At 64.2% G+C, this 455,170-nt stretch carries 413 protein-coding genes, 1 tRNA gene, 2 other RNA genes, 6 pseudogenes and 1 riboswitch (2 of these 423 running past the window's edge); of the genes and pseudogenes, 188 read left to right on the top strand and 234 right to left on the bottom strand.

The window, feature by feature from the left end; all coding sequences use genetic code 11:
- Positions 1-146, top strand: the 3' end of a protein-coding gene (locus AB7290_RS10980) for a hypothetical protein (RefSeq protein ID WP_028154089.1). It extends 280 nt beyond the left edge of the window; the window shows 146 of its 426 coding nt (coding positions 281-426); its start codon lies beyond the left edge, outside the window; its stop codon occupies positions 144-146.
- A gap of 1,051 nt (positions 147-1,197) precedes the next feature.
- Here the strand turns inward: AB7290_RS10980 and AB7290_RS10975 are convergent.
- The 5 genes and pseudogenes from AB7290_RS10975 to AB7290_RS10955 form a co-directional block, all read right to left on the bottom strand.
- Positions 1,198-1,530: pseudogene (locus tag AB7290_RS10975) on the bottom strand (DUF4142 domain-containing protein); the annotation flags it as partial.
- Positions 1,531-1,542: 12 nt separating this feature from the next.
- A complete protein-coding gene (locus tag AB7290_RS10970; RefSeq protein ID WP_441253408.1) occupies positions 1,543-1,692 on the bottom strand; it encodes a hypothetical protein in 150 nt (49 codons plus the stop codon).
- A 767-nt stretch (positions 1,693-2,459) separates the two neighbouring features.
- Positions 2,460-2,972 (bottom strand): hypothetical protein, encoded by a 513-nt coding sequence (locus tag AB7290_RS10965; RefSeq protein WP_354112636.1) that lies wholly within the window; start codon positions 2,970-2,972, stop codon positions 2,460-2,462.
- Between the two features lie 257 nt (positions 2,973-3,229).
- Positions 3,230-3,412: a hypothetical protein gene (locus AB7290_RS10960; protein ID WP_354112635.1), complete on the bottom strand. Its 183-nt coding sequence runs from the start codon at positions 3,410-3,412 to the stop codon at positions 3,230-3,232.
- Positions 3,409-4,398, bottom strand: a complete 990-nt coding sequence (locus tag AB7290_RS10955; protein ID WP_441253407.1) for a carbohydrate porin — start codon at positions 4,396-4,398, stop codon at positions 3,409-3,411. The genes AB7290_RS10960 and AB7290_RS10955 overlap by 4 nt, the downstream gene beginning before the upstream one ends.
- Before the next feature lie 567 nt (positions 4,399-4,965).
- Between AB7290_RS10955 and AB7290_RS10950 the strand changes: the two genes are divergently transcribed.
- A complete protein-coding gene (locus AB7290_RS10950) occupies positions 4,966-5,259 on the top strand; it encodes a DUF2934 domain-containing protein (protein WP_441253406.1) in 294 nt (97 codons plus the stop codon).
- A 75-nt stretch (positions 5,260-5,334) separates the two neighbouring features.
- A complete protein-coding gene (locus AB7290_RS10945; protein ID WP_259258560.1) occupies positions 5,335-5,559 on the top strand; it encodes a hypothetical protein in 225 nt (74 codons plus the stop codon).
- A 907-nt stretch (positions 5,560-6,466) separates the two neighbouring features.
- Here the strand turns inward: AB7290_RS10945 and AB7290_RS10940 are convergent.
- Positions 6,467-6,997, bottom strand: a complete 531-nt coding sequence (locus tag AB7290_RS10940) for a DUF1003 domain-containing protein (RefSeq protein WP_354112630.1) — start codon at positions 6,995-6,997, stop codon at positions 6,467-6,469.
- Positions 6,994-7,476 (bottom strand): low affinity iron permease family protein, encoded by a 483-nt coding sequence (locus AB7290_RS10935; protein ID WP_085971541.1) that lies wholly within the window; start codon positions 7,474-7,476, stop codon positions 6,994-6,996. The genes AB7290_RS10940 and AB7290_RS10935 overlap by 4 nt, the downstream gene beginning before the upstream one ends.
- A gap of 204 nt (positions 7,477-7,680) precedes the next feature.
- Here AB7290_RS10935 and AB7290_RS10930 point away from each other — a divergent pair, with 204 nt between their 5' ends.
- The gene (locus AB7290_RS10930) at positions 7,681-8,019 is read left to right on the top strand and encodes a hypothetical protein (protein ID WP_441253405.1); all 339 of its coding nucleotides are present in this window, start codon (positions 7,681-7,683) and stop codon (positions 8,017-8,019) included.
- A gap of 738 nt (positions 8,020-8,757) precedes the next feature.
- Here AB7290_RS10930 and AB7290_RS10925 read toward each other — a convergent pair.
- Positions 8,758-8,880, bottom strand: coding sequence for a hypothetical protein (locus AB7290_RS10925; protein ID WP_441253404.1), 123 nt, complete (start codon positions 8,878-8,880; stop codon positions 8,758-8,760).
- A 202-nt stretch (positions 8,881-9,082) separates the two neighbouring features.
- Positions 9,083-9,843, bottom strand: a pseudogene (locus tag AB7290_RS10920) (SDR family NAD(P)-dependent oxidoreductase).
- Between the two features lie 125 nt (positions 9,844-9,968).
- Here AB7290_RS10920 and AB7290_RS10915 point away from each other — a divergent pair.
- The 3 genes from AB7290_RS10915 (at position 9,969) to AB7290_RS10905 (ending at position 12,721) form a co-directional block, all read left to right on the top strand.
- On the top strand, positions 9,969-11,147 hold the full coding sequence (locus tag AB7290_RS10915; protein ID WP_441253403.1) for a zinc-dependent alcohol dehydrogenase: 1,179 nt from the start codon (positions 9,969-9,971) through the stop codon (positions 11,145-11,147).
- 29 nt (positions 11,148-11,176) lie between these two features.
- On the top strand, positions 11,177-12,448 hold the full coding sequence (locus AB7290_RS10910; RefSeq protein WP_354112621.1) for a hypothetical protein: 1,272 nt from the start codon (positions 11,177-11,179) through the stop codon (positions 12,446-12,448).
- Between the two features lie 117 nt (positions 12,449-12,565).
- Complete coding sequence (locus AB7290_RS10905) at positions 12,566-12,721, top strand: hypothetical protein (RefSeq protein WP_439034296.1); 156 nt, start codon at positions 12,566-12,568, stop codon at positions 12,719-12,721.
- A gap of 2 nt (positions 12,722-12,723) precedes the next feature.
- Here the strand turns inward: AB7290_RS10905 and AB7290_RS10900 are convergent, their stop codons facing one another.
- Entirely contained in the window at positions 12,724-13,026 is a 303-nt protein-coding gene (locus AB7290_RS10900; protein WP_439037165.1) for a DUF2252 family protein, read from the bottom strand.
- Between the two features lie 208 nt (positions 13,027-13,234).
- Between AB7290_RS10900 and AB7290_RS10895 the strand changes: the two genes are divergently transcribed.
- The 3 genes from AB7290_RS10895 (at position 13,235) to AB7290_RS10885 (ending at position 15,097) form a co-directional block, all read left to right on the top strand.
- The gene (locus tag AB7290_RS10895) at positions 13,235-13,723 is read left to right on the top strand and encodes a YciE/YciF ferroxidase family protein (RefSeq protein ID WP_071915852.1); all 489 of its coding nucleotides are present in this window, start codon (positions 13,235-13,237) and stop codon (positions 13,721-13,723) included.
- A 92-nt stretch (positions 13,724-13,815) separates the two neighbouring features.
- On the top strand, positions 13,816-13,998 hold the full coding sequence (locus AB7290_RS10890; protein ID WP_439037679.1) for a hypothetical protein: 183 nt from the start codon (positions 13,816-13,818) through the stop codon (positions 13,996-13,998).
- Between the two features lie 235 nt (positions 13,999-14,233).
- Entirely contained in the window at positions 14,234-15,097 is an 864-nt protein-coding gene (locus AB7290_RS10885) for a transglutaminase family protein (RefSeq protein ID WP_439035448.1), read from the top strand.
- 774 nt (positions 15,098-15,871) lie between these two features.
- On the opposite strand, the gene AB7290_RS10880 is transcribed toward AB7290_RS10885, so the two are convergent.
- Positions 15,872-16,456: a phosphatase PAP2 family protein gene (locus AB7290_RS10880; protein WP_041959903.1), complete on the bottom strand. Its 585-nt coding sequence runs from the start codon at positions 16,454-16,456 to the stop codon at positions 15,872-15,874.
- 758 nt (positions 16,457-17,214) lie between these two features.
- Complete coding sequence (locus tag AB7290_RS10875) at positions 17,215-17,376, bottom strand: DUF2934 domain-containing protein (RefSeq protein WP_354112617.1); 162 nt, start codon at positions 17,374-17,376, stop codon at positions 17,215-17,217.
- Positions 17,377-17,820: 444 nt separating this feature from the next.
- Here AB7290_RS10875 and AB7290_RS10870 point away from each other — a divergent pair, with 444 nt between their 5' ends.
- The 3 genes from AB7290_RS10870 to AB7290_RS10860 all read left to right on the top strand — a co-directional run bounded on the left by AB7290_RS10870 (position 17,821) and on the right by AB7290_RS10860 (position 20,330).
- Positions 17,821-18,048: a hypothetical protein gene (locus AB7290_RS10870; protein ID WP_041959901.1), complete on the top strand. Its 228-nt coding sequence runs from the start codon at positions 17,821-17,823 to the stop codon at positions 18,046-18,048.
- A gap of 369 nt (positions 18,049-18,417) precedes the next feature.
- Positions 18,418-19,209 (top strand): alpha/beta fold hydrolase, encoded by a 792-nt coding sequence (locus AB7290_RS10865; protein ID WP_354112616.1) that lies wholly within the window; start codon positions 18,418-18,420, stop codon positions 19,207-19,209.
- A 29-nt stretch (positions 19,210-19,238) separates the two neighbouring features.
- Positions 19,239-20,330: a sensor histidine kinase gene (locus tag AB7290_RS10860; RefSeq protein WP_441254525.1), complete on the top strand. Its 1,092-nt coding sequence runs from the start codon at positions 19,239-19,241 to the stop codon at positions 20,328-20,330.
- A gap of 14 nt (positions 20,331-20,344) precedes the next feature.
- Here AB7290_RS10860 and AB7290_RS10855 read toward each other — a convergent pair whose 3' ends face one another.
- Together AB7290_RS10855 and AB7290_RS10850 are read right to left on the bottom strand one after the other, a co-directional pair.
- Positions 20,345-21,520, bottom strand: a complete 1,176-nt coding sequence (locus AB7290_RS10855; RefSeq protein ID WP_354112615.1) for an extracellular catalytic domain type 1 short-chain-length polyhydroxyalkanoate depolymerase — start codon at positions 21,518-21,520, stop codon at positions 20,345-20,347.
- Positions 21,521-21,525: 5 nt separating this feature from the next.
- Positions 21,526-21,945, bottom strand: coding sequence for a CopG family transcriptional regulator (locus AB7290_RS10850; protein WP_135217238.1), 420 nt, complete (start codon positions 21,943-21,945; stop codon positions 21,526-21,528).
- Between the two features lie 290 nt (positions 21,946-22,235).
- Between AB7290_RS10850 and AB7290_RS10845 the strand changes: the two genes are divergently transcribed.
- The 7 genes and pseudogenes from AB7290_RS10845 to istB all read left to right on the top strand — a co-directional run bounded on the left by AB7290_RS10845 (position 22,236) and on the right by istB (position 28,085).
- Complete coding sequence (locus tag AB7290_RS10845; RefSeq protein ID WP_354112614.1) at positions 22,236-22,496, top strand: hypothetical protein; 261 nt, start codon at positions 22,236-22,238, stop codon at positions 22,494-22,496.
- Positions 22,497-22,907: 411 nt separating this feature from the next.
- Positions 22,908-23,081, top strand: a pseudogene (locus AB7290_RS10840) (HEAT repeat domain-containing protein); the annotation flags it as partial.
- Positions 23,082-23,141: 60 nt separating this feature from the next.
- A complete protein-coding gene (locus tag AB7290_RS10835; protein WP_354112656.1) occupies positions 23,142-23,423 on the top strand; it encodes a hypothetical protein in 282 nt (93 codons plus the stop codon).
- A 118-nt stretch (positions 23,424-23,541) separates the two neighbouring features.
- Positions 23,542-23,865, top strand: coding sequence for a hypothetical protein (locus AB7290_RS10830; protein WP_354112613.1), 324 nt, complete (start codon positions 23,542-23,544; stop codon positions 23,863-23,865).
- An 822-nt stretch (positions 23,866-24,687) separates the two neighbouring features.
- Positions 24,688-25,665 (top strand): adenylate/guanylate cyclase domain-containing protein, encoded by a 978-nt coding sequence (locus tag AB7290_RS10825; RefSeq protein WP_441253402.1) that lies wholly within the window; start codon positions 24,688-24,690, stop codon positions 25,663-25,665.
- A gap of 57 nt (positions 25,666-25,722) precedes the next feature.
- Positions 25,723-27,213: pseudogene (gene istA, locus AB7290_RS10820) on the top strand (IS21 family transposase); the annotation flags it as partial.
- 8 nt (positions 27,214-27,221) lie between these two features.
- On the top strand, positions 27,222-28,085 hold the full coding sequence (gene istB / locus AB7290_RS10815) for an IS21-like element helper ATPase IstB (protein ID WP_039183785.1): 864 nt from the start codon (positions 27,222-27,224) through the stop codon (positions 28,083-28,085).
- Between the two features lie 640 nt (positions 28,086-28,725).
- Here the strand turns inward: istB and AB7290_RS10810 are convergent.
- Both AB7290_RS10810 and AB7290_RS10805 read right to left on the bottom strand, forming a co-directional pair.
- Positions 28,726-29,049, bottom strand: coding sequence for a DUF736 domain-containing protein (locus AB7290_RS10810; RefSeq protein WP_439035456.1), 324 nt, complete (start codon positions 29,047-29,049; stop codon positions 28,726-28,728).
- Positions 29,050-29,715: 666 nt separating this feature from the next.
- Positions 29,716-30,027, bottom strand: coding sequence for a DUF736 domain-containing protein (locus AB7290_RS10805; protein ID WP_439035774.1), 312 nt, complete (start codon positions 30,025-30,027; stop codon positions 29,716-29,718).
- Positions 30,028-30,292: 265 nt separating this feature from the next.
- On the opposite strand from AB7290_RS10805, the gene AB7290_RS10800 reads away from it, so the two are divergent.
- The gene (locus AB7290_RS10800; protein ID WP_439035457.1) at positions 30,293-30,490 is read left to right on the top strand and encodes a hypothetical protein; all 198 of its coding nucleotides are present in this window, start codon (positions 30,293-30,295) and stop codon (positions 30,488-30,490) included.
- Between the two features lie 245 nt (positions 30,491-30,735).
- Here the strand turns inward: AB7290_RS10800 and AB7290_RS10795 are convergent, their stop codons facing one another.
- Complete coding sequence (locus AB7290_RS10795; protein WP_439035458.1) at positions 30,736-32,748, bottom strand: ParB/RepB/Spo0J family partition protein; 2,013 nt, start codon at positions 32,746-32,748, stop codon at positions 30,736-30,738.
- Positions 32,749-33,866: 1,118 nt separating this feature from the next.
- Here AB7290_RS10795 and AB7290_RS10790 point away from each other — a divergent pair.
- Entirely contained in the window at positions 33,867-34,889 is a 1,023-nt protein-coding gene (locus tag AB7290_RS10790; protein WP_441253401.1) for a tyrosine-type recombinase/integrase, read from the top strand.
- A gap of 61 nt (positions 34,890-34,950) precedes the next feature.
- Here the strand turns inward: AB7290_RS10790 and AB7290_RS10785 are convergent.
- From AB7290_RS10785 to AB7290_RS10755, 7 genes are all read right to left on the bottom strand, one after another.
- Positions 34,951-35,026 (bottom strand) — tRNA-Lys (locus tag AB7290_RS10785).
- Between the two features lie 180 nt (positions 35,027-35,206).
- A complete protein-coding gene (locus tag AB7290_RS10780) occupies positions 35,207-35,815 on the bottom strand; it encodes a Spy/CpxP family protein refolding chaperone (protein WP_441253400.1) in 609 nt (202 codons plus the stop codon).
- Between the two features lie 199 nt (positions 35,816-36,014).
- The gene (locus AB7290_RS10775) at positions 36,015-37,028 is read right to left on the bottom strand and encodes a TRAP transporter substrate-binding protein (protein ID WP_354077009.1); all 1,014 of its coding nucleotides are present in this window, start codon (positions 37,026-37,028) and stop codon (positions 36,015-36,017) included.
- 222 nt (positions 37,029-37,250) lie between these two features.
- On the bottom strand, positions 37,251-40,853 hold the full coding sequence (locus AB7290_RS10770) for a beta strand repeat-containing protein (RefSeq protein ID WP_354115125.1): 3,603 nt from the start codon (positions 40,851-40,853) through the stop codon (positions 37,251-37,253).
- 173 nt (positions 40,854-41,026) lie between these two features.
- Entirely contained in the window at positions 41,027-42,589 is a 1,563-nt protein-coding gene (locus AB7290_RS10765) for a 2-isopropylmalate synthase (RefSeq protein WP_063981681.1), read from the bottom strand.
- Between the two features lie 768 nt (positions 42,590-43,357).
- Complete coding sequence (locus tag AB7290_RS10760; RefSeq protein WP_441253399.1) at positions 43,358-48,661, bottom strand: beta strand repeat-containing protein; 5,304 nt, start codon at positions 48,659-48,661, stop codon at positions 43,358-43,360.
- 477 nt (positions 48,662-49,138) lie between these two features.
- Complete coding sequence (locus AB7290_RS10755; protein WP_028152088.1) at positions 49,139-49,384, bottom strand: hypothetical protein; 246 nt, start codon at positions 49,382-49,384, stop codon at positions 49,139-49,141.
- A gap of 305 nt (positions 49,385-49,689) precedes the next feature.
- On the opposite strand from AB7290_RS10755, the gene AB7290_RS10750 reads away from it, so the two are divergent.
- Positions 49,690-50,907 carry an SMP-30/gluconolactonase/LRE family protein gene (locus tag AB7290_RS10750; protein ID WP_441253398.1) on the top strand — a complete coding sequence of 406 codons (1,218 nt, stop codon included), beginning with the start codon at positions 49,690-49,692 and terminating at the stop codon, positions 50,905-50,907.
- An 87-nt stretch (positions 50,908-50,994) separates the two neighbouring features.
- Here AB7290_RS10750 and AB7290_RS10745 read toward each other — a convergent pair whose 3' ends face one another.
- Positions 50,995-52,884, bottom strand: a complete 1,890-nt coding sequence (locus AB7290_RS10745; protein ID WP_441253397.1) for a peroxidase family protein — start codon at positions 52,882-52,884, stop codon at positions 50,995-50,997.
- A gap of 225 nt (positions 52,885-53,109) precedes the next feature.
- Here AB7290_RS10745 and AB7290_RS10740 point away from each other — a divergent pair, with 225 nt between their 5' ends.
- From AB7290_RS10740 to AB7290_RS10705, 8 genes are all read left to right on the top strand, one after another.
- Positions 53,110-54,210 (top strand): NAD(P)/FAD-dependent oxidoreductase, encoded by a 1,101-nt coding sequence (locus tag AB7290_RS10740; RefSeq protein ID WP_441253396.1) that lies wholly within the window; start codon positions 53,110-53,112, stop codon positions 54,208-54,210.
- A gap of 299 nt (positions 54,211-54,509) precedes the next feature.
- Positions 54,510-55,724, top strand: coding sequence for an ABC transporter substrate-binding protein (locus AB7290_RS10735; RefSeq protein WP_354077042.1), 1,215 nt, complete (start codon positions 54,510-54,512; stop codon positions 55,722-55,724).
- Between the two features lie 102 nt (positions 55,725-55,826).
- Positions 55,827-56,702 carry a branched-chain amino acid ABC transporter permease gene (locus tag AB7290_RS10730; RefSeq protein WP_028156504.1) on the top strand — a complete coding sequence of 292 codons (876 nt, stop codon included), beginning with the start codon at positions 55,827-55,829 and terminating at the stop codon, positions 56,700-56,702.
- A 1-nt stretch (position 56,703) separates the two neighbouring features.
- Complete coding sequence (locus AB7290_RS10725) at positions 56,704-57,630, top strand: branched-chain amino acid ABC transporter permease (RefSeq protein WP_014493139.1); 927 nt, start codon at positions 56,704-56,706, stop codon at positions 57,628-57,630.
- Entirely contained in the window at positions 57,630-59,108 is a 1,479-nt protein-coding gene (locus tag AB7290_RS10720; protein ID WP_441253395.1) for an ATP-binding cassette domain-containing protein, read from the top strand. Before AB7290_RS10725 ends, AB7290_RS10720 begins: the two co-directional genes overlap by 1 nt.
- A gap of 41 nt (positions 59,109-59,149) precedes the next feature.
- A complete protein-coding gene (locus tag AB7290_RS10715) occupies positions 59,150-60,391 on the top strand; it encodes an ABC transporter substrate-binding protein (RefSeq protein ID WP_441253394.1) in 1,242 nt (413 codons plus the stop codon).
- 169 nt (positions 60,392-60,560) lie between these two features.
- On the top strand, positions 60,561-61,610 hold the full coding sequence (locus tag AB7290_RS10710; RefSeq protein ID WP_441253393.1) for a methyltransferase: 1,050 nt from the start codon (positions 60,561-60,563) through the stop codon (positions 61,608-61,610).
- Between the two features lie 161 nt (positions 61,611-61,771).
- On the top strand, positions 61,772-63,082 hold the full coding sequence (locus AB7290_RS10705) for an ABC transporter substrate-binding protein (protein ID WP_208088083.1): 1,311 nt from the start codon (positions 61,772-61,774) through the stop codon (positions 63,080-63,082).
- Between the two features lie 204 nt (positions 63,083-63,286).
- On the opposite strand, the gene AB7290_RS10700 is transcribed toward AB7290_RS10705, so the two are convergent.
- The 9 genes from AB7290_RS10700 to AB7290_RS10660 all read right to left on the bottom strand — a co-directional run bounded on the left by AB7290_RS10700 (position 63,287) and on the right by AB7290_RS10660 (position 72,225).
- Positions 63,287-64,456, bottom strand: coding sequence for a Gfo/Idh/MocA family protein (locus AB7290_RS10700; RefSeq protein ID WP_028154373.1), 1,170 nt, complete (start codon positions 64,454-64,456; stop codon positions 63,287-63,289).
- 50 nt (positions 64,457-64,506) lie between these two features.
- A complete protein-coding gene (locus AB7290_RS10695; RefSeq protein ID WP_071910599.1) occupies positions 64,507-64,821 on the bottom strand; it encodes a septal ring lytic transglycosylase RlpA family protein in 315 nt (104 codons plus the stop codon).
- A 102-nt stretch (positions 64,822-64,923) separates the two neighbouring features.
- Entirely contained in the window at positions 64,924-65,769 is an 846-nt protein-coding gene (locus AB7290_RS10690; protein ID WP_441253392.1) for a CmcJ/NvfI family oxidoreductase, read from the bottom strand.
- Positions 65,770-66,096: 327 nt separating this feature from the next.
- Positions 66,097-67,035: an ABC transporter substrate-binding protein gene (locus tag AB7290_RS10685; protein WP_441253391.1), complete on the bottom strand. Its 939-nt coding sequence runs from the start codon at positions 67,033-67,035 to the stop codon at positions 66,097-66,099.
- A complete protein-coding gene (locus tag AB7290_RS10680) occupies positions 67,032-68,132 on the bottom strand; it encodes an LLM class flavin-dependent oxidoreductase (protein WP_441253390.1) in 1,101 nt (366 codons plus the stop codon). The genes AB7290_RS10685 and AB7290_RS10680 overlap by 4 nt, the downstream gene beginning before the upstream one ends.
- 29 nt (positions 68,133-68,161) lie before the next feature.
- A complete protein-coding gene (locus AB7290_RS10675; RefSeq protein WP_441253389.1) occupies positions 68,162-69,334 on the bottom strand; it encodes an acyl-CoA dehydrogenase family protein in 1,173 nt (390 codons plus the stop codon).
- Positions 69,328-70,128, bottom strand: coding sequence for an ABC transporter ATP-binding protein (locus AB7290_RS10670; RefSeq protein WP_441253388.1), 801 nt, complete (start codon positions 70,126-70,128; stop codon positions 69,328-69,330). Before AB7290_RS10670 ends, AB7290_RS10675 begins: the two co-directional genes overlap by 7 nt.
- Positions 70,122-71,144 carry an ABC transporter permease gene (locus tag AB7290_RS10665; protein WP_441253387.1) on the bottom strand — a complete coding sequence of 341 codons (1,023 nt, stop codon included), beginning with the start codon at positions 71,142-71,144 and terminating at the stop codon, positions 70,122-70,124. Before AB7290_RS10665 ends, AB7290_RS10670 begins: the two co-directional genes overlap by 7 nt.
- A complete protein-coding gene (locus AB7290_RS10660) occupies positions 71,122-72,225 on the bottom strand; it encodes an ABC transporter substrate-binding protein (protein ID WP_354102706.1) in 1,104 nt (367 codons plus the stop codon). The genes AB7290_RS10665 and AB7290_RS10660 overlap by 23 nt, the downstream gene beginning before the upstream one ends.
- A gap of 475 nt (positions 72,226-72,700) precedes the next feature.
- Here AB7290_RS10660 and AB7290_RS10655 point away from each other — a divergent pair, with 475 nt between their 5' ends.
- Positions 72,701-73,681: an ABC transporter substrate-binding protein gene (locus AB7290_RS10655; protein ID WP_441253386.1), complete on the top strand. Its 981-nt coding sequence runs from the start codon at positions 72,701-72,703 to the stop codon at positions 73,679-73,681.
- Positions 73,682-73,809: 128 nt separating this feature from the next.
- Here the strand turns inward: AB7290_RS10655 and AB7290_RS10650 are convergent, their stop codons facing one another.
- Entirely contained in the window at positions 73,810-74,277 is a 468-nt protein-coding gene (locus tag AB7290_RS10650; protein WP_441253385.1) for a hypothetical protein, read from the bottom strand.
- 337 nt (positions 74,278-74,614) lie between these two features.
- On the opposite strand from AB7290_RS10650, the gene glgC reads away from it, so the two are divergent.
- The 4 genes from glgC to AB7290_RS10630 all read left to right on the top strand — a co-directional run bounded on the left by glgC (position 74,615) and on the right by AB7290_RS10630 (position 78,562).
- Positions 74,615-75,877 (top strand): glucose-1-phosphate adenylyltransferase, encoded by a 1,263-nt coding sequence (glgC, locus tag AB7290_RS10645; RefSeq protein ID WP_085401567.1) that lies wholly within the window; start codon positions 74,615-74,617, stop codon positions 75,875-75,877.
- Positions 75,874-77,334: a glycogen synthase GlgA gene (gene glgA / locus AB7290_RS10640; RefSeq protein ID WP_441253384.1), complete on the top strand. Its 1,461-nt coding sequence runs from the start codon at positions 75,874-75,876 to the stop codon at positions 77,332-77,334. Before glgC ends, glgA begins: the two co-directional genes overlap by 4 nt.
- Positions 77,335-77,364: 30 nt before the next feature.
- Entirely contained in the window at positions 77,365-77,625 is a 261-nt protein-coding gene (locus tag AB7290_RS10635; protein WP_028150382.1) for a SemiSWEET transporter, read from the top strand.
- Between the two features lie 253 nt (positions 77,626-77,878).
- Positions 77,879-78,562: a nucleoside deaminase gene (locus AB7290_RS10630; protein ID WP_441253383.1), complete on the top strand. Its 684-nt coding sequence runs from the start codon at positions 77,879-77,881 to the stop codon at positions 78,560-78,562.
- A 24-nt stretch (positions 78,563-78,586) separates the two neighbouring features.
- On the opposite strand, the gene AB7290_RS10625 is transcribed toward AB7290_RS10630, so the two are convergent.
- Positions 78,587-79,357, bottom strand: coding sequence for a phosphorylase family protein (locus AB7290_RS10625; protein WP_441253382.1), 771 nt, complete (start codon positions 79,355-79,357; stop codon positions 78,587-78,589).
- A 515-nt stretch (positions 79,358-79,872) separates the two neighbouring features.
- Positions 79,873-80,667, bottom strand: coding sequence for a DODA-type extradiol aromatic ring-opening family dioxygenase (locus AB7290_RS10620; RefSeq protein ID WP_441253381.1), 795 nt, complete (start codon positions 80,665-80,667; stop codon positions 79,873-79,875).
- A 160-nt stretch (positions 80,668-80,827) separates the two neighbouring features.
- Between AB7290_RS10620 and AB7290_RS10615 the strand changes: the two genes are divergently transcribed.
- Positions 80,828-81,007, top strand: coding sequence for a hypothetical protein (locus tag AB7290_RS10615; RefSeq protein WP_014493109.1), 180 nt, complete (start codon positions 80,828-80,830; stop codon positions 81,005-81,007).
- A gap of 7 nt (positions 81,008-81,014) precedes the next feature.
- Here the strand turns inward: AB7290_RS10615 and AB7290_RS10610 are convergent, their stop codons facing one another.
- Entirely contained in the window at positions 81,015-82,487 is a 1,473-nt protein-coding gene (locus tag AB7290_RS10610; protein ID WP_441253380.1) for a carboxylesterase/lipase family protein, read from the bottom strand.
- Positions 82,488-82,569: 82 nt separating this feature from the next.
- On the bottom strand, positions 82,570-82,746 hold the full coding sequence (locus AB7290_RS10605) for a hypothetical protein (protein ID WP_231143017.1): 177 nt from the start codon (positions 82,744-82,746) through the stop codon (positions 82,570-82,572).
- 262 nt (positions 82,747-83,008) lie between these two features.
- Between AB7290_RS10605 and AB7290_RS10600 the strand changes: the two genes are divergently transcribed.
- The 3 genes from AB7290_RS10600 (at position 83,009) to AB7290_RS10590 (ending at position 86,519) form a co-directional block, all read left to right on the top strand.
- Positions 83,009-85,699, top strand: coding sequence for a flavin-containing monooxygenase (locus tag AB7290_RS10600; protein ID WP_441253379.1), 2,691 nt, complete (start codon positions 83,009-83,011; stop codon positions 85,697-85,699).
- A 130-nt stretch (positions 85,700-85,829) separates the two neighbouring features.
- Positions 85,830-86,102: a hypothetical protein gene (locus AB7290_RS10595; RefSeq protein WP_063979744.1), complete on the top strand. Its 273-nt coding sequence runs from the start codon at positions 85,830-85,832 to the stop codon at positions 86,100-86,102.
- 111 nt (positions 86,103-86,213) lie between these two features.
- Positions 86,214-86,519: a hypothetical protein gene (locus AB7290_RS10590; protein WP_014493104.1), complete on the top strand. Its 306-nt coding sequence runs from the start codon at positions 86,214-86,216 to the stop codon at positions 86,517-86,519.
- A gap of 139 nt (positions 86,520-86,658) precedes the next feature.
- Here the strand turns inward: AB7290_RS10590 and AB7290_RS10585 are convergent, their stop codons facing one another.
- The 12 genes and pseudogenes from AB7290_RS10585 to AB7290_RS10530 all read right to left on the bottom strand — a co-directional run bounded on the left by AB7290_RS10585 (position 86,659) and on the right by AB7290_RS10530 (position 101,325).
- Positions 86,659-86,835: a hypothetical protein gene (locus AB7290_RS10585; protein ID WP_167767957.1), complete on the bottom strand. Its 177-nt coding sequence runs from the start codon at positions 86,833-86,835 to the stop codon at positions 86,659-86,661.
- A gap of 6 nt (positions 86,836-86,841) precedes the next feature.
- The gene (locus AB7290_RS10580) at positions 86,842-86,997 is read right to left on the bottom strand and encodes a hypothetical protein (RefSeq protein ID WP_014493103.1); all 156 of its coding nucleotides are present in this window, start codon (positions 86,995-86,997) and stop codon (positions 86,842-86,844) included.
- A gap of 111 nt (positions 86,998-87,108) precedes the next feature.
- Entirely contained in the window at positions 87,109-87,624 is a 516-nt protein-coding gene (locus AB7290_RS10575; protein ID WP_085401556.1) for a septal ring lytic transglycosylase RlpA family protein, read from the bottom strand.
- Positions 87,625-87,776: 152 nt separating this feature from the next.
- The gene (locus AB7290_RS10570; protein WP_166101541.1) at positions 87,777-87,944 is read right to left on the bottom strand and encodes a hypothetical protein; all 168 of its coding nucleotides are present in this window, start codon (positions 87,942-87,944) and stop codon (positions 87,777-87,779) included.
- A gap of 30 nt (positions 87,945-87,974) precedes the next feature.
- A pseudogene (locus tag AB7290_RS10565) lies at positions 87,975-89,224 on the bottom strand (DUF1501 domain-containing protein).
- A gap of 2 nt (positions 89,225-89,226) precedes the next feature.
- Positions 89,227-90,708 carry a DUF1800 domain-containing protein gene (locus AB7290_RS10560; RefSeq protein WP_071910568.1) on the bottom strand — a complete coding sequence of 494 codons (1,482 nt, stop codon included), beginning with the start codon at positions 90,706-90,708 and terminating at the stop codon, positions 89,227-89,229.
- A gap of 185 nt (positions 90,709-90,893) precedes the next feature.
- Positions 90,894-92,906, bottom strand: coding sequence for a serine hydrolase (locus tag AB7290_RS10555; RefSeq protein WP_244623081.1), 2,013 nt, complete (start codon positions 92,904-92,906; stop codon positions 90,894-90,896).
- Positions 92,907-92,968: 62 nt separating this feature from the next.
- On the bottom strand, positions 92,969-95,488 hold the full coding sequence (locus tag AB7290_RS10550; protein WP_135214133.1) for a M56 family metallopeptidase: 2,520 nt from the start codon (positions 95,486-95,488) through the stop codon (positions 92,969-92,971).
- Positions 95,485-95,877, bottom strand: coding sequence for a BlaI/MecI/CopY family transcriptional regulator (locus AB7290_RS10545; RefSeq protein WP_014493096.1), 393 nt, complete (start codon positions 95,875-95,877; stop codon positions 95,485-95,487). The genes AB7290_RS10550 and AB7290_RS10545 overlap by 4 nt, the downstream gene beginning before the upstream one ends.
- A 201-nt stretch (positions 95,878-96,078) precedes the next feature.
- Positions 96,079-97,674 (bottom strand): NAD-dependent malic enzyme, encoded by a 1,596-nt coding sequence (locus tag AB7290_RS10540; RefSeq protein WP_244623101.1) that lies wholly within the window; start codon positions 97,672-97,674, stop codon positions 96,079-96,081.
- Positions 97,675-97,893: 219 nt separating this feature from the next.
- On the bottom strand, positions 97,894-98,892 hold the full coding sequence (locus AB7290_RS10535; RefSeq protein WP_135214131.1) for a tripartite tricarboxylate transporter substrate-binding protein: 999 nt from the start codon (positions 98,890-98,892) through the stop codon (positions 97,894-97,896).
- A 99-nt stretch (positions 98,893-98,991) separates the two neighbouring features.
- The gene (locus AB7290_RS10530) at positions 98,992-101,325 is read right to left on the bottom strand and encodes a mechanosensitive ion channel domain-containing protein (RefSeq protein WP_441253378.1); all 2,334 of its coding nucleotides are present in this window, start codon (positions 101,323-101,325) and stop codon (positions 98,992-98,994) included.
- A gap of 723 nt (positions 101,326-102,048) precedes the next feature.
- On the opposite strand from AB7290_RS10530, the gene AB7290_RS10525 reads away from it, so the two are divergent.
- The gene (locus AB7290_RS10525) at positions 102,049-102,933 is read left to right on the top strand and encodes an MBL fold metallo-hydrolase (protein WP_167767963.1); all 885 of its coding nucleotides are present in this window, start codon (positions 102,049-102,051) and stop codon (positions 102,931-102,933) included.
- Positions 102,934-103,075: 142 nt separating this feature from the next.
- On the opposite strand, the gene AB7290_RS10520 is transcribed toward AB7290_RS10525, so the two are convergent.
- The 10 genes from AB7290_RS10520 to AB7290_RS10475 form a co-directional block, all read right to left on the bottom strand.
- Complete coding sequence (locus AB7290_RS10520; RefSeq protein WP_071910559.1) at positions 103,076-103,330, bottom strand: DUF3551 domain-containing protein; 255 nt, start codon at positions 103,328-103,330, stop codon at positions 103,076-103,078.
- A 13-nt stretch (positions 103,331-103,343) separates the two neighbouring features.
- Complete coding sequence (locus AB7290_RS10515) at positions 103,344-104,381, bottom strand: patatin-like phospholipase family protein (RefSeq protein WP_071910557.1); 1,038 nt, start codon at positions 104,379-104,381, stop codon at positions 103,344-103,346.
- Entirely contained in the window at positions 104,378-105,307 is a 930-nt protein-coding gene (locus AB7290_RS10510) for a polyphosphate kinase 2 family protein (protein WP_135214127.1), read from the bottom strand. Before AB7290_RS10510 ends, AB7290_RS10515 begins: the two co-directional genes overlap by 4 nt.
- Positions 105,267-106,286, bottom strand: a complete 1,020-nt coding sequence (locus AB7290_RS10505; RefSeq protein WP_135214126.1) for a branched-chain amino acid ABC transporter permease — start codon at positions 106,284-106,286, stop codon at positions 105,267-105,269. The genes AB7290_RS10510 and AB7290_RS10505 overlap by 41 nt, the downstream gene beginning before the upstream one ends.
- Positions 106,283-107,164 (bottom strand): branched-chain amino acid ABC transporter permease, encoded by an 882-nt coding sequence (locus AB7290_RS10500; RefSeq protein WP_063981643.1) that lies wholly within the window; start codon positions 107,162-107,164, stop codon positions 106,283-106,285. The genes AB7290_RS10505 and AB7290_RS10500 overlap by 4 nt, the downstream gene beginning before the upstream one ends.
- A 13-nt stretch (positions 107,165-107,177) precedes the next feature.
- Positions 107,178-107,882 (bottom strand): ABC transporter ATP-binding protein, encoded by a 705-nt coding sequence (locus AB7290_RS10495; protein ID WP_028150400.1) that lies wholly within the window; start codon positions 107,880-107,882, stop codon positions 107,178-107,180.
- 3 nt (positions 107,883-107,885) lie between these two features.
- Entirely contained in the window at positions 107,886-108,653 is a 768-nt protein-coding gene (locus AB7290_RS10490) for an ABC transporter ATP-binding protein (RefSeq protein ID WP_028150401.1), read from the bottom strand.
- 15 nt (positions 108,654-108,668) lie between these two features.
- A complete protein-coding gene (locus tag AB7290_RS10485) occupies positions 108,669-109,979 on the bottom strand; it encodes an ABC transporter substrate-binding protein (RefSeq protein ID WP_135214125.1) in 1,311 nt (436 codons plus the stop codon).
- Positions 109,980-110,074: 95 nt separating this feature from the next.
- Positions 110,075-110,779, bottom strand: coding sequence for an NUDIX hydrolase (locus AB7290_RS10480; protein ID WP_135214124.1), 705 nt, complete (start codon positions 110,777-110,779; stop codon positions 110,075-110,077).
- 29 nt (positions 110,780-110,808) lie between these two features.
- Positions 110,809-111,834, bottom strand: coding sequence for an ABC transporter substrate-binding protein (locus AB7290_RS10475; protein WP_167767962.1), 1,026 nt, complete (start codon positions 111,832-111,834; stop codon positions 110,809-110,811).
- 139 nt (positions 111,835-111,973) lie between these two features.
- Here AB7290_RS10475 and AB7290_RS10470 point away from each other — a divergent pair, with 139 nt between their 5' ends.
- A complete protein-coding gene (locus tag AB7290_RS10470; RefSeq protein ID WP_015684397.1) occupies positions 111,974-112,423 on the top strand; it encodes a cupin domain-containing protein in 450 nt (149 codons plus the stop codon).
- A gap of 73 nt (positions 112,424-112,496) precedes the next feature.
- On the opposite strand, the gene AB7290_RS10465 is transcribed toward AB7290_RS10470, so the two are convergent.
- The 6 genes from AB7290_RS10465 to AB7290_RS10440 all read right to left on the bottom strand — a co-directional run bounded on the left by AB7290_RS10465 (position 112,497) and on the right by AB7290_RS10440 (position 117,547).
- On the bottom strand, positions 112,497-113,270 hold the full coding sequence (locus tag AB7290_RS10465) for an anti-sigma factor family protein (protein ID WP_085401541.1): 774 nt from the start codon (positions 113,268-113,270) through the stop codon (positions 112,497-112,499).
- A complete protein-coding gene (locus AB7290_RS10460; protein ID WP_038942280.1) occupies positions 113,267-113,776 on the bottom strand; it encodes a sigma-70 family RNA polymerase sigma factor in 510 nt (169 codons plus the stop codon). The genes AB7290_RS10465 and AB7290_RS10460 overlap by 4 nt, the downstream gene beginning before the upstream one ends.
- A 49-nt stretch (positions 113,777-113,825) precedes the next feature.
- Positions 113,826-115,295 (bottom strand): YncE family protein, encoded by a 1,470-nt coding sequence (locus AB7290_RS10455; RefSeq protein WP_085401540.1) that lies wholly within the window; start codon positions 115,293-115,295, stop codon positions 113,826-113,828.
- Between the two features lie 9 nt (positions 115,296-115,304).
- Positions 115,305-115,841 carry a DUF305 domain-containing protein gene (locus AB7290_RS10450; RefSeq protein ID WP_167767961.1) on the bottom strand — a complete coding sequence of 179 codons (537 nt, stop codon included), beginning with the start codon at positions 115,839-115,841 and terminating at the stop codon, positions 115,305-115,307.
- A gap of 102 nt (positions 115,842-115,943) precedes the next feature.
- Entirely contained in the window at positions 115,944-116,729 is a 786-nt protein-coding gene (locus AB7290_RS10445) for an ABC transporter permease (RefSeq protein ID WP_063981635.1), read from the bottom strand.
- Entirely contained in the window at positions 116,729-117,547 is an 819-nt protein-coding gene (locus AB7290_RS10440; protein WP_014493075.1) for an ABC transporter ATP-binding protein, read from the bottom strand. Before AB7290_RS10440 ends, AB7290_RS10445 begins: the two co-directional genes overlap by 1 nt.
- A gap of 287 nt (positions 117,548-117,834) precedes the next feature.
- Here AB7290_RS10440 and AB7290_RS10435 point away from each other — a divergent pair, with 287 nt between their 5' ends.
- Positions 117,835-118,617, top strand: coding sequence for an ATP-binding cassette domain-containing protein (locus AB7290_RS10435; RefSeq protein WP_085399718.1), 783 nt, complete (start codon positions 117,835-117,837; stop codon positions 118,615-118,617).
- Positions 118,614-120,173, top strand: coding sequence for a glycine betaine ABC transporter substrate-binding protein (locus tag AB7290_RS10430; protein ID WP_085399719.1), 1,560 nt, complete (start codon positions 118,614-118,616; stop codon positions 120,171-120,173). Before AB7290_RS10435 ends, AB7290_RS10430 begins: the two co-directional genes overlap by 4 nt.
- 128 nt (positions 120,174-120,301) lie before the next feature.
- Here AB7290_RS10430 and AB7290_RS10425 read toward each other — a convergent pair whose 3' ends face one another.
- The gene (locus AB7290_RS10425; protein ID WP_071910536.1) at positions 120,302-122,017 is read right to left on the bottom strand and encodes a sulfatase-like hydrolase/transferase; all 1,716 of its coding nucleotides are present in this window, start codon (positions 122,015-122,017) and stop codon (positions 120,302-120,304) included.
- Between the two features lie 303 nt (positions 122,018-122,320).
- The gene (locus tag AB7290_RS10420) at positions 122,321-122,986 is read right to left on the bottom strand and encodes a TetR/AcrR family transcriptional regulator (RefSeq protein ID WP_085399720.1); all 666 of its coding nucleotides are present in this window, start codon (positions 122,984-122,986) and stop codon (positions 122,321-122,323) included.
- A 106-nt stretch (positions 122,987-123,092) separates the two neighbouring features.
- Here AB7290_RS10420 and AB7290_RS10415 point away from each other — a divergent pair, with 106 nt between their 5' ends.
- Positions 123,093-123,713: a hypothetical protein gene (locus tag AB7290_RS10415; RefSeq protein ID WP_135214121.1), complete on the top strand. Its 621-nt coding sequence runs from the start codon at positions 123,093-123,095 to the stop codon at positions 123,711-123,713.
- Between the two features lie 7 nt (positions 123,714-123,720).
- Here the strand turns inward: AB7290_RS10415 and AB7290_RS10410 are convergent, their stop codons facing one another.
- The 9 genes from AB7290_RS10410 to miaA form a co-directional block, all read right to left on the bottom strand.
- A complete protein-coding gene (locus tag AB7290_RS10410) occupies positions 123,721-124,572 on the bottom strand; it encodes an SDR family oxidoreductase (RefSeq protein ID WP_085399722.1) in 852 nt (283 codons plus the stop codon).
- 472 nt (positions 124,573-125,044) lie between these two features.
- On the bottom strand, positions 125,045-126,064 hold the full coding sequence (ilvC, locus tag AB7290_RS10405; protein ID WP_071910530.1) for a ketol-acid reductoisomerase: 1,020 nt from the start codon (positions 126,062-126,064) through the stop codon (positions 125,045-125,047).
- Between the two features lie 132 nt (positions 126,065-126,196).
- A complete protein-coding gene (locus AB7290_RS10400; protein ID WP_085399752.1) occupies positions 126,197-126,799 on the bottom strand; it encodes a LysE family translocator in 603 nt (200 codons plus the stop codon).
- Between the two features lie 7 nt (positions 126,800-126,806).
- Complete coding sequence (locus tag AB7290_RS10395; RefSeq protein ID WP_085399723.1) at positions 126,807-127,682, bottom strand: EamA family transporter; 876 nt, start codon at positions 127,680-127,682, stop codon at positions 126,807-126,809.
- 49 nt (positions 127,683-127,731) lie between these two features.
- Positions 127,732-128,427 carry a class I SAM-dependent methyltransferase gene (locus tag AB7290_RS10390; RefSeq protein ID WP_135214120.1) on the bottom strand — a complete coding sequence of 232 codons (696 nt, stop codon included), beginning with the start codon at positions 128,425-128,427 and terminating at the stop codon, positions 127,732-127,734.
- Between the two features lie 3 nt (positions 128,428-128,430).
- The gene (gene ilvN / locus AB7290_RS10385; RefSeq protein ID WP_014493064.1) at positions 128,431-128,973 is read right to left on the bottom strand and encodes an acetolactate synthase small subunit; all 543 of its coding nucleotides are present in this window, start codon (positions 128,971-128,973) and stop codon (positions 128,431-128,433) included.
- Between the two features lie 23 nt (positions 128,974-128,996).
- Positions 128,997-129,968, bottom strand: a complete 972-nt coding sequence (locus AB7290_RS10380; protein WP_085399725.1) for a threonine dehydratase — start codon at positions 129,966-129,968, stop codon at positions 128,997-128,999.
- A gap of 4 nt (positions 129,969-129,972) precedes the next feature.
- Positions 129,973-131,748 (bottom strand): acetolactate synthase 3 large subunit, encoded by a 1,776-nt coding sequence (locus tag AB7290_RS10375; protein ID WP_063981624.1) that lies wholly within the window; start codon positions 131,746-131,748, stop codon positions 129,973-129,975.
- 329 nt (positions 131,749-132,077) lie between these two features.
- Positions 132,078-133,034, bottom strand: a complete 957-nt coding sequence (gene miaA, locus AB7290_RS10370; RefSeq protein ID WP_085399726.1) for a tRNA (adenosine(37)-N6)-dimethylallyltransferase MiaA — start codon at positions 133,032-133,034, stop codon at positions 132,078-132,080.
- Between the two features lie 11 nt (positions 133,035-133,045).
- On the opposite strand from miaA, the gene serB reads away from it, so the two are divergent.
- The gene (gene serB, locus AB7290_RS10365; RefSeq protein ID WP_085399727.1) at positions 133,046-133,951 is read left to right on the top strand and encodes a phosphoserine phosphatase SerB; all 906 of its coding nucleotides are present in this window, start codon (positions 133,046-133,048) and stop codon (positions 133,949-133,951) included.
- Positions 133,952-134,095: 144 nt separating this feature from the next.
- Here the strand turns inward: serB and AB7290_RS10360 are convergent, their stop codons facing one another.
- From AB7290_RS10360 to AB7290_RS10305, 12 genes are all read right to left on the bottom strand, one after another.
- Positions 134,096-135,601 (bottom strand): Do family serine endopeptidase, encoded by a 1,506-nt coding sequence (locus AB7290_RS10360; RefSeq protein WP_071910517.1) that lies wholly within the window; start codon positions 135,599-135,601, stop codon positions 134,096-134,098.
- A 157-nt stretch (positions 135,602-135,758) separates the two neighbouring features.
- Positions 135,759-135,965 carry a DUF2065 domain-containing protein gene (locus tag AB7290_RS10355; RefSeq protein WP_025038031.1) on the bottom strand — a complete coding sequence of 69 codons (207 nt, stop codon included), beginning with the start codon at positions 135,963-135,965 and terminating at the stop codon, positions 135,759-135,761.
- A 71-nt stretch (positions 135,966-136,036) separates the two neighbouring features.
- A complete protein-coding gene (gene hflC, locus AB7290_RS10350) occupies positions 136,037-136,933 on the bottom strand; it encodes a protease modulator HflC (RefSeq protein ID WP_063981620.1) in 897 nt (298 codons plus the stop codon).
- Positions 136,930-138,066: an FtsH protease activity modulator HflK gene (gene hflK, locus AB7290_RS10345; protein WP_063981619.1), complete on the bottom strand. Its 1,137-nt coding sequence runs from the start codon at positions 138,064-138,066 to the stop codon at positions 136,930-136,932. Before hflK ends, hflC begins: the two co-directional genes overlap by 4 nt.
- 154 nt (positions 138,067-138,220) lie before the next feature.
- The gene (locus tag AB7290_RS10340; protein WP_085399728.1) at positions 138,221-138,730 is read right to left on the bottom strand and encodes a dihydrofolate reductase; all 510 of its coding nucleotides are present in this window, start codon (positions 138,728-138,730) and stop codon (positions 138,221-138,223) included.
- A complete protein-coding gene (locus tag AB7290_RS10335) occupies positions 138,730-139,215 on the bottom strand; it encodes a GNAT family N-acetyltransferase (RefSeq protein ID WP_085399729.1) in 486 nt (161 codons plus the stop codon). The genes AB7290_RS10340 and AB7290_RS10335 overlap by 1 nt, the downstream gene beginning before the upstream one ends.
- Before the next feature lie 5 nt (positions 139,216-139,220).
- On the bottom strand, positions 139,221-140,015 hold the full coding sequence (locus AB7290_RS10330; RefSeq protein ID WP_085399730.1) for a thymidylate synthase: 795 nt from the start codon (positions 140,013-140,015) through the stop codon (positions 139,221-139,223).
- 170 nt (positions 140,016-140,185) lie between these two features.
- Positions 140,186-141,166 carry a tripartite tricarboxylate transporter substrate binding protein BugD gene (locus AB7290_RS10325; protein WP_071910509.1) on the bottom strand — a complete coding sequence of 327 codons (981 nt, stop codon included), beginning with the start codon at positions 141,164-141,166 and terminating at the stop codon, positions 140,186-140,188.
- A 135-nt stretch (positions 141,167-141,301) separates the two neighbouring features.
- The gene (locus AB7290_RS10320; protein ID WP_085399731.1) at positions 141,302-142,816 is read right to left on the bottom strand and encodes a tripartite tricarboxylate transporter permease; all 1,515 of its coding nucleotides are present in this window, start codon (positions 142,814-142,816) and stop codon (positions 141,302-141,304) included.
- 7 nt (positions 142,817-142,823) lie between these two features.
- Positions 142,824-143,585 (bottom strand): tripartite tricarboxylate transporter TctB family protein, encoded by a 762-nt coding sequence (locus AB7290_RS10315; protein ID WP_063981615.1) that lies wholly within the window; start codon positions 143,583-143,585, stop codon positions 142,824-142,826.
- A gap of 94 nt (positions 143,586-143,679) precedes the next feature.
- Complete coding sequence (locus AB7290_RS10310) at positions 143,680-144,210, bottom strand: chromate transporter (RefSeq protein ID WP_063981614.1); 531 nt, start codon at positions 144,208-144,210, stop codon at positions 143,680-143,682.
- The gene (locus AB7290_RS10305) at positions 144,207-144,836 is read right to left on the bottom strand and encodes a chromate transporter (protein ID WP_085399732.1); all 630 of its coding nucleotides are present in this window, start codon (positions 144,834-144,836) and stop codon (positions 144,207-144,209) included. The genes AB7290_RS10310 and AB7290_RS10305 overlap by 4 nt, the downstream gene beginning before the upstream one ends.
- Positions 144,837-144,932: 96 nt before the next feature.
- Here AB7290_RS10305 and ssrA point away from each other — a divergent pair.
- From ssrA to feoB, 7 genes are all read left to right on the top strand, one after another.
- Positions 144,933-145,297, top strand: a transfer-messenger RNA (tmRNA) gene (gene ssrA / locus AB7290_RS10300).
- Positions 145,298-145,411: 114 nt separating this feature from the next.
- Entirely contained in the window at positions 145,412-145,930 is a 519-nt protein-coding gene (locus AB7290_RS10295) for an SspB family protein (RefSeq protein ID WP_085399733.1), read from the top strand.
- 89 nt (positions 145,931-146,019) lie between these two features.
- Complete coding sequence (fumC, locus tag AB7290_RS10290; RefSeq protein ID WP_028156440.1) at positions 146,020-147,468, top strand: class II fumarate hydratase; 1,449 nt, start codon at positions 146,020-146,022, stop codon at positions 147,466-147,468.
- Positions 147,469-147,746: 278 nt separating this feature from the next.
- The gene (locus AB7290_RS10285) at positions 147,747-147,935 is read left to right on the top strand and encodes a DUF4169 family protein (RefSeq protein WP_063981611.1); all 189 of its coding nucleotides are present in this window, start codon (positions 147,747-147,749) and stop codon (positions 147,933-147,935) included.
- A complete protein-coding gene (locus tag AB7290_RS10280; RefSeq protein WP_014493044.1) occupies positions 147,932-148,186 on the top strand; it encodes a ribbon-helix-helix domain-containing protein in 255 nt (84 codons plus the stop codon). Before AB7290_RS10285 ends, AB7290_RS10280 begins: the two co-directional genes overlap by 4 nt.
- 115 nt (positions 148,187-148,301) lie before the next feature.
- A complete protein-coding gene (locus AB7290_RS10275; protein ID WP_014493043.1) occupies positions 148,302-148,577 on the top strand; it encodes a FeoA family protein in 276 nt (91 codons plus the stop codon).
- A 23-nt stretch (positions 148,578-148,600) separates the two neighbouring features.
- Positions 148,601-150,472: a ferrous iron transporter B gene (feoB, locus tag AB7290_RS10270; protein WP_085399734.1), complete on the top strand. Its 1,872-nt coding sequence runs from the start codon at positions 148,601-148,603 to the stop codon at positions 150,470-150,472.
- A 197-nt stretch (positions 150,473-150,669) separates the two neighbouring features.
- On the opposite strand, the gene AB7290_RS10265 is transcribed toward feoB, so the two are convergent.
- A complete protein-coding gene (locus AB7290_RS10265; protein WP_080586562.1) occupies positions 150,670-150,957 on the bottom strand; it encodes a DUF3551 domain-containing protein in 288 nt (95 codons plus the stop codon).
- A gap of 505 nt (positions 150,958-151,462) precedes the next feature.
- On the opposite strand from AB7290_RS10265, the gene AB7290_RS10260 reads away from it, so the two are divergent.
- Positions 151,463-152,086 carry a helix-turn-helix domain-containing protein gene (locus tag AB7290_RS10260; protein ID WP_244623079.1) on the top strand — a complete coding sequence of 208 codons (624 nt, stop codon included), beginning with the start codon at positions 151,463-151,465 and terminating at the stop codon, positions 152,084-152,086.
- Positions 152,087-152,180: 94 nt separating this feature from the next.
- Here the strand turns inward: AB7290_RS10260 and AB7290_RS10255 are convergent, their stop codons facing one another.
- Positions 152,181-152,936: an outer membrane protein gene (locus AB7290_RS10255; RefSeq protein ID WP_085399736.1), complete on the bottom strand. Its 756-nt coding sequence runs from the start codon at positions 152,934-152,936 to the stop codon at positions 152,181-152,183.
- 162 nt (positions 152,937-153,098) lie between these two features.
- Entirely contained in the window at positions 153,099-153,365 is a 267-nt protein-coding gene (locus AB7290_RS10250) for a hypothetical protein (RefSeq protein ID WP_063981607.1), read from the bottom strand.
- Positions 153,366-153,762: 397 nt separating this feature from the next.
- Between AB7290_RS10250 and AB7290_RS10245 the strand changes: the two genes are divergently transcribed.
- The 3 genes from AB7290_RS10245 to AB7290_RS10235 all read left to right on the top strand — a co-directional run bounded on the left by AB7290_RS10245 (position 153,763) and on the right by AB7290_RS10235 (position 157,541).
- Positions 153,763-155,277 carry an ATPase domain-containing protein gene (locus AB7290_RS10245; RefSeq protein WP_063981606.1) on the top strand — a complete coding sequence of 505 codons (1,515 nt, stop codon included), beginning with the start codon at positions 153,763-153,765 and terminating at the stop codon, positions 155,275-155,277.
- Entirely contained in the window at positions 155,274-156,980 is a 1,707-nt protein-coding gene (locus AB7290_RS10240; protein WP_085399737.1) for a response regulator, read from the top strand. Before AB7290_RS10245 ends, AB7290_RS10240 begins: the two co-directional genes overlap by 4 nt.
- A 63-nt stretch (positions 156,981-157,043) precedes the next feature.
- Positions 157,044-157,541: a GNAT family N-acetyltransferase gene (locus AB7290_RS10235; RefSeq protein ID WP_085399738.1), complete on the top strand. Its 498-nt coding sequence runs from the start codon at positions 157,044-157,046 to the stop codon at positions 157,539-157,541.
- Between the two features lie 122 nt (positions 157,542-157,663).
- On the opposite strand, the gene AB7290_RS10230 is transcribed toward AB7290_RS10235, so the two are convergent.
- The 3 genes from AB7290_RS10230 to AB7290_RS10220 all read right to left on the bottom strand — a co-directional run bounded on the left by AB7290_RS10230 (position 157,664) and on the right by AB7290_RS10220 (position 159,713).
- On the bottom strand, positions 157,664-158,149 hold the full coding sequence (locus AB7290_RS10230) for a YkgB family protein (RefSeq protein ID WP_085399739.1): 486 nt from the start codon (positions 158,147-158,149) through the stop codon (positions 157,664-157,666).
- A gap of 399 nt (positions 158,150-158,548) precedes the next feature.
- Positions 158,549-158,977 carry a universal stress protein gene (locus AB7290_RS10225; protein ID WP_063981602.1) on the bottom strand — a complete coding sequence of 143 codons (429 nt, stop codon included), beginning with the start codon at positions 158,975-158,977 and terminating at the stop codon, positions 158,549-158,551.
- Positions 158,978-159,170: 193 nt separating this feature from the next.
- Positions 159,171-159,713 carry a TetR/AcrR family transcriptional regulator gene (locus tag AB7290_RS10220; RefSeq protein ID WP_244623078.1) on the bottom strand — a complete coding sequence of 181 codons (543 nt, stop codon included), beginning with the start codon at positions 159,711-159,713 and terminating at the stop codon, positions 159,171-159,173.
- A gap of 150 nt (positions 159,714-159,863) precedes the next feature.
- On the opposite strand from AB7290_RS10220, the gene AB7290_RS10215 reads away from it, so the two are divergent.
- On the top strand, positions 159,864-160,601 hold the full coding sequence (locus AB7290_RS10215) for a 3-oxoacyl-ACP reductase family protein (protein WP_085399741.1): 738 nt from the start codon (positions 159,864-159,866) through the stop codon (positions 160,599-160,601).
- A 301-nt stretch (positions 160,602-160,902) separates the two neighbouring features.
- A complete protein-coding gene (locus AB7290_RS10210; protein ID WP_085399742.1) occupies positions 160,903-162,228 on the top strand; it encodes an MFS transporter in 1,326 nt (441 codons plus the stop codon).
- Between the two features lie 16 nt (positions 162,229-162,244).
- Here AB7290_RS10210 and AB7290_RS10205 read toward each other — a convergent pair whose 3' ends face one another.
- The 4 genes from AB7290_RS10205 to AB7290_RS10190 all read right to left on the bottom strand — a co-directional run bounded on the left by AB7290_RS10205 (position 162,245) and on the right by AB7290_RS10190 (position 168,823).
- The gene (locus tag AB7290_RS10205; RefSeq protein WP_063981598.1) at positions 162,245-162,478 is read right to left on the bottom strand and encodes a hypothetical protein; all 234 of its coding nucleotides are present in this window, start codon (positions 162,476-162,478) and stop codon (positions 162,245-162,247) included.
- 20 nt (positions 162,479-162,498) lie between these two features.
- Positions 162,499-163,617, bottom strand: coding sequence for a DUF2336 domain-containing protein (locus tag AB7290_RS10200; protein WP_085399743.1), 1,119 nt, complete (start codon positions 163,615-163,617; stop codon positions 162,499-162,501).
- Between the two features lie 199 nt (positions 163,618-163,816).
- A complete protein-coding gene (locus AB7290_RS10195; RefSeq protein ID WP_135214119.1) occupies positions 163,817-167,461 on the bottom strand; it encodes an AsmA family protein in 3,645 nt (1,214 codons plus the stop codon).
- A gap of 132 nt (positions 167,462-167,593) precedes the next feature.
- Complete coding sequence (locus tag AB7290_RS10190) at positions 167,594-168,823, bottom strand: cytochrome P450 (RefSeq protein WP_085399745.1); 1,230 nt, start codon at positions 168,821-168,823, stop codon at positions 167,594-167,596.
- 130 nt (positions 168,824-168,953) lie between these two features.
- On the opposite strand from AB7290_RS10190, the gene AB7290_RS10185 reads away from it, so the two are divergent.
- The 4 genes from AB7290_RS10185 (at position 168,954) to AB7290_RS10170 (ending at position 172,512) form a co-directional block, all read left to right on the top strand.
- Entirely contained in the window at positions 168,954-169,565 is a 612-nt protein-coding gene (locus AB7290_RS10185; RefSeq protein WP_085399746.1) for a TetR/AcrR family transcriptional regulator, read from the top strand.
- A gap of 311 nt (positions 169,566-169,876) precedes the next feature.
- On the top strand, positions 169,877-170,167 hold the full coding sequence (locus AB7290_RS10180; protein ID WP_071910478.1) for a hypothetical protein: 291 nt from the start codon (positions 169,877-169,879) through the stop codon (positions 170,165-170,167).
- Between the two features lie 129 nt (positions 170,168-170,296).
- Positions 170,297-171,502, top strand: coding sequence for an NAD(P)/FAD-dependent oxidoreductase (locus tag AB7290_RS10175; protein WP_135214118.1), 1,206 nt, complete (start codon positions 170,297-170,299; stop codon positions 171,500-171,502).
- 92 nt (positions 171,503-171,594) lie between these two features.
- Positions 171,595-172,512, top strand: a complete 918-nt coding sequence (locus AB7290_RS10170) for an MBL fold metallo-hydrolase (protein ID WP_041953298.1) — start codon at positions 171,595-171,597, stop codon at positions 172,510-172,512.
- 93 nt (positions 172,513-172,605) lie between these two features.
- Here AB7290_RS10170 and AB7290_RS10165 read toward each other — a convergent pair whose 3' ends face one another.
- The 4 genes from AB7290_RS10165 to AB7290_RS10150 form a co-directional block, all read right to left on the bottom strand.
- Positions 172,606-173,163, bottom strand: a complete 558-nt coding sequence (locus tag AB7290_RS10165; RefSeq protein WP_085399748.1) for a hypothetical protein — start codon at positions 173,161-173,163, stop codon at positions 172,606-172,608.
- 286 nt (positions 173,164-173,449) lie between these two features.
- Positions 173,450-176,035 carry an EAL domain-containing protein gene (locus tag AB7290_RS10160; protein ID WP_085399753.1) on the bottom strand — a complete coding sequence of 862 codons (2,586 nt, stop codon included), beginning with the start codon at positions 176,033-176,035 and terminating at the stop codon, positions 173,450-173,452.
- 155 nt (positions 176,036-176,190) lie between these two features.
- Entirely contained in the window at positions 176,191-177,492 is a 1,302-nt protein-coding gene (locus tag AB7290_RS10155) for an MFS transporter (RefSeq protein ID WP_085399749.1), read from the bottom strand.
- A 93-nt stretch (positions 177,493-177,585) separates the two neighbouring features.
- Positions 177,586-179,976 carry a bifunctional diguanylate cyclase/phosphodiesterase gene (locus tag AB7290_RS10150; protein ID WP_085399750.1) on the bottom strand — a complete coding sequence of 797 codons (2,391 nt, stop codon included), beginning with the start codon at positions 179,974-179,976 and terminating at the stop codon, positions 177,586-177,588.
- A 324-nt stretch (positions 179,977-180,300) separates the two neighbouring features.
- Here AB7290_RS10150 and AB7290_RS10145 point away from each other — a divergent pair, with 324 nt between their 5' ends.
- On the top strand, positions 180,301-181,467 hold the full coding sequence (locus tag AB7290_RS10145) for an ABC transporter substrate-binding protein (RefSeq protein WP_085399751.1): 1,167 nt from the start codon (positions 180,301-180,303) through the stop codon (positions 181,465-181,467).
- Positions 181,468-181,681: 214 nt separating this feature from the next.
- On the opposite strand, the gene AB7290_RS10140 is transcribed toward AB7290_RS10145, so the two are convergent.
- From AB7290_RS10140 to AB7290_RS10130, 3 genes are read right to left on the bottom strand one after another with little or no spacing between them, the layout of a single operon-like run.
- Positions 181,682-182,659, bottom strand: a complete 978-nt coding sequence (locus tag AB7290_RS10140) for a hydroxyacid dehydrogenase (protein ID WP_085399490.1) — start codon at positions 182,657-182,659, stop codon at positions 181,682-181,684.
- Between the two features lie 12 nt (positions 182,660-182,671).
- The gene (locus AB7290_RS10135; protein ID WP_224517443.1) at positions 182,672-184,546 is read right to left on the bottom strand and encodes a TRAP transporter large permease; all 1,875 of its coding nucleotides are present in this window, start codon (positions 184,544-184,546) and stop codon (positions 182,672-182,674) included.
- A 1-nt stretch (position 184,547) separates the two neighbouring features.
- Positions 184,548-185,579, bottom strand: a complete 1,032-nt coding sequence (locus AB7290_RS10130; protein WP_028147675.1) for a TRAP transporter substrate-binding protein — start codon at positions 185,577-185,579, stop codon at positions 184,548-184,550.
- 427 nt (positions 185,580-186,006) lie between these two features.
- Between AB7290_RS10130 and AB7290_RS10125 the strand changes: the two genes are divergently transcribed.
- The gene (locus tag AB7290_RS10125) at positions 186,007-187,497 is read left to right on the top strand and encodes a caspase family protein (protein ID WP_085399491.1); all 1,491 of its coding nucleotides are present in this window, start codon (positions 186,007-186,009) and stop codon (positions 187,495-187,497) included.
- A 323-nt stretch (positions 187,498-187,820) separates the two neighbouring features.
- Positions 187,821-189,488, top strand: coding sequence for a SulP family inorganic anion transporter (locus AB7290_RS10120; RefSeq protein WP_085399492.1), 1,668 nt, complete (start codon positions 187,821-187,823; stop codon positions 189,486-189,488).
- Positions 189,489-189,722: 234 nt separating this feature from the next.
- Here the strand turns inward: AB7290_RS10120 and AB7290_RS10115 are convergent, their stop codons facing one another.
- Entirely contained in the window at positions 189,723-189,896 is a 174-nt protein-coding gene (locus AB7290_RS10115) for a hypothetical protein (RefSeq protein ID WP_161495774.1), read from the bottom strand.
- 120 nt (positions 189,897-190,016) lie between these two features.
- On the opposite strand from AB7290_RS10115, the gene AB7290_RS10110 reads away from it, so the two are divergent.
- The 4 genes from AB7290_RS10110 (at position 190,017) to AB7290_RS10095 (ending at position 194,407) form a co-directional block, all read left to right on the top strand.
- Entirely contained in the window at positions 190,017-191,330 is a 1,314-nt protein-coding gene (locus AB7290_RS10110) for an ABC transporter substrate-binding protein (RefSeq protein WP_063981582.1), read from the top strand.
- Positions 191,331-191,506: 176 nt separating this feature from the next.
- Positions 191,507-192,409 carry a carbohydrate ABC transporter permease gene (locus AB7290_RS10105; protein ID WP_441254523.1) on the top strand — a complete coding sequence of 301 codons (903 nt, stop codon included), beginning with the start codon at positions 191,507-191,509 and terminating at the stop codon, positions 192,407-192,409.
- A 3-nt stretch (positions 192,410-192,412) separates the two neighbouring features.
- A complete protein-coding gene (locus tag AB7290_RS10100) occupies positions 192,413-193,264 on the top strand; it encodes a carbohydrate ABC transporter permease (protein WP_085399493.1) in 852 nt (283 codons plus the stop codon).
- 51 nt (positions 193,265-193,315) lie between these two features.
- On the top strand, positions 193,316-194,407 hold the full coding sequence (locus tag AB7290_RS10095) for an ABC transporter ATP-binding protein (protein ID WP_063981580.1): 1,092 nt from the start codon (positions 193,316-193,318) through the stop codon (positions 194,405-194,407).
- A gap of 128 nt (positions 194,408-194,535) precedes the next feature.
- Here AB7290_RS10095 and AB7290_RS10090 read toward each other — a convergent pair whose 3' ends face one another.
- From AB7290_RS10090 to AB7290_RS10080, 3 genes are all read right to left on the bottom strand, one after another.
- Positions 194,536-194,895 carry a hypothetical protein gene (locus AB7290_RS10090; protein ID WP_085399523.1) on the bottom strand — a complete coding sequence of 120 codons (360 nt, stop codon included), beginning with the start codon at positions 194,893-194,895 and terminating at the stop codon, positions 194,536-194,538.
- A gap of 118 nt (positions 194,896-195,013) precedes the next feature.
- On the bottom strand, positions 195,014-196,345 hold the full coding sequence (locus AB7290_RS10085) for a Spy/CpxP family protein refolding chaperone (protein WP_085399494.1): 1,332 nt from the start codon (positions 196,343-196,345) through the stop codon (positions 195,014-195,016).
- 104 nt (positions 196,346-196,449) lie between these two features.
- Positions 196,450-197,874: an FAD-binding oxidoreductase gene (locus tag AB7290_RS10080; protein ID WP_085399524.1), complete on the bottom strand. Its 1,425-nt coding sequence runs from the start codon at positions 197,872-197,874 to the stop codon at positions 196,450-196,452.
- 84 nt (positions 197,875-197,958) lie between these two features.
- Between AB7290_RS10080 and AB7290_RS10075 the strand changes: the two genes are divergently transcribed.
- Entirely contained in the window at positions 197,959-198,453 is a 495-nt protein-coding gene (locus AB7290_RS10075) for a thioesterase family protein (RefSeq protein WP_028147665.1), read from the top strand.
- Between the two features lie 61 nt (positions 198,454-198,514).
- On the opposite strand, the gene AB7290_RS10070 is transcribed toward AB7290_RS10075, so the two are convergent.
- Positions 198,515-198,688 carry a DUF1328 domain-containing protein gene (locus tag AB7290_RS10070; RefSeq protein ID WP_008556598.1) on the bottom strand — a complete coding sequence of 58 codons (174 nt, stop codon included), beginning with the start codon at positions 198,686-198,688 and terminating at the stop codon, positions 198,515-198,517.
- 237 nt (positions 198,689-198,925) lie between these two features.
- Between AB7290_RS10070 and AB7290_RS10065 the strand changes: the two genes are divergently transcribed.
- The 8 genes from AB7290_RS10065 to AB7290_RS10030 all read left to right on the top strand — a co-directional run bounded on the left by AB7290_RS10065 (position 198,926) and on the right by AB7290_RS10030 (position 206,023).
- The gene (locus AB7290_RS10065) at positions 198,926-201,538 is read left to right on the top strand and encodes an ATP-dependent helicase (protein WP_085399495.1); all 2,613 of its coding nucleotides are present in this window, start codon (positions 198,926-198,928) and stop codon (positions 201,536-201,538) included.
- A gap of 8 nt (positions 201,539-201,546) precedes the next feature.
- Entirely contained in the window at positions 201,547-201,834 is a 288-nt protein-coding gene (locus AB7290_RS10060; protein ID WP_085399496.1) for a type II toxin-antitoxin system HicB family antitoxin, read from the top strand.
- A gap of 88 nt (positions 201,835-201,922) precedes the next feature.
- The gene (locus tag AB7290_RS10055) at positions 201,923-202,339 is read left to right on the top strand and encodes a hypothetical protein (RefSeq protein WP_085399497.1); all 417 of its coding nucleotides are present in this window, start codon (positions 201,923-201,925) and stop codon (positions 202,337-202,339) included.
- Positions 202,339-203,007, top strand: coding sequence for an OmpA family protein (locus AB7290_RS10050; protein WP_085399498.1), 669 nt, complete (start codon positions 202,339-202,341; stop codon positions 203,005-203,007). The genes AB7290_RS10055 and AB7290_RS10050 overlap by 1 nt, the downstream gene beginning before the upstream one ends.
- Positions 203,008-203,158: 151 nt before the next feature.
- Positions 203,159-203,695, top strand: a complete 537-nt coding sequence (locus AB7290_RS10045; RefSeq protein WP_441253377.1) for an Mpo1 family 2-hydroxy fatty acid dioxygenase — start codon at positions 203,159-203,161, stop codon at positions 203,693-203,695.
- 29 nt (positions 203,696-203,724) lie between these two features.
- Complete coding sequence (locus tag AB7290_RS10040) at positions 203,725-204,756, top strand: NAD-dependent epimerase/dehydratase family protein (RefSeq protein ID WP_085399500.1); 1,032 nt, start codon at positions 203,725-203,727, stop codon at positions 204,754-204,756.
- A gap of 28 nt (positions 204,757-204,784) precedes the next feature.
- On the top strand, positions 204,785-205,411 hold the full coding sequence (locus AB7290_RS10035; RefSeq protein ID WP_063981571.1) for a methyltransferase family protein: 627 nt from the start codon (positions 204,785-204,787) through the stop codon (positions 205,409-205,411).
- 234 nt (positions 205,412-205,645) lie between these two features.
- Positions 205,646-206,023: a hypothetical protein gene (locus AB7290_RS10030; protein WP_085399501.1), complete on the top strand. Its 378-nt coding sequence runs from the start codon at positions 205,646-205,648 to the stop codon at positions 206,021-206,023.
- A gap of 524 nt (positions 206,024-206,547) precedes the next feature.
- Here AB7290_RS10030 and AB7290_RS10025 read toward each other — a convergent pair.
- The 3 genes from AB7290_RS10025 to AB7290_RS10015 all read right to left on the bottom strand — a co-directional run bounded on the left by AB7290_RS10025 (position 206,548) and on the right by AB7290_RS10015 (position 208,012).
- Positions 206,548-206,754 (bottom strand): DUF2934 domain-containing protein, encoded by a 207-nt coding sequence (locus tag AB7290_RS10025; RefSeq protein ID WP_135214115.1) that lies wholly within the window; start codon positions 206,752-206,754, stop codon positions 206,548-206,550.
- 293 nt (positions 206,755-207,047) lie between these two features.
- On the bottom strand, positions 207,048-207,254 hold the full coding sequence (locus AB7290_RS10020; protein ID WP_028147657.1) for a hypothetical protein: 207 nt from the start codon (positions 207,252-207,254) through the stop codon (positions 207,048-207,050).
- A gap of 323 nt (positions 207,255-207,577) precedes the next feature.
- Positions 207,578-208,012 (bottom strand): hypothetical protein, encoded by a 435-nt coding sequence (locus AB7290_RS10015; RefSeq protein ID WP_244623074.1) that lies wholly within the window; start codon positions 208,010-208,012, stop codon positions 207,578-207,580.
- 478 nt (positions 208,013-208,490) lie between these two features.
- On the opposite strand from AB7290_RS10015, the gene AB7290_RS10010 reads away from it, so the two are divergent.
- Positions 208,491-209,795 (top strand): PQQ-dependent sugar dehydrogenase, encoded by a 1,305-nt coding sequence (locus AB7290_RS10010; protein ID WP_085399503.1) that lies wholly within the window; start codon positions 208,491-208,493, stop codon positions 209,793-209,795.
- A gap of 3 nt (positions 209,796-209,798) precedes the next feature.
- Here AB7290_RS10010 and AB7290_RS10005 read toward each other — a convergent pair whose 3' ends face one another.
- Both AB7290_RS10005 and AB7290_RS10000 read right to left on the bottom strand, forming a co-directional pair.
- Positions 209,799-210,623, bottom strand: a complete 825-nt coding sequence (locus AB7290_RS10005; protein ID WP_085399504.1) for an aspartate dehydrogenase — start codon at positions 210,621-210,623, stop codon at positions 209,799-209,801.
- Positions 210,624-210,661: 38 nt separating this feature from the next.
- Positions 210,662-211,579: a LysR family transcriptional regulator gene (locus AB7290_RS10000; RefSeq protein WP_085399505.1), complete on the bottom strand. Its 918-nt coding sequence runs from the start codon at positions 211,577-211,579 to the stop codon at positions 210,662-210,664.
- A gap of 156 nt (positions 211,580-211,735) precedes the next feature.
- Here AB7290_RS10000 and AB7290_RS09995 point away from each other — a divergent pair, with 156 nt between their 5' ends.
- Both AB7290_RS09995 and AB7290_RS09990 read left to right on the top strand, forming a co-directional pair.
- Positions 211,736-213,034 carry an MFS transporter gene (locus tag AB7290_RS09995; protein WP_085399526.1) on the top strand — a complete coding sequence of 433 codons (1,299 nt, stop codon included), beginning with the start codon at positions 211,736-211,738 and terminating at the stop codon, positions 213,032-213,034.
- Positions 213,035-213,055: 21 nt separating this feature from the next.
- Positions 213,056-214,129: a tartrate dehydrogenase gene (locus AB7290_RS09990; RefSeq protein ID WP_085399506.1), complete on the top strand. Its 1,074-nt coding sequence runs from the start codon at positions 213,056-213,058 to the stop codon at positions 214,127-214,129.
- A gap of 55 nt (positions 214,130-214,184) precedes the next feature.
- On the opposite strand, the gene AB7290_RS09985 is transcribed toward AB7290_RS09990, so the two are convergent.
- From AB7290_RS09985 to AB7290_RS09975, 3 genes are all read right to left on the bottom strand, one after another.
- Positions 214,185-215,132: a LysM peptidoglycan-binding domain-containing protein gene (locus AB7290_RS09985; protein WP_085399507.1), complete on the bottom strand. Its 948-nt coding sequence runs from the start codon at positions 215,130-215,132 to the stop codon at positions 214,185-214,187.
- A 585-nt stretch (positions 215,133-215,717) separates the two neighbouring features.
- Complete coding sequence (locus AB7290_RS09980; protein ID WP_085399508.1) at positions 215,718-215,972, bottom strand: hypothetical protein; 255 nt, start codon at positions 215,970-215,972, stop codon at positions 215,718-215,720.
- A gap of 62 nt (positions 215,973-216,034) precedes the next feature.
- Positions 216,035-216,898 (bottom strand): DUF3313 domain-containing protein, encoded by an 864-nt coding sequence (locus AB7290_RS09975; RefSeq protein ID WP_085399509.1) that lies wholly within the window; start codon positions 216,896-216,898, stop codon positions 216,035-216,037.
- A 178-nt stretch (positions 216,899-217,076) separates the two neighbouring features.
- Between AB7290_RS09975 and AB7290_RS09970 the strand changes: the two genes are divergently transcribed.
- Positions 217,077-217,748, top strand: a complete 672-nt coding sequence (locus tag AB7290_RS09970; RefSeq protein ID WP_085399510.1) for a TetR/AcrR family transcriptional regulator — start codon at positions 217,077-217,079, stop codon at positions 217,746-217,748.
- Positions 217,749-217,757: 9 nt separating this feature from the next.
- On the opposite strand, the gene AB7290_RS09965 is transcribed toward AB7290_RS09970, so the two are convergent.
- Positions 217,758-218,237 (bottom strand): MarR family winged helix-turn-helix transcriptional regulator, encoded by a 480-nt coding sequence (locus AB7290_RS09965; RefSeq protein WP_085399511.1) that lies wholly within the window; start codon positions 218,235-218,237, stop codon positions 217,758-217,760.
- A gap of 104 nt (positions 218,238-218,341) precedes the next feature.
- On the opposite strand from AB7290_RS09965, the gene AB7290_RS09960 reads away from it, so the two are divergent.
- Positions 218,342-219,550, top strand: coding sequence for an ABC transporter substrate-binding protein (locus AB7290_RS09960; RefSeq protein ID WP_085399512.1), 1,209 nt, complete (start codon positions 218,342-218,344; stop codon positions 219,548-219,550).
- A gap of 16 nt (positions 219,551-219,566) precedes the next feature.
- A complete protein-coding gene (locus AB7290_RS09955; protein WP_085399513.1) occupies positions 219,567-220,745 on the top strand; it encodes a cytochrome P450 in 1,179 nt (392 codons plus the stop codon).
- A 35-nt stretch (positions 220,746-220,780) separates the two neighbouring features.
- Here the strand turns inward: AB7290_RS09955 and AB7290_RS09950 are convergent, their stop codons facing one another.
- Positions 220,781-221,509: a hypothetical protein gene (locus AB7290_RS09950; protein WP_085399514.1), complete on the bottom strand. Its 729-nt coding sequence runs from the start codon at positions 221,507-221,509 to the stop codon at positions 220,781-220,783.
- A 288-nt stretch (positions 221,510-221,797) separates the two neighbouring features.
- On the opposite strand from AB7290_RS09950, the gene AB7290_RS09945 reads away from it, so the two are divergent.
- Together AB7290_RS09945 and AB7290_RS09940 are read left to right on the top strand one after the other, a co-directional pair.
- The gene (locus tag AB7290_RS09945) at positions 221,798-222,721 is read left to right on the top strand and encodes an ABC transporter ATP-binding protein (protein ID WP_028147643.1); all 924 of its coding nucleotides are present in this window, start codon (positions 221,798-221,800) and stop codon (positions 222,719-222,721) included.
- Positions 222,718-223,479 carry an ABC transporter permease gene (locus AB7290_RS09940; RefSeq protein ID WP_028147642.1) on the top strand — a complete coding sequence of 254 codons (762 nt, stop codon included), beginning with the start codon at positions 222,718-222,720 and terminating at the stop codon, positions 223,477-223,479. The genes AB7290_RS09945 and AB7290_RS09940 overlap by 4 nt, the downstream gene beginning before the upstream one ends.
- Before the next feature lie 108 nt (positions 223,480-223,587).
- Here AB7290_RS09940 and AB7290_RS09935 read toward each other — a convergent pair whose 3' ends face one another.
- Positions 223,588-223,911 (bottom strand): hypothetical protein, encoded by a 324-nt coding sequence (locus AB7290_RS09935; protein ID WP_085399515.1) that lies wholly within the window; start codon positions 223,909-223,911, stop codon positions 223,588-223,590.
- A 327-nt stretch (positions 223,912-224,238) separates the two neighbouring features.
- Here AB7290_RS09935 and AB7290_RS09930 point away from each other — a divergent pair, with 327 nt between their 5' ends.
- Positions 224,239-225,018, top strand: coding sequence for a L,D-transpeptidase (locus AB7290_RS09930; protein ID WP_085399528.1), 780 nt, complete (start codon positions 224,239-224,241; stop codon positions 225,016-225,018).
- Positions 225,019-225,020: 2 nt separating this feature from the next.
- On the opposite strand, the gene AB7290_RS09925 is transcribed toward AB7290_RS09930, so the two are convergent.
- Positions 225,021-226,283 carry a hypothetical protein gene (locus tag AB7290_RS09925; RefSeq protein ID WP_085399516.1) on the bottom strand — a complete coding sequence of 421 codons (1,263 nt, stop codon included), beginning with the start codon at positions 226,281-226,283 and terminating at the stop codon, positions 225,021-225,023.
- 132 nt (positions 226,284-226,415) lie between these two features.
- Here AB7290_RS09925 and AB7290_RS09920 point away from each other — a divergent pair, with 132 nt between their 5' ends.
- A complete protein-coding gene (locus tag AB7290_RS09920; protein ID WP_085399529.1) occupies positions 226,416-227,399 on the top strand; it encodes a glycerophosphodiester phosphodiesterase in 984 nt (327 codons plus the stop codon).
- A 134-nt stretch (positions 227,400-227,533) separates the two neighbouring features.
- Here AB7290_RS09920 and AB7290_RS09915 read toward each other — a convergent pair whose 3' ends face one another.
- Positions 227,534-229,813, bottom strand: a complete 2,280-nt coding sequence (locus AB7290_RS09915) for a spermidine synthase (protein ID WP_085399517.1) — start codon at positions 229,811-229,813, stop codon at positions 227,534-227,536.
- 178 nt (positions 229,814-229,991) lie between these two features.
- Here AB7290_RS09915 and AB7290_RS09910 point away from each other — a divergent pair, with 178 nt between their 5' ends.
- Complete coding sequence (locus AB7290_RS09910) at positions 229,992-231,602, top strand: phytoene desaturase family protein (protein ID WP_085399518.1); 1,611 nt, start codon at positions 229,992-229,994, stop codon at positions 231,600-231,602.
- A gap of 288 nt (positions 231,603-231,890) precedes the next feature.
- Here the strand turns inward: AB7290_RS09910 and AB7290_RS09905 are convergent, their stop codons facing one another.
- On the bottom strand, positions 231,891-232,046 hold the full coding sequence (locus AB7290_RS09905; RefSeq protein ID WP_094183922.1) for a Flp family type IVb pilin: 156 nt from the start codon (positions 232,044-232,046) through the stop codon (positions 231,891-231,893).
- A gap of 163 nt (positions 232,047-232,209) precedes the next feature.
- Here AB7290_RS09905 and AB7290_RS09900 point away from each other — a divergent pair, with 163 nt between their 5' ends.
- Positions 232,210-233,097, top strand: a complete 888-nt coding sequence (locus AB7290_RS09900; RefSeq protein ID WP_085399519.1) for a 50S ribosomal protein L11 methyltransferase — start codon at positions 232,210-232,212, stop codon at positions 233,095-233,097.
- A gap of 73 nt (positions 233,098-233,170) precedes the next feature.
- On the opposite strand, the gene AB7290_RS09895 is transcribed toward AB7290_RS09900, so the two are convergent.
- Positions 233,171-233,350, bottom strand: a complete 180-nt coding sequence (locus tag AB7290_RS09895; RefSeq protein ID WP_028147633.1) for a hypothetical protein — start codon at positions 233,348-233,350, stop codon at positions 233,171-233,173.
- 185 nt (positions 233,351-233,535) lie between these two features.
- On the opposite strand from AB7290_RS09895, the gene AB7290_RS09890 reads away from it, so the two are divergent.
- Positions 233,536-235,362, top strand: a complete 1,827-nt coding sequence (locus tag AB7290_RS09890) for an aminopeptidase P family protein (protein WP_085399520.1) — start codon at positions 233,536-233,538, stop codon at positions 235,360-235,362.
- A gap of 321 nt (positions 235,363-235,683) precedes the next feature.
- A complete protein-coding gene (locus tag AB7290_RS09885; protein ID WP_085399521.1) occupies positions 235,684-236,964 on the top strand; it encodes a multidrug effflux MFS transporter in 1,281 nt (426 codons plus the stop codon).
- A gap of 227 nt (positions 236,965-237,191) precedes the next feature.
- On the opposite strand, the gene ligA is transcribed toward AB7290_RS09885, so the two are convergent.
- From ligA to rsmH, 20 genes are all read right to left on the bottom strand, one after another.
- The gene (gene ligA / locus AB7290_RS09880; protein WP_085399285.1) at positions 237,192-239,345 is read right to left on the bottom strand and encodes an NAD-dependent DNA ligase LigA; all 2,154 of its coding nucleotides are present in this window, start codon (positions 239,343-239,345) and stop codon (positions 237,192-237,194) included.
- Between the two features lie 154 nt (positions 239,346-239,499).
- Positions 239,500-241,170, bottom strand: coding sequence for a DNA repair protein RecN (recN, locus tag AB7290_RS09875; RefSeq protein ID WP_085399284.1), 1,671 nt, complete (start codon positions 241,168-241,170; stop codon positions 239,500-239,502).
- A gap of 23 nt (positions 241,171-241,193) precedes the next feature.
- Positions 241,194-242,081, bottom strand: a complete 888-nt coding sequence (locus tag AB7290_RS09870; protein WP_085399283.1) for an outer membrane protein assembly factor BamD — start codon at positions 242,079-242,081, stop codon at positions 241,194-241,196.
- A gap of 259 nt (positions 242,082-242,340) precedes the next feature.
- Complete coding sequence (gene lpxC, locus AB7290_RS09865) at positions 242,341-243,303, bottom strand: UDP-3-O-acyl-N-acetylglucosamine deacetylase (protein ID WP_085399282.1); 963 nt, start codon at positions 243,301-243,303, stop codon at positions 242,341-242,343.
- Between the two features lie 364 nt (positions 243,304-243,667).
- Positions 243,668-245,461: a cell division protein FtsZ gene (gene ftsZ, locus AB7290_RS09860; RefSeq protein WP_085399281.1), complete on the bottom strand. Its 1,794-nt coding sequence runs from the start codon at positions 245,459-245,461 to the stop codon at positions 243,668-243,670.
- Positions 245,462-245,548: 87 nt separating this feature from the next.
- Positions 245,549-246,871, bottom strand: a complete 1,323-nt coding sequence (gene ftsA / locus AB7290_RS09855; RefSeq protein ID WP_071910400.1) for a cell division protein FtsA — start codon at positions 246,869-246,871, stop codon at positions 245,549-245,551.
- Positions 246,868-247,896, bottom strand: coding sequence for a cell division protein FtsQ/DivIB (locus AB7290_RS09850; RefSeq protein ID WP_085399280.1), 1,029 nt, complete (start codon positions 247,894-247,896; stop codon positions 246,868-246,870). The genes ftsA and AB7290_RS09850 overlap by 4 nt, the downstream gene beginning before the upstream one ends.
- A gap of 350 nt (positions 247,897-248,246) precedes the next feature.
- Positions 248,247-249,233, bottom strand: coding sequence for a D-alanine--D-alanine ligase family protein (locus tag AB7290_RS09845; protein ID WP_085399279.1), 987 nt, complete (start codon positions 249,231-249,233; stop codon positions 248,247-248,249).
- Positions 249,234-249,255: 22 nt separating this feature from the next.
- On the bottom strand, positions 249,256-250,176 hold the full coding sequence (gene murB, locus AB7290_RS09840) for a UDP-N-acetylmuramate dehydrogenase (protein WP_085399278.1): 921 nt from the start codon (positions 250,174-250,176) through the stop codon (positions 249,256-249,258).
- Positions 250,173-250,427 carry a hypothetical protein gene (locus AB7290_RS09835; protein WP_135214113.1) on the bottom strand — a complete coding sequence of 85 codons (255 nt, stop codon included), beginning with the start codon at positions 250,425-250,427 and terminating at the stop codon, positions 250,173-250,175. Before AB7290_RS09835 ends, murB begins: the two co-directional genes overlap by 4 nt.
- Positions 250,424-251,827 carry a UDP-N-acetylmuramate--L-alanine ligase gene (murC, locus tag AB7290_RS09830; protein ID WP_085399289.1) on the bottom strand — a complete coding sequence of 468 codons (1,404 nt, stop codon included), beginning with the start codon at positions 251,825-251,827 and terminating at the stop codon, positions 250,424-250,426. The genes AB7290_RS09835 and murC overlap by 4 nt, the downstream gene beginning before the upstream one ends.
- A gap of 120 nt (positions 251,828-251,947) precedes the next feature.
- A complete protein-coding gene (gene murG / locus AB7290_RS09825; protein ID WP_085399277.1) occupies positions 251,948-253,048 on the bottom strand; it encodes an undecaprenyldiphospho-muramoylpentapeptide beta-N-acetylglucosaminyltransferase in 1,101 nt (366 codons plus the stop codon).
- A gap of 177 nt (positions 253,049-253,225) precedes the next feature.
- On the bottom strand, positions 253,226-254,377 hold the full coding sequence (gene ftsW / locus AB7290_RS09820) for a putative lipid II flippase FtsW (protein ID WP_063981538.1): 1,152 nt from the start codon (positions 254,375-254,377) through the stop codon (positions 253,226-253,228).
- A 236-nt stretch (positions 254,378-254,613) separates the two neighbouring features.
- Positions 254,614-256,014, bottom strand: coding sequence for a UDP-N-acetylmuramoyl-L-alanine--D-glutamate ligase (gene murD, locus AB7290_RS09815; RefSeq protein ID WP_085399275.1), 1,401 nt, complete (start codon positions 256,012-256,014; stop codon positions 254,614-254,616).
- A gap of 7 nt (positions 256,015-256,021) precedes the next feature.
- A complete protein-coding gene (gene mraY, locus AB7290_RS09810; protein WP_014492955.1) occupies positions 256,022-257,125 on the bottom strand; it encodes a phospho-N-acetylmuramoyl-pentapeptide-transferase in 1,104 nt (367 codons plus the stop codon).
- A gap of 160 nt (positions 257,126-257,285) precedes the next feature.
- A complete protein-coding gene (locus AB7290_RS09805; RefSeq protein ID WP_085399274.1) occupies positions 257,286-258,665 on the bottom strand; it encodes a UDP-N-acetylmuramoyl-tripeptide--D-alanyl-D-alanine ligase in 1,380 nt (459 codons plus the stop codon).
- Positions 258,662-260,134 carry a UDP-N-acetylmuramoyl-L-alanyl-D-glutamate--2,6-diaminopimelate ligase gene (locus AB7290_RS09800; RefSeq protein ID WP_085399273.1) on the bottom strand — a complete coding sequence of 491 codons (1,473 nt, stop codon included), beginning with the start codon at positions 260,132-260,134 and terminating at the stop codon, positions 258,662-258,664. The genes AB7290_RS09805 and AB7290_RS09800 overlap by 4 nt, the downstream gene beginning before the upstream one ends.
- A gap of 84 nt (positions 260,135-260,218) precedes the next feature.
- A complete protein-coding gene (locus AB7290_RS09795) occupies positions 260,219-261,973 on the bottom strand; it encodes a peptidoglycan D,D-transpeptidase FtsI family protein (protein ID WP_071910386.1) in 1,755 nt (584 codons plus the stop codon).
- Positions 261,970-262,362, bottom strand: coding sequence for a cell division protein FtsL (gene ftsL / locus AB7290_RS09790; RefSeq protein WP_014492951.1), 393 nt, complete (start codon positions 262,360-262,362; stop codon positions 261,970-261,972). The genes AB7290_RS09795 and ftsL overlap by 4 nt, the downstream gene beginning before the upstream one ends.
- A gap of 3 nt (positions 262,363-262,365) precedes the next feature.
- Entirely contained in the window at positions 262,366-263,355 is a 990-nt protein-coding gene (gene rsmH, locus AB7290_RS09785) for a 16S rRNA (cytosine(1402)-N(4))-methyltransferase RsmH (protein ID WP_085399272.1), read from the bottom strand.
- Between the two features lie 430 nt (positions 263,356-263,785).
- On the opposite strand from rsmH, the gene AB7290_RS09780 reads away from it, so the two are divergent.
- Positions 263,786-264,649: an N-acetylmuramoyl-L-alanine amidase gene (locus AB7290_RS09780; protein WP_193560871.1), complete on the top strand. Its 864-nt coding sequence runs from the start codon at positions 263,786-263,788 to the stop codon at positions 264,647-264,649.
- 119 nt (positions 264,650-264,768) lie between these two features.
- On the opposite strand, the gene AB7290_RS09775 is transcribed toward AB7290_RS09780, so the two are convergent.
- The 3 genes from AB7290_RS09775 to AB7290_RS09765 all read right to left on the bottom strand — a co-directional run bounded on the left by AB7290_RS09775 (position 264,769) and on the right by AB7290_RS09765 (position 266,802).
- On the bottom strand, positions 264,769-266,004 hold the full coding sequence (locus AB7290_RS09775; protein ID WP_135214110.1) for an RNA polymerase sigma factor: 1,236 nt from the start codon (positions 266,002-266,004) through the stop codon (positions 264,769-264,771).
- A complete protein-coding gene (locus AB7290_RS09770; protein ID WP_063981533.1) occupies positions 266,001-266,351 on the bottom strand; it encodes a YciI family protein in 351 nt (116 codons plus the stop codon). Before AB7290_RS09770 ends, AB7290_RS09775 begins: the two co-directional genes overlap by 4 nt.
- Positions 266,352-266,451: 100 nt before the next feature.
- On the bottom strand, positions 266,452-266,802 hold the full coding sequence (locus AB7290_RS09765; RefSeq protein ID WP_063981532.1) for a YciI family protein: 351 nt from the start codon (positions 266,800-266,802) through the stop codon (positions 266,452-266,454).
- 149 nt (positions 266,803-266,951) lie between these two features.
- Here AB7290_RS09765 and rnpB point away from each other — a divergent pair.
- An RNA gene (rnpB, locus tag AB7290_RS09760) (RNase P RNA component class A) lies at positions 266,952-267,431 on the top strand.
- Positions 267,432-267,598: 167 nt separating this feature from the next.
- On the opposite strand, the gene AB7290_RS09755 is transcribed toward rnpB, so the two are convergent.
- Positions 267,599-268,312 carry an alpha/beta fold hydrolase gene (locus AB7290_RS09755; protein ID WP_085399286.1) on the bottom strand — a complete coding sequence of 238 codons (714 nt, stop codon included), beginning with the start codon at positions 268,310-268,312 and terminating at the stop codon, positions 267,599-267,601.
- A 72-nt stretch (positions 268,313-268,384) separates the two neighbouring features.
- Entirely contained in the window at positions 268,385-268,843 is a 459-nt protein-coding gene (locus tag AB7290_RS09750; RefSeq protein WP_071910384.1) for a DUF983 domain-containing protein, read from the bottom strand.
- Between the two features lie 49 nt (positions 268,844-268,892).
- Between AB7290_RS09750 and AB7290_RS09745 the strand changes: the two genes are divergently transcribed.
- Positions 268,893-270,263: an aminotransferase-like domain-containing protein gene (locus AB7290_RS09745; RefSeq protein WP_167767958.1), complete on the top strand. Its 1,371-nt coding sequence runs from the start codon at positions 268,893-268,895 to the stop codon at positions 270,261-270,263.
- A gap of 7 nt (positions 270,264-270,270) precedes the next feature.
- Here the strand turns inward: AB7290_RS09745 and AB7290_RS09740 are convergent, their stop codons facing one another.
- On the bottom strand, positions 270,271-270,531 hold the full coding sequence (locus AB7290_RS09740; protein WP_085399270.1) for a hypothetical protein: 261 nt from the start codon (positions 270,529-270,531) through the stop codon (positions 270,271-270,273).
- Between the two features lie 231 nt (positions 270,532-270,762).
- Between AB7290_RS09740 and AB7290_RS09735 the strand changes: the two genes are divergently transcribed.
- Entirely contained in the window at positions 270,763-271,506 is a 744-nt protein-coding gene (locus AB7290_RS09735) for a sulfite exporter TauE/SafE family protein (RefSeq protein ID WP_071910378.1), read from the top strand.
- Here the strand turns inward: AB7290_RS09735 and AB7290_RS09730 are convergent.
- The 5 genes from AB7290_RS09730 to AB7290_RS09710 form a co-directional block, all read right to left on the bottom strand.
- Positions 271,503-272,783 carry an O-antigen ligase family protein gene (locus tag AB7290_RS09730; RefSeq protein ID WP_085399269.1) on the bottom strand — a complete coding sequence of 427 codons (1,281 nt, stop codon included), beginning with the start codon at positions 272,781-272,783 and terminating at the stop codon, positions 271,503-271,505. The genes AB7290_RS09735 and AB7290_RS09730 overlap by 4 nt on opposite strands.
- A 90-nt stretch (positions 272,784-272,873) precedes the next feature.
- Positions 272,874-274,280, bottom strand: coding sequence for an MATE family efflux transporter (locus AB7290_RS09725; RefSeq protein ID WP_085399268.1), 1,407 nt, complete (start codon positions 274,278-274,280; stop codon positions 272,874-272,876).
- 57 nt (positions 274,281-274,337) lie between these two features.
- A complete protein-coding gene (locus AB7290_RS09720) occupies positions 274,338-276,137 on the bottom strand; it encodes an ABC transporter ATP-binding protein (RefSeq protein WP_085399267.1) in 1,800 nt (599 codons plus the stop codon).
- Positions 276,138-276,633: 496 nt separating this feature from the next.
- Entirely contained in the window at positions 276,634-278,217 is a 1,584-nt protein-coding gene (locus tag AB7290_RS09715) for a DHA2 family efflux MFS transporter permease subunit (protein ID WP_085399266.1), read from the bottom strand.
- A 29-nt stretch (positions 278,218-278,246) separates the two neighbouring features.
- Positions 278,247-279,557: an HlyD family efflux transporter periplasmic adaptor subunit gene (locus AB7290_RS09710; protein WP_441253376.1), complete on the bottom strand. Its 1,311-nt coding sequence runs from the start codon at positions 279,555-279,557 to the stop codon at positions 278,247-278,249.
- 200 nt (positions 279,558-279,757) lie between these two features.
- On the opposite strand from AB7290_RS09710, the gene AB7290_RS09705 reads away from it, so the two are divergent.
- Positions 279,758-280,393, top strand: coding sequence for a TetR/AcrR family transcriptional regulator (locus AB7290_RS09705; RefSeq protein ID WP_085399264.1), 636 nt, complete (start codon positions 279,758-279,760; stop codon positions 280,391-280,393).
- Positions 280,394-280,447: 54 nt separating this feature from the next.
- Entirely contained in the window at positions 280,448-280,789 is a 342-nt protein-coding gene (locus AB7290_RS09700; RefSeq protein WP_085399263.1) for a DUF6665 family protein, read from the top strand.
- An 18-nt stretch (positions 280,790-280,807) separates the two neighbouring features.
- Here AB7290_RS09700 and AB7290_RS09695 read toward each other — a convergent pair whose 3' ends face one another.
- From AB7290_RS09695 to AB7290_RS09680, 4 genes are all read right to left on the bottom strand, one after another.
- The gene (locus AB7290_RS09695; protein ID WP_085399262.1) at positions 280,808-281,395 is read right to left on the bottom strand and encodes a histidine phosphatase family protein; all 588 of its coding nucleotides are present in this window, start codon (positions 281,393-281,395) and stop codon (positions 280,808-280,810) included.
- 1 nt (position 281,396) lies between these two features.
- Entirely contained in the window at positions 281,397-282,602 is a 1,206-nt protein-coding gene (locus tag AB7290_RS09690) for an extensin-like domain-containing protein (RefSeq protein WP_135214108.1), read from the bottom strand.
- Between the two features lie 341 nt (positions 282,603-282,943).
- On the bottom strand, positions 282,944-283,276 hold the full coding sequence (locus AB7290_RS09685; protein ID WP_085399260.1) for a hypothetical protein: 333 nt from the start codon (positions 283,274-283,276) through the stop codon (positions 282,944-282,946).
- A 149-nt stretch (positions 283,277-283,425) separates the two neighbouring features.
- Entirely contained in the window at positions 283,426-284,286 is an 861-nt protein-coding gene (locus AB7290_RS09680; RefSeq protein ID WP_085399259.1) for a DUF2147 domain-containing protein, read from the bottom strand.
- 190 nt (positions 284,287-284,476) lie between these two features.
- Between AB7290_RS09680 and AB7290_RS09675 the strand changes: the two genes are divergently transcribed.
- Positions 284,477-285,253: a DUF2147 domain-containing protein gene (locus AB7290_RS09675; protein WP_085399258.1), complete on the top strand. Its 777-nt coding sequence runs from the start codon at positions 284,477-284,479 to the stop codon at positions 285,251-285,253.
- 314 nt (positions 285,254-285,567) lie between these two features.
- A complete protein-coding gene (locus tag AB7290_RS09670; protein ID WP_167767975.1) occupies positions 285,568-287,031 on the top strand; it encodes a FecR domain-containing protein in 1,464 nt (487 codons plus the stop codon).
- A gap of 301 nt (positions 287,032-287,332) precedes the next feature.
- Here AB7290_RS09670 and AB7290_RS09665 read toward each other — a convergent pair whose 3' ends face one another.
- Both AB7290_RS09665 and asd read right to left on the bottom strand, forming a co-directional pair.
- Positions 287,333-287,896, bottom strand: a complete 564-nt coding sequence (locus AB7290_RS09665) for an NUDIX hydrolase (RefSeq protein WP_085405121.1) — start codon at positions 287,894-287,896, stop codon at positions 287,333-287,335.
- Between the two features lie 67 nt (positions 287,897-287,963).
- Entirely contained in the window at positions 287,964-288,827 is an 864-nt protein-coding gene (gene asd, locus AB7290_RS09660) for an archaetidylserine decarboxylase (RefSeq protein ID WP_028153179.1), read from the bottom strand.
- Positions 288,828-288,862: 35 nt separating this feature from the next.
- Here asd and AB7290_RS09655 point away from each other — a divergent pair, with 35 nt between their 5' ends.
- Entirely contained in the window at positions 288,863-290,527 is a 1,665-nt protein-coding gene (locus AB7290_RS09655) for an aminotransferase class III-fold pyridoxal phosphate-dependent enzyme (protein ID WP_085405122.1), read from the top strand.
- 376 nt (positions 290,528-290,903) lie between these two features.
- Here AB7290_RS09655 and AB7290_RS09650 read toward each other — a convergent pair whose 3' ends face one another.
- The 3 genes from AB7290_RS09650 to AB7290_RS09640 form a co-directional block, all read right to left on the bottom strand.
- Complete coding sequence (locus AB7290_RS09650) at positions 290,904-291,563, bottom strand: hypothetical protein (RefSeq protein WP_085405123.1); 660 nt, start codon at positions 291,561-291,563, stop codon at positions 290,904-290,906.
- Positions 291,564-291,716: 153 nt separating this feature from the next.
- The gene (locus AB7290_RS09645; protein WP_063981512.1) at positions 291,717-292,406 is read right to left on the bottom strand and encodes a class I SAM-dependent methyltransferase; all 690 of its coding nucleotides are present in this window, start codon (positions 292,404-292,406) and stop codon (positions 291,717-291,719) included.
- Between the two features lie 35 nt (positions 292,407-292,441).
- Positions 292,442-293,494, bottom strand: a complete 1,053-nt coding sequence (locus AB7290_RS09640; protein WP_085405124.1) for a glycosyltransferase family 4 protein — start codon at positions 293,492-293,494, stop codon at positions 292,442-292,444.
- A gap of 275 nt (positions 293,495-293,769) precedes the next feature.
- Here AB7290_RS09640 and AB7290_RS09635 point away from each other — a divergent pair, with 275 nt between their 5' ends.
- On the top strand, positions 293,770-294,477 hold the full coding sequence (locus tag AB7290_RS09635) for a L,D-transpeptidase (RefSeq protein WP_085405125.1): 708 nt from the start codon (positions 293,770-293,772) through the stop codon (positions 294,475-294,477).
- Positions 294,478-294,587: 110 nt separating this feature from the next.
- A complete protein-coding gene (locus tag AB7290_RS09630; protein ID WP_085405126.1) occupies positions 294,588-295,007 on the top strand; it encodes a c-type cytochrome in 420 nt (139 codons plus the stop codon).
- A 13-nt stretch (positions 295,008-295,020) separates the two neighbouring features.
- Here the strand turns inward: AB7290_RS09630 and AB7290_RS09625 are convergent.
- Positions 295,021-295,416, bottom strand: a pseudogene (locus tag AB7290_RS09625) (nuclear transport factor 2 family protein).
- A gap of 132 nt (positions 295,417-295,548) precedes the next feature.
- Between AB7290_RS09625 and AB7290_RS09620 the strand changes: the two are divergent.
- Both AB7290_RS09620 and AB7290_RS09615 read left to right on the top strand, forming a co-directional pair.
- The gene (locus AB7290_RS09620; RefSeq protein ID WP_085405314.1) at positions 295,549-296,028 is read left to right on the top strand and encodes an Lrp/AsnC family transcriptional regulator; all 480 of its coding nucleotides are present in this window, start codon (positions 295,549-295,551) and stop codon (positions 296,026-296,028) included.
- Positions 296,029-296,030: 2 nt separating this feature from the next.
- Positions 296,031-296,528, top strand: a complete 498-nt coding sequence (locus AB7290_RS09615; protein WP_085405127.1) for a GNAT family N-acetyltransferase — start codon at positions 296,031-296,033, stop codon at positions 296,526-296,528.
- Here AB7290_RS09615 and AB7290_RS09610 read toward each other — a convergent pair.
- Positions 296,522-296,818: a hypothetical protein gene (locus AB7290_RS09610; RefSeq protein WP_085405128.1), complete on the bottom strand. Its 297-nt coding sequence runs from the start codon at positions 296,816-296,818 to the stop codon at positions 296,522-296,524. The two genes, AB7290_RS09615 and AB7290_RS09610, sit on opposite strands and share 7 nt — an antisense overlap.
- Entirely contained in the window at positions 296,811-297,605 is a 795-nt protein-coding gene (locus tag AB7290_RS09605; RefSeq protein ID WP_085405129.1) for a DUF899 domain-containing protein, read from the bottom strand. The genes AB7290_RS09610 and AB7290_RS09605 overlap by 8 nt, the downstream gene beginning before the upstream one ends.
- A gap of 150 nt (positions 297,606-297,755) precedes the next feature.
- Here AB7290_RS09605 and AB7290_RS09600 point away from each other — a divergent pair, with 150 nt between their 5' ends.
- The 7 genes from AB7290_RS09600 to AB7290_RS09570 all read left to right on the top strand — a co-directional run bounded on the left by AB7290_RS09600 (position 297,756) and on the right by AB7290_RS09570 (position 305,854).
- The gene (locus AB7290_RS09600; protein ID WP_085405130.1) at positions 297,756-298,976 is read left to right on the top strand and encodes a helix-turn-helix domain-containing protein; all 1,221 of its coding nucleotides are present in this window, start codon (positions 297,756-297,758) and stop codon (positions 298,974-298,976) included.
- Positions 298,977-299,004: 28 nt separating this feature from the next.
- Positions 299,005-299,643, top strand: coding sequence for a Vgb family protein (locus tag AB7290_RS09595; protein WP_085405315.1), 639 nt, complete (start codon positions 299,005-299,007; stop codon positions 299,641-299,643).
- A gap of 137 nt (positions 299,644-299,780) precedes the next feature.
- Positions 299,781-301,349, top strand: coding sequence for a DUF4403 family protein (locus AB7290_RS09590; RefSeq protein WP_085405131.1), 1,569 nt, complete (start codon positions 299,781-299,783; stop codon positions 301,347-301,349).
- Positions 301,350-301,478: 129 nt separating this feature from the next.
- Positions 301,479-302,603, top strand: a complete 1,125-nt coding sequence (locus AB7290_RS09585; protein WP_085405132.1) for an ABC transporter ATP-binding protein — start codon at positions 301,479-301,481, stop codon at positions 302,601-302,603.
- A gap of 56 nt (positions 302,604-302,659) precedes the next feature.
- Positions 302,660-303,718, top strand: a complete 1,059-nt coding sequence (locus AB7290_RS09580) for an ABC transporter substrate-binding protein (protein ID WP_071910318.1) — start codon at positions 302,660-302,662, stop codon at positions 303,716-303,718.
- A 46-nt stretch (positions 303,719-303,764) separates the two neighbouring features.
- Positions 303,765-305,027, top strand: coding sequence for an ABC transporter permease (locus AB7290_RS09575; RefSeq protein WP_085405133.1), 1,263 nt, complete (start codon positions 303,765-303,767; stop codon positions 305,025-305,027).
- On the top strand, positions 305,024-305,854 hold the full coding sequence (locus tag AB7290_RS09570; RefSeq protein ID WP_085405134.1) for an ABC transporter permease: 831 nt from the start codon (positions 305,024-305,026) through the stop codon (positions 305,852-305,854). Before AB7290_RS09575 ends, AB7290_RS09570 begins: the two co-directional genes overlap by 4 nt.
- Positions 305,855-306,135: 281 nt before the next feature.
- On the opposite strand, the gene AB7290_RS09565 is transcribed toward AB7290_RS09570, so the two are convergent.
- Positions 306,136-307,278, bottom strand: coding sequence for a hypothetical protein (locus AB7290_RS09565; protein ID WP_085405135.1), 1,143 nt, complete (start codon positions 307,276-307,278; stop codon positions 306,136-306,138).
- A 505-nt stretch (positions 307,279-307,783) separates the two neighbouring features.
- On the opposite strand from AB7290_RS09565, the gene AB7290_RS09560 reads away from it, so the two are divergent.
- Positions 307,784-308,995 (top strand): ABC transporter substrate-binding protein, encoded by a 1,212-nt coding sequence (locus tag AB7290_RS09560; RefSeq protein WP_085405136.1) that lies wholly within the window; start codon positions 307,784-307,786, stop codon positions 308,993-308,995.
- 108 nt (positions 308,996-309,103) lie between these two features.
- On the opposite strand, the gene AB7290_RS09555 is transcribed toward AB7290_RS09560, so the two are convergent.
- Positions 309,104-309,637: a PRC-barrel domain-containing protein gene (locus tag AB7290_RS09555; RefSeq protein ID WP_085405137.1), complete on the bottom strand. Its 534-nt coding sequence runs from the start codon at positions 309,635-309,637 to the stop codon at positions 309,104-309,106.
- A 237-nt stretch (positions 309,638-309,874) separates the two neighbouring features.
- Positions 309,875-310,453, bottom strand: coding sequence for a hypothetical protein (locus tag AB7290_RS09550; protein WP_085405138.1), 579 nt, complete (start codon positions 310,451-310,453; stop codon positions 309,875-309,877).
- Positions 310,454-310,633: 180 nt separating this feature from the next.
- Between AB7290_RS09550 and AB7290_RS09545 the strand changes: the two genes are divergently transcribed.
- Positions 310,634-311,398: a response regulator gene (locus AB7290_RS09545; protein ID WP_085405139.1), complete on the top strand. Its 765-nt coding sequence runs from the start codon at positions 310,634-310,636 to the stop codon at positions 311,396-311,398.
- A 13-nt stretch (positions 311,399-311,411) separates the two neighbouring features.
- Positions 311,412-312,740: an ATP-binding protein gene (locus tag AB7290_RS09540; protein WP_085405140.1), complete on the top strand. Its 1,329-nt coding sequence runs from the start codon at positions 311,412-311,414 to the stop codon at positions 312,738-312,740.
- Between the two features lie 8 nt (positions 312,741-312,748).
- Here the strand turns inward: AB7290_RS09540 and AB7290_RS09535 are convergent, their stop codons facing one another.
- Positions 312,749-312,949, bottom strand: coding sequence for a hypothetical protein (locus AB7290_RS09535; protein WP_028153771.1), 201 nt, complete (start codon positions 312,947-312,949; stop codon positions 312,749-312,751).
- A 224-nt stretch (positions 312,950-313,173) separates the two neighbouring features.
- Between AB7290_RS09535 and AB7290_RS09530 the strand changes: the two genes are divergently transcribed.
- From AB7290_RS09530 to thiC, 6 genes are all read left to right on the top strand, one after another.
- A complete protein-coding gene (locus tag AB7290_RS09530) occupies positions 313,174-313,710 on the top strand; it encodes a lytic transglycosylase domain-containing protein (protein WP_085405141.1) in 537 nt (178 codons plus the stop codon).
- Positions 313,711-313,866: 156 nt separating this feature from the next.
- Positions 313,867-313,995, top strand: a riboswitch (TPP riboswitch).
- A complete protein-coding gene (locus AB7290_RS09525; RefSeq protein WP_085405142.1) occupies positions 313,983-314,993 on the top strand; it encodes an FAD-dependent oxidoreductase in 1,011 nt (336 codons plus the stop codon). (Overlaps the previous riboswitch by 13 nt.)
- Positions 314,984-315,181: a sulfur carrier protein ThiS gene (gene thiS, locus AB7290_RS09520; RefSeq protein WP_028153774.1), complete on the top strand. Its 198-nt coding sequence runs from the start codon at positions 314,984-314,986 to the stop codon at positions 315,179-315,181. Before AB7290_RS09525 ends, thiS begins: the two co-directional genes overlap by 10 nt.
- A 172-nt stretch (positions 315,182-315,353) precedes the next feature.
- A complete protein-coding gene (locus AB7290_RS09515; RefSeq protein ID WP_085405143.1) occupies positions 315,354-316,136 on the top strand; it encodes a thiazole synthase in 783 nt (260 codons plus the stop codon).
- Positions 316,123-316,731 (top strand): thiamine phosphate synthase, encoded by a 609-nt coding sequence (locus AB7290_RS09510; RefSeq protein WP_085405144.1) that lies wholly within the window; start codon positions 316,123-316,125, stop codon positions 316,729-316,731. Before AB7290_RS09515 ends, AB7290_RS09510 begins: the two co-directional genes overlap by 14 nt.
- Positions 316,732-316,755: 24 nt before the next feature.
- Positions 316,756-318,654: a phosphomethylpyrimidine synthase ThiC gene (gene thiC / locus AB7290_RS09505; RefSeq protein ID WP_085405145.1), complete on the top strand. Its 1,899-nt coding sequence runs from the start codon at positions 316,756-316,758 to the stop codon at positions 318,652-318,654.
- A gap of 138 nt (positions 318,655-318,792) precedes the next feature.
- On the opposite strand, the gene AB7290_RS09500 is transcribed toward thiC, so the two are convergent.
- On the bottom strand, positions 318,793-319,284 hold the full coding sequence (locus tag AB7290_RS09500) for a hypothetical protein (RefSeq protein WP_135214818.1): 492 nt from the start codon (positions 319,282-319,284) through the stop codon (positions 318,793-318,795).
- A 132-nt stretch (positions 319,285-319,416) separates the two neighbouring features.
- A complete protein-coding gene (locus AB7290_RS09495; RefSeq protein WP_085405147.1) occupies positions 319,417-319,635 on the bottom strand; it encodes an HTH-like domain-containing protein in 219 nt (72 codons plus the stop codon).
- 82 nt (positions 319,636-319,717) lie between these two features.
- On the opposite strand from AB7290_RS09495, the gene AB7290_RS09490 reads away from it, so the two are divergent.
- Entirely contained in the window at positions 319,718-320,287 is a 570-nt protein-coding gene (locus tag AB7290_RS09490; protein WP_094184514.1) for a mismatch-specific DNA-glycosylase, read from the top strand.
- Between the two features lie 116 nt (positions 320,288-320,403).
- On the opposite strand, the gene AB7290_RS09485 is transcribed toward AB7290_RS09490, so the two are convergent.
- On the bottom strand, positions 320,404-321,132 hold the full coding sequence (locus AB7290_RS09485; protein ID WP_085405317.1) for an SDR family oxidoreductase: 729 nt from the start codon (positions 321,130-321,132) through the stop codon (positions 320,404-320,406).
- Positions 321,133-321,314: 182 nt separating this feature from the next.
- Positions 321,315-321,752, bottom strand: coding sequence for a VOC family protein (locus AB7290_RS09480; RefSeq protein WP_085405148.1), 438 nt, complete (start codon positions 321,750-321,752; stop codon positions 321,315-321,317).
- Between the two features lie 166 nt (positions 321,753-321,918).
- Between AB7290_RS09480 and AB7290_RS09475 the strand changes: the two genes are divergently transcribed.
- The 3 genes from AB7290_RS09475 to AB7290_RS09465 all read left to right on the top strand — a co-directional run bounded on the left by AB7290_RS09475 (position 321,919) and on the right by AB7290_RS09465 (position 323,851).
- On the top strand, positions 321,919-322,569 hold the full coding sequence (locus AB7290_RS09475) for a glutathione S-transferase family protein (RefSeq protein WP_085405149.1): 651 nt from the start codon (positions 321,919-321,921) through the stop codon (positions 322,567-322,569).
- Between the two features lie 185 nt (positions 322,570-322,754).
- On the top strand, positions 322,755-323,147 hold the full coding sequence (locus AB7290_RS09470; RefSeq protein WP_085405150.1) for a hypothetical protein: 393 nt from the start codon (positions 322,755-322,757) through the stop codon (positions 323,145-323,147).
- Between the two features lie 11 nt (positions 323,148-323,158).
- On the top strand, positions 323,159-323,851 hold the full coding sequence (locus AB7290_RS09465) for a glutathione S-transferase family protein (protein WP_085405151.1): 693 nt from the start codon (positions 323,159-323,161) through the stop codon (positions 323,849-323,851).
- Positions 323,852-323,961: 110 nt separating this feature from the next.
- Here the strand turns inward: AB7290_RS09465 and AB7290_RS09460 are convergent, their stop codons facing one another.
- Positions 323,962-324,396, bottom strand: a complete 435-nt coding sequence (locus tag AB7290_RS09460; protein WP_085405152.1) for a hypothetical protein — start codon at positions 324,394-324,396, stop codon at positions 323,962-323,964.
- Positions 324,397-324,925: 529 nt separating this feature from the next.
- Here AB7290_RS09460 and AB7290_RS09455 point away from each other — a divergent pair.
- From AB7290_RS09455 to AB7290_RS09445, 3 genes are all read left to right on the top strand, one after another.
- Entirely contained in the window at positions 324,926-325,309 is a 384-nt protein-coding gene (locus tag AB7290_RS09455) for a RidA family protein (RefSeq protein WP_085405153.1), read from the top strand.
- Positions 325,310-325,506: 197 nt separating this feature from the next.
- A complete protein-coding gene (locus AB7290_RS09450; protein ID WP_085405154.1) occupies positions 325,507-325,767 on the top strand; it encodes a hypothetical protein in 261 nt (86 codons plus the stop codon).
- 239 nt (positions 325,768-326,006) lie between these two features.
- Positions 326,007-326,258 carry a hypothetical protein gene (locus tag AB7290_RS09445; RefSeq protein WP_085405155.1) on the top strand — a complete coding sequence of 84 codons (252 nt, stop codon included), beginning with the start codon at positions 326,007-326,009 and terminating at the stop codon, positions 326,256-326,258.
- Between the two features lie 106 nt (positions 326,259-326,364).
- On the opposite strand, the gene AB7290_RS09440 is transcribed toward AB7290_RS09445, so the two are convergent.
- Positions 326,365-326,850, bottom strand: a complete 486-nt coding sequence (locus AB7290_RS09440) for a molecular chaperone DnaJ (protein ID WP_085405156.1) — start codon at positions 326,848-326,850, stop codon at positions 326,365-326,367.
- 111 nt (positions 326,851-326,961) lie between these two features.
- On the opposite strand from AB7290_RS09440, the gene AB7290_RS09435 reads away from it, so the two are divergent.
- The 3 genes from AB7290_RS09435 to AB7290_RS09425 all read left to right on the top strand — a co-directional run bounded on the left by AB7290_RS09435 (position 326,962) and on the right by AB7290_RS09425 (position 328,794).
- Positions 326,962-327,729 carry an SDR family NAD(P)-dependent oxidoreductase gene (locus AB7290_RS09435; RefSeq protein ID WP_085405157.1) on the top strand — a complete coding sequence of 256 codons (768 nt, stop codon included), beginning with the start codon at positions 326,962-326,964 and terminating at the stop codon, positions 327,727-327,729.
- A 204-nt stretch (positions 327,730-327,933) separates the two neighbouring features.
- Positions 327,934-328,182, top strand: a complete 249-nt coding sequence (locus AB7290_RS09430) for a helix-turn-helix domain-containing protein (RefSeq protein WP_071910270.1) — start codon at positions 327,934-327,936, stop codon at positions 328,180-328,182.
- Positions 328,183-328,290: 108 nt separating this feature from the next.
- Complete coding sequence (locus tag AB7290_RS09425) at positions 328,291-328,794, top strand: collagen-like triple helix repeat-containing protein (RefSeq protein WP_085405158.1); 504 nt, start codon at positions 328,291-328,293, stop codon at positions 328,792-328,794.
- Here the strand turns inward: AB7290_RS09425 and AB7290_RS09420 are convergent.
- Positions 328,791-329,030, bottom strand: a complete 240-nt coding sequence (locus AB7290_RS09420) for a hypothetical protein (RefSeq protein WP_028152311.1) — start codon at positions 329,028-329,030, stop codon at positions 328,791-328,793. The two genes, AB7290_RS09425 and AB7290_RS09420, sit on opposite strands and share 4 nt — an antisense overlap.
- A 95-nt stretch (positions 329,031-329,125) precedes the next feature.
- A complete protein-coding gene (locus AB7290_RS09415; protein WP_085405159.1) occupies positions 329,126-329,392 on the bottom strand; it encodes a DUF2277 domain-containing protein in 267 nt (88 codons plus the stop codon).
- A gap of 242 nt (positions 329,393-329,634) precedes the next feature.
- On the opposite strand from AB7290_RS09415, the gene AB7290_RS09410 reads away from it, so the two are divergent.
- From AB7290_RS09410 to AB7290_RS09400, 3 genes are all read left to right on the top strand, one after another.
- Positions 329,635-330,696, top strand: a complete 1,062-nt coding sequence (locus AB7290_RS09410) for an alpha/beta fold hydrolase (protein WP_085405160.1) — start codon at positions 329,635-329,637, stop codon at positions 330,694-330,696.
- Between the two features lie 18 nt (positions 330,697-330,714).
- Positions 330,715-331,056 carry an MmcQ/YjbR family DNA-binding protein gene (locus tag AB7290_RS09405; protein ID WP_085405161.1) on the top strand — a complete coding sequence of 114 codons (342 nt, stop codon included), beginning with the start codon at positions 330,715-330,717 and terminating at the stop codon, positions 331,054-331,056.
- Between the two features lie 197 nt (positions 331,057-331,253).
- Positions 331,254-331,607, top strand: coding sequence for a hypothetical protein (locus tag AB7290_RS09400; RefSeq protein ID WP_028152315.1), 354 nt, complete (start codon positions 331,254-331,256; stop codon positions 331,605-331,607).
- Positions 331,608-331,612: 5 nt separating this feature from the next.
- On the opposite strand, the gene AB7290_RS09395 is transcribed toward AB7290_RS09400, so the two are convergent.
- Positions 331,613-331,855 (bottom strand): hypothetical protein, encoded by a 243-nt coding sequence (locus tag AB7290_RS09395; protein WP_085405162.1) that lies wholly within the window; start codon positions 331,853-331,855, stop codon positions 331,613-331,615.
- 45 nt (positions 331,856-331,900) lie between these two features.
- Positions 331,901-333,325: a S8 family peptidase gene (locus AB7290_RS09390; RefSeq protein WP_085405163.1), complete on the bottom strand. Its 1,425-nt coding sequence runs from the start codon at positions 333,323-333,325 to the stop codon at positions 331,901-331,903.
- Positions 333,326-333,495: 170 nt separating this feature from the next.
- Here AB7290_RS09390 and AB7290_RS09385 point away from each other — a divergent pair, with 170 nt between their 5' ends.
- Positions 333,496-334,098 (top strand): pyridoxamine 5'-phosphate oxidase family protein, encoded by a 603-nt coding sequence (locus AB7290_RS09385; RefSeq protein ID WP_028156299.1) that lies wholly within the window; start codon positions 333,496-333,498, stop codon positions 334,096-334,098.
- Between the two features lie 172 nt (positions 334,099-334,270).
- Here AB7290_RS09385 and bfr read toward each other — a convergent pair whose 3' ends face one another.
- The 3 genes from bfr to AB7290_RS09370 all read right to left on the bottom strand — a co-directional run bounded on the left by bfr (position 334,271) and on the right by AB7290_RS09370 (position 335,621).
- The gene (gene bfr, locus AB7290_RS09380; RefSeq protein ID WP_014492874.1) at positions 334,271-334,759 is read right to left on the bottom strand and encodes a bacterioferritin; all 489 of its coding nucleotides are present in this window, start codon (positions 334,757-334,759) and stop codon (positions 334,271-334,273) included.
- A 131-nt stretch (positions 334,760-334,890) separates the two neighbouring features.
- Positions 334,891-335,163 (bottom strand): (2Fe-2S)-binding protein, encoded by a 273-nt coding sequence (locus tag AB7290_RS09375; RefSeq protein WP_063981474.1) that lies wholly within the window; start codon positions 335,161-335,163, stop codon positions 334,891-334,893.
- A 161-nt stretch (positions 335,164-335,324) separates the two neighbouring features.
- Positions 335,325-335,621: a hypothetical protein gene (locus AB7290_RS09370; protein ID WP_085405318.1), complete on the bottom strand. Its 297-nt coding sequence runs from the start codon at positions 335,619-335,621 to the stop codon at positions 335,325-335,327.
- 134 nt (positions 335,622-335,755) lie between these two features.
- On the opposite strand from AB7290_RS09370, the gene AB7290_RS09365 reads away from it, so the two are divergent.
- Complete coding sequence (locus AB7290_RS09365; protein ID WP_063981473.1) at positions 335,756-336,082, top strand: hypothetical protein; 327 nt, start codon at positions 335,756-335,758, stop codon at positions 336,080-336,082.
- Between the two features lie 211 nt (positions 336,083-336,293).
- Positions 336,294-336,575, top strand: a complete 282-nt coding sequence (locus tag AB7290_RS09360) for a hypothetical protein (RefSeq protein WP_071910256.1) — start codon at positions 336,294-336,296, stop codon at positions 336,573-336,575.
- Between the two features lie 99 nt (positions 336,576-336,674).
- Here the strand turns inward: AB7290_RS09360 and AB7290_RS09355 are convergent, their stop codons facing one another.
- Together AB7290_RS09355 and ettA are read right to left on the bottom strand one after the other, a co-directional pair.
- Positions 336,675-337,901: a lytic murein transglycosylase gene (locus AB7290_RS09355; protein ID WP_085405164.1), complete on the bottom strand. Its 1,227-nt coding sequence runs from the start codon at positions 337,899-337,901 to the stop codon at positions 336,675-336,677.
- Between the two features lie 7 nt (positions 337,902-337,908).
- Positions 337,909-339,558, bottom strand: a complete 1,650-nt coding sequence (gene ettA, locus AB7290_RS09350) for an energy-dependent translational throttle protein EttA (RefSeq protein WP_085405165.1) — start codon at positions 339,556-339,558, stop codon at positions 337,909-337,911.
- 236 nt (positions 339,559-339,794) lie between these two features.
- Between ettA and AB7290_RS09345 the strand changes: the two genes are divergently transcribed.
- The gene (locus AB7290_RS09345; RefSeq protein WP_085405166.1) at positions 339,795-340,010 is read left to right on the top strand and encodes a hypothetical protein; all 216 of its coding nucleotides are present in this window, start codon (positions 339,795-339,797) and stop codon (positions 340,008-340,010) included.
- A 145-nt stretch (positions 340,011-340,155) separates the two neighbouring features.
- Positions 340,156-341,118: a D-2-hydroxyacid dehydrogenase family protein gene (locus AB7290_RS09340; protein WP_085405167.1), complete on the top strand. Its 963-nt coding sequence runs from the start codon at positions 340,156-340,158 to the stop codon at positions 341,116-341,118.
- Positions 341,119-341,175: 57 nt separating this feature from the next.
- Here AB7290_RS09340 and AB7290_RS09335 read toward each other — a convergent pair whose 3' ends face one another.
- Positions 341,176-342,372 carry a L,D-transpeptidase family protein gene (locus tag AB7290_RS09335; protein WP_071917197.1) on the bottom strand — a complete coding sequence of 399 codons (1,197 nt, stop codon included), beginning with the start codon at positions 342,370-342,372 and terminating at the stop codon, positions 341,176-341,178.
- 362 nt (positions 342,373-342,734) lie between these two features.
- Between AB7290_RS09335 and AB7290_RS09330 the strand changes: the two genes are divergently transcribed.
- On the top strand, positions 342,735-343,505 hold the full coding sequence (locus AB7290_RS09330; protein WP_085405168.1) for a hypothetical protein: 771 nt from the start codon (positions 342,735-342,737) through the stop codon (positions 343,503-343,505).
- A 2-nt stretch (positions 343,506-343,507) separates the two neighbouring features.
- Here AB7290_RS09330 and sseA read toward each other — a convergent pair whose 3' ends face one another.
- The 3 genes from sseA to AB7290_RS09315 all read right to left on the bottom strand — a co-directional run bounded on the left by sseA (position 343,508) and on the right by AB7290_RS09315 (position 346,194).
- Complete coding sequence (gene sseA / locus AB7290_RS09325; protein WP_085405169.1) at positions 343,508-344,362, bottom strand: 3-mercaptopyruvate sulfurtransferase; 855 nt, start codon at positions 344,360-344,362, stop codon at positions 343,508-343,510.
- 186 nt (positions 344,363-344,548) lie between these two features.
- Entirely contained in the window at positions 344,549-344,962 is a 414-nt protein-coding gene (locus AB7290_RS09320) for a rhodanese-like domain-containing protein (RefSeq protein WP_085405170.1), read from the bottom strand.
- 56 nt (positions 344,963-345,018) lie between these two features.
- The gene (locus AB7290_RS09315) at positions 345,019-346,194 is read right to left on the bottom strand and encodes a vWA domain-containing protein (protein ID WP_028156289.1); all 1,176 of its coding nucleotides are present in this window, start codon (positions 346,192-346,194) and stop codon (positions 345,019-345,021) included.
- Between the two features lie 123 nt (positions 346,195-346,317).
- Between AB7290_RS09315 and AB7290_RS09310 the strand changes: the two genes are divergently transcribed.
- On the top strand, positions 346,318-346,563 hold the full coding sequence (locus AB7290_RS09310; protein ID WP_028152331.1) for a GlsB/YeaQ/YmgE family stress response membrane protein: 246 nt from the start codon (positions 346,318-346,320) through the stop codon (positions 346,561-346,563).
- Between the two features lie 92 nt (positions 346,564-346,655).
- Positions 346,656-347,498 carry an AAA family ATPase gene (locus tag AB7290_RS09305; protein ID WP_085405171.1) on the top strand — a complete coding sequence of 281 codons (843 nt, stop codon included), beginning with the start codon at positions 346,656-346,658 and terminating at the stop codon, positions 347,496-347,498.
- A gap of 66 nt (positions 347,499-347,564) precedes the next feature.
- Here the strand turns inward: AB7290_RS09305 and AB7290_RS09300 are convergent, their stop codons facing one another.
- The 6 genes from AB7290_RS09300 to AB7290_RS09275 all read right to left on the bottom strand — a co-directional run bounded on the left by AB7290_RS09300 (position 347,565) and on the right by AB7290_RS09275 (position 355,073).
- Positions 347,565-348,593, bottom strand: coding sequence for a hypothetical protein (locus AB7290_RS09300; protein WP_441253375.1), 1,029 nt, complete (start codon positions 348,591-348,593; stop codon positions 347,565-347,567).
- A gap of 51 nt (positions 348,594-348,644) precedes the next feature.
- Positions 348,645-349,655 carry a hypothetical protein gene (locus AB7290_RS09295; protein ID WP_085405173.1) on the bottom strand — a complete coding sequence of 337 codons (1,011 nt, stop codon included), beginning with the start codon at positions 349,653-349,655 and terminating at the stop codon, positions 348,645-348,647.
- Between the two features lie 993 nt (positions 349,656-350,648).
- Positions 350,649-352,295 carry a GMC family oxidoreductase gene (locus AB7290_RS09290; RefSeq protein ID WP_085405174.1) on the bottom strand — a complete coding sequence of 549 codons (1,647 nt, stop codon included), beginning with the start codon at positions 352,293-352,295 and terminating at the stop codon, positions 350,649-350,651.
- Positions 352,296-352,309: 14 nt separating this feature from the next.
- Complete coding sequence (locus tag AB7290_RS09285) at positions 352,310-352,903, bottom strand: GNAT family N-acetyltransferase (protein WP_028147003.1); 594 nt, start codon at positions 352,901-352,903, stop codon at positions 352,310-352,312.
- A gap of 157 nt (positions 352,904-353,060) precedes the next feature.
- Positions 353,061-353,987 carry an SMP-30/gluconolactonase/LRE family protein gene (locus AB7290_RS09280; protein WP_085405175.1) on the bottom strand — a complete coding sequence of 309 codons (927 nt, stop codon included), beginning with the start codon at positions 353,985-353,987 and terminating at the stop codon, positions 353,061-353,063.
- A 240-nt stretch (positions 353,988-354,227) separates the two neighbouring features.
- Complete coding sequence (locus AB7290_RS09275; RefSeq protein WP_085405176.1) at positions 354,228-355,073, bottom strand: AraC family transcriptional regulator; 846 nt, start codon at positions 355,071-355,073, stop codon at positions 354,228-354,230.
- A gap of 170 nt (positions 355,074-355,243) precedes the next feature.
- On the opposite strand from AB7290_RS09275, the gene AB7290_RS09270 reads away from it, so the two are divergent.
- The gene (locus tag AB7290_RS09270) at positions 355,244-356,347 is read left to right on the top strand and encodes a mandelate racemase/muconate lactonizing enzyme family protein (RefSeq protein ID WP_085405177.1); all 1,104 of its coding nucleotides are present in this window, start codon (positions 355,244-355,246) and stop codon (positions 356,345-356,347) included.
- A 9-nt stretch (positions 356,348-356,356) separates the two neighbouring features.
- On the opposite strand, the gene AB7290_RS09265 is transcribed toward AB7290_RS09270, so the two are convergent.
- On the bottom strand, positions 356,357-356,713 hold the full coding sequence (locus AB7290_RS09265) for a hypothetical protein (protein ID WP_085405178.1): 357 nt from the start codon (positions 356,711-356,713) through the stop codon (positions 356,357-356,359).
- A 185-nt stretch (positions 356,714-356,898) separates the two neighbouring features.
- On the opposite strand from AB7290_RS09265, the gene AB7290_RS09260 reads away from it, so the two are divergent.
- The gene (locus AB7290_RS09260) at positions 356,899-357,123 is read left to right on the top strand and encodes a hypothetical protein (RefSeq protein WP_041953164.1); all 225 of its coding nucleotides are present in this window, start codon (positions 356,899-356,901) and stop codon (positions 357,121-357,123) included.
- A gap of 280 nt (positions 357,124-357,403) precedes the next feature.
- Here AB7290_RS09260 and AB7290_RS09255 read toward each other — a convergent pair whose 3' ends face one another.
- Positions 357,404-358,060: a glutathione S-transferase family protein gene (locus AB7290_RS09255; protein ID WP_085405179.1), complete on the bottom strand. Its 657-nt coding sequence runs from the start codon at positions 358,058-358,060 to the stop codon at positions 357,404-357,406.
- A gap of 169 nt (positions 358,061-358,229) precedes the next feature.
- Here AB7290_RS09255 and AB7290_RS09250 point away from each other — a divergent pair, with 169 nt between their 5' ends.
- A complete protein-coding gene (locus tag AB7290_RS09250) occupies positions 358,230-359,453 on the top strand; it encodes a polyhydroxyalkanoate depolymerase (RefSeq protein ID WP_094184518.1) in 1,224 nt (407 codons plus the stop codon).
- Between the two features lie 42 nt (positions 359,454-359,495).
- Here the strand turns inward: AB7290_RS09250 and AB7290_RS09245 are convergent, their stop codons facing one another.
- The 10 genes from AB7290_RS09245 to AB7290_RS09200 form a co-directional block, all read right to left on the bottom strand.
- On the bottom strand, positions 359,496-362,825 hold the full coding sequence (locus AB7290_RS09245; RefSeq protein WP_085405180.1) for an adenylate/guanylate cyclase domain-containing protein: 3,330 nt from the start codon (positions 362,823-362,825) through the stop codon (positions 359,496-359,498).
- 314 nt (positions 362,826-363,139) lie between these two features.
- Positions 363,140-363,655, bottom strand: a complete 516-nt coding sequence (locus tag AB7290_RS09240; protein WP_063981455.1) for a hypothetical protein — start codon at positions 363,653-363,655, stop codon at positions 363,140-363,142.
- 197 nt (positions 363,656-363,852) lie between these two features.
- The gene (locus tag AB7290_RS09235; RefSeq protein ID WP_244623163.1) at positions 363,853-364,290 is read right to left on the bottom strand and encodes a hypothetical protein; all 438 of its coding nucleotides are present in this window, start codon (positions 364,288-364,290) and stop codon (positions 363,853-363,855) included.
- Positions 364,291-364,450: 160 nt separating this feature from the next.
- On the bottom strand, positions 364,451-365,374 hold the full coding sequence (locus AB7290_RS09230; protein ID WP_085405181.1) for a helix-turn-helix domain-containing protein: 924 nt from the start codon (positions 365,372-365,374) through the stop codon (positions 364,451-364,453).
- Between the two features lie 272 nt (positions 365,375-365,646).
- The gene (locus AB7290_RS09225) at positions 365,647-367,515 is read right to left on the bottom strand and encodes an ABC transporter ATP-binding protein (RefSeq protein WP_094184520.1); all 1,869 of its coding nucleotides are present in this window, start codon (positions 367,513-367,515) and stop codon (positions 365,647-365,649) included.
- A 9-nt stretch (positions 367,516-367,524) separates the two neighbouring features.
- A complete protein-coding gene (locus AB7290_RS09220; protein ID WP_085405182.1) occupies positions 367,525-368,451 on the bottom strand; it encodes a 2-hydroxyacid dehydrogenase in 927 nt (308 codons plus the stop codon).
- A gap of 13 nt (positions 368,452-368,464) precedes the next feature.
- Positions 368,465-369,793 carry an NAD(P)/FAD-dependent oxidoreductase gene (locus AB7290_RS09215; protein ID WP_441253374.1) on the bottom strand — a complete coding sequence of 443 codons (1,329 nt, stop codon included), beginning with the start codon at positions 369,791-369,793 and terminating at the stop codon, positions 368,465-368,467.
- A gap of 43 nt (positions 369,794-369,836) precedes the next feature.
- Positions 369,837-370,712 (bottom strand): ABC transporter permease, encoded by an 876-nt coding sequence (locus AB7290_RS09210; RefSeq protein ID WP_085405184.1) that lies wholly within the window; start codon positions 370,710-370,712, stop codon positions 369,837-369,839.
- Positions 370,713-370,714: 2 nt separating this feature from the next.
- A complete protein-coding gene (locus tag AB7290_RS09205) occupies positions 370,715-371,665 on the bottom strand; it encodes an ABC transporter permease (protein ID WP_028147015.1) in 951 nt (316 codons plus the stop codon).
- A 27-nt stretch (positions 371,666-371,692) separates the two neighbouring features.
- Positions 371,693-373,384, bottom strand: coding sequence for a peptide ABC transporter substrate-binding protein (locus AB7290_RS09200; protein WP_085405185.1), 1,692 nt, complete (start codon positions 373,382-373,384; stop codon positions 371,693-371,695).
- A 203-nt stretch (positions 373,385-373,587) separates the two neighbouring features.
- On the opposite strand from AB7290_RS09200, the gene AB7290_RS09195 reads away from it, so the two are divergent.
- Both AB7290_RS09195 and AB7290_RS09190 read left to right on the top strand, forming a co-directional pair.
- Positions 373,588-374,220 (top strand): cupin domain-containing protein, encoded by a 633-nt coding sequence (locus AB7290_RS09195; protein ID WP_085405186.1) that lies wholly within the window; start codon positions 373,588-373,590, stop codon positions 374,218-374,220.
- A 134-nt stretch (positions 374,221-374,354) separates the two neighbouring features.
- Positions 374,355-376,211, top strand: a complete 1,857-nt coding sequence (locus AB7290_RS09190; protein ID WP_135214824.1) for an ATP-binding protein — start codon at positions 374,355-374,357, stop codon at positions 376,209-376,211.
- 11 nt (positions 376,212-376,222) lie between these two features.
- Here the strand turns inward: AB7290_RS09190 and AB7290_RS09185 are convergent, their stop codons facing one another.
- Positions 376,223-377,248 (bottom strand): AraC family transcriptional regulator, encoded by a 1,026-nt coding sequence (locus AB7290_RS09185; protein ID WP_085405319.1) that lies wholly within the window; start codon positions 377,246-377,248, stop codon positions 376,223-376,225.
- A gap of 186 nt (positions 377,249-377,434) precedes the next feature.
- Here AB7290_RS09185 and AB7290_RS09180 point away from each other — a divergent pair, with 186 nt between their 5' ends.
- The 4 genes from AB7290_RS09180 (at position 377,435) to AB7290_RS09165 (ending at position 381,763) form a co-directional block, all read left to right on the top strand.
- Complete coding sequence (locus tag AB7290_RS09180; RefSeq protein WP_085405188.1) at positions 377,435-377,884, top strand: cupin domain-containing protein; 450 nt, start codon at positions 377,435-377,437, stop codon at positions 377,882-377,884.
- Positions 377,885-377,973: 89 nt separating this feature from the next.
- Positions 377,974-379,485, top strand: a complete 1,512-nt coding sequence (locus AB7290_RS09175) for a flavin-containing monooxygenase (RefSeq protein ID WP_434057413.1) — start codon at positions 377,974-377,976, stop codon at positions 379,483-379,485.
- Between the two features lie 102 nt (positions 379,486-379,587).
- A complete protein-coding gene (locus tag AB7290_RS09170) occupies positions 379,588-380,661 on the top strand; it encodes a hypothetical protein (protein ID WP_085405190.1) in 1,074 nt (357 codons plus the stop codon).
- Positions 380,662-380,980: 319 nt separating this feature from the next.
- A complete protein-coding gene (locus AB7290_RS09165; protein ID WP_085405191.1) occupies positions 380,981-381,763 on the top strand; it encodes a hypothetical protein in 783 nt (260 codons plus the stop codon).
- Positions 381,764-381,879: 116 nt separating this feature from the next.
- Here AB7290_RS09165 and AB7290_RS09160 read toward each other — a convergent pair whose 3' ends face one another.
- Together AB7290_RS09160 and AB7290_RS09155 are read right to left on the bottom strand one after the other, a co-directional pair.
- Positions 381,880-383,223 (bottom strand): cytochrome-c peroxidase, encoded by a 1,344-nt coding sequence (locus tag AB7290_RS09160; protein ID WP_085405192.1) that lies wholly within the window; start codon positions 383,221-383,223, stop codon positions 381,880-381,882.
- Between the two features lie 16 nt (positions 383,224-383,239).
- Positions 383,240-384,979: a phospholipase C gene (locus AB7290_RS09155; protein ID WP_085405193.1), complete on the bottom strand. Its 1,740-nt coding sequence runs from the start codon at positions 384,977-384,979 to the stop codon at positions 383,240-383,242.
- A gap of 268 nt (positions 384,980-385,247) precedes the next feature.
- Between AB7290_RS09155 and AB7290_RS09150 the strand changes: the two genes are divergently transcribed.
- Positions 385,248-386,423 carry a mandelate racemase gene (locus AB7290_RS09150; RefSeq protein WP_085405194.1) on the top strand — a complete coding sequence of 392 codons (1,176 nt, stop codon included), beginning with the start codon at positions 385,248-385,250 and terminating at the stop codon, positions 386,421-386,423.
- A 38-nt stretch (positions 386,424-386,461) separates the two neighbouring features.
- Here AB7290_RS09150 and AB7290_RS09145 read toward each other — a convergent pair whose 3' ends face one another.
- Together AB7290_RS09145 and AB7290_RS09140 are read right to left on the bottom strand one after the other, a co-directional pair.
- Positions 386,462-386,980, bottom strand: a complete 519-nt coding sequence (locus tag AB7290_RS09145; RefSeq protein WP_085405195.1) for a GNAT family N-acetyltransferase — start codon at positions 386,978-386,980, stop codon at positions 386,462-386,464.
- A 13-nt stretch (positions 386,981-386,993) separates the two neighbouring features.
- The gene (locus AB7290_RS09140) at positions 386,994-387,785 is read right to left on the bottom strand and encodes an ABC transporter substrate-binding protein (protein WP_085405196.1); all 792 of its coding nucleotides are present in this window, start codon (positions 387,783-387,785) and stop codon (positions 386,994-386,996) included.
- A 238-nt stretch (positions 387,786-388,023) separates the two neighbouring features.
- Between AB7290_RS09140 and AB7290_RS09135 the strand changes: the two genes are divergently transcribed.
- On the top strand, positions 388,024-389,217 hold the full coding sequence (locus tag AB7290_RS09135; protein WP_085405197.1) for an efflux RND transporter periplasmic adaptor subunit: 1,194 nt from the start codon (positions 388,024-388,026) through the stop codon (positions 389,215-389,217).
- Positions 389,218-389,230: 13 nt separating this feature from the next.
- On the top strand, positions 389,231-392,389 hold the full coding sequence (locus AB7290_RS09130) for an efflux RND transporter permease subunit (protein ID WP_085405198.1): 3,159 nt from the start codon (positions 389,231-389,233) through the stop codon (positions 392,387-392,389).
- A 280-nt stretch (positions 392,390-392,669) separates the two neighbouring features.
- On the opposite strand, the gene AB7290_RS09125 is transcribed toward AB7290_RS09130, so the two are convergent.
- On the bottom strand, positions 392,670-393,842 hold the full coding sequence (locus tag AB7290_RS09125) for an MFS transporter (RefSeq protein WP_085405199.1): 1,173 nt from the start codon (positions 393,840-393,842) through the stop codon (positions 392,670-392,672).
- Between the two features lie 60 nt (positions 393,843-393,902).
- On the opposite strand from AB7290_RS09125, the gene AB7290_RS09120 reads away from it, so the two are divergent.
- The 4 genes from AB7290_RS09120 to AB7290_RS09105 all read left to right on the top strand — a co-directional run bounded on the left by AB7290_RS09120 (position 393,903) and on the right by AB7290_RS09105 (position 399,323).
- On the top strand, positions 393,903-394,700 hold the full coding sequence (locus tag AB7290_RS09120; protein ID WP_167768049.1) for an AraC family transcriptional regulator: 798 nt from the start codon (positions 393,903-393,905) through the stop codon (positions 394,698-394,700).
- A gap of 266 nt (positions 394,701-394,966) precedes the next feature.
- Complete coding sequence (locus AB7290_RS09115; RefSeq protein WP_085405200.1) at positions 394,967-396,319, top strand: malonyl-CoA decarboxylase; 1,353 nt, start codon at positions 394,967-394,969, stop codon at positions 396,317-396,319.
- A 220-nt stretch (positions 396,320-396,539) separates the two neighbouring features.
- On the top strand, positions 396,540-397,988 hold the full coding sequence (locus AB7290_RS09110; protein WP_135214825.1) for an MmgE/PrpD family protein: 1,449 nt from the start codon (positions 396,540-396,542) through the stop codon (positions 397,986-397,988).
- A 189-nt stretch (positions 397,989-398,177) separates the two neighbouring features.
- Positions 398,178-399,323, top strand: a complete 1,146-nt coding sequence (locus AB7290_RS09105) for a DUF418 domain-containing protein (RefSeq protein ID WP_085405202.1) — start codon at positions 398,178-398,180, stop codon at positions 399,321-399,323.
- 147 nt (positions 399,324-399,470) lie between these two features.
- Here AB7290_RS09105 and AB7290_RS09100 read toward each other — a convergent pair whose 3' ends face one another.
- The 6 genes from AB7290_RS09100 to AB7290_RS09075 all read right to left on the bottom strand — a co-directional run bounded on the left by AB7290_RS09100 (position 399,471) and on the right by AB7290_RS09075 (position 403,885).
- Positions 399,471-399,758 carry a GIY-YIG nuclease family protein gene (locus AB7290_RS09100; protein WP_085405204.1) on the bottom strand — a complete coding sequence of 96 codons (288 nt, stop codon included), beginning with the start codon at positions 399,756-399,758 and terminating at the stop codon, positions 399,471-399,473.
- Between the two features lie 215 nt (positions 399,759-399,973).
- Positions 399,974-401,143, bottom strand: coding sequence for a D(-)-tartrate dehydratase (gene tarD, locus AB7290_RS09095; RefSeq protein ID WP_071910182.1), 1,170 nt, complete (start codon positions 401,141-401,143; stop codon positions 399,974-399,976).
- 138 nt (positions 401,144-401,281) lie between these two features.
- Positions 401,282-401,539: a DUF3297 family protein gene (locus AB7290_RS09090; RefSeq protein ID WP_015684132.1), complete on the bottom strand. Its 258-nt coding sequence runs from the start codon at positions 401,537-401,539 to the stop codon at positions 401,282-401,284.
- Entirely contained in the window at positions 401,536-402,012 is a 477-nt protein-coding gene (locus AB7290_RS09085) for a glutathione peroxidase (RefSeq protein WP_085405205.1), read from the bottom strand. The genes AB7290_RS09090 and AB7290_RS09085 overlap by 4 nt, the downstream gene beginning before the upstream one ends.
- Positions 402,013-402,014: 2 nt before the next feature.
- Positions 402,015-403,415 (bottom strand): amidase family protein, encoded by a 1,401-nt coding sequence (locus tag AB7290_RS09080; RefSeq protein ID WP_085405206.1) that lies wholly within the window; start codon positions 403,413-403,415, stop codon positions 402,015-402,017.
- A 212-nt stretch (positions 403,416-403,627) separates the two neighbouring features.
- Positions 403,628-403,885 (bottom strand): DUF6894 family protein, encoded by a 258-nt coding sequence (locus AB7290_RS09075; RefSeq protein ID WP_063981427.1) that lies wholly within the window; start codon positions 403,883-403,885, stop codon positions 403,628-403,630.
- A 248-nt stretch (positions 403,886-404,133) separates the two neighbouring features.
- Between AB7290_RS09075 and pqqA the strand changes: the two genes are divergently transcribed.
- From pqqA to AB7290_RS09025, 10 genes are all read left to right on the top strand, one after another.
- A complete protein-coding gene (gene pqqA / locus AB7290_RS09070) occupies positions 404,134-404,214 on the top strand; it encodes a pyrroloquinoline quinone precursor peptide PqqA (RefSeq protein ID WP_007595659.1) in 81 nt (26 codons plus the stop codon).
- 124 nt (positions 404,215-404,338) lie between these two features.
- The gene (gene pqqB, locus AB7290_RS09065; RefSeq protein WP_085405207.1) at positions 404,339-405,268 is read left to right on the top strand and encodes a pyrroloquinoline quinone biosynthesis protein PqqB; all 930 of its coding nucleotides are present in this window, start codon (positions 404,339-404,341) and stop codon (positions 405,266-405,268) included.
- Positions 405,269-405,288: 20 nt separating this feature from the next.
- Entirely contained in the window at positions 405,289-406,044 is a 756-nt protein-coding gene (gene pqqC, locus AB7290_RS09060) for a pyrroloquinoline-quinone synthase PqqC (protein ID WP_175618535.1), read from the top strand.
- Between the two features lie 12 nt (positions 406,045-406,056).
- The gene (pqqD, locus tag AB7290_RS09055) at positions 406,057-406,368 is read left to right on the top strand and encodes a pyrroloquinoline quinone biosynthesis peptide chaperone PqqD (protein ID WP_085405208.1); all 312 of its coding nucleotides are present in this window, start codon (positions 406,057-406,059) and stop codon (positions 406,366-406,368) included.
- Entirely contained in the window at positions 406,365-407,558 is a 1,194-nt protein-coding gene (gene pqqE, locus AB7290_RS09050) for a pyrroloquinoline quinone biosynthesis protein PqqE (RefSeq protein WP_085405209.1), read from the top strand. Before pqqD ends, pqqE begins: the two co-directional genes overlap by 4 nt.
- A complete protein-coding gene (gene pip / locus AB7290_RS09045) occupies positions 407,548-408,534 on the top strand; it encodes a prolyl aminopeptidase (RefSeq protein WP_085405210.1) in 987 nt (328 codons plus the stop codon). Before pqqE ends, pip begins: the two co-directional genes overlap by 11 nt.
- Before the next feature lie 143 nt (positions 408,535-408,677).
- On the top strand, positions 408,678-409,355 hold the full coding sequence (locus tag AB7290_RS09040) for a DUF4286 family protein (protein ID WP_135214843.1): 678 nt from the start codon (positions 408,678-408,680) through the stop codon (positions 409,353-409,355).
- A gap of 235 nt (positions 409,356-409,590) precedes the next feature.
- Positions 409,591-411,390, top strand: coding sequence for an FAD-dependent oxidoreductase (locus tag AB7290_RS09035; RefSeq protein WP_085405212.1), 1,800 nt, complete (start codon positions 409,591-409,593; stop codon positions 411,388-411,390).
- The gene (locus AB7290_RS09030; RefSeq protein ID WP_085405213.1) at positions 411,360-413,207 is read left to right on the top strand and encodes a 2-oxoacid:acceptor oxidoreductase subunit alpha; all 1,848 of its coding nucleotides are present in this window, start codon (positions 411,360-411,362) and stop codon (positions 413,205-413,207) included. Before AB7290_RS09035 ends, AB7290_RS09030 begins: the two co-directional genes overlap by 31 nt.
- Before the next feature lie 130 nt (positions 413,208-413,337).
- Entirely contained in the window at positions 413,338-414,393 is a 1,056-nt protein-coding gene (locus AB7290_RS09025; protein WP_063981419.1) for a 2-oxoacid:ferredoxin oxidoreductase subunit beta, read from the top strand.
- On the opposite strand, the gene AB7290_RS09020 is transcribed toward AB7290_RS09025, so the two are convergent.
- The 3 genes from AB7290_RS09020 to AB7290_RS09010 form a co-directional block, all read right to left on the bottom strand.
- On the bottom strand, positions 414,394-414,840 hold the full coding sequence (locus tag AB7290_RS09020) for a DUF4399 domain-containing protein (protein WP_063981418.1): 447 nt from the start codon (positions 414,838-414,840) through the stop codon (positions 414,394-414,396). It lies immediately after the preceding gene.
- A 17-nt stretch (positions 414,841-414,857) separates the two neighbouring features.
- Positions 414,858-416,474: an SUMF1/EgtB/PvdO family nonheme iron enzyme gene (locus tag AB7290_RS09015; RefSeq protein WP_085405214.1), complete on the bottom strand. Its 1,617-nt coding sequence runs from the start codon at positions 416,472-416,474 to the stop codon at positions 414,858-414,860.
- A 262-nt stretch (positions 416,475-416,736) separates the two neighbouring features.
- The gene (locus AB7290_RS09010; protein ID WP_085405216.1) at positions 416,737-417,321 is read right to left on the bottom strand and encodes an STM3941 family protein; all 585 of its coding nucleotides are present in this window, start codon (positions 417,319-417,321) and stop codon (positions 416,737-416,739) included.
- A gap of 226 nt (positions 417,322-417,547) precedes the next feature.
- Between AB7290_RS09010 and AB7290_RS09005 the strand changes: the two genes are divergently transcribed.
- The 5 genes from AB7290_RS09005 (at position 417,548) to AB7290_RS08985 (ending at position 419,695) form a co-directional block, all read left to right on the top strand.
- Positions 417,548-417,982 carry a DsrE family protein gene (locus AB7290_RS09005; protein ID WP_085405320.1) on the top strand — a complete coding sequence of 145 codons (435 nt, stop codon included), beginning with the start codon at positions 417,548-417,550 and terminating at the stop codon, positions 417,980-417,982.
- A gap of 255 nt (positions 417,983-418,237) precedes the next feature.
- Positions 418,238-418,561, top strand: coding sequence for an ArsR/SmtB family transcription factor (locus AB7290_RS09000; protein ID WP_028147048.1), 324 nt, complete (start codon positions 418,238-418,240; stop codon positions 418,559-418,561).
- Positions 418,558-418,989: an SRPBCC family protein gene (locus tag AB7290_RS08995; protein ID WP_085405217.1), complete on the top strand. Its 432-nt coding sequence runs from the start codon at positions 418,558-418,560 to the stop codon at positions 418,987-418,989. The genes AB7290_RS09000 and AB7290_RS08995 overlap by 4 nt, the downstream gene beginning before the upstream one ends.
- Positions 418,990-419,033: 44 nt before the next feature.
- Positions 419,034-419,252, top strand: a complete 219-nt coding sequence (locus tag AB7290_RS08990) for a hypothetical protein (RefSeq protein ID WP_085405218.1) — start codon at positions 419,034-419,036, stop codon at positions 419,250-419,252.
- A 2-nt stretch (positions 419,253-419,254) separates the two neighbouring features.
- Positions 419,255-419,695, top strand: coding sequence for a DUF1801 domain-containing protein (locus AB7290_RS08985; protein ID WP_085405219.1), 441 nt, complete (start codon positions 419,255-419,257; stop codon positions 419,693-419,695).
- Positions 419,696-419,925: 230 nt separating this feature from the next.
- On the opposite strand, the gene AB7290_RS08980 is transcribed toward AB7290_RS08985, so the two are convergent.
- The 4 genes from AB7290_RS08980 to AB7290_RS08965 all read right to left on the bottom strand — a co-directional run bounded on the left by AB7290_RS08980 (position 419,926) and on the right by AB7290_RS08965 (position 425,669).
- A complete protein-coding gene (locus AB7290_RS08980; RefSeq protein ID WP_028147051.1) occupies positions 419,926-421,461 on the bottom strand; it encodes a SpoVR family protein in 1,536 nt (511 codons plus the stop codon).
- On the bottom strand, positions 421,458-422,735 hold the full coding sequence (locus tag AB7290_RS08975; RefSeq protein WP_193560884.1) for a YeaH/YhbH family protein: 1,278 nt from the start codon (positions 422,733-422,735) through the stop codon (positions 421,458-421,460). Before AB7290_RS08975 ends, AB7290_RS08980 begins: the two co-directional genes overlap by 4 nt.
- Before the next feature lie 28 nt (positions 422,736-422,763).
- A complete protein-coding gene (locus AB7290_RS08970; protein ID WP_063981411.1) occupies positions 422,764-424,707 on the bottom strand; it encodes a PrkA family serine protein kinase in 1,944 nt (647 codons plus the stop codon).
- Positions 424,708-425,006: 299 nt separating this feature from the next.
- Positions 425,007-425,669, bottom strand: a complete 663-nt coding sequence (locus AB7290_RS08965; protein WP_085405221.1) for an STM3941 family protein — start codon at positions 425,667-425,669, stop codon at positions 425,007-425,009.
- Positions 425,670-425,972: 303 nt separating this feature from the next.
- Here AB7290_RS08965 and AB7290_RS08960 point away from each other — a divergent pair, with 303 nt between their 5' ends.
- From AB7290_RS08960 to AB7290_RS08935, 6 genes are read left to right on the top strand one after another with little or no spacing between them, the layout of a single operon-like run.
- Positions 425,973-428,822 (top strand): bifunctional transaldolase/phosoglucose isomerase, encoded by a 2,850-nt coding sequence (locus tag AB7290_RS08960; protein WP_085405222.1) that lies wholly within the window; start codon positions 425,973-425,975, stop codon positions 428,820-428,822.
- A gap of 12 nt (positions 428,823-428,834) precedes the next feature.
- Entirely contained in the window at positions 428,835-429,833 is a 999-nt protein-coding gene (gnd, locus tag AB7290_RS08955; RefSeq protein WP_085405223.1) for a phosphogluconate dehydrogenase (NAD(+)-dependent, decarboxylating), read from the top strand.
- Between the two features lie 40 nt (positions 429,834-429,873).
- Positions 429,874-431,385, top strand: coding sequence for a glucose-6-phosphate dehydrogenase (zwf, locus tag AB7290_RS08950; protein WP_441253373.1), 1,512 nt, complete (start codon positions 429,874-429,876; stop codon positions 431,383-431,385).
- Positions 431,385-432,134 carry a 6-phosphogluconolactonase gene (gene pgl, locus AB7290_RS08945; protein WP_085405225.1) on the top strand — a complete coding sequence of 250 codons (750 nt, stop codon included), beginning with the start codon at positions 431,385-431,387 and terminating at the stop codon, positions 432,132-432,134. The genes zwf and pgl overlap by 1 nt, the downstream gene beginning before the upstream one ends.
- Positions 432,121-432,651, top strand: a complete 531-nt coding sequence (locus tag AB7290_RS08940; protein ID WP_014492792.1) for a gluconokinase — start codon at positions 432,121-432,123, stop codon at positions 432,649-432,651. Before pgl ends, AB7290_RS08940 begins: the two co-directional genes overlap by 14 nt.
- Before the next feature lie 25 nt (positions 432,652-432,676).
- Complete coding sequence (locus AB7290_RS08935) at positions 432,677-433,489, top strand: Cof-type HAD-IIB family hydrolase (RefSeq protein ID WP_085405226.1); 813 nt, start codon at positions 432,677-432,679, stop codon at positions 433,487-433,489.
- Between the two features lie 56 nt (positions 433,490-433,545).
- Here the strand turns inward: AB7290_RS08935 and AB7290_RS08930 are convergent, their stop codons facing one another.
- Positions 433,546-435,348, bottom strand: coding sequence for a glycoside hydrolase family 15 protein (locus AB7290_RS08930; RefSeq protein ID WP_135214831.1), 1,803 nt, complete (start codon positions 435,346-435,348; stop codon positions 433,546-433,548).
- A 30-nt stretch (positions 435,349-435,378) separates the two neighbouring features.
- Positions 435,379-437,340 carry a 4-alpha-glucanotransferase gene (gene malQ / locus AB7290_RS08925; RefSeq protein ID WP_135214832.1) on the bottom strand — a complete coding sequence of 654 codons (1,962 nt, stop codon included), beginning with the start codon at positions 437,338-437,340 and terminating at the stop codon, positions 435,379-435,381.
- Positions 437,341-437,544: 204 nt separating this feature from the next.
- On the opposite strand from malQ, the gene AB7290_RS08920 reads away from it, so the two are divergent.
- The 6 genes from AB7290_RS08920 to treY are packed head-to-tail and all read left to right on the top strand — an operon-like array spanning position 437,545 to position 451,553.
- Positions 437,545-439,491, top strand: coding sequence for a maltotransferase domain-containing protein (locus tag AB7290_RS08920; RefSeq protein ID WP_085405229.1), 1,947 nt, complete (start codon positions 437,545-437,547; stop codon positions 439,489-439,491).
- A 10-nt stretch (positions 439,492-439,501) separates the two neighbouring features.
- The gene (treS, locus tag AB7290_RS08915; protein WP_085405230.1) at positions 439,502-442,792 is read left to right on the top strand and encodes a maltose alpha-D-glucosyltransferase; all 3,291 of its coding nucleotides are present in this window, start codon (positions 439,502-439,504) and stop codon (positions 442,790-442,792) included.
- Positions 442,785-444,932 carry a 1,4-alpha-glucan branching protein GlgB gene (glgB, locus tag AB7290_RS08910; protein ID WP_085405231.1) on the top strand — a complete coding sequence of 716 codons (2,148 nt, stop codon included), beginning with the start codon at positions 442,785-442,787 and terminating at the stop codon, positions 444,930-444,932. Before treS ends, glgB begins: the two co-directional genes overlap by 8 nt.
- 3 nt (positions 444,933-444,935) lie before the next feature.
- The gene (glgX, locus tag AB7290_RS08905; protein WP_085405232.1) at positions 444,936-447,014 is read left to right on the top strand and encodes a glycogen debranching protein GlgX; all 2,079 of its coding nucleotides are present in this window, start codon (positions 444,936-444,938) and stop codon (positions 447,012-447,014) included.
- Positions 447,011-448,765 (top strand): malto-oligosyltrehalose trehalohydrolase, encoded by a 1,755-nt coding sequence (gene treZ, locus AB7290_RS08900; RefSeq protein ID WP_085405233.1) that lies wholly within the window; start codon positions 447,011-447,013, stop codon positions 448,763-448,765. The genes glgX and treZ overlap by 4 nt, the downstream gene beginning before the upstream one ends.
- Before the next feature lies 1 nt (position 448,766).
- A complete protein-coding gene (gene treY, locus AB7290_RS08895; RefSeq protein ID WP_085405234.1) occupies positions 448,767-451,553 on the top strand; it encodes a malto-oligosyltrehalose synthase in 2,787 nt (928 codons plus the stop codon).
- A 3-nt stretch (positions 451,554-451,556) separates the two neighbouring features.
- Here treY and AB7290_RS08890 read toward each other — a convergent pair whose 3' ends face one another.
- On the bottom strand, positions 451,557-451,874 hold the full coding sequence (locus AB7290_RS08890) for a polyhydroxyalkanoic acid system family protein (RefSeq protein WP_085405235.1): 318 nt from the start codon (positions 451,872-451,874) through the stop codon (positions 451,557-451,559).
- 182 nt (positions 451,875-452,056) lie between these two features.
- Between AB7290_RS08890 and AB7290_RS08885 the strand changes: the two genes are divergently transcribed.
- Positions 452,057-452,221 carry a DUF3309 family protein gene (locus tag AB7290_RS08885; RefSeq protein ID WP_007595743.1) on the top strand — a complete coding sequence of 55 codons (165 nt, stop codon included), beginning with the start codon at positions 452,057-452,059 and terminating at the stop codon, positions 452,219-452,221.
- 106 nt (positions 452,222-452,327) lie between these two features.
- Here AB7290_RS08885 and ligD read toward each other — a convergent pair whose 3' ends face one another.
- Positions 452,328-454,994 (bottom strand): DNA ligase D, encoded by a 2,667-nt coding sequence (ligD, locus tag AB7290_RS08880; protein ID WP_354078001.1) that lies wholly within the window; start codon positions 454,992-454,994, stop codon positions 452,328-452,330.
- Between the two features lie 117 nt (positions 454,995-455,111).
- Here ligD and ku point away from each other — a divergent pair, with 117 nt between their 5' ends.
- Positions 455,112-455,170, top strand: the beginning of a protein-coding gene (gene ku, locus AB7290_RS08875; RefSeq protein WP_085405237.1) for a non-homologous end joining protein Ku. Its footprint extends 826 nt past the window's final position; 59 of the gene's 885 nt are visible here — the first part of the coding sequence; it begins with the start codon at positions 455,112-455,114; its stop codon lies beyond the right edge, outside the window.

Genomic DNA, 455,170 nt, shown 5'->3' with positions numbered 1-455,170 from the left:
ATGCGTTGTCGGGCGCGGCGTTTAATAAGAGCGGAAGCGTCTTTTTTAATTTCGAGATACCAAACCCGAGCTCCATGACCTTTACGATCAAGGGCCAGTGGATGGTAAAGATGGTCCTCAATCTTGGCACGACGTTTGTAATTTAGTCCGATCCTCGCGTCTTGACATGAAAGTTAGTCGAACAGGTCATCGGCTTCTTCCTCTGGCACACGCCTTCGCTTGTCGGGCAGTTCCTCCCTCATTTACCCTACCGCTCAAGCTTAATTTCAGCCTTCGATTGCGCTCGTCGGTTGCCCGATTACGCTGTCGTCACCGGACGAGTTGCCCTGTCCGGATTCAGCATGGCGACGCCGGCGTGCCATCATACTCGGCGCGCCGGCTTCGTTCTTTCCAACGGAGACCTAAGTGTGGCCCTACGGAATCGCGGCGCTGTGCGTCGTGCTCTTGATCGTCGGAGCGGTCGCCCTCACTTTTCTCAGCTTCGATTTTCCGGACGAGCCTAAGGCCTAAGTTTAGCAATGAGGCCGCCTACGACCCGTGTCGCAAAGGCTATAAAGCTGTTCCGCCTTGACCCCCAAACCGCCGCTCGACTCGCTGATGCTCTTGATGCTTCCTGCTCGGTCGCCGTTGCGAGCTGACGCTTAAGCTTGATTGAGCTGACCGATTTTGTCTGCTGAAATCCTCTTTGGTCAATTTGTCTCCAAACGATCGTCTAACGTAATTCCGTCGCGCAACACTACGTGCGTTGACGATTTGATGATCTCGTGAAGTAACGGATCATCGTGAACGCAGCGGCGGGTCCCAGAAATGGCCGGCCGACATGGCGTTGTTCGCGGATCTAGCGGAACGCGCCACCTCGTTCGCGTTTTGCTTGCCGGGTCTCAGAATGAAATGACTTTACACTCCCGTTTTCTCGATGTGGAGAACGAGCCAGGTCGTGACCCCTGAGAGTCACTGATCTTGCGACGAGCCGGGGTTAGAGATTTTCTGATGAGTTTGTTGATTATCGCGGCATACGGAATTTGCCTGCTCGCACGAACCGCTGACTGAATTGATAAACGTGAGCCCGCCCCGTCCTTGACGACAAGAAGGGTCTGCGTGCTTCGAATTATGACCTGCTGGTCCTGCCCGAAATTGCGGCGTTCTGGCAAATTATTTGTCTTGCCGCTCCCACGTCGACGCAATTCCGGCGTCCGATTAATTACCGGCTTTCAACGATTTTGCGGTGCCCAGGTGCTTTTGCAACGTATCTATCTGGCCGGAAGCATATTCTCCAGAAGCATCCTTACTTTTTGATGCCTTCTTGTACTCGGCGATATCCTTCTGGTGGTCTGCGACCATGTGGGTAGCGAACATCTTATCGAAACCTGCGCCGGTCATTTTTGACATCTTGTCATGGTCAGCTTTTTGCTTCGCATTCGGTCCGCCTGGTGAGTTCATTCCCAGTGCTTGGGCAGCATTTAATGCCTTCTGATTGGCGGCAGCGTGGTCTGTAGAGAGCATTCTGCCAAACGATTTGACGGCGTCGCTTTGACCGTTCTGCTACGCCAGCTCTCCCATGCGCACTTCAGCGAAATTGCCCTCGATTGCCTTCTTAAGAAACGTTTCGCTTTGCTTATCTTTCGCAGATGCGCTGCCAATTGAGATTGCCATCAAGGTTGCTGTCCCGAGTGACATAAGCATTCTGTTCATCGGCAACTCCTGTGGGTTGTCTGTCGATGAACACGCCTGAAGCCCGGGAGGCTCCAATTAGGCGCACGGGGCGACATTGGAAGTTTCGCATCGCAATATTCAAACGTCCGCAGAGCACCTGACTAGTGGCCTTTCGGACCACTTACATGACCGTAGATGGCAAGGCGCGCATCGAGTGGGAAGCTCGAGCGCAGTGGAAGGAGAAGCCGTTGGAGGGCGCTGTGGATAAAGGCCACTCAGTGGGCGGCCTCATGAGAACGCCTCTATTTCGGTGTCCCGGTCTGGCTACCCGAACCGGTGGTCTGCTCCCTTCCCGGTTGGCCGGGAGAATGCGCAGAAGCGCCCGGCTTCTCTTGATCGCCACGTAACCGGACGCTCCGGAGTTGCGGGTCTTGATCCCTTTGTCCGCATCGCGCTGCATCTGCTCGTTGGGCTCGCTAGCCTTGAGCCCTCTCCTCCTTGGTTTGCACACTGGGCGCGAGAAGACATGCAATCCGCTATAGCGCCGTCCGAGCGCCGCGACAGCGCGGGAAATGTGGCGCGGATTGATGCTCGCGCTCGCCGTGGGAACAATAGGCAACGTTTCGATTTGAACTCTCACAACACAGGGAGACAACGCCATGAACGGTATTATCTACTTGGTCGGACTTGTCGTCGTAATTGGCATCATTCTGTCATTCTTCGGCTTGCGTTGAGCACAACCGTCCACCGACGACGCCGTACCGCTGGGCGTAGTGGGCGCAATGGGCACGGTTACATCAGTCTCGTCACTTCCCCGGCTTTGAAGGGATCTGCGACAATACTTCTGCGACCTCGGGACGGTTAAGGAAATCGTTGTCCTTAGGAAACAGTGCCTTCCACGACGCCACCAGCGTGCGAAGATCAATATCTTTCTCGATCATAGTTTTGAGAAAATATCTCTTGTCGTCCCCTTCGGAGTCACCGATCCCCAGCTTCTTGGCATCGACATCGGTCGCCAAGAAATTCGCGGGAAGCCGTCCGGGAAAAATCGCAGCAAAGAATTTTGCCCGGTTAGTTGCCTCTTCAGGACCGGGCGCCTGCATAATTGACTTAGCGACCTCAAGCTGAAAACTGGCTTTATTTGTTTGGTAGTTCGTATAAACCCCCACTCCAACTGTAACAATCGCGCTGAGTAGCGGCACGATAACTGATAGACCTGTCCATCTAGCCTTCGTCTGTTCGACCTTGAGCTTTGCGAGCTCAATATCGCCAGCGGTTACTGGAGCGGTCTGCTGAGTAGAGGAATTCGGCCCTGCCATCACCATTCCCCATTCGGTAGAGCCGTCTATATAGCACTACGAGTGACCTTGCACTCCAGTTCAGTTGCACATTGACAAACGTTCGTTGGTTCACTGGTTCACCTATAGGGATATGACTGAACCGAACCAGACGATGATGGGCATAAATGCCCCCCATCGTATCGTCCGTGGTTCACGGAGTGGTTCAGGTGAACCAGCTTGATATCTAAGGGGTTTTAGCCTCTGTTGGTTCGGTTTTGGTTCCCCCCTTGGTTCGCTCAATTTGCACCTGGAAATCGCGCTGGCGGCAGCGGTGGTTGGTTCACCCCTGAACCACGCGAATCCATGGCGTTAAGCTCCCGCTCGCCGGCACCGGTCAATGTCCAGCCATTACGCTCCGCGCGGATCAGCTTTTGCTGCTCCAGCTTCCGCGCGATCCGGTACACGCGGCTGTCGCTCATTCCGAGCAGCTTCGCCACGTCGCGGCGGCTTTTGCGGGGTGCTGATCGATAGCGCGCAGCAACGTGTCCTCGTCACGCTCGTTCGCCCGCTCACGCTCCACAATGCCGAAATCCGAGACCGGCCGCGCAACGACGGTCGGGATGGCGCGCCCCTTGGTGTCCCTGAGCTTAGGGTGCTGCACGGTCACTAATTCGAAATGGACCGGCTCGAACGACGGGCCGCGGAACTTGCCGAGGGCTTCGAAGGCGATCACTTGGCCGTTCCGACGCAAGGCAACGTTGCCGTCAACCTCATTTAGAAACGCCCCGCCGCCCTTTGGGATCAGGTCGTCATCGGCCGCGCGCTTTGTCGGATGCGCCAGGGCGAGCACGCACGGCCCGCCAGGCAGGTTCGTCATGGACCGCAGCAATCGCGCATAGTTGCCCATTTGGACGTTGTCGTTGTCGTCGTCGCCCTCGAAATACGCGGCGACCGTGTCGACGATGACCAGGGTGGGTTGCAGTTTCTTCGTTGCCACCTCGGCTTCGATGTTCGCGACGTTCTCCGAAATCTTCACCACACCGTTGATGAAATGCACGTCCATGGTATCCGGGTCGATTCCCATCTCTTGAGTCACGCCGAGCCACCGCGCCTGAACGTCGGTCGGGTTTTCGCCGGCCGCGTGAATCACGGTCCCTTTCTCGACTTCAATGCTTCCGAACGGCTGGGACATGCACCGTCGAAGATTCCGCCAAGCACGGAAAGCTGGTGACGTGATGGCCGGCCAGCCCATCGAGGCGTTGGTGAGCACATCCGTGTACTTGGTGTTGAAGAATTCGCTGTCGGCGGCGAACTGACCCAATTTGAGCGAGACCTTCTTCGCGCCCCACTGCTTCTCGAAATAGGCTTCGTACAGCCGCGTCGATGGCAGAGCCTCAATTCCGCTGACGACGAACAAATTTTGCAGATTACTGCGCGACAGCCCGTCGCCATGGATTTGGAACATGTTGGCATGAAAGGTGAGCTTGTGATCCCGACAAGCTTCTGCAGATCGACATCGACGGCAAGGTTCAGGCGGCCTTCGTAGATCGTGCCTTGCTTTAATCCTCCGGAAGCGTTGCCGAGTACCTCGCCGATGTAGGTCGCCGCGAATTTCACGCCGTACCTCTGCAGCGGATTGGGTAGAAGACCGAGCGTTTTCTCCTCCACCGTGCTCTCGCCCGTGTCGGGATCGGCGGGCTTGTCGTCGTCGGTCTTCTTGTCCTCCTGCGCCATGGCGTTGGCTGCAAGGAGCAAAGCGACCGACATTGAAAGCGCCGCTTGCCGGTATGCCCTCCTTGGCCGCGACACGGGAACTCCTAATGCTGGAAGTGCTTTAGGACTTGCCTGATCTTCCGACGCAAGTCCAGGACGAGGTCTTCAGCGGCTTGCCAGGCATGTTGTGTGCAGAAGTGAACGCACGATATCACGCGGGATCGGCAGCCCTCGCAATTTAGGCCCGGGGCGATTGCGTTCGAAACCATTGCGCGGCCCCGGAGTCGTCTCCCTCGAGAGGAGGAAGGAGGCGGCGACCATGGACGACCGGAAAAAACTGGAGCACCAGATCGCACTGGCTACCCGCGTAGCGGCCTGCACCGCTGACGAGAGCACCGCGAGCAGGCTTAGACGTTTCGCAGATCAGCTGAGGCAGAAGCTATTCCCATCTTCCCAGCGGCGCCAGATCACGGCGCGCGCCTATGAGCTGTGGGAGCAGGCTGGGCGCCCCGCTGGGAAGGACTTTGATTTTGGCTTGAGGCGGAAAGGGAAATCAGCGCGCGGGGCGAGTAGACCGAGCGTTGAGTGGTGTGACAGGCGACGATCGATCTGAGTTGCACTGGCGTCCATTCTGGGCGCTGCGCTTTCGCCATCAATGACCGCGGTCTTCGCATCCTCTTGGAGGAACATGCTCAGGTTCTCAAAAACACTCGCCCTGTTGCAGGCGCGCGGTGGAAACCGACTAGGCACCGGCATGATGAAGGAAATCGAGAGCACCCGCATTAATCCAGGTGAACGCAAGCAGTCACCCACAACCCATTCCGGAACGTTCAACGGTGCCGGTGATTGGGAAGCCATGACCAGGTCCATCATTCTCATTCCCAGCATGCTCAAGCCGCTACGGCAGGTCTAATGGTCTGGCTGATCCTTACGCTCTAAGCTGTGGTCATAAGTACGCAGTTTCAGAATGCTTATTGTCCTAAGGGGAGCCTTTACCCAACTCGCGCCGAGGACGATACATGCGAGGCGAGCAGAGGAGGGCGCTCTGAGCAGGCTAGTGGGGCGGCCGGGTCAGGCCCGCGCCAGCTGAAGTCCGGTCTAACCTGGGCGCCCCTATTCGACTCCCGGCTCGTGCTGTTGGGCCTCCATGACGACAGCCAACAGCCCGAGCACGCCAACTGCGATCAGCACCGCGACAGAAACCCGCTGGGAGCTTTGCCCATGCGTTCAAACACCCCCACCCCGCGGTCAGACGACCTCCCTGGCGAAATAAGGCGTCGGCGGCCGGTTTCTGGCGATCTGTCGGGCAAGCTCACAGAGACGTCTAGCGAGATCCGCAAGTTTCGCATCAAGGAGCTGCGCGCGGCCGCTGATCGGCTTGTTCGCCGTGCGGAGGCGCTCCGGGTGGAGGCAAAGCGATTACTCAAAATAGCCCGGCGCGAGGAAGCGAAGTTCGCGCGCGCCCCCCGGAGAAATCCCCGGAGCGCGGCGGCGCGCCGGCCTAAGGCTTTGCTGACTAGCGGATAATTTGTCCGCGCCCCGATTGTTTCAATAAAACATCCCGTACCGAAATGGAATTCCGTAAAATGCCGGCTCAGCAAAGCTCGAGATTGCAGTTAGAGGGCGAACGTGGCACGGCTCGCTTTCCAGCCCCCAATGCTCCCGGCTGCCGATCCAATTGCGGATTAGAGCGCCTGGAGTGCCCCTGATTGGCAGATCCCCCAGTGCCTAGATTTCCTTGCTGCTTTTTTGGCTGCGCGGAGGTGGCATCACGTTCAGCTTTCTAGCTCCAGAGAGCTGACTTTCACCTCACCCAAAGGTTAGAAGGACGTCTTGTCGTTCTTGGAGCGTATATCGCGCGCAATGCTTTCCACCTGGGTATCCTTCGCAAGCTCTGTGGCCTCGAGATCCTGTGGTAATTCCACGCCGAACTTCGTAGCGATGGCATCCAACTTATGGAGAATGCTGGTCGCCTCTTTCTCCGCCAGGAGGTTGATCTGAAGATCGAGGTGATTACGCTGCTCGGAGCGTTGATCCATGGCGTTCTGGCGGATCAGAACGAAGGACGTCAAAAGCACGGCTTCGAGCGCGAGGACCGCCGACAGGAAATTGAACGGGTAAGGATCGAAGCGAGCGGACCCGTAGGTATTCCAAACGACCCATGCGACGACGAGAAGGAGTTGAAGCAACACGAAATGAATGGTCCCGACGAACCATCCGACCATGTGAGAAGCCCTGTGAAACCTCGATAGTTTTCGTTCCTCTTCCTTTTCCAGCTCGGCAACGCAGTCAATATTCCTCGAAACCGCGCTGTGTCGGATACCGCGGTCATGATCGGCTTCACCGTTCATTCGGTGACGAGGTCTGCGGCGCGACGCGCCTTCTTCCTGGCACTCTCCACCGTCTGCTCTCCGGCTTTTTCGGCCTTGGCCCGGACCTCGCATTTCGAGCGTATTTCGTCGAGCTCATCGTCGGTCAGGTGCTCGATCCCGACGAACGAATTGTGCACGGCACTCACCCTGACGAGCTCGTCCAGCTTCACCTGGATTGCCGCGCTATCGCGGTTCTGGGAATTCTGGATCAGGAAGACCATCAGGAACGTCACGATCGTAGTGCCGGTATTGATCACCAATTGCCACGTGTCGGAGTAATGGAAGATCGGGCCAGTGATCGCCCAAATGATCACAACGGCGGCGGCAATCATGAAGGTCAGTGCGCGGCCGGCGGCCTGGGATGTGCGGTTGGCGATGTCGCCAAAGAGCTTTCCGGCGCGCTCGCGCGCCGAACCGCTGGAGCCTTTGTCACTGCGTTTTTCGGTCGCCGCCGACATCATCAATCCCATCTGATCTTCCGAAAACCTGCGCGAGATAACGGGAGCGGAACTCGAAGGTTCCACTTACGAAACGAGCATCTGAGAAAGGGTGGTTGCGGGCTGTGTACACTTTGTAACTCACGAGGATGGTCGGCGGTGCCGAAAGGATTTGTGGCGGCCCGCCGAACACTGCAACATGCGGGCCGAGGGGTAGGTCGAACGATGCGCGCTTCGCTGCTGGCACTGACGCTCGTTGCGCGCCTTGTAGAGAGCGCCTTCGCGCAGGAAGACAAGAAGACCGACGATCTGAAGCTATCCGATCCCGATACCGGCGAGAGCACGGTGCAGGAATCGACCCTCGGCCTTCTGCCAAATCCCCTCGACAAGAACGGCATCAAGTTTGCCGTCACCTATATTGGCGAGGTGCTCGGCAATCCTTCGGGCGGTGCAAAGCAGAGTCCGAATCGAGCAGCTTTAGTCATACTGCTGTCGCTCTCGCCATCGCCATTGGATCGGCAATCACGTCAGAGCGCCTCGGCCTCCCGAAGGACGACCTGTTGAGATTCCACAGCTAGGCCACACCCGCCGCTGGATCGTGCGGCAGGTGAACCAATACAAGCGGTAGGCGGATCGCCTAGAGCGAGTGTTCGGCAGCGTCCCTGACCGAACACTCTCCACCCACCAAACTAGTGTACGGCCTGGCCAGTGCGTCCTCGGCCTTCGGAACATCCTCAGGCAGTGGCAGCGGCGCCGCGGTTGCTTCCACGGTGGAATGCGAGGCGTAATGGTGCAGCAAAGCAGTTCACGACCTTTACTATACCGACTACTCCGGGCGCTTTAGTAATGAACAAGGGCCGCTGCTCAGAGACAGCGGCCCTTCGGATTTCAACCAGCAATGTCCGTCATCACCATTTTTGGACGGCGATTGCCGCCAATCTGAGGCCCGATTAACTATAGCTGATAGTCGGTCGACATCCTAAGTACTGCGCCGCACGGCGTGCTCGCTGTACCTTTGGCAACTAGCTCTTGAGCTGAACCAGCGAGCACCGCGAACGCGCACGTAGTCGTGCGCCGGTCGGCCCACGACTGGTTGTTCCGTCCGTTTCACCGCTTCATCCATCAATGAACTCCTCGCCCTCCACGCCGAGGAAAGACAACCGCTGTGTAACCCTACGATCCTATGCGCCGATACGGCGACGGCAGAATATATGGATCCCCTGGCTTTCCTCTACTAGACGTCGAGCACGAGAAAGCAGGGCCACCACCAACCTCTCGCGCTCGGCCTGGGAGTTTTTCCGCCTAGCAATCGTTGTCGCGGGCGCCGGTGGTCGTCTCCGACTGTTCAGCTGCCGTCGGCTGGCTTTGCATCTGGCGCTGGGCGTCCTGCGACGAGGTTGCGGTGTTCTCGCTCGACTTGTTCATGGCAGAAGTTGGCGGATGCTCCTTGGCGCTTGGCGAGGGGGTGCCCGTGCTCGTACTCGCTTGGCCCGTCGTGACGGGTCCAGAGCCGGCATCGCGGTTAGCTGTATTGCAAGGGCCGCCGAAAGCGATAGTTGAGCTGACAGCCAAGACGGCGCCAACCAGCATTGATTTCGTAAGCATGACATTTCCTCCTGTTTGCCGGCTAATGCTTGGCGGAGCCGGGTTCCGCCATTTTACGATGCTGTTTTGCGAGCATCTCCGCGGGCGTCACATTTGCCACTGCAGACTGGACAACATCGCCCTCGCCTTTCACCATGGCGACGAAGCCCTGGCGCGCGACCATGGCAGGATCGTCTTTGTCCTCTGAGCCCACCTTGGTGTCGAGCATGTCGGCGCGCTTGAAAAACTCGGTCTCGGTCGCGCCCTGCATGAGGCAGGTCACGCTGATTTCGGAATCGCGAAGCTCCTTGCGAAGCGCAAACGACAGTGAATTCAGATAGGCCTTCGACGCGTTGTACACCGCCTGAAAGCTGCCGGGCGTAAAGCCGGCAATCGAGCCCGCGATCAAAATGCGCCCCTGATTGCGCCTGCGCATGTCGTTTCCGAGCTGATGCAGCAGACAAGTCGTCCCAGTTACATTCGTGTCGATGACATCACGAATGCGGGCGAGGCCCTGATCGAGAAACGGATGCCCAAGTCCGCGCCCGGCGCCGTGAGCACGTCGATCGGACGGCCCCTGATGGCCGCGTGGAGCTTGTCGATGTCTTCCTGCTTGGCGAGGTCGAGGTGGCGCGCCTCGACGACCTCCGCGCCAGGCTCACGTCGCAGGTCGGCGGCCGCCTTTTCGATCTCCACTTCGTCTGCGGCAACTAGAAGGTCAAACCCTTCGCGCGCGCATATGCGCGCAAACTCGTAACCGATCCCTGTAGATGCGCCGGGCACGATTGCAAATTGCCTGACCATCTCGGCTCTCCGTTTGTCTCCCAGGTCGCCTCCTTAATCGCGCTAGGCAGCCGCCGTTCCTAACGCGATAGGAACTTCGAGACGCAATTAAGCTTAGCCGTCATCATTCGCTTGGAGTTCCCTACATGAAAGCTCTCACTTGGCACGGCAAAGGCGACATCCGGTGCGAGACCGTGCCGGATCCCAAGATCGAGCATGGACGTGACGCCATCATCAAGGTGACTGCCTGCGCGATCTGCGGTTCGGACCTGCATCTGCTCGACGGCGTCATGCCGAGCATGGAAAAAGGCGACGTGGTGGGCCACGAGACGATGGGCGAGGTCGTCGACGTCGGCAAAGACAATACCAAGCTCAACGTCGGCGACCGCGTCGTGGTGCCCTTCACGATCTCCTGCGGTGAATGCTTCTTCTGCAAGAACGGCTTCTACTCCGGATGCGAGCGGTCCAACCCCAACGCCAAGATGGCCGAGAAGATGTGGGGGCATTCTCCGGCCGGTTTGTTCGGTTATTCGCATATGCTCGGTGGTTTTGCCGGCGGTCAGGCGGAGTACCTGCGCGTGCCCTACGCCGATGTCGGTCCTTACAAGGTCCCGGAAGGTCTCACCGATGAACAGGTGCTGTTCCTGTCGGACATCTTTCCGACCGGCTACATGGCCGCCGAGTTCTGCAACATAAAGGGCGGCGAAACAGTGGCTGTCTGGGGATGCGGTCCTGTCGGGCAGTTCGCTATCAAGAGCGCCTTTTTGTTGGGGGCGGAGCGCGTGCTGGCGATCGATACCGTTCCTGAACGGTTGGCACTCGCCAGACAATCGGGTGCAATCACACTCGATTTCCAGAACGACGACATCTACGATCGCATCCAGGAGTTGACCGGCGGGCGCGGCGCGGATGCCTGCATCGACGCCGTCGGCACCGAGCCTGAAACCACTGCCAGCATTGGCTCTGTGATCGACCGGATCAAGGTCGCGACCTTCATGGGAACGGACAGGCCGCACGTTCTTCGACAGGCGATCGAGTGCTGCCGAAATTTCGGCACGGTTTCGATCGTCGGCGTCTATGGCGGGTATCTGGACAAGATTCCTATGGGCAGCGCCATCAATCGCGGCCTCACCTTCCGGATGGCCCAGACCCCCGTCCAGCATTACATGCCGAAGCTTATGGAGCGCATCCAGAAAGGCGAAATCGATCCATCCTTCGTCATCACCAATCGGGCAACACTCGAGGAGGGGCCGGAACTCTACAAGACCTTCCGGGACAAGAAGGACGGTTGCATCAAAGTTGTGATGAAGCCTTTCGGAGCCTGACGACTGTCGGCTATCCGAGCAGGATTAGGATGGAGAGCACAGACGCGTATTTCGATCGCAAGCTGGAAGAACTGAAGCTTCTGAACAGCTGCCTGGCTGCACCGCTATCACTGGATCGTCCTGATTCGGTCGCCGAAGTCATTCGTCGTAAATTTCAGCTGACCGCAGCTCTCAGAGCCGCGCATGAGACGCAGGAGTGGAACGCCACCGAGACCGCATGGGCGGGCAGCGCGCGTCCATCCAGCGGGCCCTTTAAGTTTCAATACGACTATCAACGCGCTGACCTGGCCGTAGAAGGACCGTCATTCTATGCGCTCGATGAGCGGCACGCTCGACAAACGATCTACACGGCTTCGGGAATGGGGGCGATTGCTTCGCTACTCCTCGCACTCTCCAAGTCGATGAAAGGTGGCGAGGTCGTTGCGCTGCCAGGCTCTTACGGGGAAACATTAGAACTGATCGACGGCTATGCGCAGCAACTGCACCTGGTAATCGGGTCGATCCAGAGTTTCTCGACGGACAGTACCTCTCGCAGAGTCCTGTTGCTGGATTCATGCATCGCGTCTCGCGATTTCGGCGACGTCGTCAATTGCGGAAAGCTGCATTTCGACCTCATCATCTTCGACACAACATGTTTCACCGGAAGTTCGGGACGTATTGAGCAGGTAATCAGGTGGTCGAGGCGCCGGGGCGTTCCGCTGATCCTGGTCCGGAGTCACAATAAGTTGGATTCGTTGGGTGCGGAGTACGGGCGGCTAGGTTCCATTACGTTGATCCGCAGCGATTTCGCGACACAGCGGATTCCTTCCTCATGCCTCGAAGAGCTTATGGCGGAAACGCGCAACGCCATAAGGCTCCTGGGCAACGCAGCCTTACCCGCGCACTTTCCGCCATTCGTAGGCACATCCGCTTACCGTCGCCTGACGAGGAGGCGTATGGCCTCGATCCTTCGTAACGGTCGTTTCTCCTCCCGGCATTTCGCCTTGAGGCTGCGAGGCGTGCCGTCGCAGTTGCAGCCCGTTCACGGACTATACGTCACGTTGGGATCTCGCGAACCTCTCGACGAAGCGGCAGCCCGGCAGGCGGCCGCAGCCATGAGCGAGGAGCTAAGCGAAGTCGGCTTTCCAATCCGTCACGCTGGGAGTTTCGGCTTTGATTTTGCCGCGACCGAATGGTTTCACGACCTGACGACCGACCGTTACAGCGTCCGCATCGCCGTGCCTGATCTCCCCTCGAGCCTCTGGATCGATCTGACGCGAGCGATCGGCGACTGGTGGCTTGCTTCAGTTTCCCGATCCTGAGCGTCAGAGCTCAGTCAAGGTCAGGCTCGTTATACTGGCCTTTCAATCCTGGAATCGCCTCCACGGGAAGGCCACGGGGACATAATACAGCATGACCTTGAATGCCCATCACGACCCATGACTGACGAACAGCGCGGCGAGATCACGAAGCTCTGCCGTGAGGCCGATATCCTGGACAAGTCGGGCGAGCTTCTCACACGTCAGGGCGCACATGATCGCATCGACGATTTGCGTGAGAAGGCGCGCAACCTCAAGAATTCGTCGTCCGCCTGATCCTAGTTCTCTCCGAATTGCGCCGCCGTTTGCCGAGCATGGGCGAGAGGTGTGTAGCGCCTTCGACAACCGGCTCCGAATTGTCTTCGGCATCTTCTCGTCACATACCGGGGCGCCGCCAGCTTGACAGCATCTCTCACGTCCATCAAGGCCAAGTCCCTCTTTCTGCCGTTACCGAAGCTGCAGAGAGCCGCGAGACGCAGCTTTCCGAGCGAACTGCAGCCTTTCATCCAGTACTCCGCGTCAATGAATTCAACATCGGCGTCGTCATCGCGTGATCGCAGTGATACGGCCAGGTGGTGCAACGCGGCTTTCGGGAAAAGCCTTTGACATCGCTGGTCTCTTCCGGCGCAAGTGGCCAGAATTTTGAACCCAATGGTATCGTGGGCTTTTCATTCTTGCGACGTAGAGCGGCTCGCTGCAGCCAGACTCGGCCGGGCTGCTTTTGGCTAGGAACAATCGCCTCAACCTCATGTTGCCGTGCATCAATCCTTTTACTTATGGAGCGTTCCGATGGCCGACAAAGATCTAAATGCGCTTTTCCTCGATACCCTCAAGGATATCTACTACGCCGAAAAACAGATCTATAAGGCTTTGCCGAAGATGGCGAAGGCCGCCAATTCCGATCAACTTCGGGCGGCATTTGAAAAACATCACGATGAGACCGAAGGTCAAATCGGTCGCCTCGAACAGATCTTCGAGCTTCTCGAAAAGCCGGCGCGCGGAAAGAAGTGTGACGCGATCGAAGGCATTCTCGATGAGGGCACCGAGATCATGGACGAGTACAAGGGTGAGCCGGCACTTGATGCCGGGCTCTTGGCTGCCGCTCAGGCGGTCGAGCACTATGAGATATCCAGGTACGGGACGCTTAAGAGCTGGGCCACGAAGCTTGGTATGAAGGATGCGGTCAAGTTGTTGGATCAGACGTTGGCCGAAGAGAAGAAGACCGACGATGCGCTGACAAAGCTTGCTGAGACGGCAGTCAACGCGGAAGCAGCCTGAACCACCCTGTAAGGATCGGGAAGCGCCGCCCTCCGGACGGCCCTTCCCGGCTCTCAATGCAGCGTTTCGTTTCGATTTAGAAAGACAATCACATGAGTGAAAAGTTCAATCCGGCGCCGACTGACAAACACGCCGCCGATTCCAAGCAGGAAATGCGCAGTGATAAGAAGCAAGACGATGAACTTGAGAGAGGCTTGAAAGACAGCTTTCCGGCTCTGACCCCGGTGAGTAGCACGCAGCCTACAAAGGCCGCGCCTAACGCCGAGTTGGTCTAGTTGGCCGTATGAGGCGTGGCCACGCGGGTCCACGGAGGATCTCTCGCTCTTCATGCTCTGGGCGCTGACCCTCGGTCTCGGGTTTTGGATCGTCTACGGTGTTATTCGATTGGATGATCGTCGGCGCGAACGTGATTAGCGCCACGCTCGCGGCCATCGTTTTCTGCTGCAAGATACGGGATCTCAGGTCGCGAGGCCGCTGTAGAATCCATGGGCCTGACAAACGGAGGCCGAGATGACGGCGATACGAATCCGCCATACGACCACCTATCGTTTTAGAGAGGCAGTACATCTCTCTCCACACCGCCTAATGCTACGCCCTCGCGAAAGCCGCGAATTGCGGCTGATGTCACACATCTTGACGATCACGCCGGACGCTGTGACCAAGTGGGCCCAGGATGTGTTTGGCAACACTGTCGCCCTGATCAACTTTGCAGACACAGCCCCGACGCTCGTTATTGGCAGCGAAGCCGATATTCTTCTCGATGCAGTCGATTGGCCGGTGTTCGATATCGCTGCCTCGGCCATTTCATACCCGTTCCGCTACTCCGACGAAGAATGGACCGACCTCGGCGCATTAACTATTGCCCAATACCCTGATCCGGGCGGGCGACTGCAAAACTGGACGAGAGGGTTTATACGTAGCAACCCAACCGATACGCTTTCACTGCTCAAAGACCTGAACGCCGGAGTCGCCCAGCGCGTTCGGTACCAGAGCCGTGAAATCGAGGGCACGCAATCTCCCGAGGAGTCACTCGACCGCGGGCGGGGATCGTGCCGCGACTTTGCAGTCTTGTTCGCCGAATCCGCACGAAAGCTCGGCTTCGGCGCGCGGCTCGTCTCCGGCTACCTCCACGACCCGAGCCATCAGCTCCTAGGTTCGGGCGATGCTGGCTCGACCCATGCTTGGGCCGAGGTGTTCCTACCAGGTGCGGGCTGGGTCACCTTCGACCCGACGAACCGCAGCGTCGGTGGTCGAAATCTGATCCCCGTCGCAGTTGCCCGCGATATCAGCCAGTGCATACCAGTATCAGGAAGCTTCTTTGGCCCAAGCGATAGCTTCCTGAGCATGGGCGTGACTGTCTCGGTCACCGCCTAACGCATCTCCGGATTATTCCACCGATCGATACGTCGAGTGCACGGCAAGGGTCGTCCCCGAGTCCAGTATCGGCAGAGTAAATGGCAGCGCCTTACTCTTCGGCTTTGAGATCGCAAATCCTGCAGGCGGTACGTCGTGGCCGTCCACTAGCCTTTCGGCCCGCTCCTTGGCCTCTTCAAGGGGAGATCGACAAGCTGCTAACTAGGCCATCCGGGACTAGGATGTAGGCGCGACATCCTCCGGCATTTCAGATCGATCTCCGCGGGTCGAGAGCCCTTCGGCGCGCGCGGCCGATCCTCGACCTTCGTGCATTCGTCGTAAGTCCCGGTGGATAGGCGCCGACGACAAGGAAGTCCTGTTCGGCGAACAGGCATTGATGGCCGGTACCGGCGTGCAGGATCGCGACGTCGCCAGCCTTCAGCGTGAATATCCGGCCCTTGTTGCCGCCGAAGCGTACCCGGCCCTGCCGCGGGCGATGCCAAGCACCTCATGAATTCGGGAGTGATAATGCACGTAGCTGTAGATACCGTCGCGCCAAGTGTCGCCCCAGCTGTTGGCCTCGAAGAGATCCTCCATCACGGCCGCCGGGTCGTGCCCGTCGCCAGAATCGATGGCGCCACGGTAGATGATGAACGGCCATCGCAAGTGATTGGGTACGAGCCGTCATCCTTGAAGCGGACCGTGTGAGGCTTTCGGGCACAAGCGAGTTCCGGAGCTTCCTTCCTGCCTGGACGGCGCAGGCCGGTCGCGCGCTGCATGTATTCCTTGACGTTCTCAAAAATGGACACGGTCGCTCTTCTCCGATGTCCAAAGCGGATAGCCGGTCCACAAGCGCAGCAGCCGCTCTATGATGGCACCCAGCGCGAAGCCCGCGACCACGTCGCTAGCCCAGTGCGCCAGCACTACTATCCGCGTCAGGGAAAGGGCGATCGCTAAGGCTCGAATCATTCTCCGCGGGAGAGGCGTTAAAGTGCCGGCGGCGGATGCCAGCGCGCCCATATGGAGGGCGTGTCCCGAGGGAAACGCGTCATCGCGCTTTCCGGAAAATGAGACCCCGTGCATGTGACCCAGCACAGTCTTGCGGTCCGGGCGGGTCTGATCGAATACCGACTTCATACCATGAGGCATCAGCGAGACCACGACCGTAACGAGCAGCGCATGATTGCCCGCCCGCTGCAGCTGCTCCGACCTACCACGCGTCGCAAACCAGCCGACGGTCGCGAGCGCCAGAAGGATTTTCTCGTCGGCGCCCCAAGTCAGCCCGCGCGAGACCATCTCGGTACGATGATTGGTGTTGCGCGACACGGTCCGCGCGATCACCACGTCGGGCTTCGTGGGTTTGACCCTGACTGCTGCCATCACCTCGTCACTCTGCGATCTGCCATCGTTAACTCCGGTGCAGGTTCCAAGTTCATTGTGTGTCATCGCGAGGTGTTTCACCGCGCGGCAAGGTGACTTGTGCGGCACCGATACGCAGGACGTGCAGTTGTTTGGCGCCCGCTTATCGGGTGACGCTCCGGATAGAGTGAGCGTGCCGGATCATGTCCATCAGCCTGATGGTTTCTTCTTAAAGAGCGCTCTCAGCTGCTCCCACTTGGCCTCGATCCACCTCAAAGCCATGAGAAGAGGCTTCTGTAGAATAGGGATGTCCTGTGCGATAAGAAGAAGGCCTAGAGGCAGCATCCAGAGGCCGAAGATAGGCAGAAAGCTGAAGACGCCTCCTAGGATGAGCAACCCGGCGACAACGACACGGACCCAAAACGAGGATGGTTCTCGTAGCCACAGAATGAAGGCCGACACCTTCGTAGGCACCCGTCGCCGGAGCAATTCAAAGTATCTATCCAATTCCGCTTTGACGGAAGCCATTAACTCGATCTTCTCTCTATCAGGGTGCCGCAACCCTCCGAACAAGCGCTTGAACCGCGACTAAATCAAAAGATCTGTACGGAAAGCGTTCCAAACCCTTTGGCTTCCCGATGGGGATGACGCGATCCGTCTGCGGCCAGTCCGTTGCCGGTTCTGCCTTGTGTCTTCGAAAGACCGCCCGCCAAATTACCTAAGCGTCACGCAGGACAGATGATAGCCGGGAAGCGCGGGTATGACGGGTAGCTCCTCGCCTAAAGCGTATCCGGTGTGCGTCGAGGTGAGCCTTGATCCTCTTTGAGCAATTCCTGTTCGGCCAAGCGCCAAAAGTCTTCTTCTCGGCCCTCCGGCTTGCCTGCCTGCTCCCACAACTCGTAGGCGCGGGCCGCAACGGCTTCATCGATTCGCCTATTCATGGGCCTTCTCCAGCCCAACTAGGGGCAATCGGAGGGGTTACTAATCCGGTCATCCCCCATAAAGCTGCCTGTGAACCAAAGAAGCCTCTTGTTCAGGCCGTCGCGCTGTTTTGCCGACTCTGTGTTGCGCTCCAACTGCGTACGCACTGTAACAGCGACAAATCGGACGTCGACAAATTGAATCCCGGTTCCGTCGTGTGAGTTGCTTATGCGTCAGTCTCGACGGCTTACGTCGATCGCCCCGAACGGTGACGAGACCGTCTATTTGGTCGCAGACGACTTCGGCCGCTGTTCTTCGGAAGAACGCCCTCATTCGGCGTCGGCCGCCGTCGTGGCGCAGAGCCACCATAGGTGCGGCTGCCTAAATTGCCGGTGCGGGCACCACGAATCGGAGAGCACGGAGACGCAAGGAACTCGCCAAGCTTATTAGGGTCGTTTCCTCGCATGAGTGAGCCCCTGCCCGTTATCATGGAAAACTCGATCCAGATCGCCTGGGATTACCTGGAGCGGACGGGCAACCTCGGTGATCCCGAGGTTGCGAGCAAGGTGCTGCTGGAGTCGGTGGAAGCAATGGTTAGGCGTGGTGAACACCGTGTCTTGATGCTCTCGAACACAGCCATCAGCGATTACAAGAGATTGTGTGCCGACTGTTCGTTGGAGTTAGTCACCTGATAGATCCCGACTGCCAGATCTGCTTTGGGCTGGGCTGGGTGTGCGAGAACCACCCTTTCCAAGCTTGGAATGAGAAGGGCTGTCAATGCGGCGCCGGAATGCCGTGCGAATGTCAGCAGGCCGAGGGGCTCGAACAACCAGACTTTTCAAAGGTCATACCTCGGCCGCCAGGATGACAGCCGGTAGGGCCACAACTCGGTTTGTAGATGCACTCAACGACGGCAAGGAGACCTGGCCAGCGTCAGTCGGATCGAACTGGTCCGTCGAACAGCGATAAATGACAGGGTTCCGCGCTAAGGACTCGCAAGCTCGACCTGATCCCGGGTAAGGTGCAGATGCGGCATCGCGCCGTAATTTCTGAGGTATTCGATGTCAGGCGTAATCGAGCGGAACAACGTGAATGTTCGAGGAGCCGGGGACCGGGCTATCGTGTTCGGTCACGGGTTCGGCTGCGACCAAAACATGTGGCGGTTCGTGGCTCCGGCGTTCGAGAACGACTTCGAGACGGTAACGTTCGATCAGGTCGGCGCAGGCGGGTCGGATCTCGCCGCCTACGATAAGACTAAATACTCCAGCCTATCGGGGTATGCCGACGACCTTGTCGAAATCGGGCGCGAACTCGAACTGGAGGATGCAATCTTCGTCGGCCACTCCGTCAGCAGCATGATCGGCGTACTTGCCGCTCAGAAGGCTCCCGGCATGTTCGGCAAGCTGGTCCTAGTCGGCCCCTCTGCCCGGTACATCGACGATGACGAATACGTCGGCGGCTTCAGTGCCTCGCAGATCGAGGAATTGCTGCAGTTCCTCGAGTCCAACCACATGGGCTGGTCGACCCAGATGGCGCCCGCGATCATGGGCAATCCCGACCGGCCCGAACTCGGCGAAGAACTGACGAACAGCTTCTGCCGAACCGATCCGGAGATCGCCAAGGCGTTCGCCCGAGTCACTTTCACCTCCGACAACCGCAAGGACCTGGACGGCGTCGCCGTTCCAACGCTGATCCTCCAGTGCAAGGAGGACATCATCGCGTCCCTTGAGGTCGGCGAGTTCGTCCACCGCAACATCCCGGGCAGCCGGATGATCGTCCTCGACGCGACCGGACACTGTCCGAATCTCAGCGCCCCTAAAGAGGTGGTCGACGCCATGAGAACGTTCGTCTAGTGAGCGTCGCCGGTCTCGACTTCGACGACATGATCGAAAATGCGCCGTGCGGCTACATCACGCTGCGCGCCGACACGCGCATCGAGCACGTGAACCGGACGTTCCTCGCATGGACCGGTCACGACGCGGACGCGATGCTCGGGAAGCGCTTCAGTGATTTCCTCACCTTTCCCGGGCGTATCTATTTCGAAACCCATATCGCGCCCCTACTCCGGATGCAGGGTTTCTTCAACGAGTTCGCGATCGACATGCTTACGGCCGCGGGCGATCCGCTGCAGATCATCGCGAACGCCAATGAGCGCCGCGATCCGAACGGGAACGCGCTGGGCATCCGCATCGCGCTGATTAAGGCGACCGACCGGCGCCGGTACGAAACGGAGCTTCTGTCGGCCAAGGATCTGGCCGTGACGGCGGAAAAGGCCACGCAGGAGGTGCTGCGGCTGGAAAATGAGACGTCGCGGTTTCGCGAACAATTCATCGCCGTTCTCGGTCACGATCTGCGCAATCCGCTCGCCTCGATTAGCGCCGGCGCCCGTATCCTCGATCGGACGGTACAGAGCGAGCAGGAGCACCGGGTCACCGCGATGCTGCAGTCGACCGTCATCCGGATGAGCGCGATGATCGACAACGTGCTGGACTTCGCGCGTGGCAGGCTGGGTGGTGGCATCACCCTGCGGCGCGACACCCGAAAGCCACTTCAACCTGAACTCGAGCAGGTCGTAGACGAACTGCGTATGGGATCGCCCGGGTGGGAAATCCTTGCGGACTTCGCGATCGACCGGCCGGTTGATTGCGACCGGACGCGTGTTGGTCAGCTACTCTCCAACCTTCTAGGCAACGCCTTGACGCATGGCACCTCTGACCAGCCGATCGTCGTTCACGCCGAAACGCACGGCGGTTCTTTCGAGCTCTGGGTCGCCAACGCCGGCCAGCCTATACCGGAAGCGGCGATGGAGAAGCTGTTCGAGCCGTTCTTTCGTTCCGAGGCCCGCGCAAGCAGGCAAGGACTCGGATTGGGGCTATATATCGCTTCTCAGATCGCGAAGGCGCACGACGGCTCTTTGACCGTCTCGTCGTCGCCGAAGGAGACGCGCTTCACATTCACGATGCCGTCGGAGTAGCTCCGCTTCAAGATTCATCCGGCGTGCGGACGCTCCAGAAAGAATCGCAGCATTTCCTTCGTGGCATCCGGCCCCTCTGCGTCCGTATAGGATCCGGCGGGGCTCCCTCCGGACCAAGCGTGGCCGGCGCCGTGGATGTTCCAGTGCTCCAAAATCTCCCGCTGGCCGTCGACGTGGGTCGTTCGGGTATATCCATGCCCTCCCGGAATTTGCCCGCGATGCACTTTCTTCTGCGTCTTGGTCGCTCCGATAGTCTGTTCGACGACCTGGGCGCCATTGCCTGGATGCACGGTGGTGTCGCGATCGCCGTGAAAAACAATGGTCGGGATCATCGGGCCGGTCGCCGCAGGACGAGCGCCTTTGCCCCCTTGCCGCATGGCGGTGAACGCCGAGGGCATATCGGTAGCGGCTCCGCAAGGGAGGCCGGAATGGATCCCGACCGCAGCATATAGATCGCTATAGGTGGCTCCCATGATTGCTGCAGCGGCGCCTCCAGCCGAGAGGCCGGCGACGAAGACGCGCTTTGGATCGATTAAGTAGTCACGCATGACTTGGCGAGTGATGCCGGCGATCAGCGAGGGCTCGCCTTCGTCGCGGCGCTGGTCAGTCGCGCGAAACCAGTTCCAGCACTTGGACGGATTAGCGCCGCCATGCTGTGCCGGATAGACCACCAGGCAGTTCTGTTCTTCTGCGATGAAGTTCATTCTGGTGCCGGCTGCGAAATCGTCCGGCGACTGAGTGCAGCCATGCAGCATGACGACCAGCGGGTGCGGTTGACCTCGTTGGTAGCCGCTGGGGATGAACAGCTTGTAGCTCCGGCTTCCGGCCTCGTTGCTGTAGTTGCCATCGATAAACTTCGTTCCTTCCGGCGCGATGTCGGTGATCGAAGCAGGCGCGTGCTTGGCACCCCGCAGACCCAGCCAGGTGCCGTCCTTGGCCCGATCGAACAGCGGCCGGTGCAAACGTGCCGTGGTAGCCGGAGCTTTGAGGTCGGCCCAGCCGAGGCGGCTAGACTTGAGGTCAATGGTGGGCGGAACGCCGTCTGGAAGGCCGACGAGCTGCGGGACGAGCGATGCCGCAGCGGGCGCATGCTCGCCTTTGAACATGCGCTGCAGCAGCGCCGTGGCTTCGGTCAGTTGCCCCGCTCGCGTCAACCGCGTGGCTTCGCGCAGCGTGTCGTGATTCAACATCGTGTTCACCTTGTTCTGTCGGCGAGAGCGGCCTTGACCGCGGGGGTGGCATGGAGGGCTCCGAGCACGGAAACCGAGCCGATAGTTGAGCGGGCGAGTTCGGCCGTGACGTCCTGCGCGATGCTGGCAAGGCCAAGCACATTGATGTGCAGCATCTCGCCGGCTCGCTGCGCCGCTTCGAGATCCGCGCGCGTGTAATTCCGGAGGCCGAGATCCAAGCCTTTACGGGCGGTAGATTGCTTGACCACGTCGGCGTGACGCTCGAGCTGATTGCGGATCGCCGTCCGGATGAAATCCGTGCGGTTCGAATAGAACCCGTCCTTCACCATCAGATCGACGTGGCCCAGATCGACGAAGCCGAGATTGATGGTGATCTTTTCGGTTTCCGGAGGCTTGGGCCTCAATTCTTGAATATTCCAGGGCATCGCCATCCATTCGCCATCTGTATGGATGGTATATGGATGGAGCGCCGCCCCTTACAAGAGGGGTACGTGATGGAACTTTTGGAGAAATTATGTCCGAAGTGATCTCCCGATCCGCAAAGAACATGGCGCGACGAAGCTGACCGCCAAGGAAGGCTGATTGCCTGCGCTTATGCACAGTCGGGTGGAACAGGTGGACGGTCGTCCGCCCTGCCAATTCTGAATCCCTGTCCCGCGCTAACCGGCCGGAACGACCGAGGGGCGGAGGAATTCGTCCGGGCAGGAGCGACGAGATGCTGACGACGAAACAGAGACACCCGGCGATCCGAACGCTACGAGGCTGGGCGCTCGCCGTATTGCAAGAGGCCGGCGCAATCCGCGAATGCGAGGCGCACGGCTGGGCGCAGGATCGTGCCGATCCTCATGCCCGAGAACGCGTCTTTGACATCGCCCGCCTGGATCCGCCGCCTGGTGTCTCACTGGAGGAGGCCGTCACGGAGATCGGCGACGTGCTCGGATCAATTGGCGACACTTGCCCGGAATGCACGCCCTAACACTGAGCGCGCAAGTGGGCGCACGCGCCGGGTTCGCCGCGCCGAGATCGCCAGATTATAGAAGCCCAGCGAGATCCGGTAGGTCTTCAGCTTTGTGAGCATGGAGCCTGCAACGCGGTCGTCACGTTAGATCTCAACGCCGACGTGCGAACCATAGGGCGAGACCAGAAGAATGGACACCGTCAGGGCTGGCTGCGATGTCGCAAACGGGTCAAAGGCGGACGTCAACCGGGGTCGTCGCGCAGGTCCGCTAAGGGCCATCAGCGGAAATGGCTATATGGCGAGAAACGCGGTGGCGTTCTAAAATGGGCAACGCGCAACAACCCAACGGGTCGCTGACATGTTGGCAGAACTCACAAGATCATCGAAGAGCTTGCATTCCCATACAGGGCGCCAGACGCCTATCGGGCGTTGCTCAATATTGGGACGCAAGCGGTTCCTGCAGTGCGCGCTGGGCTGCGGCATGACAATGCTGATGTTCGCTTGCATTGCTGCAGGTTTCTCGACCGATATCTATCGCCCGACACTCTCGCCGATCTGATGGGTATGCTGAACGATGCCGATGAGCGCGTCAGGTGCTCTGCTTTGCACACGCTAGCATGCGACCGGTGTAAGGAAGGGGCCTGCAAGCCCGAGGAAGGTGAAGTGCTTCCCAAGGCAATGAGATTGCTTGCGCGCGACCCCGATGCGCACGTCCGCGCAATGGCGATAGAAGTGGTCGGACAATTCGTTCACACCAATGCTCTTGCCGCTGCGGCAATCTCCGCTGCCCAGCAAGATGATGAAAATTCAACCGTTCGCAAGAAAGCCGGATGGTATGTGCCGGGAGGTCCGATCTACAGGCGGACCAAGCCGAGGCTTGGTACAACAGGTGCTGACAGTCTCGCTAAGTCGGCAACGGGTCAAAATGCGAAGAACTCAGAGTGAGCAAAGTCAGTCCGCTCTACCCCACCAAGCGGACCTCAATGAAAGATGTCGCCACTTCGCTGATGGGCCACTAGCCGAAGTGGGCCGTTGGATTTTCATCGCGGCATTGGCGATACCGTTGTCCGCCGAGATTGCAGGTTCAACGGTCTCTGCGACGTGCTCGGCCGATCAGGGCCTCGACGGTTGGCAACATGCGCGTGACGACTGCTTCGTTTCCAGCCGCGTTGGGGTGCAGACCGTCCAGCGCCTTGAGCTGAGCATTGTCAACAAACGCATCATCAAAAGCCGGGTAAAACAGCACATTGTGCTCGCTGGCAAGACCAGAGAACATAGCGGCAAAAGCGTTCTTGTATTCGTCTCCAAATATGGATTGGGTCCGCAAACCGCAAAGGAACACGGCTATCCGCCGGGCTTCGAGTTTGCCAAAAATCTCCGCGAGTGACGGACGCTCCCGTGCGGTAGCGGGATGGCGAGCAGGCTGCCAGCTGAGACTGGTCTACTCGCTCTTAAATTCCGCGATCTTTCGATCTTCAAACCATAGTTCTACGTCGTAGCCGTCTGCCAAGCATCTGGCGCGCTTCTTGGCTTCGGTTTCGTCCTTGCATATTAGAACCATGCGAAGCTCGATATGCCCGTCGAGGCCCATGATATTTGCGCGATACTCTTGCATCTGCTCCCTACGCGGTCGGTCGACCTGAGACGGCCTTATAGCTCAGGGGGCTGCAGACCCGACGACGTCAGCCATTCGTCTATGTTGGACTCGGTTTCGAGCTGGCGCAGTCTGCGTTCTAGAAGATCACGCTGCGGTTCTGGCTGCGTATTTTCCAGCTCCGCTATGATGCGTGCTCGTTCCGCATTCAAGTTGTCGCTAATGTGGGATTGTGGGTGTCGTCTCATGGCACTCTCCTTTCCCTGCGTGAATTGGGAGGGAGCGCAACCGGCGTTCTCATCACTGATCAAAGCACGGTGCGGTGCGGTGCGGTGATCGACCCAGTGTGCACCCGCAACCGGAGCGACGCCAGACAAAAGTCAACCCAGCGACGTCTCTTGAGGGTCAAAAGCCGCCGATGGCGGCCGCTCTGCGCGAAGTCCGCACGTCGCCGGCCAGCCGAAGTGTCAGTGGGCGATGGTGACGGTCCGCTAAGGGCCAAAAGCTGCCTTCCTCCGGAGTCAGCTCGTGACGTTTCACCGCGCCCCCCGTGAGCCATTTTGAGGTACGCTAGAGCACCTGCGCCTCTGAGAACAGCGGAGCCGGGAGGAGCCCATGGACGTCGCGGCCTGGCTGCGTGATCTGGGGCTGGGACAGTACGAGCAGTCGTTCCGCGAGAACGATGTCGACGCCGAGGTCCTCGCCGATCTCACGGCGGAGGATTTGATCGGGCTCGGAGTCACCTCGATCGGCCATCGCCGCAAGCTGCTCGCGGCGATCGCCGCTCTGCGCACCGGCTCAGTTCCGGTGACCACCCCTCGCATGACAGCACCAGCCGCGGTCCCCGGGACAGCCCTGCCGTTCTCGGAGGCGGAGCGGCGCCAGGTCACGGTGATGTTTGCCGACCTGGTCGGTTCGACTGCAATGGTGTCGCGGGTCGATCCGGAGGAGATGCGCAAGGTCATTCGCGCCTATCAGAACACGGTCTCGGGCGAGATTTCGCGTTACGTTGGGCATGTAGCCAAGTTCATGGGTGACGGGGTCCTGGCCTATTTTGGTTGGCCTAAGGCGCACGAGGACGATGCGGAGCGGGCCGCCAGGGCAGGCCTCGCCGTCACTCAGTCCGTAGCTGGGCTCACATCTCCGGACGGCCAACCGTTGGCCGCGCGCGTCGGCATCGCGACCGGTCTCGTCGTTGTCGGGGATCTGGTCGGCTCGGGGGAGGCTCAGGAGCGCGACGTGATTGGAGAGACCCCGAATCTGGCCGCTCGATTGCAGGCGCTTGCCCGACCCGGACAGGTCGTGATTGCCGAAAGCACGTGGCGACTGCTCGGCAGGCTGTTCGAGGTTGAGGACCTGGGCCAGCGAGCCCTGGATGGTTTCGACGAGCCGCTGCGCATCTTTCTCCTAGGCCCAAGCGTAGCGGAGGATCGCTTCGAGGCCTTGCACGGGACAGGCTTGGTGCCGCTCGTCGGTCGTGAGCAGGAGTTGGCGCTATTGCTCGACCGGTGGGCACGGGTCCGTGACGGCGAGGGGTGTCATTCGGCCTGCAATATTGACCCCCTAAGCCGGGGGATCGGCGTCCAAAATTGACCCCCTATAGGTTGGTCTGTTGCGCTGCCTGCTTTGGAATGAAGCAGGTGGTCGAGGATGCTGATCGTGGAGACGATTGCGCGGATTCGGCGCGAGCACTTCATCAAGGGCAAGACGATCAAGGAGATTGCCCGTGACCTGAAGGTGTCGCGGAACACGGTCCGGAAGGTGCTGAGGTCAGGAGAGACCTCCTTCGAGTACGAGCGGCAAGTGCAGCCGCGGCCAAAGCTGGGACGATGGGCAGTAGAGCTCGACGGACTGCTGGCGGCGAACGCGGCCAAACCGGCTCGTGAACAGCTGACGTTAATCCGGATCTTCGAAGAGCTGCGCAGCCGTGGCTATGACGGCGGCTACGATGCGGTGCGGCGTTACGCCAGGCGGTGGAGCAAGGAACGCGGGCAATCGACCGCGGCTGCTTATGTCCCGCTAAGCTTTGCCCCAGGCGAAGCCTACCAGTTCGACTGGAGCCACGAGGTGGTCTTGCTGAGCGGCACCACGGTGATGGTGAAGGCCGCCCATGTCCGGCTCTGTCACAGCCGCATGCTGTTCGTGCGGGCCTATCCGCGGGAGACGCAGGAGATGGTGTTCGACGCCCACGACCGGGCGTTCGCCCTGTTCAAAGGCACCTGCACCCGCGGCATCTACGACAACATGAAGACCGCCGTAGAGACGATCTTCGTCGGTAAAGGGCGTCTCTACAATCGCCGCTTCCTGCAGATGTGCAGCCACTATCTGGTCGATCCGGTCGCCTGCACGCCAGCGTCGGGCTGGGAGAAGGGGCAGGTCGAGAACCAGGTCGGGCTGGTCAGGGAACGCTTCTTCACGCCGCGGCTGCGGTTCAAAAACCTCGACGAGTTAAACGCCTGGCTGCTCGACAAATGCATCGCCTACGCCAAGGTTCATCGCCATCCGGAGCTGGTCGATCAGACGATCTGGGAAGTGTTCGAAGCCGAACGCCCCAAACTCGTTCCCTATGCCGGCCGCTTCGACGGCTTCCATGCGGTGACGGCATCGGTCTCGAAGACCTGCCTGGTGCGCTTCGACAACAACAAGTACTCGGTCGCAGCCAGCGCAGTCGGACGACCGGTCGAGGTTCAAGCCTATGCCGATCGCATCGTGATCCGTCAGGATGGACGCATCGTTGCCGAGCACCCGCGATCCTTTGGCCGCGGCGATACCGTCTACGACCCCTGGCATTATGTGCCGGTGCTCGCCCGCAAACCCGGCGCCTTGCGCAACGGTGCTCCCTTCAAAGACTGGGTGCTGCCAGCCGCGATCGAGCGGATCCGGCGCAAGCTTGCCAGCACCGACGACGGCAATCGGCAGATGGTCGACATCCTCAACGCGGTGCTGACTGACGGTCTGCCCGCGGTGGAAGCGGCCTGTGCCGAAGCGCTCAGTCACAGCGTCCATTCGGCCGATGTCGTTCTCAATATCCTGGCCCGTCAACGTGAACCCGCCCCACCGGCCAACATCATGACGCCGGCCGCACTGACGCTCCGTCATGCACCGATCGCCGATTGTGCCCGCTACGACAACCTCCGGAGGACCATCTGATGGAACGAACCCAAATCTTCGACCTCATGGGCGAACTCAAGCTCTACGGCATGAAGGCTGCCTTCGACGAGATCATGGCAACTGCCGTCAAGCGCCAGCACGAACCTCAGCGCATTGTCGGCGACCTGCTCAACGCCGAGATCAACGAGAAGCAAGCCAGGTCGATCAAATACCAGCTCACCATTGCCAAGCTTCCGCTTGCCAAGGACATCGCCGACTTCCAGTTCGACGGCACGCCGATCAATCAGACTCTCGTCAATGATCTTGCTGGCGGCGGCTTCATCGCCCAACAACGCAACGTCGTGCTGGTTGGCGGCACCGGCACAGGCAAAACCCACCTGGCCATTGCCATCGCCAGAAGCTGCATCCGATCCGGTGCCCGCGGCCGCTTCTTCAACGTAGTCGACCTCGTCAATCGCCTCGAGACCGAGACCCGCAACGGACGGCAAGGACGGCTCGCCGAGCATCTGACCCGGATGGACTTCATTGTGCTGGATGAACTCGGCTATTTGCCCTTCGCCCAGTCCGGTGGCCAGCTTCTCTTCCACCTCGTCAGCCGGCTCTATGAGCGCGCCTCCGTCATCGTGACCACCAATCTCGCCTTCGGCGAATGGCCGAGCGTGTTCGGCGACGCCAAAATGACCACCGCGCTGCTCGATCGGTTGACCCATCACTGTGACATCGTCGAGACCGGCAATGACAGCTGGCGCTTCAAAAGCCGCGACGACGATCACGCCACCCGCGCTCGTCTCGTCTCCGCTATCCCGGCCAGCTCCAACGAGCCGAGCGCTACCGTCAAACCGCGGCGCACGAAGGGGTCAAAATTGGACGCCGATGAGGGGTCAAATTTACAGGCCGATTGACAGCTGATGCGAAGTGCTTGCTCTTCCGATGAGAGGCTAAGTCGACCATTCAACTGTCGCTTCGGAGACTTGCAGCACGACAATGCCGAACGAACCTGCGGACGAATTTGCGCAGAACATTGAGTAGCGTAGGTGCGTGTTGGCGACAGATATTGCACCAATGGCGATAACTCTTGGATGTGCAGACAATGACTTAGCCACCCTTAGGCGACAGTGCTTTTATCTTGCCATCACTCCCCCTGCTCGTTGCTACTCGCTAACTCTTCCTCATCTTGCCGCAACCGCATCTGCTGATCCACGAGGCACGCAAAAAATCTGCCGCTCGGCACGCGTCCAAGCCATCAATTCCAGCCTCTCGTCTGTCCATAGATTGGCGTAAATTCCAATGCGATGGAGCGATTTTCTGCATCGGAACGAAGAGAAAGAGCCATTGAACGACCCTTCGCTCCAGGCAAAATTCGGCCCCGTGCAAGTGCGTTTCTTCGATCGTAATGGGATGTCCCGCAGGCTGTTAAGCCGCGTTCGTTCTTCTACGCGCGCCCAGTTGGGAGCGTTCTCACACTAGTCGGTGATATTCAAAACCTGATTTCCGGGACATGAGAAGGGCTCCCGCGCGATGCGCGGGAGCCCAGCATTTGACCTAGTCGATAGGATTCCAGATGAGAAAGAAGCTGCCGTCAGCGTAAAGGCCAACCGTTCGACCAAGGTTGGCGCAGAGCTTGCGGACCCCAAGGCCAGGTGCTGCGAGTGACAGGCTGACGTAGTCCGATCCGGGGCTCTCGCCGGTCAAAATCCGACCGGATCCGACCTCGAGCCCCTGGGTGAAGATGCGGAAGTCTGACGGGTCATCGCCGGACTTATCGCGGTTGGGCACGATGTCGATGTCGGCGCAGATAGGCAGGAATTTGAGCTGGCCTCTGAAGCCGCCGTGAGTTGTGCGGGTGACGAATCCGATCGCGGTCATGGTCTGTCTCCTTCGTTGCCGCAGGGCCGATGCCCTGCGATGGCGAGACCGTCATGGCGGCCGGCCAGCATCCGAACCCTAGGGGCGAAGCGCAGCGGCGCACCCGAGCCCGCTCCTTTTTTGCAGCGAAGCGGCCGCGAGGAGCCGGCTTGCCGGCGGGGAAAAAAGGAAGCGTGCGAGGGTTTCGGATGGGGGAGGGCTGCCATAGGTCGTAGCGCCATAAGCAGGGAATCGTCCTCTTCAGACGAAGGAGACAGGCCTTGCCGCAGAGCGCTATTCGCCCGCACAAACGGCGCTTGGGCAACGTTTCGACATATGCGCTGCGTCTCGAGTCTCTCGCGATTCAGAGCCGATTATCCCGCCGGGAAAGCGGCTCGGTTTCGCATCTGAGGCGTGGTCCTGGTGCCGGTTATCAAGTCGAATCCGACACTATTGATCGATCGCGCGCACGGCGATTGAGTTCGCGAAACCGCGCGACGAAAACGCTCTCGAAGGCTCGATTTGTTTGCCACTCGGCGAATCGAACCGCCTCAGGTTGCGCCGCGGTTTCACGGCTACACGCCTCCCTTTGGAGGCAGAAAATGCTCTTGTCCTTCCTCTTAAATACGGCGCAGAAACGCAAAGAGGCCCCGCCTCCAGGGAAGCGGGGCCGTTGATCCGGGACGATCAGTCGCCGCTGCGGCGCGACCAGATCAGGCTGAAACCTTCCTCGCCTTCGACCTTGACCAGCGAGGCGTAGATCGGAGCCGGGAAGCTCGGATCGTCGAGTTTGACCGAGAGATATTCGCGGTCGCTGTCGCGAACCGTCTTCTTCCAGGCGGCGCCGAATTCGGTCGCTCCTGCAAAAATCCGGTAGTCGGGAGCCTTGTCGTTGTCCTTCTCGGAGGCAGCGAACTTGGCCTTGATGTTCAGCGTCAGCGTCTTGATCGAGCCGGTGTAGCCGTTGTCCAAAGCAGTAAAAGTGCCGATGGTCGCCATGGTCATCTCCGTCTGTCTGTTGCTCGGGCCGCGCCCATCGCAGCCTCGATGGCGATCCTTGGCCCGGGGAGCGATCGGCCCGCAGCCTTCAGGCCCGCAGCGCAGCGGAGGACGGCGAAAGCCTGCTTTTTTGTCGTGCGCGAGGAATGCCGCCGCTTGGCGGTAGGGGAAAAAAGCAGGCGTGAGCTGTTGCGGGAAGGCGATCGAGGCTCTTGCCGTCCCTCGGGCCTGATCAGCCAATCGAGGGCGCGTTGGACGCGAGCCCATGACCGAACTGACGGCGATGACCATGGCTGCCGACGTCCCACAGCATTGGAAAACGGCGGGATCGATCAGAAAGAAAGCCAACGTCTGCGTATCAAGAGCAAGAACGATGGACCGGACAAATCAAGCGAACCCGACCGCATTTGCGGATCAGGAAGCGACGGCTCCGGCCGGGATTATTCGCCCGACTGCGCTGTGAATACGCGAGGTCTAGGCACGATCCGCACCCCAACTTGATCGCCCCGCCGCTACGAAAGGGAGGTGGAGCACAGCCTCACAAGCCGCTGCCTGCCGCGCAGACCAAACCGATCGTGGCCCACATTTGGAGACGGGCAAGCGTGAGCAATCTTCCGCTTCACTTCAACTGAACCGGCTGCGCACCGTGAGGTGCGCGGCCGGAATTTAATGAGCGCCGGGGCCGTTCTTGCGGCCCCGGCTCACCTTTTACTCCGCTGCTTGCGAGCAGAAATCATTACGCTGCGCCTTGTCTGGCGCACCGACCTGATCCTCCATCTTGGCCGTGCGGAGCAACGGCGGCAACCAGTCGGTCACCGCCAATAGTTGCTCCGCGGCAGCTGCCATCTCGACCTTTTTCAATCCCGACAAACGTTCGGCTGCCTCCTCGCCGACGCCTTCGCGGACGGCCTCAAGGATGCGCGCCTTGGTGACCCGGCCGAGATAACTCTGCACCGTCGGCCGCCAGTATCCGGTCATGTCGAGCGCGACGGCCCCGGCCAAACGGCTGGCCGCCGCCAAGGCGCGCGGCCGGAGGTCAAATGGCAATTTGACCGCATTGACCGTCAATGCCGTGCAATGGGCGAACAGCGCCATGCGGCTGTCGTGATCAAGTTCGACCACGAATTCCCACAGCTTGGCGACGTCTCGTGGCATCTGCCTGGCCCAATTGGCATGGCGATCCGACCACGCTTTGCCGGCCGGGGTATCTTCGATTCCGACCGCATGCGTGGCCAAATCCGTCTTGACCGGTTGAATGCCAACCACATGGGCATTGGCCCCGATATAGAAGATTTGCGCGGCGAGCGCATGGGTGGCCGCCACGATGGCGACGTCTGGCTGCTCACTCAGATTGAGGCGCAGCCCCAAGGTGCGATGCGCGGAGAGGTCGCGAACGAGCGTGTCAGACAGCGACTTCTCCTCGTCTTCCTCGTCGTTTTCTTCCTCCCCTCCTTCACCATCGCACGTGGCTTGACCGTCCCCTCCACCCTCCTCATCCGATGCTTGTCCGTCGCCATCCTCCCCCGCTTCGGGGTGGGCTTTGTCGTCCTCGGGACGGATGAAACCGCGTTCGATCCTGACGCTGCCGTCATGATTTAGGATGACGAACGCGCCGCCACGCGCGACGTCACCGGGATCGTAGGCCTGCCGTTTCGTCTCAAACTGCTCGATTTGGGTCTCCAGTTCACCGAACCGCGCATCCACCTCATCAGGCAGTTCGTCGGCCGTTTGATGCTGTTCGGTCAGCTGGTCGAACTCGGTTTGAGCGACTTGAAGCGCGGTCTGATCTTCCGCCGAAAGCTTAACTGGATGCAGGTAGGCGCGACGCATGCCGTGGGCGTGCGGGAAGTCGAGATGGGGCTCCGTCCACTTCCATCCCTCGGCTGCCCGTAAGGCGTCCGCCTCCCGGCCAAGCCGTGCTGTCACCAAGAGATCGAGCAGTGCCACGTCTTCCAGATAGCCGCCGCGATCCTCGGTAAAGAGGTCGCGCAGGATCGTACCGCCTGCCTCGATATAGGCCTCGAGCCCGACAAACCGCGCGCGGCGATCGGTTGCAGCGACATGGGTTTCGGTGAGCAGACGCCGGATCGTGCTGGCATCGCGGTCGTAGGACAGGCGCTCATAAACGCCTTCCTGCCGCGCCTGATCGTCGGTGATGGCAAAGGCCATCAACTGCTCAAGGGTCAGATTGCCATCGCGATACAGCTGCACCAATTTGGGTGAAACCGCACCCAACCGGAGGCGTTGCCGCACCACATGCGGCGTCACCCCGAAGCGCGCGGCGATCTCCTCCGCACCAAAGCCACGCTCCTCCGCAAGCCTCCTGAACGCCTCGAACTGGTCGGCGGGATGCATGTTTTCGCGGGTGACGTTCTCGTCCAGGCTGATTTCGTGGGGGTCATTCGCGGTGTCGATGATGCAGCGGATCGGCTCGGTCTTCTTGATCTCCTTCCGCTTCACCCGCAGCAGCTGTGCAAGCCGCCTGCCCTCGCCGATGGTCACGAGATAGAACCCCGTGGCCGTTCCCGCTCCGTCGAACTCGGGCTCAACCACTAGATTTTGCAGGATGCCCTTGGCGGCAATACTCGCCGCATAACCCTCGATCGCCGCCTCGCTGTGCGGCGTCTTGCGCGCATTGTTCGGGGACTTCTTGAGCTTATTGAGCGGGATCAAAGTCTCCGTCCCGCTCGCGGGAATGATTTCAACTGATTTGGCCGACATGATCATTCTTCCTTTTACTTCCATGGGTGCAGCGCGCACTCCGCGCCTGCACCCCTGCCCGTCGGCGAGACCGGGGGTAGCAAGCGCCAGGGCGACCCGAGCGGAGGGGGATCGCCCGCCCGCAAGGGCCGCTCGCTAGAAGCGGGTCTGCACGGCGCATGTCGGCCGTTCGAGAAGGTGACGCCCGTTCGAAAGCACGGAAGACCGGGGAGACCGCTCGGGTCGGCGCCGGCGCCAGCCGGCGCTTTACCCTGGCGCGCGCGAGGGGCGGAGCCCCTGAGATCTCAAGCGTTAGAACGTTGAGCAAGTCAGCGCAGGCCAAAACAAGAGATCGAAAACAAGAGCAAAAGTGAGAAAATCAAAAGAGGCACCCGCAGGAGGGTCAGCATAGCGCCGACGCGTAGCGGCGGGACCCGGGACCGAGTGCAGTCGCGAGACCGGTTAACAAGGCACCCGCGCGACGGGCAGTGATAGCGGTGCCGCGCAGCGGCAGCCCTTCGTGCGAGTGCCTCCGGCGAGCGACACATTATATCTGCTTGCGTGAGGGATCGAAGCCGAATGGCCGAGACGCAACGCGCTCGGTTCACGAGAGCCCGATGCGGCGACAGCCGCACGCGCACCCAAATCAGAATCAGTGAGACAGCGGCGGGGAGAGTGAGCCGATCCAGGATCGCCATCTTCGGCGATCGACGGATTTCGTCGCATCTCAAGACAATGTGAGCCGCCTGATCTGGCTTGATTCTTCTTGCGTGATCGCATTCCTACAAGGCTGCAGCTTGATCTCCGTGCCGGTGCTTGCAGTTGCGCCAGCCAGCGAAAGTGCGATCTTCCAATTACCTCGGCGTGGTGCTGTCACGACTGGATAATTCCGATGGATTCTGTTCGGGGCGGTATTGGCCAGCGCCTGGTGTCGCGTGACCAAGCTGCCTCATACTGTGGTCTGTCAGTCAGCACCTTCTCGAACTGGGTAAAAATCGGAAGACTACCCTCTGCTCTTTCTGGCACGTCGCGATGGGACTTGAAAGCGATCGATCTCGCGTTAGACTCGCTGAGTGGATTACTCAGAACTCAAACTCCGGACGTTGCGACATCCGCGCTGGACGAGTGGAGAGCAAAGCGTGCGCGTCAATCTCAAAGGGATTCATAAAGTAAAGGTGACGCTCTCAAGCGGCGAACCAAAGACGTACTATTACGCCTATCGCGGCGGTCCCCAGATCAAAGCAGAGCCAGGCACGCCAGACTTTATCCAGCAATACCAGGAGGCGCATTCGAACTTACGGCAGCCACGCGGCGGCACCTTCATGTCAGTCATCGCACGATACAAAGCGGCGCCGGAATTCACCAAGATCGCAGCGTCCACTCGCCGCGATTATCTGAGGTACATCAAACTCATTGAAGAAGAATTCGCTGACCTGCCGATCGCCGCTCTCGCCGATCGCAGGATTCGCGGCGACTTCAAAGGCTGGCGCGACAAATTCGCCAACACGCCGCGCAAGGCTGATCTCGCCTGGACGGTGTTGGCGCGCATTCTGTCCTTCGCGAAAGATCGCGGCATTATCACCAGCAATCCTTGCGAGCGTGGTGGTCGGCTCTACGTCGCAGACCGCCGAGACAAGATCTGGACCGAGCAGGACATTGCCGCAGTTCTATCAGTTGCATCTGAAGAGATCAGGTTGGCGCTGATCTTGGCTTTATGGAGCGGTCAACGACAAGGCGACCTTTTGCGCTTACCTTGGTCAGCCTACGAGAGCCCTCATATTCGTCTCCGCCAGTCGAAAGGCGGGCGCCGCGTAGTGATGCCTGCCGGCACTCCCTTGAGAGCTCTGCTCGACACCACGCAGCGTCGGGGACCTCTTATCCTGACGAACACGCTCGGCCGGCCCTGGACTTCCGACGGCTTTCGAACATCGTGGGCAAAGGCCTGCGAACGGGCGGGCATTGGCGACCTGACGTTTCACGATTTGAGGGGCACCGCAGTGGTTCGGCTGGCGATCGCTGGCGCCAGCGTACCGCAGATCGCGGCCGTGACCGGCCACTCGTTAAAGGACGTCGAGGCCATTCTGGACGCGCACTATCTTGGTCGCGACATTCAGCTTGCAGAAGCTGCGGTACTCAAGCTCGAAGCGAGAACAAAACTGTAAAACGACCTGTAAAATGAGGTCGCCTACTCTACCAAGCCAGATGCTAAGTGCTTGATTTATATGGTGGGCGCACCAGGGCTCGAACCTGGGACCCGCTGATTAAGAGTCAGCTGCTCTACCAACTGAGCTATGCGCCCGAAAGGCGGTCAATGCCTTGCGAGGCCGGTCGTTTAGCAAAGCGATCCGGGTATGGCAAGCGATGTGGCGCATGTTTTCCAAGGTTCTTCCACAGGCCCGAAAATGCTAAAAGCCGCTGGATTCCAGCGGCTTCGCCAAGGCCAATCCCCGGGCTAATTCCTCGGGAAATACGGGGTGGCTCAGAGCCGGCCCTCGCGATCCCGTTCCGGGCCGCCGTCACGGTCGAAACGGTCGCCGTGGAAGCGGTCCATGCCGCGCTCCATCATGCGGTCCATGCCCCGTTCCATGAAGTGTCGGGACGGGCCGTCCCCACCGCCGCCGAACGGGCCACGGTGGCGGGTCAGCACGGCAAGGCGCCGCTTCTGGCCCTCGTCGAGCGTCTTGTAGAGCGGATCGGCGGCATCGGCGATCTTCTTCAGGGCGGCGGAGGTCGCGCCCATGTCCTCGGCGCGCTGGCGCAGGCGGGCGACCGGATCCTCGGGCTTGTCGGCGTTCTTGCCGGTGTCGCCCGGGCCGGCATTCATCCGCGCGTTGGCGCGGTCGATGCGCAGCTTGGCGAAGTCGCGCACGGCAGCCTCGACCGGCGGCCACAGCTTCTCCTGGTCGGCGTTGAGCTTCAGCCCGGCATGGACGGCGGCGATCCGCGCGTCGACGAAGGCGGCACGGTCCTCCGGGTTCATGCGGACGTGGCGGAAGTGCTCCATCCACGGGCGATGAAATTGGGCATAGACCGCGCCCGAGCCGGCGATGCTGAGCACGGCGATGGCGGCGATGGTGAACTTCCTCATACGGACCTCCTCTGGAAGGATGCCGGTGAGGATGAGCGCCGGACGGCTGACGCGCAACTTACAACTTGGACAGAGAGAGCGTTCTTACGAAGATGTAACTCCCCTGAATGTCCATTCAGATGCAGACTGAAATGTTTTGCAACAAAAAGGGCCTCCGCGCAGGCTGCACGGAAGCCCCTTCATTGATGGTCGATCCTGATCAGTTCGTCGTGCTCTTCGATTCCTTGAGGAACTCGTCGATCAGCGGCTGGCCGACGCGGCTTGCGGCGTCCTTGTAGACCGGCTCCATCGCCTTGCGCATCGCCTCGTCCTGCTGCGGCGTGAGCTTGATGATCTCGCTCTTGCCGCTCTTCTTGATCTCGGCCAGCGCGTCGTCGTTCTCCTTCTGCGACTGCGCGTTGTTGAAGTCGGTCGCCTCCTTCATCGCCTTCGACAGCTGGTCGCGGATGTCGGCCGGCAGATCGTCCCAGAACTTCTTGTTCACGATCACGACGTAGCCGATGTAGCCGTGATTGGTCTCGGTGATGTACTTCTGCACCTCGTGCATCTTCTGCGTATAGATGTTCGACCAGGTGTTCTCCTGGCCGTCGACGACGCCGGTCTGCAGCGCCTGATAGACTTCCGAGAACGCCATCACCTGCGGCAGCGAGCCGAGCGACTTGAACTGGGCCTGCAGCACGCGCGAGGACTGGATGCGGAACTTGACGCCCTGGTAGTCGGCGGGCGTGACCAGCTTCTTGTTGGCGCTCATCTGCTTGAAGCCGTTGTCCCAATAGGCAAGGCCGGTGATGCCCTTGGAGTCCAGCAGCTTGAGCAGCCGGAGGCCGAGCGGGCCTTCCGTCACCTTCCGCAGCGTCTTCAGGTCCGGAAGGATGTAAGGCAGATCGAACACCTCGAATTCGCGGATGCCGAGCGGGCCGAACTTCGAGTTGGACGGCGCCAGCATCTGCACACTGCCGAGCTGGAGCGCCTCGAGCTCTTCCTTGTCCTTGTAGAGCGTCGAGTTCGGGTAGACTTCGATCTTGACCTTGCCGCCGGTGTACTTCTCGGCGAGCTCCTTGAACTTCTCCGACGCCTTGCCCTTCGGCGTGTCGGTGGCGACGACGTGGCTGAACTTGATGATGATCGGCGATTGGGCCGATGCCGGCCCGGTCAGGGCCAACGCCCCGGTCAAGACCGCAACCGATGCCGCAGCCCAAATGAGTTTCCGCATGCTTCCTCCCACACGTTTTTTGGTGGGGCACGAACCGTCGCCCCCAAGCCCTAGATTCAAGACTTGAGGGCAGGATTATAGGGAAGCGGACACAGGCGCCATTGCCCCTTAGCAGGGGGCGGCTTGCAAAAATGCGGTATCCGGAGGCGAAATCTGCTGGACTGGCTCACGCAGGTCGATGGCAGGGAAACCCTGCCATCGCCGCTGCCGCCTCTCGCAACCTCAGCCGTGCAGCGCCGGCGCGAGTTGGGCCTGCTGCGCGACCGCCGGATCGGTGATCAGGGTGCCGCCGTGCCCGTCCGAGGACAGCGCAAAGTCGGCCGCGCTGTACTGACCGAGCAAGTGCAGCGTCGCGACGTGGGTGCCGTCGGAGACTGTCAGCGTGCCGCCGGTGTTGTCGTTGTTCTGCGCATAGGCCATCGAGGTCAGGCTGTCGCTGAACAGGATGTCGCCGAGATCGAGACTGTCATGGTCCTGCCAGCCGGAGATCGTTCCCGTGAAGGCCGACGCCTGGGCCAGCACCAGCGAGGCATTGGGACCGGCGAAGATCACATCGTCGATCGTGCCGCCCGCGTGGACAAAGGCGAGCGCGCCCGAGCCGATCGTGGTGTCATCCGCGCTGCCACCGGCCTGCACGTGCTGCGTGCCGGACAGGACCGTCGTGCCGGTCGCGCTGCCATACACATATTGCACGCCGCCGTTGACGATGGTGGCGTTGGCGGCGCCCCAATCGACCTGGACTCCGCCGGCATTGATCGTGGTGCCGGTCGCCGTGCCGTCGGCGTAGACGCTCTGCTGGCTGCCGGCGTTGACCGTCGTGATCGACGCGTTGCCGTGGAGATACTGGAGGGCGCCATTGCTGATCGTGGTCTGGACCACCGTGCCGCCATAGACCGACTGGACGCCGCCATCCATGGTGGTGTTGATCGCCGTTCCACCCAGATAGACGTCCTGCCCGCCGCCATGGATCGTCGTGTCCGAGGCCGTGCCGCCGCTCTCGACGGCCTGCAGGCCCGAATTGATCGTCGTGAGGCTCGCCGAGCCGAACACGTACTGACCGCCGCCGCTGATCGTCGTGATGATCGTGAAGCCCCAATCGATCTGGATGCCGCCGGCATTGATGGTGGATCCGGTCGCACTGCCGTCGATGTAGACGTTCTGCTCACCCCCGGCATTGACGATGGTGTTGAAAGCATTGTTGTGAACGTGCTGGAAGCCGCCATTCGCGACCGTGGTCTGGATCGCAACGCCGAAGACGTTCTGGGTGCCGCCGTCCACGGTGGTGTTGGTCGCGATACCACCGCCGAGGATATCCTGGTCGCCGCCGGCCTCGATCGTCGTGCCGTCGGCCGAGCCGCCGATCTGGATGTACTGATTGCCCGAGATCACGGAGTTCGAGGCCAGACCGAACACCAGCTGCGCGGCGCCCGCGGCAACCACCATTCCATTGGCCGAGCCCTCCAGCACGACCGCCGCGCCGCTCTCGACCTGGATGTCGGAATAGCCGGACGCATCCTTGATCCGCCAGACGCCGCTCTGGACGTCGAGCTTCTCGACATTGACGACGGTGCCAAGGAGCGAACCGGAGCCACTTCCCGACAGCACCAGCGTGTCTACGCCGTCGCCGCCGTCGATCGTGCCGGTGACGATCGAAGCGGTGGCGAGATTGATGCTGTCGTCGCCTGCGCCCATCGAGACGTCGCCGATGATGGAGCCGCTGTTGGTGAGCGTATCGTTGCCGCCGCCGGTGGCGACGCTGCCGAAAATGCCGCCCGTGTTGGTAACGGTGTCGCCGAAGGCGCCGACGATCGAGATCGCCTCGCCGTTGTTGCCGCGGATCGTGCCGTCGTTGATGATGGTCATGACGCCGAAGGCGCTACCGTCATTGCTGTCGTCCACGGTGATCGCGCGCTGATCGCTGATGATCAGGCCGCCCACCTCGTTGTGGACGAAGCCGCCGCCGATCGCGAGCGCCTCGTTGAGGCCGTTGGCGCCGCTGGTCAGGCCGACCGCCGCGATCGTCCCGAAATTGTCGATCGAGACCAGACCGTCGACATCGACACCGTCGGCGTCAGCACCGCCGACCGCCGTGCCGGTGATGGTGCCGCGGTTGGTCACTGTTGTCGTCGTGTTAGCCGCGCTGTCCATGTTGATGCCGGAGCCGCTGCGGCCGGTGATGGTGCCGTCATTGTTGACGGTGATCGGCTGGTCGCCCGTGATGGCGTGGCGGGCGCCGTCGATGATTCCGCCGGCATAGTTGTTGACCACGCCGCCGGTGTTGACCGACTGGAAGTCGATCGCGTCGTTACCGGACGAGGCCGCCGAGGCATTGTGGCTGACGATCTGGCCGTAATTGTTGATGGTGGCGTTGGCGCCGGGCCGGATCGCGTCGGCATCGGCCGCCGAGATCACGCCGGTTGCCGCATTATTGATGACGGTATTGGCGCCGCTCGAATTGATGTCGTCGAGATCGAGCGCCTGGCCGGCATTGCTGCCGGTCCCCGTCGAGGAGATCGTGCCCTCGTTGTTGACGGTGAAGGTGCCGCTCTTGCCCGAGACCAGGTTCGAGATCTTCACCGCATCCTTGGTCGCGGTGATGGTGGCGCCGGCCTTGTTGTTGATGGTGAAGCTGCCGCTGGTCGAACCGCTGGTGGCGATCGCGCGGCTGGTGCCGGTGATGGTGCCGGAATTGTCGACCACCGCGCCGGGCGAGGTGCTGCCGCCGATCCAGGTGACCGGGGTCGAGCCCGACAGGGTCGCGCCGGCGAGAACGGTCAGATGATCGTTGTTCGCCAGCGTAATCGGGTTCGACGAGTTGCCGGAGACGAGAGTGCCGTCGTCATTGGCGATGGTGCCGGTCGCCGTCGCGGTGCCGATCGTAACCGCCGCGCCCGGATTGCTGGCGCTGGTGAGCGTGAGCGTAAAATTCTCGTCGGGCTCCGCGGTGGTGTCGCCGGAGATCGTGATGGTGATGGTCGCCGAGGTCGCACCGTCGGCGAAGCTGCCGCTGAAGGTCGAGGCCGGCAGCGTGCCGCCGAAATCGGCCGCATCGGTGGTGCCGGCCGCGAAGCTGCCGGAGAAGCTGAGTACGCCGGTGGTGCCGCCGGTGCGCGCAATGGTGAAAGTCATGGTCTTGGTGCCGCTCTGCCCCTCGGCAACCGACACGCTCGGCGACGAGAACGAGATCGTCTGCGTGGCGGGCGCGGCCACGGTGAAGGCGGTGGTCGGGAACGGCGCGTCGGGCGTGGTGCCGTCGGTGCTCTGGTCGCCGCTGCCGTTCTGGGTGGCCCAGTTGGCGGTGTTGCCGATCGCGACAAGGTAGTCGGCGAAGCTGGCGAAGCCCGAGCGCGGTCCGTTATAGCCGACGATGTCGAGGCCGCCGGTGAAGCTGACCGCGGTCTGGCCGGCAACGAGGCCGGTGCCGGTCAGCGTGCCGTCTGAGGTCGCATAGCCGACATTGGAGATCGCGGCGAGAAAGGTCGGCGCCGTCGAGGTGCCGACATAGGCGTAGACGACCTCGCTGTCGTTGGACAGGCCGGTATTGTTGGCGTTGGTGAAGGTGGCCGAGCCGGCGCTGGTGCCGAACGTGCCCTTGCCGATGTTGTTGATGTCGATGACGGTGCCGGCGGGAATCGCGCCGGTCGCGGTCCAGGCGATCGTGCTTTCGGCGTTGCTGCCGGTTGCGAAGGCGGAGCCGTTCCAGTTGCTGTCGGTGAAATTGATGACAGTGCCCTGCGGGATGTCGGTCAGGGCGACAAAGGACAAATTATCGTTGCCGTCACCGTTGAAACCGGTGAAGGCGATCGAACCAGCGGAAAGGGGCATTCCAAATTCTCCAGCAGCAAGGGCGCGCGACGCTGCCGGTTAATGGAATGTTAACATGACATGTTAATAACATATTTATTGCGATGCACCCCCACATGACGGGATCGTGTGCCAAACGAAAAACGCGGCGCCGAGGGCGCCGCGTTTGCCGATGAACTGGAGAGGATGAAGCGTCAGCTCGCCGCTGCCGTCGTCACCGTATCGCGCTGGCGCTTCATGACGATCTTGTTGAGCGCGCCGAGATAGGCCTTTGCCGAGGCCACCAGCGTATCCGGATCCGCTGCGCGTGCCGTCATGGAACGGCCGTCATGGGACAGCCGCACCGAGACTTCGGCCTGCGCGTCGGTGCCTTCGGTCACCGCATGGACCTGATACAGCTCGAGCTTTGCCTCATGCGGCACCAGCGCCTTGATGCAGTTGAAGACCGCGTCGACCGGCCCGTTTCCTTCGGCTTCCTCGATCCTGATCTGGCCGTCGACGTCGAGCTTCATGGTCGCGCGCTGCGGGCCGTGGGTGCCGGCGATCACGGTCAGCGAGGTCAGCTTGATGCGGTCGTGGGAGGCCGCCATCTCCTCGTCGACCAGCGCCTCGATGTCCTCGTCGTAGATGTCCTTCTTGCGGTCGGCCAGTGCCTTCATCCGCGTGAACGCATCCTCCAGCTGGTTGGCGCCGAGCTTGTAGCCCATCTCCTCCAGCTTGTGCACGAAGGCGTGGCGACCGGAATGCTTGCCGAGCACCAGCGACGACTGCTTCAACCCGACCATCTCGGGCCGCATGATCTCGTAGGTCGAGGCGTCCTTCAGCACGCCATCCTGATGGATGCCGCTCTCATGGGCGAAGGCGTTGCGGCCGACGATCGCCTTGTTGTACTGGACCGGGAACGAGGTTGCGGCCGACACGACCTTCGAGGCGCGCGTCAGCTGCGTGGTGTCGATCTTGTTCCACCACGGAAACACGTCGTTGCGGACGTTGATGGCCATCACGACTTCCTCGAGGGAAGCGTTGCCAGCCCGCTCGCCGATGCCGTTGACGGTGCACTCGATCTGCCGCGCGCCGCCCGCAATGCCGGCCAGCGAATTCGCCACGGCCATCCCGAGGTCGTTATGGCAATGAACCGAGAATACCGCCTTGTCGGAGTTCGGCACGCGCTCGATCAGCGTGCGCATGAAACGGGCATATTCCTCGGGCGTGGTGTAGCCGACGGTATCGGGGATATTGACGGTGGTCGCGCCGGCCTTGATCACGGCCTCGACGATGCGGCAGAGATAGTCCATCTCGCTGCGGGTGGCGTCCTCGGCCGACCATTCGACGTCGTCGATCTGGTTGCGGGCGCGGGTCACGTTGGCGATCGAGAGCTCCATCACCTGCTCCGGCGTCATGTTCAGCTTGACGCGCATGTGCAGCGGCGAGGTCGCGATCACGGTGTGGACGCGGCCGCGCCTGGCGAATTTCACCGCTTCGGCGCAGCGGTCGATGTCCTTCGGGTTGGCACGCGACAGGCCGGCGATCACCGAGTTCTTGGAGCGGCGGGCGATCTCGCTGACGGCCTGGAAGTCGCCTTCGGAGGTGATCGGGAAACCGGCCTCGATGACGTCGACGCCCATGTCGTCGAGCATCTCGGCGATCTCGATCTTCTCCTCGAACGTCATGGTGGCGCCGGGGCACTGCTCGCCGTCGCGCAGCGTGGTGTCGAAAATGATGACGCGGTCCTTATCGGACTTGTTCACGGGGGCCATTGCAAAATTCCTTTTGAGCTTTTTGCGCCGTCAGTCTGCTGGGCGCTTGAGGTGTCCGGTGATCTCGACCAACCCCTGAGCGCCCAGGCGCATGGCGCCCAGCCGGCCCTCAGGGGCAAGTAAGAAGAAGGCCGCCAATCAGGAGGGTGGGCAGCAGCGCGGCCGGGATCGTGGCGGCGGCCAGAGCCACCTCCCCCGAAATCCCATCGATTTGGCCGCGAATCAGCATTGCCAGACCCTTTTGAGCCCTCAAATCCTCGGTCAAAACCGTTGACGGTTGGTTGCCGGGAGGCTCGATGCGCCGTTTCTAGACGAGAAATGGCCGCAACCGCAACGCCAAAAGATGGTCAGGAGGACTGACCTGATTGCAGGGGGCGTGGCGCCTCGCCCATTGGTTCGCAATGACGACCACATCGGCCCCGTCATCCCAGCGACAACCGCGAAGCGGTTGTCGCTGGGGGTGCGAGGCGTGCGGTGCGAAGCAGCACACGAGGAGCCTCGAAGGATGCACGGCCGAGCTGGTGCCGCGGGGACGCCGCCCTTCGAGGGCCTCTGAAGAAGCGGCCACTTCATCAGGGTGACGGAGATCGATAAACGCGCGCGGCGGCATCAGCTCTGCATGCCAAACAGCAGGCACACACCCACCCGCTCGCGGCGTGGTCCGCCCGAGTCTTGCTCTCCGCTTCACGCCCTCAACAGAGAGGGCGCAAGGAAGGCCGGGCGCCAACTGGCACCCGGCGCATCCGCTTCACCGATCCCGACCGATCCTTACGCCGCGTGCGGCAACGCGAGCGCGCTCTGCTGGACCCCGGCGCCGGGATCGCTGATCATGGTGCCGCCATGGCCGTCGGAGGACAGCGCGAAGTCCGCCGCCGTGTATTGGCCGAGCAGCGCCAGCGAAGCCGTATGCGAGCCGTCCGACACCGTCAGCTTGCCGCCGCTGTTGCCGGCATTGGCGGTGTAGGCCAACGTCGTGCCTGCGGCGAACTGGATATCGGAGAGATCCAGATGGTTGCCGTCCTGCCAGCCGGAGAGGAAGCCGCTGAAGTCGGAGGCGTGATCCAGCACCAGCGTGGCATCAGCACCTGCGAAAGTCACGTTGTGAACCGAGGCTCCGACGAAGGCGTGGGCGGTGCCGCCGCTGCCGATCATCGTGCCGTAGGTGGCGCCGCCGGCCTCGACGTACTGCGTGCCAGACAGGATGACCGTATCGGCCGCCGTGCCGTAGACATACTGGCTGCCTCCGTCGATCGTGGTGGCGATCGCGTTGCCCCAGTCGATCTGGATGCCACCCGCATTCACCGTCGTGCCGGTGGCGGTCGCAGACGCGTAGACATTCTGCTCGCCGCCGCTGTTGACGGTGGTGTCGGTCGCGCTGCCATGGACGTGCTGGAGCCCGGCGGCGTCGATCACGGTGTCATCGGCGGAGCCGTAGACATGCTGGGTGCCGCCCTCGATGGTAGTGTCGCTCGCCGAAGCGCCGCCGATGACGCGCTGCTCACCACCCGCCCCGATCGTCGTGCCGGTTGCAACGCCGCCGGCCTGGATGGCCTGCTCGCCGAACACGGTGGTGTTGCCCGTGCTGCCATAGACGGAGAGCGTGGCGCCCTGCTCCACCGTCACCGCCGTGACCGCGCCCCGCACCACAAGGCCGGCACCACTTTCGACCGTGACGTTGGCGTAGCTGGCATCACTGTTGATCGCCCAGGCGCCGCTCCGCACATCGAGCTTCTCGACACCGGTCGCCTTGCCCAGCGTTCCATTGCCGGTGCCGGACAGATTGATCGTGTCGGTACCCTCGCCGCCATCGATGGTGCCGCTGATGGTCGAGCCTGTGACGAGGTTGATGGTGTCGTCGCCGGCACCCAACAACACGTCGCCGGAGACGATGCCGCTGTTGGTGAAGCTGTCGTTGCCGTCGCCGAGATCGACCGCGGGACCGCCCATCGCCACCATCAGGCCGCTGTTGTTCAACGTGTCGGCGCCGTCGTCGGTGAAGATGCCGCCGACGATAGTGCCCTTGTTGGTGATGGTGTCGGCAAAGCTGCCGAGGATGTCGATCGCCTCCCGGCCGAGGATTTTCGCGTTCATCGCGGCCGCGTCGGCGGGATCGACGCCCTCCGGGCCATGGCCATCGCCCCGGATCACACCCTCATTGTAGATCGTCGTCGCGCCGAGCGCCGCGCCGTTGCTGGAATCATCGACCTGGATGGCGCGCCCGTAGCCGTAGATGGTGCCGCCGGCATAGTTGTTGATCACGCCGCCGCCGATGGCGACTCCTTCGGAGACGTTGACTTCGCCGTTATGATAGCCATTGGCGCCGATGCCCTGGACCAGGCCGTAATTGTCGAGCTTGACCAGACCATCGGTGTCGATGGCGTCGCCGTCGCTGTCACTGTAACCGGCGGACGCGCCGATCATCGTGCCGCGGTTGGTCACATAGACGGTGTTGGCGACGGACGCATTGTTGTCGATATTCACAGCCGAACCATTGCGGCCGATCATCGTCGCGCCTGCGTCGTTGACGACGGTGATGCCGACCTTGCCGGTCACGGCATGGTGCGACCCTTCGATCACGCCCCCGGCGAGGTTATGAACGGCTCCGCCGCCGTTCTTCTTGTAGTCGATGGCGTCACCACCCGTGATGTTTTGGCCGTCATCGCCGCGGGACCTGATCGTCCCGGCATTCTCGATCGCGGTGCCGGTGCCGCCACGGATGACGTCCTGGTTGGCGATCGCCGAGATGATCCCGCCGGCGTGGTTGAATATCTTGACCGAACCGTTGCGGGTATTCTCCAGGTCGATGGCCTTGGCGCCGGAGATGGTGCCATCGTTGACGATCGTCAGGCTCCCGCCATTGAGGTCTCCGGGACCGGAGACGGTGTCGCTGATGAGTCCGGTGGCTGCGTTGTTGACCACGAAGGTGGCCTTCCCCGAGTCCGTTCCCATCGAAATGCCGGATATCATTCCCGCATTGTCGATCGTGGTGGAACCGGTCCCGAGTTGTACGGCACCGACAAGAGCACCGACTTTGCCGCCGGCCTCGACGACGAGATGGTCGTTTTTCTCCTGGCCGGCCGCGCTGCCCATCTCGAGCAGCTCGGACCGCGAAACGCCGAGCGTCGCGCCGCTCTTCACTGTGATCGAGGTATAGCCGCTCTGTCCTGCATCCGCACTCCATGACCGGGCCAGCGGAAGGCGAATCCCGTCGCCGTTCAACTCCGCAGTCCAGATGCCGCCGGCGACGACCAGGCTCTCGACATTGGTCACCCGGTTCGAGAGTGTGCCCAGGCCGTTGCCCGACAGATAGAGCGTGTCGGTGCCATCGCCGCCGTCAAGCGTGCCGCTGATGGTCGAGCCGGCGACGAGGTTGATAGTGTCGTCGCCGGCGCCCAACAACACGTCGCCGGAGACGATGCCGCTGTTGGTGAAGCTGTCGTTGCCGTCGCCGAGATCGACCGCGGGACCGCCCATTGCCACCATCAGGCCGCTGTTGTTCAACGTGTCGGCGCCGCCGTCGGTGAAGATGCCGCCGACGATGGTGCCCTTGTTGGTGATGGTGTCGGCGAAGCTGCCGAGGATGTCGATCGCCTCGCGGCCGAGGATTTTCGCGTTCATCGCCGCCGCGTCGGCGGGATCGACACCCTCCGGGCCATGGCCGTCGCCCCGGATCACGCCCTCATTGTAGATCGTCGTCGCGCCGAGCGCCGCGCCGTTGCTGGAATCATCCACCTGGATGGCGCGCCCGTAGCCGTAGATGGTGCCGCCGGCAAAGTTGTTGATCACGCCGCCGCCGATGGCCGCGCCCTCGGAGACGTTGACTTCGCCGTTGTGATAGCCGTTGGCGCCGATGCCCTGGACCAGGCCATAATTGTCGAGATTGACGAGACCGTCGGTGTCGATCGCATCGCCGTCGCTGTCATCGTATCCGGCGGACGCACCCACGATCGTGCCGCGGTTGGTGACATGGACGATATTGGCGACGGTCGCATCGTTGTCGATATTGATGCCGGAGCCGTTACGGCCAAACAAGGTCGCGCCGGCATCGTTGATAACGGTGATGCCCTTCTTGTTGGTGATGGCGTGGCGGGACGCTTCGATCACGCCGCCGGCAAAATTGTGCACGACCCCGCCGGCGCTGCCGCTGTAGTCAACCGCATCGCCGCCATAATATCCGTTGGCAGCGTCATCCGCGACCGACCGGATGATACCGGAATTGTTGAGCACCATGTTGGCGCCGCCGCGCACCACGTCGGCATTGGCCTGACTGTTGGTGATGATGCCGCCGGCGAGGTTGTTGACGATCACCGTGGACACCTTGCCGACGTCGGTGAAATCCAGCGCGTAGCCGACGCCGCCATTCATCAGGCCGGCATTGTTCACGGTGACGGCCGACCCGGAACCAAGGTAGCGAACCCCGATGCTGCCCCAGGTGGCGCCGGTCGCGGCATTGTTGAACGTAAAGGAGCCGGTCACGCCGTTGGCGCTCGTCACGTGATAGTTCGTACCATCGACACCGATGCCACCGGCATTGTCGACGGTCACCGTGCCGCCTGACCAGAGGATCGCGCTGATCTCACTACCGTCCTGCGGCTCCGGAACGGCGAGTACGCCACCCTGGTCGACCGTGAGGTGGTCGCCGTCGGCGAGGGTGAGCGGCGAGGTGACGCTCTCGCCGGCGCCGATGTGCAGCGGATCATCGTTGACGATGATACCGGTGGCGTCGGTGTAGGTGTTGACGATGGTGATCCCGTTGCTGGAGCTTGCATTGGTCAGATGCAGGCTGAAGCTATCGTTGCCTTCCAGCGTGATATCGCCGGTGGTGGTGATCGTGACGGTGGCCGTGCTCTCGCCGGCCTTGATGACGCCGGAGAACGTCAACGGCACCGTGCCGCCGAAGTCAGCAGCGTCAGTGGAGCCAGACGAGATCACGCCGCTGAACGAAAGATCGCCGTCGGTGCCGTGGGTCCGCTCGACCACGAAGGTGAAGGTCTTGACGTCGCCGGCATTGCCTTCCGATTGCGAAATTGTCAGCGAGTTCTCGGCAAAGCCGAAGAACTGGACCGGATCGTCGTTGACGATGGTGGCGTCGGCCGTCGCCTTGTCGCCGATATAGACAAGGCCGCTGTCGCTCGCGACCGTATCGAGGCGGGCGAAGAAGTGTTCATCCGGCTCGTACGTGGTGTCGCCGCTGATATGGAACGTCACGGTCGCGGTCGAGGCGCCATCGGCGAAGCTGCCGCTGAACGCCGGCAACGTGCCGCCGAAATCGTCGGCGTCCGCGTAGCCGTACATGCCCGACATGTTGGCCAGTGTGCCGGAGAAGGTGGTGACCCCAGAGGTCGAGCCGATGCGGTTCAGCGTCAGCGTCACCACCGTATCGCCGCTATCGCCCTCAGTGACGCTCGCCGTAACGGAGGCGAACTCGATCTTCTGCGCGGTCGGGTCGGCGGTGAAGGCCTGGGTCGAGAACGGCAGGTCGGGGGCGGTGCCGTCATGGCTCTGGTCGCCGTTACCACCCTGCAGCACCCAGTTGGCCGTGGCGTAGATGTTGGCCTTGTAGTCGTCGATGCTGGCAAGGCTCGACCGGTCGCCGACATAGGCGGCGATGTCGGGGCTGCCGTTCAGCTGCTTGGCATCGACCCCGTTGGTGAGGCCGGTGCCATTGAGCGTGCCGCGTCCGAGGCTGGCATTGAATATGGCGTTGGTGATCGCGGTCAGGAACACCGGCGCCGCCGCGCTGCCGGTGTAGGCGTAGACGACCTCATTGAGGTCGGCGATGTCGCGCGTGTTGGCGGTGTCGAACGCCACGGTTCCGACATCGGAAGATGCACTGCCGCCGGCACCGAGGCCGGTCATGCTGATGACCGTGCCGGCGGCGACGTCGCTGGTCGCGGTCCAGCTCCAGACGTTCTCGTCCGAGGCGAAGCTCGTGCCATTCCACAAATTGTCGGTGAAGTGAATGACAGTGCCGGCCTTGATGTCGGAGAACGATACGAAGGCAAGGCTGTCGTCGCCGTCCGCGTTGAAGCCGGTGAAAGCGATGGAGCCGGCGGTGAGTGTATCGGTCATGGTTGTTCTTCCTTGTTGCCGTCCTGCTCGCGGACGGAGAATCCAGAATTCACGAGGCAGGATTTCCGGGGATCAGCGCCGCGCGGACGGCGTAGAAATTCCGATTTTAGGAAAACTTACCTGATATCATAATTCATGTTGCATAATGATATGTCCGTTACATGAAAGCCGGGCAGCGCGCGTCCAATGACTGTTGGAAAGCCAGCGGCTGGATCGCCGACCTTCTCATCGCACGCACGATCCACGGGCCCATCGCGTCGCCGCGAGCGCGGACTCCGCACAAATGCACACGCGGCGACAACGCTCACCGCGCTCCTGTTGTCTTGGGGGGCAGCTTGACGGATTGCAGTGATCGGAAACGGAGCGATCTGCGGGATCAGCCGTCCCGGATATCGCTTTCGCCTTCGCTCTTCGAGCCAAGGCGGACAAGTCGCTCATCGGAATGCGGGTGGAGTGCCGGCCTGATCGCCGGCCGGGCTATCCGGCGCGGCGGGCGCGGGCCCTGCTTTCCCAACGGTCCAGCATCTGGCCGAGCTCGCCGGTGGCGACGGGGGCGGCCTCGTTGGTGTTGGCGGGTGCGGCGGCGCGGAGCCAGCCCGGCTCGGTATATTCGCGCCAGCGGCGCGCCTCCGCGCGTCGTTTGCGGGAGGCGAGATCGCGGGTGAAATAGCCGGCGGCGAACGCGATGGCGAGCGCAATGACCAGTGCGACAACGGCTAACACAATGAACTCCGGCTGATACCCCGGAAACGTTCTGCCATCATCGCGCGTGAGGTCAAGGCTTGACAGGTCCTAAAAACCGCACCGGTTGACCGCGCAAAGCCCGACGACAGGCCCCGAACGACGAGACAGGGACCAATTGCCGCTTCTGCCCTCGCCTCGCCGCAATGCCGCCGCGTTCCAGCCTTCCCAAGCCTGCCATCGCGCGGAGGATGCGTACCTGCCCCTCGCAACCGGGCGCGGACCGGACTAACCTCCGCCCGCTCGGCCGGATCAACCGGCCAGCCGAACATAACCGGGAGGACGCGATGAAACGCCCAGAGCAGCGTGACCAGGATGCTGCGCTTTCACGACGAACACTCGTGCGGGGACTTGCGCTCGGCGCTGCGGCGACCGTAGCCGGCCCCACGCTGGCCCAGACCGGACCTGCCGCACCGCCAACGACGATCACCACCCCGCCGCGCGATTTCGGCCCCAACGGCGCGCCGACGACTTATTTCTCGGACCCCGACATCATCACCGTCGATCCGTCCTTCGACGATCTGGCGCAGCCCAACACCGCGATCAAGCGCCTCTACACCGGACTGTTGTGGGCCGAAGGCCCGGCCTGGAGCGCGCAGGGCCGGTATCTGTTGTGGAGCGACATCCCCAACAACCGGCAGATGCGCTGGACCGAGGACGACGGCCGCGTCAGCGTGTTCCGCACGCCCTCCAACAATTCCAACGGCAACTCGTTCGACTTCCAGGGCCGTCAGCTCTCCTGCGAACACCTGACCCGGCGGGTGACGCGCTACGAGCACGATGGCACAGCCACGGTGCTCGCGGACTCCTATCAGGGCAAACGCCTGAACTCGCCGAACGACGTCGCCGCGCATCCCGACGGCAGCTACTGGTTCACCGACCCGCCCTATGGCGGCCAGCTCTATGAAGGCGAGCCCGACGTGGCGGGCGGCCCGAGCAATGCAGGCGGCAAGCTCAATCCGCGGATCGGACAGCCGGCCGGCTTCGTGCCGGGCAAGCGCGAGCTGCCGACCAACTGTTATCGCATCGATCCCTCGGGTCGCATCGACCTCGTCGTCACCGAGGACCAGGTGCCCGATCCCAACGGCCTGTGCTTCTCACCGGACTACAAGAAGCTCTACGTCGCCTCGACCGGCAAGGGACCGGGCGACACCGGGCCCGGCGGCAAGGGCGAGATCTTCGTGTTCGACGTCGGCGCCGACAACAAGCTCTCCAACGTGAAGAAGTTCAGCGACTGCGTGATCGACGGCGTGAAGTGCGGGCCCGACGGCCTGCGCTGCGACGTCAACGGCAATGTCTGGTCCCCCAGCAACGCCGGGCGCGCCGTCGGCTATAGCGGTGTGACGGTGTGGTCGCCGGCGGGCAAGCTGCTCGGCCGCATCCGCCTGCCGGAAGTGTGCGGCAACGTCTGCTTCGGCGGCCCCAAGCGCAACCGCCTGTTCATGGCCGCGAGCCAGTCGCTCTACGCGGTGTATACGGCGACGCAGGGCGCTGGTCCGGGCTGAGGCGGCACGGAGCGGATCACGACACGGCGCCGGCGTACCTCGCCGGCGCCGAATGATGCTGTATCGCTCGTTTGAAGCGACCCAGCATTATCCCCATTCGTGATGATGCATCTCATACGGCTTTACGCCCAGCAGGTCGATGGTCTCGGAGCCGACCTGCAACAGGGTTCCGCCATGATGGTCAGATGATTTCGTGACGTGAACGTCGTTCGAAAATTGCAGCTTGTCCTGTTTGGGATCGAAGTCGGTGATGACCGCGGTGTTGTGCTTACCTGCGAGAACACCAAGGTCGAATTCGAATGTGTCGGCACCGGCACCTCCGGTCATGGTCATGCGGCCGGCCGCGGCGACCAGCGTGTCATCCAGATCTCCGCCGGTCAGGGTATCCCTGCCGGGAGATCCGACCACAAGCTGCGCCATGCCTGCTGCAGCCTTTTCTCCGGTCGGGTCTACGCCGCCCAGCGTGCCGCTGTGCCGCTCGGTGGCGACGAAGGCATCGCTCTGCATCGCAATGGTATCGGTGTCGCGCAGAATGAGGTCCGACAGCGTGGTGTTCTTTATCTCATTCAGGGTCTGATTATCGAAACCCTGGTTCTCGAAGTAGTAGCGATCGCCGTCGCGCAAAGCGCTGAACTGGTCGGCGATGATTAAGCCGAAGTTGGGCCCGATGACGGCTCCTGGCGCATGATCCTCAGCCAATCCACCGGCCCACAAATCGACGGCATCGATCGAACCATAGGCTTTCTCGAACGCTGCTGCCGTCGCCGGATCAGAGCTGAACTGATCGAAGCTGGTGTAAGGCGCTAGCCCCAGCCCCTCCCGGGTTTGGTTCAGTGTACCCAGCCCAAGATCATGGCCGCGTTGGATATTGATCGCTGCCAGATCCATGCCGTCCGGAGGATCGAACAGGAGGTTTCGCAAGCCATCGACAATGTGAGCGTCCAGCGGGTTGGCCAGGTCCCCCGACAGATGCCGCAGCAGGCCATCCGCACCAGTCGCCTTGAAAGTCGCCGTGTCTTCGAAGAACGATTGCGCCAGCGTCTGCTGCGACGTAAAGGCACCCAGATTGCTGGTCGCACTGATCTCGTCGGAGACGATGGAGTGACCAAAGCGAAAGGCCGCACCGGCAAACTCTTCGGTGATCCGCGCGTCCGCCGTGCGGTCATAGCCTTGGTACGGCTTGATGGCGTCCTCGCCCAACAGATGCGGCAGGAACTCGTTGTAGGTGATGTTGACCATCTCGGCCGTGGTGATGGCCTTGGCCGTCTCGTATAGCTTGTCGCCGCTCCAGTTCGGATGGTCCTCGTGCAGTCGATCGACTTGGTAATTGTGCTCGCGCACAAACAAGACTTGCAAGGCGGTCAGGTCGGGATTCTCCTGCGCCCGGACGTCACCGGCCGCAAAGACGTTGCCGTGCTCGGTCTCGACGATCGGGAGATTGTCTCCCGCCGACACCTTCATATGGCCGTCGGCCGTTCGCAGGCTCGCTGCGGTGGCCGCGTCGGAACCGTAGATCTGCGATCCGTCCAGCCAACCCGTCACCGTATTGATCGCGGCTGCCGGATGCCCGGTGACCCCCGTCGCAGGATCGATCGCCACCCGCGTCAACGCGATCATGCTGCCGGGCGGCAGAAACTCATCATCAGCGGGGACCTTGATCGAGATATCATCCGTGCCTGTGCCCTCCTTCTGCAGATCCAGATCGTGATCGATGAACTGGCCCCACGCATACATCATGCCTGACAGCGCGACGCCGGCGTCATCCACCAGATGCGGGCCTTCCTCGCCATCGCCAATATCCGTCTGCGCCACGACAATGTTGCTGATCTCGCGCGGATTCGGACCTGGCGTCATTTCATTGACCCCATCGACGAAATTTGCCGGCCCCAGCCGAGCAAAGTCGGTGTCGGCCTGGTTCAAGGTGGGATCCGCACGATTGTTGTTGGAGCCGTCGATGCTGCGGAATCTGAGCGCCATGGTTTACCCTCCCCGTAGAGTGTTCGCCCCAGCGCCTGCTCCATTGGCGGCTTGCGGCATGACGCTTTTGTGATTCTTTATGACGCTCGCATGATCGTTGAGTGACGACATTCGATATACGACAGAATTGCACCTCTAGCGGCGAAGCGGCAATCTTGGCCTGAACGATCGTGCCGAACAGGCGATGTTGCGCACATCAGCGCAGCACTATCCAAGGAACAAGCCATGCGCGTCATCATCTGCGGCGGCGGCGTGATCGGGGCCTGCACCGCCTTGTTTCTCCGGCGCCACGGCATCGACGTCGTCGTGGTCGAACGGACCGAGGTCGCGGCCGCCGCCTCCGGCAAGGCCGGCGGCTTTCTGGCGCGTGACTGGTGCGCCGGCTCGCCGCTCGACGTACTCGCGCGGCGAAGCTTTGCGCTTCACGCGCAGCTGGCGGAGGAGATCGCCGGCGATTGGGGCTATCGCCCGATGACCGCCTATAGCGGCTTTGTTGCTCCCGACGGCGATCCACGCCGGAATGCACCATCCGCGCTCGGCTGGCTCGCCAACGGCGTCGTCATCGCGCAGCGCATCGGTACGACTGAGACGACTGCGATCGTTCATCCCCGCAAATTTACGTCAGCCGTGATGAACGCGGCAGTCGCGCAAGGCGCCGAGCTTCGCGTTGGCCGCATCACGGGCATCGCGCGCGACGCGAATGGGACGACCGCGAAGGGTGTCGAGGTCGAAGGCAGCCTCGTTGAGGCGGACGCCGTCGTGATCGCGATGGGACCATGGTCGCTGCTCGCCGCGCAATGGATGCGCCTGCCCGCCGTTTATGGCCAGCGCAGCCCGAGCATCGTGTACGACATCGGCCCCGACGTTCCGGCCGATGCGTTGTTCCTGGAGTATGACGAGGACGGCAGCGCCGTGTCGATCGAGGTCTTTCCACGCGCCGATGGCAGCACGCATATCACCGCACTCTCGGACATCGCGCCGCTGCCGCTCGATCCGGCGGCCGTAACGCCGGACGTCGATGCGATCGCGCGCCTGCAAATCATGTGCGAACGGCTGTCGCCACTGTTTCGTCCCGAAAAGATCATCGCGCAGCAGGCCTGCTTCCGACCGGTGACTGAGGATGGCCTGCCGTTGATCGGCAAGGTGCCGCAGAGCGAAGGCCTCTATGTTGCGACCGGGCACAATGTCTGGGGCATCCTCAATGCGCCCGCCACCGGCGAAGCGCTGGCACAGCTGATCGCCGAGGATGCGGCGCGTGTAGACTTGTCGCCATTCGATCCGGCCCGGTTGAGGCCGCTCGATCCATCACTGCTGCAAGCGCGCTGAACCGGCATCGCTGCACGTCTTGTAGACCGGATGGAGCCAGGCTACCGCCCACTCCAAGGCTTCGACGCTCACGCATGCCCGCCGACAGAATCTGCATGCCTGCGCGCGTCAGGAGTGTCTCGCACCTATCCTGCCCGCAATTTGCGCAGCGCTAGACTTTAGTCCCCTTCTCACAATCCTGAACGCGGTTTCACTTGCCGAGACCTCCCTCGCCGTTATAGTTGCGACATAATGGCTCACAAGAGGCCTGTTCAAAGGGAGAGAACAACATGAAAAAACGACTCTCTGTTGCATTGCGAATGGCGCTCGGTGCGGCCACGACAGGCGCGATGATGGCAGCGTCAGGCGCGGCACTTGCAGCCGATCCCCTCAAGATCGGCGTGATCGCGGAAGCGCAGGCGATCGCCGGCGCCTCCATTCCACAGGCGGCGCAGCTTGCCGCCGACGAGATCAACGCCAATGGCGGCGTCGACGGCCGCAAGATCGAGATCATCTCCTACGACAATCACTCCTCGTCGGCGGATTCAGTGCGTGCGTTCCAGCGCGCGGTGAACGAGGACAAGGTCAACGCGATCATCGCCAGCTATATCAGCGAGGTCGTGCTGGCGCTGGAGCCCTGGGCCTCTCGGCTGAAGACGCCGTTCGTCACGCCGGGTGCCGCCTCCAATGAGATCAGCAAGAGCGTCCACGCGGATTACGAGAAGAACAAATACACCTTCCACGGCTATCTGACTTCAGCGGCGCTGGCGCTCTCGGTCTGCGACGGCGCCAAGGACCTGCTCGTCGACAGGATGCACATGAAGACCGCGGTCATCATGAGCGAGGACGCCGCCTGGACCAAGCCGCTCGACGTCGGTTACGAGGAGTGCCTGCCCAAGATCGGGCTGAAGGTGCTCGACCACATCCGCTTCTCGCCCGATACGACCGACTTCACGCCGATCTTCAACAAGATCGAGGGCTCCAAGCCCGATGTGATCATCACCGGCATCTCCCATGTGGGCGTGCAGCCGACGGTGCAGTGGAAGAACCAGCAGGTGCCGATCCCGATGTTCGGCATCTCCTCGCAGGCAACCAACGAGACCTTCGGCAAGGACACCAACCAGGCGGCAGAAGGCGTGCTCTATCAGGGCGTCTCCGGGCCCGGTGTGGCGGTGACGCCGAAATCGGTGCCGTTCGCGGAGAACTTCAAGAAGAAGTTCGGCAATTATCCCTCCTATGCCGGCTACACCGCCTATGACGAGGTCTACTACATCGCCGACGCGGTGAAGCGCGCCGGCTCGACCGACGCCGACAAGCTCGTCTCCGCGCTGGAGAAGACCGACTGGGAAGGCACGATCGGCCGCGTCCAGTTCTACGGCAAGGACGATCCGTTCACCCACTCGATCAAATATGGCAAGGGCCTGATCACCGGGCTGATGCTGCAATGGCAGGACGGCAAGCAGAGCGCGGTCTGGCCCAAGGACGTCGCCAAGGTCGACGTCAAGTTCCCGAGCTTCATCAAGCTCAGCAACTAGCAGGACATGCTCCCGGGACCACCTCCCGGGAGCTTCCACATGCGGCTCTCCGCAGCACCTTTCCTCAAAGCGGCAGCTCGGCTGCCACCCGGCCAATCATAGATGCGAGCTTTCCAGATATTGATCGATGGCTTTGCCATCAGCGCTCTCTACGCTCTCGGTGCCACCGGCTTCACCCTGATCTTCGGCGTCTCCGGCGTGCTCAACCTCTCCCACGGTGCCATCATGGTGGCCGCAGCGGTGGCGGCCTGGGCCGCTGCCAGCATCCTCAACGTCGGCACCTATGCCGGTGCGCTGATCGGGGTCGCCGTCGCCCTCCTCACCGCCTTCGCGACCTATTTCGCCGTGGTGAAGCCCATTCAGGACTCCCGGCGCATTCCCAACGAGGAGAAGGAGATCTTCGTCCTCACGGGCACGCTGCTCTGGGGCATCATGATCCAGGAGCTGATCGCGTATTTCTTCACCAACAACGCCAAGACCGTGCTGCCGATCGTCGAGGGCGTGGTCGAGATCCTCGGCGTCCGCACGCCGAAGAACGAGATCTTCACCGCGATCGTGTGCTGCCTCGTGATCGCACTGTTGTGGCTGCTCGTGAACCGCACCCGCACCGGCAAGGCGGTGCTGGCGGCGTCGATGAACCCGCGCGGCGTTACCCTGCTCGGGCTCGAGCTCACCAACATCTACGTCGTGGTCTGGGCGATCTACGGCATCCTCGCCGGCATCGCCGGCGTGCTGCTCGGCATGTTCTTAGGCGTCAGTTCCTACAGCGTCGGACCGCTGACGGCGAGTGCGTTCTCGATCGTGGTGCTCGGCGGTCTCGGCAGCGTCTCCGGCTCGCTGATCGCGGCCTTCGTGGTCGGCTATCTCGAGACGCTGACGGCCTATCTGGTCTCGCCGGCCTACCGCACCATTCCGGCGCTGCTGCTGCTCGTGTTCGTGATGTATATCCGGCCCCAGGGCCTTCTGGGGAGGCGCTGAGATGTCCACCTTCTTCACCTCCCGCCTGTTCTTCATCTCGGTCGCGCTCGTCATCATCGCGGCGACGCTGCCGCTCTACGTCTCCGGCTACGTGCTCGGCCTGCTCACCGTCGCGTTCTATTTCGGCGTGTTCGCGATGGCCTGGGACCTGCTGTTCGGCTTCGCAGGCGAGGTCAATTTCGGGCCCACCTTCCTGATCGGCGTCGGCGCCTACACGGCCGGCATTCTCAACGCCCAGTTCGGCTGGTCGGTTTATCTCTGCATCGTGCTGGGGGCACTGGCCTCCGTCATCGCGGGCCTCGTGCTGGCGTTGCCGGCTTTGCGCGTGCGCGGGCCGTATTTCGGCCTGACCACGCTGGTCGCGGTGTTGATGTTGCAGAATTTCATCGTGGTGTTCGCCGATCTCACCGGCGGCGAGATCGGCCTGACCATCCCCGACGTCATCACCATCAACGCCGGCGCCAACTACTGGATCGCGCTCGGCTTCATGACGATCTCGGCGGCGATCCTCTACGGCCTGTCGCAATCGCCGATTGGCCTCGTGCTCCAGGCCAGCGGCCAGGATCCGGTGCAGGCCGGCGCGCTCGGCTTCAACATCGTCAAGCACAAGCTAGCGGCCTTCATCGTCAGCGCGTTCTTCTCGGGGCTATCAGGCGCGCTGCTGGTGTTCTATTTCGGCACCGCCTCGGTCGGTACCGTCGTCGACGTCGCGGTCGGTGTGAACGTGATCGTCTCGGCCGTGCTCGGCGGCCGGCGCACCGTGCTTGGCGCCGCGCTCGGCGCGATCTTCCTGATCGTCGCCGGCGAATTCCTAAGGCCGACCGGCGAGCTCGCGACCTTCATCGTCTCGGCGGTCGCGTTGCTCGTCGTGCTGTTCTTCCCCGGCGGCTTCCTCGGAGCGGCCCTCTCACGTGAGGCGCGCTCGTGATGGATATGATCGCAAACCGGGCCGTGCTCGACGTCCGCGGCCTGACAAAACGCTTTGGTGGATTGACGGCGGTGAAGAACCTCGGCTTCGAGGTCAACGCCGGCGAGATCTTCGGCCTGATCGGGCCGAACGGCTCCGGCAAGTCGACCGCGATGAAGAGCGTGATGGGCATCGAACGCCCGACATCGGGCGAGGTCATCTTCGAGGGCGAGAACGTCGCCGGCCTGCCCGCGCACAAGATCGCGCGCAAAGGCTTTGGCATGGTGTTCCAGCACTCGCGGCCGCTGAACCGGCAGACGGTGCTGGAGAACATCATGGTCGCGCTGTTGCCGGACAGCCTGTTCATGCTGTTTCCCGACAAGTCGCTCGTCGAGCGCGCCAAATGGATCGCCGACCGCGTCGGGTTGGGCAGCGTGATGAACCGCCGACCGCCGACGCTGCCTTTCGCCGATCTGCGCCGGCTCGAGCTCGCCAAGGCGATCGCGCGTGACCCAAAGGTCGTGCTGGTGGACGAGCCCTTTGCCGGGCTGACGCGGGCGGAGGTCGACGTCTTCTCCGACCTGATCCGCAGCTTTCGCGACGAGGGCCGCGCCGTGATGCTGGTCGACCACAACGTCAAGAGCGTCGCCGCGCTGGTCGACCGCGTGCTCGCGATGTATCTCGGCGAGGAGATCGTCACGGGCAAGGCCGACGAGGTCATGAAGAACGAGACGGTGCGCCGGGTCTATCTCGGCGGCGCCATCGAGACCCATGCGCGGCCCGAGACCAGCTTCAAGGACAAGGTGCCGCTGCTCCGGGTCGAGAATGTCAGCGTGTTCTACGGCAAGGCGCAGGCGCTGGAGAACGTCTCGATCCACGTCCACGAGGGCGAGTTCGTCTCCGTCGTCGGCCTCAACGGCGCCGGAAAGACCACGCTGTTCAACACCATCTCCGGCTTCCTGCCCTATAGCGGCGAGATCGTGCGCGGCGGCGACAGACTGCGCGGCACGAGCCCTGCAAAGATCGCGCGCAGCGGCCTCGTGCAATGCCCGGAATCGCGCGAGCTGTTCGGCGAGATGAGCGTGCGCGAAAACCTCGATCTCGGCGGCCAACATCTCTCCGACGACAAGCGCGCCGCGCAGCTCGCCTGGCTGTTCGAGCTGTTCCCGATCCTGAAGGAGCGCCAGGGCCAGATGGCACAAACGCTCTCCGGCGGCGAGCAGCAGATGCTCGCGATCGGCCGCGCATTGATGATGCAGCCGCAGATCCTGATCCTGGACGAGCCGACGCTGGGCCTCGCTCCCGTCATTCTCGAGCAATTGTCGAAAGCGCTGACGAAGCTGCGGCAGACCACCGCGATCACGGTGTTGCTCGGCGAGCAGAACGTCACCTTCGCGCTACCGCATGCCGACCGCGTCTATGTGCTGGAGCACGCCCGCATCGTCTGGGAGGGCGATCCAGGCCGCTTCGCCGCGGAGGCCGGCGCCGATTTTCTCTAATTCGCGCGTATCAATAACAAAACAAGCAAAGGGAAACGACCATGCGACCATCGACGAATCCAAGCAGCAGCTTCCTTCTCGCCTCGGCGCTGGCCCTGTGCCTCGCCGCGCCCGCCTACGCGCAGTCGAACGATCCGATCAAGATCGGCGTCATCGCCGAAGTGCAGTCGATCGCCGGTGCCGCTACGCCCGGCGGCGCGCAGATCGCTGCCGACGAGATCAATGCCAAGGGCGGCATTCTCGGCCGCAAGGTGGAGATCGTCACCTATGACAACAAGAGCTCGTCGGCCGACTCGGTGCGCGCGTTCCAGCGCGCGGTGAGCGAGGACAAGGTGTCGGCCGTGATCGCGAGCTATATCAGCGAGGTCGTTCTCGCGCTCGAACCTTGGGCGGCGCGGCTGAAGATGCCGCTGATCACGCCGGGCGCCGCCTCGAACGAGATCACCAAGGCGATCCACAACGACTACGAGAAGAACAAGTACACTTTCCACGGCTATCTGACCTCGGCGGCCCAGGCCCAGCTCGTCTGCGACGCCGCCAAGGATCTCCTGGTCGACAAGCTCAAGTTCAAGACGGTTGCGATCATGAGCGAGGACGCGGCCTGGACCAAGCCGCTCGACGTCGGCTACGAGGCCTGCCTGCCCAAGGCGGGCCTGAAGGTCGTGGAGCATGTGCGCTTCTCGCCCGATACCACCGACTTCACGCCGATCTTCAACAACATCGAGGGCAAGAAGCCTGACGTGATCGTGACCGGCATCTCGCATGTCGGCGTGCAGCCGACGGTGCAGTGGAAGAACCAGCAGGTGCCGATCCCGATGTTCGGCATCAGCGCGCAGGCGCTGAGCCCGACCTTCTGGAAGGACACCAATGGCGCCGCAGACGGCGTGCCGTCGCTGGCAGTGGCAACACCCGATGTTGCCGTGACCGCCAAGACAAAACCGTTCGCGGCCGCCTTCAAGGCCAAGTTCGGCACGCCGCCGGCCTATACCGGCTACACCGCCTATGACGAGGTCTACTTCATCACCGAAGCGATCAAGCGCGCGAGCTCGACCGATCCCGACAAGATGGTCGCTGAACTGGAGAAGACCGACTACGAGGGCACGATCGGCCGCATCCAGTTCTACGGCAAGGACGACGAGTTCACCCACGGCATCAAGTCCGGTCCCACGACCGTGTCCGGCCTCGTCTTCCAGTGGCAGGACAGCAAGCAGGTCGTGGTCTGGCCCGAGAAGATCGCGGAAGGCAAGCTGAAGTTTCCCGCCTTCGTGAAGCTGTCGCAGTAACCGGCTCGTCCCGGCATCAGGCCCACCGCTCATTCGCGAGCGGTGGGCTTTTTCTTGTCCTTCGGGAAACATGCTGCGCCGCGGCCGGCCGTAGCGACCTTGGGTCACGTTGACGTTTTGCCGCCACCTCCGCCATCTACCCCGCCGGTGATGAAGCGGAGCATCTCAGATGGACGCAGGCATCTCTCCCGGACAATCCCCGGCACCCCAAGATTTTGCCCAGATCTTCAGGCTGATCGGTGGGTACCGCATTTCGCAGGCCCTGCGCGTTGCCGTCGAGCTTGGCATTCCGGATCACCTGGCGGCAGGCCCGCGCCATTGCGACGATCTGGCGACAACGACCGGAAGCCATGCTCCGACCCTTTACCGGCTGCTTCGCTTCCTGGCCGGTGCCGGCCTGCTCGACGAGACGTCTCCGAAGCAGTTTGCGCTGACACCGCTTGGGTCTACCCTCCGCGCCGATATCCCGGCTTCGATCTGTCCGGTGGTGCGGCTATGGCTCAGCGAGTCGCACTGGCAATCCTGGAGCCATCTTCTGCACTCTGTACAGACCGGCCAGCATGCCTTCGATCACGCACACGGGACCGGGGTCTTCGACTATTTGCGCGAGGACACCGAGCTCTCTGCGATTTTCAACGCGACGATGACAACCAGCTCCGCCCGGTTGGCCACCGCGCTGCTCAAGCACTACGATTTTCACCGGATAGGCCGCATCGTCGACGTAGGCGGCGGACATGGCTTCACGCTCACAACGATTCTGGCCGATCACCCGACCATGAAAGGCGTGCTGTTCGACCTTCCCGATGTCGTAGCCGGTGCTTCTCTTGAGGCGATTGGAGGCAGGAACCGATGTGAGATCATCGGCGGGAGCTTCTTCGAAACCATTCCGGCAGACGCAGACGCCTACATCCTCAAGCAGATCATCCATGATTGGGACGACGATCAATCGCTGGCGATCCTGCGAAATGTTCGCGCGGCAATGCCAGGACATGCTCGGGTTCTGCTGATCGAACGACGGATCGAGCCAGATCATCGCGACGCCATGCGCGTGCTCCATATCGACATGGAGATGCTGGTCAATGTCTCCGGCATGGAGCGCACCGACGCCGAATATCGATCCCTGCTGGAGCAGGCCGGATTCCGATTGGCGAGGGTGGTGCCGTTGCTCGACGGCGCAGGCTTTGCGGTATTCGAGGCGATGCGCTCCGACACGAACTGAGATCGGGCAGATCGCTCGATGCAGTCCGTCTTCGCAGTTGCGTTCTGCGCCATGACCCGCCTATCGACCTTTCGCCATGTTGACTTTCCATCGTCCCGCTCCCCATAATTCGTAAAAAAATAACAAGACCAATCAACAGACGGGTTTTGAGGGAGGATAGGATGCCGACTTCACGCAGGCAGTTGCTGAAGAGCTCGGCGGCTGCCGCCGCCGCACTCAGCCTCGATTGGACCCGGGCCCAGGCGCAAGCCGAGAATTTGCGCATCGGCCTGATCTACGACCTCACCGGCCCGTTCGCGGCGGGCGGCTCGGTCGCCTCGTCAATCGGCGCGCAGATCGCGATCGATCTCGTCAACGAAAAAGGCGGTGTCGGCGGCAAGACCAAGATTGCTCCGGTCGCCGCGGATTCCCAGAGCAAACCCGACGTTGCGATCAACGAGGCCGAACGCCTGATCAGTCAGGAGAAGATCGACATCATCAACGGCGTCTATGCGAGCTCGCATGCGGTGCCGCTCGCGGCCAAGGTCGAGCAGCAGAAGAAGATCCTCTGGATCACGACCGCGGTCTCGACCGCCGTGTTCAAGGACAAGAATCTGCAATACGTGTTTCGCGCGCAGATCCATTCCGACCAGTATGGCCAGGCCTTCGCGAGCTTCCTCGCCGAGCATGCGCAAGGCAAGCTCGGTATGGATCCGAAGGACGTCAAGGTCGCGCTGATCCACGAGGACGGCCCGTATGGCGTCGGCGTCGCGGCGGCCGACGAGGCCTACGCCAAGCAGGCCGGCATCCAGGTGGTGCTGCGCGAAGGCTACTCCGCCTCGGCGCCCGACCTCTCGGTGCTGGTCACGAAAATCAAGCGCGCCAAGGCCGACGTGATCTCGCATGCCGGTTACAACCCCGACATCACCCTGTTCCTGCGGCAGGCGCGCGAGAGCGGATTGCGCTTCAAGATGCTGTTTGGCGCCGGCGCCGGCTACAGCCAGCTCGACAAGCTGCGCGCGACCTTCGGCGCCGACATCGACAATTTCTGCAACATCGACCCGGTGCCGGCGCAATTGCTCGATCCCGCAAAGCTCGCGCCGGGCATCGGCGATCTGACCAACGCCATGGTCACGCGCTACAAGGCCAAGACCGGTGCAACCGAAGTGCCGCCGCATTGCTCGATGGGCTTCAACCAGACCTGGGTGCTGCTCAACAACGTGCTGCCGGTCGCCAAGGAGAAATACGGCAGCTTCGATCCCGAGGCCATCCGCAAGGCCGCGCTCGACGTCGACATTCCCGCCGGCGGCACCATCCAGGGCTACGGCGTCAAATTCTTCCCGCCGGGCACGCCGCTGTCCGGCCAGAACGAACGCTCGACGCCGGTCGTGATGCAGAACGCCGGCGAGCGCATCTCGGTGGTGTGGCCGACGAACATCCGCACGCAGGACCCGGTGTTTCCGCTGCCGAAGGGTTCGACCTACGGGGCGTGAGGTGATGCGGACGGTCTCTTCCCCTCTCCCCTTGTGGGAGAGGGTGGCTCGCCGCGTAACGGCGAGGCGGGTGAGGGGTTATCTCCGCAAGCAAATCTCTTACGTTCGAACTCGTGGAGAGAGACCCCTCATCCGGCGCTCCGCGCCACCTTCTCCCACAAGGGGAGAAGGGATGGCAGCGTGCCTGCGGTCTCTTCAGCGGCCCTACAACACCACCCGCCGTCCCTCCTCCGCGGCCCAGTAGCCCGCGTAGTTCACCTTGATCGTCTCATACGCCAGCGCCAGGTCCGACAGCGGCTGCCTCCCGCTCGCGGCGCATTCCATGAAATCCTGGATCTCCTGGAGATAGCCGCGTGTCCACTCCTCCTCGAGGCAGACATATTGCCAGCCGGTTTTACGATCGACCTTCTCGGTGATGTAGACACTGGCGAGCTTCTCTTCGCTGGTCTGGTAGCTCATCAGATGCGTGTTCGGGGTGATGTTGGCGAACAGCGAACCGCCCGAGGTGTAGGTCTCGATCAGATTGCGGACGCCGCCCATGATCATGTCGCCGGAAAACACGGTCGCCTTGGTGCCGTCGGAGAAGGTCGCCGTCAGCGTGCCCCAATCCTCGACATCGACCGGATTGGCCTTGATGTAGGTGCGCTCCTCGGGCTTCAGGACGGCCGTGACGTTGCCGACATCGCCGGTGACGCTGGCGACGCGGATGGTTTCGCCGCGCGCCTTGGCCTCCACCTGCTTGAGATAAAGCACGGCCGAGAGCGGATGGCAGCCCATGCGGATCAGCGAGCCGCCGCCGGTCATCGCCCATTGCGCGGCATGCGCGGCGTGCGAGCCGGAATGACTCTCCTCGCCCTTCATGAACAGGATCTTGTCTTTGGTCGCCCTGATGATCTCCGCGGTCTTGGTCACCGCGGGCGCGTAGATCCAATCCTCCGCATACATGAAAAGCTTTCCGGTGCGCTCGATTGCGGCGCGGGTCGCGTCCATCTCCTCCAGCACCCGCTCATACATCAGCGCCTTCGGTACATGCTTGCCGATCGGCTGCGCGTCGCCTGCCCGGCCGAAATAGCCGGCGAACGGCTTTTCGCAGATCACGTGCTTGCCGGCCTGCATGCTGGCGACAATCATGTCGGCATGGAGATTGGGCGGGGTGCAGATGTCGATGACATCGAGCTCGCGGTCCGCGATCAGTTCGGCGAAGCTGCGATAGACCCGCGGAATGCCATGGCGGCCGGCGAATTCAACGACATGATCGCCGCGCGCCGCGACCGCCGCGACCTCGACATCCACACCGTAGACGCGGCGGAACGCATACATGTGCAGCTCCGACACGAAGCCGCAGCCGACAAGCCCCACCCGAATCCTGGCCATAGCACCCCCCTTAGCCTTGCGTTGGGCGGCACTATAGCGCGACGGCCAGCCTATTCCACCGAGACCCGCACCACGCCGGCGCTCATCATGCCGAGCGCTTTGGCCGCCGGCACCGAGAGATCGACGATCCGGCCGCGGATAAACGGGCCGCGATCATTGACGCGGCACTGAATCGACCGGCCACCGTAGGACACCGTCAGCACGCTGCCGAACGCGCGCGTGCGGTGAGCGCAGGTCAGTTCGCCGCCCTTACCGGCTTTTCCGTAACCGTAGTATGAGGCAAGCCCGCTTTCGGCTTGCGCGACAGAAAATGCAGAAAGCGAAAAAGTGGCCAGACTGAAGAATAACGTCGTCTGCGTTCGCACGGCACCGCTCCCGGTTGCCCTGCCCGGCGCTGCAAACGTCGATTTGTTCCGGTAAGTTCCAGGAACACTGCCGGGCGCGCCCGGCAGTGCCATCACACATTGTTACTGTTTATGGAACACCAGCGTGCGGACCTCGATGCTTTCGCGCGGCGCCGCATCGGCCGGCGTGGTCGGATCGACGAAGGCGGTATGCGGCCCGAACCGGGTGCGGCCGTCGGTTGCGGAATCGTAGCACTTGAGCAGCAGCGCCTCGTCCGGCGTCATCTCCGGAAAATAGAACCAGCGGTGGTTCGGATTGTACTTCACCGAATAGGTCTCGCCGCGGCGATTGGGATAGATCAGATCGGAGGCGACGAGATCGTCGGGCGCGACCGTCGTGCCGTCGGCCATCGCCAGCGGTGAATCGCGCAAGGGTCCGCGGATCGGCCGCCAGAGGTTGATCACCTGCACACGGCCTTTCAACAGCGCGTCGGCTTCGTCGGGCAGATGCTCGCGCACACGGTTGGCGCCGGAGACGACGGTCTGGTCGACATGGACACGCGTCGCAGGCTGGCGCGGGCCACCGTCGCGAATATCCGCCGCCCCCTCGACACGCCTGCGCACGGTGTGATCGAAAATGAAGACGCGATCGGCCTTCAGCGTCGCCCGCAAAAAGGCCTCGACGGCGGGATAGTAGACCGCCCGTATTTCCTCGTCGTTGTAAAAATCCTTCACCAGCGTCGGGTGACGCACCAGCGCAAAGCCCTCGCGATCGAGCGAGAAATTGTCCGCGATCAGGCGCGCATCGAAGATCGGGACCTGATGCGGCTCCGGCAACGACGTGCTCTTGGGCTCGCCCGGCGGCGGATCGAAAGCATAGGTGCGCGGTTTGCCGGAAACCGGCGCGAGGTAGTTGAGTTCAGCAGTGACGAAGGGAAGCGATTCGATTTTTGTTTCTTGCAGGCCCATGGCCGGTCTCCCGATGTGGTCGTCTGTGTGATTTTTGACGGAGTGCGGCGTGCTGCAAGGGAGGCGATGCAAATAGCAATGGGGCTGTTGTCGGCGGTGAGGAACGCAGAAGAAATGTTTCGAGGGTAACCCGGCGTACGCTACTCCCCTTCTCCCGTTGTGGGAGAAGGTGGCGCGAAGCGCCGGATGAGGGGTATCTCTCCGCGAACTCAATAGTGAGAGGTGAGTACGCGGAGAGATACCCCTCACCCGTCTCGCCGCTATCGCGGCGAGCCACCCTCTCCCACAAGGGGAGAGGGAAAGCGCCGCGTCCGGTTCACGAGTGGCTTACAACCCCGCCTTGGCGATCGCGTCCGCAAACGAGCGGTCTACGATCTCGGTCGCATCGAGCTTCTGCTTGATCAGGCCCCAGCGGAAATAGAGGTCGATCGTGCTCTGCTCGTCCGCGACCACGCCGTCGTCGATCGGGGCAATGCGGATCTTTGCGCGCCACAGCCAGTTCTGCGGCACGGCGGTCGGGATGTTCATCAGCTTGCCCCAGGTCGCGGCATAGCTGTCGACGTTGCTGAGCGACCACGCCCGCGCAGCCGTAAGGCGCCGGATGAAGTCCGTCAGCTCCGCGCGCTTGTCGCGGATCGCGTCGGGCCGTGCGACCTGGAAGCTCAGCCCCGGCGTCAGGCCCTCCGAGGTGATGACGCGGCGCGATTTGAACAGCACCTCTTCCTGGCTCACATAGGGCTCCCACGTCGACCAGGCATCGACCGAGCCTTGGGTGTAGGCGATCTTGGCATCGGACGGCGCCAGGAACGCGATCTGCACGTCGCTCGCAGCCCAGCCGTTCTTCTCGAGCGCGGCAAGGATCAATTGATGACCGATCGAGCCGCGACCCGTCGCGATCTTCTTGCCGCGCAGGTCCGCGAAGCTCTTGATCGGCGAATTCTCGGGCACGAGGATCGCGAGCCCCTCGCGGGTCTGACGGATCGCCGCGATCGCCTTCACCGGCGCGCCGGAGGCGGCGGCGAAGGTGAAGGGTGCATCGCCCACGATACCGGTCTCGATCGCGCCGGCGCTGAGCGCTTCCAGCAGCGGTGCCGCCGCCGGAAACTCCTTCCACTCGATCTTGTACGGGACGTCCTTGAGCACACCTGCCGCTTCCATCACGGCCTGCGAGTTGCCCTTCTGGTCGCCAACGCGCAAGGTGGTTTGCGCCGCCACGAGCTCCAACGAGCCGAACAGCAGCGCACCGGCCAGCATGAGACGGATCATTCCGCCGCCTCGCCGCGAACGGCCTGGCGCTTGGCGACCAGCTCGCGCGTCAGCGGGATCAGCTCGCGGCCATATTCGATGGCGTCGATCAGAGGATCGAAGCCGCGGATCAGGAAGTGGCTGATGCCGAGATCGTAATAGTCGCCGAACACTTCGGCGACTTGCTCGGGCGTGCCGACCAATGCGGTGGTGTTGCTGTTGGCGCCGGTGAGCTTTGCGATCTCGGTCCAGAGCCGCTTGTCGATGCGGCTGCCCTGGTCGGCGAGCGAGAGCAAACGACGCGCACCCGCTGTGGCATGGCCGTCGGCCGGCTTGCGGTAGCCGGTCTTGTCCTGGAGCGCGGTGGCGCGCGCCAAAATCTCTTCCGCCTTCTCCCAGGCCTGCTTCTCGGTCGGGGCAATGATCGGCCGCACCGAGAGGCTGAAACGCGGCGTCGGCCGTCCCTGACGAACCGCCGCGTTGTGGACGCGGGAGGTGACGTCGCGCACCTGGGCATAGGATTCACCCCACAGTGCAAAGGTGTCGGCATGCTTGCCGGCGACCTCGATCGCCGCATCCGAAGCGCCGCCGAAGTAAGTCCGGATGCCCTCGGGACGATACGGCTTCACCTGCGAGAATGCGTTCTCGACCTGGTAGTACTTGCCCTTGTAGGTGAACGGCCTGTCGCTGGTCCATTCCAGCTTGAGGACATCGAGGAACTCGGAGGTCCGGGCATAACGCTCGTCTTTGTCGTCGAGCGTGTTGCCATCCTGCCGAAGCTCGGTCGCGTTGCCGCCGGTGATAGCATGCAGAGCGACCCTGCCGCGGGAAAACTGGTCGAGCACGGCGAACTGGCGCGCCAGCAGCGTCGGCGCGGTGAAGCCCGGCCGCTGCGCGATCAGCACATTGAGGCGGTCGGTGACGCCCAGCACGTGCTGAGCAATTTGGAGCGCGTCCGGCGTCGTCGAATGAAACGCCAGCAGGGCGCGGTCAAAGCCGGCATTCTCATGCGCCTTCGCCACCGTCTCGATATGGGTGGGGTTGAGGACCGGCCCCTCGCGGACGACGATCTCGGACGAATTGTTGTTGCTGATGAAGCCGATGAACTCGATCGACATGATCGTCTCCCTGTTTGTTGTCCTGAAAGCTAGAGGCCCAATGCGGCACGGCCGAGGCCGGTGCGCGTGGCATCGTCCTGCGGCGTGTGCACGCGGCCGCACAGGACGTCGCGATAGTGCCTCTCCAGCGGATTGGTGCGGGACAGGCCGTGATTGCCGGTCAGCGATAGTGCATCCTCGACCACGGCGACGGCGTTGTTGGTCACCGTCAGCTTGATCACGTTGGACTCGCCGGTGGAGAGAGCGACGCCTTCGTCGAAGTCGCGGGCGAACGTCTCGATCAGCCGTGCATTGACTGCGAGCCTGGCCTCGATGGCACCGAGGATCTCCTGCGCCCGTGGCAAGGTCGCAAGCGGCGCGCCGAGGCTGGCGGGGACGCGCTGCTTCAGGAACTGGACGAACCAGTCGCGCGCGGCGCGGGCAATGCCGTCATAGATCGCGGCGACGAACACCGTGTGGACCGTCGCCTGCGCAACGTCGGGCGCACGCCACTCCTGGGGATTGCGGACATCGACCTCCGCATCAAGCGGGATCACGACGTCGTCGAAGATGACGTCGTGGCTGCCGCTGGCGCGCAGGCCGTGATGATCCCAGGTCTCGACGATGCGCGTGCCAGGCAGACCGGCCGGCACCAGGAACTGACCGACGCGCGGTTCGGCTTCGTCCGTCCGCGCCCAGACCAGATACCATTTCAGGATCGGCGATCCCGTCGAATAGATCTTGTGACCGGTCAGGCGCCAGCCGGTCTCGGTGCGCCGCGCGATCGTCGCCGGCAGGCCGCCGCGCGCGGGCGAGCCGAGTTCGGGCTCGACGCGGAGCGCATTGACGAGCGCGAGGCCCTCGACGCTCTCACGCGCAAGCTTGCGCGACAGCTTCGCCGGCCAGGTCGGGCTGCGCCCCATCACCAGATGGTTGATGTAGTGCATCGACAGCACCAGCGCGGTCGAGGAATCGGCCTTGCCGATGATCCCGATGACCCGCGCGGCATATCGTGCGCCCGCTCCGGCCCCGCCATGAACGGCCGGCACCGTCAGCGACAGCAGGCCCGCCTCGGAGAGCTCGCGAAAATTCGCGAAGGGAAAGCTGCCGGCGCGATCATGCTCGGCTGCACGCGCAGCAAAGCCTTCGGCCAGCGCCTCGGCGCGCGCGATGTAGTCGGGCTCGCTATGGGCTGCCCGTCCGTGAGCAACAGAAGTCACCATGTGGCATCCAACCCCAACAAGCCGAGAATCTGACGGCGCAAATCCGCAAGATACGGATCGCCGCGATGGCGAGAATAGGGTCGGTCGACACGGATGTCGGCCTTCACCCGCGCCGGGCGGTCGCTGAACACGATGACACGGTTGGCGAGCACCAGCGCCTCCTCGGCGTCGTGCGTCACCAGCAACGTGGTAAAGCCCTTGCGCTGCCAGAGCGAGACGAGCTCGGCCTGCATGGTGATGCGGGTCAGCGAGTCGAGCTTGCCGAGCGGCTCGTCGAGGATCAGGATTTTTGGATCATTCACGAGCGCGCGGGCGAGCGCGACGCGCTGCGCCATGCCGCCGGAGAGCTGATGCGGATAGGCATTGCGGAACGACGACAGACCAACGAGATCGAGCGCGTCATCGACACGCTTCCGCTGGCTCTTCAAAATGCCCTGGGCCTCGAGGCCCAGGGCGACGTTGTCCCAGACCGACCGCCAGGGAAAAAGGGTCGGATCCTGGAACACGACGACGCGCGAGGGATGCGGACGGGTGATGCGCACCTCGTCCTCGCGGAGCGTTCCGGCCTTGGGCTTGTCGAGGCCCGCGACGAGCCGGAGCAAGGTCGACTTGCCGCAGCCGGAGGGGCCGAGCAGCGCGACGAACTCGCCCGGCTCCACGGAGATGCTGACGTCGCTGAGAACAGGCAGCTCAGTGCCGTCGATGTCGAAGGCGTGGCTGACCTGCTCAATGTCGAGCGCGGCGCCGGCGGCCGGCGGGGGCGCGATTTCGGCCAGTGCGGTTGCGGCTACCATTTCACGGTCCCCTTCTGCCAGACCAGCAGGCGATCGCGGATGGCGAACAGCAGCGTGATGGCGCCGGAGCAGAGCAGCGACATCACGATCAGCGCCGCATACATGTTGGCGTAGGCGGCCCAGCCCTGCGCCCATTGCAGGTACCAGCCGAGCCCGGCCTTCACGCCGATCATCTCGGCCACGACGAGCACGGCGAAGGACGAGCCGAGGCCCATGAACAGGCCGACGAAGACGTGCGGGAGTGCGGCGGGGATCGCGACCTTCAGCACCAGGAAGGACGGCTTTGCGCCGAGCGTGCGTGCGACGTCGTAATAGGCGTTGCTGACGCTTGCGACGCCGGACCAGGTCAAGACGGTGACCGGGAAGCCGGTCGCCAGCGCGATCAGGAAGGTCGAGGCGCTCCAGCTCGACGGAAAGGTGAAGAAGGCAATCGGCAGCCAGGCGGTCGCCGGGAGCGGCCCGATGAAGCGCAGCACCGGATGCACCCAATAGCCGACCGCGCGCGACCAGCCGATCGAGACGCCGGTCAGGAAGCCGACCGTGGCGCCGATCAGATAGCCGCCAAGCTGCAGCTTGACCGAGGCGAAGACGCTGTCGAGCAGCTTTGGCAAATCGTCGGTATAGACCTCGATGATCGACTGCGGCGGCGGGAAGAACGGCAGCGGCAGCCACGCAAACTTTGCGGTCGCAACCTCCCACAACGTCAGGAATGCGCCGAGCGCCACGAGCCAGGGCGCGCGCTGGCGCAAGGCCTTACCGGCGGAGCCGAGGTAGTCGGCGCCGACGGTGCCGAACAAGGCGATTGCGGCAACGATGAAGGCGGCGATGCCGAGCGAGTGCGTCCGCGACCAGTCGCCGACATCCTCCCACCACAGGCAGGACAGGCCGAACGCGATCCACGCGACGCTCGCGAGAACGCCGACGCCGGATTCCCGGACCCAGCTCGCAAGAACCGGCGCGCGCGAGAGGCGCGGCGCGCCGGAGGCGAGGCCGTCAGACAGCGAATACGTCGACATAGATGCGCTCCGCGAATTTGGCCGTATCGGTGCTCTGCTTGAAGACCTGGACGCTCTTCAAATCGTCGGCATAGGACTTCAGCTCGCGCTTCAACACCTCACCCACGGGATGATGATGGTGGGTATGGTAGCGCACCATGCCCTCGATATCGGCGAGTGATGCCGTCTTCGGCGCATAAGGCTGGAACGACTTCGCCGTTACGGTCGGGTTCTGCGCGGTGAACATCGCGGCATCGAGCAGCGCCTGCGTCAGGGCGCGCGCGACCTGCGGTTCCTCGCGCACCAGGCTGCCGCGCAGGCCGAGGATGCAGCAGCTCTTGTCGCGATATTCGCCGTCGAGATTGGAGGCGACTTCCTTGTACTGACTGTCCTTGAGCCAGAGATAGCCGAGCGGATCGGAGGACAGGAAGGCCTGCACCTCGCCCTTCTCGACGGCGACGTTGAGCAGGTTGCCGGGATAGGCGCGCCAGTCGACATCCTTGACCGGGTCGATACCGAGCTTGGCGAGCTGAATGGAGAAGAAGTTCTTGTCGGGGCCACCGAGGTCGCCGACCGCGACGATCTTGCCCTTGAGGTCGGCGAGCTTGCTCACGTTGGAGTCGGCGCGGGTCAGGACGCGCATGCAGCCGCCATGGGTGCCGGCGGCAATCTTGACGTCAAAGCCCTGCTCCAGCGGCTTCAGCCAACGCAACGCCATGCCGAGCCCGGCATCGCTCTTTCCCGTCGCGATCGCCTCGAGCAGCTGATCGGTCGAGCCGGAATAGTTGATGAGCTCGATGTCGAGATTGTGCTTCTGGAAGAAGCCGTGCTCGATGGCGACGGGCACCGGGGCAAGGCAGACCGCGCCCGCGTTCCAGGAGAGTTTCAGCTTGCGCGGCGCGCCGGTGAGGACGGGGCCATCCGCGGCCGTCCGGCACAGCGGAAACTCAGAGAGATCGACACCGGGCGCGATCGCCTGTGGCGCAAAGGCCTGGGCTGCACCAAAGGCACCAAGCGGCGCGGCGAATGCCGCCGCAAGCCCCGCCTGCAGCAAATGACGCCGGTCGAGGCCCGATCCGCTGCCCTTGTTGTCGTTGCCCATCAGTCCCCGCTCCTGCGCTGGCACAGCTCCGCCATTCACGCAACGTCTCGCGTTGCGCATGTTCCATGTGGAGCTGCGTTGAGAGAATAATTTCGCCGGCGCTTCCCGCGCCGCTTTGATGCGATGCGCAAATCATGCGGCGCGCCCGCCGCATCGTCAATGAAATGGAATTTCGAATGTGGCGCGAAGCGAGGTCATTCTCTCCATCAGCGCATGGGACAGCGATGAAACGATTTTCGTTGCTGCATCATCTTGCAAGGATGCGCCGCGACTCCGCGGCCTGCATCATTCTTACGCATCTCCCGCCGCGCACGCGGTGCGTTCTCGAAAGCGGCGCTACGCTGAAACGTCATTGCCCGACGCATCTAGAATACGGATAGCCATTTCATTGACTGCGCATCGCGCCGTCATAGACTTGATCGTCTCGCTGCATCGCTCGCTCACGCGTCGTGAGCAAAGCAACAAGACAGGCCACATGAGCATCAACTTCGACGACCATTCCATCACACGCCGGCTCGCAGCATCGCTGTTCGCCGCAGCCATCACCTTGTCGACCGCGGCCGCCTCGTTCGCGGCCGACACCGTCGTGCTGCGCGTCGGCGACCAGAAAGGCGGCAACCGTTCGCTGCTCGAAATCTCCGGCTATGCGAAGGACCTGCCCTACAGAATCGAATGGTCGGAATTCCCTGCCGCCGCTCCGATCCTGGAAGCGCTGAACGCCGGCGCGCTCGACGTCGGCTACACCGGCGATCTCTCCTTCCTCTCGGTCTATGCGGCCGGCGCGCCGATCAAGGCGATCGGCGGCACCAGGTCGGATGCGAAGACGCAAGCGATCCTCGTGCGCCAGGATTCGCCGATCAAGTCGGCCGCCGATCTCAAGGGAAAACGCCTCGCCGGCACGCGCGGCGGCTGGGGCCAGTTCCTGATCGACGCGACGCTGGAGAAAGCGCAGATCAAGCTGGAGGACGCGACCTTCGCGCCGCTCGGCCCGGTCGACGCCAAGATCGCACTCGTCGCCGGCTCGATCGATGCCTGGGCCGTGTGGGAGCCCTACGTCTCGTTCGCGACGCTGAAGGACAAGGCCCACGTGATCGCCGACGGCGAAGGCCTGACGCCGACCATCACCTTCATCGTGGCCTCCGACAACGCCATCGCCACCAAGCGCGCGGCGGTGCAGGACCTCGTGCAGCGGCTGAACAAGGCGCGGCTGTGGTCGCTGGATCACATCAGTGAATACGCCAAGAGCACGGCCGAGCTGACCAAACTGCCGGAGGACGTGCTGCTGTCGGCCTACACCGCGCAGCGCACCAGCCCGATCGTGATCGACCAGAACGTGGTGAAGGAGGTGCAGGAAGCCTCCGACCGCTCGACGCGCTACGGCATCCTGCCGAAGACGCTCGATGTGAGCAAAGCCGTCGACCGCAGCTTTACAGCCGTGGCCGCGGGGTCAAACTAGCGCGGGGCGCGGCGGGATGCGCAAGTCCAGCCTCAAGGCCGGCCCGTTGCACCTCGCCGCGATCGTGCTCGCGCATTTCGCCTGTATGAGCCTGATCGTGTGGCTCTCGCTCTAGGCCTGCAAGACCGTCACCAGTATCCGCCATAATAGCCCCGGTACGGCCGGTAGTAGCCGTAGCGAGGGCCGTAGTATGGACGATAGGCCCGATAGCCGTAGTAGCGGGGACCAGCGTAGTAGCCACCATACCCATAGCTCGGCCCATAGCCGCCGTAATAGGCCGGCGCATAACCATAGCCGTAGCCCGGCCCATAACCATAACCGCCGTAATACGGACCGCCGCCATAGTAACCATAGGGCGCGCTGCTCGCGATGGCGCCGCCGATAATGGCTCCGGCGAGGAGGCCTCCTGCGCCCCATCCCCAGCCTCCTCCGCCCCAGCCACGGCCGCGCCAATACACCGGGGTGACATCGTCACCGACGGCGGCCTTCTTGGTCGCGACGTTGGTCGGCAGCGGAGCCGCTGCCGCCTGCTCGATTTGGCCGGCCATCACCGCGCCCGCCAGCGAACAGGCAATTGCGGTTTTCCAGATACTCATCGTCTTGCTCCCTGTCTGACGTTTCGTTTGGAAAAGGATCGCAAGGCCATGATCGGGCATCCTTGCCCCAAGTCAAAGCCTCCGAAAGTCACAGCCTGCATTGCGTGCACCGCACAAGAATACAAGCGCATGCCTCGATTGTGGTCCGGCCAACGCCGGCGCCCGCACGGAAATGACACTGGTGCGACGGAGCCGGGGCCACAGCAAAGCATTAAGCTTCCCGTGCGTTCGCAACCAACAAGCACCTTCCCGATTTACTATTCGTACCGTTACTATCGGTTCCAACGTGCGCGGCCGGGAGGCTTCTCGCAAAGCGCCAGAGTCGTGGGAGGATGACATGAGTGCCGCGAGACCCGAGCCGCTTGCCCGTCAGGCGCTGGCGTTCGTCCTGGCCGGCGGACGCGGCAGCCGGCTCCTGGAACTGACCGACCGGCGCGCCAAGCCCGCGGTCTATTTCGGCGGCAAGTCCCGCATCATCGATTTCGCGCTGTCCAATGCGGTGAATTCCGGCATCCGCCGGATCGCGGTCGCGACCCAGTACAAGGCGCACAGCCTGATCCGGCACCTTCAGATGGGCTGGAACTTCTTCCGCCCCGAACGCAACGAGAGCTTTGACATCCTCCCGGCCAGTCAGCGCGTCTCGGAGAACATGTGGTATGTCGGCACGGCGGATGCGATCTATCAGAACATCGACATCATCGAGTCGCACAACGCACGCTTCATCGTCGTGCTCGCCGGCGATCACATCTACAAGATGGACTACGAGGTGATGCTGCGCCAGCATGTCGACAGCGGCGCCGACGTCACCGTCGGCTGCCTCGAGATGCCGCGCGCGGAATCATCCGGCTTCGGCATCATGCATGTCGACGAGAACGGCTGGATCCAGCAGTTCCTGGAGAAGCCGGCCGATCCGCCGCCGATGCCGGGCAAGCCAGACGTCTCGCTCGCCAGCATGGGCATCTACGTGTTCGATACGAAATTCCTGTTCGACCAGCTCAAGCGCGACGCCGAGGATACGAACTCCAGTCACGATTTCGGCAAGGACATCATCCCCTATATCGTCAAGAACGGCCGCGCCATCGCGCATCAATTCTCGACCTCGTGCGTACGCTCGGGCAGCGATCCCCGCGCCTACTGGCGCGATGCCGGCACGGTCGATGCCTATTGGGCGGCCAATATCGACCTCACCGACGTCGTGCCGGAGCTCGACCTGTTCGACCGCGCCTGGCCGATCTGGTCCTATGCGGAGATCACGCCGCCCGCCAAGTTCGTCCATGACGAGGAGAGCCGGCGCGGCCAGGCCGTGAGCTCGCTGGTCTCGGGCGGCTGCATCATCTCCGGCGCCTCGCTGCGCCGCTCGCTGCTGTTCACCGGCGTGCGCGTCAACTCCTACGCCACTGTCGAGAACGCCGTGATCATGCCCTACGTGAACGTCGCCCGCGGCGCTCGCTTGAAGAACGTCGTGATCGACCGCGGCGTCGAAATCCCCGAGGGGCTCGTCGTCGGCGAGGACCCGGAGCTCGACGCCAAGCGCTTCCGCACCACCGAGCAGGGCATCTCGCTCATCACCCAGACAATGCTCGACAGGCTCAATACATGACGCCTGTTCGCGTCCTCGCGGTCGCCTCCGAAGTCTACCCGATCGTCAAGACCGGCGGCCTCGCGGATGTCGCCGGCGCACTGCCGCTTGCGCTGAAGGCGCACGGCGTCGAGATGCGCACGCTGATGCCGGGCTATCCCGACGTGATGCGGATGCTGGGGGGAGCCGGCGAAATCCGGCGCTGGCCGGATTATTTCGGCGGCCCAGGACGCCTGCTCGCCGGCTCGCATCACGGGCTCGATCTGTTCGTGCTCGACGTGCCGCATCTCTATGCGCGGCCGGGCAATCCCTACGTCACTCCCGAGGGCGTCGACTGGCCCGACAATGGCCTGCGCTTCGCTGCGCTGTCACGTATCGCCGCCGACATCGGCCACGGCCTCGTCCCCGCGTTCGTGCCCGATGTGGTGCACGCCCACGACTGGCAGGCGGGGCTTGCGCCCGCTTATCTGCACTATGACAACCGTCCGCGGCCGGGCACCGTGATGACCATCCACAACATGGCCTATCAGGGCAAGTTCACTCCCGAGCTGATCGGTTCGATCGGTCTGCCCTGGGACTCCTTCAACGTTCGCGGCCTCGAATATTTCGGCGGCATCAGCTTCCTCAAGGCGGGGCTTCAACTCGCCGATCGCATCACCACGGTCTCGCCGACCTATGCGCAGGAGATCCAGAGCGATGAAGGCGGCATGGGGCTCGGCGGCCTGCTGCGCGAACGCGCTGATGTGCTGAGCGGCATCCTCAACGGCATCGACACCGACGTGTGGAATCCGCAAACCGATCCGCACATCGCCTACCGCTTCGGCGCGGACGACCTCACGTTCCGGGCCGCGAACAAGGCGGTGCTTCAGCAACAGTTCAATCTCGATTCCTCGGACGAGGCGCCGTTGCTCGGCGTCATCAGCCGCCTGTCCTGGCAGAAGGGGCTCGATCTCCTGCTCGAGGCCATTCCGACCATCTTGGGCGACGGCATGCAGCTCGCACTGCTCGGCAGCGGCGATCGCGATCTCCAGGATCGCTATCAGGCCGTCGCCCGCGCGAACCCCGGGCGGATCGGCGTCGTGATCGGCTATGACGAGATTCTGGCGCACCTGATCCAGGCCGGATCGGACGCCCTCATCGTGCCCTCGCGGTTCGAGCCGTGCGGCCTGACCCAGCTCTACGCGCTGCGCTATGGCGCAGTCCCGATCGTGTCGCGCGTCGGCGGCCTCGAAGACACCATCGTCGACATCGGTGAGGCCGACACATCGGACCGCGACGCGACCGGCTTCAAGTTCGCGCCCGTCACCGTGGAGGCCCTCACCGGCACGCTGCGCAAGGCCAACACCGCCTTCCACAACAAGGCGACCTGGCGCCGGCTGCAATTGAGCGGCCTTGCGACCGACGTCTCCTGGCGCAACCGCGCCGGCGACTATGCCGTGCTCTATCGCGATCTGATGGCGGCGCGCCGGACCTCATGATCACCACCGAATCCATGCTATAGAGCCGGTATGGACCCTTTCGCGATCAAGCTGATCGGCTTTGCCGCCGCAACCTGCACCACCGTCGCCTACGCGCCGCAGTTCATCAAGGTCTGGAAGACCCGCTCGGCGCGGGACATTTCGCTCGGCATGTTCCTGGTCATGGTGCTGGGCCTGGCGCTCTGGCTCATCTACGGCCTGCTCTCTGGCGACGCCCCGCTGGTCGCGGCCAACGCCATCACTATGGTGCTCGCCGGCGGTATCCTGTTCATGAAGCTGAGGTATGGGTGAGGTTGAAGCTGCGTAGAGCGGATTGACGCGTGTACCCATAAGATCCCGGATGTACCTGAAAGGTAACGGTCCTTGATCCAGATCAAGTCAGACTGTTTGTAGCCCGCTGCTTAATTGCCAATATGCCAGGCCGCAGGAGCCGCCTCCGTAGCGGCGCCGGAAACATTCTTCGTCGCTACGACGCCGCCGTAATATGAAGGGGCGGCGACAGACGCATTCTCAACACCGATCTCGCGTTCCCAAGGGGGCGCCTATGAGTAGATCAGAAGCTGACGTCCAAGATCTGCGCATGATGGAAAGATGCCTCGAACTCGCTCGGCAAGGGGTGAAGCAAGGAGAGGTGCCATTCGGCGCCGTAATCGCGTTTCGAGGACAGGTCATCGCAGAAGCGACCAACCACGTTTCATCGGAATGCGACGTGACCCGACACGCGGAACTCGTGGCTCTTTCAGAGGCGCAGAAGATTCTAAGACAAAAGCGTTTGCCGGATTGCACCTTGTATTCAATCGTCGAACCTTGCCCAATGTGTTCTTTCCCGACACGGGAGGCACGGATTGGTCGCGTGGTGTTCGCCATTTCATCTCCGATCATGGGCGGATTTTCGAGATGGGACGTTCTGTCGGACAACAATCTGTCGAGCAAACTGCCTGAGGTCTTCGGACCTGCGCCGGAAATCGTCTCGGGCTTGCTATCTCAAAGGGCCGAGCAGGTGTGGCGCGACTGGAACCCGCTCGCATGGCGATTTATGAGACGACGAGGCTGCTTCGGACGAGCGGCCGAGCAGACTTCGTGCCACGCGGGCGCGCCTCGGCCAACGTTTTCCTGGAACGCGCTGGCGGATATTTTGGCCGCGCCGGCTCTTTCGGTGAGTAACGTCTTCCTGCGCCGACGTGCAGATTCAAACACCATCTCGGACCTGGACAAGCCTGGAGTCTGAGATCGGGAGCGCGCTGCTGCAGGATCAGGCGCGTGTGGCTATCGTTTCAAGTGCACGCGTCGGAATGGGGACTCGGTCTCGTGAACACAGGTGCGGGAAACCAAAGTGAGCTCCGAGCCGTCGCTTGGCGTTGCGCAAAGCCATCACCGCCATGACGGAGTCAACGGCGAGCCGGCTAAGACCAGGGAGTTGCCCCGGGTCTTGAACAAGCGAACGTCCAATCTTGCGCAGTTCAGGCTTACCTGCTGGCCCGATATCTATGAGCGCTGCCCTCGGAAGTTTTCGATGAGCGGGGTTTAGAACAACACGACAGACGGCAAAGGGAATTCTGAGTTCGGAAGCAATTCGAGCGACGATCTGCGACTCCATATCGGCGGCAACCGCCCCGGTGATGCTATGGAAATCCCGTCTCTCTTCAAGACTTGTCATCGGGGAAGCGACACCAGCTATCGCAGAGTAGCTGGCACCCGGGATCATCCGAAGGAGCTCCTCGGCCCAGGGGAGGTCAGCTGGATAAGCTTCATCTTTCGCGGCAAATACCGACGAGGCGATGACAATGTTACCTGGTCGGAGCTTCGGATCTAGCCCGCCGCACACCCCGAAACTTATAATGCCGCGCGCGCCATGTCTGATGGCGTCACGCAAGTAAAAGGCGGTCCGGTCACCTTCAGCGATCATCGCTGGCGCGCCGGCTATTCTGGCCTCGATCGCAAGTCCAACTACGGCGATGACCGCCTTCAAGTCACAGCGGGGGGCGCCAGTCTGAGCGTCGTTGACCGTGACATGCAGCGTCATCAGAGGCGTCGATAATCCTGAAACCGAAGTATTTCCAGACTCGGACAATCAAGAGTAAGCCGGCACTAGCACTGTCCGTCTAGACAAAATCGACAGGCCTCCCGATTGGAAGCCAGTTGTTGGAGAACTGTGCCTCGGACACCACAGCTGCCCCCTGATCGCGGCGGAGACTCGCACCTTCAATGGCGCAACGAACCCAAAGCGGACTCCTCGCAAATACCGTGAATCGCTGTGCTTCAGCGAGAGCGATGCCATGATCGAATTTTGCCGCTGTTTTGCCCGACGTGTCAAACCCGTCGAACTACCGCTCGCGTATCCTGCCGGCAAAAGTACTCTGCTAAGCTATTCTATTTGCTGGGCCGTTCTACTGTGCATGGGGTTGTTTTCGACATTTTTAGTCGGAACCCCGTAGGGTGGATTAGCCCGCGGCTGCGCGAAGCGCAGTCCGCCAGCGTAATCCACCACCTTCATTGCGGCTCGATGGTGGATTACGCTGCGCTAATCCACCCTACGATTCATCCAAACACATACGACGCCATCGCGACGTTCGCGACCTCGTCGACGAAGACGCGCTTGCCCACGTCGTTGCCGGCGGCACCTGCCGCGACCATCAGCGGCAACAGATGGTCCTCGCGGGGATGCGCGAGACGCGCGCTCGGCGCGTTCTCCCAGTCGACCAGCATCGCGTTGCGGCGCGCCGCATCCGGGTTGCTGATCGCCTCGTTCAGATAGGCCTCGAAATCATACGAGACCGGCTTTGACTCCGGCCGGTTGAAGCCGCGCATGTTGTGATAGGTGAGCCCGCTGCCGACGATCAGGATGCCTTCGTCGCGGAGTGATGCGATCGCCTGCCCGACCTTGATGTGCTCGGCCGCATCGTAGCTCGCCTTCAGTGACAACAGCACGATCGGCATGTCCGCGTTCGGATACATCAGGCCGAGCGGCACGAAGGTGCCGTGATCGAAACCCTGATTGGGATCCTCCCGGCAATCGAGGCCGGCGTGCTTGAGCAGCGCCTTCACCTCCGCAGCGAGCTCGGGCTTGCCAGGCGCCGGATATTTGAGGTGATAGGTATGCTCGGGGAAACCGTAATAGTCGTACACCATCGGCGGGTGCGCCGAGGTCGACACGGTGAAGGCTTCGGCCTCCCAATGGCCGGTGATGACGAGCACGGCCTTGGGCTTCTCGGGGAGAAGCTGCGGCAACCGGCCGAACTCCGCGGCCGTCTTGGCATATTGCACCCGCCGGTCCTCCATGAAGGGCCATGGGCCGCCGCCATGCGACAGGAAGAGGGTTGGAAATCGCGTCATGGATGCCGGCTCGTCTCGTTGACCACATGCGCGTGCGAGCTGCCCGCGCGAACGGCGGCGAGCATAGGCAAACCGGTATGGTTAGCAAGTCGTTAACGATTTGCCGCCCACAATCCGGCCATGGCCGAAGGAGTCGGCCTGAAGACAAGCGGGACGTGAGATGAAGAAGTTTGCGCTGGGGGACGTCGTCAACAGTGACAAGGGCCGCCGCGGCGTCGTTCGCGCCGCCTACAGGTCCAAGGACGGTCAGCAGTTCTACGCCGTCGAGAAGGACGGCGCGATGGACCATCTGGAAGAACACCGGCTGAGCCCCGCGCCGCGCGTCGAGCTCGCGGCCTAAGCCCAACTCATTTTCTGCTCTCGCTTGCAAGCCGGTCCAGGCGATCCGACCAGGGGTCGTCTCCGCTCGCGATGCGATCGTTCGTGATCAGCAGCAGGCGATCGCGGTCTGCGGCCGCGTCCCAATGCGGCAGATCCGGGCCGTTGGGATTGCCATTCCTTGCAAAGTTGATCCAGTAAGCGCGCATGCGGTTCGCGACCTCGCGATCCCCCCATGTGAGCAGTCCCGCGCCGGGCACGCCTTCCGCGCCGAAGATGAATTGCAACTCGCGCCCGTGCCCTTCGTCGGGATTTGTGCGCCGGGCCTCGGTCACGTAAGCGAAGCGATAGCGAAACGTAGGCGCACCGGTTGCCGCATGGAGGCGGGCGAGCAGCCTGACCGGCTCGGAGAAAACCTTGTCGGTATAGAATTTGGCTGCGCGCTCCGATGGTCTGGCGATGTCAGGGTAGAGCTGACGCAGCTCATCGGTGCTCTCGCCCGAGGACGCCAGCGTCTCCTTGATCTCCCGCTCGCCGTCGAAACGCGTCTCGTCGTCATTCGAGCCGATCATGAGTGGAATGCGGCTTTCATGTCCTGCTGTAAATCCAGTGGCCACGTCTTCGCGCAGCAGGATACCATCCATCGCGGGCGCGAAGCTGCGTTCGGATTTGGCGAGCAGTTTTTGTTCGGCCGCAAGCAGCCGCGCCGGCGCAGCGACGCGCAAATCCGCCTGCTGCCCAAGCGCCGCCACGAATTGCCGGCCCATGGCCTCCGCCTCCTGCACCGGGCGCAGGCGCGCGCGGCCGGGCAGCGATTGCAGAATGGCTTTCTGGAACAGATCGCGCGATTGCGCACACAGCATCAGCAGCGCGATCGACGTCGCGCCTGCGCCGCTGCCGAACAAGGTGACATTGTTCGGATCGCCGCCGAAGGCTGCGATGTTGTCGTGCACCCAATGCAGCGCCGCGATCTGGTCCATCAGGCCGTAATTGCCGGAGCCACCTTCCGACAGCGCGGGATGAGTGAGCCAGCCGAGCGCGCCGAGACGATAATTCACGGTGACCACGATGAGGCCGGCTTGCGCGAGCTTTGCACCGTCGAACAGCGGATCGTTCGCGGTGCCGCTGACGAAGCCGCCGTCATGGATGAAGACCATCACCGGCAGCGGGCCGTCGACCCCGAAGGGACGGAATACGTTGAGCGTGAGGCAGTCCTCGCTCGTATCAGGCAGCGAGGGCTGAAGACACGGCGCGCCGTACTCATAGGCGGTGCGCATCTCGGGGTTCTCGGCCGTTACCTGCGGTGGGCGCCAGCGCAGTGCGCCGACCGGAGCCGCCGCGTAGGCCAGCCCCTTGAACGACGCCACCTCGCCCTCGACGGCGCCGAGCATCTGTCCTTCACGCGTCAGCGCGAACGGAAACTGCCCGACCGCCTGAGCGACGGCCGCACCGTCCCAGCAGAGGAGTGAAGACGCCACAACGAGGGCAAACTGGAGCCGCATCCTGGGGGATCTCGATGCGCCAAAAGGTTCCCCGACAGGTTACGTCTGCGGCCCGCGATGAGGCAAGCTCGGCGGCGTCCGTCTAGCCGCCCTTGGCGACGATCTCCGCCAGCGCGCGGCGTGCGACGATGCCGAGCTCACCAAGCGTGGAATGGCCCGATTGCGCCGCCTCGATCAGGCGTTCGGCGATGAACCTGCGGCTGTCGTGATCGCCGCCGTGCGGCAATTGGCGGCACGTCTGCTCCAGGACGACGTCCATGTTGGCTTTCGTCCGCTCGCTCAACTCTGTCATGACGTCCGGTTGGTACGCGTGGCTTGTAACCGCAAGCATACACAGAAGGATGTGGTCTGATTAGCCCGGACAATCCCGGCGGTTGTGCATCGCGGTGCGTGTATCGCCGCAACCTTCGCGCGGCCACGATGGTGCCGCAAACGACTACCGAAGATTGTACCTGTCCTGATGACAAGCCAAGCCTGCGGCGATAGCCTGCCGGCAAAACAAAAGACACGGGAGGAATACCATGCCAGACGCAATGGTCGCCGCACGTGAGTCCAAAGCGGCGAGTGGAACAGCCCAACAAGTCGACGTTGCCGTGGTCGGTGCCGGATTTGCCGGCCTTTATCTTCTCCATCGCCTGCGCAAATCCGGCCTCACGGCGGTCGCCCTCGAGGAAGCCGGGGATGTCGGCGGCACCTGGTACTGGAACCGCTATCCCGGCGCCCGCTGCGATATCCAGACCATCGACTACAGCTACACTTTCGATCCGGAGCTCGATAACGCGTGGACCTGGTCGGAGAAGTACGCGACCCAGCCCGAGATCCTGCGCTATCTCGGCTTCGTCGCCGACCGCTACGATCTGCGCCGCGATATCCGCTTCAAGACCAAGGTCACGGAAGCCAAATGGGATGAAGCGACTGAGCGCTGGCAGCTCACCACGAGCAGCGGCACGCCGGTCTCCTGCCGCCACTATATCATGGCCACAGGCTGCCTCTCCGCACCGAAGCCGCCGGAGATCGACGGCGTCAAGGATTTCGAGGGCAAAGTCTATTTCACCGGGCGCTGGCCGCATGACGGCGTCGATCTCGCCGGGAAGCGCGTCGCCGTGATCGGCACAGGGTCGTCGGCCATCCAGTCGATCCCGCTGATCGCCGAGCAGGCCGCGCATCTGACCGTGTTCCAGCGCACGCCAAACTTCGCGCTGCCGGCGCATAACGGCCCCTCGCCATCCGATCGCATGGATATTTTCCAGAGCGACCGCGCGGCCTATCGCGAGCAGGCGCGACAGTCGATGACCGGCGTGCCCTATCCGCAGCAGACCGTCGTGAGCTGGCAATTGAGCGATGCCGAGCGTCGAGAGCGGTTCGAACGTGCCTGGGCAGCCGGCGACCTCGTCCACATCCTGACGCAGCTCTGGGCCGACCAGGGCGTCGACTTCAACGGCAATGCGCTGATCGGCGAGCTGATCCGCGAGAAGATCGGCGCTGCCGTGAAGGATCCGGAGACGGCGGCGGCGCTGATGCCGCACGACCATCCCTTCGGCGCAAAGCGCCCCTGCCTCGATACCAATTACTACGCGACCTACAACCGGCCGAACGTCACGCTGGTCAATCTGCGCCAGGAGCCGATCAAGGCGATCACCGCGAACAGCATCACGACGGCCAGGCGCAGCGTCGATGTCGACGTCATCGTGTTCGCGACCGGCTTCGACGCCATGACCGGCGCGATCCGCGCCGTGCATCCGATCACCGGACGCGGCGGCAAGTCGCTGACCGATGTCTGGGCGCAGGGGCCGCAGACCTATCTCGGGGTCACGGTCGAAGGGTTCCCCAACTTCTTCATGATCACCGGGCCCGGCAGCCCGTCGGTGCTGTCGAACATGGCGGTGTCGATCGAGCAGCATGTCGACTGGGTCGTCGACCGCGTCGCTGCGCTGCGCGACGCCGGCTTCACCACGATCGAGCCGACCGAGACGGCGCAGGCCGGCTGGGGCCGGCACATGACGGACTGTTCGATGGTGACCCTGCACCGGCTCGCCAACACCTGGTACACGGGCGCTAACGTTCCCGGCAAGGTGCAGGGCTTGATGCCTTATACCGGCGGCGTCGGCCCCTATCGTAGCATTTGCGACGAGGTCACGGCCCGCGGCATGCTCGGCTTCAAGCTGACCGTCCCCAACGGCGCCGCGCAATGCAACGACGGCGAGGTGGTATGCCTGCAGCCTGATGTGCGGCTGGTGCTGAACCTGCTGGCATCGCTGAACCTGCCGCCGATCGAGTCGATGGGCGCGCTCGGCGCACGCGCCTTCGTCAACGAGTTCAACAAGGGCCGGCCCGCGGGACGGCCGATCGGCGAAATCGTCGACGGCACGCTGCCCGGCGCGGACGGCCCGCTGCCTTACCGGATCTACAAGCCGGCAACGCCGGGGCCCCATCCGGTCGTGGTCTATTTCCACGGCGGCGGCTGGGTGCTCGGCGACGAGCAATCGGACGAGCCGCTCTGCCGCGATCTGGTGCGGCGGACCGGCATGATGTTCGTCAGCGTCGGCTATCGCCACGCGCCCGAGCATCGTTTCCCGACCGCAGCCGAGGACGGCTATGCGGCAACGCGCTGGATCGCCGAGCACGCGACCGAGCTTGGCGGCAGGCCGGGCCCGGTGCTGGTCGCAGGCTGGAGCGCCGGCGGCAACATCGCCGCCGTCACCTGCCAGCTTGCGCGCGATCGCGGCGGGCCTGAGATCGCCGGCCAGCTCCTGGTCTGCCCGGTCACCGACTGCACCTTCGACCGGCCCTCCTACAACGACAATGCGACCGGCTATTTCCTGACGCGCTCGCTGATGTACTGGTTCTGGGACCTCTACTGCTCACCGGCCGACCGCACCGATCCGCGCGTCTCGCCGCTGCGCGGCAACGTCGCCGGCCTGCCGCCGGCCTTGGTCGTCACCTGCGAATTCGACCCGTTGCGCGACGAGGGCATCGCCTATGCCGAGGCAATGGCGGCCGCCGGCGTCCCGGTCGAGCAGCTCAGGGCGCGCGGCCATTTCCACTCGTCCTTTGCGATGGTCGACGTGGTGATCACCGGTGTAGCGGGTCGGGTGCAGATGGCCGAAGCCCTGCGGCGCTTCGCCGGGCTTCCGCCGAAAGTCAGCCGCGGCGATGAGGATAGCCACGATCATGCCAGCCCGGGCCACAGAATCGCGGCGGCCGCGAGCTGATTTGCGACAAGGCGGCCGGGAACCTTTTCCCGGCTGCTGCGTTAAGCGCTTGGCATTAAGATGCAGTGATAGGTGTGGGCCCCGGCACGCAGATCCGCGTGTTGGGGCAATTTTTGTTGCGTGAGGGACGATGGGAGACGTGGTTGCGGATTCAAAGGTCGATTTCGGAGCGCCTGCAACCCTGCATAAATGGCCGTCGCTTGCGAACCAGCGCCGACCGGACAGGGATTCTTATCAGGTGAGCGAAGGTACGCTCGACCAGTGCATATCGGCCTTCATGGAGAAGCCGGCCACGACCAGGCATCTCTATGAGATTCACACGATTGCGCAGCCGCCGCTGGTCACCGATATCCTCTCGCCCGAGCATGTCATCGAGCTATCGCGGTTGAGAGAATTTCTCTGATTGCGTGCAGACGCGGAAGCTGCACGCGCGCGACAAGCTTTTCACGAGGCAGGAACCTTCTACCGGATTTTCCCGTTAACCGGGATCGGAAGTCGAGACGAGAGCCCCAAGATGCTTGAAGCCGGCGTACCATCCGCGGTCGTGCCCTATGGCGCAGACCAGACCCTGTTCGTGGTGATTGATCGCCGCGACAAGGCGACTGAAATCCGCATCGAACGAAGCGATCTTGAAGCGACGATCGGCGAGCTCGTCGCCGGCTGCTTCAACGATCCGATCAAGGTGATCTCGTTCAACACGCTCGAACACTGGATGAAGGACATCTCGACCGAAATCGCCGGCGAGATCAAGGCGCGCTGCGACATCGATGGCGTCCGGCTTCCCGACTATCTCAGCGACTTCGTCGAGAGCCATAGCTGACCGCGCCTCGTCCTCGTTGATACGTCTCAAATCGCAGGCAAAAAAAAGCGCCGCTTCCGCGGCGCTTTTCGTGTGGCAACATCATTGTTTGATACGTGATCTTATCGGAAAAAACACGTCACGCTTTCTGGATCATGCTCTAGTGGTGCCAGAACAATGCCAGCAGCAGAACGATCGGCAGCGGCACGCCAAGCAGCCAAAGCAAAGCACCTCGTCCAAAACCCATGACTTCCTCCTCCACATTCATCAATGACTTGACGCCAGAGACGAACAGAAGTTCCGCGCCTCGCAGCGAGGGCGAATGCGTCCAGTGCATGGTTTATCAGGCGCGCCGATACTTGCCGGCGATGACCTCGATTTCGCGGCGGCGTTCGCCGGCGAAGGTCAGGAGCTTTTCGATCGTCAGCGTATCCGTGATCCGTTTGGCGAGCCGCTCGGCGCGCGCGGCCTGATCTTCGAGATACTGGATCGTGTTCAAACGCCGCCTCCCCCGAGGACTCCAAATTGGAGCCCCGACTTGTTTGGGCACTCATGGTGCGCCAGGGCGACTAACACTCGGTTAAGCGGGGCGGCTCAAGTCAATCAATCTCTATCGCACCACGTCGAGCCGGACATTGGTGATGCCCTTGTCGACCATGCCGAGCGCCTCGGCCGCGGACGGCGAGATGTCGACCACGCGCCCACGAACATAGGGCCCGCGATCGTTGACCCTGACGGTCACGAAGCGGCCTGAGGAGACATCGGTGACGCGCAGCTTGGTGCCGAACGGCAGGCTGGGATGCGCCGCGGTCAATTCGTTCTTGTCGAACCTCTCGCCGCTCGCGGTCTCCGTGTCCGAATAGAAGCTGGCAACGCCGTGCGAAGCGGTTTGCTTTGCGTCACGGTCGGGGACGCGTACCCGGCTGATCGGACGCGGATGCAAGGCCGCTACCCTATGGGGCCGCTGGACTGCAGCCTGCCGATTGGTGCCAAGATCGGCCTTCTGGCGGCCGACCGGCGATTGTGCGCAGGCGGCGAGCGATGCGGCACCGACGATGGCGAGCAGCAACCGGCATGAGCTTGCGAGGGAAATTCGGGCACTTTCGGCACGTGCAATGCGAGACATGGTACGCCCTCCGAACTGCCCGGAGTTTCGGCGGGCAATGAGGGCAGAACCTTGGCTGAAGGAAAGCAGGCTTAGGGCCACGACCGTTTCGCGCCGGCTGTGGCGATTCCACCACAGTGGCGTGTCCTAAGTCGAGCCAGACTCGCGAAAAACTAACCCGATACAACACGCCAGACGATCGGGCGCGTCTCCAGCTGCGCGTCGCTCGCCTCGGTGTCACCCTTCAGGAGCCGCATCAGCTCGCGCCGATAGAGCCGCCGCCAGCCGGTTTTCAGACTGGCGAGAAAGTCGAGTTCCCGTTGCGTCAGTGTGCACATCATGGACCCGATCCGGTTGCGCAGGCCGCGCCGTCAGCCGACGAGGCCGCCCATCGGCTTGACGTCAGCACTGCCGGGGAAGACCGCATCCGCCAGCACCTTCTGCTCGACGCGCAGATGGTCCCTGAGCAGGCCCTTCAGCACAGCGCGGAGATCGGTGGTCGGCTTGAGGTCGCGATCCTCGAACAGTTGCGCGGACTTCAGTCCCGGCCAGTCCGCGATCACGCGGCCGCCGGCGAGCGCGCCGCCAATGAGGAAGGCGACCGTGCCGGTGCCGTGATCCGTGCCCTGCGTGCCATTGATACGCGCGGTGCGCCCGAACTCGGTGACGACGGCGACGACCGTCTCCCGCCACGCCTCGCCCATGTTGGTCTCGATCGCCGCAAAGGCGCCATCGAGCGCACCGAGCAGATTGTAGAGCTGGCCCAACGCCGCGCCTTCGGCGATATGCGTATCCCAGCCGACGAAGCCCATGCGCCGACGCGCGGGCCGTCGGGCTTGGCGAGATAGCGCGCGGCGGTGCCGGCGGCTTCGGCGAAGTAGGCGCGCACGCGCGCGATGCCGGGCGGCATCAATGTCGGATCGTCCGACATCGGATCGCCCGTGCCGGGCGCGCCGCCGAGCGAGGCGAGCTTCATGCGTGCCTGGAGCACGGTCGCAAGCTTCGGATCGGTGTGCTGGTAGAGATCGAGCAGGCGGTTCTGCGTGTCCTCGCTCGCCGGTAACAGTTTTTGCGGCACCCATGTCATGACGGGCGCCGAGCCGCGCACCACCAGCGGCGTCACCGAGCCGATGCCGAGCGCACGGCTGCCGCGCGGATCGACGCGCCCACCCGACTCCATCGCGAGCAGCGCGCGGTTGAGCCATCCCGATGCGGTGGCACCGGGCTTGGTGAACCCGCTCTCCAGCACGTCCTGGCCATCGAAATGCGAGCGCTCGCGATAGGGCGTCGCGGCAGCATGGACGATTGCGGCCTTGCCGGTCTTGTAGAGCCGGTGCAGGTTCGGCATCGCCGGGTTGAGCGCGAAGAAGGAATCGAGCGGCAATGCCGGCGGCTTGCCGTCCAGCACCAGCGCGCGATCGCCGCGCAAGCCGACCCAGTCGGGATCGCCGACCGGCGCGACCGCACCGAGACCGTCGAGCGCGCCACGCAGGACGACGACGAGAAGGCGCGGATCGCGCCCTTCGGCACGTGCGATCCGCGGCATCTGGCTCCACGCGAACAGCGCACCGGAGCCGACCAGAAGCTCGCGCCGCGTGGGCAAATGATTGACGAAGCCCATGCTCACCTCCTCTGAAAATCTGCCGACATGAACAGCAGCGCCAGCGCCTGCTGGCGGCTCTCGGCGCGGCCGACCGCCTGCTTCACTTCGGGCGCGATCTGCGATGCGAAGACGTCCTCGATGATCCCCTGCGGATCAGCAGTGGCCGCCACGCGCTCGGCAAAATTGTTGGCGATGTCGAGCCGCCGGCCAATGCCGTCGATCCAGCTTGCCTCGTCATCCGGATAGCCCTTGGGCGCCGACGGCCGCCACAGCCCTTCGCCGAGCAGCTCCTGGCCCGCCGTGAAACGCGTGGGGTCGACGACCGTAATCCCGGTCGCGCGCACCATGCCAACGCCCCATTCGCTCGGACGCTTCAGTTTTGACGGCGACCCGCGCCACGCGTCGTCCGACGAGACCATCGTGATCGCGACCTGCTTGAGATCGCCCTCGGTGTCGCGGAACGTCTTCGCCATTTGTTCGACGAGTGGCGGAGGCGGCTCGTCGGCCACGAAATGCCGTACGAGCTTGGTTGCGACATGGGTCGCGGTCGCCGGATGCGCAGCGAGGTCGCGCAGCACGGCGCGGCCCTGCTCGGCATCCTCCTGTTCGTAGCGCTTGCCGAGCACGGTCTGCCCGCCGGGCTCGTGCAGCCGCGGATTGAAGGTGAATTCGCCGCCGTGCTCGGGATTGTCTCCGGGCGGAACAAGCGTCCATCCCGTCAACACATTGGCGAAGCTGATCACGTCGTCCTGGGTGTAGCCGGTCCGCACACCCAGCGTGTGCAATTCCATGATCTCACGCGCAATGTTTTCGTTGAGGCCGCGGCTGCGGTTGATGCCGGCGATCGAGTTCGCGCCCATCGAGCCCAGATTGTCGAGATAGAACAGCATCGCCGGGTGGCCTTCGACCGCCAGCAGAAGATCGACGAAGTGGCCGAGCGCATTTGCGCGAATGGCCTCGCGCTCGTAAGCACCCGACATGCTCTGGATCTTGTAGGCCGAGATGCAGAAATGATTGGACCAGAACCACACCAGCCGCTCGGCGAAGCCGATGTCGGCGGCGAGCGCGGCTTCGATGCGCAGCTTGGCTTCCTGCAAGTAGATCGGACGGCCGGGATCGGGAACGGCGTCGGCCGCCTGCTTGGCCGCCATCTCGGCAGCATCCTTCTCCTGGCCCTGCGCTGGCGCTTGCCCCTCGGTCTGCGCCTGAGCCTGAGCCTGGTCACCCGGAGCAGTTGGCACCGCGGCCACCTGCTGCTTCTTGGCCTGTTGCTGCGCCTGCTTGGCGCGCGCGGCTCGCCGTGCATTGGCATCGGCCACTGTGCGATAGGCCTTCGCACTGGTGGGAAGGCTGGCGGCGGCGCTCAATGCGAGCGGCCGATCGAGCTCTGCGATCAACGCGCCGCGCGGGTCGGTCCCGACAGCCGCAAGTGATCCCGGTCGCGGCCCCATCCCGAACCGATGAAGCGCCAGCACCGCTTCAGCCTTTGCAGAATTGCTCATGGCGAACGCCCAATTCTCCGAGCCACCCGACGGCAGCGCGATGTTGCCGCGTGCGGACTACGAACCGTAATGCTACAGACCGTAACACTAGAGATCGGCTTGCGCAAGCCGGGATTGAAAACGCCGCTGCACTATCTCGGTAGAACAAGCGCGCATCCGCTGCCCGGCGGACGCGCGTGAGAGGCCTAGAAATTCGGCCCGAGCGCGATCTTCGCCGCGTGCTGCTCCCAAGGCCCAGGATTCAAGATGAGCCCAGAGACTTTGCCCGCGGCGTCCCTGACGAAAGCGATCCGGGTACGATCTTCGTCGGCTGCGGTGAATTCGTTGCTTGATGTCGCCACGAACGGGGTCGCCTTGCCCTTCTCGAATTCGAGGACCGGCCAGACCCCCGTCGCTTCCGCGACGAGCTTGCCTTCCGCGACGCGAACCTGAAGCCGGACCGAATTGACACGGCGGTCGGCTCTCACGACACTGAGGTCGTTCACGCCGTCTTGCCCCTTATGGACGAGCTTCATCTTGATCGTCGAGTTGGCTGGCCCTCGCAGCTTGGCCAGGACATCGGCGAGCGCGAGGCCTCTCAGCGGCGCGCCGTCAATTTCAGTGATGAGGTCACCCGCCGTCACACCGACCTTGGTTGCGGGGCCGCCGCCAGGGTTCGGCTTGTTGATCCTCAGCCCCTCCTGCTCCATGGCGACGAAATTCCCGATTCCAAGCCATCCGGTCTTGCCATCGGCCAGGCCCTGCCTGTCACGCGAGCTCACCGTGGCGCCGAAGTCATAGGTTCCGGCATAATCGGCGAGCAATCCCGGGCTCAGGGTCACCGGCTCAGCCGGCGGGACGGCGGTCGACTCGGGAATTGTCAATGCGCCATAGACGAGGTGATTGATCCCCGAATACAGCACCGCCTGGCGCGCTTTGCTGCCGGGCGTCGCCTGGACCATCTGTACGCCGATCAATTGCTCCGCCGGATCGATCCAGAAATACGTGCTCCAATGTCCAGCCCAGGAAAAGCTCCCGACCGCTCCCGGGATCCAGCTTTGGACCGGATCGGCGCGGATGGCGAAGCCAAGCCCGAAGGTTGTTCCCGCGCGGGCGCCAACCTCGTCACCTCCGAAGATGGTGACACCCGATGGCAGTGCGTTCGTCGTCATCTGCTTCACCGCATGCGGGCTGAGCACGCGCACGCCATCGAGCTCGCCGCCATTGAGCAGCATCTGGCAAAAGCGGAGATAGTCGGGCGCGGTCGATACGAGTCCGCCGTCGCCGGAAAACAACTTTGGCGGCGTCGTGACATCCCAGATCGGCGGCCGTTCCGGCATGGGAGAATCGACCAGCCGATCGAGCTTCTCCTTCGGTACAAAGAAGCCGGTGTCGACCATATGCAGCGGCCCAAAGATGCGGCTCTCCAGGAACTGATCGAAGGGCTGACCGGACGCCACTTCAACGACCCGGCTCAGCACTTCGGCGCTCCAGCCATATTCATGGACCTCGCCGGGCTCGTGCGCGAGCGGCAGGCGGGCCAGGCTCGACACGAATTCCGCCAACGTCGTGTCGCGTCTCCGCACGGCCCTCAAGCCGTAGAGCCCATGGATCGTCCGGATCCCGAAGTCGGCGCTTGCGTCGGCAAGGCCCGGTTCCGGGTAGGCAAAATCGAGCTCCGGATAGATCAGGCCAGACGTATGGCGCAACAGATCGCGAACCGTCATCGCACGTTTTGCTGGTTTTGGCAGACCGAGCCCGTACTCCATTTCGCCTGTCGCCGGGTCCGCCTTCTGGAAAGCGACCCGCATGTTCGCAAGCTCCGGCAGATATTGCGAGACGGGCGCGTCGAGGTCGAGCTTGGCCTCATCCACCAGAATCATGGCGGCGACACTGGCCACCGGCTTGGACATCGAGGCGATCCAGAAGATGGAATTCGTCTTCATCGGGACGGTCTTGGCGCGGTCCTGAAATCCGATGGCCTGCAAATAGGCGAGCTTGCCGCCCTTCGCGATTGCGACGACGGCACCGGGGAGAAGGCCGTCCGACGGCGAGAAAGAATCGAAGCGCGCCTGATACCACGGCGCGATCCGCGCCAAACGCGCGGCCGAGAACCCCAGGCTTTTCGCATCGCCCGGCGTCGCGAGGTCATCGGCGAACGCCGTCCCCGACAGGCAAAGCACAACGGGAATCGCCCACATCGATGCGACGAGTCTCATTCCGCAGTCTCCGCAGAAGCACAACAAATCTGAACAGGCACTCCTGCGGCAGATGTGAACCGTTAGAAATTGGGTCCGAGCGCGATCTTCGTGATCGTGCCGTTCCTGACGCCGATGCGCCATTCCGCCGAGCCGTTGGCGAACTGCGCGACATAGATGTCGCTGTCGAGCGCCGTGACACCGCGGAAGGAGACCGCACGCAACGCGCCGAGCCGCGCCAGGATCGCCTGATCGAACGGAAGCTGCTGGCGCGTGATGTCCGCCACTTCCGACGTCATATGCTCGTAGTCCGGCTGGCCCTTGCCGACACTATCGATGTAGCGGCGCAGCATCTCCTCACCATTGGCGATCGGAACGGCGCGGCGCGCGGCGCGGCCGGGACGCGCACCGAGGTTTGACGCCTCGACGTTGTGGAAGCGCGTCTGCCGGCCCGGCACCAGAACCTCAAGGCAGCGCCCCGACTTGTCGGCGATCATCCAGGGATTGTTCACGGTGGTCGTGGAGGCCCAGGTCGCGTTGGGCCTGACGACGCTCTGCATCCTGCGATTGCCGCTGGCGTCGAGATTGAAGACCTGAAGGTCCTCGCCCATCTCGTTGTAGACCATGATCCTGATCGGCGAGGTGCCGGCGCGGCCGCGCACGCTCGCCTCCTCCGAACAGGAGACGATGCCGCCGAGTTCGTCATTGCCGTCGGCCCGGAACAGCACGTCGCCGGCCTTGCCGTCGGGCTCGAGCATCAGGCGGAATTCGGCCGTGCCGTTCTCGAACTTCGCGCCATAGATGTCGTAGCCGCCGGGGCCGACGCCACGGAAGAAGAGCGATTCCACCGCACCGAGCGCCTGGAACGTCCCCCGCATTTCATCGAGCTGCCGGTGGACCTTGGCTGCGAGCGGCGCGCTCATGCGTTCGTAGTTCGGCGTGCCGCGGCGTAAGTCTTCAATCCCGCGCAAGATCATCTCCTTGCCGCCGGCGACCGGGACCTGCTCCCTGAACCTGTCAGGAACTTCCGCAAGGCGGCGCGTGAAATCCGCCTCGACCGCCTGGGCCACCGCTGCATCGACGCGAGGCGCGAGGCGAGCGCCGAACATCGCGCTCTGCACCAGCACGCGTGCAACCTTCGACTGCTCGTCGCGCAGGAAGATCAAGAGATGGTCGCCGCGGAAGGAGAAGGCGTCAGCGCCCTCGGCGAGGACCTGCGTTGCGCCCTGCCCCGTCTCACGCAACCAGAGACGATCGCCGTCACGCCGCAGGGTGAGCACGCGGTTCGGCGCGATCCTGTACCAGCCGACATATTGATCGAGCGATGCAGGATCGACGGCCGCCGTCGGCATCTCGGCGACGCGAACCGCGCGGATATCGCGGCCGTTCATGCGCAGCGTCAGCTCGGAGGAGCGGCGCTCCGCATCGAGCGGGAACGTGATCTCGCCGGACGAGGCCGCATAGGCCGCGGTGCCGTCACTGCCAACCGTCAGGCGCAGCCTGCGCTGTCCGGTGAGCTGGCCGTAGAGGTCGTCGCCCTCGCGGAAGATGGCGAACACCGAGGCAGGACCCATGGCGTAGAAATTGACGAAGGGGCGGTAATGCTCTGCCGGCACCTCGCCGGTATCCGCGGCGACGGGCACGGGATCCGGGGTGCGATAGGCGATCATGCCGGCGGACACGATCACAGCCGGAATGATCGCGGCCGCGATCCACAGCCGCTTGCGCCAGCCGACCGCGACGGGCATGGCGGCGGCCGCGATGATGCGCTCGACGCGGGCGCGCACGGTCGATACCCGCGCCATCGCGAGCTCCACCGGCCGCGGATTTACGCTGGTTGCGACATCGAGCAGGATTTCGGCATAGGACCACCGGTCGTCGATGACTTCGATCGCCTCGGCGTCGCTGATAATCTCGGCGAGCTCGGCAAGGCGCGCGAGCTGCCACCACGAGAACGGACTGAACCAGAACACTGCACGGTTGAGCGAGGCGAGCAGCAGGACATAGAAATCGCGATTGGCGACGTGCGCGCCCTCATGCGCAAGCACCGCGAGGCGCTTCTTCGCATCCCAGCCGGAGAACTGCGGCGGCACCAGAATGGTCGAGCCGAACGTGACGGGACCGCCGACCTCGCGGCTGACGCGCACGTCGGCGTCGATCAGCTGCGGGCCGCTCATCGGCCTTGCCGCGCGTGCCAGACGCCAGGTCAGGCAGAGACCGATGGCCAGCCGCAGCAGCAACGCGCCGGCGACGCCGGCATAGACGATGGTGGCGACCAGCCACCAATTGATCGATACAGCAGCTTTTGCCGGCGCCACGACAGCAGCGCCCGGCGGAATCGGCAGCGCGGGTTGCAGGGCCTCCGGCATCGAGACGTCGGCCGGCAGGAAATCATCCGGTACGGATACCGGCAGAGGCATCCGGGTGATCGTCAGCGTCGGCCAATGCATCACGAAGGGCATCGCCAGCGATGCCAGCAGCACGACGACCCACGCCGTCATGTGGACGTGCGGATTGCGCACGCGAAACAGGTTGAGACCGAACCAGACGACGCCTCCCAGCACGAAGGAGCGTAGCGCCGCCTCAGCCAGAGTTGCGATCATTCTTTCTTCACTCCCCTCGCCTTCTTCGCCTTGGCCACCTGGTCGGCCAGTGTACGCAGCTGCTGCTGGTCGAGCATCGCATTGTCCACCATGCCGACGAGGACTTCCTCCATCGAGCCGTTGCAGAACCAGTCGACGATACGCTGCACCGCCTTGGCCGCGACCCGCGCGCGCTCTTCTGCAGCGTGATAGACATAGGTGCGTCCGTCCACGGTGTGCCGAGCATAGCCCTTTTCTTCCAGCCGGCGCAGCACCGTGCGGACCGTGGATTCCTTCAGACGCCGCGACAGCCGCTCGCGCACGACCTCGGCCGTAACGGGACCATGGGCCCAAACCAATTGCATGACCTCGTGCTCGAGGTCGCCCAGTTCGGGCAAACGATCGTCCATGGCATCTGACCTTGCGGATTGAGTTTTCTTGTAACGCTACAGATCGTCGCATATGCGGCCGCGCCGCGCAACGGCGATTCCACCTGAAATGGTGTTGCTATGCCGTCATGCCCGGGCTTGTCCCGGGCATCCACGTTCTTCGTCCCGCGCGGCAAAGCGTGGATGGCCGGGACAAGCCCGGCCATGACGATGTGGAGGCAGTCAGTACTGCGGCTCGTACATCTGGGACTGGACCAGGCCCTTCACGTCGTTGGGTGCGGGTCCGTCGGCGAGACCGCGCTGGTAGGCGACGTCTGCCACCGCAACGGCGATGCGGGCCGAGACCTCGCGAATGCGAGGGAGTGCCGGATAGAGGCTGCCCTGCGCGAGGTCCTCCTTGCCGACGCAATCGGCGAGCGTATGGGCGGCCGCCATGAACATCTCGTCCGTCACCAGGCGCGAGCGGCTGGCGATGACGCCGAGGCCGACGCCGGGGAAGATGTAGGAGTTGTTGCCCTGGCGCGGCACGAAGGTGCGGCCGTTGAGCGTCACCGGATCATAGGGACTGCCACAGGCGAACAGTGCGCGGCCCTCGGTATAGCGGTAGGCATCCTCGGCCGAGCATTCGGCCTTCGAGGTCGGGTTGGAGAGCGCGAACACGATCGGCTGCTCGTTGAGCGTGGCCATCGCCTTGAGCACCTCGGGCGTGAAGGCGCCGCCGACCGCGGCCACACCGATGATCGCCGTCGGCTTCAGCGTCTTGATCGCGGTGAGGAAATCGGCGATCGGCGCCTGGCCGGCATGGGCATAGCGCAGCTTATGGCCCGAGAGGCCGTCACGGCCGCCGACGACGAGGCCGCGGGAATCCACCAGCCAGTTGCGCCGGAGAGCTTCCGCCTCGGAAATTCCCTCCGTCATCATGGCGGAGACGACGAGATCGGCGATGCCGGTTGCCGCCTCGCCTGCACCGAGGAATAGGATGCGCTGATCCCTGAGCTTGCCGCCATTGACGCGCAGCGCCGAGAACAGGCCGGCGAGTGCCACGGCCGCGGTGCCCTGGATGTCGTCGTTGAAGACGCAGGCCTCGTCCCGATATTTGTGCAGCAGCTTGAACGCCGAGTGATTGGCGAAATCCTCGAACTGGATCAGCACGCCCGGAAACGTCTTTCGCGCGGCCTGCATGAACTCGTCAACGAAGCTATCATAGGCCTCGCCGGTGAGCCGCCGCTCGCGCAGTCCAAGATAATAGGGATCGTTCAAGAGCTCTTCGTTGTTGGTGCCGACGTCGAGCACGATCGGCAGGCAATGCTCGGGATGCACGCCGGCGCAGGCGGAATAGAGCGAGAGCTTTCCGACCGGGATGCCCATGCCATTGGCGCCGAGATCGCCCAGCCCAAGGATGCGTTCGCCATCGGTCACGACGATCAGCTTGGCCGGATAGGGCCAGTTCTTCAGGATCTCGGCGATCTGGCCGCGATCGCGCGATGAGATGAACATGCCACGCGGCCGCTGGAAGATCAGGCCGTATTTCTGGCAGGCGAGCCCGACCGTCGGGGTGTAGATGATCGGCTGGATCTCGTCGATATTGTCGACGACGACGCGGAAGAACAGCGCCTCGTTGCGGTCATGCAGCGCATTCAGCGCGACGTATTTTTCAAGGTCCGTCGGCAGCGTGCGCAGATTGGTAAGCACGCGCTCGACCTGCGTCTCCATCGTCAGCACGCAGGGCGGCAGCAGGCCGCGAAGGCCGAGCGCGTCGCGCTCCGCTTCCGTGAAGGCGGTGCCCTTGTTGAGCAAGGGATCGCGCAGCAGCGTCATGCCGTGAGCGGGGTCGGATGATGTCGAATGGGCGCTGACCCGAGCAGGTCTATTCACGAATTCCCCCAGGAAGTTTCTTATTGAAGGGCAAGCATTGTCGGCCAGCGCTCACCTGAGATCAAGGACGTAGAGACTCAAGGCTCGATTGTGATCTCGCACCGCAGCGAGATTTCGCGAAAAGCGGGCATTTGCGCGCGAGAGGAGGTTAACGCAGCTGGACTACTCGGGCTTGATGTCCGCGGCCTTCACGATCGGCCACCATTTCTCGGTCTCTGCCTTCTGGAATGCGCCGAGCGCCGAAGGCGATTGCTGGTCGGCAGGCGGAATCTCCTGCCCCAATTCGGCGAAACGCTGCTTGACAACGGGATCGGCAAGCACCGCGACGATGGCCGCGTTGAGCTTTGTGACGATCTCCTTCGGCGTGTTCTTCGGTGCCCAGATGCCGTGCCAGTAGGAGATGTAGAGACCGGGCAGGCCCGCCTCGTCGACGGTCGGGATATCAGGCGCGGACGCGAGCCGCGTCGGCGACGTCACTGCGAACGCCTTGATCGCGCCGTTCTTGTATTGCGGCAGCGAGTTCGAGGCCTGATCGAACATGATGTCGATCTGGCCTGCGACGAGATCGATCATGGCGGGTCCGGCGCCGCGATAAGGCACGAACTGGAAATCGGTCCCGGTCTTCTCCTTGAAGAAGACGCCTGCGACGTGCGCGCCCGTGCCTGCACCAGCTGTGCCAGCAGTCGCCTTGCCGGGGCTGGCCTTCAGCCACGCAATCATCTCTTTCAGATTGTTGGCCTCGAGCGATTTCCGGCCGACGATCAGCTGCGTTCCCATCGCGATCGTCGCGACCGGCTCGAAATCGGCGATCACATCATAGGGCAGCTTGAAGATCGCGCCGTTCAGCACATGCGTGCCCCAATGGCCGATCGTGATCATCGTGCCGTCAGGCGTCGCGCGCGCGACGCGGGCGCCCGCAATGCTGCCGGAGGCACCGGCCACGTTCTCGACCACGACGGTCGTGTGCAGTTGAGCGGCGATCCGCTCGGACAGGATCCGCGCCAGCGTGTCGGTCGGGCCGCCCGCCGCGAACGGCACCACGAGGGTGATGGGGCGCGACGGGAACGGCTGAGCGCCCGCCGGTCCGGCCCACGCCGCGGATCCGATCAATGCGCAAATGACGATCACATGACCGCGTAGTCCGGCCCACAGCCCCTGCATTCCATCCACCCTTTTTCATCGCCCGCATGTTGTCAGCGGGCTGGGGCCGGAGTGAACGCTGCCGGGCGGGCAGAGGCAAGCTGGAAATTATGCCGAGCGCTAACCAGCCGCCCGCCGCGGGGCCAGATTGGCGGCGCCATCAGCCGGCGGCGCGATCTGCATCAGGATGGTCTGGACCGGGGATGCGACCTCGATGCCGTTCTGCTGGAAGCGCAGCTTCATGCGGCGGTTGAATTCGCGCTGGACCGGCCAGCGGCCGGCCTCCGTGCAGCGGATCTGGCCGACGATCGACACCATGGCACCATCGACCTTGTCGATGCCCCACAGTTCGAGGTCGCCGCGAATTGCCGCGCGAAACTCCGGCTCGCGGCGCATCTCCTCGACGATGTCCTTGAGAATCTGGCCGGCGCGGTCGGTGTCTTCCTTGTAGGCGACATTGACGCTGACGGACGCATTGCCGGCGCCGCGGCTGGCATTGGTGATGGTCGTGACCGCGCTGAACGGCACGATGTGCACCGCGCCGTCGCCGGCGCGCAGACGAATGGTGCGGATCGAGACGTTCTCGACCACGCCGGAGAGGCCGGAGACGCTGACGTTATCGCCGACCTGGACCGTGTTCTCCAGCAGCAGGAACAGGCCGGTGATGAGATCCTGCACCAGCTTCTGCGAGCCGAAGCCGATGGCGATGCCAACGATGCCGGCGCCGGCCAGCAGCGGCGCGACATTGACGCCGATCTCGCTCAGCGCGGTAAGGCCGACGACGGTGGCGATCAGGCAGAGCAGCGCCGTTCGCAGCATCGGCTGGAAGGTGCGCAGGCGCGCCGCGCGGGCGTAGTGCCCGTCGCGTGACAGCGTATTGATCTGGCGGTCCAGCAGCGCGTTGCTGGCTTCCCAGATGGCGGCAGCAATGAGCACGGCGATGCCGATGGTCGCCACCGCCGAAATCAGCCGGCCGCCGATCTGGCCTCCATAGAACCAGACGATGGCGTCGACGCCCCAGACTTCAAGCACGGCCACGAAGCCGATGAACGCGATCACGCTGGATACGATCTTGCGCAACAGCGGCAGATAGCGGTTGGCGCGGATCTCGAGGCCCGGAAAGCGCTGGAGGATCTCCGGCTTGATGCGGAAGCCGCGGTCGATCAGGCTCAGCGTCACCATGATGGCGACGCGCGTGATCAGCGCCACCACGACGGTGCCGACGAAATATTGCAGCAGCAGCGAATAGCCGTTGCGGATGTTGAGCGCCCACACCGCCCACAGCGCGAGGTCGAGCGCGATGGCGAGATAGTGCCAGCCGCCGGCAATGCGGTTGCGCAGGCGCGCCGCGATCCCCTGCCGCTCCGCCGGCGCGCGGATGGCTTCGGCGACCTGGCGGCGGCATTGCAGGATGATGACGACGACGAAGAGATGCACGACCAGCAACACCATGCGCAGCAGCGCGGCATAGCCGGCACGATGCAGGCCGAGCAGCAGCGCCACATTGGCGAAGGCGATGCCGGAGACGCCGACGCCGACGATGCGCCGCGCCCAGATCTCGATATAGGCCGCGGTTTCTGCCCGAACCGGAACGAGGCCAAACGGCCCCGCCAGCGCGCGGACGACGCAGATGAGCCCGCGCGAGAAGGCATAGGCATTGACGACGGCCAGGATCACGAGGCGGACGGTTGCGGGATCGCCGATCTCCGTGCCGAGCAATGCGGTTGCGACGCCGATGAAAACGAACACGGGGAGCAGCTCGAGCAGGAGACGCCCCAGCACGAAGGGCAGCCGCAGCAGCAATTGCCAGACACGTGCGAGACTGTTGCGGCGCTTGTGCAGTTCGGGCGCAGGCGTGACATCGGCGACCGATGACGGCGGATCGGCGATGGGCAGCACCTGCGCCGGCAGGCGCGCGGTTTGCGGGACGCGTCCTTCCAGGAAGGCAACGGGCCGCCGGATCGCGCGGAAGATCACCCACTCCGCCGCAATGGCGCAGCCGAGCACCAGCGCCAGCTTCCACGCGGTCTCGATCAGGAGGTTGTAGGCGACGGGATCGTTGGCGGTCCGTACGATCCAGTAATAGAAGGCGGGGAAATGCGTCAGCGTCCGCGCCACGTCGGCGATCTCGCGCGAGATCTCGCCGATCTCTTCCGACACCGTGAGCAGGAGCTGTGCGCCAAGGCCGTCGGCCGAGAGCGGGATCGGCGATTTCTGCTCCGGCGCGGCGGGCACGGGCTGCTGCTGACCGGGCACATTCGCGATCACGCGCAGCGTATCGATCATCTGCGCACGTTTTTTGTCGTCCTGGAGCGTCTCCAGCGCCCGCTTGGCTTCCTCCGGCGACAGTGCGGCAGCCCTGTTGGCGGCCGGCGGCTCGGCGCGAACGGTGGAAAGAGATGAGATCGCGATGAAGAGAGCGGCGAGGAACGCCGGGGCAAGCTTGTGCGACACGAGGATTCCCTGGAAAAGCGCATGCGCCGGCGGAGTCGGGACTGTCGCCGCCGAAGCACTGCGTCATGTCGTATCGACGCTATTCGCCCCGGCGCTGTGTCGGAAGTTGGCCAACGAGGCGACATTCTCTTGGCATTTGCCGCAATGCAGGAACGGGAACCGTCGGCTCCGCGCGGCCGGACATCAATCGATGTGCGATGCGCACAACAGAATCCTCCCGTCATTCCGGGAGTCGGCCCGGAATGACGGCGAGGAGGAGGAGAAAGCAGGATGTCAAAGCGCCTGTCATGGCGGCCGCATCACGGCCATCCGACACGATCGGTGTGATGCAAAATACAGCGCCGGGTAGGTAGGGGCTTTGCCTCACTGATGCAGCCCGCTAAACCTTTACCCGGCGTGCCGTTCGCGGTTTCTGCCGCTATGCGATAGTCCGAACGAGCTCCATCGCACTTAACGCGGCTGGATCTGCGGAGGTGGTGTCATAGACCTCCCCTTGCTCTTGAGGTGGACGACGCGTCGCTTGTTTGCGACCAACAGCATGCTCCTCCCGTGACATAAAACTGTCAAGCAGGATCAATGGTGCCGGTATCACATTTGAGGCCGTGTTCCCTCCCACCTCGACAGATTGATCGCAGTGGATCAGGGAATAAATTCCCTCCCGCCGCGTTTGTGTCAGAGAGTCCATTCGCCTTCCGCATTCCATCCATTTCCAGAAAGCAAGACATGAAAGCATTACTTTGCATCGCCGCTGTTGCGGCCCTCCTGACTGGATCAGCCTTCGCGCAGACCCCGCCGCAGACCTCGACCAAGAAGGTCGACGGCACCGAGAACGTTTACGTCTTCCGCTATGGCGGTCATCAGTCGATGTTCGTCGTGACGCCGCAGGGCGTGATCGCGACCGACCCGATCTCATATTTGCGTCCGGCAAAGCCCTATATCGACGCCATCAAGGCCGTCACCGACAAGCCGATCAAATACGTCATCTACAGCCACCACCATTACGACCACATCGCCGGTGGCCAGCCCTTCAAGGATCTCGGTGCCACCTTCATTGCGCACCGGCGGACCAAGGAGCGCCTGCTCGAGCTAAAGAAGCAGAATTCGCTGCTCGCCGATGTCGTGATGCCGGACCAGGTGATCGACGACAAGAAGAGCATCACGCTCGGCGGCACCACGCTCGAGCTGAACTATGTCGGCCGCAACCATTCCGACAATTCGCTGGTGATGCGGCTGCCGAAGGAGAAGATCGTCTTCGTCGTCGACTTCGCGCCGATCGAGTCCGTGCAGTTCCGCAACATTCCCGACAACGCCTCGCCGATCGAGTATATCGCCTCGCTAAAGAAGCTGGCCTCGCTCGACTGGGAGCGGATGATCCCCGGCCATCCCTATGCCGGCGGGCGCTTCGGCACCAAGAAGGACGTCGAGGACGACATCGCCTACATGGAAGATCTGTCCGCAGAGGTGAAGAAGGCCGCCGATGCCGGCAAATGCTTCGACACCGCGATGAAGGAAGTGAAGCTGCCGAAATACGAGAAATGGGCGAATTACGAGACCGCCCTTCCCGCCAATATCGAGCGCTTCTGCTACTGGTGGGGCCGCGGGTATTGAGGGTCGGCTTGCTCAGACGCGACGAGCTTCGCTCGCGCTGAGATCGTGGGGTGGGCAAAGGCGCTCTTGCGCCGTGCTCACCACCTCTCGCCGGATGAAGATTGGTGGGCACGCTTTGCTTTGCCCACCCTAGGGATCGCCGCTAGCGAACGCGCCGCCCTGTCCTCGCCGACGGCGCCTGCGCGAAATACGGATTCGTCAGACATGTCGCCGGACGCCCCTGCGCGCTTGCCTGGCACTGGGCGAACGAGGAGAAAATGCAGTCCATCCGCTCGCCCTCCAACTCGCCGAAGACGTGCAGGCAGACCGGCGCATCGCCCCCATAGGTCTGGGCGCGCGCGGAACCGGCGATCAAGAGCGCGGCGAACAGGGAAACGACGACAGCAGGCTTGTACACGACAACCTCGAAATCAGAGAAACATCTCAGTCAAATCAACCGTCGACGAGCTGCCGATCCAGTCAAAGTTTTGCGTCAGCCAGATTCGCGCGGCCTCGCGCCCCTCGTCACGCAGGCGGCACAAGAGGCTCCATTCGGGATGGAACTGCGTGGCCGTTCCGAGCTGCGACATCAATTGGTCGTTTCCAATCCAGTGCATGAACATGCGGCTGTGCGTGTTGCGATCGAGCTCGCCATTATCGATCAGCCGGGTCGCGAAGGCAATCGCGCGCATCTCACGCATCAGTGACGAATTGAAGCTGATCTCGTTGATGCGATGGAGAACGTCGGCGGCACTCGCCGGCAGTTCGTCACGCCGGATCGCGGTCACCTGCACGATGATGACGTCTTGGCTACCTTTTCGATAGATCAGCGGAAAGATCGCGGGATTTCCGAGATAGCCGCCATCCCAATAATGCTCGCCGTCGATCTCGACCGCCTGGAAATATGGCGGCAGACAAGCCGAGGCGAGCACGGTCTCCGCGCTGAGCAGCGGCGTCTGGAACACCTTGATCTTGCCGGTACGGACATTCGTGGCGTTGAGAAATAGCTGCGGTGCGTCCGGCGATGAATTGAGCCGATCGAAATCGACCACGCGTAGCAGCAACGACCGGAGCGGATTGAAGTGGAGGGGGTTGAGCAGGTTCGGCGGCACCGTGTGCGTCAGCGTGTGGATGAAAGCATGGACAGGGTGATATTCCGGCGGCAGCTTGAGGGCCTGGATCAACTGGTTGAGTGGCGAGAACAGGTCATAGACCTGATCCATCCGCGAGACCTCGTACCAGAACGCATGCAGGTTCTGCCGCGCCCCCTCGGCTCCGCCGATGGCCATGCCTGAGGCCAGCACCACCGCATTCATCGCGCCCGCGCTTGTAGCGCTGATCGCCTCGATGGCGAGCCTGCCGTCCTCGAGCACGTGGTCCAGCACGCCCCAGACGAAGGCGCCGTGCGCGCCGCCGCCCTGAAGCGCGAAGTTGACGTTCTTCTGGTTGCTGGTCTCACGGGCGGTCACTTTGCGGGCTTCCTGCCTCCCTTCCCCTCGTGCTCCAGCGCCTTGCGCACTTCGTCGAATTCGCCAAGCGAGGCCTTGTCGGCGCGGGGGAAGCGCAGGTCCAGCTTTTCGAGCGCCGCGACGATCGCCGAGCCGATCACGACGCGCGCGAACCATTTGTGGTCGGCCGGCACGACATACCAGGGCGCGTGCGACGTTGCCGTATGCCGGACGATGTCCTGATAGACCGCCTGGTAGCGCGGCCACAGCGCGCGCTCCTTGATGTCGTCCATCGAGAACTTCCACTGCTTGGCCGGTTCCTCGAGCCGCTCAAGGAAGCGCTCGCGCTGCTCCTCCTTGGATAGATTGAGGAAGAATTTCAGAACCACCGTGCCGTTGCGGCTGAGGTGGCGCTCGAAGGCGGAGATGTCCTCGAACCGCTCCTTCCAGATGTTCTTGGTGACGAGCCTTTGCGGCAGCTTCTGCTTGGCAAGAATCTCCGGATGCACCCGCGTGACCAGGCACTCCTCGTAATGGGAGCGGTTGAAGATGCCGATATGGCCGCGCTCGGGCAGCGCGATCGCGTGGCGCCAGAGGAAATCGTGATCGAGCTCCTTGGTGCTCGGCGCCTTGAAAGCATGGACCTCGCAGCCCTGCGGGTTGATGCCCTCGAAGATCGCCTTGATCGCAGAATCCTTGCCGGCGGCGTCCATGGCCTGGAGCACGATCAGCACCGACCAGCGGTCCTGCGCGTAGAGCTTCTCCTGAAACTCGATCATCCGCTTCTTGTTGGCGTCGAGAATCTCCTGCGCCTTCTCCTTGTCGAGATCGCCCTTCTCGTTGGTCTTGTAATCCTTGAGGTGAAACTTGCCCGATCCGTCGTAACGGAACGGCGTGATGTAGCTGTCAAGTTCCTGGGCGAGCGATTTGGACGGCTTCTTGCTCATGAGCGCGGGGCACCTTGCGTTGCGGCTTCAATCGGTCGAGCAGGCTACCAAGGATGCCCTTGGGAAGGAATATGATGAAAAGGACCAGCAGCACGCCATAGACGAGGTTGTCCCAGCCGACCGCCTTGGTGCCGAAGCCGATACGCAGGGTTTCCGCCAGCAGAATGGTGATGACAGCGCCAAAGGTCGGGCCGAGCGAGACGAACAGGCCGCCGACAATGGCCGCGAACACCATCTGGAGCGACACCGCGATGCCGCTGACGGTGTCGGGGGTGATGAACATCTGGTACTGGCAGTAGATTGCGCCGGCGAGCGCCGTCATCACCGCACTGAGCAGCGTGATTTTCAGCTTCTCCGCGGTGACATCGACGCCGGCGGCGGCCGCGGCATCCTCGTCCTCCGAGATCGCCTCGAGCGCGTAGCGGGCCATGCTGCGGTCGACCCAGTGCCAGACCACGATGCCGAAAAGCCAGACCCCGAGCGCGATCAGATACCAGGTCGTCTTGTCGTCGAATTGCAGCGCCAGCAGCTTGTTGCCCGAGGCGCGATTTGGCGTATAGCCGAGCGAGCCGCCGGTATAGTCGCGCGTGGCCGTGATGACCTGGAGCACGATGCCTGACAGCGCCAGCGTCACCAGCACGAAATAATGTCCGGTGATGCGGAAGCGGAAGCAGGGGTAACCGACGATCAGCGCCAGCGCACCCGCCGCAACCATGCTGATTGGAATGCCGATCCAGGGCGACCAGCCCAGATGATTCCACAGCAGCGCGGTGACATAGGCGCCGATCCCCATGAAGCCGCCATGGCCGAGCGAGACCAGACCGAACCGTCCCATCATCGACCAGGACGTGTAGGCGAACGACCAGATCAGGATCAGCACCAGGATGTGCAGATGATAGGGATCGCGATAGACGAAGGGCAGCGCGACCAGCGCCGCCAGCCCCACCGCCCATGCCGCAAGCCGCCCCTGCCCCATCATCGGCGCCTCGCAAGCAGGCCCGCGGGCCGGATGAACATCATGACGATGAAGAAGGCGAAGGCGAGCACGTAGCCCCATTCGAGGTCGGAGAACAGGCCGCCGAGCGATATGATCTCGGCGAACACAAAGGCGGCGATGAAGCCGCCGATGAAATTGCCGAGCCCCCCGAGCACGCAGATCAGGAAGGTGATCGGTCCGAAGGAGAGGCCGACGAAGGGATGCACGTCATATTGCAGCACCAGCAGGCAAGCGGCGAGCCCAGCCAGCGCGCCGCCGAGCGCGGAGGTGATGAGATACATTCTCTTCGTGTCGACGCCCATCAGCGCCATGATCTGCCGATCCTGGGAGATGGCGCGGATCGCGGTGCCGGTGAAGGTGCGGGTCATGAACAGGTACACTGCGACCATGCCGACCAGCGCGGCCAGAAAGGATAGCAGCCGCGCGTAGCTGAAATTCATGTCGCCGAAGGCGAGCACCGGCAGGCGGATGCCGAGATTGCGGAAGTCGATGCCGAAGGCGACGGTGGCAAAGCTCTGGAGCACGAACAGCACCCCGCCTGTCGCAAGCAGCTGGTTGATCGGCGGCGCGGTGAGCAGCGGCGCGATCACGAGGTAGTGCAGCGCAGCGCCGAGGATCGCGACGAGCAAAATGGTGAACGGCGCTGCGATGAAGTAGCTGAGGCCGTAGTACTGCACGATGAAATACATGGCGTACATGCCGATCATCACCAGCTCTGCGTAGCAGATCCAGGTCACGTCGATGACGCCAAAGATCAAGTTGAGCCCGAGCGCGAGCAGTGCCAGCACGCCGCCGAGCAGGATGCCGTTGATCACGGCCTCCAGCAGATAGATGTCGAAAATGCCCAAAAAAGCTTGCATGCCTGCATGAACCTCATACCCCGAGATACGCTTCCTTGACCGTGTCACTCGCCAGCATCTCGGCCGAGGTGCCGGACGCCCGGATCGTGCCCGCCTCGATCAGATAAGCGCGATCAACCACTTTTAGCACCTGCTGCACGTTCTGCTCGACGATCAGCACCGTCAGGCCGCGGGCGCGGATTCGCTTCACCAGCTCGAACACCTGCTGCACCACGACCGGCGCCAGCCCCGCCGACGGCTCGTCGAGCAGCAGGAGTTTTGGATTCGACATCAGCGCGCGGCCGATCGCGCACATCTGCTGCTCGCCGCCGGACATGGTGCCGGCCATCTGGTGGCGGCGTTCCTTCAGGCGCGGAAACAGGTCGAACACGACATCCAGCCGCTCGGCATAGTGGCCGCGCGCCTCCTTCATGAAGGCGCCCATCTTGAGATTGTCGTCGACCGTGAGCTGCGGAAACAGCCGCCGGTTCTCCGGCACATGGGCGATCCCGAGGCTGACGATCTTGTGCGGCGGCGTCGCCACGACATCGACGCCCTCCATCCTGATCGACCCGCGCGTGGGACGGATCAGGCCGGAGATGACGCGCATCAGCGTGGTCTTGCCGGCGCCGTTCGGACCGATGACGCCGACGGCCTCGCCCGCCTTCACGTCGAGATTGACGTCGAACAGCGCCTGGAACGTGCCGTAACCCGCGCTGACCGAACGAAGCTCCAGCATCGTCTAGCCTCCCGAGCGGCGGCGCGCTTCCGCCGCCGCGGCCTGCGTGGTCTCGGCATCGGTGCCGAGATAGACCTCGATGACGCGCGGGTCGCCGGCAACCGCGCTCGGCAAGCCTTCCGAGATCTTCTCGCCGTGATCGAGCACCATCACGCGGTCGACGACGCGCATCAGCACGCCCATGATGTGCTCGACCCAGATGATGGTGATGCCGAGCTCGTCGCGGATGTTGCGCAGCATGTCCGCCGCCTGGTCCATCTCGGTCTCGTCGAGACCGCCGAGGCTCTCGTCCGCAAGCAGCAGTTTTGGCGCGGTCGCGAGCGCCTTCGCAAGTTCGAGCTTCTTCAGGCCGGCTGCGCCCAGGCCATCGACGCTGGCATGGCGATCGGTCGGCAAGCCCACCATCGCAAGTGACCGCTCGGCCGCCTCCTCCGCCCTGGCACGACTGTGGCGGCCCTGGCCGTAGAAGCCGGCCAGTGCGACATTCTCGAAGATTGTCAGGCGTCGGAACGGCCGCGGAATCTGGAAGGTACGGCCGATGCCGCTGTTGATGATCCGGTGCGGCGCTAGGCCTGCGATCTCGGCGCCGCCGAACAGGATCGAGCCGGATGTCGGCGCCAGGGTGCCGGAGAGCATGTTGAAGATCGTGCTCTTGCCCGAGCCGTTGGGGCCGATCAAGCCGAGGATCTCGCCCTGATCGACCCGAAACGACACGTTGTTGACGGCGGTGAAGCCACCAAACCGCTTCACCAGCCCGCTGACTTCCAGCACCGCCCTGCTCCGCCGCTACTGGTTGCTGTAGGTGGTGCCCTTCGGCAGCGGCAGCACGGCCTCGCGCTGCGCCTGACTCTTGGGCCACACCACAGAGGATTTGTCGTCGATGTACTGGATCACGACCGGGAACGACCGCTCGTTCTGCCCGGCCATCGGCGTGCCCTCGCCGTAGAACTTGACGCCGAAGCCGAGCATCGTGCCGCCTTCGGGGATGTCGGTGTCGAGCGCGGCCTTGCGCAGCGCGTCGGGATCGACGCCGCCATACTTCTTGATCGCGCGCGGCAGCACATCACTCATGAACACGTAAGTGTTGGACGCGCCGATGCCGACATGCGCGGAGCGGATGGCAACGCCGGGCCTGATCTTGTCGAACTCCTCGCCGACCATCTTGATCACGGGCGGGAGCTTCGGATCCATGGTCTTCTGGTTGGCGAGCCAGATCGAGATCGGGTCGGTGTTGAAGATGTAGGTGGCGTCAGCCCCCATCCCCTCTTTCAGCTTCTCGTAGACGCCGTAGCCGGCGCCATGGCCCATCAGCGCGCCGAACTTCAGCCCCTGCTCGCGGGCCTGGCGCAGCAACAGCGTGATGTCAGGGTTGTAGCCGGTGTGGAAAATGACATCGGGCTTGGCGCGCTTCAGCTTGGTCACCAACGCGGAGAGATCCGGCGCCGTCGCCGAATAGCCTTCCTTCATCACAACGTTGAAGCCCGCCTTCTTCGCGCCGGCCTCGTTGCCCCTGGAGACGTCGACGCCATAGGCGCCATCCTCGTGGATGATGGCGACGCGCAGGTCCTTCGGCTCCTTGTCGAACTTCGCCTTGGCATTCTGCGCGATGAAATCCATCGTCATCATGCCGAACTGGTCGCCGCTCGCCTGCGGGCGGAAAACGTATTTGTAGCCCTTGTCGTTGAACACGGCCGACGAGATGCAGGTCGTCATCCACATGAACTTCTTGAGCTGCTCGACGCGGGCAGCGACCGGCACGCATTGCGCCGATGAGAAGAAGCCGAGGACCATGTCCACCTTCTCCTGCTCGAGCAGGCGGACGGATTCGTTGATGGCGATGTCGGGCTTGCTCTGCGCGTCGGCGTAGACCGCCTCGATCTTGTAGCCCTCGACGCCGGTCTTGGCGAAGTAGTCGAGAATGATCTTTGCGCCGATATAGCCGAGCTCAGATCCACCGCCCGCGAGAGGCCCGGTAAGGTCGAAAACAACGCCGATCTTGATCTTCTTCTCTTGAGCCTGAGCCGAAGCCATCAAGCCCGTCGCTGATATCGCGACCAACAGCCCACGTACCAAGCGGGCAGCCATGCGCAGGCGCATCAAAACCTCCCTGGACGATTGTGCATTGCAGTCTTCTTGCTTTTGCTTTTTGGCCCATCACATGGGCTGGGGGCAGCGATGTCAAGCCTCGCGCTTCAGCGCGACGCGAACTGCTGCTCGATAAAGGCCGTGACAAATCGCGGCATGGTCGGCGTGAGATCACTCATCCCGCGCACAAGATGAATGGCCGACAGCTCCGGATCGTCCTCGCGGGCGAGGTTGGCCTCGATCCGGGCCCGGGCCACGTCACCCGGCATGTCCAGGTTGATAATTTGAATCATTGCAATCGACGGACCAGTGACGACACAGTGCCAGTCCGGCTGGGTCCGGTAGTCGGCCGCGGTCAAGCCGGTCTCTTCCCCGAGTTCGCGGATGACACTGCCGGGAATGTCGAGCGCGCCGTCACTGACGTCGTCCAGATCGGGCGTGCCCGAGGGGAAATAGATGCGGCCCGCATTGGCGGTGTGCTGCGCCATCTCGCCCATGATGAAGGCGCCGTCGGAGGCGCGCAGCGCGCCCATGCCAAAACCGTTGAACACGGCCTTGTCGGGAAAGCCCCAGTCGCGCCAGGCAAGGAAGCTCGCGAAATCAGTCTCGAAATAGGTCGCGGCGAGATGGCCGTCCGTGAACACGGCATCGCGCCCGAGCAGGACGCGGCCGTTCCACATCTTCGGCCGCTCGCGCTGCTTCTCGGCGAAATGCGCCGCAATCTCGGCGCGGCGCTCTTCGGCGAACGGCCAGGCGATTGGCCGCACGGCAAGATCAAGCGTCGTGACGCGATGAATGACCAATGACGTCATGACACCTGATTACAACACCTTCGCGTCAGTTATTTGGCGTTCCCCGTGGTCTTCTTGGCCTGATCGACGTACTTGTTGGTAAAGGTCTTGCTGACGTCGATCTTGGCGGCGGCCACCTCGGGCGAGCCGACGCTGAACACCGCGAGCACCGCGTCCGCGCCCTTCGGGTCCATCTTGCCGGTTTCGGAGAACATCGGGATCGTGTTCTTCAGCGCGGCGAGATAAAGCTCCTTGTTCTTGCCGACCATCTCGTCCGGCATCTTCGCCATGATCTCCTCCGGCGAATGCGAATGGATCCAGCCGATCGTGGCCAGCATTGCGTTGGTGAGCGCCTGCGTTTCCTTCTCGTGGCCGTTGATCCAGGCCACGGTCGAGTACAGCGCGCCGCCCGGATATTCGCCGCCGAACGTCTCGAGCGTGTCCTTCTGGGTCCGGGTGTCGCTGAGGATGCGCAGATCCTTGTGGCTGCCCTGGAGCACGGTGACGGAGGGATCGAGCATCACGGCCGCATCGAGCTGACCCTGCTCCATCGCGGCGACCGCGGTGGCACCGAGGCCGACGCCGATCACGGCGGTGCCGGCGGGATCGAGCCCGTTCTTTTTCAGGAGATATTTGAGGAAGAAGTCGGTGGAGGAGCCGGGCGCGCTGACACCGACCTTCTTGCCGGCGAGGTCCTTGACCGACTTGATGTCATTGGTGCGCGAGGGCGCGACCACCAGCACGAGGCCGGGATAGCGGTCATAGACCACGAAGGCCTGAAGCTCCTGCTTCTTGGCGGCGAGATTGACGCAATGGTCGAAATAGCCGGAGACGACGTCGGCGCTGCCACCGAGCACGGCCTTCAGCGCGTCCGAGCCGCCCTTGAGGTCCACGAGCTCGACATTGAGGCCCGCCTTCTCGTATTCGCCGAGTTGCTTGGCCAGCACCGTGGGCAGATAGCACAGGCAGGCGCCGCCTCCGATCGCGATGGTCACCTTGCTTTGCGCCGCGGCAAGACCGGTGGTGAACGTCAGCGCGAGCAGCGCGCCGGCGAGCCTGGCAATCGTGTTCTTCATTGGTTTCCTCCATTCGGCCGGCGGCACCATAGAGCAGCGGGACTGGCTTGAGAAGCACCGCTTAAGTGGCACTGGCCATTGGCCTTTCGGCGCAATAACATGCTCAGACAAGAACAATTCTTGATGGGGAGGATCATCCATGAATCGCCTTGCAATCGGGCTGTCGATCGCCGCCGCCTTTGCCGCCGGATGCGGCGCAAACCAACTGCTCCGGCCGGCGCTGGCCGCGGAGAACGTCACCGCGCAGATCATCCATACCGGCGAGATGGAAGGCGACGCGCTCGGGCCCGCCAACAATGTCGGCTACCGTTCCAAGATGTTTGCCAGCGCCGACGGCGCCACCATCTCGATCCAGGTCGGCAATGTGCCCAAGCACATGCATCCCAACACCAACGAGATCCAGTACATCCTCGACGGGACCGGGACGATCTGGCTCGGCGACAAGGAGGTGACGGTGAAACCTGGCGACCTCGTCATCATCCCCAAGGGCACGCCGCACGGCGGCACCAAGCCGATCAGCGGTCAGGTCAAGGCCATCGCGATCAAGACGCCGCCGCAGGCGCCCGATGACACCAAGCTGCTGGACTAGGCTCCCCGCAACTCGGGCCGGTTGAACGTTCGGGCTCGCACTGCCGTGCGGGCCCGTTCCGTGAATCCCGGCGCTAGATCGGGCGCGTCTGCTTCCGGATCTCGTTCGCGATCGGCTTGAGGGTGTCTCCCGGAAGCTGGCCGACGAGCGTGTAACCCATGCCGCCATCCGCCCACACGAAGCCCGCGACATCGCCGGTCGATTGCGGCATCATCGGCGTATCCAGATTGCGGTTGCTCATCGGACGCGTCAGCACGACAAGCCGGTCGCCGTGATCGTCATCGTACATGAACATCGCGGCCGGGCCGTGCGACGTCGCAACCAGGCGACCGCCCATCAGCCGATAGCCGGATACAGAGAGATCCGGCACCTTGACCGGCTGTTTCAGCCGATTCGATACCCATCGCGTGAGCTCGGCACTGTCGGACGCGCGTATCTCGACCGGCCGCACGCGGTCCGGTGCGTAAACGCCATACGAATAGGCCGCCTCCTGTGCCAGCGCAGACAGTCCGTTCGAGCCCTCCTGCAAGACGCCGCGCATGGTCCACCCGCCGAGACCGCCGATGCCGAGAAGCAACATCGCAGCGATCGCCCACCACGCCCGCATGGGAGACCGCCTCCGGCTCTCGATGATGTGCGACAGATTCAGCTCGGCCGGCAACGGCTCGTCGGCGATCGACGCAAACGCCCCGCGCAGCTCCTCCCGCTGGGTGGCGAAGGCCGCAACGCGCGCGGCGACATCCTGATGATCGTCCAGATAGGATGCGACCTCCGCGCGCCGCTCAGGCTCGAGCGCCTGGTCGACATAGGCGTGGAGATCGTCCTCGGTGATCGGCCGCCGGTTCATTTCACGCCCCGCAATGCCACGACGTTCCCTGGAGCCACGCCCTCCATCTCCTGCAATAGCCTCTCCCGCGCGCGCGACAGGCGCGACATCACGGTCCCGACCGGAATCTTCAGCACTCCCGCGGCGTCCGCGTAGGATAGATCCTCAACCGCAACAAGCAACAACACCGCACGCTGCTCTTCCGGCAGTCTCGCAAGCTTTTTCAGGACATCCTGATAGATCAGCCTGTGCTCCTGCGCGGCGGCGCTGGCGAGCTCACGCTCGCCTGCATCGTCGATCGGCATATGCCTGCCCCGCGCCGTCGCCTGGCGGAATTGCGTGACCGCCAGATTGTGGAGGATGCTGAACAGCCAGGCGCGCACGCTGCCGTCGCGCCGCTGATGCCAATGGCTGACGGCACGCTCCAGGCAATCCTGAACCAGATCATCGGCAGCCACGCGATCGCGCAAAAGCGCGCGCGCGTAGCGGCGGAGCGCGGGGATAAGCGGCTCGACCTGAACCAGCATGTCCTTCACGAGGCGCTCCACCTGCCCTTTGCCGACGTCGGACGGCGCGTCATTGCGCCTCGATCTGGACCGCCTCACCGGGCATAGCCGCGTCGCCGGCCGCAATCACCAGGTACCGCCTTGCTTCAGCGGCAGACTGGTCGACGATCTGCCGGATCGGACCGGCCACATTGACGATGGCAGATCCAGCCGGATTGGTCATGAACGCCGCCAACGGCTGCAACGGGCCACTGCCGTCGCCATGCTCCGCCAGGGCAAGCACATATTTCTGCTTGGGCTGAAGTCCCGTCACCGAAGCCTGTAAGATCTGAATCAGGCCCTGATCGAACAGCGACACGCTGGTCGGCGCCGTGCCGTCCTTCGCACCGTCCTTCGACGCAAGCGCGAGATGAGCGACCTGGCCGGCAACGCCGAGTGCCTGCAAATTCTGGCGGTCATCAGGGTTGGGCGCGGCATTTGGAACATACGCGATCGCCTGCGGCGCCTGACCGATCGGAACGTTCCCGACCACTTTATTGGTCGCCGTGTCGATGGCCGCGAGCGCGTCGGCGTTCTCCAGCCCCACATAGATTCGTGTGCCGTCGCCCGACGGCCAGACGCCGTGCGGCAGATTGCCGACCGGGATCGTCGCGACCTGCGAGAAATCGTCGGTGCGGAACACCTTTACTTCGTTCAGGCCACCGATGGTGACGTAGGCGAACGTGCCCTTGGCGGTGTGCGCGAAATTGACGTGGTTGGTGATCGGCCCGGTATCGATCGTCTTGATCGCGTTGAACGGTGGCTTGGCGTTGAACACCTGTGTCCGGCCGACGTCCTTCAGCGTGAACCACACCTGGTTTCCATCCGGCGTCGCCGCGATGTTCGGGCAGAATGGGCTCTCCTGCTTCACCGTGGCGACGATCTTGTGCTCGGCCACCGCGACGACGTCGGTCTCGGGATTGAACGACGAGCAGATGTAGCCGTATTTGCCGTCGGGTGAGAAAATCTGCATGCCCGGCCCGTTCGGGGTCGTGATGCGGGTCTTCTCCTTGAAGCTGATCGGATCGATGACGGAGATGTAGTTCTCGCCGCGAACGGTGACCCACACTTCCTTGCCGTCCGGCGTGAAGAACGCCTCGTGCGGCGATCGTCCGACGTAAGTGATATGCTTGACCGCGTTGGTCGCGGTGTCGATGAAGCTCACCGAATTCGAGCCGATCGATACCACGGCGAGCGTCTTGTGATCGGGCGAGAAGCCCATGCCATGTACGAGCACCTGGCCCTTGTAGAGCGGGCTGAAATTGCCGGGTTGCGGGTCGCCCAGCCGGATCACGCCAAGCAGCTTGTTATCGACGGGATCGGTGACCGAGACCGTATTCGAGAACTGCTCTGCGGCGTAGACACGGTCGTGGTGGCTCACCGGAATATCGGCAGCGGACAGCGCGCCCGGCGCCTGCCCTGCCCACGCGACCGAACCCGTCGCAAGCATCGTGGCCGCCAGGAAAATGCTCTTCATCATAGTGCTTCGTGACGTGGTCATCTGCGACTCCTACTTCTTCATTCCCGTGGACACATCCATTTGCATGCCCGGATGATGATGAACGGTTGTGTTGGGAGCTGAGGGCGGTTGGGTCGGGGCGGGCGTGGTGTCTGTCGCCGGCTCGCCGATCGCGAGCTTCATGGCCGCGATCTCCTGCATCTGGTCGACGATGATTTCCTGGGCGATACGCCGCAGCTGCTCGTTCTTGCCATAGCGCAATTCGATGACCGCCATGTCGATCGCGCCCTGATGATGCGGGCTCATCATTGCGACGAAGTCGCGATCGATGTCGCCGGTCGGCTTGGCCGCCATGTCGTTCATCATCTTGGTCATCGCCGCTTCGTTTTCTTCCAAAAACGCACGCTCCTCCGCGCTCACCGCGGCCGGTGGGGCGGCCGGATGGGCTTCATGCGCGAACACGAGCAGCGGGAGTACGGACGCGACCAGAATTGGCGCGGCAAGGAACGCCGTGCCGAGGCCGGGCCTGGGCCATCGGTATCTGCTTGCAAGAGCCGCTACGGCGCGGCGAAACTGTGAGGGGGGCATCCTGAACTCCCATGCAGGTGGTTGCATGGGGGTATGACGTATGGCCGCGCGTTCTATTCCGGGCGGTCAATCACATAAACGTCAGCAGCCAAACGAGGCGGACTACCCCCGCCCGTCCACGGTCGGGCGCCAGACCAGCAGCCTGCGCTCAACCAGCGTCACCCCGAAGTCGATCAGGATGACGAAGGCCGACAACACGAACATGCCGGCGAACACGCCCGCGACGTCGAAGATGCCTTCGGCCTGCTGGATCAGATAGCCGAGCCCTGCCGCCGATCCCAGATATTCGCCGACGACCGCACCGACCACGGCGAAGCCGACCGAGGTGTGCAGCGAGGAGAACATCCACGACAGCGCCGACGGCCAATAGACGTGCTGCATCAATTGCCGCTCGCTCATGCCGAGCATGCGGCCATTGTCGAGCACGGTGCGGCTGACTTCCTTGACGCCCTGATAGACGTTGAAGAACACGATGAAGAACACCAGCGTCACGCCGAGCGCGACCTTGGACCAGATGCCGAGGCCCAGCCACAGCGCGAAGATCGGCGCAAGCACGACGCGGGGCAGCGCGTTGACCATCTTGACGTAAGGGTCGAACACTGCGGCAACCAGCGGCTGGCGCGCGAACCAGAAGCCGACCAGCACGCCGCCGAGCGATCCGATCACGAACGCCAGAATCGATTCCGTCAACGTGATGCCGAGATGCTTCCAAATCACGCCGGACGAGAACCATTTGACGATCTGGCTGAACACGTCGACCGGGTTGGAGAAGAAGAACGGCGGCAACAGGATTTTTCCGAACACCGGCACGGTCGCAAAGAGCTGCCACAGTGCGAGGCAGACGACCGCGACCAGGACCTGCAGCGCAAGCAGCGTCACGCGCGACATCAGATCGCCTCCGCCGCTTGGGTCGATTGCGCGTAGCCCTTCATCACCTCGTCCTTGAGCACGCTCCAGATCTCGCGGTGGAGCGCATGGAACTCCTTATCCAGCCGCACCTCGAAAATATCGCGCGGGCGCGGCAAGCTCACGCGCCAGTCGCCGATGATGCGCGAGGACGGCCCCGCCGACATGATCACGACGCGGTCGGCGAGCGCGATCGCCTCTTCGAGATCATGGGTCACGAACAGCACGGCCTTGCGGTCGGCATTCCAGAGGTCGAGCAGCAGATTGCCCATCACCTGGCGGGTCTGCGCATCGAGCGGCCCGAACGGCTCGTCCATCAGGAGTATCTTTGGGTCGCGGATCAGCACCTGTGCCAGCGCCACGCGCTTGCGCTGGCCGCCCGAGAGCATGTGCGGATAACGGTTGGCGAAGGCGCCGAGGCCGACGGAAGTCAGCCATTTTTGCGCGCGTTGCAGCGCCTCGGCGCGGGGCGTGCCCGCGATCTCGAGCCCGATCGCAACATTGTCGAGCGCGGTCTTCCAGGGGAACAGCGCATCGGCCTGGAACAGGTAGCCGGCGTCCCGGTTCAGCCCCGCGAGCGGCCGGTCGAAAATCTTGATGCTGCCGGCGGCGGGCTTGAGCAGGCCGGCCGCGACGTTGAGCAGGGTCGATTTCCCGCAGCCGGTCGGCCCGACGATGGCGACGAACTCGCCCTGCGCGACCGAAAGATGGGCCTTCTCCACCGCCGTATAGACCCGGTCGTCCCCCAGCCGGAACGCGACTTTGGCGTCTTCCAGCGCCACTGCCGTGGGCGTCGTCATGTATTCCCTCCGAACTTGGCCCGATGCCTTAGCCGCTCGCGCGGCCAAGTTCAATCGAGCCGCCAAGCGTGCTACGCATGGGTCCTGCCGTGCTCTTACCCTCCCCTGGAGGGGGAGGGTCGGCTCGCATGAGCGCAGCGAAATGTGAGACGGGGTGGGGTGACAGTCTCTCCTTTGAGGCAGTCCCCGCGTGGAGAGGTCACCCCACCCCGCTTCGCACTCCGCGCCGCTACATGCGAAGCGACCCTCCCCCCTCCAGGGGAGGGTAAGAGAGTGAGCCCCGCCCAATGCCTTCCAGGCCGATGATTGGCTATTCCCGCGTCAGCAAGAACTTCGGCTCACTCACGGCCGTCGACGATGTGTCGCTCGACATCGCCGAGGGCGAATTTCTGGCCATCGTCGGCGGCTCCGGCTCCGGCAAGACCACGCTGCTGCGGCTCGCCAACCGGCTGATCGAGGCCGATGCCGGCACGATCACGGTCGAGGGCGAGGATGTGCAAGCCGTCGATCCGGTCGCGCTGCGGCGCCGGATCGGCTACGTCTTCCAGAGCGGCGGGCTGTTTCCGCACCTGAGCGTCGCCGACAATATCGGGATCACGCCAAGGCTGCTGGGCGCACCGGCAGCGGACATCACCGCGCGGGTCGACGAGCTGCTCGAGCTCGTGCAACTCGACCGTCGCGCGCATCGCGATCGCCTGCCCGAGGCGCTCTCCGGCGGCCAGCGCCAGCGCGTCGGGGTGGCGCGGGCGCTCGCGGCACGGCCCCGCATCGTGCTGATGGACGAGCCGTTCGGCGCGCTCGATCCCCTCACCCGCGATGCGCTCGGCGAGGATTTTCGCGAACTGCACCGCAAGCTCGGCCTGACCACGGTCATGATCACCCACGACATGACGGAGGCGATCCTGCTCGCCGACCGCATCGCGGTGATGCGCAGCGGAGAGCTGCTGGCGCAGGGCACGCCCGCGGAGCTCTCGACGAGCGGCGACGCCTATGTGCTGGAGCTGCTGCGCACGCCGCGGCGCCAGGTCGAGCGGCTGAACGCGCTGCTGCCACAAAGCGGTGCGGCATGAGCCTGTTCGCCGATCCGCGCTGGGGCGAGGCGCTGTCGCATCTGCCCGACTATCTCGGCAACCATGTTCGGGTCAGCCTCGCCGCGCTCGCGCTTGGCCTTGCCGTCAGCCTGCCGCTGGCGATCCTGACCCGCAACCGCCCGGCGCCGCGCGCTATCCTGCTCGCGCTCGCAAGCATCGTGCAGACGGTGCCCGGCTTGGCGCTGCTCGCGCTGTTCTATCCGCTGCTGCTGCTGGTCGCGTCCGTGACACTCGCCTGGTTCGGAATCTCCTTCTCGGCTTTCGGCTTCCTGCCGGCGATGCTGGCGCTTGCGCTCTATTCGATGCTGCCGGTGCTGCGCAACGGCATCACGGGCCTCAACGGCATCGATCCCGCGCTGATCGAAGCCGCCAAAGGCGTCGGCATGACCGCGCGGCAGTCGCTCATCATGGTCGAGCTGCCGCTGGCGCTGCCGGTGATGATGGCCGGCATCCGCACCGCGGCGGTGTGGGTGATCGGCACCGCGACCCTGTCAACGCCGATCGGGCAGACCAGCCTCGGCAATTATATTTTTGCCGGGCTTCAGACCCAGAACTGGGTGTTCGTGCTGTTCGGCTGCTTTGCCTCGGCCCTGCTCGCGCTCGCCGTCGATCAGCTGCTCGGCCTGATCGAGAGCGGCTTGCGCCACCGCAGCCGCCTGCCTGCCGCGCTCGGCGGCATCGGGATCGCGGCGCTGGTCCTCGCAACGCTGGTGCCGACGATGGGACGCTCGTCGCAGAGCTATGTCGTCGGCGCCAAGACGTTCGCCGAGCAATATGTGCTGTCGGCCCTGCTGAGGGATCGCCTCCAGGCCGCCGGTCTCCCCGCGACCGCGCGGTCGGGTCTCGGCTCCAGCGTGATCTTCGAGGCGCTCAAGGCCGGCGACATTGATCTCTATGTCGATTATTCCGGCACGCTGTGGGCCAACCAGCTGCACCGCACGGACATCAAGCCGCGCGCGGAGTTGTTGGCGGAGCTCAAGACAGCGCTCGCAAAGGACCATATCACCCTGCTCGGCGAGCTCGGCTTCGAGAACGCCTATGCGCTGGTGATGCCGAAGAAGCGCGCCGAGGCGCTCGGCATCCGCACCATCGCCGATCTCGCCGCGCATGCACCGGCGCTGTCCATCGCCGGCGACTACGAGTTCTTCTCGCGCCCCGAATGGGCGGCGCTGCAAAAATCCTATGGCCTCTCGTTCCGCGCCCAGCGCCAGATGCAGCCGGATTTCATGTATGCGGCCGTCGCCAGCGGCGAGGTCGACGTGATCGCCGGCTACACCAGCGACGGACTGATTGCAAAGTACGATCTCGTCGTGCTCGACGATCCCAGGCACGCGATCCCGCCCTACGACGCGGTCCTGCTGCTGGCGCCGAAGCGGGCCGGCGATGAGCGACTACGGGCCGCGCTCGGGCCGCTGCTCGGCAAGATCGACATCGCCACAATGCGCGAGGCCAATTTACGCGCCAGCGGCAACGACGCGAATTCATCGCCGGATGCGGTGGCGAAGTGGCTTTGGGAGAAGGTGGGCAAGCGGTAGGCCCGGATTTCGTAGGGTGGGCAAAGGCGCGTAAGCGCCGTGCCCACCGTCTCTCAACACGAGCAACGGGATGGTGGGCACGCTTCGCTTTGCCCACCCTACGATCTGGGTCTGCGTAGCGATCAGCGCTACAGCCCCCGGATGATCCCGGCATTGATCAGCAGCCGGTTGAGCCGCCGCGCCTCGGCGCCGTCCTTGCAGCCGTAGAAGATGCCTTTGCAGCGGAGCATGATCTGCTTCTGCTCGGCAAAGGAGGGATCGAGCGGAATGCCGGCGGCTTCCTGGATCACCAGCGGGAGATAGGGGCCGTCGACCGTGTCCATCACGGCCTCGCTCTTCACCGGCTCGAAATTGATGGCGTCGATCGCGTAATAGGTCGCGTAGAGACGCGGATCGTAAGCGTCGAGCTTCTTGCCGAGGGCGCCCTCGTCGAGCCCGGGCTCGAGGAGGTTCGGTGCAAACTCGGGCTGATGATCGCCGTAGCGCACGATCAGGAAGGGCTCGCCGGGAAAATTCTTCTTCAGGCCCGCGACAAACGCTCTGTACTGCTCGGCGCTCATCGCCTGCCGGCGCAGATATTCGTCGATGGACGCCACATTATTGCCCGGCGCGCGCCAGTTCGGCAGCAGATCGGGGCGGAAGCGCGTCTCCCAGGGGAAATGATTGGCGCCGAGATAGATGAAAGTGAACAGCGGCTTGTTCGGCGGCTGCTGGCCCATCAGCTGGAGCGCCTTGTCGTAGAAAAAGGAGTCCGGCTCGACGTCCTTGGCGCCGAGATCCTTCGAGTCGAGGAAGCGTTCGACGCCGGTCGTCACCTGAAAGCTGCGCGCGCCCATGAAGCCGCCATAGGCGGGATAGAGCGATAGCGTGTCATAGCCGCAGCGGCGCAGCGCCAGCGGCAGGCCGCGCTCGACGCGGTTTGAGGCGATGCGCGTCACGAAATAGGCGAAGCGGCCGAACGAGCGCGAGGAGAGGCCAGCGAGCACGTTGTATTCGGTGAACCAGCTCGGCCCGCCATTGCTCTCGGCCAGGAACGTGCGCTGCTTGCCGTCAAAGGATTTGAAATGATCGCCATAGCGCGGCGGCACCTTGATGCCCTGGGCAGCGCGAATGTCGAAGCTCGATTCATCATGGACCATGATGATGTTCGGCCGGCGGCCCGCGGGGTGGCAGGCATCCACCAGCGGCATGTTGAGCCGCTCGTTGGTCGAGGCGGCCGACTCCATGAAGCCGTATTGCGCGAAGTCGGAGACCGCGCTGACGCCGGAGCGGAAGAATTTCGAGAGATAGCCGTCATCGTAATAGCCGCGCCAGGCCTCGTCCGGATGATAGAGCGAATAGCCGACCAGTGCGGCAAGACAGGCGAGCGTGGACGCGAACGCCGGCAGGCGGCGGATGCGAAACGGATCGAGCCACCACAGCGCATACATCAGCGGCAGCGTGACGAGGCCGGCCCCGATCACCGACCAGCGCAGGTTCGGGAATATCGTGAACAGGAACGCCACGGTGTCGCGGTCGATCATCATCAGGTCGATGAAGTTGACCGTCATCTGCACGACGTCGTGCTTGAGACGCGACAGCAGCACCAGCACGACGACCATGGTCAGCGACAGCGCACCCGACAGTGCCGGCCGCCGCAAGAGCGTGATCCAGAAGAAATTGAGGATGCCCCAAGCGAGCACGAACGAAAGCCGCGAACCGAAATCGGTCTCGGTCTCGTACATGAGCGCGAGGGCGGCAAGATGCGGCGCGGCAACCGCAAGCAGGCGCCAGATGCCGAGCGCGGCAACGCTCGCCAGCACGGCGGTGGTGGCAGAAGGACCTGGATTCGGCGCGGACGCCATCGACGGCACGCAACTTCTGGTCCGGCGCGATGAATACCCAGCCGTCGGGCCGGCCTGCGGCGTTCGGCGCAGCCGGAAGCCTGCACCGTGTCATAAAACTGTAATTGAATGGTCACGGACAAGCAACGCGTGTCGCGGTCCGACCTTCGCTTAATGTTAGCAGGCGGCGAACAGCCGCACGGCCAACTCCATCCCCTCACCCCGAGGAGCCTGCGAAGCAGGCGTCTCGAAGGGCGAGGCCCGAGTGGGCCTGCATGGTTCGAGACGGCGCTACGCGCCTCCTCGCCATGAGGGTCAGTCAGTTCAGGAGCCGCGGCCCGGCTTCGCGATCCCCGCGATAAACAGGTCGATCACCCCTTCCGCCATCCGCTCGGTCTCGCCCTCCTCCACCCCCCAGCGCGGAAAGTGGCCGTCAAGATTCATCCGGGCAAAGCCGTAGACCAGGGCGCGGCCGGCGATCTGGATGCGCTTGAGATCGACCGACCGCAGCAGACCCTGCTCCGCCGCGTCTGCCAGCATCCGTTCGGTCAGGGCGATCAGCTCGGCATTGTCGCGTGTCAGCTCCGCGGAACTGCCATGAGCGAAGTAGCGCCCCGTCGAGATGATCTCGAAATGCGCGGGGTTGCGCATCGCCCAGCGCAGGTAAGCGAGCCCGAAGGCGCGGAAGCGGCCGAGCGGGTCGGTGGCCGGCGCCTGGTCCAGCGCCACCTCGATCTCGGCGCGAAAGCGCCGCTGCGCCTCCCCGGCCACCGCCGCCATCAGCGCGTCGCGGTTGGGGAAGTGCCGGAACGGCGCCCCCGGCGAAACCGCGGCCCGGCGTGCGGCCTCGCGCACCGAGACTTCGGCACCCTCCGCCGCCAGTTGCAACGCAGCATCGATCAGCACGCGGCGGAGGTCACCGTGATGATAGGGCCGGGCTTCTGGCGTTTGGCGGCGGGCGCGCGGCTTGGACGGCTGTCGGGCGGGCATGGCGCTTCCTAGCATCACCTCAACGTGAATGTAAGCATCGATTACACCGTTGACGACTTCGTCAGCCTGAAATGTAATCGATGCTTACATTAAGGAGGAGACCGCCATGTCACAACGCCAAAACTGGTTCGAGGGCTGGCGGCTGCTCGCCGTGCTCACCCTGAGCCTGATCGCGCTCAGCCTGTGGATCGCGTCGATGCGGCAGTTCGAGGTCGAGGGCGTACGGATGGTGATCCGTTTCACGGCGCGAAGCTCGCTGCTGCTGTTCTGCCTTGCCTTCAGTGCTGCGGCGCTCGCACGGCTGTGGCCTAACGCCTGGACCCGCTGGCAGCGCCGCAACCGTCGCTATCTGGGCTTGAGCTTTGCGGCCTCCCACGCCATCCACGCAGGCGCGATCGTTGCCTTCGCCAAAATGGACCCGGCCGGCTTTGTGGAGGCGACTTCGGCCGCGTCCTACATCTTCGGCGGCATCGGCTATGCATTCATCATCGCCATGAGCGCGACCTCGTTCGACCGCACCGCCGCGCTGCTCGGACCGCAGGCCTGGCGCGTGCTGCACCTCGTGGGCGGCTATTACCTCTGGTTCCAGTTCATGGTGTCGTTCGGCAAGCGCGTGCAGGCGATGCCGCTCCATGCCGCCTTCCTCATTCCGTTGTTCGCCGTGATGGCGCTGCGGCTGATCGCGATGGCCGCCCACCCCCGCCGACGGACGGCCGAAGCGAGCTGAACGTCGATCAGCCCTGCGGCAGGAACCCCAGGCGCTTTGCGATGATGCGATCAACCGTCCGTTTCGGCAGCAATGCGCCGACCAGATGGCGCAACGGATCCGGCGTGATCTGGTAGCGCACCTTGGGGCTCGCGGCGGTCAGCGCCTCGAACACGATTTCGGCGATCCGCTCGGCCGGCAGGCCCTTCGCACCGAGGTCCATCATGAACGCCATGACCTTGTTCAGCGCCGGCAGATAGGGCGAGTTCTGGTAGACGGAGAGATCGATCTCTTCGGCCTTGCTCCAGATCGGCGTCTTCACTGCGCCTGGGGCGACGATGATGACGTCGATCCCGAACAGCATCAGCTCACGCCGCAGGCTCTCCGACAGGCCTTCGATGGCGTGCTTGGAGGTGCAGTAAGGCGCCGACAGCGGATTGCCGTTCTTGCCGGCGACCGAGCTGATCATCACGATCCGCCCCTTCGGCCCCTTCAGCGATGGGTCCGCGCCGAGCAGCGGCCCAAAGGCTTGCGTCGCGATGACCGGGCCGATGACGTTGATGTCCATCTGGCGGCGGAAATCGTCGACCGACAATTCCAGGACCGGCCCCGCGACCGCAATGCCGGCATTGTTGACGAGCCCCGCCAGCGTGTCGCCAGCCAGCGCCTCGCGAACCTGGCGCGCAGCGGCGAGCACGGCGGCCTCGTCGGTAACGTCGAACAGGAGCGGCGTGAAGTTCGCGCCGAACTCACCCCTGAGCCGGTCGGCGTCGGCCTGCTTGCGGACGCTGCCGAAGACGCGGTAGCCGCGCCCGATCAGAAATTTCGCAATGGCCCAGCCGATGCCGGTGGACGCGCCGGTGACGACGACAGATCGCATAGACCCCTCCCCCTCAAGTTCCCGCGATCATGGAGAGAAGGATGTGTCAGCGCAATGCCACCAACGCTCAAAGGGACGTCGCGGGTGTCGATTCTTAAGATGAAGCGGCGCGCGAACTTCGCGACATGAGATTGATTGCGCCCTGAAGATGCAGATGAAGATCCGAATCCTCGATCTTGAAGACGCTGGGCTTTTGGCGATCGCGAGCTTCTGGAGAAGTTATGAAAACGACGCGAGACCAAGAATGTGGTTTAAGCGTCAGTTCTTCGCGCTCAGAGGGCATGTCAGCTCGCGAAGAATTTGAATGAAGCCGCAATGCTTCGCGCGAGATGAAAGGAGCGAGACCGCCGTTCGCGATCTCGCTCCGATGTAGTCGAGAAGGTTTAAAATTTGGTTTGGCGAGCGAAGCTTGTGTTTCGCTCGTCATTCCGGGGCGCGACGAGGTCGCGAACCCGGAATGACGGCGCAGCCGTCAGTTCTTGCTCTTGTCGACCAGCGCGCCCTTCTTGATCCAAGGCATCATGTCGCGGAGCTTCGCGCCGACTTCCTCGATCGGATGCGCGGCGAGCTTGGCGCGGGTCGCCTTGAACGAGGTCTGGTTGACCTTGTTCTCAAGCATCCAGTCGCGGGCGAACTTGCCGCCCTGGATGTCGGCGAGAACGCGCTTCATCTCGGCCTTGGTCTCCGCGGTGACGATGCGCGGACCGGTGACGTACTCGCCGTACTCCGCGGTGTTGGAGATCGAGTAGTTCATGTTGGCGATGCCGCCTTCATAGATCAGGTCGACGATCAGCTTCACTTCGTGCAGGCACTCGAAATAGGCCATCTCCGGGGCGTAACCGGCTTCGACCAGGGTCTCGTAGCCGGCCTTGATCAGCTCGACCAGGCCGCCGCAGAGCACGACCTGCTCGCCGAACAGGTCGGTCTCGCACTCTTCCTTGAAGGTGGTCTCGATGATGCCGGCACGACCGCCGCCGACGGCGGAGGCGTAGGAGAGGCCGAGGTCATGGGCGTTGCCCGAGACGTCCTTGGCGATCGCGATCAGGCAGGGCACGCCGCCGCCGCGCTGATATTCCGAACGCACGGTGTGGCCGGGGCCCTTCGGCGCGATCATGAGCACGTCGAGGTCGGCGCGCGGGTCGAGCAGGTTGAAGTGGACGTTGAGGCCGTGCGCGAACACGAGGGCGGCGCCCTTCTTCATGTTGTCGTGCAGGTGCTCGCGATAAATGTCGCCCTGGAGCTCGTCCGGGGTCAGCATCATGACGAGGTCGGCCCATTTGGCGGCTTCGGCGACTTCCATCACCTTGAAGCCGGCGGCTTCCGCCTTCTTGACCGAGCCCGAGTCCTTGCGCAGCGCAATGGCGACGTCCTTGACGCCGGAGTCCTTGAGGTTGAGCGCATGGGCGTGGCCCTGGCTGCCATAGCCGACGATGGCGACCTTCTTGCCCTTGATCAGGTTCAGGTCGGCGTCGCGATCGTAATAAACACGCATAGTCGTTTCCTCGTTCAGGGCCAGAATCGGCCAAAGGTCAGTGTCCGAAGGGTGAAATTTGCGGATTTCGGGGGCTGTCTAGAGCATTTTCAGCCCCTAGGGAAACCCGTTTCTGCATGGAAATCCGCGACATCATGCATCCATGAAAACGGGGTAGAGGGAGGCGAGCAGCAGGAGCGCCATCACGATATTGAAGGCGCGGACCAGCCGCTCCGAGGTCAGTACCGGTCGTAGTGCAGTGCCGAACAGGGCCCAGACCACCGTCGAGACCGTGCCGACGAGCAGGCTGATCAGGGTCTGGATCGCGATGTTCAGGGGGAATTGGGCGATGGCGGCATAGGCGGTGATGGTGCCGATCACAATCACCCAGCCCTTGGCGTTGATCCACTGGAACATCGCCGCGCCCCAGAAGGTCATCGGGCCGCGGCCGTCCTCCTCGCCCCGCTTGGCCGGCCCCGAGAAGGCGATCACCGCGGCGAGGTAAATCAAGTAGGCGGCGCCGGCATATTTCAGGATGGTCTGGAGGATCGGATAGGCCAGAAACACCGTGCCGAGCCCGAGGCCGACGGCGCCGACCATGAAGGCGAAGCCGATCGTGATGCCGGCGATATGCGGGATGGTGCGGCGGAACCCGTAAGTCAGTCCCGACGACAGCAGCATGATGTTGTTCGGCCCCGGCGTGAAGAACATCACGAGGGCGAAGATGATGAAGGCATAGAGCAGCGACTGGGACATGCTCACCTCACGCGGTCTTCGGCAGCGGCTGCGGGCGTCTCGCCAGCACCATCACCGCGATGCCGCCGATGACCGTCAGCATCCCGGCCAGCCGCAACGGGCCGAACTTCTCGCCAAACACGATGCTGGAAGCAGCCGAGCCGACGAACGGCACCAGCAGCGCGAACGGCACCACTTGCGCTGCGGGATAGTCACGCAGCAGCCGGCCCCACAGCCAATAGGCGATGCTGGTCGAGATGGCGCCGATCGCCAGCAGGCAGACGAGGCCAGTCGGCGACATATGGATCAGCGACTGGAAGGTCGGCGCCGGCCCGTTGACGACCAGCGCCAGCGCGAACAGCGGCACGGCGGCGGTCAGGCAGAGCCAGGCGAACAGGTCGAACATCGGCGCGCCACGGGCGCCGCGCAGCAGGAGATTGCCGACGGCAAAGCAAATCGGGGCGATCATCAGCACCGCGAAGGCACCAACGCTGAAATCGTAACCGACGGTACCGCAGATCAAGAGCAGGCCGACTGCGGCGACGACGATGCCAAGGGTCTGCACCGGCGTCGGCCGCTCGCCGAATGCGATCGCGGCAAAGCCGATGGTGAACAGCGCCTGGCTCTGCACGACGACGCTGGTGAGCCCCACCGGCACACCGTGCGCGATGCCATAGGCTTGGCTCAGGAACTGGCCGAGGAACAGCGTAAAGCTGATCGCGATCAGCAGCGACCAGGCGATCTTCGGCTTGGGAATGAACAGGCACGGCACCGCGGCAATGGTGAAGCGCATCGCCGTCATCAGCTCCGGCGAAAGTTCGTCGAGCGCGATCCGGCTCGCCACGAAGGCAAGCCCCCAGATGACCGCCACCAGAATGGCGATGAGGATATCGGCCGGCTTCATTGTTGTTCTCGGTTCTGCTTTGTCGTGCAGCCCTGTTTGTTGTTCTGTTCTAGCCTTGCTCGCCGGCTTTCGGTTTCCGCAGCAGATAAGTACCGTGCATGGGCGCGTGGTAATCGACCGAGACCAGCGTGAAGCCGACATCGGTCAGCAACCGCTCCATCACCCAGCCGAAGGTGGAATATTCGTCGCGCATGTGCGTGACGACGCTTTCGCGCGAAAAATCGTGGTTCTTGATATGGAAGTCGGCCCATTGCTCGACGTCGCGCTCGATGGCGTCGGGCATCGAGGCGTAGACGATGTCGCGCAGATAGAAGCTCGCGCCCGGCTTCAATGCACGGTAGATCCGCGACATCGCCACCGCCTTCCAGAAATCCGGCAGATGGTGCAGCGTGAACTCGCTGACGATCAGATCGTAGGATTCCGGGCGGTAGGCGAAGCTGAGCAAGCCGGCGGACTGTGTGCGCACGGGCGCCTTACGGTCGCGGGCGTAGATCTCGGCGAGCGCCAGCATCGCCGGCGAGATATCGATGGCGTCCACCTCGGCACCCATCAGCGCCGCTTCGGTCGCGAGCACGCCGTTGCCACAGCCGATATCCGCGATGCGCCAGCCGCGCTGCACCCCGAGCATTTTCAGCGCGGCGCGCGCCCGCAGATCGGCATCGTCATGGGCGTCGTAGATCGAGGCCACTGCGGGCTCGATTCCCATCCGGTTGCGCTCGTTATAGTACCAGTCGCGCGCCAGCATGGCTCACATCCCCTCAGGCCCGCGGCCAATCGCGGCAACGCCGGTGCGCGACACCTCGACAAGGCCGAGCGGGCGCATCAGGTCGATAAACTGGTTGATCTTGTCCGTATTGCCTGTGATCTCGAACACAAAGCTCTCGGTGGTGGCATCGATCACGCGGGCGCGGAACGCATCCGCCAGCCGCAGCGCCTCGACACGATGCTCGCCCTGCCCGCGCACCTTCACCATCGCAAGCTCGCGCTCGATCGAGCGCTTGGTCAGGGTCATGTCGACGACACGATAGACCGGGATCATGCGGTCGAGCTGGTGCTTGATCTGCTCGATCACCATCGGCGTGCCCGTGGTGACGATGGTGATGCGCGACAGGTGCTTCTGGCTCTCGGTCTCCGAGACGGTGAGACTTTCGATGTTGTAGCCGCGCCCGGAGAACAGCCCGATGACGCGCGCGAGCACGCCCGGCTCGTTCTGCACGAGCACCGAGAGCGTATGCGTCTCGTTGGGATCGTGGCGGTCCTCGATGAAATAGGCGGATGCCGGCTGGTTCATGGTCGTCCCCTCTTGTCTCTCCGTCACGCCATCGCTGGCGCCTCTGCCCCGACCCAACTGCGGAACAGATCGAAATCGATATTGCCGCCGGACAGCACGAGACCGACGCGCTTGCCTGACAGCTTGGTCTTTTCCTGAAGCGCCGCGGCGAGCGCGGCGGCGCCGGCGCCTTCGGCGAGATTGTGCGTGTCGGTCCAGTAGGCGCGGATCGCGGCGGCGACCTCGTCGTCGGAAATCTGCACGATGCGCGCGGCACCCTTGCGGATCAGCGCGAACGCGTCTGCGTCGGGAATGCGCGTTGCCATGCCGTCGGCCAGCGTGTTGCTGGTCTTCGTCGTCACGACCTTGCCGGCCGCGAACGACAGCGCGTAGGACGGCGCTTCGGTCGACTGCACGCCGACGATCTCGGTCTTCAGGCCGAGCAGGTCACGCGCCATGATGCAGCCGGAGATGCCAGAGCCCTGCCCGATCGGCACATAGAGAACATCGAGATCCGGCGCCGTCCGGAACAGTTCGAGCGCATAGGTGGCGACGCCGAGCACGAGATCCGGATGGAACGACGGCACCATGTGCAGGCCGGTAAATTGGGCGCGCCGCTGCGCCTCTTCGGCGGCCGCCTGAAAGTCCTCGCCATGCTCGACGAGCTCGGCGCCAAACGCCTTCATCGCGCGGTTCTTCTCGACCGAGTTGCCGCGCGGCACGTAAATCACTGCCGGCACGCCGTGACGGCTCGCGGCAAAGGCCAGGCTCTGGCCGTGATTGCCGCGCGTCGCCGAGATGATGCCCGGAATGTTCGGCCGCTCGCGCTTCAGCCGTTCGAGATAGACGAGACCCCCGCGCACCTTGAAGGCGCCGATCGGCGTGTGGTTCTCGTGCTTGACGATGACCTGCGTCCCGAGGCGCTCGGCGAGCAGCGGCCAGCCGCGTGCCGGCGTCGCCGGCACCGCCTGCCCCACGATCGCATGTGCGCGCTCGAGCTCCGTCAGGTCGAACATGACGTCACACCAGCGCCTTGCCGCCGGCGAACGCCTTTGCCGTGGCTTCGTCGTTGGCCTGCTCGGGCAACAGCATCTCGTTGTGCGCCTTGCCGGAGGGGATCATCGGGAAGCAGTTTTCGAGCGCCGCGACGCGGCAGTCGAACAGCACCGGACGCTTGACCGAGATCATCTCCTGGATGGCGCCGTCGAGATCAGAGGGCTTGTGCACCTGGATGCCGACGCCGCCATAGGCTTCGGCGAGCTTGACGAAATCCGGCAACGCCTCCGAATAGGAATGCGATAGCCGGTTGCCGTGCAGCAGCTGCTGCCATTGCCGCACCATGCCCATGTACTGGTTGTTCAGGATGAAGATCTTGATCGGCAATTCGTACTGAACCGCCGTCGACATCTCCTGCATCGTCATCTGCACCGAGGCATCGCCCGCGATGTCGATGACGAGGCTGTCGGGATGGGCAACCTGCACGCCGACCGCGGCCGGCAGGCCGTAGCCCATGGTGCCGAGACCACCGGACGTCATCCAGCGATGCGGCTCCTCGAAGCCGAAGAACTGCGCCGCCCACATCTGGTGCTGGCCGACTTCCGTCGTGATGTAAGTGTCCTTGCCGCGTGTCGCCTCGAACAGGCTCTGGATCGCGTGCTGCGGCAGGATCACGTCGTTGCTCTTCTTGTAATAGAGCGAGTTGCGGGCGCGCCACTGCGCGATCTGCTGCCACCAGGCTTTGATGTCGGGCTTCTTCGCTTCCGCCTTGAACACCTGGAGGATGTCGCCGAGGATGTTGCCGCAGTCGCCGATGATCGGCACGTCGACACGGATGTTCTTGTTGATCGAGGACGGATCGATGTCGATGTGGATCTTCTTCGAGCCCGGCGAGAACGCATCGACGCGGCCGGTGATGCGGTCGTCGAAGCGCGCGCCGACGCACAGCATGACGTCGCAATCATGCATGGTCATGTTGGCTTCATAGGTGCCGTGCATGCCGAGCATGCCGAGCCAGTTCTTGCCCGACGCCGGATAGGCACCCAGGCCCATCAGCGTGGAGGTGATCGGGAAGCCGGTGACCTCGACCAGCTCGCGCAGGAGCTTGGTCGCCTCGGGGCCGGAATTGATCACGCCGCCACCGCTGTAGATCACCGGGCGCTTGGCATTGGCGAGCAGCGACACGGCCTTGCGGATCTGCGTCGCGTCGCCCTTCACGCGCGGCGCGTACGAGCGGTGCACGTCCGACTTGCGCGGCGGATGATAGGTGCCGGTCGCGAACTGCACGTCCTTGGGCACGTCGACGAGCACCGGGCCGGGACGGCCGGAGGTCGCGACATAGAAGGCCTCGTGCAGCACCTTGGCGAGATCGTTGACGTCGCGCACCAGCCAATTGTGCTTGGTGCAGGGCCGCGTGATGCCGACCGTGTCGCACTCCTGGAACGCGTCGTTGCCGATCAGATGCGTCGGCACCTGGCCGGAGATGCAGACCAGCGGAATCGAGTCCATCAGCGCGTCGGTCAGCGGCGTCACCATGTTGGTGGCGCCGGGACCGGAGGTCACCAGCGCAACGCCCGGCTTGCCGGTCGAGCGCGCATAGCCCTCGGCGGCGTGGCCCGCGCCCTGCTCGTGCCGGACCAGGATGTGCTGGACCTCGCTCTGCTGGAAGATCTCGTCATAGATCGGAAGCACGGCGCCACCGGGATAGCCGAAAATGTCGGTCACGCCATGATCGATGAGCGCGCGAACGATCATCGCGGCGCCGGTCATCTGGTTCGGATCGTGGCTCTTGTCGCTCATTGTCTTGCTCCGGATGCGCTGCTGTCAGCGGCTTCGTTCGTGTCGGGTTCGGGAAATAAAAAAGGCCCCGAAGAGGGCCCATGCACACCGCCTGTCTTGTGGATGGCAGCTAGCCACCCCCGGCGGTGTGCCTGGGTACGACGGCGATAAGGAGTTTGGTAATAATGTTACGCATGGCAGGTGCCCGGCTTCCCAAAGGTTGCGCGAAACATAACGGTCAAAGCCCGGATGTCAAGGCAATGCGACCGTTCCCGCGCGATTTTGGCAATGTAGCGGTGTTCCCAGGGTTCGGCGAGAGGTAAATTCGGGAACCCGGGTACAAAAGCGCGTCAGCGGAGGTCCCGCTCCGCATTCACGATGGCGGCAAGCCACCCCCTCGCCTCCTCCGGCTTCACCCATTCGAACTCGGGCAGTTGGTGCCGGAACCAGGTGAATTGCCGCTTGGCGTAGTGGCGGGTGTCGGCGCGACCGATCGTGGCCGCCTCGTCCAGGCCGATCTCACCGCGCAGATGCCGGATCAGGGCCGGCACGCCATGGGCTTTCATCGCCGGCAGCAGCGGATCGAGATGTCTGGCGGCGAGCCACTCCACCTCCCTCAACGCGCCGGCACCGAGCATGGCATCGAAACGGGCATCGATGCGGGCATAGAGCTCGTCGCGCTCGGGGGCGAGAAACACCGCGCGAAAACTGTCCTTGGGCAGCAGCGGCGGCTGGCCTTCATGGTGCCAGTCGAGCAGCGAACGGCCCGTCGCTTCGACCACTTCGAGCGCGCGCGCGATCCGGGTGCGGTCGCGCAGGTTCAATCGTTCGGCGGCGCGCGGATCACGGCGTGCAAGTTCCTCATGCAGCGCCTCGACGCCGTTCCGCTCCAGCCGCGCGCGCACGTCCTCACGTATTTCGGCGGGAATAGGCGGCACCACGGAGAGGCCCGCCGTCAGCGCCTTGAAATAAAGGCCCGTGCCGCCGATGAAGATCGGCAGGCGGCCTTCGGCTTTCGCCTCGTCCAGCGCCTTCGTCGCGTCGACCACCCATGCGCCGGCCGAGAAATTCACGGCCGCATCGACGTGGCCGTAGAGACGGTGCGGCGCGCGTCCTTCCTCGCCATGTGTGGGGCGCGCGGTGATGATGCGGAGGTCACGATAGACCTGCATGGAATCGGCATTGATGACGATTCCGCCCGTACTCAGGGCAAGCTCGAGCGCCAGCGCCGACTTGCCGCTGGCGGTCGGGCCTGCGATAAGCACGGCCTTGCCAACATGTCTTCTGCTGACTTGTCCCTCGCTCACGAAAACCTCAAATGTCCCTCGTCGCCACGCTGATCTGCAATCCCGACAATCCCGCGCTCGACAGCACCATCGTCGACGGCGCCCGCGCCGTGCTGCCCCAGGCGCAACCTGCGCACTGGCTGTTTGACGGGGTTGCGGTCGACATTCCCTTCGGCGCGCAGGATAACCTCCAAGGCGACCGTCACGCCATCGAACAGCGGTTGCGCGAGCTTCGCGGCGACCTTCCCATCGACATCGTGGTGCAGCCAGTCGGCTTCCGGCGCAAGAAGCTTTTTCTCGCCGACATGGATTCCACCATGATCGGCCAGGAATGCATCGACGAGCTCGCCGATCTCGTCGGAATGAAGGCCCACGTGGCGGCGATTACGGAACGCGCGATGCGCGGCGAGATCGAGTTCGAGCCAGCGCTGCGCGAGCGCGTCGCGCTGCTGAAGGACCTTCCCGCCAGCGTGGTCGACGAGGTGCTGGCCAAGCGCATCACGTTGACGCCGGGCGGCCGCGAACTGGTCGCGACCATGCGCGCCCACGGCGCCTATACCTGTCTCGTCTCCGGCGGCTTCACGCTGTTCACGCGCGCGGTCGCCGCCAAGATCGGCTTCCAGGAGAACCGCGCCAACGAGCTCGTCGTCCGCGACGGCAAGTTCACCGGCGAGGTCAAGGAGCCGATTTTGGGCCGCGCGGCAAAGCTCGCGACGCTGGTGGATCTGATGGAGTCGTTCGATCTCGACGACATCGACTCGGTCGTGGTCGGCGATGGCGCCAACGATCTCGCGATGATCCAGGCGGCGGGCCTGGGCGTGGCGTATCACGCCAAGCCAGCGGTCGCGGCTGCGGCTGCCGCGCGGATCGACCATGGCGATCTCACCGCGCTGCTCTATGCTCAGGGGTATCGGCGGGACGAGTTCGTGGAGGCTTAGCCTCTCCCGTCGTCAGCACTTGCGGCACGCCCAGCGGCCGTAGGGTGGGCAAAGGCGCTTGCGCCGTGCCCACCACTCTTGTCGCGATGGTGGAAAGATGGTGGGCACGCTTCGCTTTGCCCACCCTACTGGATTGTGCGGCGACTACTGCACGCTCAACGCCACAAACCGCAGCTCGCCGTCGGCGTTGGAGACGAGCAGCAGCACAGACTTCTTGCCGTCCTTCTTGAGCTGGTCGACCCGCTTCTGGATGTCGGCGCCGCTGGAGACGGCCTCCTGCGCGACCTCGACGATGACGTCGCCGGCGGAGAGGCGCTTCTCGGCAGCATCCGAATTGGCGTCGACATTGGTGACGACCACGCCCTTGACGCTGTCCTTGATCTTGTAGCGCGTGCGCAAATCCTTGCTGAGCGCGGCAAGATCGAGACCGAGCGCCTTCTGCGTCACCGGCTTCTCGGGCGCCGGCTCGTCGGTCTTGACCGCGGCCTGCACCTTGTCGGGATCCTGGAGACGGCCGAGCGTGACCTTCTTGGTCTCCTCCTGGCCCTTGCGGATGATGACGACATCGACTTCCTTGCCGACCGCCGTGTCGGCGACGACGCGGGAGAGATCCTTGGGATCCTTGACGTCCTTGCCGTCGAACTTGACGACGACGTCGCCGGGCTCGATGCCGGCGGGCTTGGCCGGGCCCTTGTCATCGACGCCGGCGACCAGCGCGCCGCGCGCGGGCTTGATGTTGAGGCTCTCGGCGATCTCGTCGGTGACGCTCTGGATGCGCACGCCGAGCCAGCCGCGGCGCAGTTCGCCGAACTGGCGGAGCTGATCGACCACGGCGACAACCGTCTTCGAGGGCACGGCAAAGCCGATGCCGATCGAGCCGCCGGAGGGCGAGATGATCAGCGTGTTGACGCCGATGACGTCGCCATCGAGGTTGAACAGCGGACCGCCGGAATTGCCGCGGTTGATGGAAGCGTCGGTCTGGATATAGCTGTCATACGGCCCCGAGGAGATGTCGCGGTTCTTGGCCGAGACGATACCGGCCGTCACCGTGCCGCCGAGGCTGAACGGATTGCCAATCGCGATCACCCAGTCGCCGAGGCGCAACTTGTCGGAGTCGCCGAACTTTACCGCCACCAGCGGCTTCGGCGGCTTGATCTTCAGCACGGCGAGGTCGGTCTTCTTGTCGACGCCAACCAGGTCGGCCTTGATCTTGGTGCCGTCGTTGAGGATGACGTTGATCTCGTCGGCGTCCGCGATGACGTGGTTGTTGGTGACGACGACGCCAGCGGTGTCGATGATGAAGCCGGAGCCGAGCGAGTTGGTCTTGCGGGGCGGGTTGTCACCGCGCTCGCCGCCCTTGCTGCCGCCGCCGGGGCCGCGGCGGTTCTTGAAGAAGTCGTCGAAGAACTCCTCGAAGGGCGAGCCGGGCGGCAGTTGCGGCATGGTGTTGCTGCCGCCGCCGCCGCCCTTGGCTTCGACGGTCTGCGAGGTCGAGATGTTGACGACCGCGTCGATCACCTTCTCGGCGACGTCGGCGATCCCGTCCGGGCCACGCGCAAGGGCCGGCGTGCCGAACGCGCTGAATGCACTGACGGCGAGCGCGGCCAGCCCTAAGCGCAAGCGGGTCGGGGCAATGGTGGCAGCGGTCATTGGTATCTCCAGAGAAAAGGATCAGGCGCCAAGGATTCGCCCCCAAGACTGCGCTCGAACGGGGGGACGGCGCAAGCGCGGAGCTTAACGGGCCTCAAGACCCGGATAATACGGCGAAAACCAGTCTCTCGCCTTCACTTTGGCGTTGGCGTGACGCCTAAATCGGACGGCGCATAACCCAGATCAAGACCAGGCCGGCCACGGCCGAACCGATCCCAACCGCCCGCAGGATATTGTCCGGCGTGGCGATGGCGCTTTTCATGGCCTTGCGCATCCAGTTCGGACTTGCCGCGAACATCAAGCCTTCCAGCACGAACAGGATGCCTAAGCCGATGAGGAAGTCGGCGAACGCAATGGACCTCATCGGAATGGAACCTCCCGTAGTGCTGTTCTTGTCTGGACGAAGGGCGGCAGAACTGCCGCCCTCTGTCTAGCTCACGGCTTCGCCGGCGTCTCGGTTGCCGTCTTGCCGGACGGGTTACCAAAGAACCGGAAGAAATCCGAGTCCGGCCGCAGCAGGAAGCGGGTGTCGTTCGCGCGCAGCCCGTTCTCATAGGCCGTCATCGACCGGTAGAAGGCGAAGAAGTCGGCGTCCTTGCCGTAGGCTTCCGCGAACAGGCGGTTGCGCTCGGCGTCGCCGACGCCGCGGATCTGCTCGGCCTGCGATTTGGCTTCCGCCTCGATCACGGTCGCCTCGCGGTCGGCCTTGGAGCGGATCTCCTGTGCCTTCTGGCCGCCCTGCGCACGGAACTCGGCGGCTTCGCGCTCGCGCTCGGTCTTCATGCGCTGGTAGACCGCCTGGCTGTTCTGCTCCGGCAGGTCGGCGCGGCGGATCCGGACGTCGACGACCTGGATACCGTAGCCGTCGGCCTCGCGATCGAGCTGGTCGCGGATGCGCTGCATCAGCTTCTCGCGGTCGTCGCGCACCACGTTGATGAAGGTGACCTCGCCGAGCACGCGGCGCAGCGCCGCGTTCAGGAGCGTGGTGAGCTGGATGTTGGCGGCCTGGATCGAGCCGACGCTCTGGTAGAAGCGCAGCGCGTCCTTGATGCGGTAACGCGCGAAGGCGTCGACCACGAGCCGCTTCTGGTCGGACGCGATCGCTTCCTGCGACGGGTTCTCCAGATCGAGGATCCGCTTGTCGATGTTGATCACCGAATTCCACGGCGCCTTGAAGTGCAGGCCGGGCGCGGTGACGACGTCGACGGGACGGCCGAACTGCAGCACGATGGTCTGCTCGGTCTGTTGCACCGTGAACAGCGACATGTAGCCGACGATCACGACGAGCAGGAGGGCGAGCAGCGTGACGATACCTGTGACCGGAGACCTCATCGGTTGCCTCCGCTCGACTGCTGACCGGTGGTAGGCGGCCGCTTGGTCGTCAACTCACTGAGCGGCAGATAGGGCACAACGCCCTGGCCCGAGGGGCCGCCGTCATAGACGAGCTTGTCGGCGCCGCCGAGCACGCGCTCCATCGTCTCAAGATAGATCCGTTCACGCGTCACGTCGGGCGCCTTCTTGTATTCCTCGTAAACCTTCAGGAAGCGCGAGCTCTGGCCCTTGGCCTCGGCGACCGTCTGCTCCCTGTAGCCTTCGGCGGCCTGCGTGATCTGCGCCGCACGTCCGCGTGCCTGCGGCACGACCTGGTTGGCGTAGGTCTGCGCCTCGTTCTGCAACTGCTCGAGATTGGCGCGCGCCGCCTGGACGTCGCGGAACGCGTCGATCACCTGCGCCGGCGGGTCGACCTTCTGCATCTGCACCTGGCTGATGAGAATACCGGCGCCGTAGCTGTCCAAGGTCCTCTGGATCAACTCCTGCACGCCCTGTTCGGTAACGTTGCGCGCACCGGTCAGGATCGGCTGGATCTGCGAGCGGCCGATCACCTCGCGCATCGCGCTCTCGGAGACCGCCTTCACGGTGCCTTCGGGATTCTGGATGTTGAAGAGGAAGTCGCCGACGCCGTCCGGCTTGATGCGCCAGAGCACGGTGAAGTCGACGTCGACGATATTCTCGTCGCCGGTCAGCATCAGGCTCTCTTCCGGCACGTCACGAATGGAGCGGCCGCGTCGTGCCGGATCGTCGATCAGCGTCATGCCTATGGAGATCGTGTTGACGCGCAACGCCTTCGGCAGCAGCACGGTTTCGATCGGATAGGGCAGATGATAGTTCAGACCCGGCTGCACGGTGCGGACATGCTTGCCGAAGCGCAGCACGACGCCGAGCTCTTCGGATTGCACCCGGAAGAAGCCCGACAGCAGCCAGAACGCGATGATGAGCAGGACGATCAGCGTGATGCCGATGCCGGAGAAATAGCCGCCCGGCATGATCTGCTGGAGGCGGTCCTGGCCGCGCCGCAGAAGGTCTTCCAGATCCGGCGGCCTTGGCCCGACCGGTTGCGGGCCGTTGCCCCATGGTCCCTTCGGACCCGAGCCCCATGGGCCACCGCCCTGATTCTTCCACGGCATTCGACGCTCTCCTCGGCAGGGTGAAAATCGCCCCCGCCCGCTTTGTCCGGTCCGGCTTTATAGGGGACAGGCAAGTCCCTTACAACGCGGCCCGGGCTGTCCTTCGAGCTATGCTCGGGCACGAAAAAGTCAATGTAAACATTGACGAATGCGGTTAATTGCCCGCCCGCCGACGATATGTCACATAGGAGTAGTCGGCGCTGTCGTCGGGGCCGGCAGGATGCCGGATGCGCCCAACCTCATCCCACTCTGCCTTGTCGATGTCGAAATGCGTGTCGCCTTCGGGACGCGCATGCACTTCGGTGATTTCGAGGCGATCGGCGCGATCGAGCCATTGCCGATAGATCTCGGCGCCACCGATCACCGCGATCTCGGCGACCGAACGCCGCAGGGCATCGCCAAGCGCAACCGCGCCCGCATCGGCAGCCGATGTCGTGACGATGGCGCCATTGGCGCGATAATCCGCATCGCGCGTGATGACGATGTTGGTACGGCCAGGAAGCGGCCGGCGCAGGGTTTCGAAGGTCTTGCGGCCCATGATCACGGGCTTGCCGATCGTGAGCGCCTTGAAGCGCGCCATGTCGGATTTCAATCGCCACGGGAACCCGTTGCCGGCGCCGATGACGCCGTTCTCCGCGATCGCGACGACGAAGATGATCTCCATCAGGACGCGCTCCCTGCAAGTCGTGTCAGCGCGGGGCCGGTGACGCGGCACAGCGTCCAGTCGTCCATCATGACGGCGCCGAGCGATTTGTAGAACGCGATCGACGGCGCATTCCAGTCGAGCACCGCCCATTGCAGCCGCGACCAGCCGTTGTCGACGCACTCCCTGGCGAGATAGACCAGCAGCGCCTTGCCAAGGCCCTTGCCCCGATGCGACGGCCGCACATAGAGATCTTCGAGATAGATGCCGTGACGGCCGCTGAAAGTGGAGAAATTGACGAACCAGACCGCAAAGCCGACCGGCTCGCCGTTCCACTCGGCAATCGCGCAATAGAGCTGCGGACGCTCGCCCAACAGCGCTTCCGCAATCATCGCCTCGGTCGCCTCGACTTCGTGCGAAAGCTTTTCGTATTCGGCAAGCTCGCGGATGAGAGCAAGAACCAGCCCGGCTTCACCGGCGCGCACGCGGCGGATGGTCAACGACATCTGCGCTAGACCGCGACTTCCGCCTTGATGTGCGGATGCGGATCGTAGCCGACGAGCTCGAAATCCTCGTAACGGAAGGAGAAGATGTCCTTCACATCAGGATTGATCCGCATCACCGGCAGCGTCCGCGGCGCACGCGTGAGCTGGAGCTTCGCCTGCTCCAGGTGATTGGAATAAAGATGGGTGTCGCCGAGCGAATGCACGAAGTCGCCGGGCTTCAATCCCGTGACCTGCGCCACCATCATGGTGAGCAGCGCGTAGGAAGCGATATTGAAGGGCACGCCGAGGAAGACGTCGGCCGAGCGCTGATAGAGCTGGCACGACAATTTGCCGTTGGCGACATAGAACTGGAAAAGCAGGTGGCAGGGCGGCAGCGCCATCTTCTCGACGTCGGCGGGATTCCAGGCGGTGACGATCAGCCGGCGAGAATCCGGGGTGCGCTTGATCATGTCGATGACATTGGCGATCTGGTCGATGCTGTGCCCGTCGGCCGTGGGCCAGGAACGCCATTGATGGCCATAGACCGGCCCGAGATCGCCATTGGCATCGGCCCACTCGTCCCAGATGGTGACGCCGTTGTCGCGCAGATATTTGATGTTGGTGTCGCCCTTCAGGAACCACAACAGCTCATGCACGATCGCCTTCAGCGGCAGCCGCTTGGTGGTCAGCATCGGGAAGCCGGCAGACAGGTTGAAGCGCATCTGATGGCCGAACACCGACAGCGTGCCGGTGCCGGTCCGGTCGGTCTTCTCGGCGCCGTCTGAAAGAATCCGCTCGAGCAGGTCCTGATACTGGTGCATGTGCCATTGAGCCTTTGGGGAGGCGGCGAACTTAACGGCGCGCCCCGCGCTACGACAGCAGCGATTCGCTGTTTAACCCCATTATACCCCGAAAAGTGACTGTTCCCGGTGCAAACAACAAGGGGCGGAACTTGCGTCCCGCCCCTCGCCTATCGGCTTGAAAGTGCTCGTTAAGTTGCCGGCTTGAGCACCGGGGTCCACTTCGCGATCTCGTTCTTGACGAGGGTCGCCAGCGCCTCCGGCGTCCGGTCCTTGGGACCCGGAATGACGCTACCGAGCTCGAGCAGGCGCTTCTTCACGGTCTCGTCGTCGAGCGCCTTGATGGCGGCGGCATTCAGGCTCGCAATGATCGCGGGCGAAGTTCCCTTCGGCGCGAACATCGCGTTCCAGGCCTGGGCCTGGAACGCAGGCAGGCCGGCCTCCGCCGTGGTCGGCACGTTCGGCAGCGACGGATTGCGCTCGGCCGTCGCGATCGCATAGGCCTTGATGGTGCCGGCATTGATCTGCGGCACCGCATTGACGATCTGGTCGCACATGTAGTCGACCTGTCCGGCCACCAGCGCATTCATCGCGGGGCCCGTGCCGTTGAAGGGCACGCCGACCGGCTTGATGTCGAGGATCGAGTGCAGGAGCTCGCAGGAGACGTGCGAGACCGAGCCGACGCCGGCATGCGCGGCATTGACCTTCTCGGCGTTCGCTTTCACGTAGGCGACGAACTCCTTGAGGTCTTTCGGCGGAAAGTCCTTGCGCGCCAGGATCAGGATCGGCGTGCCCGCGAGCAGCGCGACCGGCTCAAAATCCTTTTCGGGATGGTAGGCGAGTTTCGGATAGAGCGGCACGGAGGCGGCATGCGTGCCCATATGCCCGGTAATGAGCGTATAGCCGTCATTGGCCGCGCGCGCAGCGCGCGTGGTCGCGGTGGTGCCGCCGGCGCCGACCACGTTCTCGATGATGATGCTCTGTCCGAGCGTCTGCGCCATGTGCCCGGTGACGATGCGCGAAATCACGTCGGTCGGTCCGCCGGCCGCGAACGGCACGATCATGGTGATGCTGCGCGTCGGATAGGTCTGCGCCTCCGCCGGTGCGACAAAGCCGCACAACGATGCGAACGCTGCGGCACATGCGCCCGCAAGCGCGCGAATGGAAGTCATCTCGATCCCCTCGGACGTAAAACAAAAATGCCGGCCACAGGGCCGGCATTTTCATTTCACGAAGCGGTCACACAAGTCGATTCGACTTCCGAATGCGGCGTGCGGACGCAGGGCGCCGCGACGACGCAGGCGCGGTCAGTTCTCGGATTCGGTGAACACCTCGTCGCGCTTGGCGCGCAGCACGGGCAGGACCGTGAGGATCAGCAGAAACGCCGCGATCGCCAACAGCACCGCCGACAACGGACGCGTCAGGAACACGCTCCAGTCGCCGCGCGAGATCAGAAGCGCACGACGCAGGTTCTCTTCCATCAGCGGTCCGAGCACCATGCCGAGCAGCAGCGGCGCCGGCTCGAAATCGTGCTTGATCAGCCAGTAGCCGACCAGACCGAAGACGCCCGCGAGAATGACGTCGACCGGTGCGTTGTTCACCGAGTAAATGCCGATCGCGCAGAAGATCACGATCGAGGGGAACATCAGCCGGTAAGGCACGCGCAGCAGCCGCACCCAGATTCCGACGAGCGGCAGGTTGATGATGATCAGCATCAGATTGCCGATCCACATCGAGGCGATCATGCCCCAGACCAGATCCGGCTGCTTCTGCATGACCTGCGGGCCCGGCACGATGCCGTGGATGGTCATCGCGCCGACCATCAGCGCCATCACCGCGTTCGGCGGGATGCCGAGCGTCAGCAGCGGAATGAACGATGTCTGCGCCGCAGCGTTGTTGGCGCTTTCCGGCCCCGCCACGCCCTCGATCGCGCCGCGGCCAAACCGCGACGGGTTCTTGGCGAGCTTCTTCTCGAGCGTATAGGCCGCAAACGACGCGATGACCGCGCCGCCGCCGGGCAGGATGCCGAGGATCGAGCCGAGCACCGTGCCGCGCAGGATCGCAGGCGCCGAATCGACCAGGTCTTTCCTGGTCGGCATCAGGCCGGTGATCTTCTGCTGCACCAGATCGCGGTTCATCTCGGCGCCGGCGTCGAGGTTACGGATGATCTCGGCGAAGCCGAACACACCCATCGCTACCGTCGCGAAGCCGAGGCCGTCGGCGAGCTCCGGAATGTTGAAGGCCATGCGCGAGGCGCCGGTCTCGATGTCCGAGCCGACGATCGAGAGCAGCAGGCCGAACACGATCATCGCGATCGCCTTCAGCACCGAGCCTTTGGCCAGCACCACCGCGAAGATCAGGCCGAGCACCATCAGCGAGAAATACTCGGCCGGACCGAACGCCAGCGCGAGCTTCGTGAGCGGCGCGCCGAGGACGGCGATCAAAACGGTCGCAACGCAGCCGGCGAAGAACGAGCCGATCGCGGCGATCGCCAGCGCCGGGCCGGCACGGCCCTGCTTGGCCATCTGGTGGCCGTCGATGGCGGTGACGACCGATGTCGCCTCACCGGGTATGTTGACCAGGATCGACGTCGTCGAGCCGCCATACTGGGCGCCGTAATAGATGCCGGCGAGCATGATCAGCGCGCCGACCGGCGGCAGGCCGAAAGTGATCGGCAGCAGCATCGCGACCGTCGCGATGGTGCCGATGCCCGGCAACACGCCGACCAGCGTGCCCACGAGGGCACCAATCAGGCACATCAGCAGGTTGATCGGAGAGAACGCGACGGCAAAACCGTGAGCGAGGTTGGCAAAGAGCTCCATTACACCCTCACTGAACCAGGAAACGCGGGAACATCGGCATCGGCAACCCGAGCACGTACGGGAACAGGATTGCGCAGCCGAGCGTCAGGCAGGCGCCGACGATGGCGGCCTCCAGCCAGCGCGTCTCATGCGAGCCCAGCGCCGCAATCATGAAGCTCACGAAGGCCGTGACCACGAGGCCGAGTGGCCGGATCGCCAGCGCGAAAAACAGGATCGCGACCATCACGAACAGAGGCCCGCGCCAGGAATAATGGGCCATCGCCGGCCCATCGGTCAAAAGGCCGGTCAAGGCGATGCCGGCCGACAAGGCCACCAGCAATCCACCGAACATCCGCGGCGCCGTGCCGGCGCCGAAGGAGAAGCCGCGCATGCCCTGCAGATCGCTCGACGCCCACAGCGCGAACAGGGCGAGCGCCATCAGGATGACGCCGCCGACATAGTCCTGCGCCGACCGGATCGTCATGAACAGCGTGAGGATCGCCACTGCAAACAGTGGATAGGAATAGATCAGGGCCAGCAGCACATCGGATGATGCCTTCTTGGTGCCGGCACCGAACGATCCGAATATGGCACTGGGCGCGCCGGCGAGCAGCGCCGTCGCATGGCCGGTTACGACCTGCAGTGGGCCGCGCCCGGCACCCCAGCCGAAGATCGTCCCGATCGACCAGATGAATTCGAAAATCTGCGGCGCGATCGCCAGCAGGCAGAAGCCGATCGCCACCGAGGTGTTTCGGGTGGCAGTCGCCGAGTGGCCCATCGTGTCGGCCATGCTTGTCTCCTCCGCGACTCCTAAGTCACGAGCACTGTTGTTCTAATCGGCTGGAAAAGGATCCCCCGCCCGGATCACTGCCTAGCGATTTTCATTACACAATGCCAGCAAAACCAATCAGGCCTCCGGCGAGCAGAAGCCAGAGTGGATTGATGCGCGAGACGGACGCGAGCACTGCAACCGCCGCGGTCAGAAGCAGCGCAGCAAAGGTGCGATCGGTCGACTGGGCCAGGATCAGGGCGCTGGCTGCCATCAATCCAATCGATAGCGGAACCAGTGCAGTCTGAATCAAGGCGGGCCAGCGCGATTGGCTGGGCCGGCTCAGCAGACGGCTGACATAATAGGCAAGCAGCGCCGTCGGCAGGCACATCGCCAGCGTCGCCGCCAGCGCGCCGGGGATGCCGGCGACGGCATAGCCGATTAACGTGACGATAAGTACGTTCGGACCTGGCGAGAGCTGTGCGATCGCATAGGCGTCGGCGAACTGCTTCTCGGTCATCCAGTGATGCACGTCGACTGCGATGCGGTGCATCTCCGGCACCGCCGCCGCAGCGCCGCCGACTGCGAACAACGACATTAGACCAAAGGTGGAGATCAGCGCCCAGATCGGGTTTTCGCTGTTCATACTGCTACCTTCCGCCGCACCCAATATGTGACGCCGATACTGATGGGAATCGCGACCAGCAGCACCGCCTGGAGCGGCAGGCGAAGCACGCCGATCGCAACGAACACGCCGAGCATGAGAATGAGCACGACGACGTCCATCCGCTTGAGCAATGGCATCATCATGCGGAAGACCACCGCGATCAGCAGCCCGACCGCCGCGCAGGAGATGCCCGCGAGGATCCGGCGCAGCACCTCCACATCGCCGAACCGGGCGTAGATGATCGCAAGCACGGTCATGATCACCGTCGGCGGCAGCAACAGCCCGGTAAAGGCGGCAACGCCGCCGGCGATGCCGCGCAGCCGCGACCCGAACACCATCGACAGGTTCACGATGTTGGGCCCGGGCAGGAAATGGCAGAGCGCAAAGGTCTCGTTGAACTCGTCCGCCGTCATCCAGCGGTGCTGATCGACAATGGCGTGGCGGGCAAACACCAGGACCCCGCCAAAGCCGGCCAACGACATCCGGGCGAAGGCCAGGAACAACGCGACGAGGCCGGGCGGAGGAGCGTGGGCGGCTGGATGGTCCGGCTCTTGATCTGGCTCTTGATCCGGCTCTTGGGCGGCCGGTGCTGAATCCGTGGACATGTCAGGAGCTTAGAACGCTGGCCGTCCCAGGGCCAAGATCATACCGAGGCCCGCCCGGGACCTATCCAAAGGGAACCGTGGGATCGCCGCTCGAAACACCTGTCATTTGAAACCTTTGCCCCCTATATTGGGGGTGCCGGTTCGCCGGCTATGGAAATAAACGGTCGTCGCAATAAACCATTCGGACCCGGGGGCGGTACCCGGCGCCTCCACCAAAGCCCACCAGCGGGCTCACCCAGAGCGGGCTTTGGCGGGGGCGAAATAGGATCGACGAGGGCGTAAAGGGCGTTCTTTTTCTCGGTATTGTTCCGCCGTTATCGGGCTATGCAATAGTTGCCAACGACAACTTTGCTCCGGTTGCTCAGGCTGCGTAACGCAGTTTGAAAGACCATTCTGAAGTCCTAACGGGTTAAGCTCCGTTAGGCGGGGTTCGGAGGCACCTGGCAACAGAAGCCTCCACTTACCTCTTATTTCCTTTCCGGCGGGGACTCCTGCTGACCCGTCAGGCGCGGTACTATTGCGGCTTGGCGAGTCGGGCCGGCAGGGCCCAACTCCTGGAATGCAACAGGACCACCATGGCGACCGATCATATCCGATACGATGTGCTGGCCCGCGACGCGCTGCGCGGCGTGCTGCGGAAGGTGCTGACCGATGCCGCGTCCCATGGACTGCCGGGCGAGCACCATTTCTTCATCACCTTCATGTCGAAGGCCGAGGGCGTGAAGCTGTCGTCGCGGCTCCTGGCGCAATATCCGGAAGAGATGACGATCATCCTCCAGCACCAGTTCTGGGATCTGACCGTGCTTGAGGACCGCTTCGAGGTCGGCCTGTCCTTCGGCGGCATTCCGGAGCGGCTGATCGTGCCGTTCAGCGCGATCAAGAGCTTCCTCGATCCGTCCGTGAAGTTCGGCCTCCAGTTCGACACCTCCGATGTCGCCGAGGTCTCGCCCGAGACATTGCCGGCCGCTCCCGCGCCGTCGGCCGTCGCGGTGCCCGCACCTGCCAGTGAACCGGCGGAAAGCGCCGAGGAGCCGACCGCCCCGAACCAGGGCGGCGCTGAGGTGGTGCGGCTCGATCGTTTCCGCAAGAAATGATCTAGGTTGGACCCGAAACGGTCGCGCCCGGCCAAACTGCCGATATAGAAGAGCACATGAAGAGGCTGCGCGGAATTCCGCGCCGCAGAATGGATGTGCTCATGGCCAAGACTGCTCGCTCGAAGACTGCTCGCTCGAAGACTGCCCGCCCCGCCAGCCGCACCGAGACCGACAGTTTCGGTCCCATCGAGGTCCCCGCCGATCGCTATTGGGGGGCGCAGACCGAACGCTCGCGCCAGAATTTCCGCATCGGCATCGACCGCATGCCGATCGAGCTCGTGCATGCGCTCGGGATCGTCAAGCTCGCCGCCGCACAATCCAACCTCGCGCTCGGCCTGCTCGACCAGCGCCGGGCCAATGCCATCATCCGCGCCGCGCGCGAGGTGATCGAGGGCAAGCTGGACGATCATTTCCCGCTGGTCGTGTGGCAGACCGGCTCGGGCACGCAGAGCAACATGAACCTCAACGAGGTCATCGCCAACCGCGCCAATGAGCTGCTCGGCGGCGAGCTCGGCGCCAAGAAGCCGGTGCATCCCAACGATCACGTCAACATGAGCCAGTCGTCGAACGACTCGTTCCCGACCGCGATGCACATCGCGGCCGCAAGCCGCATCAATGCCGATCTCGTCCCTGCCCTCGGCGAGCTGTTGCGCGCGCTCCGCAAGAAGGAGAAAGAGTTCGCAAAAATCGTCAAGATCGGGCGGACACACACCCAGGACGCGACGCCGCTGACGCTCGGCCAGGAATTTTCCGGCTACGCCGCGCAGGTCGAAAGCGGCATCGCCCGCCTCAAGGTCGCGGTGAAGGACCTCTATCCGCTGGCCCAGGGCGGCACCGCCGTCGGCACCGGCCTCAACTCCAAGCCGCGCTTCGCAAGACTGTTCGCAAAGCACGTTACCGGGATTACGAAGCTGCCCTTCACCAGCGCCGCCAACAAATTCGAGGCGCTGGCCTCGAACGACGCCTATGTGCTGGCGCACGGCGCCATCAATTCCGTCGCGACAGGCCTGTTCAAGATCGCCAACGACATCCGCCTGCTCGGATCGGGCCCGCGCTCGGGCCTCGGCGAGCTGATCCTGCCGGAGAACGAGCCGGGCTCCTCGATCATGCCCGGCAAGGTCAACCCGACGCAGTGCGAAGCGATGACGATGGTGTGCTGCCAGGTGTTCGGCAATCACACTGCGATCACAGTCGCCGGCAGCCAGGGCCATTTCGAGCTCAACGTCTACAAGCCCGTGCTCGCCTACAACATGCTGCACTCGATCCGGCTGATGGCGGACGCCGCGCGCTCCTTCACCGAACATTGCGTCAGCGGCATCCGTGCCGACGAAAAGCGCATCAGGGAGCTGATGCAGCGCTCGCTGATGCTGGTGACCGCGCTCGCCCCGAAGATCGGCTATGACAACGCCGCCAAGGTGGCGAAGACCGCGCATGCCAACGGCACCACGCTGAAGGAGGAGGCGCTGCGGCTCGGCTTCGTCTCAGCCGACGAGTTCGACCGGCTGGTGCAGCCGGAGAAAATGACGCGGCCTGGATGAATTCCGAATTCCGATAGTCATCCGTAATGATACGGTGCCCTGGGGCTCATAAATATAAGGCCTAAGGGCCGGGATTTGATTACCGTCAATGTTGTGGCGAGGCGGCGTGCTACGCAGGCCTCTCTGCCCTTTGACGGGGCTAATTCATCGTTTGATGGCCCGAGGGGCCAATTGACGAGGACGAGCGAATGGCGATCAAGTCTCATAGGGCGCAACACGGCACCCAGTTTCTGAATGTTTCATCCTGCCAGAAGAGGAGCGGATGATGGAGACGCGGCATGGGGAACGTCATCAACCTGAATCGTTTCAGGAAGCGCGCCGAGCGGGAAGCCACGGCGAAGCAGGCGGACGTCAACCGGGCGAAGTTCGGCCGCACGAAGGCGGAGCGGTCGGCGGAGGAGACGCGCGCGGACCAGGCGAAGGCGCATCTGGACCAGCATCAGATCGATCGCGAGGATCAGTCATGAAGTCGCCCGTGGTGAAACGGTCGATCGTGGTCGCCGGCCACAAGACCAGCGTCAGCCTGGAAGAGGCGTTCTGGAACGGCATGAAGGAGATCTCGGGCCTGCGCAACATGACGCTGTCCGAGCTGGTCGGCGAGATCGACGGCAACCGCCAGCAGGGCAATCTGTCCTCGGCGATCCGCCTGTTCGTCCTCGACTACTTCAAGAGCCGCGCCATGGCCGCCATCCAGCCGGAAAAGGTCCCGGCCCAGTAGCCGTTGGGCGTCCTCCAACGGCGCCTCACGGTTCTGCACTTTAAAATCACTCTAAGGTGCAGTTTCAGCCGACCCGCGCGCTTGACCTCACTGCCCTGCGTTGAAAATACAGGGCATGACCGACACCAATGACACGCGTTCGCGGATGCCGCTGGGCCTGGCCCAGCGCGGCTATATCGGCGTCATCCAACACCTTTCTGCCGGGGATGCCGGCTCGGCGCTCTCGGACATCGAGCTCGAGAGCCGGCTGATCGAGCTCGGCTTCGTCGAGGGCGCCCGGGTCGAGGTCCTGCACGAGGGCCTGGTCGGGCGCGACCCGATCGCCGTCCGTGTCGACAACATCACGATCGCGGTCCGCCGTCGTGAAGCCATGGCCATCATTGTCGCCTAGATAGCGACCGGAAATCTGATCCCATGGAAGCTCCTCTGCTGCATCTCGCCCTGGTGGGCACGCCGAACAGCGGCAAGACGTCGCTGTTCAACGCGCTGACCGGCAGCCGACAGAAGGTCGCGAACTATCCCGGCGTCACCGTCGAGCGCAAGGAAGGCTTCTTCGTTACGCCCCTGGGACGCCAGGTCTCGGTGGTCGACCTCCCCGGCACCTACTCGCTGCGCGGCCGCAGCCCGGACGAGGAGATCACCCGCGACTTCGTGCTCGGCAAGGCGTCCGGCGAGACCGTGCCCGACCTCGTGCTGTGCGTGGCCGACTCGACCAATCTGCGCCTGACCATCCGCCTGCTGCTGGAGCTGAAGCGCACCGGCCGGCCGATGATCCTCGTGCTCAACATGTTCGACATCGCGAGCCGGCGCGGCATCACCGTCGACGTGGAGCGGCTCGCCAAGGAGCTCGGCGTGCCCGTGGTCACCTCGATCGCGGTGCGCAAGAGCGGCACGGCCGACCTGTTGGCGCTGACGGACGAGATCTCGGCGAAACTCGCCGCGGAGCCGCGGGAGAACAGCTGGCGCGCGCTCAGCGTCGCCGAGCTGCGCGCCACCCAGCGCGAGGCCGACCGCATCATCGCCGACTGCGTCAGCCTGCCAAGCCGGCCCGACACCTGGACCGCGCGGATCGATGCCGTTGTGCTGCATCCGGTCGGCGGCCTGATCGTGCTCGCTCTCATCCTGTTCGTGATGTTCCAGGCGGTGTTCGCCTGGGCGCAGCCGCTGATGGACCTGCTCAACAACGGCTTCGACGCGCTCGGCGAATTCGTGCACGCCACCCTGCCCGCCGGCCTGCTGCAGAGCTTCCTTCAGAACGGCGTGATCTCAGGCGTCGGCAGCGTCATCGTGTTCCTGCCGCAGATCATCATCATCTTCCTGTTCATCCTGCTGCTGGAAGACTTCGGCTACATGGCGCGCGCCGCGTTCCTGATGGACCGCATCATGGGCGGCGCCGGCCTGCACGGCCGCGCCTTCATTCCGCTGCTGTCGAGCTTTGCCTGCGCCATTCCCGGCATCATGGCGACGCGCGTGATCGACAACAAGCGCGACCGGCTGACCACGATCCTGATCGCGCCGCTGATGACCTGCTCGGCGCGCATTCCCGTCTATACGCTGATCATCTCGGCCTTCATTCCGGCCAGGGACGTCTGGGGCTTCATTAACCTCCAGGGCCTCGTGATGTTCGGCCTCTACGCCGCCGGCATCACCAGCGCGCTGGTCGTCTCGTTCCTGATCAAATTCTTCATGCTGCGCGACTATGCGCCGGCGCCGTTCATGCTGGAGCTGCCGGACTACAAGATGCCGCGGCTGAAATCGATCGCGATCGGCGTCTACACGCGGGCGAAAATGTTCCTGCACCGCGCCGGCACCACGATCTTCTCGATGATGGTGCTGATCTGGTTTCTGGCCTCGTTCCCGCAGCCGCCCGCGGGCGCCACCGAGCCGGCGATCGACTTCAGCCTGGCCGCGATCATCGGCAAGGCGCTCGAGCCCCTGCTCGCCCCCGTCGGCTTCAACTGGCAGATCGCGGTCGCGCTGATCCCGGGCATGGCGGCGCGCGAGGTCGCGGTCGCAGCCCTCGGCACCGTCTATGCGATCGAAGGCGGCAAGGAAGCGGCCGAGCAGATCGGCCAGGTGTTGGCGACGAAATGGTCGCTCGCGACCGCGCTGTCGATGCTGGCCTGGTACATCTTCGCCCCGCAATGCGCATCCACGCTCGCCGTGATCCGGCGCGAGACCGGAAGCTGGACCTGGATGGCCGTGACCTTCTTCTACATGCTGGTGCTCGCCTATGCCGCGAGCCTCCTGACCTACAACGTCGCGGTCGCGTTAGGGGCGGGATAAGGCCCCCTCAAACCAAAACTGCGAAAACAACCCCATGCACAGTAGACGTGGGTTGTGAAATCAATGGCTTACGCATTTGCAAAAACCACCCGGGCCAAGGACTAATGCGCGCCGGTTGCACCGTCGGGCAAAACACTGGCACAATGGTATCGTCGAAGAATTGCCAAGACCGGGATCAGGATCGGGATAGAGATCCGCTAGCGCGGATACCACTGACCGCGAGGGTCATACTGATGCGCGAAGGCGTAGCTCGGATTGACGCCGCAATAGGCACTGATCCCTGAAGCGGTTGCCATGCACTGCTCATAGGTCGCGAATTGGCAATTGCCTGGGTATCCCCAGATCCGCCCCTGCAAGCAGTAGCTATTAGGAACACCCGGGGCGACGTTGCCATGGCGATACTGGCGTTCGGCCGCGGACGAGATCGAGGCTGCCGACACCAGAATTGAGCTAACCGATAGAATTGCGAAAAGCAGGCGGGTCATCTTCATCTCCTGATTTAAGTTCCGTCGGATGCTGCGCGCCAACCTGCCTTCTGGCTGCGAACATCAAACCCAATTGGGCGCGCGCGGTCCCAACGAAAATCAACGGATCTAAGGCAGGGGGCACGAGGCCGCACACACGAATGCGGCTGCTGCCGCAGTAAGTCGTCTTGCATCCATAGTTGTCTCCGTGAGCTGGTGAAGTCCAGCCATCGAAGCATGGAAACCTTACGAGGCCTCACGTTGCGCTAGATCAAGGCGGCGTATCGCGACATGCCAAACCTCGTCCTGTCCGTTGGTACAATGAACCTTAGGACGATAGTCACTCGTCCCGCTTTCGAACAAGCTCGATATCAGGAACAACAAGAGCCGCGCGACACTGTCCCCGTTTCAGCACATGCTCCGCGACTGACGAACCCGATCGCTATGAGATTGAGGAGTTGGTCCAATGCTGATGCACGCAACCCCGGTCTCCCTTCCCCGCCCGCATTCTCTTAGCGAACTCGGAATGACCGCCGCCTCGAATCCGGTGGTCAGCCTGCGCGAATTCACCTACAGGCGCGACAGCGAGATCTACGGCGAGAAGGAGCCCGCCGAATACATCTACCAGGTCAAGTCAGGCACAGTACGAAGCTACAAGCTGCTGTCCGACGGGCGCCGGCAGATCAATGCGTTTCATGTTCCCGGCGACACCTTCGGGCTGACGAATGGCGGTGTCCATCGCTTCACGACGGAAGCGGTGACGGACACGACCGTGCGGCTGATCAGGCGGGAGAGCCTCGACGCTGTTGCCGGGAGCGACGGCACCTTGGCCGGAAGCCTGCTCCATATGACCACGACGAATCTCCGGCATGCCGAGGACCACATGCTGCTGCTTGGACGCAAGACGTCGCTGGAGCGGGTTGCTGCCTTTCTGATCGAAATGGACAGGCGGCTCACGGCCGCAGGCGTCCTCGCGCTGCCGATGTCGAGGCGTGACATCGCGGATTATCTCGGTATGACGCTCGAGACCGTCTCGCGATCTCTCTCGCATTTGCGCGCGCTTGGGATCCTCGGTTTCATCGACAAGAACCAGCGTCACATCGTGCTCTTGGACAGACAACAACTCGCCGGGTTCGACCGTCGGAACTGACGCCGGAAGCGGCGGACATCCTCGCGTTTTCGCGCTTCCCATGAAAAAGGCCCCGGTCCATGCCGGGGCCTGAAGTCACTGGGAAGACACAGGCTCAGTAGCGAGCACCATAACCAGCACCATAACCGCCGAAGCGATAGTTCACGCGAACCGTGACCATGTCGATATCCTGGGTGACACCGCTGCCGGTGAGGGTGAACCCACCGGGTGTGACCACGCCTGCGAAGGAGGTGTTGTCACGCCCCATCCAGAGGTGGTCGTATTCGACACCGACCGTCCAGTTCGGGCTGAAGCCATACTCCCAGCCGACACCCAGGGCACCGCCCCAGCGCGTGTGACCTGCCGAGGCGAGGCCGACGCCGGTGACATTGTTGAAGATGTCAAAGCGATTGCGCGTCACGGCGGCGCCGCCCTTCACGTAGAGCAGTGAGGCGTTCCATGCCCAACCGAGCTGAGCCGTGAACAGCCCGATCGCATCGGTCTTGCCCGTGGTCGAGATAAACGGATCGATCACGCTGACGCGTGTGTTCTTGATCTCGGCCCAATCACCCTGAGCTTCCAGGCCGAGCACGAACTGATTGGTCTGCCAGCGATACCCGATCTGTCCACCGACGAGGCCTCCGGAGCGATCGGCGCAACCACTTGCGACGTTGCCTGCGGGCGTTATCAAATCGACGCAACCGTGGCTCTGCCCCCAGCCTCCGTTGGCGCCGATGTAAAATCCGGTCCAGTTGTAAACCGCCACCACCGGTGCCGGCGGCGGCGCCTTGACGGCCATATCGGCCGCCATGGCCGGAGCCGCCATGCTCAGCGCCGCGAAGCCGATCGCCGCGATCGAAAGCTTTTTCATCGTTTCGTCCCCTTTGCTCAAATTTCTTTCGTCAGAAGCGAGCCCTAATGCAGGCTGGCGTGCATAAAGCTTGCGAACATCCTGAAGTTTACGCGCGAGGGGATTTTGGGCCCGTACCAAAATGGCAACACTCAAACGCCATCGCTATGCACAGAAGAGTGCTTAGTCAGTCTTTGAAGTGCCGTGCGCTCCAGCACCGTCCTGTTCGTCAGCAAGCCACGCGCCGATGCCGGAGGATGGGATCACCCGCTTCGGCAGGTGCGGGTTGATCGTGCCTGCAAAGACGGAAAGTCCCTCATCGCGCTTGGCGCGCGCAAACAGCTTGGCTTCATGCTCAGTCGCGAAGGTCTTCGTCTCGCGCGGACTTCGTTGTCTCGGCAGAACGCCTCGCCGTTGCACTTCGAAGGTGACGTACCAGGTCGGACTCATTGCGCACACCAACATGTCACCAGTCCCTGGACTCGCGTTGTGGTGCGGCTGTCATCCGCCTGTTTGATTCAGATCAAGCAGCGACTTGACTGCGAACGCTTGACGCGCCGGGTCGCGAACTGAGGGTCGGTTGACCCGTCGGGCAACACAGGAGCACGATGGCATCATCGGCTTCAGTGACATCCGGCTCCCGACCTTCTCCGTCCCGCGAATGGCGATGCGATACCGTCTTCGGGCTGGATCGGCGCCGTGATCAGGGCCGACCGCCACCCCATCAGCAGGGAACCCGGCGCCGATCTGAGAGTTCGTTCCAAGGCCGTTCGGCTTAACCGGGCGCGAGCCCTGGGACTCGCGCAGGGGCGGTGGCGCCCTTCTCTCGAAGCGTCAAAGGGGATCAATGAGCAGTCCATCCAGCACTGTTACGGACAGTGCGCCCCGAGAGCTGTCCAGAATATCGACCGGCAGCGCCGGGCTGGACGACATCCTGGGTGGCGGCTTCGACGCCAACCGGATGTATCTCTACGAGGGGCAGCCCGGCACGGGCAAGACCACCATCGCGCTTCAGTTCCTGCTGAGGGGGGTGCGGGACGGAGAGCGCGTGCTCTATATTTCGCTGTCCGAAACCAAGCGCGAGCTGGACGTCGTGGCGCAGCGGCACGGCTGGACGCTGGACGGCATCGACATCTTCGAACTGGTTCCGCCGGAGACGACGCTCGATCCGGAGCGCGAGCTCACGGTGTTTCATCCCGCCGAAATGGAGCTGAGCGAGACGACCGGCCTGATCTTCAGGGAAGTCGAGCGGGTCAATCCCAACCGCGTCGTGCTCGACAGCCTGTCCGAACTGCGCCTGCTTGCCCAGAACCCGCTTCGTTACAGGCGCCAGGTGCTGGCCCTGAAACATTTTTTCACCAACCGCAATTGCACAGTGGTCCTGCTCGACGATCTTTCGTCATCTCAGGACGATTTGCAGCTCCATTCCATTGCGCACGGCGTGGTGATGCTCGAACAGGTCGCGATCGATTACGGCGCCGAGCGGCGCCGGCTCCGCGTGATCAAGATGCGCGGCATCCGGTTTCGCGGCGGGTTTCACGATTTCACGATCGAGCGAGGCGGCCTGCAGATATTCCCCCGCCTGGTGGCGGCCGAACATCACAAGACCTTCGTCGGCGACTTCACCCCGAGCGGCAACGCCGAGCTCGACCAGCTCCTGGGAGGCGGCCTCGAGCGCGGCACCAATGCGCTGCTCATCGGCGCCGCCGGCGTGGGCAAATCATCGGTTGCGCTCACCTACGCGATCGCGGCGGCCGAACGTGGCGAGCACGCGGTGTTCTTCGCGTTCGATGAAGGCCGCGGCACGGTCGAAGCGCGCGCCCGGACACTTGGCCTGCACCTGCAAGAACACGTCGATTCGGGGCTTGTCCGGTTTCAGCAGATCGATCCCGCCGAGCTGTCGCCGGGTGAGTTCGCCGCAAACGTGCGAAAGAGCGTCGAGGCCGACAATGCCCGCCTCGTCATCATCGACAGTCTGAACGGCTATCTGGCCGCGATGCCCGACGAGCGATTTCTCATCCTGCAGATGCACGAACTCTTGAGCTACCTGGGGCAGCAGGGTGTGCTGACCATCCTGGTCCTCGCCCAGCATGGCCTCGTCGGTCCGATGGATACGCCTCTCGACATCAGCTATCTCAGCGATTCCGTGGTCATGCTGCGCTATTTCGAGGTCGGCGGAACGGTGCGGCGCGCTCTGTCTGTCGTCAAGAAGCGCAGCGGCCGACACGAGCATACCATCCGGGAATTTCGGCTTAGCAGCGCCGGCATCACGCTCGGCCCGCCCCTGAGGGAGTTCAGCGGCATCTTTTCCGGCAATCCGCATTATACCGGGGCACCTAAGCCCGAAGGGTCGGTTGAATGAGCGTTGAGCGAGATCACCATGTTCTCGTCTTTGCTCCGATCGGGCGCGACGGACTTGCCTCCGCCGAGCTGTTCCGGAGTTCGCACCTGGAAGCGACCAGCTGCCGCAGTCTGCCCGAACTCGTCAGCGAGATGGCAGCCGGCGTCGGCGCCGTTTTCGTTGCCGAGGAAGCTCTGTTCGGGAAAGACACCTCGCCGCTGGCACAATGGATCGAGAGCCAACCGCCCTGGTCCGACCTGCCCTTCGTCGTCCTGACCAGCCATCGCGAGCAGCCGGCCGTCCTTGCCTGGCGCCGCAGCATTGTCGCGCTTCTCCGTAACGTCTCGCTGCTCGAGCGGCCGGTTCAGCCAATGACGCTGACTAGCGCCGTTCAATCGGCACTGCGCGCGCGGCGGCGCCAATACGAAATCCGGGCTCTGTTCGCGGCGCGCGAACAGGCGGCTCAGGAGCTCGAGACGCTGGTGGTCGAGCGCACGCGGGCCCTTGCGGAAGCCGTCGAGCAATTGCGCGTCGAGATGGACGAGCGTGCCCGGGTCGAGGAGACGCTTCGGCAAGCCCAGAAGATCGAAGCCATCGGACAGCTGACCGGCGGGGTGGCGCACGACTTCAACAATCTGCTGATGGTGATCTCCGGCGGCCTCGACATGCTCGACCGCCAGACCGATCCGGACCGTCGTCGCCGGCTCATGGACGGGATGGTCCAGGCCGCCCAGCGCGGGGCCAGCCTGACCAGGCAGCTTCTCGCGTTCTCCCGCCGGCAGACGCTCCGGCCGGAGCCTGTCGACGTAGCCTCACAGATGGGCGGCATGCGCGAATTGCTCGATCGAAGCCTGAGAGGCGACGTCCATGTCGAGTTCGATTTTCCGGACACGCTCTGGCCGGTGGAGGTCGATCCCGGCGAGCTCGAACTCGTGATCCTCAACCTCGCCGTCAACGCCCGCGACGCCATGCCCAATGGCGGCACGATTCTCGTGCGCGGGGAAAATCTGCCCAATCTGAATGACGAGCAGATCGCCGGAGACTATGTGCGCCTGTCCGTCGTCGATACCGGTGTCGGCATGAGTCCGGAGATCCTGTCACGCGTTTTCGAACCATTCTTCACGACCAAGGAGGTCGGAAAGGGCTCGGGGCTCGGGCTCGCCCAGGTCCATGGATTCGCGACGCAGTCACGGGGGACGGTCCGCATTCGATCGGAAGTCGGCCGAGGCTCCAGCATCGAACTCTATTTGCCGCGGTCGCTCAGCATTCCTTCCAGGGAGCGACACCTGATCGATCTCAACATGGTGCGGCCGAAGAAGAGCAATCATGGCCGCATCCTTCTGGTCGAGGACGATGACGAGGTTGCCGCACTGGTGAGCGAGATGCTGGGCCAGCTCGGTTACGAGGTCACGCACGCGGCGAGTGGCGCGGCCGCGCTCGGTGCCCTGGCGGACGGCCGCGCCGTCGACCTCGTCTTTTCCGATGTCATGATGCCCGGTGGCATGAATGGGGTCGAGCTGGCGCGGGAGATCAAGAGAAGGCGAAGCGACATACCCGTGCTTCTGACCAGCGGATACTCCGAAGCCGCAGTTCACGACGCCGAATTGGCCGGTCTGCAGATTCTGCCGAAACCCTACCATATCGACGAGCTGGCCGCGGCGCTCAGCGCGGCAAAGGCAGAACCCGGGCGCGACATGGAGTCCAAGCGGTCCAGCCGCTGCTGACGCGTGCGGTGTCGCATCGCGAAAGCGATCGACGACCGGCCTCCAAAGCGGCTATCAGTCTCCATGGACCGCTTCAGCACCGACAGATTGACCGCCGAGAGGCTTCGCGAAGACCACCTCGACGACCTCGTCACGCTGCATCTCGATGCCGAGGTGTCCCGCTATCTCGGCGGCGTGCGTGCACCCGAGGTCACCAAGACCTATCTCGCGACCAACATGGCGCATTGGGACCAGCACGGTTTTGGGCTGTGGGTGCTGCGAACGAAGGACGGCGCCTTCGCCGGGCGAGCGGGCATCCGGCACATCCTCGTGGACGACATCGACGAGATCGAGATTGCCTACGCATTTAAGCGCGAGTTCTGGGGCCGCGGATTTGCGAGCGAGGTCGCAATCGCGCTGACGGACATTGGGCTGTCGCACCACGAACTGCCGTCTCTCATCGGCCTTGTCTATGTCAGCAACGGCGCATCCCGCCGCGTGCTGGAGAAGGCCAATTACATCCTCGAGAAGAGCACGACGCGTCATGGCAATGATGTCGTGATTTACCGCGCTCGGCGGTGAGATGCGTCTCGCAGGATGGGTAGAGCGAAGCGAAACCCATCCTTGCTTCCGGGCGCGTTGAAGCGTGATGGGTTTCGCTGTGCTCTCCCCGTCCTACGGGCTATCGCAAAGCCGCTTTACGCTCAGCCGGTGCGGAGCCGGACAACCGACTGCGGCAACGAAGCGAGAAACAGCACAACGCACACACACAGCAGGACGATGTCCTTGAACAGGAACTCGCCGGCCAGATTCCACGCCATCGGATCGGTTGAAAGGCTCCATGTGACGACGCCCGGCGTCGTGAAGAAGAACGACCACGTGATCGCGAAGGTCATCATGCCCATGAACGAACCCAGCGCCGACAAGACCGGACTGAAGCTGCCTGCCACGAGCAGCGCCGCGATCACGAATTCGGCGACACCGAGAACATAGGCCTCGCCCCTCAGGCCGAATACCGACAGCCAGGAGATGAACGGGCTGTGGCTGATGAACTGGGCGATACCCTGTGCGGATTGCAGTGTGAATTTCTGCATTCCAAACGATACGAATATGACCACCATGACCCAGCGCAGAATGGCGAGCGGACGATAAGAGCCTCCACCATTCTCCGCGACGTTGAATCCCATCATGCGACGATTTCTCCCCGGATTGCGCATCCATCTATTGGCGAACGAAGCGTCCGCTACGGGCTATTCGGAGGGGAGCGTCTGTCGTTACATCCGCGGCGGGGTTCCACGATCACAGCTGCGTGCAACGCGCGTGTTCGCGCCGCGGTCGAGACTCGCGCATTTCGGATCGACAGGCTCTAGCCGTCGCCGCAATTGCGGTGACAGTGCATTCAATTGATGCGCACGGGGTCTCCTGCTTCGAGTTAAGTGCACTGTCACCGGCTACCCGGGTGCCGGGCCGACAAGGCCTGACCGGCAGGTAAGGCCCGCAGATGACGAAAGCAGACAAGGCGGTTTATGCGGCCGTTGAGTTTTCTAGTCCTCGCGGCGAGCGAGAACTCTGTCAGCAGATCCGCACATTCACGGACAAATCAGTACGGGAGTTTTCGCCTGTGCCAGCACCTTGTTTGTCACGCTACCGATGAGAAGCATGGAGAGTCCGCTGCGGCCATGGGATGACATCACGATGAGATCGCAACCTTTATTCTCGGCTGCTGCGATGATGGCTTGATGGGGTTGCCCGTTCTCCACTTGAATCGGTTCGCAGGAAACGCCGGCCTCCTTGGCCGCATTTGCCGCGCGATCCAACGCGCTCGTGGCCTGTTCCTTGCGCAGCTCGGCATATGTTGCGACTGCTTCACGGAACCGCCCTGTCATTTCTGAAAACGGCTCCACAACGAAGATTAGAGATACCTTGGCTCCAAGGGATTTCGCCAGCGCCAACCCATGCGCCACTCCGTGCTCCGCTAGCTCCGACCCATCTGTCGGAATGAGAATATGCCGGTACATGCTTCACCTCCCGCCTGTCTGGACGTATCGCTGCCTTCCGAATGTAAGCTGGGCCCGCGTTTCGGATGCGGTCTTGAGATAGATCAATCTCTCGACCCAGCTCGTACGATGGATAGAGCGGAGCGAAACCCATCAACACGCCTGGATGGAACGATGGGTCTCGCTGCGCTCTACCCATCGTACAGGCCGCGAGCTACCGCTCGCCCGGCCACATCGCCATGGCCGCCTTCGCTACGCCTCTCAACTCCTCAGGCGTCGCGTCGTCCTTGGCCTGGATCGCCATGCCTTCGAAGACGCTGAGGTAGAACCGGCTCAGCGCATCGATGTCGGTTGCGGCAGGCAGTTCGCCGCTCGCGACCGCAGCCTCCAGCCGCCCGCGCAAATTGCCAAGCATGTCGAGCCGGACCTTCTTGATCTCGCGGGCAATGGTGGCCGGCCATTCGTCGCTGACGGCGCCCAGCACGGCCATGCAGCCGGCCGGCGCTCTCCGGGATTTCGGCAGGGTCTCGGCCGCCCCGATCAGCAGATTCTCGATGCCGGCGCGCGCGGTCGCGCCTTCCGCAAGCCGGTCCCAGACCGGCTGGCCCTGGGTCTCGACGTAATGCTCGATCGCGGCAAGGTAGAGTGCCTCCTTGCTTTCGAAGGCCGCATAGAGGCTGGGCGAGCTGACGCCCATGGCGTGGCAGAGGTCGTGCATCGAGGCTGCCGCAAAGCCCTTGCGCCAAAACAGCAGCATGGCGGCCTCCAACGCCGCGTCGCGATCAAATTCCCGTGGCCGACCTGCCATCGCCCGTCTTTCTGTAATGATCAACACATAATTCACTTGACCGCGGCAATCAAGACTCCACATATTCTGTGTCGATCATTACAGAATTGGAGAGATCACATGACACTGGCAGGAAAACGGGCCCTGGTGACGGGCGCAAGCAGGGGTATCGGTGCGGCCATCGCGAAGGCGCTCGCCGCGGAAGGCGCCGATGTCGCGATTACTTACGAGAAGTCGGCGGAGATCGCCGCCAAGGTCGTGGACGCGATCAAGGCGACGGGCCGGAAAGCCGTAGCGATCCAGGCCGACAGCGCCGATGTCGCTGCCGTTCAGGCTTCGGTCGACAAGACCGTCAAGGAGCTGGGCGGGCTCGACATCCTGGTCAACAATGCCGGCATTCTGCGATTGGGCGGCCTCAACGACATCTCGCTCGCCGACATCGACGCGATGCTGAACGTCAACGTGCGTTCGCCGATCGCCGCGAGCAAGGCGGCGCTGCCGCACCTTGGCAAGGGCGGCCGCATCATCACCATCGGCAGCTATTTCGCGGACCGCGTGCCCTCGCCGGCGCTCGGCGTGTACGCGGCGTCGAAGTCGGCGCTAACCGCATTCACGAAGGCGCTGGCGCGGGAGCTTGGCCCGAGGGACGTCACGGTCAACCTCGTGGCACCGGGCTCGATCGACACCGACATGAATCCGGCGCACGGCCCGACCGCCGAGACATTGAAGCAGTTCATGGCGCTCGGCCGGTACGGCGCGACGGATGACATCGCGAACGCGGTGGCGTTCCTGGCGAGCGCGAAGGCAAAATACATCACCGGCTCGACCTTGACCGTCGACGGCGGCGCGAACGCGTAGACATTCCGGCGCTTGGTGTTCGTCCAACAGGAGGTCGAGAAGCTGGCGATGACTGCGATGGCAAAATAAGATGATGTTCGCGATCATCATGGCGGGCGGCCGATGCCTCGGCCGCCCCGCGAGCGTTAGATGGAGCGTGTCGCGTGCTTCGTCCCTCGTCCAGCTTCGAGCATGACAGCACGACTGTCACTTTGGCTTGAACGTCAAAATGCCGTTTGCACTCATCGTTCGTACCCGTCATTGTTTCGCAACGCCGCCCGGATGTTGAGCGGGTTCCGGTGATCAAACGGGAGGCCTTGCCATGCAAGACGTCGAGAAGCGTGTCATTGGCAAGGTTATGTGGCGGCTTATACCGTTCCTGATCGTCTGCTATTTCGTGGCCTATCTTGACCGCGTCAATGTCGGCTTTGCCAAGCTGCACATGAACCAGGCGCTGGGTTTAAGTGAAGCAGCGTTCGGACTGGGCGCGGGCTTGTTCTTCGTCGGGTATTTCCTGTTTGAAGTCCCCTCCAACATCTTCCTGGAACGAGTCGGCGCGCGCGTCTGGATCGCCCGCATCATGATTACGTGGGGAATCGTCTCGGCGGCCTTCGCATTCATCCCATCGATATCGGCAGCAACGGGACTACCGACAACGGGCGTCTTCTACTCTCTTCGTTTGCTGCTCGGCGCCTGCGAGGCGGGATTCTTTCCAGGCATCATCTTCTATCTGACCCTGTGGTTCCCGGCGGTTTACCGGGCTCGGGTCATCAGCCTGTTCATGCTGGCGATCCCGATTTCGTCCATCATCGGATCGCCCATCTCCGGGCTTCTGCTCGGCGTGACCGGTTGGGGATTGGAAGGCTGGCAGTGGCTGTTCATTCTCGAGGCGCTGCCCTCGGTCGTGGTAGGCATCTGCGTCCTGCTCTATCTGACCGATTTTCCGCGCCAGGCCCGCTGGCTGCAACAAGACGAGATTGCCTGGCTGGAAGACGTGCAGGCCACCGAGAAGCGGAACAAGGAGAAGGTCGAACACCTGTCATTGGGGCAGGCGCTCACCGATTACCGCATTTTGTTGTGCGCTCTGGTGTACTTCTGCCTGAATGCTGCAAGTTATGGCGTGGCGTTCTTCCTGCCAACCATCATCAAGGGTTTTGGCGTCAGCGATACCCAGACCGGCCTGCTCGCAGCGCTGCCCTTTATTTTCGGGGCCGCGGGCATGGTGCTGCTTGGTCGTCATTCCGATCGGACCATGGAACGAAAGGGTCACGTCGCCGCGGCACTGTTGATGGCAGCGGTGGGGATCGGAGTGGCAGGTCTCGTTTCCAACTCCGTCCTTGTCATGGCATTGCTTTGCTTCGCACAGATCGGCGTCTCCGCGGTCCCCCCGATGTTTTGGCCGCTGCCGGCGAGCTTTCTAACGGGAGCATCGGCTGCCGCCGGCATCGCCGCGATCAACTCGCTTGGAAATCTTTCCGGTTTCGCCGGTCCTTACGCAATGGGCTACCTGAAGGATTTAACCGGCAGTTTTACCGCAGGTCTTCTGTTGCTGGCGGGTTGCGCGCTGGTGGGCGCAGTCGTAGTCGTGCTGCTACGCATCGATGCAAGGCGCGAGCAAGTGTCCGGCGAAATCGCGATGGCGCACTAGACGCGGGTGATCGTCGCTACCTGAAATAACCGAGCACGAGATCGATATCCGCGCTGCCCGCCACGGTGCCGTTGAGTTCGGCGTCGATGACGCGGCGGCAGGCCGCGATCGCGGCGTGATCGCCGAGATCGTTGGCGGCTTCGAGCACGAGCCAGGCGGCGTCGACGGAAGCCTTCTCGGGAGCCGAACCGCCGGCATCGACGGGCAGGCTCTTGTTCTTGCGAATTGCGGTGCCGAATTGAGGCAACATTGCAAATACTCCCCTCTCGCTCAGTGCACCTGGAGTTCGGGCTGACGGCCCGTATCGGCACCCGCGCCGGTCTTGCGCGACTGGTAGAACTTCAGAATGCTGCGCGACGTCTCGATCTTGAGCTTGCCGAACTCGCGCTCGCTGTCATGGAGCTCGCGCGCCGTGATCAGATGATCCTTGGCGCCGAGGAACAGCAGCGACATGGTCGTGTCCCACGAGAAGTCGAGCGCCTTGCACAGCACCAGAAGTATCTCGCGATTGCGGTCCATCATCGCGCGCTCGATCACGTCGACCGGAAGCGACGACAACAGCGACAGGCCGATCTGCACCTCGTCGAAACGGTGCTGGCGCGCATAGTTCGAGATCGAGTCCTGGTTGAGGTTGCCCTGGCGGTACTGCGTCGTCACCACGCGCTTGGCGACGAAATAGCTGCGCGAGGACGGACCGAACTTGGACTGGAGATCGCCGGTGACGTCGGTCACCGAGCTCTGGATCTGCGACATCATTTCGGGCCGCTCGCTCGCGAGGCGGCGGCGGACGTCTTCCGACGCCTTGGAAATGAGCTGCTGGAAGATGTGGCGCGGGACGTCCTTGCGCAGGCCGAGCTGCTCGGCGAGGATCGAGTCACCCTCGGCGCGCCGGACCATGTGCAGCAGGCCCGAGCCGGAGAAGCGCGCGCCCTCGTTTTTGGCGACGGAGGTCACGACCTCCTGGTCGCCGCGCTTGACCAGCACGTCGGTGACGGCTTCGCCGATCGACCTGCGCTGGGCGATCGCAAGCAGATGCGCCTGGCCCTTGGTCATGGCGCTCTCGACCAGCATCTTCTCGTCGATACGGCTGGAGTCGCGCAGCACCGGACCGGCCACGTCGATCTCGTCGTCGAGGGCGAGCTTTTCGATGACATTGAGCGGAGCGTGGTCGCAGGCCGACATCAGCTCGGAGAGCTGCGCCCGCGCGGCGACCTCGATCTCGTCGGCGAGCCGCCCGATGACCTCGCCGAACATGCTGATCTCGTCGTCGCTGTAGCGGCCGGTGATCAGGATGTCGGTCGCATGCCACAACGCCTTCGCCCGGCTCTCGTCGGTGCCGCGCGCGATCGCGTCGTCCAGATCCTGCAGAAGCGATTTCGCCCCGTTCATCTCGTTACCCCAGTTCTTGGTTAGCCATCCTGCTTGTGCTGGCAGGACGCCGAATTCCTCTGGGAACCGACACTAGAGATCAAACGCGAGAATCCAGTAAAGTCGGCAGATCAGTTTTGCCGAGCAAAATTCGTTAAAATGCGCGGGAATGGGTTTACCGGCGGGCAAGGGCCAGCGCTTGCCGAACAGGCTGCCGCGTTCACGGATTCGACGGCGTCAGCACCAGCGGTGGCTTCGGCTTGGGTTTTGCGGGCGGCGGGCCCGGCGCCGGCCTCACCTCGATCGGCGGTGGCAGCGGGGCGATCTGCTGGCTCGCGAGCGGCGGGCTTGTGAGTGGAGGACTTGGCGCTGCAGGGGCGGCCAGCGGCGCCTTCGGCGTCGGCGCGGCCTTTGGCTTCGGCGGCGCGCGGCGCGGATCGCGGCCGGGCAACGGCACGTCGGTCAGCGACGGCTCGGGCACCGGATCGGGCGAGACCAGCGTCGGCAGCGCCGCAGTCGCCGGCGGCGGCTCGCCACGCTCGATCGCGTCCAGCCGGCGCGTCTCGCGATCGATCGTGCGCACCGCGAGCCAGGACGACAGCGGCGCGAGATCGACGGTGCGGTTGAGCCTGTCGGGGGGACCCGCCGCGAACAACTGGATCTCCGGCGGCGCGCCCGAAAGTCCGGTCATGATCGGCGTCAGGCTGGCGCGGATGTCGGCCTGGTCGGCGGGAATATCGTAGCCGCCGGAGACGATGGCCCGCGCGTTCTTGGCTTCCAGCGGTGTCGCGCCGACGCGCAGGCGCCCGTCGCGGATCGTGAACGGGATCTGCGCCGAGGCGACCGCGATCGGACCTGCCAACAGCGCGGGTTCGACGAGCTGCCGCAGCCTGTTGTCGTCGGCAACCTGGCCGCCGTCGCTGGCGCGGATGGCGATCTCGAAGGCGCGCGGATTGAGGCCGCTGATTTCCGCGGCCTCGAGCGTCACCGTGCCATTGCCGGCGAGCGCACCGGTCAACGCCGCAACGCTGCGGCCCTGGCTGGTCAGGGCCATCTGCACCGAGGCGCGTCCCTTGGGCAATGCGAGATCGCGGTAGCGCAGCGCCGCCGCATCGACATTGCGCAGCTCGATACGTGCATTCAGCGCAACGCCATTGGCGCCATTGCGCGCGTCGAAACTCGCCGACATCTCACCGCCGCCGACACCGCCCTTGAGCGCGTCGAGCGCGAGCGACTGGCCATCGCTCCGGATCGTGCCGCCGACCGGGCGCAGCTCGATGCCGTCAGGCAACGTGCCGCGCAAGGCCTGGAAGGCGATGCGGCCGCGCCAGCCGCCGAGCAGCCCCGCACTCAGGGGATCACCGGCATCATGTCCGGCGGCGCCGATGGCCATTGCGAACGCGGGCGCAAGATCGAGCGCGTCGAGGCCGATTTCACCATCGACGCTCTTCTCCTGATCGAGCGTCACCGCGAGATGCCCGCGCAGATGCGAGCCGGCCGCACTGCTGTCGAGATCGTCGAAGGTCAGGCGGTTGCCGGAGAGGCCGACGCGCGAGGACAGGTTGACGCTCTGCACTGACTTGTCCGCCGGGCTGGTCCCGAACAGCGGCGCCAGATTGGCATTGCGCACGCGCAAATTCACGCTGGCCTTCGGCTGGAACGAATTGGGGTCCGACAATTCGATGCTGCCTTGCGCATCCGCATCCAGCCCGCCGCCACTGAGCTTTGCGTTCAATTGCAACGGCCGGCGCCAGGCGCCGCTCAACCGGCCCTCGAACTGCGAAGGGCCCTCGCCCACGGCGGCGACGCGATCGAGGCCCAGCAGCGCCAGCAATGCGCCGGCCTTCGGCGTCGAAATTTTCGAGTCCAGCGTGAAGTCGCTGTTGCGCAAGCGGTCGATGTCGATGCCGTTGACCGCCGCGACCGGCGTCTGCCCGGCCAGCGTCGCGGTAGCCTTGAGCTGCGGCGCATCGAGATCGAGCACGGCGCGCGCGTCGTTGCGATCGGCATGGTCGGCGTTCTTGTCGAGGCTGAGGTCGAGCTTCAGCCGCGTCGCGCCGGGCAATGACGGGATGGCGTCGAACCGTGCGCGCACCGAAGGCGCGATCGGCTCGAGCAGCGCGGTGAGCTCGCGCAGCGAATTGGCCGAGGATTTCAGCGCGAGCTTGCCGGTGGCATGAACGCGGTCGAAGCTGCCGCTCGCTTCGGTGGTCACGCCGCTCGCCTGACCAAACCGCAACTGCTCCAGCGACAGCGCCGCGGGGCCGTAGCCGAGTTTCGCCGTGAACGGTCGCAGCTCCTGTCCGGCCGACATCGCGCGGCCGACATCGAGCGCGAGCCTGGCTTCCTCCGGCCATTCGCCCTGCGGCCCCGCGAGCGCGCGCACGAAGCTTGCGGCGGCATCGAGGTCGAGACGGTCGGCCTTGAGCTCGGCGTCGATCCGCGAGCCCTTGCTCGCGCCGGTCTGGACGAAGGCGATGCGGCCCTCCACCGCGCCGCCCTCGATCTCGGCCTTCAGCCTGTCGACGGCGAGATGGTTGGCTGCGATGGTCACGTCGCCGGCAAGGCGCAGCGGCCGCGTGCTGCGACGGTTGATCTCGCTGCGGCCCTGGAGCCAGGCCACCAGCGTATCGGGGTCGGACGACTCGACGCTGAGCCGGCCGCTAAAGCTGTCGGCGCCAGGCGTTGCGCCGTTGAGCGAGAGCTGCGTCATGCCGGGCGCGCGCAGCTCGAGCCGCTGGAAAGTCCAGGACCTTCCGTCGGTCTGAAGCTCCGCCGTGATGTTCTGGAGCGGACGCCCGCCCAGCATGATCTGGTCGGAGTTGAACTCGATCTGCGCCGGTATCGGCGCCTGCGGGATCGCCGCAAGGCCCGCGCGCAGGGCCGGCAGGACGCGCTGCGGCTCGGCATCGTCCTTGCCCGCCAGCTTGTCGGCATCGACCTGGCGCGCCGACAGCACCGCGCGCAGCAGCGGCGAGGCGCCGAACCTGACATCGCCGACACCACCAAACTTGAGCGCATTGTCCTCGGCGCCGAAGCTCGCGTCGATCTGCTCGAATTTGGCGCCGGCCGGATCGGCCTTGAGCTTTGCCGTGAGCTTCCAGGGTGTCGGCCCCGCCGTGCCCGCCTTCTTGACAGGGGGCACAGCGAGCGTCAGTGCGCCGTCGAATTTCGGCAGGCGGTTGTCGAAGGCGAGCACGCCTTCGAGATCGGCCAAGATCGCGCGCTCGCCGGGATCGATGTTGAGGTGGAGACGGGTGGCGCTGCCGTCGGCGCTCGGGCCGGAGGAGACGCGGAACGGATAGCGCACCCCGGTGGCGGTGAAACTGCCGTCGCCGCGGACCGAGCCGGCCAGCGAGCGCACGTCGCCCGAAAAGGTGATGTCGTTCAATTCCAGCGTCGAGCGGCTGGCGGCATCGTGCAGGGCGATGCGGCCGGTGAGGTTCAGCCGTTCGATCGCAAGCGAGGCCAGATTGAAGGTGCCGCTCGCGGTGGACGGCAAATCGACCCGGCCCTTGGCATCCAGGCCGAGATCCACCGCCATGCCGTTGACGGTCAGCTCGGTGGCGCGCCATTCGCCGCGCATCAGCGAGCTCAGGCTGAACTCGACGTCGAGCTTGTCGGCGCGCAGGCGGCCGAGATCGTTGTTGCCGCCGAAGGTCACCGAGCGCAGCCGCAGCGTCGGCGCCGGCAGCAGCCGTGCATCCAGCTCGCCCGCCACCCGCACCGGCACGCCCATGATCGTGCCCGCCTCCGCCTCGAACTGGGGCCTGAACTGGTTCCAGTCGATGAAGTAAGGCCCGATCAGCGCGGTCAGCAGCGCAATGATGAAGGCAATCGCCAATCCGAGCAGCGTCGTCTGCACGGGTCTCCCCTCGGCCAAATCGGCCCGGGCCGAACCTGAGGGCCTCAGGCGCGCCGGAACAGCCCCTTATATAAGGGGAAGTGTGGCGAAGTCACAGCGACTGTTGCGCGCGGAGGTTAACGCTGGCGGCCGTCACCAGCTCGCCGGCAGGCGTTTCAGGCCGCGCAGCACGAACGTCGGGCGCCATTCCGGGTTCTCGACGTCGTCGATGCGCAGATCCGGCAGCCGCCGCAACAGCGTCGCGATGGCGATTTCGGCCTCGATGCGCGCCAATTGGGCGCCCAGGCAGAAATGGATGCCGCCGCCGAACGACAGCGGCTTGACGTTGGGCCTGGTGACGTCGAGCCTGTCGGGGCGATCAGGGTAGACCGCCGGATCGCGGTTGGCCGAGCCGAGCAGGCACAGCACGGTCTCGCCCTTTGGGATGCTCTTGCCGCCGAGATCCGCGATGTCCTCCAGCGCCACGCGTCCGGTCATCTGCACCGAGGAATCGTAGCGCAAGAATTCCTCGATCGCGTTGACCATCAACTCGGGCCGCGCCTTCAGGAGCGCGAGCTGATCCGGATTGCGGTGCAGCGCGAGCAGGCCGTTTCCGATCAGATTGACGGTGGTCTCGTGGCCGGCGCCGAACAGCAGGATGATGTTGGCGGTCAATTCCTCGTTGGTGAGCTTGTGGCCGTCTTCCTCGGCCTGCACCAGCTGGGTGGTGAGATCGTCGCCGGGATTGCGGCGGCGCAGCTCGAACAGCTGCTGGAAATACATCTGCGCCATCATGTTGCCGGCGTTGCCCTTCGCGATCTCTTCCGGCGTGAGGGGCACGGGGTCAAGCAGCCGCCCGCCATCGCGCGAGCTGTTGTAGAAGGTCTCGCGATGATCCTCGGGGATTCCGAGCATGTCGCAGATGATGGTGACCGGCAGGCGGAAGGCGAAATCCTCGATCAGGTCCATGTGGCCGCGCTCGATCACCGCATCGATGGCCTGGTCGACGATCGCCTGGATCCGCGGCCGCATGTCCTCGACGCGACGGGCGGTGAAGGCCTTCACGACGAGGCCGCGCAGGCGGGTGTGGTCGGGCGGATCGGATTGCAGCATCCAGTGGCTCATGCTGCGGAACACCGGCTCGTCCATGATGGCAGGGCTATAGCGGCGCTTGGAGCGCTCGACAAAATCCTTGCCGAAGCGCTTGTCGCGCATCACGAGGCTGACATCGGCGTGGCGGCTGGTGACGAACTGGCCGAACGGCGTCACATGGATCGGCTCGATCGTGCGCAGCCGGTCATAGTGCGGATAGGGATCGCGGATGAAGTCCGGCGACAGCGGGTTGAACAGCGGTCCGCCTGCGGGTTGCACTTGCTCGTTCATGGTGACCTCAATCGGTTGCCGCATGACACGAATACGCCGGCAGCCCCTTGCGCGCGCGGCGTAACCATCCCCAAGATTATAAACTCGATACATTGTTGTATCGAGTTGCATTCTGCCCTAACCTGCGCCGATGTCAAGGCTGAGAACCAGGCCGACCAGGGACCACACACGCGACAAACTGTTCGAGGCGGCCGCGCGCGTGTTCGAGGCGGACGGCATCGGCGGCGCCAGCATCGAGGCGATCGCGGCCGCCGCGGGCTTCACCCGCGGCGCGTTCTATTCCAACTTCAAGAGCAAGGACGAATTGATCATCGCCATGCTCGAGGATCACGTCGAGCAGTCGATCCGGCGCAACCTCGACATCCTCGCGCAGCACGACAATCTCGACGATTTCATCGCGGCGCTGAAGACGATGGATCGCAGCCGGCAAGACCCGCTCGGCCGCTCGCCCCTTCTGCACATGGAGATGATCCTGTTCGTCGCGCGCGCCGAGAAGCGCCGCCCGGAGCTTGCCAAGCGGCTGCGCGCGCGCCGCAAGCTGGTCGCCGACATCGTCGAGGCCACGTTGAAGAGCAACGGCAGGAACGACACGCTGAATCCGCCGTGGATGGCCTCCGTCGTGCTGGCGCTGGAAGACGGCTTTCGCCTGCACCGCCTGATCGATCCGGAGACAACGCCGGCCGACAGTTTTCTGCGCGCGATCACGGATTTGAGGCGCAGGACCGGATTGTCGTCGAACTAGCCTGGATCGCCGATATCAGGTCCACGACCGGACCGTCATCCGACCGGCGTTGAATTCTCCGACAACTCGCCGCCCGCCCCAATCGTGCGTTTTTGAAAACGTGCGCCTGATTGCAGCAGGATCGGACAAGGCATTGCCGCTTCGGGAAATACGCCGGGCCTCCGCGCCGCTAACCGGCTAGGCGCCGAGCGATTGGCGCAGGCGCGTGGGTTAGCAGCAATCTCTCGACAGGGACGGCAATCGCTCTGGCGCAGCCGACGATCCGATTGGCTAAACATCGCAACGTCACATCATGGGGACGGAGACAAACGATGGACAGGAAACGGCTTGCAATCGCGCCACGGCGGAAGGCCGTCTCGACGGCGCTCATGTACGGGCTTTCACTGACCGTGCGTTTCACCTCGCCGACGGCCGATGAGGCGCCGCCACAGATCGCACAAGACGCCAAGGTCTCGACGTCGATCCTGATCGATCGGGGCTGGACCAACAAACCTGCGCTGCCGGTCGCCCTGCGCGGCTGGCCATCGGGCCCGCGAAGCTGCCGCGCAGGATGTGAAGGCCCTGCGCTGCTGTCCTCGCTGCCGAACTGCACCGCGCCGTAAAGGCCCGGCGGTCTCCGTCTCACCTCTTCGCGTCATCATCGCTCGCAACAGGCTCTGCTCGCATCGAGCGGCGGCGATGGCGCGCGTTTCGAACCAACAACCCCAGAACCAAATCCAGGAGTGAACCACATGCGACTGCTCATCATTGGCGCCGGCTTCGCCGGCATGTACGCCGCCCTCTCCGCCGCCCGCCTGCGCGACATTCAGGGGGTCTCACCGGAAGAGCTCGAGATCGCGCTCATCGCACCGGAGCCGACGCTGGTGGTCCGCCCTCGGCTCTATGAGCCGAAGCCGGAAACCCTGACGGCGCCGCTGCTCGGTGTCCTCAAGGCGATCGACGTCGACTACATCCAGGGGAGCGCCGAGACCGTCAACACCGAGGCGCTGACGGTTCAGATCTCGACTCCCAAAGGCACCCGCAAGACCCTGTCCTACGACCGCCTGGTGATCGCCACCGGCAGCCGCCTCTTCCGACCCAACATTCCCGGCCTCGCCGAGCACGGCTTCAGCGTCGACTCGCTCGACGACGCGGTTGCTCTCGACAAGCATCTGCATGGCCTCGCCGACCGGCCGGCCGTCAATGGACGCGACACGGTCGTGGTCGCCGGCGGCGGCTTCACCGGCATCGAGGCGGCGACCGAGCTGCCCGCACGCCTGCGCGCCATCTTCGGACAAAACGCCAGGACGCGCGTGATCATCGTCGAGCGTAACGGCGCAATCGCTCCCGACATGGGCGAAGGCTCCCGCCCGGTCATCGAGCAGGCGCTGCGCAAGCTCGGCGTGGAGACAAGGCTCGGCACCGGCGTTGCCTCGCTCGACAAATCCGGCGTGACGCTGTCGACCGGCGAACACATCGAAACCGAGACGGTGGTCTGGGCAGCCGGCATTCGCGCCGCGCCCCTGACAGCGCAGATTCCCGCCGAGCGCGACAATTTCGGCCGGCTGCTGGTGGACCGCGATCTGCGCGTGCCCGGCATCGCCGGCGTCTTCGCCACCGGCGATGCCGCGCGGGCCGCATGCGACGACGAGGGCAATTACGCGCTGATGTCGTGCCAGCACGCCACGCGGATGGGCGCCTTTGCCGGCAACAACGCGGCCGCCGAACTCCTGCGCGTCCCGACCAGGCCGTATCACCAGAAGGCCTACGTCACGTGCCTTGATCTCGGCGAAGCCGGCGCGCTGTTCACGCGCGGCTGGGAGCGCAAGGTCGAGATGGTCGGCGACGTCGCCAAGAAGACCAAGCAGGAGATCAACACGGTCTGGATCTACCCGCCCCGTGCCGAGCGTGCCGCAGCGCTCGCGTCGGCCGATCCGGAGCGTGTGACGAGCCTCTAGAAGCACGAAACGATCACGGCCGCACCTCCCTGGCTGCGCGGCCTGCTCAACCAAGACCAGCCGGGAGCCCTACCTTGAAACAGGAGACCAACATGAACCTGCACAACACCTCATACCCCGCGACATCGAAGCCGGAAGAGCTCGTTCCATCGCGCTACGCGCTGAAGGTCGGCGAAATCGACGTGCTGGTGGTCAGCGACGGCGTGCTGCCGCTGCCAACCACGATGCTGGCGCACAATGCCGACCCGGCCGTCCGGGCGACCTGGCTGCACGACATGTTCCTCCCGCAGGACGCTTTCGACTGGGCGCTGAATGCGGTCGTGGTCCGCAGCGGCGACAAGACCATCCTGATCGATGCTGGACTGGGGTCAGACCCGGATCTGCACTTGCCGCGCGCCGGCCAGTTGATCAAGCGACTGGAAGCCGCCGGCATCGATCTTTCGTCCGTGACCGATCTGGTGCTGACCCACTTGCACATGGATCACATTGGCGGACTGCTCGTCGACGGGGTGAAGGAGCGGCTGCGCAAAGACCTGCGGATCCACGTGGCGGCCGCCGAGGTCAAATTCTGGGAGGCGCCCGATTTCTCCCACACCGCCATGCCGCCGGGCTTCCCGGACGCGCTTCGGGCGACCGCTAAGCGGTTCGTCAAGGAGTACGGAAGTCAGCTGCGGCAGTTCGATGAGCAGCACGAGGTTGCGCCGGGCGTCGTCGTTCGTCGCACCGGCGGTCACACCCCCGGACACAGCGTGGTTCGCGTGGCATCCGGCGGGGACGGGCTGACATTCGCCGGCGACGCCGTGTTTGCCGTCGGGTTCGATCAACCCGACTGGCACAACGGTTTCGAACACGACCCCGAGGAGGCGGCGCGCGTTCGGGTCGGTCTGTTGCGAGAGATTGCCGCGAGCGGCGAGATGCTGGTGGCAACACACATGCCGTTCCCCTCCGTCGGCCATGTGGCGGTCGCCGGCGACGCCTTCCGCTGGGTGCCGGTCTTCTGGGACTACTGATCGCTCGCTGAGCCAACGTGAGACCAGGGCGCGCATTCATGGCGGGCCCTGGTTTCGATGCGCGAATCGAGTCAGCGCGGCGCGCTGCCGATATCAGATCCGATCGTTGATCAGGACGCCGGACAACGACGGATCGTTCGCATCGGTCGTATCGCCTGCTTTCGTCGCGCTATAGGTCGAGTCCGCAAGCGAGCTTTTCAGCTGCTGGAGAAACTGTTGCAGCAGCTCCGCCGTCGAATTGCCGCTTGACGAGTCGTCCGTGCCGTTGACCGAGGGAGGCTCACCGGATGGCGGTGGCCCGTCCGGCGGCGGTCCACCCGCTCCGTGCGGTCCATGCGAGAGCGCCGCCTTGAAAATTCCTTGCAGCTCGGTGGCCTGCTCGTCCGTCAACTTGCCGGCCGACACTTGCTGCTGGATGAGGCCATTAATCTTCGACGCGAAGGCGTCGGGCGAAGATGTCCCGCCGCCGGATTGATCGCTTGCACCGGTTGACTGCAACGCGGAGCCGATGCTGCTGAGCGCGGCCGACAGCGCCGACTGATCCGACGCATCGATCGTGCCGGAACTGACTTCCGCTTGCAGCTCGTCTTGTAATTGTTGCAACGGTGATGAGCGGTGGTGATTGGAGGAGAGCGCAGAAATCGAGGTCATGGTGGCTTTCCGTGCTTTTGGCGGACCCGAGGTGACGTTGCCCCGAGTCCCATCCAGTCCTGAGTTCGCCCTGGCAGTTGGATTTGCCCGGTTGCGCGGTGGTAGGAACGGGAGCTGGCGCGGAGCATTTGGCAGGGCGCCGCGCCGGTTGCTCGATATTGCCGATCGGCAATTGGAAATATCCAGAAACAAAAATCCGACCAGCCGATCATCAGCTGGGGCTGGGGCTGGGGCTACCCGTTGAAAGGGATGACTGCCGGATTGTACGCGAACGCCCTGGAGCCGACTATGCCGACCGCTTCACCACGTCGCGACCGGCCGGCGTAACATCGAGCCGCCCCAGCATTGCCCTCGCCTGCTCGGCGCAGTGCTCGATCAACCAGCGTTCGAATGCGACCGGCGGCAGCGCGGGCGCGTAGAGGAAGCCCTGGACGACGTCGCAGCCGAGCTCGGCCAGCGTCTTGCGCTGGCCTTCGGTCTCGACGCCTTCGGCGACGACGGTCATGCCGAGGCCCTGTCCGACGCGCACCACGGCGGTGGCAACCGCGAGCGCGCCCGCGTCTCTCTCGATGTCGCGCATGAAACTGCGGTCGATCTTCAGCTCGCGGATCGGCAGATGCGCGAGCCGGCTGAGGCTGGAATAGCCGGTGCCGAAATCGTCCACGGAAAGCCCGACGCCGAGCGCGCGGATCGCGTTCATCGTCTCCAGCGCGGCGACGCTGTCCCGCATGAACGTGCCCTCGGTGATCTCGAGCATCAGCGCATCCGGCGGCAGATCGTATTCGGCGAGGGTGTCCTTGAGCCGCGCCGCCAGCGTGACGTTGCGGAAATTGATCGGCGACAGGTTCACCGACACGCTGGGAATGTTGAGCCCGGCGCGGCGCCAGTCCGCCATCTGCCGGCAGGCCTCACGCACCGACCACAGGCCGATCTGCTCGATCAGGCCGCACTCCTCGGCGAGCGGGATGAACTTCGCCGGCGAGACGTCGCCGAGCACGGCATCATGCCAGCGCGCCAATGCCTCGACGCCATGGACGGCACCGTCGCAACTGCGGATCTGCGGCTGGTAGCTGAGGGTCAGCGCGCCCTCGGCGATGGCGCGGCGCAGCGCGGCGATCAGCGCCAGGCGCTGCTCGGTGAGCCCGTTCATTTCGGCGCTGAAGATGCGATGGGTGGAGCGGCCGGCCTGCTTGGCCATGTACATGGCCGCATCCGCCTGCTGCATCAAGGTGTCGATGTCGGTCGCATGGTCGGGATAGAGGCTGATGCCGATGCTCGCCGACATCTGCAGCTGCCTGGAGCCAAGCCGCAGCGGCGCGGCGAGCGCCTCCGCGACCCCGGCCGCGACGCGCTCGGCGCTCTCGGCATTGCGCTGCGGCAGCAGGATGACGAACTCGTCGCCGCCGAGCCGTCCCAGCATGTCCTCAGGGCCGATCTGCTCGCGCAGGCGCTGCGCGAGCTGGATCAGCAGCTCATCGCCGGCAGCGTGGCCGAACGTGTCGTTGACGTCCTTGAAATGATCGACGTCGAGGAAGGCCAGCGCGACGTGGCTGCCGGTCGGGCAGGCATCGATGGCCGTGGTGATCAGGTGCCGCAGTTGCGCGCGGTTCGGCAGCCCGGTGAGAATGTCGTGATAGGCGAGCCGCGCGATCTCGGCGCGAGCTTCCTTGCGCTCGATCGCGAAGGCGCCGAGGTCGACGCAGGCGTTGACGATGCGGCGGTGCCAGTTGCTCGGCGCGCGCGTTTCACGGAAATAGAAGGCGAAGGTGGCGATGACCCGGCCGTCCTTGGCCTTGATCGGTGTCGACCAGCAGGCGCGCAGGCCCACTTCGAGCGGACGCGTCTTGTAGGGCTGCCAGCGCGGATCGGTGTCGAGATCTTCGGCCAGCACCGGTTCACCGTAGAAGGCCGCGGTGCCGCAGGATCCGACATTCGGACCGATCGCGATGCCGTCCAGCGCACGCGAATAGTCCTCGGGCAGGCTGGGCCCGCCGAGCGGATGGACGAGGCCTGCGGCATCGACGTGAAGCAACGAGCAAACCACGTCAGGCGCGATCTCCTCGACCCTTCGGCACAGCCTGTCGGCGATATCGGTGATCGGAACCTCGTCGGCCAGCGCACTCATGATGAGCTGCTGGAGCGAGCGCAGCTGCCTGGTCTCGGTGATGTCCTCGAGCAGCGCGAAGATGTGCCTGGCACGGCCCTTCTTGTCGCGGAAGACGTCGATACGGGCGCAGACCCAGATCTCCTCGCCGCCCTTGTTGTAGACCAGCGTCTCGATTTCGCCGCGGCGGCCGCCGGTCATCAGGCGCTTGACGAGCTTCGCGACGGCCTTCCGATCGGTGTGGCGGCCGGCGATCAGCGCGCCGGCGCGGCGGCCCTCGGCCTCCTCGCTGGTGTAGCCAAACAGCGTCCCGAAGGTGGAATTGACGTAGACGATGTTCTGGTCCGTGTCGGTGATGAGCACCGCGCGGTTGGTCTGGTCGGAGACGGCGTGGAGAAGCCCGATTCTGACGCGGCGCTCGGCCTCCGCGGTGACGTCACGCGCGAACACGACGTGATGGGTGGCGCCGCCACGCGTGACGGATGAAAGCGAGATGGCCGCCCGGATCCGGGTGCCGTCGCGCCGCACGAGGCTGATCTCGTCGCGGAACTCCGCGACCGGATCGGCCCGAAGGCATTTGAGCGTGAGAAGTTCGGCGTCGCAGCCGAGCACCTCGGCGCGCGCGAGTTTCCAGATCCGCTCTGCACCGGCATTGAAATGCGTGATGCGACGCGCGCTGTCGACGATGACGATACCGCCGTCGGCACATTCGAGCGCAGCCAGCAGCACGTCCGGAATTTCTGTCATGGGACAATCGGCGGCAGACATCGTTGGACCCGGATGCATCGGGAAGATGGCAAGGGGGGCCGAGGCTAGCGCCGCGATGGTGTCCAAGACGTTTTTGCAACCGGGTCGCGTCCGGCCAAGACGCGACATGCTTAACGGCTCGCGAAAGCTGCGAAGGCAATCCGATGCATCGGAACCTATTCGGCCGCGCTTGTGGGCTTGAGCTTGTGCAACCGGCCGGCCACCGCCCGCACCTTGCGTGGAGCGGCCTGCCAGACCGAGAGCGCAGACAGTCCGCTCACGACCATGGCGATGGCGAAGGCGAGCGTGTAGTCGCCGGTGCGATCATAGAGGAAACCCGTGAGCCAGGGACCCGCCGCGCCGCCGGCCAGGGCCGCCAGCATGATCGTTCCAAAAATGCTGCCCTGGTGCCTGCCCTGGAAGATCTCGAACACCACCGCGCCCATGATCGAGGTGAGGCCGTAGCCGAGCGCGCCTTGCGCGAACACCATGACATAGACCAGCCACAGCGACGGCTGGAATTTCAGCGCCATCAGCGCCGCGAAGCAGATCGCAAAGCCTGCGCAGCTGATCGCCCACACCCATTCCCGCCCGATCCGGTCGGAGACGTGGCCGAGCAGGATCTGGCCGGGAATGCCGAGCAGGCTGACGATGCCGAGCGCCCACACCGCGACACCGGGGCTGAAGCCGATGTCGAGCAGGAATTTGGTCTGGTGCACCTGCACCGCGTACCAGATGTACAGGCCGCTGAAATAGCCGAGCGCGATCCACCAGAAGCGCGCGGTCGCAACCGCGCGCTTGAGCGTCCAGTCGGTGCCGACCCAGACGGGATCGACGATGTTGGACACCGGTGTCGCCGCGCCCGCCGCCGGCGTGGCATCGCCGTCCGGCTGGAGGCCGATGTCTTCGGGCCGCTTGTGCAGGAACAGATTGATCGGCGCCAGCACGACGAGGATGAGCAGCCCCATCGCGGTACAGGCGGTGCGCCAGCCGGTCTCTTCGATCATGTGCTGCACCCAGGGCAGCAGCGTCACCGAGCCGATGCCGACGCCGGCAAAGGCAATGCCGATGGCGAAGCCGCGCTTGCGGATGAACCAGTTCGGCAGGAACAGCGACTGGCCGGAATAGCCGAGACACACCGAGCCGGCGCCGACCATGACGCCGATGGTCACGTAGAGATGCCAGGGCGTGCTGGTGAGTGGCGCGAGCAGCAGGCCGCCGCCCATCAGCACGACACCGAGTTCCATCACCGCGCGCGGGCCGGCGCGATCCATCAGGCGGCCGATCAGCGGGCTGACGATGCCCGACACGACGAAGCCGAAGGAGAACGCGCCGGCAGTGACGCCGCGTTCCCAGCCGAATTCGGAGATGATGGGAGGAAAGAACAGCGAAAACGCGGTGCGTGCGTTGACGCCGATCGCCATGGTCACGAAGGTCACCGCGACCACGACCCAGCCGTAGAAGAACGGAAGCCGCATGTTGTGCTTATTTCATCCCTAGATGGTGCTACCGACCATCCAGGGCCGTCTGGGTCAAGCGATTTTCACGAGATGCCCCTTTGGGCCGCGCGCTCAGGCCGCGTTGCGCTGCGAAGGCTGAGCGGTCTCGTCGAATGCGATCTGGTCGACCGGCTGCGGGCGTCCGAACAGATAGCCTTGCGCAAAATTGACGCCGAGCGCCGTCAGCCGCTCGAACTCCTCAGCTGTCTCGACGCCTTCGGCGGTGACCGACATGTCGAGGCCGCGTGCGAGCGTCACGATCGAGGCGATGATCGCGGAGCTGCGCGGCTGATGCGTGAGGTTGCGGATGAAGGACTTGTCGATCTTGATCTTGTCGAACGGGAACGTGGTCAGATAGCTCAGCGACGAATAGCCGGTGCCGAAATCGTCGAGCGCGAGCTCGATGCCGATGTGCTTTAGCCGCTCCATGAAGGCAAGGTTCTCGACGCCGCGTTCCAGCAGCACGGATTCGGTGATCTCGATCTCCAGCCGCTGCGGCGCCAGGCCGGAATCTGCCAGCGCCGCGCAGATCGTCTCGAACAGCTCGGCTTCCTTGAACTGGATCGGCGACAGATTCACGGCAACCATGAGATCGCACGGCCAGGCGGCGGCGTCCGCACAGGCGCGCCGAAGCACGAATTCGCCGAGCGGCACGATCAGCCCGGTTTCCTCGGCAAGCCCGATGAACTGGTCCGGCGGGATCAGGCCGCGGCTCGGATGCCGCCAGCGCACCAGCGCCTCAAAGCCGCGACGGCAACCGCTGGCGACGTCCATAAAGGGCTGATAGTGCACTTCGAGCTGGCACTGCGCGATGGCATCGCGCAAATCGCCTTCCAGCGTATTGCGAGCCTCGAGCTCGGCCGACATCGCCTCGTCGTAGATGGTGAAGCAGTTGCGGCCGGCCGATTTCGAGCGGTAGAGCGCGAGGTCCGCCTTCTTCAGCAGCTGCTCCTGGTCGCTGCCGTGGTCCGGTGCGATCGCGATGCCGATGCTGGTGCCGATCTCGACGCGATGGCCGGGCAGCAGGAACGGTTCGGCGACCAGCTTCGCGATCCGCGCGGCGAGCTCGGTCGCGCAAGTCCGCTGATCGTCGCAAGCCTCCTGGATGATGGCGAACTCGTCGCCGCCGAGCCGCGCCAGCACGTCGGTGGCGCGCAGCGCAGATCTCAGCCGCAGCGCCACCTGGCGCAGCAGCACATCGCCCGCACCGTGGCCGAGCGAGTCGTTGACGTTCTTGAAGCGGTCGAGATCGAGCATCAGGATCGCGAACGGCAGGCCCCGCACGCTCAACTGGCTGTTCATCATGTCGAGCCGGGTCAGGAAGAAGGCGCGGTTCGGCAGCCCGGTCAGGATGTCGGTCTGGGCGAGTTCCAGCACCCGCCGGTTCGCCAGCGAGAGCCGCCGCGAGTTGCGGCTTGCGAGCATCAGATAGGTCGCGAGCGACAGCGTCAGCAGCATGCCGACGACGATGACCGCAACCGCGCGGTCGTAGGCCGTCTCCAGCGAACCGCCGGCCGTCGGCATGGCGCGCACCTGCCAGTCGGTATCCCCGATCTTGAGGCTGCCCGACCAGTGCAGCGCCCGGGCGACGTCCCGCATCGACTGCGGCGACGTGGCGGCCGACGAATAGTCCGGCAGGGTCTGTTCCAGGCTGACGATCTGTCCCGTGAAGGGCGGATAGACGTTCACGCTGACCGCGGGGCTTGCTCCCGTGGTCACGCGAATGGACTGGATCAGCAGCGGCAGGTCGAAGACGCCGACGACGAAGCCCGCCAGATTGCGGCGCCGGTCCGCCACCGCCTCGCGCGAGGTTCCCTTGGCGTAGACGGGAATGGCAACGAGCACGTCGGGCTGCCGGCCGCCCTCCTTCGGTTCGTAGAGGCGCGTGCGAATGGCGGCGACGCGGTCGTTGTCGCGCGCGCGCTCGAGGGCTGCGCGGCGCTCTGGAACGGTCGCGTAATCCATGCCGTAGACCGACGACGTCTTCGGCTGGGTCGAGTAGAACACCGGGAAATATTCATCGGCTTGCGGCGCGGTCGCGAAGGTCTCGCCCTGGAGCGACTTGATGCGATAGCCGGACACGCCGTCCGTGGCCGCGGCGGCCTCGTATTCGGCGCGCTCTTTGCGGTTGACGCGCGGCAGCCAGGAGATGCGTAGCATGCCGGGATGACGTTCGAACAGCCGGGAGCTGAAGGTCTCGAATTCGCTGCGGGTGATTTCCTCGTTGGTCGATTCGAACAGCGTACGCAGCGCGACGAGCCTGGAGATGTACTCGCTCATGCCGTTCTGCATGACGATGGCTTCGGTTTCAGCGGCGTTCTCGAACTCGATCTTGTTGACGCGATTTTCCCATCGCGCCACGGCGGCGGCGCCGACGAGCGAAAACAGAAGACCGACGCCGATTGCGACGAGCGCAGGGCGATAGAGTCCGAGCAGCGGCGCGGCGCGCCACCATCCGGTCATACGTTCTCTATCCTGATCGTTCCGCCCCCGACCGCCCATCTTGATCCGCAAGTCCCCTCGTCGCGGCAACCCACTTCTGGTTGAGCTGCCGGAACTGCTATCGGACCAGGATCGCGGTTAAGAACCGCACAATTTCGAAACCGGGTCGTCGCGCATTGCGTGGCTTAGTTAACGATTGGCCTGCAAGCAGGGCCCATTGTGCGAGCAATTTGCCGCTTTTCCCCGGAGTCCTACGGAGCACCGTTACATCAGGGGTTAGCGAGCTGTTCAGGACGACGGGACTATCGTTTCCGGCAGGTATTCCCTTATCCGGCAAGCATCCTCATGACACGATCGCGATCAGCGGCCTGCGTCGCTTTGGCCGTCGCGCTACTCGCCGCGGCCAATCCTGCAGCGAAAGGCGACGAGGTCGGCGTCAGCGACGATACAATCCTGTTCGGCCAGGCCGCCGCGCTCGAAGGCCCCTCCTCCGCGCTCGGACAGCGGATGCGGCAAGGCATCGTCGCGGCATTCACCGAGATCAACGAAAAGGGCGGCGTCCACGGCCGCAGGCTCCAGCTCATCAGCCGCGACGACGGCTACGATCCCGACCGCTCGGTGGCGCAGACGCTGCGGCTGATCGAGGACGACAAGGTGTTCGCGCTGATCGGCGCGGTGGGCACGCCGACCGCGATGGCGACGATACCGATCACCAGCACCAGGAACATCCCCTTCATCGGCCCCTTCACCGGCGCTGAATTCCTGCGCGACCTCGAGCTTGCGAACGTCGTCAACATTCGCGCAAGCTATGGCGCTGAAGCGGAGGCCTGGGTCAAGCACCTCACCGAGGATCGCCACTTCACCCGCATCGGCATCTTCTATCAGGACGATTCCTTCGGACGCGACGGTCTCGCCGGCGTGAAGCGCGCACTCGCCAGGCGCGGCCTCGAGCTCGCCGCCGAAGGCACCTTCGAGCGCAACACCCGCGCGGTCGGCGCGGCCTGGCGCATGATCAAGCGCGCCGAGCCCGAAGCCGTCGTCATGGTCGGGACCTACGGCCCTTGCGCGGAGTTCATCAAGCTCGCGCATCGCAGCGGCTTCCATCCGACCTTCGTCAACATCTCCTTCGTCGGCGCCAATGCGCTCGCCCGAGAGCTCGGCCCCGACGGCGAAGGCGTCATCGTCTCGCAGGTCGTGCCGTTTCCCTGGGATCGCTCGCAAAAGCTCGTCGCCGACTACCAGGCGGCGCAGAACGCGTTCGACCCGACGCTGACACCGGACTTCGTCTCGCTCGAAGGCTATCTCTCCGGCCGCCTCGCGGCCGCGGCGCTGGAGAAGGCCGGGCCGCAGCCGACCCGCGCGAGCCTCCTGCGCGCCATCAACGACGTCGGCCGCTTCGACATCAGCGGCAGCATCGTCACCGTCGGCGCGCGCATGACCGACGCGCCGCTGAAGGTGTTCTTGACCGTGATCCAGAAGGACGGGACGTTCAGGGCGGTGGACCGGCTGTAGGCTAGCCCCGACTAGCGCCACGAAAAAGGTGCGCTCCCTCCCCCCTTGCGGGGGAGGGTTGGGGAGAGGGGCAGCCCAGGAAAAGGTGCTTGTTGCCGACGATGCACCGCTCGGTGCGCGACGGAAAGAATCCCCGTGCGGCACCCCTCTCCCTGCCCCTCCCCCGCAAGGGGGAGAGGGAACGGAGAGAGCTGTGCTGTCGGCTAGTAAGTCTTCAAGGCCGCCGCGTCCAGCGGTCGGCGTTGACGGCGCCTTGCGGGACCTCGCCTTTGACGATCGCTTCGACCTGCCGCACCGTTTCCAGCGACTGGTATTCGATCGCCTGTGGCGTCAGCCCGCCGACATGTGGCGTCGCGATAACGTTGGGAAGCCTCGCCAGCTCCGGGCTCGGCATCTGGTCGGGCGCGCGGCCGACATCCATCGCCGCGCCGGCGATGCGGTTTTCGCGCAGCGCGCGTGCCAGCGCAGCCTCGTCGACGAGATTGCCGCGCGAGAGATTGATGAACACGGCATACTTCTGCATGCGCGCCAGCGCCGCCTCGCCGATCAAATTCTCGGTCTTCTCGTTGGCGATGGCGAGGCAGACGACATAGTCGGAGGCCCCAAGAAGCTCGTCGAGACTGACCTGTCGGATCGCGCTGTCGCTGACATCAGCGAAGGGATCGGAGACCAGCACCTCCATGCGCATCACCTTGGCGATTTCGGCGAGATAGCGCCCGATGCTGCCATAGCCGATGATGCCGATCCGGCTGCCGGCGAGCTGGCGGCCCATCCGCGCCTCGACCTCGCGGCCGGCCTGGTAATCCGCCGTCGCCCGCGAGACGCCGCGGGAGAGATCGACCATGTAGCCGATCGCAAGCTCGGCCACCGCCTGCACGAAGCCGGGACCGGCCCGCGTCACGAGCACGCCGGCTTGCGAGGCCGCATCGACATTGACGTTGCGGATGTCGACGGCACAGCGGACGAAGGCACGCAGGCGCGGCAGTTGCGCAAAGATCTCGCCGCGCCCTTCCGTCATGCGGTCGGCGACGATAATGTCGGCATCTTTCGCCGCACGCACGAGGGTAACCGCGTCCAGCGTATCGTCGCTCTCGTGCAGGATCACCTCGGCGGCTGCCCGCAGGCCGTTCAGGCTGCGGTCGCCGTAGTAATTGCGACGCATCTCCGGCGTATGGGCGAGCAACACTTTCAAGACGAGACTCCCTTAATAGCCGAATGCCCGCGGCAGCGCGGTCGAGAGCCATGGCACGAAGGCTATGACGAGCAGGCAGAGGAACAACAGGCCGAGATAGCCCATGATCGGCTTCACCGTCTGCTCGATCGGCACGTTGCCGATCAGGCAGGCGCCGTAGAGTCCGAGCCCGAGCGGCGGCGCGAACAGGCCGATGCCCATCGCGATGACCAGCACGACGCCGAAATGCAGGGGATCGACACCGAGCTGCACGGCCACCGGCAGCAGCAGCGGCCCGAAGATGATCAACGCGGCCGCGCCTTCCAACACCGAGCCCATCACGATCAGCACCGCGATCGCGAGCAGGATGAACAGCCAGACGCCTGAGGTCTTGGACAGTCCCAGCATGAAATCGCCGACCGCATGCGGCACCTGCTGCAAGGTCAGCGTGAACGCCAGCGACTGCGCCGCGGCGACGATGAACAGCACGAGCCCCGCGCGCGTCGCGCCCTGCACGAAGCTGTGTGCGGCCGACCTAAAGGTGAGCTCGCGGAACACGACGCTGCCGACGACGAGCGCATAGGCCACGGCAAACGCGGAGATCTCCGTCGCCGTCGCAAATCCGCTCTTGAAGCCGAAGAAGATCATGAAGATCAGGCCGAACGAGGCGATGGCGCCGCTCCACAGGCCCGACACCGGCATCTGCGGCGCAACGTCCTCGGTATCCGCCGGCCGCTTGCCGAAGATGATGGACACCGCGATCAGGACCAGCGCCATCAGCGCCGCCGGCAACAGCCCCGCGACGAACAGGCCGCCGATCGACAGGTTCGCGACGAAACCCAGGATGATCAGGTTGATGCAGGGCGGAATGGTCTCCGCCATCACCGCGGATGCGGCAAGCAGCGCCACCGCGCCGCCCGGGTTCTGCTTCGAGCGTCGCGCCGCCGGGATCAGCACCGAGCCGACCGCGGCGACATCCGCCATCTTCGAGCCCGAGATGCCGGAGAACAGCACCATCGAGGCCACCATCACGACATTCAGGCCGCCGCGCATACGGCCGACGCCGCGCTGTAGCAACTCGATCAGCCGCACCGACATGCCGTTGGCTTCCATGAGGTAGCCGACGAGGATGAAGAAGGGAATCGCGAGCAGCACGAAATTGTCGATGCCGCGCGCCATCTGCTGGGCGAAGATCACGCCGGGCAGCGCGCCTTCGACCCAGATGAAGATCAGCGCGGCCAGCGCCAGCGCAAAGCCGATCGGCAATCCGCCGAACAGGGTTGCGAAGAAGCCGATAAACATCAGCGTGCCCGCCGACGGCACCGTGGACGGCGACAGATAATCCCAGGCGAGATAGAGGCCGCTGACGATGACGACGGCAACGAGGCCCCTGACGATGTCGGGCAGCGGCCGCGCGCAGAGCTGGTCGATCGCGAACACCGTCATGAACAGCGCGCCGATGCCCATCGGGTAGAAGGTCAGCTCCAGCGGCAGGCCGGACCCGGTGGTCTGGCCTGAAGTCAACGATCCCAGCTTGATGGCGTTGTAGGCGACATAGCCGGAGATCAGCACGACCAGAAGCGCACTCGCGGCATCGACCAGCGTGCGCAGCCGCACCGGCAGCAGATCGCGGAAGAAGGACACGCCGACATTCTCGCCACGCGCGAGCGCGCTCGCTGCGCCGAAGAAGGCCGAGCCGACCATCAGGCCGCGCGCGACGTCGTCAGACCATTCGACCGGCGCATTGAAGCAGAAGCGCAGCAGCACCGACGCGCAGACGACCACGAGATCGGCGGCCAGGAGGATGGCCGCAATCGCGTCGCTGAGGCGAAGCAGCAGCGTAATGCTCCCGTGGCGGCCGCCCGAGAGGGGCACGGCGGCTGTCAACGCCATCTCAGACTTGGTCATCTCAAGCTTGCGTCGCGCGGATGATGTCGATGACCGGCTTGGACTCCGGCCGCGCCTTGATGAAGTTCTCGTGCTGCGGCGCGACGCGCTTCTTGAAGGCTTCGCGGTCGCATTCGGCCACCGTCACGCCCTTCTCGGTCAAAGCCGTCAGCGCCTCCTTCTCGACCGCAAGCCCATGGGCACGCGTGTCGGCCGCGGCCTTCTTGGCGGCATCGAGGAAACCCTCGCGCAGCTTCGGATCCATGCGGTTGTAGGTCACGTCGCTGAAGTAGATCGCGAGCGGCGAGAAATTGTGCTGCGTCAGCGAGTAGAATTTTGCCGTTTCGAAGAACTTGCTGGCCAGGATCGTCGGCGGATCGTGCTCCAGCCCGTCGAGCACGCCGGCCTGGAGCGCCGTGTAGATCTCGCCGAAGGCCAGGGGCGTCGCGGCGGCGCCCATCAGGCGCAGGCATTCCGTGATCACCGGATTCGGCAGCGTCCTGATCTTGAGGCCGGCGAGATCCTCCGGCGTCTTCACCGGCTTCCTCGCGAGCACGCTGCGTGAGCCGAAATTATAGGCCCAGGCGATGATGCGGATGTTGCCACTCTTGAGCAGCGCGTCCTCGATCGGCTTGGCGGCGCCGGAATCGAACGCCTTGGTCTGCTGCGGGAAGCTCGAGAACAGAAAGCCGAGATCGAAGGTGCCGACCAGCGGCACCAGGTTGGCGGAGATCGACGAACCCGATACCATGAGGTCGATGACGCCGAGCTTCACCGAATTGATGACGTCGATCTCCTGCCCGAGCTGGTTGTCGGGAAAGAAGGCGACCTCGACCTGCTCGCCGAGCCCGTTGCCCTTCAGGTTCTTGACGAGGTTGTCGTAGTAGACGCGGCCGTTGGCGTATTTCGGATCGTTCGGCAGCGAGGAGGAGCATTTCAGCTTCAGCGTCGCCGCTTCGGCGCGACCGATGATGGCGGGAGAGAGAACGAGGCCGGCGGTAACCGCCGTCGACGACTTGATGAACGTGCGACGGCTCACGGGCACGATGGTCATGGCGCGGTCTCTCCCCGAATATTCTTGTTTACGGCCGAGATCGCTGCCGCGGCCTGTTGCGCGGACTGTATGGCCAAAGCGACGGGGCAGGCAAGGGTTGCAGCCGGCCGTCGCAAAGCGGCGTGTCGCGAGCATCGACGGCATCGGCGCCGTCAAAACAACCATGTTTGTCCGGGATTCTCGATCGGATCGGCCTGGTGGCCGATGTGCGACAGGACGCTTCGCGCAACAGCGGGGATCAATCCAATTGGTGCATGGATCAATGCGCAATTCACATGGATGCCGCCGGAGCGATACCCGGCGGCTCCGGCAGACGCCCTGCCCCATTTTGCCGCAGCTTGCTGCGTGATCCAGTGCACAGACAGACGCGTGGCCGCGACCTAGAAAAGGTGACATCATCGCGCGCATTGCCGATGGAGGTGACACTATGCGCCGTCCAGTCCTTCGCAATTTGTTTCTTGCCTCCAGCCTTGTCGCGCTCGCGCAATTGATGACACCGACGGACGCCGACGCCGAGGCGCGGCTCGCACTCGTGATCGGTCAATCGGCCTATCGCACCGTGCCGGAGCTGCCCAACGCAGCCAACGACGCCAGGGGCATGACGGAGCTGCTCGGCAATGCCGGCTTCACCGTCACCACGGCGGCCAATTTGGCGCAGAACGAGATGCGCGCTGCGATCTCCGATTTCGCCGGCAAGGTCAGCGCCAGCGGCGCCGACACCGTCGCACTGGTGTTCTATGCCGGCCACGGCCTCCAGATCGACGGCGAGAACTATCTGGTGCCGGTCGATCTCGATCCCAAGCGCGAGGCCGATATTCCGCTCCAGGGCGTACGGCTGAACGATCTGCTCAACACGCTCGGCGCGCTGCCGACGCGGGCACGCATCTTCATGCTCGACGCCTGCCGCAACAATCCGTTCCCGGCGCTCAGCGGCGCCGGCCACGGGCTCGCGATCGTCGACACCAAGGCCGGTGCACCCGGCTCCTTCATCTCCTATTCGACCTCGCCCGGCGCGGAAGCAGAGGACGGCTCCGGCGTCGACAGCCCCTACACCACGGCCGCGCTGACCGTCGCCAAGCAGCCCAACCTGCCGATCGAGGAAGTGTTCAAGCGCATCCGCATCGCCGTGGCGCAATCGACCGACGGGCGGCAGATCCCCTGGGAAAGCTCGTCGCTGACGACCGACTTCAAGTTCTTCGGCGGCGAGAGCAGCGGCGGACAGCCTGCTCTCCCGGGCGCATCCGCCATGGCACTCGCCAGCGGCACGCGCAGCGTCGCGGACTGGCGCAAGGATTTGCAGGGCAAGGAGCCGAAGGCTGCCTATGAGCTGGTGATCGCCGACGACACCGTCGAGGCGTATCAGGCCTATGTCGAGCTCTACGCACAGGCCTCCTACACGCCGCGCCTGCGCACGATCCTGGAGCGCCGGCGCCAGATGCTGGCCTGGGAGCGCGCCACCGCCATCAACACGCGCGCTTCGTTCGAGGCCTATCTGGCGAATTGGGACAACAGCGACCTCGCCGCAACCGCGCGCCGGCTGCTGCTCCGCGTGCAGAACCGCAACTATGCCTTGCCGGTCGCGGCCGCAGCGGCCCCTGCTCCGGTCGCGGTCGCAATGGCCCCAACCTGCCCGTGCTCGGCGCCGTCGACACCGGCAACGCCGGTCAATCCGGCGGTGGCGCCCGTCATCAAGAAGCGCGTCGACGACACGCCGCCGAAGCGAAAGGTGGTCGAGACGCCGCCGAAGCCGCGCCGGCCGCCGCCCGACGAAGTGATCTACGAGCGCGCGCCGCCACCTGGCCCGCCACCTGAAGCCGTGGGCGTCGGAATTGGCGTCGGGATTGGTCTCGGCATGGGTATGGGCGGCCGTGGCGGAGGCGGCTACGGACGCGGCGACTACAACCGCGGCAGGTATTGAGCCCCAGTTCACCAAGCGAATGGATGTCCGCAGGCCCTGCCTGCGGACATTTCTGTTGATGGTGAGCGGCCAGCAACTCTCGTGCCCCGGACGGAGCGCAGCGCTCCCGGCGATGCGACGCATCGTCCGGTGCGGTGCGCTGCAGAGCCGGGGCCCATGTACCAGCGAACTGTGCGGCGCGATGGGTCCCGGCTCTGCGCAGCAACGCTGGGCGTTGCAGCGCGTCCGGGACACGAGAGTTGCGGATATTTCGCCTTCTGTGGCCTTCCGGAAGTACTGTAGGCTGATCTGCTGACGCCAGCCTTTCCGGGGATTCCATATCGATGCCGCACGACGCGCCCGCCAAGAGCTCATGGCCGCTGTTCCGGTCACTCGCGTCCTATGCCCTGCCCGGCGACCTCATGGCGGGCCTGACGCTGGCGGCGATTGCGATCCCCGAGCAGATGGCCACGGCGCGGCTCGGCGGTTTTGCGCCGCAGATCGGCTTCTTCGCGTTCATGGCGGGCTCGCTCGGTTTCGCGCTGCTCGGCGGCAACCGCTTCCTGTCCTGCGGCGCGGATTCCACGATCACGCCGATCTTCGCCGGCGGACTTGCCGCGCTCGCTGCCACCGGCTCGCCTGAGTATCAGGGGCTTGCGATCGCGCTGGCGCTGATGGTCGGCGCGATGATGCTGGCCAGCGGCGCTTTCCGCCTCGGCGGCATCGCCAATCTTCTGTCCGTGCCGGTGATGGTCGGCTTCCTCGCCGGCATCTCCGTCCACATCATCGTCTCGCAACTGCCGGGCGTGCTCGGGCTTCCATCACCAAGCGGGCCGACACTCGAACGCATCGGCGTGCTCGCGACCGAACTCGGCCGCACGAACCCCTTCACGCTCTGCATCGGGCTTGGTGTGCTCGCCGTGGTCTTCATCGCCGAGAGGGTCAGCGCGAAAATTCCGGGCGCGCTGATCGGGCTCGTCGCCGCGACGCTGGCCACAATCGCGCTCGGCCTCGAAAGCAAGGGCGTCAGCGTCGTCGGCGCGGTGCCGGGCACGCTGCCGCGGCCGACCTTGCCTGACCTGGCACCGGAGCTATGGGTGCGCCTGGTGCCGCTCGCCTTCGTCATCACGGTCGTGGTGATGGTGCAGACCGCGGCGACGACGCGGTCGTTCCCGTCCGATCCCGACAAGCCTGCCGATGTCGACCGCGACTTCCTCGGGGCGGGCGCCGGCAGCGTGCTGTCCGGCCTGTTCGGCGCGTTTCCGGTCAATGCCAGCCCGCCGCGAACCGGGATCGTTGTCGAGACCGGCGGACAATCGCAGCTCGCGGGCCTTGCGGCCGGGGCAATCGTGCTGGCGCTGCTCGCGTTCGGGACGGGGCTGCTGCAGCACGTTCCGGACGCCGCGCTCGGCGGCATCCTGCTGTTCGTGGCGCTGCGGATCATCCGGGTGAAGCAGATCGCCATGATCTACCGGCAATCGTTCAGCGAGTTCCTGCTGATCGTCGCCACTGCCGCGCTGATCATCGTGCTGCCGATCCAGCAGGGCGCCTTCCTCGGCATCGTGCTGTCGCTGCTGCACGGCATCTGGAGCACGACGCGCGCGCGGCTCGTCGAGTTCGAGCGCGTGCCGGGCACCACGATCTGGTGGCCGGCGCATCCGCACATCACCGGCGAGCGCGTCGCCGGCGTCGCCGTGATTGGGCTCCAGGCGCCGCTGTCCTTCCTCAACGCGCCGGGTTTTCGCAGCGACGTGGCCAAGGTGCTCGGCACCTCGACGCCGCAACTGCTGGTGCTGGAGGCGAGCGGCATGGTCGAGATCGACTTCACCGCCGCGCAGATCCTGCTCGACGTCTTCAAGGCGTGCAGCGAACAGGGCGTCACCGTCGCGCTGGCGCGGCTGGAATCGGTGCGCGCGCAGAACGCGTTCGAACGTTTCAGACTGTTCGACGCCCTGCCCCGCGAACACGTCTTCCACAGCGTCGATGAGGCCGTGCGCAAGCTGGCAAAATAACCACCGCCTTCACTCGGTCCGCCGCCCCAAAGGGAGCGATACTTTTGGTCGCCGGCCAGTTCGCGGAGTGAGCCCATGGCCGCCGCGTCAAAGCTAGCACTTGATTTCCTGCCGCGACGGGCGACAATGATGTCGCGCCAGCTTCCGGTACCGAACTTCATATAAGACGGGGAAAACCCGCTTGGCCGCGGCTATACCGTCGCTGCGCGGGAGGGATCGTTATGACGGTAGGGTTCAAGCGCTGGCTGCAGCGCCGACATGATCCAGGCCGCCGATCGTATCGCCGTTACGATTGGGTGCGATGCAATCGCGCCGCTGCTCCGCGAAGAACGCCCCCTGGTTCGCGGCGAACTCGCCACCCCGGCGCTGCAAGTGGAAGGCCACCAAAGGATCATCGAGCCAATGCAATGCGCACGTTGTCGCGGGCGCATGCGTTGAGCCACGGAGGCGCGATAGACTGAAAGGCACTCCAGGCCGGCGTTAGACTGGCCAAAGGATATTAGCTCAGACACACCGAGGGAGGAATGCATGACGACGGTAACCCGACGTAACATCCTCAAGGGCGGCACGGCGCTTGTGGGCGGCATGGCCGGCATCCTGGCCACTGGCAGGGCTCCCGTTTTTGCACAGGGCACCACGGTACACTGGCTGCGTTGGAATGACTTCGTGCCAGCTTCCGATCAGCTATTGCGCAAGGAGCTGCTGCCTGCTGCCGAGAAGGCGCTGGGAATCAAGATCAATCTTGAGACTGTGAATGGCAATGACCTGCAGCCGCGCATCACCTCGGCGATCCAGTCGGGCTCAGGTCCCGACATCATCATGCTCTTCAATAACCACCCGCAGATCTATTCGGAGAGCGTCATCGACCTGTCCGACATCGCAGGTCGTGTGAGCGAGGCCGAAGATGGCTATTATGATCTGTGCAAGTCCAACTCCGCCGACGGCCAAAAATGGATCTCTTTGCCGTGGACCATCGTCGGCGCCATGATCGCCTACCGAAAATCCTGGTTCGATGAGATCGGCTCATCGACCTTCCCGGACACTTGGGAGAAGTATCGCGAGGTTGGCAAGAAGCTCAAGGCCCAGGGCCGGCCGATCGGTCAGACGCTCGGCCACACGTTCGGTGACGCGCCGACGTTCAGTTACCCGTACATGTGGTCGTGGGGCGGCACTGAGGTCGAGAAGGACGGCAAGACTGTCAACATCAACAAGAAAGAGGTCATCGAGTCCGTCAAGTTCATGACGGCTTTCTGGAAGGAAGCCCACGACGAGGGCGGGCTTGCCTGGGATGACACCAACAACAACCGTGCGTTCCTGTCGCAAACCATCTGCGCCACCCTCAACGGCGCTTCGATCTACATCGAATCGCTGCGCAACCCCGACAAATATATTACTGAAAAAGGCGCACAGCTGAAGACCGACATCCAGCACTCGCCGTTGCCCAAAGGCCCGGCCGGCCAATTCGCCATGCACACCTATTTCTCTCACGTCATTCCGAACTATTCGAAGAATCAGGACGGTGCGAAGGCGTTGTTGAAGTGGGTCCATACCAAGGCGAACTACGAGCCGTGGTTCGTCTCCCAGAAAGGTTTCGCGACACCGCCGACCCACGAATGGGAGAAACACAAGTTGTGGGAAGAGGACAAGGTCATGGCGCCCTTCAAGATCGCCGGCCTCCTGGGTCAGACGCCCGGGTACCCTCTGCCCTCATCAGGCAAGAAGGCTGCCGAAGTGCTCACCAAATACATCATCACAGATATGTACGCCAAAGCGATCCAGGGCGCTCCGGCGGAGGATTCCGTGAAATGGGCGGAAGTCGAACTCAAGAAGGTCTATTCTTGAAAGTACGTGCGCAGCACGTCGCACGGCTGCGAAGTGGCTGCCGCGCGCCCCGCGTCTCGGACTTGTACGGTGCGCCGTCTCTCTGTGAGGCGGCGCGATCAAAGTTTCGCATGACGCGTCTGTTGGCGTGCGCTTAGAGGTGAAGCGAGATGGCGATCGCCGAGACCCAAGTCTACATGCCGCAGGCGCCGCGGCCCAGAATCCGGCTGCTTGAGGACGAGCGTTGGCTCGCATTCGTGCTGCTGGTGCCGACCCTGGCGCTGCTCGGTACGTTCATCGCCTATCCGTTCTTGCGCGGCATCTTGTTGTCGGTGACCAACTCGCGCGTCGGCGTTCCAGGCGAGTTCGTCGGCCTCGCCAACTTCTACAAGATCTTCAATGACGGGATCTTTCGCACCTCCGTCTACAACACGTTTCTTTATACGGGCGTAACCACCGTCTTCAAGCTGGCGCTCGGGCTGTGGCTGGCCATGCTGCTCAACCGGAATTTCCGCGGCAAGGCTTTCACCCGTGCTTTCATCCTGCTGCCCTTCATCATCCCGACCGTGCTCTCGACTTTCGCCTGGAGGTGGATGTTCGACCCGACATTTAGCGTCCTCAATTGGCTCCTCTACCATCTCGGTTTGATCAGCGGTCGGATCAATTGGCTTGGCGATCCAGACCTCGCCATGATCTCGATCATCATCGTCAACATCTGGCGCGGAGTGCCATTCTTCGCCATCAGCCTGCTCGCCGGCCTGCAGACCATCAGTCCCGAACTTAGCGAGGCCGCCGCCATAGACGGTGCCAGGCCGTGGCAGCGGTTCTGGCACATCACCTGGCCCCTGCTGCTGCCCGTGACCATGGTCGTGGTGCTGTTCTCGGTGATTCAGACGTTCGCCGACTTCCAGATCGTCTATGTGATGACAGGCGGCGGACCAGCCAATGCAACGCACCTGTTCGCCACCTACGCCTATCAGATCGGCATCGGCACCGGCCTCCTAAGCGAGGGCGCTGCCATCTCGCTCGCCATGTTTCCGGTCCTGTTTCTGGTCGTTATCATCCAACTTCTCTACATCCGCCGCGTGGAGGTCCGCTGAGCCATGATCGAGGGCGCAAGGTGGCGAAAGTGGGCGTTCTTCTACGTCCCCATGGCGATGTTCCTGCTTTTCCTGCTGTTCCCGTTCTACTGGATGGTGATCACTTCGGTGCGGCCGGACGGCGAGCTTTACCGACCCTGGAATTCGATCAACTACAATCCGTTCTGGACCTGGAACCCGACCTGGGACCATGTCAGGTACCTGTTCGAGGAGACGCTGTTTGCATCGTGGCTGTGGAACACGACGTTCATCGCGCTCGCGTCAACCGCCATCTCGCTCGTGTGCGGCGTGTTCGCCGGCTATGCTCTCTCGCGGCTGAACTTTCCATTTGCAGGCAGCCTGGGCACCGGCATCTTCATCACCTATCTGGTGCCTCAAACGCTGCTCTTCATTCCGCTGGCAGAGATCATCCGCAACTATCGGCTGGGTGACACGCCCTGGTCATTGATCCTGACCTATCCGACCTTTCTCATTCCGTTCTGCACCTGGCTCATGATGGGCTACTTCAAGGCGGTGCCCAAGGAGCTCGAGGAATGCGCGCGCATTGACGGCGCCTCGCGCTGGCAGGCCATGCTCTACATCGTCATCCCGGTGGCGATCCCGGGCATCCTCTCGGCCGGCATCTTCGCTTTCACCCTGTCGTGGAACGAGTTCATCTACGCACTTGTCTTCCTGTCCTCGCCTGGACAGAAGACCGTGCCGGTCGGCGTCACATCGGAACTGATCCGCGGCGATGTATTCTTCTGGGGACCGCTGATGGCTGGCGCCCTGCTCGGATCGATCCCGGTTGCTATCGCCTATTCGTTTTTCGTCGAGCACTACGTCGCAGGACTGACTGGATCGGTGAAGGGCTGACAGCACCCCGGATCATCAGGAAAGTGGGCATGCGGAAGGCGGGTGGAGCGAATGGGCCAGGTCGTCCTCAAGGGGATCAACAAGTTCTACGACAGCGTGCACGCTGTCAAAGACGTCAATCTGCAGATCCGCGACAAGGAGTTCGTGGTGTTCGTCGGACCGTCCGGCTGCGGCAAGACCACGACGCTGAGAATGATCGCCGGGCTTGAAGCGATCAGTTCCGGCGACATTTCCATCGACGGAAACGTGGTCAATGAATTGGCGCCGATGGACCGCGACATCGCCATGGTGTTCCAGAACTACGCCCTGTACCCGCACATGAGCGTGCACGACAACATGGCGTTTGGCCTGAAGATGCGCAAATTCGAAAAGCCCGAGATTGACAAGCGCGTGCGGGAGGCGGCCGACATCCTCGGCATCGGTGAATTGCTAACGCGCAAGCCGCGCCAGCTGTCCGGCGGCCAGCGCCAGCGCGTGGCGTTGGGTCGTGCCATTGTGCGTCACCCCCGCGTGTTCCTGTTCGACGAGCCGCTGTCGAACCTCGATGCCAAGCTGCGGGTACAGATGCGCGTTGAGCTCAAGAAACTGCATCTCCGTCTCGGCACCACCGCCATTTACGTTACCCACGATCAGGTCGAGGCCATGACGCTGGGTGACCGGGTCGTCGTCATGAAAGACGGCGTGGTCCAGCAAGTGGGGGAGCCGCTCGAACTGTACAATCAGCCCGCCAACAAGTTCGTCGCCGGCTTCATCGGCTCCCCGGCCATGAATTTCGCCGCCGTTACGGTGACCGAGGCGAACGGATCGCTGATTGCCGAGAACTCCGGCCTGCGCATCAAGCTGCCGGACGAGACCGCGCAGCGGCTGCGCGGCCATATCGGACGCGAGGTCATGCTCGGCGTGCGGCCGGAGGACCTTACCGTGGCGGGTAGCGCTGATCTCGGCCACTCATGCTTCGATGCTGTGATTGAGGTGGTCGAGCAACTCGGCTCGGAAATCCTGCTCGATATGAAGGTCGGCGAGAGTATCATGGTGGCGAGCGTCGAGCCGACCGCGAGGGTGAGGGTGGGCGACAGGCTGCGCGTTGCCATGCGGCCTTCCAGGCTTCATGTTTTCGACGCGCAGACCGAGGCGGCCATCTAACCCCGGCAGAGGATCAATTCCACCGGTGAGCGGGAATTCGCCTTCTTGTCACCAGCTTCGATGACGCCCGGAGAGCGCGATGGCACTTGGCTCGTTGCCGGGCACACCGGATTTACGAGTACACGCCTCTAGGCCAGGGTCGGATGATCCCGCTGCACCGTCTCCCGGATCCAGCTGGCATGGATCGCGCGAAACAGGATTTGCGCGGTCTTGAGGTCGTTCGCTGTCATGCAGAGATCGACGATGCGATGGACTGCGTCATCGCGCATCAGCCCGTCGGAGATCTTCATCGCGATTTCCATCGCGACCTGGGCCGCGCGTTCATAGCGCTCACCTTCGCGCGTGTCGTTGCGCGCCGAACCGGCCGCGCTCGCGGCCGCGGCGTCACAGATCGCGCGGATGCGCTCGGCGGCCTCGATGTCGCCGAGCGGTCCTTCGATCGTCTCGTCCCAGATGTCCGCCGGCTTCTGCTTTGCGAACCACTTCATCGCCCCGTCACCAATGGTCTTCCAGCCGCCGTAGTTCCGCGCTCCCGCCTCGCCCAGCATAGAGAGGCCGATCGAGATCGGCGAGGCGATTTTTCCGCCACGTATTATCGATATGCAGTCAGGGCGTCCGACGTGGTCCGATGGCCTCGAACTGCGCCTTCTGCTCGTCGTTCAGCGTGGCGTAGAAATCCTCCAGCGCCGCGCGAACCGACTTGACGCCGTCGAGCATCGTGTCGAGCCGCTTGCGAACCGCCGCCATTCGCGCCGGCGGCGTCATCACGTCGCTGGGCTCGCAGGCCGCCTTGAGCGATGCGCTGACTTTGGCGCTGGTATCCTGGAGCACCTGTAGCGCAGCGCGCTGGGTGTCGTTGGGATGAAGCCTCGCCTCGATGTCAGTGCTGGGCCAATCGAGCGCAGCAGGCGTCGCGCAATTCTGGACCAGCGATCCGCCGGTGTTGTTGGAAGCCGTCGCACGACGCTGATCCTCGGCCAGCGCATTGAAGCGCGCCTTCTGCTCGTCGGTGAGCGAGCCGTAGAATCGATCGAGGGCGGGCTGAACGAGATCGACGGCTTTCTCCATCGCCTCGATGCGCTGCTGCATCGCCGTCAGCCGACCTGGCGCTGTCGCCGCGACCTGCGACGGGCAGGACGCGCGGATCATCTCGGACGCCTGGATCGATGCGTTGCCGAGTTCGTCGAGGCTTGCGCCTTGCGCCTCGGTCGGCTGCACCGCGGCGGCGATCTGGTCGATCGGCAGACCGACGATTTCGCGGCGGTCGCTGCCGCAGAGCCGATCCAGCGGGACGCCGCGCGCCTGGCGCCGTCCCTGCGGCCGCTGCGGCAGATAGGCCGAGAGACCGTTATAGCCATAGGGCCCGAAGATGCCGGCATAGATGTCCGGATAGCCGTAGCCCCAGAAGCCGAGACCGTCGCCCCAGATCGTGTAGTCGTAGAGATCGTTGTAGGCGAACGGCCAGAACAGCGGTCCGACCCAGCCATAACCGCCGCCCGCATGTTGCCACCACCCGCTGCTGGCGCCGTGCCAGCCGGCGAGTGCGGCCGCCGCCGCGATCTGGGCTCGCGCGGCCGGATTGCTGATCAGACGGCCGTTGCGGAAGGCGCTGGAATGCACGTTGAGGGCGTTGCGAAAATTCGCAGGACGGACGGCCGCATTGCGGATCTGGCCGAAGTTCGGGCCGCGATGTCGCGCGCCCGTTGCGAAGCGGGGCCCGCCATGATGCCCGCCGCCATGCACGTGTCCGAAGCCATGACCGCCAAAATGGCCGCCACCATGATGACCACCACCATGACCGCCGCCGTGATGGCCGCCGCCATGCCCGCCTCCGTGCCCACCACCATGGCCGCCACCGTGCCCGCCCTTGCCCAGAGCCGTGCCCGCCAGCATGCAGGCAAGCGCCATCACGGCAATTCCAATGACAGGTCGCAACATCGCATCCTCCCGCAGAGCCGCGCCATCGAGGCATCGGAAATTGACGGGATTGGAACCGGCCTGACTGCCGAAAGTTCCGCGACCGCGACGCAGCCGCCCGCGCGCTATGCCTCCGGCACGATCTTGCCGGGATTGAAGATATTCAGCGGATCGAGCGCCTTTTTCAGCGCCCGCATCGCGTCGAGCGCTTCGGGGCCGAGTTCCGCCTTGAGATATTTCTGCTTGCCCTGGCCGATGCCGTGCTCACCGGTGCAGGTGCCGTCCATCGCCTGCGCGCGCTCGACCAGGCGATGCATGAACTCCTCGCCGCGCGCCATCTCGTCGGCATCGTTGGTGTCACAGACCAGCGAGCAGTGGAAATTGCCGTCGCCGACATGGCCGACGATCGGCGACAGCAGGTTGAGGCGCTTGAGGTCTTCCTCGGTCTCGCCGACGCAATCGGCAAGCCGCGAGATCGGCACGCAGACGTCGGTCGCAACCACGCCGATGCTGTCGCCGGGCCGCAGCGCCTTCACCGACCAATAGGCGTCGTGCCGCGCCTGCCACAGCTTGGTGCGATCCTCCGGCTTGGTGGTCCAGGAGAAATCGCCGCCTCCGCAATCCTTTGCGATCTCGCCGAAGGCCTTGGACTGCTCGCCGACCTCGACCTCGCTGCCGTGGAATTCCATCAGAAGCAGCGGCGTTTCCGGCAGCGTCAGCTTCGAATAGGCGTTGCAGGCCTTCACCTGCGCGGCGTTGAGCAGCTCGATGCGCGCCACGGGAATGCCGGTCTGGATCGCCAGGATCACCGCCTGACATGCCCCGTGCACGGTCTCGAACGACACCGCACCGGCCGCGATCGTGTCAGGGATTCCGCGCAGGCGAATGGTCAGCTCGGAGATGATGCCGAGCGTGCCTTCGGCGCCGACGAACAGATGCGTCAGGTCGTAGCCGGCGGATGATTTCTTGGCGCGCGTGCCTGTGGTGATGATCTCGCCGTCGCCGCGCACGACCTTCAAAGCGAGCACGCTGTCGCGCATGGTGCCGTAGCGCACCGCGTTGGTGCCGGAGGCGCGGGTCGAGGCCATGCCGCCGAGCGAAGCATCCGCGCCGGGGTCGATGGGGAAGAACAGGCCCTGGTCGCGCAGATGCTCGTTCAGCGCCTTGCGGGTGACGCCGGGCTGGATCACGCAGTCGAGATCCTCGGCATGCACCGCGAGCACCTTGTTCATGTCGCGCAGGTCGATCGAGATGCCGCCGGCGGGCGCGTTGACCTGGCCCTCGAGCGAGGTGCCGGTGCCGAAGGCGATGACGGGCACGCGGTTCCTGGCGCAGATCCGCACCACGTCCTGGATGTCGGCGGTCTCCTGCGCCATCACCACGCCGTCCGGCGGCTGGTTGACGATCCACGTGGTGGTATGGCCGTGCTGCTCGCGAACGGCCTGCGAGGTGATGAGGCGGTTGCCGAACCGTGCGGCAAGCTGCTCCAGCGCGCTTGCGAGGGCTTTCGGCTCGACCCGCGGCGGATTATTGGTGATGGTCGTACCCACGGACATTCCTCCCGACAGAAGAACCGTGGCAAAGGACATCTGACCGGTCAAGTCAAGCGACCGCGCGCATAGCAGGAAAGACACATGCCGGAGACCGCCGCTGCCGAGCCGTTCCGCTCGTCGATCATGCAGATCGAGCCGCAATGGATCGACTATAACGGCCATCTCAACATGGCCTATTACAACGTGATGTTCGACCGCGCGATCGACCAGATGTGGTTACAGCTCGGGATCGGGCCGGGCTACATGAAGGAGCGAGGCGGCTCGACCTTCACTGCCGAATGCCATGTGCGGTATCTGCGCGAAATCCACCTCGGCGATCCCGTGCAGGTGTCGGTCTGGCTGCTCGAAGCCGACGACAAGCGGCTGCATACGTTCCAGGAGTTGCGGCACGCGACCGAAGGCTGGCTGTCGGCGACCTCCGAAAACATGTCGCTCCACATCGACATGGGCTCGCGAAAGGTGGCGGCCTTTCCGCCCGATATCCGGCAGCGCATCGCAGCCGTCGTGGGCGCCCACGGCGCCGTGCCGCGGCCCGAGGGCATCGGCCGGAACGTGGCGATGCCCTCGAAGCGGTAGTGCATGATCCGGAAAAGTGTGAAGCGGTTTTCCGGTAAGATCATGCACCCATCAGACCGCGCTATATCCTGTTGCGGCCGCGGGCAAGGCCCACCACGGCCGAGACCAGGAACAGCACGACCGCGATGAAGAAGATGATCTTGGCGATCTCGATCGAGGCGCCGGCGATGCCGCCGAAGCCCAGGATGCCGGCGATCAGTGCGATAACCAGAAACGTCACAACCCAGCCTAGCATGGTCAAACCCTCGTCTTGATGTCTGTCTGCGTCGGCGCGGCTGGCCGCGCCACCTGTCCAGACAATCTCGACGCGGGAACGATGGTTCCGGCCCACGCAAGCTGGAAATTCGCCCTCGCCGATGGAACAAATCAGCCCGCCGCGCACGTGGAAAACCTCGCCCCGGCGCCCCATATAGGCAGCAATCCCTGTTAAGAAGGCTCCCTTCCACCACCCCGCGGTGCCATCGTGGGGCCAATGATTCGCATGACCGAGCCGAGCAAGATCACCAGCGTACCCGACCACCAGCCCGCAGCCGGCGGCATCGCCGCGCGTGCGCGCGCCTCCGTGGGCCCGAAATATCTGTCCGGGCTCAATCCCGAGCAGCGCGACGCCGTGGAGACGCTGGACGGCCCGGTTCTGGTGCTGGCCGGCGCCGGCACCGGCAAGACGCGCGTGCTGACCACGCGCATCGCCCACATCCTCAGCCAGGGCCGCGCCCGCCCCGCCGAGATCCTGTCGGTGACCTTCACCAACAAGGCCGCGCGCGAGATGAAGCATCGGCTCGGCCAGATGCTCGGCCATGCGGTCGAGGGCATGCCGTGGCTCGGCACCTTCCACTCCATCGGCGGCCGCATCCTGCGCACCCATGCCGAGCTGGCGCAGCTCAAGTCGAACTTCACCGTGCTCGACACCGATGACCAGGTGCGGCTGCTCAAGCAGCTGCTCCAGGCCGACAATATCGACGACAAGCGCTGGCCGGCACGCATGCTGGCCGGCCTGATCGACGGCTGGAAGAACCGCGGCCTGACGCCGTCGCAGGTGCCGTCAGGCGAAGCCGCCGTGTTCGCCAACGGCAAGGGCGGCAAGCTCTATGCGAGCTACCAGGAGCGGCTGAAGATCCTGAACGCCGCCGATTTCGGCGATCTGCTGCTCGAGGACATCCGGATCTTCCGCGAGCATCCGGACATCCTGCGGCAATACCAGCAGCGCTTCAAATTCATCCTGGTCGACGAATATCAGGACACCAACGTCGCGCAATATCTGTGGCTGCGGCTGCTGTCGCAGGCGCCGACGTCTCCCTCCTTCACCTCTCCCCGCGTGCGGGGAGAGGTCGCATCGCAAAGCGATGCGGGTGAGGGGGACTCTCCGCAGACTGAACTCGTGGAGACAGCCCCTCACCCCGACGCTCTCAGCGCGAGCGAAGCTCGTCGCGACCCCGCAAGCGGGGCGAGGGAGCAGACGCCCCACGTCAAAAACATCTGCTGCGTCGGCGACGACGACCAGTCGATCTATGGCTGGCGCGGCGCCGAGGTCGACAACATCCTGCGCTTCGACCACGATTTCCCCGGCGCCAAGGTCATTCGCCTCGAGCGCAATTACCGCTCGACCGGCCACATCCTCGCCGCCGCCTCGCATCTGATCGCGCACAACGAAGGCCGGCTCGGCAAGACGTTGCGCACCGAGGACCATGACGGCGAGAAGGTCACCGTCACCGGCTCGTGGGATTCGGAAGAGGAAGCCCGCGGCATCGGCGAGGAGATCGAGCAGATCCAGCGCCAGGGCGACAAGCTCAACGAGATCGCGATCCTGGTGCGTGCCTCCTACCAGATGCGCGAGTTCGAAGATCGTTTCGTCACGCTTGGCCTGCCCTACCGCGTGATCGGCGGCCCGCGCTTCTACGAGCGCGCCGAAATCCGCGACGCGCTGGCTTATCTGCGGGTCATCAACTCACCGGCCGACGACCTCGCCTTCGAGCGCATCGTCAATGTGCCCAAGCGCGGCCTCGGCGACGCCACCGTGCAGATGCTCCACGACCACGCCCGCAAGCGCCGCATCCCGCTGTTCGAGGCGGCGCGCGCGGTGGTCGAGACCGACGAGCTGAAGCCGAAGGCGCGCGGAAGCTTGCGCGACGTCGTCGCCCAGTTCGACCGCTGGCGCGCCCAGCGCGAGGTCACCGCGCACACCGATCTCGCCCAGATCGTGCTCGACGAGAGCGGCTACACCGAGATGTGGCAGAAGGACCGTTCGGCAGACGCCGCGGGCCGGCTGGAGAACCTGAAAGAGCTGGTGCGCTCGATGGAGGAGTTCGAGAACCTGCAAGGGTTCCTCGAGCACATCTCGCTGGTGATGGACCGCGACAGCGGCGCCGACGAGGACGCGGTGTCGCTGATGACGCTGCATTCGGCCAAGGGCCTCGAATTCGACAACGTGTTCCTGCCCGGCTGGGAGGAAGGCCTGTTCCCGAGCCAGCGCACGCTGGACGAGCAGGGCCGCGCCGGCCTCGAGGAAGAGCGCCGGCTCGGCCATGTCGGCCTGACCCGCGCGAGGCGCCGCGCAAAGATCTACTTTGCGACCAACCGACGGATCCATGGCACCTGGTCGACCACGATCCCGTCGCGCTTCCTCGACGAATTGCCGTCCGCCAATGTCGAGATCACGGAATCCAAGGGCGGCTCGGCCTGGGGCGGCACCGGCGGCTACGGCGCCTCGCGTTTCGACGACATGGAGGCGTTCGGTTCCACCTATTCGACCCCGGGCTGGCAGCGCGCCCAGGCCAACCGCAACCGGGGCGGCGGCCGCAGTGGCGGCGGCCAAGGCGGCTTCGAGGAACAGGCCTCGTCGTTCTCCTCCTCATCCGGCCCGGATTTCGGCAGCTTCTCCTCACGCCGCCGCGGGCCGATGACGATCGAGGGCGAGCTGGTCGCCAAATCCACCGGCACCACCTCGGAATTTTCCCTCTCCGACCGCGTCTTCCACCAGAAATTCGGCTACGGCCGCGTCACCAAGATCGACGGCAACAAGCTCACCATCGCCTTCGACAAGGCCGGCGAGAAGAAGGTCGTGGACAGTTTTGTGCAGCGGGCGTGAGGCCTGATATGCCTCAGTACGTCGCCATCATCGAGGACGCAGGCCCGGACGACGCCGTCGGCTTGTGGTTTCCCGACCTGCCGGGCTGCATTTCCGGCGGCGACGACGTCGACGAGGCCCTGGAGAGTGCGCCCGAGGCGCTCGCATTTTATGCGCAGGAGCTGAGCGCGGACGGCCGCCAGCTTCCCCCGCCGCGGACATTGGACGAGCTCAAGGCCGACCCTGCTGTGGCCGACGACCTCAGGAAACACACGGTCGCCCTGATCGAATGGCCGCCCCTCCCTGAGGCCGAGTGAGGACTGTTCGCCGCACTGGCCGGACGTTCGACAGTTCTCACCCGAACGCCCCTTGACCACCGCGAACTTCCCCGTATCAGATGCGCCCATGGTCCGGGGCTCCATCACACTGATCTTGCTGGCATTGGTTATGCCGTCGCTTGCGGCGGCGGAGACCATGAGCTTTGGCGATTCGATCGGGCTCCTGGCCAAGAGCTGCGGCGCGGAAATCGTCGCCAATTGCCGCGGCGTCAACCCGGACTCGACCCGGCTGAAAGAGTGCCTGTCCCGCAACCGCGACGTGCTCTCCCAGCAATGCCAGAGCGACTATCTCGGCGCCTTCGATGCCATCCAGAAGCGCGTCGCCGCGCGCGTCACGGTGGCGAACGCCTGCCAGCGCGAGATCGTCAAGGTCTGCGGCGGCTCGACCAAGGAGACCAGCAAGTCGATCCCCTGCCTGGTCACGACGCCCAAGGGCATCAGCAACAACTGCCTGAAGGCCGTCGACGACGCGGGGTATCGGTGATGCGCGCGAACGGAATCGCCATCACGCTGGTCGTGGTCCAGGTCCTGGCCCTGCTCGCGGGCGCAGCAAGCGCGCAGACGGCGGCGCCGACGCGTGACGACATCGTCGGCAAGCTGAACCATTTCGAACAGGCCGCCGAGGTCGACCTTCCCGCGCTGAAGCAGCAGGTGATGGAGCGCGCCAAGGCCAGGATCAAGAACGATCCGGGTCCGGTGAACCGGCCGCTGATCGCGCCTGATCTCGCCAACCTGCCCGCCTTCAACGCGCAGATCCAGTTCGACGCCGACACGCCGATCATCCAGCCGACCTCCTACCAGACCGTCGGCCGCATCGCGGACGCGCTGGTTAACTCCTCGCTGCTGCCGTACACGTTCCTGATCGTCGGCCATGTCGAATCCAATGCGAAGACGCGCGAGGCCAATGCGATCCTGAGCCAGCGACGCGCCGATGCGATCCGTGACGTCCTGGTGAACACCTTCAAGATCTCGACCAAGCGGCTGCATCCGATCGGCCTCGGCGAGGAGCAGTTTCTCGACCGGGCCAAGCCGACCTCGGCCGCCAACGGTCAGTTGCAAATCCTGACCTATGCCAAGGTGCCGGAGGAGGCGCCTGCGCATCCAGCTGCGGCGCCTGGGCCTGCGGCGAAAAAGCCCGCCAAGAAGCGCTGAACGAGATCACCTCCCCTGACGGAACTCTTTGAAGTTCCGACCGTTTTGCGGCCTGTCGAAAGCGCAACAGCCATGCTTTGCGCGACACGCGAGCCGGTTTGTGCACTGCCCTATCAGGTGCTATAGCCTGTTCTCGCCCTTCCCAGACCCCATGCTGCACGAGACCGAGATGGCTGGTTATTTTCAACGCCAACTGGCCGATTACGTCGAATATCATCGCGATCCCTGGAACTGCGCGATGCACGTGGTCGGAATCCTCCTGCTCTTCACCGGCACCGTGCTGCCGCTCACTCTCGTGCGTTTTCCCATCTTCGGGATCGAGGTGAGCTTGGCCGTGGTTGCGGCCCTGCCGGTGCTGGTTTACTGGCTGATGCTGGACGCCGGGATTGGGCTCGGCATCCTCGCCGCGATGATCGTGCTGCTTTCGGTCGCAACCGCAATCGGCAATCAGGCCTCGATCGTCATGATGTGGTCGATTTTTGCGCTGCTGATCGGATCTGGCGTCGCAGCGCAGATCGTGGGCCACAGGGTTTTCGAGGAACGGCAGCCGTCGATGGTCGACCACCCCGCGCATTTCCTGCTTGGACCGATGTTTGTCATGGCGAAATTATTCATTGCACTGGGCTTCCGTCGCGACCTTGCCGCGATTTTGGCGCCTGTTCCGACCAATTCCCTTTCAACCCGATAGCTCTAGAAGCGAAACAGTAAACCTTCTGCATGGCTCTCGTACTGGTTACCGGTGGCAGCGGCTTCATCGGACATCATCTCGTAGAAGCGCTCCGCGCCCGTGGGCAGCGGGTACGCGTTCTCGATGTCCGTGCGCCGGCCGCGGCGAACGCGGACGTTGAACACATCCACGGCTCGGTGCTGGACGGTACCGCGGTGGACGCGGCGATCGCCGGTGTCGATCAGGTCTATCACCTCGCCGGCCTGCCCGGCATGTGGGTCGCCAACAAGCAGGACTTCCACGACGTCAATTGCCGCGGCACCGAAATCGTGCTTGCCGCGGCGATGAAGCGCGGCGTGTCGCGCTTCCTGCACTGTTCGACGGAATCGATCCTGTTCCCCTATTCCGACCTCAACGGCGTTGCCGCCGAAGAGGCGCTGCAGCCGGCCGATGCGATGCCCGGCGCCTATACGCGGTCGAAGTCGCTCGCCGAGCACCACGCCGCGAAGGCGGCGGCCGCGGGCTTTCCGCTCGTGATCGGCACGCCGACCATGCCGATCGGCGCCGCCGACCACAACCTGACGCCGCCGACCGCAATGCTGTGGTACTTCCTCCAGAAGAAGGTGCAGCCGCATCTCAACTTCCTGGTCAATCTCGTCGATGTCCGCGACGTCGCGATGGGCCTTGTGCTGACCATGGAGCGCGGCCGCATCGGCCAGCGCTACATCCTCGGCGGCGACTGCGTCCCGCTCGGCAACATCCTGCGGATGATGTCGGCGATGAGCGGCCGCCGGCAGTTCCCGGTCGTCGTGCCCGGCAAGATCGCCGAGCTCTCCGCGATCATGCTCGAATCCATCTCCGATCGCATCACGCGCCGGCCGCCCAACGGCACCGCCGAGGGCGTGCGCATCGCGCTTGCCGCGAGCGACCTCTCGATCGGCAAGGCGCGCACCGAGCTCGGCTACGCGCCGCGCCCGATCGAACCGGTCTTGCGCGAAACCATCACCCATCTGCTCGCCCGCAACGGCCAGCGGCCCTCCGGCGCCATCGAGCATCACGCGCTTTCCTCGCGCGCGAGCTAAGGCCTCCGCCCAAACGCAAAGAACCTTCATGTCCTTCGATTTCAGCAAGCTTCTCTCCGTGGCCTGGGGTGGCTGGACCACGACCTGGCCGACCGAACTCCTGGCCTTGATCTGGCTCGCCTTTCTCGCCAGCTGGGTCGGCGCCTCGTTCTGGCAGGGCCGCACCCAGAAGCAGGTCATGACGCTGGAGTCGCAGCGCTATCGCCTGCCGATCCTGGTCGGCGGAATCCTGTACACGCCGTGGGTTGCACAGGTCCTGGGCTGGAAGCCGCTCTGGGTGCTCGGCAACACCGGCATCTACATCGCCGCGGTCCTCTCGGCCGCCGGCATCGCCTTCGCCTGGTGGGGCCGGCTGCATCTCGGAAAATTCTGGTCCAACACCATCACCCACAAGGAGGACCACCGCGTTATCGACACTGGCCCCTACGGCATCGTGCGTCACCCGATCTACACGGGACTGATTGCAGGCATGCTCGTCACCGGCATCGCGATCGGCCTCGTAACGACGATCCTCGGCGCCATCCTGATCTCGCTCGGCATGTGGCAGAAGGGCCGGATGGAAGAGGTGTTTCTGTCCAAGGAACTCGGCGAAGACGCCTACGGCGCTTATTGCCGCCGCGTGCCGATGATCATTCCGTTCCTATCGCCGCGGTGAGCGTCCTGAAGGCGCGGTCGCTGCGTTCCGCTTTCTCTGCACGAAGTTACTGCTAGTGTCGGACTTGCGCTCGATCCAAGCTTTACCATCAGTCGCTTGCTTGTCAGCCAAGCAAGCGACGATACGAAATATCTCGCAGGACGAGAGCGGGTCTGCGAGGGCATGCGCCTAGCCCTAGCCGGGGTGCCAGAGGAGTGATGTCCGTAAACTGACAACGCTACGGAGAAGCCGATTATGCAGTTGTCAAAGGTCGCCGCGTTGGCGCTCATCGCTAGCTGTCCAAGCCTACTGTCTGTATCTCGGGCGGCGGCCGTTTCTGAATGCTCAATCTCAGGCACACTAGCGGATTGGGGCGAGAACTCGACGGCCGACATTGACCTCACGTCCGGAGGAAGTTGCCAATTTCCAATCAAGATACGCGGCACGGTGAGTGGCTCGGACATCTCTCAAAAGCCGTCACACGGCAAGCTGAAAAGGCTCAACCTGTCTACGTTCGAATACAAGGCGAAGGCCAAATATAAGGGTAGCGATACCTTTGCCATCAAAGCGACGGGTCAGGGACCGACAGCTTCTGGCACGTCGGTAATCACTGTGCACGCGACGATCAAATAGCGTTCCTCGCTCGATTGCATGGTGAACGCGGAAGCAACAGCCGCCCGATGTCTCGCGCCAATGGCACCACAATGAAAAGGGACCATCGGAGTAACCGATGGTCCCAAAAGCCTCAAAGGCTCTTCGCTGGCAAAGGCCTTGCCGTGTCTTGCCAAGTTGGGCTGCGAGCAGACTTGGCGGGCTGCTTGCAGGGTTGATGCTCGCTCTACGCTGGCCTTCTGGACCCTGGCCTCCTTGACGCTGGCCTTATGGACGCTGGTCCCGTCGGACACTGGTTGCCATCGGCTCTGGTCACGTCGGCGCTCGTCGCTCTCGGCGCTGGATGGTGCGAGAAACCGACTCGATCAACCAATGCCAATTGAACTGCCGACCCGACGAATAGTCTAGGTGTTGTTGTCTGTTCCTCTCGAAGAAATTTGGGTTAGCGAGGCTGCCAATTCCCGCATCGTTGGATGTCATTTCTAACGACGACCGGCAGCCCGCCGACCGAATTGCGAATGGCGCACGTCCTCGCGCTGGACCCGTCAGCGCGAGTTTTGCTTTTTCGGGGATCGCACCCTTCTGGCGGGTTTTGTCAATGCGATGTCAGCCACAGCAGGGTTTGCGACTGACGCTTCGAGAATTTCGTATTGAGCATGCTTCCAATGGACTTCCGCCTTTCCGTCGGGTTGCCCATCGGCGACCCAGAGGTGGTAGGCGCGCTCGCGAATTGCCTCTTCCAGATTTGGCATGGGATTTTCCTTGCGAATGATCCGCCCGGCCCCAGCCAAAAGACTTGCTCTCGTAGGGTTAATGAAATCTTAACGGGGCAGCGGAAGCCAAGCGTCGCGCGGGTGCCGCTAAAGGGCGGTCGGCGCTCATTGCGAGAGATCTCGGCAGCGCTCGCGGACGCAGGTCGCAACGAACGGTAATCCGCATGCGGCGACCGGCATCAAACTCATGCTTACCGAGGGTCGACGAGGCCGTGCACGGGCCGCCTCTTTGGGGGCTCGTGGCCCGATTGACACCAGCGCAGCGAAACTAGTCAGTCGATTGGCGCGAGCCGTTCGTTCCACCGCGCCGCAAGGTTTTTGATCTGCTCGAAATGCAGGATCGCCGGCTCACCCTCGCGGACGATTGTCGTCCGCTTGCGTTCCTTGGGTGGCAACGTCATCGCGCGCGATACTGCCGCGCGCAGTTTCATCGAGCCGTGATCTGTCAGGGTGACGAGTTCTTCCGGGTCAAGGGCCATGGGTCCACGCCTACGCTACCGGCTGGCCCGCAAGCCAGCACACGCGCCCCGAATGCCCAATTCTCCAGATAGCTCAACATGGTTAATAGTTCGTTATCGTTTGGCTCTGTCATTTGGATTGGCGCGCGGGTCACGCGGCGTCTTGTCCCGCAAGTCAAATGAGCCTCTCAGGCTGCACCAGCCCCTGTTTGGGTCGAACCCAATCCCACCCGATTTCAAATGCTAAAGGAGGTGGCTACCGCCAGGCTCGCAGCAGGGGTAGTTCGCCCGTGCCGCGCCGGTCCGCGCGGTAGCCCCCAGTGAGCCATTGCAGTCGCAATTGATCAGGCTACCGCTGCCAACCTGCCATCGGCATGCGGATTTGCGCAAAGCAGACGCTTGCGAATGGCCTCTTCAACGAGCGCGAGCGCTTCCTTGGCTTGTCGCGCTTCGGCTTCCGCAACTTCGGCGCGAAGCTCTACGGCCGTCAACTTATCCTTCTGAGCTTCAATGCAGCACTGGGCCAGCTCCAGCGCTCGGCAAGCATCTTGCAGCTTACGTTCGGTGGTTACGGTGAGTTCACGCTGTGCCCGCTCGGCGGCCTCCGCTCGCCCTTCGGCCAGCCGCAATCTTTCTATGGCGCTCGTGCAAAGTGATTGGGCACGGGCTTCGGTCTCGCGGGCGTGCTTCTCCATATCGCGGAAGACATCGGCCGCTTGATATACCAGATCGAGAGCTGTTGCTCCCTTGTCTGGTGCCAGCGGTGAGGGAAAGCTCAAGATGCCCTCATCCCCTCCAACTGGCGCTCTGGAACTACGCTGCGCCATGCAGTTCAAGCTCGTCGCGAACACACATACACGGGCAGTATCATGAATAGCTATGGTTAACGGATGGTTAAACAGTTGCATGCCTGGAGATGTCGTAACGGCGCGCGGCGGGCAATGGCACCGAAAATCAGTCAGTTCTTTGGGCGTGCCTAGCGTAGCAGCAGAGGCTCGCGCCGGCGGCTGGACCGGCACATCGGCCGCTGACTTTCCTCTCCATGCAAATTTGGTCGGCTGCCATTCCTCGGGAATAGGCGCTGATCGAGTTCCGTAACGGTTGACCTTTTTGCCGCTACCCAGTTGGATGCGCGCGCAAAAAGGCACGACGACATCCCATCGTGGATCTGGAGAGGTCGACGATAAGGTCTGAGCCCGCGCGGGGCTTTGGGCGATCCGTCGTTGGACTGTGCCGTACGTTCAACAGGGGATTTCCATGACCTTTTCCAGCATCTTCGCGCAGTTCGTCGCGCTGATCGGCGGTGCCGCGCTGCAATGGCGGCGGCTGTCGGGGACCGCGCCCGCGCCGGCCTGGGGCCAGGCGCCGGCGATCCCCGAAGCGAAGCCGCAGGGGGCGCTGCCGACCTTGAAGATGCCGACGGCCAGGGGCTGGAGCGAGGGCCACAAGCCGACGGTCGCCCCCGGGCTCAAGGTCAATGCGTTCGCGGCCGGGCTCGACCATCCGCGCTGGATCGAGGTGCTGCCGAATGGTGACGTGCTGATCGCGGAGGCGACGCAGATCGCGGGCGCGCCGAGGTCGGTGTTTCACTATGCGATGCAGGCGACGATGCGGCGCGCCGCAGCGCTCGGCGTCAGCGCCAACCGCATCACGCTGCTGCGCGACAAGGACGGCGACGGCGTCGCCGAAGTGCGCGGCGCCTTCATGGAGAACCTCAGCCAGCCCTTCGGCATGGCGCTGGTCGGCAACACATTCTATGTCGGCAACACCGACGGCGTGATGGCCTTCCCCTATGTCGCCAATGCCGACCGCATCACCGCACCGGGCAAGCGGCTCACGACGTTCAAGCCGAGCGGCCACTGGACGCGCAGCCTGCTTGCAAGTCCCGACGGCAAGAAGCTCTATGCCGGTGTCGGCTCGCTCAGTAACATCGCCGAGATGGGCATGGAGGTCGAGGAAGGCCGCGCCGCGGTCTATGAGCTCGATCTCGCCGCCGGCACGCATCGCATTTTTGGTGCGGGCCTGCGCAATCCTGTTGGTCTTGCCTGGGAGCCCAATACGAACGTGCTCTGGACCGTCGTCAACGAGCGCGACGGGCTCGGCGACGAGACGCCGCCGGATTATCTCACCTCGGTGCGCGACGGCGGCTTCTACGGCTGGCCCTATTGCTACTGGGGCAAGACGGTCGACGATCGCGTGCCGCAGGATCCCGCGATGGTCGCCAAGGCGCTTCAACCGGACTACGCACTCGGCGGCCACACCGCTTCGCTCGGCCTGTGCTGGATGCCCGCAGGGACCCTGCCCGGCTTCCCCGACGGCATGGTGATCGGCCAGCACGGCTCGTGGAATCGCAGCACTCTCTCGGGCTACAAACTGGTGTTCATCCCGTTCGAGAACGGCAAGCCCTCCGGCCCCGGTCGCGACATCCTGTCGGGCTTCCTGTCCCCGGACGAGAAGGAATCCTACGGCCGTCCGGTTGGCGTCGTGATCGGACCCGACAAGAAGTCGCTGCTGATGGCCGACGACGTCGGCAACGTGATCTGGCGCGTCACGGGCGCGTAGAGGTTACGTCCCGACACAGAGCGTGGCGCGCTGCTTGCGTAGCAGCGCGATCACGGAGAGCGCCGTGATCAGGCCCGTCTTGGGATTCTCCGACGGGATGTTCTCGATCGACATCGAGAAGCGCGCCGAATCCGCCTCGACCTCGATGCGGTGAACGTTGCGCGTCACGGTCGGATCGGCCCAGATCTGCACGGAGGTGCGGTCGGGTCCGACGCCCGCGAGCGACAGCGCGACCGCGACATTGAGATTGGCCGGAAAGCCCTTTGCGGCCTCGCGCGCGGTGCCCTCGAACAGTTTGAGCGGCTCGCGCAGATTGTCGATATCGATGTTGTTGTCGACGATGAAGGGCGCGCCCTTCAGACCGTCGATCGGCTTGCGCGTCACCATCTTCACCGAATGAATGGTGCCGATTGCGGCGGCGTTGACGGCGTCCAGCCCGATCAGCGCGCCGGTCGGCACGATGATGCGGCCGCCATTGGCGCGGGCAAGATCGACGAGATCGAAATTGTCGAGCAGCCCGCCGACGCTGACGACGACCGCGGCCCTGCCGCGCTTCACCGCGGGCTCGACGATCGCGCGCAACTGGCTGCTCGGCGCGCATTCGACCACGATATCCGCGGCGTCACCGAGCTGATCGATCGGCAGCACGGATGGCGCACGACGCAGGCCGCCCAGAAACGCCTGATGCTTGGCGGGATCACGCACGGCGACAGCGGACAGCGTCAGCCCCTCGATACCCTGATCGAGCGCCGACGCGATCTTGGTGCCGATCGAGCCCAGGCCTGCGATGGCAACCCGCAATTCGTTCGAAGCTTTCTGTCCAGTCATCGCATCCCGCCTTCTCGCCAGGCCCATGTCATAGCCGCTCACGCCTCCCGCGCATAGCTGCGCAGGCGCGCCTCCAGCACCGCCAGCATGGCATCGCGGGCCGGGTCGCGCGAACCGCGCAGCCATGCGGCGGCAAGCGGCAGCCGGCCGATGGGGCCGCTCTGCTTCGGCCGCAGCGGCACGAAGCGCACGCCCGTCACCGCCATCCGCGTGGTCCAGCGCGGCACGATCGCAACACCGAGCTTCGTTGCCACCAGATGGATGATGGTCTGCTTCTCGTCGGCGACCTGCACGATGCGCGGCGTCAGCCCGGCCTGCTCGAACAGCTTGATGGTGAGGTCATGGCTGTGCGGCCGCGAGCGGCGGTCCGGCACCAGCATCGCCTCGTCGGCGATCTGCGCCAGCGTGATCGACTTGCGCTCGGCGAGCGGGTGGCGCTGCGGAAACGCGACGATCGCGGTCTCCTGGAGCAGATCGCGGAATTCGAGCCGCTTGTCCGCACTGTCGGGCGGGCGGACGAAGGCGAGATCGAGCGCACCGGTCAAAATCTTCGGCAGCAGCCGGACGGTCTTGTCTTCGAGCAGCTGCACCGCGATCTCGGGATGCTTGTCGCGGAAATCGCGCAAGAGCGGCGGCAGCAATCCCGCCGCCGCGCTGTCGATGGCGCCGACCCGCAGCCGCCGCGCGGCGCCCGCGCGCGAGCGGTTGCGCAGATTATTCTCGACCGCCTCGACCTTGGCGAGGATGGCGCGGGCATCGCGCAGCAGCGTCGAACCGTCTTCCGTCAGCGACACCGCGCGCGTGGTCCGTGCGAACAGCCGCGTTCCCAGATCTTCTTCCAGCAGCCTGATCTGCCGGCCGAGCGCGGAGGGCAGCATCTGGAGCTGCTGCGCCGCATGGCCGAAATGCAGCTGCTCGGCCGCCGCCACGAAGCATCGCAACTGATGCAATTCCATCCAAGGTCCTCTCGTCTCGCCAGGCGAGGATTATATCATTTTTTTGTATAAACCAGCGCCAATTGAGTATGCCTCCTTCCCCCGCCTAGGCTCGTTGCCGGCGTGGACCTCAGGGTCCGCCGATACAACAACAAGCCGGAACTCGAGGAGGCCAGGGTGGCGAGCGAGATTCAGACGCGCGTGCTGCGCAAGATCACTTGGCGCATCGTTCCCTTCATCATGCTGCTGTACTTCGTGGCCTTCATCGACCGCGTCAATATCGGCTTTGCCTCGCTGACGATGAACAAGGACATCGGCCTGTCGCCCACCGTCTACGGTTTCGGCGCCGGCATCTTCTTCTGGGGCTATTTCCTGTTCGAGGTGCCCTCCAACATCATCCTGCACAAGGTCGGCGCGCGGATCTGGATCGCGCGGGTGATGATCACCTGGGGCCTCGTGTCGGCCGCGATGGCGTTCGTGCAGGGCCCGACCAGCTTCTATGTGCTGCGCTTCCTGCTCGGCGTCGCCGAAGCCGGCTTCTTCCCCGGCATCATCCTCTATCTCTCCTACTGGTTCCCGGCGCGCCAGCGCGCCGCGGTGACCGCGCTGTTCATGGCGGCGGCGCCGCTGTCGACCGTACTCGGATCGCCCGTCTCCGGCGCGCTGCTGGAAATGGATGGCCTGTTCGGCTTCAAGGGCTGGCAATGGCTGTTCGTGCTGGAGGCACTGCCGGCCGTGCTGCTTGGCTTCGTTGTGCTGGCATTCCTCACCGACCGCCCGGAAAAGGCAAAATGGCTCGCGGACGACGAGCGGCGATGGCTGGTCGACGTCATGAATGCGGAAACCACGAGCAAGGCCGCGACCGCGAGCCACAGCATCTGGCGCGGGCTCGCCGATCCGCGCGTGCTGGCGCTCGCGCTCATCTATTTCGGCACCTCGGCAGGCCTCTACACGCTCGGCGTCTGGGCGCCGCAGATCATCAAGCAGTTCGGCCTGTCCACGCTCCAGGTCGGCTTCCTCAATGCACTGCCGGCAACCGCCGCCGTCGTCGCCATGGTGCTGTGGGCGCGGCATTCGGACCGCACCGGCGAGCGCACCTGGCACGTCGTGCTCGCCTGCCTGCTCGCGGCCGTGGGGCTCGCCTATGCCGGCCTTGCGACCGGCGTCGTCGCTGTGCTGGTCGCGCTGACGCTGGTGAACATCGGCATCTCTTCGGCCAAGCCGCCACTGTGGAGCATGCCGACGCTGTTCCTGTCCGGCCCCGCGGCCGCGGCCGGGATCGCCACCATCAACTCGATCGGCAATCTCGGCGGCTTCGTTGGTCCGGCCATGATCGGCTGGATCAAGGACCAGACCGGCAGTTTTGTCGGCGGACTCTATTTCGTCAGCGGCCTGCTCGTTCTCTCGGCGGTCCTGACCCTGCTATTGTCGCGCGCGCAGACCGCGCCCGTCGAACCCGTCCCGCAATCCCACTGACATCTCAAACGGAGCATCTTCATGCGCACTCATTCGATCGCAGCAATTCCGGCCGACGGCATCGGCCCCGAGGTCATCTCGGCCGGCGTCCGCGTGCTGGAGGCTCTGGCAAAACGCAGCGGCGACCTCGCCTTCAACGTCAAGACGTTCGACTGGGGCTCGGACTATTACAAGAAGCACGGCGTGATGATGCCGGCCGACGGGCTCACCGAATTGAAGAAGTTCGACGCGATCTATTTCGGCGCAGTCGGTGCGCCCGACGTGCCCGATCACATCACGCTGTGGGGCCTGCGCCTGCCGATCTGCCAGGGCTTTGATCAATACGCCAATGTGCGGCCGACCAAGATCCTGCCCGGCGTCGCCTCGCCGTTGCGCAATGTCGGCATTGGCGATCTCGACTGGGTGATCGTGCGCGAGAACTCGGAAGGCGAATATGCCGGCATGGGCGGCCGTGCCCACAAGGGCCTGCCGGAAGAGGTCGGCACCGAGGTCGCGGTGTTCACCCGCGTCGGCGTCACCCGCATCATGCGCTACGCCTTCCAGCTCGCGCAGTCGCGGCCGCGCAAATTCCTGACCGTGGTGACCAAGTCGAACGCGCAGCGCCATGGCATGGTGATGTGGGACGAGATCGCAGCCGAAGTCGCGACCGAATTCCCCGATGTGACCTGGGACAAGATGCTGGTCGACGCCATGACGGTGCGCATGACGCTGCATCCGAAGAGCCTCGACACGATCGTTGCGACCAACCTCCACGCCGACATCCTCTCCGATCTTGCCGGCGCACTCGCCGGCAGCCTCGGCGTCGCGCCGACCGGCAACATCGACCCGCAGCGCCGCTTCCCCTCGATGTTCGAGCCGATCCACGGCTCTGCGTTCGACATCACCGGCAAGGGCATCGCCAACCCGGTCGCGACCTTCTGGACCGGTGCCCAGATGCTGGAGCATCTCGGCGAGAAGGACGCGGCAATACGGCTGATGTCGGCGGTCGAGCGCGTCTGCGCGGCCGGCGTGCTGACGCCCGATGTCGGCGGCAAGGCGACGACGAAGGAAGTCACGGACGCCGTTATCGACGCGATCCACGGGACGAACGTGTAATCGCTACCCGACGTCATGGCCGGGCTTGTCCCGGCCATGACGAGTTGTGGATCAACTACTTCCGCCCTTGCGGCGGAGGCGCCGGCGCCGCCATCGCGGCCACAGGCTCGGGCGGCGTCAGATGGCGCGGGACGATGATGGACTGGCCGGGGGTGAGGGTCGCGTTCTCCGCCAGCGAATTGCTCTGCGCCAGCGTCCACAGCGGCACGCGGCGGGCGGCGGCGATGCTCTCCATGGTGTCGCCCGCGCGCACCGGCACCCGCACGCCGCTGTCCCACAATTCCACCGGCGTGTTCGGCGGCACGAGATAGCGCAACGGTACCGCATCGGCCTGGCTCTGCGCGGGGATGCGTGGCAGCTGCGTCACCATCTCGATGATCTGGCGATGGATGTCGTCCGACTTCTCGATGTTGATGTGCGAGACGCGGCTGTTCTCCTTGAGGTCGTAGCTCGCGTAATGGCCCCGATAGCCGGGCACGGCCACGACGTCGCCGCCGCCGAGCACGCTGTCGGAGAGGAAGATGTTGATGAAGCGCTCGACATTGAGCGGCACGTCGCCGGTCGCATGCGCGGAATCGATGGCGATGACGAGGCTGATCCGGATGTTCTCCTTGGCCGCCATCTCGGAGATCACGACCGAGCACAGCCCGCCCATGGAGTGGCCGATCAGCACGATCGGCGCCGGGCTCTCCTTGTAGCTGGAGATGACACGATCGCCGATCCATCGGCAGATGGTGAATTCATAGACGTCGGCCGAGAAGCCGGCCTTCGTCAGCTTTTCGCTGAGCCGGTCCATGCCGGTCGAGAAGATCGGCCCCATGGCGCCGCGGAACAGGTAGATCTTTGGCGGCGGCAGCGGCTCGACCGGCGGAGCGGGAGGCGGCGGCGCAGCGGTCGTGACCGCGGGGCGCTTCGGCTTCGCAGGTGAGGCAGCGGCCATGCCGGTGCCTAGGGCGAGCAGCGCAACCGCTGCCAGCACGACTAGCCGCCTCAAATCGATCATCCGTCCAGCAGTCCCACCATGGGAGGCAAAGGCCTCCTCCGCGGGCTTAGTGACCACCGATTGGGTGGATTTTGGGGCACGGAACCGGGCCCGTGACGCCCGTCGGTCGAGGTTCTCATCCTGCCCCTTACATCCCCGGCATCAATTGAAGGGAATCCATGGCTGGGCTTCGCAGGTATCAAGGATCACCGAGCTCTGGACTCCCTTGTAGGCGTCATCGTCGAAAAAGACCGAATAGGCGGGGTGTCTGTCAGACGGACCAGCGCCCTGCCTCAGGCAGACGAAATACGCCCCCGGCCCGTGGTCAGTAGGGCGGACGGCGGATGTCTCGAGTCCCCCGGTCAGCTTGACTTCGGCGGCTGCCTTCCTGACGCCCTCCTGCACCGCCTTGGCACCAGGCGGACGCGGAGGATGATAGACAGGAGGCAAATTCCCGCTCGACGCGCATCCCGCCAGCAGCAGCGTCAAGATGGCGGACAAGGCCGCCAGAGAACTGCGGCGGCCGAAGACGGACCTTCGCTGGCCGCACGCCAACTCATATCGTGAATGCATCGCTTGTCCCCAGTGCCGCGCTCGCTGCGCGCCTCATCCCTGGGTCAGGACGAGATAGAGGCAGCCGGCGACCGTGGGCAGGAACGCGACCAGGGCCGTCATCCAGAAGCCGGGCTCGAGCATCGAGTCCTGGTCATCCCTCTCGTCGACTGCACGCCGATCTGCATTCGTCCGGCTCCACGCCTCATCGGCCGTGAACAGGGGAACGCTGCTCGCGCGCGCATCGTCGCGTGCTGCGCTTTGGCGCAAAGCGCGTTGGGAAAGGCGAGTTATTCCGGATGTCAGCATGTCATTGACTCTGATCGGCTACCAATATGTCGGGCTCGGATGTTGCGGGGCGCGCGGCCGCATCACTGTGTCAGCGCCTGATCTGAATTCGCTCCGGGCACAGGCGGCGGGGCCGGATTGTTGGCCGGGCTCTCCTTGGCGCCGGAATCGGTCCAGGCCGGCGGCAGGCCGAGCCCCTGCCCCGCGATGCCGGTGATGCCGGGAAACCGTCCGAACGCTTCGCAGGCGACGTATTTGGGTGCACCGCCGAGGCGCACGGGAATGCTGTCCATCGGCGGCAGCGCAGGGATGCCGCCGAACGGCGATTCTCCGGTCGTAACCAGTTTTGCGAAGTCCGTGCCGAAATCGGCGGCGAGATCGTAGGCATCGCCCTCATTGGCGACCCGCGGAGAGTTGGTAATCGAGTTGGCGCCGCGCGCCCAGACCATGGCCGCCTTCTGAAATCCTGCAAAATCGCGCGCCTCCGCCTCGACCGACAGGCTGCCGAGCCCGACCGGAAGCCTCGGCACCGGTACAGGCACGCCGGGCAGCGCAACGGTCTTGGCAATCGACAGGGCCTTCGATGCGCCGGAGGCGGTCGGGCTGGTCGGCGCGGCATGTGTCACGGTCGCCTGCACCGTGAGATCGGCATCGTCATCGGATGAGACGATACGGAAGCGCTCGCTCAAGCGGAGACACAGCTCGCGGCTGATGGCGTTCGCAACCAGGCGACGTTCCTTTTCGTTCAAGACGACATCCGTGCGCGCGGGAAAGACGGTCGATGCGATCCGGATCGTCTTCGCCGCCAGGACATCCTGCTTGTTCACGCGGATTTTCGATCGCGTCACCAGCCCGTTCGCTTCCGACATCCGGTCGTAGCTCCTGAGCGAGCCGGCCTGTTCGAGCGGCGCGGTCGCACACCCTCCGAGCGCAAGCGCGGCACCCATCAGGGCCGTCCGTGGAAAGCGCATGGTCCCATTCCCGCATCGGCAGTTTATTAGAGAGATCGCTCTAATAATCACTTCTCACGCCTCGCAACATCCGTCAACATAAATAGATGGAACTCTCTAATTTTGATTTTCTCGTGGCGAACCGTCGTGCTAAACGGGGCGAGTGTGAGTGGAGATGTCCGGTTTGAGGAAAGTCGACCCCGTTAAGCATGAGCAGAAGCGCGGGGAAATCCTCGGCGCGGCGATCCGCTGCTTCATCCGGGACGGCTTCCGCGGCGCCAGCACGACAGATATCTGTACCGAAGCCGGCATCAGTCCGGGCCACCTCTATCACTACTTCGCGAGCAAGGAGGCGATCATCGAGGCGATGATCGACCTCGGTCTCGCGCGGTCGGCCGAGCGGTTTGAAAAGATTCTCGCGGCCACCGACGTGATCGAGGCACTGCTCGTCGATATCGAGGAAACCAGCCTGCGGTTTCGTCCCGCCCAGATCCTCAATCTGGATGGTCTCGCGGAGGCCGCCCGCAATCCTGAATTCGCTGCGATCATCGAACGCCACACCGCGGCGGTCCGCCGCATGTGGAGCGACTTCCTGCGCCGCGCGCAGCAGCAGGGACGGGTGGATCCTGGGTTAGATCCGGACGCGACGGCAAACATCCTGATCGCCCTCGTCGACGGATCCCGCGCCATGCCGATCCGCAATCCGAAGCTGGATATCAAGCAGAGCGTAGAGCATCTGAGAACGATGCTCGCGCGCTTCCTGAACCCGCCCGACGCACAGAGCGCTGCGATCAAGCCCCGCATTCAGAAGACCGGTCGTCCCCTGAAGCTGGTCAGGAAGCGATAGAGCCCGACCCTAGAGCGGCAGGAGCCGGTTCAGCAATTCCAGCAGCGTGCGCTGCTCGGCCGCGCTGAGCGGGACCAGCATCTTTTCGTTATAGGGCTCTGTCAGCCTTGCCCCCTCGGCAATGAGCTTTGCGCCCTTCGGCGTCAGCATCAGCTCGACGGCGCGACGATCCGCCTTCGAGCGGTTGCGCTTGATGAAGCCGGACGATTCGAGCTCGTTCAGGATCTTGATCAGGTTCGGCAGGCGCAGCCGAAGCAGGCTGGCGAGGCTGCTCGGCGGCACGCCGGGATTGTCACGAATGACGGCGAAGATCGCATAGGTCGCCGGCGTCAGGCCCAACGCGGCGAACTCCTCGTAAAAGCCTTCGAAAAACTTCAACTGCGCGAGGCGCAGCATGAAGCCGGGCGTCCGCCGGAGCGCGCGCAGGTCCAGCGATTTCTCCGGCTGCTGATCGGACTTCAACCCGGGTCTTACGGTTTTCGAACTCATGATCCTCAATCCGCGGCGGCCAAAGCCGAATTGACACTCTCAAAAATAGCTATAAAATATAACTATTATTTAGCGGCACCAAGACCGCGCATGGGAGGGACACAATGAACAGCAAATTCCTGCACAAATTGTGCATTTTGGCCTCGATGCTGGTTGCCGCGCCGGGCTTTGCCCAGGATGCCGTGAAGATCGGCATCCTGAACGACCAATCCGGTCCGTTCGCGAGCTATCAGGGGATCGGCTCGGTCGTCGCCGCAAAAATGGCGGTCGAGGATTATGGCGGCAAGGCCGCCGGCAAGCCTGTCGAGGTCGTCGCGGCCGACCATCAGAACAAGACCGACATCGGGATCGGCATCGCCAGACGCTGGTACGAGAATGACGGCGTCGACGCGATCTTCGACATCCCCAACTCGTCGATCGCGCTCGCTGTCGCCGGCATGAGCGCCGAGAAGAACAAGGTCTTCGTCGGATCGGGCGCTGGCACGGTTCTGTTGACCGGCGAAAAATGCACGCCCAACACCGTGCACTGGACCTACGACACCTATGCCTACGGGCGCGGCCTCGGCAAGGCGATCGTGCAGCAGGGCGGCAAGAAGTGGTTCTTCATCACCGCCGACTACGCGTTCGGTCACGATCTGGAGAAGCAGGCCGCGGAGGCCGTGAAAGCGTCCGGCGGCGAGGTGCTCGGCAGCGTGCGGCATCCGCTGGGAACGGCTGACTACGCCTCCTTCCTGCTCCAGGCCCAGGCTTCGGGCGCGAACGTCGTCGGCTTCGCCAATGCCGGCGACGATACCATCACCTCGATGAAGCAGGCCGCCGAGTTCGGGCTGACCAAGGACCACAAGCTGGTCGGATTGATCCTGGGGATGAACGGCCTTCCCTCACTCGGACTGAAGTTTGCGCAGAGCGCGCAGATCATGAACCCGTTCTACTGGGATCTGAACGACGGCACGCGGGCTTTCGCCAAACGCTTCGCCGAGCGCATTCCCTCGAAGGCTTATCCCAACGACATGCAGGCCGGCGTCTATGCCTCGGTCATTCACTACCTCAAGGCGGTCGACAAGGTCGGCGGCGCCAAGGACGGCAAGGCCGTCGTCACCGCGATGAAGGAGATGCCGACGGACGATCCGCTGTTCGGCAAGGGCTACATCCGCAAGGACGGACGCAAGATCCACCCGCTCTATTTGCTCCAGGTCAAGGCGCCCGAGGAGTCGAATTCGGCCTGGGACCTGCTGAAGGTCGTCGCCACGATCAAGGGCGAGGACGCATTCCGCGCGGAGAGCGAAGGCAAGTGTCCGCTGACCACGCAATAACGGCCGGGAGCTGACCATGAGCGGCATTGCATCCAGTCCGATCGACCCGTTCGCGCCTGACTTCCTGATGGACCCCTATCCCGCCTATGAAGCGCTGCGCGCGCTCGGGCCTGCGTTCGCGCTGGAGCGGTATGGCGTGTGGGCCATGGCAGGCTATGCCGAAGTCGAGCCGGCCCTGAAGGACTGGAAGACGTTCATCAGCGGCGAGGGTGTCGGGCTTCACGGGATGAATCCTGCCCTGCCGAAACCGCTGACACTCCAGATCGATCCTCCCGATCATGACAAGGGCCGCCGCGTCCTCGGCCGCACCCTGTCACCGGGCGTCGCAAGGAAGCTGCGCGAGACGTTTCAGCTAGAAGCGGAGAAGAAGGTCTCGGAGCTGATCGACAAGGGCACCTTCGATGCCGTGGCCGATCTTGCGGAGGCCTATCCCATGAAAGTGTTTCCGGATGCGATCGGCATCCGGCCTGACGGCCGCGAGAAGCTGCTGGCCTGGAGCACGTTCGTGTTCGACAGCTTTGGCCCGGAGAACGTAATGCTGGCCGCATCGCGCAAGGCGGGCCTCGCCGCTCAGAGCTGGATCATGGAATGCTGCGCCCGGGACGCGTTGCAGCCCGACGGGCTGGGCATGATGATCTACCAGGCGGCCGACGACGGCGAGATCACCGAGCACGAAGCAACGCACCTGGTGCGGCCGTTCCTCACCGCCGGGATCGACACCACCGTCAATGGCATCGGGAATACCCTGCTGGCACTCGCCACGCATCCGGATGAATATCGCAAGCTGCACCACAAGCCGGAACTGGCGCGCAACGCCTTCGAGGAGGGGTTACGCTACGACTCACCGGTGCAGACGTTCTTTCGCACCACCTCGCGCGACGTCGAGATCGGCGACGGCGTGATCCCCGCGCACCGCAAGGTGCTGCTGTTCATGGCCTCCGCCAACCGCGATCCGGCGCGCTGGGACAAACCCGACCGCTTCGATGTCGAACGGAGTGCGACCGGACATGTCGGCTTCGGCGCCGGCATTCACGCCTGTGTCGGCCAGATGATTGCACGTCTGGAAGGCGAATTGATCTTCGGCGAGCTTGCAAGGCGCGTGAAGACCATCGAGCTCACGGCAGAGCCGAAACGCAGGCTCAACAATTCCCTGCGCGGACTGGAGAGCATCCCGGTCCGCGTGACCGCCGCTTAGGCGGCATCACGCGGTGCTGCGGGCGCGACGCGCCCTCAGTTCCTGGCCGGCGCCGTTGCCGCCGCGGAGCGTGCCTGCCGCGGGGCCCTGGGTGCGCCGGGTTCGGCGACCGGACCTGCCGGGGCGCGCGAGCGCAAGATGGCGGCGTCGATCTCGCCGATGACGCGGCGCTGGATCGCCTCGTTCTTGTCGATCGAGATGTGGCCGACGCCGGTGCCGCGGACGTCGACATTGTCGAGCTTGCCGCGGAGACCAGCCGCAGCGCGCACAGGCTCGCCGGGACCGTCGCCGATATAGATGTTGATGTAGCGTTCGGCGCCGGTCGACAGCCTGGTCTTGAATACGGAATCGAGGCCGATCGCTAGCTTCACGGGCACGCCGAGCTGGTTGAGCTTGGCGATCATGTCGGGCAGCGCGGTCGCGCCGGAGGAATGGCCGACCAGGACAATGGTCTTGACCCGACCGGCCCTGTAGTTGGCCGCGGCCTCATCAGCGAGCGAGGACCAGGACACGAAGTTCGCGACGGTCACCTGGACGCCCTGCGCCTGGAGGCGGGAGCCGATCGTATCGAGCCCGAGCGAGAAGATGTTGAGCACGCCGCGGAGCAGGTAGACATGGGTGGTCGCGGCCGCGGACTGGCTCGGCGCCGCCCTGGCGGTGGACGGGCTAATGGCAACAGCTGACAGCAGGAGCAGGCAGATCGCCCACACACGGAGGGCGGGCAACTGGCTGGCGCCGGCGGTGTGACGGCCGTTCGGTCTCATCTCGATGTTTTCCCTGGGGACGATACGCTTTGCGATTGGCCGGAATCGTAGCCACGGCCTGCTCGCAGACGCAACAAAGAGGCGCGTGAGCGGCAATCTTAGCCACAAGCCGTGACCCTCGCGCAACACTTGCCCGGAACCTGCCACCGAAGGGACTGTTTTGAGACCATTTTTCTCCGGCCAATTGCGGCCGGGCAAGTGCATTCCTATTTCAGGGCTCCGCTGACCTCCTCCCGGACGGTTCCAGCCTCCCCTCCCCAGTCTTTACCTTTCAGCCCTGCGGCCATCATGTCCTCCATCATTTCCGTCGCCAATTTGTCGAAGACCTATGGGTCCGGCTTCAAGGCGCTCAAGAACGTCAATCTCGACATCAAGCGCGGCGAGATTTTCGCGCTGCTCGGCCCCAACGGCGCCGGCAAGACCACGCTGATCTCGATCATCTGCGGCATCGCCAACCCAAGCGAAGGCACGGTCCTCGTCGGCGGCGAGAACATCCAGACCTCGTACCGCAAGGCCCGCTCGCTGATCGGCCTCGTGCCCCAGGAATTGCACACCGACGCCTTCGAGAGCGTGTGGGCGACGGTGAGCTTCTCCCGCGGCCTGTTCGGCAAGCCGAAGAACCCCGCCCATATCGAGAAGGTGCTGAAGGACCTCTCGCTCTGGGACAAGAAGGACAACAAGATCATCACGCTCTCCGGCGGCATGAAGCGCCGCGTGATGATCGCGAAGGCGCTGTCGCACGAGCCGCAGATCCTGTTCCTGGACGAGCCGACCGCCGGCGTCGACGTCGAGCTGCGCAAGGGCATGTGGGAGGTGGTGCGCACCCTGCAGCAATCCGGCGTCACCATCATCCTGACCACGCATTACATCGAGGAAGCCGAGGAGATGGCCGACCGCATCGGCGTCATCAACAAGGGCGAGATCGTGCTGGTCGAGGACAAGGCGACGTTGATGGAGAAGCTCGGCAAGAAGCGGTTGACGCTGCATCTGCAGGGCAAGGTCACGACGCTGCCGGACAGCCTCAGCCATTACGAACTCGACGTCTGCGACGGCGGCGCGACGCTCGTCTACGACTACGACACCAAGGGCGAGCGCACCGGCATCACCAGCCTGCTCAGCGACCTCCGCAACGCCGGCATCCGCTTCAACGATCTCGACACGACGCAATCGTCGCTCGAGGACATCTTCGTCGACCTCGTGAGGACGTCATGAATCATCGCGCCATCCGCGCCATCTATCTGTTCGAAATGGCGCGCACCTGGCGTACGCTGCTGCAAAGCATCGTCTCGCCTGTCGTCTCGACCTCGCTCTATTTCGTGGTGTTCGGTGCCGCGATCGGCTCGCGCATCAGCCAGGTCGAGGGCGTCAGCTACGGCACCTTCATCGTGCCGGGCCTGATCATGCTCTCGGTGCTGACACAGAGCATCGCCAACGCTTCCTTCGGCATCTACTTTCCGAAATTCACCGGCACGATCTACGAAATCCTGTCAGCGCCAATTTCCTATGGCGAGATCGTGCTCGGCTATGTCGGCGCCGCCGCGACGAAGTCGATCATTCTCGGCCTGATCATTCTCGCCACTGCCGGCCTGTTCGTGCCGCTGCACATCCATCATCCGGTCTGGATGCTGACCTTCCTGGTGCTGACGGCAGTGACGTTCAGCCTGTTCGGCTTCATCATCGGCATCTGGGCCGACGGCTTCGAAAAGCTCCAGATGATCCCGATGCTGGTGGTGACGCCGCTGACCTTCCTCGGCGGCAGCTTCTATTCCATCGACATGCTGCCGGCAGGCTGGCGCACCGTGGCGCTGCTGAACCCGGTCGTCTATCTGATCTCGGGCTTCCGCTGGAGCTTCTACGAGATTGCGGATGTCAGCGTGTCCGTCAGCATCTGCATGACGACGGCGTTCCTGGTGATCTGCCTCGCCGTGATCTGGTGGATTTTCCGCACGGGCTACCGGCTGAAGAACTGACCGCAGATCCGTAGCCCGGATGGAGCGCAGCGAAATCCGGGACGAGCGTCACCTCACGCACCAGCGGCCCCGGATTGCGCTTCGCTCCATCCGGGCTACGGCGCTACCTCACCTGTAGCAGTGGAAGCGATGGTAGCCGTCATAGTAGCCGCGGCAGCGGTAATGGCGGTGATGCGGAATGCCGAACACGCCCTCCACCGCACCCACGGCCCCTCCAACACCGGCGCCGACCGCGCCGCCAACGACGCCACCGACAGGCCCGGCAATCCGGTTGCCTTCATAGGAGCCCTCCTGGGCGCCGCGCACGATGCCCTGGGCGTGGCCGGCTTGCGGCAGCGACAACAGCGCGAGCAGGATGGCGGTGGCTGCGAACAGCAGGCGGACGGGCAAACCGGCCGGCAATTGCGCGGCGGCGATACGGGCTTTGTTCATCTTCGGTCCCAAGGGAATTAAAGGGGAGAGGGCAGCGGAAGCCGCCCGTCGAGGGCAGCCACAATCAACGCCTGAAGCGGCCGAATGGTTGCGCCTTTGTGACGAATTGTCGGCGTTGTGACTGCTTGGCACGCTCGCGAAAATGTCAGCGCCACCGCCAGCCACGCGGCACAAAGCGGCCTTGCTTACGCCCGGCATCGCGTTAACGATGGAGGGGCAGCCCGCTGGAACGAAAGCCGGATTGCAGGCATATTGCACGCCGGGGGACGGAGAGCCGCGGCGCCTAGCGTGAACAGGCCGGAGGCCAGAACTCAAATGCGTTTCCAGATGCGTTCTTTTTTCATCGCTTTTTCCTCATTGATGTTTTTGAGCGCGGGCACCGCGCAGGCCAAGGTCGAGATCACCGTCGACAAGGACAATCAGCAGATGACCGTCGCCGTCGACGGCGTCGCGCGCTATCACTGGCCGGTGTCGACCGGCATCCCCTCGCGCGAAACGCCGGGCGGCGCCTTCCGCGCCTTCCGCATGGAAGAGGATCACTACTCCAAGGAATTCGACGACGCGCCGATGCCGCACGCGATCTTCTTCACCAAGGTCGGGCACGCCATCCACGGCACCGACTCGGTCGGCCGCCTCGGCTCGCCGGCGTCGCACGGCTGCGTGCGACTGTCGCGCCAGAATGCCTCGACGCTCTATGCGCTGGTGCAGCAGCAGGGCGTGCTCAACACCACGGTGACGCTGACCGGCTCGGCCCAGGTGGCTCTGGCCCGCAACCCGCGCGGCCGCAACCCCACAGCAGTGGCCCGCGCGCCGCAGCCGGCCGAAGAGCAGTACGCCACTTCAGGCGATCCCGTGAATCTCGCACCGCCGGCGCAGCCCGCCCGCCGCTACATGCCGCAGGACGACAATTACATCTACCCGGCCGACGGCAGCGACACCGGCACGCGCTATCCCGCGCCGCGCTCGGCCAGCCGTCCGCTCTATGACGCACAGGTCTACCAACAGCAGCAGCCGCAGCAGTACTACAATCAAGGCTACGGCCAGCAGGGCTACTATCAGCCACAGCCCCGGCAATACTATCAGCCGCGCGGTTACTATCAGAACTGACGCTACCGGAACGCGGCGTTGCCGCGTTCGACGATCTTTCGCGCAGCATCGACGAAGGCGCGCGCGACCGGCTCGAGGATCTCGGGCCCGGTCGCGGCGAGATCATCCGACGGCGTATGAAACGTCCGATGGCGCCCGGCCATGCCGAGGAAATTGGCGTAGCCCGCCGCATGCACGTCGCGCAGCTCACCGACCGCCTGCTTCTCCGTCACCAGACGCTTGGCCTCGACTTTTGCAAAAGCCTCGTCGGTCAGCGCGACGGCGGATTTGCTCAGCACGAGATAACGCTCTTGCTCGGGCCGATCGGTGCGCGCGCCTTCCGCGAAGGCATAGCAGGCGTTCGACGAACCGAAATGAATCCACGCCAGCGTGTCCTTCGGTGCCGGCGCTCCGTGCTTCAAAAACAGCTCCATGCCGCCATGGCCGATCTCGTGGCCGGCGGTGGCGATGAACACAAGATGCGCCGGCCATTTCTCGGCGGCGACGGTGCGCGCCAGCGCGAGAAAATTGGCGATGCCGGGGCCGCGCTCGCAGACGCACGAGTACCAGCCGGTCATCGGCGTGGAGACGACGATGACCGGCCCACGGCCGGCCCCGATCTCGGCGATGACGTTGCGGCCAACAACATCGCGCTCGTAATGGCCCTTGACGTCAAAGGTCACAGGCGCACCTGAGGCGAGCGCGCGCTCGAACACCGCTCGCGACGCCGCGCCGACCACGATCACCGGCACGGGCCAGGGTGCATCCTCCTGCGTGACGTTATAGGCGAAGCGGTCGTCGGCGGGATTGCCGATCATCAGCAGGATGGCCGCCGGCTTCCTTGCCGCGGCTTCCTCGATCGCCGCACGATGGGTCGGCCCCAGATAGGCGCCCCGATCGAACGGCAGATCGAGCAGAAGGATCCTGCCGGTAACATCGCCGTCGCGCGCGAGCGGCGCGGCGAGATGGAAGCTGGCCTTGTCCTCCGGCGGCCACCAGAATGGCGTCGCCTCGACAGAGATGCCGGCGGCTTCGGCGCTGGCCCGCTCGACGACATATTGCCGCCCGAGCACGACGGGCTGGAAGCTGATTTCGAAACCCGCCTGCTTCATCTCGCCGGCGATCCAGTCGGCCGTCGCGCGATCGCCCGCCGAGCTGAAGCGGTGCAGACCGAAGGACGCATAGCGCGCCACATCTTCGTAGAGGCTCGCACCCGAGAGCACATCCTTGGCTAGCGCCTGTCCGACCATGAGAATCGCCATCGTTGCGATGAAGATAAGCCGCATATGAATGGCTCCCTTTTTTGAGAGCCAGTTTCCGCCTTCCCCGGCCGCCGTCAAGCACCTGTCGACCACGAAGCTGGACGAACCGGGCGAAGATTTCATAAGCTCCTCTTTTCACTTGGGCTGCGAACCTTGATGCCGTCACGTGCCGCGACAATCCTGATCGTGCTCTCGGTTCTCATTGCGGGACGAGCCATGGCCTTTGATCTCGAAGCGCATCGCGGCGGGCGCGCGCTGTTGCCGGAAAACACCCTGCCGGCCTTCGCCAACGCGCTGTCGATGGGCGTGGACACGCTGGAGCTCGACGTCGGCGTGACCGCGGATGGCGAGGTCATCATCTCGCATGAACGCGGGCTCAATCCCGACCTCGCGCGCGATGCAGGCGGCGCCTATGTCGCCGCGCCCGGCACACCGTTCGTGAAGCTGCGGCTCGAAGAGGTCAGGGCCTATGACGTCGGCCAGATCCGCCCCGACAGTTCCTACGCGAAGCAATTCCCCGACCAGCGGGCCGTGCCGGGGACACGCGTTCCCACCCTGGGCGAGCTGTTCGCGCTGGTACGCAAGGCCGGCAACACGCGCGTGCGTTTCAATATCGAGACCAAGATCGATCCAAACCATCCGGACGAGTCGCTCGATCCGCAAGGCTTTGTCGCAAAGCTGCTCGGGCTGATCGAGGCCGAGAGATTGTCCGATCGCGTCATGATCCAGTCGTTCGACTGGCGGACCCTGCTGCTCGTCCAGCAACAGGCGCCCAACATTCCGACGGTCTACCTGACGCTCCAGCGCGGCTCGGGCCAGACGGTGGCGTTGGACAAGGCGACGAACTGGACGGCGGGTTTCAGCCCGGCCGATCACGGCGGCTCGCTGCCGCGGACGATCAAGGCTGCGGGCGGCGCGGTCTGGTCGCCCTATTTCGGCGATGTAACCGAGGCGGTCGTCTCGGAGGCACACACGCTCGGACTGCGCATCGTGGTCTGGACCGTCAACAAGCGCGAGGACATGGCGCGCATGATCGAGCTCGGCGTCGACGGCATCATCTCGGACAGGCCGGACCTGCTGCGGCAAGTCGCGGGCGAGAAGGGAATTGCATTGCCGGCGGGAACGCCGGTCGTGCCGTGAAGTCTATCCGCCGTCATGGCCGGGCTTGTCCCGGCCATCCACGTGTTGCGGCATCGTCGGAAGAACGTGGATGCCCGGGACAAGCCCGGGCATGACGACCTCTCGTAAATCTGCGCGCCGTACCTTTGGCGTCCCTACTCCCCATCCCGCAGACGCCGGTACAGCGCGCCCAAAATATTGGAATAATCATCCGTCCAGACCCGCACCCGGTCGTCGGCTTCGGTCTGCTCCCATGACTTGGAGGAGGCGAGCCGGCCGACGTCGGCCTCCTCGCGCGCGGAGATGACGACGTCGGTCGAGAAGATGTAGTCCCCGTCGCGTCCGGAATCCTCGTTGAAGACCCAGCTCTTCAGATCGTTGGCATCGGCGATGCCGACCACGACGGTCTCGAGATCGAGGTGCCGGTTGGAGACGTGCATCACCACGGCACCGTGCGGCGCCAGCTTGTCCTTGTAGATATTCATCGCCTCTTCGGTGGCGAGATGAATCGGGATCGCATCCGACGAATAGGCGTCGACGATGATCAGGTCATAAGCGCCGTCGGGCTCTTTCGCGAAGGTGAGGCGAGCATCGCCGATCACCGGCTTCAGGCCCGGCATGCAGCTCGATATGTAGCGAAAGTTCTTCGGGTCGCTCGCCGCGTCGACCATGGACTGGTCGATCTCGAAGAAGGTCCAGCTTTCGCCGGGCTCGGCGGCACAGGCGAGCGTGCCCGATCCGACGCCGATTGCAGCGACCTTCAGCGGCGCGCCCTTGCGCTCGCGGAGCGCGGTGATGGCCTGACCGATCCCGCCGTCCTTGTGATAGTAGGTGATCGGCTCGGGCCGGCCGACGACCGGCGTGCCGTCATTGTTGCGGAAGCGCTCGGCGCCGTGGATCGTGGTGCCGTGCATCAGCACATGGAAATAGCCGCCGGGCGTCACCACGATCTTGTGCACGCCGAAGAAGCTGCGCACCGTCGTGACGCGGCCTTCGTCCGCCGGATAGACGCGGATCAACGCCAGCGCGAGCGCGGCGGTGGCGAAGATCTTCCAGCGGCTGGCGTTGAGCGCGAGCGCCAGAAGTGCTGCGAGCACGCCGACGGCCCCCGCGACCCAGACGCGATGATCCTCGAACCAGGTCGAGAGATCGCCGGTCATGTAAGACGGCGCGACCAGCGCCACCGCAAGCACGGCGAGTGCCAGCCAGTACCATCTGACGATACCCGCCAGCCGCTCGTTCGCCGGCGGCCGGCACAGCGCGGCGAGCGCGACCAGGATCGGGTATTCGGCGATCCAGGAGAAGGTGAATGGAGCAACGAGGCCGGCAAAGAGTCCACCGACCATGCCGCCGAACGACAGCGCGACATAGAAGCCCGTGAGATATTTGGCGGCCGGGCGTGTCCGCGCCAGCTCGCCATGGCAGGCCATGGCGATGACGAAGAAGCACAATTGGTGGCCGCCGAGGGTCAGCAGCAGATTCTGTTCGCCGCCGAACGCCAGCAGGACGATGACGCCCGCGATCGCGACCGGCTGGAGCATCAGCATCCATTTGTGCGGCAGCAGCGGCCGCGACTGGAACACCACCACCCAAGTGAGTAGATACAGCGACAGCGGCAGCACCCAGAGCAACGGCGCCGCCGCGACGTCGGTCGAGATGTGCGCCGTGACGGCGATCAGCAGCCCGGACGGCACCGCGGCGAGGAAGATCCAGCGCAGCCGCGTCACGAAGCCTGGCGCCGGCGCATTGATGTCCTCGGTTTTTGCGTCGACCACGGCCAGCTTCGGCGAACGCAGCAGCAGCACGCCGCAGGCGGCGATCAGGAGGATCAGGAGGCCATAGCCAAGGGTCCAGAACCGGTTCTGCGTGTGCAGCGTGAAAATCGGCTCCAGCAGGAACGGATAGGACAACAGCGCGAGGAAGCTGCCGATGTTGGAGGATGCATAGAGGAAATAGGGATCGTGTCCGGCAGGATGGCCGGTGCGGACGAACCAGGCCTGCAGCAGCGGATTGTTGGCGGCGAGCGCGAAGAACGGCAGGCCGATCGAGACCACGAACAGGCCGAGCAGCCAGAACGCATAGCCCGACGCCGGTGGCTCGCCATAGGCGGTGGCGATGCCGAGCGGCAGCGTGGCGAAGGCCAGCGCCAGCAACACGAGATGCACCACCACGGGAACGATCCGGCTCCTGATCTGCATCAAGAGATGCGCATAGGCATAGCCCGCCAGCAGCAGCGACTGGAAGAACACCATCGCCACCGACCACACTGCCGGCGAGCCGCCGAGCCGCGGCAGCACCATCTTGGCGAACAGCGGCTGCACCGAGAACAGCAAGAGCGCACTGACGAAGATCGCGGCAGTATAGACCGTCAGCAGCAGCCGGTTGCGCGACGAGGAGGGCTGCTCCGTGGCGGCGGGTTGCACGATCGAATCCATGGAAGCTCCGGCTTAAACCCCGGCGGGCGCCGGACGCGCGCAATGGAGCACAAGGCGCATGAACGGGCAATAAAGGGTCTCGTGATGTTGCAGCGACGATTGCTTGATATACAGATGTCATTCCGGGTCTGGTCTTTCGGACCATCCCGGAAAGACCGCGGAACATTTTGAATCCTTCATGAGCGAAACCGACGTCATCATCATCGGCGCTGGCCATAACGGCCTCACCTGCGCGGCCTATCTCGCGATGGCGGGCCTGCGCGTGCGCGTCGTCGAGCGCCGCAAGGTGGTCGGCGGGGCCGCGGTCACGGAGGAGTTTCACCCCGGATTCCGCAACTCGGTCGCGGCCTACACGGTGAGCCTGCTCAATCCGCAGGTGATCCGCGACTTGGGGCTCACTGAACAGGGCCTGCGGATCGTCGAGCGGCGCGCCCAGAATTTCCTGCCCGCGCCCGACGGCAGCTATCTGCTCACCGGCGAGGGGCGGACGAAGGAATCCGTCGCGCGGCTGAGCACGCACGACGCAAGCGCGCTGGACGGGTTCTCGCGCGAGCTGGAAGACATCGCCGACGTGCTGCGGCAATTCGTGCTGCGTGCGCCGCCGAACCTGCTTGACGGTTTTGGCACGAACGCGATCCGCGAAGCGGTGAACGCGTTGCAGAGCGCCAACATCCTGCGTGGGTTGACGCTGGAGCAAAGCCGCAGCCTGCTCGATCTCTTCACCCGCTCGGCCGGCGAGATACTGGACGAGCGCTTCGAGCACGATCTGGTCAAGGCGCTGTTCGGCTTCGATGCCATCGTCGGCAATTATGCCAGTCCGTACGCGGCGGGCTCGGCCTATGTGATGCTGCACCACGCCTTCGGCGAGGTGAATGGCAAGAAGGGCGTCTGGGGCCACGCCATCGGCGGCATGGGGGCGATCACGCAGGCGATGGCGCGCGTCGCGCAGGGCCGCGGCGTCACGATCGACACGGATGCGGGTGTGCGCGAGATCATCGTCGAGCGCGACCGCGCGGTGGGCGTAGTGCTGGACAACGGCACCTCCATCCGCGCGAAATATGTCGCGGCCAACGTCAATCCAAAGCTGCTCTACACGCGGCTGATCGCGGCCGACGCGCTGCCCCCGGACTTCCTCGCGCGCATCCGGCACTGGAAGAACGGCTCCGGCACCTTCCGCATGAATGTGGCGCTGGACCGCCTGCCCTCCTTCACCGCGCTCCCGGGCGACGGCGATCACCTCACCTCCGGCATCATCCTCGCGCCAAGCCTCGGCTACCTGGACCGCGCCTATCTCGACGCGCGCGCGCTGGGCTGGAGCCGGGAGCCTGTCGTCGAAATGCTGATCCCCTCCACGCTCGACGACACGCTCGCACCGGCGGACAAACACGTCGCGAGCCTGTTCTGCCAACACGTCGCGCCCGAACTGCCCGACGGAAAGTCCTGGGACGACCATCGCGAGGAGGTCGCCGATCTCATGATCGCGACGGTGGACAAATACGCACCTGGCTTTGCGGCAAGCGTGCTTGGCCGCCAGATCCTCTCCCCGCTCGACCTCGAACGGCAATTCGGCCTGCTGGGAGGCGACATCTTCCACGGCGCGCTGACGCTGAACCAGCTGTTCTCGGCGCGGCCGATGCTGGGCCATGCCGACTATCGCGGGCCCCTGAAGGGCCTCTATCATTGCGGCTCCGGCGCCCACCCCGGCGGCGGCGTCACCGGCGCGCCCGGCCACAACGCCGCACAGGCGATTTTGAGGGATCACCGCTCGCTGTTCGGAAGCCGTGGATAGGTCTGTGGAAAGGGCTGTGGACAGGCTGTTGGCAGGGCTGTGAGAAAGCAGTGGGTCGCCTGCGCGCGGCAGGCCCGGCGCGCCCCGTACAAGGCGGTGGAAAAGCTGGGGACGAGTGGCGGGATAAAGCCGTGGACAACTTGGGGGAAACGAGTGGAAGGCCTGTGGGCATTTCCGGGCCGCCCCCCAAAACGACCTCGCCCGCCGGGGGCAACTCCCCGTGCGGGCGATCGTCAGGTAACAGCCTCTAAAGAAAAACAGCCCCCGCCAGGAAATGGGAGGCGGAAATTACTTCAAGGAACTGCTAATCGAACCGAACTTGTCGTTCAAGCTGGTGCCCAGGCTGTTCACCACGGTGATGATCGCCAGCGCGATGCCCGCTGCGATCAGGCCGTATTCGATCGCGGTTGCACCGGATTCGTCCGACCAGAACTTCAAAACCATGCTCTTCAAGACTCGCCTCCGTTTCAATTCCAAGGTGCGTTGGCTGGATCCAACACCCGGAAATCTACGGGATACAACCTGCAGTCAGGTTAAATCGGAACCTGCAAGTTATGCGGAAAATTGGGAACAAAAGTTCCAAAAATTGAACTGACGGAACCCTAGAATGCAGCTTTCTCCCACTCATCGCGCCTGCTTTTCGATCGGCACCGAGGCCGCGGCCAAGCGCGTCGTCGACGTGCTCACGGAGGTCTTTTTCGACGGCGATGCGGCGGTCGCCGCCTTCGAACGGCCGGACGGACAGTGGGACGTCACGCTCCATTTCGCCGAGGCGCCCGATCAGGCATGGCTGCGGGAACTCATTGTAACTTCGGCAGGAAACGAGATCGCGGACACGCTCATCTTCGACATTGTCGAGGCCAAGGACTGGGTCAAGGCGAGCCTCGAAGATCTCGTCCCGGTGCCGGCCGGGCGCTTCGTCGTGCACGGCAGCCACGACCGCGACCGCGTCGCGCCGAACAAGCTTGCCATCGAGATCGAGGCAGCGCTCGCCTTCGGCACCGGCCACCACGGCACCACACGCGGCTGTTTACTGTTGCTTGACCACGTCCTGAAGAGTTCCCGGCCGAGGAGCCTGCTCGACCTCGGCACCGGCACCGGCGTGCTGGGCATCGCCGCAGCGAAGGCGCTGCATCGCGCGGTGCTCGCCTCCGACATCGACCCGCCGTCGGTGCGGGTGGCGGCAGAGAACGCGACACTGAACCACGTCGGCAACCAGGTGCGGGTGATCCGCGCAACCGGATTTGCCGCACCGGACTTTGCCAGATGCGGCCCGTTCGACCTGGTCCTGGCCAACATCCTTGCCAATCCGTTAAGGCAATTGGCCGGCCCGATGGCGCGGCACCTCGCGCCCGGCGCGCGCGTCATCCTTTCGGGCCTCTTGACCCACCAGGCCCCCGCCGTGATCGCCGCCTACCGCGCACGCGGCCTCGTGCCGCTGCGGCACCTGCGGATCGAGGGGTGGAGCAGCTTGTTGCTGAGGAAGATGGGGTAAGGCCAGCGTAGGTGCCGTCGGGTGGGCAAAGCGACTTGTCCGCCATAGCTCGAAGAGCGACGGCGGAACACCACTACTCCGCCGGCTTCTCGTCCCGGCGCGTCGCGCGCTTGCCCTGCAAGGCGCGCCTGGCGCGGCGCTCGGCGAAACGGTCGATCATCTGGCTGATGAGGCCGCGCGGCTTCTTCGGTGTCGTTGCGGCCGGGGCGCGGTGGGCCGGCGGCGAAATCTTCTCAAACATGAACGCTGGCATCGTGTGTCCCCTCGCCGTTGAGATGAACCACCCGCTCGAATTTCCCTGTTATCCGGACGAAGCGCAACTGCTGCATCCTGTACTCCACTCAATTCGAATGGACCATTTTCAAGCACGGTCCGTGCCAGATGCGACCCCAAATGCGTCTACATTGCGGACTGATCCTCATGATCCTAAACTGAGCCATGTTCGAAGCACACTTCCAGACATTCGAGGAGCCCGAGGCCGGCGTCGCATTGACGGCGCGCCTGGCCGCGCTCCGTGAAGAACTCGCCCGCCGCAAGCTGACCGGCTTCGTCGTTCCGCGCGCCGATCAGCAGCAGAACGAGTATGTGCCCCCCTCGGAAGAGCGGCTGGCCTGGCTGACCGGCTTTACCGGTTCCGCAGGATTGGCGGTGGTGCTGACGCATGAGGCCGCGGTCTTCGTCGACGGCCGCTACACGATCCAGGCGGCCAAGCAGGTCGACGCAAAGGCCTGGGCGGTGGAATCGCTGATCGATCCGCCGCCGGAGAGCTGGGTATCGACGCACCTGAAGGCCGGCGACCGCCTCGGATTTGATCCGTGGCTGCACACTTCTTCGGCAGCCGAGCGCCTCGCCGCCGCCTGCGCCAAGGCCGGCGCCGAGCTGATCGCCGTCGACAGCAACCCGGTCGACGCGATCTGGCAGGACCGGCCGCAGCCGCCGCTGGCCCCTGTCGCCGTGCACAGCCTGCAAAATGCCGGGGTCGCCGAGGCCGAGAAGATCACGCAAATCAAAAGCGAGATCGCCAAGCTCGGCGTCGACGCGCTGGTGCTCTCCGACAGCCACGCCGTGGCCTGGACCTTCAACATCCGCGGCGCCGACGTCGCCCATACGCCACTGCCGCTGTCCTACGCGCTGGTGCCGAAGGACGGCCGGCCGACCGTGTTCATCGACCACCGAAAACTCTCCAATTTGACCCGCGACCATCTGGAACAGTCCGCCGACGTGCGCGAGCCCGATGCGATGGCACCGACGCTGATGGCGCTCGCCAAGAGCGGCGCCGCGATCGCACTCGACAATGCCACCGCGGCCGACGCGCTCAGCCGGCTGATCGCAAGCGCCGGCGGCAAGCCGGTGCGCGGCAGCGATCCGATTGCGCTGCTCAAGGCCGTCAAGAACGCGACCGAGATCAAGGGCACACGGACGGCGCATCGCCGCGACGCCGTGGCGCTGGCGCGCTTCCTCGCCTTCGTCGACCGCGAGGCATCAAGCGGCAAGCTGACCGAGATCGACGCGGTCGAAGCGCTTGAGACGTTCCGCCGCGACACCGGCGCGCTGAAGGACGTCTCGTTCCCGACCATATCAGGCACCGGCCCGAACGGCGCCATCGTGCACTACCGCGTCACCCGCAAGAGCAACCGGCGCATCGCGCCGGGCGACCTGCTGCTGATCGATTCCGGTGCGCAATATGAAGACGGCACCACCGACGTCACCCGTACCATGGCCGTGGGCGAGCCGACGGAGGAGATGCGCGACCGCTTCACCCGGGTACTGCGCGGCCACATCGCGATCGCGCGCGCGGTGTTTCCCGACGGCACGACCGGCGCGCAGCTCGACACGCTGGCGCGGCAATATCTCTGGGCCGCCGGCGTCGATTTCGAGCACGGCACCGGCCACGGCGTCGGCAGCTATCTCAGTGTGCACGAAGGACCGGCGCGGATCTCGAAGCTCGGCACGACGCCGCTGAAACGCGGCATGATCCTCTCCAACGAGCCCGGTTATTACAAGACCGACGGCTTCGGCATCCGCATCGAGAACCTCGAGCTGGTGGTCGCCGCCGACATCGAGGGTGCCGAGAAGCCGATGAACGCGTTCGAGACGCTGACCCTGGCGCCGATCGACCGGCGCCTGGTCGATGTCGCGATGCTGGGCAAGGACGAGCTCGACTGGCTCAATGCCTACCACGCGCGCGTCCGCGCCGAGGTGCGGCCGGCACTGGACGAGGCGACGAAGGCCTGGCTCGATCAGGCCACGGCGGAACTGACGTAGAGCTCGGCCTGCGGGGCACGATGCATAGCTCTACGCGATTTGCGCAACGCTGTTTCCCCACCCATCGCTGTCATTCCCCGCGAAAGCGGGGAATCCAGTATTCCAGAGACAGCAAACGCATGCGGAAAGGCCGCGGCGTACTGGATCACCCGCCTTCGCGGGCGATGACACCGCCCTTAAGGCACGAGCAACGCGCCCAATCGGTCGCCATCGTGCCCTCATCGTAACCGTCCCGAAATCCGAATAGCCGCATTCCGAAACGCCGATATCCGTCTTGCGCGAGCACGCTACAGTCGATTCGACTTCGAAAGACGGACGACTATGCACGGCATGATCAGCAGGCCGCCGGACGCGGCGACGAAAAACATCGCGACCTCGCGCGTGGTGTTGCTGCTGCTGGTCGTCATGACCGGGATCGCGCCGATCTCGCTCTACATCCTGGTTCCGGCGCTGCCAGTGCTGGCGACGACGTTCGGCCGCGACATCTCGATCGCGCAGATGACGGTGTCGCTGTACATGGTCGGCATCGCGCTGTCGCAGCTCATCATGGGACCGCTGTCGGACAGGTTCGGCCGGCGTCCGGTGCTGCTTGGCGGCCTCGCGCTGATGGTCGCGGCGAGCGTCGCCTGCATCTTCGCCGAAACCCTGCCGCAACTGATCGCAGCGCGCTTCTTCCAGGCGCTCGGCGGCGCCTCCGGCATGGTGGTGAGCCGCGCCATCATCCGCGATATCTACGAGCGCGACCGCGTCGCCTCCATGATCAGCCTCGTGGTCGCAGCGCTCATGATCGGCCAGATGGTCTCACCGCTCACCGGCGGCCTGATCGAGACCGCATTCGGCTGGCGGGCAATCTTCTACGCCGTCACGATCGGTGCGATCGCGGTCGCAATCGGCATCGCGATCGCGCTGCCCGAAACCCGCCGCGATCGCGCGGTCGGCAGCGGCGGGTTTCGCAGCGACGTCGGCACCCTGATCAAGAGCCGCGCCTTCATCGGCTATGTGATGTGCCAGGTGCTGGCGTCCCAGATTATCTTCACCTTCGCCGGCGGCGGCCCCTACATCGTGGTGACGCAGATGGGCCGGACCAGCGCCGAATATGGCGCCTGGTTCGCGACAACAGGCTTTGCATATCTCGTCGGCAATCTGCTCTGCGTGCGCTTCGCGCCGCGACACTCGCTGGAAAGACTGATCTGGTTCGGGCTCGGCCTGCAACTCTGCGGCAGCCTGTTGAACCTGCTCTGGAGCTTCACCGGCTGGAACGAGGCTCCGAGCTGGCTATTCGGCACGCAGATGATCGTGATGGTCGGCAATGCCTTCGTGATGGCGAACTCCGCCGCCGGCGCCATCAGCATCCGCCCTGAAGCCGCCGGCACCGCATCAGGCGCGATGGGCTTCCTCCAGCAGGGCATCGGCGCGCTGATGTCGCAATTCGGCGCCTATCTCGGTGGCCATTCCGCAACGACGCGGCCGCTGACCTCGGCGGTGCTGGCGATCTCGCTGCTCTGCGCCTGCATGATGATCTTCGTCGTTCCTCGCCGCGAGGTAGTGGTGAGCGAGGAGTTGATCGAGCAGGCGGAGGAGGAAGAGACGGGGATGATGTGAGGGGAGCGATTGGCCTCGCGCCAATCTCGGTGTCATTCCCCGCGACCCGGCTACGCCAAGGCTTCGCCGGGGCTGAGGTCCAGGGCCGCCGAAGCTTTAGCGTAGGCGGCAAGCGGGGAATCCAGTACGCCGCGGCCCATCGGTTCTATCACAGCCGTCTCGGAGTACTGGATCGCCCGGTCAAGCCGGGCGACGACAGCGGAGTGAGTGGCGCGAGCGCGCCCCTCTCACTCCCCGATCAGCGTCAGCCACTCGTCCTCAGTCAACACCTTGACGCCGTGCTTGTTGGCTTCCGCGAGCTTGGAGCCCGCGCCCGGGCCGGCGACGACGAGGTCGGTCTTCTTCGACACCGAGCCCGACACCTTCGCCCCGAGACGCTCCGCGGTCGCCTTGGCCTCGTCGCGCGTCATCTTCTCCAGCGATCCCGTGAACACCACCGTCTTGCCGGCGACGGCGGAGTTGCTCTTCGGCTTCTCGGCGTCGATGATCTCGACTTCCTTGGTCAGCCGCTCGACGATGCCGCGATTGTGGCTCTCGCCGAAATAGTCGGCGATGCTCTTGATCACGGTGTCGCCAATCTGATCCAGCGCGTCCATCTCGGCCATCGCCTCCTCGTCGCCCTTGGCGACCTTGAGACAGGCGTCGTGGAAGGCGTCCCACGAGCCATAGCCGCGTGCGAGCGCCAGCGCCGTGGTCTCGCCGACATGACGCATCCCGAGCGCATAGACGAAGCGCTCCAGCGCGATTCTGCGCCGGCTTTCGATGGCGCCGAACAGGTTGCGCACCGACGTTGCGCCGTAGCCCTCGATCTCCTCGAGCTTCAGCTTCGCATTGCGCTTCTCCAGCGTGAAGATGTCGGCGGGCTCCTTCACCCATCCCTCGTCGAAGAAATACTGGAGCTGCTTCTCGCCAAGACCGTCGATGTCGAAGGCGCGCCGCGACACGAACAGCTTGAGGTGCTCGATCTTCTGATAGGGACAGGCGAATTCGCCCGTGCAGCGGGCGCGCGAGCCCTCTTCGCCGGCCGCCGTCTCCTCGCGCGTGACGTCGGTGTGCAGCGGGCACGGGCACTTCGTCGGGAAGTGGAATTCCTTTGCGCTCTTCGGCCGCTTGTCGAGGACGACGTCGACCACCTGCGGGATGACGTCGCCGGCACGCTGGATCACGACGGTGTCGCCGATCCTGATATCGCGCCCCTCGCGCAGCACCTCGCCCTTGTTGCCGATGCCCTTGATGTAGTCCTCGTTGTGCAGGGTGACGTTCTGCACGATCACGCCGCCGACGCCGACCGGTTCGAGCTTGCCGACCGGCGTGAACGAGCCGGTGCGGCCGACCTGGATCTCGATGTCGCGCAGCACCGTCACGGCGCGCTCGGCCGGGAATTTGTGCGCGATGCCCCAGCGCGGCGTGCGTGAGACGAAGCCGAGCCGTTCCTGCCAGTCGATGCGGTCGACCTTGTAGACGACGCCGTCGATGTCGTAATCGAGCTTTGCGCGCTGCTCCTCGATCGACTGATGGAACGCGAGCAACTCCTCGACGGAATGACAGAGCCTGGTCAACGGATTGGTCTTGAAGCCGCAGCGCTCGAACCAGCCGATCATGCCGCTCTGCGTACCCTCCGGCATCGCGCTCATCTCGCCCCAGGCATAGGCGAAGAAGCCCAGGGGGCGCGAGGCGGTGATGGTCGGGTCCTTCTGCCGGAGCGAGCCTGCGGCCGAATTGCGCGGATTGGCGAACGGCGCCTCGCCGGCCTCGACCTGCTTCTTGTTGAGTGTCAGGAAGGCCCTCTTGGTCATGTAGACCTCGCCGCGCACCTCGCAGATGTCAGGGACGTTGCGGCCTTTCAGCTTCTGCGGCACGTCTTCGAGGGTGCGGATGTTGGCGGTGACGTCCTCGCCTTCGGCGCCATCACCGCGGGTCGCCGCGGTGACGAGCTCGCCGCCCTCGTAGCGCAGCGACATCGAGAGGCCGTCGATCTTCGGCTCGGCCGAGAAATCGACCTTGTCGTCGTCGAGCTTCAGGAAGCGCACGATGCGGCCGACGAAGTCGCGGACGTCCTCTTCGGCAAACGCGTTGTCGAGCGACAGCATCGGAACGGAATGCCGGACTTTCCTGAAGCGACCCGACGGTGCCGCGCCGACTTTCTGGGACGGCGACTCCGCGCTGACGAAATCCGGAAAGCGCTTTTCGATCGCGTTGAAGCGCTGGCGCAACGCGTCGTACTCGGCGTCGGTCACGGTGGGCGCGTCGTCTTGATAATAGCGCCTGTCGTGCTCTTCGAGTTCGAGTGCGAGCCGCATGTGCTCGACCTTGGCCTGCGCCTTGGTGAGGTCGGCGACGTCGCGAAGCGGCCTTGCTTTGGATTTTGCTGCTCTTGCCATGGTGCTTGGATACGACGGAGCGGGCGGGAGGGTAAAGGCGGTTGGTCTCGTGCCCCGGACGCTGCGCAGCGCGGAGCCGTGCGCTGCAGAGCCGGGGCCTGTGTGGCGGCATTCCGTGTCCCGGCTCGCGCTACGCGCATCCGGGACACAAAGTCTAACTCGCCGCCTTGAGCAGCCGATCGGCGGCCGCCCTCGCCTCGGCCGTGATCTCGGCGCCGGCGAGCATGCGGGCGATCTCCTCGCGGCGGTGGTCGGCGGCCAGCGCATTGACGCGGGTGGCGACGCGCTTGCCCTTGTCGAGGGCGTCCTTGGAGATCAGCAGATGCTGGCCGGCACGGGCGGCGACCTGCGGGGCGTGGGTCACGGCCATCACCTGCACCTTGCCGGCAAGCCGCGCCAGCCGTCCACCGATGGCGTCTGCGACCGCACCGCCGACCCCGGTGTCGATTTCGTCGAACACCAGCGTCGGCGCCGAGCCGCGGTCGGACAGCACGACCTTGAGCGCCAGCAGGAAGCGCGAGAGCTCGCCGCCGGAAGCGACCTTCATCATCGGACCCGGCTTGGTGCCGGGATTGGTCTGCACCCAGAACTCGACGCGGTCGAAACCTTGCGGGCCCGGCGCGGCCTCATCGGTCTCGACCTGCGTCATGAACTTGGCGCGTTCGAGCTTGAGCGGCGCGAGCTCGGCGTTGACCGCCTTGTTGAGCTTGTCCGCCGACTTCTGCCGCGCCATCGACAGTTTCTTGGCGGCAGCGGCATAGCGCGCGTCGGCCTCGATTGCCGCCTGCTCCAGCTTCTTCAACCGCGAAGCACCGGCATCGATCAGGACGACATCGGCGGCGTATTTGGCGGCAAGCGCGGCGAGGCCATCGACCGGCGTCGAATATTTGCGCGAGGCGGCGCGTAGCGCGAACAGCCGCTCCTCGATGCGCTCGAGCTCACCCGGATCGAAGTCGGTCGCGGCGAGCGCGGCCAGGAGATGCTGGTCGGCTTCCTCCAGCGCGTTGATCGCGGTGTCGATCGCCTTCACGGCGGGCTCGACCAGCGCCGGCGAGTTGACACCGCGCCGCTCCAGCCGGCGCACCGCGGCCGACAGGGAGGCGACCGGCGAATGATTGCCGCCGACGGCTTCCTGCGCCTCCCGCAAATCGGAGGCGATCTTCTCGCCCTGCATCATGGTTGTGCGGCGACCGGCGAGCGAGGTCTCCTCGCCTTCCTTGGGCGCGAGCTGCTTCAGCTCGTCGGAGGCGTGGCGCAGATAGTCGGCCTCGCGCGCGGCGCGCTCCATGGCGGCGCGGTGCTCTTCCAGCGCGGCGCTGGCCGTGCGGCGCGCGTCCCAGAGCGCTTCGACCGCGGTGACGTCCTTTTCGAGCCCGGCAAAGGCGTCGAGCAGGCGGCGGTGGGTGGCGGCATCGACCAGCGCGCGCTCGTCATGCTGGCCATGGATCTCGACCAGGGCACCACCGACCGCCTTCAGCGTCTGCACGCTGATCGACTGGTCGTTGATGAAGGCACGGGTGCGGCCGTCGGCGAGTTGCACCCGGCGGAGAATCATCTCGCCGGTATCATCCAGGCCGTTCTCGGCCAGAATCCTCGTCGCGGGGTGATTTTTGGGGATATCGAAGACGGCGGTGACCTGCCCCTGCTCCGCGCCATGGCGCACGAGCCCGGCGTCGCCGCGGCCGCCAAGCGCCAGTGCAAAGGCATCGAGCAGGATGGATTTGCCCGCACCGGTCTCACCGGTCAAAACCGCAAGTCCGGTGGCGAATTCGATATCGAGCCGCTCGATCAGGACGATGTCACGGATCGACAGACGCGCCAGCATGGAATCAAATTTCCTAGCCGAGACTATAGGCCTATCTTCTTGAAGGCCCTGCTCATCCAGGAACCCTGATTCTCGCTCGGCTCGAGACCCCCGGATTTTACAAGATTATAGGCGTCCTTGTACCAGCGGCTGTCAGGAAAATTGTGGCCAAGCACCGCGGCTGCGGTCTGCGCCTCGGCGACGATGCCGATCGTCATATAGGCCTCGGTGAGCCGGAACAGAGCCTCCTCGACATGGCGGGTGGTCTGGTACTGCGTGACGACGGCCTTGTAGCGGTTGATCGCGGCCGTGTAGTCGCGCTTCTGCATGTAATAGCGGCCGACATTCATCTCCTTGCCGGCGAGCTGGTCGCGCGCACCCTCGATCTTGGCCTTGGCCGAGGTCGCATATTCCGAGTTCGGATATTTGCGGTTCACCTCTTCCAGCGCGGCGATCGCCTTCTCGGTGCGGGCCTGGTCGCGGCTGATGTCCGGGATCTGATCGTAATGGGAGGCGGCGATCAGGTATTGCGCATAGGCCGCGTCCGGGCTGCCGGGATGCAGCGTGACGTAGCGGGTCGCGGCGCCGATGCAGCCGTCATAGTCGCCGCCCTGGTAGGAGGCATAGGCCGACATCAACAGCGATTTGCGGGCCCAGTCGGAATAAGGATGCTGGCGGTCGACCTCTTCGAACTTCTTGTTCGCCCCCTTCATGTCCTTCTTCTCGTTCATGAGGTACAGGCCCTCATTATAGATCTTGTCGGCGGGCTCCTCGGTGAAGGTGTCGTCCTTGGCGGTGAACTTGTCCCAGAGCGCGCCGGTGCCGCAGCCGGCCAGCGGCAGCGCGAGCACCAAGAAGGTGGCGGCTTGAAGCAGCCCGCGGACTCCAGGCGAGACCGAGAGATATCCGCGCGTCATACGCTGTGCCGACATGAATTTAAGCCCTGACGCCCTGTGATGCGGTGTCCGCCAGCCCATGAACCCCGTCATGGGCGCGAAATGTAGCCGTGGCGCCTGCCATGCGACCACGCCGTGTAACCGAAAAACGATCTCGAACCAACCGGATAGGCAGGCATTTCGCCCGGATTAAGGCGAACGCGCCGCAATCCTAGCCGATCATCGTTACCAGGAGTTTCCCGGGAGCCGCCGCCAAACGCCGGCGGCAACAGAACGCCAGTGGCGACAGGTCTCTTCAGGACACGTCCGGCCCGTAGGCTGCGGCGATCCGCCCGCCGACGATGCCGCGACCGACTTCGCCCACGGGACGCGTGGCGCGGCGGACCGCCTCGCCCTCGACCACCCGCCAGGCGGTACGGTCGGCGAGCAGCGCGGTCAGGACAGCGTGGTTGAGCTTGTGACCGCCACGCACCGAGCGGTAGGCGCCAAGCAGCGGCAGGCCGGCCAGCGCGAGATCACCGATCACGTCCAGCACCTTGTGGCGGGCGCATTCATCGGCGTAGCGCAGGCCCTCGGTGTTGAGCAGCCGCTCGTCGTCGAACACGACGGTATTGTCGAAGGAGGCGCCGAGTGCGTAACCCGCGCTCCAGAGCCGGGCAACGTCGCACATCAGGCCGAAAGTCCGGGCGCGACCGACTTCGCGGCGGAAGCGCTCCGGGCTCAGGTCGAAGCCGTAGCTCTGCTGGCCGATGACGGGATTGGTGAAGTCGATCTCGATATCAACGCGGAACCCGTTGGCGTAGGGCCGGATCTCGCCGAAGGAGTCACCGACCTTGGCCGAGATCGGCTTCAAAACCTGAATGAAGCGGCGCTGTGCCGGCTGGCTGACGATGCCGGCCTGGTCGATCGCGGCAATGAAGGCCGCGGCGCTGCCGTCCATGATCGGCACTTCCGGTCCGTCGATCTCGATGGTGGCGTTGTCGACGCCCATGCCCCGCAGCGCCGCAAGCACGTGCTCGGCGGTCGAAACCAACGGGCCGTCACGATCGCCGAGGACGGTGGCGAAGTCGGTCGCGATCACCTGGTCGGCGGTCGCCTGAATCTCACGGTCACTTCCCTCGAGGCCGGTGCGGACAAAAACAAACCCCGCATCGACGGGCGCAGGCCCAAGCGTGAGAGTGACGGGAAGCCCGGAATGAACGCCAACGCCGGCCACTGTGGCTTGCGCACGAAGCGTTGTTTGCCGGCTAAATTTCATCAGGAATCCGCCCCACTACGACCCACTGCGACTTATACTAGGCCCGCTTGGCCGGCCAGTGCCGACGGTTGCGAATCTCCGTATCCCCAAGTCACGGCAAACCATAGTCACAGCCTCAAACAGCGCCAACTCACGCTTTTTTACCGATTGTTACCCCAAACCTGCCGTATTCGCGCCAAGGCTTAACCAAATTGCGCCGGAGTTTGGGACCGTTATCGGCAGTTTTACTGAACCACCAAATGCGTAATTAATGATTTAAAATCAGTTGTTTGATGCCGCAATCCGGGCATGCACGGGACCAAAGGAAAGGTCCCGGCAAGCTTCCCGCCGGGACCTTTTTTCGTCAGCCCTATTGTAACAATCCTCAGGTCGCCTGACGCCTCAGGAAGGCCGGGATATCAAGATGGTCGTCACCCTGTGGCGCCGGCGCAACAGGCGCCGGGCGGCCATGCATGTCCAGGCCCTGAGGCGCAGGACGGCGGGCATACTCCGATACCGGCTCGCTCGCCGCGATCTGCTGCGCCACGCTCTTCTGGGGCCGGCGATCGGGCAGCGGCGGCATCGCGGGACCGGCGGTGCGGGCTGCGACCGGCGCCTCACTCTCCTCGTCGCGGCGGCCGAGGCCGACATTGGCGAGGCGCTGGAGCAACGACAGGCGGGTCTTCTGCGGGGTCTCTTCTTCAACCTCGCCGCGGGCCTGGCGAAGCTCGGCCTGGGCCGGCATCGGCAGTTCGTCGATACGCGGCATCCGCGGTGCACGGACCGGCCCACGCTCGGCCTGCGGCGGGATGAAGGTTTCCGGCGTCATCGGCTCCTGCATCGCGACCGGGGCCATGTCAGGCTCCGGAAACAGCGTCGGCTTCTGCGCGATCGGGCGTACCGTGACGTCGCCATAGGTCTGCATCGGCGCGGGCGCCTGCGGGACCTCGGCAACGGCAGCCGCGATGGCGGCCAGCGCGGCGCGCTCGACATTCGGACGCGGCGCGGTCGGGGCGGCGGCCGGGATCTGGGCTTCCAGCTTCTGGGCGCGCTCGGCCATGCGCTGATTGTCGGCGCGCAGACGCGCGGTCAGGTCGGCGAGACGGCTCTCGGCAGCGGCCGGAGCAGCGGGAGCCTGCTGCACCTGCTGGATCTGCTGCGGCGCCGCGTTCGCGACCGGGGCGCTGGTGGCCTGGGTGTTGCGGGCGATCGTTGCCTGCTCGATGCCGGTGGCGACGACCGAGACGCGGATCAGGCCGTCGAGCGCTTCGTCGAAGGTCGCGCCGACGATGATGTTGGCGTCCTGATCGACTTCCTCGCGGATGCGGGTCGCGGCTTCGTCAACCTCGAACAAGGTGAGGTCCTTGCCGCCGGTGATCGAGATGAGGAGGCCCTTGGCACCCTTCATCGAGCTATCGTCGATCAGCGGGTTGGCGATCGCGGCTTCAGCGGCGGTCAGCGCGCGCTTGTCACCCGAAGCTTCGCCGGTACCCATCATCGCCTTGCCCATCTCGCGCATGACGGCGCGAACGTCGGCGAAGTCGAGGTTGATCAGACCTTCCTTGACCATCAGGTCGGTGATGCAGGCAACGCCGGAGTAAAGCACCTGGTCGGCCATCGCGAAGGCGTCGGCGAAAGTGGTCTTCTCGTTGGCGACCCGGAACAGGTTCTGGTTCGGGATGATCAGGAGCGTGTCGACGACCTTGTGCAGCTCGTTGATGCCGGCCTCGGCGGTGCGCATGCGGCGGCCGCCCTCGAAGTGGAACGGCTTGGTCACGACGCCGACGGTGAGGATGCCCATGTCGCGCGCGGTCTTGGCGATGACGGGAGCAGCACCGGTGCCGGTGCCGCCGCCCATGCCGGCGGTGACGAACACCATGTTGGCGCCCGAGAGATGGTCGCGCAGTTCATCGATCACCTCTTCCGCCGCCGCCGCGCCGACGTTCGGCTGCGAACCCGCGCCGAGGCCTTGCGTGACCGCCGTGCCCATCTGCACGATGCGCTGCGCCTTCGACATCGTCAGCGCCTGCGCGTCGGTGTTGGCGACCACGAAGTCGACGCCCTGGAGGCCCGCCGTGATCATGTTGTTGACGGCGTTGCCACCGGCGCCACCGACGCCGAACACGGTGATCCGGGGCTTCAATTCGTGAATATCAGGAACATTGATGCTGATGGTCATGTTTGCCTCTCGATCACGCGCGCGTGGGTTCGCCCCGGCCGGCGGCCGCGGGAGTTGGTGAAATGCGAAGGTTGCGGAACCGGTTCATCAGAAGCCCTCGCGTAGCCATCGTCCGACCTTTCCAAAATAACCGCCCGTCCCTGTCTTGACCTGCTGCCGCGTATGCCGCGGTTCGACATGCTCGTGATGAACATATTGCGGGTAGACGAGGAGCCCGGCCGGCACCGCGAACGCGGCGTTCTTCGCCTCGTTGGGCAGCCGGCCGAAACCGAGCGGACGTCCGACCCGCACGGGCCGGCCGAGAATCTGTGTGCCGAGTTCGACGAGGCCGGTCAGCTGCGAGGCGCCGCCGGAGAGCACGACGCGGCCGTTGGGCTCTGAGGCGAAGGGCGAATCCTTCAGCTTGTCCCGAACCATTTCGAAGACTTCCTCGGCACGGTGCTTGACGATGTTGGCGATGGTGGCGCGGGAGACGATCTGCGGCAGATCCTGCTCGTCACCGGCTGTCGGTACAGACATCAGCTCACGCGAGTCCGATCCGCCGGTGATGACGGTCCCATATAACGTCTTGATTCGCTCGGCATCGGCAATGGTCGCGGAGAGTCCGCGCGCGAGATCCATCGTGATGTGTTGCCCGCCGACCGCAAAGCCCGCCGCATGCACGAAGCGGCCGCCGGAATAGACCGCGATGGTGGTGGTGCCCGCGCCCATCTCGACGACGGCGGCGCCGAGGTCGGCTTCGTCGTCGGTCAGCACCGACAGGCCGGCCACATAGGGGCTCGCCGCCATGGCTTCGACATTGATGTGGCAACGCTCCACCGCCAGCATCAGGTTACGGGCAACGGTGGCCTCGCAGGTGACGACGTTCATGTCGACGCCGAACTGATGCGCGACCATGCCACGCGGATCGCGGATGCCCTTGACGCCGTCGAGCGTATAGCCGACCGGCAGCGCGTGCAGCACGGTGCGGCCCTCGCCGGTGGCGTGGCGCATGCCGGTCGAGGTGACGCGGCTGACATCGGCGGGCGTCACCGCGCCGCCGCGGATGTCGGCCGCAGCTTCGACCAGCTGGCCGGAGAGCCGGCCGCCGGAGACCGACAGCAGCACGGACTCGACCCGCACCTTGGCCATCTTCTCCGCCAGCCCGACGGCCTGGCGTACCGCCTGCTCGCATTCGGCAAGATCGATCACCGCGCCGGCCTTCATGCCGCGCGACTGGATCTGGCTGTAACCGATCAGCTCCACCGCGTGGGTACGGTCGCGCAGGGCTTCGCTCGGCGCCGACGGCCTCAGCCGCGCAATCATGCAGGCGATCTTGCTGGTGCCGATATCGAGGCAGGCGACGATGCCGCCGCGCTTGTGCGGCATCGGGCGCGTCTTCGGGGTCTGGGTGCGATCAAGACCGGTCATGCGGCGTCCCCGGCCTTCTTTTTCTTCTTGTCCTTGAACAGGTCCTCGCGCGCCTTGGCGGCGTCGTCGGACAGCTGCACCACCAGGCGATCGGGCAGGCGCATGTCGACGGCGACGATGTCTCGGGAGAACAGCTTGTCCTCCTTGTCGAGCCTGGACAGCGTCGCGAGGGCGTTGCCGACGTCCTGCTCGGGCAGACGGATGTCGAGGCCATCCTTGAGCCTCAGGTTCCAGCGCCGCTCGCCGACATAGATCGCGGCCTTGGTCACCGAATTGATCTGCGGATAGCGCGCCAGCAGCGCCAGGAAATCGCGCGCCTGGGTGTCGGCGCCCTTGCCGACCACGAGCGGCAGCGACAGGAACCGGCGCGAGACGTAAGGCTCGAGCACCGCGCCGTCATCGGCGATGACGGAGAGCCGGCCGGCCTCTTGCCACAGCGCGAACGCCTGGCGCTCGGTGATGTCGATCATGAGCCGGCCCGGATAGAGCTTCAGCACGGTCGCATCCGCGATCCAGGGATTGGCCTTGAGCTTGTCGCGCACGACGTCGGCGTCGAGGAACAGCAGCGAGGAGCGGCCGCTGACCCCGCCGACCGCGAGGATCTCGTCCTGGCTGAGCTGCTTGCGGCCGTTGATCACGACAGAGGTAATGCGGAAGCCCGCGGAATTGGCCAGCGCGTTGCGGGTGTCGCTGACTGCCGCGATGAAATCCTGGAGGTGGCCGCCCCTGACGATGCCGAAGCCGCAGCTTCCGACCAGCAGCAGAACGGTCATGGTGATCCCGATCCGGCGCGGCGCATAGCGCTCGACCAGCGCGACCACGCGCGGCGGCGGCTCGCGCTCGACGACGGGCTTGGCTTTGGTCTTGGACCTGATCTTGTTCTGGGCGGCAGCGCGCTTCTCGTCGCGCTTGTCCTGCACCCACTCGCGCAGAAGCATGACCGCTCCGATAGCGGCCGCCTTCAGGTCAGCTTGGGGCCTCAGCGATCTCAGAAACGACCGAGTGAGGCTTCCTGCACCATCCATTGCACGAGCTCGTCAACAGTTAGCCCGCGACATCGCGCGGGTCCTGGCGAACATGACGTCTCGGACTTGCCGGGCCGGGTGCTGGTCTTCAGAAGAAGAAAACCTCTCCCCTTCAAAGCGTTCGCTGGAGGTGACATCACCCGCAACAGCCCACGCGCCGGCAGCCAAAGCGTCATATGCGCCGCCAGCGTTAACCTTCGGACGTCCTGGTAAACAAAAGGTAAACTTCGTTAACGCGGGATGCGTTTTGCCCAGGCGTGTGAGGCATTTATGCCGCGATGTCCGGCATTTTACCGGTTTTGGCTTCCAAAATCGGCCATTTCGCCGGTTCGGCCGTTAACCAGTCCTAATTATTTTCTTACGCCCCGCCCGGCGAGCTCGACCAGGCCGCGCAGGAAGTCGACGAACGCGATGCCTTCGGCTTTCAGCGCCTTTGGGTAGAGCGAGGACTTGGTCAACCCGGGCAGCGTGTTGGTCTCGAGATAGATCAGGCCCCTGTCGGAGACGATGAAGTCCGAGCGGGAATAGCCGGTGCAGGACATCGCGCGATGCGCCAGCATCGCCTGCTCCTTCAGCGCAGCGGTGATCTCGGGCGAAAAACGCCCGGGGCAGATCTCCTGGGTCGACTTCAGGAGATATTTTGCGGCGTAGTCGAAATTGCCCTCGCCCGGAATGATTTCGATCGGCGGCAGCGAGATGATCGAGCCGTCGGGGCGCTCCAGCACGCCGCAGGTCGCCTCGACGCCTGCGATGTAGGGCTCGATCACATAGTCTTCGTGCTTCGCGGCATTGCGGACCGCGACGAGATCCTGCTTCGCATTGACGAAGATCAGGCCGTAGCTCGAGCCGTCGCGCGCGGGCTTGGCGATCAGCCGGCCGTATTCGGCGAAGGCCTCGTCGATGTTCTCAAGCGCAACGTTTTCCGGCGGCGTCACGCCGCCGAGCGCGGCAAAATGCTTGGCCGCGATCTTGTCGAAGGCGAGATGCGAGGAGGCCGAGCCCGAGCCGGTGAAGGGCACGCCGCGCGCCTCGCACATCACCTGCAATTCGCCGTTCTCCGCGCGCCCGCCATGCAGGCCGAGCACCAGCACGCGGCCTTCCGTCTTGGCCTGGTCGAGCGCCTGCCCCAGCGGAATGCCCGATGTGCCGGGCTTGAACTCGTCCTCGAATGGACGGGCGTGTTCGAGCAGTTGCTTCGACTGCACGACATGCACCTTGTCCTCGACGTCCCACCACCAGAGATCGGCCTCGGGCAGCGCCTGATGTAACGCCTGGGCTGAGGCGACCGAAACCAGACGCTCCCGGTTGGAGCCGCCGAAGAGGATGGTGATGCGCATGTTCTCTCGTCGCCTGTCCAGGTTAGCCGGGAATTCCAATCCGCTTGATTTCCCAATGTAGCCCAATTCCGGAGTTTGCCTTCACCCGTTCGCGCACGGTCTCGCCCAGCGTCTCGATGTCGTGCGCGGTGGCATCGCCCGTGTTGATCAGGAAATTGCAGTGCATCTCCGAGACCTGCGCGCCGCCGACGCGCAGGCCGCGGCAGCCGGCGGCGTCGACCAGCTCCCAGGCGGAATGGCCGGGCGGGTTCTTGAAGGTCGAGCCGCCGGTCTTTTCGCGGATCGGCTGCGCGGTCTCGCGGTGGTTCTGCACCTCCGCCATGCGCGCGCGGATCGCATCAGTATCCCTGATCTCGCCGCGAAAGCGCGCGGAGGTGAAGATGATGGAGGGGTCGACGCCGCTGTTGCGGTAGACGAACTTCATGTCGGCGTTCGAGAACACGTGCTTGCTGCCGTCCCTTGCAACGCCGGTCGCCTCGATCAACACGTCCTTGGTCTCGCCGCCATTGGCGCCCGCATTCATGCGCAACGCACCGCCGATGGTGCCGGGAATACCGAAATAGAATTCGAGCCCGCCGATATTGGCGGAGGCCGCCACTTCCGCCACGCGCTTGTCGAGCGCGGCAGTTCCAGCGGTGACGACATCGCCGCTCGCGCTCGCCTCGCCAAAGGCGCGCGGCGCCAGCCGAATCACCACGCCCGCAATGCCACCGTCGCGCACGATCAGGTTGGAGCCGACGCCGACGACATAGACGGGAATGTCGGACGCAAGATGCGCGAGGAAGTAAGCGAGATCGTCCTCATCCGCCGGCGTGAACAGCACCTGCGCGGGACCACCGACGCGAAACCAGGTGAGCTCGGCGAGCGACTGGTTGGCGAGCAGTCGTCCGCGAAGTTGCGGCATTGCGGCTTTGAGCTCGGGTGTGATGTCGGGAAAGCTCATTGGACGTACGGAAGGTTTGGAAACCAGACACCACGATGAAGCATCGTGCCCATGTTTGGAACAACATGGTCTTGATCAAGTTCATCAATGCTTCGCACGTCCGTCCAGCTCTCGATCATCGGCTCTTCTATCGGTCGTCCCTTCAGAACCTGCCTTGCTTCGGCTAGAAGATACATCGCATCTTGCCAATCCCGAGCGGTGATACCGAAGCCACCGGGAACATCTCTTAGCTGCAGCCAGAGTACTCTCATCCGAGCGCCTTCAACTGGTCCGGCAGCGCATACGCCCATTGCGTGATGTTGCCGGCACCAAGACACACGACGAGATCGCCCGACTTCGCCAGGCCCTTGACGATACCTGCAAGCTCCGGCGCTGCCGGCAGCGGGATCACCTCGCGGTGGCCATGGGCGCGCAGGCCGGCTACGAAATGATCGCGGTCGATGCCGTCGATCGGCGCCTCGCCGGCGGCATAGACATCGGCGACAACAACCGCATCCGCATCGTTGAAGCAGGTGCAGAATTCCTCGAAAAGCGATTGCAGGCGGGTGTAGCGATGCGGCTGCACCACGGCGACGATCTTGCCGTTGGTGGATTCCCGCGCCGCCTTCAGCACTGCCGCGATCTCGACGGGGTGATGACCGTAATCGTCGATCACCGTGACGCCGTTCCACTCGCCGGTCTTGGTGAAGCGGCGCTTGACGCCGCCGAAGCCTGCGATCGCCTTGCGAATCGCCTCGTCCGACACGCCGAGTTCGCGCGCGACCGCAATCGCGGCCGTCGCGTTCGAGGCGTTGTGGCGTCCCGGCATCGGCAACATGAGATCGGCGATCTCGTGCACGGCGCCGGTCTTGCGATCACGAAACGCGACCTTGAACTTGGAGCCACCGCCCATCGGGGTGAGATCGACGAGCCGCACATCGGCCTGCGGATTCTCGCCATAGGTGATGATGCGGCGATCCTCGATCTTGCCGACGAGGCTCTGCACGACGGGATGGTCGATGCACATCACCGCGAAGCCGTAGAACGGCAGGTTCTCGACGAAATGCCGGAACGCGTCCTGCACCGCCTCGAAGGTCTTGAAGTGATCGAGATGCTCAGGGTCGACATTGGTGACGATCGCGACATCGGTCGGCAGCTTCAGGAACGTGCCATCGCTCTCGTCCGCTTCGACCACCATCCAGTCGCCGGCACCGAGGCGCGCATTCGAGCCATAGGCATTGATGATGCCGCCATTGATCACGGTGGGATCGAGGCCGCCGGCATCGAGCAGCGTTGCGACCATCGTGGTCGTGGTGGTCTTGCCATGGGTGCCGGCGATGGCGACGCAGCTCTTCAGCCGCATCAGCTCGGCCAGCATCTCGGCGCGGCGCACCACGGGAATGCGGCGTTCGCGCGCCGCCATCAGTTCCGGATTGTCGCGCTTGATCGCGGTGGAGACGACGACGACCGCAGCGCCGTCGACATTCTCGGCCTTGTGGCCGACCGAGACCTTTGCACCTGCCTTGCGCAGACGGTCGAGATTGTAATTGTCGGAGGCGTCCGAGCCCTGCACGACATAGCCGAGATTGACCAGCACCTCGGCGATGCCGCTCATGCCGATCCCGCCGATCCCGACGAAGTGGATGGGTCCGATCTCGCGCGGCAGTCTCATGCTCTGTTCCCTGACCTTGCCGCCGGAAAGGCGGCATCTGGCGAAGGTCACGGCCAAATCAGCCGCGCCGTTGTTACTGGATGCCCCGCTTTGGAAGGCCAAGACAAGGGCTTTTTCGCGTCAGATTCCCGCGACTTTGACCACCAGATCGGCCAACCGTTCGGCCGCATCGAGCCGCCCCGCCCCCTTCGCGGCTGCGGCCATGGAGGCAAGACGCGCGGGCTCGGCGGCGAAGGCGGAGATCTCGGCGGCGAGCCGGTCGGAGGTGAACTCGGTCTGCGGGATACGGATCGCGCCGTCGACCTTGGCCAGCACGCCGGCATTGGCGAACTGGTCCTGGTCGATCGAGCCGGGCAGCGGCACCAGGATCGAGGGCCGTCCGATCGCGGCGAGTTCGGCGACCGTGCCGGCGCCGGAGCGCGACACCACCAGATGGTTGGAGGCGAGCCGCGCCGGCAGATCGGTGAAGAACGGCGCGAGCCCGGCATTGATCTTGAGCTTGTCGTAGACCGCGCGCACGCGCGCCATGTCCTCGTCGCGCACCTGCTGGGTGAGGACGAGCCGGCTCCACAGCGCAGGCTCAAGGCGCTCGATCGCACCCGGGACGATGTCGGCCATGATGCGCGCGCCCTGGCTGCCGCCGACGACGAGCAGGCGCAGCGGTCCGTTCGCTTCAGGCGCGACATAGGGCACGGCGGCTGCGGCGAGGATCGCCGGACGCATCGGCGTGCCCACGGTTGTGGTCTTGCCTGCCAGCGCCGGATCGCGGTCGAGCACGCCGGGCAAGGACGTCGCGATGGCGCGGACGCGGCTCGACAGGAACCGGTTGGCGCGGCCGAGCACCGCATTGGCGTCGTGGATGATGCTAGGCACGCCCGCAAATTTCGCGGCGACCAGCGGCGGCAGCGTCGGATAGCCGCCGAAGCCGACGACGGCGACGGGCTTCAATCGCCTGATCAGGCCGTAGGCGGACAGCGTGCCTGCGGCGAGCGTGAGGCCGGCATAGGCGAGCTGCAATGGATTGCGGCCACGCGCGGTCTCGCTCGAGACGACGTCGATCATGTCCTTGCTGAACAGCCCGCTATAGCGCAGGGCCCGCTCGTCTGTGACGAGGCGGACGCGAAAGCCGCGCCGGATCAGCTCGACACCGAGCGCCTCGGCCGGAAACAAATGGCCGCCAGTGCCGCCCGCGGCGAGAAGAATCAGGGGGGAAGTGTCCATGGTAGCGGTATTTACAGGGAAAAAGCGCCTATTGCGAGCCGTGCTCGTGCCCCGGGCGCAGCGCAGCGCGCCGCACTTCGCGGCGTGGTGCGCTGCTGAACCGGGGCCCATGGGTGCGGCATTCTGGGTCCCGGCTCTGCGCTCCGCTTCGCTACGCTTGTCCGGGACACGAGAGGGTCACGCGTAACTGCGCATCGCCTCGGCGTGGCCGCTCGCCTCAACTTCAGTCCGCGGGCGCAGCCGCGTCAGCGCCAGCATCATGCCGACACCATAGGCCAGCGACACGATCGAGGAGCCACCATAGGAGATGAAGGGCAGCGTCATGCCCTTGGCGGGGATGAGCTGGAGGTTGACCGACATGTTGATCGCGGCCTGCACGCCGAACAGGATCGCAAGGCCGGACGCCGCAAAGCGCGAGAACATGTCCTCATTGGCGTAGGCGCGCGACAGCGTGCGGATCACGACGAAAGCGAACAGCGCCAGCATCGCGAGGCACAGGATGATGCCGAATTCCTCGGCGGCAACCGCGAACACGAAGTCGGTATGACTGTCCGGCAGGCTGCGCTTGGCGATGCCCTCGCCCGGCCCGAGCCCGAACCATCCGCCGTTGTAGAAAGCTTCCATGGCGGTATCGACCTGGAAGGTGTCGCCGGAAGCCGGATTCATGAAACGCTTGATGCGGCCGGCGACGTGCGGGACGAACAGATAAGCGCTGAACAGACCGGCAGCGGCGGCGCCCGCCAGGCCGAACACCCAGATCATGCGCATGCCCGCGATGAAGAACAGCGAGCCCCACACCATCAGGATCAGCATGGTCTGACCGAAATCGGGCTCCATCACCAGCAGCGAGACCAGCATCAAGAGCAGCACCAGCGCCATCGAGGTCGCCGGCATCTCCGGCCGCCTGGTCGATTCCGCGAACAGCCAGGCGGCGATGACGACGAACGACGGCTTTGCAACTTCGGAGGCCTGGATGTTGACGCCGAGCAGCGTGATCCAGCGCCGCGATCCCTTCACTTCGGGGCCGATCGCGAGCGTCAGCACGATCAGGATGATGCTGGCCGCGAAGATGATCAGGGCCGAGCGGCGGATCGCGCGCGGCGTCAGGAAGGACACCCCGAGCAGCACCAGGCAGGACGGCGCCAGGAACATCACGTGCCGGCTGAAGAAGTGGAACGGATCGAGCCCGATGCGGGTCGCGACCGGCGGGCTCGCCGCCAGCGACAGGATCACGCCGGTGAGCATCAGCGCCAGGATGGCGCCCATCAGCGGCTTGTCGACGGTCCACCACCACTCGGAAAAGGGGGTGCGTTCTTCACGGGAGAGCATGGGCGGCCGCTTTCGGACAGAGGTCGGTCCATTGGTCGCCGAGGTTGGTTACCGGGGGGTTAAGGAAACGCGGATGTTTGGAGATAGGAGCGAGCGCCGACCTCACATGCTCGTCATGCCCCGGCTTGACCGGGGCATCCAGTACGCCGTGGCCTCCCGGCTCAAGCACCGCCTCTGGGATACTGGGTCGCCCGGTCAAGCCGGGCGACGACAGCGGAGCAAGGAGTAGCCGCGCCCTACACCACCGGCTTCACACCCGGCAGCGCCTGTACCAGCTCGCGGAACTTGGTGCCGCGGATCTCGAAATTGCGGTACTGGTCGAAGGACGCGCAGGCGGGTGACAGCAGCACCACTGCATCCGCGAGGCCCGAGGCTTCGGCATCGCGCGCGGCGTGCTCGACGGCGATGTCCAGCGTCTGGCTGATCTCGTGCGCCACCTGCGTGCCCAGCGTTCCCGAAAACTCCTGCGCGGCCTCGCCGATCAGATAGGCCTTGCGGATGCGTGGGAAGAAGCCGGTCAGGCCAGTGATGCCACCCGCCTTGGGCTTGCCGCCGGCGATCCAGAAGATTTCCGAAAAGGACGACAGCGCATGCGCCGTGGCATCCGCATTGGTGCCCTTGGAGTCGTTGACGAACAGCACGTTGCCGCGGCGGCCGACCTGCTCCATGCGATGCGCGAGGCCGGGAAAGCTGCGCAGGCCGTTCTGCAGCACATCGAGGCTGATGCCCATCGCGAGCGCGGCGGCGGCGGCGCAGGCCGCGTTCTGCGCGTTGTGCTGGCCGCGCAGCGAGCCGATGCCGCCGAGCTTTGCGACCTCGCTCCGCGCGCCGCCCGCGGTGCGCACGATGGTGCCGTGCTCGACATGGATGCCGGAGGCCAGCGGGTTCTTGACGGAGATCCGCACCACGTTCTTGCCGGCACGGTCGAGCCGGTCGGCGATGTCGCGGCAGAAGCCATCGTCGACGCCGACGATCGAGGTGCCACCCGCCTGCACGCCGGCGACGAGACGCTCCTTCACCGCAGCGTAATGCGCGAGGGTGCCGTGACGGTCGATGTGGTCCTCGCTGACATTGAGCAGGATGCCGACGGAGGGATCGAGCGAGGGCGTGAGGTCGATCTGGTAGGACGACATCTCGATGACATGGACGCGGCCCGTGCGCGGCGGCTCCAGCGACAGGATCGCGGTGCCGATATTGCCGCCCATCTGGGTGTCGTAGCCGGCGACCTTTGTGAGATGCGCAATCAGCGCCGTCGTGGTCGACTTGCCGTTGGTGCCGGTGATCGCGACGAATGGCGCGTTCGGCGCGTGCCGCCGCCGCTCGCGGCAGAACAGCTCGATATCGCCGATCACCTCGCAGCCGGCCTCGCGCGCCTTCAGCACGCTCCAGTGCGGCACCGGATGCGTCAGCGGCACGCCGGGCGCGAGCACGAGGGCTGCGAAATTCGCCCAGGAGACGTTGCGCAAATCGGCGGTGACGAAACCCGCTTGCGCGGCCTTGGCGACGTTCTCGGCACTGTCGTCGGCGGCAATCACCTCAGCGCCGCCCGCTTTCAACGCGTGACAGGACGCAAGCCCCGAGCCGCCGAGGCCGAACACCGCGACCGTCTTGCCGGCGAAGGATGTGACCGGGATCATCGATCGATCACCGCAGCTTCAGCGTCGACAAGCCGGCGAGCGCCAGCATCACCGAGATGATCCAGAACCGGATCACGATCTGCGGTTCGGTCCAGCCGAGCTGCTCGAAATGGTGATGGATCGGCGCCATCCGGAAGATGCGTTTGCCGGTGAGCTTGAACGACACCACCTGCACGATGACGGAAACCGCTTCCAGCACGAACAGGCCGCCGATCACCGCGAGCACGATCTCGTGCTTCACCGCGACCGCGATTGCGCCGAGCATGCCGCCGAGCGCGAGCGAGCCGGTGTCGCCCATGAAGATCGAGGCCGGCGGCGCGTTGAACCAGAGGAACCCGAGACCGGCGCCCAGCAGCGCGCCGCAGAGCACCGCGAGTTCGCCGGTTCCCGCGACATATTTGATCTGGAGATAGTCGGCGAACACCGCGTTGCCGGCGAGATAGGCGATCATCGCAAAGCTCGCGGTCGCGATCATCACGGGAACGATGGCAAGACCGTCGAGACCGTCGGTGAGGTTCACCGCGTTGCCGGCGCCGACGATGACGAAGGCGCCGAACACGACGAAGAACCAGCCGAAATGCAGCACGGTGTCCTTGAGGAAGGGAATCGTCAGCGCGGTCGACGCGGGATCGCGGTTCAACCGCACCAGCGCATAGCAGGCGACCAGCGCGATGGCTGCCTCGATCAGCAGGCGCAGCTTGCTGCCGAAGCCCGTCGTGGTCTGCTTGGTCACCTTGAGGTAATCGTCATAGAAACCGACGAAGCCGAAGCCGAGCGTCACCGCCAGCACGATCCAGACATAGGGGTTGAGCGGATTGGCCCACAGCACGGTGCCGACCGTGAGGCCGGACAGGATCATCAGCCCGCCCATGGTGGGCGTGCCTTTCTTGGCGAGATGCGATTGCGGGCCGTCGGTCCGGATCGGCTGGCCCTTGCCCTGACGGATGCGCAGATGGTCGATGATCCAGGGCCCGAACAGGAACACGAACAGCGCGCCGGTGACGACGGCGCCGCCGGTGCGGAAGGTGATGTAGCGGAAGACGTTCAGGAAGGTGCGAACGGCACCGAAGCCGGGAAATGTGTTGGAGAGCTCGATCAGCCAGTAAAACATTCAGACGGTCCTATGGCGCCTTTGCACGCGGCCTTGGTGTTGGCCTTGACTTGCCTCACGCGCATTCGCGGGTCTTCTTCATGGGTCGGGCGACCTCTGGGAAAACGGACGGCTTCGCGCCGCAAAGGGTGGGATTCGGGAACAGCGCCTTCCAAGCAGTTTACGCCTTTGCCTGCAAGGCGGCCACTAGGCCCGGCACAAACTTGTTGACCCAGAACATCTTCTTGCTGCCCTTGACAACCACGACATCGCCTGCCCTCAGCAGATTTGCGACCTCGCCCGGCTTCAGCGTGACGGGGTCGTCGTGCCAGCCCAGGCCCTTGCCCGCCGGCAACACCTCGTAGAGATGGCGCATCAAGGGACCTACGCAGTAAACGCCGTCGATGCCGTCGAGATGCTTGGCGAGGGCCGTATGGTAGCTTGGTGCGTCATCGCCCAGTTCCAGCATGTCGCCGAGCACCGCAATGCGACGGCCGCCGGTCACGTTGCGCGCCTGGAGGCTTTGCAGTGCAGCAGCCACGCTGGCCGGATTGCCGTTGAAACTGTCGTCGATCACGGTGACGCCGCCAATCGCCTGCTCGACGCCGCGGCCGGTCATGATGCCGACCCGGTCGAGCTTGATCGCGAGCGTCGCCGCATCGAGGTTCGCGGCGCGGATCGAAGCGAGCGCCGCAAGCGCATTCTGCACGCGGTGCGGTGCGCCCGGCGTCAGGCTGAAGGCGATCTCCTTCTTGCCGAGCGCGGCCACGACCTGCCAGCTCTCGCCATGCGGCGCGTGCGCGACCTCGTGCACCTCGGTTTTCTCGCCGAACCGTACGACCTTGCCCTTCCAGTCCGGCGCCTTGATCCCGGCAGGCAGCACCAGCACGCCATCCTCGGGCAGGCCGAGCGCGATCGACACCTTCTCGCGCCTGATGGCTTCGAGCGAGCCGAGCTTTTCCAGATGCACCGGCTGAACGTTGACGACGAGCGCGACGGTCGGCCGCGTCAGCTCGCTGAGCCGCGCGATCTCGCCGGTCTGGTTCATGCCCATCTCGACGACCCAGAGGCTGGCGTCAGGCCTCGCATTGCACAGCGTCAGCGGCACGCCCCAGAAATTGTTGAAGCTCGATGGGCTGGCATAGGCGCCGGGGTAGGCTGCAAGGAATTCCTTGGTGCTGGTCTTGCCCGCGCTGCCGGTGAGTCCGATCACCGGTCCGTTGAAACGGGCGCGTGCGGCGCGTGCGAGGCCCCAGAGACCATCGATCAGCGTGTCCTTGACGACGATCTGGGGAATGCGGATGCCGGCGATCTCATGCGGCACGATCATCGCGACCGCGCCCGATGCTTCCGCCTTGTCGGCGAACTCCCAGCCGTCGCGCGCGCTGGCGAAGGCCGAGATAAAGCCGCCGCTCGGCGTACCGCTGAGCGCGACGAACAGGCAGCCCGGCTTCACCAGGCGGCTGTCCTGGGTGACGAAGTCGATCGGCGTGTCCGGAAATGATCCCGCAGCGCCCAGCGCACGCGCCACTTCGGCAACCGTCCATATTGGCGCGCTCATGCATCCCTCGACGCTAATGCGGCGGCGACCGCCTCGTGATCACTGAAGGGCAGCACCTCGCCGCCGACGATCTGTCCGGTCTCGTGGCCCTTGCCGGCGACGAGCAGCGCATCGCCGTCTTCCAACTCCTCGATCGCGGTGCGGATCGCCGCGGCACGGTCGCCGATTTCGCGGGCACCTTTTGCAGTCGCGAGGATTTCGGCGCGAATGGCTTCCGGCTTCTCGCTGCGCGGATTGTCGTCGGTGATGATGACGCGGTCGGCGTTCTCGGCCGCGATCTCGCCCATGATCGGGCGCTTGCCGGCATCGCGATCGCCGCCCGCGCCGAACACGACGACCAGCCGGCGTTTTGCGTAAGGCCGCAAAGCCTGCAACGCCTTCTCCAACGCGTCGGGCTTGTGGGCGTAGTCGACGAAGATCGGCGCACCGTTGCGCTCGCCGACGCGCTCGAGCCGACCCTTGGCGCCTTCGAGATGTTCGAGGCTCGCAAACACGTTGGCCGGATCGCTGCCGGTGCCGATCGCCAGACCGGCCGACACCAGTGCGTTCTCGATCTGGAATTCGCCGGCCAGCGGCAGCCGGACCGCATAACGCTTGCCGCGATGTTCGACGGCAAGGACTTGCGAAAAACCTTCGACCTCGGCCGCGGCGAGACGAATGCCCGCGCCTGCCCCGTCGCCGTTGCGGCCGACCGCCATCACGCGCAGGCCGTGCGACCTGGCAGCATTGATTGCTTCCGCCGAGCAATCATGGTCGGCGGAGATCACCGCCGCGCCATCCGCCGGGACCAGTTCGCGGAACAGGCGGAGTTTTGCTGCGAGATAATGCGCGACGGTTGGATGGTAATCCATGTGGTCGCGCGAGAGATTGGTGAAGCCGCCGGCGGAGACACGCACGCCGTCGAGGCGGTACTGGTCGAGCCCGTGCGAGGACGCCTCGAAGGCGAGATGCGTCACGCCTTCGCGCGCGATCTCATCGAGCTGCCGGTGCAGCGCGATCGGATCCGGCGTCGTCAGCGAACCGTAGACGGTGCGCCTGGGCGAGACGAGACCGATGGTGCCGATGCTGGCGGAGGCATGCCCCAGCCGTTCCCAGATCTGGCGCGTGAACGCGGCGACCGAGGTCTTGCCGCTGGTGCCGGTCACCGCCGCGATGGTCGCCGGCTGTGCGGGGAAGAATTTGGCCGCGGCCAGCGCCAGCGCGCGGCGCGGATTGGCCACCGTGACGAACGGCACCTTGCTGCCATCAGGTGCATGGTCGCCGACGATCGCCACCGCGCCTGCTGCAATCGCGGCATCGACGAAGCGCGCGCCGTCGGTCTTGCTGCCCGCGAGCGCGAAGAAGAGATCACCTGACTTGACCATACGGCTGTCGAGCGCAACGCCGGTCACATCGAGCGCCGCGACAGCGGGCTCGATTGCGGCATCATTGCCTGGAACGTCCTGACCTAGGAGGTCGCGCAGCTTCATGGTCTTCCAGTCGACATGCCGTCCGGAAAGCCGGATCTTCGGAAAAGCCCCGACTCAGCAGCGGCGACGGCCCACCCCCGTTGATTACTGGGTTGTCCTGGATGCTGCAAGAATAAGGCGGTCGGACGGCGGTAGGTCAAACCGTGGCTCGATGCCCAGAAGCGGCGCGATCCGCTCGATCACCTTGCCGCCGGTCGGCACCGCGTTCCAGCCCGAGGTGATGAAACCATGCGTTTCGGGCAGCGCCTGCGGCTCGTCCAGCATGATCAGGATCTGATACTTTGGATTGTCGGAGGGCATGATCGCCGTGAAGGAGTTGAGCACCCGCTTCTTGGCGTAGCGGCCATTGATGACTTTCTCGGACGTACCGGTCTTGCCGCCGACATAATAGCCCTTGACGTCTGCCTGTCTCGCCGACCCGACCTCCGCATTGAGCCGCATCAGATACCGCATCTTGTCGCTGGTCTCTTGCTTGATCACGCGCTTGGCCATCGCCGCCGCTTCAGCTTCGCTTCGCTTCATGAAGGTCGGCGGAATCAAATAGCCACCGTTCATCAGCGCGTTGATGCCCATCACCGCCTGGAGCGGCGCCACCGACAGACCCTGGCCGAACGCGATGGTGACCGTGTTCAGCTCACTCCAGCGGCGCGGCACCAGCGGAGCCGCGCTCTCGGGCAGCTCGGTGCGCAGCCGCGTCAACTGGCCCATCTTGGCAAGGAACGCCTTGTGCGCCTCGACGCCCTGGCCGAGCGCGATCCGCGCAGCGCCGATGTTGGAGGAGTAATAGAACACTTCCTTGGTGTTGATGAAACGTCCGAGCGAATGACTGTCGTGGATGGTGAACTTGCCGTAGTGCAGGTTTCCGCGTGCATCCCACGACGAGTTCAAATTGATCTTTCCGGAATCGAGCGCCATTGCCAGCGTGAACGCCTTGAAGGTCGAGCCCATCTCGTAGACGCCCGTGGTCAGGCGGTTGATGCGGTCGGGGTCGTGCGCTTCCTTCGGATTGTTGGGATCGAAATCCGGAAGCGAGACCATCGCCACGATCTCGCCAGTCTTGACATTCGAGACGATGCCGGAGGCGGCCTTGGTGTGGTACTTCTCCTTGGCCTTCAAGAGCTCGTCGCGCAGCGCGTGCTCGACGCGCAGATCGACCGACAGCTCGATCGGCTTTTGCAGCCGGTCGGTAGCAAAGCCTGCGCGGTGGAGATCGGCGAGCCCTTGATTGTCGAGCCACTTCTCCATGCCGGCGATGCCCTGGTTGTCGATGTTGACGAGACCGATGAGGTGGGCGACCTCGTTGCCGGTCGGATAGACGCGCTTGTTCTCGCGCAGGAAGCCGATGCCGGGAATGCCGAGCTTGTGGATGTCCTGCTGCTGCTTCGGCGTGATCTCGCGCTTGAGCCAGACAAAACCCTTTCGCGCCGACAAGCGCTCGCGCACCTCGGCCTCGTCGAGGTCGGGCACGGTGGCGGTGAGAAGCTCGATCGCCTCGTCCTTGTCGATGATGCGGCGCGGCTCGCCGAACAGGCTCGCGGCCTTGACGTCGGTCGCGAGGATCGCGCCGTTGCGGTCGACGATGTCGGGCCGCGCGGTCGCGACCACCTCTTGCGCGGCAGCACGGCGCGCGCTGTGGGCGTCGGCACCGATCGCGAACATCACGAGCCGGCCGCCGATCAGGACGTAGACCGAGGTAAAGGCGATCATCGCGAGGCCAACGCGCGCGCGCGCCTTCGCGGCGCGGTCAACGTTGCGCCCGTAGAGCAGGCTGCGGATCAGCCGCTGCCGCCAGGGCTCGGGCGGCTTTTGAGTTGGCTTGGCCGGGGTCACAGCGCTCATTGCTTGTCCTCGGGTTGAGGCACGGAGCCCGTCACCGTATCCGGATCGCTCGCGGCTTCGATGGTGTTGAGCATGGCCCCGATCGGATCCGGCTCGCCCGGCCTGAACATCCGCGGCGGACGCTCCGGCAGGTTCTTCAGCGAGTCATATTGCGTACCGTTGACCGGCTTGAGCGGCAGATGCCGGTCGGACAGGCCCTGCAGGCGCAAGGGCGCATCGAGCTTGGCCCATTCGGAGCGCAGCGCCGCGATCGCATCGCGCTGCTCGCGGATCTCCGCATGCAGCCGCAGCACCTTTTCGGTGCGCGCCGTGGAGTCCATCTTGATCCGGTAGACGTAGGCCGCCGCGAAGATCAGCGCGCCGATGACGAGGAGGTGGATGAAGCGCATGCGCTAGCCGCCCCTCATCACGTCGGAGAGCTTTGGCCAGGACGAGGTCTCGCCGTCGTCGTGCGCGGGCGCATCGGTACGTTCAGCGGCGCGCAGCTTTGCGGAACGCGCGCGCGGATTATGCGCGACTTCCTCCTCACCCGCGATCACCGGCCGCCGGGTCAGCAGCTGGAAGCTCGGCGCGGTTTGCGCCACTTCCGGCAGATGCCGCGAACCGCCGCCTGTCTTGCTACGCTCGGAGAGGAAATTCTTGACGATGCGGTCTTCCAGCGAATGGAACGAGACCACCACGAGGCGGCCGTCCGGCCTGAGCACGCGCTCGGCCGCAGCGAGCGCGGTCTGGAGTTCCTCGAGCTCTTCGTTGACGAAGATGCGCAGGGCCTGGAACGTTCGCGTCGCCGGATGAATATCGCCGGGTTTCGAGCGCACGACCCTGCCGACGAGATCGGCGAGCGCGCGCGTTGTCGTGAACGGCGTCTCCTGCCGGTCGGCGACGATGGCGCGGGCGATGCGGCGCGACTGCCGCTCCTCACCAAAGAGATAGATGATGTCGGCGAGATCGCTTTCCGAGGCGCGCGCGACGATGTCGGCCGCCGTCGGCCCCGCCTGCCCCATCCGCATGTCGAGCGGACCGTCGAGACGGAAGGAGAAGCCGCGGCCGGCCTGGTCGAGCTGCATCGAGGAGACCCCGACATCCATCACGACGCCGTCGACGGCATCGACGCCCTGCGCCGCACAGACCTCGGCGAGATTGGAGAAGCGGTCCTCGACCAGCGTCAGCCGGCCCGCGGAGCGTTCGACCAACTCAGCCCCGCCGGCGATCGCCGTGCGGTCGCGATCGATCGCAATCAGCCGGGTTCCCGGCACGTCGAGGATGGCGCGGCTGTAGCCGCCGGCGCCGAAGGTGGCGTCGACATAGATCCCGCCCGCGCGCGGCGCGAGATGATCGACCGCCTCGCGGCCAAGAACGGGGATGTGCGGAACCGAACTCATGCGCCACACCCGCAGAGCGTCCTTGCGAGATCTGGGACGAGCGAGTCCATTACGCCTCGAATAATTCCGCGTCGCGGCGGTTCCACGACCCAACCCTCGTCCAGCATGGTTACCGAGCCCGGTCATCCCGGGCCGCAAACCCAGTGTTCCCAGTGGAATTTGTCGGGCAGCCATGGGATTTCGAGCCAAAATACGCTTTGGCCGCCTCCGGACGCGGGTCGGCTCTTCAATCCTCAGTAACGGCCCTTAGCGTTAAGAAAGCGTTGATCGGCTTGTTACAAGTCGAAAAGGTGACGCGTCGGTGATGCTCCATCCACACACATGCGCCAAAATGCATCCATTAACCGCGCCGCGCGATTGCGCGCGGCGGAGGGTAAAGGAATAGTAAAGAGAAGGGCTTGGCCCACTCTCTGTCCGACTTGAGCTGTCTATGTCGTCCGGTCCTTCCACGCCGTCTGGATCTGATTCGAAACGTCAACGCGTTCTCCCGGTTCCCAAGGCCGCGGCGAACACGCGGACGTTCGAGCCGGATTCCTCGATCGTCTCCGACATCATCCCTTCGCCGAACCATGGCGACCGCAACAAGGGACGGCAGCCGGATATGATCCTGCTGCACTACACCGGCATGCCCGACGTCGAGGGCGCGCTGGCGCGGCTGTGCACGGCGGGCACCGAAGTGTCGGCGCATTACGTCGTGCTGGAGGACGGCCGCATCGTGCAATGCGTGCCCGAGGCCAAGCGCGCCTGGCACGCGGGCGTCTCGTCCTGGGCCGGCGAGGACGACATCAACTCCTGCTCGATCGGCATCGAGATCATCAATCGCGGCCATGACTGGGGCTATCCGGAATATCCGTCGCGCCAGATCGCCGCCGTGATCACGTTGTGCCGCGGCATCATGCTTCGCCGCAACGTCGCCGCGCACCGGGTGCTCGGCCATTCCGACGTCGCGCCGGCGCGCAAGAAGGATCCCGGCGAGAAATTTCCGTGGCATTCGCTGGCCAATTCCGGCGTCGGACACTGGGTGACGCCCGCGCCGGTCGTGCGCGGCGAGAGCCTGATGCTCGGCACCATCAGCGACGAGGTGCTGAGCCTGCAGCAGGCGCTCGCCCGATACGGCTACGGCGTGCCGCTCACCGGCAAATACGACGCCGCGACGATGGAAGTCGTCACCGCCTTCCAGCGCCATTTCCGCCCGGCGCGGCTCGATGGTGTCGCGGATCACTCGACGCTGTCGACATTGCAGGCGTTGCTCGCAAGCCTGCCGACGGATGCGACGGCAGTCGCGGCGAAGTAACGGCGCAAGCCACACACTCCGGTCATTGCGAGCGCAGCGAAGCAATCCAGACTGCCTCCGCGGAAAGAGTCTGGATTGCTTCGTCGCTTCGCTCCTCGCAATGACGGAATGCGTGGCGACTACTCCATCTCCCGCATCCGTCGCGCATAGAGCCGCCGCAACGGCTCCAGCTGCGTCGCCGCCGTCGCGGCGACATACGCCTCGCGCGCTTCGTCCTTGCGCCCAAGCCGTCGCAACAGATCCGCGCGCACCGCAGGCAACAGCTCGTAGCCGCCAAGCCCGCCGCGCGCGGTGATCGCGTCGACGAGATCGAGCGCGCGCGCCGGGCCGTCGACCATCGAGACTGCGGCGGCGTGGTTAAGCTCGATCACCGGCGACGGATTGATGCGCAAGAGCACTTCGTAGAGGCCAGCGATCTGCGGCCAGTCGGTCTGCTCGTAGCTCGGCGCACGGGCATGCAGCGCGGCGATCGCGGCCTGCACAGCATAGGGCTGCGGGCGGCCAGGCACGCGGAGCGCGTCGTCCACGAGACGCAGACCTTCCTCGATCTGCACACAATTCCAGAGCGAACGATCCTGCTCTTCCAGCAGAACGACGTCGCCGGCTGTGGTCTCGCGCCCGGCACGGCGCGCATCGTGCAGTAACATCAAGGCGAGCAGGCCTTTGATCCCGGCGCGATCCGGCATCAGCCGGTCGAGCAACCGGCCGAGCCTGATCGCTTCGACCGCGAGATCGGGCCGCATCAAATCCGCGCCCGAGGTCGCAACATAGCCTTCGGTGAAGACGAGATAGATCACGGCGAGCACGCCGTTGAGCCGCGGCGCAAGCGCGGCGTGCTCGGGCACTTCATAAGGAATGCCGGCGAGCCTGATCTTCTGCTTGGCGCGGACGAGGCGCTGCGCCATCGCATCCTCGCCGACGAGAAAGGCGCGCGCGACCTGCGCCATGGACAGCCCGCAGACGGTGCGCAGCGTCAGCGCGACCTGGACCTCGATGGCGAAGGCTGGATGGCAGCACGTGAAGATCAGCCGCAGCATATCGTCATCGAGCGTTGCTGGCGGCTCGTCGCGCGCCTGCGCGTTGAACTCGAGCTCATGCACGAGCGCCCGCTGCTTGCCGCGGAACACGGCCTGCCGCCGGATGCGATCGATCGCCTTGTTGCGACCGACATTGACCAGCCAGGCGCGCGGATTATCGGGCACCTCGCCCGCCGACCAGCGCTCCAGCGCGACCGCGAAGGCATCCTGGAGCGCGTCCTCGGCGAGATCGAAATCGCCGACGAGGCGGATCAGCGTGGCAAGCACCCGCCCCGCCTCGTCGCGAAAAATCCGAGCGATGTCGGCAGGACAGATCACTTGTAGATCATGACCGGCCTGACTTCGATGGATCCCTCTTTGGCCTCGGGAATCCGAGCAGCCAGTCCGACGGCGGTGTCCAGATCCTTGGCCTCGACCAGATAGTAGCCGGCGAGTTGCTCGCGAGTCTCCGCGAAGGGACCGTCGGTCGTCAGGGTCTTGCCCTCGCGCACGCGCACGGTGGTCGCCGTCGTGGTCGGCTGAAGCCCGTCGCCGGCCTTGAAATGGCCGCTCTGGACGATGGACTGCGTGTAAGTGCCGTACTCCGCCGACAGCGCCTGACGGTCCGCGGGGGACATGTTGATCATTTTCGCTTCGTTCCGGTAGATCAGCAGTAGGTACTGCATGGCTTACTCCTGTTGTTCGGCCTGATTGCCGACATCCAGTCGAACGGGGCCAACATCAAACGACATCCTCGGGATAATTATTCGATATCAGGGGACGAGATCATTTGTAGATCATCACGGGCCTGACTTCGATCGAGCCGTCCCTGGCTCCGGGAATCCGCGCGGCCATCGCGATCGCTGCGTCGAGGTCTCTCGCCTCGACGAGATAATAGCCGCCGAGTTGCTCGCGGGTCTCGGCGAACGGACCATCGGTCGCGAGTACCTTGCCGTCGCGAACGCGAACGGTGGTCGCAGTCGAGGTCGGCTGGAGCCCGTCGCCGGCCTTGAAGTTGCCGCTCTGGACGATGGACTGGGTGTAGGCGGAATACTCCGCCAACAGCTTCTGGTAATCTGCGGGGTCCATCTTGCTCTGTTGAGCTTCGTTCCGGTAGATCAGCAGCAAATACTGCATCGCTTAACTCCTGTTGCTCGGCTGGATTGCCGGCATCCAGTCGAACCGGGCCCACGCCCAACGACATGTTCAGGATAAATTATTCGCAGCCGGCGTGCGCGGCGATCTCTGCTTGACGGAACCGTCACAAATGCCCCATGCGTAGCCGGTCAGTCGGCCGGACGGCCGCTCCGGCAGGTGCCGAAAGGCCGCCGGGGAGGAAAGTCCGGGCTCCCTTGACATACGGTGCCGGATAACGTCCGGCGGGGGCAACCCCAGGGAAAGTGCCACAGAGAACGAACCGCCCGCCGACGCCCCTTCGGGGCTCTGGCGCGGCAAGCCCTCGGGCCTGCCGTGCCGTAGCAGCGCAAGCTGCGTAGGCAGGTAAGGGTGAAAAGGTGCGGTAAGAGCGCACCGCGGCTCCGGCAACGGAGCCGGCATGGTAAACCCCACCGGGAGCAAAACCGAATAGGGACGGCGTAGCGGGCTGTTCGCGCAAGCGATAACGCCGCGGGGCGATGTCAGGCCCGCCGTCCGGGTAGGTTGCTCGAGGCCATGTGCAAACATGGTCCCAGAGGAATGGCCGTCACGTATCGTTCGCGCAAGCGGACGGTGCCTTACAGAACCCGGCTTACAGGCCGGCTGATATCTTGCAACGAGGGGTTCGATGCTGACCGCATCGAGCCCCTCACCATTTTGACCCGGCTGTCATTCCGGGGCGTGCGCAGCACGAGCCCGGAATCCATTCATCCACCGACTCTGCCGCCTGATGGATTCCGGGCTCTCGCTTCGCGAGCCCCGGAATGACGGCTGCGAACTAAGCGACAATCTCGTTCAACACGCCCATCAAAGCCTCGGGCGCCGTCACGTTCGGCGCATGACTCGCATCGAGCTCGAAATAGCGCCAGCCCTCCTCGTTCTTCGTGCGCTTCGCGAACTGCCCGAACACATCGCCCGGCGGAATGCGCCTGCAATAGATGTAGCTGCGCGGCATCGCCGGCTCGCCATGCTCGAGCTTGAGCCTCGTCTCGAAACATTTGATCGGCATGTTGATGCGGCGCGCATTGAGCCAGTCGAGATCGGCCTGCGGCGTATCCGGCGGCGGTGGATTCGGCGGGATGCGGTAGCCGTCGCCCGCGGCAGTCGCCTTGCGCATCGGCTCGCGGCCGCCCTCGTTGAGATCGAACAGCGACTGGCCGTCACGCGGCACGAAGGCGTCGAGATAGATCAGTTGCGTGACGCGCTCGCGCGCGCGGTCGGCAACACCGGTCGCGACCATGCCGCCATAGCTGTGGCCGAGCAGCACGATGTCGTCGAGGTCCTCGAACTTGATGACGTTGAGGATGTCCTGGATGTGCGTATCCAGATCGATCGCGGGACTGGCCAGATGCGCGCGCTCGCCAAGCCCGGTGAAGGTCGGCGCCACCAGGCGGTGGCCGGCCTGCGCCATCAGCGGATGCATCTTCTTCCAGGCCCATCCGCCGGACCATGCGCCATGACAGAGCAGAAAAGTCTTCGCGCGTGCGGCCATCGGCATTTCCATCGTTCTTGTTTCTACGATGGAGTGTAGCCGCCGCGCGCGCGATGTAAACGCTGCGGCCCCTCAGGCCGCGCGGGTGTTCACCTTCACGAGGACGGGCGCGACGGCCTCGCGGCGCAGCTTGCCCGCCTCAAAACCATGCATGCCGATCTGCCATTGCAGGCCGACGATGGCGCCCTTGGTCGGTTGCAGCAGCGCGAGCGAAGCGAACAGCGTTACCGGCAACCACACGGCCAGTTGCAGCCAGACCGCCGGCGCGTAGGCCGTCTCGACCGCGAGGATCGCCGGCACCACGAGATGGCCGACTACGACCATCACCAGATAAGCCGGGAAGTCATCGGCGCGCTGGTGAAACAGCTCCTCGCCGCAATGGTCGCAGCTGTCGGCCACTTTCAGGAAGCGCCCGAACATATGTCCTTCGCCGCAGTTCGGGCACTTGCCCAAGAAGCCGCGCCACATCGCCTTCGTGAGAGAGACTGAACCGGTTGCCATGACAGCACCTCTTCCTTTTCGCTGATCCATACAATAATATCTTGTATCCATACATTCAAAGGATATGGGCCTAAATTGCATGGATTGGACCCCTACAATCTCGGAGCTGAGCGGGCCGCGCTACCAGCGCATCGTCGAGGCCATGGAGGCCGACATCGCCGCGGGCCGGCTGGTGCGCGGCCAGCAGCTGCCGACGCAGCGCGCGCTGGCGAAGGCCCTCGGCATCGACCTCACCACGGTGACGCGTGCCTACACCGAGGCGCGGCGCCGCGGCATCATGGAAGCCCGGGTCGGACAAGGCTCATTCGTATCCGAGACCAGCGCGCGCCGCGCGGTCGACATGCCGCACCCGGTCGCGATCGACCTCTCGATGAACGTGCCGCCGCATCCGCTCGAAGCGCAACTCGATGAGCGGATCATTGCCGGGATGGAAGCCATCCGCGCGCAATCGGGCCTGACGGCGCATCTCAACTATCAGCCGCCCGGCGGCAGCGCGCATGAGCGCGAGGTCGCGGCCCGCTGGATGCGTGCACGCGTTTCGCACGCACACGCCGACAGGCTCGTGATCTTTCCCGGTACGCAGACGATCCTGTTCAACCTGCTCGCTCAGCTCGCGCGGCCCGGCGACGTCGTGCTGACGGAAGCCCTCACCTTCCCCGGCATCAAGGCCGCCGCGGCGCGGCTCGGCGTCAAGCTCGTCGGTGTCGCCATGGATGATGGCGGCATCCTGCCCGATGCGCTGGCGAAGACCTGTCGCGCGCACAGGCCGAAGGCCGTCTATCTCATTCCGACGCTGCACAATCCGACCACCGCGACGCTTTCCGCCGAGCGGCGCAACGCCATCGCAAAGATCATCAGCGATGCCGATACGGCGCTGATCGAGGACGATGCCTATGGGCTGCTCGACCGTTCGGCATCGCCGATCGCAAACCTCATTCCGGAGCGGACCTATCTCGCGACCACGCTGTCGAAATGCATCGCGCCGGCGCTGCGCGTCGCCTATCTCTTGACGCCCGACGACGCCGCGCAGCGCGACATGCGTGCCGGCCTGCAGGCCACCGTGCAGATGCCGGCGCCGCTGATGGTCGCGCTGGTGACGCATTGGATCGAGAACGGCATCGCCGATCGCATCATCACCGCCATCCGCAACGAGGCGATCGGCCGCCAGCAGCTTGCGCAGCGCGCGCTGAAAGGCATTCAATTCCTGGCCAAGCCCGCCGCCCATCATCTCTGGCTGCGGCTGCCGGAGGGCCGCCCCGACGTCGCCGCGCATCTGTTGCGGAATGGACTTGCAGTCGTCGCCGGCGACGCTTTCACCGTGGACGGAACACCGCCGCATGCCGCGCGCGTCTCGCTCGGCGCCGCGCGCAATCGATCGGAGCTGACGGAAGCGCTGCGCATCCTGGTCGGCGCGCTGCACAGGCCGGCCGACACGAGGCAGATCGTCTAGGCTCTTCTTATCGGTGGTGACGGCGGTGGCGCGGGCGAACGACCGGCGTCACGCCTGACGAATAAGCCGCATAGGCCTCGCTCGGTGCCACTGTCTCGCCACGAGCCGCGCGCGCCGCAGGCGTGAGCTGGCCGCCGTTCAGCACATCGCGGTCGGGATGGGCGGCCTGATAGGCCGCGGGTTCGGAGAACTGCGCCTGCGCCATCGTCGGCATCAGGGCCGCCGCAGACAGCAGCGCGGCTGCAACGGCAATCTTCGTGCGGGTCATGGTCGTTCTCCATCATCTCGTTCGGGGAAAGGCCAATGAGAGCGCATCATGGCGTCGGGCAGGCCCCCGGATTGAAGTATGGTCATCATGTAGGCCTGCCTTTGGCGAAAGCCCGCGGTTGGGGATCACGCTTGCGTGCGGTTTTGGAATTGACCTGCACGGCCGCAGCCGTGCTATGCGGGCGTTGGCGATCAACAGTTCGGGATCGCCCATTGCGACAAGGACAATCTGTTGGAAACGCTCACTTATGCGCTGCTGCTGTTCGGCGCGCTGGCCGGCGGCTTCGTCTCGGGACTGGCCGGCTTCGGGACCGCGCTGATGGCGCTCGGCATCTGGCTCTACGTCCTGCCGCCCTCGCTCGCGGTGCCCCTGGTGCTGATCTGCTCGGTGATCGCGCAGACCTCGACGCTGCCGTCGATGTGGAAGAGTTTCGACCTGTCGCTGGTCTGGCCGTTCCTGATCGGGGGCCTGATCGGCGTGCCGCTCGGCACCATGCTGATCGCCTCCGCCGATCCAAAAGTATTCAAGCTGAGCGTCGGCGTGCTGATCCTGATCTTTTCGACCGCTCTCTATCTCAACAAGAGGCCCCTCGCCGTGACGTTCGGTGGCCGCATTGCCGACGGCGCGATCGGCTTTGCCGGCGGCATTCTCGGCGGCCTCGCCGGATTGTCCGGGCCGCTGCCGATCCTCTGGGCCAATATCCGCGGCTGGAACAAGCACGAGCGGCGCGGCATCTTCCAGCTCTTCAATTTCACCGTGCTCGCGACCGCGCTGGTGTTGCAGACGGCGTCGGGTCTCGTCGAATTCAAGGTGGTCTGGCTCGCGCTGGTCGCCTTCCCGGGCACGCTGATCGGCGCCTGGGCCGGCGCCCGCGTCTATCACGCACTGAACGACAAGCATTTTGGCGACGTCGTGCTCGGCCTGTTGTTCCTGTCGGGCCTCACCCTCGTCTGGAACAGTATTGCCGCGCTTTAGGTGCGCGTCCTCTTCGCCGCGAGCGCCATGCCGCCGGCGACGCCGACACCGAGCACGTAGATCCAGCCCGAGGTGAAATCGAACAGATGCGTGTTGAGCAGTGAGGACAGCATGTTCTGCACCACGACCAGCATACCGATCCAGCAGGCTAGCCCCTCGCCGCGAAACATCAAGAGGTGCGCGATCCACAGCGCGTAGAGGACCAGCACGCCGACCATCCCCCACTGCACGGCATTGCTCAGGGGCTGATTGTGCGGGTTGCTGACGATCTCGCCGCGCAGCGGGTCGTCGTGCGGATTGGCGGCCACGCCGGCGAACAGACCGCGGATCGAGCCGGTGCCGTGGCCGATCAGCGGCGCGTCGGCGATGAACCCAAGGGACTTCCGCCAGTATTCGAGACGCGAGCCCATGCCGCTAATCGAATTGTTGTCGGCCTCCAGGCTCCTTTCATAATCGCTCTGGAACTTGCCGACGGTCGCGCGCAGATGCGGCGAGACGGCCCAGAGCGCTACGGCGATCAACGCCGTCGCAGCGCCGGCAACGAGCGCCACCCGCCAGCGCAGATGCAGCAGTGCAAACACCACGAGCAGGACCGGCAGCGTCACCAGCGCCGTGCGCGAGACCACGACGAACATCATGTTGGCGAGGAAGCCGAGCGCCAATACGGCGAACAACGCCGCGATCCGAACGCGGCCCTGCTGGACCAGCGTCACGATCGGGTACACCAGCGCGATCGCACAGAGCGCGAATTCCTGGCTCTGGTCGATATAATTGCGCACGGCGATCCCGCTCTCGACCTGGTAGGGCCCGCGCGACAGATAGAGCTTCAGCGAGAGCCTGGGATCGATCGCGACAGTGAAGGAGTACAGCATGAGCAGCGTGCAGGAGACCAGGAACGCCGCAAAAACCCATTTGCCGTAGGGCCAGCGCTCGAACTGGTAGATCAGCAGCGGGATCACCAGCAGTTTTGCCGGCGGCCCGAGCGCGTGCAGCCGCTCGGCCCAGGGCGCAACCGACCAGAGCGTGCCGACGAGTGCCAGCACGAACAGCGCGATCGGCAGCAGGCAGATCGGGCGCAGCAGCGAGCGCGGGAGTTCGCGAAGGTCGATGAAAGCAAAGGCGATCAGCCAGGGCACGAGCGCAAAAGTCACGCCGGTGGTGCTCCAGGGCAGCAGCAACGCGACCAGCGCGACGAAGCGGGCCGGTGTGCGGTAGCGCGCCGCCCAGATCGCGGAGAGCCAGGACGCTCGTCCTTGCTCGTTCAACACCTCGGTCATTGCTGTCCCTTGCAGATTCGCGGCCCACCCACGGCGCGGCAAACTAGCCGGAGCCGTGGGTGGGCGACAAGCGCGCGTCCGTTCAATCTGCTACGCGGGCTCGCGCATTGGAGGCACAACCGGCTCGGGATTTGCCGGCTTCGCGACCTTCTCCTGTGCCGGCAGCGCAAGGCGCTTTCTGAACTCCCGGAGCAACAGCCACACGCTCAGGGCGGCCTGTAGCGTGGTCGTCGCGATCGACAAATACCAGACATGCTCCATCCGGAAGCCCGGCCACGTCGAGAGCCAGATCGACGGCAGGGAATAGGTGAGAACCCGCGTCGCCGAGGTCCACAACACCGGCTTGGTGTTGCCAAGCCCCTGAAACATGCTGGAGCAAGTAAAGATCAGCCCCTGCGCCACCATGTTGAGCGAGACGAGGCGCAGAAACAGCGACGCAACCGCCATCGTCTCCTGATCCCTGGAGAAGCCGGCAAGCAACAGACCGGGCGCGAACTGCGCGAGTATCATGAAGACAATCATCACGGCGGTCGCGATAAGCGACGCCTTGACAAAGGTCTCCCGCACACGTGCTCCATTGCCGGCGCCGAAATTCTGGCCGGCGATGGGCCCTGCAGCGAGGGCGATGGCGAGCGCCGGCATCTGGATCAGCCCGAGGAGACGCGTCCCGATGCCAAACCCCGCCTGCGCCGCCGGGCCAAAAATGCTCAGCACGTAATAGCCCACGGCCATGATGATGAAGATCATCGCAAATTCCCCGCCTGCGGGCAGGCCGACATTGAGGATTCTCTTCCACTGCCGCAGCTGCGGCCGCCACTGCTCGGGGTGAAACGCGACGTAGCGCTCCAGCTTGAGGAAATAGCCGAACAGCATCAGCACGCCGACGAAGACGGCGATCGAGCTGGCAAGGCCGGCACCGGCGACACCGAGCGCATGTCCGGTGCCCCAGCCCGTGATCAGGACCGGCGCCAGCGCGATGTTGATGACCACGGCCAGCGCCTGCACCAGCATGCTCGGCCGCACGATGCCGGTCGCCCGCAATGCGGAAGCCATCACTTGCGTGGCGAATTGCAGCGCCAGCGCCGGCATAAACCAGAGCAGATAAACGGTACCGGCTTCGACCGTAGCTTCGTCGGCTGCAACCGCGCGCATGTAGGGGCGCGACAGCGCGAGGCCCGCGACCAATGTCAGGATCCCGAACAGCACCGACAGGACGACCGACTGGTTGAAGACCAGATTGGCGTCGTCGCGGTCCTTCCGCCCCACGGCGTGCGCCATCAGCGCAACCGTGCCGACGCCGAGCACCTGCATCAGCGCGTTGACCAGAAAGCCCGCATTACCGGCCGCCGCGACGCCGGCGATCGCCGCCTCGCCCAGACCCGAGACGAAATACAGATCGACGAGCTGACAGATCATGATCGTGATCATGCCGACCACGATCGGAGGCGCCATGCTCAGGATGTGGCTCACGATGGAGCCGCGCGTCAGGTCCTTCATCTCATTCCATCCTTAACGGCGTGACCGCGGGACTTTCGTCCCGCTGCCGCGCGCCTCTCATTCCGCCGCCGCGATGCGCCCGAGCTCCACCACCTGGCGCTCGAACAGACCGCGATAGATGCCGCCGGGCTTGCTCGCGAGCATGGCATGGGTGCCTTGCTCGACGATCTCGCCGCGGTCGAACACCAGGATCCGATCGAGGCTGCGCACCGTCGACAGCCGGTGCGCGATCACGATCGAGGTCCGGCCCTTCATCAGCCGCTCCATCGCCTGCTGGATCAGCGCCTCCGATTCCGAATCGAGGCTCGAGGTCGCCTCGTCCAGGATCAGCACCGGCGCATCCGCCAGGAAGGCGCGCGCCAGCGCCACGCGCTGCCGCTCGCCGCCCGACAGCTTCACGCCACGCTCGCCAACCAACGTGCCGTAGCCCTTCGGCAGGCGCAGGATGAAGTCGTGCGCGTTCGCCAGCCGCGCCGCGTGCTCGATCGCCTCCAGGCTGGCACCGGGCCGGCCATAGGCGATGTTCTCCGCAAGCGTGCGGTGGAACAGGATCGGCTCCTGCTGCACGATCGCGATCTGGCTGCGCAGCGATTGCTGCGTAGCGAGCGCGATGTCCTGCCCGTCGATCAGCACGCGACCACCGGAGACGTCGTACAGCCGCTGCACCAGCTTGACGAAGGTCGTCTTGCCGGAGCCGGAGCGGCCGACCAGGCCGACGCGCTCGCCGGCGCGGATCGTGACCGACAGTCCGTCATACAGTGGCGCGCGATGGCCGCCATAGTGGAACGTGACGTCGTCGAATACGATCTCGCCGGCCTCGATCGCGATCGGTCGCGCACTGGCCGCATCGGCAATCCCGATCGGCTCGCCATGGATCGCCACCAATTCGTCCATGTCGTTGACCGAGCGCTGGAGGTTGTTGATGTGCATGCCGACGTCGCGCAGATAGGCGTGGATGACGTAGTAGCTCGTCAGCACATAGGTGACGTCACCGGGCGACGCGTGCCCGGACATCCACAGCAGCACCGCGCCGCCGATCACGGACGCACGCAGGCATAGCAGCAGCGAGAGCTGCGCCATAGCCGTGTAGTTGTAGCGAAACCAGGTCCGCCGCACGCGCACGCGCCAGCGGTTGATGACGCGGGCGAGCCGCGTATCCTCGCGCGCTTCGGCGCCGAAGGATTTCACTACGGCGTTGCAGGTCAGCGCGTCCGCCAGCGTACCGCCGACCTTGGTGTCCCAGGCGTTGGAGACGCGCGCGGCCGGCGCGATGTAGCGCGTCGAGAACAGCACGGTGATGGCGACGTAGAAAAGCGCGCCCACCGCGATCACCGCGCCGAGCGACGTCCAGTGCAGGCCGATCAGGACCATGGAGCCGATCAACACCAGCAGAGACGGCGCCAACGCCATCAGGATGGTGTCGTTGAGCAGGTCGAGCGCCCACATGCCGCGGGTGACCTTGCGCACCGTGGAGCCGGCAAAGGAGTTGGCGTGCCAGTCGGTCGAGAAGCGCTGCACGCGCGTGAAGGCCTCCTGGGCGACATCCGACATGATCTTGAGCGTGAACGGGACGATCGCCTGGAGACCGATCAACCTCAGCACCACGGACGCCGCTCCGAGCGCCACGATGGCGCCGAACGCAACCAGCGCCGCGCGGCGCGCGTCGGGATCGGACGAGCCGCGCGTCAGCGCATCGACCAGATGTCCGGAGAATACCGGCATGAACAGGTCGGCGATGGTTGCGCCCAGCAGGCCGCCGGCCACGATCAGGCCGCGTCCGGGCTGCTTCAGCCAGTGCCGGAATACGAAGGGCAGCACCACGCGTATGGCCGCGGGCCTTTTTGACAGAGAGGTCATGACATTATCCGGCCGCTTTCGGCGCAGGCCGGCTCCATCGACGGACGCAAGTCCGCCACGGAGGGCTGACCGGCGTCACTCACAACTGATTTTGACTTGGGAAGTGGAGAGATCGGGACTCGTGACCCGATCGAATCTGGCGGAAGAGGCCTCTAACAGGCCGCCGACATACCGAACCAGAACATCGAACGCGGGCGTACGATCTGCGAGTGCGACGAAATCATGCAAATCTCTCCCTGGCTCGATTGAATGAGGTGCGCTTTATAGATGTATCGTTTCCGGTTTGCAACGGGGCCCCCGCGAATTCACGGACGAGTGTTGCAATTTGGTGCGTGGCGCCTTGGTCCGGCATCGCCGCCGCCTCAATCTCCGCTGTCATGCCCCGGCTTGACCGGGGCATCCAGTACTCCGCGGCGATAGTTAGCTCACACAACTTCCGCTGCGGAGTACTGGATCGCCCGCCTCCGCGGGCGATGACACCTCGTAAGCCGCTTGCCTAATGCGCGTCGCCGCCACCGGTCATCGAGGCCGGTTTGCTCAGCAGCGTGACCAGCAGGCTGAGGCCGAGATAGAACAGCGTCAGCGCGAAGAAGGCGTCGCCAAAGCTCATCACCACGGCCTGGCGGTGCACGATCTGGCTGAGCTGCTTCATCGCCATCAGCGTGGAATCGCCGAGCCCCTGGAATTTCTGCATGAACATGGTCAGGGTTTCGGTCGCGGTCGCATTGCCCCAGGTCACCCGCTCCTGAAGGCGGGTGATGTGCAAATCGGTGCGGTTGTTGAGCACGGTGTTGATGACGGCAAGGCCGACCGCGCCGCCGAGATTGCGCATCAGGTTGAACAGGCCGGAGGCGTTCTTCACCCTGTCGGGCGCCAGCGTTCCGAGCGCGATGTTGTTGGTCGGCACCATCGCGAACATCATGCCGATGCCGCGCAGGATCTGCGGCACCAGCAGCTCGTAGAAATCGTAGTCGCGCGTGATCCAGGTCATCTGGTAGGAGCCGATCGCGAACACGATGAGGCCGAACGCGATCATGTAGCGCATGTCGACCTTCACCATGAGACGGCCAACCAGCGGCGCGACCAGGAACATGGTGATGCCCGAGACGAACATGGTCTCGCCGATCATCAGCGCGCTGTAGCCGCGCACTTCGGCGAGGTAGCGCGGATAGATGTAGGTCAGGCCGTAGAGCCCGATACCGATGCAGAACTGCAGGACGCAGCCGACCGCGAAATTGCGGTTGGAGAAGGTGCGCAAATTGACGATCGGCTCGGCCGCGGTGAACACGCGCCAGAAGAAGGCGATCGCCGAGACCGCGCAGATCCAGGCGCAGATCGCGACGGACGTGTCCTGCATCCACTCATGTTGCGGACCTTCCTCCAGCACATATTCCAGCGTGCCGAGGAAGCCGGCCATGAAGAGCAGGCCCCACCAGTCGAAGCGGTCGAGCAGCTCGAAATGCGGCTCGTCGAAATCGACCAGCGCCAGCACGCCCAGCGTAATGCCGATGCCGGGCACGACGTTGATGAAGAACAGCCAGTTCCACGACATCAGATCGGTGATGTAGCCGCCGACCGTCGGGCCGATCGTGGGAGCCAGGGTCGCAACAAGCCCGATGATGGGACCGACGATGTGGAATTTGGAGCGCGGGAATACAGTATAGGCCGAGGCGAACACGGTCGGGATCATGCCGGCGCCCAAAAAGCCCTGAAGGGCACGCCAGAGGATCATCTCCTCGATCGTGGTGGCGAAGCCGCAGAGCAGGCTCGAGGCGGTGAAGCCCGCGGCCGAGATCGCGAACAGCAGCCGCGTGCCGAAAGCGCGCGACAAAAAGCCCGACAGCGGGATCGCGATCACCTCGGCGATCAGATAGGCGGTCTGGACCCAGGCGACCTCGCTGGAGCTTGCCGACAGGCCTGCCTGGATTTCACTGAGGGACGCCGAGACGATCTGGATGTCCAGGATCGACATGAACATCCCGAACACCATGATGATGAAGGCGAACAGCCGCTTCGGCGCGATGCGCTCCGAGTCGGGGTTCGCCATCATGGCGGGTGAGGCGGTGGTGGCGTTGGCCATGGTCTGACCTCGCAGCGCTCGATTTGTGGCTACTGCGGGTGGATCGCGGTGGGATCGTCGAGATCGATCTCGCTGTCGGCGTCGGCGGCGCCCTTGTTGGTATCGACGGTCGCATAGACCGACATGCCGGCGCGGAGCAGGTTCTGCTTCGCCACCGACTTCGGCACGCGGATGCGGACCGGCACGCGCTGCACGATCTTGGTGAAGTTGCCGGTGGCGTTGTCGGGCGGCAGCAGCGTGAACACCGAGCCGGAGCCCGCTGCGATGCTGTCGACGATTCCGGAGAACTTGCGCATGCCGTAGGCATCGACCTTGATCGTCACCGGCTGGCCGGGACGGATGCGCTTGAGCTGGGTTTCCTTGAAATTGGCGTCGATATAGACGTCGTCGAGCGGCACGATGTTGCCGAGACGCTGGCCGACCGCGACGAAGTCGCCGGCGCTGACCAGGCGGTTCGAGAACGTGCCGTCGACCGGCGCGCGCACCGCGGTGAAGGCGAGATCGCGCTCGGCCTTGGCGAGCGAGGTCTTGAGCTCGGCGAGCTGCGCCTGCGCTTCGGCCTGCTGCGCCTTGGTGACGTGGACATTGCTGACCGCGACGTCGTAGGCGGCCTGGGCGGCCTTGACCGCGGCGGCGCCCTGGTCGCGTCCGGCTTCCGAGCTTTCGAACGTGGCGCGCGAAGCAAAGCCCTTGCTGCTCAGCGCCTGCTGGCGCTCATAATCGAGATCGGCGCGCTTGAGGCCCGCCTCGGCCGAGACGAGCTGCGCCTTGGCCTGTGCAACCTGGCTGTCGAGCGCTGCAATCTGGCGGCCGATGCGATCGATGGTGGCCTGCTGGGTCGCGATCCTGGTCGCGGCGGCATCGATCGCGATCTTGTAGTCGCCGTCATCGATGCGGAAGACGACGTCGCCGGCGCGCACGGTCGTGTTGTCGCCGGCGAGGATCGAAGAGATGTGGCCGGCAACGCGCGCGCCCAGCATGGTGTTGTTGGCGCGGACATAGGCGTCGTCGGTGGAGACGTAGAAGCGGCCGACCAGCGTGTAGTAGCCGGCATAGCTCGCGGCCGCGAGCGCCAGCACGAGGCCAACACCCATCAGGACGAATTTGCGCTTGCCGGGCTTCGGCGCGTCGGCGGCAGCGGGTGCAGCCGGCTTGTCGGTCACGGGCGTCTCCGGCGCCTCATTGGTGCGGCGCTTGGTTTCCTCGGCCACATGAGAGCGCAACTGCTCGGCAAGGGCGACGGATTTCTCGGTCGCAGCTTCACTGCCGGCATGCCCCGGCGTCGTCTCCACCGCTTCCTGGCGAAGGACGCGCGCAGCCTGGTCTCTCGATACGGCCATAAAGGCCTCCCCAACAAAAAAAGCGGCGACCAGGGACGGCCCTCCTGCGGCCGGTTCCCTTTCGCCCATTCCAAATATCATTGACCGAACGGTTCGGTCAACATAGATAATATTCCCGGGCAGGACCCTACTGGCCCGAATCCTTTATTTGGGTTTCATGGGTCGGGCCCGATCCAGAAACCTTCCGAGACGCTGAACCAATGGTTGTAGCCGGCCGCGAACATCTCCACGTCGTCCAAGAGGAGGACAGCTCCAAGCGCCGCCAGATCCTGGACGGAGCCCGCAAGGTGTTCATGGATCTCGGTTTCGACGGCGCCAGCATGGGCGAGATCGCGCGCGCGGCGCAGGTCTCCAAGGGCACGCTCTACGTCTACTTCGCCGACAAATGCGCGCTGTTCGAAGCCATCCTCGAGCAGGAGGCGCTCCAGCACGGCCAGGTCGTTTTCAATTTCGATCCCGCGCGCGACGCCGAGACCACGCTGAAGGATTTTGGCCAGGCCTATATCCATCTGCTGTGCCGGCCCGGCGGCGGTTCGGCGATCCGCACCGTGATGGCGATCGCCGAGCGCATGCCTGACGTGGGCCGCCGCTATTATCTGCGCGTGCTGGACAAGACCATCAACCGGCTCTCCGAATATCTCAAAATCCATGTCGCCTCCGGCGACCTCAAGATCGACGATTGCGATCTGGCAGCGTCACAGTTCATGGAGCTGTGCAAGGCCTCGCTCTTCCTGCCGTTCGTTTTCCAGGCCGCGCCTGCGCCGTCGGAAGAGCGCATGACCGAGGTCGTCGACAGCGCGACGCGGATGTTTCTGGCGGCGTACCGCGCGAAGTAGCAGCGGCGTGCCACTCGTTGCGCAGCCCGCTGCCGCGGCATTATATTAAGCGCCATGTCCCGTGATCTTCGCCCGCCTGTCGATATCCTCCATTACGAGATCGTCCAGGAACAGGCCTCAGCGCTTGGACGGATGGGCAGTGCACTCGAACAGAGTCTTGCGCGCCTGCGCGAATTCGACGCCGCTCACGCGCGCTCGGAAGTGCCGGCCTCAATGCAAGCGGCGCGGCGCAAGCTGGTGATGGAAGCCGGCCAGGCGCTCTGGATGCTCGTGGTGCAACGGGAGGCGACCGGCTTGCGCGACAGCCGCCATATCATGCGGACCTACAACGTTCCGGGCGAGGTGCAGCGGTGCATGGGGCTGGTCCCCGCACCGTCGAAGCCGGCCTCGAAGTGACTGTCCGGCACCCAGGGACTAGGCCCCGATCTCTTCCATCTTGCGCCACCCATGCAGGACGCGGCGCCCCTCCCGGGTGAATGCGAAGCAATTGCCGCCGCCGGCCGCCTGATCGTGAACGCGATCGATGGCATGACCGGCTTGGTGACAGAACAGCAGCGTGCCGACGGCACCGTGGCCAACGAAGAGAACGTCGCCCGGGCGATTGCGGGATAGCACCGCCTCGGTCTCGCGCACGATGCGCGCCTGCGCATCGACGGCGCGCTCCCAGCCGCGGACGTTGAGATGTGGCTGCGCGAAAAACTGGTCGGCGACCTCCTCGAACTCGGCCGGTTTCAGGAAGCCGGTCGCTGAACGGTCGTTCTCATGCATGGCCTCGCGGATCTCGATCATGAGTCCGAGGCGGCCCGCGATGATCTCCGCGGTCTCGATCGCCTTGCGCTCGGCGCTCGAGACGATCTGCGTGGTGCTCGCGAGCCAGCCCGCATTCGCCGCGGTCTCAGTGCGCGCGCGACCGACCGAACTCAGGCCCCATTGCGGCACGGGCACCGTGGGATCTATTTGCACCTGCGGATGGGTGAGATAGCGGACGATATCGGCGGGCATCTTACTCGTCGGCGTACTCGTCCTCTTCCTGCTTGCGCGTCGCGCTCTTGCGCGTTCCGAGCGAGCCCGTGACATAGGGATCACGCCGACCGGCGTAAGGGTTGCGCTGCTGGGCGCGGCCGGCGACCTCGTCGCCCGAGACGGCGGCGGGCTGGCAGATCAGGCGGCGGCTGGCGCGGCGCATCAGATCCACGTGGATATGATCGTAGTGATAGACGTTCGAGCCCGGCGCCAGCACCGTGGTGAAATGCGCGCACGCGCCCGACTGCACGTCGCGCAAAAACCCCTGCTCTTCCGGCATGCCGCGCCAGCCGTCCTTCACGGTGACGCGGCGGCCGTCGGCGAGCACGAAGGCGGCGATGTCGAGCGCGTTGCCGAAGGCGTGCTCGGAAATGTGGGCGTGCGAGTTGCCGTTCATGCCGCGGCAGGAATAGGCGGAGATCTGCTTGATCTCGACGACGCGGGCGCCGAACCAGCGCATCGCCGATGGCTGCACGGTGTCGGCGAGCCAGCGATCGAGCTCGGACACGATCGGACAGGCGAGCGTCGCGGTCGGCTTGATCGCGACGGGGCCGACGGCGATGACGGGATTGCCCTGCGCCGGACCAAGACGCGGCAAAGGTTGCTGCGCGGGCGCCTGCGAGTACGGCGCCGGCCGCGCCGGATAGCTCGGCGCATTCATGTAGCGTGCGGCGCCCGCGGCGTCGGTGCCTTCGGGCGGCAGGTCGATTTCGTCCTCTTGCTGGGCCACGCCGGGCGCGTTCAGCGACATCGGGCCGGGCGCGTTGCCGTAGCCGGAGGGCTGGCGCACCGCGCTCTCGGGATAGTTCGACCGCTGCGGATAGGAGGATGACGGATAGTTCTGGCTCTGCGGAGGGTTCGATCGCGGCTGCGTCACCGGCCATCGCGGCTGGCCGCCGACACTCCCCGGCGGACGCAGTTCCTCGTCGGCAAAGCCATAGCTGCCCGAGGCTTCGCCGATGGCGGCGACCTTCAACGGGAACTCGGCGCCGCACATGCCGGGGCCCGAGATCGGCTCGATGCGGACGAGATCCGGCCCCTCTTTCACCGCGCCCGATTTCAGGCATGCGGCTTCGGCCTCGGCCCGCCACGGTTCGCGTTCGGCCTGGAAAAAGCCGCGTCCGCAACCCGCAAGCGAAACAAGGACGATGGAGCCGACGAGATACAAACGAACTCCGCGCGTCATGCACGCACGTTCGGTGAATTTACTTAAAGACTCTTCAACGTGTTGATTTCAGTGTTCTTTAACCATACCGGCACGCACGCGCGTACGCCGCCAGGCAGCAGCGGAAGCAAGGCTGACTTTTTCGGAGAGAGACTCTCTGTTAACCATGATGCGCTCGCACGGGGGACAGCAGCGGGAGCGACCTTATGACGTTCGCCGGGAGACTGAGCGTTATCACCGCGTGCCTCGCCATGGCCTTTGTCGGCGCCATCGTGCTCGGCATGATCTAGAGACATCACCGACCGCATCACGGGCTTGCCCGGCGGCGCCGGATCATCCGGCCGCCGGGCCTATTGCCGTGCTCAGAAATTCGAACAGGACGATCCCGTGACGCCGCCAATCTTGAAGTCGTGGCAGACGAGACCGGGATTATCAGGATCGGGATAGCCGTCGTCCTTCTCGCGAACCGTATGACTGAAGCGCCAGCCCCGCGTCCGCATGCAGCGCTTGTATTGCGCCGAAGTCGCCGTGCCGTTCTGCGGCGCGCCGAGTTGCGCGTCGCAGAACGCGCTGTCGACATGCAGCGCATCGTCGCCGCGCTGCTGCTTCAGCCTGTTGTTCCAGATGTCGGTGTCGGCGTGGGCCGGGACCGCGCTGCCGATCAGCAGCGCGGCGATGAGGCCGAGACGTTTCATGGTGGCTCTCCTTGCATGCGTCGTCAGCCATCGGTCGCGTGCAAGCGAGATGCAGGTTCGGTGCGGGACGATTACAAATTGGACAGGGGATCTTTCTTTTCCTTCTCCCCTTGCGGGAGAGGGTAAGCAGCACGCCTGCCCGCGAAAGACTACGACCTTGCCCCCCACTGCTGTGATGTCGTGATCACCTTCTGCTGCCGCTCCTCGACGCGCGTCCAGTCGTTGCCGGAGCACCAGAAGCGGCCGAGCGCGCAGGCTTCGACGCGAAGCCTGCCGGAAGCCGTCAGCGTCATCGTCCCATAATAGGTGCTGCCGCTGGAACGGCTGTAGATGCTGCCGGTCCAGGAATCGTGCGTTTTCGGCTTCATGTTGACGAGCACGCTTTCGCCCCGGCTCGAGGCTTCGGTCAGCGCATAGCCGCACAGCGCGGCGCCGCAGCGTTCGACGCGAACCGTGCCCTTCGCGCCTGGGCTCTCCCATTCGCCGAGCGGCGAATAAGCCGGCTCGTCATCGCTGCGCTGGGCGATCGATGAAGTCTCGTCGGGCCTCGGAGCGACGGCCGTCACCTCCATGCGCGGCGGATCGAGCATGACCGTCTTCGGCGGATCCATGCGCGGCAGCTCAACTCTCGGCGGATTGGGGCTCGGCGCCTCGAGTCTTGGCGGCGGCAAGACAACGGGCTGCGATGTGGCCGCGGCCATGACGGGGGCGGGCGGCGCGGGTGGTGCCACGACGACGGCCGCTGGCGCCGGCCTGACCGGAGCTGCCGGACAAGCCGGTTGCGACGGCGCGACTACGGGCAGCGGAGCAGGTGTCGTATCGGCATCGATCGTCCGCCGGAGGCTGCGATTGGATGAAACCGACACACAGGAAGCAGACCGGCAATTCCGCGGCGCCTCGACATGAAACCGGTGGCCGCCGATCGAGAAGGTGTAGGCACCGGCATGCGCTGAAGACGCCATCGCCACCAAAGCGATCAATGTGCCAAGCGATGTCGCAAGCCGCTTCATCGGTGCCTCCCTCTGTGTCGCCACGAGGTTACGCAGGACGACCCGCCGCTGAATGTGCGCTGCCTCACCCAGCCGGCACGGATCGTTGTGACGTCCATCACAGAAGTCGGGACAGGCCCGGCGTAGGGTCGAACCACGCTTCATCCACCAGCGACACCAGTTCAGACCGGCACAATTTTCAGAGGTTGCCATGAACAAGCTCACCATCGCCGCCACCGCGCTCTTCCTCGCTTCGACCGCCGCCGCGCATGCCGGCAACTCGATTGCGTTCCAGATCGAAGGCCAGCACATCCGCATCGAGACGCCGCGCAACTGCGCCTCGCTCGACTGCGTGACGATCGTTGCGCCGGGCCTGTCGGACAAGCCGATCAAGCTGAACAACATCAATCTCAAGGGCCTCGGCGGCTCCAAGGACGACGACGACGACACCACGCCAGCTCCGTCCACGACGACCGCACAGCCGGCGCCGGCTCCGGTGCAGCAGCAGCCCGTGCAACAGGTGCCGGTGCAGGCGGCCGCGCCTGCTGTCGCCACCCCCGCGGCTCCGACTGTTGCCGCCGCTCCGGCCGCCGGCTACGACAACACCGCGCAGACCGCGCCCGCCGCGGCTCCCGTTGCCGCGCCTGCACCGGTCGCGATTGCGCCCGCTCCGGCTCCGGTGGCCGCCGCGCCGGCGTCGGCCGCCAATACGCCGATCGGCGTCTGGGCGACCGAAGAGAACAAGGGCAATGTCCGCGTCGAACATTGCGGCGCCAATCTCTGCGGTTACGCCATGAAGTCCAACGAGCGCATCCTGATCAACATGAAGCCCGACGGCGCGAAGTGGAGCGGCCGCATCCACGATCCCGACTCCGGCCGCAACTACGACTCCACGATCGCGATGAAGGGCCCGAATGCGATGCGCGTGCAGGGCTGCGCCTTCGGCGGCATGTTCTGCGGCGGCCAGACCTGGAAGCGCGTCAGCTGACATCAACGATGTCATCCTCGACAGGTGCACAATGATCGTCATGCCCGGGCTTGTCCCGCCTGCGCGGCCGAAGCCGCTTCGGCGAGGCGAAGGCCCGGGCATCCACGTTCCCGGTAACGCGCGTTAAGACGTGGATGGCCAGGACAAGCCCGGCCATGACGCAGTAGAGAGGGCCGAGCTCATTCGCTCGTATCGCAGGTCGTTTGAACGTTCGCCCCGTCCATGCGACACATGTTCATCCACCATTCAGCTAACCCCAGCTGATATCGGCCGATCTCGCCTCGCGTTCTCACCGGGACTTCCTCGTGACATCAATGGTGGCTTGGCGCCGCTTCGTCTTTGCGCTTCCGTTGCTGGCGTTGCCGCTGGCCGGCGCGAGCGTGGCGCTCGCATCCGATGCAATCGAGCTTGCGCAGGCCCAGCCCCAGGCGCAGCCAACGCCCGCCCCCTCCCCGACGCCGTCGGCTTCACCTGCGCCCGCCACGGACGCGCAACCCGCCGCCGTCGAGCCCATCGGCAACGTCGCGACCGTGACGGGGATCGCGACCGTGGTCCGCGACAGGAACTCGTATCCGCTGCGCGTGCGCGACGACATCTATCTCAACGACGTCGTGCAGACCTCGTCGAACTCCTCGCTCGGCATCACCTTCAACGACGCCACCACGTTCAACCTCTCCGCCAGCGCGAAGATCACCATCGACAATTACGTCTATGAGGACGGCGGCAAGCAAAATTCGGCGATCTTCGACATCGGCAAGGGCACCGTTGCCTTCGTTGCAGCAGCCGTGGCGAAGACCGGCGACATGAAGATCGCGACGCCGACCGCAACGCTCGGCATCCGCGGCACCACCGGCGTCGTCGACGTTCCCGAAGGCGCGGCGGCCAGTGCTGCGAATAACGTCAACATCAAGCTCTATCCCGACGCCGACGGCCGGGTCGGCCACATCGAGGTCAACGATCGCACCAGCGGCACGCGACTCGGCGCCTTGACGCAGGCCGCAAGCGGTTTTGCGATCCGCCCGGGCGCCGGAGGCACAGGCGGCATGCGCTTTGCCGCCGTGCCGATCACGATCGCTCCGCAGCAGATCACGCGCGACCGCGGCTTCGTCAGCCAGGTGCATCTGGCGCAGACCACGGGCCGGCAGATCGTCACCGAGCAGCGCGACTTCCGCCGTGCCAATCCGACCGCAATCAGCCGCATTCCGCGGCCGACCCAGCCACCGCAGCAGCAGCAATTGCGGCCGGCGACAGCACCCGGTCAGCAGCCGCAGCGGCCGAACGGCCAGCCCGGCCAGAACAACCGTCCGGGCCAGCAGCAGCCGGGCACGCCGGGCCGCCAGGGCGCGCAGTCGCCGCAGCGGCAAGGACAAGGCGGCGCCGTGCAACCGGGTACGCCGCGCGCGGGCCAGGGTCAGCAGCAGCGAGGCCAGCAGCAGCAGGGCCAGCAGCAACCAGGTCAGCAGCAAGGTGCGGGACAGCCGGCAGGTGCGCCGCGTACTGGACAAGGCACGCAGCCCGGCGGCGCGTTGCAGACGCAGCCACAGCGAAACGGACAGACCCCGGCGCAGCCCGGCGGAGTCGTGCCGTCACAGCCGGGCACGGCGCCGCAGCCGCAAACGCCGCGCACCGGATTGCAGCCGGGCCAGCCGCCTGCGGCTCAGCAGCCAGGCGGCATCCAGCGCCAGGGCGGATTCCAGCAGCGCCTCCCCGCCGCGCAACGTCCCGCAGCACCGCGCAGACCGGCGCCCGCTCCGAAGGAGAAGAAAGAGCGGCGGTGAACGGTGCCTCCCCTCACCCTGAGGAGCTTGCGAAGCAAGCATCTCGAAGGGCGAGGCCACAGTCGGGCCGCATGGTTCGAGACGCGCGACGCGCGCTCCTCACCATGAGGGTCGACGTCGAGTGCGCGGCCCTCTCCTCCGTCATTGCGAGCGAAGCGAAGCAATCCAGAATCTTTCCGCGGAGAGACTCTGGATTGCTTCGCTGCGCTCGCAATGACGACTTGGAGGGAACTAAGGCTCCCACAAACTTGCTAGCTCGCGGATGTTTCCAAACTCGCGAGCAAAGCAGCGTAAAGACAACTCACGCTTCGCCGCGCAACCAGGCCTTCACCTTCTGCAACAGGCCATGACGCAGCTCGTCGACTGAGGCGACTTCAGCGGGTGTCAGGGTTTGCAAAGCTGCATCGATGTCGTCGGTTGCTGGCGCCGGCTCGGGCACCGGCGTAGACGCCAGCCCGGCCGCCGCGAGCGCGATCGGACCGACCTGCACCAGGAACGCGCGCTCATATTCGCGCGACAGGCGCGCGAGCGCATCCTCCAGCGTCAGCCAGTCGACCGCCTTGATGTCGTTCATCAGCTTGCGAACGGGACCGCCCTCGGCCTCCATGCGCCAGAAATGCACGACCTTGGAGCGCCCTCCCGACTGGTAGACGAGCGTGCCGAGGAATTCGTGGATGGCCACATCGTGGCCGGTCTCTTCCAGCACCTCGCGGTGCGCGGCTTCCTTCGGCGTCTCGCCGTCGTCGAGCTTGCCCTTGGGCAAAACCCATTCGTTGCGCTTGCGCTGGCGCACGACCGCAACCAGCGGCGGCGCGCCACGCCGCAGCACAATACCACCCGCCGCCATCACCGGCGCCCGCGCCATCACAAGATTCCGTGTCGATCCAATCGGCCCGCCGACGATATAGGCTGCCGACGCGGCGGATTGAAGGCTAGTTCTTCTTCAACAGCGCTTGACCTGCGCGAATGCGGGTGCCCTCGCCGATGCCGTCGCAGAAGTTGAAATCACCGGGCGCCAGGATGATGATGGTGGAGCCGTGCTCGAACCAGCCGAGCTCCTCGCCCTTGGTCACGTTGACGTCGCAGGGGAAATTGACCGGGCCGCGAGTCTGCGCGTTCAGCACCATGTCGAGGAAGTGCAGGCGGATGCTCGCGACCAGGATCGCGGCGACCGGCACCAGCGTCACGGCTTCGCCGGTCGACAAATGCGTGCGGATCACCGCGCGCTCGTTCTTGCAGAACAGGCGCTCGACCCGCTTCAGCGCGATCGGATTGACGTTCCAGACGTCGCCATGGATCAGCGTGACGCGTTCGATATGCGCATCATAGGGCGCATGGAAGCGGTGATACATGCTCGAGGTCAACCGCAGCGTGACGAAGCTTCCGTTGCGGTGCTGATCCACGAGCGCTGAGTCACCGAGCAGGTCGAGCAGCGAATAGGGCGCACCCTTGACCTGGAACAGCTCGGTGTCGGCGATCCGGCCATGGGCGCCAACGATGCCGTCCGAGGGGCTGGCGACAATGGAAGGGTCTGGATCGAAGGGCCGCAGCCCCGGCTTGAGCTCCCGGGTGAAGCAGTCGTGCAGGCTCTTGAAGTGGGTCTTGCGCGCCTCCGACAGATCGAGGTCGGAAAACAGCTTCCACAGCGCGATCGAGAAGTCCCGGACCAGGGGATTCTCGATCTTGGAGAACCGGCCCATGAAGCGGGTCAGGGCCGCGCGGGGGATGCGGTTGGTCAACAGGAAGTTGAGGTCTTCCTGCTGGGTGAAAGAGGCGATGAGGGCTTTGACTGTCATGAATCTGTCAGCTCGCAGTATTAGCGCTTGTTGTCATGGAAACGACACTCCCGATTCTCTCATTTTCCGTGGCCGCCGCAGCGTCCGCTGCCGCCGCCTTCCCGAAGCTCAAGGCGCGCATCGCACTCTCCCGCGCCAAGCACCGGTCGCTCGCCGGGCACTCCAAGATGTCGCGCCGGGTGGCCAAGCTGCTCCCGTTCTACGAGTTCGAGGGCGATCAGTATTTCGGCTGCGACGGCGCGCCTGATAACGTGGTGAAGCAGCGCAAGGACGCCTTCTTCCGCCTCGCCGGCCTCTACGCCGAGCGCTACCCCAGGGGCCGCGCGATGACGAAGGAAGCGGCGGAAAAGATCTCCGACCTGCACTTCACCGAAACCTACCGCGTGCCGTTCCAGTTCTCGCGCCTCGTCCGCGAGCATCTGGGCACCTCGACCTTCATGGAATCGTCCAGCGGCGTCACCGTCACGGATGTCGACGGCAACACCTCTTACGACCTCACCGGGTCCTACGGCGTCAACATCTTCGGCAACGACTTCTACAAGGAGTGCATCGAGGGCTCGGAGAAGCGCGCGCATGCACTCGGCCCCGTGCTCGGCCCCTACCATCCCGTCATCCTCGAGAATGTGCAGCGGCTCTGCCAGATCTCGGGCCTCGACGAAGTCTCGTTCCACATGTCCGGCACCGAGGCCGTCATGCAGGCGGTGCGGCTTGCGCGCTACCACACCAAGCGCACGCATCTCGTTCGTTTCGCCGGCGCCTATCACGGCTGGTGGGGCGACGTACAGCCCGGCGTCGGCAATCCGATTCCCGCGCACGAGACCTACACCCTCGCCGAGATGTCCGAGAAGACATTGCACGTGCTGCGCACGCGCAAGGACATCGCCTGCGTGCTGGTCAATCCGTTGCAGGGCCTGCATCCGAACGGCAACGCGCCCGGCGATTCCTCGCTGGTCGATTCCTCCCGCGGCGGAAACTTTGACCGCGCGGCGTATACCGAGTGGCTGAAGAAGCTGCGCGAAGTCTGCACCGAGCGCGGCATCGCGCTGATCTTCGACGAGGTCTTCGTCGGCTTCCGTCTCGCCGCCGGCGGCGCCCAGGAGTACTTTGGCGTCAAGGCCGACATGGTGACCTACGGCAAGAGCCTTGCCGGCGGCCTGCCGGTCGGCGTCGTCTGCGGCAAGAAGGAATTGATGCGCCGCTTCCGCGACGATCGTCCCGCCGACATCTGCTTCGCCCGCGGCACCTTCAACTCGCATCCCTACGTCATGACGGCGATGGACGAGTTCTTGAGCCGGCTTGCCAGCCCGAACTTCCGTGCCATCTACGACGGCCTGGACACGACCTGGAACGGCCGTGCGCAAAAGCTCAACCAGATGATGACCGATGCCAACCTGCCGGTGCGGTTCGCCAACTTCTCGTCGATCTGGACGGTGAAGTACACCACCCCGTCCCGCTACAACTGGATGCTGCAATATTACCTGCGCGCCGAAGGCCTGTCGCTGAGCTGGGTCGGCACCGGACGGCTGATCTTCAGCCTGAACTACACCGACGCCGATTTCACCGAGGTCGCCGAGCGCTTCGTCCGCGCGGCCGAGAAGATGAAGGCCGACGGCTTCTGGTGGCACGACGGCGTGCTCACCAACAAGAATATCAAGCGGCAGATTTTGAAAGAGATGCTGGCCAAGCGTTTTGGGCGCTGAGGCTTTCCCACTCTTAACCCCGAGCACCGCCCTCCCTTCTCCCTCGCCCCGCCCTTGTCCGCCGAAGCCTTGGCGAAGGCGGATGCGGGGCCGCGACGAGCTACGCTCGCGCTGAGAGGGTCGGGGTGAGGGGGAGTCTCCGCGCATGCGGTGAGAGTTGATCAACGATCCACTAGCAGTCCCCCCGCGGAGAGCCCCCCTCACCCGGCTTTGCGCTACGCGCAAATCCGACCTCTCCCCGCAAGCGGGGTGAGGTGAAGAGAGCGCTGGGCTCCGCTGAGTCACTTTAAAGGTATCCCCAAGACGTGGATGCCCGGCACGAGGCCGGGCATGACGCAACCATCAGACATCGGAGTGTTGTGTGAGAACAGCGCGCTCAGGCGTGCTGCTCTTCGAGCGTGGGCTCGGAGATGAGGCCCAGCGTGTGCTCGGGGTTGAGGTGCAGGCCGGGATCCATCAGCTCGCCGCGCATCAAAGCGAGCGGCGCGCTACGATAGAGCATCAGGTCGTGGAAGGGATCGGTCAGGATCTTGGTCATCCAGACCAAGCCGGTCTCGATGTCGCGGATGAAGAACAGGTGGACGGTGCGGAACAACAGACCACCGCCGCCGATCACGAGCCAGATCTTGGCGACCTGCCGCATGAAATCGGTCGCGCTCGCCCAGGGCGTGAACAGGCCGAACAGCGTCGGATCGACAACCAGCACCAGCGGCGACAGCGCCCAGATCGCCATCAGCACCACCTTGCGCTGAAGGTTGTAGCCGACCTTGATGTCCTCCTTGTACTCGTGCGTCGCCTGGTTGATGTGGTCGTAATCGTGCGGCTCGAAGAAGAAGTGACCGGCCTGGCGCGAGGTCATCGACACCAGCCAGCCGACCAGCGCCGAGATCATGGGATCGACGAACAGCCAGACATAGGCGAAGAGAAAGCTCAGCGCGCTGACGAAGTGCAGGCTCTGATTGATGCGGCTGTGGTGATAGTAGCGATGGTCGTCCCAGCGCTGGATCCGCAGCTGCTCGAGATAATTCTTGATCATGCTCTCCCCCAAAATGCTTTCGGGTTCAGGATTTACAGGGATTCGATGTAGGCCGTGTGACATCATCATTTTGTCATGTGACGATGTGCAGCGGCGCGATGACGCACGCGAACGCGTGAGCGGCGGCTTGAGCCGCCGCTCACACAGCCCAACTTAGGCTGCTTTGGCGACGTCGACCTTGCGGAAGCGCACCAGCGAGAAATGGCCGAGCGGCGGAATCAGGCGGCGCTCGGCGAGCTCGATGCCCTTGGCACCGGAGAGCCACTTCGCATAACGCGACCAGGCGAACTCGGCGGTGCGGAAGCCGAGCGGACGCACCACCGGCTGGAGCTTCTGCTCGATGAAGCGGCGCATGCCGGTATCGGCGCTGACGCGGGTGAGGATGATCAGCTCGCCGCCCGGGCGCAGCACGCGGGCGAATTCGTCGAGCGCCACTTCCGGGTTCGGCACGGCGGTGACGACATATTGCGCCATCACGACGTCGAAGGAATTGTCGGGGAATTCGAGCTTCTCGGCGTCCATCACCGCGAGGCCCTCGACATTCTTCAGATTGCCCTCGGTGACGCGCTGGCGCGCCTTGTCGAGCATCGCTTCCGAAATGTCGGTGCCGAAGATGCGCAGATGCGGCGCGTAGAGCGGCAGCGAGATGCCGGTGCCGACGCCGACCTCGAGCACACGGCCCCCGATCTTGTTGGTGGCCGCGATCGCGGCCTGCCGGCCCTTGGCGAACACGCCGCCGAACACGAGATCGTAGACGGGCGCCCAGCGGTCATAGGCCTGCTCAACCGTGCCACGGGTGAGGTCGAGCTGCTGGGTACCGTCAAGGTTCATGATCTTAGCCATCGATGAGGTTCTCGCTGTGGGTCAAACGTTGCAGATCAGCCGCGCACCGGCCGCCGCGCCATGACCGGCGAGGCGCGCAGGATGCGGCTGGGCTGAAGTGAGGTGAGGTTTCCGACGAACTGCCGCGCGCTGTTTTCCCAGGAACGCTCCAGCGCGAAGTTACGGCAGGTCTCGCGCGACATGGTGAGCGCGCGGAGGCACGCGGTACGCAGATCATGGTCGATCGCGCCGATCGGATGATCGGCGATGACGTCCTTGGGGCCCGTCACCGGAAACGCCGCCACCGGCGTGCCGCAGGCGAGCGCCTCGAGTTGCACCACACCGAACGTGTCGGTCAGGCTCGGGAAGACGAAGACATCGGCGGCGGCGAGATGCGCGGTCAGATCCGCGCCCTTCTTCTCGCCGAGGAAGACGGCATCCGGATATTTCTTTTCGAGCGCCGCCTTCTGCGGGCCGTCGCCGACGACGACCTTGGTGCCGGGCAGGTCGAGCGAGAGGAACGCTTCGAGATTCTTCTCCACGGCGACGCGGCCCATGGTCATGAAGATCGGACCCGGCAGGTCGAGCTTGGCCGGACTGTCTGGATGGAACAGCTCGGTGTTGACGCCGCGTGTCCAGAAGCCGAGTCGCTTGAAGCCGCGTTCGGAGAGCTCCTGCCGCAGCGAAGGCGTCGCCACCATGGTCATGGCGGCAGCGTCGTGGAAGTGGCGCAGCACGGCATAGCCGACGGCATCAGGGATACCGGTCCGCACCGAGACGTATTCGGGAAAGCGCGTCGTGTAGGAGGTGGTGAAGGCAAGGCGGTTGCGGCGGCAATAGGCGCGCGCGGCCCAGCCGATCGGCCCCTCGGTCGCGATGTGCAAGGCTTCCGGCGCCGCCTTCTCGATCCGCCGCGCGATCTCCTTGCCGCTCGGCAGCGCGATGCGCAGGCCCGGATAGGTCGGCAGCGGCCAGGACCGAAAGCCGTCCGGGGTGAGGAAGTCGATCTCGACGTCGAGCGCCTTGGCCGCGTTCGCCAGCGAGGTCAGCGTCCGGACCACACCGTTAACCTGCGGATGCCAGGCGTCAGTCGCGATTAATACCCGCATGGGGAAATCCCGAGAGTTTGATGATTCTCGGCTTAGGACCATCAACCACGGATATTTCAGGCGTGTGACGTCACAGAAGTGTCGGCCCGCTGTTTTGTTGGTTAACGGGTCCGCGCCGCCACGAAACCGTCATGAAACAAATCCTTTCCGCCATGAAACCGTTTTCGGTTTTCCGCGCAAAGCTCCCGAAACGTTTTGTCGTTAGTGATTTGGGCAACGGAGCACCGAAACGGTGCCGCGGTGGTCAAGAAACACCGATCAAACAGGGGCGATCAATGATCAATCTGGACACGTTCAAGACGTATTCGCGCGCCGTTGCGCTCAGCGCCATCGCGATCTCCGCAATCGCATTTGCCGGTCCGGCCAAGGCTGCGCCCGTGCAGCTCTTCCCGTTCTTCCAGCCGCTGCCGCCGATGGCCGCGCCGCAGCCTTACCAGCCCTATCAGGCCACGCCTTACCAGGCCGCGCCGTCCGAGGATCAGGACGCGGTCGAGATGCCGGCCCGCTTCCGCCGCCAGACGGTTTCCTACGCGACGCGCGAGGCGCCGGGCACCATCATCATCGATACGCCCAACACCTATCTCTATTACGTGCTCGGCAATGGCCAGGCCGTTCGCTACGGCATCGGCGTCGGCCGCGACGGCTTCACCTGGTCCGGCGTGCAGTCGGTGACCAAGAAGGCCGAGTGGCCGGATTGGACCCCGCCGCCGGAAATGATCGCCCGCCAGCCCTATCTGCCGCGCCACATGGCCGGCGGCCCCGGCAATCCGCTCGGCGCCCGCGCCATGTATCTCGGCGGCACCATCTACCGCATCCACGGCACTAACGCCCCCGACACGATCGGCAAGCACGTCTCGTCCGGTTGCATCCGCCTGACCAACGACGACGTCACCGACCTCTACTCCCGCGTCAACGTCGGCACCAAGGTGATCGTGCTGCCGATGACCGAACGCCGCGCGGACCTCGGCGCCGCGACGCGCTAACGCGACAGGACATTGTGACGCAAACGGCCCCGGAACCCACCGGGGCCGTTTTCGTTTGCATCATGCTCTCCGGGCGGCCTCGCCTGGAGAAGCACTGTTCGGAGGCGCGGATGCGATCACACCTGCAAATGTCGCCAGGTCCATGGCTGCGCTCGATCGCAGGTGCCGGCGCATTGACGCTGCTCCTGTCTGCGCCCTCGTCGCTCGCCCAGCAGCCGGCGAACGACGAGGCGGCCCAGCAGGCCTTCAACAATTCCTGTCGCACCTGCCACTCGGTGAAGGATGGCGACAATCGCCTCGGTCCCAATCTCAACAAGGTCGTGGGACGCAAGGCGGGCTCGCTGCCGAACTACAACTACTCCCCGTCGATGAAGGACGCCGGCTTCGTCTGGGATCCGGACAAGCTGACCCGCTTCATGGTCAAGCCGGACGAGGTCGTGTCCGGCAACAAGATGCAGCCCTATGGCGGCGTCTCCGCGGAGGACGCGGCCAAGGTGGTCGCGTATCTGCAGGCGGTGGGCGGGCAATAAGATTGCGGAGGCGCTACGTGCCGGTCGGCTCATACCGTCGCTCCACATGGAACGATTTCGCGGTAATGAGCCAAGTGCCCTCGATGCAGTGATACGCCAGATAATCAACGTACTGGCGCACATCGATCCGAACGCGAACCTTCACCAGTGCCTGCGCTGACGACGCCAGATCGATCAGCAATATCTCCTGAAGGCGCGGGGCATTCTTGGATTTGGGCGACGGGGTCGAAGCCAGCATCGCTCTCTAGTCGCCAACGGGCAGGATCCGCAATTCAGCGTCGCGAAATCCGTGGAGTTGCGCAGTCGGCGCAAAGACGCGGTCGAACTGCGAAGCATCGCTGTCGTACATCAGCGTGAAGTAACGTTCGACGGCCTCCAGCAGAGGCGCAAGGTTCGGGCTCTCGGTCATGGCTCACTCCATCAGCAGCAAAGTCGGAGCAATCCATCTCACGGAAAGCCAAGGCATGTCCTTGCGAACTGGGCTAGTCTCGGCGGCTCGGGCGCAATATTGCGCCCTTCTCGATCCCACAGGATGCGGTTCATGCCAAAATGCGAACTAGATGCGATCGACCGGCGCATCGTCACCGAACTCCAGGCCAACGCACGACTGAGCAACATCGAACTGGCGGACAAGATCGGATTGTCGCCATCACCCTGCCTGCGACGAGTGCGGCGGCTGGAGCGGGACGGCTATATCGACGGCTACCGGGCCTCCTTGCGGCGTGGCCGCCTCGGGCTCGGCTTCTCGGCCTTCCTCGGCGTCAAGATCAACGGCCATGCCAACGACCAGGCGCTGGGCTTCGAACGGACCGTTGTGGCGATGCCCGAGGTCGTTGCCTGCCACCTCGTCTCCGGCGAAGCCGACTATCTCCTCGAAATCGTCGTGCCCGAGCTCGAGGACTACCAGCGCTTCCTCGTCGACAAGCTGCTCAACCTGCCCATCGTGCGGGAGGTTCGCAGCAGCATTGCGATCCAGACGCTGAAGGCCGGCGCGCCGCTACCGCTGGCACATCTCTTATAGCCATGATCAGACTGCTCACGCCCGCCGACGCGGCTCTCTACCGTGCGATCAGGCTGGAAGCGCTCGTAACGCATCCCGAAGCTTTTGGCAGCACGTTCGCACGCGAGCAGGAAAAGCCCCTCACCTGGTTCGAGGCGCGCCTTGCAGCGTCGGACGTTTTCGGCGCCTTCGTCGCGCACGAGCTCGTCGGCGTTGCCGGCTTCCATCGGCAGGACGGCGCGAAGACCGAGCACAAGGCTCTTCTCTGGGGCATGTATGTGCGGCCCCATGCGCGAAAATCCGGCGCGGCGCGGCGCCTTGTCGACGCGGTCGTGGCACATGCCACAGGGCAAGTTGAACAGCTTCAGCTGGCCGTCGTCAGCGAGAACGCCGCCGCCATCCGCCTCTACACCGCTGCCGGCTTTGTCGAATACGGCCGTGAGGTGAAAGCACTGAAGCACGCCGACCGATACTACGACGAAATCCTGATGGCATTGTTCCTCAACGACAGCGGTCAATGACTGACGCCATCCGTATCTCGCCGGATGGCGCCCCGCCGCTCCGAAACCAGCCTCAGCCAGGCCGCCGAATGAAACGCGCTCATCAGCAGATACATCGGCACCATCCCACTCAGCACGGAGCCGTACCCGGCGGCACACAGCATGTCCGCCGGGCCGCCGAGCACGGCCGTCAACACGGCCATGATCGCGAAGGTCGGCGTTGCCGCCAGAGCCAGCCATCTGGCGAGGTGGCGTGCGGCCACCACGCCATCGCGGCTCGCGCCGGTGGCCACGTTGGCGGGACTAGTCACGGCCTTCCGCGGCCTCCTCGCGAAAAGCCTTCTCGCCGGCCGTCGAGATCTCCACCCATTTCTTGTCGGGCGCAGCGCCTTCCGCGTAGCTGTCGTGCCAGTTCCACCATTTGTAGGTTGGCGTCTGCGGATAGCCCTTTGGCGAGTCCTCCCAGACCTCCTGCCGGCCGAGCGGCGTGATGTCGAGATAGTTCCAGGTGCCGCCCATCTGCTCGTCGCCGCGGCTCTTGACGAAATAGGTGCGGAAGATGCGGTCGCCGTCGCGGTAGAACACGTTGGTGCCGTGCCATTCGTCCACGCCGAAATCGGCGTCGAAACTGTCGGTGACGGTGACCCAGGGCATGGTCCAGCCCATCCGCTGCTTCAGCCTGATGATGTCGGCCTGGGGCGCGCGCGAGGCGAACACGAGCGTGGTGTCGCGGGCGTTCAGATGCGAGACATGGGCGACCTGGTCGGCCACCATGGAGCAGCCCCGGCAGGCTTGATCGGGCCAGCCGAGCACGCCCGGCTCGAAGAAGGCCCGGTAGACGATCAGCTGCCGCCGGCCCTGGAACAGATCCACCAGACTGATCTTGCCGCCGGGCCCCTCGAACGCATAGGTTTTGGTGATTTCCATCCACGGCATGCGCCGGCGCTCGGCGGCGAGGGCGTCGCGGGCACGGGTATGCGTCTTTTCCTTCACGAGCAGTTGCTGACGGGCGGCCTCCCAGTCCTGCGGCGACACCACCGGCGGTGTTTGCATGGCGGCCTGTCCGTTAGTTCCTGCGTTGTCTACTGATGTCATCATGGCTCTCCATTCCTCTTGTCCGGGCGGTCCTTCCGCGTCGCGCTATGACGGACGCGGAACCGCTCGACCCTCGCCGCACATTGTCGGTCGTCAACGATTTCTGGCACCAAGCGGTTGCGCGGTGGGAGTAACAAGTGTGGCGGGATTTGAATGGACTCGCTGATCACGGCCGCCGCGCGCGCGTTAGAGGCCGGCGATCCGCTCGGCGCGCTGAACCGCGTTGCGCTGCGCAACGATGCACCGTCGCTGGCGCTACGCGGCATCGCGATGGCGCAGCTCGGCGATCTCGCGAAAGCGAAGACGCTGCTGCGGAGTGCCGCGCGCGCGTTCGGTCCAAGAGAGGCGGTGGCGCGCGCGAGATGCGTGGTGGCCGAAGCCGAGATCGCGCTCGTCTCGCGCGACCTGAGCTGGCCGGTGAAAACGCTCGCGGCGGCCCGCGCGACGCTCGAACAGCACGGCGATCTCGCCAATGCAGCCCATGCGGGCCACATCGAGGCGCGCCGCCTCCTCCTCGTCGGGCAGCTCGACGAAGCCGAGCGCACGCTGGCCGAGCTCAGCCCCTCCCCGCTCCCGCCTGCATCGCAAGTCGTCCGCGAGCTCGTGGTCGCCGGCATCGCCATCAGACGATTGAGAGCGAAAGATGCGCGCGCCGCGCTCAACCGCGCGGCTCTCGCAGCGCGGCAGGCGAAGATCCCGGCGCTCGTGGCCGAGGTCGACAGCGCGAACCTGATCCTCGACACGCCGGCGGCGCGCCTGATCGCGCGCGGCAGCGAACACCCGTTGTTGCTCGGCGAGGTCGAGAGACTGGCGACCTCGACGGCGCTCGTCGTGGACACCTTTCATCATGCCCTGCGCAGGCAAGGCCGCGTCGTATCGCTCGGAACGCGGCCGGTGCTGTTCGCGCTCGCCCGCCTCCTGGCGCAGGCATGGCCTGCCGACGTCTCGCGAGAGGCGCTGATATCAGGCGCGTTCCGGGCGAAGCACGCCGATGAATCGCATCGCGCGCGGTTGCGCGTCGAGATCGGGCGCCTCCGCACCCAGCTCAAGCCGCTGGCCGACATCAGCGCGACGAAGCAAGGCTTCGTGCTGGCGCCGCGCAAGACGCGCGACGTGCTCGTGCTGGCACGTCCCGTCGAGGAGAAGCACGCCGCGGTGCTCGCCTTCCTCTCCGACGGCGAGCCCTGGTCGAGCTCGGCGCTCGCGCTGGCGCTGGGGACGAGCGCGCGCACGGTGCAGCGGGCCCTCGAAGAGCTGGCGCGATCGAACAAGGTGCAATCGTTCGGACTCGGCCGGGCACGGCGCTGGATGACCCCGCCCGTCCCGGGTTTCCCGACAGGCTTGTTACTCCCCGGACCGCTCCTGAAGGCGTAAATTGGATCACATCACAGGGATCAAGCACATGAAGCGTTCAGCCGCCGAGATCGTCAGGGAGTACGGACCTTTTGCGGGTGTCGAGGCCGTGCATGGCGTCACCTATGACGGCACCCATGTCTGGTTCGCATCCGGCGACAAGCTGAATGCGGTCGATCCGGCCAACGGCAGGATCGCACGCTCCATCGACGTCGCCGCGCATGCGGGGACGGCGTTTGATGGCCGGCACCTGTTCCAGATCGCCGAGGATCGCATCCAGAAGATCGACGCTGCCACCGGCAAGGTGATCAGCACGATTCCGGCCCCGGGCGGCGGCGGCGATTCCGGATTGGCCTGGGCGGAGGGCTCGCTGTGGGTCGGTCAGTATCGCGAGCGCAAGATCCATCAGGTCGATCCGGAGACGGGAAAGATCCTCCGCACCATCGAAAGCAAGCGCTTCGTGACCGGCGTCACCTGGGTTGACGGCGAGCTCTGGCATGGCACCTGGGAGGGCGAGGAAAGCGATTTGCGGCGGATCGATCCCGAGACCGGCAAGGTGCTGGAGCAGCTCGACCTGCCCGCCGGGACGATGGTGTCAGGATTGGAGTCCGACGGCGGCGACCGCTTCTTTTGCGGCGGTGGCGATCGCGGCAATGTGAGGGCGGTTCGCCGCCCGAGGCGCAGCTAGGTGCGCGATGACGGATGCGCGGCACCGATGCTGCCGCAACCGTTAATCTGTTCGCCCCAATTCCACCCCACCGGTGCGCTCTAGCGCCCCCCTCGCCTGCCCTGTAGACTTCCGGCCCTGGGCGGCTTGGGGGATTGATGCGACTGACGCTGAACTTGAAGACTATCCTGATCGCCGTGGCGGTGCTCGCGGCGTCGTTTTTCGTCAGCCTGAAGGCGATGGACTGGCTGTCGCCGCGCGCGGCGACGACTGCGCCGCCGGTCGCACAATTGCCACCGCTGCCGCCGGTCGCGAAGAGCTCGATCGTGGTGGCGCCGGTGGCGATCGCGATATCGGCGATCCGCGAACAGGCCGAGAAAGCCGCGCCGCGCAATTTCGCCGGCAAGGCCGATAATCCAATCTCGCAGATCCTGGAGAATGCCGACATCGGCTGGTCCGCCGTGCGCGGGCCGATGGCGGCTGCCGGCGACAAGGACGTGCTGACGATCTCGACGCCGCTCAACGGCAAGCTCAACGTGACGGGCTCGCTGTCGTCGAAAGCCACCGGCGCGCTTGGCGACGCGCTGGGCAGCGTGCTCGGCGGCGACGCAGCGAAACGGATCGGCGCGGTCAACATCAAGAATTTGAACGCCAGCGCCGAGATCAAGGGCAACGTGGTCGTCACCTCGCGCCCGAAGCTCGCGGCCAACTGGCATCTCGAGCCAAATCTCGGCGCCCAGGTCAATCTCGGCGACACCAACCTCAACGTCTCCGGCGCCAAGGTCAACGTGCCGGCGCAGGTGAAGCCGCTGATCGACAAGAATGTCGGCGAGCAGATCAACATCGTCTCCGAGCGCATCCGCAACGATCCCTCGCTGCGCGACAATGCGAAGCTGCAATGGGCCAAGGCCTGCCGCTCGATCCCGCTGCAGGGCTCGGGCTCCTCGGCCGCGCTGCCGCCGCTCTGGCTCGAGATGAAACCGACCCGTGCCATCGCGGCGCAGCCGCGCGTCGACGCGCAGAACGTGACGCTGCTGCTCGGTCTCGAGCTCGAGACGCGCGTGACCTCGACGTCGACCAAACCGGACTGTCCCTTCCCCGACAAGATCTCGATCGTGCCGCCGACCGGCACCGGCGTGAACATCGGCGTGCCGATCGACGTGCCCTTCACCGAGATCAACAAGCTGATCGCGGCGCAGATGGTCGGCCACACCTATCCCGAGGACGGCTCCGGCCCGGTCGACGTCACCGTGAAAGGCGTCAACGTGGTCCCGTCGGGCGATCGTCTCCTGATCTCGCTGCTGGTGCGTGCTAAGGAGAAGAAGAGCTGGCTCGGTCTCGGCGCCGAAGCGACCGTACACATCTGGGGCCGGCCGATGCTCGACCAGGCGCAGCAGACGCTGCGGCTCGCCGACATCCAGCTCGCGGTGGAGTCCGAGGCCGCCTTCGGCCTGCTCGGCGCGGCCGCGCGCGCGGTGGTGCCGCAGATGCAGCAGGCCTTGGTGCAGAAAGCGACGCTCGATCTGAAGCCGATCGCCGCCAATGCGCGCGAGAAGATCGCGGCCGCGATCGCCGACTACCAGAAGAGCGAGGATGGCCTCAAGGTCGACGCCAAGATCGACAGCCTGACCCTCGCCGACATCGCCTTCGATTCCAAGACGCTGCGCATCGTCGCGGAAGCCGGCGGCTCGCTGAACGTCTACGTGACGAAGCTGTCGGGGATGTAGTGCGTCTTCACGCGCCGGACCCGCGCGCGTCGCTTGCGCCGCTGGCATTCTCGTCGGAGGATGCTAAGCTGTTTCCCGCAACCTCGAACGAGGTGCTGACAGCACTGCAGGGGACAACGCGAGGACAACATGGAAGCCGGCATGGTCACGCCTGCGCCGGCGCTGGTGCGCTTTTCCGGCATTCAGAAGACCTACGATGGCGAGCACCTCGTGGTGAAGAACCTCGATCTCGAAATCAGGAAGGGTGAGTTCGTCACCCTGCTCGGCCCGTCGGGCTCGGGCAAGACGACAACGCTGATGATGCTGGCCGGCTTCGAGGTTCCAACCCATGGCGAAATCTACCTCGCGGAACGGCCGATCAAGAACGTGCCGCCGCATAAGCGCGACATCGGCATGGTGTTCCAGAACTATGCCTTGTTCCCGCACCTGACGATCGCGGAGAATATTGCCTTCCCGCTATCCGTTCGCAACACGGCCAAGGCCGAGGCGCAGGAGCGCGTCAACGCGGCGTTGCGCATGATCAAGATGGAAACCCTGGCGCACCGGCGGCCCGGGCAGCTGTCCGGCGGTCAGCAGCAGCGCGTGGCGCTGGCCCGCGCGCTGGTTTTCAATCCGCAGCTCGTACTGATGGATGAACCCCTTGGCGCCCTCGACAAGCGCCTGCGGGAGCAGATGCAACTGGAAATCAAGCAGCTGCACGAGACGATGGGCATCACCGTCGTCTACGTCACCCACGATCAGAGCGAAGCGCTCACCATGTCGGATCGCATCGCCGTGTTCAACGACGGCATCGTGCAGCAGATCGACCGGCCCGACGCGCTGTATGAGCATCCGGTGAACAGCTTCGTCGCTCACTTCATCGGTGAGAACAACGTGCTGTCCGGCACCGTCGAGACGGTCGAGAAGGAATATTGCCGCGTCACGCTGGCTGGTGGCGGCGCCGTGACCGCACGGGCGGTCAATGTATCGGGCGCGGGCGCGTCGACCTCCCTGTCAGTGCGGCCGGAGCGGATCGCCATCATCCCGGACGGCACCTCCAGCGAGGGACCGAACCGACTGCCGGCCAAGGTGCAGAACACCATCTATCTCGGCGACCACGCGCTTGCCGTGCTCGATGTCGCCGGCAACGGGGAGTTCATGGTCAAGCTTCAGCCGGGGACGCATGACGGATTGAGACATGGCAATCTAAGATCTGGTGAAAGCGTATTCATCACCTTCCGTCCCGAGGACTGCCTGGCCCTCGATCCCGTCTGATCCGGACCGGCATCGATCAAGCTCAACGCAACGCAGATGAAGAAGGAACAAGGACCATGCTGAAGCGCAAGACTGGCAAGATTGCTCTGGGGTTCGCCGTGGCGTTCAGCGCCAGCGCCGCGCTGGCCACGGTCGCGCAGGCGCGTGACCTCACCGTCGTGTCGTGGGGCGGCGCCTATCAGGATGCCCAGAAGAAGGTCTATTTCGAGCCGTTCAAGAAAGCAGCCGGCGTCGCGATGAACGACGAGTCCTGGGACGGCGGCGTCGGCGTGTTGCGCGCCAAGGTGCAGGGTGGTGCCGCCACCTGGGACCTCGTCCAGGTCGAGAGCGACGAACTCGCGGTCGGCTGCGAGGAAGGCCTGTTCGAGAAGATGGATTATTCCAAAATCGGCGGCGAGGCCGCCTATATCCCGCCGTCGGTCAATCCCTGCGGCGTCGGCGCCATCCTCTACGATTTCGTTCTCGGCTACGACAAGGACAAGCTGAAGGACGCCCCCAACGGCTGGGCCGACTTCTTCGACACCAAAAAGATTCCGGGCAAGCGCGCCTTGCGTCAGGGCCCGAAGACCACGCTGGAGATCGCCCTCATGGCCGACGGCGTCGCACCGAAGGACGTCTACAAGGTGCTGGCGACCGACGAGGGCGTCGAGCGCGCGTTCAAGAAGCTGGACACCATCAAGGGCGACATCGTCTGGTGGAAGGCCGGCGCCCAGCCGCCGCAATTGCTCGCCTCCGGCGAGGTGGCGATGACCTCGGTCTACAATGGCCGCATCGACACCGCGAACAAGAACGACAAGAAGAATTTTGGCATCGTATGGGACGGAGCGCTCTTCACCCTCGACAGCTGGGTCATCCTGAAGGGTAGCCCGAACAAGGACGCGGCCTACAAGTTCCTGGACTTCGCAGGCAAGGCGGAGAACCAGTCAAAACTGTCGCAGAACATCGCCTATGGCACCTCGAACAAGGACGCAGCCGCCCTGCTCGCGCCCGCCGTTCTCAAGGACCTGCCGACAGCGCCTGACAACATCAAGAACGCGGTCGAGATCAACGTTGGCTTCTGGCTCGAGAACATCGACCGCCTGACCGAGCGCTTCAACAAATGGGCCGCGAAATAACGCGCCCCGCAAGATTCGATCCAAGGCTCGATCCAAGGCTCGACCAATGACGGATGCGCGCTTGACCGGCGCCAATGCGTTGACCGAGGTGCCGCTCAAGCGCCGATTGAGGCGTGCGGAGCGGACACGTCAGGTCAAGGCATTGGCGCTGGTGCTGCCGCTTCTCGTCTTCCTGCTCTTCACCTTCGCAGGCCCGATCGCCGGCATGCTGTGGCGCGCGGTCGATGACCGCGAGGTGCGTCAGGTTCTGCCGCAAACCATCGCTGCTCTCGCCGACTGGGACGGCAAGGACCTGCCGGATGAAAAGGCCTTTGCAGCGCTGGCAAGCGACATCCTGGCGGCGCGCGCTTCCGGCATCATCGCCATCGCGGCCAAGCGGCTCAATTACGCCCTGAACGGTTTTCGTACGATCCTGACCAGCACGGCACGTAATCTGAAGGCGCAGCCGGAGCCCGGCACCGCCAGGGAGACACTGGGCAAGATCAACCCGGCCTGGCGCGAACGGGCCACCTGGACGACGATCAAGGATGCCGGTGGCCCGGTGACCGGATTCTATCTGCTGGCGGCGCTCGACCTGACGCGGAACGTCGATGGTGCGATCGTCGCGGCCGCATCAGACCAGGCGATCTACCGCAACGTCTTCGCCCGCACCTTCCTCATCAGCTTCAGCGTCACGGTACTCTGCCTGATCCTCGGCTTCCCGGTCGCTTACCTACTGGCAACGCTGCCGCCGGGCCGGTCGAACCTGCTGATGATCTTCGTCCTGCTGCCGTTCTGGACGTCGCTTCTGGTCCGCACCTGCGCCTGGATCGTCTTGTTGCAGAGCAAGGGCGTCGTGAACGACAGCCTGCACTGGCTTGGCATCATCGACGAGCCGTTGCGGCTGATCTACAACCGCTTCGGTGTCTGCGTGGCCATGACCCACGTTCTCCTGCCGTTCATGATCCTGCCGCTGTACAGCAGCATGAAAGCGATCTCGCCTGCGTACATGCGTGCCGCCGCCTCGCTCGGCGCGCCACCGACCACTGCCTTCCTGCGGATCTACCTGCCTCAGACCCTGCCCGGCATCGGCGCGGGAAGCCTGCTCGTCTTCATCCTGGCGCTCGGCTACTACATCACGCCGGCCCTCGTCGGCGGCGCCGCCGATCAGATGATCAGCTACTTCATCGCGCTCTACACGACCGAGACGGCCAATTGGGGCCTTGCTTCGGCGTTGGGTGCGGTGCTGCTGCTGGCCACTCTTCTGCTCGCTCTCGTCTACGGCAAGCTGGTGCAGGGACAGCAAGTCACGGGAGGGATGAAGAATTGAGCGATCATTCTTCCCTCCGCACGCCCAGCCAGCGCATCGCGTGGACCGCGACCATCATCATCTCCACGCTGGTGTTCATCTTCCTGATCGCGCCGATCCTTGCGATCATGCCGCTGTCCTTCAGCTCGGGCTCGTACCTCACCTATCCGCTGCCGGGCCTCTCCTTGCGCTGGTACGACGACTTCATCAATTCGCCGCGCTGGATGAATTCGCTGAAGAACAGCATGATCATCGGCGTCGCCTCAACCCTGCTGTCGATGGTGCTTGGCACGCTGGCCGCGCTGGGGCTGGCGCAGTGGAAGAGCCGGTTCAAACCGCTCGTGCTGGCTTTCGTGCTGTCGCCGGTCGTCGTGCCCGGCGTCATCACCGCGGTCGGCCTGTATTTCTTCTTCGCGCCGATCGGACTGACCGGCAGTTATCTCGGCCTGATCCTGGCCCACACCGCGCTGGCGACGCCCTTTGTGGTGATCACGGTCGGCGCGACGCTGCAAAGCTTCGACACCAATCTGGCACGCGCCGCCGCCTCGCTCGGCGCCTCGCCGCTTTATGCGTTCCGCCGCGTGATCCTGCCGCTGATCCTGCCCGGCCTGGCGTCAGGTGCGCTGTTCGCCTTCGCGACCAGCTTCGACGAGGTGGTGATCGTGCTGTTCATGGCAGGTCCGGAGCAGCGCACCCTGCCGCGCGAGATGTTCAGCGGCATCCGCGAGAACATCAGTCCGACCATCACGGCAGCGGCGGTGGTTTTGACCACAGTGTCGGTCATCCTCCTCGCCACCCTGGAAGGCCTGCGCCGTCGCAACGAACGGCTCAAGGGCAGCGGCGCGTGACAGGCGTGCCAGTCCTTCAGACTTGGGACCCGGGCAACCTGCCGTTGACGGGCAGGATGGGAATTATCATGTCGAGTATCGCGACATTACCGATTTGTTCGCAACATTTACGCCATGAGCAAGCGAGACCTTGGTGACGTTCCCTGCCAACGACTTCGGACCAACAGCAGCGAATGAAGTCTGTTCATCGGCCCAACGCGGAAGTCCTGCGACGTCCGCGTTCGCGCCGCGATTAGAGGCATAGCGGACTTCACTGCGTCCCCGATTTATGAGTACACGCCCTAGTTGCGTCGGATATGATCTTTCGCGCCGCGGAGCTTGGCCGCGTAGTCAAACGCGGCGCACTTCCCCAGAGAATTCCTCAACTGTTCAAGCTCGGCGAAGCGGGCGATGTCTTCGTTTATTTCTGGCACGGCGTGCTTGAAAGCATCGTAGGCAGCGCGCATCAGTTGCTCGCGCCGCTGATATTCCTGGAACCCTCCGCCCAAACTGGTTTGGTAGGTGCGGCACTCTGTATCGTCGCTATCGCTACCGCGGCAGCGAAGCATTGCGGCATGCATGTCGAAGCTGAAGTTCTGTTTGCTCGCATAGGTCAGGTGCGTGCTCGACAGGTGCTGCATCACCTCTTCGTTCGAGAACGGGGTATACTCAAGCAGCACATCGTCAAATTGGCCTGTTCCTTGTCCGATGCGCAGCTTGGCGCGAGCGGGCATTAGACCATTGAAGTAGGTGCCTTCATTTGTGAGGTTATCGACTTCCATCGGACGGGTTGTGAAATTGGTGTAGCTGTTTGCGAGCTCGCTGGTCAAAGTGAAGTAGCGTGTCGCGAATTTCTTGACCAGATCATCCATGAGCAAATTAAGAAACACAATGCGTTTGCGGAGGCAGCTGCGCAGGAAATCCTGGTATTCGCCTTTATCGATAAAGTTCATGAACTCGACGTAGTGAACAAACTTGGCAATGTTGCTGATCCTCGTTTCGGCCTCTGCGAGTGCGAAGAACTCGTCCCGGATCTTCTCGAGATCCTGCGGGAAAACGCGATGGGCAGAATTACTGACGAACTTCTGCATGTTTGACTCGATCAGCGCATAATGATCGTTCAGGCGTTCGTCGCGGACGATGTGTTGAATGGTCACAGGTAGGGCGTTCAAAGCATGCAGGATTGCTGCAGCTGTTTGATTTAGAGCGTCGAGCCGGTCACGAATATCGTTGAGCAGATCAATCTGTTGTCTGAGTAGAGCGCGTTCTTTTGCTGCATTGAACAACGACGCAAAGACACTGAAAGCTGTGCTCGCAGCGAACGAGACAGGATTGAAGTTTCCCGAGATCTTTAGAAGGCTCTCAACACTGACGTGGACGCCATCGACTTCAACATTGACGGGGATGCTGCCAATGTTGACGGAATTGCCGTTGAAATCAAACATGTTGCCCCTCACCTGAAATGTTTAAAGGTAAACTTTGGCCCGCCCGCTGTTCGGGTTGCGGATCGTCACTATGATCATTTCTCCGAGGGACCACAACTCCGGCGAGAGACTTGAGCTGCGATGATCGGGCGAAACGAAACCCGCTCGTTTCCGAAGCGGGGCATGATGTGATGACGTGCCGTTCAAATGGGGGCTGGTCTACGCCGCATGCTTGTCAACGTTCGGCACCTCCATCTGCTTGTCCGGCGCGATCGCGTAGTGCTACACGCCGGCTTCGCGGCGCCGCTCGATCGTCTCGCCTTTCTTGAGGGAGTCCCCCTCACCCGCATCGCATCTTCGATGCGCTGCAGCCTCTCCCCGCATGCGGGGAGAGGCGAAGGAAACACCGCCGCGCCCTGCTTATTTCTCCACCCCCTCACGCATCTTTGGCTTAGCTGCCGCGACCGATTGTCGCTAGAACTGTCCCTGCAACAACGCCCCAACAACAACACACAGGGAGAGACATATGCAAAAACTCATCGCCGCGGTTGCGGCCGGCCTCGCTCTCGCCGCCTCGTCAGGCGCGGCGCAGGCGCAGATTTCCGACGATGTCGTCAAGATCGGCGTGCTCACGGACATGTCGAGCCTCTATGCGGACGCGACCGGCAAGGGCTCGCTCGCCGCCGTCGAGATGGCGGTTGCCGATTACGGCGCCAAGGTCGCGGGCAAGCCGGTGCAGGTGGTCGCCGCCGATCACCAGAACAAGCCCGACGTCGGCGTCAACATCGCCCGCAACTGGTACGACAACGACAAGGTCGACGCGATCTTCGACGTGCCGACATCCTCGGTGGCACTGCCGATCTCGGCGCTGACGCGCGAGAAGAACAAGATCAACATCAACTCCGGCGGCGGGTCATCGGACATCACCGGCGTCGCCTGCTCGCCCAACACCGTGCACTGGACCTACGACACCTATGCCCTGTCGAACGTCGCCGGCAAGGCGATGGTGAAGCGCGGCGAGGACACCTGGTTCTTCGTCACCGCCGACTACGCCTTCGGCATGGCGCTGCAGCGCGACGCCGCCAACGTGGTCAAGGAGAGCGGCGGCAAGGTGCTCGGCGAGGTCCGCCATCCGCTCAATTCCTCGGACTTCTCGTCCTTCCTGCTGCAGGCCCAGGCCTCCAAGGCCAAGGTGGTCGCGCTGGCGAATGCCGGCGGCGATACCACCAACGCGCTGAAGCAGGCGGCCGAATTCGGTCTCGTTCAGGGTGGCCAGAAGATGATCGCGCTGCTCCAGGAGATCACCGACACCCATTCGCTCGGCATCAAGGCGACGCAAGGCCTGATCGTCACCGACGCGTTCTACTGGGACATGAACGAGGAGACGCGCGCCTTCTCGAAGCGGTTCAACGAGAAGGTCGGTCATATGCCGACCATGATCCAGGCCGGTCTCTACTCGGCGACCATGCACTATCTGAAGGCGATCGAGGCCATCAAGACCGACGAGGCGCCGAAGGTGATGGAGCAGATGCGCAAAACGCCGGTCAACGACTTCTTCGCCAGGAACGGCAAGATCCGCATCGACGGCCGCATGGTGCACGACATGTATCTGTTCGAGGTGAAGAAGCCGGAGGAGTCCAAGGGCGAGTGGGACCTCTACAAGCTGATCGCCACCGTCCCCGGCGACGAAGCCTTCCGTCCGCTCGACAAGGGTGGCTGCCCGCTGGTGACGCACTGAACGTCTTCTCCCTCTCCCCGCTTGCGGGGAGAGGTGAAAGACGAAAGACACGACAGCGCGCCCGGTGAAAACCGGGCGCGCTTCGTTTCGGCCGTCACGTGAGCAGCATTACTCCGAGTACTTGAACTCGGGCATGTTCTTCAGCTCGTCCTTGCTGGCATTGAACACGGCGTGGTCCGGATACCATTTCGACGTGGACGAGGCGGTCGTAGCCGTCGTCGTCGTGGTCTTCTCGGTGCCGGTCGCAGCGCCGGTGGTCGTGGTCGCCGCAGGCTTCGCGCCCGTGCCGGTGTAGGCGACGGCCTCGTTGACGAACTTCAGCTTCTCGTAGGGGACGGCGACCAGATGCTCGCCCATGCCGAGGAAGCCGCCGACGCCGATCACGGCAATCTTGATGTTGCCGCTCTTGTCCATCAGCAGGTCGTTGATCGAGCCAATGTTCTCGTTGGCGTCGTTGTAGATCTTCAGGCCCGACATCTTCGAGGCACGCCACTCGCCCGACGCAGTCGTCGTCGTTGTGGTGGTGGTGGTGGTGGCCGCGGGCGCTGCCTTGTCGGTGGTGGCGGTCGGGTTTTGCGCGAACGCAACGGTCGCAAGCAGTGCGGTGCCGGCAAGGCCGGCGGCGATCGATTTCATCAACATTGTTGTCCTCTCCTTCAGCAGAAAGCTTATGCGGAGAGAACAGCGGCGATCATCCGCAGTTCCTTTTCTGCGGCAATTTCGTCACGCGATGATGGCGCTGCGCTGCGATGAAAGTTCCTGCGTCACTCAGGAACGTTCGATGAGGAACGTTCCTGATGCACAGTTCCCCGCCGACGATCATGCGCCCTGGGTGAAGCACGATCGCGGCGAGGAACGCGCCGACCTGCGTCGCTCAGGTCAGCTCTTGAAGTCGATTAGAAGTGCGGAGAAATCCGAACCGCCGAATGAGCTGCCGTTGGCGCCGTAGGACGCGCTCGACGATTGCGACTGCTGGAGCGCCTGGAGGAATTGCTGGAGAATGTCCGCCGTGGTCGTGTTGGTCGACGTGCTGCTGGTCGAGTCCGTCGAGGACGAATCCGACGAGCTGTCATCCGGCGGCGGACCGGGCGGCGGTCCGCCCGCACCACCCGGACCACCGGGGCCACCGGCGCCGCCGGGCCCCTTGGCGAAAGCGGACTGAAACACGTTCTTCAGTTCGTCCGCCTGGTCCGAGGTCAGCGTCCCGTTCGACACTTCGTTGGCGATGAGATCGTCGATCTTCGACTTCATCTCGTCCTTGGAAGGACGCGTGCCGCTCGACTGATCGCTGGATCGGCTCGACTGCAAGGCGGTGTCGATATCGGTCAGCGCCGTCGAGAGCGCCGACTGGTCCGACGACGAGATCGTGCCGTCGGAAACGTCCGATTGCAATTGCTGCTGAAGCCGCTGCAGGGGCGACTGGTAGTTACCGGCGGAGGCCGCCGAAATCGAGGTCATAATGGCTCCGTGGCTTTTGCGGGGTTTCGTAAGCGACACCGCCACGGTATGGTTAGCGGCCTTAACGAGACCTTGCCGCTTCCCTGCCCGGGTATTGCCTGCTGTTGCGCCCGGACAGGCAGAAACAATCCGAAACAAAAATCTTCGCCTTTTGGCCCGAATCTTGGACAAACAAAGCGCATGGCCAATCCCAACATCCTGGTCGTCGAGGACGACCGCGAAACCCGGACGTTGATTGCAAAGTACCTGCGCAACAACGCCTGCAACGTCACCACCGTGAGCGATGGTCGGGAGATGTCGCGTGCCTTGGCCGATCACAGGGTCGACCTCATCATCCTCGACGTCATGCTGCCCGGCGAGGACGGCTTGAGCCTGTGCCGCAAGGTACGCTCGGAGGCGCAGACGCCGATCATCATGCTGACCGCGCGCGGCGAGGACGTCGATCGCATCGTCGGCCTCGAGATGGGCGCGGACGACTATCTGCCGAAGCCGTTCAACCCGCGCGAGCTGCTCGCACGCATCAACGCGGTGCTGCGCCGCCAGGCCGCAGCCCAGGCGGCAAGCTCGATCGAGGGCGCCTCCACGCTCGTCTTCGAGGGCTGGCGCATCGATCTGCGCCTGCGCGAATTGCGCAATCCGGAAGGCGCGCGCGTCGCGGTGACCAGCGCCGAGTTCGATCTTTTGCGGACGTTCTGCGAACGGCCCGGCCGCGTGCTGTCGCGCGACAGCCTGCTCGACCTCACGCAAGGGCGCAACACCGGCTCGTTCGAGCGCTCGATCGACGTGCTGGTCAGCCGCATCCGCCGCAAGATCGAGCCCAATCCGGCCGATCCCACCATCATCAAGACGGTGCGCTCCGGCGGCTATCTGTTCACGCCCAGAACCGAAGCGGCCGGGACTGAAGCAGCTGGCAATGAAGCGGTCGCGGCGACCCTGGGCAGTTAGTGGAGCGGTCGTCATGACGCCGTTCCGCTTCTTCCACCTCAAAAGCATCGGTGGACAGATCGCCGCGCTGGTGGTGGCGTCGATCGTCGCGCTGCATCTGATCCTCACCGCCAGCTTTCTGATCAGCCGGCCGGACCGGGCCGAGCCGCCGCCCGACGCCGCCCATCAGCTCGCGGACGCGGCGCTGCTGCTCAACGGCACGGATGCGAGCGAGCGGCCGCGCATCCTCGCCAATATCGTGCGTGCGTTTCCGAAGGCCGGCATCGAGCTCCTCGCGCCGGGGACCTTCTCCGTCGCCGACGACAGGGAGGGCCCGCATCTGCGCAACGTGCGCCGGCATCTCGGCCATCAGTACAAGGTGGTCGCGCTGCCCCCGAATTTCGGCGTGCACCGCGTCGCGGTCGAGCTTCCCGACGGCAGCGTGATCGCAGGCCGCGTCGAGCAGGGCCCGCATCCGCCGCGGTTCTGGGGCGGCCCCTGGATGATAACGCTGCTGTTCGCGCTGATCAGCGTCACGATGCTCGGCCTGTGGGCGGCCTACGCGCTGGCCGCGCCGCTGTCCTCGTTTGCCAGGGCCGCCGAGAATTTCAGCCTGGACGGGGCGGCCGATCCGCTGCCCGAGCGCGGCCCGGAGGAGATCCGCTCGGTCGCGCGCGCGCTCAACCGCATGCATGAGCGGATCGCGCGGCTGATGTCGGATCGCACCCGGATGCTGGCGGCGATCAGCCACGACCTGCGAACGCCGATCACCCGGCTGCGCCTGCGCGCCGAGTTCATCGAGGACGAGGGCAACCGAAGGCGCATGCTGATCGATCTCGACCAGATGCGCTCGATGCTGGAATCCGTGTTGTCGCTGCTGCGCAACGACCGCAAGATCGAGGCGGTGACGCTGGTCGACATCGCGAGCACGCTCCAGGTCATCGCCGACCAGTTCGGCGACATGGGCCATGTCGTGCACTATGACGGCCCCGCTTCGGCTACGGCCGCCGCGCGGCCCGACGAGCTGCATCGGGGCGTCACCAACCTCGTCGAGAACGCGGTTCGCTTCGGCGCCGAAGTGACGATCCGCCTCGACGTATCAGGCACCAGGCTCGTCATCGACGTCGAGGACGACGGCCCCGGCATCTCGGATGCGCGCAAGCAGGAGATGCTGGAGCCGTTCGCGCGCGGCGACGACGCGCGCACCATGGACGAGCACACCGGCTTCGGGCTCGGCCTGTCGATCGCGCGCGCCATCGCGATCGCTCATGGCGGCGAATTGTCGTTGCACGACCGCGCGCCGCACGGGCTGATCGTGCGGATGCAGTTGCCGGTATGGCAGCAGCCGCGGCGGGCGGCGTAAGGCACGCCTCAGGCGGCGAGCGGCGGATGCTCGATCGGGTGCTCATCGAAGATCGCCACCGCCTCAAAGCGGTAGCCGCAGGCGTGGCATTTCCAGAGATAGGAAACGCGGCCTTCGCCCGGCTCGATCCAGTCCGGAGACGGGATCGGTGCCCCACATTGCGCACAGGGGTTCTGCTTGGGGATGTCGCCGATGTCTGCTCGGGTCATGGACGTTCTCCCGAATTTTGAATAGCGATTTTTGGGCGAATGCACGAATAGACAGACCTGCTGTCGCGTAACGCACATCGCCAAGTGCAATCCTAACCTGGGTTTGAGTCGTAAAAACGACGGCCCCGCGAAAATCGCCGCTGGCGGCGTTTCGCCACATCATCGCCGTGTTCCCACGGCCTAACGCGCACGGGTGCAGGTTCGTTCTGCCGAGGAATAATTCAATGAAAATTTTGCGTATTGCCGTGGTCGCTGCGGCCGGGCTGATGTTGCCCCAGGCCGCATTCGCGGGCGAAGCCGAATATGCCGAGATGGTCGCGGCCCATGCCCGCGCCAACGGCGTGCCGGAAGCGCTGGTGCATCGCGTCATCATGCGCGAGAGCCGCTATCAGCCCGGCCTGATCGGTCGCGGCGGCACCATCGGCCTGATGCAGATCAAGCTCGCGACCGCCCGCGGGGTCGGCTACACCGGCGACGCCGCCGGCCTGCGCGATCCCAACACCAACCTCACCTACGCCGTCAAATACCTCGCCGGCGCCTATCGCGCCGCCAACGGCGACCACGCCCGAGCCGTGCGTTATTTCGCGGGCGGCTATTACTACGTTGCAAAGCGGCAGCGTCAGGAGGCCATGCAGGTCGCCAATATGGGCGACACCTGGCTCGAGCCGAACGGCAATCCGCAGCCGATGCTCGGGACGGCGCCGCATAAGAAGCTGGCCCAGCGCGTCAGCAATGCGCGGGCGCAGGTTCCCAACCACTAGCCACCGTCATTCCGGGGCGATGCGAAGCATCGAGCCCGGAATCTCGAGCTTCCCCGGTGCGCAATTGCGCACCCGGGGTTCGGTCCGGCGGACCGCGCCGGAATGTCAGCCCTGTGGCTAGCGCGTTGACCACCCCGTCCCGCTGGCATACATTAGAGCCGTTCCGAGGGGTGCTCCGAGGAGGAGCTGAGATACCGCTAAATGGGTCAGAAGGCCCAGGACCGCGGTGACCCTTTGAACCTGATCCGGGTCATGCCGGCGAAGGGACAGGGATGTTGCAGACCACCAAGCGACCGGATTCCCCGGTATCCATCATCGGCGCAGGCATTGCAGGTGCCTGGCAGGCGCTTTTGTTCGCGCAGGCCGGCCATGCCGTGACGCTACACGAGCGCGGTGACGCCGCGATGACCGATTCCACCAGCCATTGGGCCGGCGGGATGCTCGCGCCCTGGTGCGAGGCGGAGGTCGCCGAACCCATCATCTCCAGGCTCGGCCAGCGCTCCCTGGACATCTGGCGGCGCGAGCTGCCGGACACCCCCTTCAATGGCTCGCTCGTCGTCGCCCACCCGCGCGAGCGCAACGATTTCGAGCGCTTTGCGCGGATGACCGAAGGCCACCGCCGGCTAGATGCGACCAGCCTTGCCGAGCTCGAGCCGTCGCTGGAGGGCCGCTTCCGCGACGCGCTGTTCTTCCCGACCGAGGGCCATGTCGAGCCGCGCCGCGTGCTGCCGAAGCTGCACGAGCGCATCCGCGCCGCCGGCGGCATCATCAAGTTCTCCAGCGACGTCTCCGCCAAAGACCTCGACGGTATCGTGATCGACTGCCGCGGCCTCGGCGCGCGCGACGAGCAGCCGGAGTTGCGCGGCGTCAAGGGCGAGATGATTTTGATCGAGACCGGCGAGGTGCGGCTGGCGCGCCCGGTGCGGCTGATCCATCCGCGCTGGCCGCTCTACGTGATCCCGCGCGAGGACAATCTGTTCATGCTGGGCGCGACCTCGATCGAGGCCGAGGACACCGGCGTCAGCGTGCGCTCCGCGCTGGAGCTGCTGGGTGCGGCCTATGCCGTGCATCCTGCTTTCGGCGAGGCCCGCATCGTCGAATTCGGCTCGGGCTTGCGCCCCGCTTTCCCCGACAATCTGCCGCGCATCGGCATTCGTGGCGGCCAGATCAGCGTTAACGGGCTCTACCGCCACGGCTTCCTGATCGCACCGGCGCTCGCCGAGCTGACGCTGCAATACGTCCAGCGCGGCCAGATCGACAATGAGGTGATGCAATGCGCGTGATCGTCAACGGCGAGCAGCGCGAGGTGAATTCCGCAAGCGTCGACGCGCTGCTGGCCGAGCTCGACTACGAGGGCACCCATTTCGCGATCGCGCTCAATTACGACGTCGTGCCGAAAAGCCGCTGGGCCGAGACCCACCTCAAGGCCGGCGACGAGATCGAGATCATCACGCCGCGGCAGGGAGGGTGAGGGAGATGATGGCACGCTCTCTCCACTTGTCGTCCCCGCGAAGGCGGGGACCCATAACCACAGGGAGCGGTTATGGCGGCCGGTCTCTCCCCACGTGCCCCAAGAGAAATCACGCGGTATGGGTCCCCGCCTTCGCGGGGACGACAGTTGAACTTGAGGAGACACCTCGGACATGGTGACCTTCTACGGCAAATCCTTCCCCTCCCGCCTCCTGATCGGCAGCGCGCTGTATCCCTCGCCTGCGATCATGCAGGCGGCGATCCGTGCCTCCGGCTCGAACATCGTCACGGTATCGCTGCGCCGCGAAGCCGCCGGCGGCAAGACCGGGGACGCATTCTGGAATCTGATCCGCGAGCTCGACGTCAGCGTGCTGCCGAACACCGCCGGCTGCCGCAGCGTGCGCGAAGCCGTGACCACCGCAAAACTCGCGCGCGAATTGTTCGGCACATCCTGGATCAAGCTGGAAGTGATCGCCGACAACGACACGCTGCAGCCCGACGTCGTCGGCCTGGTCGAAGCCGCCACCATCCTGATCAAGGACGGCTTTGAGGTGTTCCCCTATTGCACCGAGGATCTCTCGGTCGCGAACCGCCTGGTCGATGTCGGCTGCAAGGTCGTCATGCCCTGGGCCGCGCCGATCGGCTCGGCCCGCGGCATCACCAACCGCGACGCGCTGAAACTGCTGCGCGAGCGCCTGCCTGATATCACGCTGGTGGTCGATGCCGGCATCGGCGCGCCGTCGCATGCGGCCGAGGCGCTCGAACTCGGCTACGACGCCGTGCTGCTCAACACCGCCATCGCTAAAGCCGCCGATCCCGTCGCGATGGCCAATGCCTTCCGTCTCGGCTGTGATGCCGGCCGCACCGCCTACGAAGCCGGGCTGATGAACGCCCGCGACTTCGCTTCCCCCTCCACCCCTGTCGTTGGGACACCATTCTGGCATGCCGTATCCTGATCGCTTCTATCCCGTCGTCGACAGCCTCAAATGGGTCGAACGCCTGACCAAGCTCGGCGTCGGCACCATCCAGCTGCGCGCGAAAGACCTCAACGATGCCGACGCGCTCCAGATCGTCACCGATGCGCTGGCGATCACGAAGGACACGCAGGCCAAGCTGGTCGTGAACGACTATTGGCGCGCGGCCGTCGTCGCCGGCGCAAAATATCTGCACCTCGGTCAGGAAGACCTGGCGGAAGCGGACCTCAAGGCCATCCGCGAGGCCGGCCTGTCGCTCGGCATCTCCACCCATGACGACGCGGAGCTAGAGACCGCGCGTGCCGCAGAGCCCGACTACGTCGCGCTCGGTCCGATCTTCTTCACCACGCTCAAATCGATGCGCTTCGAACCGCAGGGCATTCCGAAGATCACGGAATGGAAGAAGCGGATCGGCAGCATCCCGCTGGTCGCGATCGGCGGCATCAAGTTCGAGCACGCCGCGGAGATCTTTGCCGCCGGCGCAGATTCCATCGCCGTCGTCAGCGACGTCACCCAAAACGCCGACCCGGACGCGCGAGTCAAACAATGGCTTGGCGATTCCGCCAAAGCCGCCTGAACGAGAGATACAACGGAGGATCCCATGAACATCCGCTCCAACCCCGACAAGACCGTTCCCGCCGTCACCACCGGCCCGCTGCCCTCGTCGCGAAAAATCTTCGCGTCTCCGGACGCTGCGCCCGACATCCGCGTGCCGTTGCGCGAGATCATCCTCTCCGAGGGCGCCGGCGAGCCCAACCTGCCGGTCTACGACACCTCGGGCCCCTACACCGACCCGACCGTTACCATCGACGTCAACGCCGGCCTGTCGCGCAACCGTCTCGCCTGGGTCAAGGAGCGAGGCGGCGTCGAGGAGTATCAGGGCCGCGATATCAAGCCGGAGGACAATGGCAACGTCGGCGCCTCGCATGCCGCAAAGGCCTTCACCGCGCACCACAAGCCGCTGCGCGGCCTCGACGGCCACAAGATCACCCAGCTCGAATTCGCCCGCGCCGGCATCATCACCAAGGAAATGATCTACGTCGCCGAGCGCGAAAACCTCGGCCGCAAAAAACAGCTCGATCGCGCGGAGGCAGCGCTGGCCGACGGCGAAAGCTTTGGCGCCGAAGTCCCTGCCTTCATCACCCCGGAATTCGTCCGCTCCGAGATCGCGCGCGGCCGCGCCATCATCCCCTGCAACATCAACCACGCTGAGTTGGAGCCGATGATCATCGGCCGCAACTTCCTCACCAAGATCAACGCCAATATTGGCAACTCCGCCGTGACGTCGTCGGTGGAAGAGGAAGTCGACAAGATGGTGTGGGCGATCCGCTGGGGCGCCGACACCGTGATGGACCTCTCCACCGGCCGCAACATCCACACCACCCGGGAATGGATTCTGCGCAACGCGCCGATCCCGATCGGCACCGTGCCGATTTACCAGGCGCTGGAGAAGTGCGAAGGCGATCCCGTCAAACTGACCTGGGAGCTCTACAAGGACACGCTGATCGAGCAGTGCGAGCAGGGCGTCGACTACTTCACCATCCACGCCGGCGTGCGCCTGTCCTATATCCACCTCACCGCCAACCGCGTCACCGGCATCGTCAGCCGCGGCGGCTCGATCATGGCGAAGTGGTGCCTGGCGCATCACAAGGAGAGCTTCCTCTACACCCATTTCGACGAGATCTGCGACCTCATGCGCAAGTATGACGTCTCGTTCTCGCTCGGCGACGGCCTGCGCCCCGGCTCGATCGCGGATGCCAACGACCGCGCGCAGTTCGCCGAACTCGAGACGCTCGGTGAACTGACCAAGATCGCGTGGGACAAGGGCTGTCAGGTCATGATCGAGGGCCCCGGCCACGTGCCGATGCACAAGATCAAGATCAACATGGACAAGCAGCTCAAGGAGTGCGGCGAGGCGCCGTTCTACACGCTTGGACCGCTGACCACCGACATCGCGCCGGGCTACGACCACATCACCTCGGGCATTGGCGCCGCCATGATCGGCTGGTTCGGCTGCGCCATGCTCTGCTACGTCACGCCGAAGGAGCATCTCGGCCTGCCTGATCGCAACGACGTCAAGGTCGGCGTCATCACCTACAAGATCGCTGCGCACGCCTCCGACCTCGCCAAGGGCCACCCGGCCGCCCAGCTCCGCGACGACGCGCTCTCCCGCGCCCGTTTCGACTTCCGCTGGAGCGACCAGTTCAACCTCGGCCTCGACCCCGACACCGCCAAGAACTTCCACGACGAGACCCTGCCGAAGGAAGCCCACAAGGTCGCGCATTTCTGCTCGATGTGCGGACCAAAATTCTGCTCGATGAAGATCACCCAGGACGTGCGGGACTATGCGGCGACGCTGAACGACCCGAACAGCGTGGGCATGTCGATGAGCGGCACCGCCGAGGACGGCATGGCGAAGATGAGCGCGAAGTTCAAGGAGATGGGCTCAAGCGTGTATCTGGATGCGGAGAAGGTGAAGGAGAGCAATCGGGTGCTGTGAAGGATATCCCTACTCCATCGAACTCAGGGGCCGGGTGAAAGTCCGGCCCCTCTCATTATGAGACTATCTTGTAACTAGAGCCTCCTACCATCGCTCTTTGACCGAGCGCCTTCGCGGAACGGCTAGCCTTAGCGTCCGCTAGCTCAACTCCAGCGCCCGCATTAGAACTTGATTGGCATTCTCGAAATTTTGGCGTTGATCCCGAATTCCGTAGGCCCACTTTTCGCCGTGGAATAAATTATTCCTCAGCCGATACGTGATCAACAATAACGCCGCAATCATGTCCTTCGGAGTTGGCTGTTCTTGGCTCAGAGCCTCCTCGACCAACTTCCGGCAATCGCTCCGTCCAAATCTTAGTCCTTCGAAGAGATCACCGAAGGTTCCATTCAAGAAATAGCGAGACCTGAAATAGTGAAACGCACCTTCAAATGGATCGCGCTGGAGTCCTCTCGTCGAATCCCAATCCTCTACTTTCCTAACAAGACCCACAGCGTTTGCCCGCGCGTTCATTACCTGTAACTCAAACAGGCCCCATAGAAGAGAAAAGTGCGCAATGGCAGCCCGTTCTCGCTCATTCAGTTGAGCGTAGCCAAGAGCACGATTTGCGAGCCAATTTTCGGGATCAATCACGTTAAGCACTCCAGTCGAGTTAGCAAGCGCAGCCCGGATGAGCGCAGCGATATCCGGGGTCTTTGCTTTCCCGCATATCGCTCCGCTCATGCGGGCTACAACAGCTCAAGCTAAGAATTCGGTATCGAAGACTCATCGAATGGAGACGTACTCGGCTAGGTTAACTCCCTTTCGAATTTCGGTTCCGTACGATTCGTGGATGCCAGCTCTGATAGCGACCTCCTTACAAGATATTCCTTCGAGTTGACTCGCCCACCGAATGCCGAACAGATGAATAGCTATCACTTTCTTGCCTTCTTCGGCGGTGTCATAGTCTTGGCGCAACTGATCCGCCAACTCTTGAACGATCACGGAGAGCTCCCTCTTAATCTTTTAGTGCGCTTGTTGGTGTCACGGGTTGAATGGACGCATTTGTGACCGGCTGAGCTTTCTTATGCAACTGGCAAACCTAGAAGCTGTCGACTTGCCTGAAATCCCCCACCGCCTCCCCGATCAGCTCCGCCCCAACCTCCGCCTCGTCTTCGTCGGCACCGCCGCCAGCACGCGCTCGGCCGCGGTCGGACACTACTACGCCCATCCCGGCAACCGGTTCTGGCGCGCGATCCATGAAGCCGGCATCACGCCGCGGCGGTATCAGCCGGGCGAGTTCGCCATGCTGCTCGAACTCGGGATCGGCTTCACCGATCTCTCCAAGTCGGGCGCCGGGATGGATCATCAGATCGCGACTGAAACGATCGACGTGCCCGGCTTCAGGGCCAAGATCGAAACATATCGGCCGCGGACGATTGCGTTCACGAGCAAGAAGGCCGCGAGCTTGTTTTACGGCAGGCCGTCGAGTGGGATCGCGCTGGGGCGGCAGCCGCGCGAGGAGAAGCTCCCCGACGTGTTCGTGCTGCCCTCGCCGTCCGGCGCTGCGTCCGGTCACTGGACGCTGGAGCCTTGGCGGGAGCTTGCGGCGTGGATCGCTGCGTTGGACGCTCAACCCCCACAGACCTCATCCTGAGGAGACCGCGCAGCGGTCGTCTCGAAGGATGGCCGCAGGCGACATCCGGGCCTGCATGGTTCGAGACGGCGCTTCGCGCCTCCTCACCATGAGGAGTTAGAACACCCGTTGCCGCCCTAAAGATCGAAATTGGTCGGCAGCATGACCACGTCGCGAATGGTCATGCCGCGCGGCCGTGTCAGCATGAACATCACGACCTCAGCCACGTCACTGGCCTCCAGCAGGCTACCCGTTTCCCTGGCTTCCTTCAGCTTCTCCGGCGGCCAGTCCGCGAGCAATGAGGTGACGACCGGGCCGGGCGAGATCGAGCCGACGCGAATGCCGTGCTTGAAGACCTGGCGCCGCACCGTCTGGACGAAGCAGTTGATCGCCCATTTGGACGACGCATAGACCGGCTCCCAGGGCGTCGGAAAATGCGCCGCCAGCGAGCTCGTGACGATGATGTCGCCGCTCCGGCGCGCGATCATGTGCGGCAGCACGTCGTGCACGTTCTTCATCACGACGTTGACATTCAGGTTCAGCATCCGGTCGATGGCCATAGTGTCGGCATCGACCAGATCGCCGCCGACATAGGTGCCAGCATTCGCATGCAGGATGTCGAGCTGGCCTGCCTTCTCCAGGACGCGCGGCAGCAACGATGCGCAGTCCCTGGGATCCAGGAGGTCGACGACCAGCGGGATCACGGCGTCGCCATGCCTGTTGCTGAGCGCCTTCAGCGCGGCCTCGTCGCGGTCGACCATCACCACGCGCGCGCCCGCGGCCAGCATTGCTTCAGTGCTCGCCAACCCGATGCCCGACGCGGCCCCGGTCACGGCAGCAACCTTGCCTTCCAATTCGTTTCCCATGGGATCACCATCCTGCTGATGGTCGTCAGTATAGCGATGCAAGGCGAATTGGCGATGCGGATGGTTGGCTTCGTAGGGTGGGCAAAGGCGCTCTTGCGCCGTGCCCACCATCTCTCAACAAATCCGGAAGAACGGTGGGCACGGCGCGCGAAGAGCGCGCCTTTGCCCACCCTACGGCACCGTCACCCCGCATACGCCCTATCGAGGTCCGCGATGATGATCTTCCGCATCTCCATCATCGCCTGCATGACGCGGTTCGCTCTGGTACGGTCGGGATCGCCGAGGTAGCGGCCGAGCGCCGACGGGATCACCTGCCAGGACAGTCCAAATTTGTCCTTGAGCCATCCGCATCGGGATTCCTCGCCACCGTCGGCAGTGAGGCGGCTCCAGAAGTAGTCGACCTCGGCCTGCGTCTCCACGCTGATGAAGAACGAGACCGCCTCGGTGAAGCGGTATTGCGGCCCGCCGTTGAGCGCGTGGAAGCGCTGGCCTTCGAGTTCGAACACCGCCATGAGGTCGCTGACGGTCTCGACTTTTGCGTTGGGGAACACCGCTTTGTAGAAGGCGACGGCTTCCTGGACGTTGTTGGCGAACCAGAGGAACGGCGTGATTGACGTCATGAAATTGTATCCTTTCGTCTTGGACCGGACGCGCGACCATCGCTGCAAGGACGAGCGGCGGAACGGTGTTCCGACACGGGCGCCGGACTTTTTACGGCGCCCCTGTCGGAACCCGAGCCGGCCGTTCGTCCTTTGAATGCAACGCCGATCACCCCGGAGCCGCCAGATGCCCACCATCACAGCCTTCGAAAACTCACCCGACCGCGGCAAGGGGCAGGCGCGCGACATGCGCGTTCGCTGGGCGCTCGAGGAAGTGGGCCTGCCCTGCGACGTCCGCCTCGTGTCGTTCGCGGCGATGAAGGACCCCGCCCATCTTGCGCTGCATCCGTTCGGGCAGATTCCGACCTATGAGGACGGCGATCTCGCCTTGTTCGAGTCCGGCGCGATCGTGCTCCATATCGCCGAACGCCATGATGGATTGTTGCCAAAGGATGCGAATGCGAGGAGCCGCGCGATCGCATGGATGTTTGCCGCGCTCAACACGCTGGAGCCGCCGATCGTCGAGTTCGGGATGACGATGCTGTTCGAGCGCGACAAGGGCTGGTACGAGGAGCGGCTGCCGGTCCTGAAGGATCGGGTCCGTATCAGGCTCGGCGAATTGTCGCGTCGCCTCGGCGAGGCCGAGTGGCTCGACGGCGCGTTCAGCGCCGGCGATCTCATGATGGTGACGGTGCTGCGCCGGTTGAATGCATCTCGCCTGCTGGAGGAATATCCCGACCTCTCGGCCTATGTCGCCCGCGGCGAAGCGCGGCCTGCATTCCGGCGGGCGTTCGATGCGCAACTGGCGGTGTTCACCGCCGCATCGACCAGCAGATAGAGGCCGCGCCTCTCACTGAAGCGGTACATCACCCCGAATTAATACGTCGAACGGGCGACGCCGGGCGTCCTCCGATCGAATGACGCTGCGCACAATGCGCAAGGACAGTTGCCAGCCCGTCGCTCCGGCGATACGACTTGAGGTGGAAGAGCCTGATATCAACCGGCCCGCAGGAAGGCACCGCCATGAGCGACGATCTCTCCGGCGTCTGGGATGGCAGCTACATTCAACCGGGCACCGGAATGGTCACCTTCACCGCAACTCTGGTCGAAACCGGCGGCGCGCTCAGCGGAAGCGTGACCGAGCCCTGCTCGAACCCGCGATGCCCGCTGCGCACCCACAACGCCTCGATCGCGGGTCAGCGCTCCGGCAACGCGGTCTCGTTCGTCAAACACTACGAGCCGCCCGGCCACGGCTACGACACGGTCCATTACGAAGGCACGGTGAACGCCGAGGCGACCGAAATCGACGGGCGCTGGCAGCTGCAGGGCTCTTCCGGCGCGTTCCTGATGATCCGCGCCAGCAAGGCCGCGCAAGCGGCCACGACGGAGCAACACGCCAAGGTGCCATCGCGCTGAAGGGAGCGACCATGCTGACCCTCTATTCCTATCCGGAACTGTTCGGCGTCGCCGACAACAACGGCTACGGCCTCAAGGTCTACGCGTTCCTGAAGCTAGCAGGCGTGCCGTTCGTGCACGAGCACGTCTTCGATGCCTCTGCCGCGCCGCGCGGGCAGCTGCCTTACGTCGTCGACGACGGCGAGACCATCGGCGACAGCGAGACAATCATTGCGCATGCGATCGCCAAATATCGTCTGAGCATCGATGCCGCGCTGTCGCCGGACGCACGGCGGACCAATCATCTCGTCACCCGCATGCTGGACGATCTCTACTGGGTGATGTCGTATTCGCGCTGGAAGGACGATCGGTTCTATCCGGCATTCCGCGACGCCTTCATCGCGCAGCATCCGCAGATCGACGCGGCCGGATTCGAGAAAGCCAAGGCCTACAACGCGCAGCGCTATTATTACCAGGGCATCGGCCGCTACACGCCCGAACAGGCCTACGCGCGGGGGCTTGCCGATCTGCAAGTGCTGGCCGAGATCGTGCCTACGGCAGGCTTCGTCCACGGCGCAGCGCCGACCAGCTGTGATGCCGGCATCTACGGCTTCATCGCCAACATCTATTATTTTCCGATCCCGACGCCGCTGAAGGCCTTCGTCGATGCGCACGCCAATCTCGTCGCGCATTGCGAGCGGATTCATGCGGCGGTGAGTTCGTAGTTCGTAGGGTGGGCAAAGGCGCGCTCCTTGCGCGCCGTGCCCACCATGCATCCGCATTTGCGGTACGAATGGTGGGCACGCTTCGCTTTGCCCACCCTACGCCTCGCGCCTTACCGCATCGTGATCGCGAGCCCGCTCAGATCCGCATTCGCCATCAGGCCGGTCTGGTAGCCCGACAGCTCCAGCACCGCGCCCTTCTGGTTGGTCAGCACGATGGCGCGAGCGCCACGGCCGACGGCAAGACCGGCACCGGCCGCGCCATAGACGCCGGCGACGTCGGAAGGACGGTTGATGTTGGAGACGCGGCCACGCAGCACGGTCTTGGAGCCGCCGAACACGAGGCCGTAGTCGAGCCCGCCGGTCGAGAGCCCATACGAGCGACCGCGGAAGTTCAGCACGCCCGAGCCGCCCGAACCGCCGATGATCCAGCCCGCCTTGTAGATCGTCAGCACCACGGTGCCGCCGTCGGCCAGCGCCGAGGTCGAAAGGCCGGCCAGAGCGGCAATGGCGACCAGCGCGGCGCGGAAGGTGGTAGCGAGCTTCATGGGGCGTCTCCGGGGGCTATTTTTCAAGGGAGGATTCGAATCAGACGCAGCGAATGTATCCGATGGATCGCGGCGGCAACATGATGGAGCAGCCGTGAGGCGTCTGCCGCAGCAGCGCATTCAACTGTCATCGCCCGGCTCGACCGGGCGATCCAGTACGCCGAGACGGCAATGAGATGCGAAGAAGCCGAGGCGTACTGGATGCCCCGCCTGCCGCCTACGCTAAAGCTTCGGCGCCCCTGGACCTCAGCCCCGGCGAAGCCTTGGCGTAGCCGGGTCGCGGGGCATGACGGCGGAGTTTGAGGCCGCCTACCGGCACCACCGCCATGATGCCATTCTGCCCCTGTTTTGCCCGACGGAGCAAGCGAATTGTTCGGCTATACCGAATTTGAAACGCTCACGATTTCTACGGTGCATGGGGTTGTTTTCGCGTTTTTGTTTTACCAGCCTTCCCCAATGCCGATTGCAACTCCCCCGCATGTCGCTACGCTCGTGTGGGCGACGCGACCGTTCCATCCGAGGTGATCCCATGTCGATCCAGCATTTCGCACCCCCGCCGCACGTCAAGGCGCCGCCGCTGTCCTTTGCCACGCGTGTCGGCGATCTCCTGTTCGTCTCCGGCATTCCCGGCTTCGACGGCAATGGCGCGCTGCCGGACGGTTTCGAGGCGCAGTTCGCCAACGTCGCCGTCAACATCAAGCGCGTGCTGGACGAGGCCGGCGCGACGGTCCGCGATCTCGTCAAGGTCAACGTGCTGCTCACGCGCGCTTCCGACGTCGCCGCGATGAACGCACTCTATGCCGGCGCGTTCGGCCCGCCGCCCTACCCGGCGCGCACCACCTGCGTCGTGCAGGCCCTGCCCGACCCGAAAATGCTGATCGAGATCGAGGCAATTGCATCACTGGCGAAGTGAGCCACGCTTAGCGTATGTGTCTTGGCGCATGTGTCTTGGCGTATGAGTCTTGGCGTATGTGTCTTGTCGGGCACTCGGCCGAACCAAGTGCACGGCTCCCTCTGACATATCCGTGAAACGGCCGCCCCTCGGCTTGCCAAGGACCTGCTTTTACCGCACGGATTTTCGGGTCCCACATCCCCACAAGGAGATTTTTCATGCGTCGCGTTCTCGCCCTCTGTGCCGTTGCCGGCATCGCCACCTCCGTGTTTGCCGTGCCGGCGTCGGCGGCGGTCGGCTATTACGTGATCCGCTGGGACAACACCGGCATCTGCCAGGTCTGGAACGAGGACCTGAAGTACAAGCCGTTCCAGTGGGGCGCGTCGACCTACAAGGTCGTCAGCAAGCCGGTCCCGACCTTCACCGCGGCTTCGGATCTCCAGATCAAGCTGCGTTCGGAGCGCCGCTGCACGCTCTGAGCGTCACGCGACCAATTTGATTTTGAGGGCGGGCCGCGCGAGCGACCCGCCCTTTTCCTTTGCAGGCGCGCGCTGGTTTTCCGGCTCAAATGACGCATTTCCTGCGCGCACGCTTTGAACCTGATCGGCCGGCGGAGCTACTCACAACTTGTCCGGGGCGCATCCCCAAAAGCGCCCCACACCATGCCTCCCCGTCATTGTCGGGAGGCGCATCACATCTTTCATTTGAGGAGCTGATCATGCGTCGTATTTCCGTGCTGTGCGCTGCTGCCGGTCTTGCCGTCACTGCCTTCGTCGCCGCGAGCCCTGCCGAAGCCAGCTATCACCTGATCCGCTGGCAGGACACCGGCTTCTGCCAGATCTGGGACGAGAGCATCCCGACCGCGCCGTGGCCCTCCGACTACGCCCGCGTCAGCACGACCGTGCCGACCTTCGTCGACGCACTCGTGCTGAAGGATCACGCGTTGAAGAGCGGTCACTGCACCTGGTAAGATTTCGATCGGCGGATCGACGAGCGGGCAAGGGCGCGACGCGTTCTTGCCCGCTCTTTTTTTGCCTGCACAGAGCGGACCGACGAGGCGCAGCGACAGCGCGCCCTCACGCGTCCTTGTGCGCGCCGGGATGGATCAGGATGTCGCGCGCAGCGGCGAGGTCGATGAAGGCTTGCGCGCTTCCGCCCTGGTCGGGATGCTTGCCCTTGGCGGCGCGACGGTAGGCCTGGTTGATGTCGTCGCAGGTGAGCTGCACGGCAAGCGGCAGGCCGAGCATCCTGCGGGCACGATCTTCGCTCGAGAGCTTCTTCGGCATGGCGTTGCGGCGGCCGAAGCGTGGCGCGGTGAGATCATGGACGACCTCGAGGATCACGCCGATGCGGCGCTGGGCCGCCAGCGTGACGCTGTGATCGTCATTGTCCACGGCCTGGCGCAGCACCGGAAGCGCCTGCTCGGCCGCCTGGCGCAGCGTGGCATCCGTGCTCATGCGCACGATCTCGGCGACGAGCCGGCCCGCCTCGGCCCAGCCGGCCGGCTGCGCCGACCGCAGGCGTTCGAGAGCGAGTTTCCAGGATTCAAGCCGTCCCATCATGCGCGCAACGTTTAGCAATGAAGATCAGTATGCCAAGGCGGCCGTTTCCGACCCCTTAATTTCGAGTTAGCCTTTCATGAAACTTCGAAACGAATCCAGGGGGAAATTGTCATGGCATTGCTCGCAAACCATATCGCCGTCGTCACGGGCGCCGGATCCGGCATCGGCCGGGCGATCGCGGCCGGCTACGCCCGCGAGGGCGCGCGAGTGGTGCTGCTCGACGTCAACGCCGACACGGTCGCGGAGGCCGCGCAGGAGATCCGCAAGGCCGGCGGCAAGGCCGAGAGCTTTGCGCTCGATGTCACCAAGCGTGACGACTGTTTTGCGCTCGCCAGGCAGGTCGCCGACAAGGTCGGGCAGGTCTCGATCCTCGTCAACAATGCCGGCATCACCCGACGCAACGCCTTCACCGCGGACACGGAGACGGTGGCGAAGGACTGGAACGACATCATCTCGCTCAACCTCAACGGCGTCTTCAACGTGACGCAGGCGTTCCTCGCGCCGCTGCGGGCCGCCAGGGGCCGCATCGTCAATATCGGCTCGATCCAGTCCTTCGTGCATCTGCGCACGCCGAGCTCGGCGGCGTATACGACCTCGAAGCACGGCGTGCTCGGCTTCACCAAGGCGCTCGCGGCCGAGCTCGGCAAGGAAGGCGTGCGCGTCAATGCGATCGGGCCGGGCTTCATCGAGACCAACATCAACGCCAACGTGCGCGCGACCAATCCGGCGCTGGTGCAGGCCTTCGTCGATCACACCCCGCTGGCGCGCACCGGCAAGCCCGAGGACATCGTGGGCCCCGCGATCTTCCTGGCGTCGGATCTGTCGGCCTATGTCACGGGGACGATCGTGATGGTGGACGGCGGGTACCGGACGGTGTGAGCGGGCGCGCAAAATCGGCCCGCATCGCTATGCATCCCGTGCCAATCGCGGCACCTTCGCGGCAATCCCAAGGTCAATTGGTGCGATCGTCCGCGATTAACCACTCGTTAACCAAACCCGCCCACCGTAGATCTACGGCTAGGGGGCCGTTGGTTCTCGATCGCTTCCAAAGATGGAAGCGGGCGTTGATCGGGAGGTGTGTTGATGACCACTGTTCATGTCGCTGCGTCCGATCCGGGCGCGCAATTTCTTGCCCCTAACCAAATCGTTCCGCTGCTGATCGGCGCGACCGTCGACGAGGTCGAGCGCGAGCTCGTGCTCCAGACGCTCGCACGCTGCGACGGCAACCGCACGCGCGCATCGCGCGTGCTCGGCCTGTCGGTGCGCACGTTGCGCAACAAGATCAGGATCTATGCAGCGTCCGGCATCGACGTGCCCGCGTATCACGACTAGCACGCGGGCACGATTGGTGTTGATCAAGCCCGGCGCAAGGCGTCGGCGGAATTGCTGCTGTCGTCAAACGCCGCTAAGTAGCTTGCTTCCGGTCAAGGGAGCAGCGGCGTGGCAGACGAACAGAAACGGCAGGGACCGCAAGGTCCGCGCGGACGGCAGGGCGAACCCGGACGGCCAGGGCCGCAGGGGCATCCCGGCCGGCGCGGCCCAGACGGCCAGCGCGGCAAGCCGGGACCGCAAGGCAAGCCCGGGGCGGCCGGAAAGGCCGGAGCGCAAGGCAAGGCCGGCCTGCCGGGCAAGCCCGGCGAAGCCGGTGCTCGGGGCGCGGCCGGGCCGCAGGGGCCGCAAGGCCCTCGCGGCGAGCCCGGACCGCCCGGCCAGCTGCCGTCGATCGAGCAGGTGCTGCCGTGGCTCGATCAACTCTTCGACGCCTGGGACGAGCGCCGCCGTCAGCGCGAGCGTGAAGCTGCCGAACGCGAGGCGCTGGAAGCCGCCGTGCACGAGGTTGAAGAGGCGATCGTCGATGACGAGGCCGACGACGGCGAAGGCGAAGGCGAAGGCGACGATCACCGGAAGAAGAAGAAAAAGAAGAAGCACGGCCACAAGGACTAGCCGGGCGGAAGTTGCTTCGACGCCCCGGAGGACTCATCCTTGCGCGGCAGCATGCCCATGCGCTCGAACTGCCAGCGCATGGCGCGGTACCAGAGATAGCCGACCAGCGTGCCGAGCAGCGTCAGGATGACAAGGTTGACGCTGCTGTAGGAGCCGCTCCACCACATCATCCATGCGGTCCACAGCACGGTGAAGGTGACGGCACCTGCTCTGAGAGGAATAAGGGGGCGGCTCATGGTCGTGCTCCGGGCTGTCAAAACCCCGGCGGACGTCATCGCAATTTGAGGCCGCTCTCACCGTGAGCCAGATCACGGAATGGACGCAGGACCGCCTAACCGAACCGCAGCCGCGAACGCTCCTTGGCCTTCTCCGCCTCGATCTCACGGTCGCGCGCCGGCGCATGGGTATGCAGTGAGGTCAGGAGCTTTCGCGCAGTCGCCGACACTTCCGCGACCGCAAGCTCGAAGGCCTCTTCATTGGCCTGAGACGGCTTGTTGAAACCGGAAAGCTTGCGCACGAACTGGAGCGCGCTGGCGTGGATCTCGTCCTCCGTCGCGGGCGGCTCGAAGTTGAACAGCGTCTTGATGTTGCGGCACATGCAGGCTCTCCCGTAGCGGTGTTCCCCTGAGGACGATTGGCGAGGCCGAAATCCTACATCCCGGGCGCAGCCGTGTCATAGGCAGGACCAGCCATATCTGATCCGCAATTATTCCCCTTGCGCGCCGCACCATCGGGGAATGTTTTTCGGGGGGCGATGATGGGTCCGGTCTCGATCCTCCGTGACCAGCTGATAAGATCGCGTCCAACGCGGCCGACCATGAGCCGCATGGGGAGAGAAACATGAAAACGTCTTGCGCGGCGCTAGCGGCCATCCTGCTGTCCATCGCAACGCCGGTTATGGCCGCCGATTATCCAGCGCCGAAGCAAGGCGACTGGATCGCCAAGGACTTCAAGTTGCACACCGGCGAGACCATGCCGGAATTGAAGCTGCACTACACCACTGTCGGCGAGCCCTCTGGCCAGCCCGTGCTGGTGCTGCACGGCACCGGCGGCTCGGGCGCGAGCATGCTGTCGCCCGCCTTCGCCGGCGAGCTGTTCGGTGCGGGACAGCCGCTCGATGCGTCCAAATATTACATCATCATCCCCGACGCGATCGGCCACGGCAAATCGTCAAAACCGTCCGACGGCATGAAGACGAGCTTCCCGAAATACAATTACGACGACATGGTCGAGGCGCAGCATCGCCTCGTGAAGGAAGGCCTCGGCGTCAAACATCTGCGGCTCGTGATCGGCAATTCGATGGGCGGCATGCAGACCTGGCTGTGGGGCGAGAAATATCCGCAGGAGATGGACGCGCTGGTGCCGATGGCCTCGCAGCCGACCGAGATGGCCTCACGCAACTGGATGATGCGGCGGATTATGCTCGACACCATCAGCAACGATCCCGACTACAACGGCGGCAACTACACCAGCCAGCCGCGCATGATGAAATACGCCATCACCGCCTACGGCATCGCCAGCATCGGCGGCACTCTGGCCTATCAGCAGCAGGCGCCGACCGCGGCCAAGGCCGACAAGATCGTCGACGAACGGCTGGCGACACTGATCACGGCGGATGCCAACGACTTCCTCTACCAGTGGGGCTCCTCGCAAGACTACAATGCCGGCGACAAGCTCGAGCAGATCGAGGCGACGCTGCTGCTGATCAACTCCGCCGACGACGAGCGCAACCCACCGGAGACCGGGATCACGGACGCGGCAATGAAGCGGGTCAAGAACGGCAAGCTGTATCTGATCCCCGCGAGCACCGAGACGCGCGGCCACGGCACCACCGGCAACGCGAAATTCTACGTCGAGCAGGTCAGGCAATTGCTGCAAACCGCGCCGCAGCGGACGATGTGAGCCGAGCAGCAAGACCGCATGTCGAACGCTCGCTTTCGCAAGGCTGCGCTGGCGCTTCCCGGCGTCATCGAGGGCGCACATCACGGCCATGCCGACTTTCGTGTCGGCAAGCGCGTGTTCGCGACGCTGGGCTATCCCGATGAAAAATGGGGCATGGTGAAGCTCACTCCCGACCAGCAGGCCGTGCTTATCGACGCGGAACCGGAGATGTTTCGTCCGGTCCCCGGCGCCTGGGGCAGGAGCGGCAGCACGAATGTGAAGCTGGCGAAGATCGATCAGGTCACGTTGCGGAGCGCACTCGAGATGGCATGGCGCAATGTCGCGCCTAAGTCGCTGCTTGCATCGCTTGAGACGCGATAGGAAGGACCGTACGTGCAGGTTCGCACTGTGCGCCTGGCTGGCCGCCCATACCGCAACGCATCATATGCGGCGCCTCTCGCGCCGCATATTATTTGAGCATGCATTGCGCTGACAGCTCGGGCTTAATCGCATCAACGATACGAATCGAACGCGACGCGATCGCGCGCAGTCGGCGCGCGACGCAGGGAGGAGTTCGCATGCACAGGCTCGCGCTGTGCGTTTGGTTGGCCGCGACGATGGCGCAGACGAGCGCCGCGTTCGCGTTCGACAACGGCCAATACGACCACGTGCCGCCCGACATCCGCGCCTGGTTCAAGAGCGTGATCGCGCCGAACGGCGTGCCCTGCTGCGACATCTCCGACGGCCATCGCACCGACTACGATGTGCGAGGCGGCACCTATTGGGTACCGATCGAGGGACAGTGGATGGAGGTGCCCGAGCGCGCCATCATCCGCGATCGCGGCAATCCGGTCGGCCAGGCCGTGGTGTGGTACGTCCACCATCGCGGCGCGATCATCATCAGTTGCTTCGTGCCGGCCGATGCGGTGTAGGCCGCTCAGGCCTTGAGGTCTCGCCTGGGCGAGGCCTCGACATATTCGATGTCATCGCCGAAATCGTCGAGCGCGGCACGAACGGATTTGGCGTCGGCCTCGGCGACGGTGAAGATCGCGGCCAGGTTTTGCCGCTTCTGTCCCGGAAACAGGCTCTCGGCGGCGTAGCCGGCATCGCCTAGGGTCTTGATGATCTTGCGCCGCCGGCGCTGATCGACATGGTCGTGGAATTTGAATTGCACGGACATGCTCAGAAGCTAGCCGTTCGCCGCACCCATTCAAGGTCGCAGAATCTATTTTTGCCTCTTTCGCGCCGGCTTCGCCTTTGCAGTTTTCTTGGCAGTTTTCCTGCCCGATTTCTTGGCCGCTTTCGCGCGGCCGAGTGCAGCGGCAACATCCAGCAGGCCGGCGCCGTATTCCGGCGTAAAATCCTTGCCTCGCATCGCCGGCAATTTGATCGCTGTCGCGATCAGGCGCCTGGCGACCGCAAGCCCGGACGCCCTGGATTTCGGCTTGTTGATGTAGACGAGCGCGGCGGCGCCCGTCACATGCGGTGTTGCCATCGATGTCCCGGGCCAGGAATCGTAGCTGGTATGGTCGGCGAAGCTTGCCTTCACCCGGGGCACCGTCGACAGGATGTTGACGCCCGGCGCCACCAGCTTGATATGCTTCCCCGAATTGGAGAACGAGGCGCGCCGATGGGACTCGTCGACGGCGCCGACTCCGATCGTGTCCGGGTAGCCCGCCGGGTATTCCTTCGGATTGCCGTCCTCGAACTCGTTCCCCATCGCGGTGGAGATGATGACACCGGCCTCGATCAGTTCGGCGAAGGCCGTCGCTTCCGTCTTTGAATGGTCCTCGCCGCCAATGCTGAGGTTGATGACCTTGATGTTGGAATCGAGCGCGGCCGCAAGCGCCTTGCTGTAGAAATCGAAGTTGAAATTCTCGTCGTCGCATGCGCGCTTGGGATCGTCGAACACCTTCCAGCAGTGCAACCGGCAATTGGCCAGGCCTGCGATACCGACCGAGTTATTGACCACGGCCGCGATCGTGCCGCTGACATGGGTGCCATGACCGAGAAAATCACGCGGTCCGTTGCCGTCGTGCCTGTAGTCCTCGATCGCGTCCACGAGATCGGGATGTCCGGCGTCGACGCCGCTATCGAGCACAGCGACATGAACCCGCCCCGCACCTGGCCGCGGTCGATCGAACCATCTGATGGCGCGAAGGCCCCACTGCCGGATCTTCATGGGATCGGCGGCGGCACTGAGCCACCGGTTGGGAACGGGTTCGACCAGATCCACCGCCCTGGAGGCGCGCAGGCGCTTCAGGATGCCTGCATCGACCTTCCCGTCCTTCAACTGCACGATCTGAAATCCGGCCAGAGCCTCCCGCGGCGGCGCCGTTGCGGAGCGTGCTATCGAGCGATGGACCGCGGCCAAAGCCATCGCCTGGGGCTGCGCGGGCGCCTCATCGTCGCCGACCACGAACAGCGGCTTCATCGACTGAAGCCCGAAATTGTCGCGCAGGAAATCGATCGGACCTCTGACGTCATCGGGCATCGCAGCCATCAGCGCGCGTGACGTTGTCGCCTGAAGCGAGGCTGCCGCGATCTGCCGGGCAGCGGCCGGCTTCAACCGAACGATCAATTGTCCCGGGACATGCTTGCGACGGCGTGGCCGATCGCCCGCGACCCGCATTGCCTGCGTTGGGGCCATGACGAATTCCTCGCTTGAAAAGCAACAAAGTACGACACCCGTTATAAGCGAAATTTCTGGTCTACGCCACCTGCGTCATGCCGTGGCTACACCGGGCCGCACCTGCTATTTCGGGGATAGCGGTCGAGCCGGAGAATGCTATCCTGTGCCCCTCAATCAGGGAGACCTTCGTGACCGATCTCTGCGCCGAAGACCTCGCCACCATCTATGCCAAGCCGAGCCCGCGCGTGATCGCAAAGGCGCGTCCCGCGATCGATGCGCATGCGAAGAAATTCATCGAGATGTCGCCGTTCTGCGTGCTCGCTACGTCAGGCGTCGACGGCAGCGTCGATGCATCGCCGCGCGGCGGAGGGGTTGGCTTCGTCCATGTCGCCGGCCCCAACCAGGTGCTGATGCCTGACCGTGCCGGCAACAACCGGATCGACAGTTTTCGCAACGTCGTCGAAGGCTCGGGCTTCGTGCATCTGCTGTTCTTCGTCCCCGGCATCGACGAGACGCTGCGTGTCGGCGGACGCGGCACGCTCTCGGCCGATCCGGACCTGCTCGCATCGATGGTGGAATTCGGCAAGCCGCCGCGCGCGGTCCTGAACGTCGCGGTCAGCGAAGTCTATTTCCACTGCGGCAAGGCGCTGATGCGCTCGAAGCTGTGGTCACCGGAGAAGGTGCAGCGCTCGGTGATGCCCAGCATCGGCCAGGTCATTCACGACCAGACGGGCCTGGGGGAGCCGGAGAGCCAGGAGATCGTGGAAGAGCGCTACAAGACGCAGTTGTAGGTGAGAGCGTTCGCCGCTCGAAAGAACCGTCATGCCCGGGCTAGACCCGCCTGCGCGGCCGAAGTCGCTTCGGCGAGGCGAAGGCCCGGGCATCCACGTCTTCGTCGCGCGGCCAAACGTGGATGGCCGGGACAAGCCCGGCCATGACGAAGGAGAGAGCCGGTGCCGGAGCTTAGTGGCCCTCGCCCTCGAGCCCGCCGACGTGCTTCTGCGTGTAGAGTTCGAGGCCGATGCGGCCGATCAGGTCGAGCTGGGTTTCGAGGAAATCGATATGGTGTTCCTCGTCGCTCATCAGCTTCTCGAACAGGTCACGGGTGACGTAGTCCTTGGCGCCGTTGCAATAGCCGGCGGCCTCCTGGTAGAGCGCCCGCGCGCTCATCTCGGCGGCGAGATCGCACTCGATGATCTCCTTGACGTTCTGGCCGATGCGCAGGGGGTCGAGCACCTGCATGTTCGGGAAGCCGTCGAAGAACAGAATCCGCTCGGTGAGCTTGTCGGCGTGCTCCATCTCCTCGATGGACTCCTTGCGCCAGACCTTGGCCATGTCCCGCAGGCCCCAATTGTCGAGGAAGCGGTAGTGCAGCCAGTATTGGTTGATTGCAGTCAGCTCGTGGCGCAGCGCCTTGTTGAGATAGTCGATGACTTTTGCGTCGCCCTGCATGATGCACTCCAAATCTTGCGTCCAAATCGGCCCTAACCGACTTTAGAACGCTTCTAAATCAGTTTAAGGACGAGAGCAACCGGCCACGGGGACGCAGCCGGGGAAAAGCTCAGCCGAAATTGCGGAAGTTTTCAGCAGGCCGCGAGGGCGAACCGGGGGAGTTCCGCCGTCTCGTCATTGGCGGCCACGGTGTGGCTGTGCGGGCAGCCCGAGCAGCAGGACTTGGCGCAGGGGCCAAGAGTTTCGTCGATGATGGTCTTGATGGTACGGGCGCAGCGGCCGCATTCGGCGCTACAGCCGAGGCATCCATAGACCTGCTTGGCATGACGTACGGCGTCGTCGGACTCGGCGACCGCGGCGCGGATGTCGTCATCGCTCAGCACGTTACAGGAACAAACGATCATGGAAGCGGCAGGCCCTTCGGTGATGCGTCATCATCGATATTTAAGGGGCCGTCCGGATGCAAAGGGAAAAACCGGTATTTGAAGCTATTCCAAACTAGCCCGGAAACAGCCTAGAACGGCTCTAAAATAGGGAGTTGCACTGGATCAAGATCTTGGCGGACCTAGTCACCGCCACCGCCTCCACCACCATCGCCGCCACCTCCGCAATCCCCGCCACTGCTACCGCTATCGCTGCTGGAACAGCTGTCGCTCGAGCTCCCCGAGCTGTCGCTGGAAAACCAGCTCCCCAGCGAGAAGCCGTCGCTGGCCGCTGAATAGCCGTCGCCGCTACTCCCTCCGTCACTACCAGCACCCGCGCGCGAGCGCCGGCCGCGGTTCTGGAGATGGGCGAACCAGCCATAGCCAATCGCGAAAATGACCCCGGCAGCGATCAAAGTATTCATCATCGCGTTGCCCATCGTCGTCTCCCTCGCGGACCTGCGATCCATTAATTGGTCGTCCTCGGCGAAGGTGCCGTTCATTGATCATTCAAACGAAGTATGGAACTTTACCCCCAAAGAGTTCCCGCCTGTTTGTGCGAAAGGTCACGCCAATGAAGAAGTTCTTACTGACGGTCGCCGCCGTCGCCACCCTGGCCCTCACGGCCGGGACACCGGCCCACGCTCAGCGTGGTGTCGCCGCCGGCGTGGCCGCCGGGATCATCGGTGGCGCCATTGTCGGCGGCGCGCTGGCTTCTCCGTATTATTACGGACCCGGTCCGGGCTACTCCTATGGCCCCGGCTACTACCCGCCCCGCTACTACGCGCCGGGTCCCGGCTATGTCGCGGACGACTACTACGGTGACGGCTGCGTCTGGCAGAGGCAGCGCTTCTGGGATGGCTACGCCTGGCGCACCCGCCGCGTCAGAGTCTGTGGCTGAGGCGCGCTGAACCGGTTCACTACGGACGCGCCGTTCATCTCCGGGCCTGAAAAAGACCGCTTTTTCTCGTCACAGCTCCGTGCGCGTTTACCGTGGATTGACCAATTGCGCGCTTCCTAGCTGCACGGTCGATTTCATCAGAGTGTGCGTGAACCTTTGAAACCCGGGCGCTCCTAACAAGGGACGTCCATCTCCCAGGAGAGCCAAGAGCATGAAGAAGACTTTTGTTGCCGCCCTCACGGTTGCGACGATCGCCGGTTCGCTGGTGACCGCCACTCCGTCCGCGAAGGCCCATGACGGCGTCGGCGCCGGCATCGCAGCCGGCCTGATCGGTGGCGCCATCGTCGGCGGCGCCATCGCGTCGAGCCGTCCCGCCTATGGCGGACCGGTCTACATTGCCGAGCCCCCGCCGCCCGCGCCCTGCTACTGGCAGCGCCAGCGCTATTGGGACGGTTACGGCTGGGTCGTCCGCCCGGTTCGCGTTTGCTACTGATCTGATCGCAAGATCCGATCGCATGGCGCATCCGCGCCGCGATCGAAGCCCGGCCGAGCACCTCGGCCGGGCTTTTTCTTTGGCGAAGAGTTAAGGCCGCTACCGCGCCGCCTGGATCGAGCGCAGCACCTCTTCGCTCGGCCAGCAATCGACCTTGAGGCCTGCCGACTTCTGGTAGGCGCCGAGCGCCGCGCGCGTCTGCATCCCGGCCTTGCCGTCGATCTTGTCCTTGTAGAGCCCAACGCGCGTGAGCCCGCGCTGCATGGTCTCGACGTCCTTGGTGCGCAACTGCTTGGAGGCCACCCATTGTGTCGCGAACGGCAGCGGGCTCGTCATGCGGTCGCCGAGATGGCCGACGAACAGCACGTAGAGGTCGGAGAAATTGTACTCCTTGATGACGAAGTAGTTCTTCGTCGTCAGGAACGATGGGCCGTAAATGCCTTCCGGCTGCAGCAGCGAGGCCGGCTGCGCCTGCTCGGCAGCGCTCAGCTTCTCGCCACGCACCGGCACAAAACCTTCGCGCAGCCACTGGCCGATCGGCTTCGTCACCTCGGGCACGCCGCTGGTGCAATCGACCTTGGCCGGCGCCTGCACCTCGTAAGCCCAGCGCACGCCGCTCTGCCAGCCCTTGTTGACGAGCTGCTGCGCGGCCGAGGCCAGCGCATCCGGCACCGAATGCCAGATGTCGATGCGGCCGTCGCCGTCGAAGTCGACACCGTGCTTGTAATATTCGGACGGCAGGAATTGCGTGAGCCCGGTGGCACCCGCCCAGGACGAGCGCATGTCCTTGCGCGTCACCACGCCCTCGCCGAGGATCTTCAGCGACAGGATGAACTCGTTCCGATAGGTGTCCTTGCGTCGCCCGACATAGGCCTGCGTCGCCAGCACGCGCACGAGATCGTAAGGCAGCGTGTAGCGGCCGTAATCGGTCTCGCGGCCCCAGATCGCGAGCATGATGGTGGCCGGCACGCCGGATTTCTTCTCGATCTCGCTCAGCGCCGGACGATATTTTTGCAGCAGCCGCTGCCCCTCGCCCGCAAGCCGCGCGATCGAGGCTTCCTTGACGTAGTCGGCCGGCACCTGCACGAACTCGGCCTGCGACGGTGCGCCGGTCGCGGGCCGTCCGGGCAGGATCAAATCGGGCAGCTTGTAATCAGGCTCGAGCCCGCGCGTCTGCTCATCGAATGTCGCGCGCGACACGCCGGCGGCCTGCGCCTCCGGCCAGAGCGAGGCGATGAACTGCGTGAAGGCGGCATCGGCGGCGCGGGCGGGCGACAGGCCGCAGATGATAGCGATCACCGCAGCTATGAGCGCCCGCCGCATCATGCCGAAATCACCGCGTCAGCTTCTTGTACTTCACGCGGTGCGGAATGATGCTGTCCTGGCCGAGACGGCGCATCTTGTCCTTCTCGTAGTCCTGGAAGTTGCCTTCGAACCATTCGACGTGGCTCTCGCCTTCGAAGGCCAGGATGTGGGTTGCGATGCGGTCGAGGAACCATCGGTCATGGCTGATGATGACGGCGCAGCCGGCGAAATCTTCCAGTGCCTCTTCGAGCGCGCGCAGCGTATCGACGTCGAGATCGTTGGTCGGTTCGTCGAGCAGCAGCACGTTGGCGCCGGACTTCAGCATCTTGGCGAGATGCACGCGGTTGCGCTCACCGCCGGAGAGCGCGCCGACCTTCTTCTGCTGGTCGGCGCCCTTGAAGTTGAACGACGAGCAATAGCCGCGCGAGTTCACTTCCTTCTTGCCGAGCAGGATCAGCTCGTTGCCGCCGGAAATCTCCTCCCACACGTTCTTGTTGCCGTCGAGCGCGTCGCGCGACTGGTCGACATAACCGAGATGCACGGTCTCGCCGACCGTGATGGTGCCCTTGTCCGGCGTTTCCTGCTTGGTGATCATCCTGAACAGCGTGGTCTTGCCCGCGCCGTTGGCGCCGATCACGCCGACGATGCCGCCAGGCGGCAGCTTGAAGGTAAGATCGTCGATCAGCAGGCGATCGCCATAGCCTTTGCTGAGCGTTTCGAAATCGACGACGTTGGCGCCGAGCCGCTCGGCAACTGGGATGATGATCTGCGCGGTCTGGGTCTGCTTCTCGCTCGCCTGCTTGAGCAGATCCTCGTAGCGCTGGTAGCGCGCCTTGGATTTGGCCTGACGCGCCTTCGGCGAGGACGCGACCCATTCCTGCTCGCGGGCGATCGTCTTCTGATGCGCAGCGTCTTCACGGCCTTCCTGCTCGAGCCGCTTCTGCTTCTGCACCAGCCAGGACGAGTAGTTGCCCTCGTAGGGAATTCCCTTGCCGCGGTCGAGCTCGAGAATCCAGCTCGTGACGTTGTCGAGGAAGTAGCGGTCGTGGGTGACGATCAGGATCGCGCCGGGATAGTTGCGCAGATGACCTTCCAGCCACGACACGGACTCGGCGTCGAGATGGTTGGTCGGTTCGTCGAGCAGCAACAATTCCGGCTGATCGAGCAGCAGTTTGCACAGCGCGACGCGGCGGCGCTCACCGCCGGAGAGTTTCGTCACATCGGCATCGTCGGGCGGACAGCGCAGCGCGTCCATCGCCTGGTCGACCTTGCTGTCGAGATCCCAGAGGCCCTGGGCCTCGATCTCGTCCTGCAGCTTGGTCATCTCGTCGGCGGTTTCTTCCGAATAGTTCATCGCCAGCTCGTTGTAGCGATCGAGAATGGCCTTCTGCTTGGCGACACCCAGCATGACGTTCTCGCGCACGGAGAGCGCCGGATCGAGATGCGGTTCCTGCTCGAGATAGCCGACGCGGGCGCCCTGGGCGACCCAGGCCTCGCCGTTATACTCCTTGTCGAGGCCAGCCATGATCTTGAGCAGCGTCGACTTGCCCGAGCCGTTGACGCCGAGCACGCCGATCTTGGCGTCCGGGTAGAACGACAGATGAATGTTATCGAGCACCTTCCGGGTCGGGTAGCTCTTGGTCAGGCCCTGCATGAAATAGATGAACTGGCGCGCCATCGGTCCCGTGAAACCTTCGATTTGAGGAAATTTGCTTGCCGCCGATGTAACGATCCCGCCCCCAAAGGGCAATGTTTTCCCTCCGTTCACCACGGTTGAATACGGGATGGACACCATCCGGCCGCCGATCCGGACAATTGAAACCATTTTTTAATAAAGTGGGCCAAAGCTCGTCATGGCGCCGAAAAAGACGCCACCCGCGGCAGAAGCGACGGGGAGAACAGCGAGGCCACATCATGGCTCTGATCGAGACCAATTCCATCGCCGTTCCGGCACGAGCCGGTAGCGCTTCCGGACTCGTCACGGAGATCAAGGGCTTCTGGAAGCGTTTCTTCGCTACCGCTTTCAACCCTTACCGCCCCGAGCTGCACTACATGCGTGGTCCCGGTCCCGCCTGGCGCGCCAAGCACGGCATTGATACGCCGTTCCGCCTCAAGCAACGCGACCTCTGAACCCTTCCCCCCTATCGGATCTCCTATCGGATTTTTGAACACGTCAGCTGCTTGCGCGCAGGCGTGATTGCGCGCAACCATGGCCAGGTTCCGACGATGGCGCTCCCCGCCTGGCGCCGTCACCTCTCGCCATGGATGAAAGCTGATGACGCGGCTGCGCTGTGCAATTCTCGACGACTATTTCAACCTCGCCCTCGACGTCGCCGACTGGCAAAAACTGTCCGATCGCGTCGACGTCACCGTGTTCAGCCATCCCTTTGCCTCGGAGCAGGCCGCGGCGAGCGCGCTGGCCGATTTCGAGATCATCTGCGCGATGCGCGAGCGCACGGCGTTCCCCAAGAGCCTGTTCGCGTCGCTGCCGAAGCTGAAGCTGCTTTTGACCTCCGGCATGCGCAACGCCTCGATCGACATGGAGGCTGCGAAGGCGCAAGGCGTTGCCATCGGCGGCACGCAATACTCCCGCGATCCGACCGCGCCGCTGACCATGGGCCTGATCCTCGAACTGACCCGCGGCATCGGCCGCGAGAACGCGCGCATGCATGCCGGCGAGCCCTGGCAGAGCTTTGCCGGTGTCGAGATCGAGGGACTGACGCTCGGCGTCGTCGGGCTCGGCAAGCTCGGCAGCAAGATGGCGGGCATCGCGAAAGCATTCGGCATGAACGTGATCGCCTGGAGCCCGAACCTCACGCCGGAGAAATGCGCGGCGGCCGGCGTCGGCTACGCCACCAAGGAGGAGCTGTTCGCCAAGGCCGATATCATCACCATCCATGTGGTGCTGAGCGATCGTTCGCGCGGACTGGTCGGGGCTGCCGATCTCGCGCGGATGAAGCCGACGGCCTTCCTCGTCAACACCGCGCGCGGTCCGATCGTGGACGAGCAGGCGCTGCTCGAGGCCTTGCAGCAGCGGAAGATCGCGGGCGCCGGCATCGACGTATTCTCGGTCGAGCCGCTGCCGGTCGACCATCCCTTCCGCAAGCTCGACAATCTCGTGCTGACGCCGCATCTCGGCTACGCCACCGAGGACGGCTTGCGCATCCATTACGGGCAGATGGTCGAGGCGATCGACGCCTTCACCGGGGGTCGCGAGCTGCCGCGCAAGCTGGCCTGAAACGAAAAGGGCGTGCCGACGGCACGCCCTTCACTGATCTGAATTGTCTCGTAGCGCTTAGCGCACGGTGACCGGCGCGGGCAGCGGCGGCACCACCGTCGGCTGGGTGCCTGGGACGGGGCCAGCCTGGGCAGCCATCGGAGCCGGACCGGCAGCGCCCGACGTCGGCGCAGCGGAGGCGGTCGCCGTTCCTGGCGGCGGGCCACCCGGCATCACCACCACGCGGGTGCCGACTTTGACGCGGTCGAACAGGTCGGAGACGTCCTCGTTCAGCATGCCGATGCAGCCCGACGACACGAACTTGCCGATGGTCGAAGGCTGGTTGGTGCCGTGGATGCGGTAGACGGTCGAGCCGAGATACATCGCGCGTGCGCCGAGCGGATTGCCGGGGCCGCCGGCCATGAAGCGCGGCAGATAGGGCTGACGCTCGATCATCTCGGTTGGCGGATGCCAATCCGGCCACTCGGCCTTGCGGGTGATCTTCTGCACGCCGGTCCAGGTGAAGCCGTCGCGGCCGACGCGGACGCCGTAGCGGATCGCACGGCCGCCTCCGAGCACGTAATAGAGGTAGGTGTTCGGGGTATCGACGATGAGCGTTCCAGCCGGCTCCTTGGTCGCCAGCGAGACTTCCTGGCGGCGCAGGTTCGGCGACAACTGCGCGGGAGCAGCGTCGGGCTGCTCCTCGGGCGGCAGCGAAGCGATCGCCATCGGCCGGCCATCGTTGCCCACGGGCGGCTGGCCGGACTGAACCGTTCCGGTCGCGGCGGGACCACCGACGGCCTCCGGCGGACGCAGGCCGTCCCTGCCGGGTGCCTGACCCGGGCGATCGGCATAGATCACCGCGGGCGGGCCGGCGGGGCGGCCATAGCGGGGATCGTCGGGCGACATCACGGGGCCCTGCGGCGGCGCCGCCGAATAGACCGGCGGAGCGCCAGCCGGACGGCCATAGCGCGGATCATCGGGCGACATCACCGGCCCCTGCGGCGGGGCGGCGGAATAGACCGGCGGAGGGCCAGCCGGGCGGCCGTATCGCGGATCGTCGGCCGGACCAGGCGGCGGCAGCGACGCCTGCGGCATCGCGTCGTCTTCATCGTCCAGCGAGTCGAAATTCGGCGTGCGGTCGCCGGGGCGATATTCGGCCGGAGCGCCATAGCTCGGCGCCTGCTGGACCGGATAGCTCTGAGCCTGTGCGAGCGAGGTTCCCGCCGCAGCGACTGTTGCGGCAGCGCATATCGTCAGAAAATGTTTGATCATCATCGCTCTTGTATAGTCCCCGAGCCCATCCGGACCGTTAACGGCCAGATGACCGAAGATAGCGGCACATTCAAGACATTACAGGCTGATTTGTGCCTGAGTTAGCGATTTGTGATGCAGGCACACACAGTTGCCTCGTTGCATCAGGGGGCGGAAATCGCATCGGGCCGCAGATTGCCGGAGTCTCCGGCCCCGAATTTAAGGGAACGGCGCGGAGGCGTTGCGATATGTTCGAATCAGCCTGATTCGCCTCCGCTCTGAGCTTCTGTCCCTGGCGAACGGCAATCAGTACCGTCACCGCGTTCAGATGGCTCTTGGGTCCCGGCCGCCACCCGCCGGGGCGGAAATTCGTAACCCGTCCGATGCTTCCCGGCTTTCGCTTCCTGTTTGCCGCGATCCTGCTGTCAACCTCCATCCTGGTGTTCGGCCTAGGTGTCGCCGCGCTGCTGCGGGCCACCCACGAGCAGTATGTCAGCAACCCCTCCTGGCGGAACGGCCCACAGGAGAAGGTGTTTGCGCAGGTTTCCGAGCCGGCCCAGCCGGTGCTCGCGGCGCTCCGCGCCGAGCCTGAGGCGGCCGCCGAGCCCACGCCATCGCTGCGCGACCGGGTGCCGACCATCGGCTTGCCGGCGAACGAGCCCGAACAGGTGGCCGCCCTGACGACCGAGCCCGACGTGCCGCCGCAGGTCCCTGAGGCCGCGCCTCCGGTCGCCGAGCCGGTGCAGGCCGAGGCCACGACGGAAGCCATCGCGCCGGCTCCTGCCGACACACTCACCCGGGCCGACACCACGGCATCGATCCCCGAGGCCACGCCTGCCGTGACCGCCAGCGAACCGGCGCCGGCTGATCCCGGTGAGGGCCTTGCCTCCCCGGCGCCCGACATTGCCCCGGCCAAGGTGGCCGCGCTGAACGATCCGGCGGCGCCGGCCTTGAAGGATGCGCCGGCGAAGGCCAAGGGAGACGCGAAGACGGACAGCAGCGCCCCGGACAGCAAGGCGGCCAAGCGCCAGGCGAAGGCGAAGAAGCGGCACCGCATGGTGCAGCGTCCTCCGCCCCAGCAGTTGCGGCAGAGCTATGATCTGTTCGGCCAGCAGCAGATGCTGGCGACAACGGCCACGCGCACGCGCCAGTAAGGCTACGCCGGCCCGGTCGCGACCGGCGGGCCGCCGGCCTGGCCCCATTCCGACCACGAGCCGTCATAGAGCGCGGTGTCGGTGATGCCGAGGCGATAGAGTGCGAGCGTCAACACGCCGGCGGACACGCCCGATCCGCAGCTCGTCACGATCGGCGCATCGAGCTTGACGCCGGCGTTCGCGAAGGCAGCGCGGAGATCGTCGAGCGGCTTCATGGTGCCGGTCGCGGCATCGAACAGCTGATTGTAGGGCACGTTGCGCGCGCCCGGGATGTGGCCGGAGCGGATGCCCGCGCGCGGCTCGGGCGCGCGGCCCTCGAAGCGGTCGGCGGCGCGTGCGTCGATCACCTGCTCCTTGCTGCTTTCGACGTTGGCGATCAGCTGCTGCATGCTGCGTACGCGTTTTGAATCGTAGCTCGCCCTAAACGTCGCGGGCTTCGGCCTCACCTCGCCGCTCTCGACCGGACGCCCCTCGGCGCGCCACTTCTTCAGCCCGCCATTGAGGATGCGCACATTGCTGTGGCCGAAGGCCAGGAACATCCACCAGGCGCGGGGAGCAGCGACCCAGCCGCCGGCATCGTAGAGCACGACGGTGTCGGCATTGGAGATGCCGAGATTGCCCGCGTCACGGCCGAACTGCTCGGCGCTCGGATACATGTGCGGCAGCGGGTTTGAATGATCCGACACCGCGTCGACGTCGAAGAACACGGCGCCCGGCAGATGCGCGGCGAGATAGTCGTCCTTCGGCAGCGGCAGCACGCCCGGCAGCTTGAAGCTGGCGTCGAGGATCTTGACGTTGGCGTCGTCAATGTGGGCGGCGAGCCATTCGGTGGAGACGAGGGGGTCGGTGGCGGTCATGCGAGGTCTTTCTTGTCATTCCGAAGTTGAAGCAATGCGCATCAAACTCCGCTGTCATCGCCCGGCTTGACCGGGCGATCCAGTATTCCAGAGGCGGTTGTGATTGAGTCGAGAAGCTGCGGCGTACTGGATTCCCCGCTTTCGCGGGGAATGACAGCGGAGATTGGCGCGACAGCGCAGCACTTCTCACCCCTTCTTCTTCGGCTCCCACTGCTCCACCGGACCGCCGGCATCGCGCCAGGCGGCATAGCCGCCGGCGATGTGGGCGACGGGCTTCAGGCCCATGTCCTTGGCGGTCTTCGCCGCGAGCGCGGAGCGCATGCCGCCGGCGCAATGGAAGACGAATTTCTTGTCCTGCTGGAAGATCGGCTTCGCATAGGGGCTCTGCGGATCGATCCAGAATTCGAGCATGCCGCGGGTGCAGGCGAACGCGCCGGGGATGCGACCGTCGCGCTCGATCTCACGGGGGTCGCGGATGTCGACGATGACGACGTCACCGTTCTTGGAGATCTCGATGGCCTCCTTGGCGTTGAGCGTCTCGATCTCGGCATTGGCCTCGTCGATCAGCGCCTTGATGCCGCGGGTGATGGTCTGGGGCATGTGGTTCTCCCTCTTGTCGGCCTCTGCGCGGCCGTCCGGACTGACGGCGCGTGCAGCTAGTGCGTCAATTCCTTCATCGCACCCTCAAGACCCTCGATCGTGATCGGGTACATGCGGTTGGCAAAGATGCGTTTGATGATGGTGGTCGATTCCGAATAGTCCCAGTGCTTCTGCTGCACCGGATTGAGCCACACCGTATGCGGATAGGTGCGGATGATGCGGTCGAGCCAGACCGAGCCCGGCTCCTCGTTGACATGCTCGACCGAGCCGCCCGGCACCATGATCTCGTAAGGCGACATCGATGCGTCGCCGACGAACACGACCTTGTAGTCGTGCGGGTATTTGTGCAGCACGTCCCAGGTCGGCGTGCGGTCGGTGAAGCGGCGCTTGTTCTGCTTCCACACGCCCTCATAGAGGCAATTGTGGAAGTAGAAATACTCCATGTGCTTGAACTCGCTCTTCGCCGCCGAGAACAGCTCCTCGACCTGCTCGATATGCGAATCCATCGAGCCGCCGATGTCGAAGAACACCAGCAGCTTCACCGCATTGCGCCGCTCGGGCCGCATGTGGACGTCGAGATAGCCGTGATTGGCAGTCTCGCGGATGGTGGTGTCGAGATCGAGTTCGTCAGGCGCGCCGGTGCGCGCGAACTTGCGCAGGCGCCGCAGCGCCACCTTGATGTTGCGGATGCCGAGCTCGACATTGCCGTCGAGATCCTTGAACTCGCGCTTGTCCCACACCTTCACGGCACGGTTGTTGCGGTTCTTCTCCTGGCCGATGCGGACGCCTTCGGGATTGTAGCCGTGGGCGCCGAACGGCGAGGTGCCGGCAGTGCCAATCCACTTCGAGCCGCCCTGGTGCCGGCCCTTCTGCTCCTCGAGGCGCTTCTTCAGCGTCTCCATGAGCTTGTCCCAGCCCATGGCCTCGATCTGCTTTTTCTCCTCCTCGCTGAGGTATTTCTCGGCGAGCTTCTTCAGCCACTCCTCGGGGATCTCCGCCTTCTCCATGGCGTCGAGCAGGCTTTCCAGCCCCTTGAACACCGTGCCGAAGACGCGGTCGAACTTGTCGAGGTTACGCTCGTCCTTCACCAGCGAGGTGCGCGACAGATAGTAGAAATTCTCGACCGAGTAGTCCGACAGATCAGCGTCGAGCGCCTCCATCAGCGTGAGGTATTCGCGCAGCGTCACGGGGACCTGCGCATCGCGCAGAGAAGTGAAGAATTGCAGGAACATGGGTGACAGATTGCCCGTCGGGGGGCGAACGTCAAGGGGCGCAGCCCGGCGCGGGACGCTGGACCGGTCGGCTTTTTGCTCTAGAATTGACCGTCTCACGGGGTTGTTTTGGGGACGTTTGCAATGGGAATTCTCGCGGCGCTCATCATTGGCGCGATCGCCGGCTGGCTTGCCGGCAAGATTGTCCATGGGGCGGGATTTGGGCTGATCGGCAACATGGTGGTCGGCATCATCGGCGCGCTGGTGGCGAGCTGGGTGCTGCCGCAACTGCATATTGCGCTGGCCACCGGCACGATCGGCGCGATCGTGGACGCCACCATCGGCGCGGTGATTGTGCTCGTCATCCTTTCGCTGATAAAACGGGTCTGAAAGCCTGACCGAACCAGGAACGGCCGCCATGAGCGGCCGTTCCGTTTGTTGGACCAGGGCGATGCCCGGCCGACGACCAACAAGGACGCGCGATGAAATTTACCGGCACCAAGGACTATGTTGCGACCGACGATCTCAAGGTCGCCGTCAATGCCTCAATCGTGCTGGAGCGGCCGCTGCTCATCAAGGGCGAGCCCGGCACCGGCAAGACCGTGCTGGCGGAGGAAGTGGCGAAGGCGCTGAACGCGCCGCTTTTGACCTGGCACATCAAGTCCACCACCAAGGCGCAGCAGGGCCTCTATGAATACGATGCGGTGTCGCGCCTGCGCGACAGCCAGCTCGGCGATGCCCGTGTCTCCGACATCAAGAACTACATCAAGCGCGGCAAGCTGTGGGACGCCTTCACCGCCGAGCAGCGCCCGGTGCTCCTGATCGACGAGATCGACAAGGCCGACATCGAATTCCCGAACGACCTGCTGCTCGAGCTCGACCGCATGGAATTCCATGTCTACGAGACCGGCGAGACGATCAAGGCGAAGCAGCGCCCGATCATGATGATCACCTCCAACAACGAGAAGGAGCTGCCGGACGCCTTCCTGCGCCGCTGCTTCTTCCACTACATCAAGTTTCCCGACGCCGACACGATGGGCCGCATCGTCGACGTCCATTTCCCCGGCATCAAGAAGCGCCTGGTCGAGGAAGCGCTGCGCATCTTCTTCGAGGTGCGCGAGGTGCCAGGTCTGAAGAAGAAGCCCTCAACCTCCGAGCTGCTCGACTGGCTCAAGCTGCTGCTCAACGAGGACATGAGCGTCGAGCAACTGCGCGAACGCGACCCGCGCAAGCTGATCCCGCCGCTGCACGGCGCGCTGCTCAAGAACGAGCAGGACGTGCACCTGTTCGAGCGGCTGGCGTTTTTGAGCCGGAGGGAGGTTTGATCTGCAAGCGCGCAGAGACAACCTGACCGCAATTCCTACCGCTACTCTGGGCCGCGCTTCCCCGCGTCATCTCGGATTCGGATGACCGTCAAGGCGGAGCTGATAAACGAAATAGGTTGGGGTACAGAACCCGATCTTTCGGCTTCTCAAGTTATTCAACGCCGGGGCACTGACGTTGAACCTTACACTCGAGACAAAATCCGGCATCTGCTGGCAAATATAGTCCTCGCGGCAAAACCGCGACGGCGAGCATGTGTTCAGGAGGCCGCGGCCGACGCCAGCGGCGAAAATGCCGCTGTCGAAATATCCCTTGGCCATCTGCTCAAAGCCCTTGCCTCCGACGATCGCGCAGATTTCCTCGGGCACGCTGCCCGGCCGGATCACCGCCAGCGACGCCTCCTCGGGCTTGCAGGGACGCGTGACGCGGCCCAGCGGCACGCCGATCTTCGTTGGACGGCAGTTGTAGCCGTAGCCGCTCAATTTTCCTTCCGACAGCTTGTAGACGAGTTCTTCCTTGCTGACGCGGTCGCTGAACGCGCGCAGGTTGAAGCCGAGCGGGTTGTTGGCGGCGGTCTTCGCTGTGGAGTCCTCGATGACGTTTGAGCGGCAGCTCAAACCGGCGGCGACATTCTGTGCCGCGGCCACGCATTGGCCGAGATTGGAGGAAGTCGCAGCGTTCGTCACCAACGCCTGACAAGTGAGGTTACGCGTGGCATTGCAGCTCCATTTCGCGGCCTGCGCCAGATCCGCATTCAAAGGGCACGGCATGTTGTCGCCGGCGACAACATAGGCCGGATTTCCGCTCTCCCAGGCCGCCGGGGGCGCCGAAGGATGCGGGCGAAAACTGTTCGGCGCCTGACCGAGCGAAACCCGCTCGACATAGTCCTTGCGGCGAACAAGTTCCGCGTAGACATGGGGCGAGAACGGCAATTGCAACTCGTTACCGTCAAGGGCGTTTCTGATGGCGTCCGCGTCGCGGCCGAAATCGAACCGGTCCACGCCGAGAAAATGGAATCCGGCGGTCGAGGATGATTGATGGCAGCCCATGCAGGACGACGTGTTCAGGCGTTCGAGCAGACCCGCGCCGGATTGCACGAATTTTGGTGACCTCCCGGGGACACCCGCCGCCGCGACGATCCGTGCCGCCTACTCGCTGCCGATTGCGAGATCGAAGGGACGATTGGCCATGCGCGCGCTGCCGGCAGTGGAAAAACTCAGCGCGATATCGGCCTCCAGGCTCTCCGGTATCCTGAAGGTGCCGTTGTCGATCTCGGCGATGTGGCCTGCGAGATAGTCCTGCAACTGCTTCTGTTTGGCGGGATCCTTCAGGATTGCCTGCACATCGGGCGTATTTTCCAGCCGTGTCGGCTGAAACTTGCCATCCCTCAGCGCGAAGATCCGCATCCAGTAGATCGCCTGTCCGGCGAATTTGCGGTTCTCCATGTTTTCGAGGTCTGATGGGAAGCGCACCACCTGCGCATTGATCTCCATCTGCTTGAAGATTAGTCGCGAAAAATCCAGCGGCCCCTGCAGCAGGCGTTGGGCAACCACTGCCGGATCGTCAGTATCGATCCCGGCGACGCGCCAGAGCGAGGCGACGTTCTGGCAATTCCTGCCGTCATCCGCGTAACTGAACACCATGTTCACGGTGAACGGCATGCGCGACGCGTAAGTCTTGCCGTTCATCCTCACTTCGTAGCCGAGCCGGTAGATGAAACGCAATTCGCCGCAATGCGCGGAATTGAAATCGCGGCGGTCCATCCGATTGACTACGCCCGACAGGAGGAACAATCCGTCGCTGGAACCGAGCCATCTCTCGTTAAACACGCGCGCAACATTGCCATTCAGCCGCAGCGTCTTGCCAGCGTCCGTTTTGGCCGACTTCGGGTCGTAGGTTTTCAGGATCTCCTTTTCCCAATCGATGCCGAGTCCCGCTGTGATACGCGTGATGTCGGCGGACATCACGGCAGCAAACTGCGCGTAGGTCCCACTGAATTGAGACAAATCGCTCGCCCGCGTCGGGCCGTCCGCGACCGCCGGCTGCGGCAGCTTTTGCGCGGCGTGAATTTTCCTGAACAGGGTCACCAGCGAAAGCGCGGATGAATTGTCATGATCGAGCACCGCGAGCAGAGGCCCCTGGCTGATCAGGGTCGTCACCTCTGCGGAAGCCCGGGGAGACTGGGCAAAGCAGGGAGAGATCGTGAGAATCAAGAGGCAGAGTATTGAGATGAAGCGCATCTGCTGTTTCTACTACGTCAAGGCGCATCCCGCAATTTAAGGGTGAATGTCCCGAGGAGCCCGCGCTCGAGGAAAGAGGGAAAGCGCACACTCTCCACATCGTCATTGCGAGCGCAGACGCGCCGCAGCATCCTCGCGGCGCATTTCGCCCGAGCTTTGCTGTCTCCGTTACGCCCTCCAGGAAAGAGGGCGCAGGGAAGGCCGGGTGCCGGCTGGCACCCACGGTCCGCTGTGCGAAAGCACACGCAGAAGAACTGCACAGCGGCATACAGGTGAAGCCAAACACACGGCCTTCCCTGCGCAGTGGTCGGACGGCGTATGCCGTGCTCTCCCGGGAGCCGAGTTCGTTCTGGCCTCCCTCACCCCTGCGAAAGTCGCCGACACCGCGCCGGTTGACGCAAATGCCGCATCCGCAAGAGCTTGACCGTAGCAACGACGGCCAGGACCACACGATTTTGCCGTACGCACACAGCGCCGCTCGTCCGCACGAAGCCTCAGGGCTCACGGAGAGCAATCCGCCCTGCCCTTAGCCTCTCGCGCCCGACGCTGCCGCGTCCACCGCAACCCGGCCCGCGTTTCGAACGACTCGCGAACCGCCCCTCTTCCTCGGACCGGGCTGTTTCGATCTATGCCGCAATTCCGAATTTCGGTAAAGTGGAATATTTTTGTGGGAAGGGATTGACGGGTGACGGGGTGTTTTGCCCGACGGGCTAAACCACCGCGACATGCAACGCTCTCGGTGTCCCGGACGCGCTGCAGCGTGCAACGCTGCTGCGCAGAGCCGGGACCCACGCGTACGATCGCGCTCTCGGTCACATGGGCCCCGGCTCTGCAGTGCACCGCATCGGACGATGCTTCGCATCGCCGGGAGCGCTGCGCAGCGTCCGGGGCATGAGACCTTCCTACGCCACCCTACGCCACTGCGGCGTCCGGAATCCGCGCGGCTTCTATCGGCTGCTTGCCGCGGATCAGGTCCGAGGCACGATCCGCGATCATCATGGTGGAGGCGTTGAGATTCGCCGAGATCATGCGCGGCATCACGGAGGCGTCGATGACGCGGAGGCCCTCCAACCCGTGGACGCGGAGCTGGTCGTCGACCACCGCCCACGTGCTGTCCGCCGGGCCCATGCGGCAGGTGCAGCCGGGGTGGAAAGTGGTGGTGCCGCGTTCGGTGGCGGCGGCGAGGAATTCGTCGTCGGTGTTGATGTTGGGGCCGGGGAAATCCTCGTAGGCGTAATAGGGCGACAGCGGCGCACTCTTCAAAAGCCTGCGCGCGAGCTTCATGCCGCCGACGATGACGCGGCGGTCGAGCTCGGCGTCGAGATAGTTGGTCTGGATGATCGGCGGCGCGAACGGATCGTTGGAGCGGATGCGGACATAGCCGCGGCTCTCCGGGCGCTGCTGCCAGGACGCCACCGTCATGCCGGGCTCGTCCTCGAGCTGGCCCTGCACGCCTTCCTTGTAGCTCGCCGGCGTGAAGGTGAGTTGCAAGTCGGACGAGTCCGCGCTCTCGCCGGAGTGCCAGAAGCAATAGACCATGGTCGGCGACAGCGAGAGCAGGCCGCGGCGCGCGGTCGCCCATTTCAGAGCCTCGATCCACAACGAGAAGCCGCGGCGGAGCTCGTTGATGGTCTTGATGTCCTTCACGCGCGCTACGGTGCGCGGGGCGTAATGATCCTGCAGACCTTCGCCGACCGGCAGCGCATGGCGCACCGCGATCCCTTGCGCGCCGAGCAGATCGGGTGAGCCGATTCCGGAGAGCTGAAGCAGCTGCGGCGAATTATAGGTGCCGCCGGACAGGATCACTTCCTTGTTGGCGCGCACTTCGACCGGCGTGCCGCCGCGGCCGCCCTTGCTGTAGCGCACGCCGACGGCGCGCTTGCCTTCAAAAATGATCTCTGTCGCGTGCGCGTGGGTGTGCACATGCACGTTCGGGCGCTTCATCGCGGGCTTGAGGAACGCGGTCGAGCCGGAGACGCGCAGGCCCTTGTCGATGGTGCGCTGGCAGTAGGAGACGCCTTCCTGCTTAGCGCCGTTGTAATCGGGGTTGCGGGGAATGCCGAGCGAGACCGCGCCTTCCATGAAGGCCTCGCAGAGCGGATCGCGCCAGTCCATGGTGGTGACGGTGAGGTTGCCGTCGCGGCCGCGATAGGTGTCCTCGCCCTCGCCGACCCGCTTTTCCAGCCGCTTGAAGTAAGGCAGCACGTCGGCATAACCCCAGCCGCGATTGCCCATCTGCGCCCAGGTGTCGAAATCCATCCGCTGGCCGCGATTGTAGATGTGGCCGTTGATCGAGGACGAGCCGCCGAGCGTCTTGCCGCGCGGCGCATAGATGCTGCGCCCGCCGGTGTAGGGCCCCGGCTCCTGCTGGTAGGCCCAGTTGATGCTCTTCATGTGGAAGGTCTTGATGAAGCCCGCCGGCAGATGGATGTAGGGATGCCAGTCGCTCGGGCCCGCCTCGAGCACGCAGACGCTCACGTTCGGATCTTCGCTGAGCCGGCTGGTCAGTACGCAGCCGGCGGAGCCCGCGCCGACGATCACATAATCGAATCTGTCCATGGTGCCTCGGCCGCTCAGCGCGGCTTGTCGTTGAGTTGATAGTTCAAATGCGTCCGCACCGTCGGCCATTCGGCGGCGGTGATGCTGTAAACCACGGTGTCCCGCAGCGTGCCGTTCGGCGTGACCTGGTGGCTGCGCAGAATGCCGTCCTGCTTGGCGCCCAGGCGCTCGATGGCGCGGCGGCTCTGGTGGTTGAAGAAATGCGTGCGGAATTCGACCGCGATGCAGTTCAGCGTCTCGAAGGCGTGGGTCAGCAGCAGAATCTTGCACTGCGTGTTGAGCGGCCCGCGCTGCGCGCTCTTCGCATACCAGGTCGAGCCGATCTCGACGCGGCGGTTGGCGGCATCGATGTTCATATAGGTGGTCTGGCCGACGATCTTGCCGCCGGCATCGAACACGGTGAACGGCAGCATCGAGCCTGCGGCCTGGAGGCCCAAGCGGCGGTCGATCTCCTTGGCCACGTTCTCCGGCGTCGGGATCGCGGTGTACCAGATCGTGTAGAGCTCGCCGTCCTTCACGGCCTCCACCAGCCCCTCGCGATGCTCTTTCGACAGCGGCTCGAGACGGGCGTGCTGCCCACGCAGGGTGACGGGATCAGGCCAGGGCATTTCTCTCTCCATAATGACTGCCGTCCTTCCGAGGCGCGACGACGTCGCGAGCCCGGAATCCATAATCACCGCTCGGGGTTATGGATTCCGGGCCTGCGTGCTGGCGCACGCATCCCGGAATGACGACCGACGCATCGGCACGGCTGCTCAGATACATTCACTTATTCAGAAAGTTCAACGGCAAACCGCAGCGCGGCCAGTCCATGGCGATCAGTTCGCCCTTGCCTGAGAGCGTGATGTAGGCGGTCTTGAGCTCGGGACCGCCGAAGGCGATGTTGGTGGTGACGCGATCGCCGGTCGGGACCTGCTCGACCAGGGTCCCGTCAGGCGCGATCACCGAGATGCAGCCGGAGACCAGGGTGGCGACGCAGACATTGCCGTTCGCCTCCACCGCGAGCGAGTCGAACATCTGGTAGCCGCCGAGGCCGCAGATCGGCTTGCCGCGCTCGCCACGGTAGATCACCTCGCGCGGCTTAAGCGTGCCGGGCGCGGACAGCTCATAGGCCCAGAGCCGCCCCGTCGGGGTCTCCGCGATGTAGACGGTGTTCTCGTCCGGCGACAGGCCGATGCCGTTGGCCGGCAGCACGCCATGCACGACCTCGACGATCTCGGTCATGCCGGGCTTGAGATAATACATGCCGCCGACATCCATCTCGCGGGCGCGGCGCTTGCCGAGATCGGAGAACCAGAGGCCGCCATGCTTGTCGAAGACGAGGTCGTTCGGCCCGCGCAGATCGTGCTCGCCGCATTTGGTCACGACGGTCTCGACCTTGCCCGATTGCAGATCGACGCGCTGGATCGAGCCACCGAGATAGCTGTCCGGCTGCGGGCCGGGCATGATCATCTTGCCGGTCGGAATCCAGGAGAAGCCGCCATTGTTGCAGATGTAGATCTTGCCGTCGGGGCCGAGGGCTGCGCCGTTCGGGCCGCCCGGCACCTTGGCGACGACCTCCTTGCGGCCGTCGGGATGGATTCGGGTCAGGCGCTGGCCGCGAATTTCCACCAGCACGACCGAGCCGTCCGGCATCACCACCGGCCCTTCGGGAAATTCGAGGTCGGTGGCGAGAATGCGAACGTTGGACATGGGGACCCTCCCGGCTGCTTGTTATGGCTTGCACGGGATGTCCGGCACGGGCCCCACACGCAAGATTTGCCTGCGGTTATGACAAAGTCGCCGGGGCTTGCCAAGCAAGCGGGATGGTATGCCAGCGTTGCAACGTAAAGCGCGATGACATATCGCGCTTTAGGTCTTGCTTGAGCATGATCTCTTCGGAAAACCGCTGCGCACTTTGCGCGAACGCGGCCCTTCGGGTCCGGATCGTGCTTACTCCCGCACTGGTATCCAAATCTCGAAGCCGCCATTGCCGGTCGCGGGATCGAATTTCTCGTCATAGCGCTCGAAGTTCGGCGCATCCGCGGCCTTCAGGCCGGACGCCGGCAGCCACTGATTCCAGATCGTGTTGACGGTGCGGCGGATCGAGGCGACGTGCTCGGTGTGGGTGAACACCGCGTAGCGCTGCTCGGGAATGCGGATGCGACCGAAGCGGCGCGGCAGGTCGGAGAAATCGGCGACCTCGACGCCGGCGATGTAGTCGAAATTGCCGGAATCATCGCCGTTGCAGCAGACGCCATAGGCGACTTGAGATTTTCCCTGGCCGACGCGCGCGGGAACGTCGGCGACCTCCTGATGGAAGCGGTGCCACAGCCCCGGAATGGCGGCGCCGTTGTCGCAGGAGATGCGCTCGGCGGGGCCGGCGACGAGGAAGGCCTTCGCGGTTTCGAAACGCGGCGGGACGAGGTGGTCGAGCATGGTGGAGTCCATGAGGATCGGCTCCTGAAGCTTGAGTTTGTCGAGGCGCGTTGCCGCCCGCACCGCTTCGGGTGTGGTGCCAAACTGGTCGCGGAACGCGCGGGTGAACGCTTCGTGCGAGCCGTAATCCGCCTCCAGCGCCAGCGACAGGATGTCCGGCGCGCCGTTCGCAAGACTGCGCGCCGCTTCCGTCAACCGCCGCGCGCGCACGTAGCGCATCACAGGAAGTCCGGTGGCTGCGGCAAACGCCCGCACGATGTGGAACCGCGACACGCCAGATATCGCAGCAATCTCGTCGAGCGTCATCGGCTCGGCCAGATGGCTCTCGATATACCAGAGCGCGCGCTGGGCTGGGTTCATGCGTCAAGGGCCCTCGTTCGAAGCCTGGCGATGATGCGCTGACGGCCACCGCCTCGCTTGATCGGCATTGCTGTCCTTGCATGAGAATAGTTCCGGAATAGCCACTGGCAACGCCCCGGCATTCGCAGCTACACTCATCGCAACCGCTCACCAGAAAGAGGAACCGCGTCATGGAAATCACCGATGTGCGGGCGCACCATATCCGCATCCCCTATGACGCCGGTGTCGCGAGCTTTCGCCAGGGCGCGTCCGCAATCTCCGCGCTCGACATGGTGCTGGTCGAGGTCACGACCGATGCCGGACTGACCGGCTGGGGCGATGCCTTTGCCTATGTCTCCCCCCGCACCACGCGAAGCGCCGTCGAGGAGATGATCGCGCCGCAGGCCCGCGGGCTGAAGGTTCCCGATGCCGCCGGCATTCCCGCGGTGATGGAACAGATCCAGCGCAACCTGCATCTGTTCGGCCGCTACGGCATCACCATGTTCGCGATATCAGGGCTCGACATCGCGCTGTGGGACCTGGCTGCGAAGATCGAGGGCGCGCCGCTGCATCGCCTGCTCGGAGCAAGCAAGCGCTCGAACATCCCCGCCTATGCGAGCCTGCTGCGGATCGGCTCGCCTGAGAACATCACGGGCGAATGCAAGAAGGCGCTCGCGCTCGGCTATGGCGCCATCAAGCTGCACGAGACCACGACGCCGGCGGTGTTTGCCGCGCGCGAGGCCATTGGGCCCGGCATCCCGCTGATGGTCGACATGAACTGCCCGCTCACAGGCGAGCAGGCGATCGCATTCGCGAAGGCGTGCGAGGACGCGCAGCCGATGTTTCTGGAAGAGCCGGTCTGGCCGCCGGAGGATTTTACCACGCTCGCCGAGGTCCGCCGCAAGGGCGGGCTCGGCGTCGCCGCCGGCGAGAACGCCTGCACGGAGTATCAATTCCGCCAGATGATGAATGCAGGCGCGGTGAGCCACGCCCAGCCGTCGGTGACCAAGGTCGGCGGCATCACGGAATTTTTGAAGGTCGCCGCACTCGCCGATCAGCTCGGCGTCAAGATCGTTCCGCACTCCCCGTATTTCGGTCCGGGCCTGCTGGCGACATTGCACCTGCTGGCGACGCGTGACGACGGGTTGGTCGAGATGTTCTATCTGAAACGCGAAGCGTGTCTGTGGGGCGGCCGCGCCGATGTCGATACCACCGGCCACGTCGCGGTGCCCTCGGGACCCGGGCTCGGCTATGAGCCCGATCGCGGCGTGATGGAGCGCTACCGCGTGGCGTGACGGCGACGCCTATTTCGCCGCATCCTTCGGTGGCGGCGCGTCCTGCTTCTTCTTCAGATCGTCCGCGATCTTCACCTGTGCAGCCTGGAGATCGCCCAGCGTCTTCTGCAGGCCGGCCACAGTCGTCTTCAGCGCGTCGATCTGGCGGTTGGCGGCATCGAGCTTCTGCTGATGATCGAGCGTCAGCTTGGTGATCGTCTTCTGCAGGAAGTCGACGTTGCTCTGCAGGCAGCTCGTGCGCCGCTCCATGGTCTTCTCGACGGTACAGATCTCGATGCCGGGCACGTCTTGCGCGCGGACCGGCGCAATCGCCAGCGTGGCGAGCAACAACATCGCGAAACAAACGCCGGCACTTCGAAGCGACATGCAGGTTCCTCGTCCAAATCAATCACGGCAATGTGCGCTTTTTGCTCGCCGACGCCGGAGGCTACCACACTCGTACCGCATTCTCGCGTTGAGCTTGGCTTGTTCCCTTGGACGGGGAGCAGTGAACCGTGCGCGGAAGAAAGTGGGCGCTCTTTCCGCGACTTTGATTAGGGGAGATTTTTGGAATGGCAACGCGCGATAGACGTCTGGCGGAATTCGATGGCGCCGGCGAACCGCCACCTGGCCTGCCGGTGGAGGTGCTGTGCGAGGACCACAGCGGAACGTATCAACTGCCGTTCGCCTGCCGCTATGTCGAGGGCCGCTGGCAGAACGACGCGGCCGGCGTCCCGGTGGAAGCCACTGTGATCGGCTGGCGCGTGCCGCGCGCCAAGCACTCGGGCTTCGCCTAACGAGCGGCGTCTGTCTCAAAATGCAACGGGGCCGCGCTCTGCCTTAACGAACGGAACGCGGCCCGAACGAATCACGTCCGAATCAGCCGGAACGCCGTGTACGCAGCTGTTCACGGCTAGATGTCGCAACAAGCCCGCACGCGTATACAATATCTGCGCAGCACGTGGGCCGGCCCGAGCCGGCTGCGGGTGCTAAAAGTTAACGGCTTCAAAGACATGGCAGCCGGCTGCGGCAGCCCTGGTCTCGCTCCCAAAACAGGCAGGCGGGCGCCAGGCCTGCCTAATATTCGACCTCGAGCTCCTCGATCTCGGCCGGCTCATCCTTGGCCGCCGCGATCCATTCCTTCATCTCGGGCATGGCCATGATGGTATCGGCATAGGCCTTCAGCAGCGGCTCGAGCTTGACGTCATAGGTCACGAAGCGCGTCACCACGGGGGCATACATCGCATCCGCCATGGTGCGCCTCGCGCCGAACAGGAAGGGTCCGCCTGATTTCTCCAGGCAGTCGCGCCAGATGGAACAGACGCGGTCGATATCGGCCTGCGCGCGCGACCAGATCTTGAAGCCGGGGAAGTGCCCCTTCAGATTGACCGGCAGCGAAGCGCGCAACGTTGTGAAGCCGGAATGGATTTCGCCGCAGATCGAGCGGCAATGCGCCCGCTGGACGCGGTCATCAGGCAATAGACCGGCTTCCGGCATCGCCTCGTTGAGATATTCGGCGATCGCCAGCGTATCCCAGACCACGGCGCCGTCGTGGCGCAGGCATGGCACCAGGATCGACGACGACAGCAGCAGGATTTCGGCGCGTGCCGACGCGTCGTCCGGCGCGGTGACGATCTCCTCGAAATCGAGCCCGGAAAATTTCGTCAGCAGCCAGCCGCGCAGCGACCAGGACGAATAGTTCTTGCTGCTGATGGTCAGTGTCGCCTTCGCCATATGGCCCATTCCCTACGCCTGTGACTTGCACGCCGCCCGGCCCGCGGGAGTGCTCATGACCTGTGCTTCCCGCAAAAAGAGGAGCAAGCGATGTGCCAGTTTTGAGGGCGGCAGGGCTCCCGTTTGGCTTCGATATTGCATGACAGCACGGGAAGGTGGGCGTTTCAGTATGATGTCGATGTATTATCAGGCCTTTCAGAACCATATGGACCTCACCGCGCCGTGGCGGGCGGGAGCTTCGTCCGCGCTCAGATTCCTCCATCTGGTGCCGCAGGGCCTATCGGATCAGGTCGTCGGCCGGCTCTCGGCCGCGCTGGAGCTGATCTCGCGCTCCACCCTCACCTATCACCGTCCGGCCTACGGCATCGACAGCGTGATGGTGGGCAACCGCGAGGTCGGCGTCACCGAGGAGGTCGCCTACGCGACGCCGTTCGGCTCGCTGCTGCACTTCAGGAAGGACGGCGTGCCGGAGCAGCCGCGCATGCTGCTGGTGGCGCCGATGTCGGGCCATTTCGCCACGCTGCTGCGCGGCACCGTGAAAACGCTGCTGCAGGATCACGACGTCTACATCACCGACTGGCACAATCCGCGCGACATTCCACGCCGCGAAGGCCGCTTCGGGCTCGACGACTACACCGATCATCTCATCGACTTCCTCGGCCAATTGGGCCCGCGTCCGCACATGGTCGCGATCTGCCAGCCCTCGGTCTCGGCCCTGGCGGCCGCCGCGGTCATGTGCGAGGGCAACCACCCCTCGCGGCCTGCGACGCTGACGCTGATGGCGGGTCCGATCGACACGCGCATCCAGCCGACCAGGGTCAACGAGTTCGCCAAGAGCAGGCCGATCGACTGGTTCGAGCAGAACCTGATCAACTACGTGCCGGTGCAATGCCGCGGCGCGCTCCGCAAGGTCTATCCCGGCTTCGTCCAGCTCACGGCGTTCGTCTCGATGAATCTCGAGCGCCATATCAAGCAGCACATGGATCTCGCCAACCATATCGCCAAGGGCGAGAAGGAGAAGGCCGCCAGCATCAAGACCTTCTACGACGAATATTTCGCCGTGATGGACCTGCCGGCCGAGTTCTACATCGAGACCGTGCGTGACGTGTTCCAGGAGCACCTGTTGCCGCAAGGCAAGTTGATGCACCGTGGCCGTCCCGTGAACACCAAGGCCGTCAGCCGCATGGGACTGATGACGGTCGAAGGCGAGAAGGACGACATCTGCTCGATCGGCCAGACGCTCGCCGCGCAAGACCTCTGCACCGGTGTGCGCGCCTATCGCCGCGTCCACCACATGCAGGCCGGCGTCGGCCACTACGGCGTGTTCTCGGGCAAGCGGTGGAATAACGAGATCTATCCGCTGCTGCGGGATTTCGTGCACGTGAATTCCTGACTGTCATTCCCCGCCCATCGACTGGGGGAAAACGGCACGTGCCTAATGCACTTGCTCCAGCAGCTCTTTCGCTTCCACGACTTCAGAAAGATTTCGCTCCACATCGAATTCGGCCAGCACGGGAGCGAGCATTTCGGATACCCCGCCTGCTCGGCCATTTCTCTTGTGCAGGCGAGCAAGTCCAAGGGCGCTGCGCAGCTCGAAAGTCTTCGTCTGCTGGTGTCGTGCGATCTCAAGCGCTCGGTTGAGGGAAGCTTCGGCACTGGCTTCGTCCGAAGGATCAAGACGCGACAAAAGCTCGCCGCGGGCGCGATGCAGCTCGGCATCAAGCCAATGCTGGCCGGATTGCCCGGTCCACGCGATCAATTCGCTCAAGATTTCCAGCCCGGTTTCGAGTTGGCCCGACGCTGCGTTCGCCAAGGCGACGTGCATCCCCCAAAACGGCTCACAGAGATAGCAGTCATTCTCGTGCAGCAAAGTCCAGCCGCGACGCATTTCCGTCAGTCCGGTCATTTGGTCGCCTGCACGCCACTTGGCGAGGCCATTCAGATAGGTGCCGGCGGCCACATACAACGGCATCGTGTGGTCGCGCGCGAGACCGAGCGCCAAGATCGTCTCCGTTTGCTGCAACACGCCTCCGCATAGTCCGTCGAACACGGCGCGATGAACCAGCGCGTTGGCCTGGGACAGCGCCCGTTTTTCTCCCGAAGCACTCACCGCTTCGGCGGCGAGGCGGCGTGCGCGCGCGATCTTGCCAAGCGGCCAAAGCACCAGGGCAAGAAACCTCATGATCACGAACGGGAGATCCAGTGCCGAAGCCCTGAACGTCGCGGGATCCGGCTCGGCACCATAGATCTCGAGTGCCTGCTCGAGATGCATCCTCGCGTTCAAGTAATCACCGCCGAACCAGCAGGTAACCCCGCCCGTCCAATGTGCAACGACAGCGGCCACCGGTGAGTCCGGTCGTCGGTCAGCGGCGCTCCTGATGGCATCCGCCAGCTCCAGCATCGGAGCGAGTTCGCCGTGTGTCAGGCAAGCATTGAAGAGACCCGAATGGACCGGCGCGAGTTCAACGGGATCATTGATGTCGGCAGCGAACTGTCGGGCACGCGTCCATGCGGCTACCGTTTCGGGAGCGCTATGGCCGAGGCTGCCTCGCAATGCACGGCCATACTCGATTTGAAGATGCAGCCTGCTCATCATCCGGCGGGGATCATCCGGCACCTCGTCGGCGGACGCAATCGCCTTGCCGAGATGCGCGATCGCCTCGGAATAGGCCGAGCGCTTCAGTGCTTGCTGGCCCGCCTTGCGCCACCATTCGAGGGCGATCTCGCTCAGCCCCGCCTCGGTGAAGTGGTGTGCCAGAACTTCCGGCTCAGTCTCGGCAACGACTGGAAACTTCTCGCGCAGGACATCGCCGATGCGCTTGTGAAGCATCTGCCGTTTGCTCTTGAGCAGGCCTTCATAGGCCGCTTCCTGAACGAGAGCGTGCCTGAAGCTATAGTTTGCGTCGGGCGGTGTCCCGCGACGCACCAGCAGTTCCGCCTCTTCGAGTTGCCCCAGCGCAGCGCTCAACGTCAGATCATCGCGTCCCGTCACATATCTTAGCAGCGCGTATGAAAAGTCGCGGCCGATGGCGGCGCCTATCTGCGCCACCTCCTTGACGGGCGCCAGCCGGTCGAGCCGCGCCATCAGCGAATCCTGCAGCGTCGCGGGAATAGCGAGCGGCGGGAGCGGACTATCGAGGCGGTAGCGTCCGGAATCTTCGACGAGCAGTCCGGACTCCAGCACCATCTTGGTCAGTTCCTCAACGAATAGCGGGATGCCGTCCGTCTTGTCGATGATCTGCTCCATCATCTCGCGCGGCAGCTGGCGGCCAACGGTCACCTGCTCGACCAGCGCACGCGTGTCCTGCCGGTCGAGCCGGTCGAGCCGCAACAGGCTGACGTTGGCGAGGCCCGACCAGGAGGGCTCGAACTCTGGTCGGGCTGTCATGAGCATGAGTATCGGCAGTCCCCTGATCCGGTCGACCCCGAGATCGAACAGTTCAAGTGTCGTGGCATCGGCCCAATGCATATCCTCGCAGATAACCAGCAGGGGCTGCTCTCGCGCCAACCCCTCGAGCTGATCGAGAAGCGAGGCAAATGTCTGTCGCCGCTGCTGCGCCGGGCTCAAACCAAGCGGCGGATAATGGTCGCCGGTTGGAATCGAAAGGAGAGCCGCAATGAGCGGTGTCGCCCGGGCGACCTGTTGCGTTCCAAGCGCCAGCATTGCCTCAAGCTTGTCGAGCTTTTGCCCCGGCGTGTCGTGCGAGCGGATACCGGCTGCGCGCTCCAGCTGCGCGACAAAGGGATGAAGCGCGCTGTTGGTGTGGTAGGGCGAACACTGATATCGCACCCGGCGATGCGCCCCCAACGCGGGGTTTTCGGACAGCGTTGCGACAATGCGCGACTTGCCGATGCCTGCTTCGCCGGAGATCAACACCATCTGGCCCTGCCCCTGCCATGCCAACCGCTGGCGCGAGAGCGTGAATTCGATCTCCTCCTTGCGACCGACAAAGCCGATCGAACGCGCTGCGCGGACCGCCTCGAAGCGACTTTCCGATGCGGCCGCCCCCTCGACCGCCCAGACCGCGATGGGTTCGGCTATCCCCTTGACCTCGCGGCGGCCGAGATTGCGAAAAGTGAAGAGATCGCCAAGCAGCCGGCGCGTCGACGAGGCGACGACGACCACTCCCGGTTCGGCCAGGCTCTGAAGCCTGGCAGCAAGGTTTGGTGTATCGCCGACCGTTGCGTGCTCCTCCGACGCATCGCCGCTGATGAGGTCGCCGATCACCACAAGCCCGGTCGCGATTGCGATCCGCAGTTCAACCCGTTCGGTCGCGCCCGTCCTCAGTCGCCCGACCGCAGCGATGGTGTCGAGGCCCGCGCGCACTGCGCGCTCCGCATCGTCCTCGTGGGCGCGGGGATAGCCGAAATAGACCAGTATTCCGTCACCGACGAACCTGGCGATCCTGCCGTCATAAGCAGCGATGACGCCCGCACAAGCGGCGCGGTAGGCCCGGATCACTTCCCACATATCCTCGGGATCGAGACGCGCGGAGAGCGCAGTCGAGCCGACCAGGTCGCAAAACATAACGGTCAGGTGACGCCGCTCGGCGTCGTGAGGAGGAGCCGGCGATGCGATCAACGCGGCTGGATCGAGGTCGGCAATGGCACGCAGCATTTTGCGGCGATGGCCAAGCAGGACTCCGAGCTTATCGAAGTCCTCGGCCATCAGTTCGGGAAGGACGCCCATGTCGATCCCATTTTGGACAAAACGCTCTGCGTATTGTCCAAGCCCCAGCTTCTCGAGCCACTCCGCAATCTGCATTGGCTCCACCGATCGTGCGGTTGGCGGTTAGCAGAATTTTGGACCACGGCGCGGGGACAATATCCCAACGCCACCATGATGGCACGTCTTGTTTGTTGCGCGATAACTTAGGTTGCTCAGTACCGATGCCGCTTCCAAGCAAGGACATTGCTCGATGCAAACGGTCGCGCTACTAAAAATCGTCTGCACGCAGCGTTGAACGACAGAAGTTGCGATGAGCCGTCAACCACTCGCCTTCAGACCTGACGTCAGCACTGGCACTGGTGCCCACATCACGACGCCAAGCAGACGTTTTTCCGTGAGCACAATTGTCTTCATTCTTCGTCCTTGGGCACTACGTAGTTGCGCGCCATCGTTCCCGCCGCAACTTGAAGCGAAGACCCAACGACCCAACAGCCGGCGAGAAACGCTATCAGCGCATTGGGTAGGCTTTGATCAAGGACAAGGATGCTGACGGACAGAGTTGCTGCAATCGCCGCGCCGAACGTACCGGCCGCACTCATGATCTCAGCAACCTCAGAGCCGTTGTATTCTTCCGAGGTGCTCGAAATCGACCTCCGAGCGACAGACCGGGACAAATCAATTCCAACATAATAGCTGAGAGCTCCGTAGAGCATTGTTAGCAGCACGATCCAGCCGCTTTCAAAAAGCCCGCCTTTCTGACGCAACAGGGTCGCACCCACATAGAGGCCGCAAGAGGCCCCAACGGCTGCTAGCCCAATTCTTTCGAGGAGATGGGCCGACTTGATAAGACTGGAACGGGCGATCCCAAGATTACCGGCGTACCTCGTTAGGGAAAATGCGCTGAAAACTGCGTTGCCTATCTTCATTGGGGGCTCCTCAATAAGTAGCAGCCTACCGGCCGACCCCGATTAGAAGCTGCGTGGACGCGCTTCGCGATGCCCTTGATTCCAATTTCCAAAAGATGTGGCTGAGTGATGGGGCTGGCTTGCTCGTAACCAAGACGAGAGCCAGTCCAAAGCTGCGAGCTCGCGGCTTCGCAGGCATTGCATCTCACCCGTGTCTGTCAGTCAGCTCCGGGTGCAGCAATTTCTTGGGGGAGAGTTAGCTCGAAAAGAGAGTGATGGACTATGAGACTGTTCACATACTCCTGTTCCCTGTCGCTCCATCCAGTCACGATCTCAGGAGGACTAAGTTTGCATCGTTGCATACGCGGGAGCGCAGAAGCGCGAACTGACAGGCGCCGTGAGTTCGCAAGCTGTCCCGCGTTGCGCCACGCCAGATCGATTCGCGCCGTGTAGGCCGCGGCGCGCCGCAAAAATCTCGTCAGGCGGATGGCCGATGCCGTCGGCGAGATTGTCGCGATTGTCCTCGTCCGGCCATCGCTGGTCGCGTCCATGGTGCGATCGCCGGGACGGTCGAGCAGGGCCATCCCGTTGAGGTGGATATCGCCGGCTGGGATGCGCCGCGCGAAATCCTCGTGCAGGAAATCGGCGGACTTCACCCTGGCTTCGTCCTCCCTCGCGCGATGTCGCCGCCTGCTGAAGGAATGGCCGGGATGCTTGCCCTGAAGCGCAGCGCCTCACGAATTCACGGGCACGAAGCGCGCGATCTCGCTGGCGAAGCGGCACTGATTTGGATTCTGATTTTGACGCGAAAACGCTCTACTCGTCCCGCCCGCCATGGGTTTCGCGGCGCCATGCGCCCGGACTGACGCCAACCATCTGGGTGAACACCCGCGTGAAATGGCTTTGATTGGCAAATCCGGCCGAGATCGCAATCTCGGACAACGGCAGGTTGCGGACCGTCATCAGCTGCGTGGCCGCCTTCACGCGCTGGCGCAGCAGCCATTGATGCGGCGGCAGGCCGGTGGAGATCCGGAATGCGCGTGAAAAGTGGCTGACCGAGAGGCCGAGTTCGGTCGCGATCTGCTCCAGCGCGACCTTGCCTGAGAGATCGGAGTCGAGCCGGTCGCACGCGCGCTTCACCTGCCATGGCGCGAGCCCGCCGCGGTTAGGCTCAGCGACAGGCTTCAGCCCGCCATAGGTCTGGGCGACGTGGGCGGTGAGCGCGAGCATCATGTGATCGACGAAAAGCTGGTTGGTCTCGTCAGGCCGACGCAGTGCTTCCTGCAAGCTGGCGCCGATATGACGGATGACCCCGTCGTCATGCCCCACACCGGGCTCGTAATTGAGCTCGCCAATGCGCGGCGCGCCGGGTTGCCTCGCCATGTCGTGAAGGGCCGAGCGCGGCAAATAGAAGAAGAGCGAGTGAAACGGCTTGTCGATCACATAGCGCGGGTCGCGCTTGAGGTCGTACAGATAGGTCGCGCCCGCACGAATATCCTCCCTGGTGACGTAGCGGCCTTCCTCCCAACATTCGCAAGCGGGATAGTCGCGGAGCTTCAGGCTGACAAGGTAAGCATCTTCAGCCGGCAACGAGCCGGAAAGTTCGGACGTCGGCTTGTCATTGCGGACTTCGGTGACCGCGAGCTCCGCGCTGCGCAGCGAGCGCGTGATCAGAACCGGAGCTTCCTTCACGTGAAGGCCCCGCCCGAGCCTCTGCCCGTAGACGCCTGCTTGTGTCATTTCAATATTCCATCCGTGAAAGGCACGTCTGCGACGGCCTTTCCGAGTCGATGCATTATCGGAGATCGACGGCAGACGGTCCAGCTTCGCCGGATTAGCATATAGATTGTGGCAGCCGGTCGCACTCCGCCGCGACGAGGTGAATTCATTGTGATTTCAGCACGATTTCACAGGCTTGGCATCGCGAAGGACAACACCGTTAACGTGTGCGGCAGATCATGGCGCGATTTTATCGTGCGTTCTCGAAAGCATCCGCTGAGCGCCTTCGCGCGCTAGGCCGACCATTCCTCGCCCCAGACCTGGACGACGTGGCCGGGCGAAACTTCGCGATACTGCCGGACTGGCGGCTGATAATCCGGTGCGCGCACCGGGCTTCTGATCTCGTCGTTCGAGGTCTCGCGCTTCGTGCCGCGGCGCGATGGATCGGGCACCGGGACCGCGGCCATCAGCTTCTTCGTGTAGGGATGCTGCGGATTGCCGAACAAGGCTGCGCGCGGGCCGGTCTCGACGATCTCGCCGAGATACATCACGGCGACGCGATGGCTCATGCGCTCGACCACCGCGATGTCGTGGGAAATGAAGAGATAGGCAAGGCCCATGCTGGCCTGGAGGTCGAGCATCAGGTTGACGACCTGCGCCTTGACCGAGACGTCGAGGGCGGAGACCGCTTCGTCCGCAACGATCAGCTTCGGCCCGAGCGCGAGCGCGCGCGCAATGCAGATGCGCTGGCGCTGGCCGCCGGAGAATTCGTGCGGAAAGCGCGCGGCCATATCCGCGGTCAGGCCGACGCGCACGAGGAGGTCGGCGACCTTGTCGCGCGCCTGCGATGCCGTGGCGAGCCCGTTGGCGAGCAGCGGCGCTGCGATCGCCGTCCCCACCGACATGCGCGGATTGAGACTCGCGAACGGATCCTGGAATACGATCTGCATCTGCTTGCGGAAGTCGCGCAAGGTCCGGGCGTTCATGGCGAGGACGTCCTGGCCGTCGACCAGGACGGTGCCGCTGTCGGGCTCCGTCAGCTTGAGGATGGAACGGCCTGTCGTGGATTTGCCGCAACCGGACTCGCCGACCAGCGCCAGCGTCTCGCCGGCGCGCAGGGTGAAGGAGATGTTCTCGACCGCGTGGACGCGGCCCGAAACCTTGCCGAACAAGCCGGAGCGGATCGGAAAGCGTGTGGTGAGGTTGGAGACTTCGAGCAGCGGCCGCTCCGCGGTTGAGACCGTCTCAGGTGTCTCCGTTGGCTCGTCCGAGGTGCCCGTCACCTTGTCGACGATCGGAAAACGCATCGGCCGCGTCCGCCCGCCCATCGAGCCGAGACGCGGTACGGCCGCGAGCAGCGCGCTCGTATAGGGATGCGAGGGCGCAGCGAAGATGCGCGCGGTCGCATCGGTCTCGACCGCCTGCCCGCCATACATCACCACGGTACGGTCCGCGATCTCGGCGACCACGCCCATGTCGTGGGTGATGAAGAGGATCGACATCCCCTCCTCCTGCTGGAGCTCCTTCAGAAGCTCCAGGATCTGGGCCTGGATCGTGACGTCGAGTGCCGTCGTCGGCTCGTCGGCGATCAGCAGCTTCGGCTTGCAGGCGAGCGCCATCGCGATCATCACGCGCTGGCGCATGCCGCCGGAGAAACGATGCGGATGCTCGTGGAAGCGTGACGCCGCCGCGGGAATGCGGACACGATCGAGCAGACGGATGGTCTCGGCCTCCGCCGCCGCGCGCGACAGGCCGCGATGCTGGATCAGCGCCTCGGCGATCTGGAAGCCGATGGTGAGCACCGGATTGAGGCTCGTCATCGGCTCCTGGAAGATCATGGCGACATCGTTGCCACGAACATCCGTCATGCTCGCTTCGGACAGCGTCAGCAGATCGCGGCCCGCGAGCGTGACGCGCCCCTCGACGCGGCCGCTCTCCTTCGGAATGAGCCGCATGATGGAAAGCGCGGTGACGCTCTTGCCCGAACCGGACTCGCCGACGATCGCCACGGTTTCCTTGGCCGCGATATCGAACGACACGTCGCGGACGACGGGAATCCATTGCCGCTCGCGCAGAAAGGACGTGGTCAGGCCCGCGACCGACAACACGGGCGCCTGCGCTTCGGCAACGATCGGATCAGGCCTGCTTGCGCCGGTGCTCATGCGATTGCCCTAATAGCCGCGACTGCGATCGACGCGCCCCGGCAGATCTTCGCCGCGGCGGTGGCGTGCGATGACGTCGAGCACGAAATCGACGGCCGTATCAGGCGTCGTCATGCTGGCATTGTGCGGCGTCAGCAGGATGCGCGGATGGCTCCAGAACGGATGGCCGGCGGGCAGCGGCTCGGGATCGGCAACGTCGAGCACCGCACCGGACAGCGCGCCGCTGTCGAGCGCCGCGAGAAAATCGGCTTGGACGAGATGCGGACCACGCCCGACATTGACGAGCCCTGCTCCGCGCGGCAGGCGCGCGAACAGATCGGCATTGAGGATGCCGCGGGTCTCGTCGGTCAGCGGCAGCAGGCAGACGAGAATGTCGGCCTGCGCGAGAAACTCTGGCAAGGTGTCCGTACCGGCGTAGCAGGTGACGCCTTCAACCTCGCGCGGCGAACGATTCCAGCCGAGAAGCGGAAAGTCGAACGCCTTGAGCCGGTCGAGCACGGCCTGGCCGAGCTGGCCCAGCCCCATCACGCCGACACGACGACGTTTGGCCGGCGTGATCCGGATCTCGCGCCAGACCTGCTCCTTCTGTTGGCTGATGAAGTGCAGGAGATCGCGATGCAGGGCGAGCACGGCCATGGTGACGTATTCCACCATGGTCTCGGCGATGCCGGGCTCCAGCATGCGGACGAGCGGTAGGTGCGGCGGAAGTTTTGTGGCATCGAACTGATCCACGCCAGCACCGACCGAAAAGACCAGCTCGAGATTGGGAAAGGTCGTCGCGATATCGTCCGGCGGCACCCACGCCACCAGGTAGCGCACCTCTGCGGGATCGCCGATGTCGGGCCAGAGCCGGAACGGCACATCGGGCGCGCGTTCCGCGAAGAAGCGCGCCCATTCGGCGCCGCGAACCATGTTGGCCTTGTAGAGAACCGTCATGCCACCAGCACTCTCAGAACGGGCTGACCGGCGCGAGACGCCGGCCGTCGATCATGCGCTTGTGGCTGTAGGCCGCGGGATCGACCAGCGGCGTCGCGCCGGTCACGATGTCGGCGGCGAGCTTGCCGGCCGCAGGACCGATGCCAAAACCGTGGCCGGAGAAGCCGGTCGCGAGGAAGAAGCCGGGCAAGGCATCGACCGGCGAGATCACGGGAATGGTGTCCGGCGTGCAGTCGATCGTGCCGCCCCAGGCTTCCGCGATCTCGATGTCCTTCAATTCGGGATTCGACTTGATCAGCGAAGCCAGCGCCGCGTCGACCAGCGACATGTCGGGTGCCGGATCGCGCACCCGCTCGGTCTCGAACGGCGACGGCTTGTCAAAACTCCAGCTCGTGCCGCGCACGATCTGGTCGAAGAACGACTTGCCGAACGACAGTTTCAGCCCGTTCTTGCGATGCAGGTAGGTCGGCCAGAAGGTGCGCGCGTAGCGGAACAGGTCTGGCGACAGTTCGACAGTCCCGCGGCCGCGTAGCGCCAGTGTAAAACCGCCGTCGAGACGGCGGCGGATACAGTAGAAGTCGGTGCCGAGCGCGCCGGACGTGATCTCAGGTCCCGGCGTGGTTCGGCATGCGGTGGCGTTGACGAGGCCGATCGGGAGCTCGATGCCGTGACGGCGGCAGAACAGCGACGACCACGCGCCGCCCGACAGCAGCACGGACTGGGTGCGAATGGTGCCCTTCTCGGTGACGACGGCGCTGACCCGTCCGCCCTGCGTTTCCAGCCCGCGTGCAGCGCAGCCCTGGTGGATGGTCACGCCATGCTTGCGTGCAGCGGTGGCGAGCGCCGGCACGGCCATCGACGGCTCGGCGCGCCCGTCGCTCGGCGTGTGCAGGCCGCCGACCCATTTCTCGGAATTGCCGGGCAGGCGCTCGGCGACTTCCGCCGGCGTCAGGACGGTCGAGTGGACCTGCATCTCGCGCGCCGTTGCGGCCCATCGCTCCCAACTGGCCAGCTCGTCCTTGCTTTTGGTCAGGAACAGCACGCCGGTGCGGCGGAAGCCGGCATCGACACCGGCGTCGTCCTGCATGTCCTCCCACAGCCGGAGCGCCTCGCGGGCCAGCGGGATCTCCTCACGGGCGCGGCCCTGCTGGCGGCACCAGCCCCAATTGCGGCTCGACTGCTCGCCGCCGACATGGCCTTTCTCGACCAGTGCAACGGAGAGACCCTTCTTCGCCAGATGATAGGCCGCGGACACGCCGATGACGCCGCCGCCGATGACGACGACGTCCACCTGCGCCGGCAGGCGTTCGTCGCTGTTTATACGGGTGAGCGGCGGGGACATGGGACACTCCAGCTATTCAGTTCGATCGAAGCAAGTCGGCTCGTCATGGGATATTCGTTCGCGGATCGAGCGCATCGCGCAGGCCGTCACCGAGGAAATTGAAGCTCGTCACCGCGAGAGTGATGGCGACGCCCGGCACGATCGCAAGCCACGGCGCGCTGGTGAGATAGATCTGCGCGTTGTTGAGCATGTTGCCCCAGCTCGCGGCCGGCGGCTGGATGCCGTAGCCGAGATAGCTGACATAGGATTCGAGCAGGATCGCCTTGGCGACGTTCAGCGTCGCCGCCACCACGATCGGCGCGATCGCGTTGGGCACGAGCTCGCGAAACATGATCCGCAGGTTCGACGAGCCGAAGGCGAGCGCGGCGACCGCGAATTCGCGCTCGCGCAGCGAACGCACCTGGGCCTCGACGACGCGGGCAACGCTCATCCAGGCGGTCGCCGCGATCAGCACCGTCGTGGTGATCAGGCCAGGTTCGGTGAGGGCGGCCAGCGCAAGCAGGAGGAAGATCGTCGGAAAGCACAGCACGGCGTCGACCAGCCGCATCAGGACCGCGCCGACCACGCCGCCATAGAAGCCGGCGAAGGCGCCGACGGCGATTCCGACCGCCATCGCGATCACCATCGCGACGATGCCGATCGAGAGCGAGATCCGCCCGCCCATCATCAGCCGCGCCAGCACGTCGCGGCCAAGCTCGTCGGTGCCGAGGATGTGCGCGCCCGACAACGGCGGCGCGAACCGCTTCATGATGTCGATATAGGTGTCGTCGAACGGCAGCAGATAGGGACCCAACGCCGATCCGAGGACGAGAACCAGAATAATGACAGCACCCGCAAGCGCAAGGCGATGTCGGCGAAAGCGCCGCCATGCGGCCTGGCCGGGCGCGAGCTGAGCGGTCGAGAGGGTCGCAGCCGTCATTCCTAGCCCACCCGGATACGCGGATCGACGACGGCATAGAGGATGTCGGCGAGCAGCGAGCCGATCAGCACCATGGTCGCCGAGAACATCAGGATGCCCATCACCACGGGATAGTCGCGGTAGCCGATGGAATCCAGGAACAGCCGGCCCATGCCGGGCCAGGTGAACACGGTCTCGGCGACCAGCGCGCCGCCGAGCAGCGTCGGAAACTGGAGGCCGGCCACCGTGATCATCGGCAGCAGGGCGTTGCGCAGCGCGTGTACGGTGAGGATGCGCCATTCCGGCATGCCCTTGGCGCGCGCGGTGCGGATGTAGTCCTGGTTGATCACCTCGAGCATGGAGGAGCGCATGAAGCGGCCCCACATCGCGGTCTCGACCAGCGCCAGCACCAGCGCCGGCGCAATCAGATGATGCAGCAGGTCGAGGAAGGAGCCATCGCCGACGGTTTGGCGATTGCCGGCCGGCAGCCAGCCGAGCTTCACCGAGAACACGTAGATGGTGACGAGGCCGAACCAGAAGGTCGGGATCGACAGCGCGATCATGGCGCCGACGGTCGCCAGCGTATCGAACAGCGAATAGCGGCGCAGCGCGCCCAGCACGCCGATCCAGCAGCCGAGCAAAACCGCGATGATGGTCGCCGTCGCCATCAGCTCCAGCGTGGCGCCGAGATGGGAGGAGATCACCGACAGCACCGCCTCGCCGTCGCGATAGGACTTGCCCCAATCGCCTTTCAGCATGCGGCCGAACCAGTCGAGATACTGGATCGGCAACGGGCGATCGAGGCCGAGCTGCCTGGTGACGCGGTCGAGGTCCTCCTGCGTCATCTGCGCGGACGCCGCGTATTGCGACAGCGGACCGCCGGGGGCCAGATGCAGGATGGCAAATCCGATCGCGGAGACGATCACCAGCAGCATGATCGCCTGCGCCAGGCGGTTGGCGACGTAACGGGCCATCTCAGGCGATCCAGTGCGCCAGACGCATCAGGCCCAGTACCATTCGCGGATGTTCCAGCAATTGATCGAGGTGTTGATGTTGGGACGGAAGCCTTGCAGCCCCTCCTTCACGCCTTCGGCAATAAAACCCTGGAACAGCGGCAGGATGGCGAGGTCGTTGCGGATCAGCTTTTGCAGATCGCCATAGGTCGTCTTGCGCTGGGCGAGATCGAACTGTCTGGCGCCCTCGGCGAGCAGACGATCGGCCTCGGCGCTGTTGTACTGATAGGTGTTGAAGCCACGGCCGCCCTTGGCAGGGATAGCGCCGGAGCCGAAGCGCGGCGTCACATCGGGGTCGCTGCCGAGCATGAAGTTCACGGACACCAGCACCGAATTGAATTTCGACTGCTGCCAGAAATCGCCCCAGATCACGGCGGCCGGCATGTTGTTGACCCGCATCGCCGCGCCGATCGCGCGCCAGTCCTGGATCAGGAGCTGCTGGGTCTGCTCGCGCACCGCATTGCCCGACGTCGTCGAGTTGGTGAATTCGAGCTTGACGCCACCCTTCTCGCGGATGCCGCCGGAGCCGCGGGTCCATCCGGCCGCGTCGAGCAGCGCGTTGGCCTTGGCCGGATCGTATTTGTGCTGCGGCAGGCCCTGCTGGAACGACCAGGCCTGTTGCGGCACGAAACTCTCGGTCTGCGTCGGCAGGCCGTAGTTCAGCGCATCGATGATCGCCTGCTTGTTGATGGCAAGGTAAAGCGCCTCACGCACCGTGCGATCGGCGAAGGGCCCGAATTCCAGGTTGGGCGCGACGTGCTCCACCGAGGACGTCGCCGAGACGAAGATCTTGCGGCCCTTCAGCGTCTTCGCCTCCTGCACGAAGTTCGGCAAGATGCCTTGCAGGCCGGTGTAGTCGACCTGCCCCGTGCGGAACTGGGTGTAGAGGACGGTGAGATCAGGAATGTATTTGAAGACCACGCGTTCGACGTACGGTCCTTTGCCGTGGTAGCCGGTATGGGCATTCAATTGAATGTGGTCGCCGGGCACGCGCTCGCCCCAGCGGAACGGCCCGGTGCCGACTGGCGCATTGTGGAACGGCGAGGCGTTCGGATCCGACAGCTTCTCCAGGATGTGCTTCGGCACGATGAAGGTGAGCGACAGGATCGACATGTAGGGCGAATAGGGAGCTTCCATCCGCCAGTGGATCTCGTCGGGCGCGACGACCTTGATGTCCTTGACGAGGTTGTGGCCGACGCGGTTGCGGACGCGGAAGTCGGGATTGTTGATCAGGTCCAGCGAGAATTTCACGTCCTCGGCCGTGAACGGCGTGCCGTCGTGCCATTTCACGTCGCTGCGCAGCTTGATCTTCCAGGTCAGGCCGTCGGCCGACAGGCCGCCATTCTCGACGGTCGGGACTTCGCGCGCGAGATCAGGGACGAACTTGCCGTCGGGTTCGATGAACCACAACGGCGAGAACACCTGCCACCAGATGCCCTGATCGACCTCGATCCCCGGCATCAGCGGATGGAAGACGGTCGGCTCCTGCGACAGCGCCGCGATCACCTGCCCGCGCGGCTTGTCCGGCGGATTGGTCGGGCGTTCGCTCTGCGCAAAGGCGTTGCCTGCAAGGGTCCATCCCGCCGCGGCGCCCGCGCCGAGCTGGAAGAATTGTCGGCGATTCGGAATGCCGAGATGATGCAGTCCGCCAACGCCGAACTTGCCGGTGCTGTCTGCCATGACCAGTCTCCGTTCCCGCACACGGCACCGTCTCCCGCGCCCCCGAGACCCGGCAAAGGGACAGGAGTGGGCTTTAGTGCTTCTAAATTTTTCAGTCAAAAGTTCATCATGACTAAATACAGCTGTCAATCACATTGCTAGGATGCGCGACCTTTTCACGCCGCCGGCCATTCCGGCGGCGAGGCAATGCATGGGAGAGCGACATGGATGGTCGCGGCGAGACCAACGGCCCGAAGGATGCCCCGGCGATCGAGGCTGACGATGCGGTCGACCAGCGGCTCGGCGAAACCGTGCGGCTGCTGCGGCAGCGCGCCGGCCTCTCGATCCAGGACGTCGCCACCAAGACCGGGCTCTCCAACGGCATGATCAGCCAGCTCGAACGCGCGCGTGCCATGCCGTCGATACGGACGCTGCGCCTGCTCAGCATCGCGCTCGACGTTCCCATCTCCTATTTCTTCGAGACCACCGATCCCGCCGACGTACAGCGCTACATCGTGCGCAAGAACAGCCGGCGCCTGTTGCGGCTCACCGCCAGCGGCGTCGTCAAGGAAGCGCTGACGCCGGCAGACGAGGGCCAGCTCGAACTCTATGAGCTCACGCTCAACCCCGGCGCCTCGTCCGGCACCGACTTCTTGCAGCACACCGGCGAGAAGGCCGGGTACATCCTGTCCGGCAGCCTGCGGCTGTGGCTCGACAACCAGGCTCATCTGCTCGAGGCCGGCGACAGCTTCCGCTTTCCGAGCATCGTGCCGCACATGTTCGACAACCCGACCCAGCAGGCCGCGCGTGTGATCTGGGTCACGACGCTGCGCCAGACCGATTCGCCGGCAGGTTGAGCGCGAGGAACGCCGGCGCCCCGCCGGAAATTGCCCCTCGACGCAGGCTCGCGGAGCCTGTAGCTGACGTGAAGCCGGAGCAATCTACAGCGCGAACGCGAGGGTCCCGCGATTGACGTCGCTGGTGTGAGACCATGAAACTCAGACCGCTTCTGACACTCGCGCTGGCCGCGCAGGTCGCCGTGACCGCCGCGGCCCTCCTCGCCTCCTATGCCGCGACCGGGACCGGGTTCGGCTTGGCCCAGATCATCGCTTTGCTGGCAAGCGGCGCCGTTGCGGTGCTGCTCGCACGGCTGTGCACGCGCGCGATCGAAACGGCGCAGGACAAACGCGCCGCCGCGCAACTGGCCGAGCAGGCCCAGGCCGGCGCACAGATGACCCAGGCCGTCATCAAGACCGCGCTCGACGCCTTCGTTCAGACCGATGCGAACGGCATCGTCCTGGAGTGGAGTGTCCAGGCCGAGGCCCTGACCGGATGGACCCGCAAGGAGGCGCTCGGCGCCGACGTCGTCAACCTCCTCATCGCCGAGCCGCTCCGCGACGGCTTCAGGCAACGCATGATGCGGCTTTTGCCGGAACTGTCGGATACGCCGATCGGCATCCGGTTCGAAGCGACGCTGCTGCACCGGAACGGCGACCAGATCCTGATCGAGGCGTCGAGCACGGCGCTCCAGCTCGGCGGGCGCACCATCATCAACAATTTCGTCAAGGACGTCACCCAGAAGCGCGCCGCCGAGGAGCAACTGATCCAGGCCCAGAAGATGGAGGCGGTCGGCCAGCTCACCGGCGGCATCGCGCACGAATTCAACAACATGCTCACCGTGATCACGGGCACGATCGAGATCCTCGCCGACGCCGTGAAGGACGACCCGCCGCTTGCGACCATCACCAAGCTGATCAGCGAAGCGGCCGATCGCGGCGCCGCGCTGACGTCGAGCCTGTTGTCCTTTGCCCGCAAGCAGGCGCTCCAGCCGGCCGAGATCGACGTCAACGAGCTGCTCGAAGAGGTCGCAAAGCTGCTGCTGGCGACCTTCGACAAGAAGATCGAGATCGTGTCCAGGCTTGACCGCAACGTCTGGCTGGCTTTCGCCGACCGCGGCCAACTGAGCGCGGCGCTGCTCAACCTCGCGATCAACGCCCGCGACGCGATGCTGGATGGCGGCAAGCTCACGCTCACGACGCGCAACGTGGTATTCGGCGTGCGCGAGGCCGTGGCGGTGGGCGCCGGCTATGCCGGCGACTATGTCGAGATCGAGGTCGCCGATACCGGCACGGGTATTTCGCAAGCCATTCTCGAACGCATCTTCGATCCGTTCTTCTCGACCAAGGATGTCGGCAAGGGCACCGGGCTCGGTCTCAGCATGGTGTTCGGTTTCGTCAAGCAGTCCGGCGGCGGCATCAAGGTCACTTCCGAAGAAGGCCGCGGCACGATTTTCACGATCTACCTGCCGAAGGCCGAGACCAGCACGCTCCGTCCGGCTGGCTATGACGAGCGCAAGGTGGTGGGCGGCACGGAGACAATCCTCTGCGTCGAGGACGATCGCGACGTCCGCCAATATGTCACCGTCCAGCTAAAAAGCCTCGGTTACCAGGTCATTTCCGCCGCCAATGCGACCGAAGCGCTCGCCATCGTGGCCGAAGGCACGCCGTTTGATCTGCTCTTCACCGACATCGTGATGACTGGCGGCGTCAACGGACGCGAGCTCGCCGAACAGATGGTGGCTGCGCGGCCCTCGCTGCGGGTGCTGTTCACGTCGGGTTATGCCTACGATTCGCTGCACGCGCAGGGACGCGCCACCATGGGCGCGCCGCTTCTGGCGAAGCCGTACCGAAAGGCCGAGCTCGCGCGCATGCTGCGCCGCTCCCTCGACACCGCCGTCGACGCCGCGGGCGATCCGATCCCGACGCCGTACTCGGTGCAGGCGGATGTCGAGGGCTTTTTACGCAGGCAGGCGGCTGAAGACAGCGGCACGACGCGATCGCGAAAATAGATGCCTGCCGCCTAGCTCATCCTTCGCCGCAGCGTTGCCGACGGCGTCTCGCCGAATTTTTCGCGGTAGGCACCCGCCATGCGGCCGAGATGGGTGAAGCCGAGATCGAAGGCGATCTCGGTGATGGAGACATCCGGCGAAGCCTGCGCGAGCCGGGCGTGCAGAGCAGCGAGGCGCATGTCGAGCAGCATCTCCGAGATCGATACGCCGAAGTGGCGGCGGAAGCCGAGCTGGAGCGCGCGGACGCCGATCCCGGACGCGCAGGCGAGCTGCGCGAGGTCGAGCGGCTCACCGGCATTTTCCGCAAGATGGTCCCGCGCGGCGCGCAGTGCACGCGGCAAACGCTCGGCTTGCCCCGAGAACCTCCTGATGGCATCCGACAGGCCATGCCGCCGGCCGTTGAGGAGATGATCGAGCAGCACCTCGCGCCAATCGGCCATCGCGACCGGTGAAAGCCTGCCGGACGGCCCGAGACGCTCGGCGAGCAGCATCAGCTCGGCAAGGCTGGTCTGCAGGGCCTGCCCCGCCGGTGCGTCGAGGTCGATCGCGGCATCAAACTCGACTGGGCCGGCCGCCCTGCCCGACAGCGACGCAGCGCGTTGCTCGACCATGCGACGGTCGAGCAGCAGGATCGCCTGCGCACAGTCGCTCCACATCATCCGGGTCGGGATGGTCGGCGACAGCAGCGACGCCGTCCGGCCCGGCGCAGCATCGATTTCGCTGACGCCGGCACGAATGCGGGCGGTGCCGGTGAGCGGGACCTGTACCAGGAAGAAGCGCTCGAGGCAGCCGGGATCGATGCTCACCGACCCGCCATAGGCGACATAGTTGATCGAGAAGCCGTCGAACGCCGCGCAATTGTGCCGGGCTGAGAACCCCGGTCCGCGCGGCCGTACCGGCTTGAGATCGTGCGGGCAGAAGATGCGTCCGATCTGCTCTGCCGCTTCGTCGACATCGTCCGTGGTGACGCGGGCGAAGTCCGCAAGCCGTTCGGCTTCGGACCGCCGCGTGCTCATTTCCAGCTCGGCTGCGGACATCGTCGACCACGCCTCGGGCCACGGAGTTGCTTTAAGCCTATAATAGTTCCCGGGATGCGAAAAGAGCCGCGTCGCAAAATCGTCGTGCTGCATGGCAACAGCCGCATCCGGATTCGTTTAGCGGATAGACAGCGACCGTCGACGGGCCGAAGCTCCATCCTCGCCGGAATCCATGAGGAGTGAGCCATGACTGCACTCGAAAAGGGCATAACCGCTGTTGGCACGGGCTATGGCGGAAAGAGCTGGAACATCCTTGGCCAGGTCTATTTTCCCAAGGCCATCACAGATTCCACCTTCGCGTTCGAGACCAACAGCGAGCCCGGCCAGTTCGTGCCCGTGCACATTCATCCGACCCAGGACGAGTTCATCTTGGTGCAGGAAGGCACGCTCGACCTCAAGCTCGACGGCCAATGGGTCAAGGCCCATGCCGGGGATCTCGTGCGCATGCCGCGCGGCATCCCGCACGGCTATTTCAACAAGTCCGACAAGCCGTGCCGCGCGCTGTTCTGGGTCTCGCCGATGCAGAAGCTGGAGGCGCTGTTCAACCAGCTCCACAATCTGACGGACCCCGCCGAAGTCGTGCGCATCTCGGCGCTGCACGAGGTCGACTTCCTGCCGCCCGAGGCCAACGATTAGGCGGCCAGCCTTCTCGTCCAGTTTCATCTGCCTGCAGGTCCGCCGGGCGCGCATCGCGGCCGAGCGTGGTCGCTTGCGCCCGAAACACATTGATTGCGAGGAATCCCATGGTCAGTCCCAAGCATGTCTGCGTGATCGGCGCCGGCGTCTCCGGCCTCGCCGCCGCAAAGGCGTTTTCCAGCCACGGCCACCGCGTCACCATCGTCGAGCGCAGTGCCGATCTCGGCGGCGTCTGGGAGCCGGCGCGCTCCTATCCTGACGTGCAGACCCAGAGCCCGAAGGAGCTCTACCGCTACACCGATCGCGCCATGCCGGACAGTTATCCGGAATGGCCGACCGGGCCGCAGGTCCATGCTTATCTCTGCGACTATGCGAAAAACTTTGGCCTCGACCGCATGCTGCGCCTCAACACTGGGGTCGCCGGCATGGAGCGCCGCGCCGATGGCAAACCGGGCTGGACGCTCACGCTATCAAGCAAGGACGGCGCGACCACGAACGAGAATTTCGATTTCGTCGCGGTCTGCACCGGGCAGTTCAACGAGCCGCGCGAGCTGCATTGCCCGGGCGAGGACGGCTTTCTGGCGCAGGGCGGCCAGATCCTGCATTCGTCGACATACAGCGATCCGACGCTGGCGAAAGGGCGGCGCGTCGTCGTGCTCGGCGGCTCGAAGTCCGCGACCGACATCGCCGTGAACGCGGTGAAATCGGGCGCGCGCGAGGTTACCATCGTGATGCGCGAGCCGGTGTGGCGCATCCCCTATTTCATTGGCGGGCTCGTGAACTTCAAGCGCATCCTCTACATCCGCGCGCAGGAGGAGATGTTTCCGGGCTGGGGCGCGAGCTCCATGGCACGGCTCGCGCACCGCATCGCCGCGCCGCTGATCTGGGCGAACTGGCGCGGGCTGGAGAGCCTGCTGAAGGCGCAGCTCAAGCTGAACCGGTGCAAGATGGTGCCGAAGGAGCGGATCGAGGACGGCGTCAACTGCTCGGTGCCGATCGCAACGCCGGACTTCTACCCGATGGTCGCCGACGGCCGCATCAAGGCGGTGTTCGGCAGCTTCGACCACTATGAAGGCGACAGCATCGTGATGAGCGGCGGCGAGCGCGTCGCGACCGACGTCGCCGTGCTCGCGATCGGCTACAAGCTCGGCGTGCCGTTCCTGCCCGAGGCCTATCGGCAGAAACTTGTCGATGCGGACGGGCAGTACCGGCTCTACCGCCTGATCGCCAACCCTGATCTGCCGGAGATGGGCTTCGTCGGCTTCAACTCGTCGTTCTGCACCGTTCTCTGTGCTGATCTGGCGGCGAACTGGCTGGTGCGCTATGCCGACGGACAGCTCGCGAACCAGCCGACGGCACAAGCGATGCGCGACAATGTCGAGATGATGCTGCACTTCAAGCGGGTCGAACGGCCGGCTGCCGGCGTCTATGGCGGCCTCTGCGTCGCGCCCTATCACTACCGCCATTTCGACGAGCTGATGGCGGACATCGGCGCCAGGAATCAGAAGCGCGGCGGGCTCGCCGGACACTTCCAGCCGCCGGATGCGGATGCCTACGCGAAATTCCTGGCGACGGCGCCGGATTACCGGGCCACAGCGTAAGGTCGGAGAACCCGGGCTGTGCGTGATTTGCAACTCGCCAGTCCGCGCGTTTGATGTTTACGATCCCGTGACCGACGAATCTCCGGCACATGGGAACCCGCCATGGGACGACGATGTCATGCCGCCACGGCCCTGGCGGTGCTTGGGCTGATCCTCACGACGTTCACAGTCAGCCGGGCACAAACGCTTAACGCAAAGCAATCGGAGGCGCTCGCTACCTACGATCGCGCGCTCGGCGATTTCAAATCCATCCTTGCCGAGCGGCGCCGACAGATCGAGGCGAAGGAGCCGCTGCCGAACCTGCCGGGACAGGCGCTCTATCTGGCGCGCGTCGCGGTCATCAGTGCTTACAAGGATCTCACCGACGCCATGCCGTCGCGAATCGGCAAGCCCAACAAGTTCGAGATACCACCGGCCTATTTCGACGCCGACATCGAGCCGCTGATCGACGAATATTCAAAGCTGTTCGACGTCATGGAGGCGCCGCCCGCCGGCGCGCAGAACTCGGCGACGCCGTTCAAGGACGTCGTCGATCTCGCCACAGCTATCGCACGCGCCAAGGGGCTTGCACCGGCTCACGCCGAAGCTGCGGGCCGGATCAGCCTCGGGCTGTTCTTCGCCGAGACCAACGGCAAGCAGAATGTCCGCAACGGGCGCTCGAACACCTATATGGGCAGCTTCCAGACCGGCCCGTCCGAGGACCGCAACGGCCGCCGGAAGTGGGAAGCCATCAAGGGAGACATCGCGGCAGCCGACCCAGAGCTGAGCGCGCGCGACGACAAGGAAGAGGCACGCGCCCGCGGCACGGACTATCGCTTCAACCACTGGACCAACGTGCGCGACGGCCTGATGAACGCGCACGCGGAGGTGTTTCGGGAGATCCCGGGAATCGTGAAGACGCTTCCCGATCCGATCGACCAGATGAAGTTGTTCGAACTGATCCAGATCGTTCCCACCCCGACGCGGTCCGCGCTCAAGTCCGGCGATCTCCTGAATTACAGGGTGTCCAGTCCAACGATTATGAAGCACCTGCGCAACAACAGCATCTTCGCGTTTGGACAGGCCGACCGGGCGCGGACCTCGGCCAGCTTCCGCGAGATCCTCGCTGCGATGTGGCTGTTCAACCGGAAGTTCGAGCGCGCGATGGTGAAATATTCGGAGATCAAGGGGCGCTGAGGACATACAGAAGGGCGACGCCCCGCGAGACTCAGCACAATTATAGATAGAGTGTGAGCTAGTTCATATCAGCGACCCCATGCCGGGCGTAGTTTTGCAAGGAGATGTCTCGCGTCCCGGCGCCAAAGCGTTGCGGGTTTCCGGACGTCAAGCCGAGCGAACATCTGTCAATCCATAGGAGGACAGGCCATGAAGTTCGCAGCACTGCTTTTTGTCTTCACTCTCGCCGCACTCACGACGACTGTTCCTGCAGATTCGGCCAACGCGTGCGCGCGCCCCTGCGGACACTATTGTTGCGGATAATCGGCGGAGAATTCCAATGCGCCCATTGGTCAAGTGGGGGGCATTAGTCGCGATCGTGAGCATCGCACCACTGGCATCCGTGGCCGCGATACATCTACGCACACCCCCAAATAAGCTCAACGAAGCAATCACCGCTATCGGCTTTCACCCGATAACGCCACCGGTCCTCCTGCGCGCTCCAGGCTCCATCTATCATGTCTCTCCGAACGGCCAGGATTACGACATGCTGTGCGAAGTCTCGCCGGATCGGCTGGTCGGCGTCACTCGTACTTCATCTTCAGCGACCCAGGTCACTTCGGAGCTACGAAAGACACAGTATTCGCTCGACTCAAAAGTCGTGCGTTCGATTCAGTCACATACCGATGCAAAATTGGCAGAAGCTGTAAAGCTCGAGCTTGATGACGTTCAAGTGTTGGAAATCTCACTTGAAGATCTATCAATCATCGCGGAGGAGCTGTTCCGCCGCGAGTCCTGCGATCGGGAAGTGAAACGTTATCTGGAAAACGGGGAATACGTTTGCCAGGGACAGCGGGTTCTCAAGGCATCGACGAAATACGTCGCGGCCTATGACAATTCAGCGGCGGGCTCCGTGGAGCAAACGACGGACTTGATAAAGAATAATTTCGATCCGACTGTCAGCATACAGGGCGGTCAGAGCCTCTCTGGAGCGAACCTCTATTATGGAATGAGACTGGCACCGCGGTGCCTGTCCCTCCAGGAGGCCAAAAGGCAGCCACGGCCGCCGTCCTCGCTCTGGGACAGACTGGTCAATCACTTTCCTTCGCTTGAGTTCTTTTGAATACGGCCACGCGATCCGACACGGCGGCGGCAGGAGTGTTCATGCAGGCGATGACTGACTTTTTCGCCGCATCCGCATCCCGGAATCATGCGTCGACACTCTAATTCGTCGGCACTCTAATTCTCCGGCTTGTAGCCGTCCGTCAGTGTCTTCAGAAACGCGATGATGTCGGCTTCGTCCAGCTCCGTCATCGCCGGCTTGTCGCCGGGGTGGCGATCGAAGGGCGGATCGGTGACGTCGACATTGGCATGATATTTTTGCGGCAGGTCGTCGTATTTCCGCACCGCGCCGTCGGCGCCGCGCGGAAAAACCTTTTCCGGATTGGTGTCGCGAAGATTGTAGAAATCCAGAGCCTGCTCGAGGGTACTGAAAACGCCATTATGGAAGAAGGCGCGGCGCGTCGCCGTGTTGCGTAGCGTCGGCGTCAGGAACATGCCGCAATATTGCGTCTGCTCGGGAATGTCGGTGCGCTGCGGGCCGCAGACGCCGAGATCAAAATGGTTGGGATCGCGATTGCCGGCGAGCGCGGCATTGCGCGGCGCGCCGAGCGCCTCGTATTGGTGATCGGTGAACAGCGGCGGCAGGCCGTCGCGGGTCGGCGCCGAGGTGTGACAGCCGGCGCAATTGGCCCTGTCAGGATCGTTGAACGCTTGCAGGCCGCGCAGTTCGGTCTCGGTGAGCCGCGCCTTGCCCTCGAGCCAGTAGTCATACTTGCTGGTGTAGGGATGGAAGCTCGGCTCCTCCACCTGATAACGCGCCACCGCGAACATCGCCTCCGCGATCAGGAGCCGCTGATTTCTGAGCACGCCGGCGCCGAACAGCTCGACGAAGCGATAGGCGTAAGGCGCACGGCGCAGCTTGTCCGCGACGATCTCGGCACTGCCGCCGTCCATCTCGTTGGGGTCGAGCAGCGGGAACAGCGCCTGGTCCTGGAGCGTGTCGGCGCGGCCGTCCCAGAACAGGCCGCCTTGCGGCACGATGTTCGCCGATGCGCCGCTGCCGCCGGCGGTCTTCGTCGTACGCGCGGCCTGCTGGCCGATTGCAGCCATCTGCGCGAGATCGATGACGTTGTCGTCGTCGCCCTTGTCGGGGCCGATGCTGAAATTGGGATGGCGATCGAGATAGGTCAGCGACGGCACCGCGCGTGCGCCTTGCCGCGACAGGGCGGCGCCGCCGAGCATCACCGGCCCGTCGTTGGGCGGGCCGTAGGCGTGATCCGGGCTGTGGCAGGATGCGCAGGACAGCGCGCCGGACGACGACAGCGACGCGTCGTAGAAGATCTCCTTGCCGAGCTGCGCCATCGCGGACAATGGCGCGACGGGCGGGCGCATGAGGCGAACCGGATTCGGGTTCGCGCCGAGCTGGCTCGTCTCCGCAAGTCCTTGCGTCCCGGCTGCAAAGACGGCGCCGGCCAGACAAAGCAGGCCGGCGCCGAGGAGCCACATGGTGCGGCTGTTCATCAAGCGTCCCGTTGGACTAGTGGTGGTGATGCTCGTCCGGCGGGCTGGTGATCGCCGTGCCGGAGGTCGGATCGAGGAACAGCGCGTCGGTCCGGTAGTCATGGCTGTGATCCTGATCGAAGTCGAACAGGTCCATGATCGAGCCGGAGCTGGCGTCGAACGAGCCGCCACCGATACGCTGGCCGCGCAGCCAGTTGTCCTCGATGAACCGCACCACGGACGCCTGCGAGATGTAGGTGCTGCTCACGTGGTTGGTCCTGGCGTAGGGCGAGACCACGATGAACGGAATGCGCGTGCCCGGACCGCAGCGGCCGTTCACCGGTTTGCCGGAGAGACCCTTCGGTGCCGGCTGCTTCTGCGGGCCGAGGCCGCACAGGCCCGGACCGTTGACCTGATCGGCGGTCGGATCGTAGGAGGCGGTCTTCGGCGCAACGTACTGGTGGTCGTACCATCCGTCGGAGTCGTCATAGGTGATGATGACCGCGGTTTCGCGCCACTCCGGCTGCTTCTGGAGGAAGTTGATCAGCTCGACGTTGCCGACCTGCTCGTCGAGCGGATCGGAGTTGCCGGCGTGACCGTCCTGGTAGGCCGACATCTTGATGTAGGAGACGGCCGGGAAATTGCCGGCCTTCACGGCGGCGTAGAAGTCCTCGAGGTCGTAGGCGTGGTTGGCCGGATCGACGGTCTTGCCGCCCTTCTCGTAGGTGTGGCCGATCGCATCGACCGAACTCGGCCGCGCATGGGTCGGGTTGGCGGTCGACTTGTAGTACTGGAACCAGGCGTGGTGCGGGCTGTAGTCCACGATCGTGCCGTTCACGTTGCTGGAGAAGGTGGTGCGCGCGCAGCCGGTGGTGCCGTTGGCATTCTTGAGCGTCAGGTCAAAGCCGCCCATGAAGCTGCCCCAGCTGATGCGCCCGTCGTTGAGCAGGTCGCCGATGTTCTTGCCTGTCATCAGCACGGTGCTGCTCGTGCTCGAGCAGGAATCGTAGGCCGGGTCGGTGTCGCCGATCAGCGTCAGGCCGCCCTGGCCGTCGGCGATCGACGCCGAGGTGCCGACGATGTTCTGCGCGCCATTGGTCTGGCCAGAAATCACCGCGAGCGCGCCCTGCGTCGACGGACCGAAAGTGTCGGTCCAGGCATTGTCGCTCATGGCGAAGTGCTGGGCGTAATTCCAGAAGGCGGTGGTGGTGTTGCCGTCGAAATAGCCCATGACCTGACCGTTGGTGCCGAACGCACCGGCGCCGCCGGCGGTGCCGCGGCCGGTGAATTTCGGAAACAAGTCTTCCTTGCCGTTGTCCACGGCCTGTTGCTCGGGCGTGTAGGAGTGGTTCTGCGAGCGCGTGTTGGCCTGGGTGCGGTCGAGGCGGAACGGATCCGTCGCGCCGGTGCCGTTGGCCGCGCTGTTGTTCGGATTGTTCACCAGCAAATGCGCGTTGGCGAGATTGTTGACCTTCGGCGTATGCGGCTTCGGCACGAAGGGGATCGAGCCGGACGGATTGGCCGCGTTCGGATAGGTCGCGAAGTAATGGTCGAACGAGCGGTTCTCGTTGAAGATGATCACGAGATGCTTGATCGGCGTCTCGGTGTGGATGTCATGCGGATGACGGTGATGATCACGGTCGTGATCGTTGTCGCGACCTTGATCATGCCCGTGATCGCGGTCACGGCCGAAGTCGTCCGCAAGGACGGGAAGAGTGCACGCGAGCGCGCTCGCGGCCGCGACAATCGCAGCCGTCGTCAGTAGTCTCGATTTCATTTTTTTGACGCCCCGGAAATGAGGATGTTTACGATCAGAAACGTTCTAAACATCGCGAGTGACAGAGCCGTGTCAGTTTGACGCACGAGACACTTTGCGCAGTGGTCGAGGCATAATTTTTTATGCAGCCACCCGCTTCGCTTCACCGGGGCGCGTCTTGCCGTTTTATTCCAAGGGCGAAGACAAAAATGATCACGGGCAGGTTGTTGCGTGATGCACCGGGTTGCATTTAGCTTTGCCGGACAAGAACAAAGTCTCAGGGGGAAACATGAAAGCCGCTGTTCACAGGCGCACGCGCGATGTCGCGTCTGCTCTGGTCGCAACGTCCTTTGCCGGCTTTGCAAATTTCGCCGCTCATGCCGAGATCGTCGTCACCGCCAATGACGGCAAGATGATGCTGGAGAACGGCAATGCCGTGGTGCGCAAGCAGCCGTTGCCGGACACGGTCAGCGTCATCGATCTCACCGATGGCGCGCTGAAGCTTTTGGGCGAGGTGCCGGCACCCGCCAGCGTAGTCGGGCCGCCGCCGAGCGTCGCGATTGCGCCGGACGGCTCGCTTGCGCTGGTCACGGGGGCGATGAAGCTCGATCCCGCGGATACGACCAAGACGGTCCCCGACGACAAGCTCTCGGTGATCGACCTCAAATCCACCCCGCCAAAGGTGCTTGCAACATTGCAGGCCGGACCAGGCGCCGCCGGCGTCTCGATCAACCGTGCCGGCACGCTGGCGCTGGTTGCCAACCGCAGCGAGGGCACCGTCTCGGTCTTCGCGATCAGCGGCAATACGCTGACCGCAGGCGGGAAGATTCAACTCGGCGATGCCAAGTCGGGCCCCAGCCATGTAGTGTTCTCCCGCGACGGAGCCACCGCGCTGGTCACCCGCGACGGCGACAGCAAGATCTCGCTTCTGAGCGTGGACGGGACCAAGGTCGAATACACCAAGCGCGACCTCTCCGCCGGCATCCGCCCCTACGACATCGACCTCACCGGCAGCGCGGTGGCCGTCGTCGGCAATGTCGGTGCCAGCAGCGGCGACAGTGACACGATCAGTCTGATCGACATGACCGCCAAGCCGATCCGCGTCGTCACGACGGTTACCGTTGGACAGACACCTGAGGCCGTGAAGATGTCGCCGGACGGCAGCCATGTCGCCGTCACCGTCATGAACGGCTCGAACAAGCCCTCGGCCTCGCCCTTCTTCAACGATTTCGGCCTGCTCAAAGTCTACAAGATCTCGGGCACCGACCTCACGCCGGTGGCGGAGGCCAAGATCGGCCATTGGTGCCAGGGCATGGTGTGGTCAAAGGACTCAAAACATGTCGTGGCGCAGTGCATGGTCGAGAACGAGCTGATCGCATTCTCGTTCGACGGCAAGGCGCTGACCAGGACGTCGACGCTCAAGCTGCAGGTGAGCCCCGCAGGCATTCGCACCGCGGAGCCGTGAGTCAGCCCTAATAACGGGCGAAGCGCCCCGAGATGCCGTCAGAGCCGCTTGGTGAAATGGTAGCGACGAATGCCACCACCTAGCGTCTTGTTGCTGGCGGCATCGGCGATCTCTTCGCGCACATTCTCGTATCCCGCGTTTCGATACAGCGTCAGCGCATCCTGCTGAAGCTCGGACGTGCTCAGCTGCAATTCTGGACGATTGCGGCGGCGGCACTCCCCTTCCGCAAACGCCAGCATCTTTCGCGCGATACCCCGGCGCCGCGCGCCGGGAGCAACGTACATGCGCCGTAACTCCATCGCGTGTTCGCCAGAGGCCTCCAGTCCAAACATGCCGACGATTTCATCGTCATCGACGGCGACCCAGAAACCGCCGCTCCGACCCGAATAATAATCGGCGAGACGATCTATCTCCTCCGCGAGGGAGCGGGTGATGTATCCTTCAAACGCCTCCGCCAAATGCACCGGCGCCAACAGGCGATTGACCTGGATGAACAGCTCGCGCACGGCGGCTGCATCGGCGGGCAAGAAAGCGCGGATCCGAATCTCGCTTGCCATGGAGGCGGCGCCGCTATTCCGTCCGGATCGGCGTGTCCTTCAGGCCGTTGTTGTCATAGGCCTTGCGCAAGGTGCCGTTCGTCGTGGCTTCCGTCATGAACCTGGAAACGAACGTCAGCGCCTGGGGATGACCGAGCGGGACGGCGACGGCCGTCACCGTTTTCTTGAAGGTCTCGTCCAGCACCTTCGTGCCCGGGATCTTCTGCGCCATCTTGTTGAGCTGGTCGCGCGACAGCGCGAAGGCGTCGATCTCGCCGCTCTTCAGGAAGCCGAATATCTCGTCATAGGTCTGATAGCCCGTGACTTTCGCATTCTTCAGATGCGCGATCGCGCCGCGCATGGTCGTGGTGGCATTGACGGCCGCGACCTTGATGCCGGGCTGGTCGAGGCTGGCGAAGTTGGTGACGGCTGAGCCGGGCTTGACGATGTAGGTGGCATCCGCGACCTCGTAGATCGGGCCGAACATCATCTTGGTCTCACGCTCGGGATCTTTTGGCAGCCAGGTGACGTCCCAGGTCCCCTTGCCGGCCGCGTCGGTGATCTGCCCGGAATTCTGGTGCACGACATATTCGACGGGCACGCCGAGTTGGCCGGCCATCTCCTTGCCGAGGTCGACCGGCACGCCGGCATAGCCGGCTTCGGTCTTGGTCGACCAGAACGCGCCGCCCGCCGGGCTGATCGCGATCGCGACCCGCAGCTTGCCGGTCGGGGCGATCTCGTCCTTCAGGCCATCGGCTAGCGCGGGCATGGCGACTGCCGCTGCGAAAACGAGGCCGGCAAGGGCCGCCTGGAGGGACGTGGGCATGTCATGTTCTCCTCACCTTTTCTTCTCTGCTTCTCGACCGCTTCGTTTCCGTCACTCGGCCTTTGACACAATTCTGGTCGATCATGCACGATGAAAAGCGGTTTGCCATGACAAACGTGTCAAAGGCCACTGCGCCATTTGCAATGCAAGGCTGGTGACCGCCATGGCTATGGTGTTCCACGGCCGGGCATTTGTTGGTAGCCTGCCACACCGACAGACAATAATCGGGGGCCACCGAATGACCTGCGCGAATCCCGCTGATCTCGCACAACGGAACGGAGCGTGGAGACATGTCGGGCGGGCACTCGTTGCCGCAGCGGCCGTGGTGGCGCTCGCCGGCTGCGAGGACAAGAACACGTTCGTGGCACCGCCGCCGCCGAAGGTGGACGTCGCGGCGCCCGTGCAGCGCGCGGTGACGCGCTATGTCGAAGCCACCGGCAACACCGCGCCGGTCAAGAGCGTCGATCTGGTGGCGCGCGTGCAGGGCTTCCTGCAATCGATCGACTATCAGGACGGCAGCTTCGTCAAGCAGGGCACCCAGCTTTTCTTAATCGAGCCTGAGACCTACAAGCTCAAGCTCGAGCAGGCGCAGGCGGCCGAGGTCGGTGCGCAGGCCACGCTCAAGCAGGCCGAGGCCGATTTCAAGCGGCAGGTCGACCTCGTGCAGCGCCAGGCTGTCTCGCAGGCGACTCTCGACACCTCGACATCCACCCGCGACAACGCCCAGGCCAGTCTCCAGCAGGCCCAGGTCAATACGAGGCTCGCCGAGGTCAATTACGGCTACACCAAGGTGAGCGCGCCGTTCGACGGCATCGTCAGCGCGCACCTGGTCTCGATCGGCGAGCTCGTCGGCGTCTCCTCCCCGACCCAGCTCGCAACCATCGTCGCGCTGGATCCGATCTGGGTGAACTTCACGGTCAGCGAGCAGGACGTCCTTCGCATCCGCGCCGAAGCGGCCCGTCGCGGGCTGACCGTGGCCGACCTCAAACAGTTGCCGATCCAGGTGGGCCTCCAGACCGAGACCGGCTATCCGCATGAAGGCCACCTCGACTACGTCTCGCCGACCCTCAATACATCAACGGGCACGCTCGCGGTACGCGGCGTCTTGCCCAACGGCAAGCGAGCGCTGCTGCCCGGCTATTTCGTCCGGGTCCGGGTGCCCTTCGACCAGGACAAGAACGCCCTCCTCGTCCCCGACACCGCGCTCGGCAGCGACCAGGGCGGCCGCTATCTTCTGGTGGTCAATAGCGACAACATTGTCGAGCAGCGCAAGGTGCAGATCGGTCAGGTCGACAACGGCCTGCGCGTGATCGAAAGCGGCTTGAAGCCGGACGATCGCGTGGTGATCGCGGGGCTACTGCGCGTGATCCCGGGCCAGAAGATCGATCCGCAACCGACGAAGATCGACCAGCCGCAGGCGTCGGCCAAGTGAGGGGTCGCCAGCCATGATCTCGAAATTCTTCATCGAACGGCCGGTCCTCTCGAATGTCATCGCGCTTCTGATGATCCTGATCGGCGGCGTCGCGCTGTTCAACCTCGCGGTCGCGCAATATCCCGACGTGGTGCCGCCAACGGTGCAGGTCACCACGCGCTATCCCGGCGCCAGCGCCAAGACCGTGATCGACACCGTCGCGCTGCCGATCGAGCAGCAGGTCAACGGCGTCGAGGACATGCTCTACATGCAGTCCTACAGCGGCTCCGACGGCACCTATACGCTGACCGTGACCTTCAAGATCGGCACCGACCTCAACTTCGCGCAGGTGCTGGTGCAGAACCGTGTCTCCAGCGCGCTGTCGCAGCTGCCAACCTCCGTGCAGAACCAGGGCGTCACCGTCCAGAAGAAGTCGACCTCGATCCTGCTGTTCGTGACGCTGACCTCGCCGGACAGGACGTTCGACAGCCTTTATCTGAGCAACTACGCCACCATCAACATCCGCGACGAGCTTTCGCGTCTGCCCGGCGTCGGCAACGTCACGGTGTTCGGCGCCGGCCAATATTCGATGCGGGTGTGGCTCGATCCGAACAAGCTCCAGGTCCGCGGACTGATGCCGTCGGACGTCGTCACGGCGATCCAGCAGCAGAGCCAGCAGGTCTCGGCCGGCCAGGTCGGCGCGCCGCCGACGCCGCCGGGACAGGCGTTCCAGTACACGCTCAACGTCAACGGCCGGCTCGACGACACCACCCAGTTCGAGAACATCATCGTCAAGACCGGCACCAGTGGCGACGTCACGCGCGTGCGCGACGTCGGCTGGGTCGAATTGGGCGCGCAGACCTACAGCCAGATCTTCTCGCTGAACAATCAGCCGGCCACCGGCATCGGCGTGTTCCAGTCGCCGGGCGCCAACGCGCTCCAGGTCGAGCAGGCCGTCGAGAAGAAGATGGCGGAGCTTGCAAAGCGATTCCCCGAAGGCATCAAATACGACACGCCGTTCGACACCACCAAATTCGTCGAAGCCTCGGTGCACGAGGTCTACATGACGCTGATCGAGGCCGGCCTGCTGGTGCTGGTCGTGATCCTGGTGTTCTTGCAGGACTGGCGCGCAATGCTGGTGCCGGCGACCACCGTGCCCGTCACCATCATCGGCGCCTTCGCGGCGATGGCGGCGCTCGGCTTCACCATCAACATGTCGACGCTGTTCGCGATCGTGCTCGCGATCGGCATCGTCGTCGACGACGCCATCGTCGTGGTCGAAGGTGCCGCGCACAACATCGAGCAGGGCATGAACGGCCACGACGCCGCGATCAGGGCAATGGACCAGCTGTTCGCGCCGATCGTCGGCATCACCCTGGTGCTGATCTCGGTGTTCCTGCCGGCATCGTTCCTCGCCGGCCTCACCGGGCGCATCTATTCGCAATTCGCGCTGGTGATCGCGGCGACCGCGCTGCTGTCCGCCATCAACGCGGCGACGCTGAAGCCGACGCAATGCGCGCTCTGGCTGCGGCCCACGGTGCCGCCGGAGCAGCGCAATTTCTTCTACCGCGGCTTCAACGCCGTCTATGACCGTGTCGAGCGGGGCTACACGCGCCTCATCGGCGTGCTGTGCAGGAACAGCACGATCTCGGTCGCATTCGCACTGGTGCTGATCGGGATCGGCGGCTACGGCCTGTCGCGGGTGCCGACCGGCTTCCTGCCGATCGAGGACCAGGGCTACCTGATAGCGGCCGTGCAACTGCCCGATGGCGCCGCGCTGGAGCGGACCCAGACGGTGCTCGACAGGGCGAGCGAGCTGATCAAGGACACGCCTGGTGTCCAGCAGGTCATCACCATCGCCGGTATCTCCGCGCTCGACAACAGCGCCAGCCTTGCCAATGCCGGCGTCGCCTACATCATCCTGAAGGACTGGTCGGCGCGCAAAGGGCCCGGCGAGGATCTGCGTTCGCTGGTCTACGGGCTGAATGACAAGCTCGCGACCATCATGGAGGCGCGCACCCTGGTGCTGCCGCCGCCGCCGATCCAGGGCATCGGCAACGCGGCCGGCTTCTCGATGCAGATCGAACTGCGCGACGGCAACAGCGATTTTGCAAAGCTCCAGGCCATCACCGGCGCGATGGTTTCCAACGCCCAGAGCCAGAGCGCGCTGCAGCGCGTATCGTCCTCGTTCCGCTCGTCGGTGCCGCAGTTCAACGTCGAGATCGACCGCATCAAGACCCAGACGCTGCACGTCACCACCGATCAGGTGTTCGCGGCGCTGTCGACCTATCTCGGCTCGTCCTACGTCAATCAGTTCAACAAGTTCGGACGCGTGTTCCAGGTCTATACCCAGGCCGATCCGGCATTCCGCGTCACCGAGCGCGACATCGCCAACATGCAGGTACGCAACTCGAACGGCGACATGATCCCGATCGGCACCGTCGCCACGATCACGCCGGCCACCGGCCCGTCGCTGATCAGCCTCTACAACCTCTACCCTTCCTCGACCATCGTCGGCCTGCCGGCGCAGGGCTACTCGTCCGGCCAGTCGCTGCAGCTGATGGAGGAGATCGCGGACAAGACGCTGCCGCCGGGCACGGGCTACGAGTGGACCGCGATGTCCTATCAGGAGAAGGCCGTCTCGAACCAGATCTACTGGGTGTTCGGCCTTGCCATGCTGCTGGTCTATCTCGTGCTCGCCGGCCAGTACGAGAGCTGGTACGCGCCGATCTCGGTGATCCTCGCGGTGCCGCTATCGCTGATCGGGCCCATGCTCGTCCTCAACGCCTTGAAGATCGACAACAACCTCTATTGCCAGATCGGCCTGATCCTGCTGATCGCGCTGTCGGCCAAGAACGCGATCCTGATCGTCGAGGTCGGGCTCGAGCTGCATAACCGCGACGGCAAGCCGGTGCTGGAATCCGCGATCGAGGCGGCGCGCGCCCGCTTCCGGCCGATCCTGATGACGTCGTTCGCCTTCATCCTCGGCGTGGTGCCGCTGGTGATCGCGACCGGCGCCGGCGCCAGCGCCCGCAAGTCGATCGGCATCACCGTATTCTCAGGCATGCTGGCCTCGACCTGCCTTGCGGTGCTGTTCGTTCCGGCCTTCTTCGTGGTGGTGCAGCGCTTCGAGAACTGGCGCACGTCGAAGAAGGCGCCGAAGGCAAAGACGGTGGCCGAGGTGAAGCCGTAGTTTTTCCGCGGAGGGCGGGCTGCCGACAAACAAAAAAGTCGAAAACAACCCCATGCACAGTAGAACGGCGTTGATGGCATTGGGCTTTTTTGAGCGTTCCGGTGCTTTGACACGTCGGGCAAAACACCGGCAGAATGGCATGATGGGGGTATGGGCGACCTCCCTCCTCATCACCCGTCATTGCGAGCGCAGCGAAGCAATCCAGAGTCCCTCCGCGGAGGCAGTCTGGATTGCTTCGTCGCTACGCTCCTCGCAATGACGAGCGGAGAGAGCCCCGGCCTCACGCCGCCGCCGGCGTCCTGATCTCGCGCGGCAGGATGATGGCGGCGGCGATCGCGAGAAGGCAGAGCGCGGCGAAGGCGTGCAGCATGGTGACGAAGCCGCCCTGTTCGTAGAGCCAGGCGACCAGGCCGACGGAGGCGCCCGCGGCGGTGAAGCCGATGAAATAGCGCACCGCATAGGCGCGCGAGCGCCATTCCTCGCTGGTGTATTTGCCGACCATGGCATCGTTCACCGTGACCTGCCCGAACGCACCCATGACGATGCCGATCGAGACCAGGATCAGCGGCAGATTGGACAGGCTCGCGGCGAGATAAAGGAACGGCGCCAGCATAAAGGACAGCGGCAGCGCCACCGTCTTCAGCGAGTAGCGGTCGAGCAACCGGCCGATCGTGTACTGGGTCATCGCGCCGAACACGTAGACGCAGGCGGCGATGACGCCGAGCAGCGCCGGGCTTTTCGTCAGGTCCGCAAGCCGTTCCGCGAACAGTTTTGGCAGCGCGACGGTGACCGCATTGAACGTGGTCGAGATCGCGATGACCACGATCAGCAGCGACAGGATCACGCGCCACATGTCTTTCTTCGCCACGCGCGCTTGAGCTGCCGCCTGCTTCGAGCCCTTGCGGTCCTCGTGCACGACCATCATCGCAAAGGCGATGCCGATCAGGATGGTGACGACACCGGGCACGATGAAGGCAAAACGCCAGCCGAGATACTGGCCGATCACGCCGGTAACCAGCGCGGACGACGCAACGCCGAGATTGCCCCAGACGCCGTTGATCCCCATCTCGCGGCCGAGCCGGTCGGCATAGGACACGATCATCGCGGTGCCGACGGGGTGATAGATCGAAGCAAAAATGCCGATCGCGAACAGCGCCGCGCCAAGCTGTGCCGGGGTCTGCACGAAGCCGACCGAGATCATGGAAGCACCGATGCCGACGAAGAAGATCAGCATCATGTGGCGGCGGCTCCAGCGGTCCCCGAGCCAGCCGGTGAGCAGCGAGCCCGCGCCGAAGGCGACGAAGCCCGGCGTCGCATAGGGCAGAAGTTCCGAATAGGCCATGCCGAGCGCCGGCCCCATGATGATTACGGCGGCGGCGAAAATCAGCATCGCATAATGGTCGATGAAATGGCCTGCGTTGACGAAACTGATCACCCGGCTGGGGCTGTTCATTCCGAATCCTCTCTTGCTCCGAAATGAGTTATATGTCGGACCCATGACGGGATGCCGCCAATGAATGTCTTGGAAACGCCAATCCTCCGGGAGGTCCGGAGCAACCATCTCTCGCCCGCGGGCGTGCACCTGGTTGCACGCGACTATCCCAAGGGCATGCGGATCGATCCGCATATGCACCGCGAGTCACAGCTCATCTACGCGGCCAGGGGGACGATGCAGGTGACGACGCCCGCGGGGCGCTGGCTGGTGCCGCCGGACCGCGCCGTCTGGGTGCCGGCCGGGCTCGAGCATGCCCTCGACCTGCTCGCCGACATCGAGATGCGCACGCTGTATTTCGACCTGCCCTGGCTCAAGCGCGAGCAACGCTATGAGGGGCTGACCAAGGAATTCGTGGTGCGAGTATCGCCGCTGCTCAACCAGGCGATCCTCGCGCTGTTCGACACACGCAACACCGAGGAGCGGACCGAGCTGCTGGTCCGCCTGGTGATGCTGGAATTGCACCAGGCGGAGGATTCCGCGACCTTCGTGCCGCTGCCGCATGAGCCGCGCTGCCGGCGCGCCGCGATGATCGTGCTCGACGATCCCACCGGCCTGCACGACATCGACACGCTGGCGCGCGAGGTCGGAACCTCCGTGCGTACGTTGTCGCGGCTGTTTTCGACCGAGACGCAATTGAGCTTCAAGAGCTGGTGCCAGCGCGCAAGGGTTGCGGCAGCGATCCAGCGGCTGTCGACCGACCCCAATGTGTCGGTGAAGCAGCTCGCCACCCAGCTCGGCTATGCCAGCGTGCCGGCGTTTTCGGCAGCATTCCGTCAGGTCACGGGGCGGACGCCGACGGAGTTTGCGGGGAAGTAGTCACGGTGTCGTCGCCCGGCTTGACCGGGCGACCCAGTATTCCAGACGGCCGTGATTGAGCCGAGAGGCCGCGGCGTACTGGATGCCCCGGTCAAGCCGGGGCATGACAGCTTTGGTGGCACTCTCGCCCTCGCGGGGCATGACAGCTTTCCTGGTGGCGCATGGCACCACGAAAGATACAAAATTCCCCTGCTTGATTGTGATCGGCTTCCGCCTAAATCCCGTGTAAGCTTCCGCAGCGCACAAACCGGAATCGAAACGACCAGATGGCCAACGCCTTCTTCTCAGACCTGCTCGCCACCATCTCCGATCGCGGCCGCACGCTGCTGCGCCGCGGGGATTCCGACGACACCAAGCACGATGCCGACGGGCTGATCGAGCTCTGCGGTGCGCTGCTGTCGGGCCGGGGCGAAGCTTCGGGCACTGCCATGGCGCGTGAGGTGCTCGACATCTACCAGGAGCTGGATGCGGCAGGACGCCGCGCCTTCTTCGAAGCCCTGGTGCGCGATTTCGGCCCCGATCGCGAACGCCTGTCCAAGGCGATCGAAAAATGGCGCGCCAAGCCCAGTGACGAAGACGCGAGCTCGCTGCACTTCGCCTCCGAGCCGCGCCGGCAGGAGCTGATCCGCCGCCTCAACCGCGCGCCGGGCGGCACCGGCGATCTCGTCAACATGCGCGCCGATCTGCTCGGCATGATGAACGGGCACACCGATCTCGCCGCGCTCGATCGCGACGTCTCGCACCTTCTCTCGTCGTGGTTCAACAGGGGGTTTCTCGTGCTGCGCCGGATTGACTGGTCGACCCCGGCCAACATCCTCGAAAAGATCATCCGTTACGAAGCCGTGCACGAGATCAGCGACTGGGACGACCTGCGCCGCCGCATCGATCCGGTCGACCGGCGCTGCTACGCCTTCTTCCATCCCGCGATGGTTGACGAGCCCCTGATCTTCGTCGAGGTGGCGCTGACCGAGACGATCCCCGGTGCGATCGCGCCGCTGCTGGCGGTCGACCGCCAGCATCTGCCGATCGAGCGTGCGCGCACCGCGGTGTTCTATTCGATCTCCAACACCCAGCGCGGGCTTGGCGGCATCTCCTTCGGCAGCTTCCTGATCAAACAGGTGGTCGAAGAGCTGCGCCGCGAGACGCCAAAACTCGACACCTTCGTGACGCTGTCGCCGGTGCCGGGCTTCATGCAATGGGTGAAGCAGGACAGGGACCTGCCGCTCTCGGACGAGGACCGCGAGGTGCTGAAGCGCCTCGACGATCCCAAATGGTTCGAGAACCCCGAGACGACGACGCTGCTCCGCACCGTGATCGAGCCGCTCGCGGCCTATTACTTCCTGAAGGCGCGCACGCCGAAGGGCAAGCTGATCGATTCCGTCGCCCGCTTCCATCTCGGCAACGGCGCACGGCTCGAGCGCATCAACTGGCTCGGCGACCTCTCGCCGAAAGGCGCACGCGAGTCCGCCGGCGTGATGGTCAACTACCTCTACCGCCTCGACGACATCGAGAAGAACCACGAAGCCTACGCCAACGACGGTGAGGTCGTGGCGTCGAGCGCGGTGAAGAAGCTGCTGAAGGGCGAGGGGCGCAGGCTGCTGGATATGCGGCTGTCGTAGGGGCAGCCCTGCTCGCGCCCCATCGTCATTGCGAGGAGCTCTTGCGACGAAGCAATCCAGATTGTCTCCGCGGAGAGAGACTGGATTGCTTCGCTGCGCTCGCAATGACGGAGGATGTGGTGGCACCCAGGGCGCTTCTGGCGCCAGCGTCGGCTACTAGACACGCGGCTGTCCTAAGCGCTAGACGTTTCATCAGTTCCTGCACCAAAGACGGGACACCATGAAACGACGCGACTTTCTCGGCCTGACCGCAGCGGCGGCAACCAGCCTCTCGCTTTCGCCCGCACGGAGTTTCGCGGAGGGATCTGGCTCCGGGCCAGAAATGACGGCGCTGTGCGACTACATGAGCGCTGCGAAAACCCGCGCGCTGCCACCCGAAGTCGTCGAACAAGCAAAGCACCACATCCTCGATACGCTGGCGTCGATGGTATCAGGATCGGAGCTGCCGCCCGGTCAGGCGGCGCAGCGCTACATTCGCGCCAATGCTGCGCAGGGGACATCGACCATTGCCGGCACATCGCTCACCGCGTCGCCAGTCGAGGCCGCGCTTGCCAACGGCGTCATGGCGCATGCCGACGAGACCGACGATTCGCACAGCCCGTCGCGCTCGCATCCCGGCTCTTCGACTGTTCCCGCGGCACTTGCGCTCGGCGAACACCTCGGAATCGACGGCGCCCATTTTCTGCGTGCGGTGACGCTGGGCTACGACGTCGGCACGCGCGTGGTGATGGCAATGGGCGGGGCCGATTTCAGCTATGAGAGCGTGCTGAGCACGCACAGCATTGCCGGCACGTTCTGCGCCTCGGCTGCTGCCGCCTGTGTCGCCGGCTTCGATGCGCGCCGGATGCGCTGGGTGCTCGACTATGCCGCGCAGCAATCCTCCGGCTTCATCGTGTGGCGGCGCGACGTCGACCATATCGAGAAAGGGTTTGTGTTCGCCGGCATGCCGGCCCGCAACGGCGTGACGTCAGCACTGCTGGTGCGTTCGGACTGGAACGGCGTCGACGACGTGTTCTCAGGGCCAGACAATTACTTCCTGGCCTATGCGCCGAAGGCTGCGACCGGCAAACTCGTGGAGAAGCTTGGCGAGCGTTACGAGATCGCAGGCACCGACATCAAGAAATGGACGGTGGGTTCACCGATCCAGGGACCGCTCGATGCGGTCTACGCCATCCGCAGCAAGCAGGCGTTCGAGGCCGATCAGGTCAAGCGCGTGACCGTGCGCCTCGCGCCGTCCGTCGCCGAGGTCGTGGACAACCGCGACATCCCCGACATCTGTCTCCAGCACATGGTCGCCGTGATGCTGCTCGACAAGACCGCCTCCTTCCACGCCGCCCACGACAAGCCGCGCATGCAGGACGCGGCGGTTTTGAAGGAGCGCGCCAAAGTGAATTTGGTGCGCGACGAGGAGCTGGCCAAACTATTGCCGGTGCGCGTCGCCGTCGTCGAGATCGAGCTCACTGATGGAAGCCGCCTCTCCGAGCGCGTCACCGCCGTGCGCGGCACGCCGCGCAACCCGATGACGCGCGACGAGGTCATCGACAAGGCACGCGATCTGATTGCCCCAGTGGTCGGCGGCGAGAAGGCCGAGCGGTTGATCAAGTCGGTGTATGAGATTGAGGCTGTGACCGACATCCGCAGCTTGCGGCCGCTGCTGCAACGCGTGTGAGGAGCGAAATTTCGTAAGGGATGGCAGACTTTCGCCACATCGTCATTGCGAGGAGCTCTTGCGAAGAAACAATCCAGACTGCCTCCACAGAGAGATTCTGGATTGCTTCGCTGCGCTCGCAATGACGGAGCGTGTGGCAGGCATCTCGCCCCGCGCCACGCGTCGTCGAGCTACAATTGGAATTCTTCCATGACATCCGATGGTGCCGCATCTCCTCGGGCAATAAGCCCCTCGGACCGGATCGACGCCATCGACGTGCTGCGGGGCATTGCCCTGTTCGGCGTCATGGCCATCAACGTGGTCATGGAATTTCGCATTTCGATCTTCGAGCAGTTTCTTGGTGCCAGGACGCTTGCTTCGCCGGTTGATCGCGCTGTCGAAACGATCCTGACGCAGGCCGTGGAGCTCAAGGCGTTTGCGCTGTTCTCGCTGCTGTTCGGCGCAGGCCTTGCCATTCAATTCGACCGGCTCGCGAACAGCGAGCGCCGCACTTTCCTGCTCCTGCGGCGGCTCGCTGTGCTGCTGGTGTTCGGCGTCATTCATTTGTGCCTGATCTGGAACGGCGATATCCTCACCGAATATGCACTGGCGGGATTCATCGTGCTGCCGTTCCTGTTTGGCCCGCGCTGGTTGCTGACGCTCGCCGCGCTGGCGTCTCTCGCGCTGTATCTGGCCATGCAGGCCTTTCCGCCCGCGGGGTTGTTTCCCGGCAGGACCGCGATCTGGCGGGACGTCATGGATGCAAATCGCATCTATGCGACGGGCGGCTTCCTCGACGTGCTGGCGTTTCGTCTCCGCGAAATTCCTCTCATCGCGTCCCTGCACGCGTTCGTCTTCTTGCGCACGATCGGGCTGTTTCTCGTCGGAGCGCTGGCCTGGCGGAGCGGCATTCTGCAAAATGCCCGCGGCCTGCTCGTCATCGCGCTTCCGGCTATCTGTCTCGGCGCGGCCTTGCTTTACGTCGGCATCGAGCCGCTCGGCAACATCCTGCTGGCGCTGGGCTATGGTGCCGCCATCCTCTTCATCGCCAGTTTCGGACGCGGCAAGAGGCTGCTCGGCTGGGCCGCGCCGCTCGGCCGGATGGCATTCACCAACTACATCGCACAATCGCTCATCTTCGGCTGGATCTTCTACGGCTACGGCCTTGGCCTGTTCGGACGGCTCGGCATCACCCAGGCCCTCGCTATCGGCATCGCCGTCTACGTCGGACAGGTGCTGTTCAGCGCATGGTGGCTGCGCCACTACCGACACGGCCCGATCGAATGGCTGTGGCGCACGCTGATGTATGGTGCACTGCAGCCGATGTTGTTGTCACGGGTGGAGGGCGTGCAGTGACCAAGGTCCCTCCGCCGTCATTGCGAGGAGCACTTGCGACGAAGCAATCCGGATTGCCTCCGCGGAAAGATTCTGGATTGCTTCGCTACGCTCGCAATGACGGGATGAGTGGCGCCCTCTCGCCTACTACCGCCACTCCCCCTGTAGTCAGATCAGCGTCTCGTAGAGATCCGTCCAGTCCGGATTGGCGCTCTCGATCAGCGCAAGCTTCTTCGCTCTGCTGCCACCCTTGATCTGCTTCTCACGTACAATCGCATCGGTCATTGTCGCGTGCAGTTCGTACCAGACGAGAAGCTTGCAGCCGTATTTCGACGAGAAGCCCTTCACCAGGCCCTCATGATGCTCGAACGCGCGGCGCGGCGGATTCGAGGTGACGCCGACGTAGATCGTCCCATTGCGACGATTGGCGAACATGTACACGCAGGGCTGCTTCATGATTATTCTCGATCAACGAGAGCGTTCACGATATCACAACCAAGAGATGATCGCGAGCAGCATTTGCAATAGGCGTGACAGAACGCAGCTCTCTCCGCCGTCATTGCGAGGAGCGCAGCGACGAAGCAATCCAGACTGCCTCTGCGAAAAGACTCTGGATTGCTTCGCTGCGCTCGCAATGACGGAGAGTGTCGGCGCGGCCGTCGAGCCCAATCCTACTCCGCCAGCGCCTTCATTTCCTTGTAGAGATCCGACTTGCCTTCGAAGCCGATGCCCGGCAGGTCGGGCATGGTGATGTGGCCGTTCTCGACGCGCACGCCATCCGGGAAGCCGCCGTAGGGCTGGAACAGGTCGGGATAGCTCTCGTTGCCGCCGAGGCCGAGGCCGGCTGCGATGTTGAGGGACATCTGGTGGCCGCCGTGGGGGATGCAGCGGCTCGGCGACCAGCCGTAGGTTTTCAGGACCTCCAGCGTGCGCTGGTATTCGCAGAGGCCGTAGGATAGCGCGCAGTCGAATTGCAGCCAGTCGCGGTCGGGACGCATGCCGCCGTAGCGGATGAGGTTGCGCGCGTCCTGGTGGCTGAACAGGTTTTCGCCCGTGGCCATCGGGCCCGGATAGAATTCGGCGAGCGCGGCCTGCAGCGCGTAGTCGAGGGGATCGCCGACCTCCTCGTACCAGAACAGCGGATAGTCCCGCAGCATCTTGGCGTAGGCGATGCCGGTCTCGAGATCGAAGCGGCCGTTGGCATCGACCGCGAGCTGCGCGTCCTTGCCGATCTCCTTCAGCACCGCCTCGATGCGGGTGCGGTCGTCTTCGATCGACGCGCCGCCGATCTTCATCTTCACGACGTTGTAACCGCGATCGAGATAGCCGCGCATCTCGCCGCGCAGCATCGAGAGATCCTTGCCGGGATAGTAGTAGCCGCCGGCGGCGTAGACGAACACGCGCGGATTGGCTTTGACGCCGTGCCGCTCGGCGAGCAGCCGGAACAGCGGCTTGCCTGCGATCTTCGCCACCGCGTCCCACACCGCCATGTCGATGGTGCCGACCGCGACCGAGCGCTCGCCATGGCCGCCCGGCTTCTCGTTGGTCATCATCGCGCCCCAGACCTTGTCGGGGTCGAGATTGTCACCGGCCGCATTCAGCAGCGACTTCGGATCGGCCTCCAGGATGCGCGAGGCAAAGCGCTCGCGGATCAGGCCGCCCTGCCCGTAGCGACCGTTGGAATTGAAGCCGTAGCCGACGACGCGCTTGCCGTCGCGGACGACGTCAGTGACGACGGCGACGAGGCTCGTCGTCATCTTGGTGAAGTCGATATAGGCGTTGCGGATCGGCGAAGAGATCGGCTTCGTGATCTCGCGGACGTCGACGATGCGGACGGACATGGGATTGGCTTTCGCTAACGGTGAGAAACGTTCGTCATTGCGAGCGGAGCGAAGCAATCCAGACTGTCACCGCGGAAAGACCCTGGATTGCTTCGTCGCTGCGCTCCTCGCAATGACGAGGACAGAGTATACGCGCGCTTACTTCTTATCCCTGAAATACGGCTCGACCGGACCATGCACCTTGATCGTCAGCGGATTGCCGTGGCGGTCCTTGGCGTTGCCGGCGGTGACGCGGACCCAGCCTTCGCTGATGCAATACTCCTCGACATTGGTCTTCTCGACACCCTTGAAGCGGATGCCGACGTCGCGCGAGAGAATATCCGCGTTGTAATAGGGGCTGTTCGGGTCGACCGACAGGCGGTCCGGAAATTCGTCGCTCATGATTGTCTCGCTCATAACAGGGTCTCGATTTGATTCCGCAGTCCTTCCGGCCGTGCGGTCGGCGCGTAGCGCGCGATCACCTTGCCGGCACGGTCCACGAGGAACTTGGTGAAATTCCATTTGATGGAGGCGCCCAGCAGGCCGGATTGCTGGCGTTTCAGGTAGTCATACAGAGGGTGCGCATGGGCGCCGTTGACGTCGATTTTCTCGAACAGGGGAAAGGTGACGTCGTAGTTGGTGGAGCAGAAGGCTTGGATCTCGCTCGCCGGCCCCGGCTCCTGCGCGCCGAACTGGTTGCAGGGAAAGCCGAGCACCGAGAAGCCGCGCGGCGAGAGGTCGCGATAGAGATCCTCGAGCCCGCGATATTGCGGCGTGAAGCCGCATTTGCTCGCGGTGTTGACGATCAGCAGCACCTGCCCCTCGAAACGGCGCATGGGCACCTCCTCGCCGAGAAGCGAGTTGGCCTTGAAGTCGTAGATCACAGACATCACTAACCCACGGGATCGATCGGCGACGGCGGCACGCCGCCCGCCTCGATCGCTTCGCCTGCGAGCAGACACAGATCCTCGCGATAGCGGCCGGACACGATGTGCACGCCGACAGGCGCCTTGCCGACCAGACCGGTGGAGACCACCAGGCCCGGCAGTCCCATGAACGGGGTCGCGATTTGCGGCATCTGCGCCTCCCAGACACGCTCGAAGGACTCACTGTCCTTGCGGTCGAGATGATCCGGGAACGGCAACTCGCCGGACACCGGCGTGAGCACGACGGCATATTTCTCGAAGAACAGCATCCAGTCGCGGGTCAGTGCGGCGCGGCGCGTGAGCGCCTTGGCGTAGTCCGCCTGGTCCATCGGCGTGACCTTGGCGCGATTGCCGCGCAGGCAGGCCAGCGCACCGGGATCGCCTTCGCGCTCAGCCATCTCCAGCTGCGCCTCATAGCCGTCGCCAAGCCAGAGTTTCCTCTGCCACGCGACCGCCTCGCGCATCGGCGGCGTGTTCTCGATGACCTCGACAGTCCAGCCGGCGCGCTCCAGCCGCTTGCCGGCGTCAGTCACGGCCGCCTTCACCTCCGGTTTGGTCGCAAGCCCGTCCGGATTGAGGCAGAGCGCGGCGCGCTTCGGCCGCGCGGGGCCCTCCAGCGGCGCCGGCACGAACCAGGGGTCGCGGATGTCGCGGGCCGACATGGCTTCGAGCGAGATCCTGAGATCGTTGACCGTGCGCGCCAGCGGGCCCGAGACGGCCATGATCTGCGGCCCGATCGGACGCTCCGGCAGCGCCGGGTTGAAGGCGGGGATGCGGCCGAGCGTCGGGCGCAGGCCGTGCACGCCGCAGGCATAGGCGGGATAGCGGATCGAGCCGGCGATGTCGGTGCCGTGGGCGATATGGCCGATGCCGGCCGCGACCGCCGAGCCGGCGCCGCCGGACGAGCCGCCCGGGGTCAGCGAGGCATCGCGGGGGTTCTTGGTGTCGCCATGGACCAGATTGGTGGTGAACCAGCGATAGGAGAAGGCCGGGCAATTGGTGCGGCCAAGCAGAATGGCGCCCGCTTTGCGGAAATTGGCGACCACCGGATTATCCTCGTGCGCGATCAGGTCGCGCTGGAGTTTCAGGCCGTTGGTGGTGGCAAAGCCTTCCTGGTCGACATTGGCCTTGATGGTGACGGGCACGCCGGCGAGCACACCGGGGTCTTCTCCCCGGGCGATGGCGGCATCGACGGCGTCAGCCTGCTTGAGCACGTCCTCCGGCCGGTGGTCGATCACCGCGTTGAGCTGGGGATTGACGGCGTCCAGGCGGGCGAGGCCGGCCTTGGCGGCCTCCCGGGCGGACACCTTTTTGGCCTTGACGAGGGTGGCGAGGTCGGCGGCCGACAGGCGCCAGAGATCTTGCATGGCTTGCTCCGTTTAACCGGCGTCTTTTAGCGCCGGGAACGCGGCAAAGCCATGCGGATTTCGCGGGGAGGAAGAGCGGGTTTGGCGCCGGGTGGCGCCTCATTCTCCGTCATTGCGAGCGCAGCGAAGCAATCCAGAATCCCTCCGCGGAGACAGTCTGGATTGCTTCGTCGCAAGGGCTCCTCGCAATGACGGGGGAGAGCGCGGGGGCCTCAATGCCTGGTCGCGGACTGATCCGGGATGTCCAGCAGGGCCTCGGTGAACGGGAATTCGAGCACGATCTCCCCGTCGTCGTCGGTCACCTCGATCACGGCCTCCATGAGCGCCGGCTGGGCGCCCTCCGACTTCACCACCTCCAGGATCATCTGGCGGGCGACCTCCCAGGCGCGATCGGGGTTACGCAGGTCCTCTCCGTCGGGATCCACGATCAATTCGTCGCCGATGCGGGTGTTGAAGAAGTATCTGGGCATCACGAGGGTCCAAATTGGGAGGCCTGTACCGGATTGAAAGCTGCACTGCACTCACAACTGCTTTATCAGGACAGGGTTCGCGACCGAATGCGCCACGCGCAAGGCAGCATCACGGGAAGTGATGTTCCAACATCATTTTCGCGGCGCAACATGGCTTTCTCGGGAAGATTTCACTAGCGAAGTTTTCCGCTCGCATTACTTTAACCGTTGGGCGGATACGTCCGAATTCGTGAAAATGGAGAGCCAAAATGGCTTGGAAAGCCCCGAAGATCGTCGAAGTGCCCTGTGGCATGGAAATCAACATGTATGTGAGCGCCACCCGCAAGTAAGCGGTTGGTGGTTTCTGCGCAGGTGGATCTTTCGGTCACGATCGGTTTCCGGAAGACACGAGCTTTGTCGGCATCCGTGTCGGCCTGAGATCCACCTCGCGACGTTCCCTCCAGGAGACGTATTATGCTTCGCGTCGTCGTCCTGGGCGCCGGGGCCGGCGGCGGAGTCCCGCAATGGAACTGCGGGTGTGAGGGCTGCCGGGCGGCCCGTGAAAATGGCCAGGAGCTTCAGAGAACCCAGGCCTCGGTCGCTTTCAGTGGCGACGGCGAGCACTGGTTCCTGATCAACGCCTCCCCCGATCTTCGCCAGCAATTGAACGCCACGCCGCAGCTGCATCCCAAGGCCGGCGCGCTGCGCCATACACCTGTTGCAGGCGTGATCCTGACCAACAGCGAGGTGGATGCGGTCGCGGGCCTGCTGTCGATGCGCGAGGGATCGCCCTTCACGGTCTATGCGCATACGAAGGTGCTGGCGATCCTGAAGAGCAACAGCATCTTCAACGTCCTGAACGAGAAGAACGTACAGCGCCAGCCGATTTCCATCCACGAGCCGTTCGAGCCGCGGCTGCCTGATGGCGCGCGCTCAGGACTTGAGGTGCTGCCCTTCGCGGTGCCCGGCAAGTCGGCCTGGTATCTGGAAGGCAAGGCGCATCCCGGCGGCGAGAGCGGCGACGGCGATACGCTGGGGCTCAAGATCACGGACAAATCAACCGGCAAGTGCTTCTACTTCATCGCCGCCTGCGCCGAGGTGACCGACGCGCTCAAGGCCGAGATCGACGGCGCCGCACTGGTGTTCTTTGACGGCACGGTCTGGCAGGATGACGAGATGATCAAGGCCGGGCTCGGCCACAAGACCGGCAAGAGCATGGGCCATGTCGCGATGTCCGGTCACGATGGCGCGATCGCGCGCCTCGCCGACCTCACTCTCGACAGGAAGATGTTTCTGCATATCAATAACTCGAATCCGGCGCTGCTGCCCGATACGCCCGAGCGCAAAGCGCTTGAAGCCGCGGGCTGGCGGATACCCGCCGACGGAACGGAGATCGTGCTGTGAATGCCGCGTCACTGACTGGAATGACCGCGCTCTCTGTTGGCAAGGACATCAGGCTCAACTCGGCCGAGGAGCTTGAGGCGACGCTGCGCCATATCGGCGCGACGCGCTATCACAGTCTGCATCCGTTCCATAAGCTGCTGCACGGCGGCAAGCTGAACAAGGGCCAGGTGCAGGCCTGGGCGCTCAACCGCTACTATTACCAGAGCACGATCCCGATCAAGGACGCCGTCGTGATCTCGCGCTTCCGCGACCGCGCTACGCGGCTGGAATGGCGCCACCGCATCGAGGACCATGACGGCGACGTCGGCAGCGAGGGCGGCATCGAGCGCTGGCTGAAGCTGACCGAAGGCCTCGGCCTCGACACGGCCTATGTGGAATCGACCGAAGGCATCCTGCCGGCGACGCGCTTCGCGGTCGAAGCCTATGTCCATTACTGCCGCGAGAAGAGCCCGCTGGAGGCGATTGCCTCCTCGCTCACCGAATTGTTCGCGCCGAACCTGCACGAGGAGCGCATCTCCGGCATGCTGGAGCACTACGACTTCGTCAATCCTGATATCATGAGCTACTTCAAGCGGCGGCTGGCGCAGGCGCCGCGCGATGCCGGCTTCGCGCTCGACTACGTCAAGGCGCATGCCACGACGCCGGAGCAGCGCGCCTCCGTCTGCAACGCGCTGATCTTCAAGACCAACGTGCTGTGGGTGCAGCTCGATGCGCTCCAGCACGCCTATGTCGAGGGCCACATTCCACCGGGCGCGTTCGTGCCCAAAGCGAGCTGAGGGACAAGCGCAATGGTCGGGCCGCGGAACATCAGCGTCAGCGAGGCAAGCCGCCCTGTGCTGCCGCGGCATGCCAAGCTGAAATATGACGAGACGCGCAAGGTCTGGGTGATCCTGGCGCCGGAACGGGTGCTGGCGCCCGACGAGATCGCGGTCGAGGTCTTGCAGCTCTGCGACGGCGAGCGCAATGTCGGCGACTTCGCCGACCAGCTGGCCGCGAAATACGCCGCGCCGCGCGAAGCGATCCTGGCGGACGTCATCGTCATGCTCCAGGATCTCGCCGACAAGGGCTTCCTCACCGAGGCCCGGGAGAAGACGTCATGAGCGACCTGCTCGGCAATCTTCCGCCCGACATCAGCGACAGCCTCGCGGTGCTGGAGAAGAGCCGCTCGACGGCGGAGGCGTTTGGCATTCCGCTCGCCGTATTGCTCGAGATCACCCATCGCTGCCCGCTGCAATGCCCCTATTGCTCCAACCCGGTCGAGCTCGATCGCTCCGGCAAGGAGCTGACGACCGAGGAGTGGAAGAGGGTCTTGAGCGAGCTCGCCGAGATCGGCGTGCTCCAGGTGCATTTCTCTGGCGGCGAGCCGACGGCGCGGAAGGACCTCGTCGAGCTGGTCAAACATGCCAGCGATGCCGGCCTCTACACCAATCTGATCACCTCGGCCGTGCTGCTGACGCGCGAGCGGCTCAGCGCGCTCGCGGACGCCGGCCTCTGCCATGTGCAGATCAGCTTCCAGGGTGTCGAGGAAGGCATCGCCGACCGCGTCGCCGGCTACAAGAACGGGCATCGCAAGAAGCTCGAAGTGGCGAAATGGACCCGCGAGCTCGATCTGCCGCTCACCGTGAACGCGGTGATGCACCGGCAGAATTTGCACCAGCTCCCCGACATCATCCAGATGTCTGTTGACCTCGACGCCGACCGGCTCGAGGTCGCCAATGTCCAGTATTACGGCTGGGCGCTGAAGAACCGCGCTGCCTTGATGCCGACCGTGGCGCAGCTTGACGAGTGCACCCGCCTCGTCGAGGAGGCGCGCGAGCGGCTGAAGGGCACGCTCGCCATCGACTATGTCGTTCCCGATTATTACGCGCTGCGGCCGAAGAAATGCATGGGCGGCTGGGGCCGGCAGTTCTTCAACATCTCGCCGGCCGGCAAGGTGCTGCCCTGCCACGCCGCCGAGAGCATCACCGGGCTCGAGTTCGAATCCGTGCGCTCCAACCATTCGATCGCCTGGATCTGGCAGAACTCGGATGCCTTCAACCGCTATCGCGGCACCGGCTGGATGAAGGAGCCGTGCAAGACCTGCGAATTCCGCGAGATCGATTTCGGCGGCTGCCGCTGCCAGGCCTTTGCGCTGACGGGCGATGCCGCCAACACCGACCCCGCCTGCGCGCTGTCGCCGCTGCACGAGACCATCTTCAAGCAGGCCGAGCGCGAGGCCGAGGGCGAGACCAACCGCTTCCTCTATCGCAATTTCGCCGGCGGCACTCTGGAATCCGGGAATGATGCCTGACGCCGACGCGGCCGCATCCGCCAAACGCGCCGATCCCTTTGCGCCGCTGACCTCCGACATGCTCGACGTCGGCGACGGCCACGAGCTCTATGTCGAGAGCGTCGGTCGTGCTGACGGCGTCCCCGCCATCTATCTGCATGGCGGGCCCGGCAGCGGCTGCCAACCCGACCATCGCAAGCTGTTCGATCCCGAACGCTTCTGCGCGGTGCTGTTCGACCAGCGCGGCTGCGGTCGCAGCCGGCCCAAGGGATCGCGCGAGCACAACACGACGGCGCATCTGATCGCGGACATGGAGAATATCCGCGAGAAATTTGGCTTCGACCGCTGGATGGTGGTCGGCGGCTCCTGGGGGGCGACGCTGGCATTGGCTTATGCCGAGGCGCATCCCGAGCGTGTCTCCGGCATTGCGCTCCGCGCAACCTTCCTGGGCACCCGCGCCGAGGTCGAAACCGCTTTCACATCGCGCCTGTCACAATTCTATCCGGCGCTCTTCGAGGATTTTCTGAGCGTGCTGCCGGTCGATGAGCGCGCACACCCGGTGGACGCCTATTGGCGCCGCATCCTCGATGCCGATCCGGCTGTGCACGGTCCTGCGTCGCGGGCCTGGCACGACACCGAGCGCGCTCTGTCTGAGCACAAGGCGGCAAAGACACGGCTGGACCTGGCATCGCTGAACGTGTGGCGCACGCTGCCCGCGACGCCATTCATGGAGGCGCATTATTTCGTCCACGACAGCTTCATGACGGATAACCAGCTGTTGCGGAATGCGGGCAAGCTCGCCGGCATTCCCGGCATCATCGTGCAGGGCCGCTACGATCTGTTGTGCCCTCCTGAGATATCCGAGCGGCTTGCGAAAGTTTGGCCGGGTTCCGAGATTCGGATCGTGGAAGAAGCCGGACATTCGCTCTATGATGCCGGCGTGCGGGACGCGGTCATGAAGTCGATCGCCGATCTCGCGTCGAAAGCCGCGGGCTAGATCGATCTCCTCATCCCGAGGAGCGCTCCAAAAGGAGCGCGTCTCGAAGGATAAGGGCCGGATCTAGCAGCGGGGCCTTCATGGTTCGAGATGCCACTTCGTGGCTCCCCGCCATGAGGGTCTGAATGGGAAGGACAAGAACAATGCCGCTCGCCGGGCAAGGCATGCTGCTGACGTCGATGAACATCGACGTTCCAGATGAGGCCGATTTCAACCGCTGGTACGATCGCGAGCATCTGGAAGAGCGCGTCGCGATCGAGGGTTTCCTGGAGGCGCGGCGCTATGTCGCGCATGCCGCCAATCCCAAATATCTCTCGCTGTACTCGACCGCGACGCTCGACGTGCTCGACAGTCCCGCCTACCGGGCCCGCCTCGCCAACCAGACCGAATGGTCGCGGCGGACCATGGCGCATTTCAAGAACATGCTGCGCGTCGTCGCGCGCATCACCATCAGCAAGGGCACTGGTCGCGGCGCAGCACTCGGGCTGGTGCGGCTGCGGCCGAGCGCCGACAATGCCGGGACATGGCGTGATGCACTGCACGAAAAGCTGACGCCCGGGGAGCGCGAGGGCATCATCTCGATGCATCTGCTCGAAAGCGAGCCGGAATTGTCGGGCGCGACGGCCGACATTCCAGCGGTGCGCAATGAGGGCGCGCGCGACTGGTTCGTGCTGATCGACGGCACGCATGTCGGCGCGGTCTCCGCCGTCATTGCTGAACGCTTTACCGGCCCCGCCGCATCGCCCTTCCCGCTTCCTGTCTCCGTCGGCACTTACAGCCTGATGTGGGATCTCGCGAAGAGCGATATCGCGCCCGGCTAGCGGCCATCCGCAACGCAACATATTGCACCGCACGCATCTTGCGCGCGGCCGTTAATGCTGAGCGCGCGCAGCACCTATGAAAGCAGGTGATCGCGTAAATTTGCCGTTGTACTTCGGAACGGTTCTAATAAGCTAACCCAATGACGTCATTCATAAACCAGATCGACGCGCATTAGCGTTCGCCAAGCTCAAGAAAAGGCCGCCGGGTCTTTGGGCCTGTGCGGACAGGGTAGGAATGAAACCGACCGACATCGCGGCCCCCGACTACTTTCACAAAGTGGTCGATTGCCAGTGGGCCTGTCCTGCACACACCCCGGTTCCCGAATACATCCGACTGATCGCACAAGGCCGCTACAGCGACGCCTACATGATCAATTGGAAATCGAACGTGTTCCCAGGAATTCTGGGACGCACCTGCGATCGTCCATGCGAGCCGGCGTGCCGTCGCGGACGCGTCGAGGAAACGCCGGTGGCGATCTGCCGCCTCAAGCGCGTCGCCGCCGACTTCAAGGACGACATCAGGCAGCGCCTGCCGCGCCCCGCGCCGAAGAACGGCAAGCGCGTTGCGTTCGTCGGCGGTGGCCCCGCCTCGCTGACGGTGGCGCGCGATCTTGCTCCGCTCGGCTATCACTGCACCGTGTTCGACGGCGATCCCGAAGCCGGCGGTATGATGCGCACGCAGATCCCGAAATTCCGCCTGCCCAATTCGGTCATCGACGAGGAGACCGGCTACATCCTGGGTCTCGGCGTCGAGTTCAAAGGCGGTCATCGCATCGAGAGCATGAAGGCGCTGCTCGCGGAGAAATACGACGCGATCTTCGTCGGCTCCGGCGCACCGCGCGGACGCGAGCTCGACGTTCCCGGCCGGAAAGAAGCTGCCGCCAACATCCATATCGGCATCGACTGGCTGTCCTCGGTGTCGTTCGGCCATATCGACAAGATCGGCAAGCGCGTGATCGTGCTCGGCGGCGGCAACACGGCGATGGATTGCTGCCGCACCGCGCGCCGCCTCGGCGGCGCAGACGTGAAAGTCATTGTGCGCTCCGGCTTCGAGGAGATGAAGGCCTCGCCCTGGGAGAAGGAAGACGCGATCCACGAGGACATTCCGATCCTCAACTATATGGTGCCGGTGGCATTCAAGCATGTCGCCGGCAAGCTCATCGGCGTCACCTTCCAGCACGTCAAAGCCGAATACGACGCCAAAGGCCGCCGCAATCTGGTGCCTTCGGGCGACCCCGATCAGACCATTCCCTGCGACGACGTGCTGGTCGCGGTCGGCCAGGAGAACGCCTTCCCCTGGATCGAGCAGGATTGCGGCATCGAGTTCGACAAATGGCACATGCCCAAGGTCGATCCGAAGACCTTCGTCTCGACCAATCCGAAAGTGTTCTTCGGTGGTGACGCCGCGTTCGGCCCGAAGAACATCATCTGGGCCGTGGCGCAGGGCCATGACGCCGCGCTGTCGATCCACAAGATGCTCTCGGGCGATGACATCACCGAACGGCCGCTGCCGGAGGTGCAGATCTCCTCGCAGAAGATGGGCATCCACGAATGGAGCTATGACAACGACATCTCCAACGACAAGCGCTTCAAGGTTCCGCATCGCGACAAGGTGATTGCGCTGAAGGACATCCGCACCGAGGTCGAGCTCGGCTATGACGTCAAGCTGGCGCTGGGCGAAGCCGAGCGTTGCCTGAACTGCGACGTCCAGACCGTGTTCTCGACCTCGCTCTGCATCGAGTGCGACGCCTGCGTCGACATCTGCCCGATGGACTGCATCACCTTCACTGATAATGGCGAGGAAAGCGACCTACGCCAGCGCCTGAAGGCGCCCTCGCCGCATCCGGACCAGGACCTCTACGTGTCCTCTGATCTCAAGACCGGGCGCGTGATGGTTAAGGACGAGGACGTCTGCCTGCATTGCGGGCTGTGCGCCGAGCGTTGTCCCACCGGAGCCTGGGACATGCAGAAATATTTCATCGAGATGACTTACGCAGGTTCGACATGTCCGACAAAAAGCCGCTCAGCAGCGTAAACGACTTCGTCGTCCGCTTCGCCAACGTCAACGGCTCGGGCTCGGCCAGCGCCAACGAGATGTTCGCGCGCGCGATCCTGCGTCACGGCGTTCCGGTCTCCCCCCGCAACATCTTCCCCTCCAACATCCAGGGCCTGCCGACCTGGTACGAGGTGCGGGTGACGGAAGACGGCCATCTCGGCGCCCGTGGCGGCGTCGACATGATGGTGGCGATGAACCCGCAGACCTGGGACAAGGACATCGCCGGCATCGAGCCCGGCGGCTATCTGTTCTACGATTCCACCAAGCCGATGCCGTCGACCAAATTCCGCGACGACATCACCGTGATCGGCGTGCCGCTCACCGCGATCACCAACTCGACCTACACCGATCCGCGCCAGCGCCAGCTGTTCAAGAACATCATCTATCTGGGCAGCCTCTCGGCGCTGCTCGACATGGACCCGAAGCTGATCGAGCAGCTGATCGGCGAGCAGTACAAGGGCAAGGAGAAGCTGCTCTCCTCCAACGTCCATGCGCTGCATCTCGGCCGCGACTGGGCGCTGCAGAATTTGAAATGCCCGATCGGGCTGCGGGTGAAGAAAACCGACAAGGTCGGCGACCGCATCTTCATCGAGGGCAACAGCGCCGCAGCGCTCGGCGCGGTCTATGGCGGCGCCACCGTGTGCGCCTGGTATCCGATCACGCCGTCCTCGTCGGTGGCGGAGGCCTTCACCGCCCACTGCAAGAAGTACCGGCATGATCCCGAGACCGGCAAGGCGAAATACGCCATCGTGCAGGGCGAGGACGAGCTGGCTTCGATCGGTATCGTCATCGGCGCCTCCTGGAACGGCGCCCGCGCCTTCACCGCGACCTCCGGCCCCGGCATCTCCTTGATGACCGAGTTCATCGGCCTCTCCTATTTCGCAGAGATCCCGGCCGTGATCATGAACATCCAGCGCGCCGGTCCCTCGACCGGCATGCCGACCCGCACCCAGCAATGCGACATCATCGCCTGCGCCTATGCTTCGCATGGCGACACCAAGCACGTGCTGCTGTTCCCGGAAGATCCGGCTGAGGCCTTCGAGTTCGCGGCGGCCGCATTCGATCTTGCCGAACGGCTCCAGACCACGATCTTCCTGATGCTCGACCTCGACATCGGGATGAACCACCGTCTTTGCCGCCCGCTAAAGTGGGACGACGCGAAACAGTATGACCGCGGCAAGGTGATGACCACGGAGATGCTGGAGGAAGGCCGCGACTTCGGCCGCTATCTCGACGTCGACGGCGATGGCATTCCCTACCGCACCTATCCCGGCACGCATCCGACCAAGGGCTCCTATTTCACCCGCGGCACCTCGCGCGACCGCTATGCGCGTTACTCCGAGGAAGGCTCGGTCTATGCCGACAACATGCAGCGCCTGGTGCGCAAGTTCGAGACCGCGCAGGACCTGGTCCCGCGCCCGCTCCAGGCCAACGCGAAACGGCCGACCAAATATGGCGTGATCTATTTCGGCTCGACCTCGCCCGCGATGGACGAGGCGATCGGCCTGCTGGAGGCGCGCGGACATCAGCTCGACCGCCTGCGCATCCGCGCCTTCCCGTTCCACTCGAGCGTGGCGAGCTTCCTCGCCGAGCACGACTTCGTCTACGTGGTCGAACAGAACCGCGACGCCCAGCTCCGCCAGCTCATCGTCAACGAGAACGGCATCGACCCGGTGCGCCTCGTGCCGATCGTGCATTATGACGGCACCCCGATCACCGCCCGCTACATCGCGAAAGCCATTGGCGACCACCAGGATCACCTCAAGGTGACCCCGCTCCGCAAGGCCGTGTCATGACCTACGCTTTGCTCTCTCCACCGTCATGCCCGGGCTTGACCCGGGCATCCACGCCTTCCTTCTCTCCGGCCAAGACGTGGATGGCCGGGTCAAGCCCGGCCATGACGATGCTGGGACTGCAGGTGCGCGCATGACCTACATTGCAAAGCCGAAATTTCATCATCCGGGCCTCAAGAAGAACGAGCTCGGCTACACGCACCGCGACTACGAGGGCAAGATCTCGACCCTGTGCGCCGGCTGCGGCCACGACTCGATCACGGCCTCGATCATCGAAGCCTGCTACGAGCTCTCGATCGAACCGCATCGGGTCGCGAAGATTTCGGGCATCGGGTGCTCGTCGAAGACGCCGGACTATTTCCTCGGCAACTCGCACGGCTTCAACTCCGTGCACGGCCGCATGCCGTCGGTCTTGACCGGCGCCAACCTCGCCAACCGCGATTTGATCTATCTCGGCGTCTCCGGCGACGGCGATTCCGCCTCGATCGGCTTCGGCCAGTTCGCGCATTCGATCCGGCGCGGCGTCAACATGACCTATATCGTCGAGAACAACGGCGTCTACGGCCTGACCAAGGGCCAGTTCTCGGCGACCGCCGACCGCGGCTCGAAGTCCAAGAAAGGCGTGACCAACACCGACAACGCGATCGACCTCGTCGCGATCGCGCTGCAGCTAGGGGCCACCTTCGTCGCGCGCTCGTTCTCCGGCGACAAGAGCCAGCTGGTGCCGCTGATCGCCGCCGCGATCGGCCACAAGGGCGCATCCTTCATCGACGTCATCAGCCCCTGCATCGCCTTCAACAACCACGCCGGATCGACCAAGAGCTTCGACTATGTGCGGGAGCACAATGACGCCGTGAACCGGCTCGACGTGCTGGTCGGCCGCGATCCCATCGCCGTCGAGTATGCGCCGGGAACGGTGCAGGTGGTCGAGCAGCACGACGGCAGCAAGATCGCGCTGCGCAAGATCGACGCGGATTACGACCCGCACGACCGCCTCGGCGCCCAGACCTTCCTCCAGAAGCACGCCGCCAAGGGCCAGATCGTCACCGGTCTGCTCTACGTCGATCCCGATGCGGAAGACCTGCACACGCATCTCAACACGGTCGAGACGCCGCTCAATACGCTGGAGGCGGACACGCTGTGCCCGGGCTCGGCTGCGCTGGACAAGTTCAACGCCAGCCTGCGGTGATCATCGACCGCGCTCGACCGGCTGCCTGACACGTATGGTGATCTTCTCCGATACGACAGGCGGCTCGAACGGATAGTGCTTCGCGTCGCCCAGCACCAGCTGCAGCGTGTGCATCCCGGGTGGAAGTTCGAGCAGGGTTTCGGTCTGCCCCGCCCCGAAGTGCAGATGCGACTTGTCCTGCGGGATCGGCTCCTTGGGATCGATGGGATCGTTGACGTCGACCAGCAAATGATGATGGCCGGCGTTCTGGTACTCGTCGCCGGCGTGCGTCACGCCCATGTTGCGCAAGCCGAACCGGACCCAGAACCCGCCCCGAACCTTCTGCCCGTCACGCGGGGTGATGAAATAGAGCTTGGCATCCTTAGGAGCGGTCTTGCCCTGCGGATAGGCGACGCCTGGAAGCAATGCGAGCGCCGCCGCCAGGGCGGCGCAACGAATGATCTGCATCGAAATGACTCCACCACTTAAGGACTTAGCGCAACGCGGAATCCATGCGTCGGATAACGAACATTGGTATCGTAGCCATCGCGGTTGGACGGCCTCACATATCTCGAATCGTTCTTCCATGAACCCGAGCGCAGGACATGCGACGAGCAGTCCCCGCCGGTCCATGCCGAGCCGTCACCGGGTGCGCCCTGATAGGTCCTGCGCCAGCAGTCCTCGACCCACTGATCGACACCGCCACCCATATCGTGGAGGCCGAACGGATTCGGCTTGAAGCTGCCGACCTTCGCCGGCTGCTCGGCCGCGAGGTCACCGCAATCCTTGCATCCCGCCACGCCCGGCTGGAGCTTGTCGCCCCACCAATATTTCGTCTGCGTCCCGCCGCGCGCGGCGTATTCCCATTCGGCTTCGCTCGGAAGCCGATACGACTTCTTTGTGGTCCGCGCGAGCCAGGCCGCATATTGCTGCGCGTCGGTCCAGCTCACATTGGTGATCGGCGCATCGTCCTTGCCAATGGCGGTGAAGCCGCACGCCTTTGCAGCCGCGCATTCGTTCCATTCCTGCACGGTCACCGGATATTTGCCGATCGAGAACGGCTTGACCGTGACCTGGTGGACCGGACGTTCGGTCGGGTCGTCATTGCTTCCCATCGCGAAGCTGCCGCCGCGAATGGCGATCATCTCGGGTTCGCGGAACGGCGTGGCCGATGGGCTTGGTGCTGGACTTGACGTCGAAGCACTTGACGCCGAAGCACTTGGCGCGGAAGCACTTGGCGCCGGAGCACTTGGCGCTGAAGCACTTGGCGCCGGAGCGGGCGATGGAGACGATGCCGCCAATGAAGGAGACGGCTGCGGCGTTTGTGTCGCGGCTTCTCGCGGCGCAGGTTGCGGGCTCGGTGATGCGACCGGAGCCGCAGTTGGCGCGGCGGCCTGCTCCTTCACCCTGCCCGACGGCTGCGCCAGCAGATACCACAACACACCGGAAGCGATCACGAGGAGCGTGACGCCCAGAAGGAAGATCAGGGTATTCTCGCGCCGGCCTCGCGTCCTCCCGACCGCATCTGCGTCCGGCAGCACGCGATAGACGCGCACCGGATCGGTGATGTTCTTGACCTTGCGGTCGCCGAGCGACTCATAGCCGCACACCACCTTGTGCTTGATCTGCTCATAGATCGCGCCGGAGATGTAGACCTGACCGGGCTCGGCGATCCCCTCGATGCGCGTGGCGATGTTGACGCCGTCGCCGTAGACGTCGTCCGGCTCCACGATGACGTCACCGAGATTGACGCCAATCCGATATTCGATCCGGGAGTCCTTCGGAAGCGAAGCGTTGCGCCCGACGAGATTCTGCTGAATGACGATGCTGCAGCGAACGGCCTCGACCGGACTGTCGAAGATCGCGATGAAGCCGTCTCCCGTCGTCTTCACCAACGTTCCATGGTGTTCGACGATGCTGGGCTCGATGAGATCCCGCTCGATCCGCTTGACGCGAACATGCGTGCCTTCCTCGTCGGCCTGCATCAAGCGGCTGTAGGAAGCGATGTCACCGACGATGATTGCGGCGAGACGACGAGGCATCGAGCCGTGTGGAGGCGGCTCGTCATGATTTCCGGATCTGAAGTTACGAATCTCGCCCATTGCGGGGAACTCCACAAACGCGGGTGAGCTTACGACATCGAATTTCTGCTGTCTGTGAAGACTATCACATTGATGATCCGCGACAATCTCGCAGAAATCAGCGGCGCCGAGTTCCCGGGCGGAATCGCGGCAAGGATTGAACCTTCGCGGACCGACGGCGGACTAAGGCTCGCGCGACGACCCGGCAGCGCAGCCTATGCCTGCTTCGACCGCCGCTGCGATGCGCGGCATCTTACCCGATGCTGGCGATTCCTCGCCCGCTTCAGCTGACAGCCTCGGGCGCCGGTTCAGGCTCCGGCACGGAGTGGTCCGAAGGGGCCGGTCGTCCGGCGCCCCAATATTGCTTGCAGGTCTCGAGCAATGTCTTGACGTCCATGGTCAGGCCGCCCGCATTGACGATCACGCTGTCAGCGCCAAGCGTCTTGTTCATCAGCGACAAGGCACGCCCCAGGAAGCCCCCGGAGAACCGCCCGGCGACAAGAGGATCGAGCTTGAGCACCACGAACTTCTGCAGGCGCTGCTCCCAGATCTGTATCTTCCGCACGGAGCTCCAGGCGATGGTCTCGTCGGCGAGCCTGAGGTCGCGAATGCCGACACGGCTGATGAAGACGACCGGCGACCTGGCCGAGATCAACCTCCAGAGCATCCTGAAGGTGGCGAGGCCGAAAAACACCGCGCCGACATAGCAGGCGGCGACCTCGAACGTGGTGATGTTCTTGCCTTGCTGCCACATGAATGCGAGCGCAGCGCAGAGCAGCGTCAGCAGCAGACCGGCGCCGAAAAACACCAGCAGCCGTCCCCGGGAATAGCCGATCGTAATGTTGGGCAAGTTCTGACCTACGGACATGTTCGACCGCCACCAGCCTTTTGCAGCAACCCTGGGTTTACGAACGCCCCTTCTCCCGAGTTATTAGGACTGGAACCTTGCGCGAGGCTGCCCACGGGAATGCAAGGCATCGGCACTTGAACGCGCGGCGTTCGGCTTGCGACTAACCGCCAGTCGGCTCTCACCCCCCTCCGATGCGGCCGTCAATGGTTCACGCGCCCGGTGCGATCATGAAAACCGCCGGAGCATCTTGTGGAGCGCCGTCTCGGCCCTGGGCGCGGCGCTTGGCGGCTCCAGCGCGAAGGCCGCGACGGAAGCCGGCGCGGGCGACAAGCTCAAGGTCGTCTATCACCTCAGCGACGCCGAGAAGGTCAATTTCGTGCTCGGCAACATCCAGAACCACATTGACGGCGTCGGCGGCCCCCAACACGTCATCATCGCGCTGGTGATTCACGGGCCGGCGCTGAAGGCGTTTCGCCGGGCACCGGCCAACCCCGACGTCGGCAAGCGCGTCGGCGATTTCTCCAGGGACGGTATCGAGCTCGCGGCGTCCGCCAACACCATGAAGGCGCAGAACGTCACGCTGACGGGTTTGCTGCCGGGCTTCGTCAGCGCGGAGAAGGGCGGCGTGGTCCGCCTGGCCGAGCTCCAGTCGCAGGGTTATCTCTACCTGCGGCCTTAGGGCTGCCCGCGGCGCCGCCACATTCTCCGTCATTGCGAGCCACCGGGTCCGCGCGGAGCGCGGCCCGATGACAGGCTCCGCGAAGCAATCCAGTCCCTCCTCGGAGGCAGACTGGATTGCTTCGTCGCAAGGGCTCCTCGCAATGACGGCGGATAGGGGTGCGTCAGCGAAGCGCCACATCCTTCCATCGCACTTGACTTACCCATAACTCTGCGGTTATGAATTAATCCATAACTTATGGGTTATGGATTTCACATGTCCGCCGCGCACGATCTTCTGTTCAGGACGCTCGCCGATCCGACCCGGAGGGCGATCTTCGAGCGGCTGTGCCGGGAGGGCGAGCAGACGGTCGGGGCACTGACCGCGACTTCAGGCGTTTCCCAGCCGGCGGTCTCAAAACATCTCGGCGCGCTGAAGCAGGCCGGGCTGGTGCGCGACCGCCATGCAGGACGCCAGACCCATTACAGCGCGCAGCCCGGCGCGCTCAATCCGCTGATCGACTGGACCGGCCAGATGGCCGGCTTCTGGCAGAACCGGCTCGATGCTCTCGACGATCTCCTGAAGAGGATGGACCAATGACCGAAGCTGCCGCCGAGATGCGCTCCGTGGTGATCGAGCGCGAATTTGCCTTTCCGGCCGAGCGGATCTGGCGCGCGCTGACGCAGCCGCATCTGATCGAGGAATGGCTGATGAAGAACGACTTCAAGCCGGTCGTCGGTCATCGCTTCAATCTTCGCGGCGAATGGGGCGGCGTGCTGGACTGCGAGGTGCTCACCCTCGAGCCGCAGCGCGCGCTCGCCTATACCTGGAATTTCTCGCATGAGGACGCGGCGTTCGATCTGAAAAGCGTGGTGACCTTCACGCTGACGCCGACGAACGCGGGCACGCATTTGCGCGTCGAGCAGGCGGGCTTCAGCCCGACGCAGAAGCAGGCCTATGGCGGCGCGCATGCCGGCTGGAAGCAGTTTTTCGCCAAGCTGGACGAGGTGCTGGCGCGAGCTGACTAGGTCCGTCGCCGGCCTTCATCCGATCATCTCAAGAGGAGGTTTCATTGACCGGGAATATGTGGGTTCGACAAATCCATCGCTGGCTGTCGCTTGCTTTCACGCTCGCCGTGATCGCGAACATTGTTGCCCTGACGCTGCAAATCCAGGCCACGTGGATCGGGCTGCTGGCATTCGTCCCGCTGATTCCGTTGCTCGCGACCGGGCTCTACATGTTCGCGCTGCCCTATGTCAGCCGTCGCAGCGGCGCGCGGCAAGAGGCGTGATCATGAAGAAGGCTGTGACCGCGAAGACAGGCAGCGCGACCAAGACGGACGGCGCTTCGCCTTCCAGGATGATCGACGGCAGGATCAAGGAGCTCGGCGACTGGCGCGGCGAGATGCTTGGGCGCATCCGCGGCCTGATCAAGGAGGCCGATCCTGACGTCGTCGAGGAATGGAAATGGCGCGGCGTTCCCGTGTGGGAGCACGACGGCATCATCTGCACCGGCGAGACCTACAAGGCCGTCGTGAAGCTGACTTTTGCCAAGGGCGCGGCGCTGGACGACCCGGCCGGCCTGTTCAATTCGAGCCTCGACGGAAACGTGCGCCGCGCGATCGACATTCGCGAAGGCGAAAAGATCAACGAGAAGGCGTTGAAGGCGCTGATCCGCGCGGGGGTGGAGCTGAATGCGTTCAAGAAGAAGCCGGCGAAGAAGCGATCGACTTAGACCACGTCAAGTCGATGCAAATTCTTGGTGACGGCCTGAGCAAGCGCCTCGTCCTTCGAGACGACCGCTCCGCGGTCTCCTCAGGATGAGGCTAAGCAGAAGCGCTGTCTGTCGACATAGCTCCCGCACACTCCGTCCTCATCCTGAGGGCCCGCCAGAGGCGGGCGTCTCGAAGGATGGGCCGCGGGCGAGCTACCGCCACGTCGATGTTCTAGCAGCTACCAGCCGTCTCAGGCCGCCGCCGGGATCGGGCGCGGGCTCACGACATATTCGCGCAGGACCTTGTCGTTGGCGTCGACCTCGATCAGCGAGACGTCGTAAGTCCAGAGATCGGCAAGGTGCTGGAGCACGCGCTTGGCGTCGGTCTCGTTGAGCTGCGAGCCCTTGATGACGTGGTGATGCAGGATCAGCCGGCGGTCGCCGGAGAGATCGACGTCGACCACTTCGATATTGGCGTCGATGAAGCCGACATCATGCTGCCGCGCCAGCTCGCGCCGCACCCGGCGGAAGCCGCGATCGTCGTGAATGGCATCGACCCGGATTCCGGCGCGCTCCTCGGGATCGTCGTGCAGGTGGAACATGCGGAAATGCCGCATCAGCTTCGGGCTCAGGAACTGCGCGATGAAGCTTTCATCGCGGTAGTTGGCCCAGACGTCGCGCAGCACGCCCATCACGTCGTTCTTGCCGGCAATGTCGGGGAACCACTCGCGGTCCTCGTCCTCCGGCCGGGTGACGATGCGCTCGATGTCCTGCATCACGGCAAAACCGAGCGCATAGGGATTGAAGCCGGAGAAGCGCGGATCGTCGAATTCGGGCTGGAACACCACGTTGGTGTGCGACTGCAGGAATTCGAGGAAATTGCCGTCGGAGATGCGGCCTTGCTGATGCAGCTTGGTCATGATGCGATAGTGGACGTAGGTCGCCGTCCCCTCGTTCATCACCTTGGTCTGGCTCTGCGGATAGAAATATTGCGCGATGTGGCGGACGATGCGCAAAAGCTCGCGCTGCCAGGGCGCCAGCCGCGGCGCGCTCTTCTCCAGGAAGTAGAGCAGGTTTTCCTGCGGCAGGCCGAGCAGCTTGCGGCGGCGTTCGATGCTGAGCGCGGACCGGGTCTTCGACGCCCCCTTCGGCACGGTGCGCCAGAGGTCGTTGAAGACTTCCTCCTCGTGCTGACGGCGGCGCCCTGCCCGCTTCTCCTCGGCGCGCAGATCCAGCTTCTTCTTGCCGGGATAGCGGTCGATGCCGTGCGACATCAGCGCATGCGCGGCATCGAGCGTGCGCTCGACCTCGACGCGGCCGTAGCGCTCCTCGCAGGTCATCACGTAGTTCTTGGCAAAGTCGAGATAGTCCAGAATGCCGTCGGCGTCGGTCCACTGCTTGAACAGATAGTTGTTCTTGAAGAAGTGGTTGTGGCCGAAGGCGGCGTGGGCGATCACCAGCGTCTGCATCGTCGCCGTGTTCTCCTCCATCAGATAGGAGATGCAGGGCGAGGAGTTGATCACGATCTCATAGGCAAGCCCCATCAGGCCCTTGCGGTACGAGGCCTCGTGGAACGCGAAGTGCTTGCCGAACGACCAGTGCTTGTAGAACAGCGGCATGCCGACGGACGAGTAGGCATCCAGCATCTGCTCGGCGGTGATGACCTCGATCTGGTTCGGATAGACGTCGAGCCCGAGATCCTTCGTCGCCACCTCCTCGCAGGCATCGGTGATGCGCTGCAAGGTGTGGAAATCCCAATCGGCGCCTTCGAACAAGCGTTCCGTCATGGAGCGGCTTTCTCCTGGGAGTTTTCGCGGCGCTGGAACAGATCGTGGAACACCGGGAAGATCTCGCTGCGCTCGCTGACCTTGCGCATCGAGAGCGGTGCGCCGCTGTTGCGCAGGCGGTCGTAGAGGGTCCAGAGTGAGGAGTCGGAGAGATCGAAGGCGCTGCCGCCGGACTCCCCGACCTCGAGATAGGCAAAGAACTGGCAGACCGGCAGGATCTTGTCGGTCAGCAGCATGCCCGTGAGCTCGCCGTCGGAATAGGAATTGTCGCCGTCGGAGGCTTGCGCGGCGTAGATGTTCCAGTCCGCCGGGTTGAAGCGCTCGCGCACGATCTCATGCATGGCGTGGAGCGCGCTGGAGACCAGCGTGCCGCCCGAGGCCGGACCGTAGAAGAAGGTCTGCTCGTCCACCTCCTCGGCGCGGTCGGTGTGGCGGATGAAGACGATCTCGACATGCTTGTAGCGCCGCTTCAGGAACACGTAGAGCAGCATGTAGAAGCGCTTGGCGAGATCCTTCATGTGCTCGGACATCGAGCCGGAGACGTCCATCAGGCAGAACATCACCGCCTGCGCCACCGGCCGCGGCACCTTCTCGTAGCGGCGGTAGCGGATATCGAGCGGATCGACGAAGGGAATGCGCTTGGTCCTCGCCTTCAGCCTTTCGAGCTCGGCGAGCAGCACCACACGCTCGTCCTCGTCGGTGCACGCCGCGATCGCGGCTTCCAGCTCCTCGATCTCCTCCTTGCGGGGACGCTTGAGCGCGATGCGCCGCGCCAGCGCGAGCTTCACCGTCCGGCTGACCGAGATGTTGGCGGGCGAGCCGGACGTGGTGTAGCCGGCGCGCTGGATGCCCTCGCTCTCGGTCTGCGCGATCTTGCGCTTGGCAAGATCCGGCAGCTCGAGGTCGTCGAGGAACAGATCCACGAACTCGTCGCGGGAGAGGACGAAGCGGAACGCGTCCTCGCTGTCGCCTTCGCCGGGACCGGAATCCTTGGCGCTGCCCTGGCCGGATCGCTGGAGGTAATCGCCCTCGATGAACTTCTTGTTCCCGGGCAACACCATGTCGCGCGTTCCGCCTTCACGGCGGAAACGCGGCTCGTGCATGCCGTCGAGCGGTATCGTGACCTCACCACCCTCCAGGACGTCCTTGATGTCGCGTTCCTGCGAGGTCTTCTTGACGGCGCCCTGCACCAGGGATTTGGCCCGACGCAAGAACCGCTGCCGGTTCTCAAGACTCTTGCCGCCTGGATTCAGGCGCCTGTCAATAATGTGAATGGGCACTTTTCCATCCGCTCCATCCGCCTCAACCGGCCTGCTTCACACGCATGTACCATTCGACGAGCCGGCGAACCTGACGCTCGGTGTAGCCGCGCTCCACCATGCGTGCGACGAACTCGCCGTGCTTCTTCTCCGTCTCGCCGTCCTTCTTCGACCCGAAGGAGATGACCGGAAGCAGGTCCTCGACCTGCGAGAATATCCGCTTTTCGATCACGTCGCGAATCTTCTCGTAGGAAATCCAGGTCGGATTCTTGCCTCCGTTCTGGGCCCGCGACCGTAACGAGAATTTGACCACCTCGTTGCGGAAGTCCTTCGGGTTGGCGATACCCGCCGGCTTCTCGATTTTGGTCAGTTCCTGGTTCAAAAGCTCGCGATCGAGCAGCTGGCCGGTGTCGGCATCCTTGAAGTCCTGATCCTCGATCCAGGCATCAGCGTAGTCGACGTAGCGATCGAACAGATTCTGGCCGTAATCCGAGTAGGATTCGAGATAGGCCTTCTGGATCTCGTTGCCGATGAACTCGGCGTAGCGTGGCGCCAGGTCCGCCTTGATGAATTCGAGATAGCGCTTCTCGACTTCCTCCGGGAGCTGCTCGCGGCGGATCGACTGCTCCAGCGCGTACATCAGATGCACGGCGTCGGCAGCGACTTCCTGCGGATCGTGGTTGAAGGTCGCAGCCAGGATCTTGAAGGCAAATCGGGTGGAGACGCCGTCCATGCCCTCGTCGACGCCGGCGGCATCGCGATATTCCTGGACGCTCCGTGCCTTCGGATCGGATTCCTTCAGGCTCTCGCCGTCATAGACCCGCATCTTGCCGAACAGCGTGGAGTTCTCATGCTTGCGCAGGCGCGACATCACCGAGAACCGCGCCAACGTCTCCAGGGTCGAGGGTGCGCACGGCGCGGCCGCCAGCTCCGAGCCCTGGATCAGCTTTTCGTAGATCTTCTGCTCTTCGGTGGCCCGGAGGCAGTACGGCACCTTGATCACGCAGATGCGGTCGATGAAGGCCTCGTTGTTCTTGTTGGCCTTGAAGCTCGACCACTCGGCTTCGTTCGAGTGCGCGAGGATCACGCCGGTGAACGGGATCGCGCCGATATTCTCGGTGCCGATGTAGTTGCCCTCCTGCGTTGCGGTGAGCAGCGGGTGCAGCATCTTGATCGGCGCCTTGAACATCTCGACGAATTCAAGGATGCCCTGGTTGGCGCGATTGAGGCCGCCCGAATAGCTGTAGGCGTCGGGATCGTTCTGCGCGTAGGTCTCGAGCTTGCGGATATCGACCTTGCCGACCAGCGAGGAGATGTCCTGGTTGTTCTCGTCACCAGGCTCGGTCTTGGAGACCGCGATCTGGCGCAGCCGCGACGGCTGGATTTTTGCGACTCTGAACTGAGAAATGTCGCCGCCGAAGGCTTCCAGCCGCTTGTAGCACCACGGGCTCATCAGGCCGGTGAGACGCCGGCGCGGAATGCCGTACTTCTCTTCCAGCATCGGTCCGAGATGATCGGGATCGAACAGGCTGAGCGGGCTTTCAAACACCGGGCTCAATTCATCGCCGGCTTTGAGCACGTAGATCGGCTGCACTTCCATCAGCGACTTGAGCCGCTCGGCGAGCGAGGATTTGCCGCCGCCGACCGGGCCGAGCAGATAGAGGATCTGCTTGCGCTCTTCGAGCCCCTGCGCCGCGTGACGGAAGAAACCGACGATGCGCTCGATGGTTTCTTCCATGCCGTAGAAGCCGGCGAAGGCCGGATAGGTCCGGATGGTGCGGTTCAAAAAAATACGGCCAAGGCGTGGGTCCTTGGCCGTGTCAATCGTCTGAGGCTCACCGATCGCTGCTAGCAGTCGTTCGGCCGCGTTCGCGTATTTCATGGGATCGCTTCGACACGATTCCAGATATTCCGCCATCGACATGTCGTGTTGGCTTCTCGCCTCGAACGACTTAGCGAAAGCGTTGAATAGAGAATCGTTATACATGATCCCTCTCCGCGTGAGTTCCGCCACAAGCTGAAACGAAAGCAGTTACCGGACCGTTCCTCAGGCCATTTCGAATCAGCGTGAGCACATGACGATCATTGGACACCCTGGTGCCAACACGACGCAACGCACAACGTAGGCACTCGTTGAGTTACGAACAGGCACATGCCTGTAATTTGTGCGAATCTGTATCTATCTTCGCTCATTTCCAGAAAATGTCACTTGGTCGCAACATCCGGGCATTACCGGGGATGAGCCCATCCGGCACTGCAACATGGAGCGATCTGCGAGCGGCAATCTTATGACGCTTGTACGGCGAAGCCTTGCGTGCCGCGTTCATCTTCCTGCTGCAATGCGGTGCGCGCAGCGCTCGCAGCATGACAATCGCGGCAAGCGCGCAGCAGTGTATCAAAATCGGTCGCCAAACCCTCGGAGCGGATGACAATCCGTTCATTCTGCCGTTCATTCTGCGCACGGGGCACCAAGGTGCTGATGGTGCAGAGCTGCCGCTGCAAGGCCGGCGTCAGCGTCAGCACGATCGCCTTGTGGCCGCGGCCTTCCTCAGCCGAAATCTCCGCAATCGAGTCCCACAGCAGAAATTCGTTGCCGATGCGGAGGTCGCGGATGCCATAGGGGGTGACGATCACCACGGGTCCCCGCTCGGCGGGCAGCAGCCAGATCAGCCGGCCGGTCACCAGGCCGAACAGCACGACGCCGGCATAGCCGACCGTCGTATCGTAGTCGCCCAGACCGTCCCACCAGTCGAAGGCAAGGGTCGCGCTGAACAGGGTCAATGCGAAACCCGCCGCGACCAGCAGCCGCAGCTGGGTCGTACATGGACTGATTTCGAGATCGTGGGTCGCATCGATGCATGCGGCCGGCGCGACCGATTGCGGGCTGTCGGCAACGGCGAGCGTCAGGCGGTCATGATGTGCGTGCATGCTTTTCCCCAGCATGGCCATTCGCGGCCGAGCGACGATCTATCAGGCGGACCGTAATCCGCTGATGACACTCCACGCAGACTGGGCTGACGAGACGAAGCGGCTACGTTGGTAACGAGCCCCTGGCCATTGCTCCGGCCGACGACTTTTTACGCAACACGGCTACTTCCGCCTGGATCGCCATGATCGCGACGGAGTTACACTGGAGGGTAAGACGCCTATCCCCTTGATTGGTTCCCTCCCGGGAGCATGTAGGCTAGAGGATAGCGCGTCAGGACCGGCGCGGAAACCCCTCGCCCGCAGGCTTGGAGATAAATAAACATCATGAATCCCGTCAAAGAACTGGAAAAGCACGGACAAGCCGTCTGGCTGGACTTCCTGGCCCGTGGCTTCATCGCCAAGGGCGACCTGAAGCGGCTGATCGACACCGACGGCGTCAAGGGCGTCACCTCCAACCCGTCGATCTTCGAGAAGGCGATCGGCAGTTCGGACGAGTATGATGCGCCGATCGGCAAGGCGCTGAAGCGCGGCGACCGGACCGTGGCCGACCTGTTCGAGGCCGTCGCGATCGAGGACATCCAGAACGCCGCGGACGTGCTCCGCCCGGTCTATGACCGCCTGAGGGCCGGCGACGGCTATGTCAGCCTGGAAGTTTCGCCCTATCTGGCGATGGACACCGCCGGCACGGTCGCCGAGGCGCGGCGGCTCTGGAAGGATGTCGACCGCAAGAACCTGATGGTGAAGGTGCCGGCGACGCCGGAGGGCCTGCCGGCGATCGAGACGCTGATCGGCGACGGCATCAGCATCAACATCACGCTGTTGTTCGCCAGGGACGTCTACCTCCAGGTCGCCGAGGCCTATCTCGCCGGTCTGGAAAAATACGTCGCCGGCGGCGGCGACCCGTCGCACGTGGCGAGCGTCGCGAGCTTCTTCGTCAGCCGCATCGACTCGGTCGTCGACAAGCAGCTCGACGAGAAGATCGCCCGCGCCAACGATCCATCCGAGAAGGAGCGGCTCGCCGCGCTGAAGGGCAAGGTCGCGATCGCCAACGCCAAGGTCGCCTACCAGGATTACAAGCGCCTGTTTTCCGGCCCGCGCTGGGACAAGCTCGCTGCCAAGGGCGCCAAGCCGCAGCGGATGCTGTGGGCCTCCACCGGCACCAAGAACAAGGACTACAGCGACGTCCTCTATGTCGAGGAGCTGATCGGTCCCGACACCATCAATACCGTGCCGCCGGCGACGCTCGACGCGTTCCGCGACCACGGCAAGCCGCGCGACAGCCTGGAAGAGAACGTCGACGACGCCCGCCGCGTGCTGGAAGAACTGGAACGCTCCGGCGTCTCGCTCGAGGCGATCACCGAGGAGCTCGTCAAGGACGGCGTCAAGCAGTTCGCCGATGCCGCCGACAAGCTCTATGGCGCCGTCGCCCACAAGCGGGCAACCGTGCTCGGGCCCGCGATCGACCACCAGCTTCTCTCGCTCGGCGACGGCCTCGGCAAGGCGGTGGCCAAGAGCACCGAGGAATGGCGCGCCTCGGCAAAGATCCGCAGGTTGTGGCAGCGCGACAAATCGGTCTGGACCGGCACCGATGAGGACAAATGGCTCGGCTGGCTCGACAGCGCGGCGAAGGCCGACGTCGCCGACTACGAGGACTATGCGAGCCGCGTGAAGGGCCAAAAGTTCTCCGATGCCGTCGTGCTCGGCATGGGTGGATCGAGCCTTGGCCCCGAGGTGCTGGCCGAGACTTTTGCGCGGAAGTCCGGCTTCCCGAAATTGCACGTGCTGGATTCCACCGACCCGGCACAGGTCCGGGCAATGGAGGCCAGGATCGACATCGCCAACACCGTGTTCATCGTGTCCAGCAAATCCGGCGGGACCACCGAGCCGAACGCGATGAAGGATTATTTCCACGAACGCGTCGCACAGGCGGTCGGGCCGAAAGTGAAGACCGGCCATCGCTTCATCGCGGTGACCGATCCCGGCTCGTCGCTGGAGAAGGCGGCGAAGAGCCTCAACTACGCCCGCATCTTCCATGGCGAACCCTCGATCGGCGGCCGCTATTCGGTGCTCTCGCCGTTCGGCCTGGTGCCGGCGGCAACCGCGGGCATCGACGTCAAGACGCTGGTCAAACACGCGCTCTCCATGGCCCGCTCCTGCGGACCCGACGTGCCGCCAGGTGAGAACCCGGGCGTCCAGCTCGGCCTTGCCATGGGCCTCGCCGGCCTCGAAGGCCGCGACAAGGTGACGATCCTGTCGTCGAAGAAGATCGCCGATTTCGGCGCCTGGGCCGAACAGCTGATCGCGGAATCGACCGGCAAGGAAGGCAAGGGCCTGATCCCGATCGCCGGCGAACCGCTCGGCGAGCCCGCGCTCTACGGCAACGACCGTTTCTTCATCGACATTCGCACCGAAGGCGAAGCGGACGCCGCGCATGACTCCAAGCTCGCCGCGGTCGAAGCCGCCGGCCATCCCGTCGTGCGCATCGTGATGAAATCGATCGACCATCTCGGTCAGGAGTTCTTCCGCTTCGAGATGGCGACGGCGGTCGCGGGCAGCATCCTCGGCATCAACCCGTTCGACCAGCCGGACGTGGAAGCGGCCAAGATCAAGACCCGCGAGCTCACCGCGTCGTTCGAGAAGACCGGTGCATTACCGGCCGAACAGCCGGTGGTCAGCACCGACGAGGCCGATCTCTACACCGACGAGGCCAACGCCACGGCGCTGCGCGCCGCCGGCGCCAACGGCGACCTCACCTCGTGGCTGAAAGCGCATCTCTCCCGCTCGGGTCATGGCGACTATGTCGCCCTGCTCGGCTACATCGCGCGCGACAAGGCGACGATCGACGCACTCCAGACGATGCGTCTCGAAGTGCGCGAGAAGCGTCACGTCGCGACCTGCGCCGAGTTCGGACCGCGCTTCCTGCATTCGACCGGGCAGGCCTACAAGGGCGGGCCCGACAGCGGCGTGTTTCTCCAGATCACGGCCGACGATGCCAAGGACTTGTCGGTGCCGGGCCAGAAGGCGAGCTTCGGCGTGATCAAGGCCGCGCAGGCGCGCGGCGACTTCGACGTGCTCACCGAGCGCGGCCGGCGCGCGCTCCGGGTCCACCTCAAGGGCGGACTCAAGAAAGGTCTCGCGGCGCTCAACGCGGCGCTTAACGATGCGCTGAACTAAGGGAATCTCTCGATGCAACTCGGCATGATCGGCCTCGGCCGGATGGGCGGCAACATCGTTCGCCGCCTGATGCGCCACGGTCATACGACCGTGGTCTACGACAAGGACACCAAGGCCGTCGCGGGTCTCGCCGCAGACGGCGCACAGGGCTCGGCGACGCTGGAAGAGTTTGTCGCCAAGCTGGAGCGGCCGCGCGCGGCCTGGGTGATGCTGCCGGCCGGCCACATCACCGAGACGACGATCGACACGATTGCAGCCGTGATGCAGGCCGGCGACGTCATCATCGACGGCGGCAACACGTTCTGGCAGGACGACGTCCGCCGCGGCAAGGCGCTGAAGGAGCGCGGCATCCATTATGTCGATGTCGGCACCTCAGGCGGCGTCTGGGGGCTCGACCGCGGCTATTGCATGATGATCGGCGGCGAGAAGCAGGTGGTCGACCGGCTCGATCCGATCTTCGCGGCGCTTGCGCCCGGCGCCGGCGACATTCCGCGCACGGAGGGACGTGAGGGGCGCGATCCCCGCATCGAGCAGGGCTACATCCATGCAGGTCCCGTGGGCGCCGGCCATTTCGTCAAGATGATCCACAACGGCATCGAATACGGCCTGATGCAGGCCTATGCCGAAGGTTTCGACATTCTCAAGAATGCCAACATCGAGGCCTTGCCGGCGGATCATCGCTACGATTTCGACCTTGCCGATATCGCGGAGGTGTGGCGGCGCGGCAGCGTGATCCCGTCCTGGCTGCTCGACCTCACCTCGACGGCGCTCGCCGACAGCCCTGCGCTTGCGGAATATTCCGGCTTCGTCGAGGATTCCGGCGAAGGCCGCTGGACCGTGAATGCGGCGATCGACGAGGCCGTGCCGGCCGAAGTCTTGACCGCGGCCCTCTACACACGTTTCCGTTCCCGCAAGGAACACACCTTCGCCGAAAAAATTCTCTCCGCAATGCGCGCGGGTTTCGGCGGCCACAAGGAGCCGAAGCAGCCGGGCGCTTCGAAACCCAAATAAGAGCCGAAGTAACAAGTAACAGAGCGAAGGCCGATCATTCGTGACAAAAGACCCGCAGGCCAAGCGCAAGCCCGAAAATTGCGCCTTCGTCATCTTTGGCGCGACCGGTGACCTCACCCATCGGCTGGTGATGCCGTCGCTGTACAATCTGGCCGCCGAGCACCTGTTGCCGGAGAAGTTCTGCGTCGTCGGTGTGGCCCGCAACCGCCAGTCGGATGACGAGCTGCGCGACAGCCTGTTGAAGGGGCTGCGCCAGTTCGCAACCCGTCCCGTGGACGACGACATCGCCCGGAAGCTGCTGGAATGCGTGACCTTCGTCGAGGCCGATCCGAAGGATCCCCCGTCCTTCGACCGCTTGCGCGCGCATCTGGATTCGCTGGAATGCGCGCAGGACACCGGCGGTAACCGACTGTTCTATCTGGCAACGCCGCCCGCCGCGTTCGCGCCGACTGCGCGCGAGCTCGGCCGCACCGGCATGATGAAGGAGAACGGCGCCTGGCGTCGGCTCGTAATCGAAAAGCCGTTCGGCACCGATCTCGCGTCAGCCAAGGCGCTGAATGCCGAGCTCTTGAAGATCATGGACGAGCACCAGATCTACCGGATCGATCATTATCTCGGCAAGGAGACGGTGCAGAACATCCTGGTGCTGCGCTTTGCCAACGGCATGTTCGAGCCGATCTGGAATCGCAACCATATCGACCACATCCAGATCACCGTGGAGGAGAAGCTCGGCGTCGGCCATCGCGGCGGCTTCTACGATGCCACCGGCGCACTGCGCGACATGGTGCCGAACCATCTGTTCCAGCTGATGTCGCTGGTCGCGATGGAGCCGCCGGCGCGGTTCGATGCGCATTCCGTGCGCTCCGAAAAGGCCGACGTGCTGACGTCGATCCAGGAGCCGACCCGGGAAGAGGCGCTGAAGAATTCGGTGCGCGCGCAATATCTCGCCGGCCGCATCGGCGACGACGAGATCACGGACTATCGCAAGACCGAGGACGTCAAGCCCGGCAGCACCACCGAGACGTTCGTCGCGCTGAAGCTGATGATCGACAATTGGCGCTGGGCCAGCGTGCCGTTCTATCTGCGCACCGGCAAGGCGCTCGGCCACAAGCGCACGGAAGTGGCGATCAAGTTCAAGCAGGCGCCGCTGTCGATGTTCTCAGGCACGGATGTCGACCGCCTGTCGCAGAACTTCCTCACCATCGGCATCGCGCCGACCGAAACCATCGAGCTGCAGTTCAACGCCAAGATCCCGGGGCCGAGCATCACCATCGACGGCGTCGAGATGAAGTTCAAGTACGGCGACTATTTCCGCGCCGATCCCTCGACCGGCTACGAGACTCTGATCTACGACTGCATGATCGGCGACAACATCCTGTTCCAGCGCGCCGACGGCATCGAGGCCGGATGGCAGGCGGTGCAGCCGTTCCTGGACGCCTGGAAAAGTGAAGGCACCAACGGCATCGAGACCTACTCCGCCGGCAGCGACGGCCCCGCCTGCGCCGATGAGTTGCTCCGGCGCGACGGGCGAAGCTGGCGGAAGTTTACGTGATGGAAGCGGCCGACCAGCCGAAGCTGATCGTCGAGGCCGACGCCGAGGCGCTGGCGCAGGCCGCAGCCGAACGGGTGATGGCGCGGATATCAGCCAATCCCGGGCGGATCGCGATCTGCCTCACCGGCGGCTCCAGCCCGAAAAAGCTCTATCAATTGCTCGGCAGCGACGCGTATCGCGGCAAGATCCCGTGGGACCGCGTGCACTGGTTCATCGGCGACGAGCGTTTCGTGCCTTCGAGCGATCCCCTCAACAACATGGCAGTCGCGCGCGCGACCTTTCTCGACCGCAATGCGCCGTCCGGGCATATTCACCCGATCCCCACCACGGCTGAAAGCCCCGAAGCGGGTGCCGAGGCCTATGCGCGCGAGCTTCAGTCCTTCTACGGCGCCAAAAGCCTCGATCCGGCACGGCCGCTGTTCGACATGGTCCTGATGGGCGCGGGCCCGGACGGCCACACCGCCTCGCTCTTCCCCGGCTACCCCGCGATCGAGGAGACCACACGCTGGGTGGTCGGCGTCCCCAAGGCCAATGTCGCGCCGTTCGTGCCACGGGTCTCGCTGACCCTGCCCGCCTTGGCCTCCTGCCGCGAAATGCTGTTCGAGATTGCCGGGCACGACAAGCAGCCGATCTTGACGCGCCTGCTCAATGGCGAGACTCTGCCGGCTGTACGCGCGCGCTCGAATGGTGAGACCGTCTGGCTGGTCGACCAGGCCGCGCTTCCGGAGGGAATTCGTGGCGGGCGTTGAAGCACCTTGTGCGTTGATCGTGATGGGCGTGTCGGGTTCAGGCAAGAGTACGGTTGCGGAGGCGCTCGGGCAGCGGCTCGGCTGGCGTTTCGAGGACGGCGACAGCTTTCACCCAGCCAGCAATGTCGAGAAGATGCGAGCCGGCCACCCCCTCACCGACGAGGACCGCTGGCCCTGGCTCAACGCCATCGCCGACGAGATTGCGCGGGTTTGCGATAAAGGCGAGCACGTGATCATCGCCTGCTCGGCGCTGAAGCACACCTATCGCGACGTGCTGCTGCGCGGACGCGACGACGTCCGCTTCGTCTTCCTGAGGGGCACCAGGGAGCTGATCGCCGCCCGCCTCGCGCAACGCAAGGGCCATTTCATGCCGCCCGAACTGCTGACGAGCCAATTCACGACGCTGGAGCCGCCCGAGGCTGGCGAGCACGTCGTCACCGTCTCGATCGATGAATCCGTCGAGGCGATCGTTGACGGCGTGGTCCGGCAATTAAAGCTGAGCGGGGCGAAACGCTGAGGCCGACAAACCCTGAGGTCCTGCCATGACGAAAATCTCACTGGTCGTCTCCGACGTCGACGGCACGCTGCTGACCAAGGACAAGACGCTGACGGAGCGCGCGCAGTCCGCGGTGCAGCGGCTGCACAAGGCCGGGATCGGCTTCACCATCACCTCCAGCCGCCCCGCGATCGGCATGCGGTTCCTGGTCGAGCCGCTGGCGCTCTGGCTGCCGATCGGCCCGTTCAACGGCTCCTCGATCGTCGATCCCGAGATGCATGCGGTCGAGCAGCACCTGATCCCGGCGAGCGCCGCCGAACGGTCCTTGCAGATCCTCCGGGAGTTCGGCGCCGACATCTGGCTCTTCACCACCGACAAATGGCTGATCGACAACCCTGATGGTAAATACGTCGCGCACGAGCAGCACACGATCCGTTCTGATCCCACCATCGTGACGGATTTCTCGCCGTACCTTGCAAGCGCCTGCAAGATCGTCGGTGCCAGCGCCGATGCCGCCGGCCTTGAGCGCTGCGAGAAGGCGATGCAGGAAGCGCTGGGCAGCGCGGCCACCGCGGTGCGCTCGCAGACCTATTATCTCGACATCACCCCGCCCGGCTTCGACAAGGGCACCTTCGTGCAAGCCATGGCCAAGCGCCTTGGGATTTCCACCGACGCGGTCGCCACCATTGGTGACATGCAGAACGACCTTGCGATGTTCCGCGTCAGCGGCACCTCGATCGCCATGGGCAATGCCACCGACAGCGTCAAGGACCAGGCCACCCACGTCACCGCGACCAATGAGCAGGACGGCTTTGCGGAGGCGATGGAGGTGGTTTTGAAGCGGAACGGGGTGGGCTGAGATCTGATGAGATGAGACTCGACTGACGCCGCGACGGAGGTGCGTTCCCTCCCCCCTTACTTCGACCGCTGAACCGCCGGCTTCTCGCTCTCCTGCCTCGCGGCCGAGAGATTGTGCGCGGTGTTGATCAGCGCGATGTGGGTCAAGGCCTGCGGGAAATTGCCGGTCTGGCGTTGGGCGCCTGAATCATATTCTTCGGCCAAGAGGCCGACGTCGTTCGCGATGCCGACCACGCGGTCGAGCAAGGCTTGCGCCTTGTCGAGATCGCCCGCCAGCACATGCGCGTCGGCCAGCCACAGGCTGCACGCCAGGAACGCGCCCTCGATCGGCTGCGTCTCCTCGGACACTTCGCGGGGGTCGTGGCGCAGCACAAAACCGTCGCGCATCATGTGTTTCTCGACGGCGGCGATGGTGCCCCGAATGCGCGGGTCCGATGGCGGCAGGAAGCCGACGGCCGGCAGCAGCAGCACGCTGGCATCGAGCAGCTTTGAACCATAGAAGTCGACGAAGGCATTCTCCTCCGCGTCAAATCCCTTGTTGCAGACATCGCGATGAATGGCTTCGCGCAGGGCACGCCAATGCAGCAGCGGCGCCTTGAAGCCAAAGGTCTCGGCGCTCTTGATGCCGCGGTCGAAGGCGACCCAGGTCATGACCTTGGAGAACACGTAGTGCTTCGGCTGTCCACGCAGCTCCCAGATGCCGTTGTCGGGATGGTCCCAGACCTCGGCGAGATGGTTGAGCACGACGCATTCCAGCGCCCAGGTCGTCTCGTCGTCGAGCTTCAGCTTCGCCATGCGCGACTGGTGGAAGGCGTCGATCAGTTCGCCGTAGACGTCGAGCTGGAGCTGCGCATGCGCGGCGTTGCCGACGCGCACCGGTTGGGCGCCCTCATAACCGTCGAGCCAGCCCGCTTCCCATTCCAGCAGACGCCGCTGGCCCCAGATGCCGTACATGATCTGCATGTCCGCCGGCGAGCCTGCCGCCGCGCGCAGCAGCCAATTGTGCCAGGCCAATGCTTCCTCGGTGTAACCCGAGTTCATCAGCGCCAGCAGCGTGAAGGTCGCATCGCGCAGCCAGCAGAAGCGGTAATCCCAGTTCCTGGCGCCGCCGAGCTTTTCCGGCAACGAGGTGGTGGGCGCCGCGACGATGCCGCCGGTGGGGGCGAAGGTCAGCGCCTTCAGCGTGATCAGCGAGCGTACGATCAGATCGTGATATTCGCCGTCGCGGGTGCAGCGGCTGCACCATTCGTTCCAGAATTTCTCGGTCTCCCGGAAGGCGATCTCCGGATCGATCGGCGCGGGCGGATCGAGATGCGAGGGGCCGTAGGTCAGCACGAACGGCACCGTCTCACCCGCCTTCACATCGAAGTCGGAGACCGTGGTCAGATCCTCGCCGCGGGTCTCCACCGGGGTGCGCAGCACCGTCATGTCCTGGCCGGCGATCGCCAGCAGCGAATGGTCGATGCGTCGCACCCAGGGAATGTCGACGCCGAAGCCGAAGCGGATGACAAGCTCCATCCGCATCTTCACCGTGCCCGTGAGGCCGCGGACCAGCCGCACGATGTCGGAGGCCTTGCCGCGCGGCGGCATGAAGTCGATCAGCGCAACGGCGCCGCTCCTGGTCTCGAAACGCGTTTCGAGGATGAGCGTGTTGCCGAGGTAGCGGCGCGAGATACCGGTGATGTCTTCGCCCGGCGCGATCAGCCAGCGGCCGTTCTTGTGCGTGCCGAGGATCGCGGCAAAGCAGGCATCGGAATCGAAGGCCGGCCAGCACAGCCAGTCGATCGAGCCGTCGCGCCCGACCAGCGCTGCGGTCTCGCAATCGCCGATCAGCGCATAGTCCTCGATCCTCTGAGCCAATGTGTCACGAGCCCCGGAAAATCCGCCGTTTCAACTCCCGCCGGTCAACGAGCGTTCCCGCGTCGCCGCCTTCAAGGCCGTAACATCGACCTTGGCGGCGATCTTGTCGAGCGCCACCGGCAGGCGCTGGCGCCAGTTCGGATGCTCATCGATCGTACCGGGAATGTTGGGCTGGTCAATCACGCCGAGCAGATCCTCCAGCGACACCGCCAGAAGACGCGACGGCGTCCGCGACAGGAAGGCGAGCACCGAATAGAGATCGTTGGCGTTGATGCCGTTCTGGCGCAGGATCTCGTCGAGCCTGCCGAGCGCATCCCAGCGCGCCTGGTCGTTCTCGCCGGGGTCGAGCCCGAGCGAGCGCTTCATCTTGAGATCGCTGAAGGAGCGCCAGCCGGCATAGGTGCACAGATCATGCGTGTTCAGCGTGACCAGCGCGTTGGGCCGGTAATGGTCGGCATTGCGGAAACGGCCGGCATCGTCGCGCTCGAACATCATGACGAGGTAGGACCAGATGCCGAAATCCTGCATGGTCTCGCGGAAACCTTCCGGCACGGTGCCGAGGTCCTCGCCGATCACGATGCATTTGTGCGCCGCGCTCTCGCGCACCACGGCGCCGAGCAGCGCCTCGAACGGCATCTGAACATAGGCGCCGTTGTCCGGCTTGAAGCCGCGCGGCACCAGATACAGCCGCTTCAACCCCAGCACGTGATCGAGCCGGATCGCGCCGGCATGGCGCATCGAGGCGGCCAGCATGTCGGCGAACGGCACGAAGGATTGCGCCTCCAGACCACCGGCATTGAAGCCGGCAAGGCCCCAATCCTGTCCGACGGTGTTGAGCACGTCGGGCGGCGCGCCGACGGCGAGATGGCGCGAAATCGCCATCTGCTCGTTCCAGGCGTCGAAGCCGTTGGACTGCACGCCGACGGCGACGTCGAGATAGAGCCCGACGCGCATGCCGAGCTGGCCGGCCAATTCCTTGGCGGCATGCAATTGGCTATCGGCCGTCCATTGCACGAATTCGACGAACTCGACCTCGCGCTTGTCGGGGCCGTTGCGGAGCTCGGCGCATTTGGCTTCATCCGGCTGCTGCCACTCTTGCGGCCACTCCCACCAAGGCCCGGAGAAGCGATGCCGCAGCACCTCGAAGCAGGCAAAGCGGGACAACAGCGGCGCACGGTCCGCGCAGAAGGCGTCGAATTCCTTGCGGCGCGCCTCGCTCGCGCTCGTCACGAAACTGTTGTAGGCGGCGCGCAGGCCGAGCCATTTCAGCGCCGCCATGTCCGCATAGGGCACGCGATCGCCTTCGCGCAGCCGCGCGGCGGTCGCAGCCGCGTCGGGGACGAGGTCGGCGGAAAATTCCGGGATCGCCTCGACGTCGATATAGAGCGGGTTGAGAAACAGCCGGCTGTTCGGCGAATAAGGGCTGCAATCGGCGGGGTGGTTGTCGAACAGGACATGCAGCGGATTGAGCCCGACGCCATCGGCGCCGAGCTGCCTGGCGAGCCGGACGAGATCGGCGAGGTCGGTGAAATCGCCAATGCCCCAATTGCGGTCCGAGCGGACGCTGTAGAGCTGCACGGCAAGCAGCCAGCCACGGGCGAAATCGCCGCCGAAGGCGCGTTCGGGCGCCACGATCATCGGCACCTCTTCCGCAACACCCTTGGCGTCGGTCAGCGTCAACCGGTGATAACCGAGCGGCAGGCCGGCGGGCCAGGCGATCACGGGCTCGTGGGTCTCGCCTTGCGCGATCACATTGCCGTTTGCGCGCAATGTCCATTGCAGCGGCGGCGCGCCGATTGTCCTCAATTCGGTGCGCGGATGTCCCAGGGCGCGCACCACCACGGGCCCGCCGACGAAGCGGTAAACCCGCTTCTCCGGCAGGGCCTCGAGGATGGATTTGAGGGCCACGGGATCGGTGACCCGCAGCTTTCCGAGGGCATCGACGAATTCGGACTGAACGCCCTTGATCCGGGCTTGAGCTAAAAGATCCATTCGGCACGCAGCTTGCAGGCCGTCATCCGGCCGGGGGCAGGGAATTTAACGAGGTCGTGGAAGAGGTTAGTCAGGGCTAACTCGCAGACCGTGCCTGCCGTTCCCAAGGGAACCAATGACACACAAGCGGCTTTCTATATTGGTATCAAGCGTAGGTTCCCGACAAGGGAAACGGGCTCCTGCTTTCTTGTCAATGGCATCACCGTGAACAAGACAATTCAAACTGTCGAGAGTGCCGCAGCCGGCGGTGCTTTCCTCATCGAAGATATCTATCCCTCGATCGACGGCGGCCGTTTCGCCGTGAAGCGTATTGCGGGTGAACGGGTCGACGTCTGGGCGGACATCTATCGCGACGGCGACGCGGTGATCGGTGCCGCGCTGATCTGGCGAGGAGAGCAGGACCGGGAATGGCGGAGCGAGCCGATGATCCATCACGGCAATGACCGCTGGTCCGGCGCGTTCACCCCCGTTGAGCCCGGCCAATATGTCTATGCGATCGAGGCATGGACCGACGAGTTCGCCACCTGGTCGCACGGGGTTGAGCGCAAGCGGCGCGCCGGCGCGGACGTCAACCTCGATGCGATCGAGGGCGCCGGCCTGCTGACCAAGGCACATGGCGCCCGGCAGGACGCCGCGGCGGTCATCGTGAAGCAATGCGAGGACTATCTTCAGACCGGCGATGTCGGCTCGCTGCTGGCAGCCGATCTCGGCGCGGCCATGGCTGAGAGCCAGTCGCGGCCCGACCTGACCCGCTCGCAGAACTTCCCGCTGATCGTCGACCGCGACAGAGCGCGCTTCGGCGCCTGGTATCAGATGATGCCGCGCAGCCAGGGCCAGAGTCCCGGCCGGCATGGCACGCTGCGTGACTGCATCGCGCGCGTGCCCGACATCGCCGCGATGGGCTTTGACGTGCTCTACTTCACGCCCATCCACCCCATTGGCCGCACCCGCCGCAAGGGCCGCAACAATGCGCCGGTGGCGACCGAAGGCGATCCCGGCTCGCCCTATGCGATCGGCACGGCCGAGGGCGGGCACGATGCACTGCATCCCGAGCTCGGCACGATCGAGGATTTCCGCGCGCTGGTCGCGACCTGTCTCGAATACGGCCTCGAGCTCGCGCTCGACTTCGCCGTGCAATGCTCGCCGGACCATCCCTGGCTGACGCAGCATCCGGAATGGTTCAAATGGCGGCCGGACCGCTCGGTGCGGACGGCGGATGATCCCTATTCGGACATCGTCATCCCCGATTTCGCCTCCGTCGACAGGGCCGGGCTGTGGAACGCGTTTCGCGATGCCATGCTGTTCTGGATCGACCACGGCGTCACCATCTTCGCCATCGACAATCACGACACCGCGCCGCTTCCGTTCTGGGAGTGGCTGATCAGCGACATCCGCCGCCGCCATCCCGAGGTGATCCTGTTCTCCAAGACCTTTGCACGACCGAAGCTGATGCAGGGCCTCGCCAAGCTCGGCTTTGCACAGTCCTTCAGCTATTTCCCCTGGCGCACGGCGAAGTGGGAGCTGGAGCAATATCTGGGCGAGCTGACCCGCTATCCCGAGCGCGATTTCTATCGGGCGAATCTGTTCGTGAGCACGCCCGACCTGCTGCCCTATCATCTCCAGGGCGGCGAGCCCTGGGCGTTCAAGTCGCGGGTCGCGCTGGCCGCGACGCTGTCCGGCAGTTACGGCATCTACAGCGGGTTCGAGCTGCTGGAGCATGACGCGATTCCCGGCCGCGAAGAATATCTCGATTCCGAGAAATACCAGATCAAGCCGCGCGACTGGGACCGGCCCGGCAACATCAAGACCTACATCGCCGCGCTCAATCGCATCCGCAACGATAACGCCGCGCTTCAGCAAACGGAGAATCTGCGCTTCCTCGGCGTCGAGGACGGCGAGACGATCGCCTTTGCCAAGGAGGCGGCCGATCCAGCCAACACCGTCGTCGCGGTCATCGCCCTCTCGGGCCATGTCCGCGAAGTCTGGTTGCCGCTGGGCGACCTCACCATCGACGCCGGCGGCGCACGCCGCCACGTCACCGCACTCGAAAATCTCATCACAGGCGAACTGTCCCGCATCGAATGGGGCGGGATCAGATTATATATCGATCCCGACCGCGACCCGGCGCTGCTGTTCCGCTGCCTGGCGTAAGGATCACGCCATGAATGTTTTGTCTTCCGTCGACACCCAAAAAGCCGAGGCAGCCGAGATCGTGGATGAACTCTGGTACAAGGACGCAATCATCTACCAGCTCCACGTCAAGGCGTTTGCCGACAGCAACCATGACGGCATCGGCGATTTCGCCGGACTGACCGAGAAGCTGCCCTATCTCCAGGAGCTCGGCGTCACCGCGCTGTGGCTGCTGCCGTTCTATCCATCGCCCGGGCGCGACGACGGCTACGACATCGCCGACTACGGCTCGGTCAATCCCGATTTCGGGACGATGAAGGACTTCAAGCGCTTCATCCAGGAAGCGCAGAAGCGCGGCCTGCGCGTCATCACCGAGCTCGTCGTCAATCACACCTCCGACCAGCACAAATGGTTCAAGCGCGCGCGCCGCAGCCATCCGGGCTCGAGCGCCCGCAACTGGTATGTCTGGAGCGACACCGACCAGAAATACCAGGGCACGCGGATCATCTTCACCGACACCGAGAAGTCGAACTGGACCTGGGACCACGAGGCCGGGGCGTTCTACTGGCACCGCTTCTTCTCGCACCAGCCGGACCTCAATTTCGACAATCCGCGCGTGGTCAGCGCCCTGATCCAGGTGATGAAGCGCTGGCTGGATGCCGGCGTCGACGGATTCCGCCTCGACGCCATCCCCTATCTCTGCGAACGCGACGGCACCAACAACGAGAACCTCCCCGAGACGCATGCGATCATCAAGCGCCTGCGCCAGGAACTGGACTCCTACTCCAAGGGCAAGCTGCTGCTGGCCGAGGCCAATCAATGGCCGGAGGACGTGCAGGAATATTTCGGCCGCGGCGACGAGTGCCACATGGCCTACCACTTCCCGCTGATGCCGCGCATCTACATGGCGATCGCGCAGGAAGACCGCTTTCCGATCACCGACATCTTGCGCCAGACGCCGGACATTCCCGCAAGCTGCCAATGGGCGCTGTTCCTGCGCAACCACGACGAGCTGACGCTGGAGATGGTCACCGACGTCGAGCGCGACTATCTCTGGACCACCTACGCCAACGATCCCCGCGCCCGCATCAATGTCGGCATCCGCCGGCGGCTGGCGCCGCTGATGGACAATGACCGCCGCAAGATCGAGCTGATGAACTCGCTGCTGCTGTCCTTTCCCGGCACGCCGATCATCTATTACGGCGACGAGATCGGCATGGGCGACAACATCTATCTCGGCGACCGCAACGGCGTACGCACGCCGATGCAGTGGAGCCCGGATCGCAATGGCGGCTTCTCCCGCTGCGATCCGGCCCGCCTCTATGCGCCGCTGATCATGGACCCCGTCTACGGCTACGAGTCGGTCAACGTGGAGGCGCAGTCGCGCAGCCTGTCCTCGCTTCTCAGCGCCACCAAGCGCCTGATCTCGGTGCGCAAATCGACCCTCGCCTTCGGCCGCGGCACCATGACCTTCATCCGCCCGGCCAACCGCGCCGTGCTGGCCTATGTCCGGCAGTACAACGACGAGGTGATTCTGTGCGTCGCCAACCTCTCGCGCGCAGCCCAGGCGACCGAGCTCGATCTGTCGCCGTGGAAGGACCGCATTCCGCAGGAGATGCTCGGACGCACGCGTTTTCCGCCGATCGGCGAGGTGCCCTACATGATCACGCTGGGGCCTTACGGCTTCTACTGGTTCCAGCTCACCGAGCGCAACAAGTCCGAGCCGGTGACGCCGCGCGCGGTGCCTGAATTCGAGACGCTGGTGGTGCCGGTCAATTCGACCTGGGTGTCGCTGGCGCGCGAGCGCGGCGTGTTCGAGCACGAGGTGCTGCCAGGCTTCCTGTCGCGCACGCGCTGGTATCCCGAGCAAGATCCCAAGCAGATCAAGCCGACGCTGACCTCGGCGGTGCCGTTCTGCGACATCGGCGACAACAGGCCCTGGATCGCGGTCTTCGAAACCCCGCAACAGGATGCCACGGCGCGCTACGTGCTGCCGATGCAGATCGAATGGGTGCGCTTCGACCGCGAACGCTTCAACCCGAAGGCGCTCGCCGCCGTGCGTCAGGGCGCGCGCGAAGGTACGTTGCTCGACGTCGCGACCGAGCAGATCTTCATCGGCCTGTTCCTGCGCAATCTGTCGCAGAACCTGGTGGTGGAAGAGAACAATCTGCGTCTGGAGTTCAAGGCGACCAGCCGGTTCGCAGATTACATCATCAAGGAGCCCGAACGCATCCGCGCCATCGAGCAGTCGAACAGCACGGCGCTGGTCGACAACCAGTACGTCGCCAAGATCTATCGCCAGCTCGAAGGCGGCATCAATCCCGAGATCGAGATCGGCTCCTACCTCACCGACGTCGCGCACTTTGCCAATACGCCGGCGCTGCTCGGCAGCGTCGAGCTGGTCGAAGGCGACAGAAGCAGCGCGGTCGGCGTGCTGCACGCCTATGTCGAGAACCAGGGCGACGGCTGGGCCGTCACCACGGGTTATCTCGACCGCTATATCGACGAGCAGCGGTTGGCGCCGATGAGCGAAGCGCCCCGAGAGACCCAGGAGCAGGCGCCTTATCTGCACTTCATGGCGCAGATCGGCCGGCGGCTCGCCGAGCTGCACGTGGCTCTCGCCGCCGCAAGGCCCGACAATCTCGCGCCGGAGCCGATCGGCCCCGCACAGGTCGAACGCTGGGCCTCCGACCTCAAGGCACGGGCCGAGCGGGTTTTTGAACGGCTCGCCGACAGCCGCGACGGCCTGCGGGAATCCGACCGGCCGCTGATCGATCAGCTCGTCGCGGTGCGTGCGACCCTGCCCGACCACCTCGACGCCCTCTTGCCATCCGGCATCGGCGGGTTGAACATCCGTCATCATGGCGACTTCCGCCTCGGGCAAATTCTGATCGTGAAGGACGATATCTTCATCATCGACTTCGACGGCAATCCGCATCTCGCGCTGGCCGACAAGCGGCGCAAGGCACCGGCCGCACGCGACGTCGCCGGCCTGATCCGCTCGATCGAGCTTTCGGTTAACACAGCGCTTAGCCGCGCGCTGACGGGCGCATCCGACGAGCAGGACCGGCTCGCGACCGCACTCGGCGAATGGCGCGAACGCGCCGCCGCGACATTCCTTAGCGCTTACCGCGAAGCCATGACCGATCGCCGGCTGTGGCCGGAAGATCGGCAATCCGCGGAAGGCCTGTTAAGGTTTTTCCTGCTTGATCAAGCCTTCGACGAAGTAGAGTACGAGCTGTCCCACCGGCCTGAGGGGCTCCGCGCGCCGCTGACCGGACTGCTTCGCATTCTGTCCAATGAGAGCGAAGCCCATGCCTAAACTGCCAGCCGAGGCCTACGCGATCATCGAGGGCCGCCACCCCGACCCCTTCCATTATCTCGGGTTGCATCCCGAGGGCGGCACGAGCGTGGTGCGCGCGTTCCTCCCCGAGGCCACCAATGTCGAGGCGGTGGGCGAACATGGCGAGGTGGCGAAGCTCGATCGCGTCCACGCTTCGGGCCTGTTCATCGGCGCCTTGCCGAACGGCTCGAAGCGCTATCAGCTCCGCGCCAGGTTCGGCGACAACATCGTCGAGTTCGAGGACGCCTATCGCTTCCCGCCGATCCTGACCGATTTCGATCTCTATCTGCTCGGCGAAGGCACCCATCAGCGCCTCTACGACAAGCTCGGCGCGCATCCGATGCGGCTCGAAGGCATCGACGGCATCGGCTTCGTCGTGCTGGCGCCGAATGCGCGGCGCGTGTCCGTGGTCGGCGATTTCAATTTCTGGGACGCGCGGCGCCATCCGATGCGGGTCCGCGGTGCCGGTTATTGGGAATTGTTCATCCCGCACGCCAAGGGCGGCGACCACTACAAGTTCGATATCATCGGGCCGCACGGCCACCAGTTGCCGCTGAAGTCCGATCCCATGGCCTTTGCGAGCGAGGTGCGGCCGAAGACGGCTTCCATCGTGTTCGACGAGGCACATCTCGCGCGCCCACGCCCGGCGCCGGATGGCATCAACGCGCTCTCGGCGCCGATGTCGATCTACGAGGTCCATCTCGGCTCCTGGCGCCGCAAGAACGGCGACGAATGGCTCACCTATCGCGAACTGGCCGAGCAGCTGCCGGCCTATGCCCGCGACATGGGCTTTACCCATCTCGAATTCCTGCCCGTCAGCGAGCATCCGTTCGACGGCTCCTGGGGCTATCAGCCGACCGGCCTCTATGCGCCAACCAGCCGCTTCGGCGGGCCTGAGGATTTCGCCGCGCTGGTCGATGCCTGCCATCGCGAGGGCGTCGGCGTGCTGCTCGACTGGGTGCCCGGCCATTTCCCTGACGATCCGCACGGGCTCGGCAGCTTTGACGGCACCTCGCTCTACGAGCATGCCAATCCGCTCCAGGGCCGCCACCTCGACTGGGGCACGCTGATCTACAATTACGGCCGCACCGAAGTGACGAACTTCCTGGTGTCGAACGCGCTGTTCTGGCTCGAGCGTTACGCGATCGACGGCCTGCGCGTCGATGCGGTCGCCTCCATGCTCTATCTCGACTACAGCCGCCCGCCGGGCGCCTGGATTCCGAACCAGTATGGCGGCCGCGAGAACATCGAGGCGATCGCTTTCCTGCGCCGCTTCAACACCGAATTGTTCGCGCGCTTCCCGCAGGCGACCACGGCGGCCGAGGAATCCACCGCGTGGCCGCAGGTCTCGCGCCCGGTCGAATTCGGCGGGCTCGGCTTCGGCTACAAGTGGAACATGGGCTGGATGCACGACACGCTGAACTACATCAGCAAGGATCCGATCCACCGCAAGCATCATCACGGCGATATCCTGTTCGGCCTGCACTACGCTTTCTCGGAGAACTTCATCCTGCCGCTGTCACATGACGAGGTCGTGCACGGCAAACGTTCGATCCTCGGCCGCATGCCCGGCGACGAATGGCAGCGCTTTGCGAATTTGCGCGCCTATTACAGCTTCATGTTCGGCCATCCCGGCAAGAAGCTGCTGTTCATGGGCGCGGAGATCGCGCAAAGCCGCGAATGGAATCACGACCAGTCGCTCGACTGGCACCTGCTCGAATACAAGTATCATTCCGGCATCCAGGCGCTGATACGCGACCTCAACCGGCTCTATCGCGCGGTGCCGGCGCTGCACCAGATGGATTGCGAACAGGGCGGATTCGAATGGCTGATCACGGATGACGCCAACCGCAACGTGTTCGCCTGGCTGCGCAAGGGATTCGACGAGCACGCACGGTGTCTCGTGATCATCAACTTCTCACCCAACGTCTATCGCAACTATCGCGTCCCCGTGCCCTTTGCCGGCAAGTGGAAAGAGGTGTTCAATTCGGACTCCGCCCATTACGGCGGCACCGATGTCGGAAACATCGGCGAGGTTCATGCCGCTGGCGGCAAGGCGCCCGAGCTTCGCCTCACCGTTCCGCCGCTCGCCGCGATCTTCCTCGTTCCGGAAAGCTGACCGATGCGCCTGACTGCCGGATCGCCCGCACGCCTCGGCGCAAGCTGGGACGGACGCGGCACCAATTTCGCGCTGTTCTCCGCCAATGCGCAGAAAGTCGAGCTGTGCCTGTTCGACACGCAGGGAAGGCGCGAACTCGAGCGTGTCGAGCTGCCCGAGCGGACCGAGGACGTCTGGCACGGCTATCTCAACGACATCTCGCCGGGCCAGCTCTACGGCTATCGCGTGCACGGCCCCTACGAGCCCGAGCACGGCCACCGCTTCAACGCCAACAAGCTGCTGCTCGACCCCTACGCCAAACGGCTCGCCGGGCGGCTGGTCTGGAGCGATGCCCATTTCGCCTATCGCACCGGTTCGCCGCGCGAGGACCTCTCCTTCGACCGGCGCGACAACGCGCGCGGCATGCCCAAGGCGGTCGTCGTCGACGAGACCTTCAACTGGGGCCGCCGCGAGATCAGGCCGAACATCCCCTGGGAAGACACCATCATCTACGAGGCCCACGTCAAGGGTCTGACGCAGAAGCGCGACGACGTGCCGCCGAATTTGCGCGGCACCTATGGCGGCCTGTCGTCGCCGGCGATGATCGAGCATTTGAAAACGCTCGGCGTCACCACCGTCGAGCTGCTTCCGATCCACAGCTTCATCGACGACCGCATTCTGGTCGAGAAGAAGCTCGTCAACTACTGGGGCTACAACACGCTGTCCTTCTTCGCGCCCGAACCGCGCTACGCCCAGGACAATGCGCTCGATTCCTTCCGCACCACGGTCGCGCGCCTGCACGATGCCGGCATCGAGGTGATGCTCGACGTCGTCTACAACCACACGGCCGAAGGCAATCATCTCGGTCCGACCCTGTGCTACCGCGGCATCGACAATGCCTCCTATTACTGGCTGAACCGCGAGAACCCGCGCTATTACGACGACTTCACCGGCTGCGGCTCGTCGGTGAACCTCACCCATCCGCGCGTGCTCCAGATGGTGATGGATTCGCTGCGCTACTGGGTCGAGGTCTGCCATGTCGACGGCTTCCGCTTCGACCTCGCCACCACGCTCGCGCGCGGACCGAACGGCTATGATCGCGGCAGCTCGTTCCTGACGGCGATCCGGCAGGACCCGGTGCTGGCGGCGGTGAAGCTCGTCGCCGAACCCTGGGATCTCGGGCTCGGCGGCTACCAGGTTGGCGCATTCCCTTCCCAATGGTCGGAGTGGAACGATCGGTATCGCAGCGCCATGCGCCGCTACTGGAGCGGTGAAGGCAGCCTGATCGGCGACATCTCGAGCCGCATGACGGCGTCATCCGACCTGTTCAACCATGACGGACGGCGGCCGCGCGCCGGCATCAACCACATCACCGTGCATGACGGCTTCACGCTCGCCGACCTCTTCAGCTACAACGAGAAGCACAACGAGGCCAATGGCGAGGACAATCGCGACGGCTCCAGCGACAACCACAGCAACAATTGCGGTGTCGAGGGTCCGACCGACGATCCCGGGATTCTCGGGCTGCGGCGGCAGCTTCGCAAGAACGTGCTGGCCTGCCTGATGCTGGCGCAGGGCGTTCCGCTGATCCTGGCAGGCGACGAGGTCGGCAATTCGCAGTCCGGCAACAACAACGCCTATTGCCAGGACAACGAGGTCGGCTGGGTCGGCTGGGACAATCTCGGCAAGGATGGCGACGACATGATCGATTTCGTCGCCGGGCTCGCCGAGATCCGCCGCCGGTTCTCGCAGCTTCGCAGCCATCGCTGGCTCGACGGCCGGCCCAAGGACGGCGTCTCCTACGGCGCGCTGTGGCTGACGCCTGCCGGCGACGAGATGACGGAGAACGACTGGAAATTCCCGGAAGGGCGGTTCCTCTCGTATGTGATGGGGCCGATGGAACCGGGGAGCGCCGCGATCTTTATCGTACTGAACGCCGCCCCCGAAGAGATCGCATTCAAATTGCCCAAAATGGCCGAGTACAAAAGCTGGCAGCAGATCCTGAACACCACTGATGCCAGGCCGAACAGTGTTGATCTGCAGCCCGGAAGCGACAGCAAGGCGCCGCCGCGCTCCGTGCTCGCCTTCGCGGGGGCGCTATGAGACCATCCTTCGGGGCGAGGCCGACCAAGGACGGCGTGTCGTTCCGGCTGTGGGCGCCCGGTGCTCGCCGAGTCGATCTCCTGCTCGACAGACGGCACGCGATGCAGCGCCGGCAGGATGGCTGGTATGTCGCCGAGATTGCCGGCCTGCCCGTCGGCAGTCCCTACCAGTTCAGGATCGACGACGAGATCGACGTGCCCGATCCCGCATCGGCCTTCCAGCCGGAGGACGTTTTTGGCCCGAGCGAAGTCGTCGATCATGATGCCTTCGCGTGGCGCGCGCGCGATTGGCGCGGACGTCCCTGGGAAGAGACGGTGCTGATCGAGACCCATGTCGGCACCTTCACGCCTGAGGGCACCTACCGCGCCATGATCGACAAGCTCGATCATCTCGTTGCGACCGGGATCACCGCGCTGGAATTGATGCCGCTGGCCGATTTCGCCGGCCGCCGCGGCTGGGGCTATGACGGCGTGCTGTGGTACGCGCCCGACAGCGCCTATGGCCGGCCCGAGGACCTGAAGACACTGATCGACGAGGCGCATCTGCGCGGGCTGATGGTGTTCCTCGACGTCGTCTACAATCATTTCGGCCCCGAGGGGAATTATCTCGGCCGCTATGCGCCGGCCTTCTTCACCGATGCGCATACGCCATGGGGCAGCGCGATCGATTATCGCGTGCCGCAGGTCCGGGCCTTCGCGGTCGAGAACGCGCTGTCCTGGCTCACCGACTACCGCTTCGATGGCCTGAGACTGGATGCCGCCAATCACATCATGGCGATCCCGGGCGAGCAGTCGATGTTGCAGGATCTCAGCGTCGCCGCCGGCGAGCTTGCCAAGGCCACCGGACGGCATATCCATCTCGTGCTGGAGAACGGCGACAACCGCGCCAGCCTGCTCGATGCCGCGCAGGATCCGCCCAACGGCAAATATCGCGCGCAGTGGAACGACGATTATCACCACGTCTGGCACGTGATGCTGACCGGCGAGCTCGCGGGCTATTACGCCGACTACCAGACGCCGCGCATGGATCTTGCGCGCGCGCTCGCCTCGGGCTTCGTCTACCAGGGCGAGACCTCGGAGTTCTGGGGCAAGAAGCCGCGCGGCGAGGCGAGCGGCGAGCTGCCGCCGGCGACCTTCGTCAACTTCCTGCAAAACCACGACCAGATCGGCAATCGCCCATTGGGGGACCGGCTCGAGAGCCTGGCATCACCGCGGCAGATCGAAGCCGCGCTCGTGGTGACCCTGCTCGCACCGATGGTGCCGATGCTGTTCCAGGGCGAGGAATGGGGCTCCACGGTGCCCTTCCCGTTCTTCTGCGATTTCCAGGGTGGCCTTGCCGATGCCGTGCGCAAGGGCCGCAAGCAGGAATATGCCTGGGCCTACGAGAAATACGGCGACGAGGTCCCCGATCCGCTCGATCCCAAAACGCTGCAATCGGCCGTGCTGGATTGGACCGGCCACACGCCGGGGCAGGATGCGCGGCTGGCGCTGGTGCGGGAGCTGCTCGCGCTGCGTCACAAGGAGATCGCACCGCGCCTGAAGGGTGCGAGGTTCGGCGATGCCGCGACGGCCGATAGCGGCCTGCTCACCGCACATTGGCGCATGGGCGACGGCGCGAGGTTGCGCCTGACCGCCAATCTCTCGGACAAGGACATCGCACGTCCCAGCGACGCGACAGGCACGCCGATCTGGGGCTCCGTCAGCGGCGATCGGCTCCCACCCTGGTCGGTGATCTGGCATCTCGGAGGTTAGCATGCCTCCTGCCATTCCTCTTGCGACCTATCGGCTTCAGCTCACCGCGGATTTCGACTTCGACAAGGCCGCCGCGGTCGTGCCTTACCTCAAGGCACTCGGGATCACGCATCTCTACGCCTCGCCGGTGATGAAGGCGCGCAAGGGCTCGACCCACGGCTACGACACCGTCGACCACAGCCAGTTCAATCCCGAGCTCGGCGGCGAGGCCGGCTTTGCTCGATTGAGCGATGCCCTCACGCAGCACGACCTCGGCCTCATCATCGACTTCGTGCCGAACCATGTCGGCGTGCACTTTGCCGACAATCCCTGGTGGCTCGACGTGCTGGAATGGGGCCAGGCCTCGCCGCATGCGGTTTCCTTCGACATCGACTGGGATCAACTGGCCTATCGCGCCCGGGGCGGCGTGCTGCTGCCGATCCTCGGCTCGCCCTATGGCGAGGCGCTGGAGCGCGGCGACATCGAGCTGCGCTACGATGCCGATGAAGGCAGTTTTTCCGCCTGGTATTTCGAGCATCGCCTGCCGATCGCACCGGAACGCTATGGCGAAATGCTGCGCGTGATCGTGAAGGAAGCCGACGCCGCCGAGACCGAGGCCGGCAAGCGCCTGCTCGCGCTCGCGGCCCGCTACACGGGGTTGCGTCGTCCCAACCGCAGGGAAGCGCCCGGCTTCAAGGCGGAGCTCAAGGAGATCGCCGGCAGCGCCGACATCATCGAGCGCGGCCTCCCCGCCTATCGTTCCGCCAAGGATCGTCCGGCGCAGACGCTGGCGCTGCATCATCTGCTGGAGCGCCAGCACTACAAGCTCGGGCACTGGCGGCTTGCCTCCAGCGACATCAACTATCGCCGCTTCTTCGACGTCAACGGGCTTGCGGGCCTGCGCGTCGAGGACGCGAGCACGTTCGCCGCCACGCACCGGCTGGTGAAGCAGCTCATTGCCGACGGCAAGCTGCAAGGCATCCGCCTCGATCACATCGACGGCCTGCGCGATCCTGCACAATATTGTCAGCGGCTGCGCCGGCTGGTGCGCGACGCGCAAGGCAACACAAAGCCGTTCTATACCGTGATTGAGAAGATCCTGTGCGAGCACGAGCGCCTGCCGCATTTTGCCGGCGTTCAGGGCACCACGGGCTATGAGTGGATGAATGTCATCACTCAGGTTCTGGTCGACGCGAAAGGGCTGGAGGCGCTGAACGAGACCTGGCGGCAGATCAGCAACCGTCCGCCGCGGCTGGCTCCTTACGTCAAGGACGCCAAGCGGCGCGTGCTGGAGACGCTGCTGACCAGCGAATTCACCGTGCTGACCCGCCTGCTCGCGCGCATCGCCAACGGGCATTACTCGACCCGCGACTTCTCCGCCGACAGCCTGCGGCAGGCACTCGAATTGTACGTGCTGCACTTCCCGGTCTATCGCACCTATTTGACGCATAGCGGCCCGACCGCGCTCGACCGCAAGCTGATCGACGACACCATCGAGCGGGCCCGCGCGGAATGGTTCGCCGCGGATGAAGGCATCTTCGACTTCCTGCGCGACGCGCTGACCATGGACCTGCTCAAACCCGGCCGTCCCCCGCACAGCGCCCCGCGGGTGCGCCGTTTCGCGCTGAAGGTGCAGCAGTTCACGGGACCGATGATGGCGAAGTCGCTGGAGGACACCGCGTTCTATCAATTCCACCGGCTGCTCGCCCTGAACGAGGTCGGCGGCGACCCCGCGAGCAATGGCCTCACGATACCTGCCTTCCATGAGGCCATGCGCGCGCGTGCCAACGAATGGCCGCAAGGGATGACGGCGACCGCGACCCACGACACCAAGCGCGGCGAGGATGCCCGCGCGCGCATCGCGGCGCTCAGCGAGATTCCCGGCGAATGGACCAGCGCGGTGGCACGCTGGAAGGTGCTGAACGCGCCGCACCTCGCGCTCGACGGCAATCTGCGCGCGCCGTCGGCGACGTTCGAATACATGCTCTATCAGACCCTGCTCGGCGCCTGGCCGCTTGAGGAGACAGCCGATGCCGGCTTCGTCGAGCGCATCCAGGCCTATGCGCTCAAGGCCGCGCGCGAGGGCAAGGAGGAGACCAGCTGGCTCAACCCGCACGAGGCCTATGAGAACGGCGTCGCGAGCTTCATCGGGAAGATCCTCGATCCAGCGCAGTCCAGCGAGTTCCCGGAGGCGCTGCAAACCCTGGCACGCCGTGTCGCGCTGCTCGGCGCCTTGGATTCGCTGAGCCAGCTCACGCTCAAGGCGATGCTGCCCGGCGTGCCGGACTTCTACCAGGGCACCGAATACTGGGACCTGTCGCTGGTCGATCCCGACAACCGCCGCCCGGTGGACTTTGCCGCGCGGCAGACGGCGCTGACGTCACTGGATGCGCCGGACTGGCGCGGGCTGATCAAGACCTGGCCGAATGGCCAGCTCAAGCTGGCCTGGACGCGGCACCTGCTCAAACTGCGCAACGAACTCGCCGATGTGTTCGCGCAGGGCGAGTATCAGCCACTGCAGGTCCAGGGCGCGCACGCACACCACGTCATTGCCTTTGTCCGCCGACACGGCCGCACGGCTGCGATCGTCGTGGTCGGGCGCCAGTTTGCGCCGTTCACGCAAGAGGGCCGACAATGGCCCGCGTTCGAGGGTGTTGACGCGACGATCGACATCACCGGCTACACCGGGCCGGGCTTTGCCGGCAATCAATTGCCGCTTGCGCAAGCCTTCCGGGATATTCCCGCTGCGGTCATCGAAGCACGCGCCGCAAGCACGGCGAGACCCAGGCAACAGCGCGCTCGTAGCTGACGGCTACTTGCCCCCGTCCTTGGTCAGCAGCAGCTGCCCGCGCTTGCGGATGGTCGCCTGCGCCATCTCGGCGAAGCGCTGCAACAGCCACGGCAGCACCACCTCAACCTTGACGTGGTCGTCGGCGACATCGACCTGACCGCTCGCGATCTGCCCGAGCGCGCGGATGCGAAAATTCATGCTGTCGCCGTTCCAGCGCTCCTCCTCGACCTGCATCACGGGAATGCTGGCTGCGGCGCGGCCGAGCCCGGTCTTGAGCCGGCGCACGGCTTCCTCGCGGCCGAGACGATGCGGAATGGAGACGACAAGCGGTGCTGACATGGCGCTGCCCTGTGGTGACTGATCCTCACATAGTCATGCCGCCTGGACTGGCAAAGGTTCCATGCAAGTTGGCCCCGTTCGCCGTGTTTCATCGTGGGAACTATAGAACCTGCGGCAAGTTGCCCTCGCACCACGGGACAGGTGCAAACGACCCTTTCAACAAAGGGCTGGAGGAGACTAGCATGTCTATCGGTACGATCATTCTGATCATTTTGGTCATCGCGCTGCTCGGCGGCTTCAGCGGCATCGGCGGCGGCCCGTTCTACGGCACCGGCTATTACGGCGGCGGCGGCCTCGGGCTCGTCATCGTCATCCTGCTGATCCTGCTGTTGCTCGGACGGATCTAGCGCAAGGAGCTGTAGCGGCCTCGTAGGGTGGGCAAAGGCGCAACGCGCCGTGCCCACCTCTTCGCCGCAATAAGAAAGCTGGTGGGCACGCTTCGCTTTGCCCACCCTACTTCTTCTTCCCCGCGAGCTTCTTCGCCGCCGCAGTGATCGATGTGGCCGCGTCGTCATAGCCATCCCAGGCCTTCGAGCGCGCCAGCAGACCCGGCACCGTCCGCACCGTGTACCGCTTCGGATCGAGATCGCCCTTCACCTGCGCCCACGTCACAGGCATCGACACGGTCGCGCCATCGCGCGCACGGGGTGACAGCGGAGCTACCGCCGTCGACAGGCGATCGTTGCGCAAATAATCCAGGAAGATCTTTCCGTTGCGCAGCTTCTTCGACATGTTGAGCAGATAGCGCTCGGGATCGTCGTCGGCCATCCACTGGCAAACGCCTTGCGCGAACGCCTTGGCCTCCTTCCAGCTCACCTTGTCGCGCGCGCCATGGAGCAGCGGCACCACCACGTGCAGGCCCTTGCCGCCGGTGGTCTTGCAAAAGCTCTCCATGCCGACGTCGGTGAGGCGCTGCCGCATCTCCTTGGCGGCGTCCACGACATCGGCGAATTTGACGTCCGGCGCGGGATCGAGATCGAACACCAGCCGGCCCGGCGTATCGTAGGCGTCCGGGGCACAATTCCAGGGATGCAGCTCGACGCCGCCGATCTGCGCGACCGCGGCGAGCCCCTCGACGCGATCGATCTGCAGGTACGGCTTGCGATCGCCCGAGACCTTTGCGAGCTCCAGCAGGTTCGACGTGCCCTGCATGGCATGGCGCTGGAAGAATTTTTCGCCGCCGATGCCGTCAGGCGCACGCACGATCGAACAGGGCCGGCCCTTGATGTGCTCGATCATCCAGGCGCCGACGGCCTCGAAATAGCGCGCGAGATCGAGCTTTGTGACGCCCGCGCCGTCGCCGCCATCCGGCCACAGCTCCTTGTCCGGCTTCGAGATGACGACACCGATCACCTCGGCCGTACCGGCATCCTTCCGCTTGCCTGCCTTCGGCACAGCAGGCTTCCTGGTCGAGGGTTTTGCGAGTTCGGTATCGACGGGTGTTTCCGCCTCGACCTCCTCGGCCGGCTTGTCCTGCCGCAGGCCCTTGAAGGCGGCCTGGCGGATATTGCCGTCGGCGGTGAACCCGGCGAACTCGATCTCGGCGACGAGCTCCGGCTTCAGCCAGTGCACGTCGCGCGTCTTTTTCGGCGCGTTCTTGCCGCCGAAGGGGCTTTGCCTGGCCTCCATGGCTTTCAAGGACGGCATGATGCGCCTGACCGTGTCCGCGCCGAAGCCGGTGCCGACCATGCCGACGAAGGCAAGATGATCGCCGCGGTGCACGCCGGCCATCAGCGAGCGGAATTTGCCGTTGGTGGTCTTCCAGCCGCCGATCACGACCTCATGGCCGGCGCGGCATTTGGCCTTGGTCCAGCTTTCCGTTCGCCCCGACCGGTAAGGCGCATCGAGCTTCTTCGACACCACGCCTTCGAGCTCGAGCTTGCAGGCCGATTGCAGCACGGCATCGCCGCTGCTCTCGAAATGCTCGACATAGCGGATTTGGCTCGATTTCTTCTTGCCTGCTTCCAGGAGTTGCCTGAGGCGGTCCTTGCGCTCGCCAAGTGGCAGGCGCCGGCAATCGAGCCCCTCGGCGAACAGGAGGTCGAAGGCAAAGAAGATCAGGTCCTCGGTCTTGCCGTCCGACAGCGCGGCCTGGAGCGAGGAGAAATTCGGTGCGCCGTTGTGATCGAGCGCGACGATCTCGCCGTCAATCATGGCGTCGGGAAGCTCGCCCGCCTCCTTCGCGATGGCTGCGAACTTGTCGGTCCAGTCGAGGCCCTTGCGCGTCTTCAGCGTCGCCTCGCCGTCCTCGACGCGGAGCTGGACGCGATAGCCGTCGAACTTGATCTCGTGGCACCAGCCGTCGGCCGCCGGCGGCCGCTCGACCGGGGTGCAGAGCTGCGGCGCGACGAAGTCCGGCATCTCTGAGACTCTTTTCGCGCTTGTCGCGGTCGTCGCTTTCGTCTTTGCGCCCGTCCCGCGCTTCAACGCCGCACCGGGCGCCGGCCTGACGGTGCGCCCTTTCGGCTCCTCGACACGATTGGACTGCCAGACCGCATCGGCCTTGACCTTGGCACCCTTCGCCAACATGAACGGTTTTGGCGCGCGACCCTTGCCATCGGCGATCTCTGCCATCGCGCGGCCGGAGGCCACCGACTTGTCCTCGCTGAGAATGTCGTCGCTCTCGCTGGCATATTCGTCGCGATGCTTGATCAGGAGCCAGTTGGTGCGCTTGCCGCCGGTGCGGTCATGCCTCATCCGCACCAGCACCCAGCTTCCATGCAGCTTGTCGCCGTGGAGCGTGAACTTGAGGTCGCCCTTTTGGAAGCCGCGCTCGGGATCCTCGGACTCCCAGGTGCCGCGGTCCCAGAGCATGACCGTGCCGCCGCCATACTGCCCGTCCGGAATCGTGCCTTCGAAATCGCCATAGTCGAGCGGATGGTCCTCGACCTCGACCGCCAGCCGCTTGTCATGCGGATCGAGCGAGGGTCCCTTGGTGACCGCCCACGACTTGAACACGCCGTCGAACTCGAGCCGCAGATCATAGTGCAGTCGCGTCGCATCGTGCTTCTGGATCACGAAGCGCCGCTGCGCCGATGGCGCCACCGCGGTCTTGCCCGACGGCTCCGGTGTCTTCTCGAAATCGCGTTTCTGTCGGTAGGTGGAGAGTTTTCGCAGCACGACCGGTCCCGCATTCTCTTTCGGCGTTGAAGCCTATCACGGCGGAAGTCCCACCCGGAACCAAAACCCGATGGGGCTGTTGGGGTTCCAAAATGCCTTGAAACGCTGGAGAACGGAATGGCCCCGCGCGCCTATTGGAAGGGAACGTTAAAGCTCTCGCTGGTCAGTTGCCCGGT

It is taken from the genome of Bradyrhizobium sp. 613_E4_N2_2, from assembly GCF_052075995.1.
GTDB classification, from domain to species: domain Bacteria; phylum Pseudomonadota; class Alphaproteobacteria; order Rhizobiales; family Xanthobacteraceae; genus Bradyrhizobium; species Bradyrhizobium barranii.
Note: the sequence above shows the minus strand (reverse complement) of the source record. Positions and strands in the feature narration are given on the sequence as shown.

What these genes read in the sequence shown, in the direction of transcription:
- AB7290_RS10495 (WP_028150400.1), bottom strand. Translation starts at nt 107,882, where the DNA reads ATGCTGGAGCTTCGTTCGGTCAGCGCGGGTTACGGCACGTTCCAGGCG.
- AB7290_RS09200 (WP_085405185.1), bottom strand. Translation starts at nt 373,384, where the DNA reads ATGGCAGACAGCACCGGCAAGTTCGGCGTTGGCGGACTGCATCATCTC.
- AB7290_RS09745 (WP_167767958.1), top strand. Translation starts at nt 268,893, where the DNA reads ATGGATTGGACCCCTACAATCTCGGAGCTGAGCGGGCCGCGCTACCAG.
- AB7290_RS08960 (WP_085405222.1), top strand. Translation starts at nt 425,973, where the DNA reads ATGAATCCCGTCAAAGAACTGGAAAAGCACGGACAAGCCGTCTGGCTG.
- AB7290_RS09960 (WP_085399512.1), top strand. Translation starts at nt 218,342, where the DNA reads ATGAACAGCAAATTCCTGCACAAATTGTGCATTTTGGCCTCGATGCTG.
- AB7290_RS09710 (WP_441253376.1), bottom strand. Translation starts at nt 279,557, where the DNA reads ATGGCCGTATCGAGAGACCAGGCTGCGCGCGTCCTTCGCCAGGAAGCG.
- AB7290_RS09780 (WP_193560871.1), top strand. Translation starts at nt 263,786, where the DNA reads ATGTCGTCCGGTCCTTCCACGCCGTCTGGATCTGATTCGAAACGTCAA.
- AB7290_RS10825 (WP_441253402.1), top strand. Translation starts at nt 24,688, where the DNA reads ATGGACGTCGCGGCCTGGCTGCGTGATCTGGGGCTGGGACAGTACGAG.
- AB7290_RS09195 (WP_085405186.1), top strand. Translation starts at nt 373,588, where the DNA reads ATGGATGGTCGCGGCGAGACCAACGGCCCGAAGGATGCCCCGGCGATC.
- AB7290_RS10470 (WP_015684397.1), top strand. Translation starts at nt 111,974, where the DNA reads ATGAATCGCCTTGCAATCGGGCTGTCGATCGCCGCCGCCTTTGCCGCC.
- AB7290_RS10570 (WP_166101541.1), bottom strand. Translation starts at nt 87,944, where the DNA reads ATGATGTGCACACTGACGCAACGGGAACTCGACTTTCTCGCCAGTCTG.
- AB7290_RS10885 (WP_439035448.1), top strand. Translation starts at nt 14,234, where the DNA reads ATGACGGCGATACGAATCCGCCATACGACCACCTATCGTTTTAGAGAG.
- AB7290_RS09480 (WP_085405148.1), bottom strand. Translation starts at nt 321,752, where the DNA reads ATGACGTCAATCACGCCGTTCCTCTGGTTCGCCAACAACGTCCAGGAA.
- AB7290_RS09090 (WP_015684132.1), bottom strand. Translation starts at nt 401,539, where the DNA reads ATGAGCGAGACAATCATGAGCGACGAATTTCCGGACCGCCTGTCGGTC.
- AB7290_RS08885 (WP_007595743.1), top strand. Translation starts at nt 452,057, where the DNA reads ATGTCTATCGGTACGATCATTCTGATCATTTTGGTCATCGCGCTGCTC.
- AB7290_RS10760 (WP_441253399.1), bottom strand. Translation starts at nt 48,661, where the DNA reads ATGACCGATACACTCACCGCCGGCTCCATCGCTTTCACCGGCTTCAAC.
- AB7290_RS10010 (WP_085399503.1), top strand. Translation starts at nt 208,491, where the DNA reads ATGACCTTTTCCAGCATCTTCGCGCAGTTCGTCGCGCTGATCGGCGGT.
- AB7290_RS10145 (WP_085399751.1), top strand. Translation starts at nt 180,301, where the DNA reads ATGACACGATCGCGATCAGCGGCCTGCGTCGCTTTGGCCGTCGCGCTA.
- hflC (WP_063981620.1), bottom strand. Translation starts at nt 136,933, where the DNA reads ATGAGGTCTCCGGTCACAGGTATCGTCACGCTGCTCGCCCTCCTGCTC.
- AB7290_RS10100 (WP_085399493.1), top strand. Translation starts at nt 192,413, where the DNA reads ATGATCGAGGGCGCAAGGTGGCGAAAGTGGGCGTTCTTCTACGTCCCC.
- AB7290_RS09415 (WP_085405159.1), bottom strand. Translation starts at nt 329,392, where the DNA reads ATGTGCCGCAACATCAAGACGCTGTTCAACTTCGAGCCGCCCGCGACG.
- AB7290_RS09935 (WP_085399515.1), bottom strand. Translation starts at nt 223,911, where the DNA reads ATGAACAAAGCCCGTATCGCCGCCGCGCAATTGCCGGCCGGTTTGCCC.
- AB7290_RS10355 (WP_025038031.1), bottom strand. Translation starts at nt 135,965, where the DNA reads ATGAGGTCCATTGCGTTCGCCGACTTCCTCATCGGCTTAGGCATCCTG.
- ftsW (WP_063981538.1), bottom strand. Translation starts at nt 254,377, where the DNA reads ATGCTCTCCCGTGAAGAACGCACCCCCTTTTCCGAGTGGTGGTGGACC.
- AB7290_RS10330 (WP_085399730.1), bottom strand. Translation starts at nt 140,015, where the DNA reads ATGCACCAGTATCAGGACCTGCTCGAGCGGATTCTTTCAGACGGCGCC.
- AB7290_RS09435 (WP_085405157.1), top strand. Translation starts at nt 326,962, where the DNA reads ATGGCATTGCTCGCAAACCATATCGCCGTCGTCACGGGCGCCGGATCC.
- AB7290_RS09720 (WP_085399267.1), bottom strand. Translation starts at nt 276,137, where the DNA reads ATGACCTCTCTGTCAAAAAGGCCCGCGGCCATACGCGTGGTGCTGCCC.
- AB7290_RS10070 (WP_008556598.1), bottom strand. Translation starts at nt 198,688, where the DNA reads ATGCTAGGCTGGGTTGTGACGTTTCTGGTTATCGCACTGATCGCCGGC.
- AB7290_RS10770 (WP_354115125.1), bottom strand. Translation starts at nt 40,853, where the DNA reads ATGCCCCTTTCCGCTGGTTCGATCGCCTTCACCGGTTTCAACGGTGAC.
- AB7290_RS10120 (WP_085399492.1), top strand. Translation starts at nt 187,821, where the DNA reads ATGCCGCACGACGCGCCCGCCAAGAGCTCATGGCCGCTGTTCCGGTCA.
- AB7290_RS09765 (WP_063981532.1), bottom strand. Translation starts at nt 266,802, where the DNA reads ATGCAGTATTTGCTGCTGATCTACCGGAACGAAGCTCAACAGAGCAAG.
- AB7290_RS08935 (WP_085405226.1), top strand. Translation starts at nt 432,677, where the DNA reads ATGACGAAAATCTCACTGGTCGTCTCCGACGTCGACGGCACGCTGCTG.
- AB7290_RS09240 (WP_063981455.1), bottom strand. Translation starts at nt 363,655, where the DNA reads ATGAAGATAGGCAACGCAGTTTTCAGCGCATTTTCCCTAACGAGGTAC.
- AB7290_RS09990 (WP_085399506.1), top strand. Translation starts at nt 213,056, where the DNA reads ATGCGCACTCATTCGATCGCAGCAATTCCGGCCGACGGCATCGGCCCC.
- AB7290_RS10855 (WP_354112615.1), bottom strand. Translation starts at nt 21,520, where the DNA reads ATGTTGAATCACGACACGCTGCGCGAAGCCACGCGGTTGACGCGAGCG.
- AB7290_RS09635 (WP_085405125.1), top strand. Translation starts at nt 293,770, where the DNA reads ATGATCAATCTGGACACGTTCAAGACGTATTCGCGCGCCGTTGCGCTC.
- AB7290_RS10670 (WP_441253388.1), bottom strand. Translation starts at nt 70,128, where the DNA reads ATGGTAGCCGCAACCGCACTGGCCGAAATCGCGCCCCCGCCGGCCGCC.
- AB7290_RS10505 (WP_135214126.1), bottom strand. Translation starts at nt 106,286, where the DNA reads ATGATGGGGCAGGGGCGGCTTGCGGCATGGGCGGTGGGGCTGGCGGCG.
- AB7290_RS10055 (WP_085399497.1), top strand. Translation starts at nt 201,923, where the DNA reads ATGGTCCGGGGCTCCATCACACTGATCTTGCTGGCATTGGTTATGCCG.
- AB7290_RS10175 (WP_135214118.1), top strand. Translation starts at nt 170,297, where the DNA reads ATGCGACTGCTCATCATTGGCGCCGGCTTCGCCGGCATGTACGCCGCC.
- AB7290_RS10545 (WP_014493096.1), bottom strand. Translation starts at nt 95,877, where the DNA reads ATGGACGATCGTTTGCCCGAACTGGGCGACCTCGAGCACGAGGTCATG.
- AB7290_RS10585 (WP_167767957.1), bottom strand. Translation starts at nt 86,835, where the DNA reads ATGCACTGGACGCATTCGCCCTCGCTGCGAGGCGCGGAACTTCTGTTC.
- AB7290_RS09590 (WP_085405131.1), top strand. Translation starts at nt 299,781, where the DNA reads ATGCGACTGACGCTGAACTTGAAGACTATCCTGATCGCCGTGGCGGTG.
- pqqE (WP_085405209.1), top strand. Translation starts at nt 406,365, where the DNA reads ATGAGCGACCTGCTCGGCAATCTTCCGCCCGACATCAGCGACAGCCTC.
- AB7290_RS09915 (WP_085399517.1), bottom strand. Translation starts at nt 229,813, where the DNA reads ATGGATTCGATCGTGCAACCCGCCGCCACGGAGCAGCCCTCCTCGTCG.
- AB7290_RS09375 (WP_063981474.1), bottom strand. Translation starts at nt 335,163, where the DNA reads ATGATCGTTTGTTCCTGTAACGTGCTGAGCGATGACGACATCCGCGCC.
- AB7290_RS10540 (WP_244623101.1), bottom strand. Translation starts at nt 97,674, where the DNA reads ATGACGCTGCTGCGCGATCCCTTGCTCAACAAGGGCACCGCCTTCACG.
- AB7290_RS09605 (WP_085405129.1), bottom strand. Translation starts at nt 297,605, where the DNA reads ATGATGACATCAGTAGACAACGCAGGAACTAACGGACAGGCCGCCATG.
- AB7290_RS09290 (WP_085405174.1), bottom strand. Translation starts at nt 352,295, where the DNA reads ATGGACAGATTCGATTATGTGATCGTCGGCGCGGGCTCCGCCGGCTGC.
- AB7290_RS09320 (WP_085405170.1), bottom strand. Translation starts at nt 344,962, where the DNA reads ATGCCCCAGACCATCACCCGCGGCATCAAGGCGCTGATCGACGAGGCC.
- AB7290_RS10410 (WP_085399722.1), bottom strand. Translation starts at nt 124,572, where the DNA reads ATGCGATCTGTCGTCGTCACCGGCGCGTCCACCGGCATCGGCTGGGCC.
- murG (WP_085399277.1), bottom strand. Translation starts at nt 253,048, where the DNA reads ATGGACACTTCCCCCCTGATTCTTCTCGCCGCGGGCGGCACTGGCGGC.
- AB7290_RS10065 (WP_085399495.1), top strand. Translation starts at nt 198,926, where the DNA reads ATGATTCGCATGACCGAGCCGAGCAAGATCACCAGCGTACCCGACCAC.
- AB7290_RS09695 (WP_085399262.1), bottom strand. Translation starts at nt 281,395, where the DNA reads ATGCCCGCCGATATCGTCCGCTATCTCACCCATCCGCAGGTGCAAATA.
- AB7290_RS10150 (WP_085399750.1), bottom strand. Translation starts at nt 179,976, where the DNA reads ATGACCGGATGGTGGCGCGCCGCGCCGCTGCTCGGACTCTATCGCCCT.
- AB7290_RS09970 (WP_085399510.1), top strand. Translation starts at nt 217,077, where the DNA reads ATGTCCGGTTTGAGGAAAGTCGACCCCGTTAAGCATGAGCAGAAGCGC.
- AB7290_RS10560 (WP_071910568.1), bottom strand. Translation starts at nt 90,708, where the DNA reads ATGAGCAATTCTGCAAAGGCTGAAGCGGTGCTGGCGCTTCATCGGTTC.
- AB7290_RS09220 (WP_085405182.1), bottom strand. Translation starts at nt 368,451, where the DNA reads ATGACGGTTCTCTACAAGGCCAACATGGTTCGCGGCGCCGAATGGGCG.
- AB7290_RS10160 (WP_085399753.1), bottom strand. Translation starts at nt 176,035, where the DNA reads ATGTCTGCCGCCGATTGTCCCATGACAGAAATTCCGGACGTGCTGCTG.
- AB7290_RS10860 (WP_441254525.1), top strand. Translation starts at nt 19,239, where the DNA reads ATGATCGAAAATGCGCCGTGCGGCTACATCACGCTGCGCGCCGACACG.
- AB7290_RS10805 (WP_439035774.1), bottom strand. Translation starts at nt 30,027, where the DNA reads ATGGCGACCATCGGCACTTTTACTGCTTTGGACAACGGCTACACCGGC.
- glgA (WP_441253384.1), top strand. Translation starts at nt 75,874, where the DNA reads ATGACGCCTGTTCGCGTCCTCGCGGTCGCCTCCGAAGTCTACCCGATC.
- AB7290_RS10680 (WP_441253390.1), bottom strand. Translation starts at nt 68,132, where the DNA reads ATGTCGATCGAGTTCATCGGCTTCATCAGCAACAACAATTCGTCCGAG.
- AB7290_RS10435 (WP_085399718.1), top strand. Translation starts at nt 117,835, where the DNA reads ATGCCTTCCAGGCCGATGATTGGCTATTCCCGCGTCAGCAAGAACTTC.
- thiS (WP_028153774.1), top strand. Translation starts at nt 314,984, where the DNA reads ATGCGCGTGATCGTCAACGGCGAGCAGCGCGAGGTGAATTCCGCAAGC.
- AB7290_RS09535 (WP_028153771.1), bottom strand. Translation starts at nt 312,949, where the DNA reads ATGACCCGAGCAGACATCGGCGACATCCCCAAGCAGAACCCCTGTGCG.
- AB7290_RS09835 (WP_135214113.1), bottom strand. Translation starts at nt 250,427, where the DNA reads ATGAGAGTACTCTGGCTGCAGCTAAGAGATGTTCCCGGTGGCTTCGGT.
- AB7290_RS08995 (WP_085405217.1), top strand. Translation starts at nt 418,558, where the DNA reads ATGACCGAAGCTGCCGCCGAGATGCGCTCCGTGGTGATCGAGCGCGAA.
- AB7290_RS09245 (WP_085405180.1), bottom strand. Translation starts at nt 362,825, where the DNA reads ATGCAGATTGCGGAGTGGCTCGAGAAGCTGGGGCTTGGACAATACGCA.
- hflK (WP_063981619.1), bottom strand. Translation starts at nt 138,066, where the DNA reads ATGCCGTGGAAGAATCAGGGCGGTGGCCCATGGGGCTCGGGTCCGAAG.
- AB7290_RS09560 (WP_085405136.1), top strand. Translation starts at nt 307,784, where the DNA reads ATGCAAAAACTCATCGCCGCGGTTGCGGCCGGCCTCGCTCTCGCCGCC.
- AB7290_RS09630 (WP_085405126.1), top strand. Translation starts at nt 294,588, where the DNA reads ATGCGATCACACCTGCAAATGTCGCCAGGTCCATGGCTGCGCTCGATC.
- AB7290_RS09930 (WP_085399528.1), top strand. Translation starts at nt 224,239, where the DNA reads ATGCGTTCTTTTTTCATCGCTTTTTCCTCATTGATGTTTTTGAGCGCG.
- sseA (WP_085405169.1), bottom strand. Translation starts at nt 344,362, where the DNA reads ATGACCGCCACCGACCCCCTCGTCTCCACCGAATGGCTCGCCGCCCAC.
- AB7290_RS09470 (WP_085405150.1), top strand. Translation starts at nt 322,755, where the DNA reads ATGAGCGACGATCTCTCCGGCGTCTGGGATGGCAGCTACATTCAACCG.
- AB7290_RS10600 (WP_441253379.1), top strand. Translation starts at nt 83,009, where the DNA reads ATGCCAGACGCAATGGTCGCCGCACGTGAGTCCAAAGCGGCGAGTGGA.
- AB7290_RS10425 (WP_071910536.1), bottom strand. Translation starts at nt 122,017, where the DNA reads ATGGCGTCCGCGCCGAATCCAGGTCCTTCTGCCACCACCGCCGTGCTG.
- pqqC (WP_175618535.1), top strand. Translation starts at nt 405,289, where the DNA reads ATGACCGCGCTCTCTGTTGGCAAGGACATCAGGCTCAACTCGGCCGAG.
- ftsL (WP_014492951.1), bottom strand. Translation starts at nt 262,362, where the DNA reads ATGCGCTTCATCCACCTCCTCGTCATCGGCGCGCTGATCTTCGCGGCG.
- AB7290_RS09035 (WP_085405212.1), top strand. Translation starts at nt 409,591, where the DNA reads ATGAAACCGACCGACATCGCGGCCCCCGACTACTTTCACAAAGTGGTC.
- AB7290_RS10865 (WP_354112616.1), top strand. Translation starts at nt 18,418, where the DNA reads ATGTCAGGCGTAATCGAGCGGAACAACGTGAATGTTCGAGGAGCCGGG.
- AB7290_RS10895 (WP_071915852.1), top strand. Translation starts at nt 13,235, where the DNA reads ATGGCCGACAAAGATCTAAATGCGCTTTTCCTCGATACCCTCAAGGAT.
- AB7290_RS09485 (WP_085405317.1), bottom strand. Translation starts at nt 321,132, where the DNA reads ATGGGAAACGAATTGGAAGGCAAGGTTGCTGCCGTGACCGGGGCCGCG.
- AB7290_RS09940 (WP_028147642.1), top strand. Translation starts at nt 222,718, where the DNA reads ATGAATCATCGCGCCATCCGCGCCATCTATCTGTTCGAAATGGCGCGC.
- AB7290_RS10020 (WP_028147657.1), bottom strand. Translation starts at nt 207,254, where the DNA reads ATGGCCCTTGACCCGGAAGAACTCGTCACCCTGACAGATCACGGCTCG.
- AB7290_RS10000 (WP_085399505.1), bottom strand. Translation starts at nt 211,579, where the DNA reads ATGGAATTGCATCAGTTGCGATGCTTCGTGGCGGCGGCCGAGCAGCTG.
- AB7290_RS10295 (WP_085399733.1), top strand. Translation starts at nt 145,412, where the DNA reads ATGGCGACCGATCATATCCGATACGATGTGCTGGCCCGCGACGCGCTG.
- AB7290_RS09700 (WP_085399263.1), top strand. Translation starts at nt 280,448, where the DNA reads ATGTCCCGTGATCTTCGCCCGCCTGTCGATATCCTCCATTACGAGATC.
- AB7290_RS10445 (WP_063981635.1), bottom strand. Translation starts at nt 116,729, where the DNA reads ATGTCGCGCGTGACGCTGCTTGCGCTGCAGGTCCTGGTCGCGGTCGTC.
- AB7290_RS09275 (WP_085405176.1), bottom strand. Translation starts at nt 355,073, where the DNA reads ATGAACCCAGCCCAGCGCGCGCTCTGGTATATCGAGAGCCATCTGGCC.
- bfr (WP_014492874.1), bottom strand. Translation starts at nt 334,759, where the DNA reads ATGCAGGGCGACGCAAAAGTCATCGACTATCTCAACAAGGCGCTGCGC.
- AB7290_RS09565 (WP_085405135.1), bottom strand. Translation starts at nt 307,278, where the DNA reads ATGTTTGATTTCAACGGCAATTCCGTCAACATTGGCAGCATCCCCGTC.
- treZ (WP_085405233.1), top strand. Translation starts at nt 447,011, where the DNA reads ATGAGACCATCCTTCGGGGCGAGGCCGACCAAGGACGGCGTGTCGTTC.
- AB7290_RS09675 (WP_085399258.1), top strand. Translation starts at nt 284,477, where the DNA reads ATGAACAAGCTCACCATCGCCGCCACCGCGCTCTTCCTCGCTTCGACC.
- AB7290_RS10340 (WP_085399728.1), bottom strand. Translation starts at nt 138,730, where the DNA reads ATGGAGATCATCTTCGTCGTCGCGATCGCGGAGAACGGCGTCATCGGC.
- AB7290_RS10605 (WP_231143017.1), bottom strand. Translation starts at nt 82,746, where the DNA reads ATGGACGTCGTCCTGGAGCAGACGTGCCGCCAATTGCCGCACGGCGGC.
- AB7290_RS09910 (WP_085399518.1), top strand. Translation starts at nt 229,992, where the DNA reads ATGAGCGAAACCGACGTCATCATCATCGGCGCTGGCCATAACGGCCTC.
- AB7290_RS10320 (WP_085399731.1), bottom strand. Translation starts at nt 142,816, where the DNA reads ATGGAGCTCTTTGCCAACCTCGCTCACGGTTTTGCCGTCGCGTTCTCT.
- AB7290_RS09345 (WP_085405166.1), top strand. Translation starts at nt 339,795, where the DNA reads ATGGCTCTGATCGAGACCAATTCCATCGCCGTTCCGGCACGAGCCGGT.
- AB7290_RS09905 (WP_094183922.1), bottom strand. Translation starts at nt 232,046, where the DNA reads ATGGTTTTGAAGTTCTGGTCGGACGAATCCGGTGCAACCGCGATCGAA.
- AB7290_RS09740 (WP_085399270.1), bottom strand. Translation starts at nt 270,531, where the DNA reads ATGACCCGCACGAAGATTGCCGTTGCAGCCGCGCTGCTGTCTGCGGCG.
- AB7290_RS10685 (WP_441253391.1), bottom strand. Translation starts at nt 67,035, where the DNA reads ATGATCCGTCTCATGCTGGCCGGTGCGCTGCTGTTCGGCTCGTTGGAG.
- AB7290_RS10390 (WP_135214120.1), bottom strand. Translation starts at nt 128,427, where the DNA reads ATGCTGGCGCGCGACTGGTACTATAACGAGCGCAACCGGATGGGAATC.
- AB7290_RS10050 (WP_085399498.1), top strand. Translation starts at nt 202,339, where the DNA reads ATGCGCGCGAACGGAATCGCCATCACGCTGGTCGTGGTCCAGGTCCTG.
- AB7290_RS09725 (WP_085399268.1), bottom strand. Translation starts at nt 274,280, where the DNA reads ATGAAGGACCTGACGCGCGGCTCCATCGTGAGCCACATCCTGAGCATG.
- AB7290_RS09210 (WP_085405184.1), bottom strand. Translation starts at nt 370,712, where the DNA reads ATGACGGCTGCGACCCTCTCGACCGCTCAGCTCGCGCCCGGCCAGGCC.
- AB7290_RS09020 (WP_063981418.1), bottom strand. Translation starts at nt 414,840, where the DNA reads ATGCAGATCATTCGTTGCGCCGCCCTGGCGGCGGCGCTCGCATTGCTT.
- AB7290_RS10725 (WP_014493139.1), top strand. Translation starts at nt 56,704, where the DNA reads ATGTCCACCTTCTTCACCTCCCGCCTGTTCTTCATCTCGGTCGCGCTC.
- AB7290_RS09670 (WP_167767975.1), top strand. Translation starts at nt 285,568, where the DNA reads ATGGTGGCTTGGCGCCGCTTCGTCTTTGCGCTTCCGTTGCTGGCGTTG.
- AB7290_RS10890 (WP_439037679.1), top strand. Translation starts at nt 13,816, where the DNA reads ATGAGTGAAAAGTTCAATCCGGCGCCGACTGACAAACACGCCGCCGAT.
- AB7290_RS10575 (WP_085401556.1), bottom strand. Translation starts at nt 87,624, where the DNA reads ATGTCTCGCATTGCACGTGCCGAAAGTGCCCGAATTTCCCTCGCAAGC.
- AB7290_RS10235 (WP_085399738.1), top strand. Translation starts at nt 157,044, where the DNA reads ATGGACCGCTTCAGCACCGACAGATTGACCGCCGAGAGGCTTCGCGAA.
- AB7290_RS09540 (WP_085405140.1), top strand. Translation starts at nt 311,412, where the DNA reads ATGACGCCGTTCCGCTTCTTCCACCTCAAAAGCATCGGTGGACAGATC.
- AB7290_RS09555 (WP_085405137.1), bottom strand. Translation starts at nt 309,637, where the DNA reads ATGTTGATGAAATCGATCGCCGCCGGCCTTGCCGGCACCGCACTGCTT.
- glgC (WP_085401567.1), top strand. Translation starts at nt 74,615, where the DNA reads ATGAGTGCCGCGAGACCCGAGCCGCTTGCCCGTCAGGCGCTGGCGTTC.
- pqqA (WP_007595659.1), top strand. Translation starts at nt 404,134, where the DNA reads ATGGCTTGGAAAGCCCCGAAGATCGTCGAAGTGCCCTGTGGCATGGAA.
- AB7290_RS09975 (WP_085399509.1), bottom strand. Translation starts at nt 216,898, where the DNA reads ATGGGTGCCGCGCTTGCGCTCGGAGGGTGTGCGACCGCGCCGCTCGAA.
- AB7290_RS09230 (WP_085405181.1), bottom strand. Translation starts at nt 365,374, where the DNA reads ATGACACAAGCAGGCGTCTACGGGCAGAGGCTCGGGCGGGGCCTTCAC.
- AB7290_RS10625 (WP_441253382.1), bottom strand. Translation starts at nt 79,357, where the DNA reads ATGACGCTGCATGTCACGGTCAACGACGCTCAGACTGGCGCCCCCCGC.
- AB7290_RS09140 (WP_085405196.1), bottom strand. Translation starts at nt 387,785, where the DNA reads ATGCCCACGTCCCTCCAGGCGGCCCTTGCCGGCCTCGTTTTCGCAGCG.
- AB7290_RS09530 (WP_085405141.1), top strand. Translation starts at nt 313,174, where the DNA reads ATGAAAATTTTGCGTATTGCCGTGGTCGCTGCGGCCGGGCTGATGTTG.
- AB7290_RS10095 (WP_063981580.1), top strand. Translation starts at nt 193,316, where the DNA reads ATGGGCCAGGTCGTCCTCAAGGGGATCAACAAGTTCTACGACAGCGTG.
- AB7290_RS09450 (WP_085405154.1), top strand. Translation starts at nt 325,507, where the DNA reads ATGCGTCGCGTTCTCGCCCTCTGTGCCGTTGCCGGCATCGCCACCTCC.
- AB7290_RS09455 (WP_085405153.1), top strand. Translation starts at nt 324,926, where the DNA reads ATGTCGATCCAGCATTTCGCACCCCCGCCGCACGTCAAGGCGCCGCCG.
- AB7290_RS09430 (WP_071910270.1), top strand. Translation starts at nt 327,934, where the DNA reads ATGACCACTGTTCATGTCGCTGCGTCCGATCCGGGCGCGCAATTTCTT.
- AB7290_RS10285 (WP_063981611.1), top strand. Translation starts at nt 147,747, where the DNA reads ATGGGGAACGTCATCAACCTGAATCGTTTCAGGAAGCGCGCCGAGCGG.
- AB7290_RS10480 (WP_135214124.1), bottom strand. Translation starts at nt 110,779, where the DNA reads ATGACGTCATTGGTCATTCATCGCGTCACGACGCTTGATCTTGCCGTG.
- AB7290_RS10325 (WP_071910509.1), bottom strand. Translation starts at nt 141,166, where the DNA reads ATGACTTCCATTCGCGCGCTTGCGGGCGCATGTGCCGCAGCGTTCGCA.
- AB7290_RS10335 (WP_085399729.1), bottom strand. Translation starts at nt 139,215, where the DNA reads ATGTCGTTGACCATCCGCCGCGTGCGCGCCGGTGAAGCCGGGCTGGTT.
- AB7290_RS10630 (WP_441253383.1), top strand. Translation starts at nt 77,879, where the DNA reads ATGAGTAGATCAGAAGCTGACGTCCAAGATCTGCGCATGATGGAAAGA.
- AB7290_RS10660 (WP_354102706.1), bottom strand. Translation starts at nt 72,225, where the DNA reads ATGGGCAACGACAACAAGGGCAGCGGATCGGGCCTCGACCGGCGTCAT.
- AB7290_RS09705 (WP_085399264.1), top strand. Translation starts at nt 279,758, where the DNA reads ATGGTTGTAGCCGGCCGCGAACATCTCCACGTCGTCCAAGAGGAGGAC.
- AB7290_RS09595 (WP_085405315.1), top strand. Translation starts at nt 299,005, where the DNA reads ATGAAGCGTTCAGCCGCCGAGATCGTCAGGGAGTACGGACCTTTTGCG.
- AB7290_RS09715 (WP_085399266.1), bottom strand. Translation starts at nt 278,217, where the DNA reads ATGGCCAACGCCACCACCGCCTCACCCGCCATGATGGCGAACCCCGAC.
- AB7290_RS09655 (WP_085405122.1), top strand. Translation starts at nt 288,863, where the DNA reads ATGGAAACGACACTCCCGATTCTCTCATTTTCCGTGGCCGCCGCAGCG.
- AB7290_RS10415 (WP_135214121.1), top strand. Translation starts at nt 123,093, where the DNA reads ATGTCACAACGCCAAAACTGGTTCGAGGGCTGGCGGCTGCTCGCCGTG.
- AB7290_RS09620 (WP_085405314.1), top strand. Translation starts at nt 295,549, where the DNA reads ATGCCAAAATGCGAACTAGATGCGATCGACCGGCGCATCGTCACCGAA.
- AB7290_RS09040 (WP_135214843.1), top strand. Translation starts at nt 408,678, where the DNA reads ATGCCGCTCGCCGGGCAAGGCATGCTGCTGACGTCGATGAACATCGAC.
- AB7290_RS09145 (WP_085405195.1), bottom strand. Translation starts at nt 386,980, where the DNA reads ATGGCAAGCGAGATTCGGATCCGCGCTTTCTTGCCCGCCGATGCAGCC.
- AB7290_RS09305 (WP_085405171.1), top strand. Translation starts at nt 346,656, where the DNA reads ATGAAATTTACCGGCACCAAGGACTATGTTGCGACCGACGATCTCAAG.
- AB7290_RS09100 (WP_085405204.1), bottom strand. Translation starts at nt 399,758, where the DNA reads ATGAAGCAGCCCTGCGTGTACATGTTCGCCAATCGTCGCAATGGGACG.
- AB7290_RS10620 (WP_441253381.1), bottom strand. Translation starts at nt 80,667, where the DNA reads ATGACGCGATTTCCAACCCTCTTCCTGTCGCATGGCGGCGGCCCATGG.
- AB7290_RS09550 (WP_085405138.1), bottom strand. Translation starts at nt 310,453, where the DNA reads ATGACCTCGATTTCGGCGGCCTCCGCCGGTAACTACCAGTCGCCCCTG.
- AB7290_RS10775 (WP_354077009.1), bottom strand. Translation starts at nt 37,028, where the DNA reads ATGCGGAAACTCATTTGGGCTGCGGCATCGGTTGCGGTCTTGACCGGG.
- AB7290_RS10165 (WP_085399748.1), bottom strand. Translation starts at nt 173,163, where the DNA reads ATGACCTCGATTTCTGCGCTCTCCTCCAATCACCACCGCTCATCACCG.
- AB7290_RS10550 (WP_135214133.1), bottom strand. Translation starts at nt 95,488, where the DNA reads ATGATCGCAACTCTGGCTGAGGCGGCGCTACGCTCCTTCGTGCTGGGA.
- AB7290_RS09255 (WP_085405179.1), bottom strand. Translation starts at nt 358,060, where the DNA reads ATGGCGAAGGCGACACTGACCATCAGCAGCAAGAACTATTCGTCCTGG.
- AB7290_RS10085 (WP_085399494.1), bottom strand. Translation starts at nt 196,345, where the DNA reads ATGTTGCGACCTGTCATTGGAATTGCCGTGATGGCGCTTGCCTGCATG.
- AB7290_RS09685 (WP_085399260.1), bottom strand. Translation starts at nt 283,276, where the DNA reads ATGAAACGTCTCGGCCTCATCGCCGCGCTGCTGATCGGCAGCGCGGTC.
- AB7290_RS09025 (WP_063981419.1), top strand. Translation starts at nt 413,338, where the DNA reads ATGACCTACATTGCAAAGCCGAAATTTCATCATCCGGGCCTCAAGAAG.
- ilvC (WP_071910530.1), bottom strand. Translation starts at nt 126,064, where the DNA reads ATGCGTGTTTATTACGATCGCGACGCCGACCTGAACCTGATCAAGGGC.
- AB7290_RS09690 (WP_135214108.1), bottom strand. Translation starts at nt 282,602, where the DNA reads ATGACGCGCGGAGTTCGTTTGTATCTCGTCGGCTCCATCGTCCTTGTT.
- AB7290_RS10935 (WP_085971541.1), bottom strand. Translation starts at nt 7,476, where the DNA reads ATGTCGGCGGCGACCGAAAAACGCAGTGACAAAGGCTCCAGCGGTTCG.
- AB7290_RS09115 (WP_085405200.1), top strand. Translation starts at nt 394,967, where the DNA reads ATGGCCAACGCCTTCTTCTCAGACCTGCTCGCCACCATCTCCGATCGC.
- AB7290_RS09330 (WP_085405168.1), top strand. Translation starts at nt 342,735, where the DNA reads ATGCTTCCCGGCTTTCGCTTCCTGTTTGCCGCGATCCTGCTGTCAACC.
- AB7290_RS09150 (WP_085405194.1), top strand. Translation starts at nt 385,248, where the DNA reads ATGAAAGCCGCTGTTCACAGGCGCACGCGCGATGTCGCGTCTGCTCTG.
- AB7290_RS10025 (WP_135214115.1), bottom strand. Translation starts at nt 206,754, where the DNA reads ATGCCAAATCTGGAAGAGGCAATTCGCGAGCGCGCCTACCACCTCTGG.
- AB7290_RS09515 (WP_085405143.1), top strand. Translation starts at nt 315,354, where the DNA reads ATGGTGACCTTCTACGGCAAATCCTTCCCCTCCCGCCTCCTGATCGGC.
- AB7290_RS09920 (WP_085399529.1), top strand. Translation starts at nt 226,416, where the DNA reads ATGCCGTCACGTGCCGCGACAATCCTGATCGTGCTCTCGGTTCTCATT.
- AB7290_RS09365 (WP_063981473.1), top strand. Translation starts at nt 335,756, where the DNA reads ATGAAGAAGTTCTTACTGACGGTCGCCGCCGTCGCCACCCTGGCCCTC.
- AB7290_RS10395 (WP_085399723.1), bottom strand. Translation starts at nt 127,682, where the DNA reads ATGAAGCCGGCCGATATCCTCATCGCCATTCTGGTGGCGGTCATCTGG.
- AB7290_RS09465 (WP_085405151.1), top strand. Translation starts at nt 323,159, where the DNA reads ATGCTGACCCTCTATTCCTATCCGGAACTGTTCGGCGTCGCCGACAAC.
- AB7290_RS09600 (WP_085405130.1), top strand. Translation starts at nt 297,756, where the DNA reads ATGGACTCGCTGATCACGGCCGCCGCGCGCGCGTTAGAGGCCGGCGAT.
- AB7290_RS10750 (WP_441253398.1), top strand. Translation starts at nt 49,690, where the DNA reads ATGAAACGCCCAGAGCAGCGTGACCAGGATGCTGCGCTTTCACGACGA.
- recN (WP_085399284.1), bottom strand. Translation starts at nt 241,170, where the DNA reads ATGCTGGCGCGTCTGTCGATCCGTGACATCGTCCTGATCGAGCGGCTC.
- AB7290_RS10075 (WP_028147665.1), top strand. Translation starts at nt 197,959, where the DNA reads ATGCCGGAGACCGCCGCTGCCGAGCCGTTCCGCTCGTCGATCATGCAG.
- AB7290_RS09440 (WP_085405156.1), bottom strand. Translation starts at nt 326,850, where the DNA reads ATGATGGGACGGCTTGAATCCTGGAAACTCGCTCTCGAACGCCTGCGG.
- tarD (WP_071910182.1), bottom strand. Translation starts at nt 401,143, where the DNA reads ATGTCCGTCCGCATCGTCGACGTCCGCGAGATCACGAAGCCGATCTCT.
- AB7290_RS10155 (WP_085399749.1), bottom strand. Translation starts at nt 177,492, where the DNA reads ATGCGGCTTCCGTTCTTCTACGGCTGGGTCGTGGTCGCGGTGACCTTC.
- AB7290_RS09250 (WP_094184518.1), top strand. Translation starts at nt 358,230, where the DNA reads ATGATGTCGATGTATTATCAGGCCTTTCAGAACCATATGGACCTCACC.
- fumC (WP_028156440.1), top strand. Translation starts at nt 146,020, where the DNA reads ATGGATGTGCTCATGGCCAAGACTGCTCGCTCGAAGACTGCTCGCTCG.
- AB7290_RS08980 (WP_028147051.1), bottom strand. Translation starts at nt 421,461, where the DNA reads ATGACGGAACGCTTGTTCGAAGGCGCCGATTGGGATTTCCACACCTTG.
- AB7290_RS10915 (WP_441253403.1), top strand. Translation starts at nt 9,969, where the DNA reads ATGAAAGCTCTCACTTGGCACGGCAAAGGCGACATCCGGTGCGAGACC.
- AB7290_RS10940 (WP_354112630.1), bottom strand. Translation starts at nt 6,997, where the DNA reads ATGAACGGTGAAGCCGATCATGACCGCGGTATCCGACACAGCGCGGTT.
- AB7290_RS10375 (WP_063981624.1), bottom strand. Translation starts at nt 131,748, where the DNA reads ATGAGCGACAAGAGCCACGATCCGAACCAGATGACCGGCGCCGCGATG.
- AB7290_RS10595 (WP_063979744.1), top strand. Translation starts at nt 85,830, where the DNA reads ATGGGAGACGTGGTTGCGGATTCAAAGGTCGATTTCGGAGCGCCTGCA.
- AB7290_RS09795 (WP_071910386.1), bottom strand. Translation starts at nt 261,973, where the DNA reads ATGAGCGCTGTGACCCCGGCCAAGCCAACTCAAAAGCCGCCCGAGCCC.
- AB7290_RS10060 (WP_085399496.1), top strand. Translation starts at nt 201,547, where the DNA reads ATGCCTCAGTACGTCGCCATCATCGAGGACGCAGGCCCGGACGACGCC.
- AB7290_RS10965 (WP_354112636.1), bottom strand. Translation starts at nt 2,972, where the DNA reads ATGGCAGGGCCGAATTCCTCTACTCAGCAGACCGCTCCAGTAACCGCT.
- AB7290_RS09080 (WP_085405206.1), bottom strand. Translation starts at nt 403,415, where the DNA reads ATGCAAGATCTCTGGCGCCTGTCGGCCGCCGACCTCGCCACCCTCGTC.
- AB7290_RS10460 (WP_038942280.1), bottom strand. Translation starts at nt 113,776, where the DNA reads ATGCTGGTTCAGGTCGAGCCGCTTATCCCCGCGCTCCGCCGCTACGCG.
- AB7290_RS10250 (WP_063981607.1), bottom strand. Translation starts at nt 153,365, where the DNA reads ATGAGTCCGACCTGGTACGTCACCTTCGAAGTGCAACGGCGAGGCGTT.
- AB7290_RS10400 (WP_085399752.1), bottom strand. Translation starts at nt 126,799, where the DNA reads ATGTCCCAGTCGCTGCTCTATGCCTTCATCATCTTCGCCCTCGTGATG.
- AB7290_RS10850 (WP_135217238.1), bottom strand. Translation starts at nt 21,945, where the DNA reads ATGCCCTGGAATATTCAAGAATTGAGGCCCAAGCCTCCGGAAACCGAA.
- AB7290_RS09130 (WP_085405198.1), top strand. Translation starts at nt 389,231, where the DNA reads ATGATCTCGAAATTCTTCATCGAACGGCCGGTCCTCTCGAATGTCATC.
- AB7290_RS10810 (WP_439035456.1), bottom strand. Translation starts at nt 29,049, where the DNA reads ATGACCGCGATCGGATTCGTCACCCGCACAACTCACGGCGGCTTCAGA.
- AB7290_RS10525 (WP_167767963.1), top strand. Translation starts at nt 102,049, where the DNA reads ATGAAAGCATTACTTTGCATCGCCGCTGTTGCGGCCCTCCTGACTGGA.
- AB7290_RS10030 (WP_085399501.1), top strand. Translation starts at nt 205,646, where the DNA reads ATGCAGTTGTCAAAGGTCGCCGCGTTGGCGCTCATCGCTAGCTGTCCA.
- AB7290_RS09420 (WP_028152311.1), bottom strand. Translation starts at nt 329,030, where the DNA reads ATGAGCCGCCCCCTTATTCCTCTCAGAGCAGGTGCCGTCACCTTCACC.
- AB7290_RS09770 (WP_063981533.1), bottom strand. Translation starts at nt 266,351, where the DNA reads ATGCAGTACCTACTGCTGATCTACCGGAACGAAGCGAAAATGATCAAC.
- AB7290_RS10675 (WP_441253389.1), bottom strand. Translation starts at nt 69,334, where the DNA reads ATGGTGACTTCTGTTGCTCACGGACGGGCAGCCCATAGCGAGCCCGAC.
- AB7290_RS10955 (WP_441253407.1), bottom strand. Translation starts at nt 4,398, where the DNA reads ATGTTCCAAATCCATGGCGACGGGCTGTCGCGCAGTAATCTGCAAAAT.
- AB7290_RS09845 (WP_085399279.1), bottom strand. Translation starts at nt 249,233, where the DNA reads ATGCGCATCACCATCCTCTTCGGCGGCTCCAACCGGGAGCGTCTGGTT.
- AB7290_RS10380 (WP_085399725.1), bottom strand. Translation starts at nt 129,968, where the DNA reads ATGTTCGACCTGACGGAGCTCGAGCGCGCACATGCGATCGTGGGGCAG.
- AB7290_RS10730 (WP_028156504.1), top strand. Translation starts at nt 55,827, where the DNA reads ATGCGAGCTTTCCAGATATTGATCGATGGCTTTGCCATCAGCGCTCTC.
- AB7290_RS10090 (WP_085399523.1), bottom strand. Translation starts at nt 194,895, where the DNA reads ATGAAGTGGTTCGCAAAGCAGAAGCCGGCGGACATCTGGGACGAGACG.
- AB7290_RS09410 (WP_085405160.1), top strand. Translation starts at nt 329,635, where the DNA reads ATGAAAACGTCTTGCGCGGCGCTAGCGGCCATCCTGCTGTCCATCGCA.
- AB7290_RS10610 (WP_441253380.1), bottom strand. Translation starts at nt 82,487, where the DNA reads ATGCGGCTCCAGTTTGCCCTCGTTGTGGCGTCTTCACTCCTCTGCTGG.
- AB7290_RS09545 (WP_085405139.1), top strand. Translation starts at nt 310,634, where the DNA reads ATGGCCAATCCCAACATCCTGGTCGTCGAGGACGACCGCGAAACCCGG.
- AB7290_RS09340 (WP_085405167.1), top strand. Translation starts at nt 340,156, where the DNA reads ATGACGCGGCTGCGCTGTGCAATTCTCGACGACTATTTCAACCTCGCC.
- glgX (WP_085405232.1), top strand. Translation starts at nt 444,936, where the DNA reads ATGCGCCTGACTGCCGGATCGCCCGCACGCCTCGGCGCAAGCTGGGAC.
- AB7290_RS10845 (WP_354112614.1), top strand. Translation starts at nt 22,236, where the DNA reads ATGCTGACGACGAAACAGAGACACCCGGCGATCCGAACGCTACGAGGC.
- ftsA (WP_071910400.1), bottom strand. Translation starts at nt 246,871, where the DNA reads ATGACCGGTCTTGATCGCACCCAGACCCCGAAGACGCGCCCGATGCCG.
- AB7290_RS09335 (WP_071917197.1), bottom strand. Translation starts at nt 342,372, where the DNA reads ATGATCAAACATTTTCTGACGATATGCGCTGCCGCAACAGTCGCTGCG.
- AB7290_RS09955 (WP_085399513.1), top strand. Translation starts at nt 219,567, where the DNA reads ATGAGCGGCATTGCATCCAGTCCGATCGACCCGTTCGCGCCTGACTTC.
- AB7290_RS10125 (WP_085399491.1), top strand. Translation starts at nt 186,007, where the DNA reads ATGCGCCGTCCAGTCCTTCGCAATTTGTTTCTTGCCTCCAGCCTTGTC.
- feoB (WP_085399734.1), top strand. Translation starts at nt 148,601, where the DNA reads ATGGAAGCTCCTCTGCTGCATCTCGCCCTGGTGGGCACGCCGAACAGC.
- AB7290_RS09755 (WP_085399286.1), bottom strand. Translation starts at nt 268,312, where the DNA reads ATGGCCGCACGCGCGAAGACTTTTCTGCTCTGTCATGGCGCATGGTCC.
- AB7290_RS10305 (WP_085399732.1), bottom strand. Translation starts at nt 144,836, where the DNA reads ATGTCCACGGATTCAGCACCGGCCGCCCAAGAGCCGGATCAAGAGCCA.
- AB7290_RS09895 (WP_028147633.1), bottom strand. Translation starts at nt 233,350, where the DNA reads ATGCCAGCGTTCATGTTTGAGAAGATTTCGCCGCCGGCCCACCGCGCC.
- AB7290_RS09190 (WP_135214824.1), top strand. Translation starts at nt 374,355, where the DNA reads ATGAAACTCAGACCGCTTCTGACACTCGCGCTGGCCGCGCAGGTCGCC.
- pgl (WP_085405225.1), top strand. Translation starts at nt 431,385, where the DNA reads ATGGAAGCGGCCGACCAGCCGAAGCTGATCGTCGAGGCCGACGCCGAG.
- AB7290_RS09285 (WP_028147003.1), bottom strand. Translation starts at nt 352,903, where the DNA reads ATGCCCTGGCCTGATCCCGTCACCCTGCGTGGGCAGCACGCCCGTCTC.
- AB7290_RS09985 (WP_085399507.1), bottom strand. Translation starts at nt 215,132, where the DNA reads ATGATCGATTTGAGGCGGCTAGTCGTGCTGGCAGCGGTTGCGCTGCTC.
- AB7290_RS09680 (WP_085399259.1), bottom strand. Translation starts at nt 284,286, where the DNA reads ATGAAGCGGCTTGCGACATCGCTTGGCACATTGATCGCTTTGGTGGCG.
- AB7290_RS10590 (WP_014493104.1), top strand. Translation starts at nt 86,214, where the DNA reads ATGCTTGAAGCCGGCGTACCATCCGCGGTCGTGCCCTATGGCGCAGAC.
- thiC (WP_085405145.1), top strand. Translation starts at nt 316,756, where the DNA reads ATGAACATCCGCTCCAACCCCGACAAGACCGTTCCCGCCGTCACCACC.
- AB7290_RS10255 (WP_085399736.1), bottom strand. Translation starts at nt 152,936, where the DNA reads ATGAAAAAGCTTTCGATCGCGGCGATCGGCTTCGCGGCGCTGAGCATG.
- AB7290_RS09075 (WP_063981427.1), bottom strand. Translation starts at nt 403,885, where the DNA reads ATGCCCAGATACTTCTTCAACACCCGCATCGGCGACGAATTGATCGTG.
- AB7290_RS09370 (WP_085405318.1), bottom strand. Translation starts at nt 335,621, where the DNA reads ATGGGCAACGCGATGATGAATACTTTGATCGCTGCCGGGGTCATTTTC.
- AB7290_RS09730 (WP_085399269.1), bottom strand. Translation starts at nt 272,783, where the DNA reads ATGACCGAGGTGTTGAACGAGCAAGGACGAGCGTCCTGGCTCTCCGCG.
- ettA (WP_085405165.1), bottom strand. Translation starts at nt 339,558, where the DNA reads ATGGCGCGCCAGTTCATCTATTTCATGCAGGGCCTGACCAAGAGCTAC.
- AB7290_RS10655 (WP_441253386.1), top strand. Translation starts at nt 72,701, where the DNA reads ATGAGCATCAACTTCGACGACCATTCCATCACACGCCGGCTCGCAGCA.
- AB7290_RS10930 (WP_441253405.1), top strand. Translation starts at nt 7,681, where the DNA reads ATGCGCGCTTCGCTGCTGGCACTGACGCTCGTTGCGCGCCTTGTAGAG.
- AB7290_RS09400 (WP_028152315.1), top strand. Translation starts at nt 331,254, where the DNA reads ATGCACAGGCTCGCGCTGTGCGTTTGGTTGGCCGCGACGATGGCGCAG.
- AB7290_RS10205 (WP_063981598.1), bottom strand. Translation starts at nt 162,478, where the DNA reads ATGTTGCCTCAATTCGGCACCGCAATTCGCAAGAACAAGAGCCTGCCC.
- AB7290_RS09580 (WP_071910318.1), top strand. Translation starts at nt 302,660, where the DNA reads ATGCTGAAGCGCAAGACTGGCAAGATTGCTCTGGGGTTCGCCGTGGCG.
- AB7290_RS10210 (WP_085399742.1), top strand. Translation starts at nt 160,903, where the DNA reads ATGCAAGACGTCGAGAAGCGTGTCATTGGCAAGGTTATGTGGCGGCTT.
- AB7290_RS10735 (WP_354077042.1), top strand. Translation starts at nt 54,510, where the DNA reads ATGGCGCTCGGTGCGGCCACGACAGGCGCGATGATGGCAGCGTCAGGC.
- AB7290_RS09965 (WP_085399511.1), bottom strand. Translation starts at nt 218,237, where the DNA reads ATGAGTTCGAAAACCGTAAGACCCGGGTTGAAGTCCGATCAGCAGCCG.
- AB7290_RS10960 (WP_354112635.1), bottom strand. Translation starts at nt 3,412, where the DNA reads ATGAGCGACAGCCGCGTGTACCGGATCGCGCGGAAGCTGGAGCAGCAA.
- AB7290_RS09015 (WP_085405214.1), bottom strand. Translation starts at nt 416,474, where the DNA reads ATGGGCGAGATTCGTAACTTCAGATCCGGAAATCATGACGAGCCGCCT.
- AB7290_RS09650 (WP_085405123.1), bottom strand. Translation starts at nt 291,563, where the DNA reads ATGATCAAGAATTATCTCGAGCAGCTGCGGATCCAGCGCTGGGACGAC.
- AB7290_RS09225 (WP_094184520.1), bottom strand. Translation starts at nt 367,515, where the DNA reads ATGAGCACCGGCGCAAGCAGGCCTGATCCGATCGTTGCCGAAGCGCAG.
- AB7290_RS10715 (WP_441253394.1), top strand. Translation starts at nt 59,150, where the DNA reads ATGCGACCATCGACGAATCCAAGCAGCAGCTTCCTTCTCGCCTCGGCG.
- ligA (WP_085399285.1), bottom strand. Translation starts at nt 239,345, where the DNA reads ATGGCAAGAGCAGCAAAATCCAAAGCAAGGCCGCTTCGCGACGTCGCC.
- AB7290_RS09310 (WP_028152331.1), top strand. Translation starts at nt 346,318, where the DNA reads ATGGGAATTCTCGCGGCGCTCATCATTGGCGCGATCGCCGGCTGGCTT.
- AB7290_RS10500 (WP_063981643.1), bottom strand. Translation starts at nt 107,164, where the DNA reads ATGCAAGCTTTTTTGGGCATTTTCGACATCTATCTGCTGGAGGCCGTG.
- AB7290_RS10265 (WP_080586562.1), bottom strand. Translation starts at nt 150,957, where the DNA reads ATGACCCGCCTGCTTTTCGCAATTCTATCGGTTAGCTCAATTCTGGTG.
- AB7290_RS09395 (WP_085405162.1), bottom strand. Translation starts at nt 331,855, where the DNA reads ATGTCCGTGCAATTCAAATTCCACGACCATGTCGATCAGCGCCGGCGG.
- AB7290_RS09085 (WP_085405205.1), bottom strand. Translation starts at nt 402,012, where the DNA reads ATGTCTGTGATCTACGACTTCAAGGCCAACTCGCTTCTCGGCGAGGAG.
- AB7290_RS10635 (WP_028150382.1), top strand. Translation starts at nt 77,365, where the DNA reads ATGGACCCTTTCGCGATCAAGCTGATCGGCTTTGCCGCCGCAACCTGC.
- AB7290_RS10710 (WP_441253393.1), top strand. Translation starts at nt 60,561, where the DNA reads ATGGACGCAGGCATCTCTCCCGGACAATCCCCGGCACCCCAAGATTTT.
- AB7290_RS10045 (WP_441253377.1), top strand. Translation starts at nt 203,159, where the DNA reads ATGCTGCACGAGACCGAGATGGCTGGTTATTTTCAACGCCAACTGGCC.
- AB7290_RS09585 (WP_085405132.1), top strand. Translation starts at nt 301,479, where the DNA reads ATGGAAGCCGGCATGGTCACGCCTGCGCCGGCGCTGGTGCGCTTTTCC.
- AB7290_RS09215 (WP_441253374.1), bottom strand. Translation starts at nt 369,793, where the DNA reads ATGTCCCCGCCGCTCACCCGTATAAACAGCGACGAACGCCTGCCGGCG.
- AB7290_RS09490 (WP_094184514.1), top strand. Translation starts at nt 319,718, where the DNA reads ATGCAACTGGCAAACCTAGAAGCTGTCGACTTGCCTGAAATCCCCCAC.
- AB7290_RS09800 (WP_085399273.1), bottom strand. Translation starts at nt 260,134, where the DNA reads ATGAAGCTGCGCGACCTCCTAGGTCAGGACGTTCCAGGCAATGATGCC.
- AB7290_RS09315 (WP_028156289.1), bottom strand. Translation starts at nt 346,194, where the DNA reads ATGTTCCTGCAATTCTTCACTTCTCTGCGCGATGCGCAGGTCCCCGTG.
- AB7290_RS10105 (WP_441254523.1), top strand. Translation starts at nt 191,507, where the DNA reads ATGCCGCAGGCGCCGCGGCCCAGAATCCGGCTGCTTGAGGACGAGCGT.
- AB7290_RS10275 (WP_014493043.1), top strand. Translation starts at nt 148,302, where the DNA reads ATGACCGACACCAATGACACGCGTTCGCGGATGCCGCTGGGCCTGGCC.
- AB7290_RS09010 (WP_085405216.1), bottom strand. Translation starts at nt 417,321, where the DNA reads ATGTCCGTAGGTCAGAACTTGCCCAACATTACGATCGGCTATTCCCGG.
- AB7290_RS10180 (WP_071910478.1), top strand. Translation starts at nt 169,877, where the DNA reads ATGGACAGGAAACGGCTTGCAATCGCGCCACGGCGGAAGGCCGTCTCG.
- AB7290_RS09390 (WP_085405163.1), bottom strand. Translation starts at nt 333,325, where the DNA reads ATGGCCCCAACGCAGGCAATGCGGGTCGCGGGCGATCGGCCACGCCGT.
- AB7290_RS10240 (WP_085399737.1), top strand. Translation starts at nt 155,274, where the DNA reads ATGAGCGTTGAGCGAGATCACCATGTTCTCGTCTTTGCTCCGATCGGG.
- AB7290_RS09135 (WP_085405197.1), top strand. Translation starts at nt 388,024, where the DNA reads ATGACCTGCGCGAATCCCGCTGATCTCGCACAACGGAACGGAGCGTGG.
- AB7290_RS09645 (WP_063981512.1), bottom strand. Translation starts at nt 292,406, where the DNA reads ATGGCTAAGATCATGAACCTTGACGGTACCCAGCAGCTCGACCTCACC.
- AB7290_RS09805 (WP_085399274.1), bottom strand. Translation starts at nt 258,665, where the DNA reads ATGAGCGCGCCAATATGGACGGTTGCCGAAGTGGCGCGTGCGCTGGGC.
- AB7290_RS10780 (WP_441253400.1), bottom strand. Translation starts at nt 35,815, where the DNA reads ATGAGGAAGTTCACCATCGCCGCCATCGCCGTGCTCAGCATCGCCGGC.
- AB7290_RS09205 (WP_028147015.1), bottom strand. Translation starts at nt 371,665, where the DNA reads ATGGCCCGTTACGTCGCCAACCGCCTGGCGCAGGCGATCATGCTGCTG.
- AB7290_RS09185 (WP_085405319.1), bottom strand. Translation starts at nt 377,248, where the DNA reads ATGTCCGCAGCCGAGCTGGAAATGAGCACGCGGCGGTCCGAAGCCGAA.
- AB7290_RS09110 (WP_135214825.1), top strand. Translation starts at nt 396,540, where the DNA reads ATGAAACGACGCGACTTTCTCGGCCTGACCGCAGCGGCGGCAACCAGC.
- AB7290_RS10310 (WP_063981614.1), bottom strand. Translation starts at nt 144,210, where the DNA reads ATGAACAGCGAAAACCCGATCTGGGCGCTGATCTCCACCTTTGGTCTA.
- AB7290_RS10615 (WP_014493109.1), top strand. Translation starts at nt 80,828, where the DNA reads ATGAAGAAGTTTGCGCTGGGGGACGTCGTCAACAGTGACAAGGGCCGC.
- AB7290_RS10745 (WP_441253397.1), bottom strand. Translation starts at nt 52,884, where the DNA reads ATGGCGCTCAGATTCCGCAGCATCGACGGCTCCAACAACAATCGTGCG.
- pqqB (WP_085405207.1), top strand. Translation starts at nt 404,339, where the DNA reads ATGCTTCGCGTCGTCGTCCTGGGCGCCGGGGCCGGCGGCGGAGTCCCG.
- AB7290_RS10280 (WP_014493044.1), top strand. Translation starts at nt 147,932, where the DNA reads ATGAAGTCGCCCGTGGTGAAACGGTCGATCGTGGTCGCCGGCCACAAG.
- AB7290_RS10465 (WP_085401541.1), bottom strand. Translation starts at nt 113,270, where the DNA reads ATGAACCGGCGGCCGATCACCGAGGACGATCTCCACGCCTATGTCGAC.
- AB7290_RS10650 (WP_441253385.1), bottom strand. Translation starts at nt 74,277, where the DNA reads ATGAGTATCTGGAAAACCGCAATTGCCTGTTCGCTGGCGGGCGCGGTG.
- lpxC (WP_085399282.1), bottom strand. Translation starts at nt 243,303, where the DNA reads ATGAAATTTAGCCGGCAAACAACGCTTCGTGCGCAAGCCACAGTGGCC.
- AB7290_RS09525 (WP_085405142.1), top strand. Translation starts at nt 313,983, where the DNA reads ATGTTGCAGACCACCAAGCGACCGGATTCCCCGGTATCCATCATCGGC.
- AB7290_RS10555 (WP_244623081.1), bottom strand. Translation starts at nt 92,906, where the DNA reads ATGAGACTCGTCGCATCGATGTGGGCGATTCCCGTTGTGCTTTGCCTG.
- AB7290_RS10040 (WP_085399500.1), top strand. Translation starts at nt 203,725, where the DNA reads ATGGCTCTCGTACTGGTTACCGGTGGCAGCGGCTTCATCGGACATCAT.
- AB7290_RS09105 (WP_085405202.1), top strand. Translation starts at nt 398,178, where the DNA reads ATGACATCCGATGGTGCCGCATCTCCTCGGGCAATAAGCCCCTCGGAC.
- treS (WP_085405230.1), top strand. Translation starts at nt 439,502, where the DNA reads ATGAATGTTTTGTCTTCCGTCGACACCCAAAAAGCCGAGGCAGCCGAG.
- AB7290_RS08965 (WP_085405221.1), bottom strand. Translation starts at nt 425,669, where the DNA reads ATGGCCATGCTGGGGAAAAGCATGCACGCACATCATGACCGCCTGACG.
- AB7290_RS10225 (WP_063981602.1), bottom strand. Translation starts at nt 158,977, where the DNA reads ATGTACCGGCATATTCTCATTCCGACAGATGGGTCGGAGCTAGCGGAG.
- AB7290_RS09180 (WP_085405188.1), top strand. Translation starts at nt 377,435, where the DNA reads ATGACTGCACTCGAAAAGGGCATAACCGCTGTTGGCACGGGCTATGGC.
- AB7290_RS10905 (WP_439034296.1), top strand. Translation starts at nt 12,566, where the DNA reads ATGACTGACGAACAGCGCGGCGAGATCACGAAGCTCTGCCGTGAGGCC.
- AB7290_RS10925 (WP_441253404.1), bottom strand. Translation starts at nt 8,880, where the DNA reads ATGAACAAGTCGAGCGAGAACACCGCAACCTCGTCGCAGGACGCCCAG.
- AB7290_RS10970 (WP_441253408.1), bottom strand. Translation starts at nt 1,692, where the DNA reads ATGAACAGAATGCTTATGTCACTCGGGACAGCAACCTTGATGGCAATC.
- AB7290_RS10765 (WP_063981681.1), bottom strand. Translation starts at nt 42,589, where the DNA reads ATGGCCCCCGTGAACAAGTCCGATAAGGACCGCGTCATCATTTTCGAC.
- gnd (WP_085405223.1), top strand. Translation starts at nt 428,835, where the DNA reads ATGCAACTCGGCATGATCGGCCTCGGCCGGATGGGCGGCAACATCGTT.
- AB7290_RS10005 (WP_085399504.1), bottom strand. Translation starts at nt 210,623, where the DNA reads ATGACTGGACAGAAAGCTTCGAACGAATTGCGGGTTGCCATCGCAGGC.
- AB7290_RS10135 (WP_224517443.1), bottom strand. Translation starts at nt 184,546, where the DNA reads ATGACCAAGTCTGAGATGGCGTTGACAGCCGCCGTGCCCCTCTCGGGC.
- AB7290_RS09885 (WP_085399521.1), top strand. Translation starts at nt 235,684, where the DNA reads ATGCACGGCATGATCAGCAGGCCGCCGGACGCGGCGACGAAAAACATC.
- AB7290_RS09125 (WP_085405199.1), bottom strand. Translation starts at nt 393,842, where the DNA reads ATGAACAGCCCCAGCCGGGTGATCAGTTTCGTCAACGCAGGCCATTTC.
- AB7290_RS09510 (WP_085405144.1), top strand. Translation starts at nt 316,123, where the DNA reads ATGCCGTATCCTGATCGCTTCTATCCCGTCGTCGACAGCCTCAAATGG.
- asd (WP_028153179.1), bottom strand. Translation starts at nt 288,827, where the DNA reads ATGACAGTCAAAGCCCTCATCGCCTCTTTCACCCAGCAGGAAGACCTC.
- malQ (WP_135214832.1), bottom strand. Translation starts at nt 437,340, where the DNA reads ATGGATCTTTTAGCTCAAGCCCGGATCAAGGGCGTTCAGTCCGAATTC.
- glgB (WP_085405231.1), top strand. Translation starts at nt 442,785, where the DNA reads ATGCCTAAACTGCCAGCCGAGGCCTACGCGATCATCGAGGGCCGCCAC.
- AB7290_RS09475 (WP_085405149.1), top strand. Translation starts at nt 321,919, where the DNA reads ATGCCCACCATCACAGCCTTCGAAAACTCACCCGACCGCGGCAAGGGG.
- AB7290_RS10700 (WP_028154373.1), bottom strand. Translation starts at nt 64,456, where the DNA reads ATGGCCAGGATTCGGGTGGGGCTTGTCGGCTGCGGCTTCGTGTCGGAG.
- AB7290_RS09460 (WP_085405152.1), bottom strand. Translation starts at nt 324,396, where the DNA reads ATGAAGCTCGCTACCACCTTCCGCGCCGCGCTGGTCGCCATTGCCGCT.
- AB7290_RS09640 (WP_085405124.1), bottom strand. Translation starts at nt 293,494, where the DNA reads ATGCGGGTATTAATCGCGACTGACGCCTGGCATCCGCAGGTTAACGGT.
- pqqD (WP_085405208.1), top strand. Translation starts at nt 406,057, where the DNA reads ATGGTCGGGCCGCGGAACATCAGCGTCAGCGAGGCAAGCCGCCCTGTG.
- AB7290_RS09265 (WP_085405178.1), bottom strand. Translation starts at nt 356,713, where the DNA reads ATGTCGCTTCGAAGTGCCGGCGTTTGTTTCGCGATGTTGTTGCTCGCC.
- AB7290_RS09280 (WP_085405175.1), bottom strand. Translation starts at nt 353,987, where the DNA reads ATGTCCAACGTTCGCATTCTCGCCACCGACCTCGAATTTCCCGAAGGG.
- murD (WP_085399275.1), bottom strand. Translation starts at nt 256,014, where the DNA reads ATGATCCCGGTCACATCCTTCGCCGGCAAGACGGTCGCGGTGTTCGGC.
- AB7290_RS10950 (WP_441253406.1), top strand. Translation starts at nt 4,966, where the DNA reads ATGGACGACCGGAAAAAACTGGAGCACCAGATCGCACTGGCTACCCGC.
- AB7290_RS10110 (WP_063981582.1), top strand. Translation starts at nt 190,017, where the DNA reads ATGACGACGGTAACCCGACGTAACATCCTCAAGGGCGGCACGGCGCTT.
- serB (WP_085399727.1), top strand. Translation starts at nt 133,046, where the DNA reads ATGTCCCTCGTCGCCACGCTGATCTGCAATCCCGACAATCCCGCGCTC.
- rsmH (WP_085399272.1), bottom strand. Translation starts at nt 263,355, where the DNA reads ATGAGTTCGGTTCCGCACATCCCCGTTCTTGGCCGCGAGGCGGTCGAT.
- AB7290_RS09900 (WP_085399519.1), top strand. Translation starts at nt 232,210, where the DNA reads ATGCAGCTTTCTCCCACTCATCGCGCCTGCTTTTCGATCGGCACCGAG.
- AB7290_RS09120 (WP_167768049.1), top strand. Translation starts at nt 393,903, where the DNA reads ATGAATGTCTTGGAAACGCCAATCCTCCGGGAGGTCCGGAGCAACCAT.
- ftsZ (WP_085399281.1), bottom strand. Translation starts at nt 245,461, where the DNA reads ATGACCATCAGCATCAATGTTCCTGATATTCACGAATTGAAGCCCCGG.
- AB7290_RS10705 (WP_208088083.1), top strand. Translation starts at nt 61,772, where the DNA reads ATGCCGACTTCACGCAGGCAGTTGCTGAAGAGCTCGGCGGCTGCCGCC.
- AB7290_RS09030 (WP_085405213.1), top strand. Translation starts at nt 411,360, where the DNA reads ATGTCCGACAAAAAGCCGCTCAGCAGCGTAAACGACTTCGTCGTCCGC.
- AB7290_RS10720 (WP_441253395.1), top strand. Translation starts at nt 57,630, where the DNA reads ATGGATATGATCGCAAACCGGGCCGTGCTCGACGTCCGCGGCCTGACA.
- AB7290_RS09160 (WP_085405192.1), bottom strand. Translation starts at nt 383,223, where the DNA reads ATGAACAGCCGCACCATGTGGCTCCTCGGCGCCGGCCTGCTTTGTCTG.
- mraY (WP_014492955.1), bottom strand. Translation starts at nt 257,125, where the DNA reads ATGTTTTACTGGCTGATCGAGCTCTCCAACACATTTCCCGGCTTCGGT.
- AB7290_RS10450 (WP_167767961.1), bottom strand. Translation starts at nt 115,841, where the DNA reads ATGCCCCCCTCACAGTTTCGCCGCGCCGTAGCGGCTCTTGCAAGCAGA.
- AB7290_RS10185 (WP_085399746.1), top strand. Translation starts at nt 168,954, where the DNA reads ATGTCAAGGCTGAGAACCAGGCCGACCAGGGACCACACACGCGACAAA.
- AB7290_RS10200 (WP_085399743.1), bottom strand. Translation starts at nt 163,617, where the DNA reads ATGAACGGGGCGAAATCGCTTCTGCAGGATCTGGACGACGCGATCGCG.
- AB7290_RS10420 (WP_085399720.1), bottom strand. Translation starts at nt 122,986, where the DNA reads ATGCCCGCCCGACAGCCGTCCAAGCCGCGCGCCCGCCGCCAAACGCCA.
- AB7290_RS10535 (WP_135214131.1), bottom strand. Translation starts at nt 98,892, where the DNA reads ATGCAGGGGCTGTGGGCCGGACTACGCGGTCATGTGATCGTCATTTGC.
- AB7290_RS09000 (WP_028147048.1), top strand. Translation starts at nt 418,238, where the DNA reads ATGTCCGCCGCGCACGATCTTCTGTTCAGGACGCTCGCCGATCCGACC.
- pip (WP_085405210.1), top strand. Translation starts at nt 407,548, where the DNA reads ATGATGCCTGACGCCGACGCGGCCGCATCCGCCAAACGCGCCGATCCC.
- AB7290_RS09945 (WP_028147643.1), top strand. Translation starts at nt 221,798, where the DNA reads ATGTCCTCCATCATTTCCGTCGCCAATTTGTCGAAGACCTATGGGTCC.
- AB7290_RS10430 (WP_085399719.1), top strand. Translation starts at nt 118,614, where the DNA reads ATGAGCCTGTTCGCCGATCCGCGCTGGGGCGAGGCGCTGTCGCATCTG.
- AB7290_RS09950 (WP_085399514.1), bottom strand. Translation starts at nt 221,509, where the DNA reads ATGAGACCGAACGGCCGTCACACCGCCGGCGCCAGCCAGTTGCCCGCC.
- AB7290_RS10035 (WP_063981571.1), top strand. Translation starts at nt 204,785, where the DNA reads ATGTCCTTCGATTTCAGCAAGCTTCTCTCCGTGGCCTGGGGTGGCTGG.
- AB7290_RS10740 (WP_441253396.1), top strand. Translation starts at nt 53,110, where the DNA reads ATGCGCGTCATCATCTGCGGCGGCGGCGTGATCGGGGCCTGCACCGCC.
- AB7290_RS09575 (WP_085405133.1), top strand. Translation starts at nt 303,765, where the DNA reads ATGACGGATGCGCGCTTGACCGGCGCCAATGCGTTGACCGAGGTGCCG.
- AB7290_RS10485 (WP_135214125.1), bottom strand. Translation starts at nt 109,979, where the DNA reads ATGCGCCTGCGCATGGCTGCCCGCTTGGTACGTGGGCTGTTGGTCGCG.
- ilvN (WP_014493064.1), bottom strand. Translation starts at nt 128,973, where the DNA reads ATGAACCAGCCGGCATCCGCCTATTTCATCGAGGACCGCCACGATCCC.
- AB7290_RS08890 (WP_085405235.1), bottom strand. Translation starts at nt 451,874, where the DNA reads ATGTCAGCACCGCTTGTCGTCTCCATTCCGCATCGTCTCGGCCGCGAG.
- AB7290_RS09405 (WP_085405161.1), top strand. Translation starts at nt 330,715, where the DNA reads ATGTCGAACGCTCGCTTTCGCAAGGCTGCGCTGGCGCTTCCCGGCGTC.
- AB7290_RS10130 (WP_028147675.1), bottom strand. Translation starts at nt 185,579, where the DNA reads ATGACCATCGTGCCCGTGAGCCGTCGCACGTTCATCAAGTCGTCGACG.
- AB7290_RS10455 (WP_085401540.1), bottom strand. Translation starts at nt 115,295, where the DNA reads ATGACCACGTCACGAAGCACTATGATGAAGAGCATTTTCCTGGCGGCC.
- AB7290_RS09980 (WP_085399508.1), bottom strand. Translation starts at nt 215,972, where the DNA reads ATGCTGACATCCGGAATAACTCGCCTTTCCCAACGCGCTTTGCGCCAA.
- AB7290_RS10360 (WP_071910517.1), bottom strand. Translation starts at nt 135,601, where the DNA reads ATGACCGCTGCCACCATTGCCCCGACCCGCTTGCGCTTAGGGCTGGCC.
- AB7290_RS09260 (WP_041953164.1), top strand. Translation starts at nt 356,899, where the DNA reads ATGGCAACGCGCGATAGACGTCTGGCGGAATTCGATGGCGCCGGCGAA.
- AB7290_RS10475 (WP_167767962.1), bottom strand. Translation starts at nt 111,834, where the DNA reads ATGAAGAACACGATTGCCAGGCTCGCCGGCGCGCTGCTCGCGCTGACG.
- AB7290_RS10215 (WP_085399741.1), top strand. Translation starts at nt 159,864, where the DNA reads ATGACACTGGCAGGAAAACGGGCCCTGGTGACGGGCGCAAGCAGGGGT.
- AB7290_RS10190 (WP_085399745.1), bottom strand. Translation starts at nt 168,823, where the DNA reads ATGAACGAGCAAGTGCAACCCGCAGGCGGACCGCTGTTCAACCCGCTG.
- AB7290_RS09890 (WP_085399520.1), top strand. Translation starts at nt 233,536, where the DNA reads ATGTTCGAAGCACACTTCCAGACATTCGAGGAGCCCGAGGCCGGCGTC.
- AB7290_RS10880 (WP_041959903.1), bottom strand. Translation starts at nt 16,456, where the DNA reads ATGGCAGCAGTCAGGGTCAAACCCACGAAGCCCGACGTGGTGATCGCG.
- AB7290_RS08985 (WP_085405219.1), top strand. Translation starts at nt 419,255, where the DNA reads ATGAAGAAGGCTGTGACCGCGAAGACAGGCAGCGCGACCAAGACGGAC.
- AB7290_RS10245 (WP_063981606.1), top strand. Translation starts at nt 153,763, where the DNA reads ATGAGCAGTCCATCCAGCACTGTTACGGACAGTGCGCCCCGAGAGCTG.
- AB7290_RS09165 (WP_085405191.1), top strand. Translation starts at nt 380,981, where the DNA reads ATGCGCCCATTGGTCAAGTGGGGGGCATTAGTCGCGATCGTGAGCATC.
- AB7290_RS09870 (WP_085399283.1), bottom strand. Translation starts at nt 242,081, where the DNA reads ATGTCGGCACAGCGTATGACGCGCGGATATCTCTCGGTCTCGCCTGGA.
- AB7290_RS10260 (WP_244623079.1), top strand. Translation starts at nt 151,463, where the DNA reads ATGACCGCCGCCTCGAATCCGGTGGTCAGCCTGCGCGAATTCACCTAC.
- AB7290_RS10510 (WP_135214127.1), bottom strand. Translation starts at nt 105,307, where the DNA reads ATGAGCAAGAAGCCGTCCAAATCGCTCGCCCAGGAACTTGACAGCTAC.
- AB7290_RS10220 (WP_244623078.1), bottom strand. Translation starts at nt 159,713, where the DNA reads ATGCTGCTGTTTTGGCGCAAGGGCTTTGCGGCAGCCTCGATGCACGAC.
- AB7290_RS10910 (WP_354112621.1), top strand. Translation starts at nt 11,177, where the DNA reads ATGGAGAGCACAGACGCGTATTTCGATCGCAAGCTGGAAGAACTGAAG.
- AB7290_RS10795 (WP_439035458.1), bottom strand. Translation starts at nt 32,748, where the DNA reads ATGTCGGCCAAATCAGTTGAAATCATTCCCGCGAGCGGGACGGAGACT.
- AB7290_RS10945 (WP_259258560.1), top strand. Translation starts at nt 5,335, where the DNA reads ATGCTCAGGTTCTCAAAAACACTCGCCCTGTTGCAGGCGCGCGGTGGA.
- AB7290_RS09270 (WP_085405177.1), top strand. Translation starts at nt 355,244, where the DNA reads ATGGAAATCACCGATGTGCGGGCGCACCATATCCGCATCCCCTATGAC.
- AB7290_RS09445 (WP_085405155.1), top strand. Translation starts at nt 326,007, where the DNA reads ATGCGTCGTATTTCCGTGCTGTGCGCTGCTGCCGGTCTTGCCGTCACT.
- AB7290_RS10170 (WP_041953298.1), top strand. Translation starts at nt 171,595, where the DNA reads ATGAACCTGCACAACACCTCATACCCCGCGACATCGAAGCCGGAAGAG.
- AB7290_RS09155 (WP_085405193.1), bottom strand. Translation starts at nt 384,979, where the DNA reads ATGAAATCGAGACTACTGACGACGGCTGCGATTGTCGCGGCCGCGAGC.
- AB7290_RS10230 (WP_085399739.1), bottom strand. Translation starts at nt 158,149, where the DNA reads ATGATGGGATTCAACGTCGCGGAGAATGGTGGAGGCTCTTATCGTCCG.
- murC (WP_085399289.1), bottom strand. Translation starts at nt 251,827, where the DNA reads ATGAGACTGCCGCGCGAGATCGGACCCATCCACTTCGTCGGGATCGGC.
- AB7290_RS10440 (WP_014493075.1), bottom strand. Translation starts at nt 117,547, where the DNA reads ATGACGACGCCCACGGCAGTGGCGCTGGAAGACGCCAAAGTCGCGTTC.
- AB7290_RS09360 (WP_071910256.1), top strand. Translation starts at nt 336,294, where the DNA reads ATGAAGAAGACTTTTGTTGCCGCCCTCACGGTTGCGACGATCGCCGGT.
- murB (WP_085399278.1), bottom strand. Translation starts at nt 250,176, where the DNA reads ATGAGCTTTCCCGACATCACACCCGAGCTCAAAGCCGCAATGCCGCAA.
- AB7290_RS09850 (WP_085399280.1), bottom strand. Translation starts at nt 247,896, where the DNA reads ATGGATGGTGCAGGAAGCCTCACTCGGTCGTTTCTGAGATCGCTGAGG.
- AB7290_RS09170 (WP_085405190.1), top strand. Translation starts at nt 379,588, where the DNA reads ATGGGACGACGATGTCATGCCGCCACGGCCCTGGCGGTGCTTGGGCTG.
- AB7290_RS09925 (WP_085399516.1), bottom strand. Translation starts at nt 226,283, where the DNA reads ATGCGGCTTATCTTCATCGCAACGATGGCGATTCTCATGGTCGGACAG.
- AB7290_RS09355 (WP_085405164.1), bottom strand. Translation starts at nt 337,901, where the DNA reads ATGATGCGGCGGGCGCTCATAGCTGCGGTGATCGCTATCATCTGCGGC.
- istB (WP_039183785.1), top strand. Translation starts at nt 27,222, where the DNA reads ATGGAACGAACCCAAATCTTCGACCTCATGGGCGAACTCAAGCTCTAC.
- treY (WP_085405234.1), top strand. Translation starts at nt 448,767, where the DNA reads ATGCCTCCTGCCATTCCTCTTGCGACCTATCGGCTTCAGCTCACCGCG.
- AB7290_RS10665 (WP_441253387.1), bottom strand. Translation starts at nt 71,144, where the DNA reads ATGTCGACGTATTCGCTGTCTGACGGCCTCGCCTCCGGCGCGCCGCGC.
- AB7290_RS10690 (WP_441253392.1), bottom strand. Translation starts at nt 65,769, where the DNA reads ATGGGCCTGCAAGAAACAAAAATCGAATCGCTTCCCTTCGTCACTGCT.
- AB7290_RS09615 (WP_085405127.1), top strand. Translation starts at nt 296,031, where the DNA reads ATGATCAGACTGCTCACGCCCGCCGACGCGGCTCTCTACCGTGCGATC.
- AB7290_RS09750 (WP_071910384.1), bottom strand. Translation starts at nt 268,843, where the DNA reads ATGGATCAGCGAAAAGGAAGAGGTGCTGTCATGGCAACCGGTTCAGTC.
- AB7290_RS09665 (WP_085405121.1), bottom strand. Translation starts at nt 287,896, where the DNA reads ATGGCGCGGGCGCCGGTGATGGCGGCGGGTGGTATTGTGCTGCGGCGT.
- AB7290_RS10315 (WP_063981615.1), bottom strand. Translation starts at nt 143,585, where the DNA reads ATGGCCGACACGATGGGCCACTCGGCGACTGCCACCCGAAACACCTCG.
- AB7290_RS10875 (WP_354112617.1), bottom strand. Translation starts at nt 17,376, where the DNA reads ATGAATAGGCGAATCGATGAAGCCGTTGCGGCCCGCGCCTACGAGTTG.
- AB7290_RS10800 (WP_439035457.1), top strand. Translation starts at nt 30,293, where the DNA reads ATGACCGAACTGACGGCGATGACCATGGCTGCCGACGTCCCACAGCAT.
- AB7290_RS10870 (WP_041959901.1), top strand. Translation starts at nt 17,821, where the DNA reads ATGAGTGAGCCCCTGCCCGTTATCATGGAAAACTCGATCCAGATCGCC.
- AB7290_RS08970 (WP_063981411.1), bottom strand. Translation starts at nt 424,707, where the DNA reads ATGTATAACGATTCTCTATTCAACGCTTTCGCTAAGTCGTTCGAGGCG.